At 36.4% G+C, this 461,373-nt stretch carries 408 protein-coding genes, 5 tRNA genes, 1 other RNA gene and 2 pseudogenes (2 of these 416 cut by a window edge); 226 read left to right on the forward strand and 190 right to left on the reverse strand.

The features are described 5' to 3' along the window. From recQ to lpdA (NOV28_RS02225), 5 genes are all read left to right on the forward strand, one after another. Window positions 1-1,457: the 3' portion of a DNA helicase RecQ gene (recQ, locus tag NOV28_RS02205; RefSeq protein WP_255927116.1), read on the forward strand. Its footprint begins 748 nt before the window's first position; 1,457 of the gene's 2,205 nt are visible here — the last part of the coding sequence; the start codon falls outside the window, past its left edge; the stop codon is at window positions 1,455-1,457. A gap of 4 nt (window positions 1,458-1,461) precedes the next feature. Continuing rightward, complete coding sequence (locus NOV28_RS02210) at window positions 1,462-1,797, forward strand: TonB-dependent receptor plug domain-containing protein (protein ID WP_255927118.1); 336 nt, start codon at window positions 1,462-1,464, stop codon at window positions 1,795-1,797. Window positions 1,798-1,870: 73 nt separating this feature from the next. Next, window positions 1,871-2,944, forward strand: a complete 1,074-nt coding sequence (locus NOV28_RS02215) for a glycosyltransferase (RefSeq protein ID WP_255928678.1) — start codon at window positions 1,871-1,873, stop codon at window positions 2,942-2,944. A gap of 202 nt (window positions 2,945-3,146) precedes the next feature. After that, on the forward strand, window positions 3,147-5,699 hold the full coding sequence (locus NOV28_RS02220) for an adenosylcobalamin-dependent ribonucleoside-diphosphate reductase (RefSeq protein WP_255927120.1): 2,553 nt from the start codon (window positions 3,147-3,149) through the stop codon (window positions 5,697-5,699). A 131-nt stretch (window positions 5,700-5,830) separates the two neighbouring features. Further along, window positions 5,831-7,234: a dihydrolipoyl dehydrogenase gene (gene lpdA / locus NOV28_RS02225; RefSeq protein ID WP_255927122.1), complete on the forward strand. Its 1,404-nt coding sequence runs from the start codon at window positions 5,831-5,833 to the stop codon at window positions 7,232-7,234. Between the two features lie 142 nt (window positions 7,235-7,376). Here the strand turns inward: lpdA (NOV28_RS02225) and NOV28_RS02230 are convergent, their stop codons facing one another. Together NOV28_RS02230 and NOV28_RS02235 are read right to left on the reverse strand one after the other, a co-directional pair. Continuing rightward, window positions 7,377-7,574 (reverse strand): hypothetical protein, encoded by a 198-nt coding sequence (locus NOV28_RS02230; protein WP_255927124.1) that lies wholly within the window; start codon window positions 7,572-7,574, stop codon window positions 7,377-7,379. A gap of 65 nt (window positions 7,575-7,639) precedes the next feature. Next, the gene (locus NOV28_RS02235) at window positions 7,640-7,852 is read right to left on the reverse strand and encodes a KTSC domain-containing protein (RefSeq protein ID WP_255927126.1); all 213 of its coding nucleotides are present in this window, start codon (window positions 7,850-7,852) and stop codon (window positions 7,640-7,642) included. Between the two features lie 70 nt (window positions 7,853-7,922). On the opposite strand from NOV28_RS02235, the gene NOV28_RS02240 reads away from it, so the two are divergent. Beyond that, window positions 7,923-8,759 (forward strand): CvfB family protein, encoded by an 837-nt coding sequence (locus NOV28_RS02240; RefSeq protein ID WP_255927128.1) that lies wholly within the window; start codon window positions 7,923-7,925, stop codon window positions 8,757-8,759. 74 nt (window positions 8,760-8,833) lie between these two features. On the opposite strand, the gene NOV28_RS02245 is transcribed toward NOV28_RS02240, so the two are convergent. Further along, the gene (locus tag NOV28_RS02245) at window positions 8,834-9,181 is read right to left on the reverse strand and encodes a hypothetical protein (RefSeq protein ID WP_255927130.1); all 348 of its coding nucleotides are present in this window, start codon (window positions 9,179-9,181) and stop codon (window positions 8,834-8,836) included. Between the two features lie 103 nt (window positions 9,182-9,284). On the opposite strand from NOV28_RS02245, the gene NOV28_RS02250 reads away from it, so the two are divergent. From NOV28_RS02250 to hisIE, 9 genes are all read left to right on the forward strand, one after another. Beyond that, window positions 9,285-9,407, forward strand: coding sequence for a hypothetical protein (locus NOV28_RS02250; protein WP_255927132.1), 123 nt, complete (start codon window positions 9,285-9,287; stop codon window positions 9,405-9,407). Between the two features lie 104 nt (window positions 9,408-9,511). Beyond that, the gene (hisG, locus tag NOV28_RS02255) at window positions 9,512-10,369 is read left to right on the forward strand and encodes an ATP phosphoribosyltransferase (protein WP_255927134.1); all 858 of its coding nucleotides are present in this window, start codon (window positions 9,512-9,514) and stop codon (window positions 10,367-10,369) included. A 19-nt stretch (window positions 10,370-10,388) separates the two neighbouring features. After that, window positions 10,389-11,681, forward strand: coding sequence for a histidinol dehydrogenase (gene hisD / locus NOV28_RS02260; protein WP_255927137.1), 1,293 nt, complete (start codon window positions 10,389-10,391; stop codon window positions 11,679-11,681). Next, on the forward strand, window positions 11,671-12,708 hold the full coding sequence (gene hisC, locus NOV28_RS02265; RefSeq protein WP_255927139.1) for a histidinol-phosphate transaminase: 1,038 nt from the start codon (window positions 11,671-11,673) through the stop codon (window positions 12,706-12,708). Before hisD ends, hisC begins: the two co-directional genes overlap by 11 nt. Continuing rightward, window positions 12,701-13,792, forward strand: a complete 1,092-nt coding sequence (hisB, locus tag NOV28_RS02270; protein WP_255927141.1) for a bifunctional histidinol-phosphatase/imidazoleglycerol-phosphate dehydratase HisB — start codon at window positions 12,701-12,703, stop codon at window positions 13,790-13,792. Before hisC ends, hisB begins: the two co-directional genes overlap by 8 nt. After that, window positions 13,789-14,367 carry an imidazole glycerol phosphate synthase subunit HisH gene (gene hisH, locus NOV28_RS02275; RefSeq protein ID WP_255927143.1) on the forward strand — a complete coding sequence of 193 codons (579 nt, stop codon included), beginning with the start codon at window positions 13,789-13,791 and terminating at the stop codon, window positions 14,365-14,367. Before hisB ends, hisH begins: the two co-directional genes overlap by 4 nt. Then, window positions 14,364-15,077: a 1-(5-phosphoribosyl)-5-[(5-phosphoribosylamino)methylideneamino]imidazole-4-carboxamide isomerase gene (gene hisA / locus NOV28_RS02280; RefSeq protein ID WP_255927145.1), complete on the forward strand. Its 714-nt coding sequence runs from the start codon at window positions 14,364-14,366 to the stop codon at window positions 15,075-15,077. The genes hisH and hisA overlap by 4 nt, the downstream gene beginning before the upstream one ends. After that, window positions 15,071-15,826, forward strand: a complete 756-nt coding sequence (gene hisF, locus NOV28_RS02285) for an imidazole glycerol phosphate synthase subunit HisF (protein WP_255927147.1) — start codon at window positions 15,071-15,073, stop codon at window positions 15,824-15,826. The genes hisA and hisF overlap by 7 nt, the downstream gene beginning before the upstream one ends. Next, complete coding sequence (hisIE, locus tag NOV28_RS02290) at window positions 15,823-16,410, forward strand: bifunctional phosphoribosyl-AMP cyclohydrolase/phosphoribosyl-ATP diphosphatase HisIE (RefSeq protein WP_255927149.1); 588 nt, start codon at window positions 15,823-15,825, stop codon at window positions 16,408-16,410. Before hisF ends, hisIE begins: the two co-directional genes overlap by 4 nt. An 88-nt stretch (window positions 16,411-16,498) precedes the next feature. Here the strand turns inward: hisIE and NOV28_RS02295 are convergent, their stop codons facing one another. After that, on the reverse strand, window positions 16,499-17,635 hold the full coding sequence (locus tag NOV28_RS02295) for a methionine aminotransferase (RefSeq protein WP_255927151.1): 1,137 nt from the start codon (window positions 17,633-17,635) through the stop codon (window positions 16,499-16,501). Between the two features lie 62 nt (window positions 17,636-17,697). Between NOV28_RS02295 and NOV28_RS02300 the strand changes: the two genes are divergently transcribed. Then, window positions 17,698-18,717 carry a M28 family metallopeptidase gene (locus NOV28_RS02300; RefSeq protein ID WP_255927153.1) on the forward strand — a complete coding sequence of 340 codons (1,020 nt, stop codon included), beginning with the start codon at window positions 17,698-17,700 and terminating at the stop codon, window positions 18,715-18,717. A 114-nt stretch (window positions 18,718-18,831) separates the two neighbouring features. Beyond that, window positions 18,832-18,903: transfer RNA gene (locus tag NOV28_RS02305), tRNA-Arg, on the forward strand. A 300-nt stretch (window positions 18,904-19,203) separates the two neighbouring features. Here the strand turns inward: NOV28_RS02305 and uvrA are convergent. Continuing rightward, window positions 19,204-21,990 (reverse strand): excinuclease ABC subunit UvrA, encoded by a 2,787-nt coding sequence (gene uvrA, locus NOV28_RS02310; RefSeq protein WP_255927155.1) that lies wholly within the window; start codon window positions 21,988-21,990, stop codon window positions 19,204-19,206. 387 nt (window positions 21,991-22,377) lie between these two features. Here uvrA and NOV28_RS02315 point away from each other — a divergent pair, with 387 nt between their 5' ends. The 5 genes from NOV28_RS02315 (at window position 22,378) to NOV28_RS02335 (ending at window position 29,403) form a co-directional block, all read left to right on the forward strand. After that, window positions 22,378-24,186, forward strand: a complete 1,809-nt coding sequence (locus NOV28_RS02315) for a TonB-dependent receptor plug domain-containing protein (RefSeq protein ID WP_255927157.1) — start codon at window positions 22,378-22,380, stop codon at window positions 24,184-24,186. Window positions 24,187-24,218: 32 nt separating this feature from the next. Further along, entirely contained in the window at window positions 24,219-24,932 is a 714-nt protein-coding gene (locus NOV28_RS02320; protein WP_255927159.1) for a DUF2490 domain-containing protein, read from the forward strand. Between the two features lie 169 nt (window positions 24,933-25,101). After that, window positions 25,102-26,232, forward strand: coding sequence for a DNA polymerase III subunit beta (gene dnaN / locus NOV28_RS02325; protein WP_255927161.1), 1,131 nt, complete (start codon window positions 25,102-25,104; stop codon window positions 26,230-26,232). A 176-nt stretch (window positions 26,233-26,408) separates the two neighbouring features. Further along, window positions 26,409-28,811, forward strand: coding sequence for a phenylalanine--tRNA ligase subunit beta (pheT, locus tag NOV28_RS02330; RefSeq protein WP_255927163.1), 2,403 nt, complete (start codon window positions 26,409-26,411; stop codon window positions 28,809-28,811). Between the two features lie 193 nt (window positions 28,812-29,004). Further along, window positions 29,005-29,403 carry an META domain-containing protein gene (locus tag NOV28_RS02335; RefSeq protein WP_255927165.1) on the forward strand — a complete coding sequence of 133 codons (399 nt, stop codon included), beginning with the start codon at window positions 29,005-29,007 and terminating at the stop codon, window positions 29,401-29,403. Window positions 29,404-29,461: 58 nt separating this feature from the next. On the opposite strand, the gene NOV28_RS02340 is transcribed toward NOV28_RS02335, so the two are convergent. From NOV28_RS02340 to NOV28_RS02360, 5 genes are all read right to left on the reverse strand, one after another. Then, on the reverse strand, window positions 29,462-29,704 hold the full coding sequence (locus NOV28_RS02340) for a DUF8828 family protein (protein ID WP_255927167.1): 243 nt from the start codon (window positions 29,702-29,704) through the stop codon (window positions 29,462-29,464). 38 nt (window positions 29,705-29,742) lie between these two features. Next, entirely contained in the window at window positions 29,743-31,065 is a 1,323-nt protein-coding gene (locus NOV28_RS02345; protein WP_255927169.1) for a hypothetical protein, read from the reverse strand. Window positions 31,066-31,155: 90 nt separating this feature from the next. Beyond that, window positions 31,156-32,046, reverse strand: coding sequence for a 3-hydroxybutyryl-CoA dehydrogenase (locus NOV28_RS02350; RefSeq protein ID WP_255927171.1), 891 nt, complete (start codon window positions 32,044-32,046; stop codon window positions 31,156-31,158). A 31-nt stretch (window positions 32,047-32,077) separates the two neighbouring features. Next, entirely contained in the window at window positions 32,078-32,968 is an 891-nt protein-coding gene (bla, locus tag NOV28_RS02355) for a class A beta-lactamase, subclass A2 (RefSeq protein ID WP_255927173.1), read from the reverse strand. Between the two features lie 31 nt (window positions 32,969-32,999). Beyond that, window positions 33,000-33,965 (reverse strand): Gfo/Idh/MocA family protein, encoded by a 966-nt coding sequence (locus NOV28_RS02360; protein ID WP_255927175.1) that lies wholly within the window; start codon window positions 33,963-33,965, stop codon window positions 33,000-33,002. A gap of 121 nt (window positions 33,966-34,086) precedes the next feature. Here NOV28_RS02360 and NOV28_RS02365 point away from each other — a divergent pair, with 121 nt between their 5' ends. The 5 genes from NOV28_RS02365 to NOV28_RS02385 all read left to right on the forward strand — a co-directional run bounded on the left by NOV28_RS02365 (window position 34,087) and on the right by NOV28_RS02385 (window position 40,609). Beyond that, window positions 34,087-34,737 (forward strand): protein-L-isoaspartate(D-aspartate) O-methyltransferase, encoded by a 651-nt coding sequence (locus NOV28_RS02365; protein ID WP_255927177.1) that lies wholly within the window; start codon window positions 34,087-34,089, stop codon window positions 34,735-34,737. 127 nt (window positions 34,738-34,864) lie between these two features. After that, the gene (locus tag NOV28_RS02370; RefSeq protein WP_255927180.1) at window positions 34,865-38,158 is read left to right on the forward strand and encodes a cytochrome c biogenesis protein CcsA; all 3,294 of its coding nucleotides are present in this window, start codon (window positions 34,865-34,867) and stop codon (window positions 38,156-38,158) included. 148 nt (window positions 38,159-38,306) lie between these two features. Then, on the forward strand, window positions 38,307-39,221 hold the full coding sequence (locus NOV28_RS02375; RefSeq protein ID WP_255927182.1) for a ribonuclease Z: 915 nt from the start codon (window positions 38,307-38,309) through the stop codon (window positions 39,219-39,221). Window positions 39,222-39,267: 46 nt separating this feature from the next. Then, a complete protein-coding gene (locus NOV28_RS02380) occupies window positions 39,268-40,032 on the forward strand; it encodes a TIGR02757 family protein (RefSeq protein ID WP_255927184.1) in 765 nt (254 codons plus the stop codon). Window positions 40,033-40,057: 25 nt separating this feature from the next. After that, on the forward strand, window positions 40,058-40,609 hold the full coding sequence (locus NOV28_RS02385; protein WP_255927186.1) for a hypothetical protein: 552 nt from the start codon (window positions 40,058-40,060) through the stop codon (window positions 40,607-40,609). On the opposite strand, the gene rsmA is transcribed toward NOV28_RS02385, so the two are convergent. Beyond that, a complete protein-coding gene (gene rsmA, locus NOV28_RS02390; protein ID WP_255927188.1) occupies window positions 40,606-41,373 on the reverse strand; it encodes a 16S rRNA (adenine(1518)-N(6)/adenine(1519)-N(6))-dimethyltransferase RsmA in 768 nt (255 codons plus the stop codon). The two genes, NOV28_RS02385 and rsmA, sit on opposite strands and share 4 nt — an antisense overlap. A 131-nt stretch (window positions 41,374-41,504) precedes the next feature. Between rsmA and NOV28_RS02395 the strand changes: the two genes are divergently transcribed. The 5 genes from NOV28_RS02395 to rluF all read left to right on the forward strand — a co-directional run bounded on the left by NOV28_RS02395 (window position 41,505) and on the right by rluF (window position 45,178). Beyond that, the gene (locus NOV28_RS02395; protein ID WP_255927190.1) at window positions 41,505-42,404 is read left to right on the forward strand and encodes a cell division protein FtsX; all 900 of its coding nucleotides are present in this window, start codon (window positions 41,505-41,507) and stop codon (window positions 42,402-42,404) included. A gap of 2 nt (window positions 42,405-42,406) precedes the next feature. Further along, a complete protein-coding gene (locus NOV28_RS02400; protein ID WP_255927192.1) occupies window positions 42,407-42,709 on the forward strand; it encodes a DUF3098 domain-containing protein in 303 nt (100 codons plus the stop codon). Between the two features lie 92 nt (window positions 42,710-42,801). Continuing rightward, a complete protein-coding gene (locus tag NOV28_RS02405) occupies window positions 42,802-43,614 on the forward strand; it encodes an undecaprenyl-diphosphate phosphatase (RefSeq protein WP_255927194.1) in 813 nt (270 codons plus the stop codon). 124 nt (window positions 43,615-43,738) lie between these two features. Beyond that, complete coding sequence (gene truB / locus NOV28_RS02410; RefSeq protein ID WP_255927196.1) at window positions 43,739-44,440, forward strand: tRNA pseudouridine(55) synthase TruB; 702 nt, start codon at window positions 43,739-43,741, stop codon at window positions 44,438-44,440. Window positions 44,441-44,455: 15 nt separating this feature from the next. Next, entirely contained in the window at window positions 44,456-45,178 is a 723-nt protein-coding gene (gene rluF, locus NOV28_RS02415) for a 23S rRNA pseudouridine(2604) synthase RluF (RefSeq protein WP_255927198.1), read from the forward strand. Here rluF and NOV28_RS02420 read toward each other — a convergent pair. The 11 genes from NOV28_RS02420 to NOV28_RS02470 all read right to left on the reverse strand — a co-directional run bounded on the left by NOV28_RS02420 (window position 45,175) and on the right by NOV28_RS02470 (window position 57,623). Continuing rightward, window positions 45,175-45,618 (reverse strand): phosphohydrolase, encoded by a 444-nt coding sequence (locus NOV28_RS02420; RefSeq protein WP_255927200.1) that lies wholly within the window; start codon window positions 45,616-45,618, stop codon window positions 45,175-45,177. The two genes, rluF and NOV28_RS02420, sit on opposite strands and share 4 nt — an antisense overlap. A 3-nt stretch (window positions 45,619-45,621) precedes the next feature. Continuing rightward, window positions 45,622-47,880, reverse strand: coding sequence for a monovalent cation:proton antiporter family protein (locus NOV28_RS02425; RefSeq protein ID WP_255927202.1), 2,259 nt, complete (start codon window positions 47,878-47,880; stop codon window positions 45,622-45,624). A 148-nt stretch (window positions 47,881-48,028) separates the two neighbouring features. Beyond that, the gene (locus NOV28_RS02430) at window positions 48,029-49,807 is read right to left on the reverse strand and encodes an acyl-CoA dehydrogenase FadE (protein ID WP_255927204.1); all 1,779 of its coding nucleotides are present in this window, start codon (window positions 49,805-49,807) and stop codon (window positions 48,029-48,031) included. Between the two features lie 102 nt (window positions 49,808-49,909). Continuing rightward, window positions 49,910-50,275 carry a four helix bundle protein gene (locus NOV28_RS02435; RefSeq protein WP_255927206.1) on the reverse strand — a complete coding sequence of 122 codons (366 nt, stop codon included), beginning with the start codon at window positions 50,273-50,275 and terminating at the stop codon, window positions 49,910-49,912. Between the two features lie 58 nt (window positions 50,276-50,333). Beyond that, window positions 50,334-51,515 (reverse strand): acetyl-CoA C-acyltransferase, encoded by a 1,182-nt coding sequence (locus NOV28_RS02440; protein WP_255927208.1) that lies wholly within the window; start codon window positions 51,513-51,515, stop codon window positions 50,334-50,336. A gap of 19 nt (window positions 51,516-51,534) precedes the next feature. Continuing rightward, window positions 51,535-53,928 carry a 3-hydroxyacyl-CoA dehydrogenase/enoyl-CoA hydratase family protein gene (locus tag NOV28_RS02445; protein ID WP_255927210.1) on the reverse strand — a complete coding sequence of 798 codons (2,394 nt, stop codon included), beginning with the start codon at window positions 53,926-53,928 and terminating at the stop codon, window positions 51,535-51,537. Window positions 53,929-53,933: 5 nt separating this feature from the next. Beyond that, a complete protein-coding gene (locus NOV28_RS02450) occupies window positions 53,934-54,386 on the reverse strand; it encodes a MarR family winged helix-turn-helix transcriptional regulator (RefSeq protein WP_255927212.1) in 453 nt (150 codons plus the stop codon). A gap of 164 nt (window positions 54,387-54,550) precedes the next feature. Next, window positions 54,551-55,474: an ABC transporter ATP-binding protein gene (locus NOV28_RS02455; protein WP_255927214.1), complete on the reverse strand. Its 924-nt coding sequence runs from the start codon at window positions 55,472-55,474 to the stop codon at window positions 54,551-54,553. Between the two features lie 81 nt (window positions 55,475-55,555). Continuing rightward, window positions 55,556-55,861: a GxxExxY protein gene (locus NOV28_RS02460; protein ID WP_369413208.1), complete on the reverse strand. Its 306-nt coding sequence runs from the start codon at window positions 55,859-55,861 to the stop codon at window positions 55,556-55,558. 193 nt (window positions 55,862-56,054) lie between these two features. Next, entirely contained in the window at window positions 56,055-56,996 is a 942-nt protein-coding gene (locus NOV28_RS02465) for a FecCD family ABC transporter permease (protein WP_255927216.1), read from the reverse strand. Between the two features lie 45 nt (window positions 56,997-57,041). Beyond that, window positions 57,042-57,623 carry a TlpA family protein disulfide reductase gene (locus tag NOV28_RS02470; RefSeq protein ID WP_255927218.1) on the reverse strand — a complete coding sequence of 194 codons (582 nt, stop codon included), beginning with the start codon at window positions 57,621-57,623 and terminating at the stop codon, window positions 57,042-57,044. A gap of 31 nt (window positions 57,624-57,654) precedes the next feature. Between NOV28_RS02470 and NOV28_RS02475 the strand changes: the two genes are divergently transcribed. The 20 genes from NOV28_RS02475 to NOV28_RS02570 all read left to right on the forward strand — a co-directional run bounded on the left by NOV28_RS02475 (window position 57,655) and on the right by NOV28_RS02570 (window position 76,666). Beyond that, complete coding sequence (locus NOV28_RS02475) at window positions 57,655-58,779, forward strand: 2Fe-2S iron-sulfur cluster-binding protein (protein ID WP_255927220.1); 1,125 nt, start codon at window positions 57,655-57,657, stop codon at window positions 58,777-58,779. Window positions 58,780-58,857: 78 nt separating this feature from the next. Then, entirely contained in the window at window positions 58,858-59,418 is a 561-nt protein-coding gene (locus NOV28_RS02480; RefSeq protein ID WP_255928680.1) for a SanA/YdcF family protein, read from the forward strand. A gap of 81 nt (window positions 59,419-59,499) precedes the next feature. Next, entirely contained in the window at window positions 59,500-60,117 is a 618-nt protein-coding gene (gene udk, locus NOV28_RS02485; protein WP_255927222.1) for a uridine kinase, read from the forward strand. A 33-nt stretch (window positions 60,118-60,150) separates the two neighbouring features. Beyond that, a complete protein-coding gene (locus tag NOV28_RS02490; protein WP_255927224.1) occupies window positions 60,151-60,504 on the forward strand; it encodes an FtsB family cell division protein in 354 nt (117 codons plus the stop codon). A 3-nt stretch (window positions 60,505-60,507) separates the two neighbouring features. Continuing rightward, window positions 60,508-61,674, forward strand: a complete 1,167-nt coding sequence (locus NOV28_RS02495) for a methylmalonyl-CoA mutase family protein (protein ID WP_255927226.1) — start codon at window positions 60,508-60,510, stop codon at window positions 61,672-61,674. A 7-nt stretch (window positions 61,675-61,681) separates the two neighbouring features. Continuing rightward, window positions 61,682-62,830 carry a class I SAM-dependent methyltransferase gene (locus tag NOV28_RS02500; protein ID WP_255927228.1) on the forward strand — a complete coding sequence of 383 codons (1,149 nt, stop codon included), beginning with the start codon at window positions 61,682-61,684 and terminating at the stop codon, window positions 62,828-62,830. 143 nt (window positions 62,831-62,973) lie between these two features. Next, window positions 62,974-63,246, forward strand: a complete 273-nt coding sequence (locus tag NOV28_RS02505; protein WP_255927230.1) for a hypothetical protein — start codon at window positions 62,974-62,976, stop codon at window positions 63,244-63,246. 99 nt (window positions 63,247-63,345) lie between these two features. Continuing rightward, a complete protein-coding gene (locus tag NOV28_RS02510) occupies window positions 63,346-64,728 on the forward strand; it encodes a dipeptidase (protein WP_255927232.1) in 1,383 nt (460 codons plus the stop codon). A 30-nt stretch (window positions 64,729-64,758) separates the two neighbouring features. Then, window positions 64,759-65,463 (forward strand): SDR family oxidoreductase, encoded by a 705-nt coding sequence (locus NOV28_RS02515; RefSeq protein ID WP_255927234.1) that lies wholly within the window; start codon window positions 64,759-64,761, stop codon window positions 65,461-65,463. Window positions 65,464-65,599: 136 nt separating this feature from the next. Next, the gene (locus NOV28_RS02520; RefSeq protein ID WP_255927236.1) at window positions 65,600-66,346 is read left to right on the forward strand and encodes an electron transfer flavoprotein subunit beta/FixA family protein; all 747 of its coding nucleotides are present in this window, start codon (window positions 65,600-65,602) and stop codon (window positions 66,344-66,346) included. 24 nt (window positions 66,347-66,370) lie between these two features. Next, window positions 66,371-67,318, forward strand: a complete 948-nt coding sequence (locus NOV28_RS02525) for an electron transfer flavoprotein subunit alpha/FixB family protein (RefSeq protein WP_255927238.1) — start codon at window positions 66,371-66,373, stop codon at window positions 67,316-67,318. Between the two features lie 147 nt (window positions 67,319-67,465). Then, window positions 67,466-68,059: a bifunctional nuclease family protein gene (locus tag NOV28_RS02530; RefSeq protein ID WP_255927240.1), complete on the forward strand. Its 594-nt coding sequence runs from the start codon at window positions 67,466-67,468 to the stop codon at window positions 68,057-68,059. 17 nt (window positions 68,060-68,076) lie between these two features. Further along, window positions 68,077-69,399 (forward strand): nucleoside permease, encoded by a 1,323-nt coding sequence (locus tag NOV28_RS02535; protein WP_255927242.1) that lies wholly within the window; start codon window positions 68,077-68,079, stop codon window positions 69,397-69,399. 91 nt (window positions 69,400-69,490) lie between these two features. Beyond that, entirely contained in the window at window positions 69,491-70,669 is a 1,179-nt protein-coding gene (locus NOV28_RS02540; protein ID WP_255927244.1) for an acetyl-CoA C-acyltransferase, read from the forward strand. Between the two features lie 99 nt (window positions 70,670-70,768). Beyond that, window positions 70,769-72,259, forward strand: a complete 1,491-nt coding sequence (locus tag NOV28_RS02545; protein WP_255927246.1) for an MFS transporter — start codon at window positions 70,769-70,771, stop codon at window positions 72,257-72,259. Window positions 72,260-72,367: 108 nt separating this feature from the next. Further along, a complete protein-coding gene (locus NOV28_RS02550; protein WP_255927248.1) occupies window positions 72,368-73,294 on the forward strand; it encodes a mevalonate kinase family protein in 927 nt (308 codons plus the stop codon). 46 nt (window positions 73,295-73,340) lie between these two features. Continuing rightward, a complete protein-coding gene (locus tag NOV28_RS02555; protein WP_255927250.1) occupies window positions 73,341-74,231 on the forward strand; it encodes a UbiA family prenyltransferase in 891 nt (296 codons plus the stop codon). A gap of 120 nt (window positions 74,232-74,351) precedes the next feature. Next, window positions 74,352-75,458 carry a pseudouridine synthase gene (locus tag NOV28_RS02560; RefSeq protein ID WP_255927252.1) on the forward strand — a complete coding sequence of 369 codons (1,107 nt, stop codon included), beginning with the start codon at window positions 74,352-74,354 and terminating at the stop codon, window positions 75,456-75,458. A 118-nt stretch (window positions 75,459-75,576) separates the two neighbouring features. Further along, a complete protein-coding gene (locus NOV28_RS02565) occupies window positions 75,577-76,086 on the forward strand; it encodes an RNA polymerase sigma factor (protein WP_255927254.1) in 510 nt (169 codons plus the stop codon). After that, a complete protein-coding gene (locus NOV28_RS02570; protein ID WP_255927256.1) occupies window positions 76,073-76,666 on the forward strand; it encodes a hypothetical protein in 594 nt (197 codons plus the stop codon). The genes NOV28_RS02565 and NOV28_RS02570 overlap by 14 nt, the downstream gene beginning before the upstream one ends. A gap of 62 nt (window positions 76,667-76,728) precedes the next feature. On the opposite strand, the gene NOV28_RS02575 is transcribed toward NOV28_RS02570, so the two are convergent. Then, on the reverse strand, window positions 76,729-78,948 hold the full coding sequence (locus tag NOV28_RS02575; RefSeq protein WP_255927258.1) for an NADP-dependent isocitrate dehydrogenase: 2,220 nt from the start codon (window positions 78,946-78,948) through the stop codon (window positions 76,729-76,731). Window positions 78,949-79,112: 164 nt separating this feature from the next. Here NOV28_RS02575 and tpx point away from each other — a divergent pair, with 164 nt between their 5' ends. The 10 genes from tpx (at window position 79,113) to NOV28_RS02625 (ending at window position 84,609) form a co-directional block, all read left to right on the forward strand. Continuing rightward, window positions 79,113-79,610 carry a thiol peroxidase gene (gene tpx / locus NOV28_RS02580; RefSeq protein ID WP_255927260.1) on the forward strand — a complete coding sequence of 166 codons (498 nt, stop codon included), beginning with the start codon at window positions 79,113-79,115 and terminating at the stop codon, window positions 79,608-79,610. 108 nt (window positions 79,611-79,718) lie between these two features. Continuing rightward, a complete protein-coding gene (locus NOV28_RS02585; protein ID WP_255927262.1) occupies window positions 79,719-80,135 on the forward strand; it encodes an SRPBCC domain-containing protein in 417 nt (138 codons plus the stop codon). A 25-nt stretch (window positions 80,136-80,160) separates the two neighbouring features. Beyond that, window positions 80,161-80,496, forward strand: coding sequence for an iron chaperone (locus NOV28_RS02590; RefSeq protein WP_255927264.1), 336 nt, complete (start codon window positions 80,161-80,163; stop codon window positions 80,494-80,496). A gap of 56 nt (window positions 80,497-80,552) precedes the next feature. Then, a complete protein-coding gene (locus NOV28_RS02595) occupies window positions 80,553-81,416 on the forward strand; it encodes a VOC family protein (RefSeq protein ID WP_255927266.1) in 864 nt (287 codons plus the stop codon). A gap of 12 nt (window positions 81,417-81,428) precedes the next feature. Continuing rightward, window positions 81,429-81,854, forward strand: a complete 426-nt coding sequence (locus NOV28_RS02600; protein ID WP_255927268.1) for an SRPBCC domain-containing protein — start codon at window positions 81,429-81,431, stop codon at window positions 81,852-81,854. A 20-nt stretch (window positions 81,855-81,874) separates the two neighbouring features. Beyond that, window positions 81,875-82,315 carry an SRPBCC family protein gene (locus tag NOV28_RS02605; RefSeq protein WP_255927270.1) on the forward strand — a complete coding sequence of 147 codons (441 nt, stop codon included), beginning with the start codon at window positions 81,875-81,877 and terminating at the stop codon, window positions 82,313-82,315. Between the two features lie 142 nt (window positions 82,316-82,457). Next, window positions 82,458-83,012 carry an RNA polymerase sigma factor gene (locus NOV28_RS02610; protein WP_255927272.1) on the forward strand — a complete coding sequence of 185 codons (555 nt, stop codon included), beginning with the start codon at window positions 82,458-82,460 and terminating at the stop codon, window positions 83,010-83,012. A 48-nt stretch (window positions 83,013-83,060) separates the two neighbouring features. Next, window positions 83,061-83,405 carry a hypothetical protein gene (locus NOV28_RS02615; protein ID WP_255927274.1) on the forward strand — a complete coding sequence of 115 codons (345 nt, stop codon included), beginning with the start codon at window positions 83,061-83,063 and terminating at the stop codon, window positions 83,403-83,405. A gap of 134 nt (window positions 83,406-83,539) precedes the next feature. After that, the gene (locus tag NOV28_RS02620; RefSeq protein WP_255927276.1) at window positions 83,540-83,785 is read left to right on the forward strand and encodes a hypothetical protein; all 246 of its coding nucleotides are present in this window, start codon (window positions 83,540-83,542) and stop codon (window positions 83,783-83,785) included. A gap of 173 nt (window positions 83,786-83,958) precedes the next feature. Next, window positions 83,959-84,609 carry a J domain-containing protein gene (locus NOV28_RS02625; RefSeq protein WP_255927278.1) on the forward strand — a complete coding sequence of 217 codons (651 nt, stop codon included), beginning with the start codon at window positions 83,959-83,961 and terminating at the stop codon, window positions 84,607-84,609. A gap of 12 nt (window positions 84,610-84,621) precedes the next feature. Here the strand turns inward: NOV28_RS02625 and NOV28_RS02630 are convergent, their stop codons facing one another. Next, window positions 84,622-84,774: a hypothetical protein gene (locus NOV28_RS02630; RefSeq protein ID WP_255927280.1), complete on the reverse strand. Its 153-nt coding sequence runs from the start codon at window positions 84,772-84,774 to the stop codon at window positions 84,622-84,624. A 148-nt stretch (window positions 84,775-84,922) separates the two neighbouring features. On the opposite strand from NOV28_RS02630, the gene gcvP reads away from it, so the two are divergent. Then, on the forward strand, window positions 84,923-87,781 hold the full coding sequence (gene gcvP / locus NOV28_RS02635) for an aminomethyl-transferring glycine dehydrogenase (RefSeq protein ID WP_255927282.1): 2,859 nt from the start codon (window positions 84,923-84,925) through the stop codon (window positions 87,779-87,781). Between the two features lie 129 nt (window positions 87,782-87,910). Here gcvP and NOV28_RS02640 read toward each other — a convergent pair whose 3' ends face one another. Continuing rightward, the gene (locus tag NOV28_RS02640; RefSeq protein ID WP_255927284.1) at window positions 87,911-88,771 is read right to left on the reverse strand and encodes a GLPGLI family protein; all 861 of its coding nucleotides are present in this window, start codon (window positions 88,769-88,771) and stop codon (window positions 87,911-87,913) included. 173 nt (window positions 88,772-88,944) lie between these two features. Between NOV28_RS02640 and dgt the strand changes: the two genes are divergently transcribed. Both dgt and NOV28_RS02650 read left to right on the forward strand, forming a co-directional pair. Further along, window positions 88,945-90,300, forward strand: a complete 1,356-nt coding sequence (gene dgt, locus NOV28_RS02645) for a dGTP triphosphohydrolase (RefSeq protein ID WP_255927286.1) — start codon at window positions 88,945-88,947, stop codon at window positions 90,298-90,300. A gap of 85 nt (window positions 90,301-90,385) precedes the next feature. Beyond that, window positions 90,386-91,318: an SPFH domain-containing protein gene (locus NOV28_RS02650; RefSeq protein ID WP_255927288.1), complete on the forward strand. Its 933-nt coding sequence runs from the start codon at window positions 90,386-90,388 to the stop codon at window positions 91,316-91,318. Window positions 91,319-91,412: 94 nt separating this feature from the next. Here the strand turns inward: NOV28_RS02650 and NOV28_RS02655 are convergent, their stop codons facing one another. Beyond that, entirely contained in the window at window positions 91,413-92,039 is a 627-nt protein-coding gene (locus tag NOV28_RS02655) for a hypothetical protein (RefSeq protein WP_255927290.1), read from the reverse strand. 66 nt (window positions 92,040-92,105) lie between these two features. Here NOV28_RS02655 and NOV28_RS02660 point away from each other — a divergent pair, with 66 nt between their 5' ends. Continuing rightward, complete coding sequence (locus NOV28_RS02660; RefSeq protein ID WP_255927292.1) at window positions 92,106-92,726, forward strand: DUF6563 family protein; 621 nt, start codon at window positions 92,106-92,108, stop codon at window positions 92,724-92,726. A 45-nt stretch (window positions 92,727-92,771) separates the two neighbouring features. Here the strand turns inward: NOV28_RS02660 and NOV28_RS02665 are convergent, their stop codons facing one another. The 3 genes from NOV28_RS02665 to NOV28_RS02675 form a co-directional block, all read right to left on the reverse strand. Then, window positions 92,772-93,083, reverse strand: coding sequence for an Mpo1-like protein (locus NOV28_RS02665; RefSeq protein ID WP_255927294.1), 312 nt, complete (start codon window positions 93,081-93,083; stop codon window positions 92,772-92,774). A 5-nt stretch (window positions 93,084-93,088) separates the two neighbouring features. Then, window positions 93,089-94,777, reverse strand: a complete 1,689-nt coding sequence (locus tag NOV28_RS02670; protein WP_255927296.1) for an APC family permease — start codon at window positions 94,775-94,777, stop codon at window positions 93,089-93,091. A gap of 834 nt (window positions 94,778-95,611) precedes the next feature. Further along, window positions 95,612-96,763 carry an MFS transporter gene (locus NOV28_RS02675; protein WP_369413209.1) on the reverse strand — a complete coding sequence of 384 codons (1,152 nt, stop codon included), beginning with the start codon at window positions 96,761-96,763 and terminating at the stop codon, window positions 95,612-95,614. Window positions 96,764-96,954: 191 nt separating this feature from the next. Between NOV28_RS02675 and NOV28_RS02680 the strand changes: the two genes are divergently transcribed. From NOV28_RS02680 to NOV28_RS02730, 11 genes are all read left to right on the forward strand, one after another. Next, complete coding sequence (locus NOV28_RS02680; RefSeq protein WP_255927298.1) at window positions 96,955-97,410, forward strand: DUF1569 domain-containing protein; 456 nt, start codon at window positions 96,955-96,957, stop codon at window positions 97,408-97,410. A gap of 34 nt (window positions 97,411-97,444) precedes the next feature. Beyond that, complete coding sequence (locus NOV28_RS02685) at window positions 97,445-97,927, forward strand: hypothetical protein (protein WP_255927300.1); 483 nt, start codon at window positions 97,445-97,447, stop codon at window positions 97,925-97,927. 17 nt (window positions 97,928-97,944) lie between these two features. Then, complete coding sequence (locus tag NOV28_RS02690) at window positions 97,945-98,412, forward strand: hypothetical protein (RefSeq protein ID WP_255927302.1); 468 nt, start codon at window positions 97,945-97,947, stop codon at window positions 98,410-98,412. A gap of 2 nt (window positions 98,413-98,414) precedes the next feature. Continuing rightward, a complete protein-coding gene (locus NOV28_RS02695; RefSeq protein WP_255927304.1) occupies window positions 98,415-98,825 on the forward strand; it encodes a hypothetical protein in 411 nt (136 codons plus the stop codon). Then, window positions 98,815-99,282, forward strand: coding sequence for a GNAT family N-acetyltransferase (locus tag NOV28_RS02700; RefSeq protein ID WP_255927306.1), 468 nt, complete (start codon window positions 98,815-98,817; stop codon window positions 99,280-99,282). The genes NOV28_RS02695 and NOV28_RS02700 overlap by 11 nt, the downstream gene beginning before the upstream one ends. A 32-nt stretch (window positions 99,283-99,314) precedes the next feature. Beyond that, the gene (locus NOV28_RS02705) at window positions 99,315-99,758 is read left to right on the forward strand and encodes a VOC family protein (RefSeq protein ID WP_255927308.1); all 444 of its coding nucleotides are present in this window, start codon (window positions 99,315-99,317) and stop codon (window positions 99,756-99,758) included. A gap of 165 nt (window positions 99,759-99,923) precedes the next feature. Next, the gene (locus tag NOV28_RS02710) at window positions 99,924-100,349 is read left to right on the forward strand and encodes a DUF1801 domain-containing protein (RefSeq protein WP_255927310.1); all 426 of its coding nucleotides are present in this window, start codon (window positions 99,924-99,926) and stop codon (window positions 100,347-100,349) included. A gap of 352 nt (window positions 100,350-100,701) precedes the next feature. Next, the gene (locus tag NOV28_RS02715; RefSeq protein ID WP_255927312.1) at window positions 100,702-101,394 is read left to right on the forward strand and encodes a helix-turn-helix transcriptional regulator; all 693 of its coding nucleotides are present in this window, start codon (window positions 100,702-100,704) and stop codon (window positions 101,392-101,394) included. Between the two features lie 77 nt (window positions 101,395-101,471). Beyond that, the gene (locus NOV28_RS02720; RefSeq protein WP_255927314.1) at window positions 101,472-101,864 is read left to right on the forward strand and encodes a RidA family protein; all 393 of its coding nucleotides are present in this window, start codon (window positions 101,472-101,474) and stop codon (window positions 101,862-101,864) included. Beyond that, a complete protein-coding gene (locus NOV28_RS02725) occupies window positions 101,864-102,442 on the forward strand; it encodes a YdeI/OmpD-associated family protein (RefSeq protein WP_255927316.1) in 579 nt (192 codons plus the stop codon). Before NOV28_RS02720 ends, NOV28_RS02725 begins: the two co-directional genes overlap by 1 nt. Window positions 102,443-102,608: 166 nt before the next feature. Then, a complete protein-coding gene (locus NOV28_RS02730) occupies window positions 102,609-103,349 on the forward strand; it encodes an FRG domain-containing protein (protein WP_255927319.1) in 741 nt (246 codons plus the stop codon). A gap of 153 nt (window positions 103,350-103,502) precedes the next feature. Here the strand turns inward: NOV28_RS02730 and pcaF are convergent, their stop codons facing one another. Together pcaF and NOV28_RS02740 are read right to left on the reverse strand one after the other, a co-directional pair. Continuing rightward, entirely contained in the window at window positions 103,503-104,717 is a 1,215-nt protein-coding gene (gene pcaF, locus NOV28_RS02735; protein WP_255927321.1) for a 3-oxoadipyl-CoA thiolase, read from the reverse strand. 93 nt (window positions 104,718-104,810) lie between these two features. Further along, window positions 104,811-105,902: an MBL fold metallo-hydrolase gene (locus NOV28_RS02740; RefSeq protein ID WP_255927323.1), complete on the reverse strand. Its 1,092-nt coding sequence runs from the start codon at window positions 105,900-105,902 to the stop codon at window positions 104,811-104,813. A 191-nt stretch (window positions 105,903-106,093) separates the two neighbouring features. Here NOV28_RS02740 and NOV28_RS02745 point away from each other — a divergent pair, with 191 nt between their 5' ends. From NOV28_RS02745 to NOV28_RS02770, 6 genes are all read left to right on the forward strand, one after another. Beyond that, on the forward strand, window positions 106,094-106,513 hold the full coding sequence (locus NOV28_RS02745; protein WP_255927325.1) for an SRPBCC family protein: 420 nt from the start codon (window positions 106,094-106,096) through the stop codon (window positions 106,511-106,513). Window positions 106,514-106,698: 185 nt separating this feature from the next. Then, window positions 106,699-111,351, forward strand: a complete 4,653-nt coding sequence (dnaE, locus tag NOV28_RS02750) for a DNA polymerase III subunit alpha (protein ID WP_255927327.1) — start codon at window positions 106,699-106,701, stop codon at window positions 111,349-111,351. A 190-nt stretch (window positions 111,352-111,541) separates the two neighbouring features. Further along, window positions 111,542-112,156, forward strand: coding sequence for a TetR/AcrR family transcriptional regulator (locus tag NOV28_RS02755; RefSeq protein ID WP_255927329.1), 615 nt, complete (start codon window positions 111,542-111,544; stop codon window positions 112,154-112,156). Continuing rightward, window positions 112,140-113,450 carry a TolC family protein gene (locus NOV28_RS02760; RefSeq protein ID WP_255927331.1) on the forward strand — a complete coding sequence of 437 codons (1,311 nt, stop codon included), beginning with the start codon at window positions 112,140-112,142 and terminating at the stop codon, window positions 113,448-113,450. Before NOV28_RS02755 ends, NOV28_RS02760 begins: the two co-directional genes overlap by 17 nt. A gap of 77 nt (window positions 113,451-113,527) precedes the next feature. Continuing rightward, entirely contained in the window at window positions 113,528-114,646 is a 1,119-nt protein-coding gene (locus NOV28_RS02765) for an HlyD family secretion protein (RefSeq protein WP_255927333.1), read from the forward strand. A 73-nt stretch (window positions 114,647-114,719) separates the two neighbouring features. Beyond that, on the forward strand, window positions 114,720-116,300 hold the full coding sequence (locus tag NOV28_RS02770) for a DHA2 family efflux MFS transporter permease subunit (RefSeq protein WP_255927335.1): 1,581 nt from the start codon (window positions 114,720-114,722) through the stop codon (window positions 116,298-116,300). 112 nt (window positions 116,301-116,412) lie between these two features. Here NOV28_RS02770 and NOV28_RS02775 read toward each other — a convergent pair whose 3' ends face one another. Further along, window positions 116,413-117,315, reverse strand: coding sequence for a magnesium transporter CorA family protein (locus tag NOV28_RS02775; protein WP_255927337.1), 903 nt, complete (start codon window positions 117,313-117,315; stop codon window positions 116,413-116,415). Between the two features lie 91 nt (window positions 117,316-117,406). Between NOV28_RS02775 and NOV28_RS02780 the strand changes: the two genes are divergently transcribed. The 3 genes from NOV28_RS02780 to clpP all read left to right on the forward strand — a co-directional run bounded on the left by NOV28_RS02780 (window position 117,407) and on the right by clpP (window position 121,744). Continuing rightward, the gene (locus tag NOV28_RS02780) at window positions 117,407-118,429 is read left to right on the forward strand and encodes a 3-oxoacyl-ACP synthase III family protein (RefSeq protein WP_255927339.1); all 1,023 of its coding nucleotides are present in this window, start codon (window positions 117,407-117,409) and stop codon (window positions 118,427-118,429) included. A gap of 615 nt (window positions 118,430-119,044) precedes the next feature. Then, the gene (dnaG, locus tag NOV28_RS02790) at window positions 119,045-120,973 is read left to right on the forward strand and encodes a DNA primase (RefSeq protein ID WP_255927341.1); all 1,929 of its coding nucleotides are present in this window, start codon (window positions 119,045-119,047) and stop codon (window positions 120,971-120,973) included. Between the two features lie 87 nt (window positions 120,974-121,060). After that, on the forward strand, window positions 121,061-121,744 hold the full coding sequence (gene clpP / locus NOV28_RS02795; protein WP_255927343.1) for an ATP-dependent Clp endopeptidase proteolytic subunit ClpP: 684 nt from the start codon (window positions 121,061-121,063) through the stop codon (window positions 121,742-121,744). Window positions 121,745-121,818: 74 nt separating this feature from the next. On the opposite strand, the gene tpiA is transcribed toward clpP, so the two are convergent. The 4 genes from tpiA to NOV28_RS02815 are packed head-to-tail and all read right to left on the reverse strand — an operon-like array spanning window position 121,819 to window position 124,676. Beyond that, the gene (tpiA, locus tag NOV28_RS02800) at window positions 121,819-122,580 is read right to left on the reverse strand and encodes a triose-phosphate isomerase (RefSeq protein ID WP_255927345.1); all 762 of its coding nucleotides are present in this window, start codon (window positions 122,578-122,580) and stop codon (window positions 121,819-121,821) included. A 37-nt stretch (window positions 122,581-122,617) separates the two neighbouring features. Further along, window positions 122,618-122,968: a TerB family tellurite resistance protein gene (locus tag NOV28_RS02805; RefSeq protein WP_255927347.1), complete on the reverse strand. Its 351-nt coding sequence runs from the start codon at window positions 122,966-122,968 to the stop codon at window positions 122,618-122,620. Window positions 122,969-122,994: 26 nt separating this feature from the next. Then, window positions 122,995-124,080 carry a BT_3928 family protein gene (locus NOV28_RS02810; protein ID WP_255927349.1) on the reverse strand — a complete coding sequence of 362 codons (1,086 nt, stop codon included), beginning with the start codon at window positions 124,078-124,080 and terminating at the stop codon, window positions 122,995-122,997. Between the two features lie 29 nt (window positions 124,081-124,109). Beyond that, window positions 124,110-124,676: a DUF1599 domain-containing protein gene (locus tag NOV28_RS02815; protein ID WP_255927351.1), complete on the reverse strand. Its 567-nt coding sequence runs from the start codon at window positions 124,674-124,676 to the stop codon at window positions 124,110-124,112. Window positions 124,677-124,770: 94 nt separating this feature from the next. Here NOV28_RS02815 and folP point away from each other — a divergent pair, with 94 nt between their 5' ends. Then, a complete protein-coding gene (gene folP, locus NOV28_RS02820; protein WP_255927352.1) occupies window positions 124,771-125,625 on the forward strand; it encodes a dihydropteroate synthase in 855 nt (284 codons plus the stop codon). On the opposite strand, the gene NOV28_RS02825 is transcribed toward folP, so the two are convergent. From NOV28_RS02825 to NOV28_RS02855, 7 genes are all read right to left on the reverse strand, one after another. Continuing rightward, window positions 125,622-125,858 carry a hypothetical protein gene (locus NOV28_RS02825; RefSeq protein ID WP_255927354.1) on the reverse strand — a complete coding sequence of 79 codons (237 nt, stop codon included), beginning with the start codon at window positions 125,856-125,858 and terminating at the stop codon, window positions 125,622-125,624. The two genes, folP and NOV28_RS02825, sit on opposite strands and share 4 nt — an antisense overlap. Before the next feature lie 40 nt (window positions 125,859-125,898). Beyond that, window positions 125,899-128,325 (reverse strand): DUF5686 family protein, encoded by a 2,427-nt coding sequence (locus NOV28_RS02830; protein ID WP_255927356.1) that lies wholly within the window; start codon window positions 128,323-128,325, stop codon window positions 125,899-125,901. Between the two features lie 81 nt (window positions 128,326-128,406). Continuing rightward, window positions 128,407-130,497 (reverse strand): ATP-dependent DNA helicase RecG, encoded by a 2,091-nt coding sequence (gene recG, locus NOV28_RS02835; protein WP_255928683.1) that lies wholly within the window; start codon window positions 130,495-130,497, stop codon window positions 128,407-128,409. 100 nt (window positions 130,498-130,597) lie between these two features. Further along, complete coding sequence (locus NOV28_RS02840; RefSeq protein WP_255927358.1) at window positions 130,598-131,131, reverse strand: thioredoxin family protein; 534 nt, start codon at window positions 131,129-131,131, stop codon at window positions 130,598-130,600. 38 nt (window positions 131,132-131,169) lie between these two features. Further along, on the reverse strand, window positions 131,170-132,681 hold the full coding sequence (locus tag NOV28_RS02845; protein ID WP_255927360.1) for a peptide MFS transporter: 1,512 nt from the start codon (window positions 132,679-132,681) through the stop codon (window positions 131,170-131,172). A gap of 135 nt (window positions 132,682-132,816) precedes the next feature. Further along, window positions 132,817-134,322, reverse strand: coding sequence for a peptide MFS transporter (locus NOV28_RS02850; protein WP_255927362.1), 1,506 nt, complete (start codon window positions 134,320-134,322; stop codon window positions 132,817-132,819). A gap of 136 nt (window positions 134,323-134,458) precedes the next feature. Then, window positions 134,459-136,114: a peptide MFS transporter gene (locus NOV28_RS02855; RefSeq protein ID WP_255927364.1), complete on the reverse strand. Its 1,656-nt coding sequence runs from the start codon at window positions 136,112-136,114 to the stop codon at window positions 134,459-134,461. 44 nt (window positions 136,115-136,158) lie between these two features. Between NOV28_RS02855 and NOV28_RS02860 the strand changes: the two genes are divergently transcribed. Next, entirely contained in the window at window positions 136,159-136,443 is a 285-nt protein-coding gene (locus NOV28_RS02860; protein WP_255927366.1) for a hypothetical protein, read from the forward strand. Next, on the forward strand, window positions 136,433-136,729 hold the full coding sequence (locus NOV28_RS02865) for a type II toxin-antitoxin system RelE/ParE family toxin (protein WP_255927368.1): 297 nt from the start codon (window positions 136,433-136,435) through the stop codon (window positions 136,727-136,729). The genes NOV28_RS02860 and NOV28_RS02865 overlap by 11 nt, the downstream gene beginning before the upstream one ends. A 65-nt stretch (window positions 136,730-136,794) precedes the next feature. On the opposite strand, the gene NOV28_RS02870 is transcribed toward NOV28_RS02865, so the two are convergent. The 4 genes from NOV28_RS02870 to NOV28_RS02885 all read right to left on the reverse strand — a co-directional run bounded on the left by NOV28_RS02870 (window position 136,795) and on the right by NOV28_RS02885 (window position 142,294). Further along, on the reverse strand, window positions 136,795-138,921 hold the full coding sequence (locus NOV28_RS02870; protein WP_255927370.1) for a S9 family peptidase: 2,127 nt from the start codon (window positions 138,919-138,921) through the stop codon (window positions 136,795-136,797). A 165-nt stretch (window positions 138,922-139,086) separates the two neighbouring features. Beyond that, window positions 139,087-140,436 (reverse strand): AAA family ATPase, encoded by a 1,350-nt coding sequence (locus NOV28_RS02875; protein ID WP_255927372.1) that lies wholly within the window; start codon window positions 140,434-140,436, stop codon window positions 139,087-139,089. Window positions 140,437-140,554: 118 nt separating this feature from the next. Further along, the gene (locus NOV28_RS02880; protein WP_255927374.1) at window positions 140,555-141,067 is read right to left on the reverse strand and encodes a helix-turn-helix domain-containing protein; all 513 of its coding nucleotides are present in this window, start codon (window positions 141,065-141,067) and stop codon (window positions 140,555-140,557) included. A 135-nt stretch (window positions 141,068-141,202) separates the two neighbouring features. Continuing rightward, window positions 141,203-142,294 (reverse strand): TerC/Alx family metal homeostasis membrane protein, encoded by a 1,092-nt coding sequence (locus tag NOV28_RS02885; protein ID WP_255927376.1) that lies wholly within the window; start codon window positions 142,292-142,294, stop codon window positions 141,203-141,205. 349 nt (window positions 142,295-142,643) lie between these two features. Between NOV28_RS02885 and NOV28_RS02890 the strand changes: the two genes are divergently transcribed. Continuing rightward, window positions 142,644-143,750 carry a M14 family zinc carboxypeptidase gene (locus NOV28_RS02890; RefSeq protein WP_255927379.1) on the forward strand — a complete coding sequence of 369 codons (1,107 nt, stop codon included), beginning with the start codon at window positions 142,644-142,646 and terminating at the stop codon, window positions 143,748-143,750. 48 nt (window positions 143,751-143,798) lie between these two features. Here the strand turns inward: NOV28_RS02890 and NOV28_RS02895 are convergent, their stop codons facing one another. Beyond that, window positions 143,799-144,302, reverse strand: coding sequence for a DUF4920 domain-containing protein (locus NOV28_RS02895; RefSeq protein WP_255927381.1), 504 nt, complete (start codon window positions 144,300-144,302; stop codon window positions 143,799-143,801). A 192-nt stretch (window positions 144,303-144,494) separates the two neighbouring features. Between NOV28_RS02895 and NOV28_RS02900 the strand changes: the two genes are divergently transcribed. From NOV28_RS02900 to NOV28_RS02920, 5 genes are all read left to right on the forward strand, one after another. Beyond that, window positions 144,495-145,904: an APC family permease gene (locus NOV28_RS02900; RefSeq protein ID WP_255927383.1), complete on the forward strand. Its 1,410-nt coding sequence runs from the start codon at window positions 144,495-144,497 to the stop codon at window positions 145,902-145,904. Between the two features lie 176 nt (window positions 145,905-146,080). Next, on the forward strand, window positions 146,081-146,317 hold the full coding sequence (locus NOV28_RS02905; RefSeq protein ID WP_255927385.1) for a DUF2007 domain-containing protein: 237 nt from the start codon (window positions 146,081-146,083) through the stop codon (window positions 146,315-146,317). 153 nt (window positions 146,318-146,470) lie between these two features. Further along, window positions 146,471-147,307, forward strand: a complete 837-nt coding sequence (locus NOV28_RS02910) for a 1,4-dihydroxy-2-naphthoyl-CoA synthase (protein ID WP_255927387.1) — start codon at window positions 146,471-146,473, stop codon at window positions 147,305-147,307. Between the two features lie 84 nt (window positions 147,308-147,391). Next, a complete protein-coding gene (menA, locus tag NOV28_RS02915) occupies window positions 147,392-148,321 on the forward strand; it encodes a 1,4-dihydroxy-2-naphthoate octaprenyltransferase (RefSeq protein ID WP_255927389.1) in 930 nt (309 codons plus the stop codon). 79 nt (window positions 148,322-148,400) lie between these two features. Next, window positions 148,401-149,081, forward strand: coding sequence for a metal-dependent hydrolase (locus tag NOV28_RS02920; protein ID WP_255927391.1), 681 nt, complete (start codon window positions 148,401-148,403; stop codon window positions 149,079-149,081). A 7-nt stretch (window positions 149,082-149,088) separates the two neighbouring features. Here the strand turns inward: NOV28_RS02920 and ffs are convergent. Further along, window positions 149,089-149,186, reverse strand: an RNA gene (gene ffs, locus NOV28_RS02925) — signal recognition particle sRNA small type. A 73-nt stretch (window positions 149,187-149,259) separates the two neighbouring features. Between ffs and NOV28_RS02930 the strand changes: the two genes are divergently transcribed. From NOV28_RS02930 to NOV28_RS02965, 8 genes are all read left to right on the forward strand, one after another. After that, a complete protein-coding gene (locus NOV28_RS02930; RefSeq protein WP_255927393.1) occupies window positions 149,260-149,838 on the forward strand; it encodes a DUF4199 domain-containing protein in 579 nt (192 codons plus the stop codon). A gap of 71 nt (window positions 149,839-149,909) precedes the next feature. Continuing rightward, window positions 149,910-150,860 carry a glycosyltransferase family 2 protein gene (locus tag NOV28_RS02935; RefSeq protein WP_255927395.1) on the forward strand — a complete coding sequence of 317 codons (951 nt, stop codon included), beginning with the start codon at window positions 149,910-149,912 and terminating at the stop codon, window positions 150,858-150,860. 36 nt (window positions 150,861-150,896) lie between these two features. After that, window positions 150,897-151,598: a GIN domain-containing protein gene (locus NOV28_RS02940; RefSeq protein WP_255927397.1), complete on the forward strand. Its 702-nt coding sequence runs from the start codon at window positions 150,897-150,899 to the stop codon at window positions 151,596-151,598. A gap of 23 nt (window positions 151,599-151,621) precedes the next feature. After that, window positions 151,622-153,340 carry a phospho-sugar mutase gene (locus tag NOV28_RS02945; protein WP_255927399.1) on the forward strand — a complete coding sequence of 573 codons (1,719 nt, stop codon included), beginning with the start codon at window positions 151,622-151,624 and terminating at the stop codon, window positions 153,338-153,340. A gap of 92 nt (window positions 153,341-153,432) precedes the next feature. Further along, window positions 153,433-154,686, forward strand: coding sequence for a pyridoxal phosphate-dependent aminotransferase (locus tag NOV28_RS02950; protein ID WP_255927401.1), 1,254 nt, complete (start codon window positions 153,433-153,435; stop codon window positions 154,684-154,686). A 3-nt stretch (window positions 154,687-154,689) separates the two neighbouring features. Continuing rightward, window positions 154,690-155,424 carry a 3-deoxy-manno-octulosonate cytidylyltransferase gene (gene kdsB, locus NOV28_RS02955; RefSeq protein ID WP_255927403.1) on the forward strand — a complete coding sequence of 245 codons (735 nt, stop codon included), beginning with the start codon at window positions 154,690-154,692 and terminating at the stop codon, window positions 155,422-155,424. A gap of 57 nt (window positions 155,425-155,481) precedes the next feature. Then, window positions 155,482-156,144, forward strand: coding sequence for an outer membrane lipoprotein-sorting protein (locus NOV28_RS02960; RefSeq protein ID WP_255927405.1), 663 nt, complete (start codon window positions 155,482-155,484; stop codon window positions 156,142-156,144). Window positions 156,145-156,191: 47 nt separating this feature from the next. Continuing rightward, window positions 156,192-156,761, forward strand: a complete 570-nt coding sequence (locus tag NOV28_RS02965; protein ID WP_255927407.1) for a glutathione peroxidase — start codon at window positions 156,192-156,194, stop codon at window positions 156,759-156,761. Window positions 156,762-156,807: 46 nt separating this feature from the next. Here the strand turns inward: NOV28_RS02965 and NOV28_RS02970 are convergent, their stop codons facing one another. The 3 genes from NOV28_RS02970 to NOV28_RS02980 form a co-directional block, all read right to left on the reverse strand. Next, a complete protein-coding gene (locus tag NOV28_RS02970) occupies window positions 156,808-158,262 on the reverse strand; it encodes an LptF/LptG family permease (RefSeq protein ID WP_255927409.1) in 1,455 nt (484 codons plus the stop codon). Between the two features lie 84 nt (window positions 158,263-158,346). Next, a complete protein-coding gene (gene lolA1, locus NOV28_RS02975; protein WP_255927411.1) occupies window positions 158,347-158,994 on the reverse strand; it encodes an outer membrane lipoprotein periplasmic chaperone LolA1 in 648 nt (215 codons plus the stop codon). 64 nt (window positions 158,995-159,058) lie between these two features. After that, the gene (locus NOV28_RS02980) at window positions 159,059-161,548 is read right to left on the reverse strand and encodes an FtsK/SpoIIIE family DNA translocase (RefSeq protein ID WP_255927413.1); all 2,490 of its coding nucleotides are present in this window, start codon (window positions 161,546-161,548) and stop codon (window positions 159,059-159,061) included. A gap of 239 nt (window positions 161,549-161,787) precedes the next feature. Between NOV28_RS02980 and hutU the strand changes: the two genes are divergently transcribed. The 3 genes from hutU (at window position 161,788) to NOV28_RS02995 (ending at window position 167,346) form a co-directional block, all read left to right on the forward strand. Then, on the forward strand, window positions 161,788-163,773 hold the full coding sequence (gene hutU, locus NOV28_RS02985; RefSeq protein WP_255927415.1) for a urocanate hydratase: 1,986 nt from the start codon (window positions 161,788-161,790) through the stop codon (window positions 163,771-163,773). A 148-nt stretch (window positions 163,774-163,921) separates the two neighbouring features. Further along, a complete protein-coding gene (locus tag NOV28_RS02990) occupies window positions 163,922-164,872 on the forward strand; it encodes a fasciclin domain-containing protein (protein ID WP_255927417.1) in 951 nt (316 codons plus the stop codon). A gap of 86 nt (window positions 164,873-164,958) precedes the next feature. Continuing rightward, a complete protein-coding gene (locus tag NOV28_RS02995; protein ID WP_255927419.1) occupies window positions 164,959-167,346 on the forward strand; it encodes a TonB-dependent receptor plug domain-containing protein in 2,388 nt (795 codons plus the stop codon). Window positions 167,347-167,371: 25 nt separating this feature from the next. Here NOV28_RS02995 and NOV28_RS03000 read toward each other — a convergent pair whose 3' ends face one another. Both NOV28_RS03000 and pncA read right to left on the reverse strand, forming a co-directional pair. After that, on the reverse strand, window positions 167,372-168,919 hold the full coding sequence (locus tag NOV28_RS03000) for a S41 family peptidase (RefSeq protein WP_255927421.1): 1,548 nt from the start codon (window positions 168,917-168,919) through the stop codon (window positions 167,372-167,374). 122 nt (window positions 168,920-169,041) lie between these two features. After that, window positions 169,042-169,647: a bifunctional nicotinamidase/pyrazinamidase gene (gene pncA / locus NOV28_RS03005; RefSeq protein WP_255927423.1), complete on the reverse strand. Its 606-nt coding sequence runs from the start codon at window positions 169,645-169,647 to the stop codon at window positions 169,042-169,044. A 117-nt stretch (window positions 169,648-169,764) separates the two neighbouring features. Here pncA and NOV28_RS03010 point away from each other — a divergent pair, with 117 nt between their 5' ends. The 4 genes from NOV28_RS03010 to NOV28_RS03025 are packed head-to-tail and all read left to right on the forward strand — an operon-like array spanning window position 169,765 to window position 171,736. Beyond that, window positions 169,765-170,301 carry a YfiT family bacillithiol transferase gene (locus NOV28_RS03010; protein WP_255927425.1) on the forward strand — a complete coding sequence of 179 codons (537 nt, stop codon included), beginning with the start codon at window positions 169,765-169,767 and terminating at the stop codon, window positions 170,299-170,301. Beyond that, complete coding sequence (locus NOV28_RS03015) at window positions 170,295-170,759, forward strand: DUF1569 domain-containing protein (protein ID WP_255927428.1); 465 nt, start codon at window positions 170,295-170,297, stop codon at window positions 170,757-170,759. The genes NOV28_RS03010 and NOV28_RS03015 overlap by 7 nt, the downstream gene beginning before the upstream one ends. Beyond that, window positions 170,756-171,130 carry a bacillithiol system redox-active protein YtxJ gene (ytxJ, locus tag NOV28_RS03020; protein WP_255927430.1) on the forward strand — a complete coding sequence of 125 codons (375 nt, stop codon included), beginning with the start codon at window positions 170,756-170,758 and terminating at the stop codon, window positions 171,128-171,130. The genes NOV28_RS03015 and ytxJ overlap by 4 nt, the downstream gene beginning before the upstream one ends. 15 nt (window positions 171,131-171,145) lie before the next feature. Further along, window positions 171,146-171,736 carry a Crp/Fnr family transcriptional regulator gene (locus tag NOV28_RS03025; RefSeq protein ID WP_255927432.1) on the forward strand — a complete coding sequence of 197 codons (591 nt, stop codon included), beginning with the start codon at window positions 171,146-171,148 and terminating at the stop codon, window positions 171,734-171,736. Between the two features lie 46 nt (window positions 171,737-171,782). Here the strand turns inward: NOV28_RS03025 and NOV28_RS03030 are convergent, their stop codons facing one another. Further along, entirely contained in the window at window positions 171,783-172,649 is an 867-nt protein-coding gene (locus NOV28_RS03030) for a sigma-70 family RNA polymerase sigma factor (protein WP_039354162.1), read from the reverse strand. A 283-nt stretch (window positions 172,650-172,932) separates the two neighbouring features. Between NOV28_RS03030 and NOV28_RS03035 the strand changes: the two genes are divergently transcribed. Continuing rightward, window positions 172,933-173,796: an aldo/keto reductase gene (locus NOV28_RS03035; RefSeq protein ID WP_255927442.1), complete on the forward strand. Its 864-nt coding sequence runs from the start codon at window positions 172,933-172,935 to the stop codon at window positions 173,794-173,796. A gap of 141 nt (window positions 173,797-173,937) precedes the next feature. Next, the gene (rbp, locus tag NOV28_RS03040) at window positions 173,938-174,288 is read left to right on the forward strand and encodes an RNA-binding regulator (RefSeq protein ID WP_255928685.1); all 351 of its coding nucleotides are present in this window, start codon (window positions 173,938-173,940) and stop codon (window positions 174,286-174,288) included. A gap of 42 nt (window positions 174,289-174,330) precedes the next feature. On the opposite strand, the gene NOV28_RS03045 is transcribed toward rbp, so the two are convergent. Genes NOV28_RS03045 through NOV28_RS03055 form a run of 3 tightly spaced genes read right to left on the reverse strand, consistent with a single transcriptional unit; the run spans window position 174,331 to window position 177,251 of the window. Then, window positions 174,331-176,124: a DUF4153 domain-containing protein gene (locus tag NOV28_RS03045; RefSeq protein ID WP_255927444.1), complete on the reverse strand. Its 1,794-nt coding sequence runs from the start codon at window positions 176,122-176,124 to the stop codon at window positions 174,331-174,333. A gap of 55 nt (window positions 176,125-176,179) precedes the next feature. Further along, on the reverse strand, window positions 176,180-176,644 hold the full coding sequence (locus tag NOV28_RS03050; RefSeq protein WP_255927446.1) for a BlaI/MecI/CopY family transcriptional regulator: 465 nt from the start codon (window positions 176,642-176,644) through the stop codon (window positions 176,180-176,182). 4 nt (window positions 176,645-176,648) lie between these two features. Further along, complete coding sequence (locus NOV28_RS03055) at window positions 176,649-177,251, reverse strand: phosphatase PAP2 family protein (protein ID WP_255927448.1); 603 nt, start codon at window positions 177,249-177,251, stop codon at window positions 176,649-176,651. Between the two features lie 117 nt (window positions 177,252-177,368). Between NOV28_RS03055 and pdhA the strand changes: the two genes are divergently transcribed. The 12 genes from pdhA to NOV28_RS03115 all read left to right on the forward strand — a co-directional run bounded on the left by pdhA (window position 177,369) and on the right by NOV28_RS03115 (window position 190,172). Then, window positions 177,369-178,373: a pyruvate dehydrogenase (acetyl-transferring) E1 component subunit alpha gene (gene pdhA, locus NOV28_RS03060; protein ID WP_255927450.1), complete on the forward strand. Its 1,005-nt coding sequence runs from the start codon at window positions 177,369-177,371 to the stop codon at window positions 178,371-178,373. 69 nt (window positions 178,374-178,442) lie between these two features. Then, window positions 178,443-180,071 carry a dihydrolipoyl dehydrogenase family protein gene (locus NOV28_RS03065; RefSeq protein ID WP_255927452.1) on the forward strand — a complete coding sequence of 543 codons (1,629 nt, stop codon included), beginning with the start codon at window positions 178,443-178,445 and terminating at the stop codon, window positions 180,069-180,071. A 93-nt stretch (window positions 180,072-180,164) separates the two neighbouring features. Continuing rightward, complete coding sequence (locus NOV28_RS03070) at window positions 180,165-180,833, forward strand: ABC transporter ATP-binding protein (protein WP_255927454.1); 669 nt, start codon at window positions 180,165-180,167, stop codon at window positions 180,831-180,833. A 67-nt stretch (window positions 180,834-180,900) separates the two neighbouring features. Next, window positions 180,901-181,578 (forward strand): RadC family protein, encoded by a 678-nt coding sequence (radC, locus tag NOV28_RS03075; RefSeq protein WP_255927456.1) that lies wholly within the window; start codon window positions 180,901-180,903, stop codon window positions 181,576-181,578. Further along, entirely contained in the window at window positions 181,575-182,471 is an 897-nt protein-coding gene (locus NOV28_RS03080; protein ID WP_255927459.1) for a hypothetical protein, read from the forward strand. The genes radC and NOV28_RS03080 overlap by 4 nt, the downstream gene beginning before the upstream one ends. 124 nt (window positions 182,472-182,595) lie before the next feature. Then, window positions 182,596-183,105 (forward strand): DUF7935 family protein, encoded by a 510-nt coding sequence (locus NOV28_RS03085; protein ID WP_255927461.1) that lies wholly within the window; start codon window positions 182,596-182,598, stop codon window positions 183,103-183,105. Between the two features lie 9 nt (window positions 183,106-183,114). After that, window positions 183,115-183,726: an inorganic pyrophosphatase gene (locus NOV28_RS03090; RefSeq protein WP_255927463.1), complete on the forward strand. Its 612-nt coding sequence runs from the start codon at window positions 183,115-183,117 to the stop codon at window positions 183,724-183,726. Between the two features lie 157 nt (window positions 183,727-183,883). Beyond that, a complete protein-coding gene (locus tag NOV28_RS03095) occupies window positions 183,884-186,625 on the forward strand; it encodes a sodium-translocating pyrophosphatase (protein ID WP_255927465.1) in 2,742 nt (913 codons plus the stop codon). A gap of 160 nt (window positions 186,626-186,785) precedes the next feature. Then, entirely contained in the window at window positions 186,786-187,229 is a 444-nt protein-coding gene (locus tag NOV28_RS03100) for a DUF2147 domain-containing protein (protein WP_255927467.1), read from the forward strand. A 3-nt stretch (window positions 187,230-187,232) separates the two neighbouring features. Then, window positions 187,233-187,580 (forward strand): phage holin family protein, encoded by a 348-nt coding sequence (locus tag NOV28_RS03105; protein ID WP_255927469.1) that lies wholly within the window; start codon window positions 187,233-187,235, stop codon window positions 187,578-187,580. 40 nt (window positions 187,581-187,620) lie between these two features. Continuing rightward, window positions 187,621-188,100, forward strand: coding sequence for a PH domain-containing protein (locus tag NOV28_RS03110; protein WP_255927471.1), 480 nt, complete (start codon window positions 187,621-187,623; stop codon window positions 188,098-188,100). A 77-nt stretch (window positions 188,101-188,177) separates the two neighbouring features. Then, on the forward strand, window positions 188,178-190,172 hold the full coding sequence (locus NOV28_RS03115; protein WP_255927473.1) for a S9 family peptidase: 1,995 nt from the start codon (window positions 188,178-188,180) through the stop codon (window positions 190,170-190,172). 77 nt (window positions 190,173-190,249) lie between these two features. Here the strand turns inward: NOV28_RS03115 and NOV28_RS03120 are convergent, their stop codons facing one another. After that, window positions 190,250-190,798, reverse strand: coding sequence for a hypothetical protein (locus tag NOV28_RS03120; RefSeq protein WP_255927475.1), 549 nt, complete (start codon window positions 190,796-190,798; stop codon window positions 190,250-190,252). 72 nt (window positions 190,799-190,870) lie between these two features. Between NOV28_RS03120 and NOV28_RS03125 the strand changes: the two genes are divergently transcribed. The 3 genes from NOV28_RS03125 (at window position 190,871) to NOV28_RS03135 (ending at window position 193,484) form a co-directional block, all read left to right on the forward strand. Next, window positions 190,871-191,392: a DNA-deoxyinosine glycosylase gene (locus NOV28_RS03125; protein WP_255927477.1), complete on the forward strand. Its 522-nt coding sequence runs from the start codon at window positions 190,871-190,873 to the stop codon at window positions 191,390-191,392. 93 nt (window positions 191,393-191,485) lie between these two features. Beyond that, window positions 191,486-192,535 (forward strand): tRNA preQ1(34) S-adenosylmethionine ribosyltransferase-isomerase QueA, encoded by a 1,050-nt coding sequence (queA, locus tag NOV28_RS03130; protein WP_255927479.1) that lies wholly within the window; start codon window positions 191,486-191,488, stop codon window positions 192,533-192,535. Window positions 192,536-192,623: 88 nt separating this feature from the next. Beyond that, window positions 192,624-193,484: a hypothetical protein gene (locus NOV28_RS03135; protein WP_255927481.1), complete on the forward strand. Its 861-nt coding sequence runs from the start codon at window positions 192,624-192,626 to the stop codon at window positions 193,482-193,484. Between the two features lies 1 nt (window position 193,485). Here the strand turns inward: NOV28_RS03135 and NOV28_RS03140 are convergent, their stop codons facing one another. Next, a complete protein-coding gene (locus NOV28_RS03140) occupies window positions 193,486-197,160 on the reverse strand; it encodes a metallophosphoesterase (protein ID WP_255927483.1) in 3,675 nt (1,224 codons plus the stop codon). A gap of 22 nt (window positions 197,161-197,182) precedes the next feature. Here NOV28_RS03140 and NOV28_RS03145 point away from each other — a divergent pair, with 22 nt between their 5' ends. Next, complete coding sequence (locus NOV28_RS03145; protein WP_255927485.1) at window positions 197,183-198,382, forward strand: Pycsar system effector family protein; 1,200 nt, start codon at window positions 197,183-197,185, stop codon at window positions 198,380-198,382. Window positions 198,383-198,385: 3 nt separating this feature from the next. Here NOV28_RS03145 and NOV28_RS03150 read toward each other — a convergent pair whose 3' ends face one another. Continuing rightward, entirely contained in the window at window positions 198,386-200,716 is a 2,331-nt protein-coding gene (locus NOV28_RS03150) for a GAF domain-containing protein (protein WP_255927487.1), read from the reverse strand. A gap of 148 nt (window positions 200,717-200,864) precedes the next feature. On the opposite strand from NOV28_RS03150, the gene rlmN reads away from it, so the two are divergent. The 4 genes from rlmN (at window position 200,865) to NOV28_RS03170 (ending at window position 204,562) form a co-directional block, all read left to right on the forward strand. Continuing rightward, window positions 200,865-201,899 (forward strand): dual-specificity RNA methyltransferase RlmN, encoded by a 1,035-nt coding sequence (gene rlmN / locus NOV28_RS03155; RefSeq protein ID WP_255927489.1) that lies wholly within the window; start codon window positions 200,865-200,867, stop codon window positions 201,897-201,899. After that, window positions 201,899-202,615 (forward strand): YoaK family protein, encoded by a 717-nt coding sequence (locus tag NOV28_RS03160; protein WP_255927491.1) that lies wholly within the window; start codon window positions 201,899-201,901, stop codon window positions 202,613-202,615. Before rlmN ends, NOV28_RS03160 begins: the two co-directional genes overlap by 1 nt. Further along, entirely contained in the window at window positions 202,612-203,493 is an 882-nt protein-coding gene (locus NOV28_RS03165; RefSeq protein ID WP_255927493.1) for a hypothetical protein, read from the forward strand. The genes NOV28_RS03160 and NOV28_RS03165 overlap by 4 nt, the downstream gene beginning before the upstream one ends. Before the next feature lie 91 nt (window positions 203,494-203,584). Further along, on the forward strand, window positions 203,585-204,562 hold the full coding sequence (locus NOV28_RS03170; RefSeq protein ID WP_255927495.1) for a polyprenyl synthetase family protein: 978 nt from the start codon (window positions 203,585-203,587) through the stop codon (window positions 204,560-204,562). Here NOV28_RS03170 and NOV28_RS03175 read toward each other — a convergent pair. The 5 genes from NOV28_RS03175 to NOV28_RS03195 form a co-directional block, all read right to left on the reverse strand. After that, a complete protein-coding gene (locus tag NOV28_RS03175; protein WP_255927497.1) occupies window positions 204,559-205,293 on the reverse strand; it encodes a DUF72 domain-containing protein in 735 nt (244 codons plus the stop codon). The genes NOV28_RS03170 and NOV28_RS03175 overlap by 4 nt on opposite strands. A 140-nt stretch (window positions 205,294-205,433) precedes the next feature. Next, a complete protein-coding gene (locus NOV28_RS03180; RefSeq protein WP_255927499.1) occupies window positions 205,434-207,941 on the reverse strand; it encodes a copper-transporting P-type ATPase in 2,508 nt (835 codons plus the stop codon). 81 nt (window positions 207,942-208,022) lie between these two features. Beyond that, window positions 208,023-208,427 carry an acyl-CoA thioesterase gene (locus NOV28_RS03185; protein ID WP_255927501.1) on the reverse strand — a complete coding sequence of 135 codons (405 nt, stop codon included), beginning with the start codon at window positions 208,425-208,427 and terminating at the stop codon, window positions 208,023-208,025. A gap of 28 nt (window positions 208,428-208,455) precedes the next feature. Next, on the reverse strand, window positions 208,456-209,214 hold the full coding sequence (yaaA, locus tag NOV28_RS03190) for a peroxide stress protein YaaA (protein WP_255927503.1): 759 nt from the start codon (window positions 209,212-209,214) through the stop codon (window positions 208,456-208,458). A 43-nt stretch (window positions 209,215-209,257) separates the two neighbouring features. Next, a complete protein-coding gene (locus NOV28_RS03195) occupies window positions 209,258-209,869 on the reverse strand; it encodes an L-threonylcarbamoyladenylate synthase (protein WP_255927506.1) in 612 nt (203 codons plus the stop codon). 88 nt (window positions 209,870-209,957) lie between these two features. Between NOV28_RS03195 and NOV28_RS03200 the strand changes: the two genes are divergently transcribed. Further along, window positions 209,958-210,030: transfer RNA gene (locus NOV28_RS03200), tRNA-Met, on the forward strand. Between the two features lie 54 nt (window positions 210,031-210,084). Beyond that, window positions 210,085-210,777 carry a class I SAM-dependent methyltransferase gene (locus NOV28_RS03205; protein ID WP_255927508.1) on the forward strand — a complete coding sequence of 231 codons (693 nt, stop codon included), beginning with the start codon at window positions 210,085-210,087 and terminating at the stop codon, window positions 210,775-210,777. On the opposite strand, the gene NOV28_RS03210 is transcribed toward NOV28_RS03205, so the two are convergent. From NOV28_RS03210 to NOV28_RS03220, 3 genes are all read right to left on the reverse strand, one after another. Continuing rightward, window positions 210,774-212,348 carry a glycoside hydrolase family 10-like protein gene (locus NOV28_RS03210; protein ID WP_255927510.1) on the reverse strand — a complete coding sequence of 525 codons (1,575 nt, stop codon included), beginning with the start codon at window positions 212,346-212,348 and terminating at the stop codon, window positions 210,774-210,776. The two genes, NOV28_RS03205 and NOV28_RS03210, sit on opposite strands and share 4 nt — an antisense overlap. A 530-nt stretch (window positions 212,349-212,878) precedes the next feature. Continuing rightward, window positions 212,879-213,517: a DUF1349 domain-containing protein gene (locus NOV28_RS03215; RefSeq protein WP_255928687.1), complete on the reverse strand. Its 639-nt coding sequence runs from the start codon at window positions 213,515-213,517 to the stop codon at window positions 212,879-212,881. A 584-nt stretch (window positions 213,518-214,101) separates the two neighbouring features. Next, window positions 214,102-214,929, reverse strand: a complete 828-nt coding sequence (locus NOV28_RS03220) for an ion transporter (RefSeq protein ID WP_255927512.1) — start codon at window positions 214,927-214,929, stop codon at window positions 214,102-214,104. A gap of 62 nt (window positions 214,930-214,991) precedes the next feature. Between NOV28_RS03220 and NOV28_RS03225 the strand changes: the two genes are divergently transcribed. Beyond that, complete coding sequence (locus NOV28_RS03225; protein ID WP_255927514.1) at window positions 214,992-216,089, forward strand: Nif3-like dinuclear metal center hexameric protein; 1,098 nt, start codon at window positions 214,992-214,994, stop codon at window positions 216,087-216,089. Between the two features lie 4 nt (window positions 216,090-216,093). Next, window positions 216,094-216,873, forward strand: coding sequence for a zinc ribbon domain-containing protein (locus NOV28_RS03230; protein WP_255927516.1), 780 nt, complete (start codon window positions 216,094-216,096; stop codon window positions 216,871-216,873). Between the two features lie 70 nt (window positions 216,874-216,943). Here the strand turns inward: NOV28_RS03230 and NOV28_RS03235 are convergent, their stop codons facing one another. Continuing rightward, window positions 216,944-218,143, reverse strand: coding sequence for a pyridoxal phosphate-dependent aminotransferase (locus tag NOV28_RS03235; protein WP_255927518.1), 1,200 nt, complete (start codon window positions 218,141-218,143; stop codon window positions 216,944-216,946). 84 nt (window positions 218,144-218,227) lie between these two features. Between NOV28_RS03235 and rsmG the strand changes: the two genes are divergently transcribed. The 4 genes from rsmG (at window position 218,228) to NOV28_RS03255 (ending at window position 223,020) form a co-directional block, all read left to right on the forward strand. Continuing rightward, window positions 218,228-218,863 carry a 16S rRNA (guanine(527)-N(7))-methyltransferase RsmG gene (rsmG, locus tag NOV28_RS03240; RefSeq protein ID WP_255927520.1) on the forward strand — a complete coding sequence of 212 codons (636 nt, stop codon included), beginning with the start codon at window positions 218,228-218,230 and terminating at the stop codon, window positions 218,861-218,863. 54 nt (window positions 218,864-218,917) lie between these two features. Next, window positions 218,918-219,334 carry a hypothetical protein gene (locus NOV28_RS03245; protein WP_255927522.1) on the forward strand — a complete coding sequence of 139 codons (417 nt, stop codon included), beginning with the start codon at window positions 218,918-218,920 and terminating at the stop codon, window positions 219,332-219,334. A 95-nt stretch (window positions 219,335-219,429) separates the two neighbouring features. After that, entirely contained in the window at window positions 219,430-222,162 is a 2,733-nt protein-coding gene (locus tag NOV28_RS03250; protein ID WP_255927524.1) for a PD-(D/E)XK nuclease family protein, read from the forward strand. 144 nt (window positions 222,163-222,306) lie between these two features. Continuing rightward, entirely contained in the window at window positions 222,307-223,020 is a 714-nt protein-coding gene (locus tag NOV28_RS03255) for a 3-ketoacyl-ACP reductase (protein ID WP_255927526.1), read from the forward strand. 65 nt (window positions 223,021-223,085) lie between these two features. On the opposite strand, the gene NOV28_RS03260 is transcribed toward NOV28_RS03255, so the two are convergent. Continuing rightward, a complete protein-coding gene (locus NOV28_RS03260) occupies window positions 223,086-223,586 on the reverse strand; it encodes an FKBP-type peptidyl-prolyl cis-trans isomerase (protein ID WP_255927528.1) in 501 nt (166 codons plus the stop codon). A gap of 164 nt (window positions 223,587-223,750) precedes the next feature. Continuing rightward, window positions 223,751-225,865 carry a type IA DNA topoisomerase gene (locus NOV28_RS03265; protein ID WP_255927530.1) on the reverse strand — a complete coding sequence of 705 codons (2,115 nt, stop codon included), beginning with the start codon at window positions 225,863-225,865 and terminating at the stop codon, window positions 223,751-223,753. A 1,025-nt stretch (window positions 225,866-226,890) separates the two neighbouring features. On the opposite strand from NOV28_RS03265, the gene NOV28_RS03270 reads away from it, so the two are divergent. Genes NOV28_RS03270 through NOV28_RS03280 form a run of 3 tightly spaced genes read left to right on the forward strand, consistent with a single transcriptional unit; the run spans window position 226,891 to window position 228,409 of the window. Next, the gene (locus tag NOV28_RS03270; RefSeq protein WP_255927532.1) at window positions 226,891-227,523 is read left to right on the forward strand and encodes an NAD(P)H-dependent oxidoreductase; all 633 of its coding nucleotides are present in this window, start codon (window positions 226,891-226,893) and stop codon (window positions 227,521-227,523) included. A gap of 22 nt (window positions 227,524-227,545) precedes the next feature. Then, entirely contained in the window at window positions 227,546-227,980 is a 435-nt protein-coding gene (locus tag NOV28_RS03275; RefSeq protein WP_255927534.1) for a MarR family winged helix-turn-helix transcriptional regulator, read from the forward strand. Between the two features lie 3 nt (window positions 227,981-227,983). Next, window positions 227,984-228,409 (forward strand): organic hydroperoxide resistance protein, encoded by a 426-nt coding sequence (locus NOV28_RS03280; RefSeq protein ID WP_255927536.1) that lies wholly within the window; start codon window positions 227,984-227,986, stop codon window positions 228,407-228,409. Between the two features lie 67 nt (window positions 228,410-228,476). Here NOV28_RS03280 and NOV28_RS03285 read toward each other — a convergent pair whose 3' ends face one another. The 3 genes from NOV28_RS03285 to ligA are packed head-to-tail and all read right to left on the reverse strand — an operon-like array spanning window position 228,477 to window position 231,158. Further along, window positions 228,477-228,641 (reverse strand): phosphatidate cytidylyltransferase, encoded by a 165-nt coding sequence (locus NOV28_RS03285; protein WP_255927538.1) that lies wholly within the window; start codon window positions 228,639-228,641, stop codon window positions 228,477-228,479. 41 nt (window positions 228,642-228,682) lie between these two features. Beyond that, a complete protein-coding gene (locus NOV28_RS03290) occupies window positions 228,683-229,120 on the reverse strand; it encodes a DUF6526 family protein (protein WP_255927540.1) in 438 nt (145 codons plus the stop codon). Between the two features lie 34 nt (window positions 229,121-229,154). Beyond that, window positions 229,155-231,158, reverse strand: a complete 2,004-nt coding sequence (gene ligA, locus NOV28_RS03295; protein ID WP_255927542.1) for an NAD-dependent DNA ligase LigA — start codon at window positions 231,156-231,158, stop codon at window positions 229,155-229,157. Window positions 231,159-231,402: 244 nt separating this feature from the next. Here ligA and NOV28_RS03300 point away from each other — a divergent pair, with 244 nt between their 5' ends. The 5 genes from NOV28_RS03300 to NOV28_RS03320 all read left to right on the forward strand — a co-directional run bounded on the left by NOV28_RS03300 (window position 231,403) and on the right by NOV28_RS03320 (window position 239,844). Continuing rightward, on the forward strand, window positions 231,403-234,375 hold the full coding sequence (locus NOV28_RS03300; RefSeq protein ID WP_255927543.1) for a SusC/RagA family TonB-linked outer membrane protein: 2,973 nt from the start codon (window positions 231,403-231,405) through the stop codon (window positions 234,373-234,375). Between the two features lie 6 nt (window positions 234,376-234,381). Then, window positions 234,382-235,830, forward strand: a complete 1,449-nt coding sequence (locus NOV28_RS03305) for a SusD/RagB family nutrient-binding outer membrane lipoprotein (protein ID WP_255927545.1) — start codon at window positions 234,382-234,384, stop codon at window positions 235,828-235,830. A 5-nt stretch (window positions 235,831-235,835) separates the two neighbouring features. After that, window positions 235,836-236,576 carry a glycerophosphodiester phosphodiesterase gene (locus tag NOV28_RS03310; protein WP_255927547.1) on the forward strand — a complete coding sequence of 247 codons (741 nt, stop codon included), beginning with the start codon at window positions 235,836-235,838 and terminating at the stop codon, window positions 236,574-236,576. Between the two features lies 1 nt (window position 236,577). Beyond that, window positions 236,578-238,164 carry a calcineurin-like phosphoesterase C-terminal domain-containing protein gene (locus NOV28_RS03315; RefSeq protein WP_255927549.1) on the forward strand — a complete coding sequence of 529 codons (1,587 nt, stop codon included), beginning with the start codon at window positions 236,578-236,580 and terminating at the stop codon, window positions 238,162-238,164. A gap of 333 nt (window positions 238,165-238,497) precedes the next feature. Then, the gene (locus NOV28_RS03320; protein WP_255927551.1) at window positions 238,498-239,844 is read left to right on the forward strand and encodes an ammonium transporter; all 1,347 of its coding nucleotides are present in this window, start codon (window positions 238,498-238,500) and stop codon (window positions 239,842-239,844) included. Between the two features lie 38 nt (window positions 239,845-239,882). On the opposite strand, the gene NOV28_RS03325 is transcribed toward NOV28_RS03320, so the two are convergent. From NOV28_RS03325 to NOV28_RS03340, 4 genes are all read right to left on the reverse strand, one after another. Next, window positions 239,883-241,955, reverse strand: coding sequence for an alpha-ketoacid dehydrogenase subunit alpha/beta (locus NOV28_RS03325; protein ID WP_255927553.1), 2,073 nt, complete (start codon window positions 241,953-241,955; stop codon window positions 239,883-239,885). A 110-nt stretch (window positions 241,956-242,065) separates the two neighbouring features. Beyond that, window positions 242,066-243,247, reverse strand: coding sequence for an acyl-CoA dehydrogenase family protein (locus NOV28_RS03330; protein WP_255927555.1), 1,182 nt, complete (start codon window positions 243,245-243,247; stop codon window positions 242,066-242,068). Between the two features lie 72 nt (window positions 243,248-243,319). Next, window positions 243,320-244,063 carry an NUDIX hydrolase gene (locus tag NOV28_RS03335; protein WP_255927557.1) on the reverse strand — a complete coding sequence of 248 codons (744 nt, stop codon included), beginning with the start codon at window positions 244,061-244,063 and terminating at the stop codon, window positions 243,320-243,322. Between the two features lie 11 nt (window positions 244,064-244,074). Continuing rightward, window positions 244,075-245,268, reverse strand: a complete 1,194-nt coding sequence (locus NOV28_RS03340; protein WP_255927559.1) for an MFS transporter — start codon at window positions 245,266-245,268, stop codon at window positions 244,075-244,077. A gap of 197 nt (window positions 245,269-245,465) precedes the next feature. On the opposite strand from NOV28_RS03340, the gene NOV28_RS03345 reads away from it, so the two are divergent. The 6 genes from NOV28_RS03345 (at window position 245,466) to NOV28_RS03370 (ending at window position 254,637) form a co-directional block, all read left to right on the forward strand. Next, window positions 245,466-248,375: a SusC/RagA family TonB-linked outer membrane protein gene (locus NOV28_RS03345; RefSeq protein WP_255927561.1), complete on the forward strand. Its 2,910-nt coding sequence runs from the start codon at window positions 245,466-245,468 to the stop codon at window positions 248,373-248,375. An 11-nt stretch (window positions 248,376-248,386) separates the two neighbouring features. Continuing rightward, a complete protein-coding gene (locus tag NOV28_RS03350; protein WP_255927563.1) occupies window positions 248,387-249,937 on the forward strand; it encodes a RagB/SusD family nutrient uptake outer membrane protein in 1,551 nt (516 codons plus the stop codon). A gap of 10 nt (window positions 249,938-249,947) precedes the next feature. Further along, the gene (locus tag NOV28_RS03355; protein WP_255927565.1) at window positions 249,948-250,805 is read left to right on the forward strand and encodes a hypothetical protein; all 858 of its coding nucleotides are present in this window, start codon (window positions 249,948-249,950) and stop codon (window positions 250,803-250,805) included. Between the two features lie 77 nt (window positions 250,806-250,882). Then, window positions 250,883-252,343 carry a glycoside hydrolase family 30 protein gene (locus NOV28_RS03360; RefSeq protein WP_255927567.1) on the forward strand — a complete coding sequence of 487 codons (1,461 nt, stop codon included), beginning with the start codon at window positions 250,883-250,885 and terminating at the stop codon, window positions 252,341-252,343. Window positions 252,344-252,373: 30 nt separating this feature from the next. After that, entirely contained in the window at window positions 252,374-253,189 is an 816-nt protein-coding gene (locus tag NOV28_RS03365; RefSeq protein WP_255927569.1) for a glycoside hydrolase family 16 protein, read from the forward strand. 8 nt (window positions 253,190-253,197) lie between these two features. Further along, window positions 253,198-254,637: a glycoside hydrolase family 30 protein gene (locus NOV28_RS03370; protein WP_255927571.1), complete on the forward strand. Its 1,440-nt coding sequence runs from the start codon at window positions 253,198-253,200 to the stop codon at window positions 254,635-254,637. Window positions 254,638-254,711: 74 nt separating this feature from the next. Here the strand turns inward: NOV28_RS03370 and NOV28_RS03375 are convergent, their stop codons facing one another. The 21 genes from NOV28_RS03375 to ribA all read right to left on the reverse strand — a co-directional run bounded on the left by NOV28_RS03375 (window position 254,712) and on the right by ribA (window position 277,326). After that, the gene (locus tag NOV28_RS03375; RefSeq protein ID WP_255927573.1) at window positions 254,712-255,224 is read right to left on the reverse strand and encodes a hypothetical protein; all 513 of its coding nucleotides are present in this window, start codon (window positions 255,222-255,224) and stop codon (window positions 254,712-254,714) included. Window positions 255,225-255,828: 604 nt separating this feature from the next. After that, a complete protein-coding gene (locus tag NOV28_RS03380; protein WP_255927575.1) occupies window positions 255,829-256,260 on the reverse strand; it encodes a DoxX family protein in 432 nt (143 codons plus the stop codon). A gap of 62 nt (window positions 256,261-256,322) precedes the next feature. Then, on the reverse strand, window positions 256,323-257,198 hold the full coding sequence (gene era / locus NOV28_RS03385) for a GTPase Era (protein ID WP_255927577.1): 876 nt from the start codon (window positions 257,196-257,198) through the stop codon (window positions 256,323-256,325). Window positions 257,199-257,290: 92 nt separating this feature from the next. Beyond that, window positions 257,291-258,058 carry a class I SAM-dependent methyltransferase gene (locus tag NOV28_RS03390; protein ID WP_255927579.1) on the reverse strand — a complete coding sequence of 256 codons (768 nt, stop codon included), beginning with the start codon at window positions 258,056-258,058 and terminating at the stop codon, window positions 257,291-257,293. Then, window positions 258,058-258,867 (reverse strand): type I methionyl aminopeptidase, encoded by an 810-nt coding sequence (gene map / locus NOV28_RS03395; protein ID WP_255927581.1) that lies wholly within the window; start codon window positions 258,865-258,867, stop codon window positions 258,058-258,060. Before map ends, NOV28_RS03390 begins: the two co-directional genes overlap by 1 nt. Before the next feature lie 12 nt (window positions 258,868-258,879). Next, window positions 258,880-259,311 carry a BT0820 family HAD-type phosphatase gene (locus tag NOV28_RS03400; RefSeq protein WP_255927583.1) on the reverse strand — a complete coding sequence of 144 codons (432 nt, stop codon included), beginning with the start codon at window positions 259,309-259,311 and terminating at the stop codon, window positions 258,880-258,882. 94 nt (window positions 259,312-259,405) lie between these two features. Continuing rightward, entirely contained in the window at window positions 259,406-260,383 is a 978-nt protein-coding gene (locus NOV28_RS03405; RefSeq protein ID WP_255927585.1) for an acyl-ACP desaturase, read from the reverse strand. Between the two features lie 488 nt (window positions 260,384-260,871). Further along, complete coding sequence (locus NOV28_RS03410; protein ID WP_255927587.1) at window positions 260,872-261,837, reverse strand: FAD:protein FMN transferase; 966 nt, start codon at window positions 261,835-261,837, stop codon at window positions 260,872-260,874. A 17-nt stretch (window positions 261,838-261,854) separates the two neighbouring features. Then, entirely contained in the window at window positions 261,855-264,050 is a 2,196-nt protein-coding gene (locus NOV28_RS03415; RefSeq protein WP_255927589.1) for a PepSY domain-containing protein, read from the reverse strand. Between the two features lie 5 nt (window positions 264,051-264,055). Beyond that, complete coding sequence (locus NOV28_RS03420) at window positions 264,056-264,547, reverse strand: DUF2271 domain-containing protein (protein WP_255927591.1); 492 nt, start codon at window positions 264,545-264,547, stop codon at window positions 264,056-264,058. A gap of 7 nt (window positions 264,548-264,554) precedes the next feature. After that, on the reverse strand, window positions 264,555-266,045 hold the full coding sequence (locus NOV28_RS03425) for an ankyrin repeat domain-containing protein (RefSeq protein ID WP_255927593.1): 1,491 nt from the start codon (window positions 266,043-266,045) through the stop codon (window positions 264,555-264,557). Between the two features lie 361 nt (window positions 266,046-266,406). Then, window positions 266,407-266,850: an acyl-CoA thioesterase gene (locus NOV28_RS03430; RefSeq protein WP_255927595.1), complete on the reverse strand. Its 444-nt coding sequence runs from the start codon at window positions 266,848-266,850 to the stop codon at window positions 266,407-266,409. Between the two features lie 210 nt (window positions 266,851-267,060). Then, window positions 267,061-267,957 carry a 3-hydroxyacyl-CoA dehydrogenase gene (locus tag NOV28_RS03435; protein ID WP_255927597.1) on the reverse strand — a complete coding sequence of 299 codons (897 nt, stop codon included), beginning with the start codon at window positions 267,955-267,957 and terminating at the stop codon, window positions 267,061-267,063. 83 nt (window positions 267,958-268,040) lie between these two features. Then, the gene (locus NOV28_RS03440; RefSeq protein ID WP_255927599.1) at window positions 268,041-269,630 is read right to left on the reverse strand and encodes an MFS transporter; all 1,590 of its coding nucleotides are present in this window, start codon (window positions 269,628-269,630) and stop codon (window positions 268,041-268,043) included. Window positions 269,631-269,649: 19 nt separating this feature from the next. Beyond that, window positions 269,650-270,771 (reverse strand): HlyD family secretion protein, encoded by a 1,122-nt coding sequence (locus tag NOV28_RS03445; protein WP_255927600.1) that lies wholly within the window; start codon window positions 270,769-270,771, stop codon window positions 269,650-269,652. 1 nt (window position 270,772) lies between these two features. Further along, complete coding sequence (locus NOV28_RS03450; RefSeq protein ID WP_255927602.1) at window positions 270,773-272,089, reverse strand: TolC family protein; 1,317 nt, start codon at window positions 272,087-272,089, stop codon at window positions 270,773-270,775. Window positions 272,090-272,183: 94 nt separating this feature from the next. After that, complete coding sequence (locus NOV28_RS03455) at window positions 272,184-273,047, reverse strand: helix-turn-helix domain-containing protein (RefSeq protein ID WP_255927604.1); 864 nt, start codon at window positions 273,045-273,047, stop codon at window positions 272,184-272,186. A 30-nt stretch (window positions 273,048-273,077) separates the two neighbouring features. Further along, complete coding sequence (locus tag NOV28_RS03460; protein ID WP_255927606.1) at window positions 273,078-274,328, reverse strand: type II toxin-antitoxin system HipA family toxin; 1,251 nt, start codon at window positions 274,326-274,328, stop codon at window positions 273,078-273,080. Between the two features lies 1 nt (window position 274,329). Then, the gene (locus NOV28_RS03465) at window positions 274,330-274,611 is read right to left on the reverse strand and encodes a helix-turn-helix domain-containing protein (protein WP_255927608.1); all 282 of its coding nucleotides are present in this window, start codon (window positions 274,609-274,611) and stop codon (window positions 274,330-274,332) included. Between the two features lie 645 nt (window positions 274,612-275,256). Further along, the gene (locus NOV28_RS03470; RefSeq protein WP_255927610.1) at window positions 275,257-276,690 is read right to left on the reverse strand and encodes an SDR family oxidoreductase; all 1,434 of its coding nucleotides are present in this window, start codon (window positions 276,688-276,690) and stop codon (window positions 275,257-275,259) included. Between the two features lie 45 nt (window positions 276,691-276,735). Beyond that, a complete protein-coding gene (gene ribA / locus NOV28_RS03475; RefSeq protein ID WP_255927612.1) occupies window positions 276,736-277,326 on the reverse strand; it encodes a GTP cyclohydrolase II in 591 nt (196 codons plus the stop codon). A 97-nt stretch (window positions 277,327-277,423) separates the two neighbouring features. Here ribA and NOV28_RS03480 point away from each other — a divergent pair, with 97 nt between their 5' ends. The 9 genes from NOV28_RS03480 to NOV28_RS03515 all read left to right on the forward strand — a co-directional run bounded on the left by NOV28_RS03480 (window position 277,424) and on the right by NOV28_RS03515 (window position 284,883). Continuing rightward, on the forward strand, window positions 277,424-278,077 hold the full coding sequence (locus tag NOV28_RS03480) for a TetR family transcriptional regulator C-terminal domain-containing protein (protein WP_255927614.1): 654 nt from the start codon (window positions 277,424-277,426) through the stop codon (window positions 278,075-278,077). Window positions 278,078-278,594: 517 nt separating this feature from the next. Beyond that, window positions 278,595-279,917, forward strand: coding sequence for an ABC1 kinase family protein (locus NOV28_RS03485; protein ID WP_255927616.1), 1,323 nt, complete (start codon window positions 278,595-278,597; stop codon window positions 279,915-279,917). Next, window positions 279,918-280,073 (forward strand): DUF2256 domain-containing protein, encoded by a 156-nt coding sequence (locus NOV28_RS03490; RefSeq protein WP_082423549.1) that lies wholly within the window; start codon window positions 279,918-279,920, stop codon window positions 280,071-280,073. A 32-nt stretch (window positions 280,074-280,105) separates the two neighbouring features. Further along, window positions 280,106-281,164: a deoxyribodipyrimidine photo-lyase gene (locus NOV28_RS03495; RefSeq protein ID WP_369413217.1), complete on the forward strand. Its 1,059-nt coding sequence runs from the start codon at window positions 280,106-280,108 to the stop codon at window positions 281,162-281,164. Then, window positions 281,052-281,324: an FAD-binding domain-containing protein gene (locus tag NOV28_RS11185; protein WP_369413211.1), complete on the forward strand. Its 273-nt coding sequence runs from the start codon at window positions 281,052-281,054 to the stop codon at window positions 281,322-281,324. Before NOV28_RS03495 ends, NOV28_RS11185 begins: the two co-directional genes overlap by 113 nt. Continuing rightward, window positions 281,309-282,787, forward strand: a complete 1,479-nt coding sequence (locus NOV28_RS03500) for a cryptochrome/photolyase family protein (RefSeq protein ID WP_255927618.1) — start codon at window positions 281,309-281,311, stop codon at window positions 282,785-282,787. Before NOV28_RS11185 ends, NOV28_RS03500 begins: the two co-directional genes overlap by 16 nt. 139 nt (window positions 282,788-282,926) lie before the next feature. After that, window positions 282,927-283,208, forward strand: coding sequence for a TIGR03643 family protein (locus tag NOV28_RS03505; RefSeq protein WP_255927620.1), 282 nt, complete (start codon window positions 282,927-282,929; stop codon window positions 283,206-283,208). Window positions 283,209-283,434: 226 nt separating this feature from the next. Next, the gene (locus tag NOV28_RS03510) at window positions 283,435-284,133 is read left to right on the forward strand and encodes an SDR family NAD(P)-dependent oxidoreductase (protein WP_255927622.1); all 699 of its coding nucleotides are present in this window, start codon (window positions 283,435-283,437) and stop codon (window positions 284,131-284,133) included. Between the two features lie 99 nt (window positions 284,134-284,232). Then, window positions 284,233-284,883, forward strand: coding sequence for a MarR family winged helix-turn-helix transcriptional regulator (locus NOV28_RS03515; RefSeq protein WP_255927624.1), 651 nt, complete (start codon window positions 284,233-284,235; stop codon window positions 284,881-284,883). 331 nt (window positions 284,884-285,214) lie between these two features. Here NOV28_RS03515 and NOV28_RS03520 read toward each other — a convergent pair whose 3' ends face one another. Beyond that, complete coding sequence (locus NOV28_RS03520; protein ID WP_255927626.1) at window positions 285,215-285,706, reverse strand: thermonuclease family protein; 492 nt, start codon at window positions 285,704-285,706, stop codon at window positions 285,215-285,217. 79 nt (window positions 285,707-285,785) lie between these two features. On the opposite strand from NOV28_RS03520, the gene NOV28_RS03525 reads away from it, so the two are divergent. Beyond that, entirely contained in the window at window positions 285,786-286,589 is an 804-nt protein-coding gene (locus NOV28_RS03525) for a hypothetical protein (protein ID WP_255927628.1), read from the forward strand. 494 nt (window positions 286,590-287,083) lie between these two features. On the opposite strand, the gene NOV28_RS03530 is transcribed toward NOV28_RS03525, so the two are convergent. From NOV28_RS03530 to gyrA, 23 genes are all read right to left on the reverse strand, one after another. Next, window positions 287,084-287,983, reverse strand: coding sequence for a hypothetical protein (locus NOV28_RS03530; protein WP_255927630.1), 900 nt, complete (start codon window positions 287,981-287,983; stop codon window positions 287,084-287,086). Window positions 287,984-288,773: 790 nt separating this feature from the next. Then, window positions 288,774-290,888 (reverse strand): heavy metal translocating P-type ATPase, encoded by a 2,115-nt coding sequence (locus tag NOV28_RS03535; RefSeq protein WP_255927632.1) that lies wholly within the window; start codon window positions 290,886-290,888, stop codon window positions 288,774-288,776. A 48-nt stretch (window positions 290,889-290,936) separates the two neighbouring features. After that, entirely contained in the window at window positions 290,937-292,172 is a 1,236-nt protein-coding gene (locus NOV28_RS03540) for an efflux RND transporter periplasmic adaptor subunit (RefSeq protein ID WP_255927634.1), read from the reverse strand. A gap of 21 nt (window positions 292,173-292,193) precedes the next feature. Next, window positions 292,194-296,522: a CusA/CzcA family heavy metal efflux RND transporter gene (locus tag NOV28_RS03545; protein ID WP_255927636.1), complete on the reverse strand. Its 4,329-nt coding sequence runs from the start codon at window positions 296,520-296,522 to the stop codon at window positions 292,194-292,196. 112 nt (window positions 296,523-296,634) lie between these two features. Then, window positions 296,635-296,955 carry a DUF6660 family protein gene (locus NOV28_RS03550; RefSeq protein ID WP_133159951.1) on the reverse strand — a complete coding sequence of 107 codons (321 nt, stop codon included), beginning with the start codon at window positions 296,953-296,955 and terminating at the stop codon, window positions 296,635-296,637. A gap of 653 nt (window positions 296,956-297,608) precedes the next feature. Further along, window positions 297,609-298,538 (reverse strand): hypothetical protein, encoded by a 930-nt coding sequence (locus NOV28_RS03555; RefSeq protein ID WP_255927640.1) that lies wholly within the window; start codon window positions 298,536-298,538, stop codon window positions 297,609-297,611. A 165-nt stretch (window positions 298,539-298,703) separates the two neighbouring features. After that, complete coding sequence (locus NOV28_RS03560) at window positions 298,704-302,024, reverse strand: DEAD/DEAH box helicase family protein (protein ID WP_255927642.1); 3,321 nt, start codon at window positions 302,022-302,024, stop codon at window positions 298,704-298,706. A 162-nt stretch (window positions 302,025-302,186) separates the two neighbouring features. Next, entirely contained in the window at window positions 302,187-302,693 is a 507-nt protein-coding gene (locus NOV28_RS03565) for a hypothetical protein (protein ID WP_255927644.1), read from the reverse strand. 5 nt (window positions 302,694-302,698) lie between these two features. Next, window positions 302,699-303,367 carry a DUF3800 domain-containing protein gene (locus NOV28_RS03570; protein WP_255927646.1) on the reverse strand — a complete coding sequence of 223 codons (669 nt, stop codon included), beginning with the start codon at window positions 303,365-303,367 and terminating at the stop codon, window positions 302,699-302,701. After that, complete coding sequence (locus NOV28_RS03575) at window positions 303,367-304,689, reverse strand: restriction endonuclease subunit S (protein ID WP_255927648.1); 1,323 nt, start codon at window positions 304,687-304,689, stop codon at window positions 303,367-303,369. The genes NOV28_RS03570 and NOV28_RS03575 overlap by 1 nt, the downstream gene beginning before the upstream one ends. After that, the gene (locus NOV28_RS03580) at window positions 304,686-306,779 is read right to left on the reverse strand and encodes an HsdM family class I SAM-dependent methyltransferase (RefSeq protein ID WP_255927650.1); all 2,094 of its coding nucleotides are present in this window, start codon (window positions 306,777-306,779) and stop codon (window positions 304,686-304,688) included. The genes NOV28_RS03575 and NOV28_RS03580 overlap by 4 nt, the downstream gene beginning before the upstream one ends. Beyond that, window positions 306,769-307,077 carry a helix-turn-helix domain-containing protein gene (locus tag NOV28_RS03585; RefSeq protein ID WP_255927652.1) on the reverse strand — a complete coding sequence of 103 codons (309 nt, stop codon included), beginning with the start codon at window positions 307,075-307,077 and terminating at the stop codon, window positions 306,769-306,771. The genes NOV28_RS03580 and NOV28_RS03585 overlap by 11 nt, the downstream gene beginning before the upstream one ends. A 70-nt stretch (window positions 307,078-307,147) precedes the next feature. Beyond that, the gene (locus NOV28_RS03590; protein ID WP_255927653.1) at window positions 307,148-309,346 is read right to left on the reverse strand and encodes a DUF3987 domain-containing protein; all 2,199 of its coding nucleotides are present in this window, start codon (window positions 309,344-309,346) and stop codon (window positions 307,148-307,150) included. 90 nt (window positions 309,347-309,436) lie between these two features. Further along, window positions 309,437-309,730, reverse strand: coding sequence for a helix-turn-helix domain-containing protein (locus NOV28_RS03595; protein ID WP_124784648.1), 294 nt, complete (start codon window positions 309,728-309,730; stop codon window positions 309,437-309,439). Continuing rightward, window positions 309,727-310,029, reverse strand: a complete 303-nt coding sequence (locus NOV28_RS03600) for a helix-turn-helix domain-containing protein (RefSeq protein WP_124784649.1) — start codon at window positions 310,027-310,029, stop codon at window positions 309,727-309,729. The genes NOV28_RS03595 and NOV28_RS03600 overlap by 4 nt, the downstream gene beginning before the upstream one ends. A gap of 121 nt (window positions 310,030-310,150) precedes the next feature. Continuing rightward, window positions 310,151-310,927 carry a hypothetical protein gene (locus NOV28_RS03605; protein ID WP_255927658.1) on the reverse strand — a complete coding sequence of 259 codons (777 nt, stop codon included), beginning with the start codon at window positions 310,925-310,927 and terminating at the stop codon, window positions 310,151-310,153. After that, window positions 310,915-311,604 carry a hypothetical protein gene (locus NOV28_RS03610; protein WP_124784651.1) on the reverse strand — a complete coding sequence of 230 codons (690 nt, stop codon included), beginning with the start codon at window positions 311,602-311,604 and terminating at the stop codon, window positions 310,915-310,917. Before NOV28_RS03610 ends, NOV28_RS03605 begins: the two co-directional genes overlap by 13 nt. Window positions 311,605-311,614: 10 nt before the next feature. Further along, the gene (locus tag NOV28_RS03615) at window positions 311,615-312,721 is read right to left on the reverse strand and encodes a site-specific integrase (RefSeq protein WP_255927662.1); all 1,107 of its coding nucleotides are present in this window, start codon (window positions 312,719-312,721) and stop codon (window positions 311,615-311,617) included. Beyond that, complete coding sequence (locus tag NOV28_RS03620; RefSeq protein WP_255927664.1) at window positions 312,718-313,119, reverse strand: excisionase family DNA-binding protein; 402 nt, start codon at window positions 313,117-313,119, stop codon at window positions 312,718-312,720. The genes NOV28_RS03615 and NOV28_RS03620 overlap by 4 nt, the downstream gene beginning before the upstream one ends. A 218-nt stretch (window positions 313,120-313,337) precedes the next feature. Beyond that, on the reverse strand, window positions 313,338-314,723 hold the full coding sequence (gene mnmE / locus NOV28_RS03625; protein ID WP_255927666.1) for a tRNA uridine-5-carboxymethylaminomethyl(34) synthesis GTPase MnmE: 1,386 nt from the start codon (window positions 314,721-314,723) through the stop codon (window positions 313,338-313,340). A gap of 143 nt (window positions 314,724-314,866) precedes the next feature. After that, window positions 314,867-316,639, reverse strand: a complete 1,773-nt coding sequence (locus tag NOV28_RS03630) for an aminopeptidase P family protein (RefSeq protein ID WP_255927668.1) — start codon at window positions 316,637-316,639, stop codon at window positions 314,867-314,869. A 178-nt stretch (window positions 316,640-316,817) separates the two neighbouring features. Then, window positions 316,818-318,206: a tetratricopeptide repeat protein gene (locus tag NOV28_RS03635; protein ID WP_255927670.1), complete on the reverse strand. Its 1,389-nt coding sequence runs from the start codon at window positions 318,204-318,206 to the stop codon at window positions 316,818-316,820. A 28-nt stretch (window positions 318,207-318,234) separates the two neighbouring features. After that, window positions 318,235-320,898, reverse strand: a complete 2,664-nt coding sequence (gene gyrA / locus NOV28_RS03640; protein ID WP_255927672.1) for a DNA gyrase subunit A — start codon at window positions 320,896-320,898, stop codon at window positions 318,235-318,237. Window positions 320,899-321,048: 150 nt separating this feature from the next. Between gyrA and NOV28_RS03645 the strand changes: the two genes are divergently transcribed. Continuing rightward, window positions 321,049-321,366, forward strand: coding sequence for a DUF4286 family protein (locus tag NOV28_RS03645; RefSeq protein ID WP_255927674.1), 318 nt, complete (start codon window positions 321,049-321,051; stop codon window positions 321,364-321,366). Here the strand turns inward: NOV28_RS03645 and NOV28_RS03650 are convergent. Both NOV28_RS03650 and NOV28_RS03655 read right to left on the reverse strand, forming a co-directional pair. Further along, entirely contained in the window at window positions 321,363-322,214 is an 852-nt protein-coding gene (locus NOV28_RS03650) for an aldose 1-epimerase family protein (RefSeq protein ID WP_255927676.1), read from the reverse strand. The two genes, NOV28_RS03645 and NOV28_RS03650, sit on opposite strands and share 4 nt — an antisense overlap. A gap of 11 nt (window positions 322,215-322,225) precedes the next feature. Beyond that, a complete protein-coding gene (locus NOV28_RS03655; RefSeq protein ID WP_255927678.1) occupies window positions 322,226-323,260 on the reverse strand; it encodes an acyl-CoA reductase in 1,035 nt (344 codons plus the stop codon). 60 nt (window positions 323,261-323,320) lie between these two features. Between NOV28_RS03655 and NOV28_RS03660 the strand changes: the two genes are divergently transcribed. From NOV28_RS03660 to NOV28_RS03685, 6 genes are all read left to right on the forward strand, one after another. After that, on the forward strand, window positions 323,321-323,671 hold the full coding sequence (locus NOV28_RS03660; protein ID WP_255927680.1) for a 4Fe-4S dicluster domain-containing protein: 351 nt from the start codon (window positions 323,321-323,323) through the stop codon (window positions 323,669-323,671). Between the two features lie 107 nt (window positions 323,672-323,778). Further along, entirely contained in the window at window positions 323,779-324,840 is a 1,062-nt protein-coding gene (gene serC, locus NOV28_RS03665; protein WP_255927682.1) for a 3-phosphoserine/phosphohydroxythreonine transaminase, read from the forward strand. Window positions 324,841-324,889: 49 nt separating this feature from the next. Then, window positions 324,890-325,849, forward strand: a complete 960-nt coding sequence (locus tag NOV28_RS03670; RefSeq protein WP_255927684.1) for a D-2-hydroxyacid dehydrogenase — start codon at window positions 324,890-324,892, stop codon at window positions 325,847-325,849. Window positions 325,850-325,856: 7 nt separating this feature from the next. Continuing rightward, window positions 325,857-327,101, forward strand: coding sequence for a DUF1015 domain-containing protein (locus tag NOV28_RS03675; protein WP_255927686.1), 1,245 nt, complete (start codon window positions 325,857-325,859; stop codon window positions 327,099-327,101). Window positions 327,102-327,149: 48 nt separating this feature from the next. After that, a complete protein-coding gene (locus tag NOV28_RS03680; RefSeq protein WP_255927688.1) occupies window positions 327,150-328,514 on the forward strand; it encodes a M20/M25/M40 family metallo-hydrolase in 1,365 nt (454 codons plus the stop codon). Continuing rightward, the gene (locus tag NOV28_RS03685; RefSeq protein ID WP_255927690.1) at window positions 328,514-328,867 is read left to right on the forward strand and encodes a diacylglycerol kinase; all 354 of its coding nucleotides are present in this window, start codon (window positions 328,514-328,516) and stop codon (window positions 328,865-328,867) included. Before NOV28_RS03680 ends, NOV28_RS03685 begins: the two co-directional genes overlap by 1 nt. On the opposite strand, the gene NOV28_RS03690 is transcribed toward NOV28_RS03685, so the two are convergent. The 4 genes from NOV28_RS03690 to NOV28_RS03705 all read right to left on the reverse strand — a co-directional run bounded on the left by NOV28_RS03690 (window position 328,864) and on the right by NOV28_RS03705 (window position 334,475). Continuing rightward, complete coding sequence (locus NOV28_RS03690) at window positions 328,864-329,637, reverse strand: patatin-like phospholipase family protein (RefSeq protein ID WP_255927692.1); 774 nt, start codon at window positions 329,635-329,637, stop codon at window positions 328,864-328,866. The two genes, NOV28_RS03685 and NOV28_RS03690, sit on opposite strands and share 4 nt — an antisense overlap. A gap of 74 nt (window positions 329,638-329,711) precedes the next feature. Beyond that, the gene (gene lpdA / locus NOV28_RS03695; protein WP_255927694.1) at window positions 329,712-331,103 is read right to left on the reverse strand and encodes a dihydrolipoyl dehydrogenase; all 1,392 of its coding nucleotides are present in this window, start codon (window positions 331,101-331,103) and stop codon (window positions 329,712-329,714) included. A 202-nt stretch (window positions 331,104-331,305) separates the two neighbouring features. Next, complete coding sequence (locus NOV28_RS03700; protein WP_255927696.1) at window positions 331,306-333,735, reverse strand: alpha-ketoacid dehydrogenase subunit alpha/beta; 2,430 nt, start codon at window positions 333,733-333,735, stop codon at window positions 331,306-331,308. A gap of 116 nt (window positions 333,736-333,851) precedes the next feature. After that, entirely contained in the window at window positions 333,852-334,475 is a 624-nt protein-coding gene (locus tag NOV28_RS03705; protein ID WP_255927698.1) for an NAD(P)H-dependent oxidoreductase, read from the reverse strand. A gap of 105 nt (window positions 334,476-334,580) precedes the next feature. On the opposite strand from NOV28_RS03705, the gene NOV28_RS03710 reads away from it, so the two are divergent. Continuing rightward, window positions 334,581-335,483, forward strand: coding sequence for a LysR family transcriptional regulator (locus NOV28_RS03710; RefSeq protein ID WP_255927700.1), 903 nt, complete (start codon window positions 334,581-334,583; stop codon window positions 335,481-335,483). A gap of 88 nt (window positions 335,484-335,571) precedes the next feature. Here NOV28_RS03710 and NOV28_RS03715 read toward each other — a convergent pair whose 3' ends face one another. The 3 genes from NOV28_RS03715 to amaB form a co-directional block, all read right to left on the reverse strand. Further along, window positions 335,572-335,823, reverse strand: coding sequence for a putative signal transducing protein (locus tag NOV28_RS03715; RefSeq protein ID WP_369413212.1), 252 nt, complete (start codon window positions 335,821-335,823; stop codon window positions 335,572-335,574). Between the two features lie 105 nt (window positions 335,824-335,928). Next, window positions 335,929-337,263 (reverse strand): L-lysine 6-transaminase, encoded by a 1,335-nt coding sequence (lat, locus tag NOV28_RS03720; RefSeq protein WP_255927704.1) that lies wholly within the window; start codon window positions 337,261-337,263, stop codon window positions 335,929-335,931. A gap of 84 nt (window positions 337,264-337,347) precedes the next feature. Then, window positions 337,348-338,898: an L-piperidine-6-carboxylate dehydrogenase gene (amaB, locus tag NOV28_RS03725; RefSeq protein ID WP_255927706.1), complete on the reverse strand. Its 1,551-nt coding sequence runs from the start codon at window positions 338,896-338,898 to the stop codon at window positions 337,348-337,350. Window positions 338,899-339,090: 192 nt separating this feature from the next. Between amaB and NOV28_RS03730 the strand changes: the two genes are divergently transcribed. After that, window positions 339,091-339,252 (forward strand): hypothetical protein, encoded by a 162-nt coding sequence (locus NOV28_RS03730; protein WP_169711629.1) that lies wholly within the window; start codon window positions 339,091-339,093, stop codon window positions 339,250-339,252. Window position 339,253: 1 nt separating this feature from the next. Here NOV28_RS03730 and NOV28_RS03735 read toward each other — a convergent pair whose 3' ends face one another. The 4 genes from NOV28_RS03735 to msrB all read right to left on the reverse strand — a co-directional run bounded on the left by NOV28_RS03735 (window position 339,254) and on the right by msrB (window position 342,203). Next, window positions 339,254-339,778, reverse strand: coding sequence for a GNAT family N-acetyltransferase (locus NOV28_RS03735; protein WP_255927709.1), 525 nt, complete (start codon window positions 339,776-339,778; stop codon window positions 339,254-339,256). A 57-nt stretch (window positions 339,779-339,835) separates the two neighbouring features. Continuing rightward, entirely contained in the window at window positions 339,836-340,879 is a 1,044-nt protein-coding gene (locus NOV28_RS11180; RefSeq protein WP_305119986.1) for a bifunctional transcriptional activator/DNA repair enzyme AdaA, read from the reverse strand. A gap of 133 nt (window positions 340,880-341,012) precedes the next feature. Further along, entirely contained in the window at window positions 341,013-341,588 is a 576-nt protein-coding gene (locus NOV28_RS03750; RefSeq protein WP_380265042.1) for a fasciclin domain-containing protein, read from the reverse strand. 75 nt (window positions 341,589-341,663) lie between these two features. Further along, window positions 341,664-342,203: a peptide-methionine (R)-S-oxide reductase MsrB gene (gene msrB / locus NOV28_RS03755; protein ID WP_255927711.1), complete on the reverse strand. Its 540-nt coding sequence runs from the start codon at window positions 342,201-342,203 to the stop codon at window positions 341,664-341,666. A gap of 88 nt (window positions 342,204-342,291) precedes the next feature. On the opposite strand from msrB, the gene NOV28_RS03760 reads away from it, so the two are divergent. Both NOV28_RS03760 and NOV28_RS03765 read left to right on the forward strand, forming a co-directional pair. Then, window positions 342,292-342,867, forward strand: a complete 576-nt coding sequence (locus tag NOV28_RS03760) for an RNA polymerase sigma factor (protein WP_255927714.1) — start codon at window positions 342,292-342,294, stop codon at window positions 342,865-342,867. A gap of 1 nt (window position 342,868) precedes the next feature. Continuing rightward, window positions 342,869-343,660 carry an anti-sigma factor gene (locus NOV28_RS03765; protein WP_255927717.1) on the forward strand — a complete coding sequence of 264 codons (792 nt, stop codon included), beginning with the start codon at window positions 342,869-342,871 and terminating at the stop codon, window positions 343,658-343,660. 77 nt (window positions 343,661-343,737) lie between these two features. Here the strand turns inward: NOV28_RS03765 and NOV28_RS03770 are convergent, their stop codons facing one another. The 5 genes from NOV28_RS03770 to NOV28_RS03790 form a co-directional block, all read right to left on the reverse strand. After that, a complete protein-coding gene (locus NOV28_RS03770) occupies window positions 343,738-344,337 on the reverse strand; it encodes a DUF2911 domain-containing protein (protein ID WP_255927719.1) in 600 nt (199 codons plus the stop codon). A 96-nt stretch (window positions 344,338-344,433) separates the two neighbouring features. Beyond that, window positions 344,434-347,616, reverse strand: a complete 3,183-nt coding sequence (gene carB / locus NOV28_RS03775; protein ID WP_255927721.1) for a carbamoyl-phosphate synthase large subunit — start codon at window positions 347,614-347,616, stop codon at window positions 344,434-344,436. 44 nt (window positions 347,617-347,660) lie between these two features. After that, window positions 347,661-348,029, reverse strand: a complete 369-nt coding sequence (locus NOV28_RS03780) for a four helix bundle protein (protein WP_255928693.1) — start codon at window positions 348,027-348,029, stop codon at window positions 347,661-347,663. A gap of 42 nt (window positions 348,030-348,071) precedes the next feature. Further along, window positions 348,072-349,145 carry a glutamine-hydrolyzing carbamoyl-phosphate synthase small subunit gene (gene carA, locus NOV28_RS03785; RefSeq protein ID WP_255927723.1) on the reverse strand — a complete coding sequence of 358 codons (1,074 nt, stop codon included), beginning with the start codon at window positions 349,143-349,145 and terminating at the stop codon, window positions 348,072-348,074. A gap of 48 nt (window positions 349,146-349,193) precedes the next feature. Further along, window positions 349,194-350,084 (reverse strand): aspartate carbamoyltransferase catalytic subunit, encoded by an 891-nt coding sequence (locus NOV28_RS03790; RefSeq protein ID WP_255927725.1) that lies wholly within the window; start codon window positions 350,082-350,084, stop codon window positions 349,194-349,196. Between the two features lie 308 nt (window positions 350,085-350,392). On the opposite strand from NOV28_RS03790, the gene NOV28_RS03795 reads away from it, so the two are divergent. The 9 genes from NOV28_RS03795 (at window position 350,393) to acs (ending at window position 361,426) form a co-directional block, all read left to right on the forward strand. Further along, window positions 350,393-350,809, forward strand: a complete 417-nt coding sequence (locus tag NOV28_RS03795) for an IS1/IS1595 family N-terminal zinc-binding domain-containing protein (RefSeq protein ID WP_255927727.1) — start codon at window positions 350,393-350,395, stop codon at window positions 350,807-350,809. A gap of 136 nt (window positions 350,810-350,945) precedes the next feature. Further along, complete coding sequence (locus NOV28_RS03800; protein ID WP_255927729.1) at window positions 350,946-352,265, forward strand: DcaP family trimeric outer membrane transporter; 1,320 nt, start codon at window positions 350,946-350,948, stop codon at window positions 352,263-352,265. 128 nt (window positions 352,266-352,393) lie between these two features. After that, the gene (locus NOV28_RS03805) at window positions 352,394-353,899 is read left to right on the forward strand and encodes an MFS transporter (protein WP_255928695.1); all 1,506 of its coding nucleotides are present in this window, start codon (window positions 352,394-352,396) and stop codon (window positions 353,897-353,899) included. A gap of 38 nt (window positions 353,900-353,937) precedes the next feature. Next, complete coding sequence (locus NOV28_RS03810) at window positions 353,938-354,165, forward strand: DUF6814 family protein (protein ID WP_255927731.1); 228 nt, start codon at window positions 353,938-353,940, stop codon at window positions 354,163-354,165. Window positions 354,166-354,239: 74 nt separating this feature from the next. Next, the gene (locus NOV28_RS03815; protein ID WP_255927733.1) at window positions 354,240-354,434 is read left to right on the forward strand and encodes a hypothetical protein; all 195 of its coding nucleotides are present in this window, start codon (window positions 354,240-354,242) and stop codon (window positions 354,432-354,434) included. Further along, complete coding sequence (locus NOV28_RS03820) at window positions 354,427-357,081, forward strand: ATP-binding protein (RefSeq protein WP_255927735.1); 2,655 nt, start codon at window positions 354,427-354,429, stop codon at window positions 357,079-357,081. The genes NOV28_RS03815 and NOV28_RS03820 overlap by 8 nt, the downstream gene beginning before the upstream one ends. Beyond that, entirely contained in the window at window positions 357,078-357,440 is a 363-nt protein-coding gene (locus NOV28_RS03825) for a response regulator transcription factor (RefSeq protein WP_255927737.1), read from the forward strand. The genes NOV28_RS03820 and NOV28_RS03825 overlap by 4 nt, the downstream gene beginning before the upstream one ends. A 42-nt stretch (window positions 357,441-357,482) precedes the next feature. Beyond that, window positions 357,483-359,384, forward strand: coding sequence for an AMP-binding protein (locus NOV28_RS03830; RefSeq protein ID WP_255927739.1), 1,902 nt, complete (start codon window positions 357,483-357,485; stop codon window positions 359,382-359,384). A gap of 134 nt (window positions 359,385-359,518) precedes the next feature. Next, a complete protein-coding gene (gene acs / locus NOV28_RS03835; RefSeq protein WP_255927741.1) occupies window positions 359,519-361,426 on the forward strand; it encodes an acetate--CoA ligase in 1,908 nt (635 codons plus the stop codon). 146 nt (window positions 361,427-361,572) lie between these two features. On the opposite strand, the gene gpmI is transcribed toward acs, so the two are convergent. Both gpmI and NOV28_RS03845 read right to left on the reverse strand, forming a co-directional pair. Next, entirely contained in the window at window positions 361,573-363,102 is a 1,530-nt protein-coding gene (gene gpmI / locus NOV28_RS03840) for a 2,3-bisphosphoglycerate-independent phosphoglycerate mutase (RefSeq protein ID WP_255927743.1), read from the reverse strand. A gap of 78 nt (window positions 363,103-363,180) precedes the next feature. Beyond that, complete coding sequence (locus NOV28_RS03845; RefSeq protein WP_255927745.1) at window positions 363,181-363,702, reverse strand: GNAT family N-acetyltransferase; 522 nt, start codon at window positions 363,700-363,702, stop codon at window positions 363,181-363,183. 380 nt (window positions 363,703-364,082) lie between these two features. Between NOV28_RS03845 and NOV28_RS03850 the strand changes: the two genes are divergently transcribed. From NOV28_RS03850 to NOV28_RS03860, 3 genes are all read left to right on the forward strand, one after another. Continuing rightward, window positions 364,083-364,751: a YggS family pyridoxal phosphate-dependent enzyme gene (locus NOV28_RS03850; RefSeq protein WP_255927747.1), complete on the forward strand. Its 669-nt coding sequence runs from the start codon at window positions 364,083-364,085 to the stop codon at window positions 364,749-364,751. 80 nt (window positions 364,752-364,831) lie between these two features. Further along, window positions 364,832-366,016 carry a sigma-54-dependent transcriptional regulator gene (locus NOV28_RS03855; RefSeq protein ID WP_255927749.1) on the forward strand — a complete coding sequence of 395 codons (1,185 nt, stop codon included), beginning with the start codon at window positions 364,832-364,834 and terminating at the stop codon, window positions 366,014-366,016. A gap of 61 nt (window positions 366,017-366,077) precedes the next feature. After that, window positions 366,078-367,454 (forward strand): MATE family efflux transporter, encoded by a 1,377-nt coding sequence (locus NOV28_RS03860; RefSeq protein WP_255927751.1) that lies wholly within the window; start codon window positions 366,078-366,080, stop codon window positions 367,452-367,454. Between the two features lie 264 nt (window positions 367,455-367,718). On the opposite strand, the gene NOV28_RS03865 is transcribed toward NOV28_RS03860, so the two are convergent. The 6 genes from NOV28_RS03865 to NOV28_RS03890 form a co-directional block, all read right to left on the reverse strand. Beyond that, a complete protein-coding gene (locus NOV28_RS03865; RefSeq protein WP_255927753.1) occupies window positions 367,719-370,907 on the reverse strand; it encodes an efflux RND transporter permease subunit in 3,189 nt (1,062 codons plus the stop codon). A 4-nt stretch (window positions 370,908-370,911) separates the two neighbouring features. Continuing rightward, on the reverse strand, window positions 370,912-371,973 hold the full coding sequence (locus tag NOV28_RS03870; RefSeq protein ID WP_255927755.1) for an efflux RND transporter periplasmic adaptor subunit: 1,062 nt from the start codon (window positions 371,971-371,973) through the stop codon (window positions 370,912-370,914). A 7-nt stretch (window positions 371,974-371,980) separates the two neighbouring features. Beyond that, window positions 371,981-373,330, reverse strand: a complete 1,350-nt coding sequence (locus tag NOV28_RS03875) for a TolC family protein (RefSeq protein WP_369413213.1) — start codon at window positions 373,328-373,330, stop codon at window positions 371,981-371,983. A 45-nt stretch (window positions 373,331-373,375) separates the two neighbouring features. Beyond that, window positions 373,376-373,984: a TetR/AcrR family transcriptional regulator gene (locus NOV28_RS03880; protein ID WP_255927757.1), complete on the reverse strand. Its 609-nt coding sequence runs from the start codon at window positions 373,982-373,984 to the stop codon at window positions 373,376-373,378. A 313-nt stretch (window positions 373,985-374,297) separates the two neighbouring features. Beyond that, window positions 374,298-374,951 (reverse strand): LuxR C-terminal-related transcriptional regulator, encoded by a 654-nt coding sequence (locus NOV28_RS03885; RefSeq protein WP_255927759.1) that lies wholly within the window; start codon window positions 374,949-374,951, stop codon window positions 374,298-374,300. A gap of 104 nt (window positions 374,952-375,055) precedes the next feature. Continuing rightward, entirely contained in the window at window positions 375,056-376,174 is a 1,119-nt protein-coding gene (locus NOV28_RS03890; protein WP_255927761.1) for a DNA polymerase III subunit, read from the reverse strand. A gap of 217 nt (window positions 376,175-376,391) precedes the next feature. Here NOV28_RS03890 and bamG point away from each other — a divergent pair, with 217 nt between their 5' ends. Genes bamG through NOV28_RS03910 form a run of 4 tightly spaced genes read left to right on the forward strand, consistent with a single transcriptional unit; the run spans window position 376,392 to window position 380,881 of the window. Continuing rightward, the gene (bamG, locus tag NOV28_RS03895; protein ID WP_255927763.1) at window positions 376,392-377,666 is read left to right on the forward strand and encodes a BamG family beta-barrel-assembly machinery protein; all 1,275 of its coding nucleotides are present in this window, start codon (window positions 376,392-376,394) and stop codon (window positions 377,664-377,666) included. A gap of 3 nt (window positions 377,667-377,669) precedes the next feature. Then, window positions 377,670-378,260: an LPS export ABC transporter periplasmic protein LptC gene (gene lptC / locus NOV28_RS03900; protein WP_255927765.1), complete on the forward strand. Its 591-nt coding sequence runs from the start codon at window positions 377,670-377,672 to the stop codon at window positions 378,258-378,260. 29 nt (window positions 378,261-378,289) lie between these two features. Beyond that, the gene (locus tag NOV28_RS03905; protein WP_255927768.1) at window positions 378,290-379,336 is read left to right on the forward strand and encodes an anhydro-N-acetylmuramic acid kinase; all 1,047 of its coding nucleotides are present in this window, start codon (window positions 378,290-378,292) and stop codon (window positions 379,334-379,336) included. 27 nt (window positions 379,337-379,363) lie between these two features. Next, complete coding sequence (locus NOV28_RS03910) at window positions 379,364-380,881, forward strand: carbon-nitrogen hydrolase family protein (RefSeq protein ID WP_255927770.1); 1,518 nt, start codon at window positions 379,364-379,366, stop codon at window positions 380,879-380,881. A gap of 47 nt (window positions 380,882-380,928) precedes the next feature. Here NOV28_RS03910 and NOV28_RS03915 read toward each other — a convergent pair whose 3' ends face one another. From NOV28_RS03915 to NOV28_RS03930, 4 genes are all read right to left on the reverse strand, one after another. Further along, window positions 380,929-383,358: a TonB-dependent receptor plug domain-containing protein gene (locus NOV28_RS03915; protein WP_255927772.1), complete on the reverse strand. Its 2,430-nt coding sequence runs from the start codon at window positions 383,356-383,358 to the stop codon at window positions 380,929-380,931. Window positions 383,359-383,392: 34 nt separating this feature from the next. Continuing rightward, the gene (kdsA, locus tag NOV28_RS03920) at window positions 383,393-384,202 is read right to left on the reverse strand and encodes a 3-deoxy-8-phosphooctulonate synthase (protein ID WP_255927774.1); all 810 of its coding nucleotides are present in this window, start codon (window positions 384,200-384,202) and stop codon (window positions 383,393-383,395) included. Window positions 384,203-384,349: 147 nt separating this feature from the next. Continuing rightward, a complete protein-coding gene (locus NOV28_RS03925) occupies window positions 384,350-384,874 on the reverse strand; it encodes a DUF1697 domain-containing protein (RefSeq protein WP_255927776.1) in 525 nt (174 codons plus the stop codon). A gap of 1 nt (window position 384,875) precedes the next feature. Next, window positions 384,876-388,361, reverse strand: coding sequence for a glycosyltransferase family 117 protein (locus tag NOV28_RS03930; protein ID WP_255927778.1), 3,486 nt, complete (start codon window positions 388,359-388,361; stop codon window positions 384,876-384,878). Between the two features lie 223 nt (window positions 388,362-388,584). Here NOV28_RS03930 and NOV28_RS03935 point away from each other — a divergent pair, with 223 nt between their 5' ends. The 4 genes from NOV28_RS03935 (at window position 388,585) to NOV28_RS03950 (ending at window position 393,779) form a co-directional block, all read left to right on the forward strand. Continuing rightward, window positions 388,585-389,622: a PLP-dependent cysteine synthase family protein gene (locus NOV28_RS03935; RefSeq protein ID WP_255927780.1), complete on the forward strand. Its 1,038-nt coding sequence runs from the start codon at window positions 388,585-388,587 to the stop codon at window positions 389,620-389,622. Between the two features lie 113 nt (window positions 389,623-389,735). Continuing rightward, a complete protein-coding gene (locus tag NOV28_RS03940; protein WP_255927782.1) occupies window positions 389,736-391,010 on the forward strand; it encodes an aminotransferase class I/II-fold pyridoxal phosphate-dependent enzyme in 1,275 nt (424 codons plus the stop codon). Between the two features lie 86 nt (window positions 391,011-391,096). Continuing rightward, window positions 391,097-391,507, forward strand: coding sequence for a nucleoside diphosphate kinase regulator (gene rnk, locus NOV28_RS03945; RefSeq protein WP_255927784.1), 411 nt, complete (start codon window positions 391,097-391,099; stop codon window positions 391,505-391,507). 91 nt (window positions 391,508-391,598) lie between these two features. After that, window positions 391,599-393,779, forward strand: coding sequence for a B12-binding domain-containing radical SAM protein (locus NOV28_RS03950; RefSeq protein WP_255927786.1), 2,181 nt, complete (start codon window positions 391,599-391,601; stop codon window positions 393,777-393,779). Window positions 393,780-393,832: 53 nt separating this feature from the next. Here NOV28_RS03950 and NOV28_RS03955 read toward each other — a convergent pair whose 3' ends face one another. Next, window positions 393,833-394,114, reverse strand: a complete 282-nt coding sequence (locus tag NOV28_RS03955) for a FoF1 ATP synthase subunit delta/epsilon (protein ID WP_255927788.1) — start codon at window positions 394,112-394,114, stop codon at window positions 393,833-393,835. A 79-nt stretch (window positions 394,115-394,193) separates the two neighbouring features. Beyond that, window positions 394,194-395,705: a F0F1 ATP synthase subunit beta gene (gene atpD / locus NOV28_RS03960; RefSeq protein WP_255927790.1), complete on the reverse strand. Its 1,512-nt coding sequence runs from the start codon at window positions 395,703-395,705 to the stop codon at window positions 394,194-394,196. 100 nt (window positions 395,706-395,805) lie between these two features. Between atpD and NOV28_RS03965 the strand changes: the two genes are divergently transcribed. After that, the gene (locus NOV28_RS03965) at window positions 395,806-396,726 is read left to right on the forward strand and encodes a bifunctional riboflavin kinase/FAD synthetase (RefSeq protein ID WP_255927792.1); all 921 of its coding nucleotides are present in this window, start codon (window positions 395,806-395,808) and stop codon (window positions 396,724-396,726) included. Here NOV28_RS03965 and NOV28_RS03970 read toward each other — a convergent pair. Further along, window positions 396,723-397,076 (reverse strand): MmcQ/YjbR family DNA-binding protein, encoded by a 354-nt coding sequence (locus tag NOV28_RS03970; RefSeq protein WP_255927794.1) that lies wholly within the window; start codon window positions 397,074-397,076, stop codon window positions 396,723-396,725. The genes NOV28_RS03965 and NOV28_RS03970 overlap by 4 nt on opposite strands. Before the next feature lie 103 nt (window positions 397,077-397,179). Between NOV28_RS03970 and NOV28_RS03975 the strand changes: the two genes are divergently transcribed. Continuing rightward, the gene (locus NOV28_RS03975; RefSeq protein WP_255927796.1) at window positions 397,180-397,836 is read left to right on the forward strand and encodes an NAD(P)H-binding protein; all 657 of its coding nucleotides are present in this window, start codon (window positions 397,180-397,182) and stop codon (window positions 397,834-397,836) included. 57 nt (window positions 397,837-397,893) lie between these two features. Here the strand turns inward: NOV28_RS03975 and frr are convergent, their stop codons facing one another. Both frr and pyrH read right to left on the reverse strand, forming a co-directional pair. Then, the gene (gene frr / locus NOV28_RS03980) at window positions 397,894-398,448 is read right to left on the reverse strand and encodes a ribosome recycling factor (protein WP_255927798.1); all 555 of its coding nucleotides are present in this window, start codon (window positions 398,446-398,448) and stop codon (window positions 397,894-397,896) included. A 104-nt stretch (window positions 398,449-398,552) separates the two neighbouring features. After that, on the reverse strand, window positions 398,553-399,272 hold the full coding sequence (gene pyrH, locus NOV28_RS03985) for a UMP kinase (RefSeq protein WP_255927800.1): 720 nt from the start codon (window positions 399,270-399,272) through the stop codon (window positions 398,553-398,555). Window positions 399,273-399,403: 131 nt separating this feature from the next. Between pyrH and porQ the strand changes: the two genes are divergently transcribed. The 5 genes from porQ to NOV28_RS04010 all read left to right on the forward strand — a co-directional run bounded on the left by porQ (window position 399,404) and on the right by NOV28_RS04010 (window position 402,526). Further along, window positions 399,404-400,402 (forward strand): type IX secretion system protein PorQ, encoded by a 999-nt coding sequence (gene porQ, locus NOV28_RS03990; protein WP_255927802.1) that lies wholly within the window; start codon window positions 399,404-399,406, stop codon window positions 400,400-400,402. Window positions 400,403-400,475: 73 nt separating this feature from the next. Continuing rightward, window positions 400,476-401,144: a (d)CMP kinase gene (cmk, locus tag NOV28_RS03995; protein ID WP_255927804.1), complete on the forward strand. Its 669-nt coding sequence runs from the start codon at window positions 400,476-400,478 to the stop codon at window positions 401,142-401,144. A 113-nt stretch (window positions 401,145-401,257) separates the two neighbouring features. Next, on the forward strand, window positions 401,258-401,641 hold the full coding sequence (locus tag NOV28_RS04000) for a YtxH domain-containing protein (protein WP_255927806.1): 384 nt from the start codon (window positions 401,258-401,260) through the stop codon (window positions 401,639-401,641). 75 nt (window positions 401,642-401,716) lie between these two features. Beyond that, window positions 401,717-402,025, forward strand: coding sequence for a phage holin family protein (locus NOV28_RS04005; RefSeq protein WP_255927808.1), 309 nt, complete (start codon window positions 401,717-401,719; stop codon window positions 402,023-402,025). 3 nt (window positions 402,026-402,028) lie between these two features. After that, complete coding sequence (locus NOV28_RS04010) at window positions 402,029-402,526, forward strand: phosphoribosyl-ATP pyrophosphatase (RefSeq protein ID WP_255927810.1); 498 nt, start codon at window positions 402,029-402,031, stop codon at window positions 402,524-402,526. Window positions 402,527-402,553: 27 nt separating this feature from the next. Here the strand turns inward: NOV28_RS04010 and NOV28_RS04015 are convergent, their stop codons facing one another. After that, window positions 402,554-403,282 carry an RNA methyltransferase gene (locus tag NOV28_RS04015; protein WP_255927812.1) on the reverse strand — a complete coding sequence of 243 codons (729 nt, stop codon included), beginning with the start codon at window positions 403,280-403,282 and terminating at the stop codon, window positions 402,554-402,556. Between NOV28_RS04015 and tamL the strand changes: the two genes are divergently transcribed. Continuing rightward, window positions 403,268-405,844 carry a translocation and assembly module lipoprotein TamL gene (tamL, locus tag NOV28_RS04020; protein WP_255927814.1) on the forward strand — a complete coding sequence of 859 codons (2,577 nt, stop codon included), beginning with the start codon at window positions 403,268-403,270 and terminating at the stop codon, window positions 405,842-405,844. The genes NOV28_RS04015 and tamL overlap by 15 nt on opposite strands. 57 nt (window positions 405,845-405,901) lie before the next feature. Here the strand turns inward: tamL and NOV28_RS04025 are convergent, their stop codons facing one another. From NOV28_RS04025 to ychF, 4 genes are all read right to left on the reverse strand, one after another. After that, entirely contained in the window at window positions 405,902-408,511 is a 2,610-nt protein-coding gene (locus tag NOV28_RS04025; protein WP_255927816.1) for a DNA gyrase/topoisomerase IV subunit A, read from the reverse strand. A gap of 176 nt (window positions 408,512-408,687) precedes the next feature. Then, a complete protein-coding gene (locus tag NOV28_RS04030) occupies window positions 408,688-410,586 on the reverse strand; it encodes a DNA topoisomerase IV subunit B (RefSeq protein WP_255927817.1) in 1,899 nt (632 codons plus the stop codon). A gap of 203 nt (window positions 410,587-410,789) precedes the next feature. Continuing rightward, the gene (locus tag NOV28_RS04035; RefSeq protein WP_255927818.1) at window positions 410,790-411,581 is read right to left on the reverse strand and encodes a glucose 1-dehydrogenase; all 792 of its coding nucleotides are present in this window, start codon (window positions 411,579-411,581) and stop codon (window positions 410,790-410,792) included. A gap of 179 nt (window positions 411,582-411,760) precedes the next feature. Then, entirely contained in the window at window positions 411,761-412,852 is a 1,092-nt protein-coding gene (ychF, locus tag NOV28_RS04040) for a redox-regulated ATPase YchF (RefSeq protein WP_255927820.1), read from the reverse strand. Window positions 412,853-413,049: 197 nt separating this feature from the next. Here ychF and NOV28_RS04045 point away from each other — a divergent pair, with 197 nt between their 5' ends. The 5 genes from NOV28_RS04045 to typA all read left to right on the forward strand — a co-directional run bounded on the left by NOV28_RS04045 (window position 413,050) and on the right by typA (window position 418,602). Next, the gene (locus tag NOV28_RS04045) at window positions 413,050-413,415 is read left to right on the forward strand and encodes a BlaI/MecI/CopY family transcriptional regulator (protein ID WP_255927822.1); all 366 of its coding nucleotides are present in this window, start codon (window positions 413,050-413,052) and stop codon (window positions 413,413-413,415) included. Next, window positions 413,415-415,232: a M56 family metallopeptidase gene (locus NOV28_RS04050; RefSeq protein WP_255927824.1), complete on the forward strand. Its 1,818-nt coding sequence runs from the start codon at window positions 413,415-413,417 to the stop codon at window positions 415,230-415,232. The genes NOV28_RS04045 and NOV28_RS04050 overlap by 1 nt, the downstream gene beginning before the upstream one ends. A gap of 71 nt (window positions 415,233-415,303) precedes the next feature. After that, window positions 415,304-416,167, forward strand: a complete 864-nt coding sequence (locus tag NOV28_RS04055) for a GLPGLI family protein (RefSeq protein ID WP_255927826.1) — start codon at window positions 415,304-415,306, stop codon at window positions 416,165-416,167. 87 nt (window positions 416,168-416,254) lie between these two features. Continuing rightward, entirely contained in the window at window positions 416,255-416,491 is a 237-nt protein-coding gene (locus NOV28_RS04060; RefSeq protein WP_255927828.1) for an HP1242/YdcH family protein, read from the forward strand. A gap of 305 nt (window positions 416,492-416,796) precedes the next feature. Then, entirely contained in the window at window positions 416,797-418,602 is a 1,806-nt protein-coding gene (gene typA / locus NOV28_RS04065) for a translational GTPase TypA (RefSeq protein WP_255927830.1), read from the forward strand. A gap of 381 nt (window positions 418,603-418,983) precedes the next feature. Here the strand turns inward: typA and xerA are convergent, their stop codons facing one another. Beyond that, entirely contained in the window at window positions 418,984-420,054 is a 1,071-nt protein-coding gene (gene xerA, locus NOV28_RS04070) for a site-specific tyrosine recombinase/integron integrase (protein WP_380265234.1), read from the reverse strand. 223 nt (window positions 420,055-420,277) lie between these two features. Here xerA and NOV28_RS04075 point away from each other — a divergent pair, with 223 nt between their 5' ends. Both NOV28_RS04075 and NOV28_RS04080 read left to right on the forward strand, forming a co-directional pair. Further along, entirely contained in the window at window positions 420,278-420,796 is a 519-nt protein-coding gene (locus NOV28_RS04075; RefSeq protein WP_255927834.1) for a hypothetical protein, read from the forward strand. Between the two features lie 700 nt (window positions 420,797-421,496). Beyond that, window positions 421,497-422,006: a DUF6843 domain-containing protein gene (locus tag NOV28_RS04080; RefSeq protein ID WP_255927836.1), complete on the forward strand. Its 510-nt coding sequence runs from the start codon at window positions 421,497-421,499 to the stop codon at window positions 422,004-422,006. A gap of 637 nt (window positions 422,007-422,643) precedes the next feature. On the opposite strand, the pseudogene NOV28_RS11230 reads toward NOV28_RS04080, so the two are convergent. Together NOV28_RS11230 and NOV28_RS11235 are read right to left on the reverse strand one after the other, a co-directional pair. Continuing rightward, window positions 422,644-422,931 (reverse strand): annotated as a pseudogene (locus NOV28_RS11230) (transposase); the annotation flags it as partial. A gap of 12 nt (window positions 422,932-422,943) precedes the next feature. Then, window positions 422,944-423,195 (reverse strand): annotated as a pseudogene (locus tag NOV28_RS11235) (phage integrase N-terminal SAM-like domain-containing protein); the annotation flags it as partial. A 289-nt stretch (window positions 423,196-423,484) separates the two neighbouring features. Between NOV28_RS11235 and NOV28_RS04090 the strand changes: the two are divergent. The 9 genes from NOV28_RS04090 (at window position 423,485) to NOV28_RS04130 (ending at window position 430,870) form a co-directional block, all read left to right on the forward strand. Beyond that, a complete protein-coding gene (locus NOV28_RS04090) occupies window positions 423,485-423,883 on the forward strand; it encodes a hypothetical protein (protein ID WP_255927838.1) in 399 nt (132 codons plus the stop codon). 484 nt (window positions 423,884-424,367) lie between these two features. Further along, window positions 424,368-424,622, forward strand: a complete 255-nt coding sequence (locus NOV28_RS04095) for a DUF6364 family protein (protein ID WP_255927840.1) — start codon at window positions 424,368-424,370, stop codon at window positions 424,620-424,622. Then, complete coding sequence (locus NOV28_RS04100; RefSeq protein ID WP_255927842.1) at window positions 424,622-425,038, forward strand: PIN domain-containing protein; 417 nt, start codon at window positions 424,622-424,624, stop codon at window positions 425,036-425,038. Before NOV28_RS04095 ends, NOV28_RS04100 begins: the two co-directional genes overlap by 1 nt. Window positions 425,039-425,933: 895 nt before the next feature. Further along, a complete protein-coding gene (locus NOV28_RS04105; RefSeq protein ID WP_255927844.1) occupies window positions 425,934-426,818 on the forward strand; it encodes a cyanophycinase in 885 nt (294 codons plus the stop codon). A gap of 15 nt (window positions 426,819-426,833) precedes the next feature. After that, window positions 426,834-427,676 carry an isoaspartyl peptidase/L-asparaginase gene (locus NOV28_RS04110; protein ID WP_255927846.1) on the forward strand — a complete coding sequence of 281 codons (843 nt, stop codon included), beginning with the start codon at window positions 426,834-426,836 and terminating at the stop codon, window positions 427,674-427,676. A 193-nt stretch (window positions 427,677-427,869) separates the two neighbouring features. Then, window positions 427,870-428,277: a tRNA (adenosine(37)-N6)-threonylcarbamoyltransferase complex ATPase subunit type 1 TsaE gene (gene tsaE / locus NOV28_RS04115; protein WP_255927848.1), complete on the forward strand. Its 408-nt coding sequence runs from the start codon at window positions 427,870-427,872 to the stop codon at window positions 428,275-428,277. Window positions 428,278-428,429: 152 nt separating this feature from the next. Beyond that, entirely contained in the window at window positions 428,430-429,623 is a 1,194-nt protein-coding gene (locus NOV28_RS04120; RefSeq protein WP_255927850.1) for an alanine dehydrogenase, read from the forward strand. Then, window positions 429,624-429,995 (forward strand): hypothetical protein, encoded by a 372-nt coding sequence (locus NOV28_RS04125; RefSeq protein ID WP_255927852.1) that lies wholly within the window; start codon window positions 429,624-429,626, stop codon window positions 429,993-429,995. Window positions 429,996-430,024: 29 nt separating this feature from the next. Continuing rightward, a complete protein-coding gene (locus tag NOV28_RS04130) occupies window positions 430,025-430,870 on the forward strand; it encodes a prephenate dehydrogenase (RefSeq protein WP_255927854.1) in 846 nt (281 codons plus the stop codon). Window positions 430,871-430,991: 121 nt separating this feature from the next. Here NOV28_RS04130 and NOV28_RS04135 read toward each other — a convergent pair whose 3' ends face one another. From NOV28_RS04135 to NOV28_RS04160, 6 genes are all read right to left on the reverse strand, one after another. Further along, window positions 430,992-432,410: an L-serine ammonia-lyase gene (locus tag NOV28_RS04135; RefSeq protein ID WP_255927856.1), complete on the reverse strand. Its 1,419-nt coding sequence runs from the start codon at window positions 432,408-432,410 to the stop codon at window positions 430,992-430,994. Window positions 432,411-432,503: 93 nt separating this feature from the next. After that, window positions 432,504-433,163, reverse strand: coding sequence for an alpha/beta hydrolase family protein (locus tag NOV28_RS04140; RefSeq protein WP_255927858.1), 660 nt, complete (start codon window positions 433,161-433,163; stop codon window positions 432,504-432,506). A 61-nt stretch (window positions 433,164-433,224) separates the two neighbouring features. Continuing rightward, entirely contained in the window at window positions 433,225-433,791 is a 567-nt protein-coding gene (locus tag NOV28_RS04145; protein ID WP_255927860.1) for a YceI family protein, read from the reverse strand. Window positions 433,792-433,935: 144 nt separating this feature from the next. Continuing rightward, entirely contained in the window at window positions 433,936-434,979 is a 1,044-nt protein-coding gene (locus NOV28_RS04150; RefSeq protein ID WP_255927862.1) for a glucokinase, read from the reverse strand. Window positions 434,980-435,090: 111 nt separating this feature from the next. Continuing rightward, a complete protein-coding gene (locus NOV28_RS04155; RefSeq protein WP_255927864.1) occupies window positions 435,091-435,654 on the reverse strand; it encodes a hypothetical protein in 564 nt (187 codons plus the stop codon). A 215-nt stretch (window positions 435,655-435,869) separates the two neighbouring features. Continuing rightward, entirely contained in the window at window positions 435,870-436,157 is a 288-nt protein-coding gene (locus NOV28_RS04160) for a rhodanese-like domain-containing protein (RefSeq protein ID WP_255927866.1), read from the reverse strand. A 112-nt stretch (window positions 436,158-436,269) separates the two neighbouring features. Between NOV28_RS04160 and queG the strand changes: the two genes are divergently transcribed. Both queG and NOV28_RS04170 read left to right on the forward strand, forming a co-directional pair. After that, window positions 436,270-437,199 carry a tRNA epoxyqueuosine(34) reductase QueG gene (gene queG / locus NOV28_RS04165; RefSeq protein WP_255927868.1) on the forward strand — a complete coding sequence of 310 codons (930 nt, stop codon included), beginning with the start codon at window positions 436,270-436,272 and terminating at the stop codon, window positions 437,197-437,199. Between the two features lie 280 nt (window positions 437,200-437,479). Further along, a complete protein-coding gene (locus NOV28_RS04170; RefSeq protein WP_255927870.1) occupies window positions 437,480-438,154 on the forward strand; it encodes a TIGR02117 family protein in 675 nt (224 codons plus the stop codon). A gap of 86 nt (window positions 438,155-438,240) precedes the next feature. Here the strand turns inward: NOV28_RS04170 and NOV28_RS04175 are convergent, their stop codons facing one another. From NOV28_RS04175 to NOV28_RS04200, 6 genes are all read right to left on the reverse strand, one after another. Further along, window positions 438,241-438,750, reverse strand: a complete 510-nt coding sequence (locus NOV28_RS04175) for a YceI family protein (RefSeq protein WP_255927872.1) — start codon at window positions 438,748-438,750, stop codon at window positions 438,241-438,243. A 61-nt stretch (window positions 438,751-438,811) separates the two neighbouring features. Beyond that, a complete protein-coding gene (locus tag NOV28_RS04180) occupies window positions 438,812-440,176 on the reverse strand; it encodes a hypothetical protein (RefSeq protein WP_255927874.1) in 1,365 nt (454 codons plus the stop codon). A gap of 36 nt (window positions 440,177-440,212) precedes the next feature. Then, window positions 440,213-440,746, reverse strand: coding sequence for a YceI family protein (locus tag NOV28_RS04185; protein ID WP_255927876.1), 534 nt, complete (start codon window positions 440,744-440,746; stop codon window positions 440,213-440,215). Window positions 440,747-441,298: 552 nt separating this feature from the next. Continuing rightward, window positions 441,299-441,380, reverse strand: a tRNA-Leu gene (locus NOV28_RS04190). Window positions 441,381-441,486: 106 nt separating this feature from the next. Next, window positions 441,487-442,251, reverse strand: coding sequence for an MBL fold metallo-hydrolase (locus NOV28_RS04195; RefSeq protein ID WP_255927878.1), 765 nt, complete (start codon window positions 442,249-442,251; stop codon window positions 441,487-441,489). A 117-nt stretch (window positions 442,252-442,368) separates the two neighbouring features. Next, complete coding sequence (locus tag NOV28_RS04200) at window positions 442,369-448,251, reverse strand: alpha-2-macroglobulin family protein (RefSeq protein WP_255927880.1); 5,883 nt, start codon at window positions 448,249-448,251, stop codon at window positions 442,369-442,371. A 61-nt stretch (window positions 448,252-448,312) separates the two neighbouring features. On the opposite strand from NOV28_RS04200, the gene NOV28_RS04205 reads away from it, so the two are divergent. The 3 genes from NOV28_RS04205 to NOV28_RS04215 are packed head-to-tail and all read left to right on the forward strand — an operon-like array spanning window position 448,313 to window position 450,468. Next, window positions 448,313-449,068: a UbiA prenyltransferase family protein gene (locus NOV28_RS04205; RefSeq protein ID WP_255927882.1), complete on the forward strand. Its 756-nt coding sequence runs from the start codon at window positions 448,313-448,315 to the stop codon at window positions 449,066-449,068. Between the two features lie 3 nt (window positions 449,069-449,071). Then, entirely contained in the window at window positions 449,072-450,181 is a 1,110-nt protein-coding gene (gene recF, locus NOV28_RS04210; RefSeq protein WP_255927884.1) for a DNA replication/repair protein RecF, read from the forward strand. Beyond that, window positions 450,178-450,468: a hypothetical protein gene (locus NOV28_RS04215; protein ID WP_255927886.1), complete on the forward strand. Its 291-nt coding sequence runs from the start codon at window positions 450,178-450,180 to the stop codon at window positions 450,466-450,468. The genes recF and NOV28_RS04215 overlap by 4 nt, the downstream gene beginning before the upstream one ends. Here NOV28_RS04215 and NOV28_RS04220 read toward each other — a convergent pair. The 3 genes from NOV28_RS04220 to NOV28_RS04230 are packed head-to-tail and all read right to left on the reverse strand — an operon-like array spanning window position 450,446 to window position 454,242. Continuing rightward, a complete protein-coding gene (locus NOV28_RS04220; RefSeq protein WP_255927888.1) occupies window positions 450,446-452,479 on the reverse strand; it encodes a transporter-like protein in 2,034 nt (677 codons plus the stop codon). The genes NOV28_RS04215 and NOV28_RS04220 overlap by 23 nt on opposite strands. An 18-nt stretch (window positions 452,480-452,497) precedes the next feature. Next, complete coding sequence (mtgA, locus tag NOV28_RS04225; RefSeq protein ID WP_255927890.1) at window positions 452,498-453,142, reverse strand: monofunctional biosynthetic peptidoglycan transglycosylase; 645 nt, start codon at window positions 453,140-453,142, stop codon at window positions 452,498-452,500. A gap of 53 nt (window positions 453,143-453,195) precedes the next feature. After that, window positions 453,196-454,242: an ABC transporter substrate-binding protein gene (locus NOV28_RS04230; RefSeq protein ID WP_255927892.1), complete on the reverse strand. Its 1,047-nt coding sequence runs from the start codon at window positions 454,240-454,242 to the stop codon at window positions 453,196-453,198. Window positions 454,243-454,287: 45 nt separating this feature from the next. Between NOV28_RS04230 and NOV28_RS04235 the strand changes: the two genes are divergently transcribed. Together NOV28_RS04235 and fsa are read left to right on the forward strand one after the other, a co-directional pair. Next, window positions 454,288-454,361, forward strand: a tRNA-Arg gene (locus NOV28_RS04235). A gap of 413 nt (window positions 454,362-454,774) precedes the next feature. Continuing rightward, window positions 454,775-455,428, forward strand: coding sequence for a fructose-6-phosphate aldolase (fsa, locus tag NOV28_RS04240; protein WP_255927894.1), 654 nt, complete (start codon window positions 454,775-454,777; stop codon window positions 455,426-455,428). 92 nt (window positions 455,429-455,520) lie between these two features. On the opposite strand, the gene NOV28_RS04245 is transcribed toward fsa, so the two are convergent. The 8 genes from NOV28_RS04245 to NOV28_RS04280 all read right to left on the reverse strand — a co-directional run. Then, a complete protein-coding gene (locus NOV28_RS04245; protein WP_255927896.1) occupies window positions 455,521-455,727 on the reverse strand; it encodes a YgaP family membrane protein in 207 nt (68 codons plus the stop codon). A gap of 122 nt (window positions 455,728-455,849) precedes the next feature. Further along, the gene (locus tag NOV28_RS04250) at window positions 455,850-456,494 is read right to left on the reverse strand and encodes a TolC family protein (RefSeq protein WP_255927898.1); all 645 of its coding nucleotides are present in this window, start codon (window positions 456,492-456,494) and stop codon (window positions 455,850-455,852) included. A gap of 133 nt (window positions 456,495-456,627) precedes the next feature. Beyond that, a complete protein-coding gene (locus NOV28_RS04255; RefSeq protein ID WP_255927900.1) occupies window positions 456,628-457,062 on the reverse strand; it encodes an OsmC family protein in 435 nt (144 codons plus the stop codon). A 4-nt stretch (window positions 457,063-457,066) separates the two neighbouring features. Next, entirely contained in the window at window positions 457,067-457,378 is a 312-nt protein-coding gene (locus tag NOV28_RS04260) for a rhodanese-like domain-containing protein (protein WP_255928701.1), read from the reverse strand. A gap of 66 nt (window positions 457,379-457,444) precedes the next feature. After that, window positions 457,445-458,053 (reverse strand): Crp/Fnr family transcriptional regulator, encoded by a 609-nt coding sequence (locus NOV28_RS04265; RefSeq protein WP_255927902.1) that lies wholly within the window; start codon window positions 458,051-458,053, stop codon window positions 457,445-457,447. 116 nt (window positions 458,054-458,169) lie between these two features. Next, window positions 458,170-458,243: transfer RNA gene (locus NOV28_RS04270), tRNA-Arg, on the reverse strand. 49 nt (window positions 458,244-458,292) lie between these two features. Further along, window positions 458,293-460,071 (reverse strand): TonB-dependent receptor, encoded by a 1,779-nt coding sequence (locus NOV28_RS04275; RefSeq protein WP_255927904.1) that lies wholly within the window; start codon window positions 460,069-460,071, stop codon window positions 458,293-458,295. Between the two features lie 61 nt (window positions 460,072-460,132). After that, window positions 460,133-461,373, reverse strand: partial view of a tetratricopeptide repeat protein gene (locus tag NOV28_RS04280; RefSeq protein WP_255927906.1) — the 3' portion only. 1,720 nt of this gene lie beyond the right edge of the window; only the last 1,241 of its 2,961 coding nucleotides appear in the window; the start codon falls outside the window, past its right edge; its stop codon occupies window positions 460,133-460,135.

Genomic DNA, 461,373 nt, shown 5'->3' on the forward strand with positions numbered 1-461,373 from the left:
TTGCACAACTTCTTCAGGTAAATGGCATCAATGCGCTTCCATATCATGCAGGTTTAGACCAAAAAACCAGAGTTGCCAATCAAGATAAATTCTTGATGGAAGAAGCTGATGTGATCGTAGCAACCATCGCATTCGGAATGGGAATCGACAAACCGGATGTCAGATTTGTGATTCATTATGATATTCCGAAATCTTTGGAAAGTTATTACCAAGAAACCGGTAGAGCAGGGCGCGACGGTGGAGAAGGAATTTGTCTGGCGTTTTATGATCCAAAAGATATCGAAAAACTCGAGAAATTTTTAGCGCAAAAACCGGTTTCTGAACGCGAAATTGGTTTGCAATTGCTGAATGAAGTGGTTGGTTATGCCGAAACTTCTATGAGTAGAAGGCAGTATATTCTTTATTATTTCGGTGAACAATTTGACCCAATTAATGGTGCTGGTGCGAACATGTGTGACAATTCTGTAAATCCACCAAAACTGAAAGATGCGACCAAAGAACTGAAATTGGTTTTGTCATTGGTGAAAGAATTAGAAGAAAAATTCCGTACGAAAGACCTTATTGCGGTAATCGTTGGGAAAGAAAATCCGGTGACCAAATCCTATAAACTCGAAACCACCAAGCATTTTGGAATCGGTAAAAATGAACAGGAAAACTTTTGGAAATCGGTGATTCGTCAAGCTACAGTACAGAATTTTCTGCAAAAAGATATCGAAACTTACGGCGTTTTAAAAGTTACCGAAAAAGGTTTAAAAGTTATTGCCGGAAAAGATAAAAATCCTTTCCTCATCGCTGAAGACCGCGAATATGATTTGGCTCAAACAAAAGCTGATTCCGACCAAGTCCAGGTTCAACAAAGTGGTGGTTTGGACGAAGCGCTTTTCAACCAATTGAAAGAACTTCGCAAGAAAGTGGCTAAAAAACAGGGAATTCCGCCTTATACGGTTTTTATGGATCCGAGTTTGGAAGATATGACCGTTCAATATCCGATTAGTATCGAAGAAATTGCTAAAATTTACGGTGTTGGAGATGGAAAAGCTAAAAAATTTGGGAAAGAATTTGCAGAATTCATCAAAAAATATGTTGAGGAAAACAACATCGAGAGAACCCAAGATATGGTACTGAAGGGAGTTGCCAATAAATCGAGCCACAAAGTATTCATCATCCAAAGTACCGACAAGAAAATTGATCTCGAAGATATTGCCAAAGCAAAAAATCTCACGATGGATGAATTGCTGAAGGAAATGGAACGCATTGTATATCAAGGAACTAAATTGAATATTGATTATTATATCGATGAAAATTTCGATGAAGATATCGTAGAAGAATTCATGGAATTCATGGGAGAAAGCGAAAGCGACAGCATGAAAGTTCTTTTAGCCGAATTTGGTGATGATCTTAGTGATGAAGAGGTGAGAATGTTGAGAATTAAATTTATTTCGGACGTAGCCAATTAAAATAATGAAGAAAATTGTTTTTGGAATATTTTTGTTCAGTTTTGGAGTTTTCTCCGCACAAATTGATGGACCTCTCGAAAATTCTAGCAACAATAAAGTGAAAGGTTTAAATGTTTCACCTGTTGAAAACAACAAAGAAATTTGTTTGTGTTGTAATAAGGATGTGAAAATCAAACCTTTAATCATAGTTGATGGAGAACGAATTCCTTATGAAGACTTTAATAAGATAAATCCCAATACCATCGAATCGGTGCAGGTTTTAAAGAACGAAAAAGCCGTCGAATTATATGGCGAAGACGCAAAAAATGGAGTGATTATCGTTATTAGAAAAGAGACTTAAAAATTTTCTTAAAAATTCTTTTTTTTTTTGCGTCCAAATCGAATGGCGATAGAAAATTTATCAATGAAAAAAAATCTCCATCATCTTCATTTTACCCGATTTAGAAACCGTTGGCGCCGAAAGAATTGTCACCACGCTTGCGAATCATCTTACACGAAATCGGTTTGAACCCAAGATTCTTTTGCTCCGAAAAGAAGGTGGTTTCCTGGAGATTTTAAAAAAAGATGTTGAGATTATTGACATCAAAACTCTCAGAATCAGACATTCTTTAAAACCTATTTTACTCGAAATTAAAAAACGAAAACCCGATATTGTTTTCAGTGGTTTTGGGGAAGTTAATGCGTATTTGTCTTTATTTATCAAGCTTTTTCCGAAAACAAAATTTATTGCGCGAGAAACCAACGTCGTTTCGAAACACGTTACCCGAAAGGAAATCCGATTTTTCTATAAATTTTACAATAATTATCAGCGAATTATTTGTCAGAGCAATGATATGCAAAATGATTTGATTGAAAATTTTAAGATTAAAAAAGAAAAACTCATCAAAATCAATAATCCGGTCGATTTTGATTTCATCAATGAAAAACTGAATTTTTCCACAAAACCAGAAGCTTTTAATGATGATTTTAAAAATGTTGTTGCTATCGGAAATCTATCGTCTAGAAAGGGTTTCGATAATTTGTTGAATGTTTTTTCTCATTTAAAAAATGAAAAAATCAAGCTCCACATTATCGGTGATGGGAGAGACAAAGAATTGTTACATCAAATGAAATCTGATTTAAAATTAGAAAATGTAATCTTCCACGGACAACAGAAAAATCCTTATCAAGTCCTGAAATTTGCTGATTTATTCGTGCTTTCTTCGCGTTACGAAGGTTTCCCGAATGTTTTGCTCGAAGCTGGAGCTTGCGGAGTTTTTGCTTTGGCAAATGATTTTCAGGATGGAATTAATGAAATTATTCAACCGAAAATCAACGGAGAAATTTCCGATATTGAAAATCATCAAGAATTTGCGAAGAAAATTGCTGAGATTTTAAATGAAAACCACAATTCTGAAGCGATTAAAAATTCCATAAAAAATAGATTTTCCAAAGAAATCATATTGCAGCAATATGAAGATTTATTCTTAGAAATTGGTAGAATTTAATTCTTTCTTTACTGCTTGAATTTCAAATTAAATCAGTTCATTTGTTTTTCATATTTAATTATTTTTAAAATATTTTGTTAACTTTTTTAGTTGTTAAATATTTTATAGTATTGATTATTAATTAATTAAGTAAAATAATTTGTAGACTTTTTGTGGTGTTATAAAATAATTGTAATTTTAAAATCACAAAAAAAAAAGAGTTATGGAAACTGAATTAATTTCAAAAAAAAATAAAACATTTACTTATGAAGACGCTTATCAATCGACACTTGATTATTTCAATGGTGATGATTTGGCTGCCAAAGTTTGGGTAAGTAAATATGCACTTAAAGATTCTGCCGGAAATATCTATGAACAGACTCCGGATGATATGCACCGCAGAATTTCCTCTGAAATCGCAAGAATAGAAGCGAAATACCCAAATCCGCTTTCTGAGGATGCAATTTTTAATCTCATCAAAAACTTCAAATATATTATTCCGCAAGGAAGTCCGATGACCGGAATTGGGAATGATTTTCAGATTGCGTCCCTTTCGAATTGTTTTGTAATCGGCAGTGGAACCCAAAGTGATTCCTACGGAAGTATCATGAAAATTGATGAAGAGCAGGTTCAGTTGATGAAAAGACGTGGTGGTGTTGGTCATGATTTGTCGCATATTCGGCCAAAAAATTCTGAAGTGAAAAATTCTGCGCTTACTTCCACCGGATTGGTTCCTTTTATGGAGCGCTATTCGAATTCAACTCGCGAAGTTGCGCAGGACGGAAGGAGAGGAGCATTGATGCTTTCGGTTTCTATTAATCACCCTGATTCTGAGGATTTTGTGAATGCCAAATTAGAGCAAGGGAAAATTACCGGAGCTAATATTTCGGTTCGAATTGATGATGAGTTTATGAAATCGGTCGTTGAAAAGCGAGATTACCTTCAAAAATACCCGATTCATAGCGAAAATCCTAAGTTTCAAAAGCAAATAAAAGCGACCGATTTGTGGGAAAGAATCATTCACAATGCTTGGAAATCTGCTGAACCAGGAATCCTTTTTTGGGATACCATTATCCGTGAATCTTTGCCCGACTGTTATGCTGATTTAGGTTACGAAACGGTTTCTACCAATCCATGTGGCGAAATTCCGTTGTGCCCTTACGATTCTTGTCGACTTTTGGCTGTCAATCTTTTTTCATACGTTGAAAATCCATTTACCCAGAAAGCGAAATTTAATTTTGAACTTTTTAAGGAGCATGTAGGTTATGCGCAAAAGATGATGGATGACATCATCGATTTGGAAATTGAAAAAATTGATGCTATTCTTTTGAAAATTGAATCTGATCCTGAAGGAGATGAAATAAAAGCGACTGAAAAAAATCTTTGGACAAAAATTCGCAAAAAAACCATTGAAGGCCGCAGAACCGGTGTGGGAATTACCGCAGAAGGCGATATGTTGGCTGCGTTAAACATTCAATATGGCAGCAAAGAAGGCAACGAATTTTCTACTTTAGTTCATAAAATTTTAGCACTTGCAGCATACCGTTCGTCCGTTGAAATGGCCAAAGAAAGAGGTGCTTTTGCGATTTATGATGCCAAAAGAGAAGCGAAAAATCCTTTTATTTTAAGATTAAAAGAAGCTGATCCGCAACTTTATGAAGATTTAAAGAAATTCGGAAGAAGAAATATCGCTTTGCTTACGATTGCGCCTACCGGAAGCACTTCGCTCATGTCGCAAACTACTTCTGGGATTGAGCCGGTTTTTCTTCCAGTTTATAAAAGAAGAAGAAAAGTGAATCCTAATGATCGGGATGTTCGGGTTGATTTTGTGGATGAAGTAGGCGATTCATGGGAAGAATATCTGGTTTTCCATCATCGTTTCAAGCAATGGATGGAAGTGAACGGAATGGATCCTGAAAAAAAATATTCCCAAGATGAAATTAATAAAATTATTGAAGTTTCGCCTTATTACAAAGCGACTTCCAATGATGTAGATTGGTTGAGCAAAGTAGAAATGCAAGGCGCCATTCAAAAATGGGTGGATCATTCTATTTCTGTGACGATTAATATTCCGAATGATGCAACTGAAGAATTGGTTAATCAATTATATATCAAAGCTTGGGAAGTCGGTTGCAAGGGAGTTACCGTTTATCGTGATGGTTCCCGTTCTGGGGTTTTAATTACCAATGAGGAAAAACCGGAAGAAAAAGTTGGTGTTTTACAACCAGTTTTCCCGACCAAAAGACCTCAAGTATTAGAGGCGGATATCGTTCGTTTTCAAAATAATAAAGATAAATGGATTGCTTTTGTGGGCTTAATTGATAAGAAACCTTATGAAATTTTTACCGGTTTAGCTGATGACGAAGAGGGAATCGCGTTGCCACGATGGGTAAATGAAGGGTTCATTATTAAAAATCGCGACAAAGACGGACAATCTCGTTACGATTTTCAGTTTACCAATTTGCGAGGTTATAAAACGACAATTGAAGGGCTTTCCCATAAATTTAATCCTGAATATTGGAATTATGCAAAATTGATTTCAGGAACATTAAGACACGGTATGCCGATTGAAAATGTAGTTGAATTAATCAACCGAATAGAATTGGATTCAGAATCGATCAATAACTGGAAAGCAGGAGTGGCGCGTGCCCTAAAACGCTACATTGCAGATGGAACTGAAGCCAGCGGAAAATGTTTCAGCTGTGGTTCAGACCAAGTTGTTTATCAAGAAGGCTGTCTCACGTGCAAGAATTGTGGGAACAGTAAATGTGGGTAAAATAAATTCACTTAAGAACTTTCTAGTGGGATCATTATTTAAAAATCTATTGAGAACTGCCCCTCATTAGGTAAAATATTTTGTAAATTTGTAAACTTCAAAAAATCAATAAAAATCATAAAAAAATAAAAATGAGTCAATTTGATGTTACCGTAATCGGTTCTGGTCCTGGAGGTTATGTGGCTGCGATCCGTTGTGCGCAATTAGGTCTAAAAACTGCAATTATCGAGAAATATCCTACGATGGGAGGTACTTGCCTGAACGTAGGTTGTATTCCTTCCAAAGCGCTTTTGGATAGTTCGGAGCATTTCGAAAACGCAAAACACAATTTTGCTAATCATGGGATCCTCATCAATGAACCAACTGCAGATTTGGCAAGAATGATTGCCCGCAAAGACGAAGTCGTAGAACAAACAACCAAAGGAATCCAATTCCTGATGGATAAAAATAAAATTACCGTTTTCGAAGGAGTGGGAAGTTTCGAATCTTCAACTCAGGTTAAGGTAACCAAAAACGACGGTACTTCCGAGGTTCTTGATTCAAAATATATCATCATCGCGACAGGTTCTAAACCGAGCTCTTTGCCGTTTATCACTTTAGATAAAGAAAGAGTAATTACTTCTACTGAAGCTTTAAAACTTAAAGAAATTCCTAAACATTTAGTTGTAATCGGTGGTGGAGTAATCGGTCTGGAATTGGGCTCTGTTTACAAAAGATTAGGTTCTGAAGTAACTGTAGTTGAATTTATGGATAAAATTATCCCAACAATGGACGGCGCTTTATCAAAAGAACTCAACAAAGTTTTGAAAAAACAAGGAATGAAATTCATGCTTTCAACCGCAGTTCAGGCAGTGGAAAGAAATGGAGATTCTGTGAAAGTTACTGCGAAAGATAAAAAAGGAGAAGAAGTGGTGGTTGAAGGTGATTATGTGTTGGTTTCGGTAGGTAGAAAACCTTATACAGACGGACTTTCTATTGAAAAAGCAGGTGTAGATTTGGACGAAAGAGGAAGAGTAAAAACCAATGAACACTTGCAAACGAATGTTGCGAATATCTATGCAATCGGAGATGTAGTTGCCGGTGCAATGTTGGCTCACAAAGCTTCTGAAGAAGGCGTTTTAGTGGCAGAACAATTGGCTGGACAAAAACCTCACATCAATTATAATTTAATTCCAGGAGTAGTTTACACTTGGCCGGAAGTTGCTGCAGTGGGTAAAACAGAAGAGCAATTGAAAGCAGAAGGCGTTGCCATAAAAGTAGGAAATTTCCCAATGAGAGCTTTGGGAAGAAGCCGCGCTTCCGGCGATGTGGATGGTTTCATCAAAATCATCGCTGATGAAAAAACCGACGAAGTTTTAGGCGTTCACATGATCGGAGCCAGAGCTGCAGATATGATCGCCGCTGCGGTAACCGCAATGGAATTCCGCGCAAGTGCAGAAGATATTGCAAGAATGTCGCATGCACACCCAACTTTTGCGGAAGCGATTAAAGAGGCCGCCTTGGACGCAACGGGAAAAATTGCACTCCACATGTAATCATTAAAAATAGATCATAATTAAAGAGAAGTTTCGGCTTCTCTTTTTTGTTGCTTAATGACAACTTTATCACAAAGCTATAATTTTTAGGATCATCATTGATCAGAAAAAAAATCAAGTATTTATTTTGATTATTTAATAATTAAAATATAATTTCATTATCAAAATTTATAAAAAATAATGAATTTTTTGAATAATCAGATACGGAAATCGTTCCGAAATGTTTTTTTATCATTTCTGTACGTTGCGGAACCATTTCTGTAGGTCGCGGAACCATTTCTGACGGTTGCGGAAGCATTTCTGACGGTTGCGGAAACGTATCTGAACGTTGCGGAATCATTTCTGTAAATTGCGAACCCTATTTTACACCATGCGGACACGTTTCTGATGGATGTTCGCCTATTTTTACCAGGTCGCGTCTATACTCACTTTTTCGTATCTAAAGAACGGTTTTATCTTTTTGTTGAGATAAGTTCCCTTAGAAAATGCCGCCCGGAAATCATCAAAAACCTCCTCTACAACTTCAAGATAATTGTAAACCGCTCCAGAGCTATAAACGATCGTCAATATCTGAAGTTCGGGCTTATAATAATATTTTCTGATAACTGAAGAGGGCATGACAAAATTCTGCAATTTCTGTTCCTTTAGTTTTCTTACCTTTGCAGTCAATTATTTATCACGCTAACCTATGAATCCCGGCAAAACTCAATTATTAAAAATCGCAGAAAAAAATTATTCAGGTTTATTTCTGGAAGATGAAAACGGAGAAAGAGCATTTCTTCCTAAAATTTTCGCTAGCGAAGATGCTGAAATTGGCGATGAAATGGAAGTTTTCGTTTATCAAGATGATGATAAACTGAAAGCAACCACCGAAAAAGCCAACGCAGAAGTAGGAGAGTTTGCCGTGATGACTTGCGTGCAAAGTTTGCCAAGTGGCGCTTTTATGGATTGGGGAATCATCAAAGATTTGTTCATTCCTTACAAGCAACAAAAACAGAAAATTGTAGAAGGAAAAAGGTATTTGGTTCATGTTTATATCGATGAATTTTTAGGATTAATCACGGGTACCACAAGGTTTAAGAGAAATCCACAGTACGACGATTTGCCTTTCCGAAAAGGCGATAAAGTGAATTTGATTTTAATGGGAGAAGGCGAATTGGGCTGGAATGTCATCATCAATAAAAAATATATCGGACTGATTTACGCATCCGATGTTTACAAAAAATTATTCCCGCTTTCCGAAGAAATTGGTTACATAAAATCTGTGAGAGAAGATGGTAAAATTGATGTTTCCCTACAACCGGAAGGTTACGAAAACAACGATGAATTTCAGCAAATGATTCTCGATAAATTAAATGAAAACTACGGTTTGCTCTATCTTTCCGATAAATCTGAACCAGAAGAAATTAAGCAGGAACTGCAGATGAGCAAAAAGAATTTCAAGAAAGCCATCGGTGGATTGTATCGAGATAAAAAAATTGAAATTTTAGAGGATAAAATCCGTTTGGTTGATGAGAATGATTAATTTTTTATCCAAGAAAATGGACTCAACAGGAAAAATAAAAGCTGATTTTAATTTTTAATTTTATTAAAAGAAAATCATTCTTTTTTTACCAATAAAATCCAGTCGTCTTCCAAAAAGCGATAACCAATTTCATAGAGAAACCGATATTCAGCACCGTTTTTATAAATTTTAAAATTGGTAAAATATTCAAAATCAAAACCTTCAGAAGTGAGTTTGCTTCTGGTGATTTTAGCTTTTCCATCAACGAATTTTTGTTCACTGAGGATGCGGTGATTTTTGCGCAGCTTATTGTTGATGTTGCGCATCAAATTCGAAGAATCTCGGTTATGTTTATTGTTGTAGGCGTTTCTGCAGCCATCATTGCAGAATTTTTTATCGCTTCTTCCGATGATTTGATCACCACATTCTAGACAGTTTTGCATCGCTAAAAATTTGATAATCAAATATAAAGAATTATCCGTTTGCAATCGGATATTTTTTTAAATGTTTAATTTGTTGTAATAAAGATGAAAAAAAAATAAAAAAATGGAGCAGTTTATCAAAATTGTTTATATATTTGCGCCATCAAACGACAAAGAATGTTCAATCAATTACATCATCATCATTTTCATACTTGCACTCACGCGAGCTGATTTTGATATGTTGTAAAGTACCATATTTATTAATCCCGCCTGAGTAAATCAAGGTGGGATTTTTCTTTTTATCATTTCCAGAACTTCGATTTACTCATGCTTTTCTTTTAAATTAAAACAATGAGTAAGCTTAAAATCGCCATCCAAAAAAGTGGTCGTCTCAATGAAAAATCTGTTGCACTTCTGGAAGAATGTGGGCTGAAATTCCCAAATGGTGGCGGAAAACTGATCACCGAATCCAGTAATTTTCCTGTAGAAATTTTGTTTCTCCGTGATGATGATATTCCGCAATATGTAGAACAAAACGTCGCACACATCGGCATTATCGGCGAAAATGTATTTCTTGAAAGCCAGAAACAAATTAACATTGTCGAAAAACTCAATTTTTCAGGTTGTCGATTAAGTTTGGCGGTTCCGAAAGAAACCGATTATGAAGGAATTTCTTTTTTCAACGATAAAAAAGTTGCGACTTCTTATCCGAATATTTTGCAAAATTATTTCAATGAAAATCAAATTAAAGCAACCATCGAAGTGATTTCCGGAAGTGTGGAAATAGCACCCGGAATCGGTTTGGCAGACGGAATTTGCGATATTGTAAGCAGCGGTTCTACCTTGCTTTCTAACGGATTAAAAGAGGTTGAAATTGTTCTTAAAAGTCAGGCGGTTTTGGTTTCAAGTCAAAATTTAGATGAAGAAATTCAGTCAATTTTAAACAAGTTACTTTTCCGAATTCGTTCCGTTCAAAAGGCTAAAGAAAACAAATATATTTTGCTTAATACGCAGAATAATCAACTCGAAAAAATTATTCAAATATTACCAGGAATGAACAGTCCAACGATTCTTCCGTTGGCAAAAGAAGGGTGGAGCAGTTTGCATTCCGTCATCAGCGAAGAAAAATTTTGGGAAATCATCGATGAGTTGAAAGAAGCCGGAGCAGAAGGAATTTTAGTGGTACCAATTGAAAAAATGATTCTTTAATATGTTTAAGTTTAATACAATGAAAACCATTATCAATCCGCCTTATTCCGATTGGGAAAAATACGCAAAACGACCAGCTTTTCCGGCAGAAGATTTGGAAGAAAAAGTAGCTTCAGTTCTTGAAAAAGTTCGTTTGGAAGGTGATTCGGCGTTGAAAAACTTCACTTTAGCATTCGATAAAGTTAATGTTGAAAATATCAAAGTTTCATCTAGTGAAATTGAAATTGCATGTGCTGAAGTTTCAACTGAATTGAAAGATGCAATTGCCATAGCGGTCAATAATATTAAGGTTTTTCACGAATCTCAACAAATAAATGAAGCGATTGTGGAAACCATTTCCGGAGTTGAATGTTGGAGGAAAAGTGTGGCCATCGAAAAGGTGGGATTGTATATTCCGGGTGGTTCTGCACCTTTGTTTTCAACGATTTTAATGTTGGGAATTCCTGCGAAAATTGCAGGTTGTAAAAAAATAATTTTATGTACGCCTCCCGACGAAAACGGAAAAATTAATCCGGCGATTTTGTTTACAGCAACCTTTCTTGGAATTGAGGAAATTTATAAAGTTGGCGGTGCACAAGCGATTGGCGCGATGGCTTTCGGTACAGAAACGGTTCCTAAAGTTGACAAAATTTTTGGCCCTGGAAATCAATATGTCACTAAAGCAAAAGAACTCGTACAGAAAACCGGGATTGCGATTGATCTTCCGGCTGGACCAAGCGAAGTTTTGGTGATTGCAGATTCTTCTGCTGATGCAGATTTTGTCGCTGCAGATTTGCTTTCACAGACGGAACACGGAGCGGACAGTCAGGTGGTTTTGCTTTCAAATTCAGCTGAATTGATGGAGGAAGTGAAAGTTTCTTTAAATAATCAATTACAACTTTTACCAAGAGCTTCCGTTGCTGAAAAAGCCCTTGAAAACAGCTTTTTTGTATTGTTGAATACCATCAATGAATGCGTTGATTTTAGCAATTTATATGCTCCTGAACATTTGATTTTAGCGATTGATAACGCGGAACTATTTGCCGGAAAAATTAAAAATGCAGGTTCGGTTTTCCTTGGGAATTATTCCTGCGAAAGTGCTGGTGATTACGCGAGTGGAACCAATCACACTTTGCCGACAAACGGTTATGCAAAAAGCTATAGCGGTGTTTCGCTCGATAGTTTTGTGAAGAAAATTACCTTCCAAAAAATCACGAAAAAAGGAATTCAGAATATCGGAAAAACCATCGAAATTATGGCGGAAGCTGAACAACTTTTGGCTCATAAAAATGCAGTTTCCATTCGACTTAAAAAACTACAAGATGAAAAGTAAAATTGAAGAACTCGTAAGAAAAAACATCCGCAATTTGGCGCCATATTCCAGTGCGAGAGACGAATATTCAGGGAAAGAAGGCATTTTTTTGGATGCCAATGAAAATCCTTTTGGTATTTACAACCGCTATCCCGATCCGTATCAACCTGCATTGAAACAGAAACTTGCCGAACTGAAAAATACCAATCCAGAGAATATTTTCATCGGAAACGGAAGCGATGAAGTGATTGATTTAGCTTTTAGAATTTTCTGCGAACCGAGACTGGATAAGGCTTTGACGTTTGTACCAACTTACGGAATGTACGAAGTTTCTGCCAATATTAATGATGTTGAACTTATTAAACTTCCTTTAAACACCAATTTTCAAATTGAAAGAAAAGATTTGGAACCGTATTTTTTAGATGAATTTTTAAAACTAATTTTTATTTGTTCGCCCAACAATCCTACCGGAAACTTGTTGAAAATCGAAGATATCGAATTTATCCTCGAGAATTTCAACGGAATTGTGATTATCGACGAAGCGTATATTGATTTTTGTGAGCAACCTTCTTTCATCGAAAAAATTGCAAAATATCCCAATTTGATCATTATTCAAACTTTAAGTAAAGCTTGGGGGATGGCCGGAATTCGATTGGGAATCGGTGTGATGAATGAGGAAATTCTTTCATATTACAACCGTGTTAAAGCGCCTTACAACATCAGCGTTATCAACCAAAAAACGGCTTTGGAAATTCTGAATAATGAAGAAAAATTTCACCAAAAAGTAAAAGATATTTTGATTGAAAAACAGCAATTAATTGAAAAACTCTCGGCGCTGAAAATCATTAAAAAAATCTTTCCATCTAATGCCAATTTCTTGCTCGTGGAAGTTGAAAATGCCGATGAAATCTATGAAAAACTCATTCAGAAGAAAATTATCGTCAGAAATCGAAATTCCGTAATTAAAAATTGCATGAGAATTTCCGTAGGAACTCCCGAGGAAAATGAAGCGTTACTCAATGCCCTAAAAGAACAAAAAAATGACTAAAAAAGTTTTATTTATCGACCGCGACGGAACGATTATTCGCGAACCTGAAGATTTTCAAATTGATGCTTTTGAAAAGCTGGAATTCCTCCCAAATGTGATCAGTTCACTTTCAAAAATTGCCCAAGAACTCAGCTACGAACTCGTTATGGTAAGCAATCAGGACGGTTTGGGAACAGATTCTTTTCCGGAAGAAACTTTCTGGCCGGTGCAAAATTTCATCATCAATACTTTGAAAAATGAAGGTGTTGAATTTAGCGAAATTTTGATTGATTCTTCCTTTGAATATGAAAATAAACCGACCAGAAAACCCGGAGTCGGAATGCTTCAAAAGTACATTTATGGCAATTACGACTTGGAAAATTCATTCGTGATTGGCGATCGAAAAACAGACCTTCAACTTGCAGAAAATTTAGGGACAAAATCGATTTTCATTAATGAAAAAGGCGATTCCAAAGCAACATTTTCGACTATTGATTGGAATGAAATTTATGATTTTCTGAAATCCGTTCCGAGAATCGGGAAAGTAGAAAGAAAAACTCTGGAAACATCGATTAACATTGAATTAAACCTCGATGGAAAAGGAAATTCTGAAATTAAAACCGGTTTGCCATTTTTCGATCACATGTTGCAACAAATTGCAAAACACGGGAATTTAGATTTGAAAATTCAAGTCGATGGCGACCTTGAAATTGATGAACATCACACGATGGAAGATACAGCAATCGCTTTGGGTGACGCGTTTTTACAAGCGCTTGGTGAAAAAAAAGCCATTTCACGTTATGGTTTTCTCCTTCCGATGGACGATTGTTTGGCTCAAGTTGCGGTCGATTTTGGTGGAAGACCTTGGTTGGTTTGGGATGCTGAATTTAAAAGAGAAAAAATTGGAGATGTTCCAACCGAGATGTTTTTCCATTTTTTCAAATCGTTTTCCGATCAGGCGAGATGCAATCTCAATATCAAAGCAGAAGGTGAAAATGAGCACCACAAAATTGAATCGATTTTTAAAGCATTTGCAAAAGCAATAAAAATGGCAGTGACCAAAACCGAAAATTACAACATCCCAAGTACCAAAGGAATTTTATGATCGCGATATTGAAATACAACGCAGGAAACGCGCTTTCCGTCGAAAATGCAGTGCTAAGACTCGGTTTTCCAACGATGATTACCGATGATATTGAAGTGATTAAATCAGCAGAAAAAGTAATAATTCCCGGAGTTGGCGAAGCGGGTTCGGCTATGAATTATTTGAAAGAAAAAGGTTTGGATGAAGTCATAAAGTCCCTTACACAGCCGGTTTTAGGAATTTGTCTCGGAATGCAATTGCTTTGTGAATTTTCTGAAGAAGGAGCCACTGAAACTTTAGGAATTTTTAAAACAAATGTTTTGAAATTTCCTCCTCAAGAACTCGTTCCGCACACCGGTTGGAATGATTTTACAATTCTAAAAGGGAAACTTTTTGAAGGAATTAATACAGAAGAAAATTGCTATTTCGTTCATAGTTTTTACGCAGAAATTTGTGATGAAACCGTTGCTATAACGGATTATATTTTGCCTTTCAGCGCGGCTTTACAGAAAGACAATTTCTACGCGACCCAATTTCACCCGGAAAAATCAGCAGAAACCGGAATACGAATTTTAAAAAACTTTTTAAGCTTATGAGAATTATTCCCGCTATCGACATCATCGGTGGAAAATGTGTGAGATTGACGAAAGGCGATTATTCCACCCAAAAAATATATAATGAAAACCCTTTAGAAATGGCTCAAATCTTTGAGGATTCGGGGATTCAATTTCTGCATCTTGTCGATTTGGACGGAGCGAAATCTCAACAAATTGTCAATTATAAAACCTTAGAAATTTTGGCTTCTAAAACCAAATTAAACATCGATTTCGGAGGTGGAATTAAATCTGAAAACGATATCAAAACTGCTTTTGAATTTGGTGCAAAGCAAATTACCGTAGGAAGTATTGCCGCTCAAAATCCGGATTTAATGATGAAATGGATAACTGAATATGGTTCAGAGAAAATCATTTTGGGAGCCGATTGCAAAAACAGAATGATTGCCACCAATGGTTGGCTCGAAAACAGTGATTTGGACGTGATTTCTTTCATTAAAAATTACGAAAATAATGGGATAAAATACGGAATCGTAACCGATATCGATAAAGATGGAATGCTTTCGGGACCTGCGTTTGAACTTTATGAAGATATTTTAAAAACAACCGAAATCAACCTGATTGCAAGTGGTGGAATTACGACCATTGAAGATGTGAAAAAATTAGAAAAAATCGGTTGCGGTGGTGCGATTATCGGAAAAGCAATTTATGAAGGAACGATTGAATTAAAAGAATTGGCAAAATTATGTTAAAGAAAAGAATTATCCCTTGTTTAGACATCAAAAACGGGCGAACCGTGAAGGGAATCAATTTCAAAGAACTTGCTGATGCAGGTGATCCAGTGGAATTGGCGAAAAGATATGTGGATGAAGGAGCCGATGAACTGGTTTTTCTCGACATTACGGCAACGCTCGAAAATCGGAAAACTTTGACCAATCTCGTCACCAGAATCGCTTCGGAAATCAATATTCCGTTTACTGTTGGTGGCGGCATCAACACTTTGGAAGATGCAAAAATGATCATCGATTCCGGCGCGGATAAAATCAGCCTTAATTCTGCTGCAATCCTTCGTCCAGAACTAATTTCCGAGATTGCACTTACTTTCGGAAATCAATGTGTGGTTTTGGCAATTGACACGAAATTTGTCAATGAAGAATGGCTAGTTTTCCGAAGCGGCGGAACGATAATCACGGATTTTAAAGCCATCGATTGGGCTAGAAAAGGTGCTGAACTTGGAGCCGGAGAAATCCTATTAACTTCGATGAATAACGACGGAACAAAGAACGGTTTTGCTATAGAAATCTGTAAAGCAGTTTCTGAAGCGGTTTCTATTCCGGTGATTGCATCGGGTGGAGCAGGAATGATGGAACATTTTGCTGAAGTTTTTTCTCAAACCAATGTTACCGCAGCTTTGGCAGCAAGCGTTTTTCATTTTGGTCAAATTCCGATTCCTGAACTTAAAAATTATTTAAAAACAAAAAAAATCCCCGTAAGAATATGAAACCAAATTTTAATAAAACCAACGGATTGCTCCCGGTAATTGTTCAGGATGCGGTGACGATGCAAGTATTGATGTTGGGTTATATGAACGAAGAAGCATTTGAAAAAACACAAAAAGAGCAAAAAATTACCTTTTTCAGCCGAAGCAAAAATCGACTTTGGACAAAAGGCGAAACTTCCGGGAATTTCCTTTGGGTAAAAGAAATCTTCTTGGATTGTGATGAAGATACTTTGCTAATTTCTGTGAAAGCGGATGGACCAACTTGCCACAAAGGAACGATTTCATGCTTTGATAACCAGCAAAAAAAAGGATTTCTTTATCGTTTGGAGCAAACCATACATGAGAGAATTGATCAGAATATTGAAAATTCTTACACCAATCAACTTTATCAAAAAGGTATTAACAAAGTTGCGCAAAAAGTTGGCGAAGAAGCTGTGGAATTAGTTATAGAAGCCAAAGATGATAACGCAGAACTCTTTAAAAATGAAGCTGCGGATTTGTTATATCATTATTTAATTTTACTTAAAGCAAAAGGATTTTCTTTGGAAGAAATTGAAGATGTTTTGAGAAAAAGAGAAAAGTAAGATTCTGACAATGTTTAAAAAAAATTCTATCGGTAAGGATTTAGAAATCCGTGGATTAAATCATTTAAAATGACGATTTTTTTTATCCTCATAAATATCGAAGATTGGTTGCGGCACGAAGCATAGTTTCTTCTTTTTTAGCAAAACAAAAACGGATCATTCCGGTGTTGGTTTCCTCGTGATAAAATGCCGAAAGTGGTATAGTCGCAACTTTTGCATTTTCAGTTAGCCAAATTGCAAATTCTTTGTCTGAAACTTTAGAAATATTTTCATAACCCAAAACCTGAAAATATCCGGCTTCGGCTTTTTCTTTTAATGAAAATGGAAGATCTTTAAATTCATTGAGGAAAAAATCTCTTTTTTGTTGCATGTTTTTTCGGTTTTCGTTTGCATCAAAAATTTCAAGATATTTTGCTAAAGCATATTGTGAAGGCGCATTCACGCTGAAACTTAAATATTGATGAACACGGCGATAGGCGAGAGAAAGTTCTTCTGAAGCTAAAATGTAACCTACTTTCCAGCCGGTAATGTGGAACATTTTCCCGAAAGAAAAGATACAGAAACATCTTTCGCGAAGTTTTGGATGATGGAAAGCGCTGTGAAATTCGATATCATCATAGATGAGAATATCATAAACTTCATCGGAAATTATGATGATTTCTGTGGAATCTATAATCGACGCGAGTTGATCCCAATCGGATTTTTTCCACACTTTTCCGGACGGATTATGTGGCGAATTGACAATTATTGCTTTGGTTTTTTCGGAAATTGCATTTTTCAGTGCATCAAAATCAACTTCAAAATTATTTTTTAAACTCACAAAAACAGGCAAACCACCATTCATTTCAATCGCTGGAACATAGGAATCGTATGAAGGCTCTAGAACAATTACTTCATCACCAAAATTGACAATCGCAGCAATCGCTGTGTAAATCCCATAAGTCGCTCCAGGAGAAATGGTGATATTTTCTTTGGATACTGAAATTGGAATTTTCCTTGTTTGGTTGAAGGTTATGAGATTATCAACCAATGCTGGAAGTCCGCTCATCGGAGCGTATTGATTAAAGTTTTTTTCGGTTCCTTCGGCGAGTAGTTTTTTCAATCGCTCATCGATTTCGTAATCGGGGAAACCTTGCGAGAGATTTACCGCGTTGTTTTGTTGCGCGAGCGCCGTCATTTCGGAGAATATTGTAAGGTCTTTGCCTGAATGTTTTCTTTTAACCATTATCAAATTTAAAAATAAACTTTAAAATTTAATTACTATTTTTAAACTTCAAAAAAATAATTATGAAAAATCTTTTTCTACCGCTATTTTCTGTGGTGATGCTTAGTAGTTGTGCGTCTGTAAACTATTCGTACGACGGTAAAGTATTCAAACAATCTTTGGAAGCTATTTCGCAACAAGATTTAAAGAAAAACCTTTATGTGATTGCATCCGACGAAATGGAAGGTCGCGATACCGGAAGTCCGGGACAGAAAAAAGCCGGCGAATACATGATCAAACAATATCAGGAAATGGGCGTTTCGCATCCGGCCCAAATGAATTCTTATTACCAAAAAATTCCCGCAGCAAGCTTGAATACAGGTAGAGGAAAAGGTTTGCCAAATTCTGAAAACATTCTAGCTTTCATAAAAGGAAGTGAGAAACCCGAAGAAATCATAGTAATTTCTGCACATTATGACCACGTTGGAACCAGAAATGGAGTGGTGTACAACGGAGCTGATGACGATGGAAGTGGAACAGTTGCAGTAATGCAAATTGCAAAAGCCTTTCAACAAGCGAAAAAAGCTGGTCACGGGCCGAAAAGATCGATTCTTTTTCTGCATGTAACGGGAGAAGAACATGGCTTGTTGGGTTCAAAATATTATGCTGAAAATCCAATTTTCCCGATCGCAAATACAGTTGCTGATCTTAATATCGATATGATCGGAAGATGCGATGCTGACAATTGCGGAAAAGATTATGTATATGTGATTGGCTCGGAAATGTTGAGTTCCGATTTAAAGAAAATCAATGTGGAAGCCAATAATAAAGTGACCAAAATGGAACTCAATTATAAATACGACGATCCGAAAGATCCGCAAAGGCTTTATTATCGTTCTGATCATTATAATTTTGCTAAAAACGGCGTTCCTGTGGCTTTTTTCTTTGATGGAATTCATGAAGATTATCACAAACCAACGGATGATCCTGAAAAAATTGACTATTCTGCGCTTCAGAAACGTGCTCAACTTGTTTTCGCAACGGCGTGGGAATTGGCGAACAGAAAAGATAGAATCGTTGTTGATGGGAAAAATGGACAATAATTTTTAAGTATAAAACATCAATAATTTTCATCATTATTGAAGAGATACAAAAGTCTTTTAATAAAATTCCGTTGCTTTTGCGACGGAGTTTTTGTTTTTGTAAATTTGGTTTTCGGCTCCATAGTTCAACGGATAGAATAGAAGTTTCCTAAACTTTAGATCCAAGTTCGATTCTTGGTGGAGTCACTTTTGGGAAATAAGAGAATCCGCTGTTTAGCAACGGATTCAATAGATAAAAACATCTCATTTTTTAGTTAGACAACAACAAAAAAGAGAAGCCGACGATGCTTCTCTTAAATTTTTATATTAATTTAATGGTATTTCTATGGATGTTGAAATAGAAAAATGTCTTCACTCTCTCTTATTTTCAAAGTAAATTTAAAACATTTTTCAATACGATATGTAAACTAAATGTTAAAAATAACTTTTTACTCACATTTATTTGTGGATAAAGTTCTGGAAATGAATTCTAAATCATCTTTTAGATCACAATTTTTCTTTTAAATATTTCGCCGTATGCGATTTTTTATCCTTAATTAAATCCTCAGGAGTTCCTGCAAAAACCACTTCGCCGCCGTGTTTTCCAGCTTCCGGACCGATGTCGATGATGTAATCTGCAGATTTGATGATATCAGGTTGATGCTCGATCACAATTACCGAATGTCCCAATTCGATTAAAGCTTGAAGGGAAGTCAACAATTTATTGATATCGTGAAAATGCAATCCGGTAGAAGGTTCATCAAAAATGAAAAGTGTTTTATCGTTGGAAACGCCTTTCACAAGGAAAGAAGCCAATTTCACTCTTTGCGCTTCACCTCCGGAAAGTGTTGAAGAACTTTGCCCGAGCTGAAGATAACCCAAACCAACTTCCTGAAGTGGTTTCAGTTTGGTTACGATTTTTTGTTCTTCATTTTCCTTGAAAAATTCCAATGCTTCATCGACGGTCATGTGGAGAATATCGGAAATATTTTTTTCATCAAATTTAATATCGAGAATTTCGTTTTTGAAACGACTTCCGTGGCAAGTTTCACATTCCAATTCGATATCGGCCATAAACTGCATCGAAACATTGATTACACCTTCACCTTTGCATTCATCGCATCTTCCGCCATCGACGTTGAACGAAAAATGTTTAGGTTTCAAGCCTTGCAATTTGGCGAGTTTCTGTCTCGAAAACAAATCGCGAATGTCGTCGTAGGCTTTCAAATAAGTTACAGGATTCGATCGCGAAGATTTTCCGATTGGATTTTGGTCAATCAGTTCGATATTTTTGATGAGTTTTTTAGGAAATTCCACCGAATCATAATCGGCTTTTTTTCCGCCCATTCCCAATTGAATTTGAATATCGTTCGTGAGAATTTCTTTCATTAAAGTTGATTTTCCACTTCCGGAAACTCCGGAAATTACGACCAAACTTTCCAAAGGAATATCGACATTGATGTTTTTTAAATTGTTTTGTCTCGCACCTTTTATTTGAATAAATTCTTTAGATTTTCTGCGCTTTTCAGGAACTTTTATCTCTAATTTTCCTGTTAAATATTGCGCAGTCAGCGAATCTGAGTTTTTCAATTCTTTAAAATCTCCTGCAAAAACAAGTTCACCTCCGAGATAGCCGGCTTCCGGACCGATATCGATGATGTAATCGGCAGCTTTCATCACATCTTCGTCATGTTCCACCACGATTACGGTATTTCCCAAATCGCGAAGGTTTTTTAAGACTTCAATTAAATTTTCGGTATCGCGTGAATGCAAACCGATCGAAGGTTCGTCCAAAATATAAATGGAACCAACCAACGAACTTCCCAAAGATGTCGCGAGGTTAATTCGCTGACTTTCTCCACCGGAAAGCGTATTGGAAGTACGATTGAGTGTGAGATAACCTAAACCAACTTTATCTAAAAACTCGAGTCGGGTAGTGATTTCATACAACAATCTTTTGGCGATTTCTGCGTCGTGTTTATTGAGTTTTAGAGAATTTATTAATGGCAATAATTCATCCAGAGGTAGCTCAATCATATCCTGAATATTGTGGCCATCAATTTTCACGTATTGTGTTTCCTGGCGCAATCTCAAGCCTTCACAAGTCGGACAAACGGTTTTTCCACGAAATCGAGAAAGCATCACTCGATATTGAATTTTGTAAAGATTTTCCTCCACCATTTTAAAAAAATTGGTAATCGAAGGGAAACCTTTGCTGTTGTCGCCTTTCCAAAGGAAGTTTTTTTGTTCCTTGCTAAGTTGGTGATAAGGTTTATGAATCGGAAATTCTGTTCCCGCTTTTTTGATGAATTCCTTTTTCCATTCGCTCATTGTATCACCTTTCCAGCTTGCTACAGCATCTTCATAAACCGAAAGATTTTTGTTTGGAATCACCAAATCTTCATCAATTCCGATTACTTTTCCATAACCTTCGCATTCCGGACAAGCGCCATAAGGATTATTAAAACTGAAAAAATGAACATTTGGCTCCATGAAATCCATTCCATCCAGCTCAAATTTATTCGAAAATTCGGTGATTTTTCCTGTTTCGATATTTTTCAATGAGCAATATCCTTGACCTTCATAAAACGCCATTTGAATAGAATCGGCGAGTCTTTGCAAGAAATTTTCGTCGTCTTCATAACGGAAACGATCGATCACGAGCTGAATTTCCATATCTTTTTCAGGAACAAACCCGAAACTCTCAAGGTCTTCAATTCCTGCAACATTTCCGTTGACTTCAATTCTTGTAAAACCTGATAATTTCAGGGTTTTCATTTGTTCATTGAATTTGGAAATGTCGAAATTTAAAGGATTTCTTAGAAGGAAGGTTTGGTTTTCATTTTTTTTAATGAAATCAATTACATCAGAAACCGAATCCTTTTTCACTTCTTGCCCGGAAATTGGTGAAAAAGTACGTCCAATTCTTGCAAAAAGCAATTTTAAATAATCATAAATTTCAGTTGAAGTTCCAACGGTAGAACGCGGATTCGAAGAAATAACTTTCTGCTGAATCGCAATCGAAGGCGCCAAACCTTTGATGTCGTCCACTTTTGGTTTTTCTAATTTTCCGAGAAATTGTCGAGCATAAGAACTTAAACTTTCCACATATCTACGCTGTCCTTCGGCATAAATAGTGTCGAAAGCAAGCGAAGATTTTCCGCTTCCGGAAACGCCCGTAATCACGATCAATTTATTCTTCGGCAGTAGAACATCAATGTGTTTCAGGTTGTTGAGGTGAGCGTTTTTTACGAAAATTTGTTTCTTTATATCGATTTCAGGATTTGTAGTCATGGGTAAAATTGAGACCTACAAAATTAACCTTTTTTTGAACAAAAATTTTTAAATTATTTTTGATTGTTAAAGTGGTTAGAATTTTTTTTCTATTTTTGAACCAACAAATAAGTAATACGATCATGAGAAAATTATTAAATGATTTGATTACACATTTGATGAGAAAACGATGAAAATTTTGATTTTCAGTTATTTGTAAAATACAGTTCTTTGAGCTGTATTTTTTTATGTTTAAACGATTCGTTTATTAAAGAAAAGCCTTTTGTGCCTGGAAATTAGTATTTATATTTGTGACTATTTTTTTAGAAAAAATAAAATTACTTTTGATAATTTCAATTGGAAATAAATTATCAAAAATTTAATAAAAAGAATATAAATCTAATATAAATGAAAAGAATCATCTGTTCTGTCCTTTTTTTAGGAATAATAGGAACTGTTTTCGCCCAAGAAAAGGAAAGTGAAATCAACGAAGTGATGGTACAAGGTAAATTTCTAAATCTTCCACTGAGAAAAGTGAATGAAAACATCACTGTAATTTCAAAAAAAGAATTAGAAAATTCTCCGGCGAAAAGCATCGAAGAAGTTTTGGCACAATTCACAGGAATGGATATCCGAAGAAGAGGTGGAAATGCTGTTCAAGCCGATATTTCGTTGCGTGGAAGTAGTTTCGAGCAGGTTTTAATTTTAGTAAACGGAATTAGAATTAATGATTCGCAAACCGGTCATAATTCGATGAATATTCCTTTTGATTTGGCTTCAGTTGAAAAAATAGAAATCGTAAAAGGTCCTGCTGCACGACGATTCGGGCAAAATGCTTATGCGGGAGTTATCAATATCGTTACCAAACCATCTTCCGATGAAAACATTGTTTTCACGGCGAGTGGCGGAGATTTCAAAACGTATTCTTTGGGAGTTGGAGCCAATTTTGGAAATGAGCGTTCGTCGAATTTTATTCAGGTAAATTCCAATAATTCAGATGGTTATCGCTATAATACCGATTATAAAATCAACAATATTTTTTACCAAAATCGATATAAAATCGAGAATGGGAATGTGAATTTTCAAGCGGGAATTCAAGAGAAGAAATTTGGTGCGAACGGTTTTTATGCGACTCCTTCCGCGAAAGATCAATACGAAGAAACTCAAGCTTCAATTGTGAGTTTAGGAATTGATAAAAATTATGAAAAATGGGGGTTGAATTCTTCGATTTATTGGCGAAGAGGACAAGATATGTACGAATATATTCGCGATAAACCTGAAATTTACCGAAATATGCATATCGGGAATAATGTGGGTGCCGAAGTGAACGGAAGCTACCGATCCGATTTGGGAATAACCGGTTTGGGAGTGGAATTTCGCAAAGAATTCCTTGCCAGTAATAATTTAGGACATCGTGAAAGATTTGTGTCACAAGTATTTTTTGAACATCATTTTTCTTTTTTTCAAAATGCATTGAATGTTTCTCCCGGAATTTCGTGGGCCAATTATGATAAAGAAGGCAATTTCTTTTATCCAGGTTTGGACGTGGGATTTGATTTTAATGAAAATCATAAAATCTACGGAAACATCGCAAAAGTGAACAGAATTCCGACGTTTACCGATTTGTATTATGTGAGTAAAACCGAAGCTGGAAATCCAGATTTGAAACCAGAAAATGCAGTTTCAGCAGAAGTTGGTTACCGATTTCAAAAGCAAAATTTTCTTGGTAAAATCAGTGGTTTTTTAAGAAATTCGGATAATTCAATCGATTGGTCGAAACAAAATGCAACTGATATTTGGCGAGCTGAAAACATCGGAAAAATTAATACAAAAGGAGTAGAAGTAGAGTTTGGACAACATTTTAATTCATTCCTGAAATCGTATTCTGTGGGCTATACTTTTTTAGAAAGTAACTATCAGCAACCGGAAGTATTGATGTCGCGATATGTAATGGAAAACCTGAAACATCAATTCGTAGCTAAACTCGAAGTTTTTTTCTTGAAGAAATTGACGAATCAATTGATTTATCGTTACAATGAAAGAGTTTCTACAGGAAGTTATCAAATTCTCGACGAAAAATTGAGTTACAATACCAAGAATTACAATGTTTATGTAATGATCAATAATATTTTAAATGCTGATTATACCGAGACATTCGGTGTTCCGATGCCTGGTCGTTGGTTTCATGTCGGAGTGAGCTTCAAAACTGGTTTTTAATAAGTTTTGTTTAATTTTGCACTTTTAATCAGATGAAAAAAATATTTTTATTGTTGCTCTTTTTAGGAATTCATTCTTCGATTTTCGGTCAGGAGCATTTGTCCAGTTTCAGTTCGTTGACGATTACTTATAAAATTCATCCAAAGTTTTTCATTTATGGTGAAGGGCAATTGCGCGGAATTGAAGATTATTCTTACCCGGATTATTACGAAATAAAAGGTGGATTGGGATATAATTTAACGCCAAATCATAAACCATTTATCGGAATCGGACGCTATGGAAATTACAAAAATCATGCAATGGATAAGGAAGAATTCCGAGTTTGGTTGCAAGATGTGATCGATTTAAAAGTTAATAAATTCAAATTTGAAAATCGTTTAAGAGCCGAAAAAAGTTGGTTTTATGAACCAAACAAAGATCAACATTCCGATCGAATCCGTTTTCGTTACAGAATGAACTTTTCCGTTCCGCTCAATGCCGAATCGGTAAAGCCGGGGACTTTATTTGCAAATGCTTACGACGAAGTGTTTTTCGTAGCAACCGAGAAGCCGCTGTTTGCCAGAAACCGTGTTTTTGGAGGTTTGGGTTATCAAATTGATGAAAATTTTGGTATTGCATCTGGCTATCTTTGGCAAAGAGAATTTGCGAAGTCGGGCAATCGGAATTTGCATTTTCTGTATCTTGCTCTGAATATCACTATTGATGATTCCGACGATAAATCTTATCATTTTCCGGGTGCCGATTAATGTTGATAACTTTTGCTGAATTTGGTTTTTTTAATGAAAAAGTTTGCTACTTTTTTTGCTCCAAATTCTTATATTTGTCAAAATAATAAAAAATTGATGTAACTGTAAAGGATTAAAAGAAGATTTTGCCTAATTGCAGTTCCATTTTACCGATAAAATAACATAACAAATGAAATTTATTGTTGCAAGCGGAGAGTTACAGAAAGCATTAAACACGGTGAGTGGAGTGATTTCAAGTTCTCAGTCAAGACCAATTTTAGAAAATTACCTGTTCGAAGTTGATGGAAATAATTTGAAAATTACCGCTTCCGATGGCGAAACCACTTTGGTGACGACTCTGGAAGTGAAATCTGACGAGACCGGAAAATTTGCCGTTCCTGCAAAGATTTTTCAAGATTTTGTAAAAACTTATGGCGAACAGCCTTTGACATTATCTGTTAAAGATTCTGAAGACGGAAACGGAAGTTTACTCGAAATTTTAGACGAAAAAGACAACTTCGCAGTGGCATTGGATAATGCAGAAGATTACCCAGAATTACCAGAATTTGATGCATCACAAAGTGTGAGAATTTCAGCTGGTGTATTAAGCGAAGCGCTTACCAACACGCTTTTTGCAACAAGTAATGATTCGCTAAGACCTGTGATGACCGGAGTTTTGTTTCAATTTAAAGAAGACGAAACCAATTTCGTTTCAACAGATTCTCACCGATTGGTCGTTTATAAAAGAACTGATTTGATCAACGCTGAACCGATTGAATTCATCATGCCGAAAAAACCTTTGGCGATTTTTAAAAATATTCTAGCGAATTCTAATGAAGAAGTGATCATTGAATTTAATGAGAATATGGCCAAATTCACTTTTGGAAACAATATCTGGATTTGTAGATTGATCGATGGGAAATATCCGAATTATTCTGCGGTAATTCCAAAAGAAAACCCGAATGTTTTGACGATCAACAGAAATTTGCTTTTGAGTTCTATCAGAAGAGCTTCCATCATGTCCAATAAATCTACGAACCAAGTGAGATTTAAGTTGTCAGGAAACATTCTTCACCTTCATGCAGAAGATACAGAATATGCAAATAAAGCAGATATGCAAATTCCTTGCGATTATAACGGGGAAGATATCAACATTGGATTCAGTTCCAAATTCCTTACGGAAATGCTTTCTGTATTGAGTTCTGATGATATCACGATGAAAATGTCGCAACCGAACAGACCGGGAATTATAGAACCTGTCGATGGTTTAGAAGCAGAAGAAAACATTTTGATGCTTTCGATGCCGGTAATCGGAATGTAATTTAAGTTAAAAAAATAATAAATTGAGATTTGAAATTTTTCAGATCTCAATTTTTTTTTAAACTCCAAAATCACGATATTTGCAAACTTATCGGTGTATGACGGTGTAAAGTCATTACCCTAACTTTCAAAAAAACCGAAAGGTCCATTGATCCTCAAAATAAACAGGAAAATCAAATGAAAATCTCAAACAACTGGCTTAAAGATTACATCAAAACCGAACTAAAATCTGATAAAATAGGAGAATATCTCACCGATATTGGTTTGGAAGTAGAAGGAATCGAAAAATATGAAGCGATAAAAGGAAGCCTGGAAGGAATTGTCGTAGGAAAAGTTTTGACTTGCGAACAACACCCGAATGCTGATAAATTAAAGAAAACCACTGTAGAAGTAGGTAACGGTAAGATATTGAATATCGTTTGTGGGGCACCGAACGTCGCAGCAGGACAAACCGTTCCAGTTGCTGTAATCGGAACAAAAATATATGCTAAAGATGGAAGTTCATTTGCCATCAAAGAAGCTAAAATTCGTGGCGAAGTTTCGCAAGGAATGATTTGCGCGGAAGACGAATTGGGATTGAGCGATGATCACGGCGGAATAATGATTTTGGATGAAAACAAATTTGAAATCGGGAAAAATTTCGCAGATTATTTTGAGCTTGCAACGGATGAAGTTTACGAAATTGGATTGACGCCGAACCGAACTGATGCAATGTCGCATTATGGAGTTGCGAGAGATTTGAACGCATTTTTGGTTTCAAACCAAATGAAATCGCAGTTTGAAAAAGTATCTTCTAAAGCTTTAAATGTTGAAGGGACAAACGATTTCCAATTGGAAGTTGAGGATACTGAATTGGCGCCAAGATACATCGGAGCGGTAATTGAGAACGTCCAAGTAGCCGATTCTCCAGATTGGTTGAAACAAAGATTAAAAGCCATCGGGTTGAGTCCGATTAATAATATTGTAGATATTACCAACTATATTTTACATGGATTTGGGCAACCTCTTCATGCTTTTGATGCCGATAAAATTGCCGGAAAAAAAGTAAAAGTTGGAGTTAATGCTGAAGGAACGAAATTTACAACTTTAGATGGTGTTGAAAGAACATTGAACGGAACTGAAATCATGATTAAAGACGGAAACAACGAGCCGATGTGTATCGCAGGAGTTTTCGGTGGATTGAATTCCGGAGTTTCAGAAAATACAAAAACCATCTTCCTCGAAAGTGCATATTTTAACCCAGTTGCGGTGCGAAAAGGAGCGAAATATCATGGCTTAAATACCGATGCTTCCTTCCGTTTCGAACGTGGAGTAGATCCGAATAATACGAATATTGCTATCAGTCACGCGATTTCAATGATTCAGGAAATTGCCGGCGGAGAATTGAAAGGAGAGTTGTTGGAACATTTCCCTCAAAAAATTGAAAACAACTATATTATTTTGAGATTTTCTAAAGTTGAGCAAATTTTAGGAACCAAAATTCATAAAGAAAAGATTAAAGAAATTCTGAAATCACTTGAAATAGAAGTTCTTAATGAAATCCAAAATGGTTTAGAAATTTCCGTTCCTCCTTATCGCGCAGATGTCACCAGAGAAATCGATGTGATTGAAGAAATCCTTAGAATTTATGGTTATAACAAGATTGATGCGCCACAGAAAATCTCTTTTACACCGGTGAAATTGAGTTTTGATGACCAAGATGCTCTTGAAAATTCTTGGGCAAGAACTTTACAAAGCAATGGCTTCAACGAGGTGATGAATAACTCCCTGACTTCAGTGAAAGATGAAACCGATGCGGTGAAATTGCTCAATCCATTGAGTGGCGATTTAGCATTTATGAGAAAATCTCTATTGGAGGGACTTTTGGAGAATGCGGATTATAATATTAAAAGAAAAAATCAGGATATTAAATTCTTCGAACTCGGAAAAATTTATCACAAAAAAGAAAAATACACAGAACGAAAACAGCTTGCCATTTTGGTTTCTGGAAGAAATGTTGCCGAAAATTGGCTTCAACAGAAATCAGTAACGGATTTTTATTATTTAAAATCTTACGTTAAAGTTCTTTTGGATAAATTGAACTTAAATATTGAAGAAAAAGCGTTGGAAGATGAGCGTTTTTCCGATGCGTTGCAATTGATTTCTAAAGGTGAAGTGATCGCGAGATTGGGAAAAGTTTCTCCGGAATTTTTGAAAGATGCAGATATTGATCAAGAATGTTTCTATGCAGAAATTGAAATCGAAACTTGCCAAAAACTTCGCGAAAATGGTAATTTGAAGTTTGTTGATATTCCGAAATTCAACAAAATCAGAAGAGATCTTGCATTGCTGATTGACAAAAATGTAAGTTATTCCGAATTATACCAAGCTGCGAAGAAAAATCCTTCGAAATATTTAAAAAACATCAATCTTTTTGATGTTTACGAAGGTAAAAATCTTCCGGAAGGTAAGAAATCTTATGCAATGAGTTTTGAACTTTTAAATGAAGAAAAAACTTTGGAAGAAAAAGAAATCAGTGAAGTGATGAATTCTTTGATAAAGACTTTCCAGAAAGAATTTTCGGCTGAACTAAGATCTTAAAATTCAATTATATTATATAGAAAACATCCTGAAAATAGGATGTTTTTTTTTGTTTTATAATGACATAATAAATAATATTACTTAAATTTGAGCGAATAAACCGATATAAAATCTTCATCGGCCAAATTATTTTTATAAGAAATAGGCAGAAATTATCTCTGGCAAAAAATTAAATCTATAAAAAGAATCGATTATGAAAAACATTTTTTTATCAATATTTGCGACCGTTGCTTTGGCATCTTGTTCTTCGCTTTCAAGCACTAAAGTTGGAGGTTCGCAAGCAAATATCGCGGGAACTAAATGGGTTTTGGCGGATCAAGTGAAAGGAAAAACGCCAACATTGAATATAGAAACAAATAAAATTACTGGAAACGGAGGTTGCAACAGTTATTTCGGTGAAGTTCTTCTGGATGCTACAGCGGGTAATTTTTCGGCAAAAAATATTGGTTCAACCAAAATGGCTTGTGCAGATATGTCGGTGGAATCTAACTTTTTCAGCATGTTGAGCGAAGCCAATAAATATGTGGTAAGCGGAAATACATTAGAATTGTATAAAGGAAATCTGCTGCTTTTGAAATTCAATAAACAATAGATTTCATAAAATAAAGACCAAAAAAAAGGAACTCGATTGAGCTCCTTTTTTTGTTTTATTATTCGTCGTCGTCTTCTTCGTCATATTTTGCGAGTTCGTCATCGCACCATTTGAAGGCAGCTTCTACCACTTTAGTGGCTTCATCGGCCATTGTTTCCTCGTCATCACCTTCCAAATCATCCAACCATTCAACTTCCTCTTCTTCTACGTTTAGGATAAATCTAGGATATTCCGTGTGAACAACAAATAAATCTTCAGGAAAATCTGAATTGTCGGCTAATAAAAATTTTGGTAATTTCATTTTTTCTAATGTTTAAACTTCTCCAAAGATAAAAAATATTATTGATATTTATTCTCGTCGATTTTAATTTTTCTTAAAACTTTGAATTTTGTCAACGTATTGCGTCGAATCGTGTCTTTTGGGTTGAAAGTTACCTTCACATTTGGGTTCACAGTACTTATTAATTCTGCAATTTGCATTTTATCGAGCATTTTATCATCTTCCATGAAGAAATAAACGCGACCTTCTTCTAATTTTTCAGAATTCAGGAATTTAGTGATTTCTCGTCGGTTTTCAAGGTAATTTCCTCGGGAAAGCCAAGTGAAAACAAAACCGGTCATCAAACTTAAAATCGTAATTCCATAAGTCAGTTTGCCGAAAATTTGATACATTTTTTTGAAATAAACCAGCCAAATCGGGAACGAAAACGGCGCCATCAAACGATAATCAATCGGATTTACCGAATAAAAATATTGGATAAAAAACGAACAAATGATTCCAATACTTCCCACGAAAACGAAAAATCGCTCCGTTTCTGAAAGTTTATTTTTAATGAAAATAAAACACATCAAAAGAATATTCAACAAGCCAATTCCGTAAATCCCAAAATTGATGATTCCACCCGCCGGATTCGCAATATGAATGAACGGATTGAAAGTCGTTGCCATTCCTTGAACCAATTCTATCAACAATTTTGACGTCGGATGAAGCCCGATTTCTAAAAATTCATCGATGTAATCGTCATTAAAATAATCAATGAAAAGAAATTTATACAAAACGATATAGGCAAAACCTACGAAAGACGAGTAAATAAAGGACTTTCCGTGAGATTTTCGGTAATTTAAAATTCCAAAAAGAAAAACGCCACCAATAATAAAAAGTGCGGGATAACGAATGTTGTACAGCGCCAAAAGCGACAAACTCAAATATAAAAATGCCTTAAAACCCTTGAATTCACCAATGATAATTTGCCTTGAAACATAAAGAAAAAGGAACATAAAAGGCAAAATCAGCGATTCGCTCATCGTGTAAGAAAATATCGAAACAAAGCTGAAAATTCCACCCAAAAGTAGGGTTTCTTTGAAGTAGAATTTCTTTTTCCAAGCGAAAATTATGATGAAAAGATAAGCGAGAATTCCGATCAATTTGCTTGCCCAAAATTCATCAAAACCAAAGAAAGTGAAAAATTTCAAACTCAATGGATATCCGAGTGGAGTAGTCGTGTTATCAATTTCTGGAAACAGTTTCGAAGTCCGCATAAACCTGATGGAATCGGGATTTGTTCTTCCTTTTTCATTGAGCAAAAACCGCAGAACAATCATCACCAAAGTTAGGATGAAGATGGAAATTTTCAATAATTTTTCTTGAGTTCTATTTCGCATAAAAAATCGCTAATTCAACAAATTTACAGATTATTACTAGAAATCTGCATCATTAGCTGAATCAGCGAGAGAATTTATTGAGTTTCAGAATTAGCGTTGGAACATTTTCGCTACTTTTTCTGCTTTTTTAGATTCGGAATAATCGTAGAAACCTTCACCGGATTTTACACCTAATTTTCCTGCCATTACCATATTTACCAACAACGGATTCGGTGCGTATTTAGGATTTTTGAAACCGTCATACATCACATATAAAATCGCTAAACAAACGTCTAATCCGATAAAATCAGCCAATTGCAACGGTCCCATTGGATGCGCCATTCCCAATTTCATCACCGTGTCGATTTCCTCAACTCCTGCAACGCCGTTGTACAAAGTTTCAATCGCTTCGTTTATCATCGGCATCAGGATTCTGTTCGCCACAAAACCTGGATAATCGTTCACTTCCACAGGAACTTTCCCTAAAGTTTTCGACATTTCGAAAATCGCATCAAAAGTTTCTTTCGAAGTAGAGTAACCCTTGATGATTTCCACCAATTTCATAATCGGAACAGGATTCATAAAGTGCATTCCGATTACTTTTTCTGGGCGTTTCGTCGCAGCTGCAATTTTGGTAATTGAAATCGAGGAAGTGTTGGTTGCCAAAATGCAATTTTCAGGAGCCAATTCATCCATTTGTTTGAAAATTTTCAACTTCAAATCTTGGTTTTCAGTTGCTGCTTCTACGATTAAATCAGCATTTCCACAAGCTTCAGAAAGTTGAGTGAACGACGAAATATTTCCTAAAGTTTCGGCTTTTTGTTCTTCGGTAAGATTTCCTTTGGCGATAATTCTGTCCAAATTTTTAGAAATCGTAGAAATTCCTTTTTGCAGAGCTTGCTCAGAAACATCTACCAAATTTACTTTAAAACCAGTTTGCGCAAAAGTATGGGCAATTCCGTTTCCCATAGTTCCAGCTCCTATTACGACGATGTTTTTCATTTTATTTTTAAATTTATTTTTGAATTAAATTTTAGTTTTTTGAAGTGTTCAGAAAATCCCAAACTTTTTTAGAAACATCCGAAATCAATTTACAAGTATCATCATAATTTTCCGTAGAATCACTTACAAAAATCGCGATTGCGTATGTTTTTCCGTTGGGTAAAGTGATGATGGCGATATCGTTTTCTGCACCAATTAAACCTTCATCATTATGACCAGAAGAACCGGTTTTGTGTGCAACTTTTGTCGATTTTGGCAATTGTTCTACAATTTTATTTAAACCTGTAGAAGTTCTGTACATCACGCCCAACAAAAATTCTGTTGATTTTTTTGATAAAATTTTACCTTCGTAGAATTCTTTCAACAATTTTGTAGCAGATTTCACCGTGGTGAAATTCTCATACTGATTTTTCCACGCACTTTGCATTATTTCTTCGTTGTACACAATTTGTGTGTCTTTTACACCTTTTGAAATCAAATAATTGTGAACAATTTTTGGTCCGCCAATTAATCTTAAAAGTACGTCGCAACCGATGTTGTCGCTCATTGCAACGGTATATTCTATCAACTCAGAAATGGGCATTTCAAAGTTTCCTTCTGGATTTTTCTCACGAATTGGACTCCAAGTATTGGGTAAAAGTTCAGATTTTTTAATGAAAATTTTCTGGTTTAAATCCAATTTTCCTTGATCGACCAAATCCAAAACCGCCAAAGCAATATGGAATTTGAATACACTTTGCATCGGAAGTTTTTTCTCCGCGTTTTCATTATTATATTTAAAAGGAAAATCAATTCCTAAAACGGAAACAGCAACAGTGGCTTTCTTTCCGTTGGTAATTTTTGAAATTTCCTTTTTCAATTCAGCTTTTTGAGCGAAACTGATCAGAGAAAAAAACAAGAAAAGCAAAGTGAGTTTTTTCATTCTTAAGTTTATGGAATTCGCAGAAATTCAATTAATTAGAAATTAATTTCATAATTTCCAAAGCCACTTTCAAAGCTTCCGTTCCGTCTTCCAAAGAAACTTCTACTTCGCGATTTTCGTTGATGGCGTCGGCGAAACTTTCTAATTCATCTAGAATCGCATTATTCGCTTGAATTTTAGGATATTCAAAAATAATTTGATTCTTTTCGCCTTCTGCATTTTCAATAATCATATCGAAATCGGAAGGGTTTTCCGGCGCTTCTTTCATTCTGATTACTTCTGCTTTTTTCTCTAAGAAATCAACTGAAATATAAGCATCTTGTTGGAAAAATCTAGATTTTCTCATCGCTTTCATCGAAATTCTAGAAGTCGTCAAATTCGCAACACAACCGTTTTCAAATTCAATTCTCGCATTACAAATATCCGGCGTTTTCGAAACCACACAAACTCCGGAAGCATGAATGTTTTTCACCTTAGATTTTACAATAGAAAGCAAAATATCCAAATCATGAATCATTAAATCCAAAACCACCGAAACATCGGTTCCGCGCGGGTTGAACTCCGCTAAACGGTGAATTTCGATAAACATCGGATTGTGAATAAATTCTTTGGAACCAATAAAAGCTGGATTGTATCTTTCAACATGTCCAACTTGCGCTTTGATGCCAAATTCTCTACATTTATAAAGGATTTCTTCTGCTTGTTGAAGCGTTTGTGTGACCGGTTTTTCGATGAAAAAATGCTTGTGATTTTGTATCGCTTTCATCGCATAATCGTAGTGATAAACAGTTGGAGTTACGATATCGAGCATGTCGATTTCCTTTAGTAAATCATCAAAATTATCGAAATATCGATATCCAAATTCTGCTTCTATTTTTTTTCCGTTTTCCTGATCAGCATCATAAAAACCAACTAACTCATATTTTTCCGATTGATTCAATAATCTTAAATGGATTTTGCCGAGATGTCCGGCGCCGACTAAACCTGCTTTTAGCATAGAAAATTAATTTTTTCAAAGATAATAATTAGTTGTCAGTTGAGAGTTGAGTGTTCATTGTTTTTTAATTTCAGACCATGATCAGCTAGAAAAAATCAACTAAAATTCCTATTTTTGTCACATGCAGGACTCATTTTTACATAAAGGGAAAAGAAAAATTTTGGTAGAATATCTTCGGGAAAAAATCGGGATTTCCGACGAAAATGTTTTGAGAGCAATGAATGAAGTGCCGCGACATCTTTTCCTGGAAAGTATTTTTGAAGATTTCGCTTACGAAGATCGCGCGTTTCCGATTTTGGCAAAACAAACCATTTCGCATCCTTCAACAGTGGCAGAACAAACGGAATTGCTACAACTAAAAGAGAAAGAAAAAGTGCTGGAAATAGGAACCGGATGTGGTTACCAAACCGCTGTTTTGGTGGCTATGAATGCGTTGGTTTATACGATTGAACGACAAAAAGAACTGCACGATTTCTCGCAGAAAAAACTTCGTGAACTTCATTTAAGACCAAAATTTCAGAGCTTTGGCGATGGTTTTGCGGGTTTGCCAACTTTCGCGCCTTTTGATAAAATTTTGGTGACTTGCGGTGCTGAAATTTTACCAACAGAACTTCTTCATCAGCTGAAAATTGGCGGAATAATGGTGATTCCGCTTGGGAAAACTGAGGAACAAATCCTAACAAGGTTTACCAAAAAATCTGAAAAAGAATTTATAAAAGAAGAATTCGGTGCTTATAAATTTGTACCGATGCTTAATAATACGAATCAGTAATTGATTTTGGTGGTTTTAGAATTTCATAGAAACTGATAAATAACATCTTTCAAATTCGGTTTTTAAGAATAACTAACGTATTTTTGCAACTATTTGAATTTTGATTTAATCCGATAGTTTCAAAAAAATGAAAAAACTCCAAGACATTCTTATTTCGACGCGTACGATGGCGATTTTGTTGCTGGTTTTTGCTATTTCGATGGCGTATGCAACTTTCCTGGAAAACGATTTTGGTACTCCTGCCGCAAAAGCTTTAATTTATGAAGCAAAATGGTTTGAAGCAATTATGTTTCTTCTCATTTTAAATTTTATTGGAAATATTTCGAGATACCGACTTTTCCGCAGAGAAAAATGGCCGGTTTTGGTGTTTCACCTTTCATTTATTCTTCTTTTTATTGGAGGTGCAATCACGCGATATATTAGTTATGAAGGTATCATGCACATCCGCGAAGGAGAAACTTCAAACGAGGTAATTACTGACAAAAATTATTTTAAAATTCAAATTGAAGAAAAAGGAGATGTATTGAATTATCAAGATGTTCCTTTTACCATGATTTCCGATGAAGCTAAAAAAACAAAATTAATTGCTCAACTTTTTGGAAAAACTTTCAAAGCTGGCTACGATTACCACGGAAAACAAATCAATGTAAAGCAATTGCAATTTATTCAGAGAAAAAAAGACAGTTTAATTGCTGATAACAACGGAATAGAATTTTTGCATTTGGTTTCTGCAGGAAATAAAGGCCGAGAGAATTTTTATATCAAATCTGGAGAAGCTAAATCGATCAACGGAACTTTGGTTACTTACAATCGCGCGATTGAAGGTGCTGTAGAATTTCGAAATGATAATGGGAATTTAATGATCAAAACGCCTGTCGATGCTAATTTCATGACGATGGCAACACAAGCAACCGGAACCACGAAAAAAGACGAATTCCAACCATTGGCTTTGAGAAGCCTTTACACTGTTAATGACCTGAAATTGGTTGTTCCAGAAGGTTTAAAGAAAGGAAAACTCATCGCTTATGAAGGTGATAGAAAGAAAGATAAGGATGTTCCAGATCAATTGACGGTTGAAGTTCAAGGACCGAAAACAAAACAAATCGTGGATCTTTCGGTAGAAAAAGGAAATCCAAATGCGTTCAAACAAATTGCAATCGATGGAATGAACATTATTCTTGGTTTTGGACCGAAAGTTTACAACACCCCTTTCTCTTTGAAATTAGACAAATTCGTGATGGAAACTTACCCAGGAAGTTCATCGCCAAGTGCTTATGAAAGCCATGTTCAGATCATCGACCAAGGCAAACAAACGCCTTATAAAATTTATATGAACCACGTTTTAAATCATGGCGGTTACCGTTTTTTCCAGGCGAGTTTCGATCCAGATAGAAAAGGAACCGTACTTTCTGTAAACCACGATTTCTGGGGAACTTTGATTTCATATATCGGTTATGCTTTATTGTTTTTAGGAATGTTTGTAACGTTCTTCTGGAAAGGTTCTCATTTCTGGAAGCTTAATGAAAATTTAAAATCGGTGAATAAGAAAAGAGTGGTAACTGTTTTATTGCTTTTATTAAGTTTAAATTTCAGTGCACAAGAAATCGACACGCACGGAACAGATGGTTCCGGAAAACAAACGCATTCCGCAAGTGATGGACACAACCACGGAAATGCAGATGCACTTTTGATGGAAGAACCTGCACCGAAAGAAACAGCCAGTTCATTTGCATTAAAATCTCCAAAAATGATTTCTGCGGATGAAATTATCGCCAGAAACCGTATTTCAAAAGAACATGCAGACAAATTCGGATATCTTTTGGTTCAGAATTACGAAGGACGAATCGTTCCGATGAATACTCAGGCTTTAGATGTTCTTCGAAAACTTTATAAAAGAGATGAATTCCGAGGTAGCGATGGAAAAACATTGACAGCAAATCAATGGTTTTTGTCGATTAATACTGATACTCCGAGTTGGACAATGGTTCCTTTGATTAAAGTAATTAACGGCGGCGACGAATTGAAAAAGAAAGTAAAAGCTAATGAAGATGGTTATACTTCTTTAATGAATATGTTTCCTGCGGACAAATCAGGCCAGTTGCACTATGTTTTGGAAGCAGATTATCAAGCAGCTTTCCGAAAAAAACCGGCGGAACAAAGTAAATATGATTTAGCGGTAATTGATCTCAACGATAGAGTTCAGGCTTTCAACGAATTTTTCAGTGGTCAGTTTATGAGAATTGTTCCAGTACAAAACGATCCGAACAACACTTGGCATTCTTGGCTTGACCAAAATTTTGAACCGGACGAAGCTTCACAAAAAGTGATGGGTCCTTATTTTTCAAGTATTTTGGAAGCTCAACAAAACGGAAATTGGGCAAAAGCTGATGCAGAATTAATCAAATTAAAAGATTACCAGAAAACTTGGGGTAAAAATGTGATTCCTTCGCAATCGAAAGTAGATGTAGAAGTTTTCATGAATCAACTAAACCTTTACTTTAAACTTCTGATTTTCTACACAATTATCGGAGGTTTGTTGCTTATTTTAGGATTTGTAGATTTATTTAAACCAAACAAAATTTTAAATAAAGTAATTAAAGTCATTATTGCGATTGGTTGTATCGGATATTTCGCACACTTCCTTGGACTTATCGCAAGATGGTATATGTCGGGACACGCGCCTTGGAGTAATGGATACGAAGCGATTATCTTTATTTCTTGGGTCGGAATTTCCGCGGGATTATTCCTTTATCGAAATTCAAATGCATTGATTCCAGCAGCAGGATTCATGGTTGCGGTCATCATGATGGGATTTGCTCATGGTGGTTCCGCTCTCGATCCGCAGATTACACCGCTTGTTCCGGTACTTAAATCTTACTGGTTGATTGTTCACGTTGCGATTATCACTTCAAGTTACGGTTTCTTCGCTTTGTCGATGATTATTGCGGTGATTACTTTGGTATTTTATATTATTTCAAGTAAAAAATTATACAAAATCCACCACGATACTACTTTGAAAGAATTAAGTATTGTATCTGAAATGTCTTTGACCATCGGACTTTTTGCATTAACGGTTGGGAATTTCTTAGGCGGAATTTGGGCAAATGAATCGTGGGGAAGATACTGGAGCTGGGACCCAAAAGAAACTTGGGCGTTTATTTCCATTATGGTTTATGCCTTCGTTTTACACATGAGATTGGTTCCAGGTTTGAGAAGCAGATGGGCATTCAATGTTGCAACGATGTTTGCATTTTGTTCAATGGTAATGACCTATTTTGGAGTAAATTATTATTTGAGCGGATTACATTCCTACGCAGCAGGAGATCCGGTTCCGGTTCCGGCTTGGGTGTATATCGGTTTGTCAACGATGCTTGTTTTATCAATCGTTTCTTATTTCAGATTTAAAGAATTAAAGAAATAAAAACTTCAAATCATCATAAAATCCCGAATTCGCTTTCGGGTTTTTTTTTGTCAAAATTTTTAAATATTACCTCTGTTGTTCAATTTCAGCAAATATTCATTAGATTTGTATTGAAATACATTAACATTTAAACCCACCACCCAAAAGTTTGAGTACTTATCTTACCATTCTCGGTTTTAATTCGGCGATTCCTACGGTGAATTCTTCTCCAACTGCTCAGTTTCTCGAAATGGAAGAACGTGCTTTTTTAATCGATTGCGGTGAGGGTACACAAGTTCAGCTTCGAAAAACGAAAGCGAGATTTTCTAAAATTAACCATATTTTTATTTCTCACCTTCATGGCGATCATTGCTTTGGTTTGCCGGGATTGATTGCGTCTTTCCGACTTTTGGGCAGAGAAACTCCGCTTCATGTTTACGGTCCGAAAGGAATCAAAGAAATGATGGAAACCATTTTCAAAATTACGGAAACGCACAAAGGTTTTGAAGTGATTTACCATGAACTTGAAAGCAAAAAATCAGAGAAAGTATTCGAAGATAATCGGGTAGAAGTTTACACTATTCCCCTTGATCACAGGATTTATTGTAACGGATATCTCTTCCGTGAAAAACCGAAAGAACGCCATCTTAATATGGCAGAAATCTCAAAATATTCAGAAATAGAAACTTGCGATTATCATAATTTAAAGCTCGGGAAAGACTTTATTTTGAGTGATAGTTATGTTTTAAAAAACGAAATTCTCACTACCGAACCGAGCAAATCTGTTTCTTACGCGTTTTGTAGCGACACTCGATATTTAGAATCTATTTTACCGATTATTGAAAATGTGGATGTGTTGTACCACGAATCTACTTTTCTTCATGATTTGAAAGAAATGGCTGATTACACAGGTCATACAACCGCTTTGGAAGCTGCCCGAATTGCCAGAAAAGCCAACGTCGGAAAATTGATTTTAGGACATTTTTCAAACCGATATCACGATTTAAATGTGTTCACCGATGAAGCGAAGGAAGTTTTCCCGAATTCGTTTTTACCAAAAGCGTTGGAGCCAGTTAAAATTTAATTTTTTTAATTGAATTTTTCATTTTTGCGCAATCATTTTTTTTACCATGAATTTTGATGAATTAAAAATTTTTCTTGACGAAAAAGCAGATTTCTACAACAACCCCGAGTTTATCGAGCATGATCCAATTCAGATTCTGCATCGTTTTTCTTTAAAACAGGATGTTGAAATTGCAGGATTTTTGTCTGCAACAATTTCTTGGGGAAACCGAAAATCGATCATCAATGATGCCGAAAAAATGATGAATTTGATGGAAAATTCGCCATTTGATTTTGTGAAAAATGCTTCGCGGAAAGATTTGAGTTTTTTAGAAGGAAAAAGCATTCATAGAACATTTAACGGAGAAGATTTTCGGGAATTTATCTTAAATTTCAAACGAATTTATCAGGAAAATGACAGCTTGGAAAATTTATTTTTAATGAAAGAAAATGAAACTAATTATTATCATTCATTAGAAAGATTCAGAACGCAATTTCTTGGGGAAAACCTTCACAGAAGCCATAAACACGTAAGTTCAACGTACAAAAATTCTTCAGCAAAAAGATTGATGATGTTTCTTCGCTGGATGGTTCGAAAAGACCGAAAAGGCGTAGATTTCGGGATTTGGGAAAACCTAAATCAGAAATTTCTTTCGATTCCTTTGGATGTGCATACCGGAAATATTTCCCGAAAACTCAATTTAATTCAAAGAAAACAAAACGATTGGAAAACGGTGGAAGAAATGGATTTGGTGTTAAGAAAATTTAATGCAGAAGATCCTGCGAAATACGACTTTGCTTTGTTTGGCTTAGGTGTTTCGAAAGATTTTTGAGTAATTTTGCAGAAATCTAAAAAAAATGAGCCGAAAAGAATTACGCGAAAGAAATATTCAGTTTCTTGCAAAAGTGACGGATAAAATTATGTGGTGGATCGGTTCTGTTCCTTCACTCATTGTACATTCACTGGTTTTTATCACGGCATTTTTGTTGCCGGTTTTCGGAGTAGTTTCGGTTGATAAAATGCTTTTGGTACTCACAACGGTTTTGTCTTTGGAAGCGATTTATTTCTCGATTTTCATTCAAATGTCGGTAAATCGCAGCCACGAACACATTGAAGACATTCGCGAAGACATCGAAGAAATTCAAGATGACATTGAAGAAATCAGCGAGGATATTGAGGAAATTAGTGAAGATATTGATGATATTCAGGAAGATATCGAAGATATTGCCGAAGATGAAGACGAAGACGATCACATCGAAAGAGCGAGAAATGTAATGCTGAAAAGCAATGTTTCATCCAACAAGAACGATATCAAAGCACTTCGTGAAGTGATTGCAAAACTGCAAGAACAGCTTGAAGATTTGAAAAAAAATGATGAAAATTCAGAAGAAAAAACGCCAGAAAACTAGGCGTTTTTCCATTCATTAGTGAAAGAAATAAAATCTTCAACAGAAAGTTCTTCCGCGCGCTGATCCAAAAAAGGATGATTTTTCAGAAATTCCGGAATTTCCAAAACTTTTAAAGAATTTGACAATTTTTTTCGTCTTTGGTTGAAACCTGCTTTCACGATTTGTTTAAATAAAACCTCATTTCCAGCCAAACCTTCTTTAGGATTTCTTGTTAATCGGATTACACCGGATTTTACTTTTGGTGGCGGATTGAAGACATTTTCATGAACTGTAAAAAGATATTTCACATCATAAATCGCCTGAACCAAAACCGATAAAATCCCGTAATCTTTGGTTCGTGGAATGGCGGCAGTTCGTTCGGCAACTTCTTTTTGAAACATTCCGACCATTTCCGGCACATTTTCATAAAAATCGATGATTTTAAATAAAATTTGAGACGAAATATTATAAGGGAAATTCCCGATTACCGCGACTTGATCACCGAAAGTTTCCGCAATATTAATCTTCAGGAAGTCGCCTGTGAAATGGTTTTCTTGCAATTTCGGATAATGATTTTTCAGATAAGCCACCGATTCGGTATCGATTTCTGCAACGAAAACTTCAGCATCTTTATCCAAAAGATATTTCGTAAGAACGCCCATTCCGGGACCAACTTCCAGAATTTTCTTATAATTTTCCAGACTTAGTCCTTCTACGATTTTCTGTGCAATATTTTCGTCCGTAAGGAAATGTTGACCGAGATGTTTTTTGGCTCTAACGCTCATAAATTCAGTATTCAATTAATGAAAAAACGGTGCAAGGAAGATTTTCTTTATGTTTTTTTTAACACCGATTTTCTTGGATTCTCCGCAAATTACGGAAGTTTTTTTCTATTTTAGCAGAAATTTTTTATTTAATGGCAAAGACAGTTGAAGATTTTAACAAGAGACGGCTTCGCTCAAGCAATATTACAGTGGTGATCAGTATTGCATTGGTGTTATTTTTATTAGGATTAATGGGACTTATACTCATCAATGCGCAAAAATACTCCGATTATATCAAGGAACAATTGGTAGTGAATGCTTATTTTGATGAAAATTATGATGCAAAAGATTCTGCGAAAATTGTAAAAAGAGAAGCTGAAGCTTTCCAAAAAATTCAAGGTTTGACTCCTGTGAAACGCGCAACTTACATCAGCCGCGAAATGGCTGCTCAAGAAGCCAAAAAAAGCATGGGAATTGAAAGCAGCGCACTTTTCGAAGAGAATATTTTCCCTTCTTCAGTGGAAATTGCCTTGAAACCTGAATATGTAGATCCTGTAAAAATTGATGAAGCCATCAAGCAAATCAAATCCACACCTGGAATTGTTGATGTAAAAAACAACAGCACTTTGATGGTGGAAGTTTACAACAATCTTAACAATATTTTGAAATGGATTTTAGGATTTTCGATCTTGTTTTTGATTTTAGCTGTTGTACTTATCAATAATTCAATTCGATTGAAAATATTTTCTAAACGATTCATTATCAAGACAATGCAGTTGGTTGGTGCGAAACGTAGATTTATCTTAAAACCATTCATCAAAGAAGCAATTATCCTAGGAATCATCGGTGCAATTCTTGGTTTAGCGGTGCTTTTCGGAGCTTGGTATTATTTCATTACCCAAATCGGAACTCCATTTGCTCAAGACAATAATCAATTGATTATTTTGGTAGTTGGAATTTTCCTTCTTGGTGTTTTAATCACCGTAATCAGTACTATTTTCGCAACTTGGAGATTCTTAAGATCTAATGTTGATGATTTATATTATTCTTAAAAATGGCAAAAAAAAATAAAAACTTTTCCGCTGACAATATCGGAGCAAAAGAAGTAGAAGTTCCTAAGGAAAATAGCTTCTATTTCAGCAAAGAAAATTATAAATTCATGCTCATTGGTTTAGCGCTAATTGTGGTAGGTTTTCTTTTAATGATGGGAGCTGATGCCAATACCGTTGACGGAAAATACGATCCCACTTCTTGGAACGAAGACATTTTTTCCATCCGTAGAATTCGTATTGCACCGCTGTTGGTCATCGCTGGTTTTGCTGTAGAAGTTTATGCGATTTTGAAAAGAAATAAATAAAATTAGAACATTCATTCCCAAATTTTTGTCAAAGTCGTATTTTATTGAGATTCGCTTTGACAAATTTTTTTTAATAAAAACATTTCATTAAAATGGATTTAATCAAAGCAATCATCATTGCCATCATCGAAGGTTTAACCGAATATCTTCCCGTTTCATCCACCGCACACATGATTTTCACCAGTTCCATTTTCGGGATTCAGGAAGATGAATTTGTGAAAATGTTTCAGGTTTCCATTCAATTTGGAGCGATTCTCGCGGTAGTATTTTTATATTGGAAAAAGTTTTTCGATTTCAAAAACATTAATTTTTACCTGAAATTGGCAGTTGCGGTAATTCCGGCTTTGGTTTTAGGAAAATTGTTCGATGATAAAATTGAAGCTGTTCTCGGCGATCCCGTTCCCATCGCAGTTGTATTGATTTTGGGCGGAGTAGTTTTGCTCTTTATCGACAAATTATTCAAAACTCCGATTGTTGATGACGAGAAAGATATTTCTTACAAAAGTGTGATTATCATTGGGTTTTGGCAATGTCTCGCGATGATGCCCGGAACTAGCCGAAGCGCTGCTTCCATCATCGGTGGAATGCAACAAAAATTAACCAGAAAAGCCGCCGCAGAATTCTCGTTTTTCCTCGCTGTTCCTACGATGTTGGCCGTTACCACTTACTCGATTTTCCTGAAAGATTGGAACCACAACGGTCTCGAACAAAAAGGTTACGAAATGCTTATGCAAGGCAATAATTTAATGCTATTTTTAGTCGGAAACGTTGTCGCATTCGTGGTTGCGGTTATCGCGATCAAGTTTTTCATCGGGGTTTTAACGAAATATGGCTTTAAACCTTGGGGTTGGTACCGAATTATCGTCGGAATCGTTTTATTGATTTATTTTACACAATTCGCATAATTTTTTGGGCAGCTTTTTCCGCCCTCCGTTCCCGCTTTTTTGCCTCCACTTCGTTGCGGCAAAAAGAGCTCCACTCAGGTCGGGCTGCGAGAAAGGATTGTTTCACCCCATTTAGTTTCCCAAAATGACGGATCAGGATTTCTTAGAAGGACAAATCATTTTACTCGACAAACCACTGGATTGGACGAGTTTTCAAGCAGTAAATAAACTGAAATACAAACTCAAAAGCGAATTTAAACTTCCAAAGAAATTCAAAATCGGTCATGCAGGAACTTTGGATCCGCGTGCGACAGGACTTTTAATCGTTTGTACCGGAAAATTCACCAAGAAAATTCCAGAAATTCAAGATGCGCCAAAAGAATATTTAACCGAAATTAAAATCGGAGTACAAACCGAATCTTACGACACCGAAAAACCTGAAATTCTTCACCAAGACTATTCCCATATTTCAGAAGAATTCATCAAAAAAACTTTAGAAAAATTCGTTGGAGAAATAGAGCAGAAACCGCCTGTTTTTTCTGCCATAAAAATCGATGGAAAAAGAGCATACGATTTGGCAAGAAAAGGGGAAGAAGTGGAAATGAAATCGAGAAAAACCACGATTCATTATCTGAATAATATCGAAATCGAATTGCCATTTGTGCGTTTTACGGTCGGTTGTTCGAAAGGAACTTACATCAGAAGTTTAGCCCACGATATCGGGCAGGAATTGGGAGTTGGCGCGTATTTAACCAATTTAAGAAGAACAAAAATCGGCGATTATTCCATAGAAAACGCTTCTTCACAATATCTGGAAAATGATTTCAAGTTTTCCGACGGTCTTTAAAAATATTTCATCATCATGGAAAAAACACGTATCAATAAATATCTTTCGGAAGTTGGTTTCTGTTCGCGTCGGGAAGCCGACCGAATGTTGGAGCAGGGAAGAATTACGGTGAACGGCGTTGCGCCTGAATTGGGCACGAAAGTTTCCGATGAAGATGAAATCTTGGTCGATGGTATTTCGATCAGAAAAACAGAGGAAGAACACGTGTATATCGCCCTGAATAAGCCGGTTGGAATTGTTTGTACCACCGATACCAAACGCGAAAAAAACAATATTGTCGATTTTGTGAACCATCCGAAAAGGATTTTTCCGGTCGGAAGATTGGATAAACCTAGTGAAGGCCTTATTTTATTGACTTCCGATGGTGATATTGTGAATAAAATCCTGCGCGCCAGAAACAATCACGAGAAAGAATACATCGTGCGTGTCGATAAACCCATTACGCCGCAATTTCTCCATAAAATGAGAAACGGAGTTCCTATTTTAGGCGTCATCACGAATAAATGTGAGGTGGAACAGATCGATACTTTATCGTTCAGAATCATTTTAACTCAAGGTTTGAACCGACAAATTCGCAGAATGTGCGAATATTTGGGTTATGAAGTGAAAAAGCTGAAGCGAATCAGAATCATGAATATCAAACTCGATTTGCCGATTGGAAAATGGCGCGATTTAACCAAAGCGGAATTGACCGAACTTAACGAATTACTCGGCGATTCCGAGAAAGTTGCCGATTAATACTTTTCCTTTAAATACAAATAAGCCATCAGATATTTGTTCAATCTTTTGGCATCTTTATCGGTTAAAGGTCTTGTAAATCGGGTCAAATCCATGTTGTCTCTTAAATCATTGAGCTTCACCGAAACAGCCAAAGCGGAACGCTCAGTTTGTTTGATGAATTCCGTATAATCTTGATCGGAAGGTTTCTTAGTAAGACATTCAATGGCGAATACGATATCGTTAGGAAAACCTTGTTGCAAAAGATAATCGTAAGTAATTTCCGGACAATCTTCAATCACATCATGTAGTACGCCAACGATTTTTTCGTCGTAAGTTTTGCCGTAATTCATCACCCGCATCACATGACCAATATACGGAGTACCGAATTTGTCGGTTTGTCCTTTATGGGCTTTATCAGCGATTTTTATTGCTTTATTTAGCAGTTCTTCTTTGGTCATTTTTTAAATTTCAATATTTAATTTTTCAATTTTTTTTCCGTTTCCTACAACCCAAACAATGTCATCGACTTGTAAAATTTCTGAGGAATCTGGATTCAGGATTCTTTCGTCGCCTCTTCTGATGGCAATCACCAATCCATCGGTCTTATCCCTAATTCCCGATTCGCGAATGGATAAACCTTTCTTCGGTGAATGGTGATTGATGAGAATTTTGCCGAGTTTAATATGATCCGTAGTTTGTTCTGCAACCACTTCTTGACTATCAAATACTGTCCTGAAAATTTGGAATTGATCATCGGTTGCGATGATTCCGACTTTGTCATATGGCATCAAAACCTGAAAACGATCCGGCGTGTGAATCAGTTTTTCACCTCTTCGGATATAGCCAATGTTCACGCCATATTGTTCACGCCATTGTAATTCATTGAGGTTTTTACCAATAAAATCTGCCAAAGGTTTTACCTCCAATTCGATGATGTGAACATCCCAAGCTGCGAGATTGTTGATTACTTCGGTGTTTCCGGCAAGTCTTTTTAATGCTTCTTTTTCAGATTTTTGAGATCTGTCGTTTAGGTTAGTGATGAACCTTTTTTCAATTCTATTATAAAAACGGTTGAGTCTTTTCGAGAAGATAATAATAAGAATCATCGCGATCGGAATGGTGATAAAGAAAGAAATAGTGGTAGAAGCAAAACGATCCAAGAAAAATCCTAAAATAGCGATTCCGACGGCAAATCTTGCAATTTCGATGATTAATAGAGGACCGCGATTGTATTTGGTTTTGGTCCAAAGTTCTTTGTAGGAACTAGAACCCGGTCTTTTTACCATTAAAGCCCATAAAAATGGAAGGATAAAAAGAATCGGAAGTGCATTGCCAATGATATTTTTAATGTCGTTGCTGTCCAAATTTTCATTGATAGCTGGAATAATAAATCGTGAAAATAACAGATAAATCGCAATAATGATAATCCCATTGATTCCCATGATTCTTCCATAACTTTTCAAAAGAGTTTGCCAGCTGTTTTCGGCCTGAATACTTTGGGTATTGGAAGAATATTTATTGATTTTCGCGAGATATTTCGGCGGAATTACCTTAACCAACCAATTGTATAACGGCTCGGAAAATTTAATTAAATAAGGCGTTGTAAACGTTGTAATCGCCGAAACTCCCACTGCGACTGGGAATAGAAAATCTGAAATAACACCCAACGACAAACCTAAAGTCGCCACAATGAAAGCAAATTCTCCGATTTGCGCCATACTCATCCCAACTTGTACCGACTGTTTCAGCGGTTGCCCAGAAAGTAGCGCTCCCAATGTGGAACTGATCATTTTTCCGAACAAAGTAAGTAGCGTGACAATTAAAATAGGCCATGCGTAAGTAATCATTGCTTCATAATTAATCATCATCCCCACCGAAACGAAAAATACCGCACCGAAAAGATCTTTCACCGATTTTAAAGTATGTTCTACCTTTTCTGCAAGGGTAGTTTCAGCGATAATAGAGCCCATTACGAAAGCGCCCAACTCGGCAGAAAAGCCAACATTGGTAGCCACTAAAACCATTCCCAGACACAAACCAATTGCCAAAATCAAAAGAATTTCATCGTCAACAAGATTCTTTATTTTCTTTAAAAAAGTTGGCAATAAAAAGATTCCCAGCAAGAACCAAAGACTCAAAAAGAACAGCAATTTAGCTACAGTAAAAAGGATTTGGGTGCCTTCAAATTCTTTGGTAACCGCGATGGTTGAAAGCAAAACCATCAGCAAAATCACCACAATATCTTCCACCACGAGTACTCCGAAAACGGTTTTGGCAAAATTCTTCGTCTTCACGCCCAACTCATCGAAGGCACGAATGATAATTGTGGTCGACGAACTCGCAAGCATTCCACCGAGAAACATACTGTCCATGGTGCTCCAGCCGAGTAATTTACCGGTGAAATATCCAGCGACTGTAATGAAAATAATTTCTACAAATGCAGTGATAGAAGCAGATCCGCCCACATTCATCAATTTCTTAAAACTGAATTCTAGTCCGAGGCTGAAAAGGAGAAAAATTACGCCAATTTCGGCGAGCGTTTTGATGTTTTCGCTATCGACGATGGATGGGAAAATCTTGAAATTCGGACTTACCAAAAAACCTGCGATAATATATCCCAACACTAAAGGTTGCTTGATTTTACGAAAAATAAGAACGACAAAAGCCGCGACGATTAATATCAATGCTAAATCTTCAATAAGCTTCGGTAAGTGTCCCATCTTGCGTAAATCTTAGTTTTTTCTCAAAAATAATGTTTTGGCACAATTTATCAAAGTCTTTCTTGATTATTTTATGGTGAAATTTTTATTATTAATAAAAAAAACGCCCCAGTTTCCTGAGGCGTTCTGTTATTATTCAAAACTAATTTTAGTAATGACCTTTTTCTACGAAATGTGCAGCTACTTTTTCGGTAAGTGCAATTACGTTCGGTTGGTTCGCATATTTGGTGAATCTTCTTAAGCCAGAAAGCATCATTCGCTGTTCGTCGCCTTCTGCGAAAGAAATAATTCCTTCTTTGGCTGCTACGATGATTTTTTCGGTGGCTTTGTAAAGGTTCAACTGAGCCATTGCTGCTTCCACAGAGTCTGGTGCAAAATGTTTTTCTGCTCTTAAAACTGCAGATTCCGCCATGTAAATTTGGTTCAAGATTTCGGAAGCGTTCAACAATAAATGCTGTTGTTTCTCAATTTCCATCATGTATTTTTGAAGTGCAGCGCCGGAAACCATTAAGAAAACTTTTTTCAAATTGGCGATTACGGCTTTTTCTTCGCTCATGAATTCAGAATAATCAGGCACTTCGAAAGAAGGGATTCCCATTAATTCTTTTCCAACTGCCATCGCAGGTTTCAACAAATCGATTTCGCCTTTCATTGTTTTTTTGATGAGCATTCCAACAGCCAAAAGACGGTTGATTTCGTTGGTTCCTTCGTAGATTCTTGCGATTCTGGAATCTCTCCACGCAGCTTCCATTGGCGCATCTTCAGAGAAGCCCATTCCGCCGTAGATTTGGATTCCTTCGTCTGCGGTGTTTTGGGTTAAATCGGATACGAAAACTTTGAGGATAGAACATTCAACAGCGTATTCTTCAACGCCTTTCAATTCTGCTTCTTGGTGATTCATTCCGCCTGCGATTAATTCATCAATTTTATCTTGAATATCTTTCGCAGCTCTGTAAGAACCGGCTTCGGAAACGAAAATTCCGGTTGCCATTTCAGCAATTTTCTTTCTGATTGCTCCGAAAGTAGAAATCGCAACGCCAAATTGTTTTCTTTCGTTGGCATATTGAGTCGCGTGAGCTAAGATTCTTCTTTGTCCGTCGAGGTTTGCGGCAGCTAATTTAATTCTACCAACGTTCAATGCATTCAAAGCGATTTTGAAACCATTGTTTCTTTCACCCAAAAGATTTTCCACAGGAACTTTCATGTCGTTGAAGAAAACCTGACGAGTAGAAGAGGAACGGATTCCCAATTTGTGTTCTTCTTCGCCAAAAGTTAAGCTTGAAGGATCTTCCAATTCGCTTCTGTTTACTACAAAACCGGTGATGTTTTTATCGTCATCAATTTTAGCGAAAAACGTGAAAGTATCGGCAAAACCTGCATTCGAAATCCACATTTTTTGTCCGTTGATGATGTAATGTTTTCCGTCTTCGGAAAGTCTGGCTTTGGTTTTCCCAGAGTTTGCATCCGAACCAGCATCTGGCTCAGTAAGGCAATATGCGCCAAATTTAGTTCCTGCTGCCAAATCTGGAAGGTATTTTTTCTTTTGTTCCTCGGTACCGTAAAGCAAAATCGGTAAAGTTCCGATTCCGGTATGCGCTCCGTAAGCGGTTGCTACAGAACCATTCGCTCCGGAAGCCATGTCGCAAGCAAGCATGGTGGTGATGAATCCCATTCCCAGACCGCCATATTCCTCTGGAACAGCAACTCCAAGAACACCCATTTCACCTAATTTGCGCATCACTTCTTCGGTTAATGCGTAATCTTTGTGTTCGAAACGTTCATGATGCGGAACCACTTCCTTGTCAATAAATTCTTTGATGGATTCGCGAAGCATTTTTTGCTCCTCGCTAATTTCTTCTAAAGTGAAGATTTCTTTTGCAGGAATATCTTTGATGATAAATTCGCCGCCTTTAAGTGTATTGGCCATTATTTTTAGATTTTAATTTTTTATTTTTTTTTTAGATGATAGACGGATAGATAATAGATCAATGAATTGATTTTAATTTATAGGTCATTTTTTTTCTTTTTTCTATTCGTTCAAAGTATTTTGGAATACCATTGTGGCTCTTTGCCATTCTTCAAGTTTAATTTCAAGGATTTCTAAAGCTTCATCTGAAATATACTTTCTGTCATTTGCTAAAATCAATTGCGTTTGTAATTCGAAAGACGAACCTAAAGCAATATCAATAAAATGACTGAAAGATTTATTCGTTCGGCTTGAACCTTCAGCTATATTTGAAGGAATTGATATTGAACACCTGTCCATCTGACTTTTTATGCCATATTTCTCAGTGATTGGAAAAGAATCGGTAAGTTCTAAGACACTTTTGGCAATATCTAAACCCATTTGCCAAATTTTCAACTTCTTGAAATTATGTCTTTTAAAACCACTCATTAGAAATTGTTTAATAATTACGTGCTCTATTATCTATTCGTCTATTATCTATTCGTCTTTAAAGAAGTTCAAATATCGAAGCAGCTCCTTGTCCGGTTCCTACGCACATGGAAACCATTCCGTATTTGTTACCGCGTTTTCTCATTTCGTCTAGAAGTTGAACGGTCAGTTTCGTTCCAGTACATCCCAGTGGATGTCCGAGTGCGATAGCGCCACCGTTTACGTTTAAAATATCAGGATTTAATCCCAATTCTTTTTTGATCGCAACAGATTGAGACGCAAAAGCTTCGTTAAGTTCGATCAAGTCGATGTCTTTGAGCTCTAAACCTGCTTGTTTAAGTGCTTTAGGAATAGCATAAACCGGTCCCATACCCATGATTCTTGGTTCCAAACCAGCAGCTGCATAAGCCACTAGTCTTGCTTCAGGTTCTAGGCCGAGTTCTTTCACCATTTCTTCGCTCATGACGATCACGAAAGCGGCTCCGTCACTCATTTGTGAAGAATTTCCAGCGGTAACGCTACCTCCGTTTGCAAAAACGGGACGAAGTTTTGCTAAACCTTCCAAAGATGTGTCTGCTCTTGGACCTTCATCCACTGAGAAATCGAATTTTTTGGTTTGAATTTTCTGATTTTCATCCAAGAAATTATATTCTACCGGAATCGAAACGATTTGGTTTTTGAATGCACCGGTTTCATTGGCTTTCAAAGCTTTCATGTGAGATTCAAAAGCAAATTGATCTTGCTCTTCTCTGGAAATATTGTACTGTTTTGCCACTTCTTCCGCGGTGTAGCCCATTCCCCAATAATAATCGGGATTGGTTTTTGCAATTTCGGTTTCCGGAACGGGTTTGTAACCACCCATCGGAATATATGACATGGATTCTGTACCTCCTGCGATGATGCAATCAGCCATTCCAGCTTGGATTTTCGCGGAAGCAATCGCAATCGCTTCACTTCCGGATGCGCAATATCGGTTCACGGTAACACCAGGAACTTTGTCGGTATTTAAACCCATTAACGAAATTAAACGGGCAACATTTAAACCTTGTTCAGCTTCTGGCATTGCATTTCCAACGATCAGATCGTCGATTCTGTCTTTGTCGAGTTGTGGAACTGCAGCCATTAATTTTTCAATCACGGTAGCCGCGAGAACATCGGGACGGGTGAAACGAAGCGATCCTTTCGGGGCCTTTCCCACTGCTGTTCTGAATCCTTTTATTATATATGCTTGTCTTGACATTTGTTGTAAATTTTAATGATTAATTACGAAGTGGTTTTCCATTTTGTAGCATGTATTGAATTCTTTCTAAAGTTTTTCTTTCTCCACAAAGTTGTAAGAAAGTTTCTCTTTCGAGGTTCAATAGATATTGTTCGGTAACTACGGTTGGTTCTGAAAGATTTCCACCTACCAAAACGTTTGCGAGTTTATCAGCGATTAATTTATCGTGTTCCGAAATGAAATTACCGGTTAACATTTGATCGGTTCCTACGTAGAACATTCCAAGTGCATCTTTACCCAAAACTTTTACTTTTTGAGGAATTGGTTGCGTGTAACCTTGTTCTGCCATTAATTTTGCAACTTTTTTCGCTTCAAGAATTTGGGTATTTTTGTTTACGACCACGATGTCTTTATGATTTTCTAAAATTCCCATATCGTAAGCTTCGTAAGCGGAAGTGGCCACTTTACCCATCGCGATATTCATGAAAGCATCACGAAGACGGTTGTTTTTCACATCATCGCTGTGGAATTCTCTCGAAGTCCTAATCGCAAATTCTTTCGTTCCACCACCACCAGGAATTACACCAACTCCGGTTTCTACCAAACCGATGTAAGTTTCTGCTGCTGCAACTACTTTATCAGCGTGCATGGTCATCTCGCAACCACCACCAAGCGTCATTCCGTGAGGCGCAACAACGACAGGAATAGAGGAGTAGCGAACTCTCATCATCGATTTTTGGAAATAAGCAATTGCCATATTCAAATCGTCCCAATCTTGCTCGATTGCCATCATTAAAATCATCGCTAAATTTGCTCCAACAGAGAAATTAGCACCTTGGTTTCCAATCACCAAACCATCGTATTCTTTTTCAGCTAAGTCGATTGCACGGTTTAAACCATCCAAAACTTCGCCACCAAGAGAATTCATTTTCGAACGAATCTCAAAATTGATGATTCCGTCTCCTAAATCTTGAATTGCAGAACCAGAATTGCTCCACAAAGTTTTATTTTTTCTGATATTATCGAGGATAATGAAGGCTTCTTGACCAGGAATATTGTTGTAATTTCCAGAATTTTTGTCGAAGAAAATGCTTTGACCTTCCTCATTAACTTTATAGAAAGAACCAACAGATTTTACCCAATCGGAAACTGTGTAACCTGCTTCTGTAGCGAGTTCAATTCCTTTTTGAACGCCAACTGCATCCCAAATTTCGAAAGGACCATTTTCCCAACCGAAACCTGCTTTCATCGCATCGTCTACTTTATAAAGCTCGTCTGATATTTCAGGGATTTTGTGAGAAACATAAGCGAAAAGAGCACCAAGAGATTTTCTGTACAATTCACCAGCTTTGTCTTTTCCACCAATTAAAACTTTAAATCTATCAATTGGTTTGTCGATGTTTTTAGTTAATTCTAAGGTTGCAAAATTGGCTTTTCCGTGTAACTCGTATTGTAGCGTTTCTAAATTTAACCCTTGAATTTCAGATTTTCCATCAGCAGATTTTACTTTTTTGTAGAAACCACCGTCGGTTTTAGAACCTAGCCATTTGTTTTCCATCATAAAATTGATGTAATCCGGCAAAACAAAAGTTCCTTTAAATTGCTCATCTTCTACACCAGAACCGTGAACTCCATTCGCAACGTGAACCAAAGTATCCAAACCAACCACATCCGCAGTTCTGAAAGTTGCAGATTTCGGACGACCAATTACTGGACCTGTTAATTTATCAACTTCCGTCACATTTAAACCAATCGATTTTACATTGTGAAGTAAATTCATCATCGAGAAAACTCCGATTCTATTGGCGATGAAAGCTGGAGTATCTTTAGCTAAAACCGTGGTTTTTCCTAAAAATTTAGCACCATATTCCATGTAGAATTTCACGATTTCTGCATCGGTATCTTTGGTAGGAATAACTTCTAAAAGCGGTAAATATCTTACCGGATTAAAGAAGTGAGTTCCCGCGAAATAATGTTTGAAATCATCGCTTCTGCCTTCTACCAACATATTAATCGGAATTCCTGAAGTGTTGGAAGAAACCAAAGTTCCCGGTTTGCGGAATTGCTCGATTTTTTCGTACACCGATTTTTTGATGTCTAATCTTTCTACCACAACTTCGATGATCCAATCGGTATTTTTGATTTTTTGCAAATCATCATCGAAATTTCCAACAGAAATTCTGTCGGCAAATTCTTTTTTGTAGAGTAGTGCGGGACTTGATTTTACCAATTTACCCAAACTTTCAGTAGCGATTCTGTTTCTCACTACTTTGTCTTCTTTGGTAAGTCCTTTTTTCTGTTCCGCTTCCGTCAATTCAAAAGGAACGATATCAAGAAGGAGAACTTCAACGCCGATGTTGGCAAAGTGCGCTGCAATTCCGCTTCCCATAATTCCTGAACCAAGAACGGTAACGTGTTTTATTCGTCTTTTCATATTGATTATTTTTTATTATTCAGTTCGTTTGCTATTTTTAGGATGTCTTGCATCACTTCTTTGAAAATGTTCATTTTTTCAGAAGAAATTTTTTCAACCACTTTTTTGTTGAAATTTACCACGACTTCTTTAGATAAATTTCTGCTGGTCAGTCCTTTATCAGTAAGTTTAATGATTACTTCACGTTTATCATTGGTGGTTTTTTCTTTATAAATATATCCGTTGTCTTCCAGAAGTTTTATAATTCTAGTTAAAGAAGTTGGTTCAATGGCCATTTTAGGTCCCAGATTTGTGCTTCTAGTTCCCTCTTTAGGATCGATTTTTAAAAGAGTAAGTGCTTGAACTGCAGTCGCATCATGGTCTTGCGCGAATTCAGAATACATCTTCGAAACAGCAAGCCAAGTCGACTTCAAAATGAGATCTACATTCTCAACTTTATCATTATTTTTATGGTCCATAATAATCTTACGATGTGATTTATACAAATATAATAAAGAAATACTATGCATGCATAGTATTTTCATTGTTTTACGTAAGTGTTTAATTATCAATTAGATAAAATATATGATTCGCATAATACTATGCATGCATAGTATCTGTTTTAATAAGCTTAAATGTAGAATTAATGAAGGTTTGCGACGAAATATGAAATCTCTTTAAAGGAAACGCATTTTTTTTGAATTTTATCATCAGATAATACCCAAAAACGATCCTTGTATTCAAATTTTAGAGTTGAGAGGTCTTTTTTAAAGTTTTTTTGAAGAAAAGAATACAACATTTCCTTTTCCAATTGAGGTGCGATAATTTTTGGAGCAACAAAACCTTCACTGAAGCGGAAAATTTCAGGATTTAGCAATTCGTCATGCTTTAATAGAATTTCTTCCGCGATTCCGGCTTCTAATTTTTCATTATTAACCAACCAAATTTGATCCGAAAATTCTTTTGCCAATCGCCAATCATGGGAAGAAAAAAGAATGAGTTTATTATGTTTTTTAGCTAAATTTCTTAGCAATTTTAAAATAATAATTTTATTCTCTTCATCGAGGTGAGTGGTAGGTTCATCAAGAATAATCATCGGAGAATTTTGTGCTAAAGCTCTTCCGATAAAAGCTTTTTGAAGGTTCCCGTCAGAAAGTTTTTGTAAAGGAAAATTTTTATATTGAGTTAAATTTAAACTTTCGATAATTTCTTCAACTTCTTGTAAATCAGATTTATTTAATTGAAAATAATAAGGGTAATGAATATACTTTCCGAGAGCAACCAAATCAGTCAAAGTGAAATTTGTCGGAACTTGAGATTTTGAAAAAACCACCGCGATTTGTTCGGCGATCTCTTTCTGGGAAAGTCTTTTTAAAGATTGATTTTGCAATAAAATATCTCCGCCCAAAGTTGGAATTTGGTTGAGAATCGATTTAATTAAAGTAGTTTTTCCAACACCGTTGTTTCCGATTAATAAACAAATTTCACCCAAATTCAACGAGGTTTCTACGCGTTTAATTAAAGGAGTTTTGTAACCGATTGTTGTATTTTTTAATTGTAAAAACATATTATTTAACGCAAAGGCGCAATTCTATTTTTTTATTTTAATTGGGCATTTAAGGCGCAAGAAAATCAAAGATTTTCATTTTCATAATCCATTAACAACCCTTTTTACACCATCTTTGAAAACATCAGTCCTAAAATTCAGAAGTAAACCTAGTTTGCAATTGGTCATTTTTAAGTAGGTCAAAAGTTGAGCTTTATGAACGTCATTAATAAAGTCTACAGTTTTTATTTCAATTATGAGTTTATCTTCAATAATTAAATCAATTCTATAAGCATTTTCGATTCTTAATTCTTCATAAATTATTGGTAATATTTTTTGTTTTTCTACTTTTAATCCCGTTTTTTTTAATTCATAAAACAAGCACTCTTCGTATACATTTTCAAACAAACCTGCTCCAAATTTTTTTATGAATTTTTAATCCTAAATCAAAGACAATTTTAGATAATTCATTTTCTGTCATATTCTTGTTTTTAGTTTAAAATAATCAAAATGTCATCTTTGATGACTAGCGCCTTAAAACATCAATTTTGTAAAACTTATTTTGCGTCTTTGCGTTGTATTTTTCAATTGTAAAAACATCTTAATTTTTCTTTAGCATCATCGCAAGAATCACCGGAATTCCGAACAATGAAGTGATTACATTCAAAGGAAATTGTGTTGTTTCTGAAATGATCGAGAAAAATTCCATGATGAAAATTCCTAAAATCATATTCAAAATCCATTGTTGCCACAGTTTTGCGGGGTTGAAGATCATTCGACAAAAATGCGGAACAACGATTCCGATAAATAAAATCGGTCCTAAAAATGCTGTTGCAGAAGCCGAAAACAGTGAAGAAGCAATAATGATCAAATATTTCAATTGATTCAAATTCACGCCTAAACTTTGGGCATAAGCCGTTCCTAAAGCGTTTCCGATCAATGGTTTTATGGATTTGAAACTCAAGAAAATTCCGAAAATTACAATCACTGATAAAATCAAAATTTGGTTAGTTGAAACCTGATTATTCGCTCCGAAACTCCACAAAATATAATTTTTAAGACTTTGATTTTCCGCATAAAATTGCAATATAGAAACGACTGCTCCCGCCAACGCAGAAACTAGAAATCCGAAAATAATTAGGAAAGATTTGTCTTGAAATTTATTGGAAAAAGCTAGTAAAATCAGCATTAACAAAAGACTTCCCGCAATCGCAGAAATGCTGAGAAAACTGTTTTGTAAAAATTCTGGAAGTACCAAATCTTGTGAGAAAAAAATGTAAAATGCAACACTTAGACTCGCTACAGATGAAATTCCCAAAACAGAAGGGCCGGCCAAAGGATTCTGGAAATATTCCTGCAATAAAAAACCGGAAGTAGGAATAGAAATTCCCGCCAAAAACATTGCCAAAACCCGATTGATACGAAGTTGCGCAATTTGTGAATTCTCAGAATTTGAAGCTAAAAAATCGGAAAAATCGAGTTTTAAAAAACCAATATTCAAGTTAATCAATATCGAAATAAAAATTCCGATAATGATGAGCATACAAATAAACCTGAAACTGATTTTCAAAGGAATTTTCTTTAATTGTTATTTTGAAGTCAAGAAAGAAGAAATCTTTTCATTCAGCATCTCCTTACTCATCATTCCTACAGTTTCATCTGTTTTATCGCCTTTTCGGATGAAGGTAAACGGAATAGAACCGCCGTCCCATTGCTTGAAATTGGCATGAAAATATTCGGGAATCAGTTGTTCACCATCCACCAACACGATGTTTTCGGATAAGTTATTTTCTTCTGCAAAAGTTTTTACTTTCGTGTCCCAATCTTCTTTAGCATCCAAACTGACAAAGGTAAATTTCACAGGTTGGCCTTTCAATTCCTTCATTTTTTCTTTGAAATGGGGGATTTCAACCATACACGGTCCACACCAAGTGGCGAAAAAATTGGTTACATATAAAGTGTCGTTGTTTTGTTTTGCGAGTATTTTCGAAGTTTCGTCCGGAGTTAATTCGATTTTTTTGAAAGGAATTATGGTTTCTGAAACTTCATTCGATTCTGGAGTTTTCACTGAATCAGTAGTGGAATAATCGCTTAAATCCTCGGTTTTTGTTTCTTTTTTGCAGGCAGAAAGCATTGCCAAAATCAGTATGCTTAAAACTAATTTATTCATTTTATTTTTATATTTTTGAATCATAATTGATATGGAAAAACTTTTATCTAAGGCGAGACAAGCCGAATTTCACAGGCTAAAATTAACGAAAAAGCATCAGCTGACCAAAAACACTTTCACTTTGGAATTTGAGATTCCGGAGGTTTTGAAATCGAATTATCGCTTCGAAGCCGGACAATATGTTACAGTGAAATATCTCGCAAAAGGAATGGATTTTCAGAATGATTTTTCGATTACCTCTGCGCCGCACGAAGAAAAAATTTCTTTAGGAATAAAAATAAACAATGAGGAAAGTTCTACGAAAGAACTTTTTGAAGGTTTCGAAATTGGCGACGAAGTAGAAATTTCTGAACCGAAAGGGCGATTTACTTTGGTCTCGAAACCGCATGAATTCCGCACGATCATTGGTTTTGCTGGTGGAATTGGGATTACGCCTTTGATTAGCCATTTCAAAAATTTATTGTATACAGAACCCAGAACTCGGCTGTTTTTGTTTTATGGAAACCGAAAATCCGAAGAAATTGCCTTTAAAAATGAACTCGATGCTTTGGCGAAAAAATACGGCGACCGATTGCAAATTTTCTATTTCTTTTCGCAGGAAAAAACTTCGGATAACCTGTTTTATGGTAGATTAGATGAGAAAAAACTTCATTTGATCATCAACCAAATTTTGCATTTAGACGATACCGACGAAGAAAGCACGATTTGGGATGCAGTTGACGAAGTGCTGATTTGTGGAAAAGGAGAGATGATTAAATCTTTGGCAAATGCTTGTTATAACAACGGAATTCCCAAAAAAAATATTCATTTTGAATTGTTTGAGGAATACAATGAAGATATTTATCCTGTAGAAAAACAATTTCCTTTGGTAGAAGATATTTCAGTGGATTTTAAGCTTTTTGGGAAAAATTATTCCACGAAATTAGAAGATAATAAAACTAAGCTTTTGCAACAGTTATTAATTCAACGATTTCCGCTGCCGTATTCTTGCAAATCAGGGATTTGTGGAAGTTGCGAATGTATTTTGGAAGAGGGCGAAGTGGAGCTTTTGGAGAACGAATATTTAACAGAAAAAGAAGAACAATCAGGAAAGATTTTGGCCTGTATGTCATTTGTTTTAAGCAAAAATATTAAGGTCAATTTTGATTTAACATAAAAAAACGAACAACCTTTGAAAAGAATTTTAGACATATTAAAATCTTTTTTTAACCTTGTTGAAATCGCAGTTTTGCTGATGATTTTAGCAAATGTTTGGGTTGTGGCATTAACAAACGGGCGAACTTTTACCAAAATTTCGAAAGTTCCGCCAAGAGAAACGGCTCTGGTTTTAGGAACTTCCCCGAGAATGAAATCGGGAGTTTCCAATCCTTATTTTACCAAAAGAATGGAGGCGACAGCGCTGCTTTATCATCACGGAAAAATAAAAAAAATCATCGTAAGTGGCGAAAAAAGCAAAGGCTATGATGAACCTTTTGCCATGAAAAATTACTTGGTTTATCAGGAAGGCGTTCCGGAAAACATCATCATTGAAGATCCGAAAGGCTTTAAAACACAAGTAAGCATCAACAATTGTAAGAATATTTACAAAAAAAACGACATCATCATTGTTTCTCAAGGTTTTCATAATTTGCGGGCGCTTTTTTATGCCAGAAATAATAATATGAATGCGTTGGGCTTCGATGCACAGGATGTTCTCAGCAATCAAAGTTATTACAGAAACCAATCCCGGGAATTTTTGGCCCGAGTGAGTGCAGTGGTTTATTATCTCCTTGGAATTGAGAAAAAAGGAGGATAATTTTTGATTTTCGACATAAATTCCTGCCATAAAATTCAGAATCATTCGTGCAAAATTCTATCTTTGCATAAACTATTATTTATGCTCGTTATCGGAATTGCAGGCGGCACAGGCTCTGGAAAAACTACTGTGGTAAACAAAATTCTTCAGCAACTGAATACTGAAGGAGTAAATGTACTTTCTCAAGATAATTATTACCATGATAATCAGCAGTTAACGCTATCAGAAAGAGAAGTTCTCAATTATGATCACCCGAAATCTATTGATTTTGAACTCTTGTTAAAACATGTAAAAGCGCTAAAAAATGGAGAAAATATCGAACAACCGATTTACTCTTTTGTTACGCATTCCCGAACTGGCGATCACGTTTTGGTAGAGCCTAAAAATGTTCTGATTGTGGAAGGAATTTTGGTTTTAACCAATTCTGAATTGTTGAAAGAATATGATCTAAAAGTCTTTGTACACGCTGATTCCGACGAAAGATTGATCCGAAGAATCCGAAGAGATACACAGGAAAGAGGTCGCGATTTGCAGGAAGTTTTGCACCGTTACCAAACCACTTTGAAACCGATGCACCAAGAATTTATCGAGCCATCGAAAAATGAAGCCGATTTGATTGTTCCCAACATGAAACAAAATACCGTGGCGATTGATTTCCTTTCAACAGTGATCAACAATACTTTGAAAAAATCACATTAATTTCTGTATCTTTATTTTTAAATTTTAAAGGAAATGAAAGAGCTGATTAAAGAAATAAAACCAAAATCTCCGGCGTTCAAACTTATCCAGAAATATGTTCTGAATAAGTATTTCATCACGGTTTTTTTGTTTTTGGTTTGGATGATTTTCTTCGATAATACTTCATTTTTGGTGGTGAACGAACTCAACGGAGAAATCAATAAATACGAAAAACAGCTCGAATATTACAAAACCGAATATCAGAAAAACGACGATTTCTATAAAAAACTCATGAATAATAAATCTGAAAAAGAAAAATTTGCAAGAGAAAATTATTTCATGAAAAAGCCTAACGAAGAAATTTTCATTCTTGTTGTTGACAGCACTAATTTGAAAAAAAATCCTTAAGATATGTTCGCAAAAACCTCCATTCAAGATTGGGAAAGTTTGGTTCAGAAACAACTGAAAACCGAAGATATCTATGAAATTCTTGCCAAAGAAAATTTGGAAGGAATTATCGTGAAACCTTATTACGATTCCGTTTCTAAGCCTTTGCAAAATCTTCCGAAAGTGGAAGAATCTACGCATTTGGTTGCAAATTATCAGGAAGGTTTGGAGGAAAATGTTTTTGCATTTCTTTTAAATCAAAATGTGGAAAATCTTGAAGAAAAAGCCATTTTCATCAACAATAAAGATCTTGCGGAACATATTTCTGTAGACGAATCTAATCGATATTTTAGTTTAATTGATCTTTTTTCGGAAGATGAAAAAGGGGAGATTAATGTTCAATTGGGCAAAGAACTTTTGGCCAAAAATTTCGACCGAAATATCGCAGTTGATGTTTCGCTTCACCAAAATTCGGGAGCAACAATTGTTCAACAATTGGCGATTGCTTTATCTAAAGCCAAAGATTTGGCAGAAATTTTCGGTGCTGAAATTCTTAAAAATATTGTGTTCAAATTCGCAATTGATTCCAATTATTTCTTTGAAATTGCTAAGTTGAGAGCTTTTAAACTTGTTTTTAATCAATTGTCAAAAGAGTTTGGCTTAAACGATATTCCATTTATTTTTGCTGAAACTTCTTCCCGAAACAAATCGAAAAATGATCCTGAGAATAATATTATTCGGGCTTCTTTGGAACTTTCTTCCGCAATGATTGGTGGTGCGGATGCAGTTTTTACGAACGATTTTAGAGTTGAAAATGGAGATGAACTTTCCGAAGAAATTTCTTTCAAACAACAAATTGTTTTGGCTTATGAAAGTATCATCAATGTTTTTGATGACGCTGGAAATGGAAGTTATTATATTGAAAATATCACCCAACAATTTGCTGAAAAGTCATGGAAATTATTCCTCGAAATGGAAGAAAACGGCGGTTATTCCGAATTGTTGAAAACCGGTTGGATCCAACAAAAAGTCTATGAAAATGCGGTGAAAGAACAACAATGGGTAGAAGAAGGGAAAATAAAACTAATCGGCGTGAATTTTTATCCTAAATTGGAGAAAACGAAATCCGTTGAAGAACTTTATACTCCTCTGAAAATTACACCTGTACGATTAAGTGAAATGTTCGAATAATTGTCTTTTGAAAAATATTTTAAAACCAGAAATACAACAATTTATTAATGCAAATCTAACCACTGATTTGCATTCTTTGTTATTGAAAAAATCGCCATTTCCAGAGGTTTCGATGCAGGAAATTGTACAACAAATCAAAGGGAAAAAAGTAGCTCAAAGAAAATTCGAATTCTTATTAAAAGAAGGAATTGTTTTTCCGCCAAATCTCAATTTGGAGCAAGCTTCATCGCAATCGACAGCAGAATTTAAATCTAAAAGTTTGAATGGAAGAAATTTCCTTGATTTAACTTGTGGTTTCGGGATTGATGCGTATTTTTTATCGAAAAAATTTGAAAAAATTACGCTCATTGAACAAAATTCGGAACTTATCGAAATCGTGAAAAATAATTGGGACGTTTTGGGACGAAAAGCGAATTTTATTAATGAAAAATTAGAAGTTTTTTTAGAAGAAAATACAGAAAAATTTGATTTAATTTATCTCGATCCGGCAAGAAGAGATTCTGAAAAGAATAAGAAATTTCTGCTCGAAGATTTATCGCCCAATCTTTTGGAAATTCAAGAAAAACTGAGTGAAATTTCAGATAAAATTATCATCAAACTTTCTCCGTTGATTGATATTTCTTACTTGGTTTCGGTTTTGAAATTTATTTCGAAAATTCAAATTATCGCAGTGAAAAATGAAGTTAAAGAACTTTTGGTTTTTATTAAATCTGATTCAAAATCTGATGAAATCGAAATTTCTACCGTAAATCTGGAAACTGATGAGCCAGAATTCGTTTTTAAATTAAATGACGAAAAAGCTGCAATTTCAACATTTTCTGAAGTTTTAAAGTTTCTATATATTCCGAATAATGCTGTTTTGAAATCGGGTGCTTTTAATTTGATTTCCGAAAAATTTAACTTAAGCAAACTACATCCAAACTCTCATTTTTACACTTCGGAAGAACGTTTGAATGCTTTTCCGGGAAGAATTTTAGAGGTTGAACAAATTGATGCGAAAACCATTAAAAAAGGAGAAAAATTCAATATTATTTCAAAAAACCATCCGCTTTCACCTGAAGAAATCAAGAGAAAATATAAAATTTCGGACGGTGGAAATTCGTATTTAATTTTCACTCAAAGCCAAAAAGGGAAAATTATTTTGAAAACTGTTTAGAAAAGATTTAATTTTTTTGTGGTAAATCGTAATATTTCTTACTTTTGGACAATCAAAAAAAATATATGAAATCGCCAATGATTAGTGTGAATTTTAAAAATTCAGCGATGACATATAAGCTATAAAAACAATAGAAATTACTTATGAAAAAAATTATTTTAGGTGTAGCGCTTGCAAGTTTGGTGATTAGCTGTAAAAAAATACAGGCAGGTTCTAATAAAGGAGTACTGAAATTAGACGAAAACACAGAAAGATACAGCGATGATGAGATTCATGGAGACGGAATGCCGGCTGCGACTTCTCATGCTGAAGAAGTATCAAAAGATTCTGCAAAAACAACAGAAACGCACACAACTGCTGTGAAAACCGATTCTGCAAAAGTAGAAAATCCTGCTGCGGAAAATCATAGCAAATAAAACTTAATTTTATAATAAACAGATAAAATGTCTTGCTCCTGCGAGGCATTTTTTTTATTTTTACAAGATTCGATTTATATAATAATTAATAAAAATAAAATGCAAGAAACATTAAATTACATTCAGGAAAACAAGCAGAGATTTGTAGATGAATTGTTTGAATTGCTGAAAATTGCCTCAATTTCTGCCGATCCTGCGTATAAAGACGAAGTTTTGAAATGTGCAGATGCCGTTGCGGGATTTTTGAAAGACGCAGATGCTGATGAAGTTGAAATTTGCGAAACCAAGGGTTATCCTATCGTTTTTGGGGAGAAAATTTTAGATAAAAATTTGCCGACAGTTTTGGTTTACGGACATTATGATGTGCAACCTCCAGATCCGTTGGAACTTTGGAAGAAACCACCTTTCGAACCGTATATTGAGAAAACAGAACTTCACCCAGAAGGCGCCATTTTCGCAAGAGGTTCCGCTGATGATAAAGGTCAGTTTTTTATGCATTTAAAGGCGTTTGAAGCGATGATGAAAACCAATTCTTTGCCTTGTAATGTGAAATTCATTTTGGAAGGAGAAGAAGAAGTTGGATCGAAAAGTTTGGAAGATTTCGTGAACGAAAACAAAGAAAAACTTTCTTGTGATGCTATTTTGATTTCAGATACTCATATTTATTCGAACGAACAACCAACCGTAACTACCGGTTTGAGAGGTTTAAGTTACGTAGAAGTAGAAGTGGAAGGACCGAACAGAGATTTGCATTCAGGACTTTATGGAGGCGCAGTTCCGAACCCGATTCACGTGCTTTCTAGAATGATTACCAATTTGATTGATGAAGACGGACATATCATTATTGATGGGTTTTATGACAATGTCGATATCGTTTCGGACGCTGAAAGAGCAGAAATGAATAAGTTGAAAGATGATCCGGAAGGTTTTAAAAAATCCATCGGTTTAAATGATGTTGAAGGTGAAAAAGGATACACCACATTAGAAAGAACCTCGATTCGTCCAACATTAGATTGCAACGGAATTTGGGGAGGGTACACCGGTGAAGGTGCGAAAACAGTGATTCCTTCGAAAGCTTTTGCGAAAATTTCAATGCGTTTGGTTCCTTATCAAACTCCTGAAGAAATTACTGAAAAATTCACCAAATATTTCGAAAAAATCGCTCCGAAAAATGTAAAAGTAAAAGTTACGCCTCACCATGGCGGAATGCCTTATGTTTTACCAAGCGATACGAAAGAATTTTTGGCGGCCAAAAAAGCAATGGAAACAGCTTTCGGAAAAGAAGTTTTACCTTATAGAAGTGGTGGAAGTATTCCGATTACAGCAATGTTTGAGCAGGTTTTGGGCGCTAAATCTGTTTTGATGGGCTTCGGTTTAGATTCCGATGCAATCCACTCGCCGAATGAACATTATGGATTATTTAATTTCTATAAAGGAATCGAAAGTATTCCGCTTTTCTTTGAAAATTACGCGAAAGCATAACAAATTTAAAGAAATATTAAATTGTTAAAAATGAAAAATAAAGTAGCATACATAACTGGCGGAACCAAAGGTATTGGTTTTGGAATAGCACAAGTTTTAATTCAAAACGGAATCAAAGTAATTATTTCCGGTAGAAAACAGGAAGATGCTGAAGAAGCGGCTCATATTTTGTCTGAAGACCAGTCGATGGTTTTCGGAATTGCTTCTGATGTTAAAAATTTGGAAGATGAAAAAAATGCAGTTTCCGAAATTATTAAAAAATTCGGTCGGTTAGATTATGTGATTGCCAATGCTGGTTTAGGGATTTTCAAACCGGTTGATCAATTAGAACCTGAAGATTGGAGCAATATGATGGATACTAATCTCACCGGGGTTTTCCATACTTTGAAAGCATCTGTAGAAGAATTGAAGAAGACAGAAGGCTATTTTATAAGTATTGCCAGTTTGGCGGGAACTAATTTTTTTGAAAATGGTTCAGGTTACAATGCTTCGAAATTTGGAGTGGTGGGATTCACCCAGGCTGCGATGATTGATTTAAGGAAATACAATATTAAAGTTTCTACAATTATGCCCGGTTCTGTTTCTACTAATTTTAATGGAAATGAACCTTCCGAGAAAGATGCTTGGAAAATTCAGCCAAAAGATATTGGTGAATTGGTTTTAGACCTTTTCAAGATGAATCCGCGCACTTTGCCAAGCAAAATTGAGGTTAGACCATCTAAACCAAACAGTTAAATTATGTATAAAATATTAATTCTTATAAATGCTATGCATGCATAATATATTATTGTTTAACTTAGCAAAACTGAACGTCTCCAAAGACCACGATAGGAATTGGAGCCTTTTTAATCATTTTAAAATTATTTAACACATGAAAATATTAGTTTGTATCAGTAGTGTTCCGGATACTACTTCCAAAATTAATTTCACAGCAGACAAATCTGCTTTCGACAAAAACGGAATTCAGTGGGTAATTAACCCTTTGGATGAATTTGCATTAACAAAAGCCATCAAATTACAAGAAACTCAAGGTGCAACAGTAACAGTAGTCAATGTTGGTGATGCAGGAACTGAGGCAGTAATCAGAAAAGCATTGGCAATCGGTGCGAACGAAGCAATTCGTGTAAATACCGATCCTAAAGACAGTTTTTCTGTTGCAAAAGAAATCGCAAATGTAGCTCAGAATGGAGGTTTCGATTTAGTGCTTTGTGGTAAAGAATCTATCGATTACAACGGTGGTGCTGTTCCTGGAATGGTGGCTCAGTTGCTTAATCAACCTTTCGTAAATGCTTGTGTAGGTTTGGATGTAAACGGTTCTGAAGCTACAGCAGTTCGCGAAATCGAAGGTGGAAAAGAAACAATTTCCGTAAAACTTCCTGCAGTAATTGCTGGTCAAAAAGGAATGGTTGATGAGAAAGATTTAATTATTCCAAACATGAGAGGAATTATGTCTGCCAGAACAAAACCATTGCATGTTCAAGAGCCGACTTCTACTGAAGTTCGTGTTGAAGGAGTTTCCTACGATTCTGTTCCAGCGAGAGCTGCAGTGAAAATGGTTGCTGCGGATCAGCTTGATGAGTTGGTAAGATTACTTCATGAAGAAGCAAAAGTAATTTAATTTTAACATTTAAAATTTCAAAAAATGGCAGTATTCGTATACGCAGAAAATATAAACGGGATTTATAAGAAAGCAGCTTTCGAAGCGGTTTCTTATGCTAAAGCAATTGCCGATCAATTGGGCGAAACCGTGAGCGCAATTACCATTAATCCTACAGATTCTTCGGATCTTTTGTATAAATATGGTGCAAATAACGTGATCAACGTAAAAGATGAAGGATTGAAAAACTTTAGCGCTAAAGCTCACGCACAAGCGGTAAAAGAGGTTGCAAACGGAAATATTATCATATTTCCTCACACTACCGATGCTTCTTCTGTAGCTCCAATGTTGGCAGTGATGAATGATTTTTCATTAATTACCAATGTTGTAGAAGCGCCAGAAAGCATTTCGCCGTTCCAAGTGAAAAGAAGAGCTTTCTCCGGAAAAGGATTTATGCACGCAAAAGCTGATGCACAAGGAGTTATCGTAACGGTTTCTCAAAATGCTTTCGGAGTGAAAGAAAACCCAGTAGCAGGAATTGAAGAAGTGAAAAATCTTTCTATCGCAAATGATGATACCAAAGTGATTTCCCATGAACAAAGTTCCGGTAAATTAGACTTAAAAGAAGCAGAAATTGTAGTTTCAGCAGGTCGTGGAATGAAAGCTCCAGAAAACTGGGGAATGGTTGAAGATTTGGCGAACGTTCTTGGTGCAGCAACTGCTTGTTCTAAGCCGGTTTCCGATATCGGTTGGAGACCTCATTCTGAACACGTTGGACAAACCGGAAAAGCAATTTCTCCGAATTTGTATATCGCAATCGGGATTTCCGGTGCGATTCAGCATTTGGCGGGAGTGAATTCTTCTAAAACCATTGTGGTGATCAATAGTGATGCAGAAGCACCTTTCTTCAAATCAGCTGATTACGGAGTAGTAGGAGATGCTTTCCAAATTATTCCTGAATTGACTCAGAAAATCAAAGCATTGAAAGGATAAATCTTATCCAATAAAATACTTGAAACGTCGGATTTTTCCGGCGTTTTTTTTATGGTTGAGCTATTATTCCTCCTAAAAGATTGATGGTAGAGAAATATCCTTAAAAAATTAAATCATGAATCTAAAAAATCAATTATATTTGTAGCTATGGATTACAAAAGATTAATCATACGCGGAATTTCTTACAGCCAAACACAATCCGGAGCTTATGCACTCCTTTTGGAAGATGAGGAAACCAACGTAAAATTACCCGTAGTAATAGGAAATTTCGAGGCGCAATCTATTTCTTTAGGACTAGAAAAAGATATTCATCCGCCTCGGCCTTTAACTCATGATTTGTTTACCAAATTTGTGACTTCCGTTAATTATACGCTAAGCTCTGTGGTAATTTATCAGATTATCGATGGCGTATTTTTCTCCAATATTATTTTTAAAAATATTTTCGATGGGCAAGAGCTCATTTTGGATGCCCGTACTTCCGATGCAGTCGCGATGGCTGTTCGATTCGATGCACCAATTTATACGACTGAGCAAGTGTTGAGCGAAGCCGGGATTCTCCTGGAGCTAGATGAACCTGCAACCATAGAAGAAGATTTCGATTTAGTAAATGAGGGAGATTTGGCGAATTTACCGTTGGAAGATTTGCATAAACTTCTTGAAGAAGCTGTAAAAGACGAAGATTTCGATGCTGCTCTTGAGCTTCAGCAGGAAATAAAAAGAAGAAATAAAAAAATTGATTAAAAATATTAAATAAAACAATGAATTTAAAATTACGACTTACGATCATAAGTTTTCTGCAGTTTTTTGTTTGGGGCGCATGGCTTACCACACTCGGAACTTATGGTTTTGCCTATAAACAATGGAGTGGAGCTGAGTTTGGTGCGGTATTTTCTACTTTAGGAATCGCTTCCATATTTATGCCTGCTTTGATGGGAATTATCGCCGATAAATGGATCAATGCCGAGAAACTTTACGGAATGCTTCACATTTTATACGGAGTTACACTTTTTTTATTGGCAAAAACTGATGATCCTACTTCATTTTTCTGGATTTTATTGGTAGGAATGTGCTTTTACATGCCGACTTTGTCATTGTCCAATTCAATTTCATATAAATTATTGAAAGACAGTCATTATGATGTCGTAAAAGTTTTCCCGCCGATCAGAGTATGGGGAACTGTCGGATTCATTGTAGCAATGTGGTGTACCAATATTTTCAGTGATGAGCAATCTTTCTCGAAAACAGGAATCCAAATAGGAGAAGTTTTATCAGGATTTTTCTCGAATTCATTGAATGCAAATCAGTTTTATATTGCAGGTTTCGGTGCAGTTTTCTTAGGAATTTATGCATATTTCTTACCGAAATGTCCGCCACCAAAACTCATCGCACATGATGCTACTTTGTCCCAAAAGTTAGGCTTAGATGCCTTCAAACTTTTTGGTGAGAAAAAAATGGCTTTGTTCTTTATTTTCTCCATGTTTTTGGGCGCTGCATTACAGTTGACCAACATGTACGGAGATACATTTTTAAAAGATTTCGGAGCGGTAGAAGCTTTCAAAGATTCAGCGGTAGTACAATATTCTACTATGATTATTTCTATTTCCCAGATTTCAGAAACGCTTTTCATCTTGGCAATTCCTTTTTTCCTTTACAAGTTTGGAATTAAAAAGGTAATGCTCATCAGTATGGGAGCGTGGGTTTTGCGTTTCGGTTTCTTCTCTTTGGGAGCGCCGGAAGGTTTGGGACTTATCCTTATCATTCTTTCGAATATTATCTACGGAATGGCTTTCGACTTCTTCAATATTTCAGGTTCTTTATTTGTTGAATCAACAACTGACAGCAAAATACGTTCATCTGCACAAGGATTATTTATGATGATGACCAATGGTTTCGGAGCGATTTTGGGAAGTTCAGTAAGCGGTTGGCTAATTTCAACTTTCTTTACCAACCCAAGTGGTGGAAAAATGTGGCATGAAATCTGGCTTGTTTTCTCTATCTATGCATTGGTTATTGCTATTGCTTTTGCAATTTTATTTAAACACAAGCATAATCCGGAGGTTGTAGCAGAGCTTAAACATTAAGAAAAACCTTTAAAATAAAATCAAAACACACTTTTTAGAAAGTGTGTTTTTTTTTGTAATTTGCCGTATTAATAAACTTATAAATTAAAATATGAAAGAAGTATTCATCGTTTCTGCAGCTAGAACTCCAATGGGAAGTTTTTTGGGAAGTTTAGCTACGGTTCCGGCTACAAAATTAGGTTCTACTGCTATTAAAGGTGCTTTAGACAAAATAAATCTTGATCCGAAATTGGTTCAGGAAGTCTATATGGGAAATGTATTGCAAGCAGGTGAAGGGCAAGCTCCGGCACGTCAAGCGGCTTTGGGAGCTGGTTTATCTAATGAAACTCCATCCACAACTATTAACAAAGTTTGCGCATCTGGAATGAAAGCCGTGATGATGGCTGCACAATCCATCAAAGCAGATGATCAAGACATCATCGTTGCTGGTGGAATGGAAAATATGTCTTCTGTTCCGCATTATTTCAATGCAAGAAATGCAACCAAATTAGGCGATGTGAAAATGCAAGATGGAATGGTTTTAGACGGCTTGACAGATGTTTACAACAAAGTACACATGGGAGTTTGCGCCGAAAAATGCGCAGCTGAATATGGAATTACAAGAGAAGATCAGGATAATTTTGCTGTAGAATCTTATAAACGCTCAGCGAAAGCTTGGGCCGAAGGCAAATTTAATGAAGAAATCGTTCCGGTAGAAATTCCACAAAGAAAAGGTGAGCCTATTATTTTTTCTGAAGATGAAGAATACAAATCTGTAAATTTTGACAGAATTTCGACTTTACCAACTGTTTTTCAGAAAGAAAATGGAACGGTAACCGCGGCAAATGCTTCAACTTTAAATGACGGAGCTTCGGCTTTGGTTTTAATGTCGAAGGAAAAAATGGAAGAATTGGGATTGAAACCTTTAGCAAAAATTGTTTCTTATGCCGATGCTGCTCACGAACCGGAATGGTTTACTACAGCTCCTTCAAAAGCAGTGCCTATTGCTTTGCAAAAAGCTGGTTTGCAAGTTTCTGATATTGACTTTTTCGAATTTAATGAAGCGTTTTCTGTGGTAGGCTTGGCCAACAACAAAATTTTAGGTTTAGACGCCAATAAAGTGAATGTAAACGGGGGAGCTGTTTCTTTAGGACATCCGCTTGGAAGTTCAGGATCCAGAATTATTGTTAGTTTAATCAATATTCTTAAACAAAACGGAGGAAAATACGGAGCCGCTGCAATTTGTAACGGTGGAGGTGGCGCAAGCGCGATCATCATCGAGAATGTATAAGCCAAATTATTTTTAAATACAGCCATTAAGAATTATTAATGAATTTTTTCATCAGATTCTTAATGGTTTTTTTATTTTTGTTCCATAAATTATTTACCAATGCCTGAAAACGATCATTTACAGACTCCAAATATCAAAAACAATCCGAAAATCATGAAAGCGTGGGCTTATTATGATTGGGCCAATTCGGTGTATTCGTTGGTAATTACTTCTACTATTTTTCCGATTTATTATTCGATTCTTACAACGGCTTCCGAAAAAAGTGAGTTTGTAAAGGAAACCGGACAATGGATTAAAGTTCCGGTACGACACATGATTACCATTTTTGGTAAAGAATATCAACCGGATGCGATTTATGGTTACTCGCTCACAATTTCATTCTTAATCGTAGTTTTGCTTTCTCCAATTTTATCGTCTTTGGCAGATACAATTGGGAATAAGAAATCATTTTTGCAGTTTTTCTGTTATCTTGGTGCCACTTCTTGCATGGGATTGGCGATGTTTACAGGGATGCAAAATGTTTTTCTGGGACTCTTGTTCAGTATTACGGCAAGTGTCGGTTTTTGGGGCAGTTTGGTGTTCTATAATTCGTTTCTTCCCGATATTGCAACACGCGATAAACAGGATGCACTTTCAGCCAGAGGTTATGTTTATGGTTATATTGGTTCAGTGGTTTTAGTAGTGATTTGTTTGGTTTTGATTCAGGTTTTTGCAAAAAATGCTGAGGAAGCTAAGCTTTATACCAGAATTTCCTTCCTTTTAACCGGAGCTTGGTGGTTTGGATTTTCACAATATACTTTTAAACATTTACCACAATTTGGTAATGTTAAAGACCAATTACCAAAAGATTTGGTACTGCTTAATTATAAAAATATTTTCAAAAAACACGAAGAACAAGGCGGTTTTTGGGAAGTTTTGAAAGACAATATCAGCTTTTATAAAGATATTGTGATTGAAAGTTTTCATGAATTATTTAAAGTTGGAAGAACGCTATTTGCAGATCGCAATTTGAAATTTTTCCTTTCGAGTTTTTTCTTTTATAGCGTTGGAATGCAGACCATTTTCCTGATGGCGACACTTTTCGGAAAAAGTGAAATTAATCTTGAACAGGACAAATTAATTTTAACCCTTTTGCTGATACAAATTGAAGCAATTATTGGCGCTCTGTTTTTCTCATGGTTATCGAAGAAAATTGGAAATAAAAATGTGATTTCCATTGCAATTATTTTATGGATTGTTGCGTGTCTATCGGCTTATTATTTAAATAAAGAAAACCCAAATGTAGAATATCAGTTTTATGGAATTGCAGGAATCATCGGTTTGGTAATGGGCGGTTTGCAAGCAATGTCGCGTTCCACTTATTCGAAACTTCTTCCGGAGGATTCTATGGATAATACTACCTATTTCAGTTTTTACGATGTATTAGAAAAATTGGCAATTATCTTGGGAACTTTCATTTTTGCAACAATGATTGAGAAATACAGTAATATGAGATTCGCCGCATTATCAATGTCTATATTTTTCTTTGCTGGATTGGTTTTGATCAGATTTTTGAAAGTAAAAATCGGCAATGGAAAGAACTCAATTTAAATTGAAAATTTCTGAAAAATTGGCTTAAATTTTGTTAATATAAAAATATTGCAGGTCGATTAAAATTTAGTAATTTTGCAACTGAAAATCAACGGGTTAAATTAAACTATGAGCAATCCTTTATTTTACGCTAAAATCCTTCTCTTCGGAGAATACGGAATTATTGAAGATTCACAAGGACTTACCTTGCCGTACAGTTTTTATAAAGGAACACTGAAATTCTCTGATTTAAACAATGATTTCGAGAAAAAATCAAATCTTTCCTTGAAAAAATATTCAGATTATTTAACAAATTTAGAATTACCAGATAATTTTAAGCTGAATGTTTCTGATTTTCAAAAAGATATCGAAAAAGGACTTTTTTTCGATTCCAATATTCCTCAAGGTTACGGAGTTGGAAGTTCCGGAGCTTTAGTAGCCGCTATTTTTGAAAAATATTCAATCAAAAAATATACTCCTGAAAACATTGCTAAAGAAGAACTGAAAGATTTAAAGAAAGTTTTTGGTCTCTTAGAAAGCTATTTTCATGGGAAAAGTTCAGGAATTGACCCTTTGATTTGCTACATGAATCTTCCGATTCTTATTGAAAACAAAGAAAATGTTGACCGTGTTTCGATCCCAAAAAGCGAAGAAGGAAAAGGTGCGATTTTCTTGATAGATTCCGGAATGACGGGCGAAACCGGACCTATGGTTCAGATTTTCTTTGAAAAAATGAAAACTGAAGGATTCCGCAAAACATTGAAAGAAGAATTTATCCGATACAATAATGCTTGTATTGATGCCTTTTTGAAAAAGGAAATGAATCCCTTTTTCAAAAATCTAAAAAGCCTTTCCGTTTGGGCATACGAACATTTCAAACCGATGATTCCCGAAACGATCTATAAAGCTTGGAAAAAAGGTCTGGATTCTAACGCTTATTACTTGAAACTTTGTGGCAGTGGAGGCGGAGGTTATATTTTGGGCTTTACAAAAGATTACGAGAAAGCAGATAAAATGCTTCAGGGATTTCATAAAGAAATCATTTACAGATTCTAAAAATTAAGTCGGGGAAAATTGAATTCTATATAATTCCGCTTAATTTATGAAAAATCCCATTCTTTACAGAATATCCCAATTCGTAGGTTTCCTTTTGGGAGCGCGGGTTTTTGTGGCTTTGCTGCTTACGTTTGCATTGTATGTTTCTACTTTTTTTCTTTTTAATCAGGAAGAAAGTTTAAGAAATTTCGTTTTCGATTTCAAAGTTCACGGGATTATTTTTTGTACAGTTTTAAGCATTTTTGCCGGCGGAATTATCAACCAATTTTACGATCGGGAAAAAGATCAACTCACAAAGCCATTCCGCACGAAATTTCAGAGTTTCCTGAAGCAGAAATATTTCCTTTATGCCTATATCGCTCTTAATTTGATTTCCTTAGGCATTGCTTTTTTAATTTCTCCCAGAGTATTGTTTTTCTTTCTGATTTATCAGTTTTTCATGTGGTTTTACAGTCATAAGCTAAGCAAAATAGTTATTTTAAATAATGTAACATTTGTAAGTTTAACACTTTACCCTTTTTTCGGGATGATGGTTTATTACCACACTTTTTCTGGAAAAGTATTCCTGATGGCTGTTTTTCTTTTTCTAATTCTTTTAATTATAGATGTAACCAAAGATTTTCTCACTAAAAATGCAGACAAAATGTTTGGATATACCACTATTCCCAACTATTTCGGAAACTCCGTTGCCAAAATAATTATAGTATCTTTTTTAGTAATATTGATGCTGGTATCGATGTTATTAATCAACAAAACTGGGATACATAGCATTATCAATCTCTATTTTGCAATTGGCTTATTTGTTATCATTTTTAGCATTTATTTGATGTTAAATGCTGTAAAAAAAACTCATTTTTTTTTAATGAATATTTTAAGAATATGGGTTTTTATAGGAATTATCTCAATGTTATTGGACGGAATAATTAAAAGATTTTAGCCAGTCCGAAAGATTTTAGTCATCATGAAATTCACTATTTAATATTGAAAAACAGCGGTTTAAAAAGAATTGTCGATATATCAACGAATTAGTTTTATCTTTGCAAAAATTTTTCAGACAATGAGCCGAGACAGAAACAGCAACAACAAACCTAAAAAAGTACGAATTTCAAAAATTTCCAATTCAGGAAGTTCCAGACCTGCTCCTTCCCGTGCACGCGCTCCAAAACCTGAAAATACCGAAGAAAAGAAACCTGCGAAAGCCAGAGAACCAAGATTAATGTCTGAATCGGAAGCAAAATCTTACGAAAAAACTTTCGACAGACCGGTTTCCAGAAAACCTGCAGGAAAAAGAATTGGAAAATCTTTCGATAAAGATGCTAAATTTGGGAAAGGTGACCAAAAAGCCCGTCCAACAAAACTTTTCAAAAATTACGAAAGACCACTTGGGGAAAACGAAAAGACAAGATCTTTCGTACAAAAACGTAGATTCGATAAATTAACCAAGGAAACACCAAAAGAAAGTATTCGTTTAAATAAATACATCGCTAATTCCGGGATTTGTTCTCGCCGTGAAGCGGATGAATTAATCACTCAAGGTTTGGTTCAGGTCAACGGAAAAGTGGTTACAGAAATGGGGTACCAAGTTCAGAAAACCGATAAAGTAATTTTCGATGGACAAGGAATCACTCCTGAAAAACCGGTTTATGTGCTTTTAAACAAGCCAAAAGGATACATCTCTACTACGAAAGATGAAAAAGCTAGAAAAACAGTTTTAGATCTGGTCGCAAATGCTTCACCGTATCGCCTTTTCCCAGTAGGAAGATTGGATCGTTCGACCACTGGAGTAATTTTGCTTACAAATGATGGTCACATGACCAAAAAACTGACGCATCCGTCTTTCAACATGAAAAAAATATATCATGTAACCTTAGATAGAAAATTGGACAGAGCTGATCTGAACGCAATTGCTGAAGGAATTCGTTTGGAAGAAGGCGTTGCCGAAGTTGACAGCATTTCTTACATCGAAGGAAAACCAAGAAACGAGGTGGGAATCGAAATCCACATTGGTTGGAATCGAGTGGTACGCAGAATTTTCCAAAGATTGGGCTATGAAGTTGAGGCTTTGGATCGCGTAATGTTTGCCGGTTTAACCAAGAAAAATATCAAGCGAGGACACTGGAGAATTCTTACCGATTTGGAGGTGAACAACCTAAAAATGATGTAAAAATCTTCCGTATAAAAATAAAAACTTCCCAAGGTAAATCACTTTGGGAAGTTTTTTTTAGTAAAATCATGTAACAAATTTGATAAATCGTAACTTACTTTTCAGATAACCAGAAAATATGTCATCATTAGAAAAAGATTTTTTAGAAAAAATTGAAAAGCACAAAGGTGTGATTTTCAAGATTTCTAAGATGTATATGGATAATTTCGACGATCAGAAAGACCTTTTTCAGGAAATTACGTTCCAGGTTTGGAAAGCATATCCCACATTTGAAGGAAGAAGTGAATTTTCAACTTGGTTGTACCGAATCGCCCTGAATACTGCAATTCTTTTCTTAAAATCTGAAAAACGGAGAAGCTTTATTCAGAACAATGAAGTGAGCAATTTCAAGATTAATCTGGATGAATATGATGATGACGAGGAGCAAAAATTGAAAAAAATGTACGAGGCTATCAACCAATTGAACGCAATCGACAAAGCTTTGATTTTCTATTATCTTGAGAATTATTCGGGCAAGCAAATCGCCGAACAAATGGGAATTTCCGAAGTAAATGCCCGCGTGAAAATGAACCGCGCTAAAGAAAAATTAAAACAACTTATTAATACACAACATCATGGAACTCGATAATTTAAAAGAAATCTGGGACAAAGAAAAAATCGCTGAAACCCCGGAAATTAGCATTGAACAGCAAAAAGAAATTCATCTTCCATTGGAACAATTGAGAAAAAAAATGAGAAACGAATTCTGGAGCACCATGGTGATGTTTGTTTTAATTATTTTATTCTTCATTTTTAAGGATTTCCATTTTTTCAAATTTAAAGTGTATTGTATCACTTTGGTTGCGTCGATGATGTTGGTGACGGGATTTTATTTCTTTAAATTTTTCCAGCTTTATAAGAATATGGGAGAAATCAACTTGAACGCTAAAGACAATCTAAAAGACTTGATGTTTCAGTTCAAGCTAAATGAACAATATTATGTTTCTTTTTATCTGGCTTTTGTACCGTTTGTGGTATGCGAAATGCTTTTGATTTTCGATTATATGCCGAATTTGAAAATGTTGGATGGTGTTAATTTCATTCTTACGTTTATCGGTTGTTGTCTGTTTATGCTGGTTACGCTTTATCTTTTCGGAAGATGGTGGTTTAATCATTTTTATGGCAAAAGCATAAAGCAAATTCAGAAAATTTACAATGATTTAAAATAAAAAACTCCCCGAAAAAATTCGGGGAGTTTTGTTTTATCGTTTAAAACGGTTTTAATTCAAATTTAAATTGAATCAATAATTGAGTTCAAAGTAGATGAAGGTCTCATTCCGGCATCAGTTTTTGCTGCATCCGGATGGTAATAACCGCCAATATCTTGTGGTTTTCCTTGCGCTCCAATCAATTCTTCGTTGATTTTGGTTTCGTTATCAAACATTGCTTTTGCAACTGGTTTGAAAGTTTCCGCAATCTCTTGATTTTTGGTCTGATTAGCCAAAGCTTCTGCCCAATACATCGCCAAATAGAAATGCGAACCACGGTTGTCAATAGAACCAACTTTTCTGGAAGGTGATTTGTCTTCTGCTAAGAATTTTTCGTTAGCAAAATCTAAAGCGTCTGCTAAAACTTGTGCTTTTTCGTTGTTTTGAGTTTGTGCTAAATGCTCTAAACTTGCTTGTAGAGCCATAAATTCACCCAAAGAATCCCATCTCAAATAACCTTCTTCGATGAATTGTTCGATGTGTTTCGGTGCAGAACCACCTGCTCCGGTTTCGAAAAGTCCGCCGCCGTTCATCAATGGAACGATGGAAAGCATTTTTGCAGAAGTTCCCAATTCCAAAATAGGGAAGAGGTCGGTTAAATAGTCTCTCAAAACGTTTCCGGAAACCGAAATGGTATCTAATCCTTTTCTGATTCTTTCTAAAGTTAAAGTCATTGCATCTTCGATATTCAAAATCTTGATGTCAAGACCATTGGTATCGTGATCTTTTAAGTATTTTTCAACTTTTTTGATCATTTCACGGTCGTGTGCTCTTTGATTATCCAACCAGAAAATTGCTGGTGTAGCGGAAAGTCTTGCTCTGTTTACCGCAAGTTTCACCCAATCCTGAATTGGTGCATCTTTCACTTGACACATTCTGAAAATATCGCCTTTTTCTACTGCTTGTTCCATGAAAACATTTCCTTCCGCATCCGAAACTTTTATAGTTCCTTCTGCTTCTGCTTGGAAAGTTTTGTCGTGAGAACCGTATTCTTCTGCTTTTTGAGCCATTAAACCAACATTTGGAACAGAACCCATCGTTTTTGGATCCAAAGCGCCATTTTTCTTCATGTCATCAATTGCCGATTGATAAAAACCTGCGTAATTTCTATCAGGAATCATCGCGATCGTATCTTCTTCTTGTCCAGCTTTGTTCCACATTTTTCCTCCACCTCTGATTAATGCAGCCATAGAAGCATCCACAATCACATCCGAAGGAACATGGAAATTGGTAATTCCTTTATCTGAATTCACCATCGCAACAGCGGGTCCGTTTTCCAATGCTTTTTCAATATCAGCTTTGATTTCGGCTTCTTTTTCGTTGCCTGAAATTTTATCAAAAAGATCCTGAAGTCCGTTGTTTGGATTTACATCAAGTTGATTGAACAAATCTGCATATTTGGTGAAAACTTCGCTGAAGAAGGTCTGAACGATCGCTCCAAAAATAATTGGATCGGAAATTTTCATCATCGTCGCTTTCAAATGCGCAGAAAGCAATACGTTGGCCGATTTTGCTTCAGCAATTGTATCAGCGGTGAATTTTTTCAATGCTGCTAAATTCATCACCGAAGTATCAATAATTTCGCCGGCTTTCAATGGAGAAAGGTCTTTCAAAACCTTTACAGAACCATCTTTTCCGAAAAATTCTATTTTAAATTGAGAGTCGTTTTCAACAGTAACCGATTTTTCAGTTCCGTAGAAATCTCCAGCGGTCATGTGTGCAACTTTAGTCTTAGAATCTGCACTCCAAACGCCCATTCTGTGAGGATTCGCTTTTGCATAGTTTTTCACGGCTTTTGGCGCTCTTCTGTCGGAGTTTCCTTCTCGCAAAACAGGGTTTACCGCACTTCCTAAAACTTTGGCATATTTAGCTTTTATTGCTTCTTCTTCAGCATTTTTAGGCTCCGCAGGATAGTTGGGAACCGCAAATCCTTGTTTTTGTAATTCTGCGATGGCTTCGTCTAATTGAGGAACCGATGCAGAAATATTTGGAAGTTTAATGATATTCGCTTCCGGAGTAGTGGCTAGTTTTCCTAATTCTGCTAATGCATCTTCTACTTTTTGATCTTCATTCAGAAATTCCGGGAAATTGGCTAAAATTCTTCCGGAAAGTGAAATGTCTTTTGGTGAAATTTCAATATCTGCTGTTTTGGTAAATGCCTCTACAATAGGTAAGAAAGAATGAGTGGCCAACATTGGCGCTTCGTCGGTCCAAGTATAGACGATTTTGGATTTTTCTGACATTCTGATATTTTTTATTTTTATTAAAAATTTTGAATTACAAATTTACGTATTTTTATAAAGCTATGAAATAGAGCAACAGTTAACTTTATGATTAATTTAACCTTTAATTAAAATATCTTTCGGCAGATATTTGCTATTTTTGAGAAACTAAAAAAATTAAAATTATGGCAGATATTACCTTAAAAGGAAATCCAATTCATTCTATTGGTCAATTGCCGGAAGTGGGACTTTCTGTGAGAGATTTCGCTTTGGTGAATGATAAATTAGAAGTGAAAACCCTTTCTGATTATGATGGGAAGAAGAAGATTTTCAATATTTTCCCAAGCATCGATACCGGAATTTGTGCTGCTTCAGCAAGAAAATTTAACGAAGAAGCAGGAACTTTGGAAAACACTGTAGTGATCAATGTTTCTAAAGATTTGCCTTTTGCTTTAGGTCGTTTTTGTGCAGCTGAAGGTTTAGATCACGTGGAAACTTTATCCGATTTCCGAGGAACTTTCGGAGATGATTATGGCGTAACATTAATAGATTCACCAATGAAAGGTTTACTGAGCCGCGCTGTAGTTGTAACGGATGAACATGGCAAAGTTATTTATACCGAACAAGTTCCGGAAATTGCTCAGGAACCAGATTATGAAAAAGCTTTAGCTGTTTTGAAGTAATTCTTTTTTGTTTTTTTTCAAAAAATCATCAATCACTGAAATAGTACTATCAAAAGAACGGTTTTTCGTAATCCGTTCTTTTTTAGTACATTTAGAGAAAAATATGATATGAAAAATCCTCTTACCATCAAGATTACGATTTTGCAACCTGCATATAAAGTTTGGGATTATTTTTACAACCCTAAACATATCGTGGAATGGAATTTCCCGACCTCCAATTGGCATTGCCCAAAAGCAGAAAGTGATTTTCGCGAAGGTGGAAGGTTCAATTATCGATTAGAATATAAAGACAAAAGTTTCGGCTACGATTTTTCAGGTTATATCGATGAAATCAAAATGTTGGAATCGGTAAAAAGCCATCTTGACGATGGTAGAAAAGTGGAAGTTCAGTTCAATAAAATTGATGAAAATACTACCGAAATCATAGAAATTTTCGAGCCGGAACCACAGAATTCCATCGAAATGCAACGAGTAGGTTGGTACGCAATCTTGGATCGCTTTCATAAATATGTTGAAAATAATTAATGAATTGCGGTAAAGTTTTTTAACAATGAATCAAGTTGAAATTTATATCAAATCATTTCCAGCAGAAGTTCAGCAAAAATTGTTAGAAATAAGAAAAACAATATTGTCCGTTGCTCCCGACGCAGAAGAAAAAATCAGTTACGGAATGCCCGGATTTTATTTGAACAACAAACCTTTGGTTTATTTTGCCGGCTACAAACATCACATCGGATTTTATGCAACTCCGAATGGGCATCAAGAATTTGCGAAAGAATTATTAGTTTACAAGCAAGGCAAAGGTTCGGTACAATTCCCTTTAAATAAGGAAATTCCTTTTGATTTGATTCGTAGAATTGTTGAATTCCGAAAAGAAAATCAGTGAAATTCTGTTCAATTTACACTATTTTTACCCTTAGAAATTTTAATAAGTAGAAAATAATGAACAACAATATTTTTCCTTGTCTTTGGTTTGACAAAACCGGGAACGAAGCAGCGCGTTTTTACACAGAAACATTTGGCGGAAAGATTACGGTAGATACTCCTGTGGTGATTAACTTCGAATTATTCGGACAGAAAATGATGATTCTAAATGCCGGTCCGCAATTTGAAAAAAATGCATCGGTTTCATTCATGGTGCTTTGCGAAACTGAAGCGGAAGTTGATCAATACTGGAAACCACTTTCAGAAGGTGGAATCGTATTAATGGAGCTTGGTGAATATCCTTGGAGCAAAAAGTACGGCTGGGTTCGTGACCGTTACGGGGTGACGTGGCAAGTTTATTTGGGAGAAAAACAAGATGAGCAAAAAATTCTTCCTACTTTAATGTTTATCCATGAAAACAACGGGAAAGCAATGAAAGCCATGGAACTTTACACCAAAATTTTCCCCAATTCATCCATTGGAAAAGTCCTAAAATATGGCGACGGAATAGGTGACAAAACCCATGAAATTCCGGAGAATGTTCAACATGCGCATTTCGAAATTGATGGTTATAATTTTCTCTGTATGGACAATTCCTATGATCATAAATTCGATTTCAATGAAGGAATTTCCATCGTTGTAATGACCGATAATCAAGAGGAAACTGATCATCTTTGGAATTCGTTGATCGCTGATGGAGGTAGAGCAAGCATGTGCGGCTGGTTGAAAGACCAATTTGGATTAAGTTGGCAAATTGTGCCCAAAAAATTAATTGAATTAATGAATGATTCCGATCCCATCAAAGGTCAAAAAGTAATGCAAGCGATGTCGACAATGCAGAAAATCATCATCAAAGATTTGGAAAATGCATATCACAATTAATAAAAACTTTACATGAAATTATTAGAATTTACCACGCAAATTTCGGCAACTCTGGAAAAAGTTTGGAACGTACTTTTCACCCAAGATTCTTACGGAAAATGGTCATCAGCAATGAATCCGGGAACGTATTTTGAAGGAAATTGGGAGGAAGGAAGCATCATGAAATTTCTCGATCAAAAGAACAACGGAATGTACAATTTGGTCGAAATCAACAAAGAAAATGAATTGCTCCGAATGAAACATCTCGGCTGGATTATGGATGGTGAACTCAGTCCACAAGGTTGGGAAGATTCTACCGTAACTTACATCCTCGAACCCAATGATAACGGTACTTTACTGAAAGCGGAAGTGAACTCTTTGGATGAATTTGTTGAATTTTTTAATACCAAATATCCTCAAAATTTTGAATTGATTAAAAACCTTTCAGAATCGGAATAATTTATAAAAATCTAATCATCATGGAAACATTAAATTTTGAAATCATCATCAATGCGCCCATTCAAAAAATATGGGATGTACTTTGGAACCAAGATTCTTATACCCAATGGACTCAATTTTTCGGCGAAGGTTCTCATTATAAAAGTGATTGGAAAGTGAACGGAAAAACTTATTTTCTGGCAGCTTCCGGAGACGGAATGGTTTCTACCATTAAAAGTTTAAATGAACCGGAAGAAGTAGTTTTTAGTCATTTGGGAATGATAAAAGATGGCGTGGAAGATACCAAAAGCAAAGAAGTTGAAGAATGGAGTGGAAGCGAAGAATCTTATTTCTTGAGAGCAATTTCCGAGGATTCAACGCAGCTCCGGGTGATTATTCATATTTCGAAAGAATATTCCGATCACATAAAATCGGGTTTCAACCAAGGTTTGCAATTGTTGAAAGAATTGGCTGAGAAATAACTAATTGAAAATAAATCATAGCAAAAACGGAAATCTCATTCCGTTTTTTTTATTTAAACTACATTTGAAAAAAAATATCAAATTTTTAAAGTAAACTTCAGTTTCAGTCGTCAACTGAAATATGGAGCTGGAAATTATACCCATGTCACAATCCGAAAAAGACAGCATTATTGCGCAAACCGTGAAAAATTACGGTAGTAAATTGTCGTCTTTTATCCGTCCGAAAGTGAACAATGCGGAAGATGCGGAAGATATTTTGCAGGAAGTTTGGTATCAGTTCAGTAATTTGACGAATATTTCAGAAATTATGAACGTTGGCGCGTGGCTTTATCAGGTTACTCGCAACAAAATTACCGACAGTTATCGCAAGAAAAAAACTGAAAATCTTGAAGATTTCGTGTATGAAGATGAAGACGGAGGCTTTTCTATCAAAGATATTTTATTGCTCGATGATTCCGAAAATCCTGAATTATTGGCATTTCGCGAAGAAGTTTGGAAAGAACTTTTTTCAGCTTTAGAAGAATTGCCTGAAAAGCAACGTTTGGTTTTTGTGGAAAATGCAATTGAAGGAAAAAAGCTTCATGAAATTGCTGATGAACAGAGAGAAAATATCAAAACCATTATCAGTAGAAAAAATTACGCAGTGAAATATTTAAGAGTAAGAATGTCGGAATTATACCGCGATCTTAAAGATTAAAAGAGAAAATATCATCCTTGAAAACAACAGGAAAAAAAGAAAAAAGTTATGAGTAATAAAATAAAAGGCAAAATCGCATTTTTTGTATTGGCGGGAATAGTCATGTTTTTTGCCGTTTCCGGAATTGTAATGTGGCTTTGGAACGCACTTTTGCCCGAAATTATCGGCGTGAAAAGTATCACTTACTGGCAAGCGATGGGAATCTTGGTTCTTTGTAAAATTCTTTTCGGTGGATTTGGCGGAAAAGGTGGAAAAAAATGTTTTGGAAAACAAACTTTCCAGCAAATGAAAGAAGAAAAATTCCACGGAATGACCGATGAAGAAAAAGAAAAACTGAAGGAAATCTGGCGAAAACGCTGCGAAGGAAATTTCTTTTGGAAAAACAAACAATAATTGTGAAACGGACTTTTGTCCGTTTTTTTTTATGTTTGATTTTCAGTGATTTATTTTAAATTATTTAAAGTAAAAACCAAGAAACTCCGTCTTCCATAAAAAGAACTTTATTTAAAAATTTAAAAAGTAAAAAAATGAAAAATTCAAATTTAAAAGGAGCTATAGGAGCTCTTGCAGTAGTTGGTTTAGCTTTAGCAGCGAAGAAAATTTCCCAGAAAAGAAAATTCATGAAAGGCATCTTCGAAGAATACGACATCCAGGAAAAAACACCTTTCGGATTTGCCGATAAAATCCGTGAAATGGATGATGAAAAATATGCTGAATTAAAAAGTAAAATGAAAGAAAATTTTGCATCAAAATGTTGCAAAAGAGCTTGCTAAACAAAAAAATGAAGCATAAAAGCACATTAAACTAATTGTTTTGTAAAACGGGAGGAACTATTTCTTTCCGTTTTTTTTGTGATTGTTTTGTTTGAGAAATAGCTTTTCAAGCCGAAATACGAAAAAAAACTTACTTTTGTTCCTCCAAAATATTCGAACCCGAATCTTCCAGAATGAAAAACTATTATTATTTTCTCGGCCTTCCGGAGAACGCTTCAGAGGAAGAAATTAAAAAAGCGTATCGGAAATTATCACTGAAATACCATCCCGATAAAAATGAAAACGATGAGTTTTTTGCAGCTCGTTTTCGCGAAGCTCAGGAAGCGTATGAAATATTGATGGATAAAGAGAAAAGGAGGATTTATGATGGTAATTTAGGACATCAACAGCGAACAAATCGCTCGAATCTGCCTCCTTCAATCAAGACGTTTTCAGCCAATAAAATTCATGCGGTAAAAGGAGAAGAAATCATCATTACTTGGCAAACCAATCAGGCAGATATTGTGAAGATTTTGCCTTTCGGACTCGAGAAAAGCTATGGAGAGCGAGCTTTTAAAATCACCGAATTCAAAGACGGGAAATTTCAGCTTTTGCTTCATGCAACGAATTCTTTGCTGAATAAAACGGTGGTTCGCGCCATCACCATTACTGAGGTTTTTGAAAACGATAAGGAAAAATTTAGAAATGATGTGGAAGAATTGTTTAAGCCGCAAAAACCCACAAGATTAAATCCGAACGGTCAACCGAAGTTTTTGCGAATTTTTCTGGCCATTCTTTTTTTGGCCATTGCGATTATGCTTTTGGTGAAAACTTTTTCGGCTTAAATATCCTTTAGCTTAAGCCATTTTCAATCTTCCTGGGCACTTTTTGCAGCGTTTTCCTTTTTTGAATTTCTTGCAACATTTCTTTTTGTCACAATACATTTCTTCGGTTTTTCCGTAGAAAGGAGAAAGTGGTGCAATTTTAAAAGGGATGATGTTTGGATTCATGTTGCAAATATAACTCTAATTTAGAACCTATCAAAATAACAAACCCGAATTTTCTGAATTTCTGATTTCAACAAACGGTCATTGTGCCTTTGTATAAATTATTGTATTTTTACGAACCTTTATTTCTAAATAAATCTAGTAAAATTATATGAACACAACACAGTTTGTAAATCGCCACATTTCTCTTAACGAAGCCGATAAACAGGCAATGTTACAGAAAGTTGGCGTTTCGGGTATTGATGAACTTATCGCCCAAACCATTCCTAATTCAATTCGTTTAGAAAAAGATTTAAACATTGCCGATGCACTTTCAGAGTATGAAATGTTGGCACATTCTAAGGATCTTGCTTCTAAGAATTTATTGTTTGATAATTATATCGGTTTTGGGTACCACGATACCATTTTGCCAAGCGCAATTCAGCGAAATATTTTAGAAAATCCTTCTTGGTATACGGCTTACACGCCTTACCAAGCGGAAATTGCTCAAGGAAGATTAGAAGCTCTTTTGAATTTTCAAACCGTAGTTTGTGATTTAACGGGCTTTAAATTGGCAAACGCATCTTTATTGGATGAAGCGACAGCAGCTGCAGAAGCAATGCACATGTTTTTTGAAAGCAGAACCAAAGACCAGAAAAAATCAGGTGCGACGAAGTTTTTCGTTTCTGATTTGGTTTTACCTCAAACTGTTGCGGTATTGAAAACCAAAGCTGAAGGTTTAGGAATTGAAATCGTTGAGGGTGATCATCAAAATCATTCTTTGGATGAAACTTATTTTGCAGTTTTACTTCAATATCCAGGCAAAAATGGAGTGGTTTTAGATTATACAGAAAATATTAAATCTTATAAAACACTTCATCTTCAAGTAGCAGTTGCTTGTGATCCGATGGCTTTGGTAAAATTGAAATCTCCAGCAGACATGGGCGCTGATTGTGCCGTTGGAACTACCCAAAGATTCGGAATTCCGATGGGTTATGGTGGTCCTCACGCTGCTTTTTTCGCTTGTAAAGAAGATTATAAAAGAGATATTCCGGGAAGAATCATCGGGGTTTCCCAAGATGCTTACGGAAAACGCGCATTGAGAATGGCGTTGCAAACCAGAGAGCAACATATTAAAAGAGAAAAAGCAACTTCCAATATTTGTACTGCGCAGGTTCTTTTAGCCGTGATGGCAAGTATGTATGCAGTTTATCACGGTCCGAAAGGATTGAATTTCATTGCAGATCAAATTCATTTTAAAGCCAATGCGCTTCTTAATGGTTTGAAAACTTTAGGATATGACATCGTAGAAGAACCAATCTTCGATACCGTAAAATTCCGTTTGGGAGAAGAAGATAAAAAAGCATTGAAATATTTAATGTTGGATCGTAAAATCAACCTTAATTATTTCTCAGAAAATGTAGTAAGCATCGCTATCAACGAAGCTACAACTTTTGAAAAACTTCAATATCTTTTTGATGCTTTAGCACAATTCAAAAAAACGCAAGGTTTTAAACTTGAAATTAAAGAAGAAGTTCAAATTCCAGCGGCTTCATTGAGAACGGATGCTATTTTAGAAGAAGAAGTTTTCAACAGATACCACACCGAAACCGAATTGATGCGTTATATCAAAAGATTGGAGCGCAAAGATCTTTCTTTAACCCATTCGATGATTTCACTTGGTTCTTGTACCATGAAACTGAATGCTGCAACCCAAATGTTGCCACTTTCTTGGGCAGAATGGGGTAACGTTCACCCTTTTGTTCCTACCGAACAAGCGGGAGGTTATCAAGCTTTAATTCAACAATTAGAAAAAGATTTAGCTGAAATTACAGGTTTTGCAGGAACTTCGCTTCAACCAAATTCTGGTGCGCAAGGTGAATATGCTGGATTAATGGTGATTCGCGAATACCACAAATCTCGCGGAGAAAGCCACAGAAACATCGTTCTAATTCCTCAATCTGCACACGGAACCAATCCTGCTTCTGCGGTGATGGCAGGAATGAAAGTAGTTGTGGTGAAAAACCTCGAAAGCGGACAAATCGATTTCGAAGATCTGAAAGCAAAAGCCGAAGAACATAGCGCAAACCTTTCTGCTGCGATGATTACTTACCCTTCAACTTACGGATTTTTCGATGACAATATCAAAGAAATCACCAATTTAATCCACGAGCACGGCGGACAAGTTTATATGGACGGCGCGAATATGAACGCTCAAGTTGGCTTCACTTCTCCGGGAAATATTGGCGCAGATGTTTGCCACCTCAATCTTCACAAAACCTTCGCAATTCCTCATGGTGGCGGTGGTCCAGGTGTTGGTCCGATCTGCGTGGCTGAACATTTGGTGAAGTTTTTACCAAGCAACCCGAATATTAAAATTGGTTCTAAAGAATCTATCGAAGCGATTTCTGCAGCACCTTACGGATCGAGTTTGGTTTTAAATATTTCTTACGCCTACATCAAAATGTTGGGAACTGAAGGATTGAAAAAATCTACAGAACACGCTATTTTAAATGCCAATTATTTGAAAGAAGTTTTGGCAGAACATTTCCCAATCCTTTATGCAAACGAAAAAGGAAGAGTAGCTCACGAATGTATCGTAGATTTCCGCCAGTTCAAACCACTAGGAATTGAAGTTACCGACATCGCAAAACGTTTGATGGATTACGGTTTCCATGCACCAACAGTGAGTTTCCCGGTTGCCGGAACATTGATGATTGAACCTACTGAATCGGAAAGCAAAAGAGAATTAGATCGTTTTGCAGAAGCGCTGATTTCCATTAAAAAAGAAATCGAAGAAATCGCTGAAGGTACAGCCGATTCTGCGAACAATGTATTGAAAAACGCTCCTCACACCGAGCAAGTGGTGATTTCCGATACTTGGGACAAACCTTACAGCCGCGAAAAAGCTGCATATCCTTTGGAATGGGTGAGAGATCACAAATTCTTCGCCACCGTTTCCCGTGTTGACGAAGCTTTCGGTGATAGAAATTTAGTGTGTACTTGTGAGCCAATTGAAGTGTATATGTAAATCATAATTGATTAATAAAAATCCCCTTCAGTTTTGGAGGGGATTTTTTTATTAAATTTTTCTTTATTGATGACCACACTAAAGGAATTCGGTAGTAGAAACACAATCTTAATTGTTGTAGACGGTTTTTTATTGATATAAAGATAATTCCAAGAAATTATTTGTTTTTTTTAAGTTGTCCCTCACTCTTTGTTCTTTATTTCTTACTATTTCAGATTGACTTAGCTCTCTTCCATTCGCATCTGTTACTTTGATAGTTGTTCCATCGTCTGCGGAAAAAAGTTGCTTAATTTTTTTTGCTGGATCCTTTAAATATTCTTTCCATAGTTGATTAAATTTCATACTAGAGATTACTACCTCCTTTTCTTCATCATCAATTGATATCGATCTAACATTATTTGTTTTACTTCCTATAAAATTAAAGGCATGATCATTTTTTTCATCAGAAACTTTTAAAATTAAACCAGGTAGGCCATTAAATTTATAAGGTCCATCTTGAATTTGTATTTCATTAGTAAACCATGCAATCCAATTTCTTCCTAAATATTCAGCAGTTGCTTTCTGAATTTTATATCCGTACAATTCTTCAATTTCCGGCAAAATTTTCCAATTAATCTTTTCTGTCGAAATTATCGCATATTTATCACCATTTATGGAAGTATGAAGAACAGTTTCAAAACTGGGATACTTTTTTTTAACAGAGAATCCGACTTTTGAATTATTCTTAACTTTACTTAAATCAATATGTGTGGAATGAATAGCTTCATTTTTTTTAAATTCAGAATTCATTATCGAGTCATAGTTTTTCTTTTCATTGCTATAAAAGACGGAACCCTCTTTTGATACATCTAAGTTCATAATCTCTTTAGTGACATTTTCTCTATGTAAAGAATCGATTTTAAATGAATATTCATATACAAATCTATGATTTTGCGCAAAGATTGGGCTTGAAATAGAAATCAAAAGAAATCCTAAAATAAATTTTTTCATTTTCAACTGGTCTTGAGGATTATTTTTATATAAATTACATATTCAAATATAAAGATTAAGATTCTATCTCCAATTAAAAACATTCAACATCCAAATCTTTTTACTCATAAATTTCAAACGATTTCTTACGAATAACCATGAATAAAAATCAATAAAAAACGTATTTTTGGAAGATGGATTTAAACAGGATTTTCACCAATCAAAGGACGGGGCAAAATGTAGCGACTACCGCATCCAGAACTGATTTTCAAAGAGATTTCGACCGCATTATTTTCTCGGCGGCATTTAGAAGATTACAAAATAAAACTCAGGTTTTTCCACTTCCGGGAAGTGTTTTTGTGCATAACAGATTGACACATTCTCTCGAAGTTTCCTCTGTTGGCCGTAGTTTAGGAAGTGCGGTGGGAGATTTCATCGTGAAGAATTACCAAAATGATCTTTCGGAAGATGCGCAGAATTTTTACCAACACAATTTGCATAATGTGATCGCCGCAGCTTGTCTTTGTCATGATGTTGGAAATCCGGCTTTTGGGCATTCTGGTGAAGATGCAATCGCAAGTTATTTCGAGAAAAACGAATCCGATTTAAAGCAAAAATTCACTGAAAAAGAATGGTCAGATTTGGTGAATTTTGAAGGAAATGCTAATGCCATTCGTGTTTTAACCCATCAACAAAATGGGAAAGATGAAGGTGGAACCCAGCTCACGATGACCACTTTGGCGAGTATTGCGAAATATCCTTGCGAAGCGATTGCCAAGAAAAAAGGAGTGATTCATCGCAAAAAATTTGGGTTTTTCCAGAACGAAAAAGAGACTTTTCTGGAGATTGCCAACGCCGTAAATCTATTACAGGAAAACACGGAACCGACGATTTTCAAAAGACATCCATTTGTCTGGTTGGTGGAAGCTGCGGACGATATTTGCTACAACATTATCGACATGGAAGACGCGCACCGATTGGGAATTGTTTCGACTTCGGATTGCGAAAATCTGTTTGTAGACCTCATCAAATCTGAAAATGCAAACATGAAAAGGGTAGAGGACAAACTGGCGATTTTGACGAATGCTAACGAAAGAATTTCCTATTTGAGAGCGAAAGTCATCAATGCTTTGATTAATAAATCCATTGAACTGTACCAAACCAATTTTACTGCAATTTTAGATGGAAATTTAGACAAAGCGCTGCTCGATATTTATAAATCCGAAAACAAATCGCTGCAGGAAATTGAGAGTTTTTCCATTGAAAAAATCTACGGTCACAAAGCCGTTATCGAAATAGAAAACGCTGGTTACAACGTGATGTACGAACTTTTAAACCATTTTATTCCACCAATTTTAAAAGAAAAATCTGACAGAAAATCTTATGATAAAATGGCGCTGAAACTTTTGCCAAAACAATTTCATTATGAAGAAGGTTCCGATTATCAGAAGGTTTTGGGCGTGATCGACTTCGTTTCGGGGATGACGGATAATTTTGCCACCGACCTTTACCGCAAAATAAAAGGCATCGAAATCGGGATGACGATGTAGTTTTGATGGATCGAAAGTTTTTACTATCTTTATAACATCAGCAAACGATTTGCTGGCTGATTATTAACCATCAAATTTATTTAACATGACTTTCTTAGGAGTACTTATTTTTTTAGGACTTATCGTCTTATTCGCCTCGTTTTTTACCGTCAAGCAAGAAACTGCGGCTATCGTGGAACGTTTCGGAAAATTTCTCAGCGTGCGCCAATCTGGTTTACATTTGAAAATCCCATTTATCGACCAAGTTGCGAAACGTTTGAACCTCAGAATTCAACAACTCGATGTGATTATCGATACCAAAACTTTGGATAATGTCTTCATGAGAATGAAAGTTTCTGTGCAATATCAAGTTATTAGAAATCAGGTTGCTGATGCTTATTATCGTTTAGAAAATCCGGAAAACCAGATTACTTCCTACGTTTTCGATGTGGTAAGAGCAGAAGTTCCGAAATTAAAATTGGATGATGTTTTTGTGAAAAAAGACGACGTAGCAATTGCCGTGAAAGGGGAACTTCAGGAAGCGATGCAAAGTTATGGTTACGATATCATCAAAGCTTTGGTTACCGACATCGATCCTGATGAGCAGGTGAAACATGCGATGAACAGAATTAACGCCGCTGAAAGAGAAAAAACCGCTGCTGAATACGAATCTGAAGCACAAAAAATTAGAATTGTAGCTGTAGCAAAAGCTGAAGCCGAATCTAAAAAACTACAAGGACAAGGGATCGCCGACCAAAGAAGAGAAATCGCAAAAGGTTTGGAAGAATCTGTAAAAATGCTCAACGATGCCGGAATCAACGCTCAGGAAGCCTCTGCATTAATCGTCGTGACGCAACATTACGATACGCTGCATTCAATCGGTGCAAACAACCGAAGCAATTTGGTTTTACTGCCTAATTCACCAAGTGCAGCGAGTTCTATGCTCAATGATTTGGTGGTTTCTATGGCCGCTACCCAAAAAATGGATGAGGTGAATAAAGGAAATTATCCACCACCGCCATCTTCGCATACGCATTAATTGGATGCTAGATTCTAGATTTTAGACTTAGAAATGATGAATTACTTTTGTCATTAATGAATAAAAAAAACTCCCGATCAAATCGGGAGTTTTTTTATTTTAAATCTTTTGTTTTATAAGGGAATTTGTAAGCTGCGGCTTTCATTAAAGAATTGGTGAGTTTTTCTGTTGAGATGAAGGTTCCTCCGGTTTGCCAATTGTAATTCCAAAACATTTTTCCGCTGTTGGTATCGGTTAACGATAAATCTACGGTGGTAATCTTGGAAGGAGCAGCATAACCGGTCAATAAACTTGTGAAAAACGCTTCTCCGTTGGTCAAAGGTTTTGCAAGGGAAACTCTGGAACTTACCACCGCATCTACACCGAGTAATTTCGCCAATTCCTGATAACTTTTTCCAGCAAAACTGGTAATATTATTATCTGCCAAAATCTTATTGGTTTCCTCTGTGTTTTGTGCTTTTACAAAAATAGTGTTCTTTGTATGATTCTCATTGAGGTAAGAAACCAGTGCATTTTGGAAACGTTCGCTTTCTATTTTTTCCTGATTTTTAATGGCTTCTGCTTCTTTTGCAGATTTTATTTCAATGATTACTTTGGGAGGCAATACTGCAATTACCCGATGTTGGTTGGCGGTTTCCTGAAAGTTAGCAGCTTTATAAACTGGCTCACAACTGGTTACAACAACCATTGCAGCAAATAAAATAGATAATAGTTTCTTCATAGTTTCTTTTTCCCAAAAATAGTTTAATTTCCAAGAAATTAATATATTTAACAAAAAAATTTATAAATGAAAAAATTAATTACGCTTTTGTCTTTAGCTGCTTTTGCTTTAGGTTTTTCTCAGAATTTCAGTCCGGATCAATATCCGAAAGGGGTGTATGAAACTTATGAAGATTTCAGAGCCAAAACCCCAACTTCAACGCCTAATCTTTCGAATGCGATGACCGATGATCAAATTGCTTTTCGCTTCAATAATTTGGATGATAAAGGGAAGAAACTCAAAAAAGCATTTGCTATTTCTGACGGAACGGGTTTGTACATTCATGTAGTGAATTTGATTAAAAAATTCAACTCAGAAGATAAAGGACAAGGTTACGATGGAGGAATTTATTACCTGAAAGCTGAAAACAAAGGCGGTTATCTTTTTGTGAGAGATTATTTCACCAGCAACAGTGCTGCAATGTGGGGCGGAATCATCGCTGCAGCAGCTGCCAGAAGAACAAAAGGAGTGATTTATGATGTGGAAAAAGAATCTTTCAATCTTTTTAAAAATATCGAGGAATTCAAAACCTTTATGGAAGTGAATCATCCGAATGTGGTGCTCGATTTAGAAAAAGGAAAAGGCGATGCTAAGTTGGATGAAGGCGAAATAGAAGCCAAAAACCTCGAACTCATTACCAAAGCTTAAAATGATAAACTCCCGATCAAACCGGGAGTTTTTTTATTATAGATTCTAGCTTTTAAATTTTTGTTTGCCTATCAGCAATTCGAAAAAGAGTTTGAAATCTGAAATTAAACTCCATAAAGGATATTTGAAAGTTGCAGGTTTGTTTTTCTCGAAAACGGCGTGACTGAACCAAGCAAAACCATATCCGAAAATCGGGACGTACCAAAGAAAACGTTCTTTCCCGGACCAGATTACATAAAACAGTACCACAAAGATGAGCAATGTTCCTACGAAATGGAAAATTCTTGTCCATGTTTTGCGGTGTTCGCTTAAATAAAAAGCATAAAATTCTTCAAATGTTTTTATTCTTTCAGCCATTTTTTTTAGTTTAAATCACCATTCAAATCGTTGTTGAGTTTGCTGTTCTTATAGCCATAAGAGAAATAAATAATCAAACCGATTCCAAACCAAAGCAGGAACCAAAACCAGTTATTATGGCTCATTCCGGTTAATAAATAAAGGCAGGAACTCAAACCGATTAACGGAATAAGTGATAGGTTTTTTAGGAATGCTAAAACGCACAATACCAAATTGATCAGCAAAAATACAATGATCGAGATTCGGAATTCGCCTTCCTCAGGATCATGCCAGTCTTTTAAATGATGGAAAAACTGAGGTTGCCATGTATAGAAGAAAGCCAATCCGCCAAGGAAAAGAACCGGGAAAATAAATTTTGCATTGATGTAAGGCAAATGAAAACGCCCTTTGAGTTTTTCTTTCGACGGAAGCAATAAAACTCCGCCACATACCAAAACGAAAGCGAAAATAGTTCCAATACTCGTGAAATCGAGGATGAAAGATTTATCGGTGAAGAGGATAGGAACTCCTACTACAATTCCGGTAACGATGGTTGCAAAACCAGGGGTTTTATGTTTCGGGTGGATTTCCATGAACTTTTTAGGCATCAAACCGTCGCGGCTCATTGCATACCAAATTCTCGGTTGTCCCATCTGGAAAACTAATAGAACTGTTGTAATAGCGATGATGGCAGCCAAAGAAACCACAAATTCCATCCACGCAACATTGGCATTGGACTTTTCGAAGATGAAAGCCAATGGATCGCCGACGCCATCAAATTTTCGGTAGTCTACCATTCCGGTAAGCACCAAGGTTAAGACAATATAAATCGCAGTACACAAAACCAAAGAAACGATCATCCCTCGCGGTAGGTTCTTCTGTGGATTCTTAGTTTCTTCAGATAAGACACTCAAGGCATCAAACCCGATATAGGCAAAGAATACACCCGAAACGGCACTCATCACCCCGGCAAAACCATTGGGCATGAAAGAGGCGGTTCCTGTTACCGTACTTACGGGAAACCAGTTGTCGGTGTTGATATAAGCAATTCCTACTGCAATTACCAATAGGATGATAAAGAGCTTTAAAAGAACAAAAATATTATTGAAATTCTTCGATTCTTTCACCCCAACATAGCAAAGCCAAGTGATTAAACCGTTGATGACCAAAGCCGGTATATCAACGATTAATTTCAAATTTCCTATAAGTGGTGCGCTTTTCCAGGCATTGATTAGTTCTTTATTTTCTGAACCTCCCATGAAAGCTTTCTTGGCTTCAGTATAGCTACAAGTAAGATAATCGGGGATATGCACGCCAATTCTGCCCATAAAACTGGTGAAATAATCACTCCACGAAAAGGCTACATAGATATTCCCGAAAGAGTATTCCATAATAAGTGCCCAACCGATCACCCAAGCAATGAGTTCGCCGAAACTGGCATAAGCATAAGTATAAGCCGAACCTGCAGTAGGTATTCTACTGGCAAATTCCGCATAGCAAAGCGCAGTAAAACCACAAGCAAAACCACAGATGATATACAGAACAATTACCCCAGGACCTCCACGGAAAACCGCTTCGCCCAAACTGCTGAAACTACCGGCTCCAATAATGGCGGCAATACCAAAAAAAACAATATCCCATACCCCTAAAACACGCAGTAAGCCCGATGGAGCTTCCTGATCACTATATAGTTTTCTTCTGAAAAGCTGGTTCATAAAAATTTTAATTTACACAAATGTAATGGAAAAAATGGAAATGGAAAAAGATCAGTTGAGGAAGTTAGGAGGGAGAGAATTCAAAACGATCGATAATAAGTTCATGTCCGGAATATGGTAATTTGGAAATGAGACAATTTGAAAATATTCTCGCACATTCTGGGGATTGGACGTATTTAACTTTCTAACTTTTTAACCTTCTAACCCTTTAACCTCATAATTCTTTTGCAAAGCTCCTTTTTTCCAAAGCCTAGTTTCCCCCTAGTTAAAGCCTAGGCAAAGCCCAGTCCTAGCCCACCATAAAGGCACTAACCTCCTAACGGCAAAAACCTCCCTTTTCGGCAAAAATGGTTGTTTTCGGCAAAAACTAGTCTTTTTCGGCAAAAACGGCAAAAACGGTCTTTTTCGGCATCGAAAATATGAGTGGCTCATTGCACATTTTACATTGAACAAAAAAATGTGAGAGATTTTTAAAAATTCATTTAGATCACCCATGTCTCGCAATTACAATATACCTCGTCTTTAAATAACTCTATTAAATAAGCAAATAGAATTTTAAAGAGGGGGATTTTTATTGGTAAGGATACTCAGGACAACTATGATCTGATGAATTTGTAAAATCAGGAGGACATGCCCCAATTACTTAATTATTACACAGGAGGAGTTTATTTCCCTAGGATATTTGGATTTATTTAACATGATTAATGGTCCCCTATTTAGGGATTGGCTTCGAATCAAGAGGCAGTTTGCTTCGAATCTGCTTCGGAAAAAGTACCTTTTTATCGAACGCATCTGCCATTTGATTCGAAGTTGATTGCAATTCAGGTTATACGATTATTCAACCTTAGATTTCTGATAATGAATCAAAATTAAAATAAAACCAATGAACGCCATGAAAGCACCAACCAAAGAAGGGTAGTTGTATCCCAAACCATACACCAACGGAATTCCGCCGAAAAATGCACCTAAAGAATTGGCAACATTAAAAGAAGCTTGCATAAACGCAGCGCCCATCATTTGGGAGTCTTTTGCTGCTTTCAACATCATGATATTGATTGGCGTTCCTACTGCCATCGACAAAACGCCGCAACCGAAAGTGAGAATCAAAGCAGATGTTTTGGTGTCAGAAAACAAGAAAACCGCAACCAAAATTAAAACCATTGAAATCATTAAAATTCCCGCTGCCAAAACAGGTTTCATCCGATCTGCCATAAAACCACCAAGGTAATTTCCGACCACCATTCCGGCTCCCGCTAAAATCATGATATAAGAAACCGAATTCTCCGAAAAACCGGCAATATGAGTGAGATAAGGTGCAATATAACTGAACCAAGCAAATAAACCACCGAACCCAATTGCCGTGATTGCGATGATGTTTAAGGCTTTTTTGGTTTTGAAAAATGCGAGATCATCTTTCAGACTTGGAGTCGCAACAGGCGGAATATTTGGAAGCCATAATTTCAATGAAAATAGAGTAATCAGTCCCAAAAATGCAACGATTCCGAAAGCAACCCTCCAACTAAAATGATGTCCAATAAAAGTAACCAATGGAACCATGGCTAAATTGGCGAGCGCCAATCCACTAAACATCGCGGCAATTGCTTGTGCTTGTTTGCCGGGTTTTGCCAAATTCACAGCGACTACCGTTCCAACTCCGAAAAATGCGCCATGAGGTAAGCCTGCCAAAAACCGCGCAACCATCAATGTATAATAATTGGGCGATAATGCCGATAATGCATTGAAAATAGTGAAGATGATCATCAATGCAATGAGTGTCTTTTTAGGAGGATGTTTTACCGAAAAGGCAACCAATAAAGGCGCTCCCACAACAACTCCGAACGCGTAAGAAGAAATAAGATGTCCCGCTTCGGGAATACTGATGGATAAAGATTGGGCTACATCGGGCAACAAACCCATAATTACAAATTCTGTAGTACCAATCGCTAAGCCACCCAATGCCAATGGCAGTAAATTTTTCGTCATCATTTCTTCTAAAATTTCAAGCGGGCAAAAGTAATAAGAATATACCACTTTAGGGACAAACTTTCATTATTGCTTTCTATGATTGTATTAGATAAAGATTTGGAAGATGTTTTTTGCTCTGTAGAAGTTTTAAAATAAATAAACTTTTATTTTATAAAAAACTTAAATTTGTTTAAACCTAAAATTAAAAAACCATGCAAGATATTTTTGATGCAAAAGAAGCTCAAAACTACATCGACAGAATCCATCGACTGACTCCGGAAACCCAAAGAAAATGGGGAAAAATGTCTGTAGATCAGGTTTTGGCGCATTTGAATGTAGCGTATGAAACGATTTATGAGCCGGAAAAACATCCTAAACCTGGTTTTTTGGCAGGTTTCCTTTTGAAGAATTTCGTGAAACCTAAAACGGTAAATGAACTTCCTTATAAACAGAATCTTCCCACAGGTCCGATGTTCATTATTAAAGGAAATAAAAATTTTGAGGAAGAAAAGAAACGATTGATCGGATTCATCCAAAAAACTCAACAATTGGGAAGAAGCGCTTTCGACGGGAAAATGTCGCATTCCTTCGGGAAATTAACCGCTCAGGAATGGAATAACATGTTGGCGAAACACTTGAATCATCATTTGGATCAATTTGGCGTTTAATTTTTATTTGAAAAGCCATTGAAACATTCATTTTATGAAAAAAATACTATTCTTTTTGTTGTTCGTTAGCAGTTTTTCTTTTGCACAAAGCAATGCAGAGATTATTGAAATAATTAAAAATAATCACCAATATTTTGAAGGAAAAAAGAACGAAAAGAATGATGTAAAGGTTAAATTTGATTCAGTTTATTCGCCTATTAAAGATGAATATTTAGTTGAAGGAATTGCAGAAATTGATAATGAAATTTCGAAGTTTTCTGGGAAAATAAGTTTCAATGCCAAACAGACCAAAAAATTACGTGATCCGAGTATTTCTAATTTCGATGTTGTTTTGAACGGAGAAAAAACATCTGATAATTCGAAAGTTTTTAATGGAAGTTTAAATATAAAAATGATACCGAAACTTTTCAATGTCATTGTTTTCGAAGGAATTTACCAAGAAGAAAATGCCAAATCTCCGATGTATTTTCATAATTCAAACGAAATAATGAGATACTTGGAATCATTAAAGAAGTAAATCTAATACAGATTGATATGAAAAAAATACTATTCTTTTTGTTGTTCATCAGTAGTTTTGCATTCGCGCAAATGCCCAATATTTCTAAGGTTTGGCTGAACAATTCGAAGCCTTATACCGGAACCATCGGCGACGAAAAAACTGCGATGAAAGTAATGATCGAAATTTCTGAACAAAACAGAAAAAATGATCAAGAATATTTCCTTTCCGGCTATTCTGTAGTTGAAAATACCCATTCGAAATTCGAAGGAAAATTGAAAATCACCAAATACAAAAACGGTAAAAAAAGAAGTACAGTTTTCGGTGAATACGAGTTTGCTGAAGAACCCAAAGGAAAACATTCCGGAATTTTGAAAGGAAAATTCATTTACACCTTCATGTGGAATTCAAAAAAACAACAAATCGAAAAGCAATACATTGAATTCATCGGCGATTGGGCAAGCTACGACGGAACTTTAAATTACAAAACCAACTGGAAAAACTAATAATGATGATCAAAAAAATAGTAGCCGTTGTAGCCGGAATTTTATTGACAAGTGTTGCGGTTGGGCTTGTTCAGCAACTGGGACATTATCTCTATCCGCTTCCGTCGGGAACCGATCCCAACGAACCCGAAGCCATTAAAAAATACGTGGAAAACGCGCCTTTTATGGCAATATTTTTTGTGATTATTTCTTATGCGGTCGGTGCTTTGGTTGGCGGTTTTGTTTCCACAAAAATAGCAAATGATGGCAAGAAAATTTATGCATTGATAATCGGAATTTTATTCCTTTTCACTTCGATTTATATGATGGTGACGATTCCTTCGCCGATTTGGTTTTGGATCCTCGGAATTGCCGTGTGGAGTTTAGTTTTACTAGGATGGAAATTAGCTTTAAATAAAAAAAATGAACATTGAAATAATCAATTTCGAACCCAAATACCGCGATAATTTCAGAATTTTGAATGAAGAATGGTTGCAGAAATATTTTGTCGTTGAAAGTTTCGACCAACATCAATTGGCCAATCCGGAGTCTGAAATTTTAGATAAAGGAGGCAAAATTTTCTTCGCAAAAGCCGGTGAACAAATCGTAGGAACCGCTTCTTTGTTGAAAGAACACGATGGCTACGAACTAGCGAAAATGGCGGTAACAGAAGCATTTAAAGGACACGGAATCGGCAATCTTTTGATGAAACATTGTATCGAAGAAGCCCAAAAATTAGGAAGTGACAAAGTGATTTTGCTTTCCAACAGAAGTCTGGTTCCGGCGATAGAAATGTACAAAAAGTTCGGATTCACCGAAGTTCCCGTGGATGAAAACACGCCTTACGAAAGATGCAATATCAAAATGGGACTTCATTTCCCAAAAAATTAAACTTAAAAATCAACTTTAAAAAAACAAATATCATGGCACAAGTAAACGCGTATTTAACCTTCAACGGCAACTGCGAAGAAGCTTTTAATTTTTACAAATCCGTTTTCGGCGGCGAATTTCCCTACATCGGACGTTTCGGCGAAATGCCACCTATGGAAGGCAAAGAAATTTCTGAGGAAGAGAAAAACAAAATCATGCACGTTACGCTTCCAATCTCTCAAGAAACCGTTTTGATGGGTTCCGATACCGGCGGCGAGTGGGCTTCTAATTTCGTTGCGGGCAACAATATTTCCATCTCCATCAACACCGATTCCAAGGAAGAAGCCGACCGACTTTTCAGCGGACTTTCCGAAGGTGGAGTAGTCACCATGCCGCTTGCAGAAACCTTTTGGGGCGCTTATTTCGGGATGTGGACCGACAAATTTGGCATCAATTGGATGGTGAATTACGACGATCCGGCAAAGCAACAACACTAATTTTTTTTAGGAGCAAGAAAACTCGTTGCTCTTCCGAAAACCCGTCCCACTTTCCGCACTCGCTTTTTCGGCGGCGGCGAAGCCGCCGCCGAAAAGAGCTCAAACAATTGCTCCAATCGGGGCTAGAACCTCATTTTGTTCATCTTTCAACCGGAATTTTTTTTTATGAGTAAAACCGAAAACAAAACCAAACCAACCCAAATTTCAGTCGAGGAATTTATCCGAAATTCAGACCCGAAAAAAGTCGAAGATTCCTTCAAACTCATACAAATCATGGAGAAACTTTCCGGCGAAAAAGCCACCATGTGGGGGCCATCCATCATCGGATTCGGAACGTATCACTACCAATACGAAAGTGGCCACCAAGGGGACATGTGCAGAATTGGTTTCTCGCCCAGGAAAACCGCATTCTCACTCTATGTGATGGACTGTGGCGACGAAAAAGTTCAACCACTTCTTAACGATCTCGGAAAAATAAAAACCGGAAACGGAGGTTGCATTTATTTCAAAAAATTAGCCGATTTAAACCTAGAAATTTTAGAAAAACTCATCACCGAATCCTTGAAATCTACAAAGAATAGATGGGGTTAAACAAAAAAAACTGCTGTACAATTCAGCAGTTTTTTATTACTACCACTTCGCCGCATCTCCTAAGATGCTACAAGCCGTGTAAGCAGATCATTTATCAGAAAAATCAATCAAAATACTTCGTTTTTTGTATAGGTTAAAATATCTTAAAAACAGCAACATAGAAGCGATTTTATCAAAAAACAATCTATAATACGCAATATAAAATAATGCACAATACTATATATGACGACGGTTTGCCTACAATTTCATAATAATTTTAAAGATTATTTGCTGATTTGGAAAAGTTGCGTATATTTGATTGTTAGGCGTAATGCCACGAGACCCTGCAAACATTAACAGTCAGACAAAATAAATGAACGACAACAATACAAAACGACTTTCAAGACTGACTGCGATATTAACACAACTGCAAACAAAACGACTTTTGACTGCGACTAATCTTGCAGACAAATTCAATGTTAGTGTAAGAACAATTTACAGAGACATAAGAGCATTAGAACAAGCAGGCATTCCAATAATAACAGAAGATGGAAAAGGCTATTCTTTAATGGAAGGCTACAAAATTCCACCAGTAATGTTTACCGAAAGCCAAGCCAATGCCTTAATCCTTGCCGAGCAGTTGGTGTTGAAAAACAAAGACACTTCATTTATCAAAGATTATACAGAAGCCATTGACAAAATAAAAGCTGTTTTAAAACAGACAGATAAAGACAGAGCTAATTTACTTGCTGACAGAACTCGTTTTGAACAAAACCTAAACAGAGAAAGAAATAGCAACAATATTTCTGAATTACAACGGGCACTTACGAATTTTCAATTGGTAAAATTTGACTATACAAACGAACAAAACAAAACTTCAAACAGAACAGTGGAGCCATTTGCATTAATCAGTACAACAGAAAATTGGTTGCTAATTGCTTGGTGTCGTTTACGCAAAGAATTTAGATATTTTCGTTTGGACAGAATTACAAAAATGCAAGTGCAAACAGAGAAATTTGAGCAACACAAAATGACTTTACAGGAATATTTTGATAAATTTTACTAACTCGTTTTGACCCCTGACATAAGGCTGTCGCAAGTGCATTTTACTTTTGTGGCTTAACAATTTAAAATTTAAGTAAGATGCAAAAAGCAACATTTGACCCTTGGGCTTGGGGTAAAAACACAAATTCGGTTCAAGCCGTAGAAGTAAAGCAACCGAATGGAACTTTGTATTGCTCAGGACAAGTAGCTATTGACGCTAATGGAGTTCCAAGTAATGCTGATATGAGAAGTCAGCTCATTCAGACAATCGCAAATTTGGAACAACTGATTACTGAATCTAGTTACGAATGTAAAGACATTGTAAGGTTGAATGTATATACTACAAACACCAACGAGTTTTTCACCACTTGTATGGATGTGTATGTGCCATTCATAATGAAACACGGAATTCAACAAGCAACAACTCTATTGGAAGTTAAAGGATTATTTGCAACTTTGACAATAGAATTAGAAGCTACTGTAGTTAAGTAATGCAGAAAAATGAAATAGAAATATTTTATCCTAAAAGTCAAACAGCTTGGAGAAAGTGGTTAGAAAAAAATTATCTTTCTAAACAAGCTGTTTGGCTTGTTTTTTATAACAAAAAATCAGAATTAAAATCTATTACTTGGAGTGAAGCTGTTGATGTTGCATTGTGTTTTGGGTGGATAGATAGCAAAAAAATAAAAATTGACGAAGAAACTTCACACCAATTTTTTAGCAAACGAAAACCGAAAAGCACTTGGAGCAAAATCAACAAAAACAAAGTTGACAAACTCATAGAACAAGGCCTAATGACAAAAGCAGGATTTGAAAGTGTAGCAATAGCAAAACAAAATGGCTCTTGGACAATTTTGGACGAAGTGGAAGAATTAATTATTCCAGCAGACTTGGAAGCAAAATATATTGACAAACCAAATCTAAAAGACTACTTTTTAAGCTTAAGCAAATCTGCAAAAAAGCTACTTTTGACACAGCTTTTATTTGCCAAGACAACTCAAACGAGACAAAAACGAATTGCAGAAATTATTGAACAAGCAGAACAAAGATTAAATCTAAAACACTTATAGAAAAGGCACATACGCCTAACATCGGTTTTGTGCAAGTGGGGTTGAAGGAAGTAATTGAACATTGGTAATTCTATTGAACATTTGTAGTATATTTGAACTGACGTATTTCTAATTCCCCACCTGCACAAAGCCGTAAACCGTTAGCAGAAATTTTAAACCAACATTAATGATAGAAAGCAAAAATATTAATGGTATTAAAGAATACACTTTAGAAAATTGGGATGAATATCACTCACTAATTGTTGATAAAATTCGTAATATTAATAAAAACTATGTTTTTCGAGGTCAAAGAAATACTGATTGGAAATTGGAACCAACATTGAACAGAACTTTAAAGTTTCATTCAGACAATAATTTCGAAAAATATAAAAAACTTCAAATTGAAAATTTTAAAAAATCCATTAGAGGACGAACAACATTTTATAAAGATTTAATAGCAGATGACAGAGAAGTTTGGGCGATTGGACAGCATCACTTTTTGAATACACCATTATTAGACTTTACAGAATCACCTTATGTTGCAGCATATTTTGCTTTCTCAGATGAAAAAACTGAAACTGATTATAGGATAATCTATGGGATTTCTCAAAAAAATATATCTGAAAAATTAAGTGATGATTTGGAATTATTTTCACCCATATCCGATTTTAATAATCGCCTTATAAGTCAAAGTGGTTTATTTGTAAATTTTAAAACAAAGAAAGATTTAGAATCACTAATTGTAGAAAAATATAAAGAAGAAAGAGATAGTAAAGTAAAATTGTTTAAAATCAAAATTCCTACAACAGAAAGAGAAAAATGCTTAAAATCTCTAAATAGGATGAATATTAATCATAACACTTTATTTCCTGATTTATATGGTGCTGCACTTTACTGCAATATTGTACTGAGAATTGACAACTATTAAAAAAAACTTCTGCTAATAACTAAGCTTTCGTCTTATACGCAGGACGCCCATTGAACAGTATCTTTTCACTAATAAAATACAAAACAATTTTAATCAAAAAACCCCACAAGTTGCGAAAACTTATGGGGTTCTTTATATTATTTAAAAATAAACTTACACATTCACATTCTCCAAAATCACCGCATAGCCTTGTCCCACGCCGATACACATCGTTGCCAATGCATATTTTTTACCGGTTTTATTCAGTTCCAACGCCGCGGAATAGGTAATTCTCGAACCACTCATTCCCAGCGGGTGACCCAATGCGATCGCGCCGCCGTTTACATTCACTCTCGCATCGTCATTCGCAATTCCGAGTTCTTTCAAACACGCGATACTTTGCGAGGCAAATGCTTCATTCAGTTCGATAATGTCGATTTGGTCTAAAGTTAAACCAGCTCTTTTCAATGCCAATTTTGTAGCGCCAACCGGACCGATTCCCATAATTTTCGGTTCTACGCCCACCACTGCGGAGCAAACGATTTTTGCCAAAGGTTTCAAACAATAATTTTTCACCGCATCATCGGAAGCGATGATCATTGCGGCAGCTCCGTCGTTCAATCCGGAAGCATTTCCTGCGGTTACCGTTCCGTTTTCTTTCACAAAAGCGGGGCGAAGTTTCCCCAAAATCTCCAAAGTGGTGTTCGGTTTCACAAATTCATCTTTGTTGACGATAATCGGATCGCCTTTTCTTTGCGGAATCACAATGTCCGAAATTTCTTCTGCCAATCTCCCGGATTCTTGCGCTTTTTTCGCTTTCATTTGAGAGTTTAAAGCAAATTCATCCTGCTCCTCACGCGAAATTTTATACATCTCGGCCAGGTTTTCCGCCGTTTTTCCCATAGCTTCCACGCCGTAGGTTTTCTCCATTTCCGGATTCACAAAACGCCATCCAAAACTGGAATCATAGATTTTCTGGTCGGTTGCGAAACCACCTTCCGCTTTTGAAATAACAAAAGGAGCTCTCGACATTCCTTCCACACCTCCCGCGATGAAAAGGTCGCCTTCGCCGGATTTTATCGCACGCATCGCCAGTGCTACAGCACTCATTCCAGATGCACATAATCTATTCACCGTTTCGCCAGGAACATTGATCGGAAGTCCTGCCAAAAGCAAAGCCATTCTCGCGATATTTCGGTTGTCTTCACCGGCTTGATTGGCGCACCCGATAATCACATCATCTATTTTATCTAAAGGGATTGCAGGGTTTTTTGCTGTTAGACTTTTGATTACCGAGGCAATCAAATCGTCGGTTCTTACGGCTGCAATACTTCCCTTAAAATTCCCGATGGCAGATCGAGCTCCGTCAATAATATAGGCGTTTTTCATTTTTAAATTTAAAGTTTCTCAAAAATACAAAAATGTCCCGAGTTTTTTGTCATCTGATAATGCAAGGGTGTTTTCTTGATCTTTTCAATATCATTATCTTTTTTCCCACCATTGTTCGTAGATTTTTGTATCATTCAGGTAATCTGCTTTTTCACCAATTTTTGGGGTGATGATTCTTTGGTTTTCAGTATTGAACTGAGTTATTTTTTCAAGTGGTTCATTCCATTCATGGGTAGCTAGCGCGAATTTTGAGCTGTGAACCGGAATCATTCTTTTAGCATTCAGGTCTTTCATGGCTTTTATGTTTTCTCCGGGCATCATGTGGATATAGCGCCAATCTTTGTTGTACTGTCCGTTTTCAAGAATGGCCAAATCAAAACTGCCATATTTTTCACCGATTTTTTTGAAATGATCATCATAACCGCTGTCGCCACCGATATAAATTCTTTGGTTCGGAGTTTCAAAAACAAAACTTGCCCAAATTGCTTGGTCACGCTTCAAACCACGCCCAGAAAAATGCCTTGCTGGTTCGCAATATACTTGATAACCGTTGCCCAAATCTGATTGTTCATGCCAATCCAATTCAATGATTTTTTCAGGATCATAATTCCAAAATTCCAAATGTTCGCCGGTTCCGAGACCTGTTATTACTTTTTTTACTTTTGGTTGGAGTTTTTTCACAGTTTCATAATCGAGATGATCCCAATGGTCATGCGTGATCACCAAATAATCCAGCTCCGGGATGTCATCGACGGAATAAATATCGGTTCCGTCAAATGCTTTTGTAGTAAAAGAAAAAGGCGATGCATTGCCACTGAAAACAGGATCAACAAGAATTTTTTTGCCATCAATTTGCATAAAATAAGACGAATGTCCCATCCAGATGAACACATTCTCATCGGTAGTGATTTCTTTTAAATTGGTTTTAGAAAAACTTAATTTTTGGCTTGGTCTCAGGTTTTCTTTCTTCCCAAAAAGAAATCTGAACAGCACTTCCGGCATCGAGGTATCTTCAGCAAGTTGTGGAGTGGGATTCAGGTTGTCAAATTTTCCGTTTTTATAATGAGGAGATTTTAAAATTCTCTGCAATCTTTCACCGGAAGGTGCTTTTCCGAATTTTGGATGACGAAGAATTAGAAATGTTGACAGAGCCACAATTCCGATAAGAATGAGAAATATTATCATAATTTTTTTTATTAAAAGCATTTTTTGCCAATTTATTTGAGTTGTAAGGAGAGACGAATGAATGTGAATTTTACTTTAGAAAATGCGGACAAATGTAGATTAAAATCCAGAAGTGAGTTAAATCACCTCGAAAATCATATTCCTATTAAATAATTTCATTAACTTTATTACAATCAAAAAAATCTAATATTATGCACGAAAATGTAGTTGTTAAAGAAAGAATTAACGCACCCGTAGACAAGGTTTGGAAAGCTTTGACCGATAAAGCGCAGATGAAAGAATGGTATTTTGATATCCCCGATTTTGAACTCGGAATTCATAATGAGTTCAATTTTTTTGAGCCGGGAGGTGAAAACAAATATCACCATCACGGAGAGATTTTGGAAGTGATTCCTAACAAAAAATTCAAACACACTTGGTCTTATCCCGAATTTTCGAAAGAGAAAACAATCGTAAAATGGGAATTAGAGCAAGATGGAGACGAAACGGTAATTGTTTTAACGCACAAAGGTTTAGAAAACTTTGCCCATTTAGGAAAGGATTTCCAGCGAGAAAGTTTTGAAAACGGATGGAATGAAATTCTAGGAAAGAATTTGAAAGAATATATTTAGAAATAAAGCGAGAACAACCTAATTTGATTTCTTTGCACAAAATTTAAACATTTTTGTTTTAAACCTGCTCATTCCACAAAGCAGGTTTTTTTCTTGAAAAAGAAAAAAGAATACCTTGAATTTTCCTTAAGTACAAATTTTTTTTAAAGAAATTTTACCTTAATTTTACCAAAATTCTCTACTTAATGTATCTTATTTTCGACACAGAAACCACGGGTTTACCTAAAAATTTCAATGCACCATTAACGGATTCCGACAACTGGCCGAGAATGGTGCAAATCGCGTGGCAACTTCATGCTCAGGACGGTACACTTCTCGAAAATCAGGATTATGTCATTAAACCTGAAGGGTATGATATTCCCTTTAATGCTACTAGAATTCACGGAATTTCAACGAAGATGGCAAAGGAAGAAGGTCGAGATTTGGCTGAAGTTTTAGAAGAATTTAAAGCAGTTCTCCAGAAAGCAAAAGTAGTTGCCGGTCACAATATCGATTTCGATTACAACATCGTAGGAGCCGAATTCTACCGAAAAGAAATGGAGAATGTTTTGGAGAAAATTCCATCTGCAGATACCATGGAACTCGGAACAGATTTTTGCAAGTTGGGTGGTGGGAAAAACGGAAGATACAAATCGCCGAAACTGGTAGAACTATACGAAAAACTCTACGGAGAGCAATTCGATGAAGCCCACAACGCTGCGGCAGACGTGAACGCAACGGCGCAAGTTTTCTTCGAAATGATGCGAAATGACTTGATTCCGGCAGATAAACTTCTAATTTCTGATACAGAATTACAAGATTTCATCAAAAATCATCCAAATCCTTTTCCGCCTTTTGGGATTGTTATTCGACGACAAGTTGCTGACTCTAAAAAGAAGAAAAAAGTAGATTTTGGATCGACTGATGAGATTGAAATCGGGGATTATTTTAATTTCCACAATCACAGTATTTACTCGTCTTTGCAAGCTTCTTCAAATATTTCGGACTTGGTGAATAAAGCGATTCGGAATAATTTCGCTGCCGTTGGTTTGGTGGATTTGGGAAATATGATGGGTGCTTTTAAATTTGTTTCGGAAGTTGAAAAAACCAACGGAAATATCAAAAAAAATTATCAAGAATATCTTGATAAAAAACAAAAAGCAGATGAAGAAGGAACCGAATTTAATGAAACTGAACCACGGAAAAATCCTTTAATTCCGATTATCGGTTGCGAATTTTATATATCGGATCGACCTGAACAGAAACAATTTACCAAAGACGATCCCGATCGAAGAACAAATGTCGTTTTATTGGCAAAAAATTTCAATGGCTATAAAAATCTTGCGAAACTCTCGAGTTTGGGCTATGTGAAAGGATTTTATTTTGGAGTTCCGAGGATTTCCAGAAAAATGATTGCTGAGTATAAAGAAGATCTGATTGCTTTTACAGCAGGAACTACCGGAGATATTCCTAGTACAATTCTAGAATTTGGGGAGCAAAAAGGGGAGGATGTTTTTAAATGGTGGAAAGATACTTTTGATGACGATTTTTATGTGCAATTGCAAAATCACGAGGTGGAAGAAGAAGAGCATTTGAATGAAGTATTGCTGGAATTTGCTGAAAAATATGAAGTAAAAATTTTGGCTCAAAATGAAACTTTCTACACCGAAAAATCCGATGCCAATATTCAGGATATTTTGTATTGTATTAAAGACGGAGAAAAGCTTTCTTCGCCTGTAGGAAAGGGTTTCGGAAAAAGAAGAGGATTACCTAGCAATGAATATTATATCAAAGATTCCGAAGAATTGCGAAATGCTTTCATCCAATTTCCTGATGCTTTTGAAGCTTATTCGGAGTTGTTGGCAAAATTTGAACCTTATACTTTAAAAAGAGATGTTTTGCTACCTGAGTTCGGTATTCCCGAAGAATTTTTAAGCGAAGAAGATGTAGTAGACGGCGGAAAACGAGGTGAAAATGCATATTTAAGACATTTAACCTATGAAGGCGCCAATAAAAAATACGATGAAATCACTGATGAAATCAGGGAACGCTTGGATTTTGAACTTGAAGTTATTGCAAAAACCGGTTATCCCGGATATTTCCTTATCGTGCAGGATTTCTGTAACGAAGCCCGAAAAATGGGCGTTTGGGTTGGTCCCGGTCGTGGTTCCGCTGCAGGTTCCGCAGTTGCGTATTGTACCGGAATTACCAATGTAGATCCCATTAAATATGACTTGCTATTTGAGCGTTTCCTTAATCCAGAAAGGATTTCCATGCCCGATATCGATATCGATTTTGATGATGAAGGTCGTGACAAAATCATCAAATGGGTGGTTGAAAAATACGGAAAAACCAACGTTGCGCAAATCATCACTTATTCGATTCTCGGAGGGAAATCTGCCATAAAAGATGCCGGAAGAGTTCTAGATGTTTCCATTCCAGAAACCAATAATATCGCAAAACTGATTCCTTCCACACCAGGAATGAATATCGCAAAAGCGTTTTCGAAATTTGATAAATTAAGTCCTGAAGACAAAGTGCTCGCTCAGGAAATGAAAGATATTCTGGAAAATCCGAAAGATGAACGTTTCCAAGTTCTTTCAGCTGCGCAAAGAATGGAAGGTTGCATCAGAAACACTGGAATTCACGCATGTGGAGTGATTATTACGCCTGAAGATATTTCCAATTTGGTTCCGATTACCATTGCGGCTAAAGATCCGGATATTTTGGTTTCTCAATTCGATAACTCCGTGGCAGAAAGTGCAGGTTTGCTGAAAATGGATTTCCTTGGTTTGCGGACTTTAACCATCATCAAACACGCGATTCGACTAATCAAACAAAGACATAATATCGATATTGATCCGGATTTAATTCCGTTGGATGATCTTAAAACATATCAGCTCTTTCAAGAGGGAAAAACAGTCGGAATTTTCCAATATGAAAGTCCGGGAATGCAAAAATACATGCGCGAACTGAAACCGACCAAGTTTGCTGATTTAATTGCCATGAACGCGCTTTATCGTCCCGGTCCGATCAAGTATATTCCAAATTTTATCAACCGGAAAAACGGACTCGAAGAAACCACTTACGATTTAGAGGAAACCAAAGAATACCTCGAAGAAACCTACGGAATTACCGTTTATCAGGAGCAAGTAATGCTTTTATCCCAAAAATTGGCCAATTTCACCAAAGGTGAAGCCGACACGCTTAGAAAAGCGATGGGTAAAAAGCAAAAAGATGTCCTCGATAAAATGTATCCAAAATTCATCGAAGGTGGCGAAAAAAATAATCTCGATGTCGATAAGCTCAACAAAATTTGGAAAGACTGGGAAGCTTTTGCGGAATATGCTTTCAACAAATCACACTCGACTTGTTATGCGTTGATTGCCTATCATACTGCTTATCTTAAAGCCAATTATCCGGCAGAATATATGGCAAGTGTGATGACCAATAACATCAATAATACCAAGCAAATTACAATGTTCATGGAGGATTGCAAAAGTATTGGAGTGGATGTTTTGGGACCGTCAGTGAATGAATCTCAATATGAATTTGCAGTAAATGATAAAGGGCAAATTCGTTTCGGTTTGGGAGCTATCAAAGGAATTGGTGAAGGTCCGAGTGAAGCGATTGTGAATGCCCGAATCAACGGAAGATTTAAGAATATTTATGATTTCTTCGAGAAAGTTCCTTCTTCACAAATTAATAAAAGGGTAGCTGAAAGTTTGGTGATTGCTGGAGCTTTTGATGAAGTAGATCGTTATCACCGAGCACAATATTTTGATATCGATATTTCCGGAAGAACCAATCTGGAAAGGCTTTTGCGATACGGACAAAGTTTCCAAGACAGCAAAAATGAAATCGAAAATTCATTATTTGCCGATTTTGCTGAAGAAGTGAAAATTGAACCACCAAAAATTAATCCGGCGCCCGAATGGCAAAACATGCACATGCTGAATAAGGAAAAGGAAATCATCGGATTTTACCTTTCTGCACACCCTTTAGATGAGTATAAATATCAGTTTAAGTTCATGCAAGGCGTACTCAGCAAAAAGGAAATTCTGGAATCTAAAAAAGATGATATCATCGAACTCGAAAAAGTGATTACTCCAATCGACATTGCAGATGTTGCGGATGAAGAAGACAATTTGTTGGATATGGTGGGCGATATTATGGAAGGCGAAGAAGATATTTTGATGGAAGATGCTCCTAAAAAAGCCGAACCAAAAGGAAGTTTCAACTTTCTGAATTTGGATGAAGTAGATGCTTTCAAAGACTCTGTTGGGAATCAGCAACCCGATTTGTTCAACAATGAAAAACTCAGCTGGAAAGAAAAACAAGCCATGAAAAACAATACTCCCGAGTATATGGTTGCAGGCTTGGTTACCGAATATGTCGTAAAAGATGGAAAAAACAGCGGCGAAAAAATAGCGTTTATCACTTTGGAAGATTACAGCGGAAGCTATAGTTTCCGTTTGGGAGACCGCGATTACATGCGATTACGCGACAAAATTGATGTGCAACGATTTGTGATTTTCAAGATTAAATTTGCAGTTTTAAACGATGGTAGAGTATTCGTAAACGTAAGTGATGTAATCGATTTGAAGGATGCCTTTGAAAAATTTGCAAAGAAAATGACCATCGTGATCGACATTAATGACCTTCGAAAAGAAGATATCGAATTTTTCAAAGAGAATTTGATCGATTCGGAAGGTGAACAAAAACTCAATTTCTTTGTGAGAAACCCTGAAGATCATTCTAATATTGAACTGATGGCGATGCGCTCGCATGTGAAAATCAATGGAAATTTACTCGAAGTCATTCACGATCTCCAGAAATATGAGGTTTTCTTAAACTAAATTTGATTCTTTAAATATTCAAAGTCCGATTTTCATTTAATGAATTTCGGGCTTTTATTTTTATAAATAAATATTGACATCAATTGTGAATAAGATAATTCCTCTTTTCTAATTTAAAATAAATCAATCAATCGTTTGATTTTTTCAAATATTTGTTTAAATTTGCACCCGAAAATTAACACAAAACACAATGTCAAAACAAGAAAACATCTTAATAAATGCCGAAAAACTCTTTGCTGAAAAGGGTTTTGATGGAACTTCTACGAGAGAAATTTCTAAAATGGCCAATGTAAATATTTCCATGATTTCTTATTATTTTGGTTCCAAAGAAAAACTTTTTGAGAAGATTTTTGAGGTAAGAATGAGTGAAAGCCTTTCTTTTGCTAATGAATTATTGCTAAACGAAAGTTTAAATGAATGGGAAAAGCTCAATATGGTGGTTTACAGATACATCGACCGTGTGAAAAATTTGAAAACGTTCTACCTCATTTTGCAACGCGAGCAGTTGAGAAACAAAAACCCTCATATTTTGGCCTTTCTTACGCAATCTAAAAAAGGTTTTCTAAGTATTTATGATCAGTTACTGGAAGAAGGTTTAAAAAAGAAAATATTTACTAAAAAACCGAGACTCGAGTTTTTGCATGCCACTATTTCCGGGACGATATTTACCGCAATCAATACTTTGCCCACGTACAAAGATTTTTTCGATGGCGACGAAAACTACGAAGAAATGTATATCACTGATATCAAAGCTCATATTAAAAACATTTTAAAATATCTTTTAGGTTATGAAGAACATATATAATTCCGTTATTGCGCTTACTTTTTTAGCCGCCGGAATTACCATTTCCGCACAGGAAAAAAAATCGCTTTCCTTAGACGAAGCTGTTCGATTGGGAATTTTGAATTCTAAAAATCTTAAAATCGACCAAACCAAAATTGAGCAGGCAACCGCTAATTATTTGGAAGCTAAAAATAATAAATTACCGAGTCTTTCGGCTTCTGCGAGTGCTTTGGCATTGGCTAATGCGAATGTTGACTTAAAAGTTGCTCAAAGTTCAGGCGGAAATTCACCGAAAGCCAATTCTGCTTTTTTTGGAAATATTTCGGCATCGATGCCCATTTTCGCGGGTGGAAGAATTAAATACGGAATTCAGTCCGCTGAATATCTTATTGAAGCTTCTAAACTAAGTTCCGAAAATGATAAGGTTGCAATTGCTTACAATATTTCTCAAGCTTACAACAATCTTTTCAAAGCCAGCCAAGCGATAAAAGTTTTAGAAGAAAATCTTACCGCTTCTCAAAAAAGAGATGAATCTTTCCAGAAGTTAGAAAACAATGGAATCATCGCGAGAAATGACAAATTGAAGGCAAATCTTCAGACTTCCAATATCGAATTGCAGCTTTTAGATGCACAGAATAATTATAATATTGCCAACATCAATATGGATTTGCTTTTGGGTTTGCCCGAAACTACTGAAATTGTAATCGATGAAAACTATATTTCTGAACTTTCTGCGAACGAGTCGGTTTCTTACTATTTGAATCAGGCAATTGCGAATAGAAAAGATTTGCAGGCGATTGATTATCAATTAAAAGCAGCCAATTTAGGAGTGAAAGCAGCCAAAGCGGAAACGCTTCCTACAATCGCACTTACCGGAGGTTATGTTGCAGCGGAAATTCCGAAAATATTGACAGTTACTAATGCAGCAAACATCGGAATCGGTATTAAGTATAACATCGATAATCTTTGGAAGAAAAATTCTTCTTTGATGAATGCTCAGGCGCAGGAAAAACAACTCATCGCAACTAATGAACTGCTGAATGATCAGATTAAATTGGAGATTAATAAAGATTTCCAAAATGCTGAATTTGCGAAAAAGAAAATCGCTGTGTACGAAAAAGCAGCTGACCAAGCGAATGAAAATTACAGAGTGACCAAAAATAAATTCAACAACGGATTGGCGACCATCACCGAATTGCTCGATGCTGATGCAGCACAAATCTCCGCTAATGTAAATGTAGTGAACGCAAAAGCCGATGCTGCATTAGCTTACAGAAAATTATTGCAATCCTCCGGGATTTTAACAGCCAATTAATGTATTTCAAATAATTTGATGAAAATCAAATTGTCAACATTAAAAAAATATTCAATATTAAAAGAACATCTTTCAAAATGGAAAATAATAAAACACCAGAACAACCAGACGTTTTCGCTGAACAAAAAAAGAAAAACAATATTGTATTTCCTATTATTTTAGCAGCAGTTATATTGATAGGCGGTTTTTTCGGTTACCGAACCTATTCATTTTCACAAACTCACGAGGAAACTGATGATGCACAAATCGCTTCTAACATGAGTCCTGTAATTTCTAAAATTTCCGGTTATGTAGCGGAAGTAAAAGTAAAAGACAATCAATTTGTAAAAAAAGGCGATACACTGATTATTTTGGATAACAGAGACCAGAAAATGGCTTTAGAATCTGCATTAGCGGCTTTAGGAACTGCAAGAAGCAATGTTTCTACTGCACAAGCAAGTACTGCGGCGGCTTCCAGAAATATCAATTCTGCGAATGCTGCAATTACCACCGCGAATGCACAAATCGAAGCTGCAAAAGTAAATGTGTGGAAAACTACTCAGGATTTGAATCGATATGCTAATTTGGTGAAAGATCATACCATCACTCAACAACAATATGAAACGGCTCTAGCAGCAAAGCAATCTGCTGATCGACAATTGCAAGTGCTGATTGATCAAAGAAACCAAGCTGCTCAACAAACTGGAATTGTGACTTCGCAAACCGCTGCAAGTTCAGAGCAAATTGGCGTAGCGAGTTCGGTTGCTAAACAAAGAGAAGTGGATGTAGAAAATGCAAAACTTAACCTTTCTTACACCATTATCACAGCACCAGAAGACGGTTATGTGTCTAAAATTCCTACTCAAAAAGGTCAGTTTTTGCAAGCAGGTTCTCAGTTGTTCAGCTTAGTGCGCGATAACAGTTTATGGATTATTGCAAATTATAAAGAAACTCAAATTTCAAAAATGGTAGAAGGTCAAAAAGTGGATGTAGAAATCGACGCTTTTCCAGATCACAAATTTGAAGGTGTTGTAAGTTCTTTTTCTCCGGCTACAGGTTCTTCATTTTCTATTCTTCCTCCGGATAACGCAAGTGGAAACTTCGTGAAAGTGGTACAAAGACTTCCGGTAAGAATCGATTTTGTAAAATTAGATCCAACCGTTGCCAAAAAATTGCGCGCCGGAATGAATGTAAAAACAACAGTGAATTTAAAATAAAAGGAATTATAGAGCAGGGAAAGTATGTTTTTAAGCATTCTTTTCCTCCTTTATGATCCAAACAAACAACAATATGGAACAGGATTCATTAGTTGAATATGGCGCAAGACGCGTTATCATCACGATTACGGCGATTTTGTGTGCCCTCCTGGAAATTGTAGATTCCACGATTGTCAATGTGGCGTTGAACGAAATGAAGGGGAATTTAGGTGCCACACTTTCCGAAGTTGGTTGGGTGATCACCGCGTACGCTATCGGGAATGTGATTATCGTTCCTATGACGAGTTGGCTTTCTCAACAATTTGGGCGACGAAACTATTTCGCAGCATCAATCATTATTTTTACCGTATTTTCTTTCCTTTGTGGAAATGCAACCAATATTTGGGAACTCGTATTTTTCCGATTGGTGCAAGGAATTGGTGGGGGAGCGCTTTTAGTAACTTCGCAAACCATTATCACCGAATCTTATCCGATCGAGAAGAGAAGTATGGCGCAAGCAATTTATGGTTTAGGAGTAATTATTGGCCCAACCCTCGGTCCGCCATTGGGAGGTTATATTGTCGATAATTACAGCTGGCCGTATATTTTTTACATCAATATTCCGATTGGAATTGCGGCGGTAATGATGACGCTGCAATTTGTGCGAAGTCCGAAATATTCAGAGAAAAGAAAGGCGAAAGATGTCGATTGGTACGGAATTGTACTTTTGGCAGCATTTGTAGGTTCACTTCAGTATATTCTGGAAAAAGGGCATGAAGATGATTGGTTTGAAAGTCGAGAAATTGTTATTTTAACGGTAGTTGCGGTGATAGGATTCATCCTTTTCCTATGGCGTGAACTTTCGTGCAAATACCCGATTGTAGAATTGAGAGTTTTGAAAAACGGAAACCTTCGAATCGGTACGGTGATGTCATTCATCCTCGGTTTCGGGTTGTATGGATCTACCTTTATTGTGCCTTTATATACCCAAAGTATTTTGGGATGGACGGCTTTACAATCTGGAGCATTGATGATTCCTGCGGCGCTTACAACAGCTTTTATGATGCCAATTATTGGGAAATTATTGACCAGAGGAGTCAAACAGCAGATTTTGGTTTCCTTAGGATTGCTCATTTTCTTTATTTACAGTTTTTGGGGATATAAAATCCTTACACCAAACACCGGTAAAGACGATTTCTTCTGGATGCTGATGGTTCGTGGAGCAGGATTAGGACTTTTGTTTATCCCGATTACTTCACTTTCTTTAAGCACCCTTAAAGGTAAAGAAATTGGTCAGGGAGCAGCTTTTACAGGAATGATGCGTCAATTAGGAGGTTCGTTTGGGATTGCGGCAATTACCACTTTTATTTCCAATCAAACTTCCATACATCGAGAAAATATTGCACAACATTTAGATGCCAATAGCTTTGATGTTCAACAAAGAGTAGCTGCTTTGAAAGCAAGTTTTATAGCAAAAGGATATTCTCCCGATGTAGCTTTACAATCAGCGTATAAACTTCTTGACCTGAATGTGTTGAAGCAAGCATCAGTACTATCCTATATGGACGTTTTCCTTTATCTTGGATTGTTATTTTTGGTCTGCATTCCTTTTGTGTTGTTTGTGAAGGAGAGAAAAGGTAGAGAACCAATTGATGTCAGCGAAGCGATGCATTAATGACGAAAATATAGTTTTTAGTAGTTTATAATTAATTTTTTTTTTTTTGAAAGCGGTTTTAGAGAATTCTAAAATCGCTTTTTTTAATTAAAATTATCGATATCCCTATTTTCTACCACCGTTTTCTTCTTACATAAATGAAAGTCAGTAACGAAATAAAAGCCATTAAACCCAGAGTAAAGAAATATCCTAGCGGTTGACGAAGTTCCGGCATGTTATCGAAATTCATCCCATAAATTCCTGCAATGAAGGTAATCGGGAAAAAATACATCGAGTAAATTGCGAGCACTTTCATCACCTGATTGGCTTTTTGATCACTCAATGCTAGAAACATCGAAATCAAGTTGATCACTTGCGCATTGAGATGTTCGAAATCGGCGATTACGTCTTTATGTTTGTCTTTCAGGTCGGTAACTTGGGTTTCGTTGAGTTTTAGGGTTTTAAATTTATCAACCCAATCGGCAGAAATATTCAGGATGCGCGTATTCAGCCCCGATTTTCTTTTCAGTTTATACAATCTGCGGATTTGGTTGGCATTGTTGGTATTTTTCAGGAAGATTTCATTTTCGATATTATCCATCGTTTCCATCAGGTTTTGCGACTCGTCATCAAAAGATTTCATCACTTTTAAAGCCAAATTCAAAGCAATTCTTTCCGAATTAATCTCCTGATTCTCAGGAAGCAGAATTTCTTTTTTTAATTCATAAATACTACGATTCTTCATCCGGTGAATGGTGATGATGAGATTTCCAATCAGAAAAACCCCCAATTTGGTAGAAATATCACTGATTGTATTTAGGTGAGACCGTTCCAGTTCGGTATTTTCTCGCATCAAAAAAAAATTCACATCATCATCCTGTTCAAATTTCGGGAGATGGTTTGGGTCAATAGTGTCTTCCAAAAGAAGCTGGTTAATCTTATATCTTTCATGTAAAAAAATCAAATCTTCCTCTGTTGGAGATTCCACATCAATCCATTCGCAGTGGTCGTTTCGGTAAATAATTTCTATTGGCATTCAACAAATTTAATGATATTTTTTAAAGAATAAATTAAAGATTTTCTGATATATTAAATAAATTTATCTTTGTGCAAATTAAAATATTTTCATGACTAAAAGTATTATTAAAGGAATTGGCCATTATGTTCCTGAAAACATAGTTGCCAATGATGATTTGTCGAAACTTATGACCACCAGTGATGAGTGGATCACGGAAAGAACCGGCATCAAAGAAAGACACCATCGCAAAAACCGCAACGATTCCGAAGAAACCACCGCGTTTCTTGCCTTTAAAGCTTCGGAAAAAGCCTTGAAAATGGCTGGTTTATCTGCGAAAGATATAGACTATATTGTTTTTGCGACACTTTCACCCGACTATTTTTTTCCTGGTTGTGGCGTTCTATTACAAGAAATGCTTGGCTGCAACACAATTGGAGCGTTGGATGTGAGAAACCAATGTTCTGGATTTGTATATGCAATGGGCGTTGCCAATGCTTTTATTAAATCCAATACTTACAAAAATATTCTCGTTGTCGGGGCTGAAGTTCATTCCTTTGGATTGGATTTTTCCGATGCAGGTCGCGGTGTATCGGTGATTTTTGGTGATGGAGCAGGAGCAGTGATTTTGTCGGCTTCTGAGGATGAAAATGCCGGTGATATTTTGAGTACCAATATGCATTCTGAAGGAAAATTTGCCGATGAATTGTGTACTAAATTCCCAGGTTCAAAATTCGGGTGGAGCGATAGAATGCGTTTGGAACCTGAAAATGTAACCGATGCTGAGATTTATCCGGTGATGAATGGGAATTTCGTGTTTAAACATGCGGTGACCAGATTTCCTGAAACCATGATGGAAGCATTGAATGCTGCAGGAAAAACTGTGGAAGATTTGGATATGTTCATTCCACATCAGGCGAATTTGAGAATTGCCCAGTTTGTACAGCAAAAAATGGGTCTTTCGGAAGATAAAGTATTCAATAATATTCAGAAATACGGAAATACCACGGCTGCATCAATCCCAATTGCATTGAGCGAAGCTATCGAACAAGGTAAAGTGAAAAGAGGTGATTTGGTTCTCATTTCAGCTTTCGGAAGCGGATTTACTTGGGGTTCAGTATTGTTTGAATTTTAATTAAATAAGATTAAATAAAAACCACTTTCCGGTTCGGGAAGTGGTTTTTTGTTGGGGTTAATGAAGAACTATTTTCAGGAAAATTAAAATTGCGGATGGAAGAATATAACTTTACAACGCAAGAATATAAAATCACATCGCAATAATTGAACTTTATCTTGTGGGAATATAAAATTACAACACGAGAATATAACTCCGCAACGGGAAAATTGAATTCCTTGGTGGGAGAATATTAATTTTAGACAAAACTTTATCTAAAAATTTCTGTCTTAATAAAGAAATTTAAAAAAAGAAAAGGTAGGGTTTTTAAGAAAAATTATTAATCGAAAACCTTAAAATCTGTTCCGTCGAAACTCGCGAAAACCATTGTAGGATAGAAATCTTGGTGGAAAATATTTCCTGATTGATCGATGGCAATGGCAGCCTTTTAGGACAGGGGTATTGTGGTGGAGCATTTGATAGATAGGGCTTTACTCTCTATTATAATGTGCAGTCTTTTTTTATTCTTTCTTCCTCCAACAACAAACCCTTTCGTAGGAAAGTAGGAGTGGAGCATAATATCAATCCTATTTCAATCTTCTCCATTTTCCTCAAAAAAATTCCTATTTTTACACCATGATTTCAAAAGCTACCATCGATAAAATTTTCTCTACCATTCGGGTTGAAGAAATTATTGGTGAATATGTTCAGCTTAAAAGAGCCGGCTCCAATTTCAAAGGTTTAAGCCCTTTTCATGATGAAAAAACCGCAAGTTTTGTGGTTTCTCCAAGCAAGCAAATCTGGAAAGATTTCTCTAGCGGAAAAGGTGGTACAGCGATTTCTTTCCTCATGGAAATCGAGAATTTTACCTATCCGGAAGCGCTTCGGCATGCGGCAAAAAAATACGGAATCGAAATAGAAGAGGATACCCGAGAACTTACCGAAGACGAAAAACAGTCGCAAACCGATAAAGAATTGCTCTTCAAGATTCATGAAATCGCGAACGATTTTTTTCAAGATCAACTTTTTGAAACTGAAGAAGGCAAAACCATCGGTTATTCTTATTTTAAAGAACGAGCGCTTCGCGATGAAATCATCAAGAAATTTCAATTGGGATATTCTCCCGAAAAGAAAAATGCCTTCACCGAATATGCTCTAGATAAAGGCTATTCCAAAGAAATTTTAGAGAAATCCGGACTTTCTATATTTCCTGAAAATTCTCCGAACGGCGTTGATAGATTCCGAGAAAGAGTGATTTTTCCGATTCATAGTTTCTCGGGAAGAGTTTTGGGTTTCGGTGCGAGAATCCTTAAGAACAATATAAAAACAGCCAAATATCTCAATTCTCCTGAGACGGAAATCTATCATAAATCTAATGTTCTTTATGGTTTAAATCAATCAAAACAAGCAATTTCCAAAAACAATCTTTGTCTTTTGGTGGAAGGTTATATGGATGTGATCGCGCTTCACCAAAGTGGAATTGAAAATGTGGTTTCCAGTTCTGGAACCGCTTTAACCGTTGAGCAAATTAAGTTAATAAAAAGACTTACTGAGAATGTAACCATCCTTTTCGATGGCGATAAAGCCGGAATTAAAGCGAGTTTTCGAAGCATCGACATGTTGCTTTCAGAGTCGATGAATATTCGGGTTTTGCTATTTCCTGATGGTGATGATCCCGATTCTTTTGCCAGAAAACATCCGCAGGAATATGTGGAAAATTTCATTCAAAAAGAAGCTAAAGATTTTATCGATTTCAAAGCTGAAATTCTCCTTAAAGAAGCCGGCGACGATCCGATAAAAAAGGCAGAATCCATCCGAGACATAGTGAAATCTGTAGGTTTTGTTCAAAATGCTTTAAAACAAGAAATTTATTTAAAAGAAGTTTCAAATAAATTCCAACTTTCCGAACAAGCGCTTTTTAATGAATTAAATGTTCAGAAACAACTTCAGAAACAACAAACCTCACCACAGCAAAGACAGGAACCCCAAGCCGTTAAACCCAAGCTTGAAAAAGTTCCTGAGGCTTTCGAAACAATCAATCCATTGCTTATTCTTGAAGAAAAAATGGTGGAATTGATGCTGAAATATGGCGACCGCATTTTAGATAGGACCGATGAGGAAAACAACCCTTATCAAATTACCGTTATCGAGGAGATTATTGGGCATTTGGAAGAAGACCAATGTGAAATACAATCGGTGCTCAACCAGAAAATTATCAATGAAATAAAATCGGGAATCTCTGAAAATGAACTCCGATCTGGTAATTTTTTCATGACTTTAATGGATGAAGAAATTACAGGAAAAATTGCCGATGCCTTGGTAGAACCTTATGAAAACAGCGATTGGGGCAAACATCAGATTTTTTTCAGTACTGAAGAAGAAGTAGTACCCAAAATTGTACAGGACGTGATTTTCCGTTATAAAAGGGAATATATTATGAAAATTATCCACGACATGAAAAAAGGCTTGTCGGATTCTGAAAATAATGAAGAAACATATAAGAAAATTATCAGTTTGAATCAATTGAGAAAAGAAATCGACGAAAAACTGTTCAGGATTTTATGACAGTTTGTCGGATTTTTGGTTGTGGAATATTGTTTGTAAATTAGTAATCGTTAAAAATAGACTTTAAATTTTGTAATTAATAATATTATGGACATAAAAAAAGAATTCAGAGATTTCTCTGTAAAACATTTAGGAAACAGTGGATTGGTAACCGATCAATACATGGGAATGTACGGCCCGACCAATCTTACGCCATACATCATGGAAGAAAGACGGTTAAATGTAGCTCAGATGGACGTTTTCTCTCGTTTGATGATGGATAGAATCATCTTCCTTGGAACTGGTATCGATGATCAGGTTGCTAATATCGTAACTGCTCAGCTTTTGTTTCTTGAAAGTTCAGACGCTTCGAAAGATATCCAAATCTATATCAACTCTCCTGGTGGAAGTGTTTATGCAGGTTTAGGAATTTATGATACGATGCAAATCATCAAACCTGACGTTTCTACAATCTGTACCGGAATGGCAGCTTCGATGGGTGCTGTGCTTTTGGTAGCTGGTGAAAAAGGAAAACGTTCCGCATTGAAACACTCCAGAGTGATGATTCACCAACCTTCCGGAGGTGCACAAGGTGTTGCTTCTGACATGGAAATTAATTTAAGAGAAATGTTGAAACTCAAAAAAGAGTTGTACGACATTATCTCTATCCACTCCGGACAAACCTATGAGTGGGTTGAAAAGGCTTCTGACAGAGATTATTGGATGACTTCTACTGAAGCAAAAGAATTCGGTATGGTGGACGAAGTTTTAGAAAGAAAAGTAGAAAATTAATCAATTCAATTTACTTTCCTCAATAAAAAAAGAACGCAAATTTGCGTTCTTTTTTGTTATAATTTGGATGGTTTTTAAGAATTAAAACCTTCAATAATTTTAGCAAAATCTTCAGCTTTCAAAGCCGCTCCGCCGATCAAACCGCCGTCGATATCCGGTTGTGAGAAGATTTCTTTAGCGTTGTCTGGTTTTACAGAACCACCGTACAAAATCGAAATTTCGTCGGCAACTTCTTGTCCGTATTTCGCTGCAATTAAGCTTCTGATGTGCGCATGAATTTCCTGAGCCTGTTCTGGAGATGCAGTTTCGCCGGTTCCGATGGCCCAAACAGGTTCGTAAGCGATGACAACTTTCTTAATTTCCTCTGCAGAAAGGGTGAAAAGTGCAACTTCAGTTTGGTTTTTTACCACTTCTAGATGTTGTCCGGCTTTTCTTTGCTCCAAAGTTTCGCCGTTGCAATAAATTGGAATTAAACCTTTATCTAAAGCCAACTTTACTTTTCTGTTGCAGTGCGAATCGGTTTCTCCGTGGTATTGTCTGCGTTCCGAATGGCCGATAATTGCTCCGGTTGCATCGATGGATTCCAACATATCAGCGGAAATTTCACCAGTGTAAGCGCCACTTTCATATTCGCTCATGTCTTGTGCAAAAACCCCGATTTCGTCTTGTTCATATAAATCTTTAGCCATCATTAAATAAAGCGAAGGCGGCGCAATCCAAACTTCACAGTTGGTAGCGTTGTTTTTTTTGTAATCAAGCAATTGAAACATTAATTGTTGGGCTTCAATTACATTTTTATTCATTTTCCAGTTTCCTGCAACGATTTTTTTTCTCATAATCTTCAAGTTATTTTAAAATTTAGAAGCTGAATTTTTAATCCAAATTCCAGATGTTTTTTAGTAATTTATAAAAACGATGCTCGTCTTCGCTCACTCTATCATCAGCTTTAATTAATGATTTCGCGAATTCTGCAAAACTTTTTCTCTCTTCTTCGATAGAATCATCATGGAAACATCTAGCGTGAAACTCAAAATGATCTTTCCAATCTTCAGGCTTCAGTGTAGCAATCACATCCAACTCGTTGTCGAGATTCATTTTGAAAGGAAATTCTTCGGCGAGATATTCTTGCACTTTTAATCCTTCTTCAGGAGCAAATTCCCCATCAACAGACGAAAGAATCATTAAAAGATGGTAACCTGCAATTGATTTATTTGATTTTTGCATTGTATTGTGATATATGTTGTTGAAATTTAGTTCTTTAAATAATCATTCGTAGACATTTTGTCAACGATTTTTCCATTTTGTAAAGTTAAAACAAAAGGATTACTTCTTGCAATTGTTTTGATCGCTGTAGCATCCATCGTTGCATTATTAATCGTTTTAAAAGTATTCGGATTGGTCGAAATCCCCAAGATTAATGCATCTTTCTCAGATTTTAGTTTAGCTTCGGTTGCTGCTAAAACATTTTTGTCCGCATGGTCGGGTTGATAAGAAAAAACAAGAACCGCTTTTGGAGATTTTAGGATTTCTTCTGTTAAATCCATTCCTTCTGAACTTTCAGGTTTAAACTTCGAAATCTCTGATGAATAGCCTTCTTTCACGATTTTGGAAGTGGTTTTTCCGTCTTCTATTTTCCATGGTGAACCTTCTTCCCAATATTTTTTATCGTTTACATAATCGTCCTGGTTTACTTCTAAAACTTCCCCCGTTTTTGAGTTTTTTAATGAATAAAAAGTTTTGTATTCAGAAGGATCTTTCTCGATTTTTGATTTTTCGGCGTTTAAATCGGTTCCAATTTTATAATCTCTGAAATCGATCAAAGGTTCATGGATAATTCCGTGAGCGATAACGAAACCCATTATGATTGAAAAAAGCGAAAGCGCAACATATTTCGAAGGATTTTTCGGTTGAAGCATTTGAAACTGATTTCTGTACAAAAACCACAGCAAAATCAAACCGATCAACAGAATTAAATCTTTAGTGAAACTTTGCCAAGGCGTGAATTTTAGGGCATCTCCGAAACATCCGCAATCGGTAACTTTATTAAAATAGGCCGAATAAAAAGTAAGAAATGCAAAGAAAATACATACGGCAATTAGCGCAGAAAGAGTGAATTTCAGACGAATTCTCAGTAAAAGCATCAATCCTAAAACCAATTCCAATACGACCACAAAAATTGCAATCACCAACGCCTGACTTTCGAAAAACGGCATGTTGAAAACTGATGGCGAAAAATATTCTTCTAATTTAAAGGAAAATCCTACCACATCCACCGCTTTCACAAAACCGGAAGCGATGAAAATTAAAGCGATGACAATTCGTAAAACATGTTTCATAGTCGAGGATAAGAAAATTCAGTATTTTTTTAAATGATTTCAGGTTTAAATTCCGATTTATTTTCTGAAAATTTGATCAGACAGAAAACCGCATAATTCAGCATATCGAAATAATTGGCATCAATTCCTTCGGAAACCAATGTTTCTCCCGCGTTGTCTTCGATTTGTTTAGTTCGAAGTACTTTCTGGTAGATTAAATCGGTGATCGATGAAATTCTCATTTCGCGCCAAGCCTCTCCGTAATCGTGGTTTTTACGCATCATGAGTTCTTTTGCTTCGTGGGCAAATTGGTCATAAAGTGCTAAAATTTCGTTTTTGTCTTGCTTGAAATCATCGGCAAAACCTTTCTCCAACTGAATTAATCCGATAATCGCATAATTTACGATTGCGATGAAATTTTCTTCCTCAGATTCACCAACTTTGGAAATTCCAGTGGTTTGAAAATTCCTTAAACTTTTTACTTTAATGAAAATTTGATCGGTCAAAGAAGGCGTTCTGAGCACTCGAAAAGAAGCGCCATAATCTGTAAGCTTTTTACTGAATAAATCCCGACAAACACTGATCACTTCGTCGTATTGTAATGATGTTTTCTGCATAAATTTTCTAAACTTTTCAAAGATAAGAATTTTGGAGGGAAGATGGAAGTTCAAACAAGTAAGTTTCTATCAACTATTTGCTAAATTTGCGCTTATGAAATCTCAAATTCACTCCAATACATCATCTTTTTTTTCTATCAATTGTCGAGAAAAACTCATCGATTTGTCTTCACCGAAAATCATGGGAATCCTTAATTTGACGCCCGATTCTTTTTCAGATGGCGGAAAGTTTAATGATGAAAAATCTGCTTTAATTCACACAGAAAAAATGTTAAAAAATGGAGCTGAAATTATCGATATGGGTCCACAATCTACACGGCCAAATGCTCAGTTTTTATCGGCTGCAGAGGAAATTTCAAGAATTGGGAAAATAATTTCTCTTATTAAAAAGGAATTTCCGGAAGCGTTGATTTCTCTCGATACTTTTTATGCTGAAGTGGTGGAGTTTGGTTTTAATGAAGGACTCGATATCGTGAACGATATTTCCGGCGGAATGTTTGACGAAAAAATGTTTGAAACAGTCGGTAAAACGGGACTTCCATATATTTTAATGCACGTAAACCCGACCTATGAATCGATGCATGAAAAGTTGATTGACGAAGATATTATCCTGAATGTCAACCGTTATTTTTCGGAAAAAATTCAAAAATTGCAAGGTTTCGGAGTGAAGGATATTATTCTGGATCCTGGTTTTGGTTTTGGGAAATCTGTTGAGCAACAACATCAAATGATTGATGAATTGGAGCATATCAGTTTCAGTAAATATCCTTTATTGATCGGGATTTCAAGGAAATCTTTTATTTATAAACCTTTGGGGAAACAGCCTTTAGAGGTGAATGAAGAAACCCAAAAACTCCACCTCAAAATGCTGGAGAAAGGTGCGAAAATTCTCCGAGTTCACGATGTGGCTGAAGCTAAAAAAACGGTTGATTTGTTTTTAAACAATTAATTCAATCCCGAAAGTTTTTCGGCATATTCTTTTGCAAATTCTTCACGATCTTTGTTGAGCTGATCGAGGTTTACTGGCAAAATATAATTGAACAGAATTTTTTCTTCATCATCTAAAAAGATGAGTTCTTTTTCTTCTCCATCAATCATTTGGGCAAAAATTTCCCACATCGATGTGTCTCTCGACTTTAAAATTTCAAAAAATTGTGAAGCTTTAATCTGAATGATTTTCATTTGATAATCTGTTTTTTTTTTGCAAAAGTAATTTTAATTCTTAAAATCCTAAAAAATTAAGTTTGAGTTGGATGGCAAAATTTTCTTTGAAAGAAGGCGTGGAGTAGTACCCAACTCTGTAGAAAAATCCAAGATTGAAGGGCGTTCCGAGGAAATGATTACTTTCTAAACCGATTTCCTGATAAAGATGATTTAGTTTCTGAAATTCAAATTGATGATATTCCGGATTTTTCATATCGCCTGAAATTCCTCGGTAAACAACATCAAAACTCGAGGTGTTTTTCCCAAAAGTTTTGAAATACCACGGAATTCTGTGCGTAAAATAATAACCCAAAAACTTATCGTTATAGTATTTTCCACTTTCCATAGTAGCAAATCCCAAGAACGAAGTGAGGTTGAAATTGAAGCTATCTTTTCCATTTCCGAGCCCGTTCATCGCGAAATGATTCCAAATTGGAGTTTCTCCAGAAACCAAACCGCCGTAAACGCGAATGCCCGTCACGCCGGCTTTTGTCTTAAAATTATGTTGCGCTAAAACATCGAATCTGCTGTAATTGACATCTCCGCCAAGAGTTTTCAAACCCTGTTCAAAATTCAGATAAAATTCAGGAAAACTCTGCTCGTAAGTGAATTTTCCGGAAGGCGTCATGATGTTTTTTGATTTCGGTGCGTACTTGAAAGTAATTTGTCCAGCGAAATTTTCAAATTTTCGACCAAGATTCATGAAATCATAATCGAAAGTAGATTCTTCACGATCTTTTTTGGCTGAAATATTCATGGTTAATGCGTTGCTTAAATCATTTTCAAAAGACAATTTGAAACCTTCATAATGATAGAATCGGTCATTTTTCAAATCAATTCCGGAATTCATGATTTTCATTTTAAAATTCCATAAATTTTCGTTGAAACGACCTGCAGCAACAACATCATTGTAATATTCTGCTCTGAAAAATGAGTTTTTGTCAAGCGTGGTTTTTACATCAATTCCGGCTCCGTATTTCCATGTTTCATCCTTGAAACCGTAAGCAACATAAGCATCTGGCGAAATATATTTATTAAATCTTTCGTTGAGTTTAGCTGCAATTCCTAGTCTTATTCCTTCAAACTTATTGTATTTAATGATTTGCGAAGCATCAAAATCTACTTGTCCGACCCTTATTTTTCCTTTAATTAAACCGGTGAAAGCATTTATTTTTTGATCGAGTTTATATTTTTTTCCAACGCTGTCGATTTTTTCGTAAGTATTGATTTCGCGGGCTGTTAACGAATCTGTTCTGAATTGATTGAGGATACTTCCGTCGGAATTTTTTACCGCCATCGTGTAGCCTGAAAAATCTTTTTTATTTTCCTGAATCGGTGTTTTGAAATCGAAATAATCAGCGACTACAAAAACGTAATTTCCGAATTTTTTCTTGGTTTTTTGATCTTTTTCATCGGATTTTTTAGTTTCAAAAGCCGTAGAACCCATTTTTATTTTAAAGTTTTCTTTGCTCAAAAACCATTTGTTGTTGATTGGTTTCCAAATACTTGTGATGCTTCCGTCGCTTTTTTTCTTGCTGTTGCTTTCAATTTTTTTCAAACCATAAGTTTCGGCGTCGACATAAAGATAACCGTTGAATTTTCTTTTATTAGGAGCTTGTTTGTAATCGACTTGGCGAAAACGGATGACATAATTTTTTCGACCTTCAATTTCTATGGAATCGGTGAGGAAAAACCGATAAAGTGTACGGTTTTCTTCGCGTATTTCTCGTGGAATCCGGTTCCTGTTGGATCGCATCGTCATCATTTCATAAATCGGTTGTTTCAGACCAGAAACTCGATTGTCGAGGACGTTGATTTTCTCGCCATATTTTTTTGAATAAAGGTATTCTGATGCCCTTTCCCAAAGGAAAAGTTTACTGGAGCCCATCAGTTTCATTACATTCACACTTTCCAAAGAATCTTTCTTTTTTTCTTTAGATTGTGCCAGTAATGGGATTTTTTTCAATGAATCCAACCTTTTTTCGATGAACAGGTTATAGTTTTTTATGCTGTCTTCATCGATGTCCAAAGAAATTTTCTCGTAGGATTTAAAAGAATAGGAATCGAGACTTTGAGGTGAATTTTTTTGATAGTTATCGTTTACTTTCTGTAGAATTTGTAGTGCACGCGGATCGCTTTTATCAGCAATGATCACCGCTTCTATTGACTGCATTTTTGGATCAACTTTTGAGAGAGCCACTTCCATTACTTTATCTACCACAGCATCTTCTTCATAAAAACCGTCCGCTTTGATGTTGATGTTTTTACATTTAGTTCGAAAATTCAAAACTCCTAATGCATTTGTTTTTCCTAAATTTTTACTGTTGCACATCACTGTCGCATTCGAAATTGGAGTTCCTTCACCGGCTTTTATAACGGTAATTTTGGACTGCCCGAAAATATTCAGAAAAATGATGGAAAAGAGTAGGAAGAATGTTTTTTTCATATTGACAAAAGTATTCAAATTTTCAGCATCAATCGTGGGTTAAATAATATTTATCTAACTTAAATTTTATGTCATTTTTGGTTAAGAAATCCGGCCCCATTTGTTTTTACCTTTATATTGCTTTAGATAGTAATTTCTGAGGCTTAAATTTTCTGGATGCTCTAAATGAGCGTCTTTCTGTAATAGTTGCTCAACTGCAGATTTTGCTGCTTTAATGATCTTTCCGTCGCTTACCAAATCGAGTTTTTTGAAATCTACAACGCCGCTTTGTTGGGTTCCCAAAATATCGCCGGGACCGCGAAGTTGCATATCGACTTCTGAAATTTTGAATCCATCGTTGGTTTCGGTCATTGTTTTGATTCGTGTTCGGCTTTCTTTGCTGAGTTTATCTGAAGTCATTAAAATACAATAGCTCTGTTCCGCACCACGACCGACTCTTCCGCGAAGTTGGTGAAGCTGCGACAAACCGAATCTTTCCGCACTTTCGATGATCATTACAGAAGCATTCGGAACATTTACACCAACTTCGATTACGGTTGTTGCGACCATGATTTCCGCTTTTCCGGAGGCGAAATACTGCATTGCCGCATCTTTTTCTGCAGGTTTCATTCGTCCGTGAAGCATTGTCACATTTTTTCCTTCAAAAAATTCTACAATATGGTCGAAATTTTCCATTAAATTCTTGTAATCCAAAGTTTCCGATTCTTCAATTAATGGATATACGAAATAAATTTGTCGGCCTTTTTCGATTTCTTCTTTGGCAAATCTAAAAACTGAAAGTCGGTCTTTTTCCCTTCTGTGAGCGGTGAGGATGGGTTTTCTTCCGACCGGCATTTCGTCGATAATGGAAACGTCCAAATCGCTGTAAAAACTCATCGCCAAGGTTCGCGGAATTGGCGTTGCAGTCATCACCAAAATATGAGGAGCGATTTTATTTTTAGCCCAAAGTTTGGCTCTTTGCGCGACCCCAAAACGGTGTTGTTCATCGATAATCGCAAGTCCGAGGTTTTTAAATTGAACGATATCTTCCAAAACCGCGTGTGTTCCTACTAAAATTGAAAGTTCGCCGCTGAGCAATTCTTCATGAATTATTTTTCTTTCGGACGTTTTCGTAGAACCTGTTAAAAGCCGAACTTTGATTTCTGTGCCTTCCAATAATTCATGGATGGAATTGAAATGTTGTTGCGCCAAAATTTCCGTCGGAGCCATCATACAGCTTTGAAAACCGTTGTCCATCGCGATTAACATGGTAAGCAATGCTACCATTGTTTTTCCGGAACCTACATCACCTTGCAAAAGCCTGTTCATTTGAATTGGCTTTTTCATATCGGTTCGGATTTCTTTCAAAACGCGTTTTTGTGCGTTGGTAAGCTCGAAAGGAAGCTTGTTTTCGTAAAAATTATTGAAGTTTTCTCCAATTTTCGGGAAAGGATTTCCGAGAACAGATGCTTTTTGATGCTGCTTTTTCAAACCATAACCCAATTGAAAGAAAAATGCTTCCTCAAATTTAATTCTTCGGTTGGCGTGCTCAAAATGATTGAAATCTTTCGGAAAATGAATGTGATAAAACGCGGGAATTCTTCCGATTAATTTTAAATTTTTCATCAAAGTATCGGGCAAATTTTCTTGCATCAATAAAGGTAAACTTTGAGTGATTTCCGAAAGAATATTTTGAAAAAATTTATTATTAATGCCTCTTTTCGAAAGTTTTTCACTTCCTGGATAAATGGGAAGAAGCGAGCCGTAAAGTGCTTTTTTCTCATCAATTTCTATTTCCGGATGTGGCATTGAGTAATTGTTGTTGAAAAGATTTACTTTTCCGAAAATAAAGATTTCCCGATTCAGTGGAATTTGCTCTTTCATCCAATTTGAATAGCGAAACCAAACCAATTCCAGCGTTCCGGTTTCGTCGCGAAATTTTGCTGAAAGTCGTTTTTGACCTTTACCGTAACCGATTTCTTGTAAATCTGTGATTTTTCCTTTGAACTGAACTTCGACTTCCGGTTCTTGTTTTAAATCGCCTATTTGGTAAATTTTGCTTTTATCGATGTAGCGCAGCGGATAAAATGTGAGAAAGTCTTCAACTGTCGCGATTCCCAAGACATTTCGAATGAATTTGGCGCGTTCCGGACCGATTCCTTTGATGAATTCTATGGGCGTTTCTAAGTCGATTTTTCTTGAATTAAGATGAAGGCGAATTTCGGTAAAATAAAAAAGACTTCCAAAAATTAATTTGAAAGTCTTGATTTATTAAAGGAAAATTCTTGTTCTGCTAATCTTTAATGGATGATTTGAATTTTTTCTGATAATTTTCCCATTGTTCGCGGGTGTCAATTTTTTTATAATCATCATTGGCGATAAAAGGAATATAAGGTTCCATTTCCTTCGCGGTGAGCGCTCCTTGCAAAATGGTAATCGGCATGGTTTGCTCATCCAAAAAAACAGTAGTAGGAACTGTAGTTACATTCATAAATTTAACGAAATCGTGTATGGAATTTTTTCCTTTTTTATCGGGTTGGTTATTGTTTGCAAAAGTCCTTCCGAAAAGAGTGATATTTTCTTTGCTTTCCGCATTGAACTTCACAGGATAATAGTTTTCATTCAGATATTTCGCGATCACTGGATGGTTGAAAGTTTTATTTTCCATGATTTTGCATGGTTCGCAACCATCTGCATAGAAATCGATTAAGATTTTCCGAGGTTGATTTTTTTGAGCTTTCACCGCTTGTTCCAAACTCATCCACCTCACTTGTGAATAAGCGAAAGATACGATTAAAAGGAAAAATAAATAAGTAAATTTTTTCATCGAGGGTTGGATAGCAAAAATTAGCTTTAGTTAAAAAATTATCTTACTTCTTGCATTAATTTTTTCACGAAAGGCGAAATAATGATCAAAACAACACCTGCGATTAATGCATAAATTCCTAGTTGTTTGTAGCCTTCGGTGTAGGTTAAAAATTTATCCATATTGGAAGCATTTTCGTCTGCTGTAGCCATATTTGCACCAATGATTCCCGCTACATATTGTCCGTAAGCAGAAGCCAGAAACCACATTCCCATCATCATTCCTTGAAGTTTTTCGGTGGAAAGTTTAGTCATAATCGAAAGTCCGATCGGTGAAAGACAAAGTTCCCCAAAAGTGATAACCAATAATGCGATGGTGAAAATATTTAATGAAGTAACTCCTTGTAAATCAGCGAAAATTCGGGTGGCAAATAAGATGTAGTATCCTAAACCAAGGAAAATGAATCCTAAACCAAATTTGATTAACGTATTGGGTTCCAATTTTCTTTTGCTCAACCAAATCCAGAATAAACCGACCAATGGCGCCAAAAAGATGATGAAAAACGCACCTCCGGAATTATTAACGCCGTTTGGATCTAATCCTAACAAATCTTTATTGAGGTTATTTGCTGCAAAAATACTTAGTGAACCTCCGGATTGCTCGTAAATTCCCCAGAAAATAATAGAGAAAATAATGAAAACCAAAGCTGCCCAAAGTTTTTTTCTTTCCGCGGAATTCACTTTTGTCATTTCATAAAAAAGATAAAGTAAGGTTGCCGGACCCACGATGTACATGAATAAATCGGTGTATTCGGGAACGGAAACCATTGTCATAATCAGCGGTACGAAGATTAATGAAAGTACATAAACGCCATATTCTTTCCACTTTTCTAATGCAACAGCAGAACCATCAGACAAAATTTTCATTGGAGGTAAACCAATTGGTCCTAATCTTCTTTGAGTAAACACGAAATTAATCAAACTTACCACCATTACCACTGCAGCCAAACCAAAAGCAACGTTCCATCTTTTGTCTTCAGGAATAAGGTTTGAAAGCATTTCACCCTTTCCGATGGCGATGCAAAGATAACCTCCGAGCAATGCGCCCAAATTAATTCCCGCATAAAACAGTGAAAATCCGGCATCAGTTCTGGAATCTCCAGATTTGTAGAGTTTTCCGACCATTGTGGAAATATTGGGTTTGAAAAATCCTGTTCCCACAACGGTAAATGCAATACCGAGAAAGAAATAATCGTGAGGATTGGTGGCGAGAATTAAACTTCCGACAATCATTAATAATCCTCCCCAAAAAAGTGATTTTCTGAAACCTAAAATTTTATCAGCGAAAAGTCCACCAACAAAGGTGAAAGCGTACACGAAAGCTTGTGTGGCTCCATATTGAAGATTGGCTTGCTGATCGCCAAATTTTAATTGAGAAATCATGAAGAAAACAAGCATTCCGCGCATTCCGTAGAAGCAGAAACGTTCCCACATTTCAGAGAAAAATAATGACCAAATTTGTCGAGGATATTTGCCTTTAAAATCCTGTATTTGTTCGAGTGTAAGATTCATAATGAGATTGATGAATTTGATTTTGAATATCAATTTGCGGATGAAAGATCAAATTTCTGGCAAATTGCTTTTACGAAAATAGAAAAAACCACTGAATAATCAGTGGTTTTTGTGATATTAAATGTTTTTTCTGGATTAATTTACTCCGTGCATTTTCTTTTCTAACCAACGGCTCATTACGAAAAGAATTACTGCTGCAACGCCACACATTACGATGAAAACAAGGAAGAAATCGAACAAGTTGCTGATTTCGAAACCTAAGAAATGAGTGGTAGCAGCGCCTTGTCCGTCTTCGCCACTTCCAGGAATCAATGCGGATAAAGTACCTGCAAACTTGTTCGCAGCAGCATTTGCCAAGAACCAAGTTCCCATTAATAAAGATGAAAAACGTGCCGGTGAAAGTTTAGAAACCATTGAAAGTCCAATTGGTGAAAGGCAAAGTTCTCCCATGGTATGGATTACATAAAGAGCGATCAACCAGAACATAGAAACTTTGTCCATAAGTCCAAGTCCGTAAACTGCAAATGCGATTACTACATAACCTAAAGAAACTAAAGACAAGCCAATTGCCATTTTCTTTGGTGAAGAAGGCTCTAAACCTCTGTTTCCTAATCTCAACCATAAAGAAGAAAATAATGGTGCCAATAAGATAATTGCTAACGGATTCACCGATTGGAAATAACTTGCTGGCATTTCCCAGCCGAATAAATTTCTGTCAGTCTGTCTGTCCGCAAAGATGGTTAAAGAAGCTCCGGCTTGTTCAAATGCTCCCCAGAAGAAGATAACAAAGAATGCAAGGATGAAAATTACCATGATTCGCTCGCGCTCTTCTTTGGTTAAAGATTTATCGGTTAAAACGATAAGTGGCATCGCAATCATCGCACCATAAATTAAATAACCAATGATATCGAGATCGCTGTTGAACATTGTTTTGAAATTCATCAAAAAGAAAATTACAGCGATAGAACCTAAAACAAGACCAAATTGTGCAATACCAAATTTGTTTGTAGGCATTCCGATAGGTTTTTGCTCATGATCAACAAGCAATTTGTTTTTTTGTAAAAAGAAGGTAATTAAACCGATAATCATACCAATACCTGCAGCTAAGAATCCCCATTTGAAATCAACTTTTTCTGCTAAAGTACCGCAAATCAGTGGTGAAAAGAATGCTCCGAGGTTAATCCCCATATAGAAAATAGTGAAAGCAGAATCAACTCTTCTGTCTCCTTTTGGATAAAGTTGGCCAACCATTGTTGAAATGTTCGGTTTGAAGAATCCATTCCCGATGATGAGCATGGTAAGACCAACCCACATCAAAGTGATTGCTGGTGCTCCGGAGGTTGATGCACTGAAAAATAGTACGAATTGCCCTAAAGCCATTAAGATTCCACCAATTTCAATACTTCTTCTGTTCCCCAGAAAACGATCCGCAAGATAGCCACCTAAAAGCGGAGTAAGGTAAACCAATCCGGTATAACTTCCGTAGATTTCTGAAGCTTCGGCGTCACCCATTAAAAGCATTTTCGTCATGTAAAGAACGAAAATGGCACGCATGCCATAATAAGAGAAACGCTCCCACATTTCTGTCATAAACAAAAGATAGAGACCTTTCGGGTGCCCTTTTTGCACTGCTGTATCCATATTTTTATTGTTAAATTTTGTTAAGATTAGCAAATATAGTTTTTTTTGGCTTTTTGCAAAGACATTTTAGGTTTTTAAACAGAAAAATCGCAGATATGTTCTGCGATTTTTGTCTATTGATGATTTTCTTATAATCTTAATGTCCTTTTTCCTTCATGATTCTATTCAATCTTTTCAGCATTGAAAGTCCGAGTAAAGTGGCGAAAATAAGTAAAGCGAAATTGACTAAAAAATAATTGGTTTTGTTTTCATAATCATACCAGGTACTTGCTAAAATCCCCGAAAGCTTGTTCCCAACGGAATTTGCTAGGAAAAAACCACCCATCATCAACGCAGTAATTCTGGCCGGTGAAATTTTAGAGACAAATGAAAGTCCCATAGGAGAAAGACAAAGTTCACCAATTGTGATCACTCCATAACTTGCGACAAGCCACCACGGCGATACTTTGATGACACCATTTTCTCCTGCTTGAACAGCCAAAACCATCACCAAACAGGAAAGTGCGGAAATGAAAAGTCCGATAACAATTTTCGAAGGGGTAGAAGGTTCTTTATCTCTACGTCTTAATAGCATCCAAACCCCAACTACAATAGGGGTTAAAACAATTACCCAAAATGGATTAATGGATTGAAAGAGCTCGGTATTGTAAAGAAAAACCTGATTATTAGAACCTGATTCTAAACTCGCTCGCTTTTCTGGGGAAATATTTTTAAAGTAAACATCTTTTCCCTGTTCTTTTATGGTCGTTTTATTTTCGTCTTTTTGAGCACGGAACTGATCGTCGTAAACCGGAACTTCTTTGTTTTCATAAGATAAACCTTCTACCATGTAGATTGATTCCAAAGGTTTTTCCAAAGCAGGAGTTACGCTGCGATCGGTATAATAATTGGCCCATCTTGTAAGTGCGGTTCCGTTTTGCTTGAAAACAGCCCAGAAAAACATGGAAATCAGAAATATTGAAAGTAATGCACCAATTGAAGGTTTTTCTTCGGGATTGGCCTTAAAATAAAGGGAAACATAGAAATAAATTACAGGAATTGTCGCGAAAATAAACGCATCTGTAGAATCACTTCCTATGATATTTCCTGGGATAAACCAGCCAATGGCTCCAGCGATAATTGCAGGAACGAAAACCTTTAACAAGATCTCAGAAAGTTTCGTATCGCCTTCTTCACTTGGTTTCATTATGGCGGCGTGGCGATAATGTTTCATCCCGATTGAGAAAATAACCAATCCTATCAACATTCCGACTCCAGCGGTGATAAAAGCTTCGCCCCAACCGAATTTATTCCTCATGAAAGCCGCAATAATATTGCAAATAAACGCTCCGATATTAATTCCCATATAGAAAATATTGTAGCCTGAATCTTTGTTTGCTTTGTAAGGTTCCTCGCTGTAGAGATTTCCCAGAAGGGTAGAAATAGTTGGTTTGAAGAAGCCATTTCCAATAATAATTAATCCCAACGAGCAATAAAACAAAGTCATATCTTTGAAAATTCCCATTCCGATATATCCAGCAGCCATTAAAATTCCGCCCAAATAAATCGATTTGATATAACCTAAAACCCGATCTGCCAAAAATCCACCAATAAATGGAGTTAAATAAGTTAAGGCAATGTAAGTACCGAAAATATCGTCGGCGTTTTTATCGGTTATTCCTAATCCGCCACCAATTCCTTGGGGTTCAATGAGATATAATACAAAAATTCCGAGAATTAAATAATAGCCGAATCTTTCCCACATTTCAGTGAAAAAAAGATAGGGTAAACCTTTTGGATGTTTACTTTTCATAATTTTAAATTTCTTATTTCCCAAAAATAAGTTTTTTAAATTGAATGAAAAATTTTTCTAACTTTGATAAAAATAAAGGCCTAAAAATGGAAATCACAATAAAAGATTTAGAAAATAATCTTAAAACACTACCCAAAGAACTTTTAGGGAATGTGAATGATTATATTGATTTTTTGAAGGAGAAATACACTAAAATAAAAGAAGAAAAAATCTATAATCTATCTGAAAATCAGAAAAATATACTCGATAATCAGGAAGATATTGAAGATTCTGAATATCAAGATAATGAAGAATTTTTAGCTGAATTAAGAAAAGAATATGGGCTATAAAATTAGAATTTCGCCAACTGCGAGAGCTAATATTAAAGAGGCAGTTACTTATTACAAAAAAGAAACTTCTATTAAAGTTGCTCAAAATTTCGTGAAAGATTACGAGCAAACTTTACAAAAAATTATTCAAAATCCTTTTTATCAAATATATTACAAAAATTTTAGAGGCTTACCTTTCAAAAAATACACATACATTATTTTCTATCAAGTTGATGAAAACCGAAAATTGACCAGCATAAATGCTGTGTTTCAAGGAAATCAAAACATTGATAAAAGACCAAAATAAAAAACCGCAAAAGAATTTCTTCTGCGGTTTTAATTTATCTTCTTCCAGCTTTAAGCTTCCGATTTTTACAAATTTTCCAATATAAAATTCGTCATTTTTTGGTAAAGTTGTGGTCTTGTATTTCCGCCAAAAATTCCGTGGTTTTTATCGGGATATGCCATAAATTCAAACTGTTTTTTGTTCTGAATTAAAGCTTCCGAAAACTCCATTGAATTTTGGAAATGTACGTTATCATCAGCAGTTCCGTGGATTAATAGGAATTTTCCTTTCAATAATTTTGCAAATTCTGTTGGCGAATTCTCGTCATAACCTTTTGCATTTTCCTGCGGAGTTCTTAGGAATCTTTCGGTGTAAACGGAATCATAATATCTCCAATTTGTAACCGGCGCTACAGCAATTCCTGTTTTGAAAACGTCTGCACCTTTTGTCAGCGCTAAACTTGCCATATAACCACCGAAACTCCAACCGAAAATTCCGATTCTGTCTTTATTAATGTAAGATTGTTTTCCGAACCATTTTGCGGCTGCAATTTGATCTTCGATTTCGTATTTTCCTAAATTTAAGTAAGTTACTTTTTTATATTTGGTCCCTTTGTAGCCGGTACCGCGACCATCTACACAAGCAACAATATAACCTTGCTGAACCAAATGATTGAACCATAAACCGTTTCCAGCATCCCAAGAATTAGAAACACTTTGCGAGCCTGGCCCTGAATATTGGAACATAAATAACGGATATTTCTTGTTCGGATCGAAGTTTTTCGGCTTCATTATCCAAGCGTTCATTTGATCGCCGGCTTCGTTCGGAATCGTGAAAAATTCTTTAGTCACCATATTATCGGCTTGAAGTTTTTTCAGCTGCTCGTTATTGTTCTGAAGTTCCTTTACGATATTCCCGTTTCCATCCTTTAAAACGTAGGTGTAAGGTTTTGTAGAAGTGGAGGAAGTTTCGATGAAATAATTGTAATTTCCGCTGAAACTCGCACTGTTATTACCTTCGCTGTTTGAAAGTAAAGTAGATTTTCCGTTCTCAATATTTACTTTGGAAACTACTTTGTTGATACTTCCTTTTTCGGTAGTTTGAATAAGAACTTCTTTTGTTTTTGGGTTAAATCCGTAATAATCAGTTACTTCCCAATTTCCTTTGGTGATTTGTTTTTTCAGTTTTCCGTTTTGGTCGTACCAGTATAAATGGCGATTTCCGTCGCGCTCTGATCCCCAAATGAATGAATTATCGTCTAGAAATTCTAAAGTAACATTATCGGTATCCACCCATTTTTCATCCGTTTCAGTAAATAATTTCTGGATATTTCCGGTTTTGGTATTCACTTTTAAAACATCGGAAGCATTTTGTAATCTTTCAGAAGTAATCAAAACAATTTCATCAGATTTTGCAGTTTTATAAACATTCGGGATGTAATAATTCTTAAAGTTTGATAAATTTAAAGCAATCGTTTTATCAGAATCTAAACGATATAAATGTGCTGAAACTACCGAGTTTTTCTCTCCAGCTTTTGGATATTTAAAACGCATTTCCGAAGGGTAAAGTTGTTTCTCATAGATCGGAATATACATTTCCGGAACCTCGGTTTCATCGGATTTTACAAAGACGATTGCATCCGAATTTTTAGTCCATTCGTATTGTTTTGCGTGCCCGAATTCTTCTTCGTAAACCCAATCTGCAAGTCCGTTTATAATTGAATTTTTCTTACCGTCTGTGGTAATTTGTGTAATTTTTTCTGAACTCAAATCTTGGTAGAAAAGATTGTTGTCTGAAATAAATGCAACCTTAGTTCCGTCAGGCGAAAAAGTAGGTTCCTGAACGAAGTTTCCGTTATTTAAATTCAAAACTTTTCCGGATTTTAAATCTTTTACATCGAATTTTCCGAGGAAAGAATGTCTATAAATAGGTTCGCTGTCTTTCAACAAAAGAATTTTCGATTCATCATCATTAAAAATATAAGACTGATAATTTCCATCGACAATATTTCCTTCTTTCTGAGAGGTTTTATAAGAATATTTTGCAATTCCTGTAGGCTCGATTACGGCATAATTTTCACCGTTTTTTAAGGAGGCGATTCCCGAAATTCCTTTACCGCGGTAATATCCGGAATATATTTTATCTAGTGTTATTTCTTGTGCGAACGCGCTTACAAAAGCGATTACGGAAATGGATAAGAAGATTTTTTTCATGAATTAAATTTGATAATTCTCAAAGATAGCAAAATTCTTAAAATAACGTTAATCATTCTCAAACTCATGAAAATGTCGGTAAATAAAAAGCTTCGCAAAAAAAATAATCCAATCCTGAAAATGACGTTTCTTACTTAGGAAAATCTATTTCTTTTGATGAAAAAATTAGGATTCCTGATCTCCATTATGAGTGAAACCAATTGTTTTTATTGGTTTTTCAACCATTTTGTAGCTGTCTAATTCAACTTTCAACGCCTCAATTCTTTTCGGAAAATCGTCGTAATTGTTGATGGAAACATCCTGCAAAAACTGCGCAACCTGATTGAGATATTCTCCGGTAAGCTTAGCGGCAGCTTCTCGGAAAGCGGATTCTAAAAGTTTCTCATTAATTGTGATTTTTAGAGAACTATTTTTTAAGTAAATATCTCTAATTTTTTTCTTCAAACTTTGGGTAAAATCAATAATCATCGTATTCGAAAACACTTTCATTTTTGATGAAATTTCTTTCCAGAAAGGCAAATGATGCGCATTATTTGTTTCTAAAATTTTCATTAAAATGGCATCTTTGGAAAGGTTTTCTTTCAAGTAATGCAAGATCATTTCTGCTCGTTCATGGGCGTTCGGCGGAAAAATTGGGATGGTTACATCGAATCTTCCCGGCGCCAGAATTTCATCATCAATATCGACTAAAGAATTTGCAGAACCAATCATCAGTAAATCTTCTTTTTCGAATTGGCTTACGTAATGCAACACAATTTCCTTGGTTTCTTCATCGCAAGACGAAACCGATTTTTCCTCGCTTCTTTCGCTCATAATTACGTCAAATTCTTCCATGAAAAGCAAAACTTTGTCTTCCTTCATCATTTCTACTAAAAAATCGTTGAAATTGGCTCTCCTACCATCCACAAATGAAGTTCCGAAATAGTATTTTTTAATCTGTTTAAACTGATAATCAACAATTTCTGCAATTTTATTGGCCCAAAAAATTTTCCCACTTCCCGGAGGTCCGTATAAAATAATTCCAGCAGGTTTATGAATTCCCCAATCGGTGAGTGGAGCAAGATGCAAAAATGGATCTAACGTTTTGGAAATGAAGAAGAAAAGATCTCGATAACCAATGAAATCTCGCTCTGAGAGATTGGTTTTTTTGCCGAAATAATCATAAACAAATTGATAATTGCCACCCAGTTTTTGATGAATACCATAGCTGGAAATTGATGATTTATAAAAGCCGTTGTCGTAAACTTTTATTTTATCTTTTTCTAAAATTTCAGCGACTTTGTCTTTGGGTTGTTGTATGTTTTTGGCAATATCTTCAACGGATTTATTTTGGCCTAAATCTGCATCATATTTCTTCAAAAAACTCTTGTTTTCTTTGGCGAATTTTTCGAAATCCTTCTTTACATCAAAATTGGTGGCGATGCATTCTGAAAGTTCAAGATCGAAATCCTGAATAAATTTGATGAAGCTTTCGGTAGATATTTCAAGTTCCTTTGCGAGTTCAGCTAATTTCATTTGATATGTTTTTGGAAAACAATCAAATTTACAAAAATCATGCTGAACCGAAATTTCTTTCCTGCTTATGAATGAGTAAGAGAAATTTCTAATTTGAAATGAGGTTGTTTATTAATAATTAAGGCTCAAAACTCTCAAATTTTCCGTTGTCGTAAAACATTACAATTCGAATAATTTTATTTTGTTGATTTTCAGTAATTTGTGATTTAGGTTGAATTTCCTGAACGGCTAATCGCTGAGAATCGGATATTTTTTCTTTTTCGGGCATTTGATCGGAAATTTTCGATTCTCGCGGAATTTCTTTTTGCACCGAATCTTCACTCTCCGTAATTCCGAAATTATCATCGTCAATTAAAGAGAACAAATCGGGCAGGGAAGTAGGTTTTTGTTTTTCTACAATTACTTCAGTTTCGGGTTTGATGAGCATTTCGCCTTCGCCTTTTATCAACCAATCCCACTGAATTTCAGGGAAACGTTCTTTAATCTTAATCAGGAAATCCAGTGAAGGTTTATTTCTACCGGAAGTGATGTGCGAAATGTTCGAACGTTGTACATCGATCGAATCAGCAAATTCAGAAGAAGTAAGTTCTGAATATTCTATAATTTTTGAAATTCTTTCGTTCAAATTCATAATTACAAATGTAAATAAATAATTGTTTGCTACAATATACAAAAGTAAATAAATGAAAACCAAAACTATTTACAAAAGTAAAACCAACAAAATGATTGTTGGTTTTCAGATGATTAAGGTATTTGCTTTTATAAATTACCGATGTAAATTTTCATTATTATCTTGATCGATTCTTAATTTTCTTTCTTTTTTACGTTCAGGAAATATTAAAGAGAAGAAGATACTTAAACCTAAAATACTTACAATAACAAGTAAAGAATGTGTTGTAGTAAATCCAAATGAATCAAGATATGAATGGAAAAGCATCTTCAAACCGATAAAGGTTAAGAGCAAAGCCAGACCTAATTTTAGGAAACGGAATTTGTCGATAATTCCGGCCAATAAAAAGAACATCGATCTAAGCCCAATGATGGCAAAAATATTGGAGAAAAATACAATATAAGGATCTTTAGTAACCGAAAAAATTGCGGGAATACTATCAACCGCGAATATCAAATCGGTGGCTTCTATAATAAGGAGAACCAGAAAAAGCGGAGTGATTTTCTTTACACCTTCTATTGTTACAAAAAACTTGTTTCCTACAAAATGGTCATGAACTTTAAAAAATCGTTTCGCAAACTTCACCACCGGGTGATTTTGAGTATCAATTTTTTCTTCATTGTCTTTATCAAAGAACATTTTCACCCCTGTGAAGACTAGGAATGCTCCGAATACATACATGATCCAGCTGAATTTTTCGATCAAAGCAGCACCTACGAAAATGAAGATAAACCGCATCACAATTGCTCCCAGAATTCCCCAAAACAACACACGATGATAATTCTTCTGTGCAACTCCAAATGCAGTAAAAATAAGCACCATAACGAAGATATTATCCACTGAAAGCGCATATTCAACGACGTAACCGGTTAGATATTCCAACCCAAGGTTTTGGTTATACAATTGGATACTGTGTTCCAAATCTTGAGGAATAACTTTTACGGGGTGATGATGCGAAGAAATTACCTGTTGCAGTTTTTCCATGCTATCGATCCCGTGGAGTAGGTGACCGTAAGTAATCAGTATAAAATAAAAACACATTGACAAGGCAACTACAAAAAAGCTCATCAAGCCTGCTTGTTTCATTGAAATTGTATCGGATTTTTTCTTTAATAAGCCTAAGTCTAAAGCAAGGATAAAAAAGATGAATACTATAAATCCTAAGAGAAAAATTGATTCGTTAGCCATATAAAATATTTGTAGCAAAGATAATGAATTAATCATTTTTATCTCAATTTACATTTGTAATTAAAATGTAATTAACATAGATATCAACAAGAGATCACGTTTATGTTTTTTCCCTACAAATGGGCATTTGTGGATGTTTTTCTACTTAAAGTATATTTGAAATAGTGGTTTATATAAATATTTTAATTGATTGGTTTTTAACTAATTATAAAATATAAGTAAAAATAATTCAATCCACAATTTTATCAACAGACAAATTGACGTTTTGGGTTGTTTAATTAATTTACAAAAGTGAATTTTCTAAATCCATTTAAAAAATATAAATTTGAAAAATGTAAAATAAATTTCAATGCGAGATAATTTCAATTACCGAAAATGCCCTGATTTCCCAAACCGCTATATTTCCCCGAAAAAATTATTTTTTTTCCTACAGGCGAATTACAGCGATTGTATTTCGGAGGTTGGTACTTCTTTTTTAGATCAGCCGATTTATAAAATGAGAATCGGAACTGGTGAAACAAAGGTTTTAGCTTGGTCGCAAATGCACGGAAACGAATCTAATGCAACGCACGCAATGCTCGATTTGTTGGAAGTTTTTAAAGATCAACCAGAGTTGAAAGAAAAATTATTTTCTGAAATTACTTTAGATTTTATCTTTATGTTGAATCCTGACGGTTCTGAAAAATGGACTCGTAGAAATGCGATAGATATTGATATGAATCGCGATTTTCTGAAACTTTCGAGTAAAGAATTTCCTATTTTGAAAAATATCGCTGAAAATGGAGAATACGATTATGCACTGAATCTTCATGAACAACGAACGATTTTTACTTCTGATGGCGAAAATCCAGCAACGCTTTCGTTTTTAGCACCTTCCATGAATCATGAAAGGGAAATAACCGAAACTCGAAAAAAATCGATGGCGGTAATTGTGAAGATTGTTGAAGCTTTGAAAACTGAAATTCCAAATCAGATTGCGCGATATTCTGACGAGTTTTATCCTACTTCTACCGGAGATAATTTCACGAAAATGGGGATTCCGACGATCTTGTATGAAGGCGGTCATTTTCCGAATGATTATAAAAGAGAAGCTACCCGAAAATATTATACTTTGGCTTTGTATGAAGGTTTGAAGGCTATTGCAGAATTGAAAGGTGCGAAAGATGATTGGGAAAAATATCAAGAAATTCCGGAGAATAAAGATTCACACTATGACATCATTTATAGAAATGTAAAATTGAATACCGATCACGAATGTATTCTCGATATCGCGGTGCAATTCAAGGAGGAAATTGTCGATGGAGATGATGAAATTTCGTTCGTACCAATCGTGATGGAAGTGGGAGATGTAGGTAAGAAAAAGGGCTGGAAAGAAATCGATTGTACCGGAAAAAAATTCATTTCAGAAAAGAAATTTCCAAAATTGGATGCTGAAGTAGATTTTAGAATAGAATAAAAAAGCGAGACCGAAAAGTCTCGCTTTATATTTGTAAATTGTTGATAACTAATTAACTACCTTAATTCCGGAAGCGACAAATCTGATTTCCTCCTGAGGTTTTGTGATCGCATCAATTTCTTGTTGAGATTTTTTCGCGTCTTCAGCATAATGTTTTTGTTCATCTACAGAAATCATTTTAGTTTCCGCGTTCCCTTCTAAAACTACATTTTTACCAATCAATGCGGTAGGAACGAAGAATCCGTAATCTTTCATTTTTACAAAAAACTTTTCGTTGTTTTCTGTTTCTAAGGTGAGCCAGCAACCTTTTTTATCACAAACATCGGTTACTTTACCTTTAACTGCTACATTTTCGAGTTTTTTAGTTTGAGCAAGTTTTTTATCCAATTTTTCTGGTGAAATTGCCTTTTTTTCAGCTTTTGCAGAAATAGTATTTCCGTAAACGTCTCCTACCAAAGCGTTGCCTGCGGGTGGACCCATTTTTTTCTCGGTTTCCTGTGCAAAAACTAATGTAGAGAATGCGATAGTGAATATAAATGCTAATTTTTTCATAAATCAAATTTTTTCAAAATTAATAAATATTTCTACATTCATTTTTATAAAACTATTTTTTTTTAGTTAAATCTTAAATTAGTCTCAATTAAAAACAAATATCATTGTATAAAATTAATATATTTAGACTTTTAAAATAGAAAACTAAAAACTTTCGGATTAATTATCTGAGTTTCAATAGAATTAAGCTTTATGAAGAAAAAACTTAAACTTTGGGATGCCACAATGCTCGTAATGGGCTCGATGATTGGCAGTGGAATCTTTATTGTAAGTTCCGATATGATGCGGAATCTGGGCTCCGGATATTGGCTGATTGCAGTGTGGATTATCACGGGAATTATGACCGTGGCAGCGGCAATTTCTTACGGCGAACTTTCTGCGATGTTTCCAAAAGCTGGTGGACAATATACCTACATGACTGAAATTTTCGGAAAAATGACCGGTTTTCTTTATGGTTGGGGATTGTTTACGGTAATTCAAACCGGAACAATTGCTGCAGTAGCAATGGCTTTCGGGAAATTTACCGCTTATTTGATTCCTGCCCTCAATAATTCTCAACCCATTTTCCAAAGCGGAAGTTTTAAAATTACTTGGATTCAAATTTTAGCTATCGTTATTATTCTTTTGCTTACTTATATCAATACGAAAGGGGTGAAAAATGGCAAATTGTTGCAGAATATTTTTACCACTTCCAAAATTGTTGCGTTGCTCGGCATTATTATTTTCGGATTTCTTTTGGTAAAAGATTCGCAATGGGCTGAAAACATGAATTTTGGCTGGAATGCTTTTCAAAATTTCGGGAAAGAAATAGGAAATGATCTGGTGTCCACAGGTTGGCAATCTATCGGAAGCGTTACACTTCTTGGCGGAATTGCGGCGGCAATGGTAGGTTCAGTCTTTAGTTCTGTTGCTTGGGAAAACGTTACTTTTATGTCCGGTGAAATTGAAAATCCCAAGAAAAATGTAGTGAAAGCAATGGTTTTGGGAACAACTGTCGTGATGGTTTTGTATCTTTTGGTGAATTTCGTTTACCTGAATGCTTTAGATCGTGACGGAATTGCATTTGCTGATAAAAATCGTCCTGCTGTCGCTGCTTCCGAAGTTATTTTTGGAAATCTTGGTACAGTAATTATGGCGATTCTGGTGATGATTTCTACATTTGGTTGCATCAATGGTTTGGTTTTAGCAGGAGCTCGCGTTTTCCAAACAATGGCAAAAGACGGACTGTTTTTCAAACAGGCAATCGAAAATAACAAAAACGAAGTTCCTGAAAAATCACTTTGGATGCAGGGAATTTGGGCTTCAGTGCTCGCACTTAGCGGTCAATACGGCGATTTACTCGACATGATTTCTTTCGTTATCGTTCTATTTTATATGATTACCGTTTTCGGCGTAATTTATTTAAGAATCAAAAAACCAAATCTCGAAAGACCTTATAAAACCTGGCTTTACCCTATAACACCAATCTTATATTTACTTATCGGAAGTGCATTTTGTCTCCTGCTAATTTGGTTTAAGCCTCAATATACTTGGCCTGGTTTTATCCTTATTTTGCTTGGTTTACCGGTGTATTGGTTCATTAACAAACGAAAAACAGAGTAATTTTTTTTAGGAGCATCAAGATTTTCGCAATTTTCGAAGACTCGTCCTGCTGTTCGTTGCAATCTTCCACCGACCTTGTCGGCGGAAGGATTTCCACTACCATCAGGGCTAGAAGTTCTGTCGTTTTTATTTTGAAAAGTCACTAAATTTAGCTTACATTTAATAAAAATTAAAAAATGTCAGAATTGGTCCCGATTTTCCAGTCATCATACCTTTACGAGATAGAATTGGCCAAAACCAAACTCTCATCTCGGGATATTCCGAGCCACATCAAAAACGAATATGTGAATAATGTGGCGGTTTTTCCGATTTCTCAGAACTATTATCTCTTGGTAAATCAACACGATGTGAAAATTGCTCAGCAAATTCTTCAAGAAAACAACGAAATCACCGATGAAGAAAATCCTGAATAAATAGTTTATTTTGAGAATTTATTCAGAACTTTTATTGCTATTTTAAGTTCACTTTTACCTGAAAAATATTCAGATTTTATCCCTAAAAACCATCCGTTTTCCTTTTGTCTTGCCTCATAAATTCCGTATCTTTGGCTCAAATTTTACAAGAAAATGATCGATTGGAAAACCGTAAAAGAATACGAAGATATTACTTACCAAAAGTGTGGCGCAGTTGCAAGAATTGCCTTCAACAGACCTGAAGTTCGCAACGCATTCCGCCCAAAAACTACCTCAGAATTATACGATGCTTTTTATCACGTTTCAGAAGATCCTTCTGTTGGTGTGGTTTTGTTGACCGGTGAAGGACCAAGTCCGAAAGACGGTGGACACGCATTTTGCAGTGGAGGTGACCAAAAAGCTCGTGGTGAACAAGGTTACGTAGGCGAAGATGGAAGACATCGTTTGAATATTTTAGAAGTTCAGCGTTTGATCCGTTTTATGCCGAAAGTGGTGATCGCCGTAGTGAATGGTTGGGCAGTTGGTGGCGGACATTCGTTACACGTAGTTTGCGATTTGACTTTAGCCAGCGAAGAGCACGCGATTTTCAAACAAACCGATGCCGATGTTACAAGTTTTGATGGTGGTTATGGTTCTGCATATTTGGCAAAAATGGTTGGTCAGAAAAAAGCCAGAGAAATTTTCTTTTTAGGAAGAAATTATTCCGCGAAAGAAGCTGAAGCAATGGGAATGGTCAATGCAGTAATTCCTCATGCAGAGCTGGAAGACACTGCTTACGAATGGGCTCAGGAAATTTTAGGAAAATCGCCAATGTCAATTCGTATGCTGAAATTTGCGATGAATTTAACCGACGACGGAATGGTTGGTCAACAAGTTTTTGCCGGCGAAGCAACGCGTTTGGCATACATGACCGATGAAGCGAAAGAAGGTAGAAATGCTTTCCTAGAAAAAAGAAAACCCGATTTCGGCGAAAACAAATGGATTTCATAAAATAGATTTTAGATAGGAGAAATTGACTCATATTTTTTAAATTTTGTCTAAAATCTCATACCTGAAATCTCATATCTAAAATATATGATTGATTGGATAAAAGCGGCTCGGCTGCGTACTTTACCGCTGTCAATGAGCGGAATTATCATGGCATCCTTCATCGCAAGATGGAGAATTACCGAACAAGGCGGAACTTGGGATTGGAAGATTTTTGCAATGGCGATGTTGGTAACTTTGCTTTATCAAATTCTTTCAAATTTCGCAAACGATTACGGCGACGGCGTAAAAGGAACCGACAAAAATAGGATAGGAGAAGCCGAGCAAAGAGCTGTAGCTTCTGGAAAAATCACCGCTAACCAGATGAGAAATGCTGTGATTTTGTTCGCAATTCTTTCGTTTTTGGCCACCGTTGCGCTTTTATATCTTGCGTTTTTTAAAGAAAATTTAATGAATGAATTCTACATTTTTGTAGGATTGGGAATTGCGTGTATTTTGGCGGCAATCGGTTACACGGTCGGCAAAAAACCTTATGGATACTTAGGTTTGGGCGATATTTTCGTGTTTGTGTTTTTCGGATTGGTTTCCGTTTGCGGAAGTTATTTCCTTTTCACCAAAACTTTTCATTGGGATATGCTTCTTCCCGCTACAGCAATCGGAATGTTGAGCGCAGCAGTTCTAAATTTAAACAACATGCGCGACATTGAAAACGATGCAAAAAGCGGAAAAAAAACGCTGGCTTTGCGATTAGGTTTCAGAAATGCGATGGTTTATGAAGTGATTCTCTTGCAATTACCACTTATTTTGATGTTGGTTTTTATGATGATGAATGGTTTACACACCCAAAGAAAATATTACGCTTTCATCTTTTTTATTCTAATGTTTCCGATGACGGGACTTCGAAGAAAAATAATGCAAGTAAAACAACCAAGCGAACTGGATCCATTTTTAAAACAAGTAGGAATAATGACTTTAATGATGGCGATTTTGGTGGCTTTTGGGTTGAATTATTTTTAAATAAGATTCGAACAATTGGAATTTGTTTTATAATTTATCTTTTTACTTCTATTTAAAACTAAATTTAAAAACTTAAAAAATGAAAATACAATATCTCGGACAAAACTGTTTTTTGTTCAATTATAAAGAAAAAAATATTTTAACAGATCCTTTTTACAATTTCGGGAAAGCAGAATCTGGATTTGATATTTCAGCACAAAAAATTGATTATGTGCTCATTACTCACGCTCACGGCGATCATACCGCTGATGTGAAAGAAGTTTTACATTATCATCCGGAAGCTGCGGTGATTGGTCAACCTGAAATCTGCGGATATTTTGGTCACGCAAATTCAATTGATCTCAATTTTGGCGGTTCTGCGAAAATTGATGATTTGAAAATTTCAATGGTTCCGGCAAGTCACACAAGTTCTTTCCCGGACGGAACTTACGGCGGACAACCTTGCGGATATATTTTTAGATTACCTGGAAAAAACATCTATTTTGCAGGCGATACTGGCGTGATGGCCGATATGGGATTGTTTCCACAATTATTCGGAAATATCGATTTGGCGGTACTTCCAATCGGATCTCATTATACGATGTGTGCCCGAAAAGCAAGTTTTGCAGCTTCAGAATTATTAAAAACTAAGAAAGTAATTGGCTGTCATTTCGATACTTTTGAACCGATTAAAATCAATCATGAAGAAGCTTTGAAACATTTCGAAGAAAAAGGAGTGGAGTTGGTGTTGCCAAAATTCGGAGAAAAATTTGACGTATAGACACAAAAAATGGCAAGCTACCTAAATCACACCGCTACAACCGTTTACCTTTGCTGCGTTCCCACCCTGGAGGATTCACAGGAGCTGGTTGTTTAGGACTTGCCGTTGCAAAGATAAGGGTTTAATTCAAAATTCAAAAATCTAATTCAAAAAAAATTAAAAATTATAATTCTCGGATATGGTAAAAAACGTATATGCAGTTGGTTTGATGTTGTTTATAGCGACAATGGTTCTCTTTTTTGGGATGTATTTTTTCGGGATGAATGTTGATTATTTCAACAATTCAATGCTTTTGAACGCATTTTTGCTTCCTGTGGTGTATGTTGCTGGAGCATATTACTCGGTAAGTTCAGCCAAAAAGTTGGGATTTCCGATGGGTTTTCGGGCAGTTTTTGGAAGCGCTTTCAAACCGATGTTTATCGGCGGATTGCTTTCGATGCTTACGATGTTTGTTTTCCTGAATTTTGTGGACAAAGACGCGAAAGATTTGCTCAATTATCAATACATCGAAAGACAGAAAACCGAATTGAACAAAGAATATGAAAAAGCAAAATCTACCCTGAAAGAAGAAGCTGAAATAAAAGAACTCGATAAAAATTATCATGCACGACTCCAAAGTTTTTCTCCGGAAATGATCAAGAATAAAGACATGTTTTCGTTTCGCCAGTTTACGTATTATTTCGGAGCAGTTATGGTTTTTTACGTAATTTTATCCGTGTTTTTTGGAAGCTTTTTCCGAAGCCGAATCGAGGAATAATTTGCTAATTATCAATTAATTAAAATAAAATTTTATATTGTTCTTTTGAACATTAAATTTCAAATATCTCAATGAATTTATCCATCATCATACCTCTTCTTAATGAAGAAGAATCCCTTGAAGAACTGTTTTCAAGAATCGACAATGTCTGCAAAACCGAAAATTTGTCCTATGAAATTTGGTTTGTAGACGACGGAAGTACCGATCTTTCGTGGAGTATCATCGAAAATTTGAAAGTGCAACATCCACAAATTCACGGGATTAAATTTTCCAGAAATTATGGGAAATCACAGGCACTTCACGCAGCTTTCGAAAGAGCAAACGGTGATGTTGTAATCACTATGGATGCTGATCTACAGGACTTTCCAGAAGAAATTCCGGAATTGTATGCGATGGTGAAAAATGAACATTACGATATCGTTTCTGGCTGGAAGAAAAAACGTTTCGATAATGTGATGACCAAAAATATTCCTTCAAAACTCTTCAATGCAGCTGCTAGAAAGGTTTCGGGAGTTGAACTTCACGATTTCAATTGTGGTTTAAAGGCCTATAAAAAACAAGTGGTAAAATCCATCGATGTTTATGGAGATATGCACCGATATATTCCGGTTTTGGCTGCCAATGCGGGTTTCCGAAGAATTACCGAAAAAGAAGTTAAACATCAAGCAAGACCTTACGGAACTTCAAAATTCGGAACCGAAAGATTCATTCGTGGGTTTTTGGATTTGGTAACACTCTGGTTTGTAAGTCGTTTCGGAGGAAGACCAATGCATTTTTTTGGCGCCGTAGGAACTTTGATGTTTATTATCGGATTCCTTTCTGCGCTTTGGCTCGGAATTTCAAAATTAATTGACGTTTCGAGAGGAATTTACGGCCATCTTTTGACCAATAATGCATGGTTTTTCATCGCATTAACGATGATGTTGATGGGAACTTTGCTCTTCATTGCAGGGTTTTTAGGAGAAATGATCATCAGATCGAACCGTGAACACAAGAATTATAATATCGACGAAGTGATTTAATTCTTTGTCGAAATAAGCTATATAAAGAAAAAGACAATGAAAAATCTGTTTTTTCTCATCTTCATTCTTTCCGTGATTTCTTGCGGAAAAATTTCACCAAAAGGCAATATCGAAAGCAAAGATATTCCGGTAGAGGAATTCGTGAATCTCAATCTCAAAGGGAAGTTTCGATTGTTTTATATTCATTCTGATAAGAATTTTGTGAATGTGGAAACCTATCCGAATTTTTTTAAAAATTTAGAGATTGAGGTTAAAGATAAAACTCTGAATATTGAAGAAAAAAGTGAGACGCAATCGGTTGATTTTTATAATATTACCGTTTATTCAAAGTATAATTTAGAGAAAGTTTCCCTTTCCGATTCTGTTGAAATGAACATTTCCAGCGAAATAAAAACCGATAATTTTAAATTAAATTTAAAAAATAATGCTAAATTTATTGGGTCGGTAAATTCTCGAAGAGCAGAAGTGGAAATGACGCAGAAAAGCCGCGCCAATTTTTTAGGAAAAACTAAAGATGCAGTGATAAAAATCTCTGATACCGCTAGTTTGATCGCTCCTTATTGGTTTATCGACAACTTAAAAATCGATTCTAAAAACGGAAATTATGCTGAAGTAAATGTGAAAGATTCATTGAAAGGAGACATCAAAAATACTGCGAAATTCGTGTATTACAACGATCCGATCAGAGCTTTTAAAATTGAAAAAACAGCGAATGTTAATAACAAGCTTTTGAAATAACCTACCAATACAACTATACAGACATGACAACTTTAGAAAAAGCAAAACTCTGGCTTACAGATACTTTCGACGAAGAAACCAAAAATACCATCCAAAATTGGATTGATACCAATTCCGATGAATTGGAAGATTCTTTTTACCGAGAATTAGAATTCGGAACAGGCGGAATGCGCGGTGTAATGGGCGTTGGAACCAATCGTTTGAACAAATATACTTTGGGCCAAGCTACGCAAGGTTTGGCAAATTATCTTCACACGCAATTTCCTGGAGAAGAAATTAAGGTTGCAATCGCATACGACGTTCGAAATAATTCCAAAGAATTCGGGAAAATGTGTGCAGATGTGCTTACAGCAAACGGAATCAAGGTTTTATTGTTCAAAGAACATCGTCCTACTCCTGAACTTTCTTTTACTGTTCGCGACAAGAAATGTAATGCCGGAATTGTCTTAACAGCATCCCACAATCCGCCTGAATATAATGGTTACAAGGTTTATTGGAACGACGGAGCACAAATTGTTCCGCCTAATGATGATGCGATTATTAAAGAAGTTTATGCCGTTAAATTTGAAGAAATTAAATTCAGCGGAAACGATGATTTGATCGAATGGATTGGCGAGGAACAAGACGATGTATACATCGATGCATGTATCGAAAATTCCCTTTACCAAAAGGATAAAACGGGCTATGATAACCTCAATATTGTATTTACTTCCATTCACGGAACTACTTATACAACAGTTCCGAAAGCCTTACGCAAAGCTGGTTTCCAGAAAATTGATTTGGTAAGAGAGCAAATGATTCCGAGCGGAAATTTCCCAACGGTAGATTCGCCGAATCCGGAAGAACCTGCAGCTTTGGAAATGGCAATGGATTTAGCTCGAATTACAAACGGAGATATTGTTATTGGTACCGATCCAGACGGAGATCGTTTGGGAATTGCAGTAAGAAATTTAGAAGGTGAAATTCAACTTTTAAACGGAAATCAGTGCAACACGATTCTCACTTATTATATCTTGGATCAATGGAAAAAAGCTGGAAAAATCACCGGAAAAGAGTTCATCGGTTCTACGATTGTGACTTCGGATGTTTTTATTGATATCGCTAAAAAATTCGGAGTTGATTGCAAAATTGGTTTAACCGGATTTAAGTGGATCGGAAAAATGATTCGCGATTTCGAAGGTCAGGAAAAATTCGTTTGCGGTGGTGAAGAAAGTTTCGGATTTATGACCGGAGATTTCGTTCGCGATAAAGATTCTTGTGGTTCTATTTTGCTCGCTTGCGAAATTGCAGCTTGGTGCAAAGCCAATGGCAAAACCATGTATCAGTATATGATAGACATTTATAAAGAAATCGGAATGTATTACGAAGGCTTGATTAATGTCGTAAGAAAAGGAAGATCCGGAGCGGAAGAAATTAAACAAATGATGACTGATTTCCGCGAAAATCCACCAAAAGAAATCGCAGGTTCCAAAGTAGTGGAAGTAAGAGATTATCAAGAGCAAACTTCATTAAATATCCTTGATAGCAAAAAATCAGTGATGGACGGAATTCCAAAATCCAACGTGTTGATCTACTATACCGAAGATGGAACCAAAGTTTGCGTTCGCCCTTCAGGAACGGAACCGAAGATAAAATTTTATGTTTCTGTGAAAGATTCTATCGTTTCTGAGCAGGATTTCAAAGAAAAATTAGTGCTTTTAGACCAAAAAATTAGTCAAGTAAAAGCAGATTTAAACTTGTAAGATCTTTGAATCTTAATCATCAATTAATAAAAAGAAAGCGGTGATTTCTTATTCATTCGCCGCTTTTCTTTATCATCTAATAAATAAGTCTCGTGAAAGTATCCAAACTCGCCCAAAACCTCATTGGTTCAGAAATTATCAAAATCGGAAATCAAGTTAACGATTTAAAAGCTCAAGGAGCTGAAATTGCCAATCTTACCATTGGTGATTTAGATTCCAATATTTATCCGATTCCGGCGCAACTCAAAGAAGAAATTCAGAAAGCTTACCAAAATAATTTAACGAATTATCCACCAGCAAACGGACTTTTGTCTTTAAGAAAATCGGTTTCAAAAGATTTAAAAACCCGTTGGAATCTTGATTATTCCGCTGAAGAAATTTTAGTTGCAGGTGGTTCCAGACCTTTGATTTATGCGACTTTCAAAACCATTGTGGATGATGGTGACAAAGTGGTTTACCCAATTCCTTCGTGGAACAATAATCATTATGCGTATTTAACCAACGCCGAAAAAATTGAAGTAGAAACTTCGCAATCCAATAATTTTCTACCAACCGCGGAAGATTTAAAACCGCATTTGGAAGGTGCTGTTTTGTTGGCGCTTTGTTCTCCGTTAAATCCGACTGGAACGATGTTTACGAAGGATCAACTTTCAGAAATTTGCGAATTAGTTTTGGAAGAAAACAAAAAACGTGGCGAAAACGAGAAACCGCTTTATTTGATGTATGATCAGATTTATGCAATGCTAACTTTCGGGCAAGAGCATTTCAATCCGGTTTCTTTGTTTCCTGAACTTAAGAAGTACACGATTTTTATTGATGGAACTTCCAAATGTTTCGCTGCGACCGGCGTTCGTGTTGGTTGGAGTTTCGGACCGGCAGCAATTATTGATAAAATGAAAGCTCTGCTAACTCATGTTGGTGCATGGGCTCCAAAGCCTGAACAGGAGGCGGTTGCAACATTTTTAAATGAAACAGAAAATGTAGATACATTTGTAGATAATTTTAAAGGAAAAATAGCAGAAAGTTTATCCGTTCTTCATCACGGAATTCAGGATATGAAATCTCGAGGATTCGCTGTAGAAAGCATTCAGCCGATGGGCGCGCTTTATTTGACTATCGAATTGGATTATCTTGGAAAAACTAAACCTGATGGTTCGCAAATTGTGAATTCTTCGGATCTAGTTTTTTATTTAATTAATGAAGCTGGTGTGGCACTGGTTCCATTTTCAGCATTTGGAAACTCAGGAAATATGCCATGGTTTAGAGCTTCGGCAGGTGGTTTGTCTTTAAATGAAATTCAAAAAATGTTGCCAAGATTAGAAAACGCACTTTCAAAACTAAGTTAATTGATGAAAATTATAGCGGTAATACCTGCGAGATATCAAGCCAGCCGTTTTCCAGGAAAATTGATGCAGATTTTGGGCGATAAAACCGTAATCGCAACTACTTATCAAAATGTGGTAGAAACCGGTTTGTTTAATGATGTTTTTGTGGCAACCGATTCTGAAATTATTTTTGAGGAAATCAAGAAAATTGGCGGAAACGCTTTGATGACCGGAGAACATGAAACCGGAAGTGACAGAATTGCAGAAGCCGTTCGGAACATTGATTGCGATATCGTGGTAAATGTTCAAGGGGATGAACCTTTCCTAAAAACCGAACCGCTGAAACAGTTGATTTCTGTTTTTAATGATGATTTTGAGGAGAAAATTTCTTTGGCATCATTGAAAATTAAGCTAAAAAATACTGAAGAAATCGAGAATCCAAATAATGTAAAAGTAATTACTGATAATGATGGTTTTGCACTGTATTTCAGCCGTTCTGTGATTCCTTATCCGAGAGAAATTCATCCTGATGTTGCTTATTTTAAACATATTGGTGTTTATGCATTCAGGAAAAATGCGTTGCTCAATTTCGCGCAATTGCCGATGAAACCTTTAGAAATTTCAGAAAAAATTGAATGTATCCGTTATTTGGAATATGGTATGAAAATCAAAATGATTGAAACTGATTTTGTGGGAGTAGGGATTGATGTTCCCGAAGATTTGGAGAAAGCGAGAGCAATTTTGAACACAAGAATTTAATTATAGCTTACTTAAATTCAAAAAGTATATATTTGAAAAAATAAATTGATCGATTGAATGAAAAAGATAGTATTTGTATTGATGATGTTGATGAGCGGAATTATTTCAGCTCAAACCGCCAAAGAAATTATCGACCAAAATATAGAAAATTCAGGTGGTTTAACCAATTGGAAATTGCTGAGTTCCACTATTTTATATGGAAAACTTACTTTGGGAATTAATGATTCTTACGCGATAAAAATTTTCCAGCAAAGACCAAATTTGACAAAAACTGTCATCACCATTAATAAAAAAGAAACGGCAATCGAAGGCTACGACGGGAAAAAAGGTTACGCAATGAATTATGCAACCAACAAGCTTCAGGAGTACCCGAATTATAAAGCTGAAAGTTTCGATACCGATTTCATCGATTGGGAAAACAAAGGTTTCGAAGCCAAATATCTCGGAAAAGAAAAAGTGGGCGAAATTTATTGTCACAAAGTTGAATTGACCAAAAATGTCAACAAAACGATTTACTTTTTCGACACCAAAAATTATATGTTGCTGAAAGAAGTAAAAAGCGATGAAACCCTTTCTTACAGCGATTACAGAAAGGTTGGAAGTTTGCTGATGCCGTTCAGAATAGAATCTTCTTCCCTGAAAAAAGACAGTGATTATGTGATGATGCTCAACAATATTGAAACTAACAAAGCTTTGCCTTCGAATACTTTTAAATTTTAATAAAAGAATTTTCTTGGCAAAATTTTCAATAAAAAACAACCTCAATTATGAAAAAATTATTCATTCTCCTTTTATCAGTTGCTGCTTTTTTGCAAAATTGTACTCAACAAAAAAAGGAAATTTCACAGGATAAAAACGTTGCCATGAAAAGTATTTACGATTACAAAGTAGAAAGTTTAGACGGTAAAGAAATCAATTTTGCCGATTTTAAAGGGAAGAAAATCCTCATTGTGAACACAGCTTCCGAATGTGGTTTTACTCCGCAATATGCTGATCTTGAAAAGGTTTCGAAAGATTACAATGATAAATTGGTAGTAATTGGTTTCCCTGCGAATAATTTCGGTGGTCAGGAGCCGGGAAGCAATGCTGAAATCGGTGCTTTTTGCCAAAAAAATTATGGTGTAAGTTTTCCGATGGCTGCGAAAGTTTCTGTAAAAGGAGATGATACCGCTCCAATTTTTAAATTTCTTACCGAAAAAGAGCTTAACGGTGTTAAAAACACTACAATTCTTTGGAATTTCACCAAATTTTTGGTCGATGAAAACGGAAAATTAATTGATAGTTTCATCAGTACAACCAAACCAACAGACGACGCAATTACCAAATATTTAAAATAAAAAAAAGCCGCAAAACTTGAAATTGCGGCTTTTATTTTGTTCAATTTTATCGATATCTTTCGTGTTCTTTGTTCTTCGAAAATTTATTGATAATGGGTTTGAATAAACTTTTATATTTTTCAATATCAAATAGTTGAGAATCGGTAAGTGCTTTGTAAGTAAGCCACGCTCCGAAAGGGAAAAGCACCATATTTGGGAGCCAAGCCGCCAAATAAGGATCCATTTTTCCGGACCAAGCCATATTTTCCACCGAGAGATTCATCACATAGAAAATAATGAAAACAACGATGGCGATTACTACTGGAAGTCCCAAACCTCCTTTTCGGATAATTGAACCTAAACTCGACCCAATTAAGAAGAAAATAAGACAAGTCACCGAGTAAGCAAAAATCCTTTGTTGGTACAAAACTACACGCGAAAAATAGGCGTGAAGCTCTTGAACTTGCGGAATTTTATTTACATTTAAACTTTTAATTCCATCGATTTTATTGTAAGCAGAATACAAAAGTTCTTGCTTTTTTTTCTTTTCTAAAGTCTCTATTTTAGGGGTTGGGGTAGGTTTTCCTTTAAATTTTGTTTGGTCGATATAGCTCACATATCCGTTGGTTTGGTTGATCAGTTCGTTGCTGATATTTCCGATGATATTGGAGTTTTCTTTTTTAGCTTTTTCAATCGTGGTGTTCAGTTCAATGAAATTTTGGAACGAATAATCGTCTGTAATTTTCTCCGATTCTAAAGCTTTATTAATGATATCGGAAATGTTAAAATGCGAAACCAAAGTATCAAATTTTATCGCCTGATCGGGTTGTTTTAATCTTTGATTATAATCGGTATTGGCAATATTATCTTCAAAAATATGACCATTAAAAAGGACAAGTTTTAAAAAATTACGATTATCAGCAGGTACAAATTTTCCTCTTTCAGCCACGATTGATTGCTGGTTATCGAATGAATTTGCCATTTTGTGAATGAAAACACCTTCCAGATTTTCGCCATTCTCGCCGGTGATTTTATCAAATTTTACGCTATATCCTGGAATTTGTTGGATAAATTGTCCTGGTGTAAAATTGAGAGCGGGTTTCGTTGCAGCGATGTTGTAGAGCATATTCTTCGCTTTCCGCTGGAAATCGGGGATTACATTATTCGAAAAAATAAACAGGAAAAGTGAGAATATAAAAGCAACTCCAAACAAAGGCAACATGATTCGGGTTAATGAAATTCCGGCCGCTTTCATCGCAGCGAGTTCGTACCTTTCCCCAAAATCTCCGAAAGTCATGATGGATGCGAGCAAAATTGTAAGTGGAAGTACCAACTGAACCACAATTGCCGAAAGGTAGGAGAGTAGCTTCAGGATTTCCCAATAACTAAGACCTTTCCCTGTGAATTGAGCCAATCGGATCCAGATAATGTTGACCACAAAAATGAAAAACAATACACTGAAAATAAAAATAAACGGGCCGAAAAAAGTTTTAATGACGTAGCCGTCGAGTTTTTTTATCATGCGCCAAATTTACCAAAAAAAGTTGCAATTCTAAAGTTTAAAAATTTGCATAAAAAATCCTCCCAAAAAGAGAGGATTTTGTTGTTATAACTCAGTTATGAGGTAGTCCTTGTATTGATTTTTGTTGAAACTAAACAGCGTGTTGCTCAAGGTTTGGTTTTCTTTGTAATTGCTAATTGCAATCACCGAAACTGAATTATCTGTGGAGAATTGCTCCAGCTTCACCAATTGCTTTTTAGCACCATTTACGAAAAGATTCACTTCCTTAATTCCGTTATTTTTTGTAGGAATTAGCTTTATTTGATCAGCTTTTACGCCGTTCACGGTGATTTTTCCGATATATTTTACGTTGTATCCTTTTTTATATTCTTCCACATAATTCAGTGGAGAAAACATTTGGGAATCCGTTGTTGGTTTTGCAATCGTTACTTCCTGATCTTCTGAGGAAATATTGTAGATTTTGTTTCCATCGAAAATCTGTTCTGTTCCCATGATTTTCAACTTGTACTTGTCTTTTGCAGAGTAGAAAATTCCAGGTTCGGTTTTGGTTACTTTCTTGTTGTTGCCGGTTCCGTAAACAAATTTAAAGTAAACATTATTTTTAGCTTTATAATTTGTTGAAACTGCATCAAGAAGTGTTTTTGCTTTTGCATCGATTTTCTGAGCAGAAAATGTAGCTACGGTTCCCAAAACGAAAACTCCGACGGTAATTTTTTTCAATATACTTTTCATTCTTTTTTTTATTTTTTGGATTAAAGCTTTTCTTTAAAGTTAAACTATTGTTTAAAATTAAAGTTTACTTGCGCAATTCTTCCAAAAACTGTTCCAAAGAATTTAAATCGCTAATCAATACTTCTCTTGCTTTTGCACCATTGAAGCCGCCTACAATTCCGCTAGCTTCCAATTGGTCCATAATTCTTCCGGCTCTGTTGTAGCCCAATTTCAGTTGTCTCTGAAGCATTGAAGTGGATCCTTGTTGTGTTGAAACAATAATTCTTGCTGCATCTTCGAAAAGGGCATCTTTTTCATTTGGATCGAAAGCACCGACGGTTGAAGTTGCTTCTTCACTAGAATATTCCGGAAGCATGAATGCACTTGCATATCCTTTCTGTTCACCGATGAATTCGGCAATTTTCTCCACTTCCGGAGTGTCAACAAATGCACATTGAAGTCTTAAAATTTCATTTCCATTAAAATAAAGCATATCTCCTTTTCCGATCAATTGATCAGCTCCTGTAGCATCCAGAATTGTTCGGGAATCTACACTTGAAATTACACGGAAAGCCGCTCTGGCTGGGAAATTTGCTTTAATCATTCCCGTAATTACGTTTACAGATGGTCTTTGTGTCGCTACGATCAAGTGAATTCCAACGGCTCTTGCCAACTGTGCAAGTCGGGCAATTGGAAGTTCTACTTCTTTTCCTGCAGTCATAATCAAATCAGCGAATTCGTCGACTACCAAAACGATGTAAGGCAAATATCGATGTCCGTTTTCAGGATTTAATTTTCTTTCAGTGAATTTCTTGTTGTATTCTTTTAAATTTTTACAAAATGCATTTTTAAGCAAATCATAGCGCTGATCCATCTCGATACAAAGGGAATTCAGTGTGTTGATTACCTTGTGAGTATCGGTGATAATCGCGTCGTCGCCATCGGGAAGTTTCGCCAAATAATGTCTTTCGATTTTGGAATACAATGAAAGTTCCACTTTTTTCGGATCCACCATCACGAATTTCAGTTCGCTCGGATGTTTTTTGTAGAGTAGGGAAGTGAGGATTGCATTAATTCCCACCGATTTTCCTTGTCCGGTCGCACCTGCCATCAATAAGTGAGGCATTTTTGCCAAATCGGCCATAAAAATTTCATTAGAAATCGTTTTCCCGAAAACCACCGGCAAATCCATATCGGTGTTTTGGAATTTTTGGGAAGCAATCACACTTCTCATCGAAACCATCGAAGGATTTTTTCTCGGAACTTCAATTCCAATGGTTCCTTTTCCTGGCATTGGCGCGATAATTCGAATTCCAAGAGCGGAAAGATTTAGCGCAATATCATCTTGAAGTTTTTTAATGGAAGCCACACGAATTCCCGCTTCTGGAACGATTTCGTATAAAGTTACGGTCGGTCCTACAGTCGCTTTGATTTCGGCAATTCCAACATTGAAATTCTTCAGAAGTCCAACAATTTTATTCTTATTTTCCTCTAATTCTTCACGGTTGATGGAAATTTCCTCGTTTCCGTAATCTCTCAACAAATCCAAAGTTGGCATTTGGAATTTCGCAAGATCCAGTTTATGATCGTAAAGACCGTGTTGATTAACGAGTTCTTGCGATTTTTGATCGGATTCATCCAAAACGTCTACCGTTTTTGCAACTTCTACTTTGAAATCAATATCATCCGATTTTGGAGTTGAATTGGTAGTTGGGCTTAAACTAATTTCTGGAGCCGTAGTTTCGGTAACTGTAATTTTTTGTGGAATTTCACCTCCGTCGAAAGTGGTTTTATTCGGAGTTTTGATGGTTTCAAAATCATTGCTGATCTCCACTTCCGGAAAACCTTTCACCGGAATTTCTACCGGAACAGCTGCCGCCGGAGTTGGAGTAATTATATTAGATGCTTCAGTGTCACTTTTGGCAATTTCTTCTAATTCATCATCTGCTTCGAAATTTTCAGAACTCGGCATCATCGCTTTTACTTTGCCCAAAGTATTTTCATTTAAATCATTAAGTTTTGATTTAATGTTGTTTGGATTTAAATTAAATTCCAAAATAAAATAAAGAGCAATACTTACAAAAAGAACTAACCAAAGTCCTGCAGTTCCAATCACGGAGTTTAGAAAATCCATAATTTGGAAACCGTAAACGCCACTCAAAACGCCTTCGCCTTTGGTAATTGCGCCCATAAAAATTGGCAACCAACAGATGAAAAATAAGGAATGACCAAAGGTTTTCCAAGGTTTGAAATAGTTTTTCTTCAAAATCAGCATCCCGAATACAAAGAAAATGAAGGCAACAGCAAAAGCTGCAATTCCGATACTTTCAAAAATGAAAAGATTCCCGAGCCAATCGCCGATTTTTCCGAAAATATTCGATGATTTCACGGTTTTATCGAGCATCGTTCCGGCTTGGCTTTGATCAGCTTTCCAATTCAATAGATATGAAACGAAAGAAAAAGTAAGTACAACCGAAATAATTACAAACAAAACGCCGAAAAAAATGCGTGGTTTGGATAGAATTTTATTTTGTTCAGCCGCTGAAGACGGGGAGGTTTTAGTGTGTTTTTCCATAATATCAATGAGGGCAAATTTAATAATAATAATTTACAGTTTTATTGATGAATCAAAGAAAAATTGGTTTTTTTAAGGCCTGTTTTTTCAATTTTTTAATGTCATGAATCTTTCAAATTAATGCAGGAAAACCTTTGAAAAAAAATATTTTAATTTTTTAGGAATATATTTTTCATTTTAAATATCTTTAAAACCACAAAAGAGCCAACAACTATCAACCAATAACGATCAACAAAGCAATGACTTTTCAACAGCAAATACAGCAAGGAATTCCTAACGAACTTCCGCAACCAAAACCCTACGAAACCGATATCAACCACGCACCGAAACGTAAAGAAATCCTTTCAGATGAAGAGAAAAAACTCGCATTGAAAAACGCTTTACGTTATTTCGAACCAAAGTTTCATGCGGAATTATTACCGGAATTTAAGGAAGAACTGGAGAAGTTCGGAAGAATTTACATGTACCGTTTCCGTCCGGATTACGAGATGAAAGCGAGAGACATTGCAGAATATCCGGGAAAATCTGAACAAGCCAAGGCGATTATGCTGATGATTCAAAATAACTTAGATTATGCCGTGGCACAACATCCCCACGAATTGATAACTTACGGTGGAAACGGAGCGGTTTTTTCCAATTGGGCGCAGTATCTTCTGACGATGAAATATCTCTCGGAAATGTCGGACGAACAAACTTTGGTAATGTATTCCGGGCATCCGATGGGACTTTTCCCGTCGCATAAAGACGCACCAAGAGTTGTCGTAACCAACGGAATGGTGATTCCAAATTATTCTAAACCCGATGATTGGGAGAAATTTAATGCTTTAGGCGTTTCGCAGTACGGGCAAATGACCGCCGGAAGTTACATGTACATCGGTCCGCAGGGAATTGTTCACGGAACCACGATTACCGTTTTAAATGCTTTTAGAAAAATTAAAAAAGAACCAAAAGGAGGATTATTCGTCACTTCCGGATTGGGCGGAATGTCCGGCGCACAGCCGAAAGCGGGGAATATCGCAGGTTGCTTAACCGTTTGTGCAGAAGTGAATCCGAAGATTACCAAAATCCGTCACGATCAAAAATGGGTCAATGAAATTCATGAAAACCTCGATGAATTGGTAGCAAGAGTAAGAAATGCGCAAGAAAATAAAGAAACCGTTTCCCTCGCTTATCTCGGAAATGTGGTGGATGTTTGGGAAAAATTTGATCAGGAAAATCTAAGAATCGACATCGGTTCTGACCAAACTTCGCTGCACAATCCGTGGGCTGGAGGTTATTATCCGATTGGGATTTCATTTGAAGAATCCAATAAAATGATGGCGGAAAATCCTGAATTATTTAAAGAAAAAGTTCAGGAAACCTTGAGAAGACACGCCGCAGCCATCAACAAACACACCGAAAAAGGAACGTATTTCTTCGATTACGGTAATGCATTTTTGTTGGAAGCCAGTCGCGCCGGAGCCGATGTAATGACCGAAAATCCAACATTGGGAAGAGAGTTTAAATTCCCAAGTTATGTTCAGGATATTATGGGGCCCATGTGTTTTGATTATGGTTTCGGGCCTTTCCGTTGGGTCTGTGCGAGCGGAAAACCGGAAGATTTGCAGAAAACTGACGAAATTGCGACGCAAGTTTTGGAAGAATTAATGAATAATTCTCCAGCGGAGATTCAACAACAAATGGCAGATAATATCAAATGGATCAAAGGTGCGCAGGAAAATTGTTTGGTTGTAGGTTCGCAGGCGAGAATCCTTTACGCAGACGCGGAAGGCCGAATGAAAATCGCGGAAGCTTTCAACAAAGCCATTGCCAACCGAGAAATTGGTCCGGTCGTTCTTGGGCGCGATCACCACGATGTTTCCGGCACGGACTCGCCATATCGTGAGACTTCCAATATCTATGATGGTTCGCGTTTCACGGCGGATATGGCGATTCAGAATGTCATTGGTGACAGTTTCCGCGGGGCGACCTGGGTTTCGATTCACAACGGCGGCGGCGTTGGTTGGGGAGAAGTAATCAATGGTGGTTTCGGAATGCTCCTCGACGGAAGCGACGATGCTGACAGAAGATTAAAATCGATGCTTTTCTGGGATGTGAATAACGGAATTTCGCGCCGCAGTTGGGCAAGAAACGAAGGTGCCATTTTCGCCATAAAAAGAGCGATGGAAGTGGAGCCGAATTTGAAAGTGACGTTGCCGAATCTAGTTGACGATAAACTTCTTTAGTAATTTCTTAAGTAATCTTTGCACCTCAATTTTGAGGTGTTTTTTTGTTGAAATTTTATCAATAAACTTAATAGTCTATTTCTATACTAATTTTAATTAATTGGTATTATATTTGTCTAATTATTACTACAACAAAAAATATATTATTATGAAAAATTTATTTAAGCTCTCAGCACTTTTGTTTTTCTTCGGTCTACTGTTAACTTCCTGTGAAGAAACCAGAGACGATATGCAAACACCAAAAAGTATTTATGAACTTGCCTCAGCAGACTCGGATCTTTCTAATCTGAAAGCCGCAATTGATAAAGCTGGATTAGCCTCTACTTTAAGTGCGTCGGGTAATTTTACCGTATTTGCACCATCAAATGCAGCTTTTACACAATTTCTTACCGATAACGGTTTTGCAAGCCTGAATGATGTTCCTACCGCAGCACTAAAAGAAATTCTTTTAAACCATGTACTCGCATCAAAAGTAATGGCAGCGCAGGTAACCACAGGCTATGTTTCTACTTTAGCGAAAGGTAATGCCTCTTCTGCAAAGAATTTAAGTATGTACATTGACACAACATCTGGTGTTAAAATCAACGGAATTTCTACCGTTACCAAAACTGACATTAATGCTAGCAATGGAGTAATTCACAAAGTTGATAAAGTAATTGGTCTGCCAACAGTTGTAACTCACGCTTTAGCAAATCCTAATTTTTCTTCTCTTGTCACCGCACTTACCAGAAGTGACATGCCTAATTTTGCGGCTATATTAAGTGGGACCACCAACTCACCATTTACTGTTTTTGCTCCTACAAATGCAGCGTTTACTTCGCTGCTAACAGAGTTAAGTCTTCCTAATCTTGGTGCAGTGCCTACATCAACTTTAGAAAATGTCCTAAAATATCACGTTGTTGCCGGTGCAAATGTATTATCAACTGATATTACCAATAATATGAATGTTACTACATTTCAGGGTGGTACTTTCAACATTACCACCACGGGCGGTGTAAAAATTACCGATGCCAATAACAGAGTCTCGAATGTAATCGCTACAGATGTGCAGTGCAGCAACGGTGTTATTCATGCCATAGACAAAGTTCTTTTACCATAGTAGTTTGTATATTTTAAATGTTAATGTTTGATAAGCGTCCCTTTCAAAGGGACGTTTATTTGTAAATTGCAAAAATTTTTAAAACCATGAAATTTAAACTTATCCTTCTTTTTTTCATCAGTTCTTTATCGCTTTACAGCCAGGTTGGGAGTATCAATATTAATGTTTTTGATGATTTCAGTAAAAAACCGCTCACTGCAACCGTAAAAATTTTGGGCGGAAATGAGGAGCAGTTTTCCGGAACAGGAAATATTTTAATTTCAGACATCAGTTCGGGTACTTATACATTTGAAATTGTTTCGGAGGGTTACAGCCCCAGCTATCTGAATGAAATCAACGTAGTTCCTAACCAGAATCTTACTTTTTCGGTGGGATTAACGAAATTTGCAACCGACATTCAGGAGGTTACAATTACACGGAAAGCATACAAAACCACGGCGGAAAGTCCGGTTTCATTACGAAACATAACTTCAGAAGAAGTTCAGAAAAACGCAGGTTCCAACCGAGATGTTTCCAAAGCGATTCTAAGTTTTCCGGGCGTTGGAAGTACCGCAACTTTTAGAAATGACCTTTTTATCAGAGGTGGAAGTTCGGCAGAAAATAAATTTTATATTGACGGAATTGAAGTTCCCGTTATCAATCACTTTCAAACTCAGGGCGCTTCCGGTGGTCCTCGCGGAATTATTACGGTGGATTTTATCAAAGATGTCGATTTTTACAGCGGCGCTTTTCCGGCGAAAAGAAACGACGTTTTATCCTCACTTTTTGAATTCAATTTGAAACAGGCAAGGAAAGACAAACTTGGTTACAAAGCGGTTTTAGGTTTGGACGATATGCAGTTGATGGTGGATGGTCCACTTTCCAAAGATCAAAGCTGGAGCGGACTTTTTTCCGTGAGAAAATCCAATTTGCAGTTGCTTTTTAAAGGAATTGGTTTGCCATTTTTGCCGAGTTATTACGATACGACTTTCAAAATTTCAAAAAAATATAAAAGTGGTGACGAACTGTATTTTATTGGTTTGGGTGCGATTGATAAATTTGAATTTAACGACAATGCGAAAAAAACGCTGTCTAATTTAACCTTAATTGACCGACTTCCGAACTCGCCGCAATGGAATTACACGGTTGGGGCAGGTTACCGACATTTGGTGGAAAACGGGAATTGGCTTTTTACCTGGAGCAGAAATATGCTCGACAATCAAGCCATAAAATATTACAGAAATATTGAAACGCCACAAAATTTGCTTTACGATTATCAATCTCGTGAAGCCGAAAATAAAGTGAGAATCGACCGAAATTTCAAGGTTAATGATTATCAGTTCAGCGCAGGAACCAATGTGAATTTTGCGAAATATTCTAACAATTCTACCATCAAACAAGTCAATCAAAACACCATAGATTTTGACCAAATTTCTTCGGAATTGAATCTTGTTCAGTACGGTTTATATCTTCAAACCGCCAAGAAATTTTTAGAAGATAAAATGCAACTTTCTGTTGGAGCCAGAATTGATGGCAGCAATTATTCTGATTTGACTAGCAATCCTTTTGAACAGTTTTCTCCAAGATTTTCTTTGAATTACAAATTTGCCGAAAATTGGGCAGCGAATTTCAATACCGGAATTTATTATCAACTTCCGGCTTATACAAGTTTAGGTTTTCAGTTGAACAATAATTTAGTGAATAAAAATTCATTAAAATACATTCAAAACACGCATTTTGTCGGAGGTTTAGAATTTAATGGAAAAGACAATCTGCGTTTCACTTTGGAAGGTTATTACAAAAAATACAAAAATTATCCGTTCTCGTTGCGTAATCAAATTTCATTGGCAAATATCGGTGGAGATTTCGGTGTGGTTGGTAACGAACCTTTGGATTCCAGAGGTTTTGGCGAAACGTTTGGTTTGGAATTTTTGGCTCAAAAACGAACTTTGAACAATTTCTACGGAATTGTTGCCTACACTTTCGGGTTTTCAAAATTCTCCGATTCAGCCGGAAATTTATTACCGTCAAGTTGGGATTCCAGACACATTTTAACGATGACCACTGGAAAATATTTCAAAAGAAATTGGAATTTGGGTGCAAGATTTCGACTGCAATCCGGACTTCCGGAAACACCGTATGATTTGCAAAGAAGCGCTTTGGTAAATATTTGGAATGTTGCCAACGGTCCGGTTCAAGATTTTACACAACTGAATTCTTTGCGAGGAAATGTCGCCCATCAATTGGACATCAGAGCCGAGAAAAAATGGATTTTCAAAAAATGGCAATTCACGACTTATGTTGATGTAGTTAATGTTTACGGCTCGAAAAGCGCAAGCAATTTACCGGTGGTCAATCTCCAAAGAGATGCTTCGGATAACGGAATTATCGCCAATCCAAATGCACCGCAAAATCAGCAATATTATGTGTTGGAAACAGGAAGTGCTGATAAAAATACGCCGTTGCCATACTTCGGATTTATATTTGAGTTTTAGATTCTAGAAAAATCCTTCAAGGTTTTTAAAACCTTGAAGGATTCTCTTTGTTAATTTCTGCCATCGCCCAATCCAACTGCACATCTTTTTTCTGCAAAATTTCTTCCAAAGTTGGGATTATTTCTTTATCGGGAACAACTCCTTTTTTGGTGTGGGTAAACTTAATATTGGGCTGAATGAGCATTAATCCAATCGGAAGATAGAGTTTTGAATTTTTTAGTTTTTCAGTGGAGTAGCGCCCTGCAACGGTTCCGTCATTTGCTCCGCCTGTTTCTTCGCCCACTAAAAACGCCCTTTTCTCGTCTTTTAATTTAGATGGGAGAATGGATGCTGCTGAAAAACTGCTTCCGTTAATTAGAACGTAAACTTTTCCTTTAAAGTTATTTCTCTTGGGTTTTTTCAAAGCGAAAATTCCGTTGTTTTTTAAATAAATTTTGTCATTTACTTTTTTCGTGGAAAGTGCCGTTCCGACGAGATAAAATGGATAGACGATAATCGCTAAAGGTTTAACCAAAATCGGAAAGTTAGCCAAATAATCCGCTTGAAACATTGCTGAACGCGAAGTTACCTCAATATCATTGATGAATCTAAACTCGTCGGAAACCAAATACGAATACAGATTGTTAATTTCATAAAGCGATCCACCCAAATTATCGCGAATGTCGATAATCAGATATTTTGCAGGTGATTTTTTCAGTGTGGCAAAACTTTGTTTGTAGAATTTTCTGCTATATGTTCCCGAAAAAGTCTTGATTTTCATATATGCAATCGTGCTGTCTTTCGTGGGAAATTGCAAATCACGGTTGTAGCTTTTTGTCAGAATATTGTAATCTTTTACTTTTCCGGTCTCGCTTTTTGTGAGTTTTTTGTTGGCGGTTTCTTCCTTTTTCTTTTCTTCTTTGCTGACTTTTTCTCGATTCAAATAGAATGTTTTTACTTCATTATTAATTTTGGTTTCCACTTTTACGCTGTCAAGAATTCCAAATTCGGCGGTGAAAAAGGAGGGCCATCTTCTTTCAAGCGAATATTTCAAAAACGTTTTGTTGTAGCCGTCGCTGTTTACAAATGGTCTGTATTTTTCGAGTAGGTCTTTGATGGGAATATCTTTAATCTTTAAAATTTCTGTTCCCATTGCCATATTGGGAATTTTGTCCGTATTATCTTTCACGAAAACTCGGTCACCATCCAACACAAAATTATAGCGGCTCAACAAACCTTTTTGATTTTTCAAATCTCTGATTTCTTTCTTTGTCAACCGCTTTTCAAAAGGATAAAGCCTTAAATGTCCTTCACGAATTTTTGCTATAACAGGTGCCAATTTTTGGTAAAATTCATTGGGTTTTAAAGGTTTGCTGATGGTGGTCTTTAAACTGTCAAATTTAAAATCAAGAGAATCCTTTGAAATGTACCAATACAGATTGGGATGAAGTTTCTGAAGTTTGTTGTAGGCGTGATCAACGTCTTGCTTCAACTTTTCAGCAGAGACGGGAGTTTCACGTTTTTCGTTGTGCTTTTTTACGGAAACACAGGAACTTAAAATGGAAATAAAAACAAGAAAAAATATTTTTTTCAACCTGAAAATTTTGATAAAAATAAAGATTTTAAAACAAAAAAACTTCCACAAATTAATGGGAAGTTTCATTGAGTTTTAATTGATCATTCATCATTCATCATTCATCATTCATCATTCATCATCTATCCTAAAACCGTCACGGTATTTTGCAGCATTTCAAAGATCGCATCTTTTCCGTTGTCAGGTTTTACGTTTACAGCACGCGTTCCGTTGAAATGCAGACACGTAACATATCCAAGGTTTGCCGCATCCAAACACGTGTATTTCACGCAATAATCCAAAGCAAGTCCTACAATTTCAAGCAATTGGATATCGTGATATTTTAAGAAATCATCCAAACCGGTTTTCACGAAATGGTTGTTATCCTGGAAACCGCTGTAGCTGTCGAACTCTGAATTTTTTCCTTTTTGAACGATGTGGGTAACTTTTTCTCTGTTTAAATCTTTATGAAATTCTGCCCCGAAACTTCCTTGTACACAATGATCCGGCCACATAAATTGTGGAATTCCGTTCAAAATAATGGTTTCGCCCACTTTTTTTCCATTGTTGGAGGCAAAACTTTTATGATCTGCAGGATGCCAATCTTGGGTGAGGACAATTTGGTCGTATTCGTTTTCTTCCATCAGAAGGTTGATGTAGGGGATAATCTCGTTGGCTCCCGGAACTGCAAGTGCGCCGCCTTCGCAAAAATCGTTTTGTACATCTACTATTATCAGTGCTTTTTTCATAAGTTAAATTGTATTAAAAGAATAGAATCGTATATTTTTTAGGTAAATTTACAAAACTAAAAGTCAAATTTTCAGCCAAAATCATTTATCAGCCAAATCGGCAAAATGCATAATAAAATGGACAATTTAGAACAAAAAAAATATCCAATCGGAACTTTTCAGTGGCCGGAAAACATATCCGATGCAGAAATAGATCTTCATATTGAGACTTTGAAGAAATTTCCTCAAAAATTAAAAAAACTACTGGAAAACTGGACCGACGATATGCTGGAAACTCAATACCGATCGGGAGGTTGGACGGTTCGACAACTCGTGAATCATCTTGCGGATAGTCATATGAACAGCATCATTCGCTTTAAATTGGCTTTAACGGAAGATAATCCAACGATAAAAACTTATGAGGAAGCCAAATGGGCGGAGTTGCAGGATAGCCGCAGCGAACCCATAAGCTCTGCACTTCTTATTTTGGAAGGGTTGCATTCGCGATGGACTCATTTGCTTAAAACGATGACTAATAAAGAGTTTAGCAGGAGTTTTTATCATCCGGAACTTCAAAAAAGCATCAGTTTGAGTAGTCTCCTTGCGTTATACGCTTGGCATTGCAATCATCATTTTGCGCATATTGAAAATCTAAAAAAAGAGAAAGGTTGGTAGCCAAAAAATCGCTTTTCAATCCGTCGGATTTAGAAGAAATAAAATTTAGGATTTCAAAAATCACTTCACAATCTGAAAGGAAATGGGGGAAAATGAACGTGGCACAAATGTTTCGTCATTGCGATAAAATTCTCCAAATCGGGCTCGGTAAAATAATTTTGCCCAAAATTTTTCCTGGAATAAAATGGATCGGAATGTTCACCAAATTTGAAATGAAAATTTTCAATAATGGAATTCCGCCAAATATGCCGACTTTTGCACAGGTAATTACTTCAGAAAACTGTAATTTTGAAAAATCAAAAGAGCAACTATTGGCGACACTCGACGAGTTTGTAGCGAAAGGATTGAAGAATAATCTGCTTTCGGAGCATCCGCTTTTCGGGAAAATGTCGCAACAAGATTGGGGTTTTATGGAATATAAACACCTTCATCATCATTTAAAACAATTTGGAGTATGAGTTTTTTTAATAAAATCTTTGGAAGTTCGGAGGAAGAAATACCTTCTCCAGAATTTTGGAAATATATCGAATCTGAGGAAGATTTAAACCAAGCAATTGCAGCTTCTGTAGAAAAAAAAGTTGCGATTTTCAAACATTCTACGAGATGTTTTATCAGCAAAACAGTTTTGAAAAATTTCGAAAAAAAAGTTGAAAATTCTGATAAAAACGTAGAATTTTATTTTTTAGATTTGCTCGCGCACAGGGATTTATCGAATAAAATTGCCGATGATTTGGGAGTAACGCACCAAAGTCCGCAACTGATTGTTCTGGAAAATGGAGTGGTGGTGAATCATGCTTCTCATCAAAGTATTTCTTTATCTTTAACTTAAATTTGAATTTTTTGCATGGAAAATATCGAAACTTATTTATCTGAAATTTTAGAAATTCCGAAAAACGAAGTTACCCAATGCAGCAGTTTTTATGAAAGCAAAAGCGTGGCTAAGAATGAATTTCTGCTGAAGGAAGGGGAAGTATGCAATTCTACTTATTTCGTGGAAAAAGGCTTGTTGAGAATGTTTTCAATCGATAAAAATGGGAAAGAACACATCATACAATTTGCGCCAGAAAAATGGTTGATTTCAGATAGAAGTTCGCTTTATTTTAATGAAAAATCGAAATATTATATTGAAGCGGTGGAAGAATCTGAAATACTATTATTAAAAAATGATTTTTTTAAAAATATGTCTTTGCATTTCCCGAAAACTGCTGAAAAAAACGATTTGCTTTTGCAAAAACACATCCGAAATTTGCAGAATCGCGTGAATTCGCTTTTGGCAGAAACTGCGGAAGAACGTTATATGAATTTCATCAAAATGTATCCCGATATTTTGTTGCGTGTTCCGCAATGGATGGTGGCAAGTTACTTAGGAATTACGCCGGAAAGTTTGAGTCGTGTGAGAAAAGAATTGGCAAGGAAGAATTTTCAGACCTCATAAAAAAAGGAACTCAAATCGAGTTCCTTTTCTTTTGCTTTTTGTGTAATTATTTCCCTAAATAAGATTTCAAAATCTTGCTTCTAGTATTATGTTTCAAGCGTTTGATTGCTTTTTCTTTAATCTGACGAACTCTTTCTCTTGTAAGATCGAAGGTTTCACCGATTTCTTCTAAAGTCATTGGATGTTTTCCGTTCAAACCGAAATACAAACGTACCAAATCGGCTTCACGTGGCGTTAAAGTTTGCAACGCTCTTTCGATTTCGATTTGAAGTGATTCCAACATCAAATCTTTATCTGGACTTGGTGATTCGCCAGAACGCAAAACGTCGTATAAATTCGAATCTTCACCTTCAACCAACGGTGCATCCATCGACAAGTGTCTTCCGGAGTTTTTCATTGATTCTTTGATGTCGTCTTCGCTCATATCGAGAACTTCAGCCAATTCTTCCGGAGAAGGTGGTCTTTCGTTTTCTTGCTCGAGGTGTGCGTACGCTTTGTTGATTTTATTAATTGAACCAATTTTATTTAAAGGCAATCTTACAATTCTCGATTGCTCAGCCAAAGCTTGCAAAATCGATTGACGAATCCACCAAACGGCGTAAGAAATAAATTTAAAACCTCTAGTTTCATCATACCTTTTCGCAGCTTTCATCAAACCAAGATTCCCTTCGTTGATCAAATCGGGTAGGGAAAGTCCCTGGTTTTGGTATTGTTTCGAAACGGAAACCACGAAACGTAAGTTGGCTTTAATTAGTTTTTCAAGGGCAACTCTGTCGCCTGCGCGAATTTTTTGTGCCAAATCTACTTCTTCATCGGCAGTGATTAGATCCACTTTACCAATTTCCTGTAGATACTTGTCGAGTGAAGCGGTTTCTCTGTTGGTAACCTGCTTGGTAATTTTTAATTGTCTCATGTATTAAAACCTGTCCACTTTAGGACTGCAATAGATTATACGATTCAAAATACAAAAAGGTTACACTGATTTTAAATTTGAATTAAATAATGGTTATATTTCATTCATATTTAAATGAATAAAATATTTTTTTTCTCTTATATACCTGATTATAGAATGTTTCAGAATGAGTTTGAATATCAATTGTTTTTTGTTGAAACTTAGAAATATTAAGCTGAAAATATGAGTTTTTATTAATTAAAATTTCTTTTTAATATCTATTTTTGACGAAGAATATAGCATTATGACATTTTCACCTATTATTATAGGAACCATGCGTTGGGGAATTTGGGGCGCAAATCATTCCGAAAAAGAAGTTCAGAAACTCATCGAAACTTCTATGGAAGAAGGTTTGTACACTTTCGATCATGCAGATATTTATGGAGATTATACAACAGAAAAACTCTTTGGTGATGCACTTTCTCAGATGAAAATCAATAGGGAAGAAGTGCAGTTGATTTCTAAATGTGGAATCGAAATGCCATGCGAAAATCGAAATTACAAGATAAAATCTTATAATTATTCGAAAGAACATATCATGAATTCGGTGGAAAAAAGTTTAGAAAATTTGCAAACCGATTATTTGGATCTTTTGTTGTTGCATCGGCCTTCTCCGCTGATGAATCCTCTAGAAATTGGCGAAGCTTTCGATGAATTAAGAGAACAAAAAAAAGTTAGGCATTTTGGAGTTTCTAATTTTTCAACCTCACAATTTGAGCTCATTAATGATGCTTTTCCATTGATTACAAATCAGGTTGAAATTTCGATCAATCATACGGATGCATTTTATGATGGAACATTGGATCAATTGATGAGAAAAGGTTTGCAACCGATGGCGTGGTCTGTTTTGGGGAACTATTTTTCAAAAGAATCTGAGCAAAATAGTAAAATAAGATTGGTTTTAGGGGAATTATGTAAAAAATATAATGTTGATGAAAATCAATTACTTTTAGCGTTTGTTCTGAAGCATCCTTCAAAAATTCTTCCTGTAATTGGTACTTCGCGATGGGAAATGATTAGAAGATTCAAAAAAAGCCTTGATATTAATTTAGAAAGAGAAGATTGGTTTAAACTGCTTGAAGCTTCGCAAGGAAAGGAGGTTAATTAATATTAATATCAAAAAAGTTGTTTTTCTGATTTATAATTGTATCTTGCACCCGTTTTTATATCCGAAATCAATATTTGTTCATCCTTTGTTGACTTTCATTTATAATTTCAACAAGTATTAATTTTTTTAATTTTTTTTATGATGAACATTTTTGTTTCAAACATCAATTACTCTACAAGAGAAGAGTCATTGCAAGACCTTTTTTCAGAATTTGGCGAAGTATCTTCTGCTAAAATTATCACAGACAGAGAAACCGGAAGATCCAGAGGATTTGGTTTCGTAGAAATGAGCGACGAAGACGGTAAAAACGCTATCGAAGCTTTAAACGGAAAAGAATTGGACGGTAAAGAACTTAACGTTTCTGAAGCTAAACCAAGAGAAGACAAACCAAGAAGAAGTTTCGACAATAATCGTAGCGGAGGCGGCGGTTACGGTGGAGGAAACCGTGGCGGTGGTTACGGTGGCGGAAATCGTGGCGGTTCAAACTGGTAAGATTTTTCTACAAATAGTGAAGCGGCTTTTTAGCCGCTTTTTTTATTTAATTAATATCAACACAGATTCCGAATTAATTAGGAATTGGTCTTTATTATCAGCAGTTTTGCTTAAAATTATCGAATCAAACATGATTTTGAATTCGTAATTTCCGATGGTTTTTATGATGAATAAATCATCAACTTTTATTTCCCCATAATCTGGATATTTCTCAAATAATTTTCTCAAATCTGGAACCAAATTAGTTTTTTTACCGTTGAAAACCAAGTTTAATTCAGATTTAAACATACTTACCGGCATTTTTAATTCCACGAGATTGTTTTCAAATTCAAAATGATTTTCCTTGCAGTTGTATGCTTTGAAAAGATATTTGTAGCCGGAAATATCAGCATTGAAATTTTTCGCAAGGAGAGTGATGTTTTTCACAGTTGATGGAGCGCTTTTCTTTGAAACCGAATATTCTATATTTTTAAACTTTTCTTTGAAATCGTTTTTCAGTTCCCAAAAGTTAGCTTTAGCTAAGTTTTTAGAAAAAATTTTCTGTTGTTTATGATCCAAAAAATTCAATAAAAATTCATTTTCTCCACGTTTTGCCAGAAATTCAATTTTATTGGAAATTTCTTCTGCAACGGTATCCGGAACTTTTTTGTTAAAATCAATCTTTCCTTTTTCGAGGAGATTATTTTGGACTAAAATATTTTTTAATTCTGTTTTCTGACTTCTCTTTGCAACCGAAAAAGTATTAAAATAAGGAAAAATCAAAGCGAATAATCCGAAAATAAAAAGATTAATCGGTACAAATTTAATCGTGGATTTTTTAATGAAAATAAAATAGAAAACCACGGCTGTGAGCCACAAAGCAAGCAACAAAACGAAATATCGTGGTTCAGTATAGCCGTATTCTAAAATTCGGGTGAATATCGCTGTAAAAAGCAGTACAATCAATGGAACGAGCGTGTAATAAAAGATTTTTGAGAAAATTTTCACCCAAGATTTTGTAGATTTCTCTTTTAAGGGATGAACTAATAGCAGTGCTAAAATTCCTACCACAGAATACGCCAAAACCAAATAGGAAACCCAACCGCGTGGTAATTCCCAATTGAAGAGGATTTTTGCGGAGTAAAAAAAGAGAATAATCGAATAGATAATCAGTAGCGGAATAAGGACATATTGCGTAAAAAATTTCAGAATCAAAGGATATTCACTTTCTTTTTCCAAATCGGTGAGGCCTTTTTCGCTGAAGAGCAAAAAAATCAGACAACTCCCGAAAATGGAAAGAAAATAGAAAGTTTCTGCGTAATATTTTTGATTAAAATTAAAATCGAAAAGCTTATCCACTGCCAAAATCGCAAGTTCAACACCACCTGTTAAAACTCCCGTAAATATTGCCGTTAAAAAGATATTAATGAATAAATTTTTATTGTATTGCCAAAAATTAAGTTCTTTTTGTTTGCCCAAAAATGCTGAAAAAGAGACGAGCAAATGGGATAATATAACTGTTGGAATGATTAAAAAAGCATATTTTTCGGTGAAATATTTTTCATTTTCAGGAAGTAAGAAATAAAAACATACTAAAAATATAAATCCGGCAATTTCGAGTAAAAGCGATTTACCGATTCTTTGAGAAAGCATTTTTAAGGCAAACATCAGCGAGATTCCCATGCAGGAAACCAATGAAAATTTAATGAATGTGAAATAATTTTTATTGGAATTGAAGTCGCCGTGAGCAAAACATATCAGCGAAATTGCTCCAAGGAAAGCCATCAGAAGCATCATAGGATATAGGCGAAAAATTTCACTGGTTTTCGCGAAAATTTTCCGAATTTTACTTTGCATAATTTGTGTTTTTATGTTTTACTGATGCGCTGAAGTCGAGAAAGGAAAGTGGGAATTATTTTTTCTTCTTTTTCCCTTTTTTTTGTTTCTTTTTCTCCTTTTTCTTTAAAGTTTTATCAGAAGTAATTTCGTCAATAAAATCGACAATTGGATTTTCATTTTCAAGTTTTTTTGTTTCGAAAAGTGAGTCCAAATCTGCTTTTGCCAGCATTTTTGTATCTAGTAATGTTTTTAGCAATTCACTCGCAGAATTTTGAAAATATTGTTCTAGAAAGCTTTTCAGCCGAAATATTTTATAATCTTCATAAGGAATAGCGACGGTATATTTGAAAATTCTTCCTTCCTTTTCAATGGTTAAAAACTCTTTTTCTACCAAAATTTTTATAAAAGTAGAAACGGTATTTTGGTGAGGTTTCGGTTCGGGATATTCTTCCATAACATCTTTCATATAAGCGGAATTCAGCTTCCAAAGGATGTTCATTAAAAGTTCTTCGGCATGGGTGAGTTGGTTTATTTTCATAATTTTAATGGTGGATTTGGATATGGGTATAAAGATAAATAAAAGATACGAAACCAGCGATAAGAGCGCCTGAAACGACCTCCTCGATGGTGTGTCTTTTGAGAATAACTCTGGATATTCCTACTAGAATAGTAATGAAAAACCATATAACTCCCAATTTCGGATTGATTGAAAAAAATAAAGCAGCAACGAAAAGGTTGAAAGCGGTATGCATGGAGCTTTTGATGAAATAATTGCTTATTTGCATTACCAAAAGTAAAATCATAAGAAAAACCATGACCAGATCTGTATTTTCATTGAGAAAAAAATCATACAGAAGATAGACAAGGATAGCTCCAATTATAAAAAAATAAAGACTTTTTCGTTGTTGACGATTCGAAACATCCATATTCGTATAATTACCATTTTTCACATTCCAGAAAATCCAAATGGAAATAGGCAGAATCATCAATAGAAGAATAGGTAAAAACCGTGCTGCAGCTTCATTTACGGAATAATTCTCGTAACTGAAATACAGAAAATACAGAAAAAGAGAGGTGAGTGGATTGAAAAAATTAGAAATAATTTTCGAAATTCCGGTTATCAATGGAGGTGTACTTTTAAGCATAGAAATAAATAGAGTTTCAAAAATAAGTTTTTATCTGTTAATAATGAATATTTATCAACATATACTAACGTTTAAGACAAAGATTTTTATTATTTTTGCTGAATATTTCGATTAAATATGAAAGAATTTTCAAAAGAAGTGTACCTTAAATGGTATGAAGAAATGACGATGTGGAGAAGGTTTGAAGACAAATGCCGTTCTCTTTACCTCAAACAAAAAATCAGAGGATTTTTACATTTATATAACGGTCAGGAAGCAATTCCCGCAGGTTTTACCCATGCGATGGATCTTACAAAAGACAGTATGATTACCGCCTACCGTTGCCACATACATCCAATGGCGATGGGAGTTGATCCGAAACGAATCATGGCCGAACTTTGTGGTAAAGCAACCGGAACATCCGGCGGAATGGGTGGTTCTATGCACATTTTCAGCAAAGAAAAAAGATTTTATGGCGGTCACGGTATTGTGGGCGGTCAAATTCCTTTAGGAGCAGGAATCGCTTTTGCTGATAAATATTTCGAAACTGGTGGGGTGAATATCTGTTTCTTCGGAGATGGTGCAGCGCGACAAGGTTCTCTTCACGAAACCTTCAACATGGCCATGAACTGGAAGCTTCCTGTGGTTTTCGTTGTAGAAAACAACCAATATGCAATGGGAACTTCGGTAAAAAGAACCGCAAACCATGAAGATATCTACAAATTAGGACTTGGTTATGAAATGCCATGTTTACCTGTAGATGCTATGGATCCTGAAAAAGTGGCTGAAGCTGCTTACGAAGCCATCGAGAGAGCAAGAAGAGGAGATGGACCAACCTTCATCGAAGCGAGAACTTATCGTTACAGAGGTCACTCAATGTCGGATGCTGAACCTTATAGAACTAAGGATGAAGTAGCTGAACATAAAAAAGATGATCCTATCGAGATCGTGAAGAAAAGAATTCTTGACAATAATTGGGCAACCGAAGATGAGTTGAATGCTCTTGACGAAAAATCAAAAGAATTCGTAGAAGAATGTGTAGAATTTATGGAGCAATCTCCGTATCCAACTGCAGATAAAGTGTACGAATACGTTTATGCTCAGGAAGATTATCCATTCCTTAATAAATTAGAAAATAATTAATAATTTATTCTGAAAACGAAAACTGATTTACTAGCAATCGTTTTTAAATTTTAAATAAGAAAAAAATATATGGCTGAAGTAATTACAATGCCGCGTCTTTCCGATACAATGACGGATGGTAAAGTGGCTAAATGGCACAAAAAAGTTGGTGATGCAGTAAAAGAAGGAGATATTTTGGCTGAAATTGAAACCGATAAAGCCGTTCAGGATTTTGAATCGGAATTCAACGGAACACTTCTATACATCGGGACTGAAGAGGGTGGCTCTTCTCCTGTTGATGCTGTCTTAGCTATTATCGGTGAGGCAGGTGAAGATATTTCAGCTTTGAAAGGTGGAAATGCTGTTGCAGGAATTCCTGAAGAAAATAAAACTGAAGACAACGTTACTGCTGTAGAAACTACAAAACCAGTAGAAAAAGAAGAAGCTCAGTCTTCTGCTGAAATCCCGGCAGGTGTTGAAATTATTACCATGCCTCGACTTTCAGATACCATGACTGAAGGAAAGGTTGCAAAATGGCATAAAAAAGTTGGTGATACTGTAAAAGAAGGTGATATTTTAGCTGAAATCGAAACAGATAAAGCTGTTCAGGATTTCGAATCTGAATTCAACGGAAACCTTTTATATATTGGTACTGAAGAAGGTGGAGCAAGCCCTGTTGATGCAGTTCTGGCAATTATTGGTCCCGCAGGAACTGATGTTTCTGGAATTATTTCCGGAGGTGGAAAAAAAGCAGAATCTAAACCGGTTGCTGAAGTTAAAGAAGAAAAAGTTGCTGAGTCACAAACTGCTCAAGCAGCACCTGTTGCAACTTCATCAAATGAAAGAATTGCAATTTCTCCTTTAGCTAAGAAAATTGCAGAGGAAAAAGGTGTTGATTTAAATGCTTTGAAAGGAAGTGGCGAAAACGGAAGAATTGTAAAAAAAGACGTTGAAAGTTATACTCCGGCTACTGCTAATCAAGCGAAACCAGTTGTTGCTGAAGCAAAACCTGCTCCACAAGTAATGAATTTCGTTCAGGGTGAAGATTCTGAAACTCCAAACTCTCAGGTGAGAAATGTAATTGCGAAAAGACTTTCTGAAAGTAAATTTACCGCACCACATTATTATCTGATTGTTGAAATCAACATGGATAAAGCAATTGAGGCCAGAAAAGAAATCAATTCTTTACCAGATACCAAAATTTCATTCAACGATATGGTGATTAAAGCTACAGCAATGGCTTTAAGAAAACACCCGCAAGTGAATTCTACATGGCATGCTGATAAAATTGTTCACCACGGAAATATCAATGTTGGTGTTGCAGTAGCAATTCCTGATGGATTGGTGGTTCCTGTATTGAAAAATGCAGATCAAATGAATTATAACCAAATTTCAGCTGCAGTGAAAGATATGGCTGGAAGAGCGAAAAGCAAAGGTTTGAAAGCCAATGAAATGGAAGGTTCTACGTTCTCAATTTCCAATTTAGGAATGTTTGGAATCGAAACTTTCACTTCAATTATCAATCAACCGAATTCCGCGATTCTTTCCGTGGGTGCAATTGTAGAAAAACCAATCGTAAAAGATGGCCAAATCGTGGTTGGAAATACCATGAAACTTTCACTTGCATGTGATCACAGAGTGGTAGATGGTGCTACAGGAGCCGAATTTTTACAAACTTTGAGAACTTATTTGGAGCAACCTTTGACTTTATTGCTCTAGTTTTCATAAAACATACTTTTAAAATCCTTTCAAAATATTTTTTGAAAGGATTTTTATTTAAATATTAAAATCATTTTCACTATTTTTGAAGCTATGATAAAAGCAAGCAATATTCATAAATCATACGGAGATTTAGAGGTTCTGAAAGGAGTTGATATTCATATTTTGGAAGGCGAAGTTGTTTCCATTGTTGGAGAATCGGGTGCCGGAAAATCTACCCTTTTGCAAATCTTGGGAACTCTTGATACGCCTACCAATCCTAAAAATTTCAACACTGAAATCACTTTGGCAGGACAATCTTTCATTAATATGAATGATCGGCAACTTTCCAGATTCCGAAATGAGAATATTGGCTTTGTTTTTCAGTTTCATCAGCTTTTGCCAGAATTTACAGCCTTAGAAAATGTTTTGCTCCCTACGAGAATTTCCGGGAAAAACGAAAAAGAATCTTTGGAGAAGGCTCACTCGCTTTTTGAAGATTTGAATATTGCACATCGTCTTCATCATAAACCCAACGAAATGTCGGGAGGAGAAGCTCAAAGAGCTGCCGTAGCAAGAGCCCTCATCAATTCGCCAAAAATAATTTTCGCTGATGAACCTACGGGGAATTTAGACTCGAAAAATGCAGATGATTTGCACCAGCTCTTTTTTGATTTACGAGATAAATACAACCAAACTTTTGTTATTGTGACCCATAATTCAGGGCTTGCAGAAATTACAGATCGTAAATTGGTGATGAAAGATGGACAAATTATTTCATAAATCCGATTTTAATACTAGTTTTTGATTAATTTTAAAACGTAGTTTTTTAGCAGTAAATATCTTTATCATGTCCATAAAATTTCTTGCTGAAGACGATCAGCCACGGGAAAAATTTTTATTGAAAGGTAAAAATTCACTTTCTGATGCAGAATTACTGGCAATCATCATGGGAAGTGGTAATCGGGAAGATTCAGCGGTGGATTTAGGAAGAAAAATTCTCCATTCGGTAGGGAATAATTGGCACAATTTATCATTGCTTTCCATTTCAGATTTAATGAAATTTAAAGGAGTAGGCGAGGCAAAAGCGATTTCTATAGCAACCGCACTCGAAATTGGACGCAGAAGAGTTTCTCAGGAAGTTCCCGAAAAAGTCCAGATTTCCGAAAGCAAAGATTTTTATAGAGTTTTACAGCCTTATTTATCCGATTTGCAAACCGAGGAATTTTGGGCGGTTTTTCTTAATCAAAACAATAGGATTTTAGGTAAATCGAAACTCTTTTCTGGAGGGATTAATCAGTCGGTGGTGGACGTGAGAATTTTATTTAAAACTGCTTTGGAACTTTTTGCGACAGGAATCGGCATTGCTCACAACCATCCATCAGGAAATTTGAAACCCAGCCAGGAAGATTTGCGCATTACCAAACAAATCAGTGAAGCCGGAAAACTATTAAACATTCAACTTTTGGATCATCTCATTATTTCACAAAATTCTTATTTCAGTTTTGCTGACGAAAATTTGTTATGATTAAAAGACTAAAATACCAAGAAATAGATTTTGGAAAATATGAGGAATGTCTGCTGCGATCAGAACAGTATAAATATTCGGCAGAAAAACCATATTTGGATATTACCTCCAAAAAAAAATGGGAACTTCTCGTTTATAAAGATTACGAGGCGGTAATGCCAATTCCATACATCACAAAAATGGGGATCAAAGTTGTGGTAAACCCTAAACTTTGTCAGCAACTTGGTGTTTTTTCGAAAACCGATTCTGCGAAGATTAACGATTTGTTTTTAGATTATTTCGAGAAAAAATACCGGATTTGGTATTATGCTTTTAATGATAAAAACAACTTTTCGAAACAGTTAAAACAAAGAAAAAATTTCCTGATTTTCCCTGAGAAATATGAGAATGTTCAGAAAAAATATTCTCCTAAAAGAAAGCGTAAACTCAGATTAGATCCGGAAGTTTTGGAGGAATCTCAGGTTTCAGTTGATGTCAATTTTGATGAAGCTAAAAACTTTATCGAAAACAATATAATGGGAGTAGATAAAAAAAGCGATTTAGCTGATTTTATTATGATTTTTGAAGCATTTTATCAAGAAGGTTCGCTTCAGTTTTATGCATTTTATTATCAAAAAAAGATGATTAATTTGATTGCAATGCACATCAGTTCGAAATCAGTAACGCTTTTGGGAACATTTAATGATAAAAATTTCGTGAAATTAAGCGGAGCTTCAATACTCATAGATTACGCAATAAAAAATCATATCGAAACCAGGATTTTCGATTTTGAAGGTAGCGAAATTCCTTCTGTAGAAGAGTTTTTTCGAGGTTTCCGGCCGGAATTGAAGCCTTATACAGTAATTCAAAATTCAAAGAAAAATTTGGTTAAAAGAATATTTTTTGCTCGCTGAATTCTTTTGTCAATGGTTTTATTTTTCAATTCTTTTTTTTGTTTTTATTCAAAAAAACAAAGTCAAAAAAGTAATTTTTCTAGAATAACTAAAAAGTCGTAATTTTGCACTCTCATTATTGTTTATGATCGATTCGCCTTATTTTCCGTATGCTTTTGCTTTGCTGGTGGCTTTTCCTTTTTTGGTTTTCATCAGACAGTTTGTTTTTAGCTACATTAAACTTAAAAATCAGGAGATTAAATTATTGACAATTAAAGGGACTTCTGAACAACGAGTACATGCTTATGAGCGACTTACGCTTTTTTTGGAAAGGTTGAAACCATCCAATTTAGTCAGTAAATTCGACCGGAATCTTGCGCCGCATGAGTTTGTTTTTCTCATCGAAAAGACCATCAATGAAGAGTTTGATTATAATGCTTCACAGCAACTTTATATCACTTCTAAAACCTGGAAAAATGTAGTCAACTGTAAAAACAATATGTTGCATTTGCTTCACAAAACCTATGAAAATTTAAATGAAAATTCATCTTTGGACGATTATAAAACTGTTTTCTTGATGAATTATATGAATGAAGAAGATTTCATTGCGAATTGTTTAGAAGATTTAAGAAAAGAAAATTTAATAGTAAATTAATATAAATAAATGATACCAAATTTTAAAGCACATCCTTGGCATGGGATTTCTGCAGGAGCAGAAGCGCCAAATATTGTGAATGTTTTTGTAGAAATAGTTCCTTCGGATACCATCAAATACGAAATCGATAAGCAAAGTGGTTACCTGAAAGTAGATCGTCCGCAACAGTTTTCTAATATTATTCCGGCTTTGTACGGATTTATTCCTAGAACTTATTGTCATGATGAAGTTCTGAAACTTGCCATTGAAAGTGGTGCAACCGACGTGAATACTGGAGATTTAGATCCACTTGATATTTGCGTGCTTAGCTCGCACAATATCCACGCAGGAGGGATGTTGATGGAAGCAATTCCAATCGGAGGTTTCAAAATGATTGATAAAGGCGAAGCAGACGACAAAATTGTAGCTGTGATGAAAGGTGATCATGCTTTTGGCCATTTCCGCGATGTTTCGGAATTACCGCAAGCTGAAATCAAAAGATTAATGCATTACTTTCTAACCTACAAAAATCTTCCGGATGAACCGGCAAAATGTAGAATCGAGGAAGTTTATGGTGCTGAACATGCAAAAAAAGTAATCAAAGCTTCTCAAAAAGATTACGCAAGTAAATTCGGAGGTTAATCCAAAATACTTCTCAGATATAATAAAAACAGGTGTTCGCATCTGTTTTTTTTTGTTGATTTCCGTCATGAAAAAAAATTACAACTATTTGAAAATAAATGTGTACTTTAGATTTAAGGTTTTATTTAACAATTCGTTAACATTAAAAAAATAATCTATGAATCTATTTATTTTAGTACCTATTTTTGGTATTTTGGCCTTAATCTACACCTTTGTTCAAAGCGCATGGGTGAGTAAACAAAACGCAGGAAACGATCGGATGAAAGAAATCAGCGGTCACATAGCGGATGGTGCAATGGCTTTTTTAAAAGCAGAATACAAAATCATGTTGTATTTTGTGGTCATTGTAGCAGTTTTGCTTGGTGTGATGGGCGCTTCCAATGCTAATTCCCACTGGAGTATCGGTTTGGCGTTTATCGTCGGAGCTATTCTTTCGGCATTAGCAGGTTTTATTGGGATGAAAATCGCCACTAAAGCCAATGTAAGAACCGCCGAAGCCGCAAAAACATCTTTGTCTAAAGCTTTGAAAGTTTCTTTTACTGGTGGTTCCGTCATGGGAATGGGGGTTGCTGGTTTAGCAGTTTTGGGTTTAGGTTCTTTATACCTAATTATTAAGCAAATTTTTGCACCTGGTTCCTCAGTTGATTCTCATGAAATGGAAAAAACCATCGAAATTCTTACTGGTTTTTCGTTAGGAGCAGAATCGATTGCACTTTTTGCAAGAGTTGGTGGCGGTATTTATACCAAAGCTGCCGATGTAGGTGCTGATTTAGTAGGAAAAGTAGAAGCCGGAATCCCAGAAGATGATCCCCGAAATCCCGCTACAATTGCGGATAATGTGGGAGACAATGTAGGAGATGTTGCCGGAATGGGAGCGGATTTATTTGGTTCTTATGTGGCAACTGTTTTAGCAACAATGGTTTTGGGAAGAGAAACTTTCTCCCAGGATGCATTTGGAGGATATGCACCGATTCTTTTGCCAATGCTTATCGCAGGAACAGGAATTATTTTTTCAATGATCGGAACTTTATTTGTGAAAATTGCTGATCAAGCAGAATTGGATACCGCACCGGTACAAAATGCCCTGAACTTAGGAAACTGGGGAAGTATCGTTCTCACCGCGGTTTCTTCTTATTTTTTGGTTAATTATTTATTGCCGGAAACCATGACTTTAAGAGGTCACGAATTCACCAAAATGGGAGTTTTCGGAGCAATTATCGTGGGATTGGTTGTGGGAACTTTAATGAGCATCATTACTGAATATTATACAGCAATGGGAAAAAGACCCGTGAAAAGTATCGTAAAACAATCCTCAACTGGTCACGCAACGAATATTATTGGAGGTTTATCTGTTGGTATGGAATCTACCTTGTTGCCAATTTTGGTTTTAGCAGGAGGAATTTATGGATCTTTCCTTTGTGCCGGACTTTATGGTGTAGCAATCGCAGCAGCCGGAATGATGGCTACAACAGCAATGCAATTAGCGATTGATGCTTTTGGACCTATCGCAGATAACGCAGGTGGAATTGCCGAAATGAGTGAATTACCTAAAGAAGTTCGCGAAAGAACAGATATTCTTGATGCCGTTGGAAATACCACTGCAGCAACTGGAAAAGGTTTTGCAATCGCTTCTGCGGCATTAACGGCTTTAGCTTTATTTGCTGCTTTTGTGGGAATTGCGGGTATTGATGGAATTGATATTTACAGAGCTGATGTTTTAGCCGGATTATTTGTTGGAGCGATGATTCCATTTATATTTTCTTCATTGGCCATCAAAGCTGTAGGAGAAGCGGCCATGGCTATGGTAGAGGAAGTTCGTCGCCAATTCCGAGAAATTCCGGGAATCTTAGAAGGAAAAGCAACTCCTGAATACGAAAAATGTGTAGCCATTTCTACAGATGCTTCAATCAAAAAGATGTTACTTCCGGGTGCAATTGCTCTTATTTCTCCTCTTTTAATAGGTTTTATTTTTGGACCAGAAGTTTTAGGTGGATTTTTAGCTGGAGCAACTGTTTCCGGTGTATTGATGGGAATGTTCCAAAATAATGCTGGTGGAGCATGGGACAACGCAAAAAAATCCTTCGAACAAGGTGTTGATATCAACGGACAAACTTATTATAAAGGTTCAGAACCTCATAAAGCTTCCGTTACCGGAGATACCGTAGGAGATCCTTTTAAAGATACTTCTGGACCTTCCATGAATATTTTAATTAAATTAATGTCGATTGTTTCATTGGTTATTGCTCCGACTTTGGCAGTTATACATAAAGATAAAATTGAGGAAAACAGAAAACAAAAATTAGAATCTTTAATGGCAATTTCCGGAACTACTGCCGCAAAAACCGTTGCTGTAGAAGGAATGGATGCTGGAACGCCGGTTGCAGCTCAGGAAGTGAAAGGAACTTTAAATGAAGAAGGAGATTTCGTGTATGATACTGGTGATATACAAGAGATTAAATTATCCAACAAATCCATTGCTATCGGGGAAAACAGCCAGTTGTATGCTTTGTATAGTGGCGTGAAATTAGAAGATCAAAAAATTCTTGATCCAAACCAATGGTACACTATTGAAAATCTTTATTTCCAAAGTGGAAGTGGTGATTTGAAGCCAGGTTCCGAAGCTCAACTTAATAATTTGGCCGAAATCATGAATGCTTATCCTAATTTGAAAGTGAAATTGGGAGGTTATACCGATAATACAGGTAATGAAGAAAGCAATTTAAAATTATCAAACCTTCGTGCACAAACTGCTAAATTGAAATTACTGGAAATGGGAATTTCTGGCGACAGAATAGAAGCTGAAGGTTATGGATCTCAATTCCCGGTTTGCGAAGCCAATGATACCGACGAATGCAAAGCACAAAACAGAAGAATAGATGTGAGAGTGCTAAGTTTTTAATAAAATCATAACAAATCAATATAAAATCCCAGCTTAGAGTTGGGATTTTTGTTTTATTATAAATTATTTTAATTAAAATGTAAAAATTTCGGGGATTTACTTTAAAAAATGGCAAACAACTTGTATATTGCTTCCCATGATTGAAAGATACTTTTTAATAGTGTTCAGCTTTATTTTTTTGAACATTAGTGGGCAATCCAAAGCAGATTTTGTTTTGGGTAGTTGGCTTGCTACTGATAAAAGCGTGGCAGTAGAAGTATATAAAGTAAATGAAGAATTTCGGGCAAAAGTACTATGGTTCGATCAAACATTGGGTAGCGGAAAACCGATGAATATGCGATACGATACGGAAAATCCTAACCCTGCACTTCGTAAAAGAAAAATACTCGGAATGGAAATTCTCGAAGGATTGCGCTATAATGCTCACAATAGTTCGTGGGAAAATGGAAAAATCTATGATGCGACCTCCGGTAGATATTGGGATTCTTCCGCAAGTTTAAACAAAGATGGAACCCTAAAAGTACGAGGTTTCTGGAAATTTAAATGGATAGGAAAATCGATGTCATTTAAGAAAATATCTCATGATGTATTAACTAAATTATAATATATGAACTTAATTATCAGATTGTTAGTAACCGCAGTGGTTGCTTTTTTCCTCACGAAAGTTTTATCAGGTGTCCATATCGATGGATTTTCTACGGCGCTTGTGTTTGCTATTGTTTTGGGAGTTTTAAATTTAATTGTAACTCCAATTCTGAAAATTTTAGGGTTGCCGTTAACAATTATTACCCTTGGATTTTTCTCTTTAGTAATCAATGCTTTGGTGATTTTACTTGCCGATTATTTTATTGATGGAATGACGGTTGACGGTTTCTGGTGGGCCTTTATTTTCAGTATTGCGCTTTCAGTGATCACTTCGTTATTGAGCGGAATTTTTGCTTCTTCAAAAGATTAAATTTCTTTTTTAATTAAATTTTTCTATTTAATTCATATAAATGAAAACTTTTCCAACAGCAAAGATGGATCAACAAACTCTGGTTTTCACCATGATTTTTGGTGCTATTTGTCATGCTGTAATTGGTTTTTGCGGTTACGAAATTCTCACCAAAAAGGCGTTTTTTCTGCTTTTTCCTGTGACTATAGTTTGCTTTGCTTTGGTTTCGTCCTACTTGATGATTCCGATAATTTCAGTGGATTCACAGAAGAATATTTTAATTAAAAACCAATTTGTGAATTTTAAAATTAAAAGGGAAGAAATCGCAGATTTGGAAATAATTTCAGGGAAAAAATTCAACATCCGAACCTTTGGCGTCGGTGGTTTATTCGGTTATTTCGGTTATTTCAACGGAAACGACGTGTGGTATGTCACGAATCTCGACAAGAAAGTACAAATCAAATTGAAATCCGGAAAAACTTACATGATTTCGCCCGAAAATACAGAAGATTTCCTTAGAGAACTTGAGCTGTTGTATTAATTAATCGGCTTAATTTTCTTTATCTTTGTCAAACTGCAGTCTGAATTTCTTACTGCAGTTTTTTTAAATTAATTTTTATGAAGCTAAAACACACCATTCTTGCTATTGCAGCACCTTTTCTTATGAATGCACAAAATGTGATGACGCCGGAAATTCTTTGGACACTCAATAAATTGGGTGTTACCGCAGTTTCTCCTGATCAGTCTTCGTTAATTTATTCCATCGGAAAAACCGACCTAAAAACCGAAAAGAATAATAAGAAAAACTACTTTTTCAACATCAGAACGGCAGAATCCACGAATCTGGATTTAGGTAAAAAAGCGTTGATCCAGTGGGATAAAAACGGAATTTATGCTCAGGAAGGAGATAAAATTTATCTGTCGAAAAATGTCGGAAAAACATGGATAGAATTCTACACCATCGGCGATGCCGAGAATATTGTGATTTCTCCTGATGGAAAAAAAGTAGCTTTCAGCAAGCAGGTTTTGGTTGAAAAAGTGATGGGAAAAGATAAATATTCCGATGTTCCGAAAACGACAGCGCACATTTATACCGACCTGAATCACCGTCATTGGGATTATTTTAATGAAGGTAAATACAATCATATTTTTGTCGTAAATGTTTCTGAAAAAGTAGAAAATGCTAAGGATTTGCTCGAAGGAAAAATGTGGGATTCTCCGCAAAGGCCATTTGGTGGAGCCGAGGATTTTATTTGGAGTCCGGATTCTAGCCAATTGTTATATGTTACTAAACCATTGAGCGGTGCAGAATACGCAAAATCAACGAACACTGATATTTTCGCGTACGATTTAAGCTCAGGTGTTACCAAAAACCTTACAGAAAGCAATAGAGGTTATGATATGGGACCGAAATTTTCACCTGACGGAAAAACACTTTTGTGGATGTCGATGGAAAGAGAAGGTTATGAAGCTGACAAAAACGACATCAAAATCATGGATTGGAAATCCCAAAAAGTTTCCAACCTTACTAAAAAGTGGGACGAAAGTGTTGTAGGTGACGTTTTTTGGGCTGCAGATTCTAAAACAATTTATTATACCACGGCTTTCAGAGGGACCAAACAGCTTTTTTCTTTAAATCCGAAAACTGAAAAAATCCAGCAAATTACCAAAGGCGATTTCGATGTGAATGAAATTTTGGCACTGAACAAAAACTCATTATTAGTTACTAGAACCGACATCAATCACAATCCGGATTTGTTCTCTGTTGATTTAAAAAATGGAGCAATGAAACAGGTTACAGAAGTTAATAAAGATAATTATTCCAAAATAACTCCAGGGAAATCGGAGTTGAAAATGGTAAAAACCACCGATGGAAAAGAAATGGGAGTTTGGTTTCATTATCCACCAAATTTCGATCCGAGCAAGAAATATCCTACGCTTTTGTATTGTCAAGGCGGTCCGCAATCTGCTTTAACTCAATTTTTCAGCACCCGTTGGAATTTTGCATTAATGGCTGCAAACGGATATATCGTTGTTGCACCAAACCGTCGTGGAATGCCGGGTTGGGGAACAAAATGGAATGAAGAAATTTCTAAAGATTGGGGAGGTCAACCGATGAGAGACTATCTCGCGGCTACAGATTTTGCTAAAACTTTACCTTATGTCGATGGTGACAGAATGGGAGCAGTAGGAGCAAGCTACGGTGGATACAGCGTTTTCATGTTGGCGGGAATTCATAATAACCGTTTCAAAACTTTCATTGCGCACGACGGATTGTTCGATATGAAATCCTGGGCTTTGACGACTGAGGAATTATGGTTTGCCAATTGGGATTTAGGTAGCCCGACTGAAAAGCCGCTTCCTAAAGCGTTTACCGATTTTAACCCAATTAATTTTGTTGACAAATGGAATAAGCCGATCATGATTATCCAAGGTGGAATTGATTATCGTGTTCCTTATGAACAAGGTCAGGAAGCGTTTCAAGCGGCGAAACTTCACGGTTTGAAATCGAAATTCCTTTATTTTCCGAACGAAAATCACTGGGTTTTGAATGCTCATAACGCGTTGGTTTGGCAAAGAGAATTTTTCGATTGGTTGAAAGAAACGCTTTAATTCAACTTTAAAAAATAATTAAAAAAAAGGCTTCTGAAATCATTCGGAAGCCTTTTTATTATTAAAGAATTTGTATTTTACAATTGTACTTTCACATTGAAACCAGAATTGATTCTCAAAGTGATTTTATCTGCGGAAACTCTGTTTCCTTGGATTTCGAATATCAAAGAATTTTGAGAAGTTCGGAAATATTCCAAAAGTTCTTCGTTTTCTACCGTGAAAGTAATCGTATCTGCATTCACATTGTTGTAGGAAGTGGCAATTAATTTTTCAGGAAGATTGGGCGCTTTGATGTAAATTTTCGCATTCTTAATGACATCCAATTTAGTGTCGAATTGCGAACTTAGAAATTGAATATTTAATGCATTCAGTTTTACAGATTTTAAGTTGTTGATCGAGAAATTGGGATTATTTTCTTTAATCTTTTTATCCAAATCGACATTCATTGGAATTTCTGGAGTTCGAGTGTAAGAAGTGGTACTTACGGTCGCAAAAGGAACTGTAACATCGGTGGAGAACGGAACATCAAAAGGCGGCAACACATCCAAAACCGAGTTTACAACGTCTCTACAACTGCTCGTAAGGAATAGCACGAGCATCCCGAAAATGAGTGATAACTTTTTCATAAATTTATTTTTTTTAAACTTTGCTTGCATTAATCGTTCCAGAAAATATTTTCTTGATAAAAAATTAAATAAATGAATTTGAAAGAGCCATCAAATCGTATTTCGTCGTTTGCTCCTGTTATTTCAGAAGATGCCCAAATTTTAATTTTAGGTTCGGTTCCGGGCGTGAAATCTTTGGAAATGCAGCAATATTATGCGCATCCTCAAAACCTTTTCTGGAAGATTATTTTTCAATTATTTAATGAAAATTTCACCACAGATTATGATGAAAAAATTAAGATTTTGAAACGAAATAAAATTGCACTTTGGGATGTAATCGATACTTGCGAAAGAAAAGGGAGTTTGGATTCTGAAATTAGAAACGAAGAGGCAAATGATATTCATCAATTGCTAAAAAATTATCCAAATATTAAAGCAATTTTCTGCAACGGACAGAAATCTTTTAAAAATTTGAAAAAAATAATGGGAATAGAATGTGCAATTCCTATATTTGTTTTACCGTCAACAAGTCCGCTTCACACCATTTCTTTCGAAAAAAAATTGGTAGAATGGAAGAAAATCATTGAGTTTACAAATAATCAACAGTTTAAATGAGCTAAACTTGACAAAGCCTCCTCAATGTCGTATATTTGCAGGCCGAAAATCGTTGGGTTTTTGGACATTAATTTTTAAACCGTAATTTAAAAAATGAAAACATCTGATTTTAACTTCCATTTACCGGAAGAACTTTTGGCAGAACATCCCGCTGAGCACAGAGACGAAGCGAAACTGATGGTTCTGGACCGAAAAAAACAAACCATTGAACATAAATTATTCAAAGATGTAGTCGATTATTTCGATGAACACGATCTTTTTATCTTCAATAACACTAAAGTTTTCCCAGCAAGATTATACGGAAACAAAGAAAAAACCGGCGCGAAAATCGAAGTTTTCCTTTTGAGAGAACTCGATAAAGAAACCCGAGTTTGGGACGTTTTGGTAGATCCTGCAAGAAAAATAAGAATTGGGAATAAATTATTCTTCACCGAAGATGAATCTTTGGTTGCTGAAGTAATTGATAACACGACTTCTAGAGGTAGAACTTTGAGATTTTTGTACGATGGTTCTTACGAAGAATTCCGTGCTAAATTGAAAGAATTGGGCGAAACTCCACTTCCGAAATACATCAAAAGAGCCGTGGAACCTGAAGATGCGGAGCGTTACCAAACCATCTACGCAAAACACGAAGGCGCTGTAGCAGCTCCAACTGCTGGTTTGCACTTCTCGAGACATTTGATGAAAAAACTCGAAATCAAGGGAATTGATTTTGCTGAAATTACATTGCACGTTGGTTTGGGAACTTTCAACCCGATTGAAGTGGAAGATCTGAGCAAACACAAAATGGAATCCGAGGAAGCCATTATCGATCAGAAAAATGCAGATATCATCAACAATGCTGTTGCTGAACAAAGAAGAGTTTGCGCAGTAGGAACAACCACAATGCGTGCATTGGAAACTTCGGTTTCTTCCAATAAAAAAATTGGTCCTTATCATGGTTGGACGAATAAATTCATTTTCCCACCACATGAATTTGGAGTTGCAAACGCAATGATTACCAATTTCCACACGCCAAAATCTACTTTATTGATGATGGTTGCTGCGTTTGCAGGAAAAGATTTCGTGATGCAGGCTTACGAAGAAGCCATTAAAAATGAATACAAATTCTATTCTTACGGCGACGCGATGCTGATTTTGTAAAATCTCAGAACAGATACAAATTTTTATTAAATGCACAATTTCGGTTGTGCATTTTTATTTTAGTAATTTTGGAAATCAATTAAAATTTATGAAAGCTTTATTTTTTGCCACAATCACTTTATTAGCCATTAATTGCAAACAAAATGCACAACAAAGAATCGAAGTGATCACCACCTTACCCAAGGAGATCAAAGAAGCATCGGCTTGTGAAATCTCGAAAACTTCCAATTTAATTTGGACAATAGAAGATCAAGGCAATGAAAATCTACTTTTTGGATTTAATAAAAAAGGAGAATTGATTCGCAAAATCCGAATTTCAAATGTTGAAAATAACGATTGGGAAGATCTTTCTTCTGATGATCAAGGAAACCTTTATATCGGAGATTTCGGGAATAATGATAACGAAAGACAGAATTTGGCCATTTATAAAATTAATGCAGCCGATTTGAATAAAGATGAAGCAAAAGCTTCGGAAATTGTGCAGTTTTACTATCCCGAACAAAAGGATTTTCCGGCAAAAAAGAAAGACAGAATTTTTGATGTGGAATCTTTTTTCGTTTATAACAACCAATTTTATTTATTTACGAAAAACAGAAGCTCCAAATTCGACGGAACCACTTCTCTGTACCGCATTGATAATAACTCACAAACAAAACTTCCGGCAAAAAAAATATCTGAATTTGTGACTTGCGATAATTTCAATCATTGCGCAGTGACCAGCGCGGCGATAAGTCCCGACAAAAAGAAAGTTGCGATTTTGAGTTCTGATAAAGTTTGGGTTTTTACTGATTTTAAAGATGATAATTTCTTTTCAGGAAAATCCAAAACTATTGAACTGGAAAGTTTTACCCAAAAAGAAGGCCTTTGTTTTGAGACAAACGAATCTGTGTTAATCACCGATGAAGCAGAAAAAAAAGGAGAATCTTTTCTTTATCAATTAAAATTATAATTTAAAAATTCATTCCTAATCCCACAACGAATCTTCCTTTGTCCGACGAAAGAAAATAGGAAGCTTGAATTGCCACCATATCCAGCGCGTTGAGCCAAATTCCTGCGCCTGCGGAAGTATGCCACTGATTGGTAATTTCATTAGGTAGCCAAACCCGTCCGTAATCAAAACCTCCGAAAATACCGATGTTTAAAGGAACAAAAGCATTTCGAAAATTTCCGATCGACCAACGAAGATCTGAACTTTGGTAGAAAGAACTTTTGCCGTAAAAACGATCAAACCTGAAACCGCGAAGATTGTCGTTTCCTCCCAAAGTTGTCATTTGATAAAATTCATAATCATCGCTCAGCAACCATTTTGCCTTTGCGTAAGTGGAAAAAGTGAGTTTTTCGTTTTTGGTAAGATAGTGGGTGAACCCTAGTCCAGTTTCAAATGTTGGAAGTTTTTTATCGCTATTGTTAAGATTTTGGCGATAAGAAAATTGGGTGTCGAACTTCATTCCAAGGCTTGGATTTACCTTTTTGTTTACATTTTCGAAGTGAAATCCTAAATCAATTCCGGCAAAATGATTGGTGGAAAAAACATTTTCGTCCACAATATTTGGCAACGCGATTCTGCGGTTTTCTGTTTTCTCTATTTTTATGGCTTCGTACGTCAATTTTGCAGTGAACAAACTCGCATTTTTCTTCCAGTTGATAGAAGGCATCGCGTAAAATTCTCCTGCACGAACGCGGTAATATTTTTCTTCGAAAATGTCATGTTCATTTTTCGTGAGATTTCCGTTTCCGAAATAATTGCGAATGTATTGCGAATCAGTAAATCCTGCATCAAGCTGATAAAACCAGTTGCCCACAATTCTCGGGAAAATCCCTTCATAACGGATTTCGTAACCATTTGACAAAGTGAAATAGTTGGTTTTTAAAGTATGTTTTGATGAGAAAGGATTTTGGTTAAAGCCTTTTTTGGTAAAGCTTGTATTCATGCCAACAATCACGCCGTCATCAGGATTATATCCGAGGTTAAGAGTGGTAGAAAACACATCAAATTTTGGCTTTTTATATTGGTATTCGTTCAAATCATAATTATCCGAAAGCGTGATGTTTCCTTTGCTAGAATTAAAGGTATTTTTCTTGGTTTTATAATCGTAAATATGAACTTTATTTCCTTCGCTGATTGAGTAAATATCATTGTTTAAACCACCCAACAGTCGAAGCTTTATTGGATTATTTTGTTTTCCATTGAATTCAAATTGATCATCGTCGCTTAATCCATACAGCCAAATTTCTTTCGTTTGTTCTTTGGAATATTTTTTATTGAAAACCAGTTCTTCGCCATTGTTTTTATTGCGATAAATTTTCACGTCGGTTTCTTTATTCGGAAGTCGGTTGATCACGAATTTGTCTTTCTTGTTGGTTCCGGTCAATAAAACTATTTTTTGAAGGATTTTATAATATTCCGAAGCGTACTTTTGAAGGTCATTTTTCCGGATTTCCAGATTTTTTTTAATACTTTCAATATCGTTGTTTTGGACTTCTTTCGGAAGTCTTTCAAAAGCAGACGCAATAATTTCCGAGTTCAGATTTTTTTGGATGAATTCAGCTTCCTGAAGCCAATCTTTTTCGCTAGAAGCTTTGGTAAATGCTAAATCCAAAGGGTAGGGCTCCATGTTGAACCATTTTATATTTTTAATTTTTTCATCAAAGCTTTGCATGTGTCGAAGCCCCGGAAAATCGAGAAAGAATTTGGTCAAAACTCCATCGTAACGCACAAAAGCTTGGTCTCGATCTTTAGGAATTGGCGAGAAATAGATGAAGTTCCCTTCAGGTTTTTGTTCCCATTTCCATTGGTCGTAGTGACGATCCCAATCGCCAATCAACAGATCGAAAAGTCTCGCTCTGATATAAGCTTTTTCGTCAATTTTATATTTTTCGTCTTTTGCCAAAAGCTTGATTACTTCTTCACTTCCGAGTACTTCGAGCGGATTTTCATCAGTTTCAGCGGGTCTCGCTTCTAAATAATACAACTCATCACCAAAATTCTGGTTGAATTTTCCTAAACCATTTTGCTTAGGCACAAACACCAAACTCGGGTCGGTATGTTTCACACCAATAGCTTCCGATAAATCTCCGATGGATAAAGTGGTGTAAGGATGCGACGAAGTATAAAAATCTAAAAGAAACTGATCCGCAAATCCACCTGAAAAATCATCTTCAATGTACTGATTTTTAAAGGCAACAGATTGTAAAAACCGCACGCCACTTTTCTTCAAAGCCCGAATCACGTATTCACCTTTCGGCGTGTCTAATCGCAATGAATTGGTTTGATGACCACCTCCGGAACGGCTCGGTTTTGCACCACCAAAAAGGGTGTCGATTTGCAAAGTCGGAACTTTTACCGAAGTTGAATAATTTTCCCGATAGTTATTTCCCCACAAAAATTCATACAAACGACTTTTTTGAGTGAATGATCTTGGATAAACCGAAGAAGTAGTTTCCGCTGGAAATTTTGATGGATATGAAGGCGGATTATATTCCGAATTTTCTAAAACTTGTTTCTGAAATAAGAGTTTTTCCTGATTATTTTCTCTTCCAAAATAAGAAACGGATGCATCTCCGGATTGCGAAATATTTAGAACGGCATATCCGTTTTTACCATAAGAAAAATCGTTGGCGCCCACAGTGGCTGCAGGTTCGTTTTTAGAGCCGGCTCCGCTGATGATTTGTCGAATTTTTCCTTCTTCGATGTATTGCAAATTATGGTCGTGGCCAGAAACTACGATTACATTATCGCGGTTAGCAAGCAATGTTTTTAAACGGGAATTGAGTTTCCTATAATTCGTATTCGATAAATCTTGATGGGTGATGCCACCTGTTGCACGTGCAAGATTGATTCCTGTTGCCAAAATCGGTAAAGGAAATTTACTTTCTAAAGGGAAAATTTGCTTTTTCAAAGAATAATATCCGCCATGAGAACCATGATCAATCAGCGGATGATGAAGGGCAACTACAACCGTTTTGTTTTGATTTTTATTAAGTTCGCTTTCAAATTCTGAGAAAAAATCTTCGCGGGTTTTGATGTCACATTTTTCGTTGATACCCGGATTTTTGTCCCAATCAGCCAAGAACCATTCGGTATCGATGGTGATGAGCGTGATGTTTTTTGAGATTTTTTTGCTGTCAATCGCGCAGGAATTTTTTGGTAAAAAAGCAGATTTATCGTTCAGTTTTGAAATGATATAGTCTTGTTCTTCTTTGAGTCCAATGATTCCTTTGCTGTACCAATCGTGGTTTCCAGGGATAAAGATGGTTTTTCCTTTGAAGTTTTTCACCAAATTGATTTGATCATCAAGTTTTTCAATCGCGTTATCTCGTTCTTTTCCTTCTTCTTTGGGTAAACCTTTTGGATAAATATTGTCGCCAAGGAACAGAACTGTACTGTTGCTATCGGCAGAATCTAATTGAGATTTGAATTGGTCGAGTATTGCTTTAGCACTTTGTTTATCGGCATTACCTGCATCACCGATAAGATAGAAACGGTGGGCAATATTTCCGGGTTTTATTCGTTCGACAGGAGCGTTTTTTACATTTTTACCGTACTGTACATTTTCTGTAGCACAAGAAACTAAGAACATTCCCGAAAAATAAAAAACAGCATGACGGAATATATTTAATTTCATAAATTTGAATCAAATTAGAAGAATGAGCATTCTAGACAACGCTGAGCGTTTTATAATTCAGCAATTCAAAGATAAACTTTCTCCCGCATATTCTTTCCATAATTTGGATCATACCAAAAGAGTAGTGGAAGCTGCAAAATTATTGGCAGAAAAAGAACAAATCGGTGAGAAGGATAAGGAAACTTTGCTTTTGGCAGCATGGTTTCATGATGTTGGATACTGTGTTTCCTGCACCAAACACGAAAGTATCGGGATGAGTGTAGCTGAGCAATTTCTGAGAGAACAAAACTTTAATGAAACTGAAATTCAGGTTGTTACAAAATTAATCAATGCAACTTCTTTGCATGCTGTTCCTGAAAATATCTTAGAAAAAATCATTAAAGATGCAGATACTTCGCATATTTCTTCTGAACGTTTCTTTGAAATTACCGAATCGCTTCGTGAAGAATGCAAGAAAGCTCATGACATGAAATTGTCCCGAAAAGATTGGGCAAATCAAAATCTTAATTTCCTTGCAAAACATCAATATTATACAAGTTTTGCTCAAAATAATTGGGAAGAATTAAAGCAAAAAAATATCGCGAAAACCAAAGAACTGATCACAAAACTTAGCCAAAAAGAAGAAGAAAAAATGGCACTTAAAGACGAGAAACAACTGCTCAATAAGAAAAAACTGGAGAAGATGGATGCGCCGGAACGCGGTGTGGAAACAATGTTTCGCGTCACTTTGAGCAATCATACGCAACTGAGCCAAATCGCCGATACCAAAGCCAATATTTTGCTTTCAGTAAATGCAATTATCATTTCGGTGGCTCTTTCTACCATTGTTCCGAAGTTGGATTCTCCGAAAAATGTGCACCTTATTATTCCAACTTTTCTGTTGATTATCTTCAGTGTGGCAACCATTATTATGGCAATAGCTTCTACAAGACCAAAAATTTCTTCAGGTAGTTTTACCAGAAAAGATATTGAAGAACGCAAAATTAATCTGCTTTTCTTTGGAAATTTTCACAAAGTTCCTTTGGAAGAATATATGTGGGCGATGAAGGAAATGATGAAAGACAAAACCTATTTGTACGACAGCATGATCAAGGATTTATACTATCTAGGGATCGTCCTCAACCGAAAATATCGACTTTTGCGGACTACCTACACCATTTTCAGTATTGGAATTATCGTTTCAGTATTGGCGTTTTATTTGGCTTTTAAAGAAGTAATTTAAATCTTAAATTTCGGGAATAAAAGAATAATTAAAGTTTCTAACACAATAATTATAACTCACTCGAATAGCTTGGAAACCAACCATTCCCTGCAGATTTTCTAGCTCTACAATTTCGATGTCATCTTTTAAAACACCTTCGTTTTGAAGGAGTTGGACGTATTTTAAATAATCGTCTCGTTCGCTTTTTTGGGCAAATACAATACTCAGTTTACCGGGTTGCACCAATCTTTCCTGAGAATTTTTCACCAAAGCTTTGTCGATTCTTTTTTTGATGACTTCGTATCGCGCATTGTAACTTCCATCTACATCAAAACGTTTTTCGTCCATTCGGAATTGGATATTCAAAGTACCTCCATAAGCCAAAATAAGCGAAGTAACTTCCAGCGGAAAAGAAAGTTTGGCTTTCTGGGTTTGGAAAATAATTTCGGTTTCACACACCACGCGAAGTTGCCATAATTTCAAATTTTTCAAGAAAACATCGCTGTAGCTAAGTTGCGGCGCGAGAGATGAACCGATATATAAATTATGTTCTACACCATCTGTTTTGAAGCGTTCATAATAAAATGGAAAAATCTTCTGTTGCTCTTCCTGTCTCTTATCCAGCAAATGCGATATTCCACGATTGATCAACGAAACACTTTCATCAAAACGTTTTCTGTGATGATAAACGGATTGGGTAGTTGGATCTAAATTTTTAAAATAAGAAGTAATCAGCAAATTATTTTCAGCATTTTCAATCTTTAGTTCATCGAGTAGAGGATGAACTTTTGATGAAATGAAATGTTGAATTTTAGTTTCTGTATCAGCTTTTAAATCATCTTCCAAAAAAGCTAGATAAGAATGGATTTTAGCAAGCATTGAATTCGGATCTTTACAACTGTTCAGTTTTTGAAACAAAATTTCAATATCCATAAGATGAATCGAAAGATCTTGCTTGATGGCAGAATTTCTTGAAATTGAAGAGTTTTTGATGTCGGTTTGCCCGTAAAGAGGCGTGAGATTTTCAAATTTAATATTTTGATAAGGCAAATCTGATTCTACATCGTAAAATTCGATATGTCTTTCTGCTTCTTCACGGAATTTCCAGAGGACACTCGGGTGAATCGCCGTATATTCTCGGTGGATAATCGCCTGTAATTTGGTTTCTAAACCTACATAAAGTCGTTCCATTGTGTCAACTAAATACGGCATCACAATCTCCATTTTATTCGCAAGAATGCTGTTTAGTGACTTTTGTTTGGAGGTGATTTCAAATATTCCGAGGATTCTCTTATCCTTAATAATTGGAGCAAAAATTATACTTTTAATTCCGCTTTTATAAATGTGATTAGCAATATGACTTTGCGGAAAATCTTTATAAATCTGATCAATGTCCGAAAAAGTAAAATATTTTCTGCTTTGAAGTAAGGTTTTAAATCCCTTTTCCCAGGTGATTTCACTAGCAAAATCGGAGGTAGAACCGGAAAGCATAAAACTGTCTAAAATATAATTGATGGGCGACCTAACAAAGGTATTATCGGCCACATTTACAGCGGTATAGCCCACTTCTAGATCGGAAATCATAAAAATAGATCGAAAAATACTGTTGATTTCGTTTTTCAGATTTTTATCATCTTCAATATTGATGAGTTTGCTTTTCAAGTTTGAAACAGCGATTTCAACCGTAGCATCATAAAAAGTAATCAGTGCAAAGCCTTTCAGTTCCCAGCTTTCGGGCGGAAATTTTTCTAACCAAAGATCTTGGTCGTCATAGTTTTCCAGCAATTCTTTGATGTCCGATTCGGTGAGTTCCTTATGATTTCCGAGAGGTTTTATCTCCATGAAATCAATATTATTCAAAAACCGATAATGCTGAATAATTCCTTCTTCATTAGGAATATCAAAAATAAAAGGCATCGAAAAATTGATCGGAATTTTGTAATAATCGCGTAAAATAAGGCAACAGCTGATCACATAATATTGGTGCGGATCCATCCCGTTGATAAATAGGTCGAAATCCTGACCAGCATTTTGAAGGATTTTTTTAAAACGTTCTGAAGGATTGAAAAAATAGTTGTAAAAAGGGAATCCCGCAGCTTTTATTTCGTTTTTGGAGAGCAATGGAGGAAATAAATCCCGGAAAAGTTCTTTAAGAAAATCGCGGTGTTCCACGAAAAAATTAGGATCGTTAATTCCAGTCAGAAGTTCAGGAATCTGCGCCGCTTTTTCTAGAACCGATGCATGCGAAATGGCATAGTCAGAATCTTTTTCGGATTCCTGATGCATTTGGTTGAGCAATTTTTCAAAAGAAAAACTCAATACAAACGGACTTTTAAATGCGGGTTTAAAGGACATATTTCTCAATTCTGCGCAAAGGTAGTGATTATTGCAGGTATTTTTCAAGACGTTGGAATTTCTATTTTACTTTAAGGCTTTATCACTTTCAGAAAAATTTATGGAAAAACCGTATCTTTGCAACTTCTTTAATTAAACATTTTCTCCTTTGAAAGACATCCGTACTTTATCTCTAGATCAACTCAAAGATTATTTTGTGACTTTGGGCGAAAAACCCTTTCGTGCAAAGCAAGTTTATGACTGGTTGTGGAGCAAAAACCTCCATTCTATTGATGAAATGACGAATCTTTCTAAAGAATTAAGAGAAAAAATTGCTCAGGAATATATTATCAATCCAATTTCTGTTGATCAACTCCAGAAATCTACCGATGGAACTATAAAAAATGGAGTGAAATTGCACGACGGACTTTTAGTAGAATCGGTTTTAATTCCTACCGAAACCCGTACTACAGCTTGTGTTTCCTCGCAAGTTGGTTGCTCGTTAAACTGTGAGTTTTGTGCGACAGCGCGTCTGAAAAGAATGCGAAATTTGGAAGTGGCAGAAATTGTAGATCAAGTTGCGCTCATCGACCGACAAAGTAAATTATATTTCGACAGACCGCTCTCCAACATTGTTTTCATGGGAATGGGTGAACCGATGATGAACTACAAAAACGTAGTTGAATCGATTAAAAAAATCACAGAACCGGAAGGAATGGGAATGTCGCCACGAAGAATTACCGTTTCTACATCGGGAATTCCGAAAATGATTAAAATGCTTGCTGATGAGGATTTGCGAGTGAAATTAGCACTTTCTTTACATTCGGCAATCGAGGCAAAGAGAAACGAAATTATGCCTTTTTCGGATAAATTTCCGTTAACGGATATCATGGATGCACTGAAATATTGGTACGAAAAAACGGGAAATACCATAACTTTTGAATATTGCGTTTGGAAAGGAATTAATGATCAGGATGAAGATATAAAAGCCCTGATTCGCTATTGTAAACAAGTTCCTTCAAAAGTCAATTTAATACAATACAATCCAATTGGTGACGGAAAATATGATCAATGCAACAAAGAAGCAGAAGAAAATTATGTTCGCCAACTGGAAAATGCAGGTATTACCGTACTGATTCGCAGAAGTCGAGGAGGAGACATCGATGCTGCTTGTGGACAATTGGCGAATAAATCAGGTGAATAATGTTTAGTCACAAAGGAAAAACCCGAAACGAAAAACACAATCTGGGAATCGCTTCCTTGTTGGGTTTCGTTGCAGGTTTGGTGAATGTTGTAGGCTTTTTTTCGGTACAAAAACTCACCACCAATGTTACGGGACATTTCGCATATTTTGTAGATGAGACTTTCAAGCAGGATTTCAGCGCAGCTTTTCATGTTGCACTTTATATTTTTTTCTTTTTTTTAGGGGCTTTTATCTCCAATTTTATTGTAGAAATTTATGCTCGAAAAAAAGAAAACGAGTTGTATGTAATTCCTGCGATTACAGAAGCTCTTATCCTCGCTATCATTGCCTTTAGTGGAAATCATCTCATCAGAGAATCTCCGGATCTAATCGCTTTCAGCCTTTTGTTCGCGATGGGAATGCAAAATTCTTTGGTAACCAGCATCTCACATTCGGTGGTGCGTACTACCCATTTAACAGGACTTTTTACGGATATGGGAATTGAGTTTTCTCAACTTTTTTTCTACAAAGATCAGGATCACAAGAAAAAGCTCATCAAATCCATTAAACTTCGTCTTACGATTATTTGGATGTTTTTTGCCGGTGGTTTAGTTGGAGGAATGCTTTATGAAGGCGTTGGTATAAAGGCTTTGTTTTTAGGCACTGTCATCTTACTTTGTGCTCTTCTGTATGATTTTGTTAAAATAAGACTTCTACTTTTAAGACGAAAATTATGATGAAGCACTTTCTGATTCTCATTTTTTCAGTTTTTTTTCAAATCGGTTTTACACAGCAAACAGATTTTTTAAAAATAAGAAAGTATAAATTAGCAGAGCTTTCAGAAGTTTTGAATGAAAATTCAGGATTAGCTTTTTTCGACCATAAACTTTACACTTTCAATGATGGAGGTAATTCTTCCGAAGTTTTCGAAATCAACAGAACTTCAGGGAAAATTGAAAATATCTTTAAAACCAATTTAATTAACAACGATTGGGAAGCGATGGCGACCGATTCGGCGAATTTTTACATCGGTGATTTTGGAAATAATGCCGGAACAAGAAAGGATTTGAAGATTTATAAAATTCCTTTTAATGGTGAAAAAACGGCGGATTCCGTACAAGTAATTTCCTATTTTTACCCGGAACAAACCGATTTCTTGAGCCGAAATCTCAACAATGATTTCGATGCAGAAGCCATGATTTTTTTAAATGGAAAAATTCATGTTTTTACTAAAGAATGGGCTTCCAAAGCGACTTCTCATTACATTATCGATCCTGAAATTTCAGAAAATAATCCTGTTCAAAAAGTTGAAACTTTCAAAACTGATTATGTTGTTACTGATGCTGCATATTTTCAGAAAAAGCTATATTTAATAGGATATACGAAGAAAACAGAAGTGTTTCTTTCCATATTTAAAGAAACCGAATCTGGGATTTTTTTCAAAGAAAAACCTCAGAAATATTATCTCGGAAGTGCTTTATCCATCGGGCAAATCGAAGGAATCGAGGTCGATGAAAATGGAATTTTTATCTCCGGAGAAGAATTGGTTACGCCTTTAGGAAAAGCAAAACCAGCTTTGTATTTTGTGCCTCATGAAAAAATGAAATCGTTTTAAGTCATAAATCAGCTTTAGTTTTAGCTAATTTGGAGGGAAAATTAATTATATTTGTCATCATTTTCATCAAACATTCTTTATTTAACAGTTCGTGGCGAATATCGTAGAAGAAATCCGAAAACCGATTAGCAGTGAAATGAAACTTTTTGAACAAAAGTTTTATGATTCCATGCAGAGCAATGTCGCACTTTTAGACAAAGTAACGCGGTTTATCGTAACAACTAAAGGCAAGCAAATGCGGCCAATGTTCGTTTTTCTGTGTGCAAAACTAATAGGTGAGGTGAACGAGAAAACTTTTCGTGGCGCTTCTATGATCGAGCTGATCCACACCGCAACTTTGGTGCACGATGATGTGGTGGATGAAAGTTTCAAACGTCGAAATTTTTTCTCCATTAATGCTTTATGGAAAAACAAAATTGCAGTTTTGGTAGGCGATTATCTCTTGTCGAAGGCAGTTTTGCTTTCCACAGATCACAAAGATTTTGATTTACTTTCTGTAATTTCTAGAACCATTCGAGAAATGAGTGAAGGCGAACTTCTTCAATTGGAAAAAGCAAGAAAACTCGACATTACCGAGGATGTTTACTATGAAATTATCCGCCAGAAAACAGCAACTTTAATCGCAGCTTGCTGTGAAATTGGTGTTCTTTCCAACAATGCAAATGAAGATCTTGCAAAGAAAATGATGGAATTTGGAACTCTCACCGGAATGGCTTTTCAAATTAAAGATGATTTGTTCGATTATCTTACTTCCAATATCATCGGAAAACCAGTTGGGATCGATATTAAAGAACAAAAAATGACTTTGCCATTGATTCATTCATTAAAAATGGCTTCCGGAACCGATAGAAAATATTTTTTCAATACGATAAAACGTTACAATAACGATTCTAAAAGGGTAAAAGAACTCATCGAATTTGTAAAAAAATCGGGAGGTTTAGATTATGCAATTGAAAAAATGAAAGATTACCAACAAAAAGCAAAAAATATTCTGAACGAATTTCCCGATTCAGAAGCAAAACATTCCCTGCATTTAATGCTGGATTATGTGATCGAAAGGAAGTTTTAAGGCACTTCTTTCAATACTTTTTTTAGATAACTCACATTTTTTAGTGCTGCTGTTCCCCAAGTATTATTAAAAAAAACATACATCGTTTTTTGAGAATGTTTAATCTTTATTGCCATTTTTTTTATTTCCTCAGCCGAATATTCAGATTTGAATTGTACAGGAACTCCGTGAAGCCGGTAATATGAAAATTCTTCGTCATTAAAGATAAATTCATCAGGAAGATCCTTCGGAAAACTTACACCGCAAAAAACAATATTGTTCTTTTTTAAAGCCTCAAAAGCAGTATTGTTCCACCAAGATTTATGACGAAATTCTACCACATTTAGGAAATCAACATTCACAGTACATACTACTTTTTCTAAATTTTCTTCACTGAAATGAAAACTCGGTGGTAACTGAAATAGAAACCCTGCCAATTTCTCTTTGATTCCATTGTGGATGTAATGGCAAAAATCAGAGGTTTCTTCTGTAGTTTGTGAAAGTTTTTTAAGATGGGTAATGGTTTTGGGAATTTTAATGAAAAATTTAAAATCTTCACCTGTTTTTTCATACCAATTCTCCAATGTTTGCGCTCGAGGTTTACGATAAAATGTAGAATTAATTTCTACCGCATTGAAATGGCTTGCATAATAAGATAACTGGTCTTTTGAAGCTAAATCTTCTGGATAAAAAATGCCTTTCCAATCTCGGTTTGAGAAGCCCGAACAGCCTATGTAGGTTTTAAATTTCATATTTTGACAGATTTTGTGTCAATATTTTTATTACAATTTGGGGCAGGCAATGATTCTCATATATAGTAGAAGCTATTATGTATAAAATATTTTATCTTTATTCAAATCGTTAAGGATTTATTCAATTTTAATACCAATACTTAATAGATATTTTGAGGATTTATTTTTGCTTTATTAAGTCTTAGCGAATTCAAAATCACCGAAACCGAACTGAAACTCATTGCAGCAGCAGCAATCATCGGACTTAGCAAAATTCCGAAAAACGGATAAAGCAATCCTGCAGCCAAAGGAATTCCGATTGTATTATAAAAAAATGCGAAAAAGAGATTTTGTTTGATGTTTTTTAATAATTTCTCACTCAGAATTTTTGCTTTGGCAACACCTAAAAGATCGCCTTTGAGCAACGTAACTTCAGAACTTTCAATCGCTACATCGGTTCCGGTTCCCATCGCAATTCCGACGTTAGATTGTGCCAAAGCCGGAGCATCATTAATTCCGTCGCCGGTCATCGCCACAATATTTCCGGCAGTTTGAAGTCTTTTTATTTCCGCTAATTTGTCTTGAGGAAGTTGGTTTGCAAAATATTTTTTAATGCCTAATTCAGTCGCGACGGCTTTTGCGGTATGTTCGTTGTCGCCCGTCATCATGATGATTTCCACATTATTTTTGTGGAGAAAATCAACTGCTTGTTGGGAAGTCGCTTTTATTTTATCTGAAAAACTTAAAAAACCTAAAACATTTTCACCTTTGGAAAGAAATGAAACGGTTTTTGCAAGATCTTGTTTTTCAGTTACTTTCTGTTTAATGTTTTCCGGAATTTGAATCTTGAATTGATGGAGTAATGCTTCATTTCCAAGCAAAACAATTTCGGAATGAATAATTCCTTTGATTCCCTTTCCGGCAATATTTTCAAAATTTTCAACTGACTCAAAATCTTGATTTTCTTTTTTAAATTCCACTAAAACCGCATTGGATAAAGGATGTTCGGAATTCTGATTGAGCGCAGCAGCTAATTTTAAAATTAAATTTTTATCCGAATTTTCTGAAACAAAAATCTCGTCCAGACTTGGTTTTCCTTCGGTTAAAGTTCCGGTTTTGTCGGTAATCAGAATGTTTACTTTCTGCATCTGTTCTAGTGCTTCTGCATTTCTGATGAGGATTCCGTTTTTAGCTCCTTTCCCGATTCCCACCATCAAACTCATTGGTGTTGCCAATCCTAAAGCACACGGACAAGCTACAATGAGAACCGCAACGGCGTTGACAAAAGCATAAATCAATCTGTTTTCGCCACCGAAAATATACCACGAAAAAAAAGTGAGCACTGAAATTACAATCACGGTCGGAACAAAAATCTTCGACACTTTATCGACCAATTTTTGTATCGGCGCTTTGCTTCTACTGGCTTCATTCACCATTTTGATGATTTGCGAAAGCAGAGTTTCGTTGCCTACTTTTTCAGCTTTCATGATGAAAACTCCGTTACCGTTGATGGTTCCGGAAGTTACACGGTCATCCGCTTTTTTTTCTACAGGAATTGGTTCGCCGGTAATCATACTTTCGTCAATACTCGAATTTCCTTCGGTTATTTTCCCATCAACAGGAACCTTTTCGCCCGGTTTTACTCTTAATAAATCGCCAACTTTAATTTCTGAAAGAAGTACTTTTTTCTCATTACCGTTTGATATTAAATTGGCGGTATCGGGAGAAAGATTCATCAATTCCTTAATGGCATTTCCGGTTTTTTTATGGGCTCCGGCTTCCATTAATTGTCCTAAAATCACCAAAGTAAGAATAACGCAAACCGCTTCAAAATAGAGTGGTGGTTTGCCTTCGTGCGAAATTTCGTGAGGAAAAATATTTGGAAAAATTAAAGCAATAAAGCTGAAGAGAAATGCTGCGGCAACTCCCAAAGCAATTAAGGAAAACATGTTGAGATTCCAGGTTTTAAATGAAATCCAACCGCGTTTCATTAAAAACCAACCTGCATAGAATAACACAGGAAGCGTTAAAATAAATTCCAATATTCCCTGAAACTGATGAGAAAAAGGAAAAGTGAAAAACATTCCGCCCATTGAAAGAATGAAAACCGGAATCGTGAAAACCAATGCAGTGATGAATTTTTTCTTTAATAAATTAAAAGTTTCATCTTCATCATTGTTTTTAGAAGGAATCTGAACCAAATCCATTCCGCAAACCGGGCAACCCACATTGGAATCATAAACTTTGTCACCTTCGCAAAACATTGGACAATAATATTTGCCTTGATTATCGCTTGGCGGTTGATGATTGATGGGTTTATGTAATGTTGTGTTGGATTGCTCAATCAATTCCTCAGTAATTTCTTCCAAATGCATGTGGCAAACCGGACAACCGATATCTGAATCGTAGGTTTTATCGGCTTCGCAGAACATCGGACAGAAATAATCGCCGATTTTATCTTTAAAGTTATTAGGAAGATTGGTTTTGGAAAAAGTTGTAGGTTTATTTTTGTAATCAGCTCTTTCCTCGATCGGAACTAAGAACATATTGCAAACCGGACAGCGTTTTCCGGGAGTAAAATAAACCTTTTCGCCTTCACATTCCATCGGGCAATAGTACACAGAACTTGGGGAAATTCTTTCAGATGGATGAGGATGATGATTTTCCATAATCTTGCTGATTTTCTTTTATTGGAAGGTTTTTTAGATGAAAAATCGTATTTCATCTTAGCTTAAAATCTCTGAAAATTTTCAGAAATTATTTTCTTGATCTTTCAAGCGGTCAGAAACAAATTCTATTTTTGTTTTGCCGTGACGGGTTGGTTTTCCGCTTTCATCAACGCCAACGAAAATAATTTTATCAATGGTGATAATGGTTTGGCGAGTCATCATGTTTCTCACATCGCAGGTTAAAGTAATCGAAGTATTCCCGAAATCGATTGCTTCAATTCCGATTTCGATGATGTCACCTTGTTTTGCGGAGCTGACAAAGTTGATTTCCGAGATATATTTGGTCACACAACGCGGAGTTTCAAGTTGAACAATCGCATAAAGAGCAGCTTCTTCGTCAATCCATTGAAGTAATCTTCCTCCGAAAAGCGTGTGATTTGGATTCAAATCTTCAGGTTTGATCCATTTTCTTGTATGATAATTCATGTCTTTTTGTTTTAATATTTTAATTGATTTATCTGGTGAAAACTAGGTTTTTATCAGTCGAAAGTTTCTCGTCAATTCGGTAACCTTCGAGGTTGAAACCTTTTACATGATCCAAAGTTTTAGCTTGATTTTCAGCGCAATAACGAACTACTAAACCTCTTGCATGTTTAGTGTAAACGACGATGGTCTTCGGTTTTCCGTCTTTGATTTCATAAAAATCGAAATCAATCACTGGTGCATTGAGTTTCTTTTTGTCGATGACTTTAAAATACTCCGAACTTGCTAAATTGAGGATTAAGTCTTTGGATTTCAGTTCGCTATTGAGTTGCTCGGTTACTTTTTCGCGCCAAAATTCATAGAGGTTTTTGTACTCGTCGAATTTAAAAGGTCTTCCCATTTCCAAACGATAGAGCATCACCTTATCTGAAGGTTTTAGCAAGCCATAAAGCCCAGAAAGGATTCGGTAATTTTTCTGTAAATAATCAACAGCTTTTTTATCTAAAGTTTTTGCATCTAAACCTCTGTAAACCTCACCAACAAAAGCAAACATTGCAGGTGCAGATTCTTTTGTGTTGGGTTTTGCTTTCCATTTCTGGTTTCTTTCCCAGTTTTCATCGGCCAGTTTGGATGAAATTTCCATTAGCTCTGATAAATATTTGGGCGTTTTTTCTTTTAAATAGGAATGAATAAAAGCAGCTTCATCAATGAATTTCGGAGTAGTCGTTTTGAATAATTCCGTGGAATTTTCAATGTTCATGAGTTTTGCAGGTGAAGTAATGATTTTCATTAATGATATTTTAACTTTTTATGTTTTTCTGATTCTTTTATATTTAGATTTCTCCTTTTCCTTGACGAATGATTTCCGGTTCTCCGCCGGTTAAATCCACAATCGTTGATGCTACATTGTCGCCATAACCGCTATCAATCACAATATCGACCAAATTATCGTATTTCTCGGCAATCAATTCCGGATCGGTAGAATATTCAATGACTTCATCGTCGTCTTTAATGGAAGTGGAAGCAATAGGATGTCCTAGTTTTTCTACAATCAGTTGAGGAATAGGATGGTCTGGAACCCGAATTCCTACCGTTTTATGCCCTTTATAAGCGAGAGGAAGATTTTTATTGGCTTCCAGAATAAAGGTAAAAGGTCCCGGAATTTTGCTTTTCAAAAACCGGAAAAAAGAGGTTTCAATAGGTCGCGTGAAATTAGAAAGATGACTCAAATCATTACAAATAATCGAGAATTGGGCTTTGTCTAGCTTGATTTTTTTGATCTGCGCGAGCTTTTCCATCGCTCGGATGTCGAAAATATTGCATCCAATAGCATACACTGTATCGGAAGGGTAGATGATGATTCCACCGTTGTTTAAAGTTTTAATAACCTCAGCAATAAGGTTTTCCTGAGGATTTTCGGGATATATTTTCAGAATTTTTGCCATACACAAATTTAGGAAAAATAGATGAATAAAGATTTTTTGTAAATAATTTGGAGGTTTATAAAAAAGTTGTATATTTGCACCACAATAACGCGGGGTAGAGCAGTAGGTAGCTCGTCGGGCTCATAACCCGGAGGTCGCACGTTCGAGTCGTGTCCCCGCTACTAAGCAAGACTGTTCTTTTGAACAGTCTTTTTTTTTATATTTATTTCAAAGGTATGCAAGATCTTCCGGGGAAAGCCATTCACGATTTCCATTTTACTCCCAAGAGATATAAACTTTTCGTTCACGACCAATTCGGTCCTAAAGTAGAAATGCCGGTTTCTTATTATTTCAGAAATTTGGATACAATGCCTGAATTGGAAAGGGTCGCCATAGAAAATTGCAAAGGAAAAACTCTTGATATTGGCGCTGCTGCAGGCTCACATGCACTTGCATTACAACTAAAAGGGCTTCCTGTTACCGCCCTTGAAATTTCACCAAATGCTTGTAAAGTAATGAGCGCAAGAGGTGTGGAAAATGTAGTTTGCGAAGATTTTTTTAAGTTTTCCGGACAGAAATTTGATACTTTGCTTTTGTTAATGAATGGAATTGGGATTTCATCGACAATAGAAGGACTCCGAAAATTCTTTGAAAAAGCTGATGCATTGCTTAATCCTAACGGACAAATTATCTTCGATTCCTGCGATATCGATTATATGTATGAAGAATTTCAGATGCCCCCCGATCATTATTACGGTGAAGTAAAATGCCGCTACGAATATCATCAACAACTTACAGATTGGTTTGGCTGGCTCTATATTGATCAGTTTACGATGCAGGAAATTGCGGAAGAATATGGTTTCGAAGCAGAAATTATTTTCGAAGACGATAGCAATCAGTATTTGGCGGTACTTACCAAAAATATTTAGAGTTTTTCGGCATCATAATCACTTTCGTTGCTCAAACGGTCGATGGCTTTAACGGCAACGGTATTAAGTTTTTTTCCATTTTGAGTTGCAGGTATATTTTTCGATAACTGCTCTCGATTAAGAATTTCTGTTACCCAATTATCACCGTATTTAGCATAAAGAACCCATCGGAAAACTTTTTCTTTTTCTTTTGAATTCCAACTGATTCGGTAAGATTCCGACGATTTTTCGACTGAAATATTCGGAGTTGCAGGTTTAGTCGTTTTAATCCAAGGACTTGTAGGAACCAATGCATTTTCGCTGTAAAGTTTTTTTACTTCCTTCAGCATTTCCGGATTTTTTCTAATTCCATCGATGCTATAGTGAATTTCTCCCGCTGTGTTTTTCGGCATCATTCTGCGAATAGAATTCATTTGTCCGGTAATTTCAGCTTGTTTGTTATCGGATTTTATGGCAACGGTATTCAGTCCCGGCCAAAGGTGAATGTTTTTAAAATTTTCATCTTTCCACCATTTAAGCAATGCAGAAAAACTTTGTGCACCGCCTTCTTTCCAGTAAAGTTGCGGCGCATAATAATCGCACCAACCTTCATTGAGCCATAGTTTTGCATCGGCATACAATTCATCATACTGTGAAGAACCCGTTACACCAGCCGGAAAACCGGGTTTCCAGATTCCGAATGGGGAAATTCCGAATTTCACGGTTGGTTTTTCTTGATGAATTTCATCATGAAGTCTTTTGATAATTTTGTTCACATTTGCTCTTCGCCAATCTGCTCTGGAAAGGGTTCCGCCAGCGTTTTTATATTGGTTCCATGTGCGGTCGTCGGGGAAATCTTTTCCGCCGTGGTATTCTTTGTAAGGATAAAAATAATCGTCAATATGCACTGCATCGATATCGTATCTTTTCACCAAATCCTTTACGACTGCGGAAACATGGTTTTGAACGCGCGCATCCGAAGGATCCATCCAATACATGCCGTTTCTGAGGCGGTAAGTGCTTTCCGACATTCTTGATGCCATGCTGGAAGAATTTACGCTTCCGCCGGTGGTGTGGTGTGCTCGGTAAGGATTCATCCATACATGAAGTTCCATGCCGCGTTTATGGGCTTCTGCGATCCAGAACTCAAGCGGATCGTAATAGGGAGAAGGTGCTTTGCCTGTTTCACCGGTAAGGAAATAAGACCAAGGTTCCAGGTCGCTTTTGTACATGGCATCTGCAGATGGGCGAACTTGAAATATTACTGCATTGAAATTGGCATTTTTCAGTAAATCGAGCAGTTGGATGGCTTCATCTTTCTGCTGTTGTGTGGTAAGGGTATTTTTCGAAGGCCAGTTGATATTAGCAACCGTTGCAATCCATGCTGCGCGAAACTCTCTGTTGATTTCCGGAAGATTCACAATGGTTTTATTTTCGGAATCGGGGAGAGAAGTAGAGGGTTTCGGAGTTGTAGGTTTTACGGTGGTTGTCGGTTTTTTAGTAACCGATTTCGACGGTTTTTGGTTGGTACAGGAATTAATAAAAATTGCTGTTGCAACGAGGAGAGGATATAGTAAGTTTCTGTGATTCATGGGACAAAAATACTATTATTAATACAATTGAAAAATAGAACCTCCTCGTTTTCAGAAAATTTGAAATTTCTTCTGTGAACTTGTGGTTTCTTGTCTTGCAGACAAAAACGAAATCTTGGTTATTAGCAGAAGGTGTTATTTTTATTTTGATGAAATTGTTCTAAATATATAATCCATAAAATAGTATTTGTAAAAATTATTTTCTTTTTTTACGATAATAAATTTATGAAGTTTTTTTGGATTTATTATTCAAGTATCGTGTAACTTTCTTATACAACTTGATTACAAAATATAATATCGCAATTAAGAGCGCAAAAATAAATGTTTGCAATAAAAACAAACCAATATTAAAATCATTAATTATTTTTTCCATATTCTGTTAAATTTAAGTTCTATAATTTTCGGATTTCCGAGAAGCTAGCTTATAACGACCAGGCGCTTTGCGAAGTTTGCCCTTTGCGCAAAGTTCATTATTAAAAAAGCTCACAAAACCCCGACAACATCTTATTTTTTTCGTGTCCATCAAAATTTTATTTATTGTTCTCCAACCATTTTAGTCTTCTTGTATCTGGAATATGTTTTATCTCAAATTCTTCAAACAAAGCATTGAACCCATCTCCATCTGGTGATGCTGCTATCATACCTACCATTACAGGTTTATTGTCTGGAAAATAGGCCAATCGAATCATGGTATAGGTTACATCATCTAATGAGTAAAATATTTCAACTGCATCTAATTTCCTGATCACTTTTAACCACAATGATTTAGGCTTTTTAGTCATCTCTACTACACTCCAATCACTTTTTTCATTGGTAACAACTGCACTAATATTGATTTTATCATTTACAAATTCTACCCCTGTTTTTATCCAGGTTTTTTCATCAATGCGTAACATCAAACCCATTTGGTCAAATCTTACTTTGTAATCACCTGTTATTTTTACTTTTACTTCAAATTCGCCACCTACTGTTTCATAGAAAAACGGTCCATCATCTACCGTAAACCCATAATGAGTGATACGCCAATAATCTGTTTTTGGTGTAACGAACATAGATAGTTTATTGTCTTGAAGTTTCCATTTATCGGGCTGATTAAACCATTGCATTTTCTCCATAGTACTGTCATTTTTTGAATCATTAGATTCTTTTTGAAAAGCTTTTCCATACATAGTAATTGAAAGTAATAGACTAAATAAAGTTGGTAGGTATTTTTTTCTAATAGTCATTTTTTATATTTTAAATTCTGAAATTTTTGATGCAGTAGGCGGTTAAATTGCTTCCAGTTTACCGGCGCTGGCGAGGTTGCGAACTTCGGAACTGATTATTTTCTGTTAAAGATAAAATTTCTTGCGAAATGTAAACTTGAATTTACTACAAAATTCTCGATCTCAGAGTCATCATTAAAAAAGATCACTCATCATAATTATTGTATTTCAAAAACTTATTTTTATTTAAAACAGTAATTGTGTCCTTTCCTCGCTTTGTTTTTACCATAGATTTTGAATTGATCATATAATACAAAGGAAAATTAAGGCGGAGACGAGTTCGTAAAAAATGCGTCTGTTACTTATTAAATTGACTCCCTAAAAATTAAGATAATATTGCCGAAAAAGAATGTTTCTGCCGTTTTTGCCGGAAATGACCGTTTTTGCCGAAAAGGGAGGTTTTTGCCGAAAGGAGGTTAGTGCCTTTATGGTGGGCTAGGACTGGGCTTTGCCTAGGCTTTGACTGGGAGAAACATAGGCTTTGATTTTTATACAATTTTTTCACCGCATTTTTTGCAATAGCGTGCATCATCATCGATATCTTCATTGCCGCATCTTGGGCATACTTTCTCTAGATTTTGTCTTTTGTTTCGCATTTCAGCCGTTACAATTCCGGTGGGAACAGCGATGATGGAATATCCGGAAAGCATCAATAATATTGACAAGAATTTCCCAAGAGGAGTGACCGGTGAAACATCGCCATAGCCTACTGTAGTTACCGTTACCACTGCCCAATAAATACTTTGAGGAATACTTTCAAACCCTTCCCGGTGACCTTCTACCATGAACATCAATGAGCCAACAATCACACAGAAAATAACGAGAAATAACAAGAAAATATAAATTTTCCGAGAGCTGTTTTTCAGGGCTCGTACAATGAAGTAACCATCATTCATGAAATCCAGCAGATTGAAAATCCTGAAAACCCTGAGCATTCTCAGCATCCTTAAAATCAGAAAATATTTGGTGATCGGAATAAATAAACTTAGATAAAAAGGCAAGATTGCCAGAAAATCAATAATTCCAAAGAAACTGAAGATATAAGACCTCTTGTTGCGGATTGTTATGATTCTTAAAACATATTCTACGGTAAAAAAAATGGTAATAATAATTTCTAAAACCACAAAAAGCAAATGCAGTTTTGCATCGAAAACACTCACACTTTCCATCATAACGATGGATGTACTCAGCAAAATAAGTACAAGCAATGCAAGATCGAAAGCTTTACCAAGTCGAGTATCCGATTTGAAAATAATCCTGAAAAGCTGTCGTTTCCATTTTGTTCGTTCGGGAATAAAATCGTGTTCTTTTTCCATGGATTGTTATTGAAAATTAAATTTAGATAAATAATTCTTAATTTCGTCACAAACTTAAGAAAATGACAGTAAACGAGGTGATTTTTGAAATCGAGAAGAAAATTCCGATTTCCCAAGCCGAAGATTTTGATAATGTAGGATTACTCTGCGGAAATCCTTCGCGGGAAGTAACGGGAATCTTGGTTTGCCATGATGCTTTGGAAAAAGTTGTCGATGAGGCTATTGCGAAAAACTTGAATTTGATTGTCACTTTTCATCCCATCATTTTTTCAGGATTAAAATCCATTACAGGCAAAAATTATGTAGAACAGGCGGTTCTGAAAGCCATTGAAAACAAAATTGCGATTTATGCGATTCATACCGCTTTCGATAACGATTATTTCGGAGTAAATTATCGAATTTGTAAAGAATTGGGATTGGAAAATCAGAAAATTTTGATGCCTAAAACCAACAATTTAAAGAAACTCGAAGTGTATGTACCACGCGAATATTCGGAAAATCTAAAAAATGTACTTTTCAAAGCCGGCGCTGGAAGCATTGGTTTTTATGATGAATGCAGTTTTACAGTTTCCGGAAACGGAACTTTCAGGCCTGTGGAAGGTTCAAATCCTTTTTCGGGAACAAAAAATGTTCGTGAACTCGCAGATGAAGTGATGATTTCGGTAATTTTAGAAAATGAAAAACAGCATCAAATCATTAACGAAATGAAAACGGCGCATCCTTACGAAGAAGTTGCCTATCAACTCATCAACCTTGATAATGAAAATCATTATACGGGATTAGGAAGATTCGGCGATTTAAAAGAAGAAATGGAAGAAGCTGATTTTCTAGCTTTTGTGAAAGAAAAATTTAAGTTAAAAGTGATTCGTCATTCCGATTTTACTTCAAAAAAAATCAAAAGAGTAGGCGTTTTGGGTGGAAGTGGAGCCAGCGGAATCAAGGCGGCGAAATCCCAAAAATGTGATGCTTATTTAACCGGAGATATGAAATATCATGACTTTTTCCAGAGTGAAGGCAAAATGCTGATCTGCGACATCGGGCATTTTGAATCTGAACAATTCGTAGCCCAACAAATAATTGAAATATTATCGGAAATTTTTCCTAAATTTGCAGTCTCAAAATCTGTTGAGAAAACCAATCCTGTAAACTATTTTTTATAAAAATATGGCTAAAAAACCTGTAGAAATCTCAGTTGAAGATAAGCTAAGAGCACTTTATGATTTACAAATTATCGATTCTAGATTAGATGAAATCCGCAATACAAGAGGCGAATTGCCAATTGAAGTGGAAGATTTGGAAATTGAAATTGAAGGGCTTGAAAAAAGAGCAGATAAATTTCAAAACGAAATTAAAGAGCAGAATGACGAGATCAACACGAAACACGAAGTGATCAATCATGCGAAATCTTTAATCGAAAAATACAAATCTCAGCAAGATACGGTAAGAAATAACAAAGAATTTGAAGCTCTTGATAAGGAAATCGAATTCCAGGATCTTGAAATTCAATTGGCCGAGAAAAAAATCAAAGAATTTGGAGCTAAAATTTCTCATAAAAACGAAACTTTAGAAGAACTGAATACCAAAATCAGTGAACTAAAAAATCACTTGAAATTCAAGAAAGAAGAGTTGGAGAATCTTGTTGCTGAAACTCAGAAAGAAGAAGATTTTCTACTTGAAAAATCCAACGAATTTGCTAAAAATATCGATGAAAGATTATTGGCTTCTTACCAAAGAATCCGTAAAAATACTCCAACCGGTTTAGCAGTTGTAGGTTTGGAAAGAGGCGCTCCGAAAGGATCTTTCTTCACGCTTCCTCCACAAAAGCAAATGGAAATTGCACAAAGAAAGAAAATCATCATCGATGAACACAGTGGGAAAATTCTTGTTGACGACGATTTGGTGAACGAAGAGAATGAAAAAATGAAAGATATTATTAAATTTTAATACTTTCTGAACATAAAAAAAGCGGGTCGAAATATCGATCCGCTTTTTTATTTTCAAGATTTTTGAGGAATTATCTTAATGTAGCTTTCTCCAAACAATCTTTAATTCTTCTCATCGCTTCTTTTAGCTCGTTTTCCGAAGCCGCATAAGAAAAACGAATACAGGTAGAATTTCCGAAAGAAACGCCGCCCACGGTTCCTACATGAGCTTCCTCTAATAAGAACATCGCAAAATCATCCGCGTCATTAATGGTTTTTCCATTTAAATTTTTTCCGACATAATAAGAAATATCCGGGAAAAAGTAAAAAGCAGCTTCCGGATAATTCACTTTAAAACCTGGAATTTCCTTCACCAATTCGTATACAATTTCTCTTCTTTTCTTGAATTCATCAATCATATAACGGTATTCTGATGGATCCGTTTTCAAAGCCGTTACCGATGCTTTTTGCGCCATTGTATTAGCGCCGCTCGTTATTTGTCCCTGGATTTTTTCGCAACCTTTTGCCAACCAAGTTGGACAAGCGGAATAACCAATTCTCCATCCAGTCATCGCAAATGCCTTCGACATTCCATTGATTACTGCGGTTTGTTCATAAACCTGAGGGAATTCGGCAATCGAAGTATGCTTTCCGTCGTAATTGATGTATTCGTAGATTTCATCAGAAATAATCGTGATTTGTGGATATTTTGCTACCACATTAGCAATTTTTTCAAGTTCTTCGTATCGGTAATAACTTCCGGACGGATTACAAGGAGAACTATAGAGTAACGCTTTGGTTTTCGGCGTGATTGCTTTTTCCAATTGTTCGGCGGTCATTTTGAAATTATTATCAATTGAAGTTTCAATAAAAACCGATTTTCCTCCCATCATTTTCACCATTTCATCATAGCTTACCCAATATGGAGCCGGTAAAATCACTTCATCCCCATCATTGATAATGGATGCTAAAACATTGATGATTGATTGTTTTGCGCCATTCGAAACGCAAATTTGTGAAGGTTGATAATCCAAATTATTATCGCGCTTCAGTTTGTCGCAAATGGCTTGTCGAAGATCCAAAAACCCCGGAACAGGGGAGTAATGACTGAAATTATTGTTAATCGCATCGAAAGCAGCCGTTTTTATGTCCTGTGGAACATCGAAATCGGGTTCACCGAGGGTTAAACTGATCACATCAATTCCGTTGGCTTTCATCTCGCGAACTTTGTTGCTCATCACAAAAGTTTGTGAAAAGCTCAATCTGTTCAGACGTGCTGAGTATTTTTCCATAAATATTGTTAAGATTCCCAAAGATAAATTTTTTATGCAAAGTTCTAAACTTGTTTTTTTAAATTTGTGCAAATTTATAATGAAATGGCAGTCGAACTCATCGAAAAATACTTTCCCAACCTCACCGAAGAACAAAAAAATCAGTTTGCAAAACTCGAGGAGCTCTACCAGGAATGGAATGAAAAAATCAATGTGATTTCCCGAAAAGATATGGAATCTCTTTATGAAAAACATATTCTTCACTCATTGGGAATTGCAAAAGTAATGGAGTTCGCCCCGAATACAAAAGTCCTGGACATCGGTACTGGAGGCGGTTTTCCGGGAATTCCGCTGGCTATTTTGTTTCCGGAAGTTCAGTTTACATTAATTGATTCCATCGGAAAAAAAATCACCGTAGTGAAAGAAGTTTCCGCAGGAATCGGTTTGAAAAATGTAACCGCAATCCACGGAAGAGCCGAATCTTTGAAGGAAAAATTTCATTTTGTTGTAAGCCGCGCCGTTACGCAAATGCCGGTTTTTCTTCGTTGGCTGAAAGGGAAATTCGAAAAAGAACAATTTAACCCGAAACACAACGGCGTTCTTTACCTGAAAGGTGGCGATTTGGCAGAGGAATTGGCTGGTTTAAAATGTGAAATTTTTTCCCTGCAGAATTTTTTCGAAAGTGAATTCTTCGAAACCAAAAAAGTAGTGTATTTATCGAAAGGAAACTTTAATTCTTAATTTGAGATAATAAAAAACCTATAGGTGACGTTTAACGGTTAAGTATTATTTACGATGGAAAAACTATACAAATTTGCGGTTATTGCTTTTTCAGTTTTCATGCTCAGCAGTTGTAATGATCGTATTGAAGGCGATGAAATCACCAATGTGGAGCAATTAAAAATCGACAGTGTGACCATTCCGCAAGACACGATGGATGTTTACAGTACCCAAACCATTAAAACGTATTCAAATTATTCGGCCAATTGTGAAGGTTTTTACGGCTACGATTATCTGCATACGAACCAACTCGAAAGGGAAGTGAGTTCTTATAAATTTAAAACTACAGCAACTTGTGGCGAATTGCTTACCAAGGCTTCTCAAATCAATTTCAGGCCGCAACAAACCGGAACTTTCTCCTTTAAATTCTGGAATGGAACCAACGCTTCCGGAGAAAATATTTGGATTGAAAAAAATATCGTGGTAGAATAATTCTCCCTAAAATTTAATGAACTCGGCATCAGAATAATTCAATTTTCTGGTGCTTTTTTGTTTTAATTTTCTTATTTTTCAGTTTTATATGCAATATGAAATTTCTCAACAAAATTATCACCGAACTGCTTTCGCAAACTTCCGATTTATCCGAATTCAACATTGTAATTCCGGGGAAAAGGCCGATTGTTTTCATCAAAAAAATCCTCAAAGAGAAACAATATTCGGGTTTTTTGCCAAATTTTTTCACCGTTGAAGATTTAATTAAAGAAATCTCCGAAAAACAACCTGTTCAAGGAATTGGACTATGGCTTTTTGCCTTCGAAATTTATCGAGAAATTCAGCCTTCCGAAGATTTTGCCGGATTTTTGAAATGGTTCCCGACGCTTTTGAAAGATTGGGACGATATTTTGAAATTTTCCGGAAAAGATGAAGCGGTTTTGCAATATATGTTTGATGAAGAAAGGATTAAAAACTGGTCCGAAAACCTCGGTGATTCCGAAGGTATTCCGAGAAGAAAATTCCTGAATTTCTGGCAGAAAATGAATCTTTTTCTTCCGATTTTAAAGAAAAAACTCAACGAAAAAAATTGGGCGACTTCAGGAATGATTCACGAATCGGCGAATGAAAAAATAGAAGACTTCGCACTGAAAACTGAGAAGAAATTCGTCTTTTGTGGTTTCAATGCTTTCACTCCCGTAGAAGAAAAATTGGTGAAAAGTCTTTTGCAATGGGACAAAGCACAATGTTTCTTTCAAGCCGACGAATATTACATCAACGATACCAGACAAGAAGCGGGAAAATTCTTAAGACAACACAAAACCTGGAAAGAATTCAATGATAGTCGTACTTTTCAATGGATTGAGAACGACTTTGCTCAACCTAAAAATATCAAAACCTACGAAGTTTCCGGAAATATCACCCAAACCAAAGTACTTCCGGAGATTTTCAAGGAATTAAAAGATCAAAATCTGTCAAATACCGCAGTGATTTTATTGGATGAAAACCTTCTTCCGGCGAGTCTGGAAGCGATGAGTACGGTAGATCACCTGAATATTACGATGGGATTTCCGCTGAAAAATTTGGGATTCAGCAATGCAATGAAGCAAATTTTTTATCTTCAAAAGCAATTGGAAAAAAAGGATTCTTCGTACTATTACAACGATGTTCTCTCGGTTTTAGAGGAGCTTCCCAACGATCACTACGACCAACAGATCATTGCTGCTTTCAAAGCGAGAATTGAGGAGAGAAATATCGTTTATATCTCTAAAAATCAGTTGAAAGAGCTTCTTTCCCGACTTTCTTATGTTCAACTTTTCACCAAACCAGATTCGGTAATTGAGTTTCTCGACTTGCTGATTGATTTTTGTTATCAATTGAAATTCAGAGATTTGGATGACATTTTATATGAAAATATTTCTCATTTTGAGAAGAGTTTCAAAATCATTAAAAATCAAATTTCTCCTTATTCATTCGACATCAAAATGGATACTTTGGAAGTTTTGATTAACCAACTTATCAATTCAGAAACTATTGATTTTCAAGGAGAACCATTGCAAGGTTTGCAGGTGATGGGACTTTTGGAAACTCGGCTTTTAAATTTTGAAAACATCATTTTACTTTCTGCCAATGAAGGAAAATTACCATTAGGAAATACCCAAAATACTTATCTTCCGTTTGATGTAAGAAATTATTTTGGATTGCATACTTTTTTAGAAAATGACAGTATTTATGCGTACCATTTTTATCGTTTGATTCAGAATTCTAAGAATGTTCATTTGCTTTTTAACGCATTAAATTCCGGGGTAAATACAGGAGAAAAAAGCCGTTTTATAACGCAAATGGAGATTGAAGATCCTCATCACGAAATCGAAAATATCATCATTGAAAACACTTCTGATCCGATTACTCAGGAACCTATCCGCATTGAAAAAACGGCTAAAGTTCAAGAAAAGTTGGAGGATTGGAAAAGGAGAATTTCCGCATCGCATCTCACTTCCTATATCTATAATCCGATTGATTTTTACTTGACCAAAATTCTCAACACGAAAGAATCGACCGAAATGGAAGAAGAATTATCCCAAAGAAGTTACGGAAATCTAGTTCATTATTCACTTCAACTAATTTATGAAAACTTAATTGGTAAAATATTAACAGATAATGATTTAAATCTTTCAGATCAAAAATTAAATGAAGTAATCAACGCTTCGATCGAAAAGCTTAAACATCAGGTTGAATTCTACGAAAAAGGGATGAATTATATTCACCGATCGATTGCGGAAAGGGTAGTACGAAATGTTTTGGAATATGACCGAAAACTCATTGAAAACGGAAATACACTGGAAATTTTGAGTGTAGAAGGAAATTTCGAAAACATTGGTTTTTATCTTGATGAGGAGCAAACCGATCAAGTATTTTTCTACGGTTTCATCGACCGAATTGACCGGCTGAACGGAAACTTAAGAATCATTGACTTTAAAACTGCGAAAACCAAAAACCTTTCGATTTCTGAACCCAAAAAACCAGAAGACGAAGAGAAATTGGAACAATTGTATTTCCGGGAAGATTATAAACAAGCGATGCAACTTTGTGTTTACGCCTATTTTGTTTTGAACGAGAAGAAATATCCCGACAATTTCGTAGAATGTGGAATTTGGAGTTTTGCGGAAGTAAACAAAGGAGTTCAAAATCTCCACATTTTCGGGAATAATGAAATTTCAATCAACCAATTGAAAACGCCTATGAAATCTATAAAAAATGTGATTACGGAAATACTAAATCCTGAAATTGATTTCGTAGAAAAGGAAAAAGTAAGTTGGAGAAATTAACTGAATTTTCAATTTATAACTTAAGCATTTTTGATGCAAATTTTCAATCTCTGTATTCAGAATTTCTTTAACTGAAAATTACAATGATGCAGCAGTAATGCGTAAATTTGTCTTTTAAAATAAAATAAAATAAAATAAAATATTATGAATTTAAAAGGAAAAAACGCCATCGTGACAGGCGGCGGAAGAGGTCTCGGAAAGGCTGTAGCATTGGCTTTGGCTAATGAAGGAGTCAACATCGGGATTACCGGAAGAAATGAAGAAAACCTGAAAAATACTGTAGAAGAAATAAAAAAATTAGGCGTTCATGCAGCGTATTCCGTTTTCAGTATTGATGATGAAGCGGCTGTAAAAACTGGAATTGATGCTTTGGTAAAAGACTTAAATGGAGTTGATATTTTGATTAATAATGCCGGAATTGGAAACTTCGGAACTTTGGAAGAAATGCCCTCTGAAACCTGGGAACAAGTCTTCAAAACCAATCTTTTCGGGGTGTATTATGCGGCGCAAGCGGTTCATCCTTATTTGAAAGAAAAAGGAGAAGGCGATATCGTGAATGTGGCGTCAACAGCTGGTTTGAAAGGCGGTGCGAATATGTCGGCTTACGCAGCATCCAAAGCTGCAGTGGTTTCTCTATCTCAATCGATGATGGCGGAATGGAGAAAGGAAAACATCCGTGTGATTACACTTACTCCGAGTACCATTGCTTCCGATATGTCGATTCAGGGTGGGCTTACCGACGGAAATCCTGAGAAAGTTTTGCAACCTGAAGATTTCGCAGAATGGGTGAGAGATATCCTGAAAATGAACCGAAGAGCGTTGATCGCCAACGGATCTATTTTCTCTACCAATCCTTAAATTAGAATTATTTACATAAAAAAAGCTACAAAATTCGTAGCTTTTTTTGTTATTCTGAAATACGATTAATGTCCTGAATGTCCATCGATTCCGTGTGCGTGACCGTGAGAAAGTTCCTCTTCAGTTGCTGGTCTTATCGCTACCACTTCCACATCGAAATGTAAAGTTTTTCCTGCCATCGGATGGTTCAAATCTACGATTACAGCTTCATCCGTAACCTCGATAACTACAGCATTTACCTGGTTTCCTTCAGGATCTTGCAAAGGCAAAATTACACCCAAAGGTGGCATTCCGCTTTGTTCAAACATTGCTACAGGCAATTGTGCGGTCGCGTTTTCTGCTTTTTCGCCATAACCTTCTTCCGGAGTAATGGTAAACGATTTTTTATCTCCGGCTGCCAAACCGTGAAGGTTTTCTTCAAACCTTGGCAACATCATTCCCACTCCGTATAAAAATGCGAAAGGTTGATCAGCATCAGTTTTTTCAATGAAAGTTTTTTCTCCATTTTCTTCAACGGAATTTAGCGTGTAATGAAGCGCTACTACGTGGTTTTTGTCTATTGTCATTATATTTAAGTTAGAAAGGAACTTTGAAATCCTTTGTTATTTTGTTATTTAAAATTAGAAATAATAATTTCCGCCGAAGTTTCTACAAAGGTAATATTTTTGAATTTGAATCTTTAAAAATTGATTAAAAACGATGAATTTCTTTTCAATTTTAAAGAAAAAAATTAAGCATTAAGTTCCAAACCTGAATTTTCGGTTAATGATAGAATCCCTTCAGAAAGCTGATTGGGGTGTTCAGTGAAGCCTTTCAGTTTTGTGGTTTTTCCTTTTGAAATTAAATCTAAAATCTGTTTTTCTGTAATTTTCTTCCCGAAAACTACAAACGGAATCTTGAAATCGCAGTTTTTATAATTGGAGCAACCGATTGCGGTTTTCCCTTTTACTAATGGGTTTTCTTTGCATTTCGGGCATTGTTCGTCTTCCCATTGAATTGCAACTGTTTTTCGGGGTGCTTTTTCTTTTTTTGGCAAATCTTTTTCTTCGTTTTGAAAAGAAATAATTTTGGCTTTTTCGCTGATTACTTTTCGTGTTAAATCGGTGACCATTTGAATCAATTCATCCTTAAATTGGGAAGCTTCGTATTCGCCTTTTTCGATTTTTCTTAGTTTAAATTCCCATTCACCGGTGAGTTCGGGGCTTTTCAAAAGTTCGTCTTCGATGGTGTCGATCAGTTCTACGCCGGTGGTTGTGGCCATCAAGTTTTTCTTTTTCCTTTCAATGTATTTTCTTTTGAAGAGGGTTTCGATGATGTTTGCTCGTGTGGAAGGACGCCCAATTCCGTTGCTTTTCATGAGTTCGCGAAGTTCCTCATCATCCACTTGTTTTCCGGCGGTTTCCATAGCGCGGAGTAGTGTAGCTTCGGTGTAAGGTTTTGGTGGACTCGTTTTTCCCTGATGAATGAGCGGAAAGTGTTCGCCTGTTTCACCCGCTTTAAATTCGGGAATCAGCTGTTCTTCTTCCTTTTCTTTCTTGTCGGCATCCTCATTTTTATCTTTTACATAAATTTTTCGCCACCCGAGTTCTAAAATCTGCTTCCCATTGGCTTTGAAAGGAACGGTTCCCACTTTGCCTTCCACCAAGGTGTTTGAGATTTTACATTCCGGGTAAAAAACCGCTATAAAACGGCGCGCAACCAAATCATAAATCAGTTTTTCTTCTTTGCTTAAATTGGAAGTAGGCGGAATTTCAGTAGGAATAATCGCATGGTGATCGGTTACTTTACTGTCATCAAAAACCGCTTTGGATTTCGGAATCGGCTGTTCCAAAAGTGGGGCAGTGTATTCCCTATAAAAATTCATCGAACGTAGAATTTCTGCAATCTTTGGGTAAAGATTTTCGGAGAGGTAAGTGGTATCGACGCGCGGATAAGTGGTGTGCTTTTTTTCGTATATACTTTGGATGTATTTGAGTGTGTTTTCTGCTGAAAAGCCATATTTTCGGTTGGCTTCCACCTGAAGCGCCGTCAAATCGAATAATCGGGGATTTTTTTCTTTGCCTTCTTTAATTTCAAAAGAAACGATTTCGAAAAGGTTTTGCTTTAAATATTCTAATCCTTTTTCTGCTTTTTCCTTGGTTTTAAGGCGATCGATTGCCGCACTGAAAATTACTTCACGGTATTTGGTTTTCAGTTCCCAATATTCTTCGGTTTCGAAAGCATCAATTTCTTTTTGTCGCTGAACCAACATCGCGAGGGTAGGAGTTTGCACTCTTCCAATCGATAAAACGCCTTTGTTTCCGCCGAATTTTCGGGTGAACAGTCGGGTTGCATTAATCCCTAAAAGCCAATCGCCAATTGCACGCGCATTCCCGGCGAGATAGAGATTTTGGTAATCTTCGGCGGGTTTCAGTTGGTTAAAACCTTCTTTGATGGCATCTTCCGTCAATGAAGAAATCCAAAGTCTTTTTACCGGTTTCTTGCACTTTGTTTTTTGCAATACCCATCTTTGAATGAGTTCCCCTTCTTGTCCGGCATCACCACAGTTAATGACTTCATCACATTCTGCTACTAATTTTTCAATGGTTTTAAATTGTTTTTCAATTCCGGAATTGGGAATTAATTTAATCCCGAATTGCTCGGGAATAATCGGTAGATAGATGAGATCCCAAGATTTGAAATGCGGACTGTAATCGTGAGGTTCTTTCAAGGTGCAAAGATGCCCGAAAGTCCAGGTTACGCAATATCCATTACCTTCATAATAGCCTTGTTTAGGCATATCTGCGCCTAATACTTTTGCAATATCTCTTGCAACACTTGGTTTTTCGGCAATGCATAATTTCATTTTACAGCTTCATTTTTTCTCGGCTGCAAATTACCGATTTTTTTTTGAATATCGGGTTGTGAACTCTTTTGTATGAATGTATTTGGTGGGTAGGTGGAAGATTTCAGATAGCAGATTTCAGATGTCAGATACTTGGTTCTTTTAACCACAAAAGTCACAAAAGTTTTTTCTTTTTAAGTTATTCAAAAGAGAGAAAAAGGAGGGTGGAAGATTTCAGATAGCAGATTTCAGACATCAGATACTTGATTCTTGGTTCTTTTTTTAACACAAGGTGCACAAGGGTTGTTGGCTTGCATTCTGTTTTTATGACACTACACATTGGGTTTAGCGTAAAAATGCTCATGAAGTGATATTTGTTTTTACGCAAGGAACGCAAAGATTATTGACTAGCATTATTTTTAATAGGGCGCAAAGGCGTTTCACTTAGCAAAAGCAAGCTGCTGAATCTGATCGATCCGTGAGATTGTTATTGATATCTCGCAGATTCGCACGATTGCATCGTGTGGTTGTTTTAAGAAATTATTTATATCTTAGATTACCGGTATTAAAGCAAATGGCTACGGGAAAGGATTGACTTTGGGAATTTTATTTCTCTCATGTTGTCATTATTAAGATGTCGCACCTACGGCGCTCATGGAAACTCTGCTTCAGAAATGCTACTAAGATATTACTCTTACGGAGCAAGTTGGTTTTAGCTTGCATGACTGGGCAAAGGTAGGAAACTTTGCGCCTGGCTAATCATCATTATTGCTGTATGTTGTTTTAAGATGTAGATCGGCAATCCTTGCCAGTTTTACTTGCTGCTCTTATTTATAAGAACTTGTTGAATCTTTCTTTTTAAAGATAATAAATAGGCATGGGTTTCAAATCCGTGCCTTCTGTTTTTCGACTGATAGATTTTATCTACTATGTATTTATTACAATTGTATTGTGCGCAATTTAATTTGGTTGTACATTTGCACCATGATTTTTAAGAAAACCTAAAATCAAAAAGAATTTTACCCTTAATTTAAAATAAAATAGCAATGTCATTATTAGAAGATCTACAATGGAGACACGCAGTGAAGGCGTATGACCCAACCAAAAAAGTTTCAAAAGAAGATTTGAACAGCATTTTAGAAGCAGCCAGATTGGCTCCAACTTCTTCCGGACTTCAACCTTTCAGAGTGATCGTAGTTGAAAACCAAGAATTAAAAGAAAAAATGGTAGCCGGAGCGCTGAACCCAGAAGTGATGAGAGATAGTTCACACGTATTGGTTTTCGCAGCGTGGGACAGCTATTCTGACGAAAAAATTGATAAAGTTTACGACTATCATACCGAAGTTAGAGATTTACCAAAAGGCAGATTCAGCAGCTACACCGATAAATTAAAAGAAATCTACGGAGCGCAAACTCCAGATCAGCATTTTGCGCATACCGCCCGCCAAACCTATATTTCTTTGGCTTTGGCAATGGCACAAGCTGCAGAATTGAAAATCGACAGTACTCCTGCGGAAGGTTTCAGCAATGAAGTGGTAGATGAAATTTTAGGACTTCGCGAATTGGGATTGAAAAGTGTAACATTGCTTTATTTAGGATATCGCGATGAAAAAAATGATTGGCTTGCCCAAATGAAAAAAGTAAGAATTCCGATGGAGGAGTTCGTGATTTATAAATAATTTCAAACGTCTTTTATTGGTGATGGAACATTCAGATTCTTTAAAACTCAACGAGCAAATTTGCTTTCCGCTGTACGTTCTTTCCAAAGAAATCACCGGACTTTACCGGCCACTTTTGGAGGAATTGGATCTCACTTATCCACAATATCTTGTGATGATGGTGCTTTGGGAAGAAGATGGTTTGACGGTTTCTCACCTCGGAGAAAAACTTTTCCTCGATAGTGGAACTTTGACGCCGCTTCTGAAAAGACTCGAAAACAAGGGCTTCATCAGCAGAATTCGAAAAAAAGAAGATGAAAGAATCGTGGAGCTTTTCCTTACCGAAAATGGCAAGAATTTAAGACAACAAGCTTGTGGAATTCCCGAAAAGTTACTCGAACAAATCCATGTTCAAATAGAAGATTTAAAAAAATTCAAAGAAACTTTAAGCCAATTAATTAAAAACATCAAAAAATAAGTTATGAAACCAATGTATACAACCAGCGTGACCGCAAAAGGAGGCCGAAACGGACACGTAAAAAGCGATAACGGCATCGTAGATTTAGAAGTAAGAATGCCAAAAGCACTTGGCGGCGCAAATGATGATTTCGCCAATCCGGAAATGCTTTTTGCAGCGGGTTATTCCGCGTGTTTCGATAGCGCGTTGAACAGAGTAATCTCGCTTTCAAAAACCAAAACCGGCGAAACTACCGTAACCGCGAAAGTAAGCATCGGACAAATTGAAAATGGCGGATTCGGTCTTGCTGTGGAACTTGACGTCAATATCCCGGGAGTTTCCTTGGAAGAAGCGCAAGAACTTACCGAAAAAGCCCATCAAATCTGTCCTTATTCTAATGCGACCAGAAACAATATTGAAGTGAAATTATCGGTTACCAATAACGGATAAAATCAGTTTAAGCCAAAGAAAATCCCGAATCTATGTGATCCGGGATTTTTTTTGAAAAAGAATTCGGTTATTTTCTACCTCTGCTCAAAAGCCATAAAACCAATCCAATAACACCCACGACAAGGATAATTCCCCACCACATTCCGGCTTTAAAAATAGTTTCAACAGCTTCACAAGAGGTTAATAAAGTTAGTGCGAACACTGAAAGACTGAGTAATGTAAATTTTTTCATATTATTTATTTTTTTAATGTTGGTTTTCTGATTGTTATATTCTAAACCCGATGAAAATCAGGTTTCCATTTCTGTATGGATTTTTTTATCGTGTCACCGGAAATATTTTCTTTTAAAGCTTTATCAAGTAAAATTTTGAATTCATCATCATAAGCATATCTCAAAGCAGCAATTTGCCCAAAATTGAGTTTTTCTTCAATTTCATCAGACCTTTTTCCAAAAATTTCAAAATATCTTTGTTTAAATTCTAATCTAATAATACGATCCTGATTTCCCAAAGCGTAATGTTGACGTAGCATAACTGCCAAATAAAGCAAAAGAAAGACGACGATTGAAAACAAAATCCAACTCAATTGATTTGTAGAATCATTGAAAGATTTCACCAATCCAATTATCAATAATATCATCAGTAAAGGCAACAAGACAAAGTGATGTGGCGGATAATATTTCTTGTGATTAGCGTAATTTTGTGTTTTCATAGAATAAAGCAATCAAAAATGTAACCAAAATAAATTAATTACCAAGTAAATCCAAAAACTGCTGTTCATCGAGGATTTCAATGGTTCCTATATCTTGTGCTTTTTTCAGTTTGCTTCCTGCTTTTTCGCCAACCACCAGATAATTCAGATTTTTGGAAACTGCAGAAATGTTTTTTCCACCATGTTTTTCCACCATTTCTTCGGCGTCATCTCTCGTGAAAAGTGAGAGTTTTCCGGTGAAAAGGAAGGTTTTATTCTCCAAAATATTGCTCAAAACTTCATTGGTATTTTCTCCTTTTTCAAGTTGAACACCGTAGGATTTTAACCGATCAATCATTAAAATATTTTCCGGATTTTGGAAGAATGCGATGATGCTTTCGGCAATTTTTCCGCCAATATCTTCCACCTGAACCAATTCTTCCGCGGTGGCTTTTCTCAAATCATCCATTGAAGTGAAATTTTTGGCTAATTTTTTTGCAACGGTTTCTCCAACATGTTTAATTCCAATCCCATACAATACTTTTTCGAATGGAATTTCTTTGGATTTTTCGATTCCATCGATGATATTTTGAGCAGATTTCTCGGCCATTCGCTCCAAAGGAAGCAGTTGCTCTTTCGTTAAAACATAAAAATCTGCGGGATTTTCGATGAGATTTTCGCGGTACAATTGCTCGATGGTTTCGCTGCCGAGATTTTCAATGTTTAAAGCTTTTCTCGATACATAATGAATCATTCGACCAATAACTTGTGGCGGACAATGCAAATCGTTCGGGCAAAAATGAATCGCTTGATCTTCTATTTTAATGAGTTCCGTTCCGCATTCCGGGCAGGTTTTAATGTACTCAATTTCAGTGTTTTCCGGATTTCTTTTTTCTAAATTGACGCCCACAATTTTCGGAATAATTTCGCCGCCTTTTTCCACATAAACAAAATCATGCTCGTGTAAACCGAGTTTTTTGATGATGTCTTCATTATGCAAACTCGCTCTTTTTACCACGGTTCCGGCCAATAAAACAGGTTTCAAATTCGCAACAGGAGTGATCGCGCCGGTTCTTCCGACTTGGTAAGTTACCGATTGCAATTCGGTTTCTACTTTTTCGGCTTTAAATTTATACGCCATCGCCCAACGCGGAGATTTCGCAGTGTAACCTAACGTTTTTTGTTGCGCTAAATCATTGACTTTTACTACAATTCCATCAATATCAAAACCCAATTGATGTCTTTCCTTATCCCAAAAATTGATGAATTCCTTCACCTCATCCAAAGAATTGCACAATTTTGCTTGCTCAGAAATTTTGAAACCCCAAGATTTAGCCTTTTGAAGCAATTCCCAATGCGTTCCCGCCGGAAAATCGTTGGCGATAAATTGATAAAGAACAGCCGACAAACCTCGTTTTCTCACCTCCGCAGAATCTTGCATTTTCAAGCTTCCGGAAGCGGTATTTCGTGGATTCATGAAGGGATCTAAACCTTCTTCTTCGCGTCTTTTGTTGATTTTATCGAAGTTTTTTCTGGTTAAATGGATTTCGCCACGGATGTAAAATTTATCCGGAAAATTACCATGAAGTTGCAATGGAATTTCAGAAATCGTTTTCACATTGGCTGTAATTTCATCACCTTGAAAACCATCACCGCGTGTCACCGCTTCTTTTAATTTTCCTTTTTCGTACAAAATTGAAATCGAAGCACCATCATATTTCAGCTCGGCAACAAAAGAAACCTTTTCGTCAAGCGTTTTTTGCAACCGTTTTTCCCAATCTTCCAAATCATTAAAATCATAGGAATTATCGAGCGAATACATTCGAAATTGATGCTGAACAGTCGGAAAATTCTTCGTGATTTCGCCACCAACACGCAAAGTAGGAGAGTTTGGATCATAAAACTCCGGATGTTTTTTTTCCAGATCTTGAAGTTCTTTGAGTTTTAAATCAAATTCAAAATCTGAAATGGTAGGTTCATCTAAAGTGTAATAATTAAAGTTGTGTTGATGAAGTTCCTCGCGCAGATCTTCTATTTTTTTCTGAATATTTTCGGACATTTTGAAGGTAGATTTTTACAAAAATACTTAATCTTTCTTTAATATATAAGGAAATTTAAGCTGGTAATAAGTTTATTTATTAAGAATATTTAACATAATATATAATTTGATTACGAGCCTATTATGGTGGTGTTTAATATTTAATTCATTTACAGTTCATCTATTTGTTAAAATAATTTAACCCCCGTTTAATTACATCTTGATCCTGTTACGGTAATTTTGCGCGAAAATTATAAAAGAAAAAGTGAAAAGGAAATTACAGACCATTATTACATTGGTATTGACGGGCACTGTTACGGTAGAAATGCCAGCGCAAAGCAGACTTGATACCATAAAAGAAAGAAAAATCGATGAAGTGGTGGTAACTGCTTTGGGGATTAAGAGAGAACAGAAAGCGCTGGGCTTCTCTGCTAAAAAAGTAGATGAAGAAACCTTCGAAAAGGCTCAGTACAACAACTGGGCGACGGCAATGGAAGGCAAAGTTGCCGGCTTGAAAGTGCTTACGGCTTCTGCCGGTCCTCTGGAAACTGCAAGGATAAAACTTAGGGGGGAAACCTCAATGAGTGCCAGCGACAATTTTGCCCTGATCGTAATCGACGGTATCCCTATAGACCAAACGCTTACCAAAGGTACGGGTTCTGCAGCTTATGGTGCTGGCGCAGGCGGAGATTTACCGGTGGATTACGGCAATATTCTCAACGCTATAAACCCAGAAGACATAGAATCTGTAACCGTGCTGAAAGGCGCTTCCGCAGCAGCTTTATACGGTGAAAGAGGTGCAAATGGCGCGATCATGATCACCACGAAATCGGGAAAAGGTAAAAACGGTAAGCTGATCGTCGGTTATAATTCCAATTCAAGTTTTGAAAGTGTTTTAAAATGGCCGGACTGGCAGTACGAATACGGACAGGGAACACAGACACGCGACAAAAGCGGCAGATATTACTATTCTTACGGTGCTTCTGAAGATGGTGTAAATACCGGAAGTACGAGCAGTGCGTTCGGGCCCAAATTCGAAGGGCAGTATTATTTTCAGTACGATCCGGAAGTGGAAGGACAAAGCCCCGAAAGAAGGCTCTGGAAGCCTTATAAAGATAATGTGAAGGGATTCTTCAACTTGGGAACCACTTTCAGCAACTCCATTTCATTGGAAGCTGGCTGGCGGAAATTCAATTTCAGAACCAACCTGAATTATACGGATAATGACTGGATTGTTCCCAATACAGGCTTTGAAAGGTTCACGGCAAATAATTCCTTCGGCTTTAATTTCAATAAACTTAAGGCTACTGCCAAATTCATCTTCTCCAATACCCACAGTGATAATTTACCGGCAACAGGTTACAACAACCAGTCGCTCAATTATTTTATGATTTTCCAGAATCCGAATATTGATCTGGCGTGGTACCGCCCGATCTGGAGAAAAGGAAAATATCAGGAAGATCAGATACACCCTTTCAGTTCATTCATCGATAATCCCTACATGATTGCCTATGAAATGACCAATGCCATCAACAAAAACAACATGTTGGGCGGCATTACCCTGAATTATCAGTTCAATAATAATTTCGAGATCATGCTCCGTTCCGGGGCAGAATATACTGTAGAAGACCGCGCACAGAAAAGGCCGTGGAGCAGCGCCAACTACCGGGAGGGTTACTATTCTGAGCAGCATGTCAACGACAGGGTTTTTAATAATGATGTATTGCTTTCATACAACAGAGAATTTAAAAATCTGAATTTTAAAATTTCCGCCGGAGGAAGTATGAGAGACATCAGATCTGAAACTGAACGTACAAACGCGGTGGGACTTATAGAGCCAGGAATTTATACTTTCGAAAATGCAAAAGCCCTTCAGGTAAAGCCGACAAAGCCGTATAATTATAAAGTGAACAGTATGTACGGGCTCATCAATTTAGAATATCTTAAAGCCATATTTTTAGATATAACTGCAAGAAACGACTGGACCAGCACCTTGCCGAGAAAAAACTGGTCATTCTTCTATCCTTCTGTGAGTACAAGTGTCATTCTCTCAGATTTGATGGATCTGAATAAGGTGGATTTGCTGAAGCTGCGAGCGTCCTATGCAAGATCAGGATTCGGAACTTCGCCTTACCGTCTGACAAAATATTATAGTCCGTCAGATTACGAGGATTCCTATACGATGGATGCCTTACTTTTCAATGCTGATCTAAAACCGAAAATCAACACGAATCTCGAAGCAGGTTTAGATGTGGCGGTATTGAAAAACAGGTTGAATTTCAATTTCACGTTCTATAATAATTATACTGAAAACGAAGTTTTTGGAATCCCGGTTTTGGTGGAGTCCGGTTACTCCAGGAAGCTGATTAACAGCGGAAAAGTTAGAAACAGAGGAGTAGAGCTGGAATTGACAGGCTTCCCTTTCAAATCAAAAGCGTTCACATGGGGTATCGCAGCAAACTGGTCTGCCAACAAAAATAAAGTGATATCAATTCCGGATGAATTTAAAGATGAGCCTCTTGGCTATAACTACAGCAGTGTAGGCGGCGCGGTGTATTTTAATGCCGTAGTTGGCGGTTCGCTTGGGGATATGTACGGCTATAATCTGGTGCGTGATCCTCAGGGAAATGTGGTTTGGGGTTCTGACGGGCTTACCGCAAAATCGACTCAGATGGCGAAGATCGGTAATGCCTTTCCGCTTTGGAAAGCCGGTATCGAAAACAGTTTCCAGATCAAAAATGTAAGAATCCAGTTCTCCTTTGACGGTCAGTACAAAGGCATGGTATACTCCCAAACTCACCACAAGATGACCGAACAAGGGAAACTTGCGCACACCCTGAAATATCGTGACAGCGAAGACGGCATGATGGTCGGCGAAGGCGTAGTACAAAATGCAGATGGCTCTTACTCGCCGAATACTACCAGAATTCTGGTAAGTAAATATTACTCAGATTACTACAGGAGAGCCAATGTGGAAACCAATTCCTTCGATGCTTCCTATATCAAACTTAGGGACGCACGAATAGGATATGTATTCCCGAAAACCATCACCGAGTCTATGAAACTGAGGGAGATGAGTATTTCTCTTTACGGAAAAAACCTTTGGATGTGGACCAAGTTCCCAATTTTTGACCCGGAAGCGGCAACTCTAGATGATTCCGACATTACACCGGGTGTGGATATTGGCGCGCTTCCTTCTACCAGAACTATAGGCTTAAATTTCAATGTAAAATTCTAATAAAAAATGAAAAAAAATATAGTTAAAATTCTTCTTGCGGCTGCGCTGCTTAATGCCGCGTACTCCTGCACCAGAGATTTCGAGGAGCTGAACCTTGATACATCAAAAGTTCTGGAGGTACAATCAGGGCAGCTTTTGAATCCTGCGCTATTTGAAATGGCAAGTCAGGCGTACTTGCGCGCAAATGATTTTACTTTTGATGTTATGCAGTATTCACTTGATTTTCCGAATGAGGGAAATACTTACAGCAGATATTACCTTACTGAAAATTCCGGAGTTGGTTACTGGAATCATTCTTACAAATGGCTGAAGCAAATTCGTGAAATGCTGATTCTTGCAGAAAAGGAAGGCGACAACAATAATAAAGCGGTTGCGTTGGTGCTGCAGTCTTGGGGGTATGCCAACCTTACGGACAGTTTTGGCGATATTCCTTTCACTGAGGCCAATGCTCTTGATGAGGAAATCAGAAAGCCAAAATTCGACAAACAGAAGGATGTTTATTTAAAATTATTAAATGATCTGGATGCGGCGAATAAACTTTTCAATACTGCAGAAAAGCTGAAAGGCCGAGACCAGCTTTACAGCGCAGAAACAGATGCTGCGGGGATCCTGAAATGGAAGAAATTCTCCAACACTTTATCATTAAGGCTTTTGTTAAGAATTTTGGACAGAGACGGCGAAATTGATGTAAAAAACAGAATAAAAAAAATTGTAAACAATCCTACCGAATACCCGCTTTTCGAAAACAATACAGAGAGCGCTTTTGTGAAGGCAAGCGGTACAGCGCCGTTTGACGCACCCATTGCAAGGCCGCAGGATTTCACGACGGGGCGGGCTGCAGCGGATTTTTTTGTGAAATACCTCAATGATACCAAGGATCCGCGTCTTTCAAAATTCTTCTCCAAAGCAAGAGATTTAAATAACAAAGACATTGGTTACAAAGGAATTCCGTCCGGTTACAAAGCTGGAACTGTTTTCGATTATACACCTTCCAACTTAAATCAGAATTTGGCTAAAACTCCTTTAACGATCAAGATTCTTGGTTATTCGGAGCTGCAGTTTATCCTTGCAGAGCTTGCTTTGAAAGGAATTATTTCCGGCGATGCCAAAACTTTTTATGAAAACGGCGTGAAAGCCTCCGTAGAGCAATGGGAGTCTACAATGCCGGTGACATATTTAGCACACCCGTTAGTAGCATATGACGGGACTTTAGAGCGTATCATGATGCAGAAATATATCGCTTTGTTCTTTGTGGATCAGCAGGCGTGGTATGAGTACCGCAGAACCGGCTTCCCAAAACTGCAGAATAACGGCGGGCTTCTGAATAATGCTCAAATGCCTTCCAGGTTTATGTACACTCCGAACAGCAAACTTCTCAACTCAGAGAACTATAATGCGGCAGTGCAAAGTATGGGTGGTGATGACATTAATACTAAAATTTGGTGGGATAAATAGAAGCTATGAAAACACTTTTGGTAACACTGATTTTCAGCTCAGTATTTTATAATGCCCAAACCAGGATCATTGCGCACCGCGGATACTGGAAGACTGAAAATTCTGCGCAGAATTCTATTTCCTCACTCAGGAACGCCCAGCAGCAGCAATTTTACGGGTCAGAATTTGATGTCAGGATGACAACAGACGGCAAATTGGTTGTGAATCATGATGAGCATATCAACGGTTTTGAAATTTCTGAAACCAGTTTTTCAAAACTCAGAACTCAAAAACTGAAAAACGGTGAAAAAATCCCAACTTTTGCTAAATATTTGAAAGCCGGAAGAAAAGTACCGGCTGTGAAGCTGATTGTAGAATTAAAACCTGCAAAATCTGTTGAACTGGAAAATACACTGGTTCAAAAAGCTTTGAAAGAAGTCGAAAAATACGGAGTGGCGGCGCAGTGCGAGTTCATTTCTTTCAGCTTGAATATTTGCAAAGAACTTAAAAAGCTTCAGCCCAATGCAACGGTGCAGTATCTTAAAGGAGACCTGACACCGCAACAGCTGAAAGATTTGGGGATTGACGGTTTTGATTATAATTTTAAAATTCTTCAGAAAAATCCAGCCTGGATTTCAGAAGCAAAAAATCTCGGATTGGTTACAAATTCCTGGACCGTCAATGATGACACTATTTACCTTGAACTGAAAAATGCGGGAATTGATTTTGTTACGACAGACGTTCCCACTCAATTAAAAAATAAATAAAATGAAATTTAAATTAATCTTTCCGGCTGTCTTAATTTCAGCTTTTGCAATAGCACAGTCTTCCGTTTCGGGATATGTTTACCACGACCGCAACAACAATTCGATAAAAGACCGCAACGAAAAAGGCATAGCCAATGTGGCGGTATCCAACGGTATTGAGGTGACAAAAACAGATGAAAACGGGCGTTATTCGCTGCCGCTGTATGGTGATAATCTCGTATTTGTGATAAAACCAACCGGTTATCAAACCAAAATTGGAAGCCATAACCTGCCTGAGTTTTATCATAATTTTAAACCTCAGGGTTCACCGGATAATTTCAAGTATAAAGGTGTATCGCCTACTGGCGCATTGCCGAAAGAAGTGAATTTTCCGCTGTATGCAAAACAGGAGCAAAAAGATTTCCAGATTGTGGTTTTTGGCGATCCGCAACCTTACAGTGAGCAGGAAATTGATTATTTCAAAAGAGGAATTGTCAACGAAGTAAAAAACAATAAGAAAAATGCGGTTATCGGAATCAGTTTGGGTGACCTAGTTGGTGATGACCTGAGCCTGCACCAATCCTATAAAAATGCGGTGAAGGAAATCGGTATTCCTTGGTACAATGTCATGGGCAACCACGACATGAATTACGAAGCGAAGGAAGATAAATATTCGGATGAAACATTCGAGGCTAATTTTGGACCCAACAATTATGCATTCAATTATGGGAACGTGCATTTCCTGATCTTAGATGATATTCTTTATCCGGATCCGCGCGATGGCAAAGGTTATTGGGGCGGTTTCCGCGAAGACCAGCTCAAATTTATAGAAAATGATCTCAAACTGGTTGATAAAAACAAGCTTGTTGTAATTTCGTTCCACATCCAGATGAAACCGGAGCGTGAAGGCGATGACCATTTCAGAATGGAGGACAGGCAAAAACTGTTCGACATTTTAAAACCGTTTGAAAATGTACTGATGATGTCGGCTCACACCCACAAGCAAACCCAGATTTTCTATGGCAAAGGCGATGGCTGGGAAGGCGTGAAAAACCTGCACGAACTCAATATGGGTACCACTTCCGGCGACTGGTATTCCGGTACGGTTGATGAATTGGGCGTTCCGGTGTCGGTCATGCGGGACGGTACCTACAGGGGTTATTCTTTCGTGAATTTTAAAGACAACGAATACAGCGTTGATTACAAAGTAGCCGGTAAACCTGAAGATTTCATGATTCAGCTTCACGTGCCGGAGGTCATCTCACAGACCAGAAGTTCAGCGCGTGTATTTGCAAACTTTTTTACCGGTGCTGAGAATGACGTGGTGGAATACAGAATAGACGGTGGCGACTGGAAAAAAATGGAGTTCATGAAAACCATTGATCCGGCTTATATGCTTTCTGTGTTTAAATGGGATACAGCCACTGAGCTGTACCAGGGCAGAAGGCCTTCTAACCCGGAACCTTCAAATCATATCTGGAGTGCCGGTTTCCCAAAAAATCTGAAAATTGGCAAACATAAGGTGGAAGTAAGAGCCACCGATATGTACGATAAAACTTTTTATGCAGGCAAGGAATTTTCTGTTCAGAATCTCAATTTTATTCCATAAACTTTTCACTTACTTAATGATGAACCGGCTTTCGTTCTGAAGGCCGGTTTTCTTTATTATTATGTTTTTAAGCATATGTCGCCTTTCCACAGCGCAGCACCGTATTTCTTAAATACTAGGGTCAGTCTGTTAAGCTGCTGAAGTGGGAGATATTTTGACGGTGAATTTTAACAAAATTCTAAATCTGAAATAAAACCTTCTCTTTTCACACTCTGTCAAATACAAAAAAGCTAAAAATTAATCTAAGGTATAATTTTTAAATGGGTATGAAAATAAAAAAGTTATATTTTCTGAAAATAAGTACTAAATTCGCAGGGGTATAAATAATAAAATATGAAAATAGAGAAAAAATGGATTGTGTCATTTGTGGTTATTACTTTGATTTCAATCGCGGCGTTGTTTTGGAAAACTGAAATTCCACTCCCAGGCTCCGGCGAATTCATCAGCGAAGACAATATTGTAGGTTCTGATGTTGCCTGGATTTTATCTGCAGCTGGTTTGGTTCTGTTGATGACTCCCGGCCTTTCGTTTTTCTACGGTGGAATGGTCGGTAGCAAAAACGTGATTTCAACGATGCTGCAGAGTTTTATTGCATTAGGTGTGATATCCATCTTATGGGTGGTTGTTGGATTCAGTCTTTCTTTTGGTGAGAGTTTAGGTTTCACTTACAACGGAATTCATTACGGGATTATCGGAAATCCTTTGAGTTACCCTTTTTTCAGTAGGGTAGGTATACTTCCGCATCATGTTATGGCGCCCACAATTCCTTTTATTTTGTTCGCGTTATTTCAAATGAAGTTTGCGGTAATTACTCCGGCCTTAATTACCGGTTCGTTTGCGGAAAGGGTTCGTTTTATTTCTTATCTGTTATTTATGGTGCTTTTCAGTTTGTTTATTTATACGCCACTTTGCCACATGGTTTGGCACCCGGAAGGTTTGCTGAATAAATTTTTCGGAGTAAAAGATTTTGCCGGAGGAACGGTCGTTCACATGAGTGCAGGGTTCGCAGCTCTGGCCGGTGCCATCGTTTTGGGAAGAAGAAAAAATCCACATCATAAACCTTCTAATATCCCATTTGTTTTATTAGGTACCGGAATGCTTTGGTTTGGGTGGTTTGGATTCAACGCCGGGTCTGCATTGGCGGCTAATGCAACGGCAGCGATGGCTTTTGGTACCACCACCATAGCATCGGCTTCCGCAATGATCACCTGGATATTTTTCGATCGAATTAATGGGAGAAAAGTTTCTGCCTTAGGCGCCTCCATCGGTGCGGTTGTCGGTTTGGTAGCAATTACCCCAGCTGCGGGATTTGTAACGATTGCCGAAAGTCTGTTCATCGGGTTTATCTCTGCCATTATTTCTAATTTAATGATGAACTGGAAAGAACTCAAAAAAATAGACGACACTTTGGATGTTTTTGCCTGTCATGGGGTAGGAGGGATTATGGGAATGATTCTTACCGCAATTTTTGCGCATGGTGAAAATGCAAGTTTGCTGCATGGCGGCTGGTCGGTTTTTGGGCATCACATGCTGGCTTTGGTTCTGGTTTCGGTTTTTACGTTTTTTGGAGCATTTTTGCTTTACAAAATCACCGATTTCATCATTCCGCTAAGGGTTTCCGAAGAATCAGAGCACCTCGGACTAGACATTTCTCAGCACGATGAATCCATTAATTTTTAATAAAAAAGCACCGTTTCAATTTCGGTGCTTTTTTGTTTTTAATGATTTAGCATTTCCTTTATTTTTTCAGAAACCTTTTCCGCATTAGGTAGCATTTCTTTTTCTAAAATTAAATTGATTGGAACTGCAGGTAAATTCAGTGAACCCATGGCTTCAACCGGAGCATCGAGGAATCGGAAACACGCTTTCGAAATACGATGCGCAAAAGCTTCCGCAAAGGAATTATTAATTTGCTCTTCCGTTAAAACCATGCATTTTCCATGGATTTTTACCCTTTCGAAAACTAAATTTTCATCTAAAGGAATCAATGTTCTTAAATCAATAATTTCAACACGACCAGGATGATTTTTTACAGCTCCTTTTGCCCAATAAACGCCCATTCCATAAGTTACAATCAACATCGTTCTGCCTTTGGAAATCTCATTTTCATTAGCTTCTGAAACTATTTTTCCTTTTCCGAAAGGTAAAATATAATCTTCTGCAGGTTCGATGGTTTTTGCTTCTTCCGTTCCGGGAACTTTGCTCCAATATAAACCTTTGTGCTCGAGCATAATCACTGGATTAGGATCGTAATATGCCGCTTTTAACAAACCTTTAAAATCCGCAGCGTTGCTTGGATATGCGATTTTTATTCCTTTAATATTGGCCAAAATGCTTTCTACACTTCCGCTGTGATATGGTCCGCCGCCGCCGTAAGCACCGATTGGAACGCGAATAATATTGCTCACTGGGAATTTTCCATTCGATAAATAACACGATTTTGAAATCTCGGTAATCAATTGATTAATTCCCGGATAAATATAATCGGCAAATTGCACCTCAACAATCGGTTTCAAGCCAACGGCGCTCATCCCAATCGTAGATCCAATTATATAAGCTTCCTGAATCGCAGTATTGAAAACTCTTTTCTTGCCAAATTTTGCTCCTAAAGTCACCGCTTCACGGAAGACGCCACCAATTCTTTCGCCAACATCTTGTCCGTAAAGCAACGCTTCCGGATGCTTCCACATCAATTCCTGAATGGCATGAATAGCAGCATCAACCATTACAATTTTTTCTTGACCTTTCGGTTCTCTTTCACCGGTTTCCTCAGTGATTGGAGTAGGCGCAAAAACATGGTTTTCTACGGTATCTGGTTTCGGATCTTCCGCATTTTGGGCTTTTTCGAAAGCTTTTTCAGCTTCTAATCTTGCTTTCTTTTCAATTTGTTTTAATAAATCTTCATCAACGCCATCATTTAACAATTGATTTCTAAGAATATTTCCCGGATCCTGCGCTCGATGCTTGGAAAGATCTTCTTCATCTCGATAAAATTCTCTGCGAACACCGGAAGTGTGATGCCCAATTAAAACAGTCTTTGCACAAACTAACATCGGTTTACGTTCTGTTCGGACAAAATCTACGGCTTTTTTCATCGCCAAGAAACTGGCTTCGAAATCGGTTCCGTCCACTTTCATTCGATTAAGTCCGACAAATCCGGCAGCGAAATCGTATGCGTCAGAAGTTCGGGCTTCTTCTTTGGTTACAGAAATTCCCCATTCGTTATCTTGAACCAAGAAAATAATCGGCAATTGATGAAGCGCTGCAAATTGAAAAGCTTCCGAAACTTCGCCTTCAGTAACGGAATTATCACCCAAACTGCAAACCACCACCGGATTTTTTTCGTAAGTTTTTAAATTAAATTCTTGAATATATTGAATTCCTTGAGCGATGCCAGTTGTGGGAATCGCCTGCATTCCGGTTGCGGAACTTTGGTGAATAATTTTCGGAAAATTTTCATCTAAACTAGAAGGATGAGCGTAATAGGAACGGCCACCGGAAAAAAGATCTTCAGCTTTTGCCAAAAGTTGCAACATCAATTGATACGGCTCAAAACCAATTCCGAGAAGTAAACTTTCGTCACGATAATACGGAGAAACCCAATCTTCCTTGGTTAATTGATAAGCCGTTGCCAGCTGGATGGCTTCGTGGCCACGAGAAGTAGAATGAACATATTTGCAAATATTTCGGTTTTCTTCATAAATATCCGCCATTGCTTTAGCGAGCATCATGTGGTTGAAAGCCTTTAATAAAATTTCCTTTGAAACATTTTGTTTTGTACCAATTTCCATAGTTAACAAAGATAAAAATTTTAATGAAAGAGAAAAATTATGGAACATCATTAACAAAAAAAAACCAAAGCAATTTCCATACTTTGGTTTCTGTATATTAAAAAAAATATTTACCCAAAAGCATTAATTCCTGTCACATCCATTCCGGTAATCAACAAGTGGATGTCGTGGGTTCCTTCGTAAGTAATTACCGATTCCAGGTTTGCTGCGTGGCGCATCATCGGGAATTCTCCCATGATTCCCATTCCACCGAGCATTTGTCGTGATTCTCTGGCGATATCAATCGCCATTTTCACATTGTTTCTCTTTGCCATAGAAATTTGGGCTGGAGTGGCTTTATGAGCATTTTTAAGATTTCCCAATTGAAGGCAAAGCAATTGAGCTTTGGTAATTTCGGTAAGGAATTCAGCAATTTTTTTCTGTTGCAATTGGAAAGAAGCAATAGGTTTTCCGAACTGTTTTCTTTCTTTGGAATATTGCACCGCAGTACAAAAACAATCGATCGCAGCACCGATAACTCCCCATGAAATTCCGTATCGGGCGGAATTTAAACAGGATAAAGGACCTTTCAAACCAACAACTTTTGGCAATAAATTTTCCTTAGGAACTTTCACATTATTGAAAACCAGCTCGCCGGTTTTAGATGCACGAAGACTCCATTTGTTATGAGTTTCGGGAGTTGTAAATCCTTCGAAAGCTCTTTCTACAATCAATCCTTGTACTTTTCCTTCTTCATTTTTAGCCCAAACAACTGCGATGTCGCAAAGAGGGGCATTGGTAATCCACATTTTGGCACCATTCAATAAATAATGATCGCCTTTGTCTTCGAAATGAGTTTCCATAGAACCGGGATCCGAACCGTGATTAGGTTCCGTTAAACCAAATGCTCCGATCATTTCTCCGGAAGCTAAATGAGGAAGGTATTTTCTTTTCTGTTCTTCAGAACCGTATTCATTAATTGGAAACATCACTAAAGAACTTTGAACGGAAGCAGCCGAACGAACGGCAGAATCGCCTCTTTCCAGTTCTTGCATGATGATTCCATAGGAAATCTGATCCAAACCTGCGCCTCCGTATTCTTCAGGAATGTAGGGGCCTAATGCTCCAATTTTCCCCAATTCTTTCATTAATCCCGGGATATCGGTATGATTTTGCGCGGCTTCATCTATTTTAGGCATCACAAAACTTTCAACCCAATCTCTTACAGATTGTCGGATTAACTTGTGTTCATCGGTTAAAAGACCATCCATCAGGTAATAGTCGGGGATGCTTGTGAGCGGGTAATATGACATAATTTTAAGATTTGCCTAAAATTAATATTTTTCGGAAATATGAGCAATGATAAGTGAAATAAAAGCGGAAAATTATTTTTGGCTAACAAATCTGTACAGATAAGGCGCTTTATTTGGTGAACCATCAAAAAATTTCTCCAATCTTTCTAAAGAATTGAGCGCAAGAATTTTCCGTTGAAAGTTATTTCTTCTGAATTTTTCGTCGAGAACAGTTTCGTAAACGGTTTGCAATTCTTTCATGGTGAATTTTTCGGGCAGTAAATTGCTGGCAACAATTTGGGTATCGATATTTTTTCGGATATGATTCAATCCTACTTCTACAATTCTTTCATGATCGAAAGCCATTTTAGGAAGTTTGTTGACTTCAAACCACGCACAGGTTTCGTTGAAAGCATCGGGGAAGGTATCTACTAAGGTAAAATCGATCAAACTACAGTAGCCAACCGTAATAAATCGCTGAAAAATCCAGTGATCTTTTGGCACTTCGATGTTTTTATTTTTGAGTAGGATTTGGTGTACATTGTTTTCAGTGCGCTCTTTTCTTCCAAAAGTATGGAACTGCTCGAGGAAAATATCCGCGAGATGAGTTCTTTCATATAGTACACGTGAAGCCGCTTCTCGAAGATCTTCATCATTAAAAACAAAACCGCCCGGTAGCGACCACAAATCCAAATCATGATATTTTAGGAGTAAAACCTTCAAAATACCATTGTGGAAACCAAATATTGTACAATCCACAGAGATGTGTGCTACATATTCTTTGGTATCAATAAGTTGCTTTAAGTTCTGCTTATTTTTACTATCGTCGATTTTCATAGTACACAAAATTAATAATTATTTTCATTTTTTGAGACATAAGACTTAAAATAAACAAAACTTAATACAAAAAGTAAAATTACTGCTAAAGAAATAAAGAAAGCATAGTGATTTCCGTATTTCAATTCAAAAATATAAGACATCATCATAGAACCAAAAGAACTGCCTAAAGATGAGAAAATCACGATGAGTGAGGTGAAAATATTAATGTCATTCTTATCGATATTGCTAATCATTCGAGAGCTGATAACAGGGTAGAGCGGTGCTAAAAAAAGTCCAATAAAAGGATAAATAAATAGCGAAACATTATTGTAATCATTCAGAAATAAAACATAAGAAACCAGCAACATCATCAACATCGTCCCCACACAAAACATGAAATACCTAAATAATGAAAATCTTTGAATGATATGCGAAGTTACGAGTCGGCCAATAAAGGAAAATAACGCCAAAAATGCCGATGCCTGAAGCGCAAAAAACGAATTAACCTTGAGATGATTCTTGTAAAAAGAGGGCAACCATGAATTGAAATTCTGTTCGATAAAGACAATGGTGAAAATGATAATAAAAAAAAGGAAATGAGTTTTGCTAAAAAAACGAGTGAAAGATAATAATGATGTTGGTTGCATTGAAGCTGGATTTTCAGCAATTTCTGTGCGGAACAAGATGAACACATTTACAAAAGACAACAGCGAAATCAGTAAAAATCCGAACTTCCAATGCTCGGAATATTCACTGGAGATCAGCCATCCAAAACCCATATTTACAACAAAAACCCCGATCATGAAAGAAGCTTCCACACTGCTCATTGTTTTTGCAAGCGCGGTTTCGTTGGTGATATTATTTCTCAAAATCCCGTAGATAGAAATTTTAGCAAGAGAAAAACTCACTCCGATTACAGCAAACCAAAGTTTGAAAAACCAGAAAACGTTTAGAAAAGGAAACAGCGAACAACAAATTCCTACGATAATCAAAGAAAAAATTAATGAAGGTTTCGATCCGAATCGAGTAATGAAATTCGCTGCAAATAGCGATATGAAAGCAATTGGCAAGTCTTTAAAAGCCTCTAGTAAGCCAAGATTACTATAAGAAACATCATCGCCTGCAAGTTGCAGAATTACGATTCCCATACAATTGAGTACCATCGAAAAAACCAAAAAACTGATTTTTAGAGGCAATGAAATTGATCGGTTTTTTAGTTGCATAGAGCTGAAATTTTGTTGTCAAGTTGATTTTTGGGGATTAAAATTCCATAAAATTCATCATAAATTAACAAAATTTAGGCTTTTTAAACCCTCAAAAATACTGGAAAAATTAAAATAAATGAAAAAAAAATTTGTTGTATGGAAATTTTGGATAAATTTATTGTCTCATTTTGAGAAAAACAAAAAAACTAAATTATATGAATTTAAAGTATTCTAAAAGTCTGGGATTAATCGCAGTTCTTTATTTTACGGTTAGCATGAATGCTCAAACCACAGATTCTTTGAAAGAAAAGAGTATTGAGGAGGTTGTGGTAATTGGTTACGGTACACAGAAAAAAAGCAACGTTACCGGAGCTATTGCAAGTATTAAAGCTTCTGATATCGAAAGCATGCCATCGGGGAAACCCGAACAGGTGCTTCAGGGTAGAGCAGCTGGAGTTACAGTGGTTACCAATTCCGGTCAGCCCGGTTCTGCGGCTACTGTTCGGGTAAGAGGTATTACCAGTTTTGGTGCAGGGAGTAACAGCCCACTTTGGGTGGTAGACGGAATTGTGGTCGATAACATCGGTTGGCTCAATCAATCGGATATCGAAAGCATCGAAGTTTTGAAAGATGGAGCTTCCTCTGCAATCTACGGGGTTTCTGCTGCAAAAGGGGTAATTCTAGTAACTACTAAAAAAGGGAAAAGAGGAAGATTAAATCTTTCCTATAACGGATTTTATGGTTTTGGGAACGCCGCCAGAAAATTAGATTTATTGGATGCAACTCAATATGCGACGATCATTAACGAAGGTTTTGCTAATGATGGTAAACCTGTTCGATTCAGCGATCCAACTAAATTTGGTACCGGAACCGATTGGCAAGACGTAGTTTTCGGAACGGCTGAAAAAAGCTCGCACGAGATCAGCATTTCCGGAGGTAATGATAAATCTACTTATTACTCATCTTTCGGTTATCTCGATCAAACGGGAATCGTGATGAGTGATATTTCTTATTACAAAAGGCTTAACACAAGGTTAAACTCAACTCATAAAGTGACTGATTGGTTAACTTTAGGACAAACTTTAGCTTATACTCATACCAAATCTCAAGGAATTAGTAACAACGAAGAATACGGTGGACCATTGAGTTCTGCGGTAAATTTAGATCCAATTACTCCCGTTGTTGTAAATGATTGGTCATTGGTAAATCCAGATTTATATACCAACCCAAACATCATTTTAAGTCCTAATGGTAATCCATACGGAATTTCTCAATATGTGAATCAGGAAATGGCTAATCCATTGGCATTTAAATATATTCAACAAGGAAATTACGGCTGGTCTGATGATTTTGTTGGAAACGTATTTGCTGAAGTGAAATTTTTGGAAGACTTCACTTTTAAGACAAGTTTAAATGGTAAAAAATCCTATTGGGGAAGCCAATCTTTCACGCCATTATTTTATTTGAGTAATACTTACAGCAACACAAGTTTTAATAATCTAAACCGAGTAGATCAGAAAAAATTCGAGTGGAGTATGGAAAATACTTTAACCTACCACAAAAAATTGGGTTATCATAACTTCAATGCATTGATAGGACAAGGTGTTTACCGTTACAATATTTCTTCCGGTTCTAGTTTGACTTACAGTAATTTACCTGTAAATACTTGGCAAGAAGCCTCTTTCAATTTCGATGTAGGACAAGATAATATCGTAGCCAACGGTTGGGATGGTATTGAAACTAGAAAAGCATCTTATTTCGGAAGATTAATTTACGATTATGCCGATAAATATTTGTTCACAGGAACTATTAGACGAGATGGTTCTTCGAAATTCGGAGCGAATCATCATTGGGGAACTTTCCCTTCCATGTCGATAGGTTGGAATGTTAATAAAGAAAATTTCTGGCCAGAAAACAATTTCATCAATACTTTAAAACTTAGAGGAGGATACGGAGTTTTGGGTAATGACGAAATGGAAAATTTCCGATTTGCCAACTTCATGGTTTCCGGAAGTAATTATACCGATGCTGGTAACAATATCATCATTGGATATGCACCAAGTACATTAGCAAACCCTGATCTTAAATGGGAAGAAACCAGCCAGCTGAATTTCGCAGCAGATCTGAAATTCCTTACCAATTTCAATTTAACAGTAGATTGGTACAAAAAGAAAACCTATGATATCTTGAGACAAGTAAATGTTCCAGGCTATATCGGAGTTTCTAACCTTCCATGGGCAAACATCGGTGACATGGAAAATACCGGAGTAGAAGTAGAACTAGGTTACAAAAAAAATTGGGGTGATTATGGACTCTCAGTTAACGGAAACTTTGCTACTGTGAAAAATACCGTAACAAGGCTAGAAGATGACATTGAATATTTCAACACTTCATCCTTCCAATCGATGGGAGCTGTTGCTAGAAACCAAGTGGGAGAGGCGTATGGTTCGTTCTATGGTTACACTTACGAAGGTGTTTTCCAAAATCAAGCACAAGTTGATGCTTACAGAAATGCAAACGGCGAATTGCTTTTACCGAAAGCTAAACCTGGAGATTTCATTTGGAAAGATAATAACGGCGACGGCAAAATCACTCCGGATGATATGGTTAATCTAGGAAATTCTATTCCGAAATACACCTACGGACTTACCGTTAATTTCAATTATAAAAATTTCGATTTCATGATGTTTGCTCAAGGGCAAGCTGGAAACAAAATCTTCCAAGGACTTAGAAGATTGGATATGTTGGATGCTAATTATCAAACTAAAATCCTCAACAGATGGATCGGAGAAGGATCTACCAACGAATATCCGCGCTTAACAAGAAATGACGACAATCATAATTATACATGGATGTCCAGCTATTACCTTCAAGATGGTGATTTCTTGAGATTAAAACTTATTCAATTAGGTTACACGATTCCACAAGATGTTACCCAACGTTTCGGAATGAGCAAAGTAAGACTTTATGTAACCGGTGAAAATGTTTTCACCTTCACCAAATACACCGGATATGATCCTGAGATCGCTGGTAGAAACGGTGGTGATTCCGATTCTTTCGGTATCGACAGAGCTTATTATCCACAAGCACGTACTTTCTTATTTGGTGCTAATATTCAATTTTAATGATTTACAAAATGAAAAATAAAAGATTTTTATACCGCGGATTAGCCATTGCATTGCTTAGCGGATTAAGTTTTTCCAATATCTCCTGCAACGATTCTTATATCGAAGATGTACAGAATTCAGGAGCTTTTGATACCAATAACTATTTCAAAAACGAGCAGCAATGTTTCAGTTCATTGGTTTCAGTTTATGATGTTTTAAGAAAATATTCCGGTGGTTTCGAAAATACCGTGACTTTCTTTAATGCCGGTTCGGATGATTTTTATTCCGGAGGTGGTAGTTCTACTGACGGTGCGGGAATTCAGGGAATTAATGACTATTCCATCAACCCGAATACCATGCCTTCAAGCTATTGGAAAGATTACTATCAAGGAATCGCTCGTGCAAATCTCCTCATTAAGAAAGCTCCGGAAGCAGAAATGAGTGATGAATTGAAAAAAAGATTCATTGCTGAAGCTAAAGTTCTTCGATCTTTATATTATTTCGAGTTGGTAAGAATGTTCGGAAATATTCCTTTAATCTTAGAGCCAATCAGCGCAACCGATGATTATTGGAACATTCCGCAAGTTGCTCCATCTGCAGTTTATACACAAATTGAAGCAGACATCGTAGCTGCAATTCCGGATCTGATGATGATGGTAAGTGGAAACGACAAAGGAAGAATCAACCAAGGAAGTGCGAGAGCAATTTTGGGTAAAATTTACCTTTATGACAAAAAAATGAGTGAAGCAGCGGCACAATTTGCATTGGTAAACGGAACTCCTGGAGGAACAAGCCAATATGGTTATAAATTGGTTGCCAACTATGCAGATTTATTTAAAGTTGGTCCAGAAACTGCCGATCCTTACAAATTCTCTACCGAATCAATTCTGGAAGTAATGCACACCAATAAAGGAAACTCCGATTGGGGATTCTGGGGACAAGGAAAAGACGAAGGGAACTCTATCAACATTATGGTTGGTCCACGTTCTTATTCTTTGAAAAATGTAGCTAATAACAATGCTCCGGATTTGGTTTCAGGTTGGGCTTTCAATACAGCGACCGAAGATTTGTTTAATTTCATGCAAGGCGACCCTAGATTAAGCACAACGCTTCTTAACGTTAAACAATTCCAAACTGAAGGAAAAGTTTCCTACAGCCCTGCATATTTGGATACCGGATATTTCCTTAACAAATATTTACCAACAAAAGACGAAATCAGCTCACTTCCAGGTTCTATGGAATTGAATTTCCGTCAAAATTATATCGCAATTCGACTTGCTGATACTTATTTGATGGAAGCTGAAGCTTTGGGAGCAACCGGATCTAGAGCTCAAGCATTACTCGATGCAGTAAGAGCTAGAGTAGGATTGCCTTCTGTACCGGTTTCTCTTCAAGCCATTAAAGATGAAAGAAGAAAAGAATTAGCCGGAGAAGGTCACCGTTGGTTTGATTTGGTAAGATGGGGCGATGCACCTACAAAATTAGCATCCAAAGGTTTCGTTGCTGGTAAAAATGAGATTATGCCTATTCCTTACAACGAATTGCCGAATACAGCTTTAGAACAAAATCCTCAATATTAATCTATTCATCATGAAAGTAAATTTTAAAACCATAATACTAAGTTGCACATTGGCCGGAACTGTTCTTATTTCTTGCGTTCCGGATCGTGTGGATGGCGACGGAAACGGACTTGTTCCTCCTGCCAATATTGATGCTGGATTTACTATCACTCAAACTTCTCCTAACCATTATTTATTAAAAGCCAATGCCATCAATTATCTGAATTCTTATTGGAATATCGGTGGAGAAGGTTTCTATAAAGGAGGTATGGAAGAAAGCATTTTCTTGCCGGATGAAGGCGAATATTTGATCGAGCACCAAGCAGTTGGACAAGGTGGAATAGTGGCTTCTTCATCTTCGCAAACCATCAATGTAGCGGTTTCTGACACCAATTCTGGAAATCTGGTACAAGGTGGAAAATTTGCAGACGCTACAGATTGGGCAAAATGGACCATCAACAACACCGGAGCGGGTGCTAACTGGACTTTTACCCCAGGAAAGGCTACACTAACTGCGACCAACAGCGCCGGACAAGGAATTTATCAAGCGATTAATGTTGTTGCCGGTAAAAAATATAAAATCGATATGTTGGCAAGCTCGACTTCTGGTTGCCGAGATACTTGGTTTGAAGTTTATGTTGGTTATAACACGCCTGTTCAAGGGCAAGATTATAACGGCGACGGAACCAAATACAGATTCATCAGTACTTGGGACGGTCATGGAACATCACCTTTCAGCGGAAAAATTTCGGTTGTTGGTGGTTCCAATAATGATGGAATCTTCACCGCAACACAAACCGGAGTTGTTTATCTTGGAATCCGGGGTGGAGGAGCTGACATGAAAGATGGAATCGCCATAACGAATGTAGAATTCCGAGGAGTTAATTAATAATAACAAAAACAGGGGAGTGATTACATTCCCTTTGTTTTTAGTTTTGAATTTTTTTTAAATTTTAAAAATGAATCATGATTTTCCAATTAAAATCTTTTAACAATTTTTTCATAGCTACGGCGGCAATCATTTCTTTCAGTTGCTGTTCCAGAGGCACGGTTTCTCCTTCGGAAAATCCACCAACCGAGAATCCGCCGGTGGTAAATTATGGTTCTGCACAATCTTGGCTTACCAAATCTGACGGATCTGCGAAATTGCAAAAGCAAACGGACCTTGTTTTCAATAATTCTTCAAATGCAAATAGTTCCGTAGAAATCGACCCTACAACTACTTACCAATCCATCGATGGTTTCGGATATACCTTAACCGGAGGTAGTGTAGAAGTGATCAACCAACTTAGCGAAACTAAAAAAAATGAACTTTTACAAGAACTTTTTGGCAGTGGCGAAACCGGAATTGGCGTCAGTAACCTTCGAATCAGCATGGGAGCTTCCGATTTAAACAGCACCGTTTTTTCGTATGATGATATGCCTGCAGGACAAACTGATGTGAATTTAGAACATTTCAGTCTTGCCAAAGATCAGCCACTCATCGATATGTTGAAGAAAATTCTGAGCATCAATCCTTCCATAAAAATTATCGCAACGCCTTGGTCTCCACCAGTTTGGATGAAAGATAACGGAAGTTCGATCGGTGGAAGCTTAAAACCAGAATATTATGGAGTTTATGCGCAATATTTTGTGAAATATATCCAAGCGATGAAAGCTCAGGGAATCACTATTGATGCAATTACTCCACAAAATGAACCTTTGCATCCGGGAAATAACCCGAGTTTGCTGATGCTTGCCGAGCAACAAAGAGATTTCATTAAGAATAATTTAGGACCTGCATTTTCGGCTGCAAATATTACTACAAAAATCATTGTTTACGATCATAATGCAGATAATATCGAGTATGCAACCACCATTCTTTCAGATCCGGAAGCGGCAAAATATGTGGATGGTTCGGCTTTTCATCTTTATGGCGGAAGTATTTCTGCATTGACTTCTTTGCACAATGCTTTTCCGTCCAAAAATTTGTATTTCACTGAACAATGGACAAGCTCTGTGAGCGATTTTGGCGGAGATTTGATGTGGCATATGAAAAACATCATCATCGGATCGATGAGAAATTGGAGCAAAAACGCCATGGAATGGAATATTGCCAACGATTCAAGTTTCAATCCGCATACACCGGGCGGTTGTACTCAATGTAAAGGAGCAATTACCATCAACAGCAACGAAAATTTCGAGAAGAATGTTGCTTTCTACATTATCGCTCATGCTTCGAAATTTGTTCCCCAAAATGCAACCAGAATCAGTTCTACACAGCCAGGAAACCTGAGTTCTGTAGCGTTTTCTACACCAAATAAAATTATTACCATTATTTTAAATGAAGGATCAAATACAGAAAACTTCAACTTGAAATACAAAGGAAAATGGGCTGCAGCAAGTCTTCCGGCAAAATCTGTGGCAACTTATGTTTTTGATAAATAATTTTTGGTATTCATTTATTAAAATAAAAAAATGAGAAAAATAAATTCATTTAAAAATGCAGCTTTGATCGTCCTTTCATTGGGAATGATTTATAGTTGTACCACCAAAATTGCGCAACAAAAGGATGGCAAAACATTGGTTTGGAGTGATGAATTTAATGGAAGCGGATTGCCAGATTCAACCAAGTGGAACTACGACGTTGGCGGCGACGGCTACGGAAACAACGAAGCTCAATTTTACACCAAAAACCGATTGGAAAATGCACGACAAGAAAACGGAAATTTAATCATTGAAGCGAGAAAAGAAAATTGGGAAAACAGCAAATATACTTCTGCAAGATTATTAACCCGTGGAAAACATTCTTGGAAATATGGCACTTTTGAAATTCGCGCCAAGCTTCCGAAAGGTCGTGGAACTTGGCCTGCAATATGGATGATGAGTGAAAACATGAAAAAATGGCCCGATGACGGTGAACTCGATATCATGGAACACGTCGGTTACAACCAAGGTTTTATCCACGCGACGGCGCATACCAAAAAGTATAATCACATCATCAATACCCAAAAAACCGACACGCTTTTTGTGAAAGATGCTTCGGAGAAATTTCATGTATATAAAATGGATTGGAGCCCCCAAAAAATTGATATTTTTGTAGATGATGAAAAATATTACACCTACATCAATACCGAAAAAAACTATATCGCATGGCCTTTTGACCAACCATTTTTCATGATTCTCAATCTGGCAATCGGCGGAAATTGGGGCGGCCAAAAAGGAATTGATGACCAAATTTTCCCACAAAAATTCTATATTGATTACGTGAGGATTTATCAAAAAATAAATTAATAAGTATTATGAAAAAGATTTTAATTACCGGGCTTGTTCTCGGAACAATGTTGCAAATGAATGCCCAAAATTATTGGAAAAACAAAACCCAAAGAACAGCAAAACTCGTAATAACCAACTCAGCAACCAACGAAAAATTATCAGATAAAGGCCTCATAAAGTTCGAGAAATTTGCTCAACCAAAAGAAACTGACGCCTGTATTTTTGTAGATCCCGATTTTAAATACCAAAAATTAATCGGAATTGGCGGTGCGATCACCGATGCTTCCGCCGAAACTTTGTACAAAATGTCGAAAGCCAAACAAAAGGAAATTCTGGAAGCATATTATGGCAAAAACGGTTTGGGCTACACTTTGGTGCGAACCAACATGAATTCTTGCGATTTCTCTAGTGAATCTTATACTTATGTGAAAGATGGCGACACTTCATTGAAGTCTTTTTCCGTTGCTCATGACGAAAAATATAAAATTCCGATGATCAAAGAAGCGCAAAAATTAATCGGGAAAGATTTTACTTTTTACTTCTCGCCATGGAGTCCACCAGCTTGGATGAAATCGAATAAAAGCATGCTAAAAGGCGGAAGATTAGAGGAAAAATACTATCAAACTTGGGCTGATTATTATGTAAAATTCATCAACGAATACCAAAAAAGAGGAATCAATGTTTGGGGACTCACCATCCAAAACGAACCGATGGCGACGCAAACTTGGGAATCTTGCATTTATACTGCTGAGGAAGAAGGTAATTTCCTGAAAAATAATTTGGGACCAACCTTGTGGAAAAATGGTTTTAAAGACAAAAAAGTCATTATTTGGGATCATAACCGAGATCTGATTTACCAACGTGCAACGACCACTTTGCAAGATCCAGAAACTGCGAAATACGCCAACGGAATCGGCTATCACTGGTACGAAACATGGAACAACAAAACCCAATTGTTTGATAATTTAACCGAAACTCAACGTGCATTTCCGAATATGTTTCTCGCCTTTACCGAAGGTTGCAAAGAGCAGTTCAAAATGGATGGAATTTATGATGTTTCATTGGGCGAACTTTATGGCAGAAATATGTTGAATGATTTCAATAAAGGCACAGCACTTTGGACAGATTGGAACGTTTTACTTGATGAAACCGGCGGTCCTAACCATGTTGGAAACTTCTGTTTCGCACCAATTATTGCTGACACGAAAACTGGTGAAGTGCATTATACCTACGAATATTACTACATTGGACAAGTTTCAAAATTCATCAAACCAGGCGCGCAACGAATCGGAAATTCATCCAACCGTGCAGCGTTGCTTTCTACCGCTTTTATGAACGAAAACGGAGAATTGGTAACCGTGATTATGAATGAATCTGACAAAGATACCGATGCTTATCTTTGGATTGAAGGTGAAGCAGCAAAATTATCAGTTCCTGCACATTCGATACAAACCGTTATATTATAATTAAATTTTACATTCAAAAGAAAGAGCAACCAAATTAGGTTGCTCTTTTTATTTTTATTAATGAATTTATTCTATTATTTAACTATAAATTTTTTCTCAAAACCATTACAGTCAACCTGTTTCAAGGCGATTCCTTCGTATTTTAATTGAGATGGATTCGCATATAAATCTTTGTTGCCTTCGGTTTTATGTTCGCCAATTCCCTCGATCAATACGCCATCTTTTTTCAGAAAATAAATTTCACGATCGGAAGTCGTTCCTTCAGCCTGAAAAGTGTAATTCAACTTAATGGTATCACCGTTTTGTGTGCCTATTACATCACCGAAAGAACTGTCTTTTTCGAAGTTTTTGAAGCGCATTTTTCCGGTAATTGTGCCTAAATTATCATCCAAAGAAACAAAAACAGAATCTTTTCCATTGGCCGAAAAATAGCAAGTCTGTAGGGTAGAAGGCTCTATTGGTTCATTCGATTCGGGAACTGTCACAGAATCAGGTGCGGTGGTTTGGGAACTCACTATTTCTGTTGATTTTTTCTCGCAACTCATTGCTGCAATAACGATAAATGCTGATAAAATATAATTTTTCATAGGAATTTATATGGAAGTAAAATTACTGATTTTTTTTCAAAGAATTGTATATTATGTTAAATATAAACTTTCTTGTAAAAAATTTAATATTGAAATGGGAAGTAAAATATTTAATTAAAATAAAAATAGCGGTTTTTATTCGATGATTTTTTTAAAGAAAATTTAGATTCTCATTTGTTGGAAATTTATTTCTAAAATGATTGAAGGAAATTTCTTTTTAAAAACTTCAGAAAAATAATATTTAGAAAATTTCTAATCGCTGAGAATCGTTAAAAAAATATAATTGAAAAATTATAATGAACATTTATTTTTGAGATTCAAAAAAAATCTAGAGAATTATTTTCTATGAATATTTGATGAGAAATAAAATGTAAAAAATTTAAAAATTCTAATCGCTGAGAATTGTTTAAAATAAATTTTCTTGTTAATTATCCAAAATGAACGAAATTTATAAATTGTTTACATTCTTAAAACATTCTGATTCTCCTATTTCAAGTAAATTCTAAAAAGTCCTATAATTTATATTATGTTAAATAAAATATGTTTAAGTAAAAAAAACCTCCATTTAATGAAGGTTTCAATTTTATTTTAAATATTGTTGTAATTACCAATTCGAGGTTTCTCTCCTTTTCGTTATCAAATGATCTATCGAATATCTACCCGGACCGAATCCTAAAATCAAAAGATAGATCGACAAATACAATAAACTAGCTTCTTTTTTTTCAAACGGATCGCCGCTATGAACAACTAATCCTGCAACAGCCATAGTAAACACCAAGAAAAATACTGCAAATCGAGTGAAAAGTCCCAAGATAATAAATATGGAACATACAAATTCTGCGAAAACAGTTAGTATTAATGATACTTTCGGACCTAATCCCAGAAAATCAAAAAACTTAATCTCTTCGCCGGAAAATAATTGCTGAAGTTTTGGAAAGCCGTGTGACAACATCGCAAATCCAATAAAAATTCTGATAACAAGCAATATAATATCGATTAGCAACGGATTGCTCTTCGTTGAAGTTAAATAATTCATGAAAAAATATTTTATCAAAAATAAGAAAATTCCTTCGCAATGTCAATGAATTGGCGAATTCTTTAGCGATAACCGAAATTTTTTAGGTCTCGATCGTTTTTGCGCCAGTCTTTTTTCACTTTTACGAACAAATTCAGGTGAATTTTCTTAGAAAAGAACTTCTCCAAATCTATTCTCGCCTCGGTTCCCACTTTTTTTATTGCTTCACCTTTGTGTCCGATAATGATTCCTTTTTGCGTATCGCGTTCCACATAAATAATGGAATCGATGAAAATAATTCCTTCTTTTTCCTTGAACATTTCCGTCACAACTTCCACAGAATACGGGATTTCTTTCTCATAATTGAGCAAAATTTTCTCGCGAATTGCTTCGTTTACAAAGAATCTTTCTGGCTTGTCGGTATATTGATCTTTGTCGTAATACGGCGGATTTTCAGGTAATAGCGATTTCAATTTTGGTAAAATAACCTCAGTGTTAAAACCTTTTAACGCTGAAATCGGCAGAATTTCCGCCTTCGGAATTCTTTCATGCCACATTTCCATGGTTTTTTCCAAATCTTCCTGGTTGGAAGCATCGATTTTATTTACTAAAATCAAAACTGGAACTGGAATTTTATTGAGTTTTTCAACCAAGAAATCAAACGGTTCGGTTTTGTCTAAAATATCTACAATAAACAAGAAAACATCGGCATCTTGCAAAGAATCTTTCACAAAATCCATCATTTTTTCCTGAAGACCATATTTCGGTTCTAAAACTCCCGGTGTATCGGAAAAAACGATCTGTAAATCCTCTTCATTATAAATTCCGAAAATTCGGTGTCTTGTGGTTTGTGCTTTTTGGGTAACAATCGCGAGCTTCTCTCCCATCAACTGATTAAGAAGTGTAGATTTACCTGCGTTGGGTTTCCCAACGATGTTTACGAATCCTGCTTTGTGCATTTTTATATTAAAATTAAAGTAGCTTTGTTCTGAAAAAGTTGATGAAAAAATCAGTACGAAACTGTTGCAAAGATAGTGAATAAAGAATTGAGTTATGATTTCTTCACGATCGGAAGAATTTCATTTTCATTCAAGCCAAATTTCTCTCTTTCTTCACTTGAGAATTTTTTTGAATAAAAATTGACATCTGTTTGAAAGCCAACAGATTGAAGTCTTTCGAAATAATCTATTCCGTACCAACGAACGTGATCATATTGCCCGAAATGTTTTTGTCTTTCTTTAGGATCTTTGATGGAAAAATCTTCGTAAGTTTTTTCTAAAGAATTCTTCATCGGAACTTGGAAAATTCCCCAACCGCCTTTTTTCATCACCCGATAAAGTTCGCTCATCGCTTTTGTATCGTCTTCGATATGTTCCAAAACGTGGTTGCAGAAAATCACATCGAAACTTTCGTCTTCAAAAGGCAAATCCAAAATATCAGCTTTCACATCGACAATTGGCGAAAATAAATCAGCGGAAATATATTCCAGATTTTCCATTTTCCTGAACTTTCTGAGAAATTCTTGTTCCGGAGCGATGTGTAGAACTTTGTAATTTTTAGTAAAAAAATCGGTTTCATTTTGCAGATAAAGCCACATTTGACGATGTCTTTCTAAGCTTAAAGTTCCCGGAGAAAGCGCATTTTCACGCTGTTTTCCGTAACCATAAGGCAGAAATTTCCGATAAGATTTCCCATCGATCGGATCGATGAATTTGTTTCCTTTGAAAAATAAATAAATCAACGGACGCAAAAAAATGCTTAAATTAATAAGCATTGGGCGAGGAATTTTGTTGAGCAAAAATTTCGCGATTTCTTTCATTAAAAATCTAATGTAAATGGCGCTTCTTCATCGGTCACAATTCCCAGTGCATCGTAAATGTACTGATAAGTGGAAAGCAAAACCGGTTTTCCATTGATAATCGTAACATCATGTTCGAAATGTGCAGAAGGTGAATTGTCTTTAGACGTAATAGTCCAACCGTCTTTATGAAATATAACTTCGTGAGTTCCAAGATTAACCATCGGTTCTATCGCGAGTACAATTCCGTCTTTCAACACTTTTCCACTACCTTTTCTACCATAATTGGGAACTTGCGGATCTTCGTGCATTTTTCTACCTAAGCCGTGTCCAACCAACTCACGAACCACACCATAGCCGTGTTTTTCGCAATGTTCTTGAATCGCGTTGGAGATATCTCCTACTCTTTTTCCACGTACGCACTGTTCGATTCCCTTGTATAAAGATTCTTTGGTGACTTTCAATAATTTTTTGGTTTCAGGGGCTACTTCACCTACTTCAAAAGAATAAGCGTGATCGCCATAAAACCCATTCATATAAACGCCACAATCTACAGACAGAATGTCACCTTCCTCCAAAGGTTTATCATTTGGAATTCCGTGTACAACCTCTTCATTAGGGGAAATACATAGGTTTTTTGGGAAACCATACATTCCTAAGAAAGCAGGTTCACCGCCATGATCGCGTATGAATTCACCACCCAATTTATCTAAATGATTGGTTGTAGCACCTGGTTTTATCTCTTTTGCTAACATACCCAAAGTTTTGGATACTAAGCGTGCACTTTCTCGCATCAGCCGAAGCTCGTCGAGTGTTTTTAAAATAATCATAACTAATAATTCTTACCAAAAGAGTCCTTTTTTCTTCTCTTTTTTCATTTTAGAATAAGGTAAAACTTCTCTACCTTCTACTCGGAATTCTATTCTTTCATTGATGATATTGTAGATTTCTCCCCAACCTGGAAAACCTCCAAGGTTGCGATCATCGATAAATAAATCGGCATCTATTTTTCTGGAAGCTGCATTAGAATCGAAAACTTCTCCTTCAAAACTTGAATTCACGGCGTAAAATTCTACTCCGTTTTTTTTGCAAAATTCTACAGCTTCATCTAAAGATTGCCCGTGTCTGTAGGTCCAAAGAATAAGTCTGTAACCTTCTGACTGAAGTTTTTTCAAGGTTTCGAATGCGAAAGTTTTGGCTTTACCTATTCCTGGATATGCATCTTCTACGATTGTTCCATCAAAATCAATGGCCAATTTTTTATTGCTTTTCATGTGAATAAAATTTCAGATTTGCAAAGATAAGAAAATAAAAGAGTGGTTGAAATAATCGACCACTCATGAGAAAATAAAATTTAATAAATTTATTTTAAGATTTCACCCATTTAAACTGATATTGCAAATCGGGAGTAGCAATTCTGTCGGTGATTTTCTGTAATCTTCCCGGAAGTTTCATCAAATATTCCTGTGCTTTTTCGGCTTTTTCATTCAGTCCAGTGATGTGTTCAATCTTCCAATCATTGATTAAATCACTCAAAATATTGATGTAATCTTGTCCGGTATAAACCATCGCTCTTTGCGCAGCATCCGAAAAATGTCCCCAAAGTTCTCCTGCTTTTTGCCCAGATTCTCTCATCATATGAGCAGGCATCACGATTTTTTTGCGCATCATGTCTTCAAAAGCGAGCATCATTTCCGAAGGATCTAGTTCAAAGATTCGGGTTACAAAATGTTTGTAAGCTTTTGCATGGCGAGCTTCATCTGCAGCGATTACTCCACACATTCTCGAAAGTTTAGTATTCCCGGATTGTTTTGCCAAAGAACCTACTCTTCGGTGCGAAACATTGGTTGCAGTTTCCTGAAAACTGGTATAAACGAAGTTTCGGTAAGGATCCATAGAGGTTCCAATATCAAAACCATCTTGAATTAAATATTGTGTGGTAATTTCTACTTCACGCATGTTTACGCGGCCACAGAGATAGAGGTATTTGTTGAGCAAATCGCCATGTCGGTTTTCCTCGGCAGTCCAGCTTCTCACCCATTGTGACCAGCCGGTACTGTTTTCAGGTTCTACTCCATCAATTCCCATGATCCAGGATTCATAGCTTGGTAAAGCTTCTTCAGTAATGCAATCTCCGATTAAAGTTACGAACAGATCATAATCCATTTCTTGGGCGTAGGTTTGCAACTCTTCTACATCATATTTGAAACTTTCTGCGGAAGGATCCGGAAGAAAATCTGTTGGTTGCCAAATTTTTTCAACTGGAGTCAGGTAGGATTTGATGAAATCGTTGACTTCTTTTCCTAAATTCCTCATTACTTCCAGTCTTACTAATTTATTGTACATTTTTTACTTTTTAGAAGGGACAAATATATATTAAAATTTATTATTACATGCATAACTTTTTGTTTGATTCAACAAGTTTTTATTTCATCAAAGAAAAAAACATTGTGTCAAATAATTCTACTTTTTATAATTTTCAAAAAAATGTACTTATAAATAATTTTTGTTGAAAGTTATTCCAAAATATAATTATGATTGTTAACTTAAGTAGTAAATGATTGCAGTACAATTAGATGCTATAAAAGAAAAAGATTGATTATCCGATTAAAAATCATATATTTAATTGATTGGCAATTATTTAAGGGCATGAATAACCTTATCCAAAACTACGAAATTATTTTAAAAGAATTGGTAAATACTTACCTACTAATTATACATTATAAACTAAATGGTCTTTCAAAGATTTTTAATTTGAAACTTTTAATACTCAATACTACTACAAAAAACAATCCGATAAACTCTGAATTAGAGAAGTCGATTTGAAAGATAATTTACCTAATAATCTTCCCCTCATCAGTAATAAAAAGATAGCGATATAAAGGATATTTGTGCATCAGTTGTTTACCTTTTTCTTTCCCTAAAACCATCATCGAAGTGCTCAAAGCATTGGCAAATTCCGCAGAGGAGCCATAAATCGTAACGCTCGTAAGTCCGGTTGCCGGAAAACCGGTTTTCGGATTGATGATATGCGAATACCGCACTCCATCGATTTCAGCATATTTTTCATAGTTGCCAGAAGTCGCTACTGCTCCGTGATTTAGTTTTAAAATTTTAGTGATTTTGTGACGTTTAAAAGGATTTCTAATTCCGATTGCCCATGGTTTTCCGTTCGGTTGAGTTCCCCATGTTGCGATATCTCCCGATGCATCGACGATTCCGGATTTTACGCCTAATTTTTGTAAAAGTTCCCGACCTTTATCTGCGGCGTAACCTTTCCCGATCGAACCGAAACCGATTTTCATTCCTTTTTGTTGAAGAAAAATGGTTGAAGCATTTCGGTCGAGCAAAATCAATTGATAATTCACATTCCGAACAGAGTTTTTAATCGATTCTTTTGTTGGCATTTCGGTCATCGATCCATCAAATTTCCAGATTTTATCTAATGCGACAATACTAATATCAAAAGCGCCTTCCGACATTTTCGAGTATTCGATGGCTCTTGCGGTTAATTCGAAAACTTCCCGATCCACTTTTACGGGTTTTATTCCTGCGTTTCGGTTCACCTCCGAAATTTGGGTTTGCGGTTGCCATTCCGAAATCAGGTTTTCAATTCGCGTGATTTCAGCAATGCATTGATCGATATTTTGGTTCGCAGAAACGGAATCGTGATCAACAACCGTGATGTTGAAAACCGATCCCATCAATGTAACTTGCCTTTCCACCAAAACATTTTCCTGTGCAGCAACCGAAATCTGACAAGCGATAATGAACAATGCCGCAAGAATCAATTTAATCATTCCGAAAAAACAATTTTTTAGTAACAATCCGAAAGTATTTGTTGGTTTTGAATGTAATAATCTAATGGTTTTCCGTGGTGTTTTTGGCTGATTTCATCCAAAATTTTCTCCACATCTTTCTGCATTTTCAAAGAGCCACAAATCATAATGACTCCATTTTCACCGAGCAATTTTGCAAAATAATTTTCATCAGTTCGAATAAGATCCATCACATATTGCTTGTTTTCTTCGCGCGAAAACGCAAACTTGAAGTTTTCTAATTGTCCTTTTTCAATCTGTTTTCCAGCAAATTGACGGTAAGAATTCACCCAATCATTATCATGTCTGAAACCTGAATACAGCGAAATTTTCTTTTTCAAAATATTCTCCTGAATCATTCCTAAAAAAGGAGCAATTCCGGTTCCGTTGGCAATCATTGCAATATTTTCAGCCGTTTTAGGCAAATGAAAATTCGGATTCTCCATGATTCTTGCCGGAATTTCATCACCAACTTTTAAACTATTCAAAAATCCGGATCCGAAACCATTCGGGAAAAGTTTCACGATCAACTGCACCGAATCTTGATTTTTTCCTATCGAATAAAACCGTTCTCTGTTGTCGTTTGCTGGATAAATTGCCAACAAATCTCCTGAAGAAAACTCCTGTTTTTTTCTTGGTTTTAATACGATTTTAAAAGTAGAATTATCATCGGAAAACATTGTTTTTTCGGTAACAATAAATTTCTTGAGTCCCGGAATTTTGGTGTTGTAAACCGCCGGAGCAGTCGCTAAAGGATGAAGTGTTTTCTCGCTCCAAACGTGTGCCCACGATGCAAATTTTTCTGCCGATCGATCATTCACTGTGAAAACCGAAGTCGTCGGTTCTGCCCAATTTTGTTTTGCCAATAAATCGTTTACTCTTAAAGCAAAAGCGCAAAATTCCTGATAAGATTTCGAGCCAAAACCCACCACAGAATATCCAATTTTATTTTGTTGAGGAAATTGCTCCAACAAAGTTTCAAATCGGTTGGCGTTACTCGGAGGATCTCCTAAACCGTATGTGGAAGTGAAAATCACCATTTCTTTTGCGCTTTCAAAGTTCTGAAATTGGTTCATTTCTGTCAAATATGAACGTCTGCCTTCACTCAACAATTGGCGGTGAATTTGATTGGCAAAGAAAAGCGTTGTTCCGTTCTCAGAACCAACCAACAAGACGATTTCTGCATCTTTAGCTTTTACTTTATTCTTTATTTTCGTGCGGGTTCTTCGGAAAGTGATGACAAATCCTGAATAAATAAAAAACAGAATATTCAAGGAAGCCAACCCTAAAATAAACGCCCAAATCGCATTGGTTCGGCCGGTGTGTAGATCGAGATTGAACTTTTCAATTGCAGCGGAATAAGGATATTTCGTTTCCGAAATAATCGCTCCGGTAACTTGATTGACCGTTACCGATTTTTTTCTCAAATGAATGACAAAAGGTTCTGCTTCATCATCAGGAATAAAAGGAAATTCAACGCGTTCAACCTTCGAAAGTGGAGTTTCCTTAAAAAACGGAATGTTTTTTAATGCTGTAGCTTTTGTATTGACAGGAGTTTTCGATGTAATTTCAATGTTTTCTCCTTTAAAATAATCCAATCTGGTGAGAAAAACCAAAGTTCCGGTAAGTGCGATGATGAAAACCGGAATCAAAAGCCAGCGTCCGGTAACGACATGAAAATATTGGGAAAAGAAATCCCTGTTTATCTTGTCGAAAAAATGTTTTATTCCTTTTTGCCTTTTAATGATAAGAATTAATCCACTGATGGAAATGAGCATCAGCAGAAACGAAACCACCGCAACAATCGCTCTCCCCGACTCTTTTAAAAATAATGATCGGTGCAAAGCGGTAATCCATTGGATAAAATCGCTTTTGGGTTTTATTTCTCCCAATTTTTTTCCGGTTGTGGGATCGATGTAGGCTTTGATTGAATTGCCGTTTTCGTCCATGGCATCGATGGAAACCATTTGGCTGTGATCAATTTTCAGTTCAAGAACTTCGGAATATTGGTCACGCAAAACCGGCAAAACCTGCGAAAGAGTAATATTTTCTAAGTTTTCAATGCGGTGATCCTGAACTTTTTCAGCAATGGCATCATAAGCCAAAATAGCACCGGTAACGGAAAGTATGATAAGAAATACGCTTGAAATAAGGGCAAGAGCCAAATGCGCATACCTCCAGATTGATAATGTCATACGCCCTACTGCACTTTAATAAATCTCACGTTTCGGATGTATCCACTGCCTTTTACGCCCTCTTTGTTATTCAATGCTGCGGATGATAAGGCGATTTCAGCATCTTTAGAATGGTATTTTTGAGTCTCTACTGCGCTTTCAAAACGGATTTTATATCCCTTTTCGAGTTTTGCAGTTTCAAATTCAATCACTCGGGTTGCTCTCGCCCCACCAGCAACCGATGCACCGGTAATTCCGTTGAGTTTTTCTTTTTTCACTTTTCTGAATTTTTCCCATTCTTTCAAAGTGTTATACCACTCGTTATCGTCGCCAAGTACGGAAAGCGTCTTGTCGTATCCGCCTTTCGGATTGATTAAAGAAATAATAACATACGCGTTTTTTCCGGTATAATTCTGCATTTGCAGCATCACTTTGTATTTGGTTGTTTGTGCGGAGAAAGCGGTTGACATCAATAACGCGATCACTGCAAGTGCTGCTGTTTTCCAAGTATTTTTCATTGTATTGTTATTTCAAAAATTCGATAGAGATGTTGTTTTTTGTAAGAAACTCATTGTCTTTTGCCAAGTCGTAAGCAGTTTCTTCAAATTCGGTTTTTAAAGTTTTATTGATTCCTTTTTCCACGAGGAATTTCAAGATTTGATCGTCTTTTGCGGTAAGAGCAGCTTTGTGAAGAGCGGAATTTCCATCAGCGTCTTGTGTATTGATATCAGTGCCGAGTTCAATGGCTTTTTTCACCAAATACAAGTCTCCTTTGTCAACCGCAAGATGAAGCAAAGTACTTCCGTTTTTTTGTGGAGCTTTCACGTCTAAACCAGCAGATTTCAACATATTAAGTTTTTCTGAGAAATCATCGGTTTGAGATTCTTGTCCTGGTCTTCCCGCAGGTTGGTAAGAGTTGAACCAATAATATGCGAGATTATTTCCACTAAGATCAGTTGCTTTTACATCTGCTCCGTTTTTAACTAAAAATGCCGTAATTTCAGCCGAACCGGAAGCTAAAGCTTTCATCAAAGCGGTTTCGCCTTTTTCGTTTTTAGCGTTGATGTTTTTTGTTTTAGCCAATAAAGCTTCTACGGTTTTTAAATCTTTTCCTCCGGAAGCAAGCATCAAAGCGGTGTTCCCTTCGTTATCGGCTTTACTTACGTCCACTCCTTTGTTGAGGAAATAAGAAATAATTTCAGCATTCGGTCTTCTTACCAATGAATGAAGAATTGTTGCACCTTTCGGATTAACTGCTTTTGGATTCAGTCCGTATTTTTCAACCAAAGCTTGGTAAACATCTAAACCATTTTGCTTCGCTCGTGAACCTTGGGTTGCGAAAAACAATGCTTGATCGGTAGGTTTTACACCTTTAGCAATAAGATGATCTATAATTTGAAGATTTCCCAATTTGGCAGCGTAATCAGCGGCGGTACGGCTGTAATTATCTTTATCTTTAAAAGACACTCCTTTTGAGGTGAAATAATCCAACAACTTAAAATCAGCATCGTTGGCGATGGTCAAATGAATGAGATTAGCGCCATCTTCATTTTTCTCTTTTGGATCTACTCCTGCTTTGAAAAGGGCGTCGTACACTGCTGTATTCTGGTTTCCACTTTCTGCCGCGTAACCAATTATCGATGCGCCATGGCTGTCTTTATAATGTACATCTGAACCGTTTTTGATCAACGTATTAACCACCTCCAAATTTCCTGAAGCGGCCGCCCATTGAAGATAAGTTCTCGAATGGTGGGTTTTCTTATCAACAGTATTTCCTTTTTGGGCAAGCAAAAACTCGATCACTTCATTGGAAGCTCTGTTGTTAATGGCCATTACCACCGGATCAAAGAATCCCGGATTTTGTTGTGTAGGATTGTTTCCTTTGGAAATTTCAGCCTTTACGGTTTCTAGTGAAGGATTGTTTTTCCAAAATCCACCATCGAGTAAGGTGTTTTTTTGAGCTTTACCAAGGAATGCAGCAAAAATAAAAAAAGCTGCGAAAAACGTTTTTCTCATATAAAGGAGGTATAATACGTGTGTAATTTTTATTTATAATAATTATAAATAACAAAATTAAACATTATTATTTCTTCACCAAAAAAAACAGGAATAAAAATGATAAAATAGTATGCAACGAAAAATAGATTGGCGTGACAGCTCCTATTTTCAAGCATAAAATAATAAAATAAAAGTCAGTTAATGAGCTACTTAACAAACATAAGTTCTCATTTAAATATACATCTTTTAAATATTCTAAAAAAGATCATCTACATTTTCTGAAGGGATTAAAGCAGTCAAAGCCCAGTCCTAGCCCAGGATAAAGGCACTCAATGTTTACTTATAATATTGATGAAAAATCAGATTAATAAGTCATGAATCAAATGAGAGCAGGCTCATAATCGATGATATCTTTACGCAACCAATCAGGAATTTCAATTGATTTCTTCACCGCGATGTCGATCATCACCTGTACGCTATTGCCTTTGGCGTGTAGGATTTCAGAGCCGTCTTTGGCTGTACTCGTGATCAGGTATTCGATTTCAAAACTTTTATTTCCTAAAGAAGAAGTCCGCATTTTGATGGTAGGATTTACTGCAGTCAAAGACAATTCCTTAAAGTAATCACATTCAATATGAGCGATTACAAACATGTATTTTTGCCAGTCCCACTGTTGGCTTACAGCGTGCATATAATGACCGCGCCCGATCTGGAAATATTCAAAATAATACACGTTGTTAACGTGAGCTAGCGGATCCAGATCATTCCATCTGATGCTTATCGGCATCGCAAATTTGTAATCTTCGATATTGATGTTGTTCATTGTTTTTTTATTTTAATGTTTATCAAAAATAGGTCAATAAATTTAAAAATAGAATAAGATAAAATCAGAATGCTATTTTAAAATTTACAGATATTCTTTGTTTTGTAGAGAAGTTCACCGGCAAATCGACTTCTTTTCGATGATGGACCTGCCGGTGTTGATTTTCATGCCAGCTGAAATGTTTCATTAAACAACTCTACTCCTTATATTTTATTTTAAAAAGTCTTTATCCTTATACGCCGGATTGGGATATTGATAAAAGCCTTCCCCTGATGAAGTACCAAGTTTGCCCAAATCTAGGAATTCTTGTTGGAGCTTTTTAACGGTTAATATCTTGATCGGATCCTGAGTAGCATCAGCTTTCATTTTTCGAATATTAAAAGCGGTATTGATCCCTATCACATCAATAAATCCAAATGGACCAAGCGGAGCTCCGGTAGCCACCATCCAAGTTTTATCAATGATTTGTGGATCTGCCACGCCTTTCCCCCAAAGTTCTAATGCTGCATCCAAAAAGGGCACCAATAAACTGTTCAGGATATACGCGGGCTGTTCTTTATGGATCGGCAAAGCAACCATTCCAATAGATTTGGCAAAGCTGACCAACAAGTCAAAAACTGCCTGATCTGTTCCTGAATGTCCCATAATTTCTGCGGTATTGTATTTCCGGATGTCATTGGCAAAATGGAGTGCAATAAATTGATTCGGACGTCCGGTGTAAGGAGCCAAAGCACTAGGAAGTAAGGTGGAAGTATTGGTTGCAAATATGGTTTTTTCAGGAGCCACGGTCGCAAGCTTTTCATAGAATTCCTTTTTGATCTGTGGGTTTTCGGGCACTGCTTCGATGATTAAATCGGCATCTTTTACTGCTTCTGCTAAGTCTTTTGAATAGCTCAAATTATTGAAAGTTGCGGTCAACTGTTCATCTGTGGCATTCAATTCATTTTTAAAAGCTTCGCTTAGCGTCTGGAATTTCGCTTTTGCCTTATCCAAAACCTCATCATTGATGTCATAAACAGTTACTTTATAATTATGAAATGCTGCCTGAAAAGCAATCTGGAAGCCTAAAACACCGCTACCTGCTACTGTTACATTTTTAATAGTCATGATACTTTGATTTTTTTGTTAATTAATATTGATCATTATTGCATTAAAAGCAATTCATCATTTATTGTTAAATGGAAACGCTACTAAATTTCACCGGTTTCCAATTCTTTTCGAATGCGAATACGGTTTTTTCTGCTCATCCATAGTTTGCCGGCCTTGTCTATCCTAATTCGTAAGAGTTGATATCTTATTTTACCAAAATGATGGAACAGCACGTAAACCAACACGCCCATTCCCGCCAAAATGATATAGCCATAAAGCGTTTTATTGGCAGCTAGAACCGCATTGATCTGAATATTTCTCAGGTTAATTCCACTTCCGGGACTGAGCAACGTAACATCATCCAGATACACCGCCAGATTACCTAAGCTTTGGAGTTGCAATTGGTACTGCGTCCAAGAAAATAATGATGAAAACATCCCTACGGTGATAAAGGTTCGCCACAATACGATAATACCGATTGCTGAGAGCAGTTCCGTCATGGCTAGTTTATCAAAAGTATAATACCAAATCACGATAAACAGTACACCCATGCCGTAACCTTTGAAAAACATTGGCAGCAGCCAACTTGCGTAATTAAATTCTGGAACCATAGAAAAGTACATCACGATTATGTACATCAAATAAGCTGCAAAGCCTGTAAACATCAGCATCCGGATGTGCATTGCATGGTTAAACCATTTTATAGAAACCACTGCACCAACGACCAACCCCGGAATTATCATAAGATTCAGCGAAGCATTCACTAAATGATTATATCCCAAAACACCGACGGCAAAGATATTCTGGAGCGCTGTGGTTCCTAAATACATTCCGAGAAAAAGGAGCATCAACATCCCGTGAAGTACATTGCTTTTAGAAAATGCTTTGAGCGATATAAATGGTCTTTTTATAATTTGCATTCTCAGAATGAATAATAAAAAAGTAACCGAAAAGGCAATTGTGGCACCTATAATTTTGTCGGAATCAAACCAAGCTTGTTGTTTCCCAAAAGAAAAGATATAGCCCAGAAACATAAAACTAATGACAAAGAGCAGCATACCAAGCCAATCGAGGTAATGCAACGGTACTTTTTTCATCATTCGAAGATTATGCTGAAAAACCACACATAACAATGCTGTTGCGAGACAAATTGCAGCGATTAACAAATAGGCATATTGCCAACTGTACTCCAGCGACAAATAAGTTACGTAATAAGAAGCAACCTGAGTAATCCCAAGAACTCCCGTATAGAATACTGCATAGAACCTTCCGCGGTTACCATCTGCACTCAAAATAAACATCAGAGGCAAGATAATCTCCATCATTGCTATCATTTTTAAAAAACTGATCAGGAAAGAGGCTCCAATAATAATTTCAGGTTGGTCGGTATTCCCCATCACCACGAACAAAAATGCCATTCCCGTAAGCGTAGTGACCATGATTTCTTTGGTTCGAAAGCGGGCTTTCAGCCGTATAACCAGTGGCATCGCCAACCCCATACCGATAACCCCTGCGTAATAAGCCCACATATAATCTTCGGTAAGTGCACCTGTAGCTCCCACCAAATAAGGGATATTGGCGGTATAAACCGATGTTACTCCGAAAAGTACAATGGATATCACCATAATAAGCAAAAGCATGATGGGTTTGGGAACCCAGCTGTGAAATAATCCTTGATTATATTGGCTCATTGTATTTTCTTTTTTTTAATTAATCTTTCAACTGGATGTTCATATTCATCCCGGCTTTGAGTTTTTCAACATTCTCTTTTTTGTTGGCTTGGGTAAATTCAATTCTTACCGGAATACGTTGCTGTACTTTCACGAAATTCCCGGTGGAATTATCAACAGGAACACTAGAATATCTCGCTCCGGTTGCTGCAGAAACTGCGGTAACAACGCCTTCAAATTCTTGCCCGCCTAAAGCATCTGCCTTCATTTTTATTTTCGAACCTATTGCTATTTTAGGCATTTGGGATTCCAGGAAGTTGGCAGTCACCCATTTTTGATCGTTCAATACGATGGTGGCTACTTGTTGACCGGGTTGCAGAAGCTGCCCTTCATTAATCAATCTTCTCCCCATCACCCCATCATAAGGTGCGGTGATCACGGTGTAGGAAAGGTTGAGCTTCGCCATATCCAAAGCGGATTTGGTACGTTGGATGTCTGCATCATTCAATCCCAATCTCGTTTGTACTTCCGAAATAGAAAGTTTGGTCGTGTTTTTCTGTGCTAATAAGGATTCATAAGCTGCTCTTGTAGCATCATATTCCGTTTTTACCTGATCATATTGTTGTTGGGTAACAGCTTCTGCTTCTAGAAGGTTTTTATAACGTTTTAAATTCTGCTCTACATTCCACAACCTTGCTTTTGCTCCTTCAATATTGGAGTTCATCACTGCTACGTTATTGGAAACCGTATTAACGGAAGATGAGGTCATGTTTCTTGAAGCAGATGCAGCCAAATAAGCCGCCTCAGCTTGCCCTACCTGAGTGAGGATTTCCCGGTTGTCCAAAATAACCAGCGTATCTCCTTTTTTTACCTTTTGGTGCTCAGTAAATTTGATTTCTTTGATGTAAGCCGAAACCCTGGTATTAATCGGATTAATAAATTCCTCAACCTGTGCAGATTCCGTATAGTCTTTGTCACCGATATGAAAGTATTTTGCAATCAACCAGTAAAAACAAAAAGCGATGACCGCAAAAGTTAATACATTGATGATAACGGCCTTTCTTATTCCTTTCTTAGTGACCTCTTGTTTGGGATTAATATCAATTCCCGAAGCTTGTGCTTTTTTTTCTTTTGGCATGTCTGTATTTTCTTTATTTTCCATGTTATAGAGTTCCTGTTGTTTTGATGAGATTATAATACTGATATAATACATTGATCTCTGCATTGGCATATTGCAGTTCTGCTTCCAGTTTGGCATTGGTGGCATCCGTCATTTCTGCCTGAATGGCCAGTTGATTCAGATATTTAGCCTCCACGATCTTATAGTTTTCCTGGGCAAGTCGTCGACTTTCCATCAAGATATTGGCGTTTTGTACAGATTCCTGATATTTGATATAGGCGGCGTTTACCCCCATTTCAATATTTTGTTTCATTAAAACCGTGCTCTCCAAAATCTGCGCTTTTTGCAAATTGCCTAGTTTTAGTTTCTCTTTGGTTTTGTAGAGATTGTCGATGTTATAATTTAATGAAAGTCCTACTTGCCACGAATTGGAATACATATCCATAACAGGATTTACGTTGGTGATCGGTCTCTGCATATTGTAGCCTCCGATGGCTGAAAGCGAAGGATATTTATCGGTATTGATAATCTGTATGTTTTTATCGGCCAACTCAACATTCTTCTTCATTGAATTCAATTGAGGATGGCTCTGATAAGCAAGATCGAAATAATAATTCTTATCCACCTCTAATAACTTTTCAGCAATGCTTTCTGTGGGAATAATGGTGGTATCATTAGGAAGTCCCAATGCCATGGAAAGATTATAATCCAGAATAGCAATATTATTTTTTACCACAAGAATTGCCTGATCCATATTCTGCAGCGCAAGTTCCCCACGAATCACCTCATTTCGGGTAATCATGCCTTGTTTATAATACTTTCTTACATTCTCCAGGCGCATCTCTGCCAGTTTTCTGTTGTTCTGATACACTTTTTCCTGATTGAGCAGTTTGCACAGATCCAGATAGTTGGAGATCACCAAAAACTTGATAGACTGCTGATCCTTCACCTCATCCAGTTCGGCGAGTTGTTCCCGGATTCCCATCATTTCTATTGATTTTTTCACGAGGCCGCCTTTATAAAGTAATTGCGATGCCTGCACTCCATAGGAATTCCCAAAATGCGGCATATCCTTGGTGGTTACTTTTTTGAAGTCCGGATCCAGAATAAGCACATCACCGATGTATCCGGCAGTGGCAGAAGCAGCGATATTGGGCAGAAGTTGCAGTTTCGCAACCTTGGTCTGTTGTTCCGCAATTTCTTTGCTAACGGAAGAAACCTTTAATTGTTGATGATTTTCCAGGGCAAGATTGATTGCCTGAGAAATATTTAATTCTTTCTGCGACTGACCAAATACCTGTCCGCACGAAAGAAAAACAGAAAATAATATTGAAAGCTGAATGCTCTTTGAACTTTTCATTTGTTCTATTGTTTTATGAGTGCAAAGTTATTGCAGCCCAATACTCAAACAAATGATTGAATTTCAGTAAAAGATGTTCAAAAGCGATATTTTATTACAAAAATTGCTTTCTATATTGAATAGGACTTATTTTTTGATGTTTTTTAAAGAAATGTGAGAAAGCATAAGAGTCGCTGAATTGTAAATCATTAGCTATTTGACTAATAGATCTTGAGCTTCCGGATAATTGGGCTTTTGCCTCATTCAAGATGAACTCAGAAATGATTTCATTGGCTGTTTTTCCGTTTTCCTGTTTCAACACATTGCTGAGGTGTCTAACCGATATTCCTAACTTTTGAGCATAAAACTGAACGGATTTATGGGTGAGATAATGCTCCGAAACCTGCATGATGAAATCATAAACAATCTGTTGCGAACGGTTCATCTTACCTTGTTGCTCGTGGTTGCCAAAAGGGGCGAAACTCATTAAAAAATAGATGATAAGCGTCAAATAATTCACACTAATTTCCTGTGAAAATTCTATTTCCTCCCGAGATTTGATGGTTTGGCTTAGCAGTTCTGTATTATCCCACAAAATGGAAAATTCTGCAGGTTTGAGAGGAAAATTCCTGCTCAGTTGTTTTTTTAGGTTGTTGTATAAATTGAGCCTGTTCAGTTTCAATGATACTTTTTCGATAAAAGACCGGTTGTAGGCAATAGAGCGTATTTCGATATCTTCACTGATTTCCAATAGCTCGTAAACAGATTTCATATCAATAAGCACCACCGAGTTTTCATGAATCTCTACGGTGTTGATGTGTTCCTTCAGGATCATTCTCCCTTTTTTCACAAACAAAATAGCAGAGTCTTTCGGGCGATACGGACGACCTACAGGAATATGCTCATAAACCTCTTTTTCCGTATAAACCGTTATCGACTGAAATTCTGGTTCTTGGTCGTGTGTTGGGGTATCTTTCATAGTTGATCGGTTGTTCTGTCCTCCTTACTTCTAAAAATGAAAAGCTTTGGTCATTAATTCTTGTTCGGCTCTTGATATTCCAATTTGTTCAGCAATGCCTTTCCAGTTTTTTACTGCACTGAAAACCTCTTTAATGATGTTGTCCATTTGCTTCTCGGGTAATCGAAAATATGTTCCAACACTTTTAGCCAAATCAAAATCCAAGGCATTGTTATCCATATCAATATTGAGTGCTAATCCGTTTTTATCTATAGAAGGGTTTAAATCGTAAGCCGGGGAAAGAAGCCAACCCTCTTTCGATAGAATAAAGCCGTGATTGCGTAGGTGATCGTCTGTATTCGAAATCGCTATATTGAAAATGATTCTACGCCATAATTGCTCAAGATTTTCATTCACATTAGTACCATAATCCTGAATAAATGCTACTAAATCTAAATAACTAGCAGGTTGATTTTTTATCGTTTCCTCATTATTTCCCGTCATGGTCATCGCTGAAGCAAAATGAATCCTTTCATTACCCACACGATCAAAGCGTTTCGTGAAAAACGTATGATGTGAACGTATAATTTTTTCTATTTTACATTCTGCCATATTGATTCGCGCATCAAGGGCGAGCTTATATGCCAAATATTCCCAAGCAGCTTTGTCTATACTATCATTTTTAGATGGAAATTTAGCAATCCAAGGATGTTTATTTTCATCTAATATATTGGCTTTAGGACGTGCGCCACCTAGCGAAGAACCAGGTGCAATTAAAATTTCAAGCCATTTATTCATGACATCACTGTCTTTATCGTTTTCATAATGCACAACCGCTTGCTGCAATTCACTAACAGTAGACCAAGGAGGAGTAGATTTTTCGGAATTATTATCCAAAAAATCACCATTCATGTCCAGTTTAAATCTTAATGCTCCCATTCGAGTTTCATCATACACTCCTAATAAAAAATCAACATCATATAGAGTTTTGGCAGAAACTCCATTTGCTTTGGCTAATTGTGCCTCTCGTCTTTTCATTAGGGTGCGCCCCCAAATATCAGGCATACTGTCTAGAAATACACCGAAATTTTCTTTTCCGTTAGCAAATTGTTGCCCCGCAAAAAACTGCAAGTCGGGATCTATTAAATATTGATGACCAGATAGCAACCACTGTTGATCATAGGTAAAGCTAAACGCTTTACGGCCTTTTGCTTGATGTGCTGACAAAACCCCAATTAATTTGGGACCTCCGAGTTCTTGCCAATCGGCATAAACATAAATATCTGTTTTATTACCCGCCATCTTATAATAACTCTAAATCTTGTAATTTGCGACCAAAAACATCATCGGCTGCTAACTTTAAAAAATCCTCTTGCAAACCCAATACTCGTAATACATTGAAGTAGGCACCCATAGCCACACTAGGTTCACCTTTTTCAATTAAACTTAAAGTAGATCGGGCAATATCAGCTCTTTCGGCTACTTGCACAGCCGTTAATTTTCGGCGTTTACGAGCCAACTTAATGTTTTCACCCATCTGGGCCAACTCATTTTTATGCTTAGGTAAAACGACTTGCTTTTTCATTTTGTCTGATATTTCATACAAATATAAATAATTTGACCGAAATAACGGACATTGTATTATAAATTATTGGAATCCGTTGAATGATTAGTACTACTCATAATACCTCAGTTTGTGATAAAAAAAACAGATTATCGGATAATTTCTGGTTATCTGTTTTTGTGTTAGATGGTATGGTGAGCGCTTTTATTATGGCTAAACTTTAGGATATAGGTGTTTCTCATGAATAATCAATGGTATATGTTACCTGTTCTTCTTAAAATGCTATGCTTGCTTTGGCTAATGTCTTTTTGAAGAATAGCTTTATGTTTATTTAGTTATAAAAATCTAAAAATCCTTTTCAAAATGCTCATATAACATCACCATTGCTAAAGTATCTAGTTCACAATATTTTAACAATCCTTTTCGTAATGTTTCCCTTTCTTTATCTGTCATATCTGTAAACTGCATTTTTGCATAAGCTGTCATTGCGGCACCACCATTATCAACATTTTCCAGATCATAAAATAGCTCATCTATTTCGTCTTCTGTCCAGTCTTGGAATAATGCAGGAAGATTTTTATAGGGGTCACTGGAATCTTCAGTAATCCATATATGTTCGCTTTCAAAATTTTAGGTCTGGCTCCTTTACATCAATCCGGAAAAATATTAAACACCTGTTGCCAACCTTCTCACCATTCCTTTAAAAATAATTCCGTGAAATGGTAAAACAGAATACCAATAGAGTCTTCCCGTTAATCCATGAGGCCGAAAAACCGCTTTTTGCCAAAGCTTCCCTTTGTAAACTTTAAACATCAGCCACGCTTCACCGGGAAGTTTCATTTCTGCAAAGAGAATGAGTTTTCCTTCTTCTTTATTAGCATACAACACCCGCCAAAAATCGAGTGCATCACCCTGATGAAGATTTTCAGGATGTGTTCTTCCGCGTCTCAGTCCTGGTCCGCCAGCAATTAAATCCATAAATCCGCGAACTTTCCAGAGACTTTGACCGTACCAACCGTTTTTGCCGCCTAAAGAAAAAATCCTGCTCATACATTTTTCGCGGTCATCATATTTTTCTGTTCTTAAATCAACAAAGCAACCGTATTTCGGAACATCAAGATAATCTTTCAGGCTGGAATCGCTTCTGCTGCTGATAAAACTGTCTTTCCAGCTTGAGGCAATTTCATTGTCCTGAATTTTAGCCAGCGTTCTTCTTAATGCCGTATCATAAGAAAAAGGCTGAACTCCCGTTATCTGTTTGATTTCCGCAAGACTTTCCGGTCTGCAAACCACTTCAATCTTCATACTTCCGACTAAAGCAGAAGCTAAATTATACGATGTTGAGGTTATAAAGTACAGCCAATACGAAGACAATTTCGGCGTCATTACAGGAACGGTAAAAATCATTCGTTTCAGTCCTCTTATTTTGGCAAACTCCAAAAGCATTTCTTTATAGGTCAAAACATCATTACATCCGATATCAAAATTTTTGTGATAAGCCTCTTCTTTAAATAAAGTAAAAATCAGAAAATCCAGAACATTGGCAATTCCAATCGGCTGACATTTGGTGTGAAGCCATTTCGGAGCCACCATAACCGGTAATTTTTCCACCAGATCTCTGATGATTTCGAACGATGCACTTCCTGAACCAATGATAATTCCCGCTCTCAAAACTGTGGCCGGAACTTTACATTTCATCAGAATTTTTTCAACTTCAAATCTTGAACTGAGATGTTCAGATAATTCTTTTTCATTAGCCAAACCCGAAAGATAGATGATGTGTTTGCAATCGGTTTTTTCAATATAATTTGAAAAATTAATGGCACATTGTTTTTCACTTTCCGCATAATCGTTACTGTTGCTCATTGAATGCATCAGATAATACGCCCCGGAAATATCTTTCGGAATATTTTCCAGTGTCTCGGGTTTCAGAAAATCCACTTCCACCACTTCAATCTGGGCATCATCAATATCTACACTTTTGGAAAAACGGTTTTTATCCCTGCAACAGCAAATTACCTGATAACCTTGTGCAGCGATTACATTTATCATTCGTTTTCCGATGTATCCGGTAGCTCCGGTAAGAAGAATTTTCTTCATGAGTTTGGATTTGGTAAGTGGAAATTACTTCAGTTAATGAGAAAACTATACCTTTTCTAAAAGATGCCCGAAATAATCTTTCTTTTTTGAAAGATAACTTTCGTTCACGTCATTCGATTCTATTTCCAAAGGAACTCTGTGATGCAGAATAATTCCGCTGTTTTCCAGAGATTTAAGCTTATCAGGATTGTTCGTCAGCAGATTAATTTCTTTCACATTCAGCATCTTAAGCATTTCCACCGCTACATCAAAATTTCTCCCGTCTGCAGGCAAACCTAATTTTAAATTCGCTTCCACCGTATCAAAACCTTTTTCCTGAAGCGCATACGCTCTCAATTTATTGATGATTCCGATATTTCTGCCTTCCTGCCGAAGGTAAATAATCATTCCGCCATTTTCCGACATATATTTCATTGCAGCGTCCAATTGCTGTCCGCATTCGCATTTTTTAGAATGAAAAATCTCGCCTGTGATACATTCTGAATGAAAACGAACGTTTACTGTTTTGCTGAAATCTGTATTTTCTGCCACCCAAACCAAGTGCGGATTCCAGTCTTCTTCGTGTTCTGAGAATGCATAAACAGTAAACATCCCAAAATCTGTTGGTATATTCGATTGTGCCTGTATTGTCAACATAATTCAAAAATTAAATGGTTTATATAGTACAAATTTATACTTTATTTTAATTGATTGTAAAATTATTTACTAATTTTGTCCATAAATAAATTCTATTATGCAAGAACAAACCCATATCACGCAGGAAAAAATATTTGAATTATACGGAGATTATCTTTTGAATCACGGAGAAAAACCGAAAAACGTTTACCTTTTTGCGAAAGAAAATAATTTTGAGGAGAAAGAGTTTTACCACTATTTCTCGGGATTCGAGCAAATTGAAAGCGAAATATTGAATCATCTTTTCACGAAATCCCTGGAACTCGCTTCGGAAGTGAATTCTTCGAGCGAAGTGACAACAAAAGAAAAACTCCTGAATGTGTATTACATTTTCTTTGAAAATATGACGATGAACCGTTCTTTAGTTTTATCTATTTTGGGAAGCAATAAAATCCAGAATATCAAAACGCTTCAGAAACTTAGAGAAACCCATAAACAATTTGTTAACACTCTCGATTTCAACGAGTGGGAAATGATTGAAAAAGCGAAAGAAGACATCCGAAAATTCAACGAAAAATCGAGACAGGAAGCACTTTGGCTCCATTTGGTTTCCGCCATTGATTTTTGGAAAAAAGACACTTCTCCCGATTTTGAAAAAACGGATATTTTCATCGAAAAAACCGTCGATACGGGTTTTGAACTGATGCACAATGAGCCATTGAGAAAAGTTTTCGACCTTGGAAAATTTCTGTGGAAGGAAAATTTTAAATGAGTTGATGAATAGCTATTGGCAACTGCTTTTGGTTTCTAATAAGCTAATATTTATTTGGGCAGCTATTTCCGCCCTCCACTCCCGCTTTTTTGCGCCAATTCTTTTCCGAGTCTTACAAAAAGAGCTCCGTTCAGGTCGGGCTGCTAGATTTGCCGATTCAAAATTTAAATTTAAAAGAATTAGGTACTTCAGTTGCGAAAATTAAAGAGAAAACGGGAGAATGTTCCGCTCCGTAGGTGCGGAATCTGTGTGGAAATTACGATTAATCTTATTGAAGAGAACTCCGTAGGAGTTCAATCTTAAAGAAAAAAAAATTAAACTTAATAGATTGCACTCCTACGCAGTGCTTCAAAATGGAAAATAAATTCTTTTTCTACACAGATAAAGCTCCCAAAGGAGCTTAAGAAATAAATAGTTATGCTGAGCTTTTCGAAGCACCGTTGCGAACTTAAAACAATTAGCAATTAAAAATCATTGCGACATTGCGTTAAAAACATTTGACAGACAAAATTTATAAATGAAAACATTAGATAAAATTCCTACAGGAAAAATTGAACGGACAAGCAGCCTGCTAAAAGCGGGAGCAAAAGTCGGTGTCAACTACCTGAAATATTACGGAAATAAAATCACGAAAGATGAAGAGGAGGCACGAAAAATTCTGAACGAAGACAATGCTGCAGACATTTACGATTCGTTAAAAGAATTAAAAGGTTCTGCGCTGAAAGTTGCCCAAATGCTGAGTATGGAAAAAAACATTCTTCCGGTGGAATATGTGGAAAAGTTCTCACTTTCGCAGTTTTCCGTTCCGCCTTTGTCGGGTGCTTTGGTGAAGAAAACCTTCAGAAAGTATTTCGGGAAAAATCCGGAAGATATTTTTGATGAATTTTCCGCCGAATCGGTTAATGCCGCGAGTATCGGACAGGTTCATACTGCAAAAAAAGACGGCAAAAAACTGGCGGTGAAAATACAATATCCCGGTGTAAGAGAAAGCATTTCGAGCGACCTGAAAATGGTAAAACCGATTGCGATGAAAATGTTCAACATCAAACAAGAAGGTTCGGAATCTTATTTTCAAGAGGTGGAAGACAAATTGTTTGAAGAAACTGACTATAATCTGGAACTGAAACGAAGTCAGCATTTTGCAGAAGAATGCAGTCATCTGCCGAATGTGAAATTCCCTTATTATTATCCGGAATATTCGTCTGAGAAAATCATCACAATGGACTGGATGTCGGGAATTCATTTTTCGGAATTTACCAAAAAACAGAATTCTCAGGAGGATTTGAATAAAATCGGACAGACACTTTGGGATTTTTATATGTATCAAATGCATATTCTGAAAAAAGTGCACGCCGATCCGCACCCGGGAAATTTTCTGATTTCGAAAAATAATGAATTATTGGTCATCGATTTTGGCTGTATCAAAGAGATTCCGGAAGATTTCTACATTCCGTATTTCGAACTGGCGAAAGAAGAAAATCTGAAAAATCCTGAAATTTTCCGTGAGAAATTATTCACCTTGGAGATTCTTCGAACAGAAGATTCACAACAAGAAAAAGAGTTTTTTGCCAAATTATTCTACGAATTGCTTGAATTGTTTACGAGACCGTTTAATCAGGAAAAATTTGACTTTTCGGATGAGTCTTTCTTTCAGGAAATTGCCGATCTGGGACAGAAGTATGCGAAAGTAAGTGATATGAAAGGAATGAATACCAACCGCGGTTCCCGACATTTTATTTACCTGAACAGAACATTTTTCGGATTGTATAATATGATGCACGATCTGAACGCGAAAGATGTAGCGATTAATCATTTTAAAAATTTTATAATATCTAAATAAATGCCTTCCGGATTACCTTCCAAAATCTGCGAAGTCTGCGGACTGCCTTTCAACTGGCGGAAAAAATGGAAAAAAAACTGGGACGAAGTAAAATATTGCAGCGAAAGATGCCGGAAAAACAAGAAATCAACATCCTCTGGTTCACCAAAGATTTGAGAACGAGAGATTCAGAGTCTTTATACAATGCAATGCAGGAAGAGTTGCCTTTTCTTGCACTATATGTTTTTGACGCTGAATTTTTTGCTCAAAAACAATTGGGTTTCAGAAAAATTGGAAAATACCGTGCAAAATTTTTGCTGGAAAGTGTAGAAAACTTAAGACACAATTTAGCGAAACAGAAAACTCCTTTTTCAGTTAAATATGGCAAAACTGAAGATGTTTTCAAAGAAATTTCCGAGGAATTTGAAATCGTGAAGATTTTTTGTCAGGATGAATGGACAAAGGAGGAAGTTGACTTACAAGCTAAAATTGAGAAAGCAATTCCAGCTGCCAATTGGGAAAAATCGTATTCACAATTTCTGGTTCATCCGCATTTTGTTTTTAAGACTTTGGATAAGATTCCGATGCTATTTACCGCGTTCCGGAAGAAAATTGAAAAAAATCTGCTGATACGCCCTGAATTTGAATCGGATGACTTAGTGTACAATAAATCGGAAATTCATTTTAAAAGCGATACCATTTCATTCAAATGGCTCGGTTTTGAAGATTTTGAAACAGACAAAAGAACTGCTTTTCCTTTTTCGGGCGGAGAAAATGAAGCATTGAAAAGATTGCATCATTATTTGTGGGAAACTCAAAATCTGGGTCAGTACAAACAAACCCGAAACGGTTTGGTCGGAACAGATTACAGTTCAAAATTTTCGGCGTGGCTGTCGGATGGAAGTCTTTCTGGGGTAACCATTTACCACGAAATAAAAAAATATGAAGAGGAATTCGGAGCCAATGATTCGACTTATTGGCTGATTTTTGAATTGCTGTGGCGGGATTTTTTCAGATATATTTCTTTACAGTACAAAGACTTGATTTTCTGGAAAAGCGGAATTAATCATCAAAAATATTTCGCTGAAAACAATAATACATTCATTCCAAAAATGGAAGGATGGAGAAACGGATTCCGATTTCGTGAATGCCAATATGCTCGAACTGAAAAATACAGGCTGGATGAGCAATCGCGGTCGCCAAAATGTAGCTTCGTATTTCTGCAAAATTCTGAAACAGGACTGGAGAATCGGAGCGGCCTACTTTGAGGAAATGCTGATCGATTATGATGTTCACAGCAATTACGGCAACTGGATGTATCTCGCCGGAGTCGGAAATGATAATCGTGACCGGACTTTTAACCCTGAAAAACAGGCAGAAATGTATGATGCTAACGAGGAATTTAGAAAATTATGGCTAAAACACTGAAACATACTGCCCAATTAATTTTTCCGCATCAGCTTTTTGAGGATAAGGATGATCTGGATAAAAGTCAGCCTGTTTTTTTGGTGGAAGAATTTCTGTTTTTCAAGCAATATTCTTTTCATAAACAAAAGATTGCCTTTCACCGCGCAACCATGAAATTTTATGAAAGTGAATTAAAAAAGGCAGGTTTTGAGGTTGAATATATTGAAAGTTCATCGAAATTCAGCGACATCCGAAATTTAATTCAAAAGCTTGAAAAAGAAAATTTTTCAACGATAAAAACAACGGATGTTTGCGACAATTGGCTGGAAAAAAGATTAAAGGAAACCAAATTAGCACTCGAAATTTTAGACAGTCCGCTTTTCATCAATACCAAAGAAGATCTGAAAGATTATTTTGAGGGTAAAAAAGCCTATCATCAAACTGATTTTTACAAACAGCAAAGAATCACCCGAAATATTCTGATGAAAGCCGGAAAACCGTTGGGCGGGAAATGGACCTACGACACGGAAAACCGAAAAAAATATCCGAAAAATAAAAAAGCACCTGCCATTCATTTTCCAAAAAACAATAAATTTTACGAGGAAGCAAAAGATTACACCGAAAAACATTTCGCCAAAAATTACGGAACGCTTACAGATGAACAGCTCTACCCGACTACTTTTAAGGAGGCCCAACAATGGCTGGAACAGTTTCTGGAAAACCGTTTTCTGGAATTTGGCGTTTACGAAGACAGCATCGTGGAAAAGGAACATTTTCTGCATCACAGCGTGCTTTCTCCGCTCATGAATGTCGGACTTTTAACACCTGAATATGTGCTGGAAAAAGCGATTGCATTTGCAGAAGAAAACGATATTCCGGTGAATTCTCTGGAAGGTTTTGTCCGCCAGATTTTGGGTTGGAGAGAATTTGTTCGCGGGGTTTATGTGTATCAGGGAACATATCAGCGGAATAAAAATTACTGGAAACATAAGCAAAAACTTCCGGAATCTTTTTACACCGCCAAAACAGGAATCCGCCCGATTGACAGTTCGCTTCGGAAAATCCTGAAAACCGGTTATGCGCATCATATAGAACGACTGATGATTTTTGCCAATTTTATGAATCTTGCTCAGTTCAATCCAGATGCAGTGTATCAGTGGTTTATGGAAATGTTCATCGATTCCTACGATTGGGTAATGGTTCCGAATGTGTATGGAATGAGCAGTTTTTCGGACGGCGGGAAGATGAGTACGAAACCGTACATCAGCGGAAGCAATTATATTAAGAAAATGAGTGATTATCCGGATGGAGACTGGAATGAAAAATGGGATGCGCTGTTTTGGAATTTTATTAATGACAATAAAGATTTTTTTGCTAAAAATCCAAGATTGGGAATGATGCTCAGAACACTGGAGAAAATGCCGGAAGACAAACGAAAACAGCATTTTAAAACAGCAAAGGAAGTTATTGAAAATCTAAAATAAAATTGAGTTGATTCTAACGCAAAGTCCGCAAAGATTTTCTTTAAAATTTTGAAAATATTTTTTGTTCGCAAAGGCCTTTCACTCAGCAAAGCAAAAAAATAGAATATTGAATTTTTGTCTTTTTATTAAATTTAAAAGAATGAATAAAAACCTCAACATACAGCAAATCGACAGAATCATTGAAATGGCTTGGGAAGACCGTACTCCGTTTGAAGCCATACAATTTCAGTTCGGAGTCAGCGAAGCGGAAGTGATTGAACTGATGCGTTCGGAATTGAAAGAATCGAGTTTCAAGCTTTGGCGAAAAAGAGTGAATTCCAGAGTGAGCCAGAAACATTTGAAAAAACGAAGCGAAGAAATTAACCGCTTTAAATGCAGCAGACAAAGAGTGATCAGCAATAATAAAATTTCTAAAAGATAAATTTTACCACAAAAGACACAAAAGAATTGTTTGAAGATAGAGTGCTTTAAAAGAGCAAAAAGGCTTTGTAAATAGACACTTTATTTCGTCAGACTCATCATAAACTAAGCTCATCCTTACAATTAAAAGATAATTAAACGAATAGTATTAGAGATGTCACACTGAGCTTGTCGAAGTGTCTCAAAATAAAAACCTTCGTGTTCCAAAACATAAAAATAAATTCAATATGAAAAATATCGTCATCATCGGTTGCGGAAAGGGAATCGGATTAGCAACAGCAAAGATTCTCGCAGAACAAAACAAAATCATCGGAATTTCCAGAACAGGAAATGCAGAACTGAAGCATCCGAATATTGAATTCCACAAAATGGATATTCTTTCGGGAAACTTAGATGACATTAATTTTCCTGAAGTGGTGGATGGATTGGTTTATGCACCCGGAAGCATTAATTTAAAACCATTTAACCGACTTTCTGTGGATGATTTTAAGAATGATTTTGAGATCAATGTTTTGGGAGCGGTAAAAATGATTCAGAAACTGTTGCCGAATCTTAAAAAGTCGGAAAGTGCCTCCGTTGTGCTTTTCAGTTCCGTGGCGGCAAAACTGGGAATGCCTTTTCACGCTTCGATTGCGGCGAGTAAAAATGCGGTGGAAGGTCTTACAAAAAGTCTGGCGGCGGAATTTTCGGCTCAGAAAATCAGGGTTAATGCGATTGCACCTTCTTTAACGGACACGAATCTGGCAGCACAGCTTTTGGCAACGCCTGAGAAAAGAGAAGCTTCCGCGAAAAGACATCCATTGCAAAGAGTGGGAACGGCCGAAGAAATTGCGGAAATGACGGCTTTCCTTGTTTCAGATAAATCTTCGTGGATTACAGGACAGATTTTTGGAATTGATGGCGGAATGGGAAGTGTTAAGCTTTAGTTGGAGGTTTTGAGAATTGGAGCATTGAAGGGTTTAGATTTTTCAACCTCTTTATTAGATTATAAAAAATATTTAAAATACTAAGATTAAATTTGCGCTATGAATACTGACTTTTTCATTGATCTGTTTCATCAGGTTAAAGAATTTGAAAATTCCGAAGCTTATAAACCTCACTCTAATGTTGAGGATTTCCGTCTTTGGCTGAATGATAAAAAATACAGAAAAGAGAGCCCAACCAAACTTTTTAAAAATGAGCAGCATCAGGTTTCTTTTACAGAAAATGAAATCTGCAAACAGGTTCTGCTTTTGGGACGATATTCCAGACAATTAATTAGAAAGGGCTTGAATGATTTCCCTGAATTGGCCAATGAAGAATTCACCTACCTTTACCGATTGAAGGACGAACCGAATCTGAGTAAAATTCAGTTAATCGAAAGAAACGGTCACGAAAAACAAACCGGCACTCAAATCATTAAACGTCTTCTGGAATATGGATTAATTGAAGAAAAGAACGACAGTGAAGATAAAAGAAGTAAGCGTTTGAACCTCACCGAAAAAGGTGAAGATTATTTCCACCGTTCTGTTGATAAAGTGAATATGACGTCTCGAATTCTTGCCGGAAAACTCGAAAATAATGAAAAAGCCGAACTTTTGGAATTACTCAGAAAGCTGAATGATTTTCACTCGCATGTTTACTCTGAGTATAAACGCTTTAACATTGATGAAATTCTTGAAATTTCCGCTAGTTAATTGATTTTAATACCATCAACCTTCCAATAATAGCAGATGTATGGCTGGCCGATTTTAGCTTGCCCTATCACCATCCGAATATTCAAGATTTTCATAGGTTAATTCTGATATTAAAGCCGGTAATACTCTTCGAGTAAATTTCAGTTTCAGGATATTATTCCAAATTTTGTGCTTTTAAAAAAGTGGGGCATTAAACTAAAAGAAAAGTGACTTATTTCCCGATACAGAATCTAACTTTTGTTTAATGATGGGGATTTGAGAGAACGGGGCAACAAATAAGCAACAAAACCTGTGAAATCAGGTGGTAAATAAGAGAAGTTGGGTTGAGTCGTCAGAACTGATCGACGTACAAATATAAGCCTTTTTTATTGGTTTTAGCAGTCAGGGAAAGCTGTTGGTATTTTGGTAATTCTGAACAGTGAATTTTATTGTATGCTTTCGCATATCCAGCAGCAACCATGGTTTCATTTAAGATACTACCGTCTTGTAATTCAACATAAGCTAATGTTCTGCCGTATTTATCTGATAGATTATTTCGTTCCTGGATGATATTAACCTGATCTCCCGGCTTTACAATAGACCGCATATAATCGTACGATTCGTAAGCTAGTTTCATTAATAGACTGCCGGCAATTTGGGTTTCAGATTCGTCCTGTTTTAATTTTCTGCATGGCGTTAATTCAGGAGCATCGATTCCATAAAGCCTTATCTCCTCCTCTATTTTGGTCAAAATATTCCGCACAATTATGCCATCACCATCAACAACTTTTACTACTTCGTAGTGTATTTTCTTTAAAATCTGATCCTTTGCATCCATTTGCATTTGTTTATACTTTTTTAACTATTTGTTTTCCAATTACTTATACGTAAATTTAAGACAAATAATTTAAAATTAAAAAATTATGGCAAGGCAAAAAGGTCACATTAAGTACGTCGGAACTCTGGGCGAAGTTCGACACTTCAAAATCAAGAATAATCCAGGTTATTATGCTGGGTTAAAAGGAGGCCCAACCGGTGAACAAATTGCATCTGATCCTGCGTTTGTTCGTACCCGTGAAAACATGAATGAATTTGGAGGTTCTGCGACTGCAGGACGCTCATTCCGTACAAGTATTGCCAATTTAATCCGGAACAGTGCAGACAGCAGAGTTACCGGCAGAATTACAGCGGTAATGAAAAAGATTAATCTTGAAGATGGATCGGAAGCCAGAGGTCAGCGAGCCATCCTGGTAACAGCTGCACCGCAATATCTGGACGGTTTTGAATTCAATAAGTTTAATTCTTTCAGTGGTGTTTTCAATGCGCCTTACAGCATTACGCCATCGGTGGATCGTGATGAATCGGATTTGTCTATCCCGGTGTTTAATCCGCTTGACAATATGTTTATTCCTGCTGGAGCAACGCATTTCAAAATCATCAATGCAATCACGGTTCTGTCTGACTTTGCTTATAATCCTACTACAAAAGCTTATGAGCCGAAGGATCCTGCCGTTAATGGCCTAACCGCTATTTCAGATTCCGGATATCTTCCGGTGAACGTGCCCACTACTGCACTCAACATTGTAACGACTATTCCGGACTCCCCAGTAATTACAGCGGATTCTTCTGTGGTTAATCTAATTTCTGTGGAGTTTTATCAGGAAGTGAACAGTAATTACTACATCTTCGCGCAGGGAAATACGATGAAAGTCGCAAAAATATTCTAAGAACCATCAGTAGATTTTATTCGGAAAATCGAAGCAGCCCATTCTCACGAGTGGGCTTTGCTTTTTTATGCACCGATTTGGCTATAATAGTTAAATATATATGCTTTATATATGGCTTAAATATCAGTCTTTTATGGAATATATATGACTGAAAAATTTTTCAAAAGAAAAAAAAAAAAAAAAAGAAAGCCCAATTGAAAGGGGGCGAGGAAAAAGCTGTCAAGGTTTTTGGAGAAAAAATACAACCCGGAGGGTGGAGATTTTTTCAACAAAACCCGTAGGGCTTGACCTTTACAGCTGATGGCGGCTGGCGAAGGAAGCCCCCTATCTTCGCTGCCCTTTTTTGATTTTTTGGGTATGGTAACCTACTTTCTTTACGGTAGGTTGGATGCGGAGGTGTTGGGAAATATGTAATTAGATATTTCCGGGAAAGTCGTCTTGTGAAATTGTAAAGGTTGCAAAGTGTGCGAAGAGCACAAAAATTGCAGCTTCCTTTAGTAAAATTCGTAAGTAAGAGTTTGAATTATATAGGGATTTTCGCAGAAAATTAAATTGCCAAACTGATCAAACTTTTGATTTTCTATATATCCATCGTTATTACTTCTGGTCATCCTACTTTTGTCTTGCGAATAAGCGTAGTCCCAAATAAATTTTTCGTTTTTAATGGAAATCAAATTCCCCTCTGCATTGTATTCAAAAAATGATTGTTTGCCGTCAACATCTCTTTCATAGACTATGTTATTATTATGATCGTAATGCTTCTCCCAAGAATTCCCATTTCGGAAACTAAATTTGACAATGTTTCCTTTGTTATCGTATTCAATATTATTCAATTCATCCTTGCCCAAAGTGTCTCTGTAGGAAATGCGGTTGCCGTATAAATCAATCTTTTCCCAAGATTCAAATCCTTTATTATCTTTATAGTGAACTACACCATCTTCAGTATAGTTTTTCCAATATTTTAACCCATCATTGTCTGCATAGTAAATCTCTCTATTTTTGTGATCGAATGCTTTTTCCCATTGCAAACCAAATATTTTATCACGCGTTGCGGGTCCATATAAAAACCTGTATAGCCAGCGCTTATCTTTCTTTTCTTTGTATCTAACAGGATTATTATGAAGGTCATATATTTTATCCCATTGCAAACCATTTGAATTTTCAAAATAGATCATATTATTGCTATGGTCATATCTCTTTCTTTCATAGTAGCCCTTGGTTTGGTAGAAAGTTACGTTACCTGCTTCATCATACATCCAACTTTCTTCAAAATTATCATCTATTTTTTCCACCATTTTGCCCTGCCTATCATAACGAGTGACTAGTGTTGATGATGCTATGCCCGATGGCTTATTTTTATATGCCGTTTTTTCGACTATTGACTTGATTATCATATTATTTATGCTGTAAATTCTTTTAATTTTATTAAAAAAAGATAAGAAAAATTATTGAATGCACAAAACCTGCACGGAGAGGGAAAGAAATGGGAAAGGCAGCTGTATGGTGTTGCGCCGGAACGGGGCAATGGCATACTGCTGTGCGCGGTGACGGAAGCGCATAGACGGCAGGAATGAACCGGCTCTTTGAGTCCGGGAAGGGAATGCCGGCTATGTGCTGGAGGAACATGGCTGCGCGGTGGCAAATTCCCTTCGATTAGCAATCACTAAAGGTGCTGGAAAGACAGCGGTATGTAGGGCAATGAAAAAAATGCGTGATGGTGCTGGAAGGGGGGCAAAGGCAAAGCGATGGCCTACGCATTTTTTTGTTGCCCGGAATACTGCTGTGCGCGGTGCCGAAGTGCATAGCCTGCCACTGAACTTTCCGCTGAAAAAGGCAGGATATGTACTGCAGGCGCATGGGAATTTTGGAACGGAACTTTTCAACTTGCGGATTGGATTGGTGGCTGAATCTTCTAAATGATAACTGCACTGGCGGCTGCGTGGCGGTGGCTTGTGCGGGCTTCGCCCAAACAAAAGGAAAGCATTTAACATAATTTCCAATTATAGGCACTATGGTGGTGGGATTGCACGTAATGCAGCGCAGCGGAATGGAGGGCAACGTTGTAGCGTTGGCCTGTGCGTATAATTGTCATTATGTTACTTGCTGTGGCAGCGGGGATATTTTGGAGGCTCATTATTTTTGCACAATATCTCCCATAAAAAAACGGACCGAAGCCCGCCTTGTTTAAAATTTCATTTTCTGAATCCTTACCGCATTTAGTATGGCAAGCAATGCTACGCCCACATCTGCAAAGACTGCTTCCCACATCGTGGCTAACCCCCCTGCTCCTAATACCAAGACCACTGCTTTTACTCCAAAGGCCAACGCGATGTTCTGCCAAACAATTTTTTTGGTTTGCTTGCCAATATTAATGGCCATTGGGATTTTTGAAGGTTTGTCGTCCTGAATTACCACATCAGCGGTTTCAATGGTGGCATCACTCCCAAGGCCACCCATCGCTATGCCAACATCACTTAAAGCTACAACCGGCGCATCGTTGACTCCGTCGCCAACAAATGCAACCGTTTCATTCCGTGCTTTTATTTCTTTGACTTTATTCACTTTATCTTCCGGCAATAAATCGCCAAAAGCATTAGGTATGCCCAGTTTTCCTGCTACAGCTTTGACTACCGTTGCTTTATCACCGCTCAACATGGTAACTTTTACTCCTAAACTTTGAAGTTTCTGTACAGTTTCGGCAGCGTCTTCTTTGATGCTATCCGCAATGGTAAGGTATCCCGCAAATTTTCCTTCATAAGCAATGGCAATCAATGTTTCTACAATATCGTTTGGATTTACATCATATTGGATATTGAATTTATCCATCAGTTTAAAGTTTCCTACGAGCAACTCTTTTCCCTGATACGATCCCTTCAGGCCATGTCCCGCTATTTCTTCTACATTGTCGAGAATTATAGTATGGTCGGGTTCACCGAGATGATCGTGAATGGCAGTTGCCACCGGATGGGTTGATGAATTTTCGATTACATTCACTAATTTTAGAATTAAATCCCGGTCAAATTCCTGCTTTAGATTGACGGTCTGTACTTTAAAGACGCCCTCAGTCATGGTTCCGGTCTTATCCATAAACACATTTTTGACCTCTGCCAACGCATCCAGAAAGTTACTGCCCTTAAATAAAATTCCATTTCTGCTTGCGGCACCAATGCCACCAAAGTATCCTAGTGGAATACTAATTACTAATGCACATGGACAGGATATTACCAGGAATATAAGGGCGCGATATAACCAGTCCCGGAAAATATATTCATCGACAAACAAATAGGGTAACAGACAGATTGCCACAGCGAGAAATACCACGATTGGGGTATAGATGCGGGCAAATTTCCTAATGAACAATTCGGTGGGTGCTTTCTGTGCAGTCGCATTCTGTACCAATTCCAGAATCTTTGAAAGTTTCGAATCATTGTAGAGGGTATTGACCTGCACTTTTGCTACCGTATTCAGGTTAATCATTCCTGCAAGGACGGTATCGTTTTTCTGTTTTGTATCCGGTTTGCTTTCACCGGTAAGTGCCGAAGTATTGAACGAAGCACTGTCTGAAATCAAAATTCCATCCAGGGCCAGTTTTTCTCCCGGTTTCAGCTGAATAACCGAATCCAGTGCAACTTCCGCCGCTTTTACCGTTTGTGGGCGGTTATCCACCAAGATGGTCACTTCATCGGGACGCTGATCGAGAAGTTTTGCTATGTTTCCTTTTGCGCGCTGAACGGCTAAAGTCTGGAAAACTTCGCCTACTGAATAGAAGAGCATTACAGCTACCCCTTCAGGATATTCACCAATTGCAAAGGCACCTATTGTGGCAATAGACATTAGAAAAAACTCCGAAAACACATCTCCCTTCCTGATACTTTCAAACGCTTCTTTAAGAACCGGTAAACCTACCGGAAGATATGCCGCTGCATACCAACCAACCCGCAACCAATCATTGAACCAAGATTGAGGGATCAAATAATCGATTCCCAATCCTGCCATTAGAATCACGAATGAAATAATAGCCGGAAGAAATAGCTGGAAAGTTGATTTTCCCTGATTAGAATGATCGTGACCATCATCATCATCATCATCATCGTGTTCATCGCCAGGTTTATGGCCATCCTTTTCTGAATGCTCGCTTTTTGAACGGTTTATTTTCTCATCTACAGCACAACATGCTTTATCGCCTAACTCTTTTTTCAATCTTTGGTCTGCAACCAAATTGATTTTTTCTTCTTCTGTACAACACAACTGACGACCATTTTCGTCGAAAGTATGTGTATGTAATTTATTATTTGCCATAAGTTTTATTTTAATAATGTATTAATTCTTATTTTGAAGTGCTATTTCTTAATGACCATCACCTTCCTCTCCCTTATTATTTAACTTAGCCAAGATAAAGAAGGCGTTCTTAATTACGATTTTAGCATCGGCAGGAATTGGTTTTAAAGGTGTAATTTGTGTGTAGCCTAAAGCAGTAACCCCTTTAGCAACAGGAATTTTTTCAAAACCTACTTCCTTTTCCACAATTGTTTTTTTGTTATTTCCGTTTGTTGAAGTTAATACTTTTTCGTTATTTTCTTCTTTATCATGATCGGACTGCATTATAAAGATAAAATCCTGTCCCTTATCATTAACTATAGCTTCAGTAGGAACGGATGCAGTAGTTTGCTTATCAAGACTTATGACTGCGGTAACATTCATGCCATCAATAAGACCTGATCGGTCACCGACGACTTGTGCGTGAACAGGAACAGTTTTGCTTTCTCCTTCAAAGGCTGTACCTATTGAAGTTATTTTTGCATCATACTCTTTACCTGGACTGTTGGTAAGTGTAAAATGAATGGTTTGTCCTGGCTGTACTTTACCCAAGTCTTTTTCATATACATAGATATCTAAATGCAGGGCTGAGTTGCTTACAATTTCGGCAATTGGCGAAGCCATGTCTACATTACTCCCGATTTGCGCAATCACTTTACTTACCGTTCCGCTGATGGGCGCGCGCACCGCAAGGGACGAACTGTAACCCTGAGCTGCACCGATGCTGCCTAGCTGTTTCTGCAGTCCGGAGCGCTGGCTTCGTAATGTTGCAAGATCTGTCTGTGCCTGCTGAAATTTCTTTAACGGTGCGGCATTTCCTTTATAAAGCTGCTGGGCACGCGTTACCTCCAGCTCTGCCATCCTGATTTGGCCATTCACCTGCTGCAGCTGCTGCTGCATCACGATTAAATCGGGATTTGATATCGTTGCTATAACTTTTCCCCGCGACACATAACTTCCAGGCTGGACATACAATGAGCGCACTATACCGCTGTATGAGGGCGTGACAAATGCCTTATTCTGATTCGGCACGGTTAGCATACCGCTCACCTTGATGGTATTGGAAAGCTCCTTACTTTCGATACTGCCCATCTGGATGCCTACAGTTTTTATCTGTTCTTCGGTGAAATGTGCCACATTAGGATCTTCGTGCTCATCGGGCTTCTCTACTGCAGTTGCTTCTTTGGTTTCAGTGACTTCTGATTCTTTTTTGCATCCTGTCAACAAGACAGAGACCGCAAAAATTAGGGTGATATATTTTTTCATGTTATATTCTCTTTTGGATCCTTAATTTTTAATATAGTAGTTATATTGTATTACTGCCATGTTGTATTCGTTCAGTGCAATCAAATAGTTTTTTCTAATGTCTATAGCTTGGGTGAAAAACTGGTGCATTTCAGAAAACCCTATTTCCCCAGCTTTGTAACTCAGCATTGCCGCATCGAAAATTTGGTCTGCCTGTTTCAAACCTATACTTTCATAATATTTAAGCATTTCAGCAGCTTTCAGAATTTCAGTATAGCTGGAGCGGGTTTGTGCCGCGAACTGATTTTCCTGATAGCGCAGCTGAGATTGTTGAATTTCGACCTCGGCTTCTGCAGACTGCAATTTGGCTTTGTAAGCAGTCTTTCCAAAAATGGGAAATTCTACAGCTACTGAAAAGCCTGTTATGGGATCCTTCATTCCGTATAATCTCTGGGAAAATATTCTTCCCGAAAAGTCAGGTTTGTTCTGCATTTTCTGAACCTCTATATTCGCCCTTGCTATTTCTATATTCTGCTGCTGCAGAGCCAATGAGGGATGAAAACTGTCTGATGGTAAATCTTCCAAATCCAATTTCTGCAAGTTTGTGTCTTCCGGCAAGTATAGCACCTGACTATTAAGAAACAGACTGAGTTGTTGCTGCTGTGCCGAAATATTCTGTTCGTTTTGCTGTCTCTGAGCCTGGAGCTCTTTCATCCGTGCCTCCGCAGCAATGTTTTCGAGACCAGCAGCTTCGCCGGTTTTGAAACGAAGATTTGCTGCTTTGTACATGGACGTATAATACTCATCAAGTTTTTGGTAGAGCTTACCAACATCCTGAAGGTACCACAACTGATAAAAAGCAGTATTTACTTCCCTTTTTATCACTGCGTCCAACATGCTTTTATTCAGCTGGTGAAATTTCAACTGCTCCTCAAAATACTTTCTTTTCGCCTTATATAAGCCCGGCCACTGGACGGATTGCTGGATTCCAATTTTAAAATCGCCGTCGGGATCACTAGGCCTCATATCCTCATTTTCTACAAAGATGCCGGTTTTGGGAATTTCACGTGCAGTTTTAGTTTCCAGTAAAGCTTTATTTACCTGGGCACTGTTTACCGAGTACTGCAGATTATTTTCCAGCGCTATTTTCACCGCGTCATTTGGTGAAATTCTTTCCTGCGCAGTAAGTGCACCTGCGGAAGAGCACAGTAAAATTACCAGCGCTACAAACGACGTGTTTTTACTATTTCTCAATTTGTTTTTGATTTGATTCTTAGAATTAAATATGATATACAGTAGGGGTAAGACAAATAAGGTAAGGAAGGTTGCTGTTACCAAACCGCCAATTACTACTGTTGCCAATGGCCTCTGTACTTCTGCACCGCTACCATTAGAAAAAGCCATGGGAAAAAATCCGAATGAAGCTACTGCTGCGGTCATTAGCACTGGACGTAACCGTATACTGGTTCCCTGAATTACCCTTCGAATAATATTATTAACTCCAGATTTCTGAAGATCCTTGAAGGTGCTTACCAGAACAATGCCATTAAGAACTGCTACCCCAAATAGCGCAATAAAGCCGACTCCTGCTGAAATACTGAATGGCATATCCCTAATCAGCAGGGCAAAGACCCCACCAATAGCACTCATTGGTATTGCGGTGAAGATAAGAATGCTGTCTTTGAAGTTGCGGAAGGTGAAGTAAAGCAAAAGAAAGATAAGGGCTAATGCTACAGGAACCGCTATTTGCAGTCGTGAAGAGGCCTGTTTCAGGTTTTCGAATGTTCCTCCATATGTATAGTAATAGCCGGCGGGCAAGATGTTTGCGTCATTCAGTTTTTTCTGGATTTCGGTGACTACACTTTCTACATCCCTATCCTTTACATTAAAGCCAACGACGATCCTGCGCTTTCCATCTTCACGGCTGATTTGCGCCGGTCCTTCTTTAAATTCCACTTTTGCTATCTGAGAGAGCGGAATCTGCACACCGTTCTCAGCCGGAATAAAGAGGTTACTCACGTCGTCAATAGAACTTCTGCTCACACTGTCGAGCCGTGCGACCAAATTAAACTTCCTTTCGTCTTCGAATACTACTCCGGCGGTTTCGCCCGCAAAAGCCGTGCTCACTGTATGGTTTATGTCCTCAATATTCAGCCCGTAAGAGGCCATTCTGGCCCTGTCGTAAGTAATGGTTATTTGAGGTAAACCAACGGTCTGCTCAATTTTTGGTTCGGTTGCACCCTCTACTGTCTGTACTATTTTGGCAACTTCCGGTGCCAGTTTCGCAAGGGTGTCGATATTCTCTCCAAATATTTTGACCGCTACATCCTGGCGGACACCGGTCATTAACTCATTGAAGCGCATCTGTATTGGTTGTGAAACTTCAAAGAATACGCCGGGAATCATTTCGAGTTTTTCCATCATCTCAGCGCTCAAATCCTCATAAGATTTACCACTGTCCTTCCATTCTTTTTTGGGTTTTAATGTAACGATAAGGTCAGTTGCTTCAGGAGGCATTGGATCTGTGGGGACTTCAGCACTACCGGTTTTGCCCACCACCGTATTCACTTCGGGGAATGATTTTAAAATGCGACCGGCCTGCATGGATGTTTCGATACTTTGAGAAAGGGAGGTGCCTTGTGGAAGTATACAGTGCACCGCAAAATCACCTTCCTGAAGTTGTGGTATAAATTCCCCGCCCATTCTTGAAAATAAAAATAACGAAACAGCCAGCAATGCAACCGCTGCACCGACAACTGCATATTTAAATGCAATGGCCTTCTGCAACAGCGGAATATAGAAATTGTGGACACTGGCCATCATTCTGTCTGCGAAGGTTTTCTTTGTGCTAATATTCTTAGACAGAAACAGGGCAGACATCATTGGTATATATGTAAGGGATAGAATTAATGCCCCTATAATTGCAAAGGAGACTGTTTGTGCCATTGGCCCGAACATTTTGCCTTCAATCCCCTGAAGTGACAGAATAGGGAGATATACGATGAGGATGATGATCTGACCAAACGCTGCTGAACTCATCATTTTTTTTGCACTCTCCTGTACGGCGTGGTCCATTGTATTTTGTGACAGCTTTTGAGAGCGGTGGTGGACTGCAAGGAAATGCAGAGTGGCCTCTACAATAATTACGGCTCCATCAACGATTAGACCGAAATCAATTGCCCCAAGACTCATCAAATTTGCACTTACTCCAAAGACGTTCATCATCGCGAGGGCAAAAAGCAGTGAGAGCGGAATTGCAGAAGCTACAATGAGCCCTGCCCGAAGATTCCCCAGAAACAGAACCAAAACAAGAACTACGATGAGCGCACCTTCTACTAAATTTGTTTCCACTGTGCGGATTGCACGGTCCACTAAATTAGTACGGTCTTGGAAAGGTTCCACGACAATATCGGCAGGAAGTGACTTTTGAATAGTGAGCATTTTTTCTTTGACCCGACTCACTACTTGCGCAGAATTTTCGCCTTTCAGCATCATAACAATACCACCTACGGCTTCTTTATCGCCGTTATAAGTTAAGGCACCGTATCTGACTGCACTGCCAATCCTGGTTTCTGCCACATCTTTTATAAGCACCGGAATGCCATTAACCGTTTTTATTACCGTATTGGAAATATCATCTAAAGATGAAATAAGGCCAATCCCCCGGATAAAATATGCATTTGGTTTCTTATCAATATAAGCACCGCCGGTATTTTGATTATTTTTCTGTAGCGTGGTAAAAATTTCTGCAATGGTCACATTCATTGCTTTAAGTCTGTACGGATTGATTGCCACCTCGTACTGCTTCAATTTACCGCCGAAACTGTTAATTTCCGCTATGCCAGGTGTGCCGTAAAGCTGGCGGGCCACCACCCAATCCTGCATGGTTCGAAGATCGGTAGCGGAGTATTTGTCTTCTGACCCTTTTTTAGGATGGATAACATACTGATAAATTTCTCCCAAACCTGTGGATACCGGAGACATTTCCGGAGTACCTATTCCCTGGGGGATATTTTCCTCCGCTTCTTTCAGTTTTTCAGTTATCAACTGACGTGCAAAGTACACATCCACGCTTTCATCAAAAACCACAGTAATCACTGAGAGACCAAATCTTGAGATCGATCTCATTTCTGTAATTCCGGGAATGTTTGCGAGGCTCCGCTCAATTGGAAAGGTAACTAACTGTTCTGTTTCCTGTGCGGCCAATGTTGGTGTGCTGGTAATAATCTGTACCTGATTATTTGTAATATCCGGTACGGCATCCAGCGGGAGTTTAGTAGCACTATACACCCCCCAAAGGATTAGTGCAAAAGTCATGAGCCCAATAATGAGCTTATTCTTTACACTAAACTGTATAATTTTATATAGCATTTGTAAAAATTAAGGTTAATTGACAAGAAAAGCATGTTCCGTATTGTCTACGAAAATGAGCGACTATCAGATAGTCGTAATGTCCTACGGAAGCGAACCGAAGGAAAGAGAATTAACCTATTTTGGGAGGTTGCCAGATACCGACAGTATGGAGGACTGCGTAGTTGTAATTCTTTTCAGGAAGAGTGTCTTTAATTAAAAGAGCAATCTTCTCAGGGAGTAATTTTTTCAGCAGCATGACAGTCATTGACATTCCACAACAGTTGCAAACGCAGAAAGGCGTACAAAGATCAGCATGCTGATCCTGACCTTGCTCTAAATGAACGTTTTCTGCCAAACAAACTTTTTCGCCTAAACCTTTCGCAGCATCGCTGCATGGTACCATCGTGAGTACCATGAAGAATAAGGAAAGAAAAAAGGAAAAAATTTTCACGGTGCTAATTTAATAAAAAATAATTTAACTCTTTCTGTTTAGTTAGAATAGGAATGGATAATGATATTGTAGTAGGCAGCGCGCATACTGAATGTTCATTATGTTACTTGCTGTGGCGGGCGGGGATTTGGTGCTGAACTTAGTCTAGTTGCTTTATTTATTTTGCAGCTGTAATTTGATAATGCTATAAAGAACCAATATTGTTCTAAATATAGTCAAGGTTGTAATCGAAATTGGAATTATGCAGAAATACAATGAATATTCAACGGGTAGCTTTGATACAAACAGTTTGCTTAATGACAGAAAAAGAAATAATGCCAAAAAGATCATTACCGCCCAAGTAAAAACCCCAACAATACTTTTATAGTGTTTACTTGAAAATAACAAACCAATACCAGATTGCTCTATTCCCTGATTTTTATGATTTAAGTTGTCTTTAAATGTAACAATGATCGTTAAGGAAGCTAGTACAAATCCGGCCAGTGAAATAGATGTACTTATTAAATCGGACATAACTGATTTAATTAGCTCGCTATCAATTGAGACCTGTATTCTGAATGAATTTATAACAATATATGCCAAATAGCAAACCAAGCCGGTAAGTATTATATCCCACAATAAAGGACGTCTGATATATATGTTTAAAATTTTTCTCATCTACCTGGAAATTCTTTAACTAAGTCAATACCCATTTTAGAAAAAATATCAGCAGAAACAATGACTCTTGATTTTGGTTTTTTTTCAACCATGATTCGGGTTTTAATCCAAATATTGAGTAAATCAAAGTTTTTTAACTTATCATTATACTCATTATCTTCTGCTTTGACTACTAATTTTGTGAACACTGAGTATGCTTTTTTGTTAGAAATTAATTTGTTAATTATTTTTAAAATTTTATTACGAATTACTGGAGTATCAGGCATATTCCTATAATCGTATTTCAGTTCTAAAGTTACGTATTCTGCCTCAGAAATATTTGCTGCCGTAGCGATTGCATCAAATAAGTCTTTATCGTATTCATTTACTCTCTTTACATCGTCTTTATGAACTTTTGCAACAACTGAAGAAACCCGATGAATACGTTTTTTGTAATTTTCCAAATCATCCCTTACAAAGGGATTATATTCAATCTTCGCTGAAACACCTTCCTTAAAAATAAAATGTTCCAGATAAAATATAAAGTCATTTATGCGCGGACCGTACTGATTAAATTCTAAGGATAATATCATTGGTTTTTTTGCCAGTGACAGTATAAAATGGCTGGTTTCTATAATACCCTCTTCCTCCGCTGCAGTAATATCACGAATAGCATCATCTTTAGTATTCATTAACTCTGGAAAACCGTCCATTCTGATATTTAATAACTTACCTGATATTCGTTTCAGTGTGTTATCAAATTTAATATCAGTTAAGTAAAGCAGTTTGTCATTATTCATAACAAACCTTTCTCTAGATTTTGTACGTGATAAAGCTATTATTTTTTTGAATACTGCCGTAAAATCAGATGTTGAACCTTCTTTACTTAATGTTGGTTTTAGCTCAAAATAATTAATTGTTCTCTCTACTGTAGTGATTTTATCCATTTAATTTGATTTTGCTTATCAATGATTCATTAATTCGTAATTAAAAATGTATTTGCTTTTTGATGTCTATATTTAGCAATCCTGTAAATGCAAATTGGCAATACAATCTTTCAACTCTATTAGTGTTTTAAATAAAAATCCAATTTTTCATAAGGATTACTAATTTCACTTGGGCTTTTCCTCTGCTACCATCCGGAGATCGTCTCTATTGTCAGTATCATACACTATTTTCAAAGTTCGTTCGAAATCATCATATAGTTGGGTCAAGATGTCTTTGGTTTCTCGTTTGAAAAATTCCCCGAGTTCTTTGTTTCTAATCGTGAACTTGCGGTATAGTATAGAAAAGTCCTTTAATATTTCCTCCTGCGAGAATGAGCCTCCTTTCGCATTGATTTTTGCAATTAGTCTTTTTCCATCTGAATCCGACTTTAGGTATTCAAAGAATAATGTAATTTTTTCTTCAAAATCCTTGATTAAAGCTTCTATTTCTTCTTCCTCCTGATTGCGTTTTTCAATGACTCTTAAAATATTGTATTTAAACTTATTTGGTTTGTCACTATCGGTAGGTGTAGGATTCTTTGGCTTGGGTTCTTTTTCCTTTTCTTCTTTTGGAGCTACAATACCTATTCTGTTGTCAAAATATATTTCTACATCATCAATAACATCTTTGGTGACATTAATCTGGTTGTAAATGATATTGTATCTGTGCCAAAACTCCAGGAATATTTCCTCTGAATACATTTTATCCAGCTCAATAACATACTCTATTAAATTCAGAATTTTAAAATATTTTAAGACCTTAGATTTAATGAGTTTCGCTTCCTTTTCTTTCTCTCTTATAAATTTATCGAAGTCATTTTCAAGATTAACAATAACCTGAACCTCGCCTTTTCCTTCATTGTAGAGTTTAAATGCTTCGAAATGTTTTTTAAATATATCATCTGCTTGCAGGTCTTTATATATTTCCGCTAATCTTTCTTCGTCACCTAGCGGATCAAAATCTGAGACCACCACATTGCTGAAATGCTCAAATGCTGCTTTTATGTTTTTTACGTTGACGTTTTTATAAGAGAAATCAATAATCTTACAGTCATTCTTGTATTTAAGTGTCCTGTTAACTCTTGAAATAGTTTGAATGGCATTTATACCTCTTATTTCCTTATCCAGGAATAAAGTGTGCAATTTGGGTTCATCATAACCTGTCTGTAGTTTATCAACCACGATAATGATTCCGTTTTTAGCTATTTTAAAATTCTGCAGTACGCGTTCTTCACTTAAGCCTCCATTCAATCCACTGCATGACTGGTGTTCCTGACTGTCTGAGTAGATTATAAATACTGGAGCTTCAGCAAACCTTTCGTATTTGGTTTCTTTTGTGATTTCCGCAAAGTGCTTAGTAATAAACTTTTTGTATTTGATTGCTGCCGGAATAGACGATGCAGAAAGCATTGCTTTACCTGTACCACGAATTTGATGATAAATGGTTTTTACCAATCTTTCTACTATGAATTTTGAGATGGCTTCAATTCGGTCCGTATCTAAATAAATTTTCTTTTTACGGATCGCATATTTTTTACCGTACTCATCAATGCCTGTATCTGTATTATCAGGAATTGGATCATAACCTGTATCTGCCTCAAAACCTTCTAACTTATTGTCGGGAATCTCGAAAAACATCTTTGCAGATACCGGTACTATGCCTTTAATCGGATTTAAAATATAGCCATCATCAATAGCTTCTTTCATTGTATAACTGTCAAAAGGAATCCATATCTTTTCCGCTTCTGCATATCTGTTATACTCCCCAAAACGTGCTAATGTATGATCACTTGGTGTTGCTGTGAAACCAATGATTAAATTTTTCTTTGTTCGCTGGCTGATGTAATCTTTGTTATTATCAAAGCTAGCCTGTAATTCGTCGAAAACGCTGAGCATTTCTTCATGCTGCGCACCACTGTTACTCCGGTGGATTTCATCAATCAAAAATGCGATACGAAGATCAGCCAACCTTTTAACTACAGTTTCGTCTAATACTGAATTTACTGAACCGAATTTCTGCAGGTTTACGACCACAATTCTTTTATCAGAACTCAACGCCTCAATAAAACTTTTACGGTCTACCGCTTCAATGAACATGGATTTCTGAATGTTCATGTTATGCATTTTAGAATCTAACTGATCGCGCAGCTGCAGACGGTCTACGACAAGCATTACTTTGTCATAAATAAATTCGCCATCGCTCCGGAGATCCTTTAATTGCAGAGCGGTCCAGCCTATAATGTTTGACTTACCAAAACCTGCGGCATACTGGAGCAGCAAGGAATAAACATTCTTATTGTTCTGGTACTTTAATCTTTTTCCTACCAACTCTGCGATGCGAGCTTCCCCAATTCCTTTTTCGCGCAGTTCTGTCTCTAATTTTTTTATAAAATATTCAGGTTCTTTTTCATGTTCCAGAAATTCACCAACCTTTGCAAGAACTTTATCGGTACCAAACTTCTGTTTTGGGCGGGGTGAAATTAAGCGACCATCGTTGTGCTTATATTCTTTTGTTTTACCACCCTCTTTTTTGATCAGTTCCCGTTCGATAAAATTATAATACAGAATTTCTTTCTCTATCATCTTTTTATCATACAGTGCACGAAAGACCTCTTCAAAACGTGCTAATTTATCAGCTTTTGGATTAACCAGCGGATATGGTTTGAAATCTTTAATTATCTTCTTTTCGATATCCGAGAACTCATACTCTCCCCTGTTGACGGTGGTTTTTATTTCATCAAAGAACGTGGAAATATTACGGATTACGAATGTATCGGTTAAATCTGTAGCCGTGATCAGTATTGCCTTTTCAAAGATATGCAGGAAGTCTTTACGAATGGTTTGAGATATGTCGTTTTTATCCGCGATTTCTAAGTATTCCTGCGTTGCAGACAAATAATCTTTCATCACTTTATGCCTTCCGTTCTTAACCGCAGTCTGATTGTTCCAGTTGCTTTTCAGTTCGCTGTACCCTAAGTAGATTCCGTTTAAGAAAAAAGATAAATCGGGACGGAAAGAGAACCTGGTCTTTCCTTCGTGTTTGAAAACATAAGGCAACTCCTGTACGATGGTGAACACATTCTCATCAAACAGACCATCTTCCTGTAAAACACTACCACTGGGATAAAATAAGTGAAGTTTTACTCCCTCAAAAGTCACTGTCTTATTTGAATTGATGAAAACCGCCATGTTCATGGAGGATTTAATTTTTTCATCCAAGAAATCTGTAAAAGCGTCTAACAACTCTTTTTCTGAATCGAATTTCTTAAGCAGCTTTTTGTACGCAGCTTTGTTCAGTGAAGTCGCTGAGATAAAATGTTTTAAATCTTCAGTAATGAAAAATTTTGGAGAGACTGTATTAGCTTTTGCTTCCTGGTATTTTAAACCGTCTTTTCTTTCGCAAAAAAAGTTGATAAGGTATTTGTCCTGAAGGTCGAGTTCTTTCATATAGTTATTTGTGTATTTTCATACATAAAAACAAATTTGCATTTGTTAATTAAGTTTTGTTATCTTTGCACTATAGTTCATCTATCAATATTTAGTTTAATTACTAAGTCGAAAGAAGGAAATCGAAAAACGCAAGACTCAGATTCTCTGCGTTTTTTGCTTTTATAACACCTCATCTAATCTTCTCTTTTTGTATTTAGAAATTATTTTATCTCTTTGAGCATCTTTCCCAGTTAGTTTATAAGCTGTTAGTAAATAATATTCATTTATATTTCGTAAAGGTTCTAGGACAACGACATATTGTTCTTCTTTATCGTAAATATAGGTTCTTTTGCCTTCTGGTTCTAAGACAGAAAATATTAATACCTCTTTTTTACCTAATAATAAATGAAATCTAACCCAATGAAGACGTATAGCTCTGTTATTATCATATACCCTATTACGTATTTCTTTGTTTTCAATAACACAAGTAAGATGAGTAAATAGATTAGCTATTTTAATTTCACCATCTAATGGGGTTGGACAAACTTTTTTATTATTAAAATAAATATCACCTAAATCTATAAAATCCCTAGTGAAAATCCTCATCAATGATTCTTTACGTTGATGCTCATTATAAGCACCTACGTCTAGTAAATCATTATATTTTTTTAAAACATTTGTAGGCATTAGGATTACTTTAATTCTATAAAAAACAGGTTTAATTTATCTGAGTAATTGGTTGCCATTAAATTATCGTTTGAACGATTTTGAATTTTTTCTATTACTTTTACTTTAGAAGGATTTAATTTTTCTTCATTGTTATGATGATATGATATAGCCCCCATAATAAAATCAGTTAATTGAAGAATTAGACTTTCGTGCGAACGAATATTTTGTACATTATTAAAAACGCCATATTTAGTGTTTAAAATGTTTTTAAGCTTTCGTACCTTAAAGGCACTTAAGGAATCTTTAATATCTAAATAAACATTGTAGGAATATAAACTATTTATATTATGATTTAATAAGTGATAATACATTTTATAATAAAAGTCATCGTAGGATTGATTAAATGCTTCATTATTAATTTGGTCTTTTTTTACACCAACACATCTAAATTTCAGATCAGTATTGAAAAAGTATTCTACTAAATCTAAGTAAAAATGTAATTTAGATTTAGATACGCTAGTCCATTTAATTTCACCACGAAAGTTATGCTTTGTCTTAATCTCTTTAATATTTTCATTATGAAATTTAATTTGATTATAAGCACTTGTCATTGAACCTAAAAACATATAAGGTTTGTGGTCATTTTCAATATGACAACTTTCATCACAATATATATTGAATGTTTTATTCATTATTCTAAAACTTTTATTTTACCTGTTACCACGTCGTTGATTAATGTTTTGCGTAACTGTTTTAAAGTTTCTATTTGTTTGCTGATATTACCTACTATAGCATCTATGGTTGTTGTTTTATGGTCTATATAAGTAGCTATTTCCTTTTGATCTGATAAGGTCGGTGATAAGAAGATTTCAAAATCAGTTACCTTTTCCATTTTAAGGTTAATTCTTGTAAATCCTTTTCCTTCTACAATTAAACGTTGTCTGTAAATATTTGACAACAATAAATAATTCAAGAAATAAGGATTGCATTTATTTTGATTAATTCTATATCCTTTACAGAAACTATTAAGATAAGCTTCATCAATATCATCTGCCAATACAGCGGTTTTACCAATATCTCCATAACCTTCTGAACTCATTAAGAAAAACAAATCTCCTTTACGAACTTTATTTTGTCTTTCGCCAGGACCAATGGCAACAGTACCTAAATGATCTTTCTTTAAATAAGTATTATTAGCAATATTGGTAAAAGGTATAAAACCACGATTATTAGGATTATCATCCTGATTGAAATCATCACCACTTTTACCGGAAAGACCGCTGTATAATTTACCTAGATCTTTCAAGCGATATTTTTCCCAGTTTGAGGGCGTTTTAAAACCTAAATCATTGACAGATAATTTTTCATTTGAGATCCCTTGCGTTACAGCTTTTGCTATTATTGTGTTTTTTAACTTCTTATACGTTTCTATCTTTTGTTCTAAAAGCGATACTTTTTTATCTATTGCTTGGGTTTTTACATCTAAATAATTGGCGATGGCTTGTTGTTCATTTAAAGAAGGGACATAAAGTAAAAAATCATTCAGGTATTTTTTTTGTAATTCGGTTTGATTTGTTGACCCTAGTGCAAGGAGTTGATTTATTAAACTGTAATTTATCGAAAAAAAATAGTAGTAGTACTTGTTATGAATTTTAAGATTATTACCTCTTAAAATAGTTACATGACTATCTGCGATAAAATTATCGTTAAGATTTTGAACATAATATGTTTTACCAAGGACACCGCCGCCAGTAGAAGCTATTAAAATATCATCGTTTTTTAAAAGGCTTGAATTATTGAATTTACTTGTGAACCGCAAATTTTCAAGATTAAAATAGCCTTTACTAAATGTTGCTTGATTTAAAACTTTATACGGACTAGATTCCACGTAATCAGGACTTGTACCGCGACTGATATAAGAAAAAATATTTTTAGCTCTATCTATTTTCCAGTTCTTTATATTCTCACCTAACCATTCCACATTTAGATGCGGGTTCTCTTCACGTATTTTCATAGTGCCAATTCATTTTGAAGATTAGTTAATTCATTTTCTAAGCTCTCTAATTCAGACTGCAGGTCCTCAATTGGCGTTAGCTGTTCAGGCACATAGAAAATCTTATTGAAATTGATTTCAACCCCAATTACATTGTCACTGTATTCAAACGGGCGGGTAACATATTTTGCCATAAAATCGCCGATTAACCGTTGGTTTTCTTCCTCTATCGGATGGTAGGGGATAATCTCGTAATCTTTTACGGTGTCTGTGGTTAGTTCTAACGTAATCTGAATAAGTGCCTCTTTTGTTTTTGTGGCCCTTTTGTAGGCAGCTTTAATAACAATTTTACCGTTGCCTAGTTCAGTAGTAGCATTATCCACTTGCTCTACAATGGTTTCTTTATCTACATCGTAGCTGTAAATAGCTTTTGGCGTATGGATTTTAAGATTCGATTCTCTGTAATCTATGCTATTGATTAATTCTTTTACCTCTTGATTGAAATATTCTTCTAAGCTACTGTAAGAGGCTTTGTCAAATGCTGTAATTTCAAAATCGGTTAATTCAATTAATTCACCATCTAAGTTTACGAATTCTACTTTTACAGGATTTAGTTTAATGGATTTTTCCTCAACAGTTTCGCCAGCTTTATTAGTTTTAGTAGGCATTTGTATTGTCTTACCATTTTTGTCTACATTGGTTAATTTAATAGATTGCTTATTGTAATAAAAATGCCACTTATCGAAAACTTTTGCTATTTCTTTAGCTTCCAGTTCTACATCTTCAAAATTGGCAAATGCATCTACAATCGCCTGGCGGTTCTCCGCATTCATTTGACGGCGTTTTTTACCTTTGGATTTCTTTAATAATTCCCATTGGTTGCTACCATCAATCAGGATCACTTTATCTTTACGTTCTGCAGGTTTATTTTTATTGAATACCCACAAGTAGGTATAAATTCCTGTATTGAAGAACTCGTCTTGAGGCATTTGAATTAAAGCTTCTACCCAATCATTGTCAAAGAAATGTTTTCGGATATTGCTTTCACCAGAACCAGCATCACCGGAGAATAATGTAGAACCATTATGAACGATTACTCCAAAACCATTGTGATCATCTAACTTAGATAAAATATGTTGTGTAAAGAGGAACTGACCGTCTGATATTGAAGGAAGGGCAACAAAACGGCCCGTTTCGTCCTTCTTCACATCAGATTCATATCCCTTCCAATCTACCCCATAAGGAGGATTTGCCACTGCGATGTTGAAGGTTTTATCGAAGAACTTTCCTGTCTCTGTAATGGTATTGCCATATTCAATTTCGGTATCCTTACGGAAACGGCTTTCAATTTTAGCCAAGGCAAAGAGCGTATCATTCCATTCCTGGCCGTACGTTGCCGTAGGACGGTTAGAAATTTCCTGTATTTTGTCTTCTACCCCAAACAGTAAGTTTCCTCCGCCACAGGTCGCATCGTAAATCGTCAGGAAATCATTGTTATCCTCTATTTTTGTCGCAATTAATTCTGAAATCAGTGCAATAATATCATCTGGTGTGTACTGTTCCCCAGCAGTTTCTGCGGAAATATCGGCCCACTTGCGTTTAATGTGTTCTTCTAATGTCGTTATCTCAGAGTTATTAAAAGGAAGTAAATCAATCTCGCTCCATGCTTTAATGGTGTCGAAATGAATACGTTTTTTTTTCAACAAGCCATAAACACCGGTTATATCCAGGAAGCGTTCTTCTTCGTTTCCTTTATCTACCCCTAAAAGGTATTTTGTTTCGGCATCGAAGGCTTTAAGATAAGCGTCGAAATCGGAGTCAAATGTTTTGTCGTTTTGGCAAATATCTTTTAAGGTAATTCCTTTTCGGATAACATAATCGTTGTAACCCAATCCCTCTAATTGAAATATTTCAAGAAAGTCTTCCATATTTTCCTTCCCCTCCTCGGCTTCAATTCTTTTGCTTTCGCGTATTAATCTGCTCTCTACCATTACCAGGGCAAAGAAGGGCATCATGAATTTCGGAAAATCGCTTTGTTTAATTCCTGCGCCAATTAATAGATCGGCTGTCTTCCAGATGTCGGATTCGTATTTAAGTATGTTAATGCTCATTATTCAGTTTAGTGTGTGTATAATTCAAGGCTTTTAGTCCTAATGGTTCGTCTTTTATAATATTTCTTATTTTATCTGCCAGCCATAGAAGCTGCAACATATCTTCGTCAATTTCAAAAAAGGCACTTAGTTTTTTCAGATGCTCCCTGTTGATGGGTTTTTCATTATTTTCTACCTTGCTGATTAAAGCTCCATCAACCTCAATGACTGCACCGACTTCTCGCTGCATCAGGTTATTCTCCTCCCTTAATTGCCGGAGCATTTCGCCAAGAGTTTGGTAATTGGTTTGGTTTTTCATTTTATGAAGTGTTTCCATTTAAGGACTTGTCCAAATTTGGGTAAATATACTAAGTTTATGTTTACTTTGTTCATGATAATTTGACTTTTTTATAAAACCCATCTTTAATTTTCTCCAGTACATCGGGTACCAATTTACTGAGGAGATCATCTACTGTCCGTTCTTTTAGACTTAGTTTTAAACCCTCTTCCACTGCCTGTTTTCTTTGAAATGTAGCTGGCAAAAGATCAATTAGTTTCTGTTTATTACCAGTCGGTTTGTATTTTATATTATGGTCTTCCCCTGAAAGATTATTAAACATCAACATCGAATGGTTGATGTAAGTTTTACTTAGAAGGATTGCAGAAGCAAAGTCCTGATCTGAACAGTACACTATTTTTGATGTATCGCCATCGTCGAATTTCCGACAAGCTGAGAAGAGCATACAGATCCGGAAAGTAATCAAGCCCAAACGGTACACTACCCCAGCAGTATCATCGGTATTGAACAAAATTGTCTTGTGCAAGAGATATGCGAATTCTCTATTAAAGTTTTGCCACTGCTCTTTTGTCAGCTGCACTTCAGACGGATAATTCTCCAGCATTTCTGCCATCAACAGTACTTCGTCTGAAAGCATGCTGAAATGATCATCGAACACAATCCCATTCTCCTTTGGTGCGGGGCTTTTCCATTCAATAGGACTTCGGAAAGCATAGAACATAAAACGACTGAACAAGCCATCTTCCGCTGAGCCAATAAGGCGCGGGACCTGAGCTGGAGTACCTGACAGACAAATTGAGATTTTCGGTTCCTGAATTTCTAGCACTTCGTTTCCAGTTTTTCGTGCTACAGACACCTTCTCGTGATGGAATGAACTCCTCATGATGGGTGAATAATTTCCCCAATCCTGTTTATGTGCGCCAGCCATTGTATCAGCTTCAGTTTCGCAGATAATTCCACTGCCGTCGTTATCGTTAATCATTTTAATCACCATTGCCTGACTCGTATTTCCCGGAATGAATATTCTTTTGAAGGGAGGTTCTTCAGGTTTCTCGGGCGGTTCCTCATCTTTTTTGAGTTTTGCGCAAGTCGCTTTATATCGTAATAATTCAGATTCATATTCTGCTCTTATTGCCTTTGACTGCTCGTTCAGTTTATTGTGGTATTTGTCTGCCAAACGTTTAGCATTTTTCAACACGCCCTTTCCATTTGCAGCAGGTGCAATTATGAATGAAAAAAGATTAGGGTACACCCTATCCTGATGGTATATACCGCTTACACCAGGAAGGCAACCGCTGAGTATGGTAATAGCACAGGTAAGGAATACATCCCGTTTCCTCGGTTCATCTTCAAATGCTTCTGCACCTTTCTTAAGGATCGATGGAAGGTTTTCATATACCAAGTCTGGGATATGCGGCATAGACATAAGTACATCCGGTGACAGAGAATCTGTGTTTAAATCTGCAGACTTTGCAAAGTCTGCAATCCCTGCAATATTTGGGGTGTTGGGATATTTGCCGAAATCACTAACGTTGTGCTCATAAACTCCTTTTACTGTTGCTTCCACTTCTTTAGCATCCAGATTAAAAGTCATCAAGATGCGTGACTGGGTAAAGTCTGCGGACAATCCGGACCTATTGCAATTACAAGCTAAAAGATGAATGTAATTGTTGCGGCTTCCATTTGCATAAGTTGCTTTTTGGTTGGTAAATTCTACAATACCATTAAAAATCTCATCATCCGTTTTCGCAAGAACTGTTTCTTTTGGAACAGCTATTTCCTGTGAAACCTGAAAAACTTCTGCATCAGTATTGTAATATGCTTCAGGATCATAAGACATGAAACATAATCGTGAACAGTCTTTTCCGGACGGATCTACTTCTTCATTCAGCACCTGCGCATAATAATCTGCTACCTGCTGAAAAGCCAAACCATGAGCTTCAAGTTCGGTATTTACTTTAACAATGATTTTCAAACCGGTTCCACGTGGGCTTATGAATGCGGCTAAAGTGTAAGGAGCCAATGTAGCCCTGTCCTTTGCTTCCTGCAGATGGTCTGGGGAAATATCGTCGAAGTCGAGAATAACACACCGGTTGTATTCTGAAATGGCATTTATTCTCCGCTGCTCTTTAAAAACGCCAGATGCCGTAAAAGCCATAAGACTTTTTTTCAGTTTATCGGCTTCCTCTTTTCCCTTTTCGGTATTTGTTTTTCTGATTTCTTCGACCTGCTTTTTATAGCTGCCGTTTCGGATCTCGTCGATACAATCCTGAATTGTAACATGCTTCACTATTTCGGTGAACTTGCGGAATAAGGTAACATTATGACGTACCTCTTCTTCAGCAAACAGATTATAAGTACCTTCCATCAGTTTTCGGTGTTAGGTTGCAGATTTGGATGAGCCTGCCTGAACTTTGTATTTTTGGAGTAAGTCCAAAACATCGGCAAGCCTGTAATAGATTTTATTGCCCACCTGCGAGTATGAGATCATCTCTTCGGTTCGCCAATAAGCAGCGGTTCTTTTGCTTACATTCATAATATTGAGAAACTCCTGATTGTCGTACCAAATTTCTTCAGGCTGTGTTCTCTGGCTTTGCTTCAATTCTAAGGAAATCCGATCTAATCTGTTGAGAATCTCCTTTACCTCTTCTTCGGAAAATCTATAGAAACTCATGATCTGCGTTTATTTCGGATTAGGTAATTTGCTGCAGCTGTTTCAATATCCTCGGCGGTTTCCTGCCGGTTTCGCATTAACCATTCATCAATTTCCTGGCGACGGAAATAGAGTTTTTTCCCCTGTGGGCAAAAATGCGGGATCTGTTTTTGGGAAGTTAGTTTGTAGAGGTGCGATGCGCTAATGTCTAAATATTTGCATGCATCGTTGAAGTTGATTACTTCTTTTTGAAGAAGGTTTTGCTCGTCGATTTTCTGTTCGATCTGACTGAGCTTTTGTAAGATTTGTTCTGCTTCCATTTTTTTGGGTTTAATTGGTTAAACTTGAAATCTGGAAGCAAAGTAATGCAGGATATGAAGGCTGCGGTAGTTGCAGAGGGTTGCGCAACCCCATGAAAAAACCTCTGTTTATAGGGGTTTATCACAATAAATTTTCTTTGTCTTTTTTTGCTTTTTGCATGAAGTGGGTGAATTTTTCCTGCCAGAAATCTACTGCATTAAAGTCGGGAGTGTCGAACGCATTTTTTATTGAATTGGCGCTGATGTCTTCTTTCTGTTTTGAGGAAAAGCTTTCAGAAATGAAATTAAAGATGTCGGTTTTCTGGCGGGCTTCGATAATCCCTTCGTCATGTAGTGCGCGGAACAGATAGGCAATTTCTTTTACCGTGAGGTTGGTTTTGAGTTTTTGTTTTGGCTGCGGGTTGTTCTGTATACTGAAATCGGCGAAGGAACCGAGATACCCTTTTTTGAAATCATCAAGGGCCTGTTTTGTCGCTTCTTCAAAAAGGTGAAAGTGTTTTTCGTACCATTTGAATACGTGAGTAAAATATTTAGTCTCGTACTCTGACATTTTTGAATGATGATCGGGTTCCGGATTAGGATACCAATAGTCCTTATAATACTGTTCTTTCAGTGCTTCAAATCGTAATGCGGGATTATGGGTTTTGAACTGACTTAAGGAAACCGTAAGGTATTTATTGATTTCGTTGTTATTGAGGTGCTGAGTCCGCTTGTAAATAGTTTGCACAAACTCGCTTAATAATGGACCTTCCATAAACCTTTTGAAATAGTGAGGATCAAAAGTGTTTTCTAGCCAGAAATCATTTAATTTTCTTTTATACTCCACCGCTTCTATTGAAACTCTGAGTTCTAGTTCTTCTACTAAATAAATGTGAGGTGCTTCCATTATTTTTTCCATTCTATTTTATCACTGTCTCTGTGCGCTTTGGTCAACTGTAACATCTGCAGGAGATCTTCGCGGATTTTTTCTATTGTTGCCGGTGATGGATCATAGCTTTTGTTCCGGATGCTATTTGATGAGATTTGCTTTTTGTCTTTGCTTTGGAAACTGGAAGCGATAAAGTCAAAAAATTTAGTTTTCTGATTTTTATCCAGGATAAATATTCCCTGCTCAATGGAAAGTTTAAAAAAATAGGCAAGTTCTTCGACGGTGTAGCTGGATTTGAAAGACGCTTTAGGACTTGGATCCTGGGCTGTTTCAAATGAGAAATTATTGATCACGGATAATAATTCGTCGATGTATTTAATCTTTAGATTATTGATTTCAAGTATTTGCTCCGGTTCGATAATACCTTCAAAATTTTCGTTTGCAACATCGAACTTTAAACCAAAGTCTGCTTCAGCAAGATCTTCTCTGCTTGTTTCCAACTTAGATTTTATTCTATTAATGGCAATGTCTTCACCATTGATAAACATCGTGAAAATATGCTTTTTCAATTCTGCGATTTCGTTAAACAGATTCTGATTGACTTCGTCATAATCTTTTAACTGAATGGTTTTGTTATCGACATCGACGATGAAATCCAGATTGTGGTTTTTGAAAATATATTCTACCAAAGCATTGTGTCTATCCATCGGTATTCACTTATAAGTTTATTTTAATTTTATTGGCTGCCGCGACTTTTTTCTCATTGATCACCTTTGCATAAATCTCGGTCGTTGATAGATTCTTATGGCCCAGAAGTTTTGAGACCGTGTAAATGTCGGTACCCAAAGAAATCTGCAGCGTAGCATAGGTATGCCTGGCGCAATGGAAGGTTATATGCTTGTGAATCCCCGCATCAGTCAGCCAATCTTTGAGATAGGTTTTGTTCCAGTTTCCGTACTGTAGCCCTGAGAATACTTTTACATCCGGCGCTTTCTGTTCCCCTAAAAGCGCTCTTGCTTCCTCAGCAATCGGCAATGTTTCCGCTCCGCTCGTTTTCTTTTGGCGGAACCGGATAAAATTACCTAAATTTTCTGAATGCTGGATTTCGGACCATTTGAGTTTTTCGATGTCGGACCACCTTAAACCCGTAAGGCAGGAAAATAAAAACATCTTTTTCAGGGTTTCATTCCTGCAATGGGTGTTTGCTAATTTCTGAACTTCTTCCAGGGTAAGGAATTCACGCTGCACATCGTCCTGCCTGAAAGGCTCGACATAATCTGCGGGGTTTGACTGCAAGAGTCCTTCTTTTACCGCCTGTTTCAGTGCTGCACGTAGTTTGTTGAAATAGTTGTATTTGGTGTTTAAGGAAATCGGTTCGCCAGTTTTGGTTTTGGCTTGGGTATTTAGGTAATCTTTAAATCCTTGTACCCATTCACGGTTAAGTCGCTCGAAACTTACCTCTTTGGGGTCGTATTCTTTCAGCATGATCCGTACAGCATTCCAGTTTCCATAGTTTCCGAGACTTTCGTTTTTCTTTTCTGTTAAGACATCAAAGAATTCATAGAATTTACCTTTCTGCTTTTCTTTATCGCGGAATCCAAAAACTTTGTTCTGAGCTTCAAGATGTTTTTTGCTTCGAATATGTTCTGCCAGATCGAGGATCTTTTTGTTTTCGTCTTTCTGTGCTTTGCTTAAAGAACCTTTTTCCGGGGGTGGCGTCAGATACAGACCTAAATACTCATATTCCCTTTTTCCTTTGTCATAGATATCCAGATAAAGAGAAATTTTATTTCCTTTCTTGCGTTGCCTTAATGTTACTTTCATTTTCCATCAGTTTTAAAAAGGTTATCTATTTCGGATCGTTGTATAATTGTTCTGCGGCCAAGTTTGGCTGCATTCAGAACGTTTCTTTGCACGAGTCTTTGAATGGTCCACCGGCTTGCTCCAAGAAGCTCTGCTGCTTCCTGAACACTTAGGAATTCTTTGTTTTTGAGATTGAATACAGGTTGAAGGGTTTGCAGACTTTGCAAAGTTTGCGGTTTTGCATCATTTGCAGTATTAATCTGTTCAGTGAGTGCCTGCTGAATCTTTTCTTCTTTCTTCCGCAGTTTGTAGGCGCGTTTCGCACAGTTGTCTCCACAATATCTTGTGGTGGTCGTCTGTGCTACAAATGCCTGCCCGCAATGCTGACAGTGTTTTGGAATTTGGATTCTGGTTTTCATCTTGGTGCCAGATGGTGCTGTTTGTAGCTGTGTGGTGCTGCATGGTGCAGGAACTCGCCACTTTGAATTTGTTATGCTTTTGGGCAACAAATTTGTTGCTTGAGCAACATCTGGGCAACAAATATACACGAAAAAACACTACCAGGCAACAAATAATAGAAGAATCTTAATTTTTAACTACTACAAAGACAAGCGGTTAGAAAATAAGAGAAGGGTAACTATTTGCCGATACAAAACTTAGAAAAAATATTTCCTAAAACTTCATCGTTGGTGAATTCACCGGAGATTTCGCCGAGGTATTCGAGGGCGTTGCGAAGTTCATAGGCCAAGAGTTCGGTGGAGATTTTGGTGTGTACCGCTTCTTCTACTTTCTGAACGGATTCCAGGGATTTTTGCAAGGCCTGAAAGTGTCGCTGATTGGTAATTACCACATTGTTTTCTTCGGTTTTGAGCTCTTCAACGTAAGAGGAAAGCTCGTTTTTCAGATCTTGGAGGTTTTGGTTTTCGAGTGCTGATATTTTGATGAAATCAAATTCTTGTGGAATTTCTTTTCTTAGCAAAGCTTCCATTTTTTCGTGTTGTGATGGTATTACTTCATCAATTTTGGTCGCGCAAATGATGAGTTTTAAATCGTCACGAAGCAACGGCTTAATCATCAATAAATCTTCGGTAAAATCATTGGTTGCCGAATCGATGAGGTAAATCAGGATTTCCGCCTGCTCCACTTTTTCAATGGCTTTTTTCACCCCAATTTTCTCGATTTCATCGGTAGTTTCCCTTAAACCAGCGGTATCAATCAGCCGGAAAGCATTTCCTTTAATGTGCAACAATTCTTCGATCGTGTCGCGGGTAGTTCCTGCGATATTGCTTACAATCGCGCGTTCTTCTTTGAGTAAAGCATTGAGCAAAGTAGATTTTCCGGCATTGGGTTTTCCTAAAATCGCCACCGCTACTCCATTTTTCACTGCATTTCCGTACTGGAAGCTTTCGATCAACGATCTTAATTTTTCTTCAATTCTTTTTAAAAGTCCGATCAGCGCTGTTCTATCGGCAAATTCAACATCTTCTTCCGCAAAGTCGAGTTCGAGTTCAATTAATGAAACAAAATTGAGCAAATCGGTTCTTAGGATTGAAATTTCATTGGTAATTCCACCTTTCAATTGATTGATCGCTACTTTTCGGGAAGCTTCATTTTCACTGGCAATCATATCGGCAATCGCTTCTGCTTGTGAAAGATCAATTCTTCCGTTCATGAACGCACGCATCGTAAATTCGCCGGCTTTCGCCATTCTCGCTCCGTTTTTAATTAAAACTTCCAATATTCTTTTCCCAATAAAAGGCGAACCATGGAAGGAAATTTCAACCACATTTTCGGTAGTGAAAGTCTTTGGAGCCAAAAAAACAGAAACCATAATCTCATCGATGATTTCTTCGCCATCCACGATGTAACCGTAATGTACGGTGTGGCTTTTCTGTTTTTCGAGGTTTTTACCTTTGAATGATTTTTGAGCAATACTTACCGCTTCATCCCCAGAAAGACGGATGATTCCGAGTGCTCCAATTCCGTTGGCAGTCGCCAATGCGCAAATCGTGTCTTTGTTCATGGTGCAAATTTAAGCAAAACTTCCCGACCTGTTTCTTTCTATTGCGAAGGTTTATTTCTGATGAGATTTTTCTTTAACCATCATTATTTGAAAATAAAAAAAGTGCAACGATTGCTGCACTTTCAAGATAATTTAAAATTTAATTAAAGCGGTTTTACCAATTCTAAAAACCATTCTTTCACTTCGCCTTCCAAATCGTCGGCTAATTTCTCTTTACACCAATCGTGGTAAGCATTTAACCAATTTCTTTCAGGTTCTGTAAGCAAAGAAATTTCAATCACATTACGGTCAAATGGACAAATGGTGAGGGTTTCGAATTCATAAAAAGTTCCGAATTCGGTTTGTTCCACTTCTTTTACGGCAATCAGATTTTCGTGACGAATTCCGTAGTGGTTTTCCCAATAAAATCCAGGTTCATTTGAAATCACCATTCCAGGAATCAACTCTTGGAAATTCATGTCTTTACGGATGTTTTGAGGGCCTTCATGTACGTTCATGAAACTTCCAACACCGTGTCCGGTACCGTGGTTATAATCTTTTCCTTCTTTCCAAAGTGCAAGTCTCGCAAAAGCATCCAACTGAACGCCGCGAGTTCCTTTAGGAAATTTCACCATCGATAGCTGAATCATTCCTTTGAGAGCTAAAGTACAATTGTGCTTAAATTCATCAGTCACCGCGCCTAAAGCCAAAGTTCTAGTAATATCGGTAGTTCCTTCCAAATATTGACCTCCAGAATCCACTAAAATAGAAGAATTATTCGTCACCTCTTTGCTGCCTTCTTTCGGAGCTGAATAGTGCATAATGGCTCCGTTTTCCACATAACCAACGATGCTTCCGAAGCTTTCGCCTACGAAGTTTTTGCCCTCTTTTCTGAAACCATAAAGTTTTTCACCAATGGAATATTCGTTCATCGGTTCTTTTCCCGCTTGATGAGTGAGCCAATAAAGGAATTTCACCATCGCTACTCCATCGCGCTGCATCACCGTGCGGAAACCTTGCAATTCGGTTTCATTTTTAATGGCTTTCATTAAATTTCCAGGAACAGGTGCTTTGATGAACGTATTTTTCTCTTTTAAAGCTTCAAAAATCGATTGATTGCTGTTCGGGGAAACCAATACTTTTTCATTTTGAATTGCTTGAAGTTCGGTGTAGAAATCCTCATAAGGCAACATTTTTACCTGAGAATCATCCATTTGTTTTCTGGCATCAGCATCTAGTTTTTCTAAGTCTACAAAGAGTTTTGCTTCGTTTTTGGTGAGTAAAATATAACCTAAAAATACAGGATTCGATTGTACATCGCTTCCGCGTAAGTTTAAAGTCCATGCGACATCATCCAAACTTGAAATAACATGAACAGAAGCTTGATATTCTTCCATTTTCTGACGAATATCCGATAGTTTTTGAGAAACTGATTTTCCGGCTCTTTCCACAGGATGCACAAAAACCGGATTCTTCTGAGCACCAGTATTTCTGTCAGTCCAAACATCTTTTAATAAAGGCAAATCAATTAATTCAATATTTTTTTGGGAAAGTTTTTGCTGAAGATCTTCCCAGTTTGCATGTGAAGTTGCGACTGCATTTACGGCTACTTTTCCGCCATTTAGAAGTTGCGCGATAATCCAGTCGATATATTCCGGAGTGTTTTCTTCACCCATTTTCATCAGTTCGATTCCCGAACCTTTGAGTTCTGCTGCAGCCTGCACAAAATATCTTCCATCGGTCCACAAACCTGCTTTATCCTTCGTGAAAACTACAAAACCCGCCGAACCTGTAAATCCGGAAATCCAGCTGCGTTCTTGCCATTCTTTGGGCAAATATTCGCTCATGTGTGGATCTGCAGAATAAACGATGAAGGCATCGATGTTGTTTTCTGTCATTTTCTGGCGCAATGCCGATATTTTTTCTAATGAAGTCATAATCGCTAAATTTTGCGTGAATTTACGAAGAAAATGAGAATTGAAGGTGGATTTAAGACTTAAATTTTTCCTAAAATAAAGTATCCATCAGAAAATTCTTAGCTTTTAAACCAAAAAAAAGTGTACCGAAACCAAGTTCAGTACACTTTATATTAATTGATTAAAAAACTGTTTCGGATTATTTTCCGGCAGCTTTCATTGCAGCTTCTTTTGCTTTGAATTCTTGGAATTTAGCATCCTTTTTATTGGATAAATAAAGACCTTTCAACAAAGTAACCGCATCGATACTTTCTGAATCGTTTTCGTACCATTTTTCAGCGTACGGAAGTGCTGCAGCTAATCTTGCTCTTCTTGCTTCGATGATTTTGTTGGCAGCCTCAGTTTTACCTGCTTTTTTTGCAGCGTTGTATTCATCAATCGCTTTAGCATCATCACCCATTGTTACATAGGTAAGGTTTTGCCAAGCTTGCGCAAAATTAGGTTTCAACTCAACTGCTTTTTTGTAAGAAGCGATGGCATCATTCACTGTAGCTGGATCTTTACTTTGAAGCACACCAAGGTTGTACCAGTTGTTTGCATCTGTTGGGTTTTTCTCAGTCTGAACTTTTAGGTTCTTCACAAACTCATCCATTTTTCCGGATTTGTAATAAGCGGTACCTTGAAGTTCTGAAAGTTTAGCACTTGCAGGGAATTTCTTCAATCCTTTATCAATTAATGCCAAAGCATCATCAGTTTTACCTGCTTCGATCAACAAAGCTGCATTGGTTTCATACAATTCTTTCTCAATGCTTGGTGATGTTTCGGATTTGAAATCGGTATAATCGGAAGCAGCTCCCATTTTTTTATACAAATCCCATGAAGTTTTATCTAAAGCATCTTCAGCACCAGTTTTTTTGTTTTTTGCAACATAAGTAGTGTTCACTCCGGTGTAACCAGACTCGATCAAATCGTTGTAAACAGCGATTGCTTCATCTTTTTTATCACCCAAAGCATAGTTAAGCCCTGAATAATAAAGATATTGTTTGTTATCTTGACCACCTGCTTTCAACAAGTCGTACACTTCTTTGAATTTAGGAGCTGCAGTTGCGTAATTTTTAGCATTATACGCATCCATTGCGGCTTTATTGGCTGCATCGATCAATGGATTGATGGTGTTACCAATTTTCCCGGTTAAAGTTGTAGAGTAAGCTTCTTCTTTCAAACCTTGAATTCCGGATTGGTCAGCAGCTGCTTTTCCAACGAAATATACTTTGTTTTTAGAAGCATCTTTTCCGGTATAAATTTTATTTTTACCCAAGTCGCTCATTTTGGCAAGATAAGTTGCACCATCGGCGTTTTTGCCAGATTTCAAAAGTGCTAAACCTTTTGCATAGTAATATTGCTCCTGAACGGAAGGCTCCAACAAATGGGTTTTCCCTGCCATTACCGATTCAGCTGCTGAGATCTGCGCATTGGCAGTTGCAACATCTCCCGCATCAATTGCTTTCACAGCTGCTGCGATTTCTTTCTTTTGTGCAAATGCAATGGTTGCTGAAACGAGTGCAATGCTTAAAAATATTTTTTTCATGATATTTAAATTAAAAAAATGGTTGGTATTATTCTGATTCCTCGGAATCATTTTCATCTTCTATTTTTTTGTTTTCTTCTGCTTCTTGATCTTCAATTTTTTTCAGATATTCGGCATCACCCATGTTGCTGATGGAATTATCGCCGGTTTGCGGAGCATCTTTAAACTCAGGAAGAACCGCATCTACCGCTCCTGGAAGATCAGCTTCCGGGTTTTCGGTTTCTTCGACTTCTTCTACATCTTTATCCATTTCCACTTTGGCGATGGCCGCGATAGAGTCGTTGTTTTTAAGGTTGATGACTTTCACCCCTTGAGTATTTCTACCCATCACACGCATTTCGTTCATTCCCATTCTAATCGCAACACCGGATTTATTGATGATCATTAATCCATCTTCATCGGTTACGTTTTGGATAGCAATCAAATTACCTGTTTTTTCGGTAATATTTAAAGTGATTACACCTTTTCCTCCACGGTTGGTAACACGGTAATCTTCCACTGCGGTACGTTTACCATATCCGTTCTCGGAAACCACCAAAACGGTTTCATTCTGCACATCGTTCACAACAATCATACCAATAACTTCATCGTTGTCTTCCAAGGAGATTCCACGAACACCGATAGATCCTCTTCCTACTGCTCTTGCCTTTTCTTCAGGGAAACGGATACATTTACCGTTTTTGGTAGCAATCATAATCTCGGAATTACCGTTGGTTAATCTTGCTCCTAATAATTGGTCATTATCTCGGATTTCAATTGCATTTACCCCGTTTGTTCTTGGTCTTGAATACGCTTCCAAAGAAGTTTTTTTGATGGTACCGTTCTTGGTAATCATCACCACATTCATTTGGTTGATATAATCGACGTCTTTCAAATCATTGGTTCGGATGTAAGCTTTAATTTTATCATCCGGTTCAATGTTGATCAAGTTTTGAACGGCTCTTCCTTTTGCGGTTTTAGAACCTTCAGGAATTTCAAATACTCTTAACCAGAAACATTTTCCTTTTTCAGTAAAGAACAACATGTACTGGTGATTGGTCGCCGCCACGATGTATTCAAGGAAATCTTCGTCTCTGGTCGTTGCAGCACGGTTTCCTACGCCGCCTCTACTTTGAACTTTATATTCGGAAAGTGAAGTTCTTTTGATATAACCAGCGTGAGAAATGGTAAGAACCACTTTTTCATCAGGAATAAGGTCTTCAATTGACATTTCGCCACCTGAATAATCGATTTCCGAACGTCTTTCGTCGCCGTATTTTTCTTTAATTTCTAATAATTCGGTTTTGATGATCTCAAAACGTCTTCCTTCATTCGATAAAATATCTTCGTAATCTTTAATCAAATTCATGATTTCTTCATACTCCGCACGGATTTTGTCGAGCTCCATTCCGGTCAATCTCGCCAATCTTAAATCCAAGATAGCTTGAGCTTGAAGTTCAGAAAGATCAAATTCTTTCATCAAACCTTCTTTCGCTTCCGCCGGATTCGAACTGTGACGAATGATAGCAATAGCTTTATCCAAGTCATCCTGAGTTCCGATTACCTTCATGAAACCTTCAAGAATATGCGCTCTTTCTTTGGCTTTTCTGAGTTCGTATTCGGTTCTTCTTACTATGATTACATGTCGGTGATCTACGAAATGATGGATGATATCCTTTAAATTCAACTGCTCCGGTCTTCCTTTTACCAATGCGATGTTATTCACACTGAAAGAAGTTTGAAGCGAAGTATATTTATAAAGCATGTTGAGAACAACATTCGGAATTGCATCGTTTTTCAATTCGTAAACGATTCTTAAACCACGACGGTCAGATTCATCACGGATTTCATAGATTCCTGGGATTTTTTCGTCTTTTACGAGTTCGGCTGTTCTCGCGATCATTTCGGCTTTGTTCACCTGATAAGGGATTTCCGTAATGATAATCGCGTTTCTGTTGCCTACTTCTTCGAAATTCACTTTAGCACGAAGAACAATTCGTCCTCTTCCAGTATGGAAAGCATCACGAACGCCGTCGTAACCATAAATAATACCACCAGTTGGGAAATCCGGAGCGATGATGTGCTTCATCAACTCATCAATTGTAATATCTCTATTATCAATATAAGCTACGATAGCATCAATACTCTCAGAAAGGTTATGAGGAGCCATATTGGTCGCCATACCTACTGCGATACCCGATGCACCATTGACCAAAAGATTAGGCACTTTTGTAGGCATTACGGAAGGCTCCGTCATGGAATCATCGAAGTTGTTTTGGAAATCTACTGTTTCTTTATCTAAATCAGCAAGAATTTCATCGGAAATCTTTTTCAATCGAGCTTCCGTGTAACGCATTGCTGCAGGCGGATCACCATCCATTGAACCAAAGTTACCTTGCCCGTCAACTTGCGGATAACGCAAACTCCATGGTTGTGCCATTCTCACCATCGCATCATAAACCGAGGAGTCCCCGTGTGGATGGTATTTACCAAGTACATCCCCAACAATTCTGGCAGATTTAAGGTATTTTCTGTTTGAAAAAACACCTAATCCGTACATACCGTATAAAACTCTTCTGTGAACAGGCTTCAAGCCATCTCTTACATCGGGTAACGCTCTGGAAACAATTACCGACATCGAATAATCGATATAAGAGGATTTCATTTCATCAACAATGTTGATAGGTATTAACCTTTCTCCTTCTTTATGCATAATATTTTTTAATAAAATGAAAATCAAACAGTTATAAAACCGCTTGATCATTCTTATTTTTCTAATTTTAAGAACGGGCTAATTTACGAAAATTTTAGCGATTTTTGCGCAGAATTTATCAACAAAAAATCTTAATAAAAGTTAAAAATCATGAGCGTTTTAAGTCTTACTTTTCATTCTACCAACAACATCGGACCTTCTTGGGATCGCTATACCGAAAACAACCTCTTCGAAATGATCGAAAACCTGATGGATGTTGAAAAATACATTCTTTCTGAAGTAGAAAGCGACATGATTGACGAAGGCAAAAACACCAATCTTTTGTTGGTATTCGACAACAGCGAGAAACGCCAAGATTTCATAGAAATCGAGCTGCAAAACATCACCGAAAGAATCGAAAGCGAATTCGGAGAGGAAGTAATGGTTTTCGTGACTTTACTGAACCCGAAAAAACAAAGATTTAATTAAAAGAATTCAACACTCCACTCGTGAGACTGAATTGAGCCAGGTTCCAGATTAAGAATTCCTTCTTTTTCTTCAATTTTACCTGAAGATTGGTGACTATCCGCAAGTCCGAGCCAAGGTTCAATACAAATAAAAGGCGCATTTTTCTTGGTCCAAATTCCGAGAAAAGGGAAGTCAGGAAAGCTTACTTTTAATTTCGGAACATTATTTTTAAGTAAAGTCAAATTCGAAGTGGTTGAATTTTTCAAAACAATCGCATCTTGCTCGAATAAAGAATAGTTCGAAGGAAGAATTTTGCCTTCCAAAGCAACTTCTTTTGTTTCACCGGAGAATAAATTATCGGACAGTTTGTGGGAAATTAAATTCTCTGATTGATCAAATTCTAAACTGTAATTTTCAAAGTCTCCATCTATAGAAAAAGCAGGATGCGCACCGATTGAATAATACATTTTCTTACTTGAAGCATTGCTTACAATATATTTTATAAACAATTTATTTTCAATGATATTATATTGAATACTTAAAGTAAATTCGAATGGATAAACTTCAAGGGTTTTCTCTGAATATTTTAAAGTAAAAGTAGCAGAATCATCTGTTTTTTCAGTGATCTCAAATTCACATTCTCTTGCAAAACCATGTTTCGGCAATTGGTATTTTCGACCTTCAAATTCATAAGAATCATTCTTCAATCCACCAATAATCGGAAACAAAACCGGCGAAGTTTTATCCCAAAAATTCCGGTCGATTTCCCAGAGATAATTTTCTTTTCCTTTAAATATTGAAACCAATTCCGCACCTTTTGGGCTGATTTCCACTTTCAGAAATTCATTCTTTATGGTAATATTCTCCATTCAATTTTAATTTAAATCACCTCTAAAAACCTCATGGTATCAACATTGTCAGCATAAACATCCAGTCCAGGATTTTGTGCTTCACCCAACGAAATAGAATCCAATCCTAACTCCGGTTTGGCGACAATCGCTTGAATATTTTCTTCGTTTTCACGAATAAATTGTTGTACTTCTTCGATCGAGGAATATCTTGAAAAATTAATTACAGAAAGCGGCGAAAATAAATCATCGTCTTCCTTCAACATCACGAAATTGTTATCCCAGAATTTCACTTGATTCAGCAAATAAACTGCGCGGTTGTATTCGTAATTATTGGCGTATTTATGGTGGTTAATGACTTCTTTAAAATTCAAAAAGTTCTCAAAAATAATATCAACTTTCAGGTCTTCAGGAATAAAAAGTCGTGTCACATTTCTACATCCCAAACCATAATATCTAAAAATATCTTCCGCCAAAAGTTGCAATTCAGCTTCGGTTTCATCGCCTTTCAAAACAGCAATCGAAGTTCTGTTTTTCCGAATAATACTCAGGTGATTTTTGAAATAATACTCAAGATATCTCGCTGTATTATTGCTTCCGGTCGCAATTACCGCATCGAAATCTTCGAGTTTTTCTACAAATTGAAAAGGAACCGCTCCTTCTGAAAACTCATTCCATTTTTTCAGTAAAAAAGGCAACAACTGTCGGTCTTTCGAAGAAAGTTTAATCAACGGAATATGATTGCTCAAAACCACCGAAATCACATCGTGAAATCCAACCATTGGAATGTTTCCGGCAAGAATCAAACCTACTTTTTTAGAAGTCAGAGGCGTTTTATAGTTGGAAAGCCACTGATTTAATTTTTCTTCAGTTAATAAATTCGCCCATTGTCTTAAAGCAAATTTTTGATTTTCAAGGGTAAACCACGAATTTTCAATTTCCGATTTTCTCAGTAATGACAATAATTCTTCATCATTTTCATTATAATTTTCGGGGTTTTTATCTAAAAAATTCAAGAGATACGCGCTAAGTTGGCAAAGCCCTAAAATTTGTTTTTCTCTGTTCATTGTATGGGGAAATTGGGGGATTTTACGTAAATTTGTGCAAATTTAAAAAATAAAGTAGCAATGGCTATCAGAATAACAGACGAATGTATCAATTGTGGAGCTTGTGAACCAGAATGTCCAAATAATGCCATCTATGAAGGCGCTGTAGATTGGAAAGCTTCCGACGGAACTGCACTGAAAGGAAGAGTAATAATGAAATCTGGTTTATCAATCGATGCAGATGCTCCGCAAGAACCCGTAAGCGACGATGTCTACTTCATCGTGACTGATAAATGTACCGAGTGTAAAGGCTTTCACGAAGAACCTCAATGTGCTGCAGTTTGCCCTGTAGATTGTTGTATTCCGGATGAAGATCATGTAGAATCGGAAGAAAGTTTATTACAGAAAAAGGCTTTCCTACACGGGGAATAAAACTTTTCCGCTCACTTTTTGTGGGCTTTTTTTTTAGGTATTTTTATCAATTTATTTTCATTGCAGTTTGCTGTAATCTTATCAAATCTCTTAAATAAAAAGTAAAAATGAGTAAAAAACACAATTTCAGTGCAGGTCCTTGTATTCTTCCGCAAGAAGTTTTCGAAAAATCTGCTCAAGCTATTTTGGATTTCAACGGAATAGGTCTTTCTCTTCTTGAAATTTCGCACAGAAGCAAAGATTTTGTTGCTGTAATGGATGAAGCCAGAGCGATCGTAAAACGTTTAATGAATTTGAATGATGATTACGAAGTACTATATTTAGGAGGTGGCGCAAGTTTGCAATTTGTGATGGTTCCTTTCAATTTGATGAAATCTGAAAATGGAAAAGCAGCTTATCTCGACACTGGAGTTTGGGCAGCCGGAGCGATTAAAGAAGCTAAAAAATTCGGTACCGTCGATGTTGTAGGCTCTTCTAAAGAAGATAATTACAGCTTTATTCCTAAAGATTACACCGTAGGAAGCGAATATGATTATTTCCATTGCACTTCCAATAATACCATTTACGGAACGCAAATGAAAACCTTCCCGAAAGTGGATACTTTGATGGTTTGCGACATGAGTTCTGATATTTTTTCTCGCCAAATCGATTTTTCACAATTTGATTTAATCTATGCCGGTGCACAGAAAAATATGGGCCCTGCTGGAGTTACTTTAGTAGTTGTGAAGAAAGAAATTTTAGGAAAAACAGGACGCGACATTCCTTCAATCCTCGATTATTCTCAGCATGTTGCTAAAGAATCCATGTACAATACTCCACCGGTTTTCCCGGTTTATGCATCACTTTTAACGCTGCAACATTTAGAAAATAACGGAGGAATTGCTGCTGCAGAAGCCAGAAATGAAGCCAAAGCAAAACTTCTCTATGAAGAAATCGACAGAAATCCGCTTTTTGAAACTTTCTGCAAAGAAGAAGATCGTTCGTTGATGAATGTTTCTTTCAGGTTGTTGGATGAATCTAAAAAAGAAACCTTCGACAACGCTTGGAAAGCAGCAGGAATCAGCGGTTTGAACGGTCACCGAAGCATCGGAGGATACCGTGCAAGTTTATACAATGCTTTGCCAATCGAAAGCGTTCAAGTTTTAGTGGACGTCATGAAAAACTTATAATTAAAAACTTTTTCCAATAAAATCATTCGTAATTTCTCATTAAAATTTTATGAAAGTATTAGCCAACGATGGCCTGTCAGATTCAGGAATTAACGCTTTAACCCAAGTAGGAATTGAGTTTGTGGAAGCCAAAGTTTCCCAAGAACAACTCGCTAATTTCATCAACGAAAACCAAATAGATGTCCTTTTGGTAAGAAGTGCAACCCAAGTTCCGCAGGAATTAATCGATGAATGTCCTTCTCTGAAAATCATCGGAAGAGGCGGTGTCGGTATGGATAATATCGATGTTGAATATGCAATTGAACAAGGTTTATTCGTCATCAACACACCGAATGCATCATCAAGATCGGTTGCAGAAATGGTATTTGCTCATTTCTTTTCATTGGCGAGATTTCTTCACGAATCCAACAGATTAATGCCGCTTGAAGGTGACACGCACTTTAATGCGATGAAAAAATCTTTTTCAAAAGCCATTGAATTAGAAGGAAAAACTTTAGGGGTAATCGGTTTTGGACAAATTGGTAAAGAAGTGGTAAAAATGGGAATTTCTTTGGGAATGAAAGTGAAAGTTCTCACCCGGAAACCTAAAACAGAAACAATTTCTTTAGAGTTTTTTGATGGTCAAAAGGTGAATTTTGAAATTACATCAACCAATAATTTTGATGAATTCTTAAAAGACACCGATTTCATAAGCATTAACACTCCAAAAACCAACGAATACATCATCGACACCCCTCAATTTGAAAAAATGAAAGATGGCGTGTTTATTGTAAATACAGCAAGAGGCGGAGTAATCAATGAAGTTGCCCTACTCGATTATATAGAATCCGGAAAAGTTGCAGGCGCCGCTTTGGATGTTTTCGAAAACGAACCCAATCCGGAGTTGCAGTTGCTGATGAATCCTAATCTTTCACTTTCCCCACATTTAGGCGGAAATACATTGGATGCGCAGGAAAAAATCGGAGCTGAACTCGCCATGCAAATCATAGATATTAAAACGAAATTATAGATTAAAAATGCCTATATTCAAGCCATTTCGGGGAATAAGACCAAGCGAAGATTATGTCGATAAATTCCCGACTCATCCTTTAGATAATTTCACGCAAGAGGAAATTGATAAAAAGGCGCAGGAAGATTCCTCGTACATACAAATGATCAAGCCTTATGTCGTAAGCAAATCCAAAGATATCGACCGAAATTTGCGTAAAATACGCACCAATTTCGAGGAATTGCTGGATGATAAAAAATTGGTTCAAGACAATTCTTCCTACTATCTTTATGAGCAGGTTCTGCCCAATAAATCGGTATTTCGTGGGCTTTTGGGCTTGGTAAGTGTGGAAGATTTCCGGAATGGAAAGATCAAAAAACATGAATCTACCCTCACCCAAAGAAAAGAAAAACTTGCCTATTATTTAGACAAAGTAAATTTGCAGGCAGAGCCGGTTCTTTTGACCTATTTGGCCAATCCAAAGATTGAACTGCTCATGAATCATGAGGAGAAAAATGTTCCTATCATGAATTATGTTTCAGATAACGGAACCCGTCATAAAATTTGGCGTATCGACAACCGTCTGAAAATGATGCAATACAAAGAAGTTCTGGAACAAATTGATTCTTTTTACATTGCAGATGGACATCATAGAATTGGTTCCACCGCTTTAAATGCACAGAATCATCAAAATAAAAACAAAAAACATAATGGTACCGAGCATTACAACTTTGTTTACAGTTTTCTAGTATCCAATCAATCGATTAAAATCCATGATTACAACCGACTTTTAGAAGACTTGAACGGTTTAACAGAAGCTGAGTTCCTCAAGAAAGTTGAGCACAACTTCCTCATCCATGAAAAGGGTGAAACACCTTATTATCCTTCACAAAAATTCCATATTTCGATGTATTTGGGAGGTAAATTCTATTCTCTCCACGTAAAATACGAATTGCGAAAAAAACAAAGCGAATTCAATGATTTGGATCATTTCCTTTTAGAAGAATTTATCTTGAAAGATATTTTAGGAATTGAAGATCCGAAAACCACTGATAAAATAACTTATATCAAAGGAAATTCAAACATCGAAGGAATCAATTTAATTAAAGAAAAAGTGGATTCCGGAAAATACAAGGTAGGATTTGGAATTTATCCTGTAAGTTTCAACGATTTATTGAAAGTTTCAGATAAAAACATCAAAATGCCGCCGAAATGTACTTACATCGAGCCAAAACTCGTTACTGCTTTATTAATGTACGACATGAAACAGTAATGTTTTTCAATAAATTTGTTTAAATTTGGTTTTCAAAATAATCGATCTATGAAATCCAATTTACTCACCATACTTCCGCTCTTTTTGGGCGGAATTTTATTTTCTCAAAGCCAAGCAGATTCTATTCAATTCAAAAATATTTCAGATGAAATTCTAACAAATGGTGTTGCCTACGAAAACCTGAGAGATTTAACAAAAAATATTGGGCATCGATTAAGTGGATCTGAAGCTTACGAAAAATCAACTGATTGGGCCGTTCAAAAATTGAAAGAAGCAGGCGCAGATAAAGTTTGGAAAGAAGAAGTTACCGTTCCTGTTTGGGTTCGCGGTAAAGAATCTCTTCAGATCAAAACCGAAAACGGCGCATGGAAATCGCTAAAAATGCTTTCTTTAGGGAATTCCGAAGGAACAAAAGGAAAAAATCTGGAAGCAGAAATTATTTTCGTGAAAAACAAACAAGATTTCGATCAACTTTCTGCCGAACAAGTGAAAGGAAAGATTGTATTCTTTAATTATGCTTTTAATCCAAAATTCATCAGTACTGGTCAAGCTTATGGTGATGCCGGAATGTATCGCCGATCTGCAGCTTCTTGGGCAGGAAAAAAAGGAGCAAAAGCTGTCATTATTCGTTCGCTTTCTTCCGCTGTTGATGATGTTCCGCACACTGGAATGATGCGCTATGACGCTGATGATCAAGCGAAAATTCCTGCAGTTGCAATTGGCCCGAAAAGCGCCGATGAATTGGAAAAAACCTTAAAAACCCAAAAAGCTTTTGCAAAACTCAATTCGAATTGCGGAATGCAAGGTGAAAAAAAATCGTATTCCGTAATCGGTGAAATTACCGGAAATAAAGACAAAAATGTAATCGTAGTCGGCGGTCACCTTGATTCTTGGGATGTTGGTGAAGGTGCACACGACGACGGTGCCGGAATTGTGCAAAGTATAGAAATCCTCAGAACTTTCAAAAAATTAGGTTTAAAAAACAACCACACGATCCGAGTGGTTTGTTTTGCCAATGAAGAAAATGGCGTACGCGGCGGAAATACATATGCCGATAATATTCAGAAGAAAAACGAAAAACATATTTTCGGAATTGAAAGTGACGGCGGAGGTTTTACACCAAGAGGAATCGCTCTTTTGATGGCTCCTGAGCAACGAAAACAAATCCAATCTTGGAGAAGTCTTTTTCTTCCTTACGGGGCATATAATTTTGAGTTGCAATATGCAGGAACCGATATCGAACCGATGGAAAAATTGGGCGTTCCTTTAGCTGAATTGGTTCCGGATTCGCAAAGATATTTTGAAATTCACCATTCCGAAGAAGATACTTTCGACAAAGTTAACCACCGCGAACTGCATTTAGGAGCCGTTGTAATGGGGCAATTAATTTACATGATTGATAAAAACTGGTAATGAAAAAACCCGCATTTCATAAAAGTTTGTGGAACTCCGTAAAAGGAGTGATTTGGATGCTAAAATCTGAAAGAAATTTTCAGATTGAGATTTTCGCGTTGATGATTAACATTTTTTTGATCGTCTATTTTCGACTATCTCCCATCGATACAGCAATTATATTGATTGTTTGCTTTGCGGTTTTAAGTTTAGAAATCGTCAATACTTGCATTGAGAAAATTTGCGACATCATTCAACCAGAGTTCGACGAAAGGATAAAAATCATTAAAGATAGCGCTGCAGGAGCGGTTTTACTTATGGCGATAACTTCAATATTCGTAGGAATTTTGGTGTATTGGAAGTATATTTTCTAAAGATTTACATTTTCAAAAGAATCTTTCGCAGCTTGATAACCAATTTGGAAAATTTCTTCCAAGCGATTCGCTTTTTTCTCGAAAGTTCCATATTGTGACAGTTTTTTCGAACTGATCACCCAATCGCAATAGGAAAATTTATGAATTTCTGTTCTGTGAGAAAGCAGCTCATAAGCCCGTGTAGTAACTGCTTTTATTGAATTCAAATCCGCAACTTCCACATCTTGAGGCAAAGAAACATATACGCCGATTAGTTTTTCGCAATCGTTTTGGATAATATCCGCAGGAAAATTATTCAAAACCCCACCATCACTAAACATTTCATTTCCAACAATATAAGGAGTTGTAATTCCCGGAATCGAACATGATGCAATAACCGCATCCACGATTTTATCGGTTTTATTGAATATTTTCTGATCTCCGGAAACCAGCTCTGTTGCGATAATTTTGAGTTCAATTTCTAAATCTCCAATCGTCATTTCCTTAAAAATTGGATTCAAATAGTTAGAAAAAATAGTAGAAGACACCAAACCAGGTTTGTTGATCGCAAAATGTTTCCAATGGAAAAAGTATACAGATTTAAAAAACTCTAGAATTTCTTCAGGAGATTTCCCAGCTGCATGAAGACTTCCGACGATGGAACCGGCGCTGCAACAAGCCAAAATATCGGGTTGAATGTTTTTTTCTTTTAAAAATTTTAGAACTCCGGCATGAGCAATTCCTTTTGTTCCGCCTCCTGAAAGGACCAATCCGAGTTGATGTTTTTTCATGATGAAAAATTTAGTCAAAAATAATAAAACCACATCTAAAAGACGTGGTTTTTATTACTATTTCAATGTTTTTATTAAATATGAATTACTTCGCCATAAGCTGCTGCAACGGCTTCCATCACTGCTTCAGAAATGGTTGGGTGTGGGTGAATTGATTTTAAAACTTCGTGACCGGTAGTTTCTAATTTACGCGCCACAACTGCTTCAGCAATCATATCGGTAACGCCGTCTCCTACCATGTGACAACCAAGCCATTCACCGTATTTCGCATCAAAAATCACTTTGATGAAACCGTCGGTATCGCCGTTTGCAGTTGCTTTTCCAGAAGCTGAGAACGGGAATTTTCCTACTTTAATTTCGTAGCCTTTTTCTTTTGCTTGTTTTTCAGTTAAACCAACAGAAGCGATTTCCGGATGACAGTAAGTACAACCAGGAATATTGCCATAATCGATTTTTTCTACATGTAATCCTTTGATTTTTTCGACACAAGTAATTCCTTCAGCAGATGCTACGTGCGCCAAAGCTTGAGTCGGAAGAATATCTCCAATCGCGTAATATCCCGGAACGGATGTTTCATACCATTCGTTCACCAAAACTCTTCCTTTGTCGGTTTGAATTCCTACTTCTTCGAATCCTTGACCTTCAATATTTGCAGAAATTCCAACTGCTGATAATAGAATGTCTGCTTCAAGGGTAATATTTCCAGTAGCAGTTTTTACATTTGCTTTCACTCCGTTTCCGCTAGTATCAACAGACTCTACAGAAGCGTTGGTCATGATTTCAATTCCTGATTTTTTCAAAGATTTTTCAACATGTTTTGAAACTTCTTCGTCCTCAACAGGAACAATATTTGGCATAAATTCTACGATGGTCACTTTAGTTCCCATTGTGTTATAAAAATCGGCAAATTCTACTCCGATTGCACCTGAACCAACAACAATCATTGATTTTGGTTGTTCCGGAAGGCTTAAGGCTTGTCTGTATCCAATTACTTTCACCCCATCTTGCGGAAGGTTTGGCAATTCTCTAGATCTTGCACCGGTTGCAATGATGATATGTTCTGCAGAATATTCAGTTGCTTTTCCGTCTTTATCTGTAACGCTTACTTTTTTTCCTTTTTGAACTTTAGCAGTTCCCATGATCACATCAATCTTATTTTTCTTCATCAAGAAAGAAATTCCGCCACTCATTTTGGTCGCAACTCCTCTACTTCTTTGGATAACTTTAGAAAAATCGAAACCAGGATTTTCAACTGCATTCAAACCATATTGTTCGGCATGTTTCAAATAATTGAAAACGTGTGCAGATTTCAACAATGCTTTCGTGGGAATACATCCCCAATTCAAGCAAATCCCGCCTAAGTTTTCTTTTTCGATAATGGCAGTTTTAAAACCCAATTGTGCCGCTCTGATTGCGGTAACGTAACCACCGGGTCCACTTCCGATGACAATAATATCGTAGTTCATTGTTTAAAAATTTGATGCGAATTTACGGAAAATTTTCCGATGGAATTGAGTTCCTTTTTTAGAATCCATGAGTTTCAAGGAAAATATCATGCTTCGAAGCTTATAAAATGAATTTTGAATTAAAATCTTTAAAAAAAATCCGGTTTCAAACAAAAAAAAGCGAGCCAAAAAGCCCGCTTCAGTTTATTTAAAAACAATAAAATTAAATCTTAGGAAATTTTGCAGGGTTGCTCTCATGGAACATTGCATATACTTTTTCCACCATGTCGTCAACACTTGGTTTGCTGAAGTAATCGCCGTCGCTCGCATAAGGTGGACGGTGGTTTTCGGCAGAAATTGTTAACGGTTCGGAATCCAAATACTTGAATGCTTTTTGTTTTTCTAGAATTTGCTGAAGGATAAACGCTGAAGTTCCGCCTTCTACATCCTCGTCAATCACGACCAATCGGTTTGTTTTCTTCACACTTTCAGCAATTTCATGTTCCAAATCGAAAGGAATTAAAGACTGAACATCAATTACTTCCGCAGAAATTCCGATTTTTTCCAATTCTTCCGCAGCTTCCATCACCAATCTCCATGTTGAACCGTAAGTCACCAAAGTAACATCATTTCCTTCTTTAGTCACTTCAATTTTACCCACTGGAACAGTGAATTCTCCTAAATTATCCGGTTGTTTTTCTTTTAAACGATAACCGTTCAAACATTCTACAATAACCGCTGGTTCATCACTTTGAAGCATGGTGTTATAAAATCCTGCAGCTTTGGTTAAATTTCTAGGCACCAAAACCAAAATCCCTTTTGAAAGGTTGATAATTCCCGCCATCGGCGAACCGGAATGCCAAACTCCTTCCAATCGGTGACCACGAGTTCTAATGATAACCGGTGCTTTCTGGCCACCTTTCGTACGGTACTGAACCGTAGCCAAATCGTCGCTCATTCCTTGCAAACAGTATAAAATATAATCGAGATACTGAATTTCAGCAATTGGTCTTAAACCACGCATCGCCATCCCAATTCCTTGTCCTAAAATGGTTGCTTCACGAATTCCGGTATCTGCAATTCTCACATCACCGTATTTTTCTTGAAGTCCTTCCAAACCTTGGTTCACGTCACCAATATTTCCTGCATCTTCCCCAAAAACCAAAGTTTCTGGGTATTTGCTGAAAATTTTATCGAAATTATTTCTCACCACTACTCTGCCATCAACGGTTTGAGAGCTTTCCGAATAAATCGGCGCAACTTCTTTTACATTGGTCGCTTTCCATTGAGATTGCGAATAAAGATGAGAGGAATAATTATCTTTTTCTACGGCATAAATTTCATTGTATTTTGCCTGAAGATTTGTTCTTTCAACGGTATTATTTCCTCTGGTAAGCAATAAAGTTTTTCTTACCAAATGGAAAATATCTTTCTTTGAAACCGAAACAATTTTCTTGAATTTTTCAATTTCAGCTTCGATTTCTGTATTTTGATTTTTTAAATTTTCCACAAGTGGAAAAACAGCGTTCTTCAAATCCTGAATGGCAACCTGATAATTTTCCCAAGCTCTTTTCTGACCGTCTTTCACGAATTTTTTCGCTTCATATTCTATTGCTTCCAAATCTTCTGCTGTAGCCAATTGCTGTTCGTTCCCTTCAATTTCAATAGAATAATTTAAAATCCATTCTTTAAATTGAACCAACCCGTCGAATTCGGCTTCCCATTTCAATCGTTCTTCATTTTTATATCTTTCGTGCGATCCTGAAGTGGAATGACCTTGAGGTTGCGTTACTTCTACAACATGTACTACCACAGGAACGCTTTCAGTTCTTGCAAAATGTTCGGCTTTTGCATAAGCTTCTAAAAGCGCAGGATAATCCCAAGCTTTTACCTGAATAATTTCGCAACCTTGGTTTTCGCCTTCTTTTCTTTGAAAACCTGAAAGCATTTCCGAAATATCAGCTTTTGCTCTTTGATTTTGAGTAGGAACAGAAATCCCGTAACCATCATCCCAAATCGAAACAATCATCGGAACCTGAAGCGCACAAGCAGCATTCAAAGTTTCCCAAAAATGACCTTCCGCAGTGGATGCATCACCGATGGTTCCAAAAGCAATTTCGTTTCCGTTATTGGAGAATTTTTCAGAACCTTCAAATTTCACCGATTTGTATATTTTTGAGGCTTGTGCAAGTCCCAATAATCGTGGCATTTGTCCAGCTGTAGGCGAAATATCAGATGAAATATTCTTTTGTTGCATTAAATTTTTCCAAGTTCCATCTTCATTCAAACTTCGTGTTGCATAATGCCCATTCATTTGTCGGCCAGCTGAAGCGGGTTCACGCTCAATACTCGTGTCCGCGTATAATTGTGCGAAGAAACTTTCTACCGTAACCGCACCAATTACCAAAGAAAAAGTTTGATCCCGATAATAACCAGAACGGAAATCTCCGTTTTTGAAAACTTTCGCCATGGCTAATTGTGGCAACTCTTTTCCATCACCGAAAATTCCGAATTTCGCTTTTCCTGTCAACACTTCTCTTCTACCGAGATAAGACATTTCGCGAGAAATTCTTCCGAGTTTATAATCTTCTAAAACATTTTTCTTAAAATCCTGAAAAGAAATCTGTTGCGTTTCTATATAAGTGGCCTCCATAAATATCTGAATTTCCACAAATATAAAGAAATTTGAGAAAACCTTAAAGATAAGTTGATGAGTAATGTGAAAATCCTGTTTCCATCGTCATTTTCAGATAAAATACATCCAAAATATTATGCTTTTTCACATACAGGTTCCTGTTTTATTTTTTGTTCCAAAACATCATTTAAAAACGAATTAAATTGCGCTAATTCTGTAGGAACATCCGCATTTTTTTCCATGTCGTGAAAATGATGACTTGCCAAAAATTGCATTCCGGTAAATGCATTCATTCGGTGAAAACCAAACATTACACCATCATCAACGCTGGTTTGCGAGAAAAATTCTTTTTCTAAGGTGAAAGCTTCTTTTGGAGCGTTCCAACTCGTTGTAAGAATATATTTTTTGCCTTTCAAAAGTCCTCCAGTTCCGTAATTGATGGCCGGATTTTTTCGGCTGCGTCCGTCGCTTTCGTAAATTCCGTTTTGGTGACCTTCCGTGAAAACTTCATCAAAATATTTTTTAAATCCAAAAGGAATCTGAAACCACCAAATCGGCGTGTGGTATACGACCAAATCTGCCCATTTAAATTTTTCTACTTCGTCTTGCAAAACAATTTCGTCGCCAACCTGAGTTGCTTTTACCTGAAAACCTTGTTTAAGAAAGAATTCCTGAGTTTCATTGAAAATTGTTTCGTTGAACTTTCCACCGGAATGAGCAAATGGATGACCGCCGTTGATAATGAAGATATTTTTCATTGAATAATTTTTATAAAATTTTAATGGTGCAAATTTATAACGCTTTTATCCATAATAAAAATAATATTATTTATACATTTGCATCATAATAGTAATATTGAAAACATGGTTAATCTGGAATGGTACAGAACTTTTAAAGGAATATTTGAAAATGGAACTTTAACCAAAACCGCGGAAGCACTTTTCACATCGCAACCTGGTGTGAGCTTGCATTTGAACGCTTTGGAATCTTATGTCGGGAAAAAACTTTTCGATCGCACTCCACGGAAAATGATTCCTACAGAAAACGGAAAAATCCTTTATCAATACATCTATGAAGCGATCAATCAACTTGAATCTGCGGAACAACATTTCAAAAAATCTTCTCAGAAAATGAAACCTTCACTGAATATGGGAATGTGTTCGGAGACTTTTCAGTTTGTTTTGGAAGACGAGATTCCGCATTTTGATTTTGATCTTTCAGCGAAAGTTGGCGAGCTTTCTGACTTATTAAAAGACTTAAACAATGGAATTTTAGATTTGGTTATTACTCCAAAAAAATCCGAAAAAACTGATTCTTCGGTATCTTATAAGCCTTTTGCAAAAGAAAGAATTGTGCTGATCGCAGGGAAAAATACGGAAACGAAAGTCATTCAAAACCTGATTGATAACAAAAACATGAAGGAACTCGAAAGTTTTCTGCAACAACAAAAATGGTACAGCGCAGCCAACGAAATGGAGCATTTCCGAAGGTTTTGGTTTGATAATTTCAAGAAAAACCCTGCTTTTAAACCCAATTTTATTCTTCCTAACATCAATTCGGTGATTCGATGCTTGAGCAATAATGAAGGTTTTGCGATTGTTCCGGAATTTTTGTGCAAAGAAGTTTTCAGAAATAAATCCGTAAAACACGTTTGGAACGGATCAAATTTTACGGAAAATCCACTTTATTTCGCTTACCGAACCGATCTTCAGTTCAAAAAAGAATTATCTCAAGTGGAAGAAATTTTTAAAGTAAAAATGAATTAAAATCGAGTTTATTTAAATTTTCATAAAAAAACCGGAGCAAAAAAAACTTGACTCCGATTTCTGTAAAACGTAAAATTTAAAATATGACTTAGTTTTTTAAGTTAATACTGAGGTCTAAATCTGTTTGCTTCAAATAAGCATCGATGATTTCAAATGCTTTTTGCTCGTCCTGTAAATTCACCATTAATCGGATGGTTTTCGCTGTAGGAGTAGTGGTAAATGACATATATTTATCGTTCAAAAAACTTTCGATAGTTCCGGCAGCTAATTTTGATTTTATCAATTGGATCTCCGCTGGATTTTCACTTTCAAATACACTTACTCTTGTTTCTCTTTCCATATTCATTTCAATTTTGAATCTTAAAATTACAAAATTTTTAACAAAACAATATGTTAACTTTTCTTAAATTTAAAAAAAACTGATTATTCTTATGAAAAAAGCCCATTAAATCTTCTGAACTGCTGTTGCAATTTTGTCGATTGCAATTTGAATTTCCTCTTTCGAAACATTCAAATGTGGACGAAAACGAATCGACTGATCGCCGCAAGCAAGGATGATAAGGCCATCTTCATACAATAATTCTCGAATTTTGTCACGCGCTGCACCACTTGGCAAATCAATCGCGCACATCAAACCTCTTCCTCTTGCGTTCGAAACTTTATCTGGAAATTGCTGCTGAAGTTTTTGAAGTTCTTCCAAAAGATAATCGCCAACAATTCTTGCGTTTTCTACCAAATTTTCCTTTTCAATTACTTCTAAAACCAACTGAAAACGGAGCATATCGATAAAATTCCCACCGAAAGTTGAATTGATTCTTGAACTTTCTCTGAAGACATTTTGCGGAATTTCATCGAACTTTTCTTTATTGGCCAAAACTCCACAAACCTGCGTTTTTTTACCAAAAGAAATGATATCCGGTTTCGCTGTGAAATGCTGGAAAGCCCACATTTTACCGGTAATTCCGATTCCTGTTTGCACTTCATCGAAAATTAAAAGCACTTCATTTTCGTCACAAATATTTCTTAATCCAACAAAAAATTCGTCACGGAAATGATGATCGCCACCTTCCGCCTGAATTGGCTCGATGATGATGCATGCAACTTGATCAGGATTTGCCAATATCGCTTCCTGAATATGAAGCAAAGCCAATTGTTCATTTTTTATGGTTTCCTGTAAATTTTCCTCCGTAATTGGGAAACTCAAGTGTGGATTAATGATTCTTGGCCAATCGAATTTCGGGAAATATTGATATTTTCTTGGATCAGAAGTGTTTGTTAAACTCAATGTATATCCACTTCTTCCGTGAAAAGCCTGTTTGAAATGGATGCAAATTCCGGCTTCATGATCGAGACCTTTTTCAAAATTTTTGCGAGTTTTCCAATCGAAGCAAGCTTTCATGGCATTTTCCACGCCCATTGTTCCGCCTTCGATGAAAAAAGTATATTGTAATTCTTCGGGAATCGCAACTCTGGAGAAAACCTCCATGAAATCTGCAAATTCTTGAGAATAAACATCGGCCAAAGTCGGTTTGTTGACCGCCATTTTTCCGAGCCATGCCGATTTTTCTAGTAAATATGGATGGTTGTAACCAATCGATGCGGAACCAAACATAGAAAACATATCGAGGAATTCATTTCCTGTATTTCGGTCATGAATCCAGCTTCCGTGAGATTTTTCGATGTCCATCACGAAATCGAATCCATCGGCAAGAAGGTGTTTGCCAAGAGTTTCTTTGACTTTATTGGTCGTTTGTGGTTGAGATGCAACTGTGTCGTTCATTTTTATTTCTTTATTTGATACTTTATTCCGATTTAGAGAAAAAAGCTGTTAAAATTTTAAATTAAAATACTGATTAATAATATTTTACAAATCAAACTTAATTCCTTGTGCTAAAGGAAGACTCGTCGTATAATTAATCGTATTTGTTTGTCTTCTCATGTAATATTTCCATACATCAGAACCAGATTCTCTTCCGCCGCCGGTTTCTTTTTCGCCACCGAAAGCGCCACCGATTTCCGCACCGGAAGTTCCGATATTGACGTTGGCAATTCCACAATCTGAACCTGCTTGAGAAAGGAAAAGTTCTGCTTCACGAAGGTTTTGCGTCATAATTGCCGAACTTAAACCTTGTGGAACATCATTCTGAATTTCAATCGCTTCTTCCAAATTTTTATATTTCATGATATAAAGAATCGGAGCAAAGGTTTCGTGTTGTACAATTTCATAAGAATTCTCCACTTCCGCAATGCAAGGTTTCACATAACAGCCGGATTCATATTGTTCACCATCGAGAACGCCACCTTCTACAGCGAATTTTCCACCTTCAGCTTTGCATTTTTCAATGGAATTCAAATATTGGTTCACTGCATCTTTATCGATGAGCGGACCAACGTGGTTATTTTCATCTAATGGATTTCCGATTTTTAATTGTCCGTACGCTTTTGCCAAACGGTTTTTCACTTCATCATAAACCGATTCGTGGATGATCAAACGTCTTGTGGAAGTACATCTTTGTCCTGCAGTTCCCACTGCGCCGAAAACCGCACCGATAATCGACATATCTAAATCTGCATTTTCAGTGATGATGATCGCATTATTTCCGCCCAATTCCAGAATCGATTTTCCGAATCTTTCTGCTACATTTTTTCCAACAATTCTTCCCACTTTTGTTGATCCTGTGAAAGAAACTAAAGCAACATTTTTATCTTTTACCAATTGATCTCCAATCTCGTGATCGCCCACAATCATTGAAGAAATTCCTTCCGGAAGATTGTTTTCTTTTAAAACTTCGCTCAAAATATTTTGACAAGCAATCCCACAAAGTGGTGTTTTTTCTGAAGGTTTCCAGATGGTGACATTTCCGCAAATCAAAGCAAGTGCTGTGTTCCACGACCAAACCGCTACCGGAAAGTTAAAAGCTGAAATAATTCCGACAATTCCTAGCGGATGATATTGCTCGTACATTCGATGTCCAGGTCTTTCGGAATGCATGGTGTAACCGTGAAGCTGACGCGATAAACCGACTGCAAAATCGCAGATATCGATCATTTCCTGAACTTCACCAAGACCTTCCTGCAAAGATTTTCCCATTTCATAAGAAACCAATTTTCCTAAATCATCTTTATATTCCCGAAGTTTAAGACCAAATTGACGAACCAATTCTCCCCTTTTTGGCGCTGGAATCATGCGAAATTCTTTAAAAGCCGCTTTTGCAGTTTCCACTACTTTTTGATAATCCTGAGTGTTGGCAGTTTTCACCTTGGCGATTAATTGGCCGTCGGTTGGAGAGTAACTTTCTAAAAAATCTCCATTGGCAAAGTAATTCCCGCCGGTTGAGACTCCATTATTTTCTGTTGATATTCCTAAGTTTTTAAGTATTTTTTCAATTCCGAAATTATCTTTCTTTTGGGACATATATTTAAATTTGAGTTGTGTTTAAAGATAAGAATTTTGCTCAAATCTGAAAATTTTCTCCAATCATTTGCATTAAATTCTGAAAAAACTCATTTTTATAAAAGATTTAGCATCGATAATTTCCACATGATTCTTTTCATATGGATAATTCGATTAAAAATAAATAAGTAATTTTGAGGAAAAGTATAGAAAATGGAAAATCAGCAACCCGAAAACAACAATAATTCCAAGTTTAAAACCTGGTTCAAGCGCGTGGGAATCGGTGGTTTAATCTTTTTTACGGTAAAAGGAATTGCATGGCTTTTTGTGTTTTATTTCGGTGCTGAAATGTTTCAAGATTGCTCCGGAAAATAATTTACCAATCGGATTTTCGGATTTCGTAAATCACATTTATTTTGGGTAATTCTCCGTAATAAGCAATTTCTTCTTCGCCAACTTTTGTCGCTCCGAGTTTTTCCATCGCTTTTTGTGAACGAATATTACTTTTTCCGACATGAAAAATCACCGTTTCTACGAACTGGAAAATATAATCCAACATCAGTTTTTTCACTTGTGGATTGACGTTTTTCCCCCAATATTTCGTTCCATAAAAAGTGTAACCAATTAAAATCGAGTTTTTTTCTTCATTAAAATCATAAAACCTCGTGGAACCCAAAACTTCTTCCGATTGCTTATCAATAATCAGAAAAGCGCCTTTACTTTCGATCGCACCTTTAAAGAAATTCTCGAAAACTTCCCTTTTGTAGCGGTCTTTATTCGGATGTTGCTCCCAAACTTTCGGGTCGGAAGCTACTTCAAATAATCTTTCAAAATCGCTTTCTTTTAAAGGAATTAATTTAAAATTTTCATTTTCTAAAATCGGTTGGATCGAGAAATTCATGGAATTTTTTTTTCAAAGGTAAAATTATGTTTTAAATGAAAATATTTTAAATTTCATTTAAAAAAGTATCGCTTTTTCCAGCTCCAGCAACTTTTGTTTTCGCCAGATTCCGCCACCGTAACCGGTCAAAGTTCCGTCGCTGCCAATCACTCGATGGCACGGAATTAGAATCGAAATTTTGTTCATTCCGTTGGCGTTGGCAACTGCACGAACCTTTTTCGCATCGCCCAAAACTTCCGATTGTTTCCTATAATTCCAAGTTTCACCGTAAGGAATTTTCATTAAAATTTTCCAGACCGATTTCTGAAATTCGGTTCCGACTGGACTTAAAGGAACGGTAAATTCTTTAAGTTTTCCTTCGAAATATAATTTTAACTCTTTTTCTAATGTTTTAAAATGCGGATTTTCACCTTGAACAATGGTTGCATTTAAGGATCTTGCCAAATCTTTGAATTCCGTTTCCAGCATTTTTCGATCTGTGAATTCGAGCATGCAAATTCCCGCCTCAGTTGCGGCTGCATACATGGTTCCGATTGGCGTTTCGATTCTTTTTAAATCAATGATTTTCTGATCTTTTGAATTTTTCGGAGAAACACCGAAAATATTTTTAAAACTTTCGCTGAAACCACTTAAACTTTCAAAACCGCTGTCGTAAGCTGTATCAATCATATTTTCACCTTGCTGTATTTTTTTGAAAGCCGTATTTAATCGGAACATTCTTTGAAAACTTTGAAACGTCATTCCGTGGTTTTTTTGAAACCATCTTCGCATTGTGGCTGGTTCAATTCCGCGTTTTACCAAATCGCAATCTTTAAATTTCTGCGAAGGATTTTCAGCCAATTCTTTTAAAATTTGTTGAATATAATCGGGCGTTTCATCCAAATTTTCCAATGGTTTACATACTTTGCACGGGCGATATCCTTTTAAAATTGCGGCTTTTGTGTTATCAAAAAATTCCACGTTTTCAGGTTTTGGTTTTCTGGCTCGGCAAATTGGGCGGCAAAAAATTCCGGTGGTTTTCACGCCCATCCAAAAAACGCCCTCAAAATCAGGGTTTTTGGTGAGTGAAGCTTGATACATAATTTCGGGAGAAAGTTCCATTTTGTAAATTTAAAGCAAATTTAGGTCTGAAGAAAAAACTTTGCAACCGAAAAATGGACAAGTATTTTTGAAGCAAAAAATGCCACTTAAAATAAATTTAAGTGGCACTCAAAAATCCAAAAAAACTATGGAATTACGGCATCAATACGGTATCAATTACGTGTATCACTCCATTTGATTGGTTTACATCTGCAATCGTAATTTTTGCAGAATTATTTTTCATATCGGTAACATAAAGGTCTTTTCCTTTCGTCCAAAAAGTTAATTCTTCTCCCTGAACGGTTTTCGCCATATATTTTCCGCCATTTTTCTTCGTCCACATCCAAAGATCTTTTGCCGAAATTTTCCCCGGAACAACGTGATAGGTTAAAATCTTAGTCAACATTGCTTTGTTTTCGGGCTTTACCAACATATCTACGGTTCCTGCAGGTAATTTTGCAAAAGCTTCATTCGTTGGTGCAAAAACGGTGAAAGGCCCTTTACTTTCCAAAGTTTCTACCAAACCTGCAGCTTTCACGGCAGCAACCAAAGTGGTGTGATCTTTCGAGTTTACGGCGTTTTCAACAATGTTTTTGGATGGATACATTGCCGCTCCGCCAACCATTACTGTTTTTTCTTTTTTAGCCATCGTTTGCGCTGTGGCAAGGTTTCCGATGGCTAAAGTCATTGTTAAAGCCAATGCTGCTGTGGTGATTTTTAAAAATTTCATAATCGATTTTTTTTAGTTAATAATTTATATGTTGATGTGTTTAGAATCATTTACGAGGTAAAAAAAAGTTTGGATTTATTTTTTTTGAATTTTTTGATTGGGTTCAAATTCCAGCGAGATCGAATTCATGCAAAATCGTTTTTTAGAAGGAGCCGGTCCATCATCGAAAACATGTCCCAAATGCGCATCGCACCTTCCGCAACGCACTTCGGTTCTTTCCATATTATAGGAATTATCGGTTTTATAAATCACCGATTTTGGACGAATGGTTTCAAAAAAACTTGGCCAACCGCAAGTCGAAGAAAATTTGGCATCCGAGCGAAACAACGCGTTTCCACAAGCGGCGCAATAATACGTTCCGATTCCTTTGAAATCGTTGTATTTCCCTGAGAAAGCCATTTCTGTATCATTTAAACGCGAAACGGCGAACAGATTTTTTTCTAAAACTTTTTTCCAATCGGCGTTGCTTACTTTCAAGATTTTCGTGTCAGTTCTGGAATAGTAAGGATTTACGACGTTTTTGCCATTTACTTTTTGGATTTTTTGCGCAGCAATATTTTGAAACGCGAATAAGCTGAAAATGCTTAAACCAATTAATTTTACTTTAGATTTCATTTGTTTTGAATTTAATATCATTTACGAGGAGAAAAAAAATTCGGTTTTCTTTTATTAAAAAAACTATATTTGAACGGAAATTTAAAAATTGAAAAAAGCCACTCTTTCACAAGATCAATTATTGTCTTTGCTTATCAGCAGGGATGAAAAGGGCTTTAATTATCTTTACGACAACTATTCTGGAGCGCTTTACGGAGTAATTTTTAGGATTTTGACTTATAAAGAAGAAACCAACGAAGTTTTACAAGATGTTTTTGTGAAAATCTGGAATTCTATCACTCAATTTGACGCAAATAAAGGCAGTTTTTATACCTGGATGCTTAATATTGCGAGAAATTCTGCGATTGATCGTTTGAAATCAAAATCATTTAGAAATGATCAAAAAAACCAAAGTATTCCCGATTTCGTAAATGACAGTATGAATCTTTCGACGGAGCAAAAACATGAGTTTAATGAAGTGCAAAACGCAGTAAATACTTTGCGCGAAGATTATAAAATTATCATAAATAAAGCCTATTTCGGAGGATTTACCCAAGAAGAAATTTCCGAAGAATTGGGAATTCCGCTCGGAACGGTGAAAACCAGAACGAGAGCGGCTTTGCTGGAATTAAAAAATATATTAAAAGAATTTCAAATCATTTTGTTATTATTTTTCATTAAATAAAGTGGATATAAAAACTTACATATCATCCGGTGTTATCGAACAATACGCTTTAGGAATCCTTCCACAAGAGGAATCTGCGATTTTGGAATGCGTAATGTCTAAAAATATAGAGGTAAAAAATGCAGTTTTAGAGACACAAGAAACTTTTGAAAAACTGGCGACGGAACAAGCGATTGAACCACCTTCCCACTTGAAAGCTGAAATTTTCGCGAAATTGGATTTTACTCAATCCGATGTAAAACTTTCTGCCGAAGAGTCAAAAACTGTTTCTCCCAAAAATGAAATTTTTGTTGAGGATAAAAAAACAGATTTCAATAAAATTTGGATGATGGCGGCTTCCCTACTTTTGCTTGTAAGCATTGGCTGGAACTTGTTTCAAATGAATTCTCATCAAAAAAACTTAGATACTTTTGCGAAAAATAATACGGATTTAGAAAAGAAAATCGAAAATTTAGAAAATAAAAATTCGATGCTTTTAAATGCTAAAAAAATACAATTAGAAGGCGTTGAAAAACACCCGGGAATGCTTGCAGAAGTGTATTGGGACAATTCTAAAAAAGTATATTTAACCATCAATAATTTGCCAAAAGCGCCGGAAGGAAAACAATATCAACTTTGGGCAATTGTGGACGGAAAACCTGTAGATGCGGGAATATACGACGAAAATAATCCTGAAAAAATGCAGGAAATGAAAGAAATTTCGGATGCACAAGCTTTTGCCATTACCCTCGAAAAATCGGGCGGAAGCGAAACCCCGACGATGGATGAAATGTATGTAATGGGGAAAACTTAAACCCATTTTAAAATATAAAAAACCTTGAAAATATCGAATTTTCAAGGTTTTTTTGTGGCAATTTTTATTTAAAAAAATTACTTTTTCGCAGCAGCATCTTTTTCGATTTGCTTTATTTCTTTCAGTTTTTCGGTGATTTTTGCGACTGTTTCGGGTTTCCCTGTTTTTAAAGGAACGATGACTTTCGTATTTTCCCATTTGAAGACCAAATCTATTGCATTTTCATCTTTGGGATTTAAAGCAATTTCGAAAACTTCCTGCATTTCCGATAATTTCAGAACAGGAACGGTAACTTCGATGACATTTAGTTTTTCGTCATAAGAATAAGCTCCCCATTGTTGCGAATCTTTGTTCAAAATCACTTTCCATTCTTTTTCAGTCGGAATAACAAAAAGTCCGTAAGTTCCTGCAGGAACCACTTTTCCGCCGAAATCAATGGATTGTTCGAAGGTAATTTTGGTAGAAGAATTCGCTCCGGCTCGCCAAACTTTTCCGAAAGGAACGAGTTCGCCGAAGATTTTTCTTCCTTTTACGCCCGGTCTTCCGTAATCTACAGTAATTTTCGACATTGAAAATTGTTGTTCAACTTTCTGTCTCGGACTTGCCGCCGGAAGCGTGAATTGGGAATAAGCGGCAACTGATAAAGCTAAAAATGTGGTCAATAATAGTTTTTTCATTTTAAAAATTTAAGTTTTTAAAGATAAAAAATAATTACTTTAAAAAATGAAAACGCACCCTAAAAGTGCGTTTTCTATAATATTTTAAAATGAAATTTACATTTTTTCCATCTTAAAACTCATGCTTTCAATAACTTTTAGAATGGCTTCTACCGTATCCATTGAAGTGAGACAAGGAACTCCATTTTCGACCGAAGTTCGGCGGATTTGAAAACCGTCACGTTCGGATTGTTTTCCTTTGGTCATAGTATTTACAATGTATTGAACTTTCCCTTTTTGAATGAGATCAATCAAATTGATTTCCGGATTTTCTTCAATTTTGTAACCGATTTTGGTGCGGACTCCGTTTTCTTCAAAATATTTCGCTGTGCCTTCTGTAGCCCAGATTTTAAAACCGATTTCCTGAAATCTTCTTGCAATATCGCAAGCTTCTTCTTTGTGTTTATCGGCTACTGTGAATAAAATTGCACCATGAAGCGGCACTTTTCTTCCGGAACCGATTAATCCTTTGTAAAGTGCTTTTTCGAGCGTCGTATCTTTTCCCATTACTTCGCCGGTGGACTTCATTTCCGGACCGAGCGAAATATCAACTTTGGTTAATTTTGAGAAGGAAAATACCGGAACTTTTACGAAAATTCCTTCTTTATTTGGGGCTAAACCGTTTTTATATCCTAAATCTTTTAATTTTTGGCCAAGAATTACTTTGGTGGCCAAATTTGCCATCGGGATTTCGGTGATTTTCGAAAGGAACGGAACAGTTCTACTCGATCTAGGATTCACTTCAATCGCATAAACATTTCCTTCAGAAAGCACATACTGAATATTCATTAAACCAATGACATTCAGACCTTTTGCCAATCTTTCGGTATAATCTACTAAAGTTGCAATTTGTTCCTCTGAAATATGTTGCGGCGGATATACTGCGATGGAATCTCCCGAGTGAACTCCCGCTCTTTCGATATGCTCCATGATTCCAGGGATTACGACGGTTTCACCATCAGAAATCGCATCTACTTCCACTTCTTTTCCGGTTAAGTAACGGTCGATCAAAATGGGATGTTCGGAATTTTCTTTTACCGCGTTGGTCATGTAATGTTCGAGTTCTTTCTCGTCATACACAATTTCCATCGCTCTTCCACCTAAAACATAACTCGGACGAACCAAAACCGGGAAGCCGATCTCGTTTGCGATAACCAACGCTTCTTCTTTGGTGAAACAGGTTTTTCCCAAAGGTTGCGGAATCCCAAGTTCTTGCAATGCCGCCTCAAATTTGTTTCGGTTTTCTGCACGATCCAAATCTTCAAGTGAAGTTCCCAAAATTTGAACGCCATGAGCAGCCAATTTATCAGCTAAATTGATTGCGGTTTGTCCGCCAAACTGTACTACCACGCCTTTTGGCTTTTCGAGCTCTATGATGTTCATGACATCTTCTTCCGTCAAAGGTTCAAAATATAATTTGTCGGAAATCGAGAAATCGGTGGAAACAGTTTCCGGATTATTATTGATGATAATCGCTTCGTAACCAAGCTCTTTAATCGCCCAAACCGAGTGAACCGTTGCGTAATCGAACTCCACACCTTGTCCAATACGAATCGGACCCGAACCGAGAACGATAATTTTTTCACGATTTGAAGGAACACTTTCATTTTCTTCTTCGTAAGTTCCGTAGAAATACGGCGTTTCACTTTCAAATTCAGCGGCGCAAGTGTCCACCATTTTGTAAACCGGCATTACTCCGTTATTTTTTCTAAAATCGAAAATTTCTTTCTGATTAGAATTCCACAAATGAGCGATGTGAAGATCCGCAAATCCTAGTTTTTTAGCTTGAAGTAAAATTTCTTTGTTAAATTTATTTTCAGCAATGACTTTTTCAAAATCGATCAATTTCTTGATTTTCCAGATGAAAAATTTATCAATTTTGCTCCATTCTACGATTTTTTCCCAATCGTAACCTCTTCGCAAAGCATCACCAATAATGAACAATCGCTCATCATCACAAATGCGGATTCTTCTTTCGATTTCGGCATCGGTTAAAGCTTCTGCTTGTTTTGTTTTAAGGCCGATATGTCTTAACCCGGTTTCCAAAGAACGGATGGCTTTTTGCAAAGATTCCTCGAAATTTCTTCCGATGGCCATCACTTCTCCCGTCGCTTTCATTTGTGTGGAAAGTCGGCGATCAGCGGTTTCAAATTTATCGAAAGGGAAACGCGGAAACTTAGTCACCACATAATCCAAAGCCGGTTCGAAACACGCGTAAGTCTTTCCTGTAACCGGATTCATGATTTCATCTAAAGTTAATCCGACCGCAATTTTCGCAGCGATTTTCGCAATTGGGTAACCGGTTGCTTTACTCGCCAAAGCCGATGAACGCGAAACCCGTGGATTTACTTCGATAATATAATAATCAAAAGAATGTGGATCCAAAGCCAGCTGAACATTGCAACCACCTTCAATTCCCAAAGCGCGAATGATTTTCAATGAAGAATTTCTCAGCATTTGATATTCCCGATCGGAAAGTGTTTGCGAAGGCGCAACCACGATGGAATCACCCGTGTGAACGCCTACCGGATCGATGTTTTCCATATTACAAACAACAATTGCGTTGTCGTTTTTATCGCGCATTACTTCATATTCGATTTCTTTGAAACCGGCGATCGATTTTTCAATCAAACATTGCGTTACCGGTGAATATTTCAATCCGAAACTTGCGATTTCCTTCAGTTCTTCTTCGTTGTGAGCAATTCCGCCACCGGTTCCGCCCATCGTAAAAGCTGGACGAACAATGACCGGATAACCGATGTTTTGGGCAAATTCCAATGCACCTTGAACAGTATTCACGATGTCGGATTCGGGAACTGGTTCGTTGAGTTCGTTCATTAATTCGCGGAATAAATCGCGATCTTCTGCCTGATTAATCGCAGAAAGTTTAGTTCCTAAAACTTCTACTTTACATTCTTCCAGAATTCCAGATTTTTCCAATTCTACCGCCATGTTGAGGCCGGTTTGTCCGCCCAAAGTTGGCAAAAGTGCATCTGGTCGTTCTTTTCTGATGATGTGGCTCACAAACTGCAGCGAAATCGGTTCGATATAAACTTTATCGGCGATTTCCACATCGGTCATGATGGTTGCAGGATTCGAGTTAATCAAAATCACTTTGTAACCTTCTTCTCTCAAAGCCAAGCAAGCCTGAGTTCCCGCGTAATCAAATTCCGCAGCTTGCCCGATGATGATTGGACCGGAACCGATTACAAGGATTGTTTTTATGTCGTTTCTTTTCATTTTTAAAATTATTAGACAACAGATGTCAGATGTCAGATTCTAGACTATTTTTGTTTTAAATTACTTTTTAAATTTGCCTTGAAAGAATAAATCATTCTTTGAATTTCATTAAGTTTTGATATTAAACTATTGACTTTTTCTGCATCTAATAAATTTAATTCACGTGTCAGAATTAATTGTGTCTGTAATTCAAAAGAGGAAGCATTTGCAATTGCAAGAAAATGAAAAAATTCACTATCGTTGTTTCTTCCAGCTCCTTCTGCAATATTTGAGGGAATCGAAATTACCGATCTTTTAATTTGAGAAATCAAACCAAATTTTTCATCGTTTGGTAAATCTGCACAAACAATATAAACCTCCTTCAAAGGCTCAATTGATTTCTGCCAAAAAAGTAATTTCTCAAAATTATGCATAGTAAAGTCTGTTATCTGATGTCTAATATCTGAAATCAAAAGTTATTTTTTAAACTCCTCCATCAACTCAATAAACTCATCAAACAAATAATTCGCGTCTTCCGGGCCTGGACTTGCTTCCGGGTGATATTGTACGCTGAAACATGGATGGATTTTATGCCTTAAACCTTCGTTGGTACGGTCGTTTAGGGCGATGTGGGTTTCTTCCAAATCGGTGTTTTTTAAACTTTCCTGATCTACTGCATACCCGTGATTTTGAGAAGTGATCGCCACTTTATTTTTAGCTAAATCTAAAACGGGATGATTTCCACCTCTATGCCCGAATTTCAGTTTGTAAGTTTTCGCTCCACAAGCCAAAGCAATCAATTGATGTCCCAAACAAATTCCGAAAATTGGGACTTTTCCGAGTAATCCGTTGATCAATTCCGACGCTCCTTTCACATCTTGTGGATCTCCAGGACCATTGGAAAGCATGATTCCATCGGGATTCATCAACAAAATCTCTTCGGCGGTAACATTTTGGGAAACCACTTTTACATCGCAATCTCTTTGGGCAAGTTCGCGCAGAATTCCGAGTTTAGAACCGAAATCCACTAAAACCACGTTCAAACCTCTTCCTGGATTTGCATAAGCCGTTTTTGTCGAAACCATTTCCACCTGATTGGTTGGGAAATCGGTTGATTTTAAAGATTCAATTACTGTATTTTCTTCTGAGTTTTCAGCTACAATTTTACCTTTTACAACTCCTTTGCTGCGCAAAACTCTTGTTAGTCTTCTGGTATCAATTCCGGAAATTCCGGATAATTTCTTTTTCTGAAAAAACTCATCCAAAGTGAGTTGATTTCTGAAATTCGAGGGGAAATCGCACAATTCTTTTACAATCAAACCTTTAATTGCGGGTTCGAGACTTTCATAATCGTCGCGGTTGATCCCATAATTTCCAATAAGCGGATAGGTCATACATACAATCTGTCCGCAATAGGACGGATCTGAAATAAGTTCCTGATAGCCAGTCATTCCGGTATTGAAAACCACTTCGCCGTCAATTTCTTGCTCTGCACCGAAACCTTCACCGTGGAAAACTTCACCAGATTCCAAAACTAATTTTTTCTTCATTTTATCAATATTTCGGCGCTTTGCACCTTATTATTTAAGTTTATATTTTTATTTAAAGGAGAATCCTTTTTTTTCTAAAGCATCTTTTAAAATTGCCATTCTTGCGAACACTCCGTTTTCCATTTGTTTGAAAATTCTGGAGCGAGGAGATTCTATCAAATCATTATGAATCTCTACGCCTCTGTTGATGGGTGCAGGATGCATAATGATCGCATTTTTTTTCATCACTTTTTCTCTTTCCAGAGTTAATCCGAATTTTTTGTGATAATTATCGGTTGATATTTTCATTTTCTCATCATGTCGCTCGTGTTGAATTCTGAGCAACATCAGCACATCAACTTCTTTCACTAAATCATCGATAGAGAGATAAGTTCCGTTGATAATTGTTCCTTCATCAAACCATTTTTCAGGACCAGAAAAATAAACTTTTGCACCTAATTTTCTAAGAGCAACTGCATTAGAATTAGCTACTCTACTGTGTTTTACATCACCTACAATTCCTATTTTCAAACCTTTGAATTTTCCGAATTCCTGTTGGATGGTCATCAAATCCAACAAAGTTTGCGAAGGATGGTTTCCGGTTCCGTCGCCACCATTGATGATAGGAATATCGATTTCTTTTAACTCCTCATAAAACTTATCTTGTTTATGGCGAATTACCAAAAGATTTACACCCAAACTTTTAAGAGTTTTCACAGTGTCATAAAGCGATTCTCCTTTATTTACCGAACTCGAAGTTACATCGAAAGGCACCACATTGAGTCCTAATTTACGTTCTGCGATATGAAAACTGGTTTTGGTGCGCGTGCTGTCTTCAAAAAAAAGGTTGGAAACGTAAATTTCTTCTTGAGCTTTTAGAACTTTTCCTTTTGAAAATTCTTCGGCTGAAATTAATAAAGAATTAATTTTTTCTACGGTTAAGTCGGTGGTTGTAAGCATATTTTTTTCAGTTTAGGTCAAAAAAAAACGAAGCCAAAAAAGCTTCGTTATAAAAAACAAATATTGTTAATGTCGGCAAAATTGCCTGTCTGTAAATCGTCTAATGGAAATATTCTTTTCATTAGGTGCAAAGATAGAAATTTATTTTGAACAACAAAGATGATTTTTGAAACGAATTATTTAAAAATCTAATATTTCTTTAAATTGTAATCGTTAAAAGCTATTTACCAACCATAAAATCAAATTATTAATAAAAAATTTGTCCTTTCAATGCTAAATTAATATATATTTGCTAAAAAAGTATAGTTATGTCCAATTCATGTCCGAAATGTCAACAAAAGAACATCGTGAAAAGTGGAATCGTGAAAGAGCGACAACGCTTCCTGTGCAGAGATTGCAACTATTATTTCACCGTAAAAAAATTAGGGAAACAAATTGATGATTATTACGTTACAAAAGCGCTACAATTGTATCTCGAAGGTTTGTCTTTCCGGGAAATTGAGAGAATTATCGGCGTTTCTCATGTTACGATAAGCTCTTGGATCAAAAAATACAATATCAAAAGACCACCACACTCTGAGTTTCATACCAGCTACAAAGTTTTCAAACAAAGCGAACTGATTTCCTTTATCCAAAACGAAGAAAACATCAAAGGTTCCGGTCTCATTATCACTGAATTTGGAGATAAGTACATGATGATAAAATGGGAAAGATTTAAAAAATAATATAAGTTCCTATCAATTTATTCAACAAAATTTCATTAAACTATACCATTACCATAAATATATATTAAATTTCTTAAAATAAATTTTTAGTTTCATTTTCGTTCCTGTAAAAATACCAACTAAAAATTATTAAACTATGAAGAAAATAACAGTTTTATTAGGAATTATTCCTTCGTTATTTCTACAATCTTTTTTGTATGCTCAGGAAACCCCTTCTAACGAAGAACTTTTGAAAAGAATTGAAGCGTTGGAAGCCGAAAAAAACAAACCTAAAGAATGGGACGCCTCTTTTTACGGCTGGGTAAGGACCGATTACAATTTCGATAGCCGACAATCCGCGTACTCTAGGGAATACAATTTGAATCTTTATCCTTTAGATGAAAAATTAGATGCAAACGGAAAAGACATCAACGATGCCGGTGGAAGCAACTTTCTTTCGATAACCACTCGAGTTGGAATGAAATTTAAAGGTCCGGATGTTTGGGGAGCCAAAGCTACCGGAAATATTGAAGCCGACTTTTTCGGAAATACCGAACTCAACAAAAGTTCAGCAGGAAGCGGAAGTATCGGTCTCATGAGACTTAGACACGCCACTGCGACGCTCACTTGGCCAAAAACAGCGCTTACATTTGGGCAAACTTGGTACCCAGCTTTTATTCCTGATGTTTTCCCAGGAGTTGCCAATTTCAATACCGGAATACTATTCAACCCTTTCGGTTGGGCCGGACAAGTAAAACTCACTCAAAAAATCACTCCTGAATTATCTTTCAGTGCTGTTGCCTACAAAGACCGCGAATTCCAAACCGCGAATGCAACCGGAGCTTCTACGAATTCCGCTACTTTTAATTCCTCAGTTCCTACTTTCCACGGTCAATTACAATTTAAAAATAAATCAATCCTCGCCGGAGCCGGCGCAGAATATCAATCTTTGAAACCTGTAATAGAGTCTGGCGGATTGGTTTCTGATGAAAAAGTAAATTCTGAAATGTTTTTTGGATATTTTAAATATGCCAATGAAAAAGTAATCGCAAAGCTTTACGGAATTACTGGTGGAAACCTTCATCATTTGGTAATGATCGGTGGATTTGCTGGTTATGAAAATCCAAATGGAATTGAATCATATAAACCTACCAAAACATCCGCATTTTGGGTAGATCTTGCAAGTGCAAATCCTAAAATAGCACCTGGTGTTTTCTTCGGATACACCAAAAATTCGGGAGTAGATGCAGGATTTAAAAATCTTTACGTCAGAGGTGCATCCGGAACAAGAATTTTAGATCAAGTTTGGCGCGCATCTGCAAGAGTTGATTTTAAACAAAACAAATTCAACATTTCACCGGAAATCGAATACACTGCCGCAACATGGGGAGATATGGACTCGGAAGCAACTGCAGCAAATAACCTGAAAGATGTAGGCAACTTACGAGCAATGGTAAGAGTGATGTATTCTTTCTAAATTTTAAAAATATTTTAATAAAAAAACACCAAATACAAAATACTATGAATAACGACAATAACAATCTGCAAAACTCAGTTTCGGTGGAAGACGAACGCACCAAAAACCGCACGATTTGGAACGTCATTATGGCGTCATCACTCGGAACCCTCATCGAATGGTATGATTTCTTTATCTTCGGAAGTCTCGCTGTGGTACTTTCTACCAAATTTTTCCCATCAGATAATCCTACTGCCGCTTTCCTTTCTACGCTCGCTACTTTTGCTGCGGGATTTGTGGTAAGACCTTTCGGAGCACTGTTTTTCGGTCGTCTCGGCGACATGATCGGAAGAAAATATACTTTCTTAGTTACATTACTCATCATGGGTTTTTCTACTTTCCTTATCGGATGTGTACCAGCTTATGAAACCATCGGATTTATGGCGCCAGTTTTAGTTTTAATTTTAAGATTATTACAAGGACTTGCATTGGGTGGTGAATATGGCGGAGCGGCAACTTATGTAGCTGAATACGCACAACCACACCGAAGAGGATATTGGACTTCTTGGATTCAAACTACAGCAACTGTAGGACTTTTCGTATCTCTCGCTGTGATTTTAGTGACCAAAACAACTTTAACCAAAGAAGAATTTTCCGCTTGGGGATGGAGAATCCCTTTCTGGATTTCAATTCTAATGGTAGGAGTTTCTTATGTCATCAGAAGAAATATGAAGGAATCTCCACTTTTTGCCGCTGCTAAAAAAGAAGGCAAAACTTCTTCAAACCCATTGAAAGAATCTTTCGGTAATAAATACAACTTCAAATTCGTACTTCTAGCTCTATTTGGTGCCACAATGGGACAAGGAGTTGTTTGGTACACCGGACAATTCTATGCGATGAGCTTTCTCGGAAAAGTAATGAATGTAGACTCTACACAAGTAGATACCATCATGGCTGCATCATTATTCTTGGGGACTCCACTTTTCATTTTATTCGGATGGCTTTCGGATAAAGTGGGCAGAAAATCAATCATCCTTTTAGGAATGTTGCTTGCGATTTTTGCGTACAGACCAATCTATCGCGCAATGTACCACTCCGTGAATTTAACTGAAAAAACAGTGGTAAAAGATAGCGAAACATTGAAGAGAACCTCTAAAGTTCATGATAAAATTGCTACTGATAGCCTCATCACTTTCCATACCGAGAAAACCTTTACCGACGGGTCTTCATTGAAAAAAGATTCCATTGTTCATTGGGCTCCTACTGGACCTGTAATTAAAGACGGAAAACCTGAAGCTGCCAAAGTAGACGTTGCTGTAACCGTAGATCCTGCAACACGTTGGAAACTCATCGCTTTGCTTTTCCTTCAATTGGTATTTGTAACCATGGTTTACGGACCTATCGCTGCTTTCCTTGTTGAAATGTTCCCAGTGCGCATTCGCTATACTTCAATGTCTTTGCCTTACCACATCGGAAATGGTATTTTCGGAGGATTACTTCCTGCCGTTGCAACTTATTTGGTAACCAATGCTAAAGACACAGGTCATGCAGAATGGTATCTGGAAGGACTTTGGTACCCGATTATTGTGGCAGCAGTTTCCTTAATCATCGGATTTTTCTACTTAAATGGTAAAGACCGCAATGTGGAAGATTAATTTTTCAATTAAATTTTACTAACTTTAAAATTATAAAAATGGACGGAATAAAAAAAATATTAGGAATAGTGTGGTTACTATTAGCACTTGTGGTAGCCTACTATGGCATCACAGAATTTGGTTGGCCAAAAATCATGTCGGAGAAGCAAGACGACCAAGTATTCGGCTGGATCATCATGACGATTCTAATGCCAATTATTGTCGGTGGATTGGCCATTTTCGGATGGTACGCCATCAAAGGTGAATATTCGCAGGATAAACTGTAAATAAACATTTACTAAAAAATAAAAATTCCGGCATCATTCAAATGCCGGAATTTTAAAAAAACTTCAACAGAAAAATGAAAAAGAGACACAAACAAAAGCTGGTAATTTTAAGCATTATTCTATTTGTGATGTTGAATGCGCCTATTTTGTTTTTATTCAACTCCTCCGAAATGCTTTGGGGAATACCGTTGATTTATGTGTATTTTTTCATGGTTTGGTTCAGCTCCAGTTTATTGTCATTTTTAATTTTCAAAAGATTCGATGAGTAGTCCATTGCTATTTATATTGGTAATTCTTTATCTGGGATTACTTTTCTTCATCGCTTTTTGGGCAGAAAAAAAGAAAAGTAATTTTTGGGTAAATAATCCTTATATCTACGCGCTTTCGCTTGCCGTTTATTGTTCCGCGTGGACGTATTACGGAAGCATCGGTGTGGCAGCTAATCAGGGTTTAGAATATTTGGCAATTTATATCGGTCCGGTTATCATTATTCCGGCTTGGATTTATATTAATTCAAAAATCATCAGAATTTCAAGGGTAAATAAAATAAGCAGCATTGCCGATTTTATTTCATTAAGATACGGAAACAGCAGATTTCTAGGAGCTTTGGTCGCTTTTGTCTGTATTTTGGCAGTTATTCCTTACATCGGATTGCAAATTAAAGCGATTTCGGAATCTTATCACCTGATTACCAAAACTGAAATTTCAAGCAACATTTTCTTTGATTCTGCGACATATGTTGTTATAATAATCGCTTTGTTTTCGGCATATTATGGCACTCGCTATGTAGATGCTTCAGAAAAAAGACTCGGAATTATTTCTGCGGTTGCTTTTGAAAGTTTCCTGAAACTTATATTCTTTTTAATCTTCGGAATATTCGTTGTTTATGGAATTTTTAATGGGTTTGAAGATATTTATAAACAAGCTTCAAAACTTCCGGATTTTCATCAAAAAAATACTTTCAATGGTTTAGAAGGTGGTTTTAATTGGTTCCTAATGTGCTTACTTTCCATGACGGCTATTTTCCTGTTACCGCGACAATTTCACTCCACCATTATCGAAAATCGTACAGAAAAACATCTGAAAACAGCGATTTGGTTGTTTCCCCTTTACCTTTTATTGCTCAATTTTTTTGTTTTTCCGATTGCTTGGGGTGGCAAAATTCTTTTTGCAGGTCAAAACGTAAATCCCGAGTTTTTTTCCATTCTTATTCCGCAAAAATTCGGCAATACTTTCATCTCAGCGATGATCTTTTTCGGTGGATTAAGTGCGTGTATCTCGATGATCATTATCTCCAGTATTTCCCTATCGGTAATGCTTTCCAACAACATCATCATTCCATATGGCTTGCTGAACAATTTCAAAACAGAAACCGAAAACACCAACAGCAAAACCATCGTCAACATACGGAAAATCAGTATTTTTTCGCTGATTATTCTGGGATTTGTCTTCTATAAATTTCTTATCATCGGATCATCAATGTTTTCCGTAGGTCTTATTTCGTTTGTATTGATTGCGCAACTTGCACCTTCATTTTTCGGAGCTATTTTCTGGCGTCGAGGCAATTTTTATGGCGCAATTACAGGAATTATTGTGGGGGTTTTCATCTGTTATTTCAATTTAATTCTTCCTAATTATTTCGAAACTACTTATCAAAACTCTTCGCTTTTTCTTTTTTTTAAAATTCCTTATTTATCGCCAGTTGCCAATGTTTTTTTCTGGAGTTTAATTGTTAATGCAAGCTTATTTCTCATCATTTCATCTTCCGTTATCGGGCATTATCGCGAAAGAAACTTCGCTGAAATCTATGTTGATATCGATGATTATATTCTGAATCATGAAAACGCTTATATCTGGAAAGGAACGGCAAACATTTCCGATATCCGCAAAATTCTGACCCGCTTTTTGGGCGAGAAAAAAACAAAACAAGCACTGAATATTTTCAATCTCAAATACAATATTTCTGATGAAAACGACAGTGCAGATTCCCGTTTTATTAAGTTTTCCGAGAATTTACTCAGTGGAAGAATTGGAACAGCTTCTGCAAAAATTTTAATTGAAGGCGTTACCAAAGAAGACAAAATCACTTTGCCGGAAGTATTGAAAATTCTGGAAGAATCCAAGGAAAATATTTCGATGAACAAGCAACTTACCGAGCATTCCCAGCAACTCCGAAAACTCTCGGAAGAGTTGCAAAATGCCAACGAAACGCTCATCATCAAAGACAGACAGAAAGACGATTTTCTCGATTCTGTAGCTCATGAACTTCGAACTCCGATTACGGCAATCCGTGCAACCAGCGAACTGCTTTTGGACGATGAAGAAATGCCTTTAGAAATTAAAAAAGATTTCCTCGGAAACATTATTTCCGAAAGCGATCGCCTCGCTGAAATCATCAACGACATCCTCTATCTCGATAAATTAGAAGCCGGAACAACACCTCTAAATATTGAATATAAAAGCATTACCGAAACTTATTATAAAGCACTGAAACCTTTGCAGCAGCTGTTTGACCAGAAACATCTTCATCATTCGGAAGTAAATCTTTTACAAGATGAACATTTTTATTTCGATGAAATGAAAATGATACAATTATTTCAGAATATTCTCGGAAATGCACTAAAATTCACCAATGAACAAGGAATGGTGCAAACCAAATTTCAAGAAAAAGATGGAACTCTGAAAATATCAATTTTCAACACGGGAAAAAACATCCCGGAAGAAGATCTAGATTTTGTTTTTGAAAAATTTTATCAAAGTAAAAACCAAAACATACGAAAACCTCTCGGAAGCGGCCTTGGATTAGCAATTTGTAAAAAAATAATCACCGCACACAGCGGAAATATTACCGCAAAAAACAAAGAAATAGGAGTAACTTTTGAAATATTCTTGCCCAATCAAACTGAAAGAAAATGAAGAAAATATTAATTGCAGATGACGAACATAAGATTGTGATGACTTTGGAATATGCTTTCCGGAAAGCCGGTTACGAAGTTTTCATCGCAAGAGACGGATCCGAAGTTTTAGAAATCTTAAAAGAACAAATTCCGGATGCCATTTTACTCGATGTGATGATGCCCAATCTGGATGGATATTCCACCCTGACTGAGATTAAAAAAAATGAAAAATTAAGCAACATAAAAATCATATTTCTCTCAGCCAAAACCGGTGAAAGCGACATCAAAAAAGGTCTAGATTTAGGCGCAGATGCTTATATCACAAAGCCTTATTCCATCAAGAAACTCACCGAAAAAGTTGAAGAACTTTTGAAATAATGGTCTATTAAATTTTAATTTAAAATCTAAATAACTAATAAAATGGATGCAAATGAAATGTTCCGCGAAAGTGTGGAAAATAAAGAACAGTTTTGGGCATCACAAGCCGAAAATATCGAATGGTTCCGAAAACCAAAAACAATCATCACCGATGATGGCGAAAACTACCCTACTTGGTTTGCTGATGGCGAATTAAACACTTGTTATTTGGCACTTGATAAACATATTAATGACGGTTTTGGCGATCAAACAGCAATTATTTATGATTCTCCGGTAACCAATCGTATTTTAAAATTCACTTTCAGTGAAGTGAGGGAACAAGTCGCTAAACTCGCAGGTGGTTTGCAGAAATTAGGCCTGCAAAAAGGCGATACCGCAATTATTTACATGCCGATGATTCCTCAATCAGTATTTGCAATGCTTGCTTGCGCAAGATTAGGAGTAACGCATTCGGTCGTTTTTGGAGGTTTTGCACCTACAGAACTTGCCATAAGAATTGATGATTGCAACCCAAAAGCCATCCTTACTGCAAGCTCCGGAATGGAGGTTTCGCGCAGAATTCCTTATATCCCATTCGTGAGAGAAGCCATCGAAATTGCAGATCATCAACCGGAACATATCGTTGCTTTCGACAGAAAACTTCTTGGAAATACCATTGATTTTGAAAACGAAAAAGACCTCACCGATTTCGAAAAACTTATCGCAGAATCCGATCCTGCAGATTGCGTTCCGGTGGAATCTACCCATCCGTTATATATTTTGTACACCTCCGGAACAACCGGAAAACCAAAAGGTGTAGTTCGCGACAATGGTGGTCATGCAGTAGCATTGAAATTTGCCATCACCAATATTTATGGAGCAAAACAAGGCGAAACTTTTTGGGCTGCATCCGACATTGGTTGGGCAGTAGGTCATAGTTTTTCGGTTTACGGACCATTAATTAATAGAAATACCACCATTATTTTTGAAGGAAAACCTATCGGAACTCCTGATGCAGGTACTTTCTGGAGAGTGATTCAGGATCATAAAGTTTCGGTAATGTTTACAGCTCCAACTGCAATTAGAGCTATTAAAAAAGAAGATCCTGATGGTAATTTGGTAAAAAAATACGATTTATCTTCCCTAAGAACACAGTTTTTGGCCGGCGAAAGGTGCGATGTTGCCACACTCGATTGGTATGATGAACACGTAGGAGTTCCAGCGATTGATCATTGGTGGCAAACAGAATCGGGTTGGCCGATGTTGGGATTAATGCCGGGTGTGCAAGAAGTAAAAATAAAACGTGCGTCTGCAGGAAAACCAATTCCTGGCTACGATATTAAAATTTTCAGCGAAGAAGGCTATGAACTCGATGCCCACAAAGAAGGTTATCTGGTAATCAAACTTCCGTTGGGTCCGGGTGCTTTATCCGGAATTTGGAATGATCCGGAACGTTTTAAATTCGGTTATTTATCGAGGTTCCCGGGTTATTATTTCTCTGGAGATGGCGCTATACAGGACGAAGATGGCTATATTTTCGTCACTGGAAGAGTTGACGACGTCATCAATGTAGCAGGACACCGACTATCAACCGCTGAAATGGAAGAAGTTGTTTCCGCTCATAAAGATGTTGCCGAATGTTGCGTTGTAGGGATTGATGATGATCTTCGCGGGCAGGTTCCTTTTGCAATTGCCGTTTTAAAATCAGGTTCCAAAGTCAATCAGGAAGACTTAGAGAAAGATATCGTCGCATTGGTACGCGAAAAAATCGGCGCAGTAGCTTGCCTAAGAAATGCAATGGTGGTGAACCGATTACCTAAAACCCGTTCCGGAAAAATCCTCAGAAAACTGATCCGAACAATGCTCGATGGAAAAGATTACCAAATGCCTTCAACCATCGATGATGAAAGCATCGTAGAGGAATTACAACAAAGGATTAATGCGTACGGAAATGAAAAAAAATAATCCTAAATACTTTTAAAACTTATCAATTTATTTTAAATTTAAACTCAATTTTTCAACCGAAGTTTGACTATTTTCCAGAACGAAAAACTAAACTAAAAAATACGATCAACTTCAATTAATAAAAATCAATAGACATGAAGAATTATTTCATTGATGACCTACCCGATTATTTTAAACAGTATAAAAAATCCATCAAAAACCCTAAAAAATTCTGGGACAAAATCGCCGACGAAAATTTCGTTTGGTACCAAAGATGGAGCAAAGTGGTAGATTATGATATGCAGGAAGCCAAAATCAAATGGTTTAAAAATGCAAAACTCAACATCACTAAAAACTGTATCGACCGTCATTTGAATCTTCGCGGCGACAAAACTGCGATTATTTGGGAACCCAACAATCCTGAAGAAGAAGCGCAACATATTTCCTACAACGAGCTGCGCGACAGGGTTTGCAAAATGGCAAATGTTTTACGCGATATGGGAATCGAAAAAGGCGATCGCGTGTGCATCTACCTTCCGATGATTCCGGAACTTGCTGTTACCATGTTGGCTTGCGCAAGATTGGGAGCAGTGCATTCTGTGATTTTTGCAGGATTTTCTGCTTCTGCAGTTGCTTCAAGAGTAAACGATTGTGGAGCGAAACTGGTAATTTGTTCAGACGGAAGTTATCGTGCCAACAAAGCCATCGATTTGAAAGGAATCATCGATGAAGCGATGGAAAAATGCCCAACAGTAGAAAAAGTTTTAGTTGTAAAAAGAACCGGCGGCCCTCTAAAAATGAAGGAAGGCAGAGATTTCTGGCTTGAGCCTTTATATGAAAAAGCACCTGCAGATTTTATTTCTGTAATTATGGATGCCGAAGATCCTTTATTTATCCTTTACACTTCAGGTTCAACCGGAAAACCAAAAGGAATGTTACATACTTGCGCAGGATATATGGTTTATACCGCCTATACCTTCAAAAATGTATTCAATTATAAAGAAAATGATGTTTATTGGTGTACCGCAGATATCGGTTGGATTACCGGACATTCTTACATTTTGTATGGTCCGCTTGCGAATGGTGCTACGACGGTAATTTTTGAAGGTGTTCCTACTTATCCGGAACCAGATCGTTTTTGGCAAGTAATTGAAAAACACAAAGTTACCCAATTCTACACCGCTCCTACTGCAATTCGTTCTTTAGCAAAAGAATCCTACGAATGGGTTGAAAAACATGATTTATCGAGTTTAAGAGTCATAGGTTCTGTTGGTGAACCTATTAATGATGAAGCTTGGCATTGGTATAACGATCATGTCGGAAAGAAAAAATGCCCAATTGTCGATACTTGGTGGCAAACCGAAACCGGCGGAATCATGATTTCACCAATTCCTTTTGTTACACCAACTAAACCTACTTATGCTACCCTACCATTGCCGGGAATTCAACCTGTTTTGATGGATGATAAACGAAACGAAATCACCGGAAATCAGGTAGATGGAAACCTTTGTATTCGTTTTCCATGGCCGGGAATTGCACGCACAATTTGGGGCGATCATCAGCGATACAAAGAAACTTATTTCACTGCTTTTCCTGGGAAATATTTTACCGGAGACGGCGCATTGCGTGATGAAGTGGGATATTATAGAATTACCGGTCGTGTAGATGATGTGATTATCGTTTCTGGTCATAATCTTGGTACAGCGCCTATTGAAGACAGCATCAACCAACATCCGGCGGTTGCGGAATCTGCGATTGTGGGTTATCCTCATGATATCAAAGGAAGTGCACTTTATGGTTATGTAATTTTAAAAGATACCGGTGAAGGAAGAGATCGCGATAACTTAAGAAAAGAAATCAACCAAGTAATCAGCGATACAGTCGGGCCAATCGCAAAACTCGACAAAATACAGTTTGTAACAGCATTACCAAAAACCCGTTCCGGAAAAATTATGCGTAGAATTCTAAGAAAAATTGCTGAAGGCGATTTCGCTAATTTTGGTGATACTTCTACCCTGTTAAACCCAGAAATTGTGGATGAAATTAAAAATGAGAGAATTTAAATAACCTTCTCATTCTTACTAATGAATTTCGGAATTATAAAATTTTTAGTTCATTTACTTTAAATACAAAAAAAATCATCTCTATATTAGAGATGATTTTTTTTAATTATTAATGTATTTAAAAACACTAATAAAACATAATGTTTTTAACTCACCAAAACTTCTCCGGCCATTATTTCAGGGATTTCAACGCCCATCACTTTCAAAATGGAAGGTGCGACATCACCTAATTTTCCGGGTTTAAGTTTCCAAGTATGATCTTTATCCATCACAATCAAAGGAACGAGATTGGTTGAATGCTGTGTATTCGGGCTTCCATCTGGATTTTTCATCACATCGGAATTTCCGTGATCGGCAAGAATAAATACTGCGTAACCATGTTCGTAAGCCGCTGTAGCAACTTTTTCAATGCATTTATCCACCGTTTCTGCTGCTTTTACCGCTGCTTCAAAAACTCCGGTATGTCCTACCATATCAGTATTGGCAAAATTTAAACAGATAAAATCGGCAGTTTCATTTTCAATTTCAGGAAGAATTTTTTCGGTAATATCATATGCGGACATTTCCGGTTTGAAATCGTAGGTTGGTACATCTTTCGGACTCGGACAAAGCAATCTTTTTTCACCTAAAAATTCGGCTTCACGACCACCTGAGAAGAAAAATGTAACGTGCGGATATTTTTCAGTTTCGGCAACTCTGATTTGGGTTTTCCCGTTTCTTTCGAGAATTTCGCCCATTGTTCCTTCCAAAACATTTTCATCAAAAACAACTTTTACATTTTTGAAATCTTTATCATAGTTGGTCATCGTCACATAATAAAGATTCAAATGGTGCATGCCATAATCCGGAAAATCCTGCTGTGAAAGCACTTCTGTGATTTCTCTACCCCGATCAGTACGGAAATTGAAACAGAAAACAACATCTTCCTCATCAATCGTTGCAACAGGAAGGTGACCATCTTTAAGACAGACAATCGGTTTCAAAAATTCATCGGTAACTCCTTCTGCATAAGATTTCTCAATTAATGAAAGAACATCTCGAGTTTCTTCTCCCACTCCATTTACCATCACATCATAAGCCAATTTCACTCTTTCCCATCTTTTATCACGATCCATCGCGTAATAACGTCCAATCACAGATGCCAATTTTCCGGTAGTATTTTTCATGTGATCTAGAAGATCTTCAATGAATCCTTTCCCAGAATGTGGATCACAATCGCGACCATCGGTGAAAGCGTGTACATAAACCTTATCATTGAGACCATATTCGTGTGCAGCACTAAGCAATCCTTTCAAATGGTTGATATGAGAATGCACTCCACCATCAGAAACCAAACCTATAAAATGGACTTTTTTATTATTTTTTGAAGCATATTCAAATGCCTGAGTAATCACATTTTCTTTGCCTAAAGTTGCGTTTTCCACGGCCATATTGAGCTTTACCAAATTCTGGTAAACTACTCTACCCGCACCCAGATTCATGTGTCCAACTTCTGAATTCCCCATCTGTCCGAAAGGTAGTCCTACCGCAATTCCGCTTGCTTCAAGCGTAGTGTGAGGAAATTTTTCATAACAAGAATCTATAAATGGTGTGTTGGCTTGCGCGATGGCCGAAACTTCTGGATTAAGGCCGATGCCCCATCCATCAAGTATTGCTAAAATGGCTTTTTTTGACATTTTTAAAGTGTATTTAATAACTGCAAATTTAGTGAATTGTGATGAATAAAGCTTTTAATCTTCACATACATTTTAAACTCATCGACAGATAATTTTCTCGAATGCTTTTCTGGCTGAACCTCGAAAATAAACCTCTCCGCAATAAGTATATCCTAATTTTTCAAGGATTTTAAGCATCGAAATATTGTCGAAATTAGTGTCTACTTTAATACTGAAAACTTGTTGTGCTTTTGCTATTTTTTCTATTTCTTCAAAAAAATGAGTTGCAACTCCTTTGCCTGCAAACTCGTTTGATACAGCAACTCTGTGTATTACAACATAAGGTTCATTACTAAGCCAGTTGCCTTCTATCTCCTCATAAGCTGGCTCTATATCGAATATTATTGCTGCATAGGCTGCTATTTTCCCGTCAATTTCGAGAAGGTATCCATAATTGTTTTCGATATCAGATTGAACGGTTTCCAAATTAGGATAACCATTTTGCCATTGGGAACTTCCGTCTTGTTTTCTTCTTTCAATGGCTTGTTGAAGGATTTTCCAGATGTCTTGTTGGTCGGCTGTTGTTGCTTTTCTTAACGAATAATTTTCTTTAAAATCCATCCTTTTTTTTATTTTACAAATTTAAAGATGTTTTTCTTTTATTTTTAAATTAAAAAAACAGATTATCTAACGACAAAACACACTTTTTCAGTAAAGGTTCTATTTTTATTGCAAAAAATACAATTCCTATTCTAATTTCATGTTAAACTTATAAATATGAAGCCTCTCTAGCCATCTATTTATTCCGTTATTCATTCCCATTTGCTCGGCAATTTTCCAATATTTAAGCTCGGAACAAACCAACTTGATAAACTCGAGTTCCCATGAGGGAAATTAATTTTGCTTTCATAGTTCTTATATTTATTCAAATTTACTTTATATTTGAAAAGAATAATAGGTGAAAACACCCTTTTTGCTCAACACTTCATTTATTTTATAAAATGTCTTTAGAAAATATCAGTAAAAATTACGAGAAAATCAGCCATTCTTTGCCGGAAAATGTACAACTTGTGGCGGTTTCAAAAACTCATCCTGTAGAAAAAATTCTAAATGTTTATCAGTTAGGACAAAGGGTTTTCGGGGAAAATAAAGTTCAGGAACTTACCGAAAAATATCCGCTTCTGCCCAAAGATATTCAGTGGCATCTCATCGGACATTTGCAAACCAACAAAGTAAAATATATTGCCGAATTTATCGATACAATCCAAAGTGTAGATTCTGAGAAACTACTCGAAGAAGTAGATAAACAAGCAGCAAAACACAACCGAAAAATTAAAGTGTTGTTGCAAGTGAAAATTGCAGAAGAGGAAACCAAATTCGGGCTCGAAATTCACGAAGCCAAAGAACTTTTTCAGGATTATATGAACGGGAAATTCCCCAATGTAGAAATTACCGGGTTGATGGGAATGGCCACTTTCACGGATGACAAAAAACAAATCGCCAAAGAATTCACCCTGCTCAAACAAATTTTCGATAAACTTTCGCTTCAGAAAAAACTCGATACCCTTTCAATGGGAATGAGCGACGATTATCAATTAGCCATCGAATGTGGAGCCAACTCCGTAAGAATTGGTTCTGCCATTTTCGGATACAGACAATATGACGTATAAACCGTTTTAGGTACGATTATTGCTGAATAATTTGCAAATTTTAAATAGAATTTTTATTAAATCCATAATTTTTATACTTAATGCAAAGAATCTTAATTGTAGAAGATGAAAAAGCCATTTCAGGCGTACTCCAAAGCATCTTATCTGATGAATTACCTGATTACGAATTTGCCATTGCTGAAGACGGTTTAGAAGGCTATAAACTTATTGAAAAAGAAGATTTCGCTTTGGTTGTTTCCGATATTAAAATGCCCAAACTTTCCGGCACCGAATTGTTGAAACAAGCTTTACAAATAAAACCAGACACCACTTTCGTGATGATTTCCGGCCACGCAGATATTGATACTGCCGTTGCATGTCTGAAAGAAGGTGCTTATGATTTCATTTCAAAACCTATCGACATCAACCGATTGATTATCAGTGTTAAAAACGCTTTAGATAAAAGAATTCTTCAAAAAACCAATCAAGTACTGAATGTTGAAAATTCTACTTTAAAAAAGAAAGTCAACAAAAAATACCAAATGATCGGCCAATCTCCTGCATTGAAAAAAATTCAGGATATGATCGAAAAAGTAGCGACTTCAGATGCACGAGTGCTCATCACAGGTCCCAACGGCGCAGGAAAAGAATTGGTTGCTCATGCTATTCATTCGCAAAGTGACCGTAGCAAAGGCCCAATGATTGAAGTAAATTGTGCTGCAATTCCTTCAGAACTCATCGAATCTGAACTTTTTGGTCATGTGAAAGGTAGTTTTACCGGTGCAATTAAAGATAAACAAGGAAAATTCGAACTTGCTCATAACGGAACCATTTTCCTCGATGAAATTGGTGACATGAGCCTTATTGCACAAGCGAAAGTGCTTCGTGCGCTTCAGGAAAGCAAAGTTTCGCCGGTAGGAAGCGACAAAGAAATCAGAGTTGATGTAAGAGTTTTGGCTGCTACCAACAAAAATATGCAGAAAGAAATCGCTGAAGGGAAATTCCGTGAAGACCTTTATCACCGACTTTCTGTAATTGAAATTTACGTACCGCCATTGGATGAGAGAAAAGAAGATATCAAACTTTTGGTAGAACATTTCTCTAAAATAATTTCTGATGAACACGGAACTGCCAAAAAAGAATTCGATGAGAAAGCCATCAAAGCCCTCGAAAATTTCAGTTGGACCGGAAATATCCGCGAGCTGAGAAACGTGATCGAAAGACTCATTATTTTAGGATCGAATCCGGTTTCCGCAGAGGATGTTGCGAGTTTCGTGAGAAAATAATTATCATTAAATTAAAAGAAATAGAAGAAGTTTGCAGTATTTTTGCCGCAAACTTTTTTTTATGAAAATACTCAATAAAGAATACACTAAAGCTTGCCTTACCCTCGCTCTTCCTGTAATGATTACACAAGTAGGTCAGGTTTCTGTTAATTTATTCGATAATATTATTGTTGGTAAACTTTTGGGAGCACAAGCATTAGCATCGGTTTCCTTAGGAAATGCCGTGTTTTTCTCGATTTTTGTATTTGCTTTAGGATTTTCATTTGCCATTCCGCCTTTGGTTTCCGAGGCGCATTCTCAGGATAAGCACGACACTATTAATTCTGTATTCCGACATGGATTTGTCATTAATTTGGGAATCGGTTTTCTACTGATGTTGTTGCTGTTTTTCTCTTTACCACTTCTCTACCACATGGATCAACCGAAGGAAATTATTCCCGACACCATTGGTTTTTTGGGGATTATGACTTTAAGTATTCTGCCTTTTATGGCATTTCAAACGTTGCGCGAAGTGTCCGAAGGTTTGTCTTACACCATCGGAGTTACTAAAGCGACGATAATTGCCAACGTCATCAATGTTGCATTAAATTATGTTTTCATCAAAGGAATGTTCGGTATTTCACCGATGGGCGTTGAAGGTTCGGCACTTGCGAGCTTAATTGCAAGAATTTTCATGATGGTATTTCTCTATTATGTACTCTTAAAAGAAGAAAAAACAAGAAGATACATTAAAGATTTCTCATTGAAAATTTCCGAATTTTCTAAGGCGATGTTTACCAAAATGTTGAAAATCGGATTCCCTACTGCATTGCAAATGTTTTTTGAAGTTACTGCCTTTGCAGGAGCAGCATTTATCTGTGGATTAATCTCTGCGAAAGACATTGCTTCACACCAAATTGCGCTTTCTATGGCGTCTTTTACCTTTAATCTTTGTGTCGGATTCAGTGTTGCTTCTACCGTTCTAATCGGAAGAAAATTGGGTGAACAAGATTATACTGGTTTGAAAAAAGTCGGCATCAACAACCTGAAAATTGTTTTCATCTTCATGTTTGCTTGTGGCCTCATCTTCATCTTCGGACGACACATTCTTCCGACTTTTTTCACCAAAGCTGAAGACGTGGCGGTGATTCAACTGGCTGCGCAATTGATGATTATCGCTGCATTATTTCAACTTTCAGATGGAATTCAGGTCGTGGCATTGGGTAGTTTAAGAGGTATTCAGGATGTGAAAATTCCTTCTATCATTACCTTTATCGCTTATTGGGTGATTGCCATTCCATTAGGATATTTTCTTTGTGTAACCATGAAAATGGGAGCTTTCGGGATGTGGATCGCTTTGGGATTAGGCCTTACTGTTTCTGCAGTTCTTTTGGTAACGAGGTTTCTTACGCTTTCTCAAAAGAAAATTAATGCCTTCGAAAAAGGTAAACTGGCTTAATTATCCTTCAGAATTAGAATTATTTAAATAAAAAATCAGAGTTTGAAAAATTGTTTCAAACTCTTTTTTTGCTTTAGACTCAAAATTATTAAAACCATTTTTATAGGATGCGGAATCATTTCCCCTCATCGTTAAACCTTTTTAATTCATCGCTGAATCTTTTTAATTCAACGTTGAATTCTTTAAATTATCAAAACCTATAAAATAAAAAAGCCGCTTCAAATGAATGAAACGGCTTTCTATTAACAATAAAAAAACTATAAATTATACTATATGTTTCGGTGTGAAACCATCGTCGCTGAGTTCTTGATGCTCATAATCGGCTTTTATTTCAGCTTCGTAATCGATCTTTTCATGTTTGCCCATTCTTCTAAGCAATGAATCGAAAAGCGAGTAAACTACCGGTACAATGATCAAAGTAAGGAACAAAGATGATGTTAAACCTCCGATAATTACCCAAGCCAAACCGTTGTTCATCTCGGCTCCGGCTCCTTTCGCCAAAGCAATTGGAAGCATCCCGAAGATCATCGCAATGGTGGTCATCAAAATCGGACGAAGACGTGCGTGATTCGCCTGAATCAATGCATCATGAGTATTGGCTCCTGCGGCTTTTCTCATATTGGCAAAATCGACAATCATAATCGCATTTTTCGCTACCAAACCAATCAACATAATCATTCCGAGCATAGTAAAGATGTTCAATGAATTTCCTGTCAATGCAAGAATCACCATCACCCCAATTAATGCCAAAGGAATTGAGAACAATACCACGAAAGGATACACAAAACTGTCGTAAAGCGAAACCATTACCAAATAAACTAAAATAATAGCGGCCAACAAAGCAATTCCTAAAGTTCCGAAACCTTCAGTTTGGTTTTCCATATCGCCGCTCCAAATGTAGTTTACGCCTGCTGGTTTTGTTTTTTCATTATCCATGAACATGGCAGACCATTCGGTGGCTACATCACCTACCGGACGACCTACAACTTTGGAAAGTACTTTCACCGAAGGCGATTTGTCTCTACGCTGAAGCAAACTTGGTCCTGAACTCATTTCTACGTTGGCAAACTGGCTGAGTCGGATTTGTTCGCCTTTAATATTCGTGAACATCAGATTTCTTACATCTTCAATGGATTTTCTGTTGTTATCTGCAAATCGGATGTTGATGTCGTATTCATACTCACCAGCTCTGAATTTTCCGTCTGTGTTTCCATTAAATGCTGTTTGCATCGCTTGTCCCACGCTTGAAAGATTTAAACCTAACGCAGACATTTTATCTCGGTCAATATTCACCTTTACCTCTGGGCTTCCGGTATCGGTAGATAACTCAGAATCTACAGCTCCAGGAACTTTTTTCAACAATTCGAGAATTCTGTTCGCCTCTTTGTTTGCGGTTTCGTTATCAGGAGCGGTTACTACCATTTCGATTGGGGCATTATCAGCTCCCATCAATCCGATTGGTGCTGTTTTAAATTCTACACCGGTGAATTTTTCTTCTAAATCTCTTTTGAATTTAGCCGACATGATATCGGTACTTTCAGAACGTTCGGATTTATCATTCAAAATTACCTGAACTTCGGATTGATAAGCCGTTGCCTGTGCTCCACCAAAACCGGATGATTGCTGACCAACGGTGGTAATTAAATTTACTACATTCGGGTTGTTTCTCAAATATTTTTCAACTTGAAGGGTAACCTGGTTGGTTTTTTCGATGGTAGCATCTTTAGGCAATTCCATTTGAACAAGGAACTGTCCGCGGTCCGTTTTCGGGAAAAATTCACCCCCAATAAATCCGAAAGCCACCAACAACATTGATGAAATTAAGATGATAAAGGTAATAACCACTGTCATGATTCTTCTTAAACCGGTTTTCAGACACCATTCCAAAATTCCCGTAATCCAATGAGTGAATTGGTCTAATTTCGTTTCAAACCAAAGGATGAATTTTTCAAAAGGATTTTTACCGGTAAGGTGTACTACTTTCCCAAATCTAGATGACAACCAAGGAATAATGGTAAATGAAGACAACAAAGAGAACAATGTGGCAATAACTACCGTAACACAAAACTGCGCTAAAATATTGGAAACCAAACCGGAACTCATCGCGATTGGTAAAAATACCACGACAATTACCAAAGTAATCGCTGTTACTGTAAAACCAATTTCGGAAGCTCCGTCGTATGCTGCACGAATTCGGCTTTTACCCATTTCCATGTGACGGTAAACGTTTTCTAAAACCACAATCGCATCATCCACAAGAATACCTACTACTAAGGAAAGCCCAAGTAAACTCATCAAGTTCAAAGTATATCCCATTAAATACATTCCGATGAACGTCGAAATCAACGAGATTGGGATGGAAACCATTACGATAAATGCGTTTCGGATATTGTGAAGGAACAACAACATTACAATCGCTACCAAGATAATTGCCAAAACCAAATCGAAGATTACGTGATCAGCAGATTCTAAGGTAAAATCAGTAGTATCATCTACAATATTTAATTTTACACCCTGAACTTTGTAATTATTGGTTACCTCAGCCATTGTTTTTTGAATGCTTTCGGAAACTGCTACGGCATTCGCATCAGATTGTTTTTTCACCTGCATCAAAATCGTAGGATTCTGGTTGTATCTCGCAATTTTATCAACATCTTTCTGCGTATCGAAAACGGTTGCAATATCCGATAAACGAATTTGCGCTCCATTTTTAGAAGAAATGACAAGATTATTCATTTCTTCAACAGATTTGTATTTTCCGGATAATCTGATGGTAGATTTTGAGGTTCTGGATTTTAAACTTCCAGTCGGGAAATCAAGGTTTGATGAAAGAATTGCTTGTTGCACTTCACCGATACTGAGACCGTAACCTTCCAGTTTTTTATCATCAATACTCACTTGGATTTCTCTTTCCTGACCACCGATAAGATCAACCTGCGCTACCCCATTTACACGGGAAAAAATCGGTTCAATTTTCTTATCAAGCAAATCATAAAGTTCTTTGCTGTTCAGCTTATCACTCGAAATACTCATCGTGATGATAGGAAGATCATCCAATGAAAATTTATTGAGTGAAGGCGCATCCGCATCATCCGGAAGTTGAGATAAAATGGCGTTTACTTTACGCTGAGCATCATTCAAGGCATAATTTACATCAGCACCTGCATTCAGCTGCACCATAATTACCGAAAGACTTTCGTAAGAAGAAGATTCTACTTTTTTTACGTTTTCTAAAGCACCTACAGCATCTTCGATTTTTCTTGTTACCGAAGTTTCCACTTCACTTGGTGACGCTCCAGGATACACTGTGGAAATCGTCACCATATTGGTTTCAAATTTCGGGATGAGCTCGTATCCCATCATGGAATAACTAAGCAAACCACCTAAAGTAAGTATCGTAAACAAAACGATAATTAGCGATGGTCTTTTAATTGATATTTCTGCTAATTTCATTTTATTACTTTACAATTTTTATTTTTGATCCGTTCTCTAAATTGATTTGTCCGCTGGTGATTACTTGTTCTCCGCCATTCAAACCACTGATGATTTGCACTTTATCACCATATACTTTTCCTGTTTGTACTTTCACAAGTTTCGCAGTACCATTTTGAACGATGAATAACTGGCCAGAACTTACTCCGTTTACGAAAGCTTCCGCTGGAACAACGAGCATATTTTGGTTTTCAGCACCATAATTAGTTTTGAACAATGCGGTTGCATACATACCAGCTTTTAAGCTTCCATTGTTGGCTACTTCTACTTCTACTGGGAAATTGAGGGATGCATCACTTTTTGGAGCGATAAATGAAATTCTACCGGTGAAAGTTTCATCAGGCAAAACATTAACGTTAATAGCAACTTGCTGACCGATTTGGATTCTTCCAACTTGGCTTTCATCCACCAAAACGGAGAGTTTCAAACTATTAATATTAACGATTTCAAACAAAGGTGTTCCTGGAGAAACTACTGCTCCCGGCTCTACCATTTTTTTATTGATCGTTCCGCTGATACCGGCTCTCACTTTGGTATCATTCATTTTTACACCTTGAGCTCTTAATGCCGCTTGTGCATTTTTCAGCTGAAGTCTGGAGTTATCCAATTGTTGCTTGGTAACACCGCCTGTTTTGTAGGCATTTTCGTAACGTTGGTTATCGATAATTGCGTTTTGTAAATTATTTTGAGCTTGGGTTACATCAACCTCAATCGCATCTCTTTTAATACTTGCCAAAACTTGTCCGGCTCCTACTCGCGATCCTTCTTTTACGTAAACACTCACCACACGTCCGGAAATATCCGCAGATTGATTGGTTTCTTGTTTCGGAATGAAAGTTCCGTTGGCGGAATAATCGGTATTGATGTTTTCGCGGGTTGCGGTGATTACATTTACATTGATTTTGTCAACTTGTCTTGCTACTTCAGCAACTTCTTTTTCTTGTTTTGCTTTATTTCCTGCAATTTTATAGGCTCCCAAACCGATGAGTACCGCTGCTACGATGATATATATTAAAGTTTTCTTCATGATCGTTTTATTTTAAATAAGTTTTAAGTTCTCCTTTTGCTTTGTAATATTGAATTTCTGCGATTTTGTATTCTAAAACAGCGTTACTGTAGTTGTTTTTTGCTTCTACCAAGGCGTTTTCAGCTTCTAATAATTCGGTAAGCGTCGCTAAACCATATTGATAATTATGCTTGGTATTTGAAGTTACCGTTTCAGCAAGACTTACGTTGGCTTTTTGATTTTCTAAAGCCAAAAGACTGTTCTCGATTTGCGATTTTGCATTTTGATAAGACAAATTTAAACTGAGTTTAGTGTCCTTGAGATTCACTTCCAACTTATCCAATTCTATTTGTGCCATTTCAACACGAGCTTTCGTAGCAAAACCATTAAAAATAGGAATATTCACGCCCAAAGTAATCGCAGAATAATCTGCCCAATAAACACCGTTTTTCTCGCCATTGGTCAAAGGAAATTTATTACCCAATCCTTGCCAGCTGTAATTGGCATTGAGGTTTACTGTTGGATAATACGCTGCTTCTACGGCTTTCTTATTGTATTGCAAAAGTTCTTTTTGCTTGTTCAATATTTTAATCTCGGATCTTTCGTCGGTTCCTACAGTTTCATCCAACAAATGTGGAGTAATTTCCATATCAGATTTTACCAATTCTATTTTGTTCTCAATCGGCATTCCCATATAGAATTTCAAAGCATTTTCTGCCTGATTAATGGCATTTTGCTGTTGCTTCAGAAGTGTATTAATGTTGGTAAGATTCACGTTGGTTCTGTCCAAATCTATTTTTTTAGCCAGCCCGTTATCAAATAAACTTTTAATGATATTTCTAGCCTTCTCGGTACTCGCATAGCTGCTTTCCAAAGTTTCTTTCTTTTGCTGAATGGTAAATACCTGAAAATATGCATTGGAAACTCTCTCGATAATCTGCTCTTCAGTAAGTTCCGCATTGAGTTGATAAAATTCTTTAGTCGATTTCGCAGCTTTAAGACCTACAAACACTTGCTGATTAAATAATGCTTGAGACAATTGCAACCCTGCGCCGGCGTTCCATTTTTGGCCCATCGTAATCAACTGAATATTACTTGGTCCACCGCTGAATGCGCCCACATCTAATGCGGTAGTTTGCAAAATTGGGTTGTAAGTAACGTTGGCAACGCCATTAATTTTTGGTAGTGCGCCTGCTTTCGCTTCCATGATTTGATAATCGGCATTGCGAATATCCAGTTTTGCATTTTGTGCTTCTGCCTTATTTTGCAGCGCATACTCGATGGCTTGTTTCAGGGTAACAGTTTGCTGCGCCTGCAACTCGGTAATCGAGAAAGCAAAAAGCAGCACTCCGAGCGCCATTTTTCTCCAGTTAGTCATTATCTATTGAGTTATTATTTGTTAATAATTTTGTTATTTTTTTCCTTAAATCGTTTCTCCTTTACATACCGTATTTTTCAGATAATCCTTACCTTTTTCAGTGGTGATGGCGTACATGAAAAATTTCATCGCTTCATTATTAAAATAGGTTCTTTCGATTTTTTCTGTATTGAAAAAAGGAGAACTGTCGTAGGACATGATCAATTGAAAAAACATCTTACCATACAGTTTCTCATCAAAATCGTGTCGGTAATACCCTTGTTCTCTACCTCTTAAAATATTATGGATGATTACTTCGGAGAATCTTTCAGAAAAATGCATCATATGTTGATTGAAAATCGCCGGATAATATTTAATCAACTGGCGAATGAGCAATGATTTATTGGTTTCAACAGCCTTTTCGATCTCTTCATCGCGGCAGAACATTCTTTCGATTGCATTTTCAACTTCAATATCCAACTGGTTAAGTTTTTCAATTACTCCATCTAATTTAAATTGAAGAACATCACTTAAAAGCGCATCTTTGTTGGTATATTTTTGATAAAGAGTTTTCTTGGACATTCCGAATTCTTTGGCAATATCATCCATCGTCAACGTTTTTGCACCGTTTTCGATAAACAGATCAGCTACTTTTTCTAAAAATTTTTTATCCATCATTACAATTTGAAGCGGCAAAAATACAAAAGAAAACTAAAAAACAAAAAAAGTTTCCTAGTTTATTTTAATTTAATTGTCGAAAATTTTTCACTGGAAACTTTATTTAATATTTTCATTAAGAATTCATATCAAAAAACCACCAAAGTTGCATTATCAAAAGAAAATCTCTGGCATTTACATTGATATTTTTTTAGACGTTACTGTCGATCATTTTACTTTAAATCATTCTGATAATTATCTTCCATTTTAAGTTCATCACAAAAAAAGCAGAATTCATCATTCTGCTTTTTTGTATAAGTTATGTTCTTTTTTATTTCACCAAACTATGATCAATGGCAAACTTTACCAGTTTTGAAGAATTATTGATATTCAGTTTCAGCATGATATTTCTTCGGTGAGACTCCACGGTATGAATCCTGATAAAGAGTTTTTCGGTAATTTCTTTCGTTCGCAAACCTTCACAAATGAGATTCAGCACACCAATTTCTCTGGCAGTAAGTTCTTCTATTCCACCTTCTTTTTTTTCATTATCACTTACGTTACAGATGTAATTGAACAAATCGTTTTTAGTATTTTCATTGATATAAATTCTTCCGCCAAGTGCACATTGAAGCGATTGCAAAAACTCAGCGGAATTGGTATCTTTTCCTAAATAACCTTTTATTCCTTTTTCAAAATATTTTTTGATCGTTTTCATATCCGAATTCCCCGACAATATAATCATTTTCAAATCTTTATTCATCGAAAGCCATTGTTCGATATGTTCAAAAGATTCTAAAATACTTTCACCGGTTAGATTAAGAATTAAAATCTCCGTTTCGGTTGAAATGTGTTGTTCAATCTCTTCTGAATGAGTAACATGAACAATTTTGTGAGATTTCGTGAATCCGTTTTTTTCAAGAAATTCCTGTATTAATTCCAGGAAAAACAGATGATTTCCGTAAATAGTAATTTCTTTTTTCATGATTTTTGTTTTGGCTAAGCTACTAAAAATCATTTAATTATAACAAGGTGAAAACACCCATTTTTTTATTTAATGAGAAATTTATAAGAATATTTAATGAAAAACTAAGCAGATTTATGGATATAACGGGAAAGTTTAATTCCCAGATCCGTCCATACAATTTTTGAATTGGCGTTTCTTTCCAGATGATAATCGGCGGCAGAAATTTCCTCCAAAATAGCTTCAATATTGGCTCCATGAATAAATTTGGAAAAACTTTCCCATTTGAAACCTCCAGAATCTATTTTTTTATACACCAATGTTTCGCTTCCGTAATTCTGAAGCAAAGCCAGACGAAACATTTCGGCACAATAATCTAAAAAACTTTTCTGTTTTTCGCGGTTCCAACTTGCGATATTGCGTCCCCAGAAAACAATATTTTTCAAAAATTCAGGCTTCTTTTTTACTTGGAAAGCTTCGCGTACCCAGTTGATAAATAGTTGTTCAAACTCAGAATCTGTATTTTCAGTAAGCAAAAGTTTCTGCGCAGCATTCCAATTTCCTTGGGATTGAAAAACAATTTCTTTTAGTTTTTCTTCACTGACGCCATGGTTTTTTGATAGGAAAGTCTCAAGATCTTCGTCTTGAATTCTGGGAATTTCCACCAGTTGGGTTCGGGAGAGAATGGTGGGCAAAATATTATCGATATTTTCGGCAGTGAGGATGATGATAGTATCTTTCGGTGGCTCTTCTAAAAATTTCAGGAACTTATTAGCGGCAGAAATATTCATTTTATCTGCTTGCCATACGATGAGAATTTTACTTCCTCCTTCGAAGCTTTTCAATGCGAATTTTTTGTTCAGCTCATCGATTTCATCAGCATAAATCGTGAGTTGCTTATTCTCCGACTCCAAAATCCGGCTCCAATCTTCGTTGTTGGCATAAGGATTTTCAAGGATCATTTCTCTGAAGTTTTCTCTGAAATTATCCGCAAGGCCACTGTTTTTTTCTTTAAAAACCGGAAAACTAAAATGCAAATCCAAATGATTCAAATGCTCCACTTTCGTTGACGAATGTTCGTTTTCTTTATGGAAAATTTCTTTAGCAAAAGCCATTGCCAACGGCAAAGTACCGTAACCTGCCTTTCCTATGAAAAGTTGGGCATGACCTACTCTATTATTGTAAATGCTTTCTTTGAGGAGATTTTTCAGTTTTTCCTGACCTACGATTTGTTCCCAGTTCATTTTTCAAAGATAAATAATTTTTGACTGAAAATATCTTTAGAAAATTCGCAAACCAAAAGTTTAAAATCCATTCGTTATTATTTTCTCATTATCTTGTGGTTTATCAGTAAACCAAGGGGTTTATCATTATAAAAGCCCTTAACAAACTTTAACCAAAGTAAATTTCCTCAATTCAGTAATATTTAGGATATTTGCGCATTATTTTTAAAAATAGAGAATGAAAAAAATTTTTGTATTACCTCTCGTTGCAGCCGGATTTTTCCTCAATGCGCAATCGGTTGGTAATTCTCCTTACGCTGCCTTCGGAATCGGGGATGTGAAGTATGATAACACAACTGATGTGAGTGCGATGGGCGGCATTTCTACTGCATATATCTGGGACTTCAACAATAATTTTAATTTCAGTAACCCTGCTGCAAATAAAAATTTAGAACTTACTACCGTAAAAATTGAAGGAACTAATGAGAATAATTTCTTCAAATCGAATTACGATAACATGAATGTTACCAAACATTCTACCTATCTTTCAAATATTGCAGTTGCCTTCCCTATTTCAAGTAAAATAAAATTTGGTTTAGGTTACCAACCTTACAGTTCTAAGAAATATTCAGTTCTTTCCCAGGAAACTTTAACTGATGGTACCGTCAAAGCAAATCTTTTCCGTGGTGAAGGAACTTTGAGTACCGTACAAGCTGCATTTTCTTATCAAGTTTCTCCGGAATTGGGATTTGGTTTCAGAACGAATTTCTACTTCGGAAATCTTTATGATATTAATGAGCTTACTTATTTAAATGCAGATCTTATTAATGGCTACGAGACCAAAAACAAAATAAAAACATTTAATTTTACCCTTGGTTCTGCTTACCAGAAAAAACTCGCTAACGACAAAAAACTTACTCTAGGAGCTACTTATACTTTTGGTACTACCGGACAAATGGATACCAATTATACCAACAGTACCTATTATTATGTTGATAATGTTAACAAGACCAACATCAGCATCATCGACCAAGATTTCAGTTCAGACAAAAACCTTATTCCTATGGAATTCTCATTAGGAGCTGGTTACGGTCATGATACGAAATGGTTTGTAGGAACTCAGTTTGATTTCAAAAAAGGTGAAACCATTCAGTTTTTAGGGCAACCTTTTGCTAACCAAAATTCTTACAAAATTGCAGCAGGTGGTTGGTTTTTACCAAATTACAATAACTTCAGAAACTATTTCTCTAGAGTTGTTTATCGTTACGGAGCTTATTACGAAAAAGGAAATCTTGCGATCAACGGAACCAATATCAACCAGTTTGCTTTAACCGGCGGCGTTACTTTACCTTTCGAAAATCGAAATGTGAACAGAATGAGCGGGATTGATTTAGGAATAGAAATCGGAAAAAGAGGAACTTTGGATAACAATATGATTCGCCAAAATTTTATTAACCTTAAAGTCGGAATCAATTTTGCCGATAAGTGGTTCATAAAACGTCTTTATGATTAAAAAATGAAGTTTTTCAAACAAATAATACATCAAAATATAGCCGCCTTTTTGGGTTGTGCTATATTTTTTGGTTTAATTTCTTGCGACGAAGATCTTACTCAAGTCAATAAAAATAAAAACACCAATTTTCCTTCACAAATCATTAATAATGCAAAGATTGTTCAGCGCGATTCGGGGATGGTAAAGTTACGCGCTACTGCGCCGTTGATTGAAAAATACGAGTTTATCGATTCGCCGTATATTGTAGCGAAAAAAGGAATCAATATTCTTTTCTACGATAAGAAAAAACCAAAAATTCCTGGAAAAATCAGTGCAAAATATGCCAAGTTTAACGAAAAAAAGAAGTTCTACGAAGCAAAAGGAAATGTGAGAATCATCACCAACGAAAACCAGATTTTCGCCATGCAATCGGTGTATTGGGATCAGATAAAAAGAGTAATTTATACTTCAGACACTGTTTTCGTGACTGATAAAGACGGCTCTACCCTTGTTGGCGCCAATGGAATGAAGGCCAAAGACGATTTCTCAGAATACACTTTCTACAACAATTCCGGAAACATTAATGCCAAGAAAATCCCCGAAAAAGGAAAATAATTTTTCGTAAATTCGGGAAAATATTTTCTATGACCTTTAACGCAATCGGATTAATGTCGGGAACAAGTCTTGACGGACTTGATATTTGTTGCGCAACATTCACCAAAGAAAATTCCCGTTGGAAATTCAAGATTCAACATGCGGAAACCCTTTCCTATTCTACAACCTGGGAAGATAAGCTTAGAAATTCCATTCATTTAAAACCTGAAGAACTTTTAGCTTTAAACTCCGAATACGGATTTTATTTGGGTGAAAAAGTGAAGGAATTTATCAACAAACATTCCTTAAAAAACATCGATTTAATCGCTTCTCACGGTCACACGGTTTTTCATCAACCACAAAAAAAATTTACACTCCAAATTGGCGACGGAAGAGCAATTAAAATTTTAAATAAAATTCCTGTCGTTTATGATTTTCGAAGTCAAGATGTTTTGATGGGCGGAAACGGTGCTCCATTGGTTCCGATTGGTGATGAACTGCTTTTTTCTGAATTTGATGCGTGCTTAAATCTCGGTGGATTTTCGAATATTTCATTTAAAAAAGAAGGAAAACGAATCGCTTTCGATATTGGTTCTGTTAATATTGTTTTAAACAAATTTGCACAACTTCTTCACCAAAAATACGATGAAAGCGGAAATATCGCCAAAAAAGGAAACATCAATCAAGAAATTTTATCATTATTAAATTCCATGGAATTTTACCAAAAAACGCCACCAAAATCTTTAGGAATTGAATGGGTGAATAAACATATTTTTCCAAAATTATCTAGCGAAACTCCCGAAAATGTTTTAGCAACTTTCACGGAACATGCTGCAGACCAAATTGCTAAAGTTTTCAATGATTTTAATTTAAAAAATGTACTATTTACGGGCGGCGGAACGTATAATACTTATTTATTGGAAAGCATAAAACGCAAAACCGAAACCGAAATCATTGTTCCTGAAAAAGGAATTATTGACTTCAAAGAGGCTTTAATCTTTGCATTGATGGGCGTTTTAAAACTCAATAATGAAATAAATGTGTTGAGTTCTGCCACAGGAAGTTCCGAAAATCATTCTTCCGGAATTGTCATTTAACCAAATTATGTAATAAAATAAAAATTTATGCAAATAGATATCAGAAAACTCTCCATTGAGGATTACGACGAATTGAAAGAGACCATGCTGAAAGCCTATCCCACGATGTCGGAAAGTATTTGGTCGAAAAAAAGTATCCAAAAACTATTGAAAATCTTCCGCGATGGTCAAATTTGCATTACTGTTGACGGAAAAATCGCTGCGGTCGCGCTTTCGCTAATCGTACAATATGAACTGTACGGAGACGATCATACTTATAAAGAAATTACAGGAAATTATACGTTCAACACGCATTCCGACACGGGAAATGTGTTGTATGGAATTGAAGTTTTTGTCGATCCGGAATACCGAAAATTGCGTTTGGCGCGCCGACTTTATGATGTAAGAAAAGAACTTTGCGAAACCCTGAATTTGAAATCGATCATGGTTGGTGGAAGAATTCCAAATTATCATCTTCACAGCGCTGAACTTTCGCCAAGAGCGTACATCCAAAAAGTGAGAAATAAGGAACTTTACGATCCGGTTTTAAGTTTTCAATTGGCAAATAATTTTCTACCAGTAAGAATTCTAAAAAATTATCTTCCAGAAGATTTACATTCCGAGGAAAATGCCGTTTTGTTGCAATGGAACAACATTTATTACAGTAAAAAGCCCAATACGATGCAGGATTCCGTAATCCGACTTGGGTTGGTACAATGGCAAATGCGACATTTCAAAACCATTGATGCGTTTTATGAGCAAGTTGAATTTTTCGTGAATGTAATGGCAGATTACAAATCGGATTTCATTTTGTTTCCGGAGCTTTTCAATACGCCTTTGCTTGCACCTTTTAACCATCTTTCGGAAAGAGAAAGTATGTTTAAATTGGCAGAACTTACCGAAGAAATTAAATTGAAACTTTCGGAATTTGCGATTGGTTACAACATTAATATCATCGCCGGAAGTATGCCGCTTGTGGATAATGGTGAACTTTACAACATCAGTTATTTGCTTCATCGCGACGGAAAAATTGATGAACACCGAAAAATTCACATTACGCCGAACGAGAAAAAATATTACGGCATGAAAGGCGGAAACGAAATAAAAGTCATCGATACCGATTGCGGAAAAGTTGGTTTGGTGATTTGTTATGATGTAGAATTCCCGGAACTGCCAAGGATTTTGGCAGATCAAGGGATGAAAATTCTCTTCGTTCCTTATCTTACCGATACGCAAAATGCATATACTCGCGTTCGTCATTGTGCGGCAGCGAGAGCCATTGAAAACGAATGTTATGTCGCGATCGCGGGTTGCGTAGGAAATTTGCCTGGTGTGAATAATATGGACATTCAATTTGGTCAAGCTGCGGTTTTCACACCTTCTGACTTTGCGTTTCCTTCGAATGCAATCAAAGGTGAAGCCACGCCAAATACCGAAACCACATTGATTGTGGATGTCGATTTGAATTTGTTGAAAGAACTTCATCATTACGGCGCTGTACGAACGATGAGCGACCGAAGAAAAGATTTATACGACACAATCAATCTGAATTCCGAAACAGAATAAAAAAAATCCCGAAGTTATTAATTTCGGGATTTTTTATGTTTAAATTATTAAAGTTTAAAATCAAGTTTTACATTGAAAAATCTACCTGTTAATCGAACCGGAACCGGATAATTGTAATTGGTAGAAACATCATTAATCCACTGATTTGCGACCGTATTGCTGATGTTAAATGCGTTGAAAATCTGAACTCCCAAAGTCAATTCTTTGAAATTCCCCCAAAAACCACCGTTTACTTTATTGTCTTTTTGATCAATGAAAACTTTGGATAAACCGATGTCAACTCTTTTATAAGAAGGCAAAGTTCTTTGATATTGATAAGGCGCAGAAAAATCAGGTTTTCCATTTTCGTCTAAAGAAATTGGCGTTCCGGAAGGCAATCCGTTGGCGTAAGTTAAAGTTAGATTTACTCGCATCGAAGGGAATTTCGGCATGTAATCTTGATAAAACATTGAAAAACGAAAACGCGGGTCGGTTGGTCTTGGAATGTATCCTTTTCCATCAATATTTTCGTAAACTCTTGCGTAACTCGCAGAAATCCAAGAATCAACTCCTGGAACAAACTCTCCGAATAATCTCGCATCCACTCCGTACGCGTAACCTTCGGAATTATTTTTCCCAGAATAACGAATTCTCACATTATCTAAATAGTATGGAATTAAGTTATCCATTTTCTTATAATACGCTTCAGTAGTGAGTTTGAAAGGTCTATCAACCATTCGGAATTCAAAATCATTCGACAAAATAACCTGCATCGAACGTTGGGATTTAATCTCCGAATTGAAATTTCCGTCTAAATCTTTAATCTCTTTATAGAAAGGTGATTGATAATAAAATCCACCAGAAATTTTAAACAACATATCCATATCCCAATCTGGTTTTATGGCAAATTGTGCTCTCGGTGAAATTATGGTTTCATCATTGAAATCCCAGTGAGAAGCTCTCACACCTGCGTTGACGAAAATTCGGTTAGTTCCCCAATAGAATTTTTTCGAAAACTGCGCGTAACCGGAAAATCTTGTCGGCTGAATATGATTGGAACCTGCAATGATGAAACGCAAACGCAAATCGGCTGCATTCAAAGTTCCCGGTGTTGTATAATCAATCGGAGTGCTGTATCCCAAAGAATCTACAAGTTGCCATTCGTTGGTAAGATCTTTCAAATCTTCTTTTTCAAATTTAACTCCGACTTCAAAATCGGTATTTACATCAGGAGAAAAACGAGATTTAAGTTGTGTTCCGTAGGTTTTCACCAATAAATCGTTTCTCGCATGATCGATTTGTCCGCCCACATCGTACGAAGTTATAGGTTCGCCGGTAATCGGATCGAAAGTTTGCAATCGATACGCCGAAGAAATCGAATAATATTCTCTTTCGCGGTTTTGATAAGCAAAATTATCTAAAGTAAATGACCATTTTTTGTTGGGTTTAAAATTGATTGATGCCGTTCCCATCATGTTTTTGTAGGCATCATCTTCTTTTCCGTCATAGAAAACAGTGAGTTTCAAGGGCGTTTGCAAACTTCCAAAATCTACTTCCTTTACTTTCGGAACCATTTCGTAATCGTTTTTGCTAAAATATCCGATGAATGAAATATTCCATTTGTCATTAAATTTATAATTAATATTCGACTGAAAATCCATGTATTGCGGATTAAAATCGGTATCTTCATTTAAAGTATTCAGAACCAAATTGGTATTTCTATAACGCCCGGAAAACAAAGCGGAAAGTTTCTTATTCTTGGAAGCAAATCCTGTTGAAAGTCTTCCACCGATTAAACTCGCTTCTCCTGAAACTTCAAATTTTGTTGGTTGGCGATAATAAATATTCAATGCAGAAGACATTTTGTCTCCATATTTCGCCTCAAAACCACCCGCAGAAAAGTTAATCGCCTGAACCATATCCGGATTGATAATGCTCATTCCTTCTTGCAAAGAATTTCGGATCAAAAACGGACGATAAATTTCAATATCATTAATGTAGATAAGGTTTTCATCATAGTTTCCACCTCTTACCATGTATTGCGAAGAAAGTTCGGTATTGGAATTCACGGAAGGCAAAGTCTTTAAAAGTCCTTCAACACCGCCGGAAAGCGATGAAACTTGTTGCGCTTCTTTCGCTGAAATTTCAATTGAAGTTAAATCCGTAATTTTTGGCTTCCCTTTTTTCTGAAAAACAACTTCCTGAATTTGCGATTCTCTTTCAGCTTTCACAAACAAAACATTGATGTTCTGAACTTTAGGATTTATTTTAATCGTTTTATTAAAACCTCTAAAACTTTGCTTTTCCACAGAAAGTGTTTGCTCCGAATTGGCAATTGGAATCTTCACAAAACCCATTTCATTGGTAATGAAATTCTGGTTATTATACGAAACATTGGCTTGTGAAACAGGAGTTCCGTTTTCGTCGAGAACCTTTAGACTTATTTGCGAAAATGCAAAAGCCGGCAACAGCGCAAGAAGTAAAAGAGTTTTTTTCAATGCGAATGATTTAAGTTTTTTAAATAATAAAAATTTATAGAATCGCTTCTCTCACTCTAGTTAATTTTTGAAGTAAATCTTCTAGTTTATCAAGTTGCAACATATTTGCGCCATCCGAAAGTGCAGTAGCTGGAGTTGGGTGTGTTTCGATGAAAAGTCCGTCTGCTCCTACAGCAATTCCTGCTTTGGCGATGGTTTCGATCAGTTCCGGACGTCCACCAGTAACACCAGAATTTTGGTTAGGCTGCTGCAAAGAATGCGTCACATCTAAAATTACCGGTGCATAATTTCTCATCGTTGGAATTCCGCGGAAGTCAACGACTAAATCGGTATATCCGAAAGAATTTCCTCTTTCGATAATCGCGGTTTTGTTGTTACCTGAATCAACCACTTTTTCCACAGCAAATTTCATGGATTCCGGAGAAAGAAACTGTCCTTTTTTCAGGGTAATACATTTTCCGGTTTTGGCTGCAGCCACCAACAAATCGGTTTGTCGAACCAAAAAAGCGGGAATTTGCAACACATCAACGTAATTTGCAGCTAAAGCAGCGTGTTCGTTTTCGTGAATATCGGTGGTGGTTGGAATATTGAAAGTCTCTCCTACTTTTTTCAGAATTTCCAAAGATTTTTCTTCACCAATCGTGGTAAAAGAATCTACTCGGCTTCGGTTAGCTTTCTTGAAACTTCCTTTAAAAATGTATGGAATTTCGAATTTATTAGTAAGTTCTACCACTTTTTCAGCAATTCTCAGCGCCATATCTTCGCCTTCGATGATGCACGGACCAGCAATAAGGAAGAAATTTTTGGAATCTTTGTGGTGAATGTTTTCTAAGTATTGAATCATGAATGAATTTTTGAATGTTTAAAACAAATTGAATTACAAAAATACGGATTTTTTTGATGTACCTATTTTTAAGTTTTGGCTAAAGCCGATTGATAGAGTTTAATAAAAAAGGCGGGCTAAAGCCCGCTCCTATTGATCTTTGTAGAATTAAAATTTCTTCACTATTTTTTCAATGGTATTCAAATTTCGGGAAGTAATTTGATCTTTCAACGATTTTTTTCCTAAAATTTTACCGAAAGCAGAATCTAAGGTATTGCCTTTTGAAACTTGCCAGTAGAAAATATTTTCAACAATTTGTGCATTTTCATTTTCTGCTTTTTGCGAACGATTAAATTCTTCCAAAAGAATTTTCTCAGAATTTTCAGTTCCGACAAAAGCGTAAATATGAGCATCATCCGATTTCTGAAACGGAGAATTTTCAAAAATAGCTTTCACTTCTTTTTCGGTTTTAATGAAAAGAAATGCTTCATAATTGAAATATTCCGACATGGCTTTTTCCAAAATAATTTTCAATTCAGAACTGAGTTTTTCAGAGGAAAAAAAAATGTTTCCAGACGCTAAAACCGAAGAAACTTCTTTCATTCCTGCATCGGAAAAAACTTTGCAAACATCCACCATTTTCATGAAAGTTCCGTTCACATTAACGCCACGAAGAAATGCACAAAACTTCATTTTACTGAGTTGCTTTCATGATGGCGTTTGTAATCTGACTTTCTTTTTCCTGAGAAAACGTAGAATCATAAGGATTCATCACATCGAAAAGATAAGTGTAGAAATGCGTAATTTTCTGTACTTTTTCAGCTTCTTTATACGCTTTTTCTTTGCCCATTGCTTGCAAATTTTTCGTAAAATCATTGAAACGCTTATCAATTGGTTCGATGGATTTTACCAAATAATCGTATCCCTTATTTTTTTGACCGATTTTGTTGTAAGCATCCGAAACAGCTGCAATTACCAAAGAATATTCCATTGGTTTGGTACGCATTTGCTTCGCGACGAAACGTTGTTCATCTGCGGAAAGACTGCTGTAATAATCGTATTCCGTAAAGATTCCTTTCTTGAGTTCTTCGGCCAATTTCAAGCCTTTTTGCTCCTGTCCGGAAACGATATAACCGTAAACTATTGAACTCAATGAACGTGGATCATCATATTTAGCCACCGGAATTTCTCTGGAAGCCAAATCTAAAACTTCAATTGCTTTTGCTTTTTGTCCGGAAAGCGCAAGCGCTTCTGCAGCGCGACTCGCGGAACTTCTGTAACTTACAATATTTTGGGTACAAGTTTCATCAAAATGAACGTTTAAATCTTTGAAATTTCCCCATTTGTAATTTTTAACAATATTGTATAGGGAATTAGCATCTACTCTACCCATTTCACCGTCTTCACGCTCCGGAGTATGGATAGGAACCAAACGGTAACTGAAACCATCATATTGCAAATAATCTCCCAAATAGAAAATATTTTCAGGATCATAAATTCCACCAGTGGAGAAATTAATTGGTCTTTTCCAATCGAAATTGGCAAGAATATCGAGCATCATCAAATTGTTTTTGAACATGCTATTGCTCTTATAATCGATGATGATTTGATCAACCGCTTGTGCGGCATCGTTAACATTCATAATTCCTGATTTCACCGCATTAGCTTTATTAACAGGTAAAATAAATTTAGAAACCGGAAGGAAATTGAATTTCTCGTATTTCTCTTCACCATAAAGCATTTTTAGGATTTGATCTTTGTCATCAGATTTTGTTTTGATGAAGTTCATTGCTTCTTTTAAGGTCATTGAATCCTGGGTAAGAAACTTTCTGAAACCTGCGAAAGCAGTATCAGGAGCTCCTTGATCCTTCAGATTTGCGAAAACATTTTCCCAATCATCTTTAGACATCAAATAGATCTGATCGTTGGTTCCGTCGCGGTAATCTTCATGTTTCAATATGGAAGGAACCGGCATCGAATTATAGGTTCTTCTTTTCACTTGATCGATGTTCCAAGGTGTTGAAAGCAAGGTGAAATTTACTACTTTCACGTCGTCTCGCAATCCGGAAGTTTCCTGCATTCCCCAAATTGGATAGGTGTCATTATCTCCATAAACAAAGAGAATGTCGTCTTTCGGTAGAGATTTTAAAGTAGAATATGCATAATCATAAGCGGTATATCTTTCGCTTCTGTCGTGTACGTTATAGTTCTGGAAGCCCATCATTAAAGGAATTCCCAAAAGAACAATTCCTGCAACGGTATTGACTGCATTCGATTTTATTTTTTCTTGAATAAACCAAAGAATCGCTGCGGCGCCAAGTCCGATCCAGATGGCAAAAGCGTAGAAAGATCCTACCATCGCGTAATCTCTTTCACGAACTTCGAAAGGTTTTACTCCGGTATAAAAAACAATTCCAACGCTGGTTAAAATAAACAATGATAAAATCGCATAAAACCTTCCGAAATCCTTATTGAGTTGGAAAAAGAATCCGATTAAACCAAGTAATAACGGTAAAAAGAAAAATGCAACCGTACTTTCATTTTTGAATTTTGCGGGCATTTTTCTTTGGTCTCCCCATAACGCATTATCGATAAATGGAATTCCGGAAATCCAGTTTCCGCGGTTGTTTTCCATGTGTCCTTCAAGGTCGTTTTGTCTTCCCACGAAATTCCACATCAGGTATCTCACGAAATAATATCCGTTTTGGAAAGTGAAGAAATAATCTAAATTTTGGCTTAAAGAAGGTCTTTGAACATTAATTAAATTATAAGGTTTTACTGAAAGATAATCTTCTGCTTTGATGCTTCCTTCCTCATATTTTTTGCGCAAATCATCAAAAATCTTTTTAGCTTCAGGGCTATCTGCAACATCTTCATTTGCATAATTAAATGAGAAATCTGGCGCTCCGTACATTGAAATATAGTTCGCCATCACATCTTTATCTTCGCTGAACATTCTCGGCATAAAACTGATATGGTCAGTGCTGTAGAGATAGTTAAAACGCTCGCCTACTTTTCGGTAAGATCCGGTTTGGACATCTTTTTCATACACATCGCCGGTTTTTTGGGTTTTATAACTTCCGTCTTCGTTTTTCTGAATTCCATTAGCATCCAAATAAGCGGTATAATTTTGACCATAAGAAGTTGGCCAATCACCATATTGTTCACGATTATAATAATCGAGCATTCCAATTGCGTTATCCGGATTATTAAGGTTCATTGGTGGATTAGCATTTGCACGAATCGGAATCACCATCCAACAAGAGAAACCAATAATCATGAAAATCACAGAAAGCGCAATCGTTTGATAGATTTTTTTACTTGATTTTTTAGCATATTTTAAAGCAAAATAACACATAGAAATCAAGATGATAAATGCGATAATCGTTCCTGAATGGAAAGGCAAACCGATACCATTGACAGCGAAAATTTCCATTTTCCCGAAAAGAGTCATAATCAATGGGAAAATTCCTTTAAAAACGATAGCTAAAATGATCAACGTAACCACATTTGCCCAAAGAAAACTTTTCCAAGTAAATTCGTAATTTCTGGCATAATAAATTAAACAAACTGCCGGAATCGCAAGCATTCCCATCATGTGAACCCCGATGGATAAACCAGTTACGAAGAATATTAAAATAATCCATCTTTCATTATCGGAATCGTGATATTCGTTTTCCCACTTGGTAATCAACCAAACAAGAAGTGCGATAAACATTGACGCCATCGAATATACTTCACCTTCAACCGCTGAAAACCAAAACGTATCTGAAAAAGTGAAACATAAAGCACCAATAGCACCTGCAAAAAGAATTGAAATTTCTTGGTGTGTAGTAATTTGATCGAAATCTTTATTAAGAAGTCTTCTTACCAAATGAGTAATCGTCCAGAAGAGAAAAAGAATCGTAAATGCACTAAAAAGCGCAGACATTGCATTAATTACCACCGAATAGTACTCCCCATTACCAAAGGCAAACATCGCTGCAACAGCGCCTATCAACTGGAAAAGCGCCGCACCCGGAGCGTGAGTAACTTCTAGTTTTACTGCAGAAGAAATATATTCTCCGCAATCCCAAAAACTGAAATTTGGTTCAATCGTTGACAAATAAGTAAAAAATGCAATAACGAAAATCACCCATCCTGTGAGGGTATTCCATTGTTTAAAAGACCAATTTTTCATATATAAAATTCAATCTTGCGAAAATAAGGTTTTTCATTTATTAACAGTTGATTTTAACAAAATTTAAATGAATATTCCTCATTTATTGTTCTGAAAATGGCACATTTTTTTGTTAATAAGTATAAATTTATGATACAAAAAAACAGATCTATTAAGATTATTTATTCTATTATTTTATTTTTAGTATTTTTGCAGACGGATTTATAGAGAAAAATGAAGAAAAATGACTAATGTTCACGATAATATTCTGGGATTAATAGGAAAAACGCCTTTAGTAAAACTAAATGCTGTTACAAAAGAAATTCCAGCCACGGTTTATGCCAAACTAGAATCATATAATCCAGGTCACTCTACCAAAGACAGAATTGCCATTCACATTATAGAAGCTGCCGAAAGAAAAGGCCTTCTAAAACCCGGTTCTACCATTGTAGAAACTACTTCTGGGAATACCGGTTTTTCAATTGCGATGGTATCTATCATCAAAGGTTACAAATGTATTTTAGCAGTAAGCAACAAGACCAAGAAGGAAAAAATCGCTTATCTGAAAGCTTTGGGTGCTACGGTATACATTTGCCCTGCAAATGTTCCTGCGGACGATCCTAGGTCTTATTATGAAGTAGCGAAAAGAATCGCTTCAGAAACGCCTAACTCTATCTATATCAACCAGTATTTCAACGAGTTGAATATTGATGCCCATTACCAAACAACCGGCCCGGAAATTTGGGAACAAACCGATGGAAAAATCACTCACCTTATTGCGTGTACCGGAACTGGCGGAACATTATCGGGATCGGCAAAATTCTTAAAAGAAAAGAATCCCAACATTAAAGTAATCGGTGTTGATGCTTCCGGATCTATTTTGAAAGGTTTCCACGAAACAGGAAAAATCAACAAAGACGAGATTCACCCTTACCAAATTGAAGGGATGGGAAAAAATTTAATCCCAACCGCATTGCTTTTTGATAAAGTAGATGAATTCGTAAGAGTAAACGATGAACTGTCGGCGTACAGAACTCGCGAAATCGCTTTGAAAGAAGCCATTATGGGAGGTTATACCACCGGAGCAGTTACTCAAGGACTTATACAATATGCCAATTCTCATGAGTTCTCCAAAGATGATGTGGTAGTTGCAATCTTCCCAGATCATGGTTCCAGATACATCACCAAAGTTTACAGTGATAAATGGATGGAAGAACAAGGATTCATCAATAATTGCGTTCATAATTACGATGAAGTTTTCAAAACAGAAATCATCAAGTAATTCATAAATAAAAAAAACAATAGAAAACCTTTTTGTATCGTACAAAAAGGTTTTTCATATCAAATTTTGTTAACTTTGTTCAATACTTAATTTTTTATTAAAATAAATACATAATGACAGATATTTTTGATCGATTACGACAAAACCCTGGACCTCTTGGCCAGTTTGCTGAATATGCAGAAGGATATTTCGTTTTTCCAAAATTAGAAGGACCAATCGGCCCAAGAATGAGATTTCAGGGAAGAGAAGTTGTTTTCTGGAGTGCTAATGACTATTTGGGACTTTGTAACCACCCCGAAGTTTTAGAAGCAGATGCTAAAGCAGCTGCTGAGTTTGGTATGTTCTATCCAATGGGAGCTAGAGCAATGTCCGGAGAAACTGAACAACATCAGCAACTAGAAAAAGAGCTTGCAGAATTTGTTGGTAAAGAATCAGCTTATCTTTTAAACTTTGGTTATCAAGGAATGGTTTCTACCATTGATGCATTGGTTTCTCGCCATGATGTTATCGTATATGATGCCGATTCACACGCTTGTATCGTGGATGGTGTACGTCTTCACATGGGTAAAAGTTTTACCTTTAAACATAATGATATCGCAAGTTTAGAAAAAAATCTTGAACGTGCAACCAAAGTAGCCGAAGAACAAGGCGGAGGAATCTTAGTTGTTACTGAAGGCGTTTTCGGAATGCGTGGAATGCAAGGTAAAATCAAGGAAATATGCGAATTGAAATCTAAATTCAACTTTCGACTTTTGGTGGATGATGCACACGGTTTCGGAACTTTAGGCGCAACTGGTGCTGGTGCTGGTGAAGAACAAGGTTGTCAAGATCAAATCGATGTCTATTTCTCAACTTTCGCTAAATCAATGGCTGGTTTTGGTGCATTTATCGCGGGAGATAAAGATATTATCGGAATTCTAAAATACAATCTTCGTTCACAAGTTTTTGCTAAATCTTTAACAATGCCAATGGTAATCGGAGGTTTGAAAAGATTGGATTTGCTACGTTCAAGACCTGAAATCAAAGCAAAACTTTGGGAAAATGTAAATAAATTACAAAACGGACTGAAAGAAAGAGGATTCAATTTAGGAAATACCAATACTTGCGTAACTCCTGTAATGATGCAAGGCTCAACTGTTGAAGCTACTCTACTTGTAAAAGATTTAAGAGAAAACTACGGAATCTTCACTTCAGTGGTAATTTATCCGGTAATTCCGAAGGGAATGATCCTTTTGAGATTGATCCCAACTGCATCTCACACCGATGCTGAAATTAACGAAACATTAGAGGCATTCGAAGCAATTCACGATAAATTAACTTCCGGTATCTACAAAGAGCAGGAACAAAAATTATTGGAAGAAAAAGGTTTGTCCTTTAAAGAATCATAGAATTATTCAAAAAAATTTATATAATAATATAAACCGCTTGAAAAATTCAGGCGGTTTTTTTATACCATCACAAAAAATATCTTATCATGAAACAAATATTAATTACCAAACAAGATTTTACCCGTATTCATAAATCCATCAGCGATGCAAAACAGAAAAACAGCATCAAAAAAGAAGATGCCGAAAAATTGCTCAATGAACTACACGCTGCAAAAATTGTGGAATCCGAAGAAATTCCGGCAGATGTTGTTACCATGAATTCTGTGGTAAAAATTCATTTTGAAAATAACAAAACCGTCACCGAATTCAAAATTGTTTACCCTGACCAAGCCGATATAAAAGCGAAAAAAATATCTATTTTCTCGCCGGTTGCATCAGCACTAATCGGATATCGAGTGAAAGATGAAATCGATTGGATCGTTCCTTCTGGATTGACCAAAATTATCATCGATGAAATCATTTATCAACCCGAAGCTGCCGGAGATTTCGACTTGTAAGACATCTATTAAAAAACTGGTTGATCATTTCAATCAGTTTTTTTGTTCCAATAAATCCGAATATTTAAAATAAATTTGCAAAAATAATCTTGTGAAAGACCTGCTCCTCATCACCCCTCCTTTTACGCAACTCAACACGCCTTATCCGGCGACGGCTTACTTGAAGGGATTTCTCAATACGAAACAAATTTCCAATTTTCAAATCGATTTGGGCATTGATGTTATTCTGGAATTATTTTCTGCAGAAGGTTTGCAACTTGTTTTTAATCAGAATTTACCTAAAAATATTTCGCCCAATTCCCAAAGAATTTTTGCTTTAAAAGATCAATACATCAAAACAATTGATCAGGTAATTCTTTTTCTACAAGGCAATAATCCGACTTTGGCTAGACAGATTTGCAGCCATAATTTTCTGCCTGAAGCTTCACGTTTTCAGCAGCTCGATGATATGGAATATGCATTTGGAAACATGGGTTTACAAGACAAAGCCAAACATCTCGCAACGCTTTATTTAGAAGATTTATCCGATTTTATTGTTGAAAATATTGATGAAAATTTTGGTTTCAGTCGTTACGCAGAAAGATTAGGAAGAAGCGCCAATTCTTTCGATGAAATTTATGAGCAACTCATCGGACCGCCCACTTTTATTGATGAAATTACCTTAAAAATTCTTCAAGAAAGAATGGACATTATTCAACCGAAACTGGTTTGCTTTTCGGTTCCTTTTCCCGGAAATTTATATTCCGCTTTTCGATGTGCAGAATTTATTAAAAATAATTATAAAGACACCAAAGTCGCAATGGGCGGCGGTTTTCCAAATACGGAATTAAGAGAACTTAATGATCCTCGAGTTTTTGAGTTTATTGATTTCATCAGTTTGGATGATGGCGAATTACCGGTAGAATTGATTTTTGAAAACTTAAAATCTGAAAATCCGGAATTTAAAAGAACTTTTTTGTTGGAAAATGGACAAGTTGTTTATAAAAATAATTCTTCCAGAAACGATTATCGCCAATCGGAAATCGGGACTCCAGATTATGCCGATCTTCCACTCCATCGATATATTTCGGTAATCGAAATCGCCAATCCAATGCACAGTTTGTGGAGCGACGGAAGATGGAACAAACTCACCATGGCGCACGGTTGCTATTGGGGAAAATGTACTTTTTGCGATATTTCTTTAGATTATATTAAAATTTACGAACCGATTTCGGCGAAAATTCTTGTAGATCGAATCGAAGAATTAATCGCTACCACCGGCGAAACTGGATTTCATTTTGTAGATGAAGCTGCTCCTCCTGCGTTGATGCGTGAAGTCGCCTTGGAAATATTGCGAAGAAATTTGGTCGTAACTTGGTGGACCAACATTCGATTCGAGAAAAGTTTCACGGCAGATTTATGTTATTTGCTGAAACTTTCAGGTTGTGTAGCTGTTTCCGGAGGTTTGGAAGTCGCTTCTGATCGTTTGCTTAAACTCATCAAAAAAGGAGTTTCGGTAGCGCAAGTTGCCCAAGTAACCAAGAATTTTACCGAAGCTGGAATAATGGTTCATGCGTATTTGATGTATGGCTATCCGACTCAAACCGAACAGGAGACCATTGATTCATTGGAAATGGTAAGACAAATGTTTGAAATGGGAATCTTGCAAAGTGGTTTCTGGCATCAGTTTGCGATGACTGCTCATTCGCCTATCGGTTTGAAACCCGAAGAATTTGGCGTAACACCCGTGATTAAGGAAATCAGTTTTGCCAATAATGATATTGAATTCACCGACAAAACAAATATTGATCATTCTAAATTCAGTTTTGGACTAAAAAAATCACTTTTCAATTACCTTCACGGAATTAATTTTGAAATTCCGTTGCAGGATTGGTTTGATTTTAAAATTCCAAAAACAACTGTAGATCCGAATTATATTCATGATTGCCTTTTGGATGACGAAAATTTCAAGTTTAATGGAAATTCAAAACTGGTCTTTCCAATCAATCATTTCATTTCGGAAACGGTCATTAAAACTAAAAAAAATATTTCCTATCAGAATACAAAACTTACTTTTCATTTGAAAACCAATTTACTTTCCATCATTTTGGAAGAGGAGAAAGCATCTTGGTTGACGAAAATTTTAAAGGAAAATTCGATTCAGAATTCCAAATTGATCACTTTGCAACAATTAAAAGAGGATTATGAAAAAACAATGGAAGATTTCGAATTGTTTTGGTTCTCGAAACCGATGATGCAACTTAAGGAAAACGGAATCATCTTAATTTTATAAAAAAAAATCCCATCTTAATTAAAAGACGGGATTTTTTTTATGATTCAAAATAATTATTCAGCGAGAATAATTCCTTTGTTATTATTAAATTCAATAACGCCACTTTTCACAGGGAAAGAAAATACGCTTTCTTTTTCGTTTTCTTTAGTGAAATGTTTTTCGTATTTCTCATCGATCTGGTTAGTAAAAACTCTTACTTTACCACCGATTAATGATGCTACGATTGCGGCGTGATCTTTCATGATATGGAAATCGCCATTTTTTCCGGGAAGCAAAACAGATTTTACTTCGCCTTCAAAAACTACAAATTCCGGGGTTAAAATTTTTATATTCATTTCTATTTAGATTTAAAGATTTCAGATTTCAGATTTCAGACAAAAGTCTAATGTCTGTTTTCTGATGTCTTGTGTCTAATTATGCGTTTTCAGCAAGCATTTTCTGTCCAGCTTCGATTGCTTCTTCAATGGTACCTTTAAGGTTGAAAGCAGCTTCTGGCAAGTGATCCAATTCTCCATCAATAATCATGTTGAATCCTTTGATGGTATCTTTAATATCAACCAATGCACCTTTCAAACCGGTAAATTGCTCTGCAACGTGGAATGGCTGAGAAAGGAAACGCTGTACTTTTCTTGCACGGTAAACAGAAAGTTTATCTTCTTCTGAAAGTTCTTCCATACCTAGAATCGCGATGATATCTTGTAAGGCTTTGTATTTCTGAAGAATTTCTTTTACTCTTTGTGCACAGTCGTAATGCTCATCACCTAAAATTTCAGGAGTAAGGATTCTAGAAGTTGAAGCCAAAGGATCAACCGCTGGATAAATACCTAATGAAGCAATTTTTCTGTCCAATACAGTAGTTGCATCCAAGTGAGCAAAGGTTGTAGCTGGAGCCGGATCCGTAAGGTCATCCGCAGGTACGTAGATCGCCTGAACTGAAGTAATTGAACCATTTTTAGTAGAGGTAATTCTTTCCTGCATCGCACCCATTTCAGATGCCAAAGTTGGTTGGTAACCTACCGCAGAAGGCATACGTCCAAGAAGTGCAGATACCTCGGAACCTGCCTGAGTAAAACGGAAAATGTTATCAACGAAGAACAAAACGTCTCTTCCTTGCCCTTGTCCGTCACCGTCACGGAAATATTCCGCAATTGTTAAACCTGAAAGCGCAACTCTAGCTCTTGCTCCAGGTGGCTCGTTCATCTGTCCGAAAACGAAAGTACATTTAGAGTCTTTCATTTCTTCCATATCAACTTTGGATAAATCCCAACCTCCATTTTCCATAGAGTGCATGAATTCATCACCATATTTAATAATGCCAGATTCTAGCATCTCTCTCAAAAGGTCGTTTCCTTCTCTGGTTCTTTCACCTACACCGGCAAATACAGAAAGTCCACCGTGTCCTTTTGCAATATTGTTAATCAATTCCTGGATCAATACTGTTTTACCTACACCTGCTCCACCGAACAAACCAATTTTACCCCCTTTTGCATAAGGTTCTACAAGGTCGATTACTTTAATACCTGTAAAAAGTACTTCTGCAGAAGTAGAAAGTTGATCAAATTTTGGTGCTTCTCTGTGAATTGGTAAACCACCGGTTTCTTTAGAAACTTCTTGGATTCCATCAATCGCATCACCTACTACATTAAAAAGTCTTCCGTAAACACCTTCTCCAGTTGGCATAGTAATTTGTCTGCCTTGGGAAATTACTTCCTGACCTCTATGAAGTCCATCAGTTGCATCCATTGCGATACATCTTACGGAATCTTCGCCAATATGTTGTTCTACTTCAAGAATTACCTTGTTACCATCAACTTTAGTGATTTCCAGTGCGTCGTAAATCTTCGGAAGCTCTGCAGCATCTGTGAAAACTACGTCGATTACCGGACCGATAATTTGAGAAATTTTTCCTTTAATTTGGTTTGCCATTGCTAATTTTTTTCTTGAGTGCAAATATAATGAAAGTTCCCAAATCTGCAATTGCTTAAAAAGAAGATTTTTATCATATTTGCAAAACAAATTTTTCCTCTTGAAAATCACTGAAAATTTATCGCAATATTCTTCTAAAATGCCTCTTGCATTATCAATTGGTATTTTTGACGGCGTGCATATCGGGCATCAATCCATTATTAAAAAACTAAATGCTATTGCTCTAAAAAAAAATCTGGAGTCGGCAATTCTTACCTTTTGGCCGCATCCTAGAACGGTTTTCAATCCGAATGAAGATTTAAAATTCTTAAATACCATCGAAGAAAAAATTTATCTTCTGGAGAAAAAAGGAGTTCAAAATTTATTTTTAAAAGAATTTGATGAAGAATTCCGGAATTTGACCGGCGAAGAGTTTGTAAAGCAAATTTTGGTTGAAAAACTGAATGTAAAGCATTTAATTATCGGTCACGACCATACTTTTGGGAAAAACCGAAGCGGCGATTTCGCTTTGTTGCAAAAAATGTCTTCCGAATACGATTTCGAAGTGGAACAAGTTGAAGCAGTCGATTTTCATGACAAACACATCAGTTCTACACAGATCAGAAATGCCCTTATAGAAGGAAATGTGAAAGAAGCCAACGAAATGTTAGGTTACATTTATTCCATTTCGGGAAAAGTTGTTCATGGAAAAAAAATAGGGAGAACAATTGGTTATCCTACTGCAAATATTGCGACTGATCCGGCGAAACTTTTACCAAAAAAAGGGGCTTATATTGTTGATGTTTTTGTGAAAAACCAACATTACAAAGGAATGCTGAGCATCGGAACCAATCCGACAGTAAACGGAAATTCGCTTTCCACAGAAGTTTATATTTTAGATTTTAATGGAGATATTTATGGTGAAGAAATTTCGGTAAATTTTAGAGATTTCCTCCACGATGAAATTAAATTTGAATCTCTAGAAAAACTAATCGAAAGATTGGATGAAGATAAAAAATTGACCGAAAATTTCGATTTCTAAGCATTCAAAACCTCTTCTCTTTTCTTTTTGGTCAAAGAATTTAAAATTAAATCATAGGAATGATCGATCATTTCTTTAATTAAATTAGGCTTTAATCCTTCACACAACACCGAATTCCAGTGGGTTTTATTCATGTGATAAGCTCCGGCAATCTGCGGATATTTTTCACGGAGTTCTTCGCTCCACTCCGGATCGGTTTTTACCGCAATACTTAATGGCTGTTTTTCCAGCGACATGAGCAGAAACATTTTACCACCAACTTTCAGCACCAAAGTTTCTTTATCAAAGGGAAAAGTTTCTTCAACCGCTTTCTTTGCGAGGCAATAATCCAGTATTTCGTTGGCATCCATAATTTTAATTGAAGATAAATACGATTTTTAAAACAACTATTTCAAACAAATTTAGTAATTTTAAAGAAGAAAAAATATTCCTCAATTATTAATTCAATAAAAAATGAAAGCACTCGTAATCGGCGCAACCGGCGCTACAGGAAAAGATTTGGTTTATAAATTATTGAATGATAAAGATTATGAAGAAGTAAATGTCTTCGTGCGAAAACCGATGAGCTTTGAACATCCGAAACTAAAAACCCATGTTGTCGATTTTGAAAATCCTGAGAAATGGCGAGATTTGGTAAAAGGCGACGTGGCTTTTTCATGCCTCGGAACCACGTTGAAAGCAGCCGGAAGCAAGGAAGCTCAGCGAAAAGTGGATTATGATTATCAATACAATTTTGCGAAAGTAGCTAAGGAAAACGAGGTGGAAGATTATATTTTGGTTTCATCTTATGGAGCCAGCCCGAAATCGAAAATTTTTTATTCGCGGATGAAAGGCGAATTGGAACAAAGCATAAAATCTCTTCATTTCAATAAAATTACGATTTTTCAACCCGGAATGCTCGATCGAAAAGATACCGAAAGAACCGGTGAAGTTTTGGGTGGAAAAATCATTAAATTCGCTAATAAATTTGGAATTTTAACTCAGCAAAAACCTTTACCAACCGATATTTTAGCGCAGGCAATGATCAATTCTTCTAAAATAAAATCTTATGGTTATTCCAAAATAAAACTCGGAAGTATTTTCGGTTTTGCAGAAAAAACCAATGGTTAAAAAACAAAAAAAGCCCCGAAAATTCAGGGCTTTTATCTTTAAAAATCATTTTCAAAGTTATACTTTCATGATTTCTGCTTCTTTCACTTTCAAATGATCGTCGCAAGCTTTCACGTATTGATCGGTAAGATCCTGAATTCTCGCTTCAATACCTTTGATCAAATCTTCTGAAACGCCATCTTGTTTTTTCAGTTCTTTCATTCCGTCTTGTCGGGCATTTCTTACAGTTACTTTGGTTGCTTCTGCTTCAGTTTTTGCAGTTTTCGCTAATTCGCGTCTTCTTTCTTCAGTTAAAGGCGGAACATTAAGAATAATGTTTTCACCATTATTCATCGGAGCAAAACCAAGATTTGAATTGATAATCGCTTTTTCAATAGCGCCAATTGCAGTTCTGTCCCAAGGTTGGATAGAAATCGTCATCGCATCCGGAACCATCACGTTAGCAACTTGGTTAAGAGGCGTCGGAGCGCCATAATATTCTACCATCACATCCTGAACCATCGCTGTAGAAGCTCTTCCGGCTCTGATTTTCTGAAAAGCATGATCCAAATGCTTAATTGCTGCATTCATTTCCTGCTTCACCACGTCCACAATAAGTTCTAATTCTTCCATAAATTTTTAATTCTGGGGTTGAAAATATTATTCACCTCTATAAAATTGGTTGTGAATAAACTTTTTAATTTTAATTTAATGATCCCAACGCGAAAATCGGGGATTTATTTTTCTTTATTAACATTCACCAAAGTACCAATGTTTTCGCCTTCAACAATTTTCAGCAAGTTGCCTTCTTTGTTCATATCAAAAACGATAATGGGTAAATTATTTTCATGACTTAAGGTAAATGCAGTCATATCCATTACTTTCAATCCTTTCTCGTAAACTTCATCAAAAGTAAGGGAATTAAATTTCACAGCGTCATCATTTTTTTCTGGATCAGAATCGTAAATTCCATCCACTCTTGTTCCTTTTAAAATGACATCTGCACCAATTTCGATGGCTCTCAAAGTAGCTGCGGTATCGGTTGTGAAATATGGATTTCCTGTTCCTGCTCCGAAAATGACCACTCTGCCTTTCTCCAAATGTCTTGTTGCTTTTCTTTTGATGAAAGGTTCTGCCACTTTGTCCATTTCGATGGCAGATTGTAATCTTGTAAAAATTCCGGCATCTTCCAAAGCGCCTTGCAACGCCATCCCGTTGATAACGGTTGCCAACATTCCCATATAATCACCCTGAACTCTGTCCATTCCTTTTGCAGCACCGGCTAAACCACGGAAGATATTTCCACCACCGATTACGATTGCAACTTGGCAACCTTTGTCAACTACTTTTTTTATTTCTGCGGCATATTCTTTCAGTCGGTCATTATCAATTCCGTACTGTCGGTTTCCCATTAGAGCTTCGCCACTAAGTTTGAGAAGAATTCGTTTGTATTTCATTTTTACGTATGTTACTTTTTTTGCTTTGCAAATATAAGGAAACGCAAATAATTCCGTTAATAGATTTATATTTACTGAGAAATATTTTGAAAAAAATTAAAAAAATTATTTTTGCAAACATAAATACAGATTTGAAAAAACTAACTGCCGTTTCAGCACTCCTTATTTCAACCGTTTTCTTGGCTCAAGAAGGTAGCAATGTGTACGCTTTTCTCAACACTCCAGTTTCCGCACGACAAGCTGCGTTGGGAGGTGATGCGGTATCTATTCGGGATTATGATGTGAGTTTTGTGGCAGCGAATCCTGGTTTGATGAATCTGGAACAAGACAAAATGATTTCTCTAAATTACGCTTCTTATCTCGCTGATTCAAAATACGGAACGATTAGCTATGTAAAAGATTTGCAAGAAGGACATTTGATTTCATTGAGTGCAAAATACATTGATTATGGAAGGATGCCGAGAACCGATGAAAGTGGAGTTATTGATGGTGAATTTGGAGCGATGGACGCATCTGTCGGGGTTGGATATGCTTATCAGTTTGAAGAAAACTGGACCGTTGGAGGAAGCGCCAATTTCGTAAGTTCCAAAATCGACAATTACACTTCGATGGCCGTTGTCGGGAATGCCGGAATTACCTATCATAATAACAAGACGAATGAAACTTTGGCCTTAGTTTTCAGAAATTTTGGTTATCAATTTAAAACCTACAATGGAATGCGGGAAAATGTAGCTTTCCGAGTAGATTTGGGCTATACCAAAATTTTAGAGGAATTCCCTTTGGCATTTACTATTACCGCACACGATCTGCAAAAACTAAATATTTCACAAGATTATAACAACAATGGTCAGGAAATCAACTGGACAAGAAAATTTGCTGATCATCTTTCACTCGGTGCAGAACTTTTTCCTCAGCAAGCATTTAACATTCGATTTGGTTACAATATAAAACGCGGAAACGAGCTCGCTGTACTGGATCAAAGAAGTTTTGCAGGACTTTCTGCAGGTTTTGGAATTAAAATTTCTTCTTTCCGTTTCGACTATTCTCATGTGAGGTATCATAATTCTTCTAATGTGAATATGTTTGGATTGACTTTAGATTTAATCGAAGTTGGCGGAAACCGTCGTTAAAATACAATTCAAAATTATTTTTTTTCCTTTTTAATCATTTCTCAAATTCAAAAAAATTGATGAAATTTGCGGTATGAGAAAACCCGTAATCGCCATTGATGGCTATTCATCTACCGGAAAAAGTTCAATCTCCAAAGTCATCGCCAAAAAACTCGGGCTGATTCACATGGATACCGGCGCGCTTTACAGAGGCGTTACCTTCTTCGCAATCAACGAATGCTCCGACGAAAACGGAAAAATTGATCTAGAAAAACTCTTCAAAAAATTGAATGACATTCATCTCGAATTCAAGAAAATTGATGAAGAACTAATTCTGTTTCTCAATGGAAACGATATTTCTAAAGAAATCCGAACCAACGAAGTTTCTGGAAATGTAAGTCTAATTGCCTGCCAAAAAGAGGTGCGCGATTATTTGATGGAAACCCAACGTTCGATTGCCCAAAAAGGTGGCGTAATCATGGATGGAAGAGATATCGGAACCGTAGTTCTACCCGATGCTGATTACAAATTTTTTCTTACCGCAAGTATTGATGAACGTACGAAAAGACGTTTTCTGGAATTGCAAAGTTTAGGAATTGAAAACAGCGAAACCGAAGTAAGAGAAAACCTGATTTCCCGTGATAAAATTGACAGTGAAAGAGCAGTCGCTCCTTTAAAAAAAGCAGACGATGCAATCTTGGTAGATAACTCCAAAATGACCAAAGAGGAAACAATTGATTATATCCTTTCCTTCATTTCTTAAATTTAACAAAAATTTAAGACTGACATAATTTTCTTTGGTATGTAAATTGCAACTTTAGAGAGAGTTGAAAAAAAACACATTACAAAATTTATTAACTATTAAAAATTATCAAAATGTCTAAAAAAGGAAATAATGCAGCAGGAGTTTTAGCGGGTTTACTTGCAGGTGCTGCAGCTGGAGTAGTTTTAGGAATGCTTTACGCTCCAGAAGAAGGTAAAGAAACCAGAAAAAAAATTAAAACCAAAGCCAACGACCTAAAAGATCAGGCTGCCGATCAGTACGGAAAGGTATCTGAAAAAGCAAAAGAACAATTTCAGGAAGTATCTGGAAAAGTAAAAGATCAGTATGGTACCATTTCTTCTCAAGTAAAAGAAACTGCTGAAAAAGTAGTATCTTCTGTAAAAGAAGGATATGATAAATACAAAGATCAAGCAATCGCAAAAACAACAGAAGTTGTAAAAGATGTAGAAAACGAATTAGACGGATTGAAATCTTAAGTTTCCGTTTTATTCAATAAAATAAAAAGGAACTTTCTCTTAAGTTCCTTTTTTTGTAACTTTAAAAAAAATATTATGCTCGACCTTGTAAAAGAATATGCATCAAAAAGATTAGACCTCCTGAAAATGGAAGCCGCAGAGAAATCTTCTGTAACCGCAGGAACCCTTACCTTTCTGATAATGGCCGCTATCGCAGGTTTTTTCTTTATTGTATTACTCAATATTGGTCTTGGATTACTTATAGGATCCTATCTAGGAAACTACGCATACGGATTACTCATCATGTCGGGATTTTACCTTCTGCTTCTTCTTATTGTAATCTTCACGAGAAAAAATATTAAAAATACCATCGCCAATAAGATTATTAAATCATTAAACGACTAAATTATGGGATCGAAATACAGCAGCCTGGAAGAACTCCGTAGAAAAAAAGCACTTCTGAAACAAGAAGTAGCTGAGATAGAGGATCTGATTACTTTCGACAATGCCAAGGAAAGTTTAAGCGCATTCACCAACGGTTTTACTGACAAATTTCTAAAAGAAGAAACCAAACCCGATGGCGAGAAAACAATTGCGATCAACACCAACGAAATTGTAAAAGAATTCTCGAACAGCGTGAAAGATAAAGTGCTCAACCGTAATTCTGTATATGGTTTTGCCAAAAGCGATGCAGGAATGAGTTTGGTAGAAAACGCTTTGAAAATTGGAGCCGTTTCTTTTGTCGGAAATTATGCAAAAAAAAGCCTCTACAACAGCAGTTGGAAGAAAAAAATAATTGGTTTGGCGCTTATTTATTTAGCTCCTATCGCCTTAAGATTTATCCGACAAAAACTGGAAAATTACCAAAGAAATAAAACCGCCTCAAGTTTGGAGCAATTGATATAAACTCAAACCGCAATAAAGCGGTTTTTTTTATTTTTCAGAAAAAATTTGTCCCAGAATAATTCCCGCTGCCATCGAAACATTCAAACTTTCCGTAGATTTCGATTTTCCAAATCTTGGAATCGTTATTTTATGAGTTAAAAGTTGTTCAATATTCGGACGGATTCCGTTTCCTTCATTTCCGAAAATTAAATTAAACTTTTCAGGGAAATCAAACTGATAAAAATTTTCACCATCCATATCGGTTCCGATAATTGCAGCGCCGGAATTTTGAAGGTAATTTTCAATATTTTGATAATTGATATTGACGCGGAGAAAAGATCCCATACTTGCTTGAATCACTTTCGGATTATAAAAATCCACCGTGTCTTCGCTACAAATGATCTGCTCAATTCCGAACCAATCGGCAAGCCGAATGATGGTTCCCAAATTCCCGGGATCCTGAATTCCATCTAAAATCAATTGCACAGGAACATCTTGAGAAAAAACAGGCTCGAGAAGCTCACAAACCGCCACGGAATCTTTCGGATGCTGCAAAAAACTTATTTTTTTAAGTTCATTTGGCGTAATTTCTGTAGTGCTAATTTCTTTAATGCCCAATTCGCTGGGATTCACAGAGAATATTTCACTGATTTTGTAGCGAGAAAGGGGAATTTCTTTGATGGTTTTATTACCTTCAACCAAAAACAAATTGTATTTTTGTCTGAACTTCTTTTTGTCTAAAGACTGTAAAATTTTTATTTTATGAGCCGTAAGCATATATCAAAATATTTTCAAAAGTATTACTTATTTTTCGCTTCTGCAATTACCATAGGATTTCTCTATGCCTGCAGCACCACAAAAAAAGTCCCTGATGGCGAATTTTTACTTACCAAAAATACTTTCCGATTTGAAGACGGTAAAATTCATGAAGATGAAGTTCCCAATTATGTAAGCCAAAAACCCAATAAAAAACAGCTTTTTCTTTTCCCTGTCGGACTATGGATGTATAATACTACGAATCCGAAATACGATTCAATCTTGAATGAATATATGACTTATCCGTCGGAGATGAGAAATCAGAATTTGCGGGATTCGCTTTTCATCAAATACAATCATCCTGAATATGTAGGAAAAGGTCTTTTTTATGAAAGATTTATGCATAATATTGGTCAGCCACCGGTAATTTTAGATCAGGGAAAAACTGAAACTAGCGCCAACTCAATCCGAAAATTCTTTGTATTTAAAGGATATTGGGATGCAGATGTAAAATTCAGTCACGATTTAGATTCAGCTTCAAAAAAAGCTCAGGTAAATTATTTAATCACTCATAAAGATCCTACTTATATCAGCGATTATTACTACAACATTCCCGATCCGGCGATCAAAAGTATCTACGAAGAAGATTTATCTAAAAGTTTGGTGAAAGGAAAAGAAATTCTGGACCAAAGTGTTCTGGAAAAAGAGGTGAAAAGATTAAGCGATCTGATGAAAGACCGTGGTTATTATAAATTCAACTCGACCAACGAAGAAATTTATTTCACCGCAGACACTTTGCAAAGCAGAAAACAGGTTCCGCTTACCATGGACATCCATAGCGATTCCTTGGACACACCGTATCGAATTACCACGATTGGTGATATCAAAGTTCATTATATCGAAAAATTATCCGATACTTTAGAAACTGCGAAGGATTCGCTTTTAGGAATTAATTTCTACAAACTCGACGATCAGTATAAAACAATGTCACTTTGGCGACCAATTATTTTGAAAAAAGGCGATGTTTATCAGCAGCGAAATCTCGATCTTACGAAAAGAAACTTTGCTTCGATGAACAATTTCAATATTTTGAAGTATAACGAAACCCTTCGCAAAGATAACGACAGTATTTTGGATGTGAGTTATTACCTTGCTCCACTTGCGAAATACGATTTCAAAGTAGCTACTGACATCAATTATTCTCAAATTCTCAACTTTGGAGTCTCTCCATCGGTTGATCTTACGACGAGAAATATTTTTGGCGGCGCAGAAAACCTTACCACAAGTATTTCCGGAATTTTCGGATCGGTTGTCAATACAAAAGATGATACCAAGCGAAGTTTAGCATACGAAATCTCTGCACAAGCTTCGTTAAATTTCCCTAGACTTCTGCTGCCATTCCAATCCTGGAAGGTGATTCCCAAACGCTACTCTCCTACTTCGTCTATCGTTTTGGGAACTTCGGTTCAAGACAATATTGGATTGGGAAGAATTGGTTTTAATGCTGGTTTAAATTATTTTGCCAATGTAAATGATATCGTTTCGCATCGATTGACACTTTTCAACAGTCAGCTGAGTTTAACTCGAAACAAGGACCGTTACTACGATTTCTTTCCGAACGATCGTTTGGCAGTAAATGATGTTCATCAAATTTATTTCCAGTCGCATCCTGAATTACAAACCCAGTTGAATAATGGCGAAATTAGCTTCGATGATGTTTCTGCTACCATCAACCAAGATGCCAGTTTCCAACAAAGCTTAAATCCTGAACAGCAAAACAAATATTCCACTTTCCTACAGTCATTGATTAATAAAGATCGCCAAACTCAGGATGTTTTGATTTCATCATTAATTTATAATTTTATTTATAACGAAATCGGAAAAAAAGACCGTCCGAATCCTTTTTATTTCAATGCAAAATTTGAGTCAGCCGGAAATATTTTCAGCATCTTCAACGCGTCAGAAAAGCAAACAGGAGTTGTCTCCGGAACTTCAAAGAAAATTTTCGATATCCCTTATTCTCAATTTGTGAAATTCGATTTTGATGTAAGAAAATATTTTAGTTTTTTCAATGACAAACATACTTTGGCGCTACGCCAATTCATCGGAATCGGAATTCCTTATGGAAATTCTTCTACAATGCCGTTCGTGAGATCTTATTTCAATGGTGGATCCAATGATATTCGGGCGTGGAGAGTTTACGGCGGTTTAGGACCTGCAGATTCGCAATTGGACGAAAAAGTTCGCTCTTATATTATGGATAATTTAAAACTCACCACCAATATCGAGTACCGAATGCCGTTTACCAAAATGTTTGAAGGCGCTGCTTTTGTCGATGCCGGAAACATTTGGAGTTTGAAAGACAATGGCTTTGGTGACGAATTTAAATTCAATAAATTCCTCTCTCAAATGGGAGTTGGAACTGGTATCGGTTTAAGGATAAATGTGGCCTACATCACCCTTCGTTTGGATGCTGCTTATAAAGTATATGATCCCAATAAACCTATTGGTGATCGATGGGTCATTCAAAAATGGCAACCTTTGAAACCGGTTCTCAATTTTGCCTTTGGTTATCCTTTTTAATGATAAAAAACCGTCTCACAGCATGTTGAGACGGTTTTTTTTAAATTCTACTCCAATTTATTCTCCGAAATCAAAAAGTTCACCGATGGTTCCTTCTTCTGGGAAATCTTCGTCCTTCACATCTTGGTCAATAAAACTAATGTGTCCCTCGGTAGATTCCACCGAATCGAAACCTTCATTGATTTCTTCTTCCGGTTCCGGAATGGTGATGTTGATGCTTTTCACCTTATTTTTGGTCAATTGATTTCCGATGGCTTTGATGCCTTTCACAGCGATAAATTCGTCGGTTGTAATTGTTTCCGGGTCTTTCACTTTATCTTTTTCTTTCGCAAAAACGAGTTCCAAAGTAGAATTATTGGCCACTACCACATTTTCTATAAAAGACTTCGGATGATCGGAAGGCATAAAATGCTGAACATTCGTCGTATTATCGAGCAAAAATCGTTTGATGAAATAAATTTGTTTTTCGCCATCAAAATAAATACAAATTATCGGCTGTTCCGGTTTCCATTTTTCGAGGATCAAATATTCATCATCAAAGCGGTTCATCAAATCAAATGAAACCAATTTCGCTTCTCCCTGAGAATTGATGGTCAAAATTTTATCATCTCCTTTGAAACTTCCAAGCAAAGTTCCTCTTGCATCAGCATTTAAACGTCTCACGGTATCATCAAACCAGATTTTTCGAGGCGCCAAAGTGGAATGACCCTCTTCTTTTAAATCCACTTTTTTCACTGCATATTTCGTCACCAAATTTCCTTTGGAATCTCGACCTTTAATAGCAAGATCGGAGAAATCGATTTCAATTTTGTTCTTTCTAACTCTTGCGTTGGGTTTCAATAAAACAGTTACCAATTCCGCTTCACCATTTGGATTGGCAGAAAAATAAAGCATTTCCGAACCCTTCTTGTCGGAAGCCAATTTGTAATCCGTATTTCGGGTTACTCCAGTTACAGAAAAGCGTTTCATATAATACGGTCCAGAGCTTCCTTCGCGGTAAATCATGTTGTAAACCGTGCGTTTATCGTTCTTTTTCCAAACGGCAACATGCACAATATTTTTTCCGATAAAGGTTTTGGCTTCTACTTTCACGACTTTCATCGTTCCATCTTTTTGGAAAGTAATGATGTCGTCGATATCCGAACAATCAAACAAATACTGGTCTTTTTTCAATGAAGTTCCAATGAAACCTTCCTCGAAATTAGCATAAAATTTTTCGTTCGCCACCGCAACTTTCGTCGCATCAATGGTATCGAAAACGCGCAATTCGGTTTTTCGCTCTTTACCTTTACCGTATTTTTTTTGAATATTAGTGTAATAATCTATCGCATAAGCAATTAGATTCTCCAAATGGTATTTTACCTGCTCTATTTTTCCTTCAAGAGCGAGGATATTTTCTTTAAATTTATCAAGATCGAAACGGGAAATTCTTTTAATTCTAATCTCCGTCAATCTCAAAATATCTTCTTCGGTTACGGCACGAAGCAAATGTTTGGTATGCGGTTTTAGACCTTTATCAATGGTCGCAATCACTTCTTCCCAAGATTTTACCTCTTCGATGTCGTGGTAAATTCTATTCTCGATGAAAATACGTTCCAATGAAGCAAAATGCCAGTTTTCCAGTAACTCATGAAGTTCAATTTCAAGCTCTTTTTTAAGCAAAGAAACGGTGTGATTGGTATTTCTTCTAAGGATTTCAGAAACCGTCAAAAATTCAGGTTTATCGCCAACAATCACGCATGCATTCGGAGAAATCGGGATTTCACAATCGGTGAAAGCATACAGTGCATCAATGGTTTTATCGGGAGAAACATCGTTGGTAAGGTGAATATTGATTTCTACCGTATCCGAAGTATTATCCTCGATTTTTTTGATCTTTATTTTCCCTTTCTCATTGGCTTTGATAATCGAATCAATGAGGTCGCCGGTATTTTTACCAAACGGAAGTTCAGTGATGCAAAGGATATTTTTATCTTTATGAACAATTCTTGCTCTCGCTCGAATTCTTCCACCTCTTTCGCCGTCGTTGTAATTGGAAACATCGAGCATTCCACCGGTGATGAAATCGGGGAAAAGTTCGAATTTTTTACCTTTTAAATGTGCGATGGAAGCATTAATTAGTTCATTGAAATTATGAGGCATAATTTTCGTGGAAAGTCCAACGCCAATTCCTTCCACGCCGGAAGCAAGTAATAATGGAAATTTTACGGGAAGATCGACCGGTTCATTGTTTCGTCCGTCATAAGATTTAGACCAATGTGTGGTTTTCGGATTGAAAACAACTTCCAAAGCGAAAGGCGTCAATCTTGCCTCGATGTATCTCGCTGCAGCGGCAGAATCTCCGGTGTAGATATTTCCCCAGTTTCCTTGAGTATCGATGAGAAGTTCCTTTTGCCCGATTTGTACCATAGCATCGGTAATTGAAGCGTCACCATGCGGGTGATATTTCATGGTATTCCCTACGATATTGGCCACTTTATTGTAGCGCCCGTCTTCCAACTCGCGCATGGAATGCATAATTCTGCGCTGAACCGGTTTGAAACCATCAAAAATAGAAGGAATCGCCCGATCCAAAATAACGTAGGAGGCGTAATCTAAAAACCAATCTTTATAAAGGCCGGAAACTTTTTTCAGTGATTCTTCGTGGTGATTTTCTTGTTCTTCCATCAATTATTTTCTCTCTCTTTATTGGTTTTAATCACTTTGCTTAATGACATTTTCAAGTCTTTCAATTCATTTTTGGTAAGATAAGAAATGTCGTATTTCAAAATAATAGAATGACTTTTTTTACTCGAAATAGTGATATATAGTTTTTTAAAAATTAAGGCATTTAGGGTTTAAATTTAGCTTTCCATATCCGATAAAACCTCTTTTTTATCAATATCCGGATCTTCTACAACCAGATTTTCAAGGATAAAAGTTTGGCGATCAGGGGTGTTTTTTCCCATGTAAAATTCTAAAATCTGCTCTATCGTTTGATCTTTTCCTAAAACCACCGGCTCTAGGCGAATGTCTTTGCCAATAAAATGCTTGAACTCATCGGGAGAAATTTCTCCCAATCCTTTAAATCGGGTGATTTCAGGATTTTTGCCCAACTCATTCAATGCTTTGATTCTTTCTGGTTCGGAATAGCAATAACGCGTTTCCTTCTTATTTCTCACTCTAAAAAGTGGAGTTTGCAAAATATAAAGATGTCCGTTTTTAATCAAATCCGGGAAAAACTGAAGGAAGAAAGTAATCATCAGCAACCGGATGTGCATCCCGTCAACATCGGCATCAGTAGCGATAATGACGTGGTTGTAACGAAGATCTTCCAGAGAATCTTCAATATTTAAAGCCGCTTGAAGCAAGTTGAATTCCTCGTTTTCGTACACCACTCTTTTGGTTAAACCAAAACAGTTCAATGGTTTTCCTTTCAGCGAAAATACCGCCTGCGTTTCCACATCGCGGGATTTGGTGATGGAACCTGATGCTGAATCACCCTCGGTGATGAATATCATCGTTTCTCCCTTTCTTACTGCTTTTTGGTCGTTGTAATGCTGTCTACAATCGCGGAGTTTTTTATTGTGTAAAGAAACTTTTTTAGCTCTTTCACGTGCGAGTTTCTGTATTCCGGAAAGTTCTTTTCTTTCTCTTTCGGAGATAAGGATTTTTTTCAGAATCGCCTCGGCAGTTTCGGGATGCTGATGAAGATAATTGTCGAGTTTGTTTTTGAGATTATTGGTAACAAAAGTTTTGATAGTCTCGAGCTCATTCTTATCTTTATCTTGTCCCATCGTGGTAGAGCCCAGTTTGGTCTTAGTTTGAGATTCAAAAACCGGGTTTCCTACATTGATATAAATCGCGCCGATAATGGCTTTTCGGATATCCGCTGCCTCGAAGTTTTTATTGTAAAACTCGCGAATGGTTTTCACATAAGCCTCTTTAAAGGCATTCAAATGCGTTCCACCTTGCGAAGTATATTGCCCATTAACAAAGGAAAAATAAGTTTCCGACTGCGATTTATCGGAGTGAGTGATTGCTACTTCCATATCCTCATCCTTGATGTGGATGATCGGATAAACGATTTCGCCCTCTATTTCTTCTTCTAAAAGGTCTTTTAAGCCATTTTGAGATTCATAAACTTCGCCGTTGAAGTAGATTTTTAAACCAAGATTGAGGTAAGTATAATTCCGCAACATTCGAGAAACGTATTCAGTTCGGAATTTATAATTCACAAAAATCGTTTCATCCGGAATAAAAGTAATTTCGGTACCATTTCTTTCGCTGGTTTCTACCTCTTCGTGAAGAGTTTCCAGCCTACCTTCGACAAATTCAGCGCGGCGCATTTTGCCCTCGCGAACAGATTTCACCTGAAAATATTTTGAAAGAAAATTCACTGCCTTGGTTCCGACACCATTTAACCCAATGGATTTTTTGAATGCACCCTCGTCGTATTTTCCACCGGTATTCATAATGGAAACTACTTCCACAATCTTTCCAAGCGGAATTCCACGTCCGAAATCTCGAACCGTCACTTTGCCATCGGAGATTTTCACATCGATTCGCTTTCCGTATTTCATCCGGAATTCATCAATGGAATTATCCACTGCTTCTTTCAACAAAATGTAAATTCCGTCATCGGCGGAAGACCCATCACCGAGTTTCCCAATGTACATCCCCGGACGCAGGCGCACGTGCTCGCGGGGCTCCAGAGTTTTTATGTTGTCCTCGGTATATTGTTCATGTAAAATTTCACTCATAGAATTTGTTTGCCCCACAAAATAATCAAAAAAAAGTGGCAACTCACAAAAATAACGATAAAAGAATTGTAAAGGAAATTTTGTGGATAAAAAATCCGCCACACTTTTCAGCGTGGCGGATTTTGTATTCATCTTTTAGAATCTATAGGCGGTTTATCTCAGTTTTCAGGAATATTTTACTTTTATTCCCTCCTAATTTTTGATTAAGAATTTCCGTAAATATTACTTTCACCACCATCAATAGCAATAATTTGTCCGGAAACATATCCGTTGTCTTCACTTAAAAGGAAAGCTACTACTTTTGCGACTTCAGAAGGTTTACCCAAACGTTTGGTCGGGTTTCTGGATGCATATTGCGCTTCTGCTGCTTTTGGATCTGCTGGATTTACTTCTCGGAAAGCTTCTGCTACCATTGGTGTTAAGATCGCTCCCGGTGCAATGGCGTTGGTGAGAATATTGTCTCGACCGTACTCCAATGCTGTATTTTTAGTAATACCTGCTACAGCGTGTTTGGTGGCTACATATGGAGTTTGATTCATTACACCGCGAATACCACCGACAGATGCAACATTCACAATTTTTCCACCTCCGTTTTTCTGCATCACCGGGATTACATATCGAAGTCCGTAATAAACACCCATCAAGTTGATATCCACCACTTTTTTAAAGACATTGATATCATATTCCACGAGGGATGCTTGTTTTCCTTCGATTCCTGCGTTGTTGTAGAAACCATCGATGGTACCAAATTCTTTCTCAGTAGCTTCCACATAGTTTTTCACAGCATCTTCGTTAGAAACATCTGCTACTACCGTTAAAAATTTAGCCTCCGGATATTTGCCTGCAAGCTCCTCTTTGGCTTTATTTAATTCAGTTTCATTATAATCTACTAAAGTTAAGTTAGCTCCACGAGAAGCCAATTCTTCGGCTGTAGCAAGACCAAGCCCCATCGCTGCACCGGTAATAATTACTGTTTTGTTTTTAAAGTCTGTCATTTTATCTGTTTTTATTGAGATAAAGTTACGGCTTTAATAGAAGACCAATATTACCATAGATCAATTTAACAAAATATTAAAAATTCTTTTCAGAATTTTATGAACTAGCTCTAAAAATGCAAAAAAAAATCCGCCGCGCTGAAAAAGCACGACGGATTGTATTTTATAAAGAAAATCAATTACACATTAAAACGGAAATTCATAATATCACCATCCTGAACGATGTATTCTTTCCCTTCAACACCCATTTTTCCTGCTTCTTTAATTTTGGCTTCGGAACCGTAATGGATGTAATCATCATACTTAATCACTTCCGCACGGATGAATCCTTTCTCGAAATCGGTGTGAATGACACCCGCTGCTTGTGGCGCTGTCCATCCTTTTCCGATGGTCCATGCGCGAACTTCCTTCACTCCTACCGTGAAATATACTTGTAATTGCAAAAGTTCGTAGGCTTTACGGATCAAACGGTTTACACCTGGTTCTTCCAAACCGAGTTCTTCCAGGAACATTTGTCTTTCTTCGAAAGTTTCTAATTCATTGATATCAGCTTCAATTTGTGCTGCTAAAACAACCACTTCCGCGTTTTCTTTAGCTGCCATTTCTTCAATTCTGGCAATCCACTCATTTCCGTTTTTGATGGAGTTTTCATCCACATTACACACATACAAAACCGGTTTTTTAGTCAAAAGATGAACCTCGTCGATGATGGCTTTTTGCGCTTCATCTGCTGGAAACTCACGAACGTTTTTACCATCTTCCACAAATTTTTGCAATGCTAACAGCGTTTCGTAAGTTAAGATATCGTCTTTTTTACCAGATTTAATGAATTTTTTGGCTTTATCCACCGCTTTTCCAAGGGTTTCCAAATCTTTCAACTGCAATTCGATATCGATGATTTCCTTGTCTCTCATTGGATCTACGGAACCTTCTACGTGAATAATATTCCCATTTTCGAAGCATCTTAAAACATGAATAATAGCTTCACATTCGCGTATATTAGCAAGAAATTGATTTCCCAAACCTTCTCCTTTGCTCGCGCCTTTCACCAAACCTGCGATGTCTACAATTTCTACTACCGCCGGCAAAACTCTTTCAGGATTGACCAGTTTCTCCAACTCCACCAATCTCGGATCTGGTACAGAAACTGTTCCCAAGTTAGGTTCGATAGTACAGAAAGGATAATTCGCCGATTGCGCTTTGGCGTTACTTAAACAATTAAAGAGGGTTGATTTACCTACATTGGGCAAACCTACAATTCCACATTTCATATATTATTTTTATAGGTGTGCAAAGATAAGATTTTTATCCTATTTTATTTCATGAAAATAAGAAGGTATTTTTAAACTTTTTTAAAATATTTTATATTGATTTTCAAAAACTTATCTATTACTTTTCAATATCACTAAAAAAATAGTTGTATTAATGGAATTAATTTCTACATTTGTATCACTAAATAAATAGTGATATGAAAATCCCTTCCCTGACGAAAGCTGAAGAACAAGTGATGCAATACCTTTGGGACCTCGAAAAAGCCTTTCTGAAAGACCTTCTCGACCAATTTCCAGAGCCAAAACCACACAGCAACACGGTTTCTACAATTTTAAAGGTTTTAAAAGATAAAAACTTTGTCGATTACCAGGTTTTCGGCAGACAGCACGAATATTTCCCTTTAGTTTCCAAAGAAAATTACAGCGGAAAATCAATGAACAGTTTGGTAAAAAATTACTTTGAAGGATCGTACAAAAACGCCGTTTCTTTTCTTGTAGAGAAAAACGAATTGAGCGTAGAAGATCTGGAAATGCTACTCGATGAACTCAAAAGTAAAGACTAATGGAGGCGCTATTCATCTATTTCGGGAAAGTTTTTTTGGCTTCCGGTGTAATGTTTTTATACTATCAGTTGTTTCTAAAAGACAAGACATTTCATCATTATAACCGCTTCTATTTGCTGGGAGTTTTGGTATTGAGTATGATACTACCCTTTTTTAAAATTAGTTATTTTACAATCGAGGTAAACACAGATATTTATTTATTATATAGTAAGTTACAAAATTTTAACTCTACAAAAACTTTAAACCATGATTTCCCTTATTTTCAACTTATTGCTTTCGTTGTTGGATTGGTTTCTATCTTTTATTTAGGCAAATTATTCTACGGAATATTCAAGATTCAACAACTGAAAAAGGAGTTTAGCAAAGAACATTTCGAAGGCATCAACTTCTATCAAACCAATCTTTCCGAAGCACCTTTTTCATTCTTCAAGAATTTATTTTGGAAAGACACCATCCTCATTCAATCCGATTTGGGACGCCAAATTCTGAAGCACGAAATGGTACACATCGAACAGAAACATTCGCGAGACAAAATCTTTACCGAGATAGTAACCGCTGTGTTTTGGTGGAATCCCGTTTTTCATCTTATCAAAAAAGAAATCAGTTTAATACACGAATATTTGGCAGATAAAAAAGCCATCAAAAATTCGGACACGAAAGCATTTGCGCAGATGCTTTTGGCGAGTCACTTTTCCGGAAAACAGTTACCCGCAACCAGTCCGTTTCTTAATTCTAACCTCAAAAAAAGATTAACAATGCTTAAAAAATCAAAAACAAAATACAGTTATGCGCGGAGAATACTAGCATTGCCACTGCTGTTTGCGCTCGCTTTCATCTATATGATTAATGCGAAAAACAAAGAAATTACCAAAACCAATCGGGAAATAGAGCAAATGGTTGCTGAAATTAAAAAAGACACCATCGTACCGAAAGACGCTGTACAAGGAACCGACGGAACCAAAATTCAAGAGAAAAATCAAGAGTTATTCGGCGATAACGATTCTTTAAATCAATCTTCTCTTCAGAAAATTCAGGATCAAATTGCGGAAAAGCAAAAAATGATCGAACCTTACAAAGAATTAATGCTCAAAAAGAACGAAGAAGGCCTGAAAATCAGCCAAGAAATGCGAGCAAAATCGGAAGAAATGCAAAAACTTTCGAAGAAAAAAGATTTCGAAAGTCCGAGATTTAAAAATCTTGAAAAAGAAATGAAAGTTTTGGACGATAAAATGAGTTCGATTTTCGATACGGATGAATTCAAAAAAAATCAGAAAATGCTCGAACTGAAATTTATAGAATTGGATCAACTTTATGCCCAAATTGACCAATATTATAGTTCCGATGCTTTCAAAGCTAAAATAAAAGCCTCTGAACTGACTGCTGCAGAAGTAGAAAAGAAAGTAAATTCGCCCGAATTCCAAAAGAGAATTAAAGATGCCGAGGAAAAAGCTCAAGAAGCAGAAATATTGGTCAATTCCCCGGAATTTAAAAGAAAATTAAAAGAAGCCGAAAAGCGTGCTAAAGAAGCCGAAAAAAAATTCAATTCTCCTGAATTTAAAAAGAAAATTGCAGAAGCGGAAACCAAAGCAAAACTCGCTACTGAAAAGGCCAATTCCAAAATCATCATTCTCGATAATCAGAATAATAATGGGAATATGTTGACGAATGAAAATGTAAAAATCTACATTGATAAAAAACCTGTTAGCAAAACTGAAATGGAGCAATTTCCGCCCGACAAGATTGAGAAAATCGAAGTTTTCAAGAAAGGAAACGGCGACTCAAAATCCGGAGAAATCTACATCACTACCAAAAAATAATCGATTATAAATGCCAGAATTTTTTTCATAAAACCTATGGCATTTTTTATATCTTCAATTAAAAATTTTCTATGAAAAAATATATCGTCTTCTTCACATTGGCTTTCAACCTATTTATTGCTCAAAACCAACGGTTTAGTTACCAATATCAGTTCGTAAAAGACACTTTAAACAAACAGGAAATCACCAAAGAGCTGATGAATCTTGATATTTTGAAAGATGGTTCCACATTTTACAGTCGCGATGTGTTTGTTTCAGATTCGATTATGAATGCATATTTTGAAAATCAAATCAAGACTACCGGTTCCATGAATGTGGATTCAAAAATAATGTCGCAAAGAAAAGGAAGTGTGAGATACAAAATCTTAAAAGAATATCCTGAATTCAATATTTTCACCGCAACAAATATTGGAATTGATTCTTATAAAGTTGCAGACGACCGAAAATTAGTTTGGTCGATTTTATCCGACAAACAGAAAATCGGAGAATTCAATGCACAAAAAGCAACAACAGAATTCGCAGGAAGACAATGGGTTGCTTGGTTTTCAACGGAATTGCCGTTCCAAGATGGACCTTATAAATTTCACGGTTTGCCTGGATTAATCATTAAGCTTGAAGATCGCACCAAAACACATCAATTTGAACTCGTTGGGACTTCTAAATTTATGCCTAATCCCGAAAAAACTTCCGAATTCATCGGGAAAAGTAAAGAAATTGAAATCAATCAAAAGCAGTACAAAAAGTTATTTTTAGAAGACCGAAATGATCCTTCAAAAGTAATCAGACAAGCACAAGCAAGCGGAGCAATCTTTCAAATGACCGACCAAAACGGAAATAAAATCAGTACTGCCGAGATGATTAAAAACAAAGAACAAAGTGCAAAAACAAAAAACGCGAAAGACAATAATCTTCTCGAGCTCGATTTACTAAAGTAAGCCTTCGTTTTACTGATAATTTTCATATGACTATTGATAGATATTTTCCTTAACTTTAGTTCATTAAAAATTCAAAATTTTAAAGTCATGGAAAATCACAACCTCACCCACGAATTCCCTGAAATGGAAGATAAAATCAATCAACTCAAGCTGGATGATGCCAATTTCAAGAAGATGTATGTGAATTATGAAGAAGTGAACGCGCTCATTCAGCATTACGAAGAAGGCGAACAAAATCACACAACCGACGAACACCTCACGGATTTGCGAAGAAAAAGAGTGTATTTGAAGGATGAATTGTACAGCTTCTTAAAAAGCAATTAATTTTTTCGGGTACTTAGAAGAAATAGCAAACACTTTGTTTATTATTTTCCTTCGAATAAATAATAGAAGTAATCACTATGATATGAAGATTGTCAAGCAATCTAAAAGCGACCAAAAGGGTCGCTTTTTTGTTGTAAAAACCTTTCGTTTCAGGAAGTTCGATAAATTTTCAGGGAGTAAATTCAGCTTCAAACCTAAATCACTTTCCATTTTCTATAATTTTTAGCATTAAATTCTGTTAATTCTACATCACTTTGCAAATTATCCGCTAAAAAAGTTTACTTTTGCACCGTCAAAAAACGATTATGCAAAACATTAGAAATATCGCAATTATTGCGCACGTTGACCACGGAAAGACTACTTTGGTTGACAAAATCATTCACGCCACCAGTGTTTTCCGTGAAAACCAAGAATCAGGAGACCTGATTATGGACAACAACGACCTGGAGAGAGAAAGAGGAATTACCATTTTATCTAAAAATATCTCGGTAACTTACAAAGACACCAAAATTAATGTAATCGATACTCCTGGTCACGCCGATTTCGGTGGTGAGGTAGAAAGAGTTTTGAAAATGGCCGATGGGGTTTTACTTTTAGTAGATGCTTTCGAAGGACCAATGCCACAAACCCGTTTTGTATTGCAGAAAGCTTTGGAATTAGGATTAAGACCAGTAGTAGTTATTAACAAAGTTGATAAACCAAACTGTCGTCCGGATGAAGTTCATGATCAAGTATTCGATCTGTTCTTTAACCTAGATGCTACCGAAGAGCAATTGGATTTCCCTACGTTCTACGGATCATCAAAACAAGGTTGGTTCAACACTTCATTAGAAGAAACCGATAACATTTTCCCTTTATTAGACGGAATTTTAGAACATGTACCAGCTCCTGATGCTAAAGAAGGTCCTCTAAGAATGCAAATTACTTCTTTGGATTTCTCTTCTTTCTTAGGAAGAATTGCGATCGGAAAAATCACCCAAGGCACTGTGAAAGAATCTGAATGGATTGGTTTAGCTCAAGAAGACGGCAACATCATCAAAGGAAAAGTAAAAGAATTATACGTTTTCGAAGGTCTTGGTAAAAAGAAAGTTCAGGAAGTAAAAGCTGGAGATATCTGCGCAATCGTAGGTTTCGACAAATTCCAAATCGGGGATTCTTTCGTAGATTTAGAAAACCCAGATCCATTGCCAAGAACAGCAATCGATGAACCTACTTTGAACATGACATTCTCCATCAACAACTCCCCTTTCTTCGGGAAAGATGGTAAATATGTAACTTCAAATCACTTGAAAGAAAGATTAACCAAAGAATTAGAGAAAAACCTTGCATTGAGAGTAGAACCTACTGATGATGCTAATACTTTCCTAGTTTTCGGTCGTGGAATCCTTCACCTTTCTGTGTTAATTGAAACTATGAGAAGAGAAGGTTATGAAATGACCATCGGACAGCCACAAGTTATCCTAAGAGAAATCGACGGCGTGAAATGTGAGCCGTATGAATCAATGGTTGTTGATGTACCGGAAGAATATGCTTCTAGAGTAATCGATTTGGCGACTCAAAGAAAAGGTGACCTCCACATCATGGAAACCAAAGGCGAAATGCAACACATGGAATTCGAAATTCCTTCCAGAGGATTAATCGGATTGCGTTCTCAAATGCTTACCGCTACTGCAGGTGAAGCGATTATGGCACACCGTTTCGTAGATTACAAACCTTTCAAAGGAGTAATTCCGGGAAGATTGGTTGGTGTTTTGGTAAGTAAAAGCCAAGGTCCAGCTACCGAATATTCGATCGCTAAATTACAAGACAGAGGTAAATTCTTTGTTGATCCGGGCGAGGAAATCTATGAAGGAATGATCATCGGGGAACAAAACAAACCTGGAGATTTGGTTGTAAACATCGTGGAAGCAAAACAGCTGAACAACATGCGTGCATCCGGAAAAGATAAAGACGGCAGCATCGCTCCGAAAATCCAGTTCTCACTAGAAGAATGTATGGAATACATCCAAGCTGACGAAGCTATTGAGATTACACCAAACTTCATCAGAATGCGTAAGAAAGTTCTTTCTGAAAACGACAGAAAACGTATCGAAAGAGGAGCAAAAGGATAAATTCTTTTTAAATAAATAGCAGTGAAGCCCCAATTTTTTGGGGCTTTTTTTGTATTGATCCCCAATGAAACGATTACTAAGGTATAGGGTTTTTATAGGTTATCTATAGGCTATCCGTATATTAAATGCATTATTAATCCATTATAACTCCATTGTAAATTCAATAGTTTATTGGACTTATATTGGACCTATAATGGGCTTATATTGGAGTTATAGCGAAAGAGAGTCGCAGGAAACTAGGAGAATATGGGAAACGGACTGAGAAGAAAAAATAAGGAATATCACCAGTAATTAATTGGTAAGAATTGATAAGAATGTGCGTGTTTAGATAATTTTCAAAGAAAGGATGAAAATAGGACGGGGTAGTCGTTTTAAAAATATCTATAGAGAATCCAGCGGACTTTTTATCCTGGACTTTGAAAGATCTGTTACATGAGTATAAATTTGGGTGGTTTTAATAGAATTATGCCCAAGGAGCTCCTGAATAAAGCGGATATCGGTACCTGTTTCGAGCAAATGGGTAGCAAAACTATGACGCAAACCGTGGATTCCAATTTTCTTTTTTATACCTGCCTTTTCCATGGCTTTTTTAAAAACGGCTTGTGCAGATCTGATGGAATACATTCCCCCATCTTGCCCCTCGAAAAGGTAAACCTTTGGGCGGTAGTTCAGGTAATAATCCCGAAGTTCAGGCAGCAGACTTTCCGGAAGTACAGCAATGCGGTCTTTCTTACCTTTGCCCTGCTCTATCCGCACCAGCATCTCAGTACTGTCGATATCGGATAGTTTTAGTGCCACCACTTCACTCACGCGAAGCCCTATGCCATAACACACTTTCAGGATCAGTGCATGTTTGGGGTTTTCTGTGGCGGCGATTATTTTCTTGATTTCAGCTTTGTTCAACATTTTGGGCAGTAAGAGCTTTTTCTTTGGCCGGGGAATGTCGAAAAACATTTTTTGGCGGTGCAGCACTTGTTCAAAATAAAACTTCACGGCATTCATTCGGCTGTGGATTTCACTTTCCGACAGTTTTAGTTTTTCGTGACAATAAAGGAAATAAGACCGCAACCGTTCAGGGGTAAGCTCCTGTACAGGATTTCTTTTCAGGACATAGAGCAGTTGGGCAAACTCTGTGCTGTATGTGCGCAAGGTACTTGGACTATAACCTTTTAATTTCAGATGTTCTTGATAACGTTTGAACTCCGGCAGGTTGATGAGATGAATTTTAGCCAGAACCGCTTTTCCTGTAATTTCTTCCTGAAGACCAAAAAGCGCACGGTGGCGTTTGGTATCTGCCACATACCACTTTTTTTGGGAAGCTGACCAGCGGGCTTTGGTATGTGCTCGTAGGTGAGCAATAAGCTCCTTATCATTCTCGAAGCTTACCCAAATCACTTTAGATTCATGGTGTGTACCCGGCGAATAGGTGTATCTTTTATCAGAAAAATCAATCAAAATACTTCGTTTTTTGTATAGGTTAAAATATCTTAAAAACAGCAACATAAAAGCCATTTTGCAATAAAACAATCTATAATGCGCAATGCAAAATTAGACATAATATGCTATAAAACAATACTTTGCTTAATTTATTTAATTTGTTTGTAAAATTCTTTGGTACTTTAGGAAAGTTGCGTATATTTGAGTGTTATGCGAAAGCAATTCAGACTCCGCAAAAATGAAAACAATAGAAAAGATTTTACTGATTGTAATTTTAGAAATAATTATATTTTGGATTTTGGTTCGTTATTATTATCTGCCAAAATTATATTCAAATCCTGATTTGATTACGGCACAGAATCTTATTATTATTACAGTAATAATCAATGTGATTATCTTCGGAATTCTTTATTTCACAAAGAAAACAAAATTTACGAATGCTTTCTTGGCGAATATCATTTTAGCACCGATTATTCTTCTCCTTGTTCTTGGCAAAGCGCACAAAACCTTTAGGCAGGAAAATTTTTCAGGTGGAAGTTTTCAATATAAGGGGTCAAAATTTTCAGTTTTTGTTGATAAGAAAAAAAATAACTTTACCATTTTTAAAACTGACATAAATACCAATGAAACTAATATTATTGCAGGTGACATAGAACTGCAAAATGATAAAATTCTTCTAAAAAGTAGAAATGACGAATACCTAATTGAAAATGATACAATAAAAGGAATTGAAGGTAAAAATTTCAAACTAAAATAACATTTGCCTTCGCATAACACGGTATTTCTATTAGCGGGGTTGAAGTTTACATCATGAAGATTTTCGCTAATTTTTCTTTCTGTTATATTTACAAAAACCAATTATAATAATCCCCGCCAACAGAAATACCCAACCGTTGTACGCAATTCACCAAATCACGTGAATAAAAGACAATTAAAGTACTGATTAATGTTTATCACTTTAAAAATTAATCAACTAATAAAATATAAATGGTTAAAAATGAGTAATATTTTTAGCGTTTTTAAGAAAATAAACTTTTACGAAATATTACGATTGACAATCATAACTTTTGATTTTTTAATTCTTCAGTTTACAGATGTTGAAAAATTAGAGATATCACTACTGATATTTCTAGTTCTCTTAAATTTTAGTTTGATTCTAATTATTGTTTGGAAGTTACGATTAACAAAAAAAACAGGATATGGATATTCAGCACAATCAATTTTTTATGGTAGCATTGCAAGTGGTATCTGTTCAATTATGATATTTGGTAATTACCTCTTAAATTGATTTAAATAAAAACTGCGTACAACAGTGTATTTCTATTAGCGGGGTTGAAGTTTACATCATAAAGATATTCGCTAGTTGTTCTTTTAGCTATATTTACAAAAACCAGTTATTATAATCCCCGCCAACAGAAATACCTAACCGTTATACGACATAGTAAACCAATCACCGTTTGAAAAATATCATTCTTTTTTTTACCATATTTTTTCTGTTTGGTTGTGGAAATTCCACACCGAAAGAAATATTTTTAATTCCTAAAAACATAGATAATTTTGTGGTTATTTATAATGCAAATAAAAATATTGACTACAAAACCGACGTAGTTTATCGAATTCCTGGAAATGGAATTTTACAAGTTGAGTTTCAAAGAAACAAAGGTATATTAAATCACAAATTCTACCTGGTTGATCGAGAACGAAAAGAAAAAATAGAATTAAGGGATTTTGCGTTAGATGAATACAGAAATAATATTGATGTAAATAAGCAATATCAACTTGATGGTTTGGACGGTTCATTCATTAGCAAAAAATTTGCAAATGTGATTGGTGATAAAATAACAATGTCAACTAATAATCCAAACGCTAAAAAATGGTTCGGAATTATAATTGGAAAACCAAATGCGAATCAGAATGAATTACGTCGAAAACTATTCGCAAAAGTTGACAGTTTAATGCATGAATAACTACGTCGTATAACAAGATATTTCTACAAGCGGGTATGAAGTTTTCATCGAAGATTTTAGCGATTAATAAAGTTTTTAGCAAGTAGAAAGATTTCGTATTTCTAGCCCGCCTGCAGAAATACCCAACCGTTATCTGTAATTGTATAAAGCACTATCTAGAATTTATGAAAGCGTTATTGACACCAAAAATTATTTATATATCTATTCTGTTAATGTTATTCATTTCATTTTTAAACAGAGAAGGTAAATTTATTAACCAAAACTTGTATTATGCAATCGCAATTATTGTAATAATTTGGGCTTTGATTGTATCTTATTTGGAAATATCTAAAATCATTAAAAGAAAAAATTAACTGTTTTTTCTATAAAAAATATGAAATCGATTAAAAAACAACTACAGATAATAACTAAGCTTTCGTCTTATCCGCAGGACAGAAGATGAAAGCCCGTTGAACGGAAGCTCCGGTGGCTTTTCAGCAGTATGATGGTCCTCTTATGGGGATGTCGTTTTTAGAATTTAGAGGTACAAAGCAGTTTTTTCGGAAGGACTGCTTTTTTTTTGGCGTTGGGTAGCCTTTGGAAGTGGTTTCTGCGGGGTTTTACTGGCGGTAGAGCAAAGCTTCCCTTACCCGCAAGGTTATTCCGCAGACAAAGGTTGGGTGACGAAAAGAAAGTCCTGCGGCGGACCGCGCTGCCCGAAAACCTCAATGGTAACAAGGTTCCCTTTCCCGCAGCACCGGCATTTATTGAGCAGCGTTTTGGTTGTTACCTCCGGGATCTTGATCTTTAAATCGGATTGCAGGGTCTGAAGTTTCCCACGTTTCCAGCTGCTGCTCAAAATCCCGTAATGGCGGATCCGCACAAACCTTTTTGGCAGAATATGCAGGGAAAACCTTCGCGTAAACTCTTCGTTGCTGAGGGTCATCAGCAAAAACCGCAGTCCGTATACGGTATGTTTAAAGTACGACTGAGAAGGGGTTTTTGATCGCTTTTGAAGTTCAAAAAGGTAATCTTTGAGGTCTTCCGGGTCTAATTCGGTAGGGACTTTACCGAAATGAAGCACTAAGGCTGCAACGTGACGGGAATAATTGTCGAAGGTACGCTTGCTTCTGCCCAGGATGGAAATATTTCTTTCGAAGCGTTGCAGAAGTTCGGCAAAACCGTTAACTTCGCTCGAGGCACGGTTCAGGAATTTGTTCGTCCTTAAATCCTCCGGAGATTTTTTTTTGTAGCTATTTCATGAGTTTTTAAAAGGTTAATAAAAACAAAGCTACTAAAACGGCGAATGGGAAAAGCTACCGGAGGTTTAGTTCAACATGGGTTTTGCAAGATGCGGGGTTGAAGTTTACATCATAAAGATTTTCGCTAATTATAGATTTTGTTATATTTACAAAGACTTGTTATAAAAGCCCCGCCAACAGAAATACCCGCCGTTGCAGGCAATTTTAAAGATACGCACACCAATCAAATTTATTAATATGAAAAGAGCAGCAATTTTCTTAACATTTTTCTTTTTCGCAATTTCGTTAATTTCCTGTGAACGTGAAGATGGAAAATGGGATGATAATATAAAATTATCTCAAAAAAATGTAACTGTGAATTCTAATGCAAATACGATTGAAATAACAACTCAGTCGACATATTGGTGGTTAAATGAAATTTCATTTAATGGAAATAACGCAGATTTAAGTAGCATTGACAAGTTTTCAAAAAATTTCATTTATACAACATCTGATTATAAAGTCGAGAGAAAAGAGGATGGAAAAAAAATAATCATAATTATGAACGAAAACTCTAGTAATCTTAATAGATCTTTAATTGTAGGACTACAAAACGGAGATTATTTTGACGGAATAAAAGTTATTCAATCGAAATAAAAAACTGCCTACAATAACTAAGCTTTAGCTTCGCTCTGTTCACTTCGTTCGGGTCGTCTTGTCCGCAGGACACAAGATGAAAGCCCGTTGAACGGAAGCTCCGGTGGCTATTCTTGAGCTTCAGTGGATTATCGACGGAAAATTTTAAAGTTATTCAAGAGACTTATAGAAAAGTCTCTTTTTTTGTGCGTGGTTTTCAGCCATTTTCAATAAACTTTACAAAGTAACTGATTTATGGGAATGCTAAAGCTACCGGAGGTTTAGTTCAACAGAGGTTTTGCAATAGTGGGGCGAAACTGAAAAGTTCAACGGTTGTTCTTCGGTTCAACTTAAGTGCAAAATTGAAGATCTGCGCTTCGATTGCCCCACCATCTCAAAGCCCCGAGCCGTTAGGAGAAATCGCAAAAACAAAAGCACGTGTAAAAAACACAAAAATTTTACGTATTAAAAATTAATTTGTATATTTGTATTCAAAAGGAAGATTATGAATACAAAACTAACTTTAACAATTGAGCAATCAATTATCGAAAAAGCTAAAAAATACGCTCGAAAAAAAGAACGTAGTCTTTCTGATTTAATCGAAAGTTATCTTAAAGCTTTGACAACTGAAGAAAACATCACAAAAGTAGAAGATGAGTTATCTCCTACTTTGAAGTCATTAAAAGGTTCATTCAAAATGTCCAAAAATTTTGACTATAAAAAGGAATTATCTGACCGATTAACTGAAAAATATTTGTAATGAACCAGGTTTTAATTGACACAGATGTAATTCTTGATTTTTTATTTGATAGAAAACCTTTTTCAGATGATGCTTCAAAAATTTTTTGTTTATGTGAAAGCAAACAGATTCAAGGATTTGTCACATCAATCATGTTGAGCAATATTTATTATTTATTGAGAAAAACGGCTAAACATGAAAAAGTAATTGAAAGCTTGAAAATGTTAATGAATATTCTTGACATTGTTACCACTGATAAAACTTGCGTTTTGGATGCATTAAATTCTGAATTCAAAGATTTCGAAGATGCTTTACAAAATTTTTCTGCTGAAAATGACAAAGAAATCAAAATAATTATTACGAGAAATATTAAAGATTATAAATCGAGTAATTTGTCTGTAATGGAACCTGAAATTTATTTAAAAACTTTCAAATAGCGACTTCTGCTAATAACTTTGCTTTCGTCTTGTCCGCAGGACAGAAGATGAAAGCCCGTTGAACGGAAGCTCCGGTAGCTTTTCAGCGGTGTTTTGGTTCTGTTATGGGGATATCGTTTTTAGAATTTAGAGATACAAAGCAGTTTTTTCGGAAGGACTGCTTTTATTGTGGCACTTGGTAGCGTCTGGAAAGGGTTTTCTTTGTGTCAGAACACAAATTCTCTTACCCGCTGTGTATTCTCCTGATTCATATCTTTACAGCGGGCGAACGTTGGGAAGAGATACACAAACAGATATTTTATACATTAATTCAAGAGAGTCAAAGCAATGTCAAAGGAATGTCAAAGGAATGTCAAAGGAAAGTATAAGTAATGTCCAGGTCATCGTACAAAAACACTTTTCTTAAGGTCTAGTTTTCCCCTAGTCAAAGCCTAGGCAAAGCCCAGTCCTAGCCCACCATAAAGGCACTAACCTCCTATCGGCAAAAACCTCCCTTTTCGGCAAAAATGGTCGTTTTCGGCAAAAACGGTCATTTCCGGCAAAAACAGTTTTTAGGTGGAGTGAAATTCAAAAAGGGATATCGTTTTTATATGTTAAAATATAGGATTATTTGAGGTGAAAATGGTAATGATAATTGATAATGTGCAAGTGAAAATTAGGGATAATGCTATATAAATAGTGGCTTGTTGGTTTTTTGGATTTATTTGGGGATTTGGGGAAGATAAGGATGTTGATGCGATGGAGCGAAATCCACTCCACTACGTTCGTCCTGGTAAGTATGAGGATGATATTCTTTTATTCTATAATCATTTATTAACAAATCATCAGCTAATTCGTTAATTTTCAGTTAACACTTCGCACCCCATGTTACATATTTTTTTTAAATTTGCAAGCTATGAAAGCAGTTGGAAAATTAGTAATTATCGGTGGTGCCGTGAACAAAGGCAGTTTCTCAGAAACCGATTACGACCAAAATGTAGAGAAAAATCTCAATTTCTTTGAACGTGGAATCCTTAGAAAAATCATCGAAAAGTCGCGTCTGAAGGAAAATTCAATCATCGAAATCATCACTACCGCCTCACAAATCCCTCAGATTGTAGGCCCAGAATACAAAAAAGCTTTTGAATTTTTAGGTTCAAAAAACGTCAATATTTTAGATATTCAAAACCGCGAGCAAGCCAATAGTGACGCTATTGTAGCCAGAGCCAATGCTGCGGACGTTGTTTTATTTACCGGTGGCGATCAACTGAGGTTGACTTCTATCTTAGGAGGAACCCGATTTCACGAAGCCATTCTTTTAAAATATCAGGAGCAAGATTTCATTTACGCAGGAACTTCCGCCGGTGCGGCCGCTGCTTCTGAAAATATGATTTACCAAGGTTCCAGCTCCGAAGCTTTGCTAAAAGGAGAAATAAAAACCACCCAAGGTTTAGGTTTCATCGAAAATGTAATAGTAGATACTCATTTCGTACAGCGCGGAAGAATCGGAAGATTGTTTCAAGCGGTGGTAAACAATCCACGTACTTTAGGAATTGGCCTGGGTGAAGATACCGGACTATACATTCATGGCGATACGATGACGGCAATTGGTTCCGGATTGGTAATTTTGGTCGATGGTAGGTTCATCAAAGACACCAACCTTACCAATATCAATCTTGGTCAACCAATTTCTATTGATAATTTAATCGTACACGTGATGTCACAGAACGATACTTTTGATCTGAAATCTAAAGACCTTACAATTATTAATTCCCAGTACCACCCTATTTCACAAGCTTAAACCAAAAAACACAAGATGAAAATCATCATCCACGGCGGATTTTTCTCCGAAAGCGACCAAAGCCACGAAGTAAAAGTAGCCAAACAAAATTCACTGAAATCCATCGCTGCAAAGGCTTTTGAATATTTACAAAACCATACAGCGGAAGACACCGTAATATATGCAGTGTCTTTGCTTGAAAATGATACGCTTTATAACGCCGGAACCGGTTCTCAAATCCAAAGCGACGGGAAAATCCGCATGAGTGCCTCATTAATGAATGGCGAAACTCAGAAATTCTCTGGAGTAATCAACATCGAGAATGTAAAAAATCCGATTGAAGTTGCGAAAGTTTTGATGAAAGAAGACGACCGTGTTTTAGGAAGCGAAGGCGCTAAAAAATATGCAACAGAACATGGTTTCGTAGATTTCTCAACAGAAATTCCTCAACGAAGAAAAGAATATGAAGCCAAGTTAAAAAACGGCGGAAAAGGCACTGTTGGCTGTGTAGCCCTCGATCAAAACGGAAAACTAGCCGTCGCAACCTCCACCGGAGGCAAAGGTTTCGAATTAGTCGGAAGAATTTCCGATTCAGCAACCGTTGCCGGAAATTTTGCCAACCAACATTGCGCTGTAAGCTGTACCGGAGTCGGTGAAGATATCGTGAGCAATGCTACTGCCGCCAAAATCGTCACCCGTGTTTCCGACGGAATGCCCATAGAAAAGGCTTTTGAAAAAACCTTTCAGGAACTCAAAGAAATCGACGGATTTGCAGGAGCCATCGCCATCGATCAATCAGGAAACATCTTCCACCAAGATTCCTATCCTACAATGGTTTTCGCAAGTTTCGACGGAACTGATTTCGTAGTTTTTGATTAGCAATTGACCTTAAAAAAATCATCTTTTTTTTCCTTTAAAATTCTTTTTTTTAAAGAAATTATTATGGCGTTTAAAGCTAAACTTGCTTTCTAATATGCTTTTCAACATAATGGAAAAAATTACTCAATCACTTGATTCATTAAAATCATAACCTAAAGAACAAATTTTAATTATTTTTGAAAAAATATTGTAAATGCAATTCAAGATCAATAAAATAGAAGACTGGCAAAATGTGGTGAATGAAATTCTGCCGAAACTCCAACATCCGATTTTGCTTTTGAAAGGAAACTTGGGAGCCGGGAAAACTACTTTTACGCAGTTTTTATTAAAAAATTTGGGCAGTACAGACGAGGTTTCTTCACCTACTTACGCGATTGTGAACGAATATCACACTGCCAAAGGAAATGTCTTCCATTTTGATCTGTACCGAATGAAAAACATCGAAGAAGTGTATGACATCGGAATTGAGGAATATCTCGACAATTGCTACCTCTGCATCATCGAATGGCCGGAAATTTACGAAGAAGAACTAGAAGATTTCCAACACCACGAACTAAAAATCAAAAGCGATGGGGAAAGCAGAACGATTGTTTTCAATTAAAAAATCCGTTTTTAAAACTTCAAAATAATACATTGTGCATCAAAAAAATGCAAGTCAAAGCAAGTTTGAAGTTTCCGCTGTAGAGATACTTGTGAAATGATTATCTTTGCAATTAAATTATAGGATTTCTATTAAATAATTATTGATTTCTAATGAACAGTACAAATGTTTTCACTCCTTTTTCAGAGGAAGAACTCATCCCGAAAGAAGAAAAGCTGGAGGTGATAAAAAAAGGTAAACAGTTCAGCATCGGAGTGCCGAAAGAAACCTGCCTGAACGAACGCAGAACTTGCCTATCTCCCGATGCAGTACAGGTTTTGGTGGCGCATGGTCATCATATTATCGTGGAAAGTGGCGCCGGCGAAGGTTCTTTTTTCACCGATTTGCAATATTCTGAATCAGGGGCGACGATTACGCATGATCCGAAAGAAGCTTTCCAGCAGGATTTGGTTCTGAAAATAAATCCGCCTACGGAAGAAGAAATTGATTATTTTAAACCTTGTACCTACTTGGTTTCTGCGCTACAAATTAACCTTAGAGATCAGGATTATTTCAAGAAACTTTCAGAGAAAAAAATCAACGCAATTGCTTTTGAATTCATCGTGGATGAATATAAACAATTGTCATTAGTAAGACTTATCGGAGAGATTGCAGGGAACATTTCCATTCTTTACGCTGCCGAACTTTTAGCTCTTTCAAATGGATTGATGTTAGGCGGAATCACCGGAGTTCGACCAACCGAAGTGGTTATATTGGGAGCCGGAATCGTGGGAGAATTCGCTACCAAAGCTGCATTAGGATTAGGTGCAAGTGTAAAAGTATTTGATAATTCATTGTCGAAACTTCGAAGATTACACATGATGGTTGACGGTAGAGTTCCAACCTCGATTATCGATCCGAAAGAACTTTCTAAAAGCTTAAAACGAGCAGATGTTGTGATTGGTGCGCTTTCTAAAATAAGTTTAGCCCCAATTGTAACCGAAGAAATGGTTTCGAAAATGAAAAAAGGCAGTGTTATCATCGACGTAACGATCGATAATGGTAAGGTAATAGAGACTTCAGAACTTACTTCTATGGAAAACCCTTACGTCATCAAACACGGAGTGATCCATTGCGGTTTACCGAATCTCACTTCCAAAATGCCGAGAACGACGACCAAAGCAATCTCCAATTTCTTTTTAAGCTACCTATTAAACTATGATGAAGAAGGTGGATTCGAAAATATGCTGGTTCGCAAAAATGAGATGAAGCAAACGCTTTATATGTACAAAGGCCGCCATACCAAAAAGCTGATCTGCGACCGATTCGATTTAACTTATCATGATATTAATCTTTTAATTTTTTAAATGAGAAAATTGAAATTTTTCTTAATCGGTCTGATTCCCGGACTGATGCTGGTATTTTTTATCCTAAACAAAAAAGGAGCAAGTTGCAGCGGTTACCTCCCAAATTCGAGGGTTATTGCGGAAACACTTTCCAAAAAAATTGAATATACACCTGCTTTTTCGGAACAAATGAATCTAAACAAAATAGATGAAAAATTCCTGAAAGACAGTATCATTACCAATGGTTATGTCGATTTCGAAAGAAGCCAGGCTCAGAAAAAACGTTGCCCGGAATACATACTCTCCTATCCCAAAAAAAATCCGAAATATGAAATTGGTTTTGAAAAATGCAAGGAAGATGCAACTTTCAAGACCTTAAAGAAACTTCGTTAAAAAAATTCTAATTAAAGTATTGTTGTAAGATGAAAATTACCATCATCGGTGTTGGATTAATTGGAGGTTCCATGGCGTTAAAACTGAAATCTGCAGGACTCGTTTCTTATGTTTTCGGTGTAGATCAAAATGAAAATCATTTAGCTGAAGCCAAAAATCTTGGAATTATCGACGAAATTTCTTCTCTTGAAAACGCAGTGAGCCAATCGGAACTGATCATTATCGCCATTCCTGTAGATGCCGCAAGAAAAATATTGCCAAATATACTCGATTTAGTCAACGAAACACAAACCGTGATGGATGCCGGTTCTACTAAAGCTGGTATCGTAGATGCAATAAAAAAACATCCACAAAGAAACCGTTTCGTGGCATTTCACCCGATGTGGGGAACCGAAAATTCGGGTCCAAAATCGGCTATTTCTGAGAGTTTCTCTGGCCGGGCTGCAGTGATTTGCGACCGCGAAAACTCAGCACCAGACGCCTTAAAAACGGTAGAAAATGTTGCGGAAAATCTCGACATGCATTTAATTTACATGAGTTCGGAAGACCACGATCTTCACACAGCTTATATTTCGCATATCTCTCACATTACTTCTTATGCACTTGCCAACACCGTTTTGGAGAAAGAACGTGAAGAAGACACTATTTTTCAGCTCGCAAGTTCCGGATTTTCGAGTACGGTAAGACTAGCAAAATCGCATCCGGAAATGTGGGTTCCCATCTTTAAACAAAATAAAGAAAATGTTTTGGATGTATTGAATGAGCATATTTCCCAGCTTAGAAAATTCAAATCTGCTTTAGAAAAAGAAAATTATGAACTGCTGGAAGAACTCATCAGGAATGCCAATAAAATCAGAGGAATTTTAGATAAATAATTTATCGATGATTAAAAAAAAAAAAAAAAAAAGACGCTGAAACAATCAAGCGTCTTTTTTATATCTTATTTCAGTAATCTGTTACCGAACTGCGATATTATTTCAAATGACATTGCCTCTTCTAACACTCTGCCACATTGACTGCAATTGCCAATCCACCTTCGGAGGTTTCTTTGAATCGATCGTTCATACTTTGCGCTGTATCCCACATCGATTGAATCACTTGGTCGAGCGATACTTTTGCTTTCGACGGATCAGATTCAATAGCGATATTCGCAGCGGTAATTGCTTTGATAGCGCCCATCGAATTCCTTTCAATACACGGAATCTGTACCAAACCAGCGATTGGATCGCAGGTCATTCCAAGATGATGTTCCATCGCAATTTCCGCTGCCATCAACACTTGACCAGGAGTCCCGCCCATAATTTCCGTAAGTCCTGCCGCTGCCATTGCCGAAGATACGCCTACTTCCGCTTGGCAACCTCCCATCGCTGCGGAAATCGTTGCATTTTTCTTGAATAAAGTTCCAATTTCACCGGCTACCAAAATAAAACGGATGATATCTTCTTCTTTATTAAACTCTGTAAAAGCTTGCGAGTACATTAAAACAGCCGGAATTACACCACTTGCACCGTTAGTTGGTGCCGTGATAATACGACCGAAACTTGCATTTTCTTCATTTACCGCCAAAGCAAAACACGAAACCCATTTGCTGATATTCACGAAATTTTCTTCCGCATCTACCACCATTTGGAACCATTCGTTGATGTTTTTGTAGATTTTATCTTTCAGTAATTTTCTGTTAAGTCCTGCTGCACGGCGTGTTACATTCAATCCTCCGGGAAGTGTACCTTCCTTGTTTACACCTTTGTAAATGCATTCTTTAATCTGTTGCCAAATGTAGAGCGCTTCTTTTTCGGTTTCTTCTTTGCTACGCCAAGATTCTTCGTTCAGTAATATTAAATCGGAAATTCTTTCGAGATTTAATTTTTCAATATACTTTAAAACATCTTTACCATTATGACAAGGATATAAAGTTCGGATGCAGGATTGTTCAAAAGAATTTTCTTCTTGTGTAGCGATGAATCCACCTCCTACTGAATAATAATCCTGCAACAGTTCTTCTCCATTTTCGAAAACGGCACGGAAAATCATTCCGTTGGGATGAAAATCCAAGGATTTTTCTTTATTTAAAATTAAATGTTCGCCATACACGAAAGGGATTAGCTTTTCTCCGGCAAGATTGATTTGGTTGGAAGATTTTATGGCTTCAATCTTAGCATCAATAGAAGTGGTATCGATTGTTTTAAAATTTTCTCCGGAAAGTCCGAGCATTCCGGCAATATCGGTTCCGTGTCCAATTCCTGTTTTAGCCAATGAACCAAAAAATTCGACAAAAACTTCTTTTACTTCAGAAATGGAATGAGACCTGCGAATTAAATTCAAAAAACTTTCCGCCGCATTCCACGGTCCCATGGTATGTGAACTTGAAGGCCCAATACCTACTTTTATAATTTCAAAAACACTGATTGATTGCATAATGTTACAAAATTAACTTTTTATTGGATACCAAAAACAGTTAGGTTCAACATTTTCAGGAAATATCTGAAACATAAAAAACAATAAGGAACTCTATATTTGCTCAGAATTTTCAGTAAAAATATCATTTAAAATCGCCGACACTTCTCTATATTTTGTGGCTGGAAATAAATGAGTTCCGTTTTCGATAACGAAGTTGGGTTTGGAATATTTGATGGGAAAAACGATGTCTTTATCCGCTAAAATCTGAATCACTTTTGGGTTTTCTTGGAATTTCCAAGCAGAAATTTTCTCGAAGCTCCATTTCAAATAATAAGGATTTCTCACGGTGAAATAATCCATGATTTTTGGATTTTTCGGATCGATAAGTTTCCTAAGAAAAGAATAACTAAGCGCTGTTTTTTCGGTGAAAATATTTTCTGGAAGGTATTTCGGAAGACGGGTGAGCTCACCTAATTTAATGAAACCTGATTTTTCTTTATCTGATTTTATGCTTCCTAAAATCACGATTTTTTCGGATGGTTTTATTTTATCGATTTCCTGAACCATAATTCCACCAAATGAATATCCGAGTAAGTAAAACGGCGCCGAATCATCTATTTTTTCGGCCATTCTTGTCACATAATCGGCAAAGTGCTCACCTTTTTCGGGAATTAGCCATGGGATAAAAACAACTTCGAGATTTGCTGGGAATTTTATTTTTTCCAGCACTTTAAAATCTGCACCAAGTCCGCTAATAACGTAAAGTTTCATCATGTAAAAATAAAAAAAAAGAGCAGACAAATCTGCTCTTCATTTTATAAAATCTTATGATTTATTTTGCGGTAACTTTCACCAACATATCGATGTCGTCTTTTACCAAAACATCTTGCATAGTGGATTTGTAAGCTACATCAAACTTCTGTCTGTCGAAAGAAAATTTGTTGGAAACCAGACTTACAACTCCTTTGCTATAAGAAATTTTTGCTGGGAAAGAAACTACATTAGTTTTTCCTTTAACAGTAAGTTTACCGTTCACGATATAGTTATAAATTTTATCGTTATTTTTCTTTACAGAAGTAATGGTATAAGTCGCTGTAGGATATTTATCTACCTCAAAGAAATCACCGTTTTTAAGGTGACCGTTTAGTTTTCCTTGATATTCACCTGACAAATCAGTTGAGTTGATTGAAGTCATATCTAAAACAAAAGTTCCGCCTGCAACTTGATTCCCTTTCATTACGATGTTACCGGATTTTACGTTTACGGTTCCGTCATGCGAAGAAGCTTCTGTTTTTGCGATTTTGTATCCCCACCAATGTACATCAGATGCTACTACTTTTTTAGACTGCCCGAAAGCTAAACCTCCTACTAATACCGCTAATAATGCTAATTTTTTCATTTAAATATTTTTTTTGTTAAAAATCTGATGCAAAAGTAGACTAAGAAATGAGATAATTTATTGACATATGATAATAAAACAATTTAAAACAAATAAAAAAACTCCGTGCAAGCACAGAGTTTAATAGTAATTTCGAAATTAATATTATGAAAATGCAGCGTATAGAGCAGCTCCATTAATAATTACTTTTTCATCATTAACAAGATAAACAGGAATGTCTTTCAACAAAACTTCCATTTTATCACTTACGATAAAGTTTTTATAAAACATTCCGTTTTTCAGATAACGTTGCAGCATTACGGGGATTTCGCCAGTTAAAAATAAACCTCCAGTTGCTTTAAGTTTTAGCACTAAACTATTGGATTCTCTTGCGAGAAAAGCGATATACGTATCAATAGTCATCGTACAGATTCTGTCTTTGTTTTCTAAGGCTCCGTTGATAATCGCTTGGGTGAAATTTCCCGCCTCGATTTCTTTAGTAAGCCATTCCGGTTGTTGCTGTTGTTTTACATCACGCAAAAATCGGTAAATATTAAATAAACCATCTTTGGACAATACGGTTTCCCAAGTAACAATCTGGTGTATTTGATGCAAAAATTGGTAAAATTCAACCTCATCATTGGTTCTTGGTGAGAATTCGCAGTGGCCACCTTCGGTCGCAAAAGGTCTTAAACAACTGCCATCCCAAAACAAACCTGCCTCACCTAAACCTACACCTGGTGCTAAAACAGCAATATTTCCCGGCGTGAAATTTTCCGATTGATGGATTGTCTGAAAATTGCTTTCATCATCATTTCCCAATCCATAAGCAGAAGCTTCCAAATCATTGATGAGATATACTTTTTCTACTTGGGTTTGTTGTTTTATTTCTTCAGCATCCAATTGCCATGGCAAACGGAGCGGAGCACTTTTCCCTCCTATTACCGGACCTGGTACGGCAACAGCGATTTTGGCAATTTCGGAAAGTGAAAAATCGGTAATGAAACAATTGACAATTTCTGAAAAAGAAGAGAAATAATCGGTCTTATAAGTGGCTTCTTTCTGAAGAATTGTTTTTTTGTTATCGGTTTTGTACAAGGCAAGAAAAGTTACATCGCTTCGTATATCGGCCGAGATCAAATTGATGTTATTATTGCTTTCATCTGCTACTGCAGGCAAATAAAGTTGAAATTTATTTTTGGCTTCCATTTTTATTAATGTTATCTACCAAAGATAATAATTGTTTTTAAATAAAATAAAAAAACCTTCTCAAATAAAATTTGAGAAGGTTAAGTTTTATAAAAAAATCAAAAAAATTGATTATTTACCTAGTGGAATGTTGTAACCAACACCTACGCCGATTGCTCCAGCATTGTATTTTTGAGATCCGATTTCACCTTTATCACCAGTGAAGGTTTTTTGATATTGAAGAGCGAAGTTCCAATCTCTGTTGTGGTAACCGATTTCTGGTTTGATGTAGAAACCTCCGTCAGGTCTTTCTACAGTGCTGTTAGCAGCTACTTTATCATCACCTACGATGAAACCGTAACCTAAGTCAGTTCCTAAATAGAAACCAGTTTGTTTTGGATATACTCTAATCAAAGCAGCTACAGGTACTACACCGAAGTCGTTGTTGTCGATTCCGTTGTTTTCTTTACCGAAGAAGTGGCTATAACCAGTTGCGATCCCTAAACCAAATCCTGGAGTTACCAAATTTTGGTAAGATAGATCAAGACCTACATTTGCAGATGCGTTTTCAGCAGGTACTGCCAAACCAACATTTGCTCCTACTTTAATCATGTTTCTCATATCTGCACTTTGTGCACTTACTAATCCTGCTGTTATTACTCCTAAAGCTAGGATGGTTTTCTTCATTGAATTCATAATTCTAAATTTTAAGTTTTACAGGATGTTTACTTGTCAAAATCGTGCCAAAATTGTTTTGAAATGTGTTTTTTTAAACCAGAAAACAAGTAATCAATTGATATTCAGCAAACAAAAATTAAACAAGCATTTATATTTTTTAAGTTTTTCATGTGACATTCAGGCAAAAAAAATAAGCCAAATTTACAATTTGACTTATTTTTTGAATTTTTTCTTTATAAACTTTCGAGCGTTTGCTTCATTTCCTCATAGCCACCTCCGTTGTACACATCGGTCATTCCTTGAGATTTAAAATATTCAACCGCTTGTCCGCTTCGGTTTCCGCTTCGGCAAAAGAAAATTTTGAAACCACTAAGATTTAAAACTTCCTGTTTTCTATCTTCTAATTCACCCAACGGAATATTTTGGGCTTCTTCTATATGACCATTCATCTCCAGTTCCATAGGCTCACGAACATCGATTAAATGGTAATTCCCTGATTGTAATACCTCTACTAATGACATATTAATTGATTTTAAAGTTATATAAATGAATGATCCGTTTTTAGATTCAAACGACATCATCTGCCAAATTTAATAGAAATTTATGAAATAATGTTAGTTTTGCACAATCAAAATGAATACCTCCGCAGAAAAATATTCAGTACTTATCAAAGCCAAAGCAAAAAAGTTTGGCTTCCAAAACTGTGGGATTTCCAAAGCGGGTTTCCTTGAAGAAGATGCGAAACCACTTGAAAATTGGTTGAAACAAAACTATCACGGTGAAATGTCTTATATGGAAAATTATTTCGATAAAAGACTCGATCCTACTTTGTTGGTTGAAGGTTCAAAATCGGTGATCTCTCTTTCTTATAACTATTTTCCCGAAGATCAAATTTCGTCACTTGAAAACTTTAAAATCTCAAAATACGCTTACGGACAAGATTATCACCAAATCATTAAAGAAATATTAGGTGAAATGGTGGCAGAACTGAAAGAAGAAATCGGAGATTTTCATTGCCGAGTTTTTGTGGATTCTGCTCCAGTTTTGGAACGGAGTTGGGCAAAAAAATCCGGAATTGGCTGGGTTGGCAAAAATGCAAACCTCATTACTAAACAAAGTGGTTCTTTTTATTTTCTGGCAGAAATCATCAGCGATTTGGAGCTTCAGGAAGATTTGCCAACGACAGATCACTGCGGAACCTGCACCAAATGCATCGAAGCCTGCCCTACGGATGCGATCGTTTCTGAAAAAATCATCGATGGAAGCAAGTGTATTTCTTATGCAACCATCGAATTGAAAAACGAAATCCCTGAAAGTTTTAAAAACAAAATGGAAGATTGGATGTTTGGCTGCGATATTTGCCAAGATGTTTGCCCATGGAATCGGTTTTCTGCACCTCATCAACAGGAAAAATTCAAACCAAATCATTTCCTTAAAAACTCCCAAAAAGAAGATTGGAAAGAGCTTTCACAAGAACTTTTTTCAGAAATCTTCAGAAAATCTCCCGTGAAAAGAACGAAGTTTGCGGGCTTAAAAAGAAATATCGATTTTTTGGGTAAGTAATGCGTTTCGGAAATTTCAGTTTCCAAAAAATAAGGTGACGATTCTAGAAAAACTTTAATTCAATTAAAGCTTAAAAAAAATTAGAGTGAAATTTTTAATTAAAATCAGCGTTTTTTAGGTACTCTTTTTGGCGCTGTTTTTACACGAATTTTCAATCTTTTGTTCTTCTTAGATTTCTTAGGCATTCATTATCATTTTTGTTTGTTTAAATTTAGCAAAATTTTCGCTACGAAAAACAAATTGAACTTTTTGTAATATTAAATTTTTGTTACATTTAATCATGAAGAAATCCATACTGATCTTACTGAAAACCATTTGGGCAATCATCGGAATTGTCACCATTTACGTGATAAGTGCGTTGCTCATTCCTTATATTGAAGTTCCTGAAAAAAAGGTTGCAGAACCAGAAAATATTACGGTCTATATACTAACCAACGGAGTTCATACCGATTTGGTAGTTCCTATAAAATCTGCGGAAATCGACTGGAACCAAGAAATTCCTTTTGAAAATACACTATCAAAAAGAACAGATTTCAAATATCTATCCATCGGTTGGGGCGACAAAGGTTTCTATCTGGATACGCCAACTTGGGCAGAATTAAAGGTTTCAACAGCCTTAAAAGCGGCATTTTGGTTAAGCGAATCGGCAATGCACTGTACTTTTTATGATCAAATGAAAGAAGGGAAAGATTGCAAGAAAATAACGCTCACGAAATCGCAATATCAGGAATTAATCGGCTTTATACGAAACAAATTCGACCGTGACCAAAACGGGAAACCAATTTTGATAAAAACAGATGCAGTTTACGGAAAAAATGATGCATTTTATGACGCACAAGGCAGCTACAGTTTCTTGGAAACCTGCAACACCTGGACCAACGACGGACTGAAAGTTGCCGGACAAAAAGCCGCTTTATGGACCGCCACCGATCGAGGAATCTTTCAACACTATTAATAAAAAATGCTCCCAAAATAGGGAGCAAACATATAAAAATCAATTATGAAAAAATTTAATTTGATTATCTTTTTTATGTATGTTTTTTAATCTTTTATTGCCAAGCTGAAAAGCAAATCGATATCGTTTTTCACGTAGATCATTCCGCCCATTTTTTTCGGTGGAACGATATTGAAATCTGAAAATTTCAATCTTTTGTTACCAACCAAGCTATGGTTATTTTTGCTGAATTCAATGGTGTATTTCCTTGTCACATTCATCATTTTCACTTCTACTAATGCTGTAAATTTATTGGCCGGAGCTTTATCAAAATCTAAAAATTTAATATTAAGAACCGGATATTTTTCAGCATTTAGGATTTTTCTAAAATCGGATGTCATCATTTTATTTCTACAATCGAAATCGGTTACCTGCAGTTGCACATTGGGAAGTTGATTTCCGGTGAATGAGTAGATGGATCCGGAGTTTTTAAAATTATCATTAGCACATTTAAAGGTATTTACATTAGTCCATCCATTGATTACAACCCCGTTATTTTGAGAAAACAGCAAGATCGGAATAATACTGAATAATAATATGATGATTTTATTTTTCATGACATTTCAAAGATGAAAGGGGCTCCAAAGCTGCAACCCCTTTCAAAAAAAATATTAAAAATTAGAAACCTATGGTTGCTTCGAACATGATTCCGTTGAACTTACCTCCTGAAAGAGCAGATTTCTGTTGTTTAGGAGTAGAAGTATCCATCACGTTCCAAACATCACTTTCATTGTATTTTTGAGTTACATACTCTACTTTAGCTAAGATGTTTTTGGTCATAAACCAACCTCCTGCGATATTGAATCGGTCGATTTTTCTTTCTAAAGCTCCGTCGTAATCTTTACCATTGATGCTGTTGTATTTTCCACCAAGATAGAATTGTTCTTTTCCACCAAATCTGTAAAGTAATTCTCCTGCATATTGGTTATAAGTACCATCGGAATCTCTTTGGGTAGTTGCATTAAGGAGTTTGTTACCTGTTACATATTCATAAGTTCCGAAGAATTCTAAACCTTTGTATTTAAGGAAAGGGTTAATTTGAATTGCAGTCATTTTTTTGAAACCAGGGTCAAATCTTCCGGTAGAAGGGTTTGAAGTTCCCATTGCATCAGATAAAGCACTGTTTGCATTATTGGTTACCAAAAGCATGTAGTAATATCTAGATCCTGCTCTATCGTCTCCGTATAATTTACCATTGGTACTCATACCATTTGTTTTGATTACAGAACCAGATATACGAACTCTTAAATCTTGTTGAATTTGTTTGTCGTAAGCTAATTTAGCGTAAACAGATGGGCTGTTATCAGCAGTTCCTTTGGTTGCAGTTTGGTTGAGTTTACCATTAGAAACCCCTAACATTCCCATGAAACCGTTTTTGTAGTAATAAACCTCACCGAAAGCCTGTGTAGTAAAAGAATCCATGATGTTGTTTTCACCAAAAGCATTATTGATGGCTTCCGCATTATCGGTTCTTCTAAAATGTGCATCACCAAAGTTGATTTCATCCATACCCACTTTCACACGTACGTCTTTCATTAAATTATCCATGAAACCTTTAGAAATAAAATCTAAATTATCAATTTGGATATAACCACCTTTCACCCAAGCTTCGTTGTGGTGACGGGCAGAAAGATAAGTTCTCAAGTGCATTTTCACCCCTTTTGCCAAATAAGCATTGATATCTAAGTTTGCAGTTGGCAAGTTGAAATCTGCTCCTAAATTGTTCAAAGTATAATCTGAGCCGAGTTTTGCGGTTGTAGAATGATCCAAAGCTTGGAACTGAAGGGCAAAATCGCCACCTACTGAAACTTGTACTCCATCGAATTCAGGAGATTCTCCTTTAGGATCTTCAAATATATTTCGGGTTGTTTTTTCCGGAGCAAGGTAATCTCTCATTGAAGGGGTTGTTTCCTGAGCATTTAAAACACTAACTCCGGAGAACAGTAGTGCGAGCATTGAAGCTCTCATTAACATAGTTTTCATATTTTTAAAATTTTAATTAGTAATAGATTTTGTTGATTAGTTGGCTACTACATTCACCACAATTTTGATATCGTTTCCTGTTTTCACAGTGTTCATCATAAATGATGGTGGAGTAACTCCGTAATCGGTTAGTTTGATAGATTCGGTTCCGGTGATGGTATATCCGGAAGCACTTTTTGCAACAGTTACTGGGAAGCTCACTGTTTTGCTTACGTTGGTTACTGTTAATTTACCGGTTAAAGTTCCTTTTCCAATGTTTACAGAACTTGCGGTGAAACTAATGTTTGGATATTTATCGGCTTGCATCGCTTTGTAAGCATTGGTATCCATTGCACCTTTTCCACTTTTTAGGGTTTTTGATCCCATGTTGTAAGAAATGTTAGTAATGGCATTTCCTGCAACCACTCCACTGAAAGATCCCGCTGTAGAAACCATAGACCAATCATGTAAAGTTGATGTTCCACTTACGGTAGTTTTCACAGTTTTACTAGAAATTTTTTGTCCGGCTGCCAATCCAGAGACAAGTCCGATCATTAAAACCAATGTTTTGAAGTTTGCTGAATTTTTCATGTTTCTAAAATTTAATATTAATACTCTTTGTTCTAACTCTTAATTTGTAGTACAAAGGTAGCACGGAATTGATAAATATTCAACAAAAATCAATATATTTTATATGATATATATCTTAATCCAACAATCGATTGAATAATTCGCAAACACAAATCAATTATTGTTAAATTTTAGTTCATAATAAATATATTTTAATGTATAAAAATGAAAGGATGACATGAAACGTTAAAGAATGTTAAATTGAATATAAATCTCCTTTTAAGAAATACTGACAGAAGTCATGATAAAAAATGAAATTTCCTGAAAACAAATCGATATATTAACAATTGTTATAAAATTGATAAATATTTTGAAAGATTTCGCAACCGAGATTTATTCATATATAATATAGATAAGATTGATGGATTTATTAAGGAATAAAATACCATCATGTTAGCAAAGTCTACCGTATTTACGACATATTTTAAATGGTTGCTTTTTGATGGTTCAATTTCATAGGCATTCGTAAAACATTTAGACATAAGAAAACCTCTGTAAGAAACAGAGGTTTTGTACCCAGTGCCGGAATCGAACCGGCACACCTTGCGGTACTAGAGTTTGAGTCTAGCGCGTCTACCAATTCCGCCAACTGGGCTGCTTTAAATTGGTGTGCAAATATAGAATTATTTTTTATTTCTGAAAAATATTTTTTCTAAATTTTCAATATTTATGAGATGTTTGAGCAATAATCAACTTCCTTATCAAAACTCAATCTCCAAACCATCATAAGCAATATGTACATTTTCAGGAAGTTCCGCCTCCGTCTTCTCATGCAATCCCATATGATGAGAAATATGAGTAAGAAACATTTTTTTTGGTTTTAATTCTTCAAAAAGCTCCAAAACCTGAGGTAAAATAAAATGCGCAGGATGAACATCCTCTTTGCGGATGCAGTTTAGAATCAAATAATCCAAATTTTTCAGCTTTTCCTTTACAGTTTCCGAGATATAACTTGCATCAGTGATATAAGCCAGATTTTTGAATTTGAATCCTAATATCGGCAACTTATAATGCATCACTTCTAACGGGATTACATCTGTATCAAACAAATCAAATTTTCCGTCAATCGTATGCAATCCGAAAGATGGCGCTCCCGGATATTTATCCTCCGCAAACGCATATGGAAACCGGAACTTCAATTCTTTCCCTACCCTTTCGGCGCAATAAATTTGCATATCTTTCCCAGTCCTAAAAATCAATGGTCGCACATCGTCCAGTCCAATTACATGATCATTATGTTCATGCGTAAGAAGAATCGCATCCACATGGTCTTCTTTGTTCTGCAGCATTTGCATCCGAAAATCCGGACCGCAATCGATAAGGAGTTTTTTGCCAGATTCGGTAGTCACCATAGTTGATGATCGAAACCTTTTATCTTTGGAATCTTCTGATACACAAACTTCGCAATGGCAACCAATAACCGGGACTCCCTGTGAAGTACCAGTTCCTAAAAATTTCAACTTCATTTTTCTAATAAAGATATTTATTGGTAAAAATACTAAAATCAAAATTTACATTTTCAATAAATTATTGAAAATGGGTTACGAATATATCTATACATATTGATATCTTTTATACAGAAATTACTCACTAATCGTCACTTTCGTTCCTTTCGTGTGCGCATTCATTTGCGGTGCATAATAATTCTGCAATGTTGTAATTCCATTGCTGAAAGTTCCGGCCGCGTTGCAGATATAATCGTATTCGAAAACGTATTTTCCTTTCGGCATATATTCAATATAGAAATTCGTGGAAGCATCTTTTGTCGATTGGTAATATCCCAAATTATTTTTCCATTCATAACCGGAAATCACGTTCAGTGGCTCAAAACCTGCTGCTCTCATGTCTTTTAAATGAATGAATTCCATGTTTCGATCGGTGTTGAGAATCATTCTCACGGTCACTTTATCGCCCACTTTCAATGGGGAATTTTCCGTGATTTTCTGCAATTCTTCGCCGTTTACAGTTTTTACTTTTTTGTACAATTCTTTCGTGATTGAAAGGTAAGATTCAGAAGATTTAATTTGATCTAAATCCTCATAATATTGCCAGAATAAACCACCTTGTACAATTCCAGCACCGGGTTTTGTTACGGTTACCGTTCCTAAATTTTTATCGATTTTTTCTGGTTTTAAAGTTGATTTCACATAACCGGTTGCTTTCGTATCGGGATTTTCAAGGGATTTTCCACCCCAAATGATCGTTGCTTTATCGCTTTCTGAAGAAGTCCACGATTTTCCGGAATTAAGAATAGTGAAAATCACTTCTGCGGTTCCGCGCGAACTTCCCCAAGAATTCACTTCTTTCTGTGTGATGAGCCAGATTTTCATTTCTTCAATGAATTTTTCATCGTTTGGAGTCAATTTGTTAAATGCTTCCAAAGCTCCCGCATGATTCAAGGTTTTCGACGAATACCAACCCCAATCGTTGAGATTTTGTTTCCAGTAAATTCCTTGTGTTTCGCTTTCTGTCGAGGTTTCTTTTAAATAAGTCAGGAATTTTTTCGAAACATCTTTTAAACCATAATTATCAAACAAAATCGCCAATCGGTGTAATCCAAAGAACGTGAAATCCGTGATTTTTTCGGTTTTTGCTTTAGCAATAACGGCGTTTTTCAAGGCGGTTCCTTTTGCATTTATTGAATATTCTTTTTCCCAATAATTTCGGGTGTCAAGATAATCCAAGACATAATTATTCACCACATTTTTTCGGTCGATCTCGCCGTATTTATTCACTTCTTGATCGACAAATTTTATCAATTTCATCACCATTTCTTTCTGTTCAGAAGATTGATAATCTGCCACATTTCCCTTTAACCAATCATTGATTTTTCCTAATGATTTCAAGATATAAAGCGAGGTATAATACGAACTCGGATACCCTTGATACCAAGAAAAACCGCCATCTGGATTTTGTAATTTTTGCAATTCTGCCCAATCATTTTGAATGGAATTTCGCATCATATTCGCGTCGAATAATCTTGCTAATTTTTCCATTTGTTCGGTTTCGTTTTTCGAATCTAAAACCCACGGAGTTTCTTCCAAAAGCAATTGTTTCAGCTCCTGATTTTTCTCCAGATTTGAATTGAGTAAACCTTTCGATTGATATTCCTCAAAAACCGTTTTCAGTTTCGGATTCGCTTTGAAAATTTCGGCAGCCAAAACATCCGCAAACCACTTGTTGAACACCACATCCGCAGAATTGTTCTGGTCGTTTTTCAAACTTGGCAATGCAAACATAATTTCCCAAATCGGATTGGTCGTCAGTTCCAAAGTATTTGAAAAATTGGTTGCTGTTTTCGAAGTATTATTTTTAAGATTTTCGAGGACAAAAGTTTTGGTTTGACCTTCTTTCACGAAAATCGGAACGGCATCGGTCACCAACATTCTGTTCGGCAAAACGGCGATTGCTTTTTGTTCGCCATCCGAATAATTACCGGCTTTGGCAACAACTTTAATGATCATTGAAGAAACATCCTTCGGAACTTTCAGTTTCCAGTTGATCACTGAATTTCCCAATTCTTTTAATTCAAAAGATTTCTGAGTTTCATTTAAACTAAATTTACCGGAAATATCTTCGTTTGTAAAAGCATCTAAAATCTGTAATTGCGCAGTTCCAGCGAGTTTTTTATCCACCAAACTAGAAAGTTTCGATTGCAGATTCAATTCGTCGCCTTCACGCAAAAATCTCGGATAATTCGGCGTTACCGAAAATTCTTTCTGAGTAACCACTTCTTTCTCCAAAACAGCAGCTCTCGCATCTTTGGTATGCGCCAAAAACATCAATTTCCATTGGGTTAAAGCTTCCGGAGAAGTAAATTCAAAAGTGACATTTCCGTCTTTATCGGTCATTAAATTTGGATAAAAAAATGCGGTTTCGTTTAAGTTTTGACGGACTTGAACTTTATCAAAATCTTCTTTCTTTTTATTTAACCCAATTACCACAACTTCTTCAACATCAGATACTTTTGCTGAATCTGCAGCAATCTGAACTCCCGCGACTTTACCTTGCAAAGCTACTGGAGCCCTCATTTGCTGTTTTTGAGCAGCCGCATCACTAGCATAAGCTGCTACCATATGTTCGCGAACAATTCTACCATAAATTCCACCATCAAACCAATTGAAATTCGGGAAATTCACGTTTTTTTGCTCCAAATACGGAACGCGTTTGTTATAAAATTCCTGAGTGAGATTTTCATTAATTCCATACGAATTCATGATGAAATATTTCTGATACAACTGCTGCCAATAATAGGAATTCGCAGCAAACTGATCCAATGATTTATCGTACATATTCGCCAAAACTTCCGCGTTGATTTTCTCTTTATCATCGCCTAAAATCTTCACCGTCCATTTTTCTTTTGAATTCGGTTGCAGTTTATCGCGGAACGTCACGGTTTCGATTCGCAAAGGTTTTTTGTCGGAAGCAATCATCAAATTCAGTGATTCGGTTTTCACATCATTGAACGCGACCAACTGGAACTGAACGTTGATCTGATCGATGTTTTCGTCTTTCGGAAACGCCAATTCATATTCCAAAACTCCATTTTTGAAAGTTTTTTGTTCCGTAATCGTTTCACCATTTCCATTTTGCACATAAACATTGACAATCGCATTCGGAATGGACGAATAAACGTAGATTTTCGCCTTTTCATTTCGTTGAAATTCCAATTTTGGCTGAATAACTTTCAGGAAAGGTTTCTGCGAATCGGTGAGGAATCTTTTGTCGAAAACTTCGAAAGTTTTTTCGGTTTTTATGGTGTCTTTACCTTCGATATTAAAGAGTTCCAGCTTATATTTTCCAGCCGATAACTTTCCAAGATCTAAATTGGTTGAGAGTTGCGCGTTGTCAGTTGATGGATTTTCAACTCTTTCAAAAATAATCTTATCAACTTGATCCTCTTTCTCTGATTTGTCAAAATAATCATGCGGGAATTTTCGGATAAATTCATCCTTGGAAAGTTGCGGTAAATCCTGAATTTCATTCTCGAAATTGCTTCGGAAAATCCTTTCTTTCGGTTGAAGTTTCGACAATTTTACTTGATATGATTTTTTTAAATTCTGGTCGTTGTAATTTTTGGTTTCGACTTTAATTTTCAGATTTTCGTCGGTAAAAGTGTCTTTAATGTCGTCAGTTTTGATGTAATGAGAAACCGAAGCCACTTTCACGTTGGTGGTTTCCGATTGTGTTTCGCCGTTGATGTCGGTTACTGACGCGTTGATTTGGTAGTTATCAATCTGAATCCCTTCTAAAGTCTCATCTTTTTTCAAATCAACTTTGATGGTAAATTCGCCTTTTTCGTTGGTTTTCACTTCACCCAAAATCGAATTTTCGTTATCATTTCCACGCGGATACCACCAAAAATATCTCCAGCGAATGTTTTGTTTTTTAATCTCATAATTCACCGTAGAATTGCTCAAAGCAACTCCCGAAAACATCATCGCTTTTCCCTTCAATTCAATGGTTTCGCCGTATTTGTACTCCGATTTTATCGGCTCGAAAGTCACTTCAAATTTCGGCCTTTTGTATTCTTCAACTTTGAAATATTTCATTCCGTCAATGAAATAATCTGAATTATCATCATTTTCCACTTCAATGCTGAATTCGCCGTTCAGTTTACCGTTCGGAAGTGTGAAACTGCCATTAACAGAGCCAAATTCGTTGGTCGTGAAATTTTGTTTGGAAATTTCTTCCCCATTTGCATCATTCAAAATGATCGTGATTTTTTCTTTGGAAATAGCATTTTCTTTCTTTGCAATTGCATTAAAACCAGTCGCGATCAACTTAAAATAAACAGTTTGTCCAGGTCTGTAAATCGCTCTATCCAAGAAAATCTGCGCCTGTTCGCGGTCTTCAATTTTATTTTCACCGTAATATTGATTTCCGTAAACTTGAATCAAATTAAAATCATTGGTTTTTGGTTGTTGCACCAAAAAATAGCGGTAATACTCTTTGTCTTTGGAAATCGGAAATTTAAAATTAGCAACGTTATCGGAATTGATATTGTAAGAATTAATCGACGTTCCGCGAGAATATTCGAAGATTTTTAAACCTTCGTTGGAAAGTGGTTTTCCGTTTTCGCGATTGACCAATTTCAGGCGATCTTCGATCGATTTTCTTTCATCTTTTTTGTCATAAATCAATCTTGACGAAGTCGAAATAAAATAAAAATGCTCCTGAATGGCGTTTTCCACAACATATTCCACCAAATAAATTCCCGATGGAAGCGGTTTTATTTCGAGAGAAGTTTGGTGATTTTGATAATCATTCAAGTTCGGAAGTTTGAAAATTTCCTTTCGTACCAACGATTTTTTGATAACCGAAAATTTATTTTTATCATAAGAATCCGAAACATATTTCAAGAAATTAGTCACATCATCTTTCACTTCATAAATATTCAATGAAAACTGATCTACATTTTTAGCTTCCGCAACCAAATGAATCGGCAAATTCGATTGTGTATGTTTCTCGTATTTTATCGCTAAAGTCGGACTTTTAATCTGATTTTTTCGATTAACAAGATTGTTCAAAAACTTCGATTTTGGATATTGTTTTTCCCCTTTTTCAATCCATTGAAGCGCTTCAGTGAATTTTTTATCAGCGGTTAAACGATCTACAATTTCTGAAATGATCATCACTTTGTAATCGCCTTCAACATTAGATTTCACGAGGTCTTCCAATTGCGAAAGTTGGTTTTTACAATTCGTGAAACCGCATTGATCATTTAATTTTTGATGCTGAAAATAGAGTTTTGAATTCCCTAAATTTTTGGCAATGAGTTCATCATAGTTTGCCAAAATTTTGGGTTGGTTTTCCTTTAATTCATTCGGAGTGAAGAGATCATCATTTTTTAAAAATTCAATTTCATTAAAAGAACTCCAATCGAATAAAGTTGGAAAATATTGCAAATCTTGATTTTCTTCGAAAATTTCCTTGAAATCCGAAGTTTTTATTTTCTTCAATTCTTCTTTTTCTGAATTTAAAATCGCAAAATTCTTGCTCAAATAATTCTTAAAATCCAATTTACTCCAAGTTTCAATTTGTTCAAAATCCTGGTTATCGAAATTCGTTCTTTGGTTGATTTCCAAAGATTCATTTTGGTAATAATCCATGAAAAATTCCCCCAACAAAACCTGATAAACCAATTTCTGATCACCCTTCAATTCTTCACCAAACATGGAAAGTTTCTTAAAAAAACGACTCACAGAATCGTTGTCACCGTCATCATAAGTTTGGTTGGAAATACTGAATTCGGCTTTCAGAGAGCGAATCAGCTGGTTCATATTTTCATCTTTCATGGCTTGTTTTTGAATTTCTAAAATGATGGGAAGATTGGATTTGTATTTTCCGGTTTTGTAATTTTCTTCTACTTTTTTCCATTGATCATTATAATATTTTTGCCCAAAAACAGGTGCAAAGAACATCATCAAAAGAAAAAAAGTAAATATTTTGGTAAAATTTCTCATAAAAATTTGGGCTTAATCATGTTTAGGATGAAGAAAGGAATTATTAGTTAAATTTGCACAAATGCAGTTTCTAAATTTACTAAAAAAATATGTGATCGACAGCCAGATTTATGTTTCTTTGATGGGAACTGCGTTGGCCGTATTTTTCATGCTGCAACAAAACTTGTTCCGACTTCCTACGGTAATTCTCATTTTCATCACATTTTTCAGCGGTTATCTCTACACGAAATATCAAAATCATCGTTTTTTCTGGAAAATATTGATTTTCAATGTCATTTGTGGTATTATTTCGGCAGTGCTTATTTTGATGAATCACAATGAAATTCGGCTTTTAAAATGGCTTTTAATTGTGATTTTAGGTTTGTTTTATAATTCCTCTTTTTTAGAAAATTCCATACGGAAAATTCCATTGTTAAAGGTTTTTTATGTTGGATTAACATGGGCTTTGATCAATTCCTGGCTGATTGTTCCGCAGTTTCATCCGGAGATTTTTTTCATCAGTTTATTGTTTGTTACAGCACTGGTTTTGCCGTTTGACATACGCGATATGAATAACGATCGAGTCACTACTTTTCCAATTTTAATCGGCGTTCAAAAAACCAAATTCTTAGCTTATTTTCTAATTTTCTTGAGCTTATTAATTGCGATTTTTTCGCTTAAAACCCTTTTCGCTATTGCTTTTTTTCTTGCTTGCGCGATTACTTTTTTATTCATTTATTTTTCTGAAACTCAAAAGCCAGATTCCTATTTTTCGTTTGGCGTGGAAACTTGTTCCGGTTTGCCGTTTTTATTTCTGATTTTAATGAAGTATTTTTGACGAATGGTTATCCAAAAACTTCATTTAATTAATTTTAAAAATCATCCGGAAAAATCCTTTGAATTTTCTCCCCAAATCAATTGTTTTGTCGGGAACAACGGCGTGGGAAAAACCAATATTCTTGACGCTTTGCACTATCTTTCGGTGGCGAAAAGTTTCTTGGGAAATACGGATTTGAACAACATCAAAACCGATGAAGATTTCTTTGCCATTGAAGGCGAAATATTTGATGGAGAAAAGGAAAATATCCTGAAAATCCAACTTCCGAAGGATTCTAAAAAAATCATTAAAAAAAATGATAAATCTTACGACAGAATCGCCGATCACATTGGTTTTTTGCCCAGTGTAATCATCTCACCTTACGATTCTAATTTGATTTCCGATTCCGGGGAAAGTCGCCGAAAATTTCTAGATTCGATGATTTCGCAAACCGATCCGGAATATTTATTCAATTTAATACAATATCAAAAAACCGTTCAGCAGCGAAATGCTTTGTTGAAAAGTTTCGCTAAAAACCGTTATTTCGACGCGGAAAGTTTGGAAATTTACAACGAACCTTTGATTAAATTCGGGACCCGAATTTTTGAGAAAAGACATGAATTTATCAACTCTATTTTCCCTTTGATTCAGAGTTATTACGAGATTATTTCAAAAGGAAACGAAATAGTGACCGTTGTCTATCAATCCCATCTTTTTGATGGTTTGGAAACTGCAAAACCTGACGAAATTTTCCGACAACTTTTAAACGAAAATCTCGAGAAAGACCGCATTCTCACCTACACTTCCAAAGGAATTCATAAAGATGATTTGCTTTTTGAAATGAATGGAAATTCCATCAAAAAAATAGGAAGTCAAGGACAACAGAAATCGTTTTTAATTGCTTTAAAACTTTCACAAATGAATAGAATTAAAGAATTAACCGGAAAAACGCCAATTTTATTACTTGACGATATTTTCGATAAACTGGATGATACCCGCGTTTCACAATTAATAGAATTGGTAAATCAGGAACATTTCGGGCAAATTTTCATCACCGATACGAGCAAAGAGAGAACCGAAAAAGTGGTAAAAAACATCAATGAGGAATCGATAATTTTTGAAATTGAATCATGAAAAAGAAACGAGAATTTCAGTCTTCGGAATTGGTGAAATCGTTTGCCAAAATCCATGGTTTTGAAGAAAAATTATTGGCTTTCGAGGTGAAAGATTTCTTACATGAATACCTTAGTGATGCGCTTTTCAGCGAAATAGAATCGGTGAATCTCAACAAGAAAATTTTAGAAATCAAAATTAAATCTCCGCTTCTGAAAAACGATTTCAGAATGCGAAAAACTTTCTTTTTGACGAAGTTTAAAGAGAAATTCGGTGCTGAAAATTTTAATGATCTTCAGATTTTGTAACGGTATTTTCCACCATTTCTTTAGCTCTCAAATCCAATGCTTTTGAACGGATTGGAAGGAAAAACCGGAGCGGATTCTTCATAAAGTATCGGAAAATTTCTTTGTAAATTTCTTTCACTTCACCCAAATTGACTTTTCGCGAACGGAATGCCAAAATCATCGACAAGCCAAAACTTACCAAGAAATTGAAAAATCCGATCAAGAAAACGGTGAAAATTGAAATCCAAAATGTGTAAGCATCTACTGCAAAACCTTTACCGTAAAAACCTAACGCTACATTTCCTGCCGCAAAAGTGATGTGACGAATATCGAGATCTAAACCAAGGAAAATTCCAATTGGTCCGGTAATTCCGAGGAAAATTCCGAACCAGAAATTCGAGATGATTCCTGCCCAATTTCGGGCATAATAATCTGAGATGCTTTTCGAAACTTTCTCACCAAAGAAATAATTAAGAAAAGGATTTTTGGCAATTCTTTTGGGAATATGATAAAAAACGGAACTGTTTCCTACGTTTCCTGAGATAATTCCGGAAATAAAAAGAAAAAATCCTGCGATACATGCATGAAAAATAGCTTTTGAGTGGAATGGATCATGATCTTGCAATAATTTGGTTGCTTTCTCGGCAGCAAAATTCTGTTGAAAAGCAACATCAAGTCCATAAATAAGCGCCAAAGACACGGGAAAAGAGAGCGCAACATTCCCAATGAAAGCAATAAACTGCGACCGAAATAATTTAGAAACCAAATGAGCAAAATCCACATAATTTTTCCGAGTATTTTCGCCTTCGGAAAGTACTTTCGCCATCGTCGCAGCTGTCATTGCTGGTTGTTTTGTAGCCAAAGTAAAACCCATCAAATAAATCATAATGAAACCCATTGCATAATTGGTTGCATACAAAATCGCATGGGAAAAATCGCTTCCTGGCAGTGAACCGTAAAACATTTTCAATACGACCAAACAGCCTACAATAATTCCTCCACCGCTGGATTTCAGGAACATATCTAAGTAATCTTTTCGGGTAGAAGTAATGTAGTGAGCGCCGGTTTCTGCAGTATGATTGGTAATAAGATGCGACATCAATGTGGTACTGTCGTCGATCAAATCGCTGATATTATTCTTATGCGATTTATATTTTAAAATATTAAAAAACAGTTGTTTAGACTTGATTAAAGTATCTTCTTCATTATCGATAACCATTACATTGAGAATGTCAGACATTCTTTCGAGCTGCTGTCTTATCTTTAATAATGATTGATTGATTTTGCTTGAAATACCATATTTCGCAGAATTTTTGAACGCCAATGTCACAAAGTCGAGACATTGCTGAAGATAAACTTTGATTTGTTTGTAATGTTCATCTTTGGAAGTAAGAACAAAGTCAGGATTTTTCTTAAAATTGGAATTCAATATATCCAGTTCATCTTGCAAAGCAAGGAAAGGATTGTCGAATTTTCGGTATTCCGGAGCCATGTTGACTACTTCCACATCCATCGCATTTCCGATAACACGCCACGCCAAAATATTCATCGAAAAGAGAAGTTCTTTTTTTACTTTGGGATCTGTAATAAAATCAGCGATTCCCAGAAGCCTGAAAAATTCATCCAGTTGATCTTCGTGCAAATTTCTCAGATATTCTAAATCCTTTATGGGTCTAACCGAAGTGAAATCGATTAAAAACCAAACCGTATTTTCATTTTCTACTGCGGGCAATATTTTGTTCAGAACCCTTTTCTTAAACTCAGGAAAAAAGGCATTTTCTGATAAGATATTGGCTTCAGTCAAAGAAAGATTGAAAGGTTTTCCTTCGAAAATATTTTTGATATAATAACCGAAATCCTCAGTGATTTCCGGGTTATTTCTAAGAAAATCAAGAATTTCCTCAAAATCTGAACTCCGCAGATTGAGCATCAATTCAGAGAGAGGTTCCAAAGATTTCGTTTCATTTCTGAAACTGAAATACTTCACCAGTGTTTCGTTAAAACTTATCTTATTTCGTCGGTATAAAGGCATAATCCCTACAAAGATAAATTATTTCAAACTTACATGATTCATTTGACGCATAATCCAACTGTGTTTTCTATTAAGATATCTGGATGGATTTTTCGGATCATATTTTTTCGGATTCGGAAGAATCGTTGCAATCCATGCGGCTTCGCTTTTGGTTAAGTTGTCCGAACTTTTATTAAAATAATATTGCGACGCAGCTTCCACACCGAAAACACCACGTCCCATTTCGATGGAATTTAAATACCGCTCCAAAATCACATCTTTACCCCAAACCAACTCGATGATGAAAGTGTAAACCGCTTCCAAACCTTTTCGGATCCAACTTCTTCCTTGCCAAAGAAAAATATTTTTCGCTGTTTGCTGGGAAATGGTACTTCCGCCGCGCAATTTTTTTCCTTGCTCATTATGTTTCATCGCTTTTTCGATGGCTTTATAATCGAATCCGTTGTGCGTGAAAAAAGCCTGATCTTCCGAAGCAATCACTGCCTTTTTTACGTTGCTTCCCATTTCGTTATAGGATACATAATCGCGTTTCAGCTTTCCGAATTCCAATAAACCGCCTAATTGAGTGATGGTTATAGGAGGATTGAAAAATTTACCCCAAACAATAAAAAGAATATTTGCGAGGATAAGAATATAAATGAGTTTTTTAATTTTCTTCCACATAATTAATTCGTTCTTGAAATCTTCATTTTCTGCTGCAAAAATAGAAATATAATTTACTTTAATTCTTTCATAAAAGTTAAATTATACTCCGGAAACAGCTCCGGATGAAAAATTTTGATGTAATCTTTCAGCATCAAATCAGCACGCACCACTCCACTTTCGAAATAATCATTGGCCTTTTCTTTTTCTTTTCCTGCGATGGTGTATAATTTTCCCTCGTTGTAAACTTTCATTTTTGCATAATTGGGATTCATCTGCAGAAGTTCTTTTTTCGCTTGATGATTCCCTACGTTGATCCAATATTCCGCCATTTCAGCTTTAGCAAAAACCTCTTCAAAACTCATTGGAATCGCCTTAGAATCTGTGTTTTCTGCAAAAATATATTGAGCGTTTGCATCAGCGATGAATTGCGCCAAATTGGTTTTTCCGCCCGGAAGAAACCACTGATTTCCATACATTTCATTGGCTAAAACCAATGGTTTTTTGGTTGAATTTTCGGCTGTTTTTTTTAATGATTGATAATTGTTCTGAATTTCATTAAACTTTTCATCAGCCAATTTTTCTTTGTTAAAAAGCTTTCCGAAAATCAAAAGATATTTTGATTTTGCTAAAGGATTTTGTTCTAAATATTCATCCAGAAAAATAATTTCAATCCCGTTTTTCCTGATTAAATCGTAAGTATTGTCGAAACTTGAAATGTAATTGGTGAAAATCGCATCAGGTTTCAAAGCGATAATTTTCTCAAGATCGTATTTCTGTTCGTTACCGATATTCTGAATTTTTCCAGTCGCAATCAACTTTCGCACTTTATCTGAATACACATATTCCGGACTGGAAATCCCGATAATCGATTGTTCCAAACCCAATTCAGCGAAATAACCCACCAAACTTGCATTCAGCAAAATCACTTTTTTGAAAGGAAGCTGAGCCGGTGAAAATTGATAATTGAATTTACCCGATTTCAACTGATAAGTGGCTCCATTATCTATAAATCGGACATTTTCCGAAATCGATTGCCAATTTTCAGGAGTGTTAACTTCCTGTTTTTTACAGGAAAATATAAGAAAAAGCGATAAAATGTAAAAAAAAGCGGTTTTCATTTCCCAAAGAAAGCAAAAATGTATTATATTTGCAAACCGAAAAACGGCCTCGTGGCGCAACTGAATAGCGCATCTGATTACGGCTCAGAAGGTTACAGGTTTGAATCCTGTCGAGGTCACAAAACCGACATTTGAAGTTATTTTACTTCTTTGTCGGTTTTTTTATTTTCTAATCTATGTGTGTTACGAACAATTCCCTATTGTATTCTCCCCCTAAAAATAGAACCACTCCAATTTTCCTGCTTTTGCCTAAGCACATCTTTCACACTGTAGCACTGTAACATATTTATTATTCTTCCTTTCAAAGAAAAAGCAATTGAATTTTAAAAACCTAATTCTATTTTTAGGTGTACTAAATAATTTTATCAAATAAATCATTTTGTTCCTTAACTTTTAATTGCTATTCATTTCCCAGTTGAACCTTAATATATTATCTTTGTGAAAATTTAAAAACAGAGGAAGCTGAACGGTTTATCATTCAACTTTCATGATAAAATTAGTAGATAACGAGATACCTAATAAAAGTAAATACATGAAATTTTTTATCGACACTGCCAATCTTGAGCAAATTAAAGAAGCACAGGATTTGGGAATTTTAGACGGAGTTACCACCAATCCATCATTGATGGCAAAAGAAGGAATCAACGGGAAAGAAGCGATTCTCAATCATTACAAAACCATTTGCGAAATCGTTGATGGCGATATTTCTGCGGAAGTTCTAAGCACTACTTACGAAGAAATGATCAAAGAAGGTGAAGAATTGGCTGCAATTCACCCCAATATCGTGGTGAAAATCCCGATGATTAAAGATGGTGTGAAAGCTTTGAAGTATTTTTCAAACAAAGGCATCAAAACCAACTGTACACTGATTTTCTCTGCCGGACAAGCTTTATTGGCTGCAAAAGCGGGAGCAACTTATGTTTCTCCTTTCCTTGGAAGATTGGATGATATTTCGGTTGACGGAATGAATTTAATTGAAGAAATCAGAATTATTTTCGATAATTATATGTTCGATACCGAGATTCTTGCAGCATCCATCCGTTCGCCGATGCATATTATCAACTGTGCGAAAATTGGCGCTGATGTAGTAACTTCTCCTCTAGCTTCGATTCTTAATTTATTGAAACATCCACTTACCGACAGTGGTTTGGCACAATTTGTTGCTGATGCTAAGAAAATGGGGTAATCCTCATTTTTAAACATAAAAATAAAGGAGTGAAAATCGCAGGGTTTTCGCTCCTTTTTTCATTTATTTAAGCTAAAATTCAAGCATTTATTTTATACGGAACAGCTTCTTCCGTCATCCTTAATCCCCAGTTTGTGAAGGATTTTGTACATTAAACACCAATTGGTAAAAGCATTTTGTAAAAGATTAACCCCTACAAAACCTGTAAGCCAAAACCAGTTTTCATTGACTTTAATTCCTAAAAAGAGGCCGGAGAGAATTAAAATTCCTGCTACAGCATGTGCGATTCTTGTATGCATATATTTCTTGTTTTAAATTGATTTTTCTAATTGTACTGTCGCGATATGAATGTGCGAAAGGGTTACTTGTTTTGAATTAAATTCTTCTACACTTTTGTAAATTTCGTCAACATATTCGCTTTCTATAAAAACAGTAAATAATAAAGAGTCAGACGCACATCCATATACAAAACTTCAGATTTCTGAATAATGCCATTCTTATAATAATTATCGATTACTTTTTTGTTTGCCAATGTTGTTTTTCTGGCATTTTCTAATGTTTCGGTCATTTTGTACGCCAATTGCAAAGTCATATAGGCTTTTTTGAGTTCGAACTGAACGTATTCTTTGGTTCTTTCAGTTTTAATTTTTAGCACTTCAGATTTTACTTGTCCGGCCTTCTTTTGATACACCGCATCCATATTGATGATGGGTTGCTGAATTTCTAATTTGGTAGCAAAGTTGGAAATGCTTTTTGGTGAATTGAGATTGTCGGGATTGAAATCCGTCATCGTAATCCGTTCCTGATTGAGCTTTGAACCAAACGCATACAACGGATTGGTGGTATTGGAGAATGTGTAAGAAGCATTGATATTCGGGAGATACATCGCTCTTGTTCCCAATAGTTCTGCATCGGCAAGTTCGGCTTCTTTTTGCGCCATTTTTACCTGAAGATTATTATCGAGAATTTTCTGCTCCAATTCGATTCTGGAAATACGAATGGTGTCCTGTGAAAATATCGTTTGAAATGTGGTTATAGATAAAATAAGTACCCAGATTTTTTGCATATCTTTAATTTTTGACAAAATTAGACCGATCAAAACTGTTGTACAGTAACCTTTATCACATAAGAAGATATTTGTTTTTAACAAAAAAAAACCGCCAATAAAGGCGGTTGCAATTAAAATTATTCTGAAAAATTTATATTACTTTAATTTCAGTAATCATCGTGATTTTAGATTTTACTGAATTGGATATTAAACAGTTGGCTTCTGATTTCTGCAAAACTTTTTCCGCTTTTTCTCTGTCTGATTCATTTCTGATGGTGACAATGGGTTCCAAAATCACTTCGGTCATCAGAAATTTGCCTTCAACTTGTTCCAGTTTTCCTTTAGATTTACATTCGAAATGTTCAAATTCCAATTTTGAATTTTCTGCAATTGCAAGAAAAGTAGTCATTAAACAACTGCTTACTGCTGCGGTAAATAGATGTTCCGGCGACCAAATTCCGTCTATTCCTTTAGGAAATTGGGGCGGTGTTGCAATTTCTACGTTTTGTACCAGTTCGGGTGAAGACATTTCGCCTTTACGGTCGTTTTTCCAAGAAATATCTACGTTGTAATAATGTGCTTCCATGATATTATATTTTAGAATTTAAACTACTCCATCCGCCGCCATTGAGTACATTTTTGTATCCATTATTCTCAAGAATGCTTTTCGCAGAAGCACTTCTCATGCCCGATGCGCAACAGGTAATAATGGTTTTGTCTTTGTTTTTCAATTTGGAAAGATTGTTTTGAAGTTCATTCACAGGAATGTTAATAGAATTTTTGATATGCCCTCCAGCGTATTCGCCTTTGTTTCTTACATCAAGAATAATGGCGCCTTCTTTTACAAGTCCAGCGTAGTCGGTTTTATCCATCCCGAAAAGGTTTTTTATTGCATCTAACATTTTATTCATTTTTAAAATTGATAGTGCAAAGGTACGGTTGGGAAAAAGGTCAGTCAGTGATGTAAGTTACATTAGGGTAATTTTATTTCTGGAAAGTTTTATTTTTCCTTCGGTCTCTATCTGTTTCAGGACGCGGCTCACCGCTTCTCTTGTGATGCCGAGTTCGTCAGCAAGCTGTTGATGGGTTACGGAGAGTTCCTTCGATTTATATAATTTTGATTTTTGGTCTAATAAATATAAAAGTCGAGCATCTACTTTTTGAAAAGCAATTGAATTCACCATATTGACCAAATCTTCAAATCTTTTTTGATACAATTCGAATACAAAAGTGGACCATTCAGGATATTTGGTGAGCCATTCTTTGGCTTTCGGAAGCGACAGCATCAAAATTTCGGCATCCTCTTCTACCACTGCTTTTACCTTGGATGTACCTTGAGTAAGTCCTGAAAGTATAGAAGATATACAGCTTTCTCCGGGCGTTAAATAGTACAAAAGAATTTCTCTACCATCCTCTTCCGTTCTTACGACCTTCACACTCCCAGACATCACGAGCGGAATGTAATTAACATAGGAATTCATATCCAAAATCACTGTCCCAGCAGGGAACATTTTTAGTTCGCGGCTGGCTGTAATTTCTTTTTTAAATTCGGAATCTGATATTTCATAAATATTCATATTCAAATATAAGAATTATAATTGTGGAAAGTTGATTTGTTCCTGAAGCCAAGAAAATGGGGTTAAATCTCATTTTTAGGCATAAAAAATCCTGCAAAAACTGCAGGATTTTTTCGTGACCCGGAAGGGACTCGAACCCCCAACCCTCAGAGCCGAAATCTGATATTCTATCCAATTGAACTACCGAGCCGCATTATCTTCATTTACCTGAAAAATTCAGGTGTGGCTGAAGAATTTTCTTAGAAACTAATCTTTACTCCTCCCAAAAACTGTGCTCCCAAAACTTTGTATCCTTTGAAAGTCTGATAGTTGGTGTTCAGTAGATTATTTCCGAGTGCAAAAATACTGAAATTTTTGTGAACTTTGTACTCTGCAGATAGATTTAAATCAGCAAAACCGCCGATTTTATCGTTTTTATCTTCTGTTTCAAGATATACATTTGGAGTAGTTCCGGCTTCGGTGAATGAAAAAGAGTTTGTCGTTTTGTCGGTACTGAAAATAGCTTTTGCACCGAGGTTCAGTTTTTTACCCAACAAGGAGTATTTTCCGCCCAAAGATGCGACTACCAAAGGTTTATTGTAAATATTTTCGTTATTGTCGAGGTTGTATTTTGCGAAACTCAATTCACCATCCAAAACCAAATTTGCCAACGGGAAATATTGGATGCTTCCTTTCACTTCGCTCACCGTTCCGTTGTCGTAAGCTGCAGAGAAGGTGTTCGCAAAGTTATATGGAGAGCGGTTTAGCGAGAAATCATTATTGAATAAACTGTTTGCTTTGAAGAAAAGAATATCGTTCATTTTTGCAAAGCCCGCACTTACATCATATTTAATGCTTTGATCCACATCACCTCGAATTCCGAAATAAAATTTGTATTTCGTTTCCGTCGGTCTCAATTCCTGATCGGAAACCAAATAAGGATTTTCCTCCAACAAATTGGCGTAGGAATTCAGTTTCAAACCACCATCTACACCTCCATAAAACTTAAATTCATCTGCCGCAGCGATTTGCACTTCCGCTTTCGGGAACCAATAAGTTTTGTTGTTTTTAGCTTCTTCTGTTAAAAGATTGCTGTTATTTTTTCCATTTAGGAATGAAAAACCGGAACCGACCATCAAATAAGATTTTCCTTTAAAGAAGGTTAGTTTCGGAGATAAAGTTGCATTAAAATAGTTTGAGGTATTATCATTTAAAAGTGAAAATTCAGAGTTGATGGTTTCTAAATTGATTCCCAAATCTGCATTCATCGTCACCTCATCCATTGGAATTTCCACACCATGCTTGGAAAGGTTCACCAATAATTCCGCCTGAGCTTCCTTCGCATCAAACTTATCCGTTAAAATGGAAGATTTCAAACGAACATCATTCAGAATATTGTTGGAATAAAAATCATAATACCCATTAACCTTGAAACGGTTGGTTTTCTGTTGCAAATCGATATCAGCAGCCGGAGTTAATGCATAAATTCCGTAATAATTGTAATCATTCAAACCGAAATCTGCATTGATGTTGAATTTTCCTTTTTCGCCAAAAGCATTCAAATACGCGCCGATATTTGCAGAACTTTGGCTAGAATCCCAGTTGTATTCCTTCTTCAACCCGTTGGTGGAAAGGAAATGCAAGTCTGCACCTACTTCTATTTGATTTTCAAGTGTGGTTGAAATATTTCCGTCAGCAAGTATTTTACCGAAATTTCCCATTCCGAGTTGGAAATAATTATTCTGATAATCAGCATTGAATTTTGGAGAGATATCTTCGCCCTGAATGGTAGAAGTTTTGAAATCGGAAGCCGCCGGAACATCGGTGATATTGTATTTCAGGTTCAGCGAATCCTGGGTTTTCTTTTCTTTCGGTGGATAATTTTTCTCCGCAGTAACCGATGTTTTTTTCTTTTCTATTTTCTTTACTTCGGGTTCGCGTTTGCGATCCAGGATTAGTTTTTCCTCCTTAATTTGAGAAAATGCAACCTGAGAAATCCCTAAAAACAATATGGATAATATCTGAACTTTCTTTTTCATAAATTCTTTTATCTAATTTTTTGCAGCCGCTTTTTTCAGCACGTGCAATTTGATATTTTTCTTATTTAATAAGCTTTTTTACTTCTTTCGCTTCGGCAACAACCTCCGGGAAATCCTGATAATTCGCAATAATCTGGTCAACGGTATAACTCGCTTGATAATTATCTTTAAGTCCGATGTAGTTTTTCGCCATCAACACCAAAGCTTTTGCGCCCCAATATTCTTCGGAAGCATAATTATTAGCCAATTTGAAGATGGTTTCGTTGGAAGTTTTGAAAGCTTTTGCTTTGTTTTGATAGAATGCTTTCGCATACAATGCTTCTGCAGCTACTTCGGTATTGGTCGATTTTTCCAAAGCAGTGTAAGCTGATTTTGCTTCGTTGTCTTTTCCTTTATTCATCAAGCTTCTAGCTTTAATGACCTTCGCCATTTCCATTACCGCAGTAGAATTTTTAGGATTTGTCAGAACCATATCTGCATAGCTTTCTGCTTTCGCAAAATTCTTTTCGTCTGCATAGATCTTCATCAATTCCAAGTTAGCGAAGTTTTTCACATTCACATTGGTGGAAGCAGCGAGTTGTTCCAAATAGATTTTCGCTTCAGCAGTATTATTTTGATCTAGGTAAATTTGGGCAATTCTGGTTTGCGCATCTTCCTGATAATCGTTCTGAACATGAGCAACTTCCTGTAAAACCAAAAGCGCTTTTGCTGAATTTTTAGTTTGGTAATAACTTTCACCCAATTCGTATTGAGCTTGGTAAAGCCCATCTCCGGTTGGGTTTTGGGTTAAATATTTCTCGTAAAGCGGAATGGCTTTAGCATAATCTTTCGCTGCGTAATAGTTTTTCGCGGAAGTCAGGTTGATTTCATCCAACTCGGAAGCATCAATTCTTACGCCTAAACTTTGTGCAAAACTTTGGTAACCCGCAATGTCGTTATTCTTCACAAATATCGGTCGGGAAGCTTGAACTATTTTGCTTGCGTACGCCGTATTTTTATATTGGTTTCCTAAAGATCTCAATTCAGAGAGCGCTTTGTCGTTTTGGTTAAGGTCGATGTAATTCTGTGCACGGTAAATTTGTGCATTTGCGACCAAATCTTTATCCGAACTGCTTCTGATGACCTGTGAAAAATATTCATTGGAGTTGCTGAAATCATCGTTTGCAGCGTAAGCCGTCGCGATTTCATATTGTGCATCGTCTGTATATTCGGAATCTTTGTACTGATTGAGCAGTTTTTTCAACTCTGCGATTTTGGCAACGGTATCCCCTTTAAAACCAAGAGCCATCGCTTTTTGGAACA

The sequence above is a fragment of the Kaistella montana genome, from assembly GCF_024436175.1.
Classification (GTDB): Bacteria; Bacteroidota; Bacteroidia; order Flavobacteriales; family Weeksellaceae; genus Kaistella; species Kaistella montana.

Coding starts and splice junctions, on each gene's coding strand:
- NOV28_RS02380 (WP_255927184.1), top strand. CDS start 39,268: ATGAATTTTGATGAATTAAAAATTTTTCTTGACGAAAAAGCAGATTTC.
- NOV28_RS03165 (WP_255927493.1), top strand. CDS start 202,612: ATGATGAAGCACTTTCTGATTCTCATTTTTTCAGTTTTTTTTCAAATC.
- queA (WP_255927479.1), top strand. CDS start 191,486: ATGAAAACATCTGATTTTAACTTCCATTTACCGGAAGAACTTTTGGCA.
- pyrH (WP_255927800.1), bottom strand. CDS start 399,272: ATGAAATACAAACGAATTCTTCTCAAACTTAGTGGCGAAGCTCTAATG.
- NOV28_RS03735 (WP_255927709.1), bottom strand. CDS start 339,778: ATGAATTTCTCGATCCAACCGATTTTAGAAAATGAAAATTTTAAATTA.
- NOV28_RS02810 (WP_255927349.1), bottom strand. CDS start 124,080: ATGAAACATGTTTTACGAATTGTCATCGCTTTAATTTTCATCGCTTCC.
- NOV28_RS02575 (WP_255927258.1), bottom strand. CDS start 78,948: ATGTCAGAAAAATCCAAAATCGTCTATACTTGGACCGACGAAGCGCCA.
- NOV28_RS03530 (WP_255927630.1), bottom strand. CDS start 287,983: ATGATAATCAAGTCAATAGTCGAAAAAACGGCATATAAAAATAAGCCA.
- NOV28_RS03010 (WP_255927425.1), top strand. CDS start 169,765: ATGGACAATTTAGAACAAAAAAAATATCCAATCGGAACTTTTCAGTGG.
- NOV28_RS03600 (WP_124784649.1), bottom strand. CDS start 310,029: ATGGAAGCAGAACAAATCTTACAAAAGCTCAGTCAGATCGAACAGAAA.
- ligA (WP_255927542.1), bottom strand. CDS start 231,158: ATGTCCGAAAATATTCAGAAAAAAATAGAAGATCTGCGCGAGGAACTT.
- clpP (WP_255927343.1), top strand. CDS start 121,061: ATGGACATAAAAAAAGAATTCAGAGATTTCTCTGTAAAACATTTAGGA.
- NOV28_RS02550 (WP_255927248.1), top strand. CDS start 72,368: ATGAGCAATCCTTTATTTTACGCTAAAATCCTTCTCTTCGGAGAATAC.
- NOV28_RS02920 (WP_255927391.1), top strand. CDS start 148,401: ATGAAAATACAATATCTCGGACAAAACTGTTTTTTGTTCAATTATAAA.
- NOV28_RS04260 (WP_255928701.1), bottom strand. CDS start 457,378: ATGTTAGATGCAATAAAAAACCTTTTCGGGATGGATAAAACCGACTAC.
- NOV28_RS03260 (WP_255927528.1), bottom strand. CDS start 223,586: ATGACAATAGACAAAAACCACGTAGTAGCGCTTCATTACACGCTAAAT.
- NOV28_RS03635 (WP_255927670.1), bottom strand. CDS start 318,206: ATGAAAAAAATATTTTTAAGCATTGCACTCGTTTCAGCAACCATTGCA.
- NOV28_RS02935 (WP_255927395.1), top strand. CDS start 149,910: ATGAATTTATCCATCATCATACCTCTTCTTAATGAAGAAGAATCCCTT.
- NOV28_RS03815 (WP_255927733.1), top strand. CDS start 354,240: ATGAAAAAGAGACACAAACAAAAGCTGGTAATTTTAAGCATTATTCTA.
- NOV28_RS02945 (WP_255927399.1), top strand. CDS start 151,622: ATGACAACTTTAGAAAAAGCAAAACTCTGGCTTACAGATACTTTCGAC.
- NOV28_RS02295 (WP_255927151.1), bottom strand. CDS start 17,635: ATGGTTAAAAGAAAACATTCAGGCAAAGACCTTACAATATTCTCCGAA.
- NOV28_RS03690 (WP_255927692.1), bottom strand. CDS start 329,637: ATGAAAAAACATCAACTCGGATTGGTCCTTTCAGGAGGCGGAACAAAA.
- rsmG (WP_255927520.1), top strand. CDS start 218,228: ATGGCAGTCGAACTCATCGAAAAATACTTTCCCAACCTCACCGAAGAA.
- NOV28_RS02300 (WP_255927153.1), top strand. CDS start 17,698: ATGAAAAATCTTTTTCTACCGCTATTTTCTGTGGTGATGCTTAGTAGT.
- NOV28_RS02655 (WP_255927290.1), bottom strand. CDS start 92,039: ATGAAGAAACTATTATCTATTTTATTTGCTGCAATGGTTGTTGTAACC.
- NOV28_RS03210 (WP_255927510.1), bottom strand. CDS start 212,348: ATGAATCACAGAAACTTACTATATCCTCTCCTCGTTGCAACAGCAATT.
- NOV28_RS02615 (WP_255927274.1), top strand. CDS start 83,061: ATGAGTAATAAAATAAAAGGCAAAATCGCATTTTTTGTATTGGCGGGA.
- NOV28_RS04105 (WP_255927844.1), top strand. CDS start 425,934: ATGAAAGCAGTTGGAAAATTAGTAATTATCGGTGGTGCCGTGAACAAA.
- NOV28_RS03865 (WP_255927753.1), bottom strand. CDS start 370,907: ATGAAATTAGCAGAAATATCAATTAAAAGACCATCGCTAATTATCGTT.
- NOV28_RS03620 (WP_255927664.1), bottom strand. CDS start 313,119: ATGAAAACCAGAATCCAAATTCCAAAACACTGTCAGCATTGCGGGCAG.
- NOV28_RS02990 (WP_255927417.1), top strand. CDS start 163,922: ATGAAAAATTTATTTAAGCTCTCAGCACTTTTGTTTTTCTTCGGTCTA.
- lpdA (WP_255927122.1), top strand. CDS start 5,831: ATGAGTCAATTTGATGTTACCGTAATCGGTTCTGGTCCTGGAGGTTAT.
- NOV28_RS03505 (WP_255927620.1), top strand. CDS start 282,927: ATGAATAAAAACCTCAACATACAGCAAATCGACAGAATCATTGAAATG.
- NOV28_RS03730 (WP_169711629.1), top strand. CDS start 339,091: ATGGAAAATCAGCAACCCGAAAACAACAATAATTCCAAGTTTAAAACC.
- NOV28_RS02350 (WP_255927171.1), bottom strand. CDS start 32,046: ATGAAAAACATCGTCGTAATAGGAGCTGGAACTATGGGAAACGGAATT.
- NOV28_RS03650 (WP_255927676.1), bottom strand. CDS start 322,214: ATGGAGAATATTACCATAAAGAATGAATTTCTGAAAGTGGAAATCAGC.
- NOV28_RS03105 (WP_255927469.1), top strand. CDS start 187,233: ATGAACTTAATTATCAGATTGTTAGTAACCGCAGTGGTTGCTTTTTTC.
- NOV28_RS03335 (WP_255927557.1), bottom strand. CDS start 244,063: ATGAAAATCGACGATAGTAAAAATAAGCAGAACTTAAAGCAACTTATT.
- NOV28_RS02405 (WP_255927194.1), top strand. CDS start 42,802: ATGGATTTAATCAAAGCAATCATCATTGCCATCATCGAAGGTTTAACC.
- NOV28_RS02930 (WP_255927393.1), top strand. CDS start 149,260: ATGGTAAAAAACGTATATGCAGTTGGTTTGATGTTGTTTATAGCGACA.
- NOV28_RS03345 (WP_255927561.1), top strand. CDS start 245,466: ATGAATTTAAAGTATTCTAAAAGTCTGGGATTAATCGCAGTTCTTTAT.
- NOV28_RS03435 (WP_255927597.1), bottom strand. CDS start 267,957: ATGACTATTAAAAATGTAACAGTAGCAGGTAGCGGTGTTTTAGGCTTC.
- NOV28_RS02845 (WP_255927360.1), bottom strand. CDS start 132,681: ATGAATCTTACACTCGAACAAATACAGGATTTTAAAGGCAAATATCCT.
- dnaN (WP_255927161.1), top strand. CDS start 25,102: ATGAAATTTATTGTTGCAAGCGGAGAGTTACAGAAAGCATTAAACACG.
- NOV28_RS02940 (WP_255927397.1), top strand. CDS start 150,897: ATGAAAAATCTGTTTTTTCTCATCTTCATTCTTTCCGTGATTTCTTGC.
- NOV28_RS02850 (WP_255927362.1), bottom strand. CDS start 134,322: ATGGATACAGCAGTGCAAAAAGGGCACCCGAAAGGTCTCTATCTTTTG.
- NOV28_RS02620 (WP_255927276.1), top strand. CDS start 83,540: ATGAAAAATTCAAATTTAAAAGGAGCTATAGGAGCTCTTGCAGTAGTT.
- NOV28_RS04195 (WP_255927878.1), bottom strand. CDS start 442,251: ATGAAGTTGAAATTTTTAGGAACTGGTACTTCACAGGGAGTCCCGGTT.
- NOV28_RS03270 (WP_255927532.1), top strand. CDS start 226,891: ATGTCATTATTAGAAGATCTACAATGGAGACACGCAGTGAAGGCGTAT.
- NOV28_RS03080 (WP_255927459.1), top strand. CDS start 181,575: ATGATTAAAAGACTAAAATACCAAGAAATAGATTTTGGAAAATATGAG.
- NOV28_RS02755 (WP_255927329.1), top strand. CDS start 111,542: ATGTCAAAACAAGAAAACATCTTAATAAATGCCGAAAAACTCTTTGCT.
- dgt (WP_255927286.1), top strand. CDS start 88,945: ATGGATTTAAACAGGATTTTCACCAATCAAAGGACGGGGCAAAATGTA.
- NOV28_RS02505 (WP_255927230.1), top strand. CDS start 62,974: ATGAAAAAAATTATTTTAGGTGTAGCGCTTGCAAGTTTGGTGATTAGC.
- NOV28_RS02465 (WP_255927216.1), bottom strand. CDS start 56,996: ATGCTCATCATTATCGGAATTTTTATTTCGATATTGATTAACTTGAAT.
- NOV28_RS02585 (WP_255927262.1), top strand. CDS start 79,719: ATGAAAAATCCTCTTACCATCAAGATTACGATTTTGCAACCTGCATAT.
- NOV28_RS03125 (WP_255927477.1), top strand. CDS start 190,871: ATGAATTTGAAAGAGCCATCAAATCGTATTTCGTCGTTTGCTCCTGTT.
- NOV28_RS04245 (WP_255927896.1), bottom strand. CDS start 455,727: ATGCATACAAGAATCGCACATGCTGTAGCAGGAATTTTAATTCTCTCC.
- NOV28_RS03180 (WP_255927499.1), bottom strand. CDS start 207,941: ATGGAAAATCATCATCCTCATCCATCTGAAAGAATTTCCCCAAGTTCT.
- NOV28_RS02395 (WP_255927190.1), top strand. CDS start 41,505: ATGGCAAAGACAGTTGAAGATTTTAACAAGAGACGGCTTCGCTCAAGC.
- NOV28_RS02680 (WP_255927298.1), top strand. CDS start 96,955: ATGCAAGATATTTTTGATGCAAAAGAAGCTCAAAACTACATCGACAGA.
- NOV28_RS03055 (WP_255927448.1), bottom strand. CDS start 177,251: ATGCTTAAAAGTACACCTCCATTGATAACCGGAATTTCGAAAATTATT.
- hutU (WP_255927415.1), top strand. CDS start 161,788: ATGACTTTTCAACAGCAAATACAGCAAGGAATTCCTAACGAACTTCCG.
- NOV28_RS04060 (WP_255927828.1), top strand. CDS start 416,255: ATGGAAAATCACAACCTCACCCACGAATTCCCTGAAATGGAAGATAAA.
- NOV28_RS03490 (WP_082423549.1), top strand. CDS start 279,918: ATGCCTTCCGGATTACCTTCCAAAATCTGCGAAGTCTGCGGACTGCCT.
- NOV28_RS02670 (WP_255927296.1), bottom strand. CDS start 94,777: ATGAACCAGCTTTTCAGAAGAAAACTATATAGTGATCAGGAAGCTCCA.
- NOV28_RS03185 (WP_255927501.1), bottom strand. CDS start 208,427: ATGAATTATCATACAAGAAAATGGATCAAACCTGAAGATTTGAATCCA.
- NOV28_RS02480 (WP_255928680.1), top strand. CDS start 58,858: ATGATTTTAGCAAATGTTTGGGTTGTGGCATTAACAAACGGGCGAACT.
- NOV28_RS03930 (WP_255927778.1), bottom strand. CDS start 388,361: ATGAAAAATTGGTCTTTTAAACAATGGAATACCCTCACAGGATGGGTG.
- NOV28_RS03770 (WP_255927719.1), bottom strand. CDS start 344,337: ATGAAAAAACTATTATTGACCACATTTTTAGCTTTATCAGTTGCCGCT.
- acs (WP_255927741.1), top strand. CDS start 359,519: ATGAAGAATTATTTCATTGATGACCTACCCGATTATTTTAAACAGTAT.
- NOV28_RS02470 (WP_255927218.1), bottom strand. CDS start 57,623: ATGAATAAATTAGTTTTAAGCATACTGATTTTGGCAATGCTTTCTGCC.
- NOV28_RS03425 (WP_255927593.1), bottom strand. CDS start 266,045: ATGAGAAAAACGTTTTTCGCAGCTTTTTTTATTTTTGCTGCATTCCTT.
- NOV28_RS04035 (WP_255927818.1), bottom strand. CDS start 411,581: ATGACAGACTTTAAAAACAAAACAGTAATTATTACCGGTGCAGCGATG.
- NOV28_RS04110 (WP_255927846.1), top strand. CDS start 426,834: ATGAAAATCATCATCCACGGCGGATTTTTCTCCGAAAGCGACCAAAGC.
- NOV28_RS04200 (WP_255927880.1), bottom strand. CDS start 448,251: ATGAGAAATTTTACCAAAATATTTACTTTTTTTCTTTTGATGATGTTC.
- NOV28_RS02445 (WP_255927210.1), bottom strand. CDS start 53,928: ATGAAAAGACGAATAAAACACGTTACCGTTCTTGGTTCAGGAATTATG.
- kdsA (WP_255927774.1), bottom strand. CDS start 384,202: ATGATTCAATACTTAGAAAACATTCACCACAAAGATTCCAAAAATTTC.
- bla (WP_255927173.1), bottom strand. CDS start 32,968: ATGAAAAAACTCACTTTGCTTTTCTTGTTTTTTTCTCTGATCAGTTTC.
- NOV28_RS02685 (WP_255927300.1), top strand. CDS start 97,445: ATGAAAAAAATACTATTCTTTTTGTTGTTCGTTAGCAGTTTTTCTTTT.
- NOV28_RS04005 (WP_255927808.1), top strand. CDS start 401,717: ATGCTCGACCTTGTAAAAGAATATGCATCAAAAAGATTAGACCTCCTG.
- lptC (WP_255927765.1), top strand. CDS start 377,670: ATGAAGTTTTTCAAACAAATAATACATCAAAATATAGCCGCCTTTTTG.
- NOV28_RS02425 (WP_255927202.1), bottom strand. CDS start 47,880: ATGGGACACTTACCGAAGCTTATTGAAGATTTAGCATTGATATTAATC.
- NOV28_RS03205 (WP_255927508.1), top strand. CDS start 210,085: ATGCAAGATCTTCCGGGGAAAGCCATTCACGATTTCCATTTTACTCCC.
- NOV28_RS04100 (WP_255927842.1), top strand. CDS start 424,622: ATGAACCAGGTTTTAATTGACACAGATGTAATTCTTGATTTTTTATTT.
- gpmI (WP_255927743.1), bottom strand. CDS start 363,102: ATGTCAAAAAAAGCCATTTTAGCAATACTTGATGGATGGGGCATCGGC.
- tsaE (WP_255927848.1), top strand. CDS start 427,870: ATGCAATTCAAGATCAATAAAATAGAAGACTGGCAAAATGTGGTGAAT.
- NOV28_RS02830 (WP_255927356.1), bottom strand. CDS start 128,325: ATGAAAAAAACATTCTTCCTACTCTTTTCCATCATTTTTCTGAATATT.
- NOV28_RS03585 (WP_255927652.1), bottom strand. CDS start 307,077: ATGAAAAACCAAACCAATTACCAAACTCTTGGCGAAATGCTCCGGCAA.
- NOV28_RS03370 (WP_255927571.1), top strand. CDS start 253,198: ATGAAAAAGATTTTAATTACCGGGCTTGTTCTCGGAACAATGTTGCAA.
- NOV28_RS02700 (WP_255927306.1), top strand. CDS start 98,815: ATGAACATTGAAATAATCAATTTCGAACCCAAATACCGCGATAATTTC.
- NOV28_RS02665 (WP_255927294.1), bottom strand. CDS start 93,083: ATGGCTGAAAGAATAAAAACATTTGAAGAATTTTATGCTTTTTATTTA.
- pheT (WP_255927163.1), top strand. CDS start 26,409: ATGAAAATCTCAAACAACTGGCTTAAAGATTACATCAAAACCGAACTA.
- NOV28_RS03860 (WP_255927751.1), top strand. CDS start 366,078: ATGAAAATACTCAATAAAGAATACACTAAAGCTTGCCTTACCCTCGCT.
- NOV28_RS03705 (WP_255927698.1), bottom strand. CDS start 334,475: ATGAAAAATATCTTCATTATCAACGGCGGTCATCCATTTGCTCATTCC.
- ribA (WP_255927612.1), bottom strand. CDS start 277,326: ATGTTGACAATACAGGCACAATCGAATATACCAACAGATTTTGGGATG.
- NOV28_RS03265 (WP_255927530.1), bottom strand. CDS start 225,865: ATGAAATTATGCATTGCCGAAAAACCAAGTGTTGCAAGAGATATTGCA.
- NOV28_RS03830 (WP_255927739.1), top strand. CDS start 357,483: ATGGATGCAAATGAAATGTTCCGCGAAAGTGTGGAAAATAAAGAACAG.
- NOV28_RS03380 (WP_255927575.1), bottom strand. CDS start 256,260: ATGAATTATTTAACTTCAACGAAGAGCAATCCGTTGCTAATCGATATT.
- rsmA (WP_255927188.1), bottom strand. CDS start 41,373: ATGAGCGTTAGAGCCAAAAAACATCTCGGTCAACATTTCCTTACGGAC.
- NOV28_RS02315 (WP_255927157.1), top strand. CDS start 22,378: ATGAAAAGAATCATCTGTTCTGTCCTTTTTTTAGGAATAATAGGAACT.
- NOV28_RS02475 (WP_255927220.1), top strand. CDS start 57,655: ATGGAAAAACTTTTATCTAAGGCGAGACAAGCCGAATTTCACAGGCTA.
- NOV28_RS03050 (WP_255927446.1), bottom strand. CDS start 176,644: ATGAAAATAAACCAACTCACCCATGCCGAAGAACTTTTAATGAACATC.
- NOV28_RS02695 (WP_255927304.1), top strand. CDS start 98,415: ATGATGATCAAAAAAATAGTAGCCGTTGTAGCCGGAATTTTATTGACA.
- folP (WP_255927352.1), top strand. CDS start 124,771: ATGAAATCTCAAATTCACTCCAATACATCATCTTTTTTTTCTATCAAT.
- NOV28_RS04025 (WP_255927816.1), bottom strand. CDS start 408,511: ATGGAAGAACAAGAAAATCACCACGAAGAATCACTGAAAAAAGTTTCC.
- recF (WP_255927884.1), top strand. CDS start 449,072: ATGGTTATCCAAAAACTTCATTTAATTAATTTTAAAAATCATCCGGAA.
- NOV28_RS03810 (WP_255927731.1), top strand. CDS start 353,938: ATGGACGGAATAAAAAAAATATTAGGAATAGTGTGGTTACTATTAGCA.
- lat (WP_255927704.1), bottom strand. CDS start 337,263: ATGAACGACACAGTTGCATCTCAACCACAAACGACCAATAAAGTCAAA.
- NOV28_RS02250 (WP_255927132.1), top strand. CDS start 9,285: ATGGAGCAGTTTATCAAAATTGTTTATATATTTGCGCCATCAAACGAC.
- NOV28_RS03610 (WP_124784651.1), bottom strand. CDS start 311,604: ATGGATAGACACAATGCTTTGGTAGAATATATTTTCAAAAACCACAAT.
- NOV28_RS04075 (WP_255927834.1), top strand. CDS start 420,278: ATGAAAACAATAGAAAAGATTTTACTGATTGTAATTTTAGAAATAATT.
- NOV28_RS03070 (WP_255927454.1), top strand. CDS start 180,165: ATGATAAAAGCAAGCAATATTCATAAATCATACGGAGATTTAGAGGTT.
- queG (WP_255927868.1), top strand. CDS start 436,270: ATGAATACCTCCGCAGAAAAATATTCAGTACTTATCAAAGCCAAAGCA.
- NOV28_RS04055 (WP_255927826.1), top strand. CDS start 415,304: ATGAAAAAATATATCGTCTTCTTCACATTGGCTTTCAACCTATTTATT.
- NOV28_RS03790 (WP_255927725.1), bottom strand. CDS start 350,084: ATGCTTACAACCACCGACTTAACCGTAGAAAAAATTAATTCTTTATTA.
- NOV28_RS02210 (WP_255927118.1), top strand. CDS start 1,462: ATGAAGAAAATTGTTTTTGGAATATTTTTGTTCAGTTTTGGAGTTTTC.
- NOV28_RS04265 (WP_255927902.1), bottom strand. CDS start 458,053: ATGAATATTTATGAAATATCAGATTCCGAATTTAAAAAAGAAATTACA.
- NOV28_RS03970 (WP_255927794.1), bottom strand. CDS start 397,076: ATGGATGCCAACGAAATACTGGATTATTGCCTCGCAAAGAAAGCGGTT.
- NOV28_RS02770 (WP_255927335.1), top strand. CDS start 114,720: ATGGAACAGGATTCATTAGTTGAATATGGCGCAAGACGCGTTATCATC.
- NOV28_RS04160 (WP_255927866.1), bottom strand. CDS start 436,157: ATGTCATTAGTAGAGGTATTACAATCAGGGAATTACCATTTAATCGAT.
- NOV28_RS03780 (WP_255928693.1), bottom strand. CDS start 348,029: ATGCATAATTTTGAGAAATTACTTTTTTGGCAGAAATCAATTGAGCCT.
- NOV28_RS02570 (WP_255927256.1), top strand. CDS start 76,073: ATGGAACTCGATAATTTAAAAGAAATCTGGGACAAAGAAAAAATCGCT.
- NOV28_RS03110 (WP_255927471.1), top strand. CDS start 187,621: ATGAAAACTTTTCCAACAGCAAAGATGGATCAACAAACTCTGGTTTTC.
- NOV28_RS03115 (WP_255927473.1), top strand. CDS start 188,178: ATGAAGCTAAAACACACCATTCTTGCTATTGCAGCACCTTTTCTTATG.
- NOV28_RS02870 (WP_255927370.1), bottom strand. CDS start 138,921: ATGAAAAAAATCTTCTTATCCATTTCCGTAATCGCTTTTGTAAGCGCG.
- NOV28_RS03120 (WP_255927475.1), bottom strand. CDS start 190,798: ATGAAAAAGTTATCACTCATTTTCGGGATGCTCGTGCTATTCCTTACG.
- NOV28_RS02320 (WP_255927159.1), top strand. CDS start 24,219: ATGAAAAAAATATTTTTATTGTTGCTCTTTTTAGGAATTCATTCTTCG.
- NOV28_RS03750 (WP_380265042.1), bottom strand. CDS start 341,588: ATGAAATTTTTAAAAATCACCACAGCAGCATTGGCTTTAACAATGACT.
- NOV28_RS03220 (WP_255927512.1), bottom strand. CDS start 214,929: ATGGAAAAAGAACACGATTTTATTCCCGAACGAACAAAATGGAAACGA.
- NOV28_RS03660 (WP_255927680.1), top strand. CDS start 323,321: ATGGCTATCAGAATAACAGACGAATGTATCAATTGTGGAGCTTGTGAA.
- NOV28_RS03800 (WP_255927729.1), top strand. CDS start 350,946: ATGAAGAAAATAACAGTTTTATTAGGAATTATTCCTTCGTTATTTCTA.
- NOV28_RS03410 (WP_255927587.1), bottom strand. CDS start 261,837: ATGATTAAATTGATTCTTGCGGCATTGTTCATTATCGCTTGTCAGATT.
- NOV28_RS02235 (WP_255927126.1), bottom strand. CDS start 7,852: ATGCCCTCTTCAGTTATCAGAAAATATTATTATAAGCCCGAACTTCAG.
- NOV28_RS02905 (WP_255927385.1), top strand. CDS start 146,081: ATGTCAGAATTGGTCCCGATTTTCCAGTCATCATACCTTTACGAGATA.
- NOV28_RS02610 (WP_255927272.1), top strand. CDS start 82,458: ATGTCACAATCCGAAAAAGACAGCATTATTGCGCAAACCGTGAAAAAT.
- NOV28_RS03025 (WP_255927432.1), top strand. CDS start 171,146: ATGGAAAATATCGAAACTTATTTATCTGAAATTTTAGAAATTCCGAAA.
- NOV28_RS02540 (WP_255927244.1), top strand. CDS start 69,491: ATGAAAGAAGTATTCATCGTTTCTGCAGCTAGAACTCCAATGGGAAGT.
- NOV28_RS02240 (WP_255927128.1), top strand. CDS start 7,923: ATGAATCCCGGCAAAACTCAATTATTAAAAATCGCAGAAAAAAATTAT.
- NOV28_RS03870 (WP_255927755.1), bottom strand. CDS start 371,973: ATGAAGAAAACTTTAATATATATCATCGTAGCAGCGGTACTCATCGGT.
- NOV28_RS03160 (WP_255927491.1), top strand. CDS start 201,899: ATGTTTAGTCACAAAGGAAAAACCCGAAACGAAAAACACAATCTGGGA.
- NOV28_RS02545 (WP_255927246.1), top strand. CDS start 70,769: ATGCCTGAAAACGATCATTTACAGACTCCAAATATCAAAAACAATCCG.
- NOV28_RS03430 (WP_255927595.1), bottom strand. CDS start 266,850: ATGAACAACATCAATATCGAAGATTACAAATTTGCGATGCCGATAAGC.
- NOV28_RS03375 (WP_255927573.1), bottom strand. CDS start 255,224: ATGAAAAATTATATTTTATCAGCATTTATCGTTATTGCAGCAATGAGT.
- tpx (WP_255927260.1), top strand. CDS start 79,113: ATGGCAGATATTACCTTAAAAGGAAATCCAATTCATTCTATTGGTCAA.
- NOV28_RS03890 (WP_255927761.1), bottom strand. CDS start 376,174: ATGAACTGGGAACAAATCGTAGGTCAGGAAAAACTGAAAAATCTCCTC.
- NOV28_RS03925 (WP_255927776.1), bottom strand. CDS start 384,874: ATGAAGTTTTGTGCATTTCTTCGTGGCGTTAATGTGAACGGAACTTTC.
- NOV28_RS03555 (WP_255927640.1), bottom strand. CDS start 298,538: ATGGATAAAATCACTACAGTAGAGAGAACAATTAATTATTTTGAGCTA.
- NOV28_RS04215 (WP_255927886.1), top strand. CDS start 450,178: ATGAAAAAGAAACGAGAATTTCAGTCTTCGGAATTGGTGAAATCGTTT.
- NOV28_RS04050 (WP_255927824.1), top strand. CDS start 413,415: ATGGAGGCGCTATTCATCTATTTCGGGAAAGTTTTTTTGGCTTCCGGT.
- NOV28_RS04095 (WP_255927840.1), top strand. CDS start 424,368: ATGAATACAAAACTAACTTTAACAATTGAGCAATCAATTATCGAAAAA.
- NOV28_RS03030 (WP_039354162.1), bottom strand. CDS start 172,649: ATGAGACAATTAAAAATTACCAAGCAGGTTACCAACAGAGAAACCGCT.
- NOV28_RS03175 (WP_255927497.1), bottom strand. CDS start 205,293: ATGAAATTTAAAACCTACATAGGCTGTTCGGGCTTCTCAAACCGAGAT.
- NOV28_RS02660 (WP_255927292.1), top strand. CDS start 92,106: ATGAAAAAATTAATTACGCTTTTGTCTTTAGCTGCTTTTGCTTTAGGT.
- NOV28_RS02400 (WP_255927192.1), top strand. CDS start 42,407: ATGGCAAAAAAAAATAAAAACTTTTCCGCTGACAATATCGGAGCAAAA.
- NOV28_RS03235 (WP_255927518.1), bottom strand. CDS start 218,143: ATGGAAAAATACTCAGCACGTCTGAACAGATTGAGCTTTTCACAAACT.
- NOV28_RS02630 (WP_255927280.1), bottom strand. CDS start 84,774: ATGAATCCAAACATCATCCCTTTTAAAATTGCACCACTTTCTCCTTTC.
- NOV28_RS02430 (WP_255927204.1), bottom strand. CDS start 49,807: ATGGCCAATACACTTAAAGGCGGCGAATTTATCATCAAAGATATTCCT.
- NOV28_RS04135 (WP_255927856.1), bottom strand. CDS start 432,410: ATGCAATCAATCAGTGTTTTTGAAATTATAAAAGTAGGTATTGGGCCT.
- NOV28_RS02435 (WP_255927206.1), bottom strand. CDS start 50,275: ATGAGTGGTTTTAAAAGACATAATTTCAAGAAGTTGAAAATTTGGCAA.
- NOV28_RS03880 (WP_255927757.1), bottom strand. CDS start 373,984: ATGGATAAAAAATTTTTAGAAAAAGTAGCTGATCTGTTTATCGAAAAC.
- NOV28_RS03415 (WP_255927589.1), bottom strand. CDS start 264,050: ATGACATTATCAATCTGGAGGTATGCGCATTTGGCTCTTGCCCTTATT.
- NOV28_RS04230 (WP_255927892.1), bottom strand. CDS start 454,242: ATGAAAACCGCTTTTTTTTACATTTTATCGCTTTTTCTTATATTTTCC.
- NOV28_RS03820 (WP_255927735.1), top strand. CDS start 354,427: ATGAGTAGTCCATTGCTATTTATATTGGTAATTCTTTATCTGGGATTA.
- NOV28_RS03560 (WP_255927642.1), bottom strand. CDS start 302,024: ATGAAAGAACTCGACCTTCAGGACAAATACCTTATCAACTTTTTTTGC.
- NOV28_RS03400 (WP_255927583.1), bottom strand. CDS start 259,311: ATGAAAAGCAATAAAAAATTGGCCATTGATTTTGATGGAACAATCGTA.
- ychF (WP_255927820.1), bottom strand. CDS start 412,852: ATGAAATGTGGAATTGTAGGTTTGCCCAATGTAGGTAAATCAACCCTC.
- NOV28_RS02555 (WP_255927250.1), top strand. CDS start 73,341: ATGAAAAATCCCATTCTTTACAGAATATCCCAATTCGTAGGTTTCCTT.
- NOV28_RS02515 (WP_255927234.1), top strand. CDS start 64,759: ATGAAAAATAAAGTAGCATACATAACTGGCGGAACCAAAGGTATTGGT.
- NOV28_RS11180 (WP_305119986.1), bottom strand. CDS start 340,879: ATGGAACTTTCTCCCGAAATTATGTATCAAGCTTCACTCACCAAAAAC.
- map (WP_255927581.1), bottom strand. CDS start 258,867: ATGATTATTTTAAAAACACTCGACGAGCTTCGGCTGATGCGAGAAAGT.
- NOV28_RS02860 (WP_255927366.1), top strand. CDS start 136,159: ATGAAAAATTTTTCTAACTTTGATAAAAATAAAGGCCTAAAAATGGAA.
- NOV28_RS02420 (WP_255927200.1), bottom strand. CDS start 45,618: ATGACCAAAGAAGAACTGCTAAATAAAGCAATAAAAATCGCTGATAAA.
- dnaG (WP_255927341.1), top strand. CDS start 119,045: ATGATTTCAAAAGCTACCATCGATAAAATTTTCTCTACCATTCGGGTT.
- NOV28_RS02705 (WP_255927308.1), top strand. CDS start 99,315: ATGGCACAAGTAAACGCGTATTTAACCTTCAACGGCAACTGCGAAGAA.
- NOV28_RS02605 (WP_255927270.1), top strand. CDS start 81,875: ATGGAAACATTAAATTTTGAAATCATCATCAATGCGCCCATTCAAAAA.
- rbp (WP_255928685.1), top strand. CDS start 173,938: ATGAACATTTTTGTTTCAAACATCAATTACTCTACAAGAGAAGAGTCA.
- NOV28_RS03315 (WP_255927549.1), top strand. CDS start 236,578: ATGAAATTTAAATTAATCTTTCCGGCTGTCTTAATTTCAGCTTTTGCA.
- NOV28_RS02725 (WP_255927316.1), top strand. CDS start 101,864: ATGCAGAAAAATGAAATAGAAATATTTTATCCTAAAAGTCAAACAGCT.
- NOV28_RS03405 (WP_255927585.1), bottom strand. CDS start 260,383: ATGTACAATAAATTAGTAAGACTGGAAGTAATGAGGAATTTAGGAAAA.
- NOV28_RS03520 (WP_255927626.1), bottom strand. CDS start 285,706: ATGCAAATGGATGCAAAGGATCAGATTTTAAAGAAAATACACTACGAA.
- NOV28_RS03885 (WP_255927759.1), bottom strand. CDS start 374,951: ATGAAAAAAGAAATTACTATTTACGGAAATCATCTGTTTTTCCTGGAA.
- NOV28_RS02855 (WP_255927364.1), bottom strand. CDS start 136,114: ATGAAAAGTAAACATCCAAAAGGTTTACCCTATCTTTTTTTCACTGAA.
- carB (WP_255927721.1), bottom strand. CDS start 347,616: ATGAAAAGAAACGACATAAAAACAATCCTTGTAATCGGTTCCGGTCCA.
- hisH (WP_255927143.1), top strand. CDS start 13,789: ATGATCGCGATATTGAAATACAACGCAGGAAACGCGCTTTCCGTCGAA.
- NOV28_RS03935 (WP_255927780.1), top strand. CDS start 388,585: ATGACTAATGTTCACGATAATATTCTGGGATTAATAGGAAAAACGCCT.
- NOV28_RS03975 (WP_255927796.1), top strand. CDS start 397,180: ATGAAAGCACTCGTAATCGGCGCAACCGGCGCTACAGGAAAAGATTTG.
- NOV28_RS02805 (WP_255927347.1), bottom strand. CDS start 122,968: ATGCAAAAATCAAATAAATCAATTGCAGGTTACCATCTTTTAATGATT.
- NOV28_RS03645 (WP_255927674.1), top strand. CDS start 321,049: ATGAGCGTTTTAAGTCTTACTTTTCATTCTACCAACAACATCGGACCT.
- NOV28_RS03065 (WP_255927452.1), top strand. CDS start 178,443: ATGGCTGAAGTAATTACAATGCCGCGTCTTTCCGATACAATGACGGAT.
- NOV28_RS03605 (WP_255927658.1), bottom strand. CDS start 310,927: ATGGAAAAAATAATGGAAGCACCTCACATTTATTTAGTAGAAGAACTA.
- NOV28_RS02370 (WP_255927180.1), top strand. CDS start 34,865: ATGAAAAAACTCCAAGACATTCTTATTTCGACGCGTACGATGGCGATT.
- uvrA (WP_255927155.1), bottom strand. CDS start 21,990: ATGACTACAAATCCTGAAATCGATATAAAGAAACAAATTTTCGTAAAA.
- NOV28_RS02840 (WP_255927358.1), bottom strand. CDS start 131,131: ATGAAAAAATTTACTTATTTATTTTTCCTTTTAATCGTATCTTTCGCT.
- NOV28_RS03845 (WP_255927745.1), bottom strand. CDS start 363,702: ATGGATTTTAAAGAAAATTATTCGTTAAGAAAAGCAACAACAGCCGAC.
- NOV28_RS03465 (WP_255927608.1), bottom strand. CDS start 274,611: ATGAAAAAGCAAGTCGTTTTACCTAAGCATAAAAATGAGTTGGCCCAG.
- NOV28_RS02780 (WP_255927339.1), top strand. CDS start 117,407: ATGACTAAAAGTATTATTAAAGGAATTGGCCATTATGTTCCTGAAAAC.
- mnmE (WP_255927666.1), bottom strand. CDS start 314,723: ATGAACAAAGACACGATTTGCGCATTGGCGACTGCCAACGGAATTGGA.
- NOV28_RS03250 (WP_255927524.1), top strand. CDS start 219,430: ATGAAATTTCTCAACAAAATTATCACCGAACTGCTTTCGCAAACTTCC.
- NOV28_RS02565 (WP_255927254.1), top strand. CDS start 75,577: ATGTCATCATTAGAAAAAGATTTTTTAGAAAAAATTGAAAAGCACAAA.
- hisF (WP_255927147.1), top strand. CDS start 15,071: ATGTTAAAGAAAAGAATTATCCCTTGTTTAGACATCAAAAACGGGCGA.
- hisA (WP_255927145.1), top strand. CDS start 14,364: ATGAGAATTATTCCCGCTATCGACATCATCGGTGGAAAATGTGTGAGA.
- yaaA (WP_255927503.1), bottom strand. CDS start 209,214: ATGAAAATCATTACTTCACCTGCAAAACTCATGAACATTGAAAATTCC.
- NOV28_RS03090 (WP_255927463.1), top strand. CDS start 183,115: ATGATACCAAATTTTAAAGCACATCCTTGGCATGGGATTTCTGCAGGA.
- NOV28_RS03675 (WP_255927686.1), top strand. CDS start 325,857: ATGCCTATATTCAAGCCATTTCGGGGAATAAGACCAAGCGAAGATTAT.
- cmk (WP_255927804.1), top strand. CDS start 400,476: ATGAGAAAACCCGTAATCGCCATTGATGGCTATTCATCTACCGGAAAA.
- NOV28_RS02690 (WP_255927302.1), top strand. CDS start 97,945: ATGAAAAAAATACTATTCTTTTTGTTGTTCATCAGTAGTTTTGCATTC.
- NOV28_RS03565 (WP_255927644.1), bottom strand. CDS start 302,693: ATGCCTACAAATGTTTTAAAAAAATATAATGATTTACTAGACGTAGGT.
- NOV28_RS03670 (WP_255927684.1), top strand. CDS start 324,890: ATGAAAGTATTAGCCAACGATGGCCTGTCAGATTCAGGAATTAACGCT.
- NOV28_RS02730 (WP_255927319.1), top strand. CDS start 102,609: ATGATAGAAAGCAAAAATATTAATGGTATTAAAGAATACACTTTAGAA.
- NOV28_RS02980 (WP_255927413.1), bottom strand. CDS start 161,548: ATGGAAAAACACACTAAAACCTCCCCGTCTTCAGCGGCTGAACAAAAT.
- NOV28_RS03095 (WP_255927465.1), top strand. CDS start 183,884: ATGAATCTATTTATTTTAGTACCTATTTTTGGTATTTTGGCCTTAATC.
- NOV28_RS02965 (WP_255927407.1), top strand. CDS start 156,192: ATGAAAAAATTATTCATTCTCCTTTTATCAGTTGCTGCTTTTTTGCAA.
- carA (WP_255927723.1), bottom strand. CDS start 349,145: ATGAAGAAAAAATTAGTTTTGGAATCTGGTGAAGTTTTCCACGGTGAA.
- NOV28_RS03855 (WP_255927749.1), top strand. CDS start 364,832: ATGCAAAGAATCTTAATTGTAGAAGATGAAAAAGCCATTTCAGGCGTA.
- NOV28_RS03275 (WP_255927534.1), top strand. CDS start 227,546: ATGGAACATTCAGATTCTTTAAAACTCAACGAGCAAATTTGCTTTCCG.
- NOV28_RS02880 (WP_255927374.1), bottom strand. CDS start 141,067: ATGAATTTGAACGAAAGAATTTCAAAAATTATAGAATATTCAGAACTT.
- NOV28_RS02740 (WP_255927323.1), bottom strand. CDS start 105,902: ATGATAATATTTCTCATTCTTATCGGAATTGTGGCTCTGTCAACATTT.
- NOV28_RS02345 (WP_255927169.1), bottom strand. CDS start 31,065: ATGCGAAATAGAACTCAAGAAAAATTATTGAAAATTTCCATCTTCATC.
- NOV28_RS04125 (WP_255927852.1), top strand. CDS start 429,624: ATGAGAAAATTGAAATTTTTCTTAATCGGTCTGATTCCCGGACTGATG.
- NOV28_RS02650 (WP_255927288.1), top strand. CDS start 90,386: ATGACTTTCTTAGGAGTACTTATTTTTTTAGGACTTATCGTCTTATTC.
- NOV28_RS03480 (WP_255927614.1), top strand. CDS start 277,424: ATGCAAGAACAAACCCATATCACGCAGGAAAAAATATTTGAATTATAC.
- NOV28_RS03485 (WP_255927616.1), top strand. CDS start 278,595: ATGAAAACATTAGATAAAATTCCTACAGGAAAAATTGAACGGACAAGC.
- NOV28_RS04185 (WP_255927876.1), bottom strand. CDS start 440,746: ATGAAAAATTCAGCAAACTTCAAAACATTGGTTTTAATGATCGGACTT.
- NOV28_RS03510 (WP_255927622.1), top strand. CDS start 283,435: ATGAAAAATATCGTCATCATCGGTTGCGGAAAGGGAATCGGATTAGCA.
- NOV28_RS03325 (WP_255927553.1), bottom strand. CDS start 241,955: ATGGAAATTGGTACAAAACAAAATGTTTCAAAGGAAATTTTATTAAAG.
- NOV28_RS02510 (WP_255927232.1), top strand. CDS start 63,346: ATGCAAGAAACATTAAATTACATTCAGGAAAACAAGCAGAGATTTGTA.
- NOV28_RS03285 (WP_255927538.1), bottom strand. CDS start 228,641: ATGAAAAAATTTACATTACTCAGTCTTTCAGTGTTCGCACTAACTTTA.
- atpD (WP_255927790.1), bottom strand. CDS start 395,705: ATGGCAAACCAAATTAAAGGAAAAATTTCTCAAATTATCGGTCCGGTA.
- NOV28_RS03255 (WP_255927526.1), top strand. CDS start 222,307: ATGAATTTAAAAGGAAAAAACGCCATCGTGACAGGCGGCGGAAGAGGT.
- NOV28_RS03305 (WP_255927545.1), top strand. CDS start 234,382: ATGAAAAAAAATATAGTTAAAATTCTTCTTGCGGCTGCGCTGCTTAAT.
- NOV28_RS02360 (WP_255927175.1), bottom strand. CDS start 33,965: ATGCTAAAAGCAGGTTTAGTCGGCGCCGGACATCTCGGCAAAATCCAT.
- NOV28_RS03940 (WP_255927782.1), top strand. CDS start 389,736: ATGACAGATATTTTTGATCGATTACGACAAAACCCTGGACCTCTTGGC.
- NOV28_RS03140 (WP_255927483.1), bottom strand. CDS start 197,160: ATGAAATTAAATATATTCCGTCATGCTGTTTTTTATTTTTCGGGAATG.
- NOV28_RS04180 (WP_255927874.1), bottom strand. CDS start 440,176: ATGAAAACTATGTTAATGAGAGCTTCAATGCTCGCACTACTGTTCTCC.
- NOV28_RS02775 (WP_255927337.1), bottom strand. CDS start 117,315: ATGCCAATAGAAATTATTTACCGAAACGACCACTGCGAATGGATTGAT.
- NOV28_RS03355 (WP_255927565.1), top strand. CDS start 249,948: ATGAAAGTAAATTTTAAAACCATAATACTAAGTTGCACATTGGCCGGA.
- NOV28_RS03805 (WP_255928695.1), top strand. CDS start 352,394: ATGGCGTCATCACTCGGAACCCTCATCGAATGGTATGATTTCTTTATC.
- NOV28_RS02875 (WP_255927372.1), bottom strand. CDS start 140,436: ATGAAATTAGCTGAACTCGCAAAGGAACTTGAAATATCTACCGAAAGC.
- NOV28_RS03570 (WP_255927646.1), bottom strand. CDS start 303,367: ATGAATAAAACATTCAATATATATTGTGATGAAAGTTGTCATATTGAA.
- NOV28_RS04275 (WP_255927904.1), bottom strand. CDS start 460,071: ATGAAAAAGAAAGTTCAGATATTATCCATATTGTTTTTAGGGATTTCT.
- tamL (WP_255927814.1), top strand. CDS start 403,268: ATGAGCCGTAAGCATATATCAAAATATTTTCAAAAGTATTACTTATTT.
- NOV28_RS04120 (WP_255927850.1), top strand. CDS start 428,430: ATGAACAGTACAAATGTTTTCACTCCTTTTTCAGAGGAAGAACTCATC.
- NOV28_RS02385 (WP_255927186.1), top strand. CDS start 40,058: ATGAGCCGAAAAGAATTACGCGAAAGAAATATTCAGTTTCTTGCAAAA.
- NOV28_RS04255 (WP_255927900.1), bottom strand. CDS start 457,062: ATGGAAGCACATTATTACAACGTAGATATTTCTTGGAAAAACGACCGT.
- NOV28_RS03495 (WP_369413217.1), top strand. CDS start 280,106: ATGCAGGAAGAGTTGCCTTTTCTTGCACTATATGTTTTTGACGCTGAA.
- NOV28_RS02525 (WP_255927238.1), top strand. CDS start 66,371: ATGGCAGTATTCGTATACGCAGAAAATATAAACGGGATTTATAAGAAA.
- NOV28_RS04250 (WP_255927898.1), bottom strand. CDS start 456,494: ATGCAAAAAATCTGGGTACTTATTTTATCTATAACCACATTTCAAACG.
- NOV28_RS03515 (WP_255927624.1), top strand. CDS start 284,233: ATGAATACTGACTTTTTCATTGATCTGTTTCATCAGGTTAAAGAATTT.
- NOV28_RS02720 (WP_255927314.1), top strand. CDS start 101,472: ATGCAAAAAGCAACATTTGACCCTTGGGCTTGGGGTAAAAACACAAAT.
- era (WP_255927577.1), bottom strand. CDS start 257,198: ATGCACAAAGCAGGATTCGTAAACATCGTTGGGAAACCCAACGCAGGT.
- NOV28_RS02715 (WP_255927312.1), top strand. CDS start 100,702: ATGAACGACAACAATACAAAACGACTTTCAAGACTGACTGCGATATTA.
- NOV28_RS04130 (WP_255927854.1), top strand. CDS start 430,025: ATGAAAATTACCATCATCGGTGTTGGATTAATTGGAGGTTCCATGGCG.
- NOV28_RS02220 (WP_255927120.1), top strand. CDS start 3,147: ATGGAAACTGAATTAATTTCAAAAAAAAATAAAACATTTACTTATGAA.
- radC (WP_255927456.1), top strand. CDS start 180,901: ATGTCCATAAAATTTCTTGCTGAAGACGATCAGCCACGGGAAAAATTT.
- NOV28_RS03700 (WP_255927696.1), bottom strand. CDS start 333,735: ATGGAGGCCACTTATATAGAAACGCAACAGATTTCTTTTCAGGATTTT.
- NOV28_RS03365 (WP_255927569.1), top strand. CDS start 252,374: ATGAGAAAAATAAATTCATTTAAAAATGCAGCTTTGATCGTCCTTTCA.
- NOV28_RS02960 (WP_255927405.1), top strand. CDS start 155,482: ATGAAAAAGATAGTATTTGTATTGATGATGTTGATGAGCGGAATTATT.
- msrB (WP_255927711.1), bottom strand. CDS start 342,203: ATGAAATCTAAAGTAAAATTAATTGGTTTAAGCATTTTCAGCTTATTC.
- amaB (WP_255927706.1), bottom strand. CDS start 338,898: ATGTCCCAAAAGAAAGATAATTTCGGAATTGAAAAAATACTTAAAAAC.
- NOV28_RS02745 (WP_255927325.1), top strand. CDS start 106,094: ATGCACGAAAATGTAGTTGTTAAAGAAAGAATTAACGCACCCGTAGAC.
- NOV28_RS03500 (WP_255927618.1), top strand. CDS start 281,309: ATGGCTAAAACACTGAAACATACTGCCCAATTAATTTTTCCGCATCAG.
- hisC (WP_255927139.1), top strand. CDS start 11,671: ATGAAAAGTAAAATTGAAGAACTCGTAAGAAAAAACATCCGCAATTTG.
- NOV28_RS03245 (WP_255927522.1), top strand. CDS start 218,918: ATGGAAAAACTATACAAATTTGCGGTTATTGCTTTTTCAGTTTTCATG.
- NOV28_RS03655 (WP_255927678.1), bottom strand. CDS start 323,260: ATGAACAGAGAAAAACAAATTTTAGGGCTTTGCCAACTTAGCGCGTAT.
- NOV28_RS03320 (WP_255927551.1), top strand. CDS start 238,498: ATGAAAATAGAGAAAAAATGGATTGTGTCATTTGTGGTTATTACTTTG.
- NOV28_RS03440 (WP_255927599.1), bottom strand. CDS start 269,630: ATGAGCCAATATAATCAAGGATTATTTCACAGCTGGGTTCCCAAACCC.
- NOV28_RS02815 (WP_255927351.1), bottom strand. CDS start 124,676: ATGCAGAAAACATCATTACAATACGACGAAGTGATCAGTGTTTGTCGG.
- NOV28_RS02340 (WP_255927167.1), bottom strand. CDS start 29,704: ATGAAATTACCAAAATTTTTATTAGCCGACAATTCAGATTTTCCTGAA.
- NOV28_RS03340 (WP_255927559.1), bottom strand. CDS start 245,268: ATGCAACTAAAAAACCGATCAATTTCATTGCCTCTAAAAATCAGTTTT.
- NOV28_RS03230 (WP_255927516.1), top strand. CDS start 216,094: ATGGCTAAAAAACCTGTAGAAATCTCAGTTGAAGATAAGCTAAGAGCA.
- NOV28_RS04030 (WP_255927817.1), bottom strand. CDS start 410,586: ATGAGTGAAATTTTACATGAACAATATACCGAGGACAACATAAAAACT.
- NOV28_RS03615 (WP_255927662.1), bottom strand. CDS start 312,721: ATGAAAGTAACATTAAGGCAACGCAAGAAAGGAAATAAAATTTCTCTT.
- NOV28_RS02450 (WP_255927212.1), bottom strand. CDS start 54,386: ATGGACCATAAAAATAATGATAAAGTTGAGAATGTAGATCTCATTTTG.
- lpdA (WP_255927694.1), bottom strand. CDS start 331,103: ATGAACTACGATATTATTGTCATCGGAAGTGGACCCGGTGGTTACGTT.
- typA (WP_255927830.1), top strand. CDS start 416,797: ATGCAAAACATTAGAAATATCGCAATTATTGCGCACGTTGACCACGGA.
- NOV28_RS04155 (WP_255927864.1), bottom strand. CDS start 435,654: ATGAATTCAATGAAGAAAACCATCCTAGCTTTAGGAGTAATAACAGCA.
- NOV28_RS02520 (WP_255927236.1), top strand. CDS start 65,600: ATGAAAATATTAGTTTGTATCAGTAGTGTTCCGGATACTACTTCCAAA.
- NOV28_RS11185 (WP_369413211.1), top strand. CDS start 281,052: ATGCTCGAACTGAAAAATACAGGCTGGATGAGCAATCGCGGTCGCCAA.
- NOV28_RS04010 (WP_255927810.1), top strand. CDS start 402,029: ATGGGATCGAAATACAGCAGCCTGGAAGAACTCCGTAGAAAAAAAGCA.
- NOV28_RS03630 (WP_255927668.1), bottom strand. CDS start 316,639: ATGACTTCATTAGAAAAAATATCGGCATTGCGCCAGAAAATGACAGAA.
- NOV28_RS02595 (WP_255927266.1), top strand. CDS start 80,553: ATGAACAACAATATTTTTCCTTGTCTTTGGTTTGACAAAACCGGGAAC.
- NOV28_RS04140 (WP_255927858.1), bottom strand. CDS start 433,163: ATGAAACTTTACGTTATTAGCGGACTTGGTGCAGATTTTAAAGTGCTG.
- NOV28_RS03595 (WP_124784648.1), bottom strand. CDS start 309,730: ATGAGTTTCTATAGATTTTCCGAAGAAGAGGTAAAGGAGATTCTCAAC.
- NOV28_RS03455 (WP_255927604.1), bottom strand. CDS start 273,047: ATGAAAGATACCCCAACACACGACCAAGAACCAGAATTTCAGTCGATA.
- NOV28_RS03795 (WP_255927727.1), top strand. CDS start 350,393: ATGTCCAATTCATGTCCGAAATGTCAACAAAAGAACATCGTGAAAAGT.
- NOV28_RS03150 (WP_255927487.1), bottom strand. CDS start 200,716: ATGTCCTTTAAACCCGCATTTAAAAGTCCGTTTGTATTGAGTTTTTCT.
- NOV28_RS04175 (WP_255927872.1), bottom strand. CDS start 438,750: ATGAAAAATAAAATCATCATATTATTATTCAGTATTATTCCGATCTTG.
- dnaE (WP_255927327.1), top strand. CDS start 106,699: ATGTATCTTATTTTCGACACAGAAACCACGGGTTTACCTAAAAATTTC.
- NOV28_RS03875 (WP_369413213.1), bottom strand. CDS start 373,330: ATGACTAACTGGAGAAAAATGGCGCTCGGAGTGCTGCTTTTTGCTTTC.
- gcvP (WP_255927282.1), top strand. CDS start 84,923: ATGAACACAACACAGTTTGTAAATCGCCACATTTCTCTTAACGAAGCC.
- NOV28_RS03215 (WP_255928687.1), bottom strand. CDS start 213,517: ATGTATGGAAAAGCTTTTCAAAAAGAATCTAATGATTCAAAAAATGAC.
- NOV28_RS03575 (WP_255927648.1), bottom strand. CDS start 304,689: ATGAAAATACGTGAAGAGAACCCGCATCTAAATGTGGAATGGTTAGGT.
- NOV28_RS03825 (WP_255927737.1), top strand. CDS start 357,078: ATGAAGAAAATATTAATTGCAGATGACGAACATAAGATTGTGATGACT.
- NOV28_RS02995 (WP_255927419.1), top strand. CDS start 164,959: ATGAAATTTAAACTTATCCTTCTTTTTTTCATCAGTTCTTTATCGCTT.
- truB (WP_255927196.1), top strand. CDS start 43,739: ATGACGGATCAGGATTTCTTAGAAGGACAAATCATTTTACTCGACAAA.
- NOV28_RS03280 (WP_255927536.1), top strand. CDS start 227,984: ATGAAACCAATGTATACAACCAGCGTGACCGCAAAAGGAGGCCGAAAC.
- NOV28_RS03850 (WP_255927747.1), top strand. CDS start 364,083: ATGTCTTTAGAAAATATCAGTAAAAATTACGAGAAAATCAGCCATTCT.
- fsa (WP_255927894.1), top strand. CDS start 454,775: ATGAAATTTTTTATCGACACTGCCAATCTTGAGCAAATTAAAGAAGCA.
- NOV28_RS03225 (WP_255927514.1), top strand. CDS start 214,992: ATGACAGTAAACGAGGTGATTTTTGAAATCGAGAAGAAAATTCCGATT.
- NOV28_RS02675 (WP_369413209.1), bottom strand. CDS start 96,763: ATGATGACGAAAAATTTACTGCCATTGGCATTGGGTGGCTTAGCGATT.
- rluF (WP_255927198.1), top strand. CDS start 44,456: ATGGAAAAAACACGTATCAATAAATATCTTTCGGAAGTTGGTTTCTGT.
- NOV28_RS02765 (WP_255927333.1), top strand. CDS start 113,528: ATGGAAAATAATAAAACACCAGAACAACCAGACGTTTTCGCTGAACAA.
- mtgA (WP_255927890.1), bottom strand. CDS start 453,142: ATGTGGAAGAAAATTAAAAAACTCATTTATATTCTTATCCTCGCAAAT.
- udk (WP_255927222.1), top strand. CDS start 59,500: ATGCTCGTTATCGGAATTGCAGGCGGCACAGGCTCTGGAAAAACTACT.
- NOV28_RS02495 (WP_255927226.1), top strand. CDS start 60,508: ATGTTCGCAAAAACCTCCATTCAAGATTGGGAAAGTTTGGTTCAGAAA.
- NOV28_RS04015 (WP_255927812.1), bottom strand. CDS start 403,282: ATGCTTACGGCTCATAAAATAAAAATTTTACAGTCTTTAGACAAAAAG.
- NOV28_RS03460 (WP_255927606.1), bottom strand. CDS start 274,328: ATGGCGGGTAATAAAACAGATATTTATGTTTATGCCGATTGGCAAGAA.
- NOV28_RS04000 (WP_255927806.1), top strand. CDS start 401,258: ATGTCTAAAAAAGGAAATAATGCAGCAGGAGTTTTAGCGGGTTTACTT.
- NOV28_RS02455 (WP_255927214.1), bottom strand. CDS start 55,474: ATGTTTTTACAATTAAAAAATACAACAATCGGTTACAAAACTCCTTTA.
- NOV28_RS03680 (WP_255927688.1), top strand. CDS start 327,150: ATGAAATCCAATTTACTCACCATACTTCCGCTCTTTTTGGGCGGAATT.
- NOV28_RS02710 (WP_255927310.1), top strand. CDS start 99,924: ATGAGTAAAACCGAAAACAAAACCAAACCAACCCAAATTTCAGTCGAG.
- NOV28_RS03685 (WP_255927690.1), top strand. CDS start 328,514: ATGAAAAAACCCGCATTTCATAAAAGTTTGTGGAACTCCGTAAAAGGA.
- NOV28_RS03310 (WP_255927547.1), top strand. CDS start 235,836: ATGAAAACACTTTTGGTAACACTGATTTTCAGCTCAGTATTTTATAAT.
- NOV28_RS03290 (WP_255927540.1), bottom strand. CDS start 229,120: ATGAAAACACAAAATTACGCTAATCACAAGAAATATTATCCGCCACAT.
- NOV28_RS02640 (WP_255927284.1), bottom strand. CDS start 88,771: ATGAAAAAATTTATTTTAGGATTTCTTTTGATTTCTATTTCAAGCCCA.
- NOV28_RS02230 (WP_255927124.1), bottom strand. CDS start 7,574: ATGATTCCGCAACGTTCAGATACGTTTCCGCAACCGTCAGAAATGCTT.
- NOV28_RS02900 (WP_255927383.1), top strand. CDS start 144,495: ATGAAGAAAAAACTTAAACTTTGGGATGCCACAATGCTCGTAATGGGC.
- pcaF (WP_255927321.1), bottom strand. CDS start 104,717: ATGAAAAACGCCTATATTATTGACGGAGCTCGATCTGCCATCGGGAAT.
- NOV28_RS03535 (WP_255927632.1), bottom strand. CDS start 290,888: ATGGCAAATAATAAATTACATACACATACTTTCGACGAAAATGGTCGT.
- bamG (WP_255927763.1), top strand. CDS start 376,392: ATGAAAAAAATTTTTGTATTACCTCTCGTTGCAGCCGGATTTTTCCTC.
- NOV28_RS03910 (WP_255927770.1), top strand. CDS start 379,364: ATGCAAATAGATATCAGAAAACTCTCCATTGAGGATTACGACGAATTG.
- NOV28_RS04220 (WP_255927888.1), bottom strand. CDS start 452,479: ATGCCTTTATACCGACGAAATAAGATAAGTTTTAACGAAACACTGGTG.
- NOV28_RS03420 (WP_255927591.1), bottom strand. CDS start 264,547: ATGAAAAATACTTGGAAAACAGCAGCACTTGCAGTGATCGCGTTATTG.
- NOV28_RS02590 (WP_255927264.1), top strand. CDS start 80,161: ATGAATCAAGTTGAAATTTATATCAAATCATTTCCAGCAGAAGTTCAG.
- NOV28_RS04205 (WP_255927882.1), top strand. CDS start 448,313: ATGCAGTTTCTAAATTTACTAAAAAAATATGTGATCGACAGCCAGATT.
- NOV28_RS03540 (WP_255927634.1), bottom strand. CDS start 292,172: ATGAAAAAATATATCACCCTAATTTTTGCGGTCTCTGTCTTGTTGACA.
- NOV28_RS02365 (WP_255927177.1), top strand. CDS start 34,087: ATGCAGGACTCATTTTTACATAAAGGGAAAAGAAAAATTTTGGTAGAA.
- NOV28_RS02910 (WP_255927387.1), top strand. CDS start 146,471: ATGATCGATTGGAAAACCGTAAAAGAATACGAAGATATTACTTACCAA.
- NOV28_RS03360 (WP_255927567.1), top strand. CDS start 250,883: ATGATTTTCCAATTAAAATCTTTTAACAATTTTTTCATAGCTACGGCG.
- NOV28_RS03525 (WP_255927628.1), top strand. CDS start 285,786: ATGGCAAGGCAAAAAGGTCACATTAAGTACGTCGGAACTCTGGGCGAA.
- rnk (WP_255927784.1), top strand. CDS start 391,097: ATGAAACAAATATTAATTACCAAACAAGATTTTACCCGTATTCATAAA.
- NOV28_RS03580 (WP_255927650.1), bottom strand. CDS start 306,779: ATGAGCATTAACATACTTAAATACGAATCCGACATCTGGAAGACAGCC.
- kdsB (WP_255927403.1), top strand. CDS start 154,690: ATGAAAATTATAGCGGTAATACCTGCGAGATATCAAGCCAGCCGTTTT.
- gyrA (WP_255927672.1), bottom strand. CDS start 320,898: ATGCATAAAGAAGGAGAAAGGTTAATACCTATCAACATTGTTGATGAA.
- NOV28_RS04150 (WP_255927862.1), bottom strand. CDS start 434,979: ATGGAAGCCAAAAATAAATTTCAACTTTATTTGCCTGCAGTAGCAGAT.
- NOV28_RS03035 (WP_255927442.1), top strand. CDS start 172,933: ATGACATTTTCACCTATTATTATAGGAACCATGCGTTGGGGAATTTGG.
- lolA1 (WP_255927411.1), bottom strand. CDS start 158,994: ATGAAAAGTATATTGAAAAAAATTACCGTCGGAGTTTTCGTTTTGGGA.
- NOV28_RS02440 (WP_255927208.1), bottom strand. CDS start 51,515: ATGTCAAGACAAGCATATATAATAAAAGGATTCAGAACAGCAGTGGGA.
- NOV28_RS02535 (WP_255927242.1), top strand. CDS start 68,077: ATGAATTTAAAATTACGACTTACGATCATAAGTTTTCTGCAGTTTTTT.
- NOV28_RS04145 (WP_255927860.1), bottom strand. CDS start 433,791: ATGAAAAAATTAGCATTATTAGCGGTATTAGTAGGAGGTTTAGCTTTC.
- NOV28_RS03145 (WP_255927485.1), top strand. CDS start 197,183: ATGAGCATTCTAGACAACGCTGAGCGTTTTATAATTCAGCAATTCAAA.
- NOV28_RS02245 (WP_255927130.1), bottom strand. CDS start 9,181: ATGCAAAACTGTCTAGAATGTGGTGATCAAATCATCGGAAGAAGCGAT.
- hisD (WP_255927137.1), top strand. CDS start 10,389: ATGAAAACCATTATCAATCCGCCTTATTCCGATTGGGAAAAATACGCA.
- NOV28_RS04045 (WP_255927822.1), top strand. CDS start 413,050: ATGAAAATCCCTTCCCTGACGAAAGCTGAAGAACAAGTGATGCAATAC.
- NOV28_RS02895 (WP_255927381.1), bottom strand. CDS start 144,302: ATGAAAAAATTAGCATTTATATTCACTATCGCATTCTCTACATTAGTT.
- NOV28_RS02335 (WP_255927165.1), top strand. CDS start 29,005: ATGAAAAACATTTTTTTATCAATATTTGCGACCGTTGCTTTGGCATCT.
- NOV28_RS03195 (WP_255927506.1), bottom strand. CDS start 209,869: ATGGCAAAAATTCTGAAAATATATCCCGAAAATCCTCAGGAAAACCTT.
- NOV28_RS03545 (WP_255927636.1), bottom strand. CDS start 296,522: ATGCTATATAAAATTATACAGTTTAGTGTAAAGAATAAGCTCATTATT.
- NOV28_RS02970 (WP_255927409.1), bottom strand. CDS start 158,262: ATGATAAAAAAACTCGACGGCTACGTCATTAAAACTTTTTTCGGCCCG.
- ytxJ (WP_255927430.1), top strand. CDS start 170,756: ATGAGTTTTTTTAATAAAATCTTTGGAAGTTCGGAGGAAGAAATACCT.
- NOV28_RS02865 (WP_255927368.1), top strand. CDS start 136,433: ATGGGCTATAAAATTAGAATTTCGCCAACTGCGAGAGCTAATATTAAA.
- NOV28_RS03955 (WP_255927788.1), bottom strand. CDS start 394,114: ATGAATATAAAAATTTTAACCCCGGAATTTGTAGTTTTTGAAGGCGAA.
- NOV28_RS03445 (WP_255927600.1), bottom strand. CDS start 270,771: ATGGAAAATAAAGAAAATACAGACATGCCAAAAGAAAAAAAAGCACAA.
- NOV28_RS03350 (WP_255927563.1), top strand. CDS start 248,387: ATGAAAAATAAAAGATTTTTATACCGCGGATTAGCCATTGCATTGCTT.
- NOV28_RS02760 (WP_255927331.1), top strand. CDS start 112,140: ATGAAGAACATATATAATTCCGTTATTGCGCTTACTTTTTTAGCCGCC.
- hisIE (WP_255927149.1), top strand. CDS start 15,823: ATGAAACCAAATTTTAATAAAACCAACGGATTGCTCCCGGTAATTGTT.
- hisG (WP_255927134.1), top strand. CDS start 9,512: ATGAGTAAGCTTAAAATCGCCATCCAAAAAAGTGGTCGTCTCAATGAA.
- NOV28_RS03390 (WP_255927579.1), bottom strand. CDS start 258,058: ATGAAAGAAATCGCGAAATTTTTGCTCAACAAAATTCCTCGCCCAATG.
- menA (WP_255927389.1), top strand. CDS start 147,392: ATGATTGATTGGATAAAAGCGGCTCGGCTGCGTACTTTACCGCTGTCA.
- NOV28_RS02885 (WP_255927376.1), bottom strand. CDS start 142,294: ATGGCTAACGAATCAATTTTTCTCTTAGGATTTATAGTATTCATCTTT.
- NOV28_RS02825 (WP_255927354.1), bottom strand. CDS start 125,858: ATGAAAATCATTCAGATTAAAGCTTCACAATTTTTTGAAATTTTAAAG.
- frr (WP_255927798.1), bottom strand. CDS start 398,448: ATGGAAGAATTAGAACTTATTGTGGACGTGGTGAAGCAGGAAATGAAT.
- NOV28_RS03470 (WP_255927610.1), bottom strand. CDS start 276,690: ATGAAGAAAATTCTTCTTACCGGAGCTACCGGATACATCGGAAAACGA.
- NOV28_RS02600 (WP_255927268.1), top strand. CDS start 81,429: ATGAAATTATTAGAATTTACCACGCAAATTTCGGCAACTCTGGAAAAA.
- NOV28_RS02530 (WP_255927240.1), top strand. CDS start 67,466: ATGGATTACAAAAGATTAATCATACGCGGAATTTCTTACAGCCAAACA.
- NOV28_RS02490 (WP_255927224.1), top strand. CDS start 60,151: ATGAAAGAGCTGATTAAAGAAATAAAACCAAAATCTCCGGCGTTCAAA.
- NOV28_RS03135 (WP_255927481.1), top strand. CDS start 192,624: ATGAAAGCTTTATTTTTTGCCACAATCACTTTATTAGCCATTAATTGC.
- hisB (WP_255927141.1), top strand. CDS start 12,701: ATGACTAAAAAAGTTTTATTTATCGACCGCGACGGAACGATTATTCGC.
- NOV28_RS02560 (WP_255927252.1), top strand. CDS start 74,352: ATGAGCCGAGACAGAAACAGCAACAACAAACCTAAAAAAGTACGAATT.
- serC (WP_255927682.1), top strand. CDS start 323,779: ATGAGTAAAAAACACAATTTCAGTGCAGGTCCTTGTATTCTTCCGCAA.
- pdhA (WP_255927450.1), top strand. CDS start 177,369: ATGAAAGAATTTTCAAAAGAAGTGTACCTTAAATGGTATGAAGAAATG.
- NOV28_RS03450 (WP_255927602.1), bottom strand. CDS start 272,089: ATGAAAAGTTCAAAGAGCATTCAGCTTTCAATATTATTTTCTGTTTTT.
- NOV28_RS03085 (WP_255927461.1), top strand. CDS start 182,596: ATGATCGATTCGCCTTATTTTCCGTATGCTTTTGCTTTGCTGGTGGCT.
- tpiA (WP_255927345.1), bottom strand. CDS start 122,580: ATGAGAAAAAAAATCGTTGCAGGAAACTGGAAAATGAATAAAAATGTA.
- NOV28_RS03905 (WP_255927768.1), top strand. CDS start 378,290: ATGACCTTTAACGCAATCGGATTAATGTCGGGAACAAGTCTTGACGGA.
- NOV28_RS03330 (WP_255927555.1), bottom strand. CDS start 243,247: ATGTCATATTACCCGCTCACAAGCATCCCCGACTATTACCTGATGGAT.
- NOV28_RS02890 (WP_255927379.1), top strand. CDS start 142,644: ATGCGAGATAATTTCAATTACCGAAAATGCCCTGATTTCCCAAACCGC.
- pncA (WP_255927423.1), bottom strand. CDS start 169,647: ATGAAAAAAGCACTGATAATAGTAGATGTACAAAACGATTTTTGCGAA.
- NOV28_RS03715 (WP_369413212.1), bottom strand. CDS start 335,823: ATGGAAAGAGAAACAAGAGTAAGTGTATTTGAAAGTGAAAATCCAGCG.
- NOV28_RS03045 (WP_255927444.1), bottom strand. CDS start 176,124: ATGCAAAGTAAAATTCGGAAAATTTTCGCGAAAACCAGTGAAATTTTT.
- NOV28_RS03710 (WP_255927700.1), top strand. CDS start 334,581: ATGGTTAATCTGGAATGGTACAGAACTTTTAAAGGAATATTTGAAAAT.
- NOV28_RS04170 (WP_255927870.1), top strand. CDS start 437,480: ATGAAGAAATCCATACTGATCTTACTGAAAACCATTTGGGCAATCATC.
- NOV28_RS02625 (WP_255927278.1), top strand. CDS start 83,959: ATGAAAAACTATTATTATTTTCTCGGCCTTCCGGAGAACGCTTCAGAG.
- NOV28_RS04090 (WP_255927838.1), top strand. CDS start 423,485: ATGAAAAGAGCAGCAATTTTCTTAACATTTTTCTTTTTCGCAATTTCG.